Here is a 461,373-nt window from a genome sequence, read left to right on the forward strand (position 1 = left end):
CCGTGGATATAATTTATTCACGGCTTATTTAAAGGATTTGATTTCAAAAATTAGGATACAAATGGAAAAGAATATGCGGATGAAATTTTTAAAGCAACGGATAACGGTAATATTACTGTTAGTGGCTAGCGTATGTATATGTGGTAGCATCAATGAATTCTATGTCTTCGAAAATGATTATTATTTTAAATATCTGCTGAATACTTTTACAGGAATCATCCTTTTGACAGGAATTGCCTATTTATGCTATCCTCAAAAGAAGACAAATCAGGAAAATGAATTGGTGCTGAATGAATACAAACTGGTGTATGAAACGGAGTCTACCGCATCGCAATATTTTATTTCTGATACAGAAGCTTGGAACACATTAAGAAAACAATTGAAAACAACAGCTCAAGGACATGCTATTTTATATATCAGCGAAAGTTGCGAATTGCCTATAATCAATAACATGATTTTAGCTAAAAAGAGAAATTTCGATTGTTGGAAGCCTGCCTGTGCAGGGCAGATATCTAAAGATTTTGGTGAGATTTAAAGTGATCATAAAAAATATATGGCAGCCATAAAACGATGTCCATGGAAAGGAAATGTCAATTATCTGAAAATACGGGGAATAATATTGAATTGGACCTAGTCAGCGTTGAAAAGCACCACATTCAGAAAGTTCTCCAACATACTAACGGATACAAACCCGAAGCTGCTCGTCCTCTTGGGATAGCCTTAACCACACTTTATAGGAAGATGGAAGCCTATGGACTATAATGTGGAACACTTTGTTCTTGCATACCCGGTAGGTTTACCTAAAACAGGCAGCTTGCCTTTTTTATATACCTTTTCAAAATGAAAATATCTTTTTCCTTTTGAAAAGGATTGAGCATATTACATAATAATATTATTTTTTGATTATATAACTGATAAACAATGCATTGTGCAAGAACTCGATTTTTTGGCACAGCTTTGGCATATAGTAGGGTGGAAAACAAATAAATAGTATTAACAATTAAAAAAGACAAGTATGGAAGATACGTTATCATTTTTGTTCTTGTGTGCTACCGGTGTAGCATGCTATTGGTTTTTCTTCAAGTGTGTGGACTGGTTTGAGAAAATTTAATGTAAGAAAGGAGAATTAAATTATGTTTTTAGCACTGTTTATACTTTGCTTATTGATCTTCGGGTATTTGATGTATGTCCTAATTAAGCCCGAAAAGTTTTAATGGTAATTAGTTTTTTTAAGTGAAAAGATGAATACAGAAATTTTAGGTGTAGCATTGCAGATATTGCTGCTGCTGGTTATCAGTTACCCGCTGGGAAAGCATATCGCCAAGGTGTATAAGGAGGGAAACGACTGCATGCGTTTCATGGCTCCAATTGAAAGATTTATTTACAAGCTGGCGGGTATCAACCCCAATGAAGAGATGGATTGGAAGGCATTCTTGAAATCTCTGCTTATTATAAACGTATTTTGGTTCTTCTGGGGTATGATCCTGTTGGTATCGCAAGGATATCTTCCTTTGAATCCTGATGGGAACAGCGGACAAAGTCCAGATTTGGCGTTCAACACGTGTATTAGTTTCATGGTTAACTGTAACTTGCAGCACTATAGCGGAGAAAGCGGTTTGACTTATTTTACACAGTTGTTCGTCATCATGTTGTTCCAGTTCATCACTGCTGCAACAGGTATGGCTGCCATGGCTGGAATTATGAAGTCGATGGCCGCCAAAACAACTAAAACAATCGGCAACTTCTGGCACTATTTAGTGATCAGCTGTACACGTATCCTTTTCCCGATGTCTCTGATCGTGGGTTTCATCCTGATCATACAAGGTACGCCGATGGGCTTTGACTCCAAAATGACAATCCCGACATTGGAAGGAGCTGAACAAACTGTTTCACAAGGTCCTACAGCTGCAATCGTTCCGATTAAACAGTTAGGTACGAATGGTGGTGGTTACTTCGGAGTAAACTCTTCTCACCCATTGGAAAACCCGACTTACCTGACCAATATTGTAGAATGTTGGTCTATTCTGATCATTCCGATGGCATTGGTATTTGCTTTGGGATTTTATCTGAAACGTAAAAAGTTAGGTTATGTGATCTATGGTGTGATGCTGTTTGCTTATCTTTTGGGGGTATTCTGTAACGTTCACTATGAGATGGCAGGTAACCCGAAAATCGACGAGATGGGTATTGACCAGTCTTGCGGTGCTATGGAAGGTAAGGAAACCCGTCTGGGTCCGGGCGCAACCGCTTTGTGGTCTGTGACTACGACCGTCACCTCTAATGGTTCCGTTAACGGTATGCACGACAGTACAATGCCTCTTTCTGGTATGGTGGAGATGTTGAACATGCAGATCAATACATGGTTTGGTGGTGTCGGCGTAGGTTTCATGAACTACTATGCATTCTTGATTATAGCCGTATTCATCAGCGGTTTGATGGTCGGACGTACGCCGGAATTCTTAGGTAAAAAGGTAGAAGCCCGAGAAATGAAGATTGCAACGATCGTTTCGTTGGCTCACCCATTCGTGATTTTGATCTTTACGGCTATCTCTTCCTACGTATGGGTATATGCCCCTGAATTCGTAGAGAGCGAGGGTGGCTGGTTGAACAACCCTGGTTTCCATGGTTTCAGTGAAATGTTATATGAATATACTTCTTCTTCTGCTAACAACGGTTCCGGTTTTGAAGGATTAGGCGACAATACCTATTTCTGGAACTACACTTGCGGTTTGGCACTGATCATTTCACGTTATTTGCCAATTGTCGGACAGGTAGCTATTGCAGGTCTTTTGGCAAACAAGAAGTACACTCCGGAGAGTGCGGGTACATTAAAGACTGATACGGTTACATTCGGTGTGATGACATTCTTCGTAATCGTCATCGTTGCTGCCTTGTCATTCTTCCCGGCACAAACATTAGGCCCGATCGCCGAATATTTTAGTATTTACTAATTGACAGATTAAGAAGATGAGAAATAACAAAACTGCTTCTTTATTTCCAAAGAAGCTCGTTATAGAAAGTTTGAAGCAATCATTCATTAAGTTGAATCCGCGGATGATGTTCCGTAACCCGATCATGTTTATCGTGGAGGTGGTGACATTCGTCATGTTGTTTGTTACGATTTGGGCGGCTACCACCGGTGATACGACACAAGGATCTTTCGGTTACAATATCTTAGTGTTTATTGTATTGTTCGCCACGTTGCTTTTCGCCAACTTCGCAGAGGCGATTGCAGAGGCACGAGGCAAGGCACAGGCCGACAGTTTGCGTAAGACCCGGGAAGAAACTCCTGCCAAATTGTGTGTCGGTAACAAGATCGAAACGGTCAGTTCTTCTCAGTTGAAGAAAGGCGACATCTTTATTTGTGAAGCCGGCGACACGATTCCTTCCGATGGTGAAATTATCGAAGGTCTGGCTTCTATCGATGAAAGCGCCATCACAGGTGAATCTGCTCCGGTGATCCGTGAAGCGGGTGGAGACAAGAGTTCTGTAACAGGCGGTACGAAAGTATTGTCCGACCAGATCAAGGTGAAAGTGACGACCGAACCGGGTGAAAGTTTCTTGGATAAGATGATCGCCTTGGTGGAAGGAGCTTCTCGCCAGAAAACTCCGAACGAAATCGCCTTGACAATCTTGCTGGCAGGTTTTACATTGGTATTCGTTGTTGTTTGCGGTACCTTGAAACCGTTTGCTGATTATTCCAACACGACGATTACGATCGCGGCCTTTATCTCTTTGTTCGTTTGTTTGATCCCTACTACGATCGGTGGTTTGTTATCTGCCATCGGTATTGCCGGTATGGATCGTGCGTTGTCTGCTAATGTGATCACCAAATCCGGTAAGGCGGTTGAAACAGCTGGTGACATTGATACTTTGCTGCTCGACAAGACTGGTACGATCACGATCGGTAACCGTAAAGCAACCCAGTTCTATCCGGTATCCGGCATTGACGAACACTCTTTTGTACAAGCTTGTCTACTGTCCTCTCTTTCTGACGATACGCCCGAAGGTAAGTCAATCGTGGAACTGGGACGTGAAAAAGGTGTACGTGTACATGATTTGAATACATCCGGATCAAAGATGATCAAGTTTACGGCAGAAACTAAATGTTCAGGGGTGGATTTGGCAAATGGTACTCGCATCCGTAAAGGAGCTTTTGATGCTATTCGTAAGATGAGTGAGGCTGCCGGCAACAAATATCCGAAAGAGGTGGCCGATTTGGTTCAGAAGATTACGAGTAACGGCGGTACTCCGTTGGTTGTTTCACAGGATGATTTCATCATCGGTGTGATCGAATTACAGGATATCATCAAACCGGGGATCCAAGAACGTTTTGAACGTTTGCGTAAGATGGGTGTGAAGACGGTAATGGTAACCGGTGATAACCCGTTGACCGCAAAATATATCGCTGAAAAAGCCGGTGTAGACGATTATATCGCCGAAGCCAAACCGGAAGACAAGATGAACTATATCCGTAAGGAACAGGAAAACGGTAAGCTGGTCGCCATGATGGGGGACGGTACGAACGATGCCCCGGCCTTGGCTCAGGCAAACGTTGGTGTCGCAATGAACAGTGGTACGCAGGCTGCCAAGGAAGCTGGTAATATGGTTGATTTGGACAACGACCCAACGAAACTGATCGAGATTGTCGAAATCGGTAAACAGTTGCTGATGACTCGCGGTACGCTGACTACTTTCAGTATCGCTAACGACGTGGCCAAGTATTTCGCTATCGTACCAGCTCTGTTCATGGTTACGATCCCGGCATTGGCCCCGATGAACATCATGCACCTGCACAGTCCGGAATCAGCGATCCTAAGTGCGATCATCTTTAATGCGATCATCATCCCGATTCTGATCCCTCTGGCATTACGTGGTGTGGCTTATAAACCGATCGGTGCTTCCGCATTGCTTCGTCGCAACTTGCTGATCTACGGTTTGGGCGGTGTAATTGCCCCGTTCATTGGTATCAAGTTGATAGATATGATTGTAAGTTTATTCATGTAAAAGTAAAATCAATATTAAAAACCTTCCTCCCTCTGTATGAAGATAGGAGGAAGGTTAAGAAAATAAAACAATAATTCATTATGATATCAAATCTTTTTAAATCATTAAGACTGACAATTGCATTTTGTTTGTTCTTCAGTGTTTTCTACATCTTCGTTTTGTGGTTGTTTGCCCAAGTGGCAGGACCGAATAAAGGTAATGCAGAACTGGTTACATTGAATGGAAAAGTAGTGGGGGCCGCCAACGTTGGTCAGAATTTCACGCAAGATATTTATTTCTGGGGACGTCCTTCCCATGCTGGTGACGGTTACGATGCATCCAGTTCGGCAGGTAGTAACAAGGGACCTTCCAATGAAGAACATTTAGCTTTGTTGGAAGAACGTATTGATACATTCTTGGTTCATCATCCTTACCTAACCCGTGAAAAAGTTCCGGCTGAAATCATCACAGCCAGCAGTTCCGGTTTGGATCCCCATATCTCACCGAAAGCGGCTTATGCACAGGCCAAACGTGTAGCGGACGCTCGTGGATGGTCGGAAGAAAAGGTCATGGGTATCGTCAATTCTCATGTTGAGAAACCGTTATTGGGTATGTTCGGAACGGAGAAAGTAAATGTATTGAAATTAAATGTTGCGCTTGATCAAGCATCAAATAACAAATAACAAATTTTAATAAGTCAATTAGATTTAGGTTATGAAATCATTCGTAAAAAAAGTAGCAGCCTTGGCAATTGTATTCTCAATGGCATCTTCTACGTTGGCTAATGCACAGGAAGAGGATGGTAAAGTAAGTTTTTCTGTGCAGGGAGATTTGGTAAGTTCCTATATTTGGCGTGGTTTCTACCAGACTGGTGCTAGCTTCCAGCCGACACTATCACTGGGGGTAGGTAATTTCTCTTTGACAGCCTGGGGATCTACCGATTTTCAGGGAGCAAACTCTACATCTATGCCTGCGGCTAAAGAGATAGATTTAACGGCAGCGTATACATTCGGATCAGCTGGTCCTACATTATCTGTCGCTAGCTTATGGTGGGCAGGGCAAGGCTCTTGCCGTTATTTTAACTTCAAAAGCCATGAAACAGATCACCATTTTGAAGCAGGTTTGGCTTACACTTTGCCTATTGAGAAGTTACCTTTGTCTATCGCCTGGAATTTCATGTTTGCCGGTCAAGACAAAGATGAAAATGGAAACCAAAACTATTCTTCTTATGTGGAGTTGAATTTTCCATTCACAGTGAAGGGCGTCGATCTGAATGCAACTTGTGGTGTTCTTCCGTATGATGCGGGAATAACTACGTATGGAGGTGATGTAAATAGTGGATTTGCAGTAACGAATGTTGCATTGAAAGCAACGAAAGATATCAAAATCACGGATTCTTTCTCATTACCTATTTTTACACAGGCAATTTGGAACCCTCGCATGGAGGATGCCCATCTTGTCTTGGGAATTTCTTTAAGACCTTGATATAATAATACGCATGGACCGAGAACAAAGTGTACAACATTTTTTAGATTTGTTGAAAAAGTCTCGTCGTGGCAATTTTAAAATCTACATCGGCATGATTGCCGGTGTAGGTAAATCGTATCGGATGCTATCAGATGCCCACCAATTACTGGAAAGCGGTATCGATGTCAAGATCGGTTATATAGAAACACATGGGCGAGTCGAGACGGAGGCATTGGTGGAAGGATTGCCTATCATCCCCCGCCGCAAGATATTTTATAAAGGAAAAGAGATCGAAGAGATGGACTTGCAGTCGATTCTCAGTATCCATCCTGAAGTTGTCATCGTTGACGAATTGGCTCATACCAATGTCGAAGGCAGTAAGAACGAAAAGCGTTGGCAGGATGTCATGGATATACTGGATGCCGGTATCAGTGTGATCACGGCGGTCAATATTCAGCATATAGAAGGACTTAACGAGATGGTGCAGGACGTGGTTGGCATTGAGGTCAAGGAACGTATTCCTGATATCGTACTGGAGCAGGCTGATGAAGTGGTCAACATAGACCTTACTGCTGACGAACTGCTGGCTCGGTTAAAAGCCGGAAAAATATACAAACCCGATAAGATACAAACAGCATTAAATAATTTCTTTAAGGCTGAACATATTCTTCAGCTTAGGGAGTTGGCATTGAAAGAGGTAGCTTTGCGGGTAGAAAAAAAAGTGGAGAATACCATTCCAGAGAATCTCGGCGTACGCCACGAAAGGTTTATGGCCTGCATCAGCAGTAATGAGAAAACTCCCCGTAAGATCATACGGAAAGTCGCACGGTTGGCAACCCGATATAATTCCAAGTTTTTTGTACTGTATGTACAAACCCCAAGAGAAAGTTCCGACAGGATTCCGTTGGCAAGTCAAAGGCATTTGCTTAACCATTTCAAGTTGGCAACGGAACTTGGAGGAGAAATCATTCAAGTGCAATCCCCACATATAACGGATGCGATCGTACAGGCTTGTAAAGAAAAGCAAATCAGTACGCTATGTATCGGACGACCAGCTTTAAAATATCCTTCCGCTATCCTTGCGATGGTCCACTATCGGAACATGTTAGAAGAGTTGGCTCAATTAGGCATTGATTTAATAATATTAGCATAAAAATCCTTCCATGAATATGAATATAAAAACAAAGTTGACTTATGGGATAGGACTTTTATTTGTCCTGATCACTTTATTAGGTGGATTGGCTATAAAAAACATTCATAATGTATCGGATGACACGCAGAATATCCTAGCGGATAATTATAATTCACTCCTTTATTCCCGTCAGATGCTCGAGTCACTGGATGCCATTCGGGAAAATCCGAATGCTCGAAAAGAGTTTGAGGCCGGGTTGGAAGCTCAGAAAAAAAATCTGACAGAGAAGGATGAAGACGTACTAACCAACCGATTAAGTTCGAACTGTGAAAAGGCGTTGGATGACATGGATGATGAATCGATTCGGCAGATACGCCAGACGATTTATACCATTATGGCAGTCAATATGTCTGCCATTTATGAAAAGAATGAAGTGGCTGTCCATACGGCGGAAAGGTCTCTCTTTTGGATCTGGACGGTAGGAATTGCTTGTATCGTGATCGCCTTCCTCTTTCTGGCTCGCCTGCCACGCTCGGTCAGCGTACAGATCCAGAAATTGACGGATGGCATCAAGGAAATCACCAATGCCAATTACAGCAAACGGCTCAATTTGGGCAATGAACCGGAGTTTAAGGAAATAGCCACGTTGTTCAACGAGATGGCCGAGCGCTTGGCCGAATACAGGAACAGTTCGCTGGAAGATATCCTGCAAGGGAAAAAATATATAGAAACAATTATCAACAGCATTGCAGAACCTATCATAGGCTTGAGTAAGGAACGGAAGATTTTGTTTGTCAATGACGAGGCTTTGACTGTTTTGAATTTGACACGGGAAAACATTATCGACAAACCGGCTCCCGAAGTGGCGTTAAAAAATGATCTGCTGCGCCGTTTGATCCGCCAGTTGGTACATCCCGATGACAATAAGGATCCGTTGAAAATCTACGCAGACAACAAGGAAAGCTATTTTCAAGTAAAATACATCCCGATCAACGTTAACAGGCAGACTGGACTGGAGAGTAAGTATGTCGGGGATGTGATCCTGTTGAAGAACGTGACCGAATTTAAAGAAAAAGATATTGCAAAGACAACCTTTATTTCGACGATCTCCCATGAACTGAAGACACCGATATCAGCTATAATGATGAGTCTGAGATTGCTGGAAGACAATCGGATCGGAAAACTGAATACAGAACAGGAGAGCCTTTCCAAGAACATAAAGGAAAATAGTGACCGTTTGCTGGAGATCACTGGCGAATTGTTGAAGATGTCACAGGTAGAAAGCGGTAAGCTCTACCTGAATCCGAAGATTACCAAACCGATCGAACTGATCGACTATGCCATCAAGGCGAACCGGGTACAGGCCGAGCGTTTTAACTGTCAGATCGAAGTGGAGTATCCCGAAAAGATTGCCAAATTGTTTGTCGACAGCGAGAAGATTGCTTGGGTTGTGACCAACCTGTTATCGAACGCCATCCGTTATTCGTCGGAGAACGGACGGATTATCATCGGTGCACGACAGATCGACAAAGCCGTCGAGATCTATGTCAAGGACTTCGGAAAGGGCATTGACTCGCGTTACCACGAAAGTATTTTCGACCACTATTTCCGTGTGCCGGGAACAAAAGTACAAGGTAGCGGTTTGGGACTTGCCATCAGCAAGGACTTTGTGGAAGCTCATGGTGGTACGATCCGTATCGAAAGCGAAGTCGGTAAAGGTAGCACGTTCGTGATCAGATTCAATGTATAAAAAGTAAAATCAAAAATCAGATAGTCTAATGAAAGTATTAAAATTTGGTGGTACTTCAGTCGGTTCTGCCCAGCGGATCAAGAATGTCGCATCAATCATTTGCGATCAGGAACAGAAAATAGTAGTACTCTCTGCCATGGCAGGGACAACAAACTCTTTAGTGGAGATATCTGAGTGCTTCCATAAGAAAGATCCGGAAAAAGCCAATGCGGTCCTTTCTTCCTTGGAGCAGGCTTATGTCAATCATATAGAAGAATTATACCGGAGCGATGTCTACAAGGAAAAAGCCATGCAATACATGCTCGAACGGTCTCAACATGTCTGGTCTTTCTCTAATATGCCTTTCAGCATGTTCGATGAAAAGGAAATCTTGGCGCAGGGTGAGCTAATATCAACCTTTCTGATGACCTGCTATCTGGAAGAACAAGGAGTGAAGGTAGTTTTATTGCCTGCGTTGAACTTCATGCGGATTACAATGGACAATGAACCGGACATGGAATATATCGCTAAACACCTAAATACACTTTTGGAGCAAAACAAAGAGGCAGAAATATATATTACGCAAGGTTTCATCTGCCGGAATGCTTACGGCAGCATTGACAACTTGGAAAGAGGAGGAAGCGATTACACCGCCTCTCTAATTGGGGCGGCTATCCAAGCAGAAGAGATACAGATATGGACGGATATTGATGGGATGCACAACAACGATCCACGGTTTGTCAATGACACCGCTCCTGTTAGGCAGTTGAACTTCGACGAAGCCGCTAAGTTGGCACATTTCGGTGCCAAGATACTACATCCGACTTGCATCCTGCCTGCCAAGGAAAAGAACATACCGGTACGTCTCTTGAACGCATTGCAGCCAAGTGCGTCGGGTACATTGATCTCGAACACGGCGGAAAAGGGTGCGATCAAAGCTGTTGCCGCCAAAGACAACATCACGTATGTCAAGATCAAGTCGCTCCATATGATACCGACACCTCATTTTCTGAGCATCGTGTTTGATACGTTCTATAATTACAATACGCCGGTGGACATGGTGACCACTTCCGATATCGGGGTTTCCGTAACGATTGATGATGACAAGCATATAGACGAGATTGTGGGTGTATTACGGAAATACGCAACGATTACAGTCGAAAAGAATATGGTGATTGTTTGTGTTGTTGGTGACCTGGAATGGCAAAATGTCGGTTTTGAGGCACGCATCATCAATGCATTGAAAGATATTCCCGTACGGATGATTTCATACGGCGGAAGTAGTAGTAATGTATCGTTGGTGATGAAAGCGGAAGATAAAGTGCATGCTTTGAAGGCGCTTAGTGAGCACTTGTTTTCCGTATCAGACAAACCTGTGTTATCATCCGTTTCTTAAAAGAAAATTAAGATTAATAGTTGAGCATATTTGTTTTTTGATTTGTTTTAGAAATGAAGCAGAAGCAGTCTTTTTTTGTAGAGACTGCTTCTATTTTTCGGTAATAAACAATGAAAATTCTTCTGTGTATTGACAGGTGGAAAATCTGGTATAAACTGTCCCCCCATTATCCTATCTAAAGAGTCCCCCAAAATCCAATTTAAATTGCCCCACCCCAAAAAACATTAAAAGAGTTACAGAATCAGTTCATAATTCTACATTAATCTATTAAATAGACAAAACAGATAGTATTCCCAATAAATCAATCAGCATGAACAAGATTTGTCAAGGAGGCGTGCGACTTGTTTGTCATGGGAAGCTCCGGTACAGGAAAGAGCTACATTACCACAGCCTTGGGATACAGAGTCTGCCAGAAAGGATTGAAAGTGCTGTATGCCAATACTTCCAGACTTTTAGGGCAGTTGAAGGCCACCAAGGTAAAAGGTAGCATCCTGTAGGAGCTGAAAAAGATAGAAAGGACGGATATGCTTATACAGGATGATTTCGGCTTGCAGCCGTTGGACAACGGAAGCAGAATGCATCTGATGGACATCATCAAAGACCGATATGGTAAGAAATCAACACTGATTACATCACAATTGCCGGTCAAAGACAGGTATGATGTCATCGGCAAGAAGACAATAGCCGGCGTAGTCATGGACAGAATAACTCACCAAGCCGCAAGAATTGAGCTGCACGGAGAGTCCATACGCAAAATTTGCGGGAAGAAATGAATGATTATATTGGCAGTAAATAAAAATTATAAACCCAGCACAAATCGAAAACTAATAAACTGATTATGTGATATTTTTTTGTATTTTAGGAAAAATAAATCGGGGGTCAATTTAAGTTGGATATTGGGGATCTGTTTCATTGGAGTTTCCAAGTTGTCGTTATACTCCTTGAACACATTGTATAATGTTTTGAAAGTTTCGTCCTTTTCCTGATAGCGGTTTACTATGGCACGTGCGGAGACAATCTTTTCCTCCAATTCCAAGTCTTGGTAAATCTGATAGAATTTCACACGCAAAGGTACTTTCCCGTTTTTAACGGTTTACTACGCTTGATGAAGAACAACACGCTGAATATTTCTCTTTCCATACGGCTCAATTTTTAATGATACAAAATTAGGAAATCGAACCGAGAACCTGGTTATGTAAAATAGATCAACGTGCTGTAAAAAAACGAAGTAGCACTTGTGTTGTGTAACATTTTAGGCTTTCTAAAACCGTCCCCCGAATAAGGACGTGCCGTCTGCTTCAATCCCACTTATTTTGCCTATTCTTGGAAATGAAAAATCCCTGAACTTGTTTGAAATTCAGGGATTTACATCGTTTTTCTTTTCTTAAAAGTGGTGCCACCAGGAATCGAACCGGGGACACAAGGATTTTCAGTCCTTTGCTCTACCAACTGAGCTATGGCACCATCATGTTGTTTTGTATATCGTTGTTTCGATTACGGGTGCAAAGGTAGGTATTATTTTTAATCCAGCAAATGTTTTGAAAGAAAAATTCACAGGACAGTAAATTATCTATTTTTCCTACAAAAAAATCCACTTTTCTCTTGCAGGTTCAAAAACAATGTGTACCTTTGCACCCGTAATCGAGACAACGATACAAAAAAACGGGATGTAGCACAGTTGGCTAGCGCGCCACGTTCGGGACGTGGAGGTCGGAAGTTCGAGTCTTCTCATCCCGACTCATCAAAAAGGCAAGAATCTTGAAAGAGATCTTGCCTTTCTTTTTTCAATCCTATTAATATCTAATGAATAACAAAAGGTATCAACATATATTGTTCGATCTGGACGGTACATTAACCGATCCTATGATTGGCATTACCAGTTCTGTAAAGTACGCCCTCTCCTATTTCAATATAGAAGTAGAAGATTTACGATCTTTATGCCCTTTCATCGGGCCACCATTAAAAACATCCTTTAAGGACTTCTATCAGTTTACAGATGAGCAAGCAGATGTAGCCATTGCTAAATACCGGGAATATTTTTCAAAACAAGGTATTTTCGAGAATACCCTGTATCAAGGTACTGATGAATTACTCCGTTTGCTTACCGAAAACGAAATGAAAATCTACTTAGCCACCTCAAAGCCGCAGCCCTTCGCTCAACAAATTCTAGAATATTTCCACTTAGAATCTTATTTTACATTTGTTGGAGGAAGCACATTCGACGGAAGCCGTTCCGAAAAAGCGGATGTAATACAATATGTATTAGACAGCACCGATATAAAAACACGGTCTGACGTAGTCATGATCGGTGATCGTAAATATGATATAGAAGGGGCCAAAGCGAATAACATAGATTCAATAGGAGTCCTTTACGGCTACGGGGATGAAGAAGAACTAGCGAATGCCGGAGCAAACAAAATCGTTACTGATATAAAAGAACTATCATCTTTCCTTCTAACAGGGTATATCCCCATATAGAAAGCTTAAGCAGATCTATAAATTACATTAAAAATAAACATCAGCAATAAAGAGAATGAAATATTTGGGAAGCTCGGCTTCAACCGGGCTACCAATTTTTCTATAGCGATCTTCATCTGTACACGAACCGTACTCTCTTGAACCGATAATATTTCCGCGATCTCCTTCGTTTTCAATCCCTCCTCACGAGACATCAAAAACACAAGACGGCATTTCTCAGGAAGTTCGTCAATCGCTTTATCAAGCATCTCTCTCATCTCTTTTAACTCCAAATGCTCCTCCGGAGAACCCTCATCTTCCTCTTCCATTAATGGCAACAACTCATTTAAAGAAACCCTATTCAAGTCTTTATTCCTTGCTTGAAAACGAAAAGACTCGTTACGTACGGAAATATATAAATAGGTATCTATATTATCAATATCCTTTAATCGTTTCCGGGATTGCCAGACCGAGAAAAAAACATCTGTCACAACTTCACGGCATGCCTCCTTCTCGCCTAAACAATAATAAGCGAAGCGAAAAACCTGATCATAATATAAATTATAAAAACGTTCGAAAGCTCCCCTGTTATCTACCGACACAGATTCAAGCAACCCTTTGATATCTCGCACAAAAACTCCCACTCCTTTTTCTTTGATTTGGCAAACATACTAAATATAATCTAAATGCCTTTTTAAAAAGCGGACTATTTTTTCTCATATTTTACTTGCATATTCAAATTATTAAACTACTTTTGCACCCGCAATACGGAAGTAGCTCAGTCGGTAGAGCACTGGTCTCCAAAACCAGGTGTCGGGAGTTCGAGCCTCTCCTTCCGTGCGTGAGCGGCAACACTATGAATATATGTTGCCGCTTTTTTATTATTCTCCTTCTCTTCCCATTGCGATAAAAAAGCGTAAATAAGACAACATTTTTCGTTAAAGAGACTATTTTTTCTTTCAATATATAAAGGAATATACTACTTTTATTGCCGATTTTAAATCTAATTGAGACTTAGTGTAAATCGTATACCATAGAAACAGATGACAACTAACAAATTTTCAAACCGATACTCGTCTGAGAGGAAAAAGTATTTTTTCAAAAGTAAGGCGTTTATCCTGTTCCTCGGATTATTTTTGGGAGCAGGGATTATGATCACCCTTTATAAAACATCTGTATATTTCTCGACAGATGAATCTTGTATGATGTGCCACGTGCATCCTCACGTAGAAAACAGTTGGAAACTTTCCAAGCATGTAAATAATGGAAGTGGCGTTAAGACACATTGCGTAGCTTGTCACCTCCCACCTCAAACAAATACTTGGAAACATTATAGCGCAAAAGCTAAATTGGGTATGAAAGATGTTTGGTCATACTTGACTAAAGACAGTGCGGATTTCAATTGGGAAACTAAGTCCGAGTTGGAACACGCCGTTAAATATATCCCCAATGAATCTTGTAAGGAGTGCCATCAGAACTTATTCCCCGAAGGAATTACCGATGATGGTGTAACAGCACATTTATATTATGATGAGAATGAGAAAAAGCTAGATCTACAATGTATTAGTTGCCATTTGGATGCAGGACATTACAATCCGAACTACAATCACTCTAAGATGGTTGGCATACCGGGACAAAACACATCCGGGGCAACCTCAATAGATACCAGCCTGTTTTTTAAGGAACCAACTACAGTAACCTCTTTTACCGATTATGTAGAACAAATTCCCGGAACAATGGTCTCATTCAAGATGATTGCCATTCCCGGAGGTTCATTCAAAATGGGTAGTGAGGAAAAAGAGGCGTTTCATAAAGCAGATGAGTCACCTGTACACAACGTAACCGTTAGTCCATTCTTCATGGCTGAGGTCGAGGTGACTTGGGATCAATACTGGGCTTTCTATGGGAATACGATGAGTGAGGGCCGTACCCCGCCAGAGACCGTGTACGCAAATAACAGTAATCCGAATGTCGATGCCATCTCCGGTCCGACACCTCCGTTCGGTTTCCCGGATCAAGGCTGGGGTGGCGGAGATCGCCCGGCTATTACAATGACTCATTATGCGGCCGAGACTTTCTGCCAATGGTTATCCAAGAAAACAGGAAAGACTTATCGTTTACCGACCGAGGCGGAATGGGAATATGCGGCACGTGGCGGCACGGAAACACCTTATTTCTTTACGGGTAATCCAAAAGACTTCTCCGATCAAGGCTTTTGGCGTAAATTTTTCGACGCTAAGACTGATAGTATAGGTTCTTATGTGATTTATAGCAAGAACAGCAAAAACAAGACGCAAGAACCGGATTTAGTAAAAGCCAATCCCTTTGGTTTAAAGAATATGTTGGGTAATGTAATGGAATATTGTGCAGACAAGTATGATCCTGAAGCTTACGCTAAAAGCGGAAGTAGCGCCACAGATCCATTGGTTACTGAAGGTACAGAATGGGTAGTGAGAGGCGGTAATTACACCTCCGATGCGGCAGATCTTCGCTGCGCTTCCCGTGATTATACCAAACATGAAGCTTGGTTAAAAACCGATCCGCAACAGCCGAAGAGTATCTGGTGGTACTCCGATATCAGAGGAATCGGTTTCCGTGTAGTATGTGAACCTAAATAAATAGTGTCTAAAAAATAATATCATGAAAAAAGAGAACAGCATTAGCAGAAGATCATTTCTGAAAAGTTCAGCCCTAGCGGGTGCGCTTGGAGCAATTGGAACAGGTAGTACAGTTGGTGTATTAACTTCTTGTGGTGGAGGTGAAAGTGCGAACGCAATAAAGCCTTTGAAAGAACCCGGTACTTATTACGTGCCCGAATTACCAGATTTGGCGACTGATGGAAAAGAACTAAAAGCTGGTGTAATCGGTTGTGGCGGACGTGGTTCCGGAGCCGCTTTTAACTTCTTGAACGCTGCGAACGGCGTTACGATCGTGGCTTTAGGCGATACGTTCCAAGAACGTGTCGATGATTTGGCAAAGAAATTAAAAGATGAGAAAGGAATTGATGTACCGGCTGATAAACGTTTCGTCGGCTTGGATGCGTACAAACAAGTGATTGATAGCGGCGTAGATGTAGTGATCGTCGCCACTCCTCCCGTATTCCGTCCAGTTCATTTCCAATACGCCACAGAAAAGGGCAAACATTCCTTCTTAGAGAAACCTATCTGTGTTGATCCGGTTGGTTACCGTACCATTATGGCTACCGCAAAACAAGCTGCGGCAAAGAACTTATGTGTCGTAACCGGTACTCAACGCCATCACCAACGCAGTTATGTCGAGTCTTACAAGAAGATCATGGAAGGATTGATCGGTGAGATCACGGGCGGTACGGTTTACTGGAATCAGAATATGCTTTGGTATCGGGATCGTCAACCGGGATGGAACGATTGCGAATATATGATCAAGGACTGGGTAAACTGGAAATGGCTTTCCGGCGACCATATCGTAGAGCAACACGTACATAATATAGATGTATTCACTTGGTTCAGCGGATTGAAACCAGTCAAGGCTGTAGGTTTCGGTTCTCGCCACCGTCGTATCACTGGCGACCAATATGATAACTTCAGCGTTGATTTCACAATGGAAAATGGTATCCATATGCATAGTATGTGCCGCCAGATAGATGGTTGTGCAAATAATGTAAGCGAATTCATCCAAGGAACCAAGGGATCATGGAGCAGTGACACGATGGAGATCAAGGATTTGGCAGGAAACGTTATCTGGAAATATGATAGTGAGGCCGAAAAAGCGAACTTCAAGCAAACTGACCCGTATACATTAGAGCATGTAAACTGGATCAACTGCATCCGTGGTGGTAAACAAATCGAGCAAGCTTCTGAGACTGCTATCTCCAATATGGCCGCAATCATGGGTCGTGAGTCCGCTTACACGGGTGCCGAGACCACTTGGGATGCCATGACTGCCTCAGCATTGGATTACACTCCGAAAGATTTGAACTTAGGAAAGATGGATATGAGCGGCTTCGTCGTTCCTGTTCCGGGTAAACCAATCGACAAGAAATAATCCAGACTGTTTATGACATTAAATAGAAGAAACTTTTTAAGAACCTCCTTATCCGGCGCTGCTTTAGCGGTAGGAAGTACGGCCTTGGCCTCCTGCTCTTCCAAGCCGGCAAACACTGCCGAAGGAGAAAAAGGGAGCGACAAGCCCGGCAAGGACCTTGAATTAAAGCTTTCTTTCCAAGAGGGAATCGCCCCGGGTGAAAGTTTGAACGAGAAACTTGATTTTATGGAGAAGTTGGGCGTTGTAGGTTTTGAGCCGGGTGGCGGAGGATTAGCCGGCCGGGTAAACGAGATCAAGCAGGCCTTAAACGGACGTAATATCAAAGTGAGTGCCATTTGCGCCGGCTTCAAAGGCTTTATTCTTTCTACCGATCCAGCCATCCGCAAGGAATGCATGGACACGATGAAAGAGATCATCGCCGCAGCCGGTGAATTAGGTTCTACGGGCGTGATTATCGTTCCTGCCTTTAATGGTCAAGTCCCCGCCTTGCCTCATACGATGGAGACACGGGATTTTCTTTGCGAGCAATTCAACGAGATGGGAACTTTCGCCGCCCAGCATGGGACTAGCGTCATCTTTGAACCTTTGAACCGAAAAGAGTGTTTTTATCTACGTCAAGTAGCCGACGCCGCCTCTTTATGCCGGGATATCAATAATCCGGGTGTACGTTGCATGGGCGACTTCTGGCATATGACATGGGAAGAGACCTCTGATATGGGAGCCTTTATCTCCGGTGGAGAGTATCTCCAACACGTACACGTGGCCAGCCGCAAACGTCGCAGCATGCCGGGTGAGGATGGAGATGCCGATAACTATATCAATGGTTTCAAGGGATTGAAAATGATTGGTTATAACAACTACGTAAGCTTCGAGTGCGGATGTCAGGGAGACCGTAACGTGGTAGTCCCCACCGCCGTCAAGTTATTACGTGAACAATGGGAACAAGCTTGATAAGATGCCTTTAGTATACCCAAATATGCAATTGAGTGAGGTGGTGGAAGAACACCCCTCACTCATTCCCGTAATCAACCGGTTTGGGATTCGTCTCGGGCTTGGCGACAAATCGGTGAAGACGCTCTGTGAAGAACATTCGCTGGATACGGACTTTTTATTGACAGTGATCAATACCTTCCTCAACGAGGAGTATTTTCCGGAGAAGAAGTTACAAACTTTCCATACATCGCAGATTATTGATTACCTGACAAAGACGAACCAATACTATTTACGTTATCAGCTCCCCAATATAGAACGCCATCTAGGTTCCTTTATCTCGATGAGTACGCCCGGCAATCCTACTCTTGGATTGATAGGACGCTTCTTCTCCTCATTCAAGGAAGAACTCATCGCCCGCATTGAGAAAGATGATAAGATATGGTTCCCCTACTGCATGTCGTTAAGTAAAAAGCTGGGAAAAGAACCGGCGCGAACGATCGATGGATTGCAAATCACCTCCGAGCAACGTACGGAAGATACCATCGAGGCCCTTTTAGCCGACTTAAAAAGTATCATGGTCAAGCATCTTTCGGGAGATTACGACGAGAATTTATGTTATGCCGTCCTCTTCTCCGTCTGTAGTCTGGAGAAAGACATCAAACAACACAACCGGATCCGGTATCGAATCCTTACCCCCATGGTCTCGGCCATGGAAAAATTATGTATCTAACGATCTGAAATGCATCGAAACAAACAAATAGCGATCATACTGTCTGATACCCTAAGAAGTATTGGGCTGCAAAGCTTGCTGACCGACTACTTCCCCCCGGTAGAGGTTTGCTATTTTCCAAATTTCGAGATGCTTTCCTCCACAGGAAGCGACACCTACGATTACTATTTCACCGATTCAGATACCCTTGTGCTCAACGCAGATTTCTTCCTCCCGAGAAGAAACAAGACCGCCCTCCTCATCGACAGCACCGAAGAACACGGGGCGCTCTCGTCTACGAACCGTATCACGTTACGTTCCTCCCAAGAGACCATTATCGAGCAATTGCAACAATTATTTACGAGCGACAGCTCCGGCAACACCACTACCGAAAACAACAAGGACCTATCCAGCCGTGAGGTAGACGTACTTCAACTGATCGTAAAAGGCATCACGAATAAAGAGATCGCCGATAAGCTGAACATCAGCTTGAACACCGTCCTCACCCATCGTAAGAACATCACCGCCAAGCTGGGCATCAAGACCGTTTCCGGCCTCACCTTCTACGCCATCATGAACGGGATCATCTCAGGTGACGATATCGAACTATAGCGAAGCCAACAAACCAGCTTTCAAAATCACTACATCTAGTGATTGACCATCCTGTTTCTTTACCGTTTCTTCGCGATTGAAAAAATATACTAACAAAAGAAATTCGATGAAGAGACACTACTTAGGTATCATCGCCCTAGGTGCGTTGGGGCTGCAAAATGTATACGCCGAGAATATCAAGGCTAACGAGAACGACACGATAAAAACCTATAACATGGGTGAGGTAATCGTGACCTCATCCACGAAGGAGACAAATAACCTCCGCACGTTACCCGGTTCCGTATCGATCCTTTCCCCGCAAATGATCTCCGGCAGGCAGATCGACGCATTAAAGGATATAAGTTCTTTCGTCCCGAACCTATACATGCCGGATTATGGGGCAAAACTAACCTCGGCCATCTATATCCGCGGTATCGGAGCCAGAAGTAGCGGACAATCCGTGGGCTTATATGTAGACAACGTGCCTTATCTGGATAAAAGCACCTTCGATTTCGAGCTGACCGATATCCAACGCATCGAGGTATTACGAGGGCCGCAAGGAACCTTGTATGGTCGTAACGCCATGGGGGGCATCGTAAATATCTATACCATCTCCCCGTTCGATTACCAAGGAAAGAAACTCTCCCTATCGGCCGGAAGCTACGGGCAATATAAAGTCAAGGCCTCTCATTATGCTAAGTTGAGCGAGACCATCGGATTCACCGCCGCCGCTTACTATGACCATAGCGACGGCTTCTACACCAATGCCTACGATGGGAAAAAGATCGATAAGGAAGACAATGTAGGCGGCCGATTCAAGTTAGAAGGTCGCTTCAATCCAAACTTCCGTACCTCCTACTCCCTTTCCGTAGATTATACGGATCAAGGAGCGTTTCCATATGGTATGTTCATCGGAACCGGAAATACCGATCACAAGTATGTAAATCCTATCAATATCAACGATCCCAGCTCTTATAAACGGACGGTCATAGCCAATAACCTGTCCCTCGAATACCGGAATGAGCACGTGATACTGAGCAGCACCACCGGTCATCAATATTTCAAGGATGACATGAAGATGGATCAAGACTTCTCCCCTCTCTCGATCTTTACCCTCAACCAAAAGCAAAAGCAAAACGCTTTCAGCGAGGAATTGGCGATCAAGAGCAACACGAGGAATAATTACCAATGGTCCTTCGGACTCTACGGTTTCTACGACGATCTACATACGGACGGCCCGGTCGATTTCAAGGAAGACGGGATCAAGACCGTTCTCCAGCCCGTATTCGATCAATTGAAGAAAGATCATCCTAAGATGCCATATCTGAAAATACTGGACGATCATCTTTATATTCCGGGTTCTTTCGATACCCCTTCTTACGGCCTTGCTTTGTATCACCAATCCACTTATAACAATCTGTTCACGGAAGGCCTGTCAATTACCGCCGGTATCCGCTTGGATTACGAGAAGCAAAAGATGGATTACAATTCTGAGGCTAAGATGAGAATGGGTTTCGGCTTCGTAGAAAACGGACCGGTTATCGACATCGAGAAACTTTTCCCGATCCCAACCACCGTGATGGACGCCAGCATCTCCCAAGACTTCTGGCAAGTACTTCCGAAAGTATCTTTAAAGTACGAATGCTCGTCAAACACGTTCACCTATGTATCGGTAGCGAAAAGTTATAAGACCGGGGGCTACAACGTACAAATGTCGGCAGACGTGATGCAAAGCCAGATGCAATACGATATGATGAGCGCTTTCAAGGACATGATGCCGATCGAGGTCAAAGAACCTACCCCCATCGAGGAAGTAGCCGCCTACAAACCGGAGAAAAGCTGGAACTACGAGATCGGTATCCGTAGCGAGTTGCTATTCCAACGCCTAAGCGCAGAATTGACAGGTTTCTATATGGACATTCAAGACGTACAGTTGACCAAATTCGTGAACAGCGGCAACGGCCGTATCCTCACCAACGCCGGGAAAGCCAAAAGCTACGGTATAGAGGCCTCCTTGCGTGCCCGCATCATCGATGGGCTAACCGCCGACGTTAATTACGGTTTCACCCATGCTACGTTCCGGGATTACAACAATGGGAAAGAGGATTTCAAGAACAACTTCATCCCATATACCCCACGTCATACCTTCAACGTAGGACTGCAATACACCCGCCTGTTCCGTAACGCATGGATAGACCAATTCTCCGCCTCCGCCCAATTCAGCGGTGTCGGAAAGATCTTCTGGACCGAGCGAAACGACATCTACCAGAAATTCTACGGAACGGTAAACGCAAAGGTAGGCGTACGCAAAGGTATCGTCAACGTAAACCTATGGAGCCGTAATATAACGAACACCCATTACTCAGCATTTTATTTCGAGTCATTCGGGAATCCGTTTATCCAACTAGGTAAGCCTTTCCAGATCGGTGCGGAGGTGGCGATCGCCTTTTAAGCGCAAGCGTTCAATAGAAATAAAAAACGGGAGAGCCGGTTCTTACACCAACTCTCCCGATTACTTTATTCCGACTTTCCTATATTCGGTAACTTACTTCAAAAACTATAATCCTTCGATCTTCTCTTCCGGTAAACCGGTGCTCTGGGCAATCAAAGATTTAGATACCCCCGACTCTTTTAAATTCTTGGCGATAGCATATTTCTCTGATAGGCGACCTTTCTCCAGACCTTCCCTCAAGCCTTCCTCCAGGCCTTCCTTCATCCCATTCGCCTTTGCTTCCGCTATCGCTTTCTCTTTTGCTTCCTCTACTTCCTGCAAGAAAGTCTCTTCCGCAAGACGGTTGACATTGTAGCGATCCACGGCACGGTCATAGGCGAGACGATTCTCCGGAGAGAGATTCGCCACGGCGGCCAAACGAGATAGATGAGCGAACACCTGTTCTTTCAAGGCATCCGGCATTCGAATCCAATGTTCCATATTCTTTAACGCATAAAAAAGTCTTTCTAATAAAGTTTCGCACTCATCCAGTTCCTTCGTAAAATAAGGGAACTGCAAATAGATCTGCCGGAAATGAGGGTTCAGCGTCTCATGACTTTCTAGATCCAGAATTCCAGAATCCACACGGAAACGATCCGGTAAATCCGGCTCCTTGAAATTCATGAAAAAAACACCATACACCGTATGTAGCTTATAGATTGCGCCATACGACATCGAAGGTTCCCGCACCTCCAGCCCTTCCTCCCCGTCATCCGGTGAGTGTACTTCCACCGCTAGCGGGGCCTCAATCTGACGGCTCACCGCACGACACATATAATATAATGTTCGGTCCACGAAATTCAGATGCTTGCGGTTCTGCATCTCCACGATGATATATTCTCCCGTGGAGGTACGGCAATAGAGGTCGTAAATGATCCCCTTGTCACGTACATGCTCCGCATGATCCTCCTTGTCGAGAAACATCAGATCCTCAATCCGATGCTCACCAGCCAACAACTCGTTCAATAACGTGATCAAGAACGGCTTGCTAGCCGGCTGACCGAAAATAATCTTAAAACCAATATCCGTAAACGGATTCACGAACTTCCCCATAGCTAATTATTTTTAGTTAAACCTATTGTTTATTCTAGAACGCAAACATACGGAATTTTTATCAAAGAATAAAACGCAAGCATTCAATTCTTTTCAACATAAACCTATGGAGCCACAATATAACGAAATCGGGAGAGCCGGTTCTTACACCGACTCTCCCGATAATATTATTCTGACATCTCTGCCTTCGACAGTTTTCAGGAAAAAAACTATAACCGCTCGATCTTCTCTTCCGATAAACCGATGCATTGAACAATCAAAGATTTAGACACTCCCGCCTCTTTCAGGTTTCGAGCGATAGCATATTTCTCTGATAAACGGCCATTCTCCATACCTTCTACCATTGCTTTCTCTTGCGCTTCTTTTGCCTCCTGTAAGGAAGCATCTTCCGCAAGACATATCTACATTAATACAATCTACACCTATTCCCTCGTCCAAATGTCAGTTCCCAGAATAGGCTCATCCCCCCATCCTTTGCCTCTAAGATAACTGAAGGTTCCCGAGGGATCAGCATATGCCACTGCCCGGCAGGAATCTGTAGAACCATATTCCCAATGGCAGGCGACAACTCATAACGGCCGCACTCCACCCCCTTCTCATCATAGAAGATCTCCGTGACCGCCCCCCGCAAGATAGCGACCGTCTCAGACGTATTCGAATGACGATGGATATCCACTAACGATCCCGACTGCAAGGCGTTCAGCATCCGCTGGGAAGTATCCTCGGAACTATTCCGCAAATCCAAGTTCACACGCAAACGAGGGCTATCTGCCGTTTTAGCCAACAAATCATCCAATAATTCTTGATTAATCAACATAAGCTATACCGTTCTAAAAGGCCAGAGAGCCTTGAATACCAAATAAGTTGTATTGCTCTTACCAAACATCAAATTGATGCAATAAAATCCAGCTATTACCATCCACTCAGGGAAATATAACACATGCTTGGCTCTGCCTTCCGCCTTTTCAACCTTAATGAGGTTATTGATGTCCAGCAGCTCGGGATTCTTGATGATATGAATTGTATTATCAACCTCTTTATCAACCCAATCTACCATGGCTTTAACAGCACCACTCATCTCTAGCACCTCAAATTTACCACCATTACCTATCTTATATGCCCAGTTAGGATATTTCAGATAATAGCGCTTCTCAATATCACGCTTCTGCGTAGCGGTATAGACAGGGGAGAATCTATATATATTCCACTTTGGGCAAATCTCTTTAAGCCTGCCTTCAGCCATTGCCTTGCTCTTTCCATAGTTCGAGATAGGATTCAGCTCTGTGCCTGAATTTATTAACCCCTTCACCATGCCAATGGCATCCACAGTACTGATAAACAACACAGACACATTATGGCTAACACAAGCTTCAAACACATTCTCAGCACAAGTCACATTCAGAAACTTGAACCTCTCAAAACTAAAGTCAGTTTCACCACCTCCAGCATGTGCCAATGCGGCCAAATGAATGCATCTATCCACCTTCTCCGCATCCAATAACGCCTCCAACGCATTTTTGTCAGCAAGGTCAAGAACCACTTGTTTCAAATGCTCATGCGTCCAATCTGATACCCTGCGGTCAACACCCACTACAGCGCAACCTTTAGCTATCAGATCTTTCACCAGATAGCAGCCAATCATCCCAGCTGAGCCTGTTACCAGTATTGTTTTATTCGACATATCCTTTTAATTTTTCAAGTATCCAATTCTGCGGTTTACCAGCCACCCTACCTAAAATGCACAAAAACGTCCAAACGATCATTTTTAAGTCAAAACCGACATTCACGTGATGAACATAAAACGCCTCTAATTCCCTACGGGTAGGCAACACTTTTTCCATATACTCTGCAGGATCTTCTACAGTGTCACCGTATAAATAATCATATAATGCGGCTGGACCTGTCAACCCCGGACGCACTCGGGCAGCTATACCATATTTACCCTCACGCATAATCACCACTTGATCTTGTGCGGCTGGACGAGGTCCCACTATCGCCATATCCCCCAATACACAATTCAGCAACTGAGGCAATTCATCAATCTTTGTAGCGCGCATAATGGCACCCCACTTGAAGATACGGTTCGTATCCGCCTTGAAACTCTTCTCATCCGCATCTTTGGCGATCGTCATGCTTCGGAACTTATACATCCTAAAAGACTTGTTATCTTTTCCAATACGATTCGCACAATAAAAAACAGGTCCCCAATCAGAGATAAGAATACCAATAATAGCTATCAAGAACACAGGCAATAAAACGATCAACGCACCACCACAAGCTATCACACAAAAAGCTCTTTTTACAAACTGATACATACAATCAAAGTCTTCTTAAAGTACACTCAAATGCCTCCGCATAATTCGTTCCACTTTGAGCGCCCCGATAAGCCGCTAACCCCTTGATCGCTTCCGCAGAGCGAGGATGAGGAAAAGGCCGCATTACACCCCGATAGGTAGCTAAAGCATTTATTTTAACCTCTAAGCAGTTCTCACCAACCTCCACGAATGTATTTGGCTGAAATCGGTTCATGGATGTATTAACTGACCATTCAGTAGAAGAGAGTACCTCCATAAACAGGAACTCCTTTAAAGGTTTCACCTCCGCACGGCGTTGAAACAGACGGATAGCAGCTTGACAAGCCATAGAGGTATGCATATGATCATTATTTGTGTCAGAAGGGTGATGCGTGATAACCACGTCACAATTCGATGCGATGATCGCCTTCTCTATAAACTGTACCAAACTAAGATGCGTAGCATTATTCATCTCTATATTAGGGAAGTTCCCCGCATACTTATTACGTATGCCAAGCATCTTTGAGCTAGCATCTAAATCATCGTTCAGTTCATTGTCGTCAGGGCGAAAAGCACGTGCTTTAGCCTCTGAACACATAATGCAGATGTCTACTGAATGGCCATCCCTTGTAAGTTTTTTAATTGTTGCACCAGCACCCAACACCTCATCGTCAGGATGAGCTACTACGACTAAATAGTTCATACTAGATTGTTCCATTATCTACATGTATATTCTGTCCAGTGATACTACATGCTTTCTCACTAACAAGAAAGGAAACAGTTTCCGCTACAGAACGAACACTGGTAGCCGCCTTCATAGAAGTACGTTTGTATATCCTATCTTTTTGGTCGTCTGTAAGAGTTGAGCTCATGGCTGTCTCCATAAATCCAGGCACTACCACATTGGAGCGAATGCCCATCCCCCCCCATTCACGAGCCGTATCCTTTGAAAATGCTTCGAGTGCACCCTTTGAAGAAGCATACATAGCGAGCCCTTTGTAACCCGTATGCGCACTAATACTTGAAATATGCACTATAGAACCACGGGTATGGTGAAGAAGCATATTACGTATTGCGTATTTTGTCATCATCATCGGAGTAAATACATTGACCGCATACATCGCCTTCAGTCGATCCAAGTTTAGATTTGTCACTATATCATCATAAGCCATCGCAGCATTGTTCACGTAAACGTCAAGTACGACTTTATTTCCCACAAATTCTTTAAAAACCGACTTTCTTATACTCTCGCTATCGCTAAGATCAATACTCTTGAAGAAGAGTTTGCCCGCATATTCAGCTTCCAATGCTTTAAACTCATCCGTATAACTACGAGCGACACCATACACAGTATTACCCTGCTCCAGCAACACTCTACAAATTTCCAAGCCCACACCACGTGAGCAACCTGTTACCAATACGTTCATGATCGTTTAATTTTACCAGTTCTTGTTAATGAGAAAGAATCCACAAACTTAATTCGACGAGGAATCTTAAAGTCCTGCAACTGTTCTTTCAAATAATTACGAATCTCCAATTCCGTAAGGGTTGAGCCTTCAACTAATTGCACTTCCGCACAAAGCACATTACCCAAAATAGAGTTAGCCTTACCATAAACCAAAGCCTGCTGTACTCCTTCGATTTCAAGGATTACTTTTTCAGTTTCGCCAGGGTTAACCTTATAGCCGCCCACATTGATGAGTTCATTTTTGCGACTCCTGAAGCGGAATAAACCATTGGCTTCGTTCACCCATTCAATCAAGTCACCTGAATGATAGTAATCACCATCGAACTTAAAGCTATCCGACTGACCAAGCAGCGACTTGTGAATAAGCAACTCCTCCTCTTGAATCAAGAATTTGTCCCGAATAGCAGCTGGAATCTGGAAGCTATCGCCTTTAGCGGCAAATAAAGTTCCAGCTTCCGTGGAAGCATACACATTATTTATTTTAGCGTTAGGAAAAATCATCCCTATTGACTCATAAAGCTTCTTATCAGATTTCTCTCCCCCAAGTGTTACACGCTGTACGGTCTGATAAACTTTTTCGAAAGGCAATAGCAAGCGATAGAAAGTGGGCGTAGCAGACATATGAGTAACGCGATTTGTCTCAATTAGCGAATAAACCTCAGTACGGCTCTTATTAAACACATTCACCAAGAAGTTCAGATTCATAAACGCCTGGAAGAACACCTGCAAGCCTGCCATATGAGTTGGATTATATGCATACGCCCAAACCTGATTTATATATTTTTCGCCAAAACGTACCGCCCGCATAAGAGTCTGCACGCAATGTACCACTTTCTTAGGTTGACCGGTCGTTCCAGAAGTAAAGATCGTGATTTCAGATGTAGAGTTCTTAACCGCCTCTACAACAGCCTCCATGTTAACAAACGTAGTGGAAACAATTTTTGTTGGCACATTTATTTCAGCTACGTTTACACCATCGATTTCTGTCTCGTTTAGGTCAGCGTCAAGTAACACTAACGGAGCATTGTTAGCCAATGCCTTGATAAGATTAACGAAGAAGAGATACAAATCTAGCTGTTTGTACAGAAGGTAGTACTTGTCGCTCTCGTTGAGCGAAGCAAGCAACTGCTCATAGCTGTACTCAGAGCCATTATTCAAAAGGAATCTTTTCATCTGCAATTAAGAGAGTTTCGCATAGATTTCACCAATCGTATTAACTAGTCCATCCTCGAAGATGTCAATGTCAAACTCATCCTCAATCTTAACAGTTAATTCTGCAAGATCAAATGAAGTAAAAGCAAGATCTTCGCGAAGTCTTGTTTCTGCCGTAAGTTCAGCTACTGTATTCATATCTTTAGCAGCTCTAATCTCATTAATTATATCAAAAACTTTCTTTTCCATACTACTTTACTTTTAACAAGTTATACATTTATAATAAATCATACGAAGACAGATCAACCTCCCAATTGTCAATATTGAAAACATCTACCTTTGATAATTTTTCTTTATCCAAAATTCTGCAATCAAAGCGGAAGGCTTTAGGTTCAAATCTTCTTGGGATCTTAACCATTGATAGCGGAGTGAAATGGAGATGACCAACATAAAGAAACAATCCACACTCTTTCTTAACATCGCTCACCATTTTTCTAACAGCTTTATCGAAATTCCTTGCAGTAAGCGGATATACATCCATCAGAAAGCAAGCCTTGACTCCCTCAAATGCAGAAATTTTCCACACGCACTGCATTTCATTATTTTGATACAGATGATAATCAGTAGGGTTGAACCATTTGAAACGGGTCTGCTCAAACTGAGGCCTAACTTTCCTGATGATTGTGTCGGCAATATTGTTAGATGATGACAAATGCGACAATCCTAATAAACAGTTTGAGAAAAGTATCGAGAATGGATTCAAAAGCTTCATCGATGCTTTATAATCACCAATCTTATACGGCAAGATATAGGTATCAAGCAAACCTATTCTCTTTTCTTTCAAAAATGCACGGCTAACCATTTCAGAATTATCATTAGGAAAACCAAAACAGGCAACCATTCCTACTTCTTCTGCATTTTTAATAGCAGCATTCAAGACACTCAACAAATTACTTACATTATCCCGATAACTATCTTTGATAAATAAATCAGATCCCAACCCTACAAGAACTTCTTCTCCTTTAACAGAATAGATAAATGGAATTAATGAGTAACTACCACATATTTCATCAAATTCATTATATAATAGCGTATGAAAAGAATGCTCTAAACAAGTAGAAGTATATTCGTTTTTAAAATAAGTGATAGACCTCTCTTGATTATATACCTCTCTGAAAGCACCAAGAAACTTACCGATTTCACAATCTGTTAAATCAGTTGTCTTTAATGTTACTGTACGCATAAAAATAATATTAATTATTTAAAGCACCAGTTTCTTCAAAAGGTTTATTATAAATCATCTGTTCTAATATTTTAGAATCAACCAAAGATCTATACCAAAGATGATACATGTAATGCATAACATACCCTTCCTTACCATCAAGAAAACCTAGCTTAATGATATAATAATAGAAAAAAAGAATCCAACTTCGAAGAAAAATAGGTAATTTGTAATAAAGTCCAAATTTCAATCTTCGTGTATTTCCTATTGTTTGATCTTTTGAGATTTGATTTTTATTTGTGTTTCTAGACTGAATATATTCAAAATAATCTTGCATCTCACGGGTTGCATACCAATTCATTTTATTTACCCAATGGGTCATATCTTTAAAATCATAATGAATAAATCGATGTTTGCAAAAAACAGATCTACCATGTGATAAAATTGTGTGTTCATCCATTTTTCTATCTTCAATGCGACCTATTCCTGTCTTAAACATCATCAATTTTCGCTTGGTATGGCAACCGTGTTTAATTTTATGACCAAGAAAATATAACCAAGCTTCCATAGTAAAACCATTAACTTCATCATCTGATTCATATTTTTGTACAAGTCCGGACAGCTCAATCTTTAGTTCAGAAGTAAGTCTTTCATCTGCGTCTAGCCTAAAAGTCCATTTTGTTGTTATATTTGTATTATCTAATGCCCAATTAAACTGGCGAGCATAGTTCTCAAACGGATGCTCGTAAAAATCCGCAGAGAATTTCGCTGCTATTTCTTTAGTTTTATCAATGCTACCACTATCTATTACAACACATCTGGTGGCAAAATCTTTAACAGATTCCAAACAGTCAGGTAAATTCACCTCTTCGTTTTTCGTAAGTATAACTACAGTAACATCTAACATACGCTTATAAATAATCAGTTAATTCACAGAAACAAATCCGTTAACATAATCATAAATCATATTGTCTGATTTTATAGTATCAACTTTTGGATGAGTAACTGCAAATGTTTCCGTTTTGTGATTAATCAGTTTTGTTGTAAATAAAACAGAAGAAGAGAATGAGTATATTTTCATATTATATATAGAAGATAAAACCTCAAGTGTTAATTGTAAACTGGACATATCAATATGCTGACAAACAACATTCTCTTTCTTCGAAGACATGGTATGAGACAAGTAATAATCAATTGCATATTGTGATATACAATTATTGACTATAGTAGAATATTCATCCACACTCATATTATTCATTAAATACAATGGCTGTCCCACAAATATAGACTTCCCTTCTAAATTCATACTTAAGGGAACTGATTTGAGAATGTGATCTGCATCTATACGTAACTGCTTTTTTAATCCAAAATAATATTTTGCACGATTAGGTTCTAACAAATAACAACTTCCTATTTTCTTATAGACTCGATCAACATTAATAAATAACAGCTTCATAAGCAATCGCTTTATACGATTATTTGAAGGGACAAAATTGTAATAATTCATAAACCCATCTTCAAGCATGATGATCTTTGCTGTTTTAGTATGATTCAAAATATACAAATTGGCAACAGTAACTATATTTGAAATAGTAACGAGATTATAGTCTAGCTGATTTAAAATCCTACTCAATATAAAAACCTGCTTAAGAATTGCTACATGCGACAACTCTGCATGAACAGACCAGACCTTATCAAACAAATGTTGCATAGGATACTCATTCTGATCTAAGCGATCTGTAATCATTAATAGGTAATGCTTTGAACATTGACTCCATTCACTAGTAGAAATGGCATAAAAAATATCATTATATTTTCGTGCCACTACCAGTATTTTATCTGACGAATTATTCATAATCTAATTATTGGTTGTTTTTTTATAATCAATATAAACAAATAAGGAAGAAGCAAATAAGGCAAAAACAGCATATTATGCAAAGCAAAAGAGCAGTATCCTAATGATATAAAAATAAATCCAAAATCAAAACATTTTCTCTTTTTTAAATCATTGAACATAAATAGAATCAATAATAAAAAAGCAAATCCCCAATCATAATAATAACGCAGGAAATCATTATGAGGGGTTAATGATTCATCATTAAAAAAAGTTTGAAAGAAATCAGTAGACTTACGAGCTCCATGAGGAAAAATGAAATAATTTTCTCGTATTCCATCCAATAAAAATATAGACAAAGATTCTCTTGTTAAAAAAGAGGCATCTTCATTTATGCGCAAAACAACTTTCAACTCATCGAACAGTGAAAAAGAAACAAGCGCAACACAAAAAACTGACATAGCAAAGAAAATCCTTTTTCCACAAAAGAGATATATTTGATAAATCCAATAAGGCAAAAAGAATAGTAACGATCGGGTTTTACATACAAATATGTAAGAAACAAAAAAGCATATTAAAAAGAATAGAACGACTGTCTTTCTTTTTGCATTTTTATACAGCAAATTAAAGGTTTCCCAATATAACACACACAATATAGAGACTATACTTGCAGAAAGATTACCATATTTAAAAAAACCAATAAAACGAATATCTCCACCTATGTCAATATAGTTAGCAGGAAACAGCATTGCAAATAAACTCAATATGAATACGATAAAAGACAATTTATTAAGCAATTTCAAATTCTGACAAACAAGAGTTGTGCTATCATATACCAGAATAGATGCAAGAATGAAATAAGCAATTGAAACATCAATAAGAATATACAACATACCACTCCCATTAGCATAAGAAAAAATAGAAATTATCAACAAAATAGGCAATATTTTCAAACAGAAAGAGAATGAATGTTTCAGTAAAAAAAAGTACAAACAACAAAACAAGGCATACACTATAGCATTAATTGATGAAATATTCGGAAGTATTCTTGTCATAATTAACAAGATCATGTAAGCATACACCAAAATATCACCCTGAAATTTACTTTTATTTATCAACATACTTATATTTCACAAAGAAATTGTTAGTTCCTAAACCAGAAGAGAATTTCTATCAGAAATTATCCTTACACCTCCCTTGATTGAAATCCTTAGATTTTTATAATTAATAAAAAGATATATACCTACTCCAATCAAAATAACATGCCACTGGTTAATAACAAAAGCATAAATCAAGACAAGTACACAAGGAAACCATTTTTTCAGCGCAAATATCTCCTTCAACACATCAGCTATCGCATGATTCTTATTCATGGTTGCTAAAGATTCTCGAGTCGTCATGAATGTATAAAACAAAGAACTAATAGGAACAACCAACGACAAAGCATATAATGAATTGAAATATTCACCACATAAGATTCCCAAAACCAGCGTCAACACAACAGATTCGAAACCAAAAACAACTAATCTGAATTCTTTCTTTTTTGACAGCAGATAAGCTGAATGCCCAGTAGTAGAACTCATAATTATTTGCCCCAAAATAAGAATAGGGAATATAATAGTGATATCATTTCTATATTGAGGTAACAAATAGGACAAAACAACCGCAACAAATATAGACAATAAAGACACCAAATCTATAAATAGAATATAAACACCTCTTATCCTGCTTATCAACTCATAAGCCTTATCTTCATCACAACTATAGAGTCTGTTCAATATTTTAGGATAGAATATGAACAAAAATGCTCCACAAGCCATAATTATACCATGAATCAAGGTATTAACAAATGAGTAACACCCAAACTCTTCTAAAGAAAAATAAGAACTTACTAAAGATGATGCCACTAACGTAAGAAGATAAAAACTCAAATTATAGAGTAATAGAGTAATACCCCTACGTAACAAAACAGATGCGATCGATCGATCAATTTGAAAGGAAGGAGGATTGGGCAAATCCACCCTAAAAATGATCAATGCTATCACATTACTCACAAAATAAGAAACAACAATCTGTCTAACAGTAAGTTTATTCCACATAATTAACACCAATACAAGTAGTACAAAATGAGGAAGGAACTGTTGGATATTCAATTTAATCAGCTTTCCATGTAGTTTATAATATGTTATATAAATTCGAGACAGATTAATTACGATACATGTCATTAGCAATAACATACCATATGAATCGAACTCATAGCGACTAAATAGCGAAACTATTGAAATTAAAAAAGCAAACACCATGAACAGAAAAGTATTTATCAATAAATTCAATGCCCATGACGTATTCCATATTTTACATCTATCACCATCTTTACTTACCGCATATTCCGTATTCAAGGACTCATTAATTCCCAGATTTGAATACGACATATATTGCATAATCAAAAAGACAAAGCTATATATTCCATATTTGATATCACCTAGAGCTTTTGCCAATAATATGGAATTCAAGAATTGAACTATATACGTCCCATATCGAAAGATTACATATACGGATGAAGGAGAACGTAACAGACCTAATATATTATATCTAGTACCCATTGCAGAACTTTACTTTCTCACCACATTAAGAACTTGATCAACAAACTTGCACTTCGCCACTATGGTACATAAAGCAGCCATATCAAATCCTTTACCAATTAAATTTTTTCTAAAACGAACTCCACTCTTTATAAAGGATTCAGAACTCTGAAGCGATGCAACACTCGTTTGAAACAAGATCTCATTATTTTTATTCTGCGGACGATAAACCGGTTCTATAAGTTTTACATATAAAATATCATAAAGCTTTGATCTTAAGACATAGGGCTTAATTCTCAATAGCAATGAATATCTCCAATTCTTCTTCAACACCCCCTTCTGACGATTATATATACCATAATGATGATGAGTAAACACTGGTATATTCAACAGCATAGGGCACCAACTATTTATTAGACGCAATGAAAGTTTACTATCTTCTCGATAATCATATGGAATATTATAGATTATATCCCATATTCTTTTACTGTGCAAAAGAGGATATGAGAAGAAACTTTCATTCAACATATTTGAAAAATAGCATCCCATATCATGTCTAAAATAATTAAAAATATTAGCATATTTAGTTTTTAGATCATTCTGTAAATCTAAGTTTACCAATTTAATTTCATCACAGATCAATTTGCACACATTAGGTAAATCAAAAACATAATTAAATAAGCCTCCTCTCAAGCAGCCTTTAATTGCAAATTTCGAATTATCATAATCTTCATCAAATGAATCATCCAGACTTCCTATTTCTCTTAAAAGATCTGTATCCATTCCAAATTCTACTTCATCGATATTCTCTTTGTGTAAATCATCAAACAAAGTCAACCATTTTTGATTATGCGCATAAATGCTAATGTATTCACCATATCGATCCAATTCATCTTCATCTATAGTTCTCAAACACTCTCTAAAATGCTGACTTACATCGAATATTTTAGTTTTTAAAGAAAACTCAGAAGCTAAAAGTTCATTAATTTTCGCATCTTGTAAAGTTCCATTTGTAATTGAATCTTCACCCTTCCAATATCCAATCATAACTTCCTTACTATGGAATAGATCTAAAGCTAGTTTTACTCTAGAATCCAATCCTCCCGTAGCAAAGAGAAATTTTTTATGCACTCTTTTATTAAGGACTGTAGTCTGCAATTCTATTTCATCCTTTAACACCTTCAAGGCCTCCTCCATTGAGCCAAAGGAATAGGATGTAGTATGAACGTCACACTTTTTTATAATTGCCTGATGGATAGCAAAATCGTATTCGATATATTCATTTTCTAGTAACCTATATATATTTTTGAAAGGAGTTCTATTGCTACACAGTCCAACACTCGCAAGCATTGTAGCAAAAACAGTTTCGTCGAATTCTTGTTTTGAAACTTTTTCTACGTGATAATATGTATTAGTAACAACCACACCTTCTCTACCTATATAATAATAAAGAGCGTATGTATGGCACTCATCCACAAATATTCTAAGTTTATTATCTTGAATATAAGCTAAAGCATAAGAACCTATCAAATGTTTTCTTACATAATCAACACCTTTATCTTCTGACTTGAGATCTTGATAGATTACATTCAAATTAAAGGGATTATCATCATTTAAATACGCCCAAGTACCTATAATCGCAACTACCCCGTCATTATCAAAGTAACAATTTTCACTGTCTACATATCGCTTCGCATAACAAGTTAGTCCATTTGAACTATAATTTTTATTTAATTCATTTTTGGAATAAATACCTCTAAGAATATTTTCCCAATCCTGATTATTGGTAAATAATAATTTTCCCATATCAATTAATATTATTTCTAATGTAAGCACTCAATTGTTTCCACTATGCTATTCTAGTGTATATTATACCCCTTACCTGATTCAATTAATATGTAGAATAAAGTAGGCATTTTCATTCCACGTTCGTTACTATCATGAAGGCTATTTTGAGGAAACTATCTCCTTCCTAAAACAATCTTATAGATTTATATAATCTAGATTTATCAGTTGAAACAAAAAGAATAGAACCTTCTGTTGCAAAATATTAAATCATATCCCATGTAAGGATGGTATCTTCTGTTAGATCTGCAAGTACTTTACGACCTATAACAATATCTTCAAAACGTGGAGCGATACCAGTGCCCGGACGCTTTGGCATAAGGTCTTCCTTTTTGATAATCTCGCCTGCTTTCATGCAACGAGTAAGCACCAATGAGCGACGAGCCTCGCGACGAGGAACCTGCTCACAATCGAGAACAACCTTCTCTGGATTACCTAGAATTTTGTCAATCCATTGGAAGTTGGCAATAGCCTTTTTGAAATCCTCTGGATCACCCGCATGATAGTGGTCGTTGCCAGGAAGAGTCTTGTCGAGAGTGAAGTGCTTCTCGATAACCTCTGCTCCCAATAAATAAGCTGCAGCAAGAGTCATCATATTGTCATCAGGGGCCACATGATCACTAAATCCAACACGAACGGATGGAAATGTCTTCTTCAATGTATCAATTACACGAAGATTTGCATCTTTAGGATTAGTAGGATATGATAACACACAGTGAAAAACAACGATATCTTTACATCCTGACTCTTGTAACGCACGAATAGCTTCATCACATTCCGAAAGATAAGCTGCTCCTACAGACACAAAAACAGGCTTACCTTTTGCTCCTATATGATGAATAAATGGCAAATTAGAAAGATCGGATGATGAGATTTTATAGAAATCTACCATGTCATAAAGATAGTCAGCTGAAGCATAGTCGAAAGGAGTAGATGTAAAATCCATTCCCTTGTCATGAGTGTATTTACAAAGCTCACGGTACTCACATTCACCAAAAGAGTCATGCTTTAAAAACAACTCATATTGGGTCTTTGTCGGCTCCTTTGTCAAGTCCCAATAAGCTGGCGAATTCTTAGATACGATAGTGCCAGCTTTATATGATTGAAATTTAGCACAATCAATACCAGCTTCAGCTGCAGCATCGATATACATCTTTGCTGCTTCGAGCGGATTGATGTTGAGTTTCTTAGCGGTATCATAGAAATTGACACCCATTTCTGCTATTACATAAGGTTTCATAATACAAATGAGTATGTTGTTTATAATCCACGAATAAGCGACATCACACGCTTACGGCCATCACGAAGGTTGTGCGAGAGAAGTTTTCCATGTAACTTCTCTCGTGCTTCCTTGGAAAGATTCATATACATTTTGAGAATACCTTCGATAATTTCATCGCTTGGGTTAAGACCAATGTACGAGAAACCATTCTCATTGCAAACAAAGCCATGCTTCTCCTCACGCTGATTTTGTGCCATTGCGATTGAAGGAATGCCAAGGAGTGCAAGCTCGTAACCTGTGCGTCCACGAGAAGTAATAGCAATATCACAGGAAGACATGAGTTCAGGCATATTGCTAACATCATAAAGAACCTGAATATGTTCATACTTATTATACTCAAGTAAAGCATCAACATTGTACTTAGCACGCCCAACAACTACAACAAACTCATATTTCTTATACTCATCTTTAGAGATGATGTCAAGCAAACGGTCTGTGTAGTTCTGCGGGTCAGCACCACCAAAAGCAATGAATACACGATTAACATCTTCCTTTATCTTGATTGGTTCGTAGAACATAAAGATCTTACCACAGATATAGTATTTCTCCCCGCCATAAACATTAGGCAATGCATGCTCACTATAAAGTGCATTGAAAACAAGGTCAGCTTTAAGAATTCCTTCACCATCATCCTCAAAGTTGATAAGTTTAGCGTTTGGCAAAACTGAACGCAAACCAATCATATAGTCAATGGACGTAGTGAGGATATCGTTGACAAATAAGCTGTACTGCTCACGTTTACAGATCTCGTAGAGTTCCGCAATGCCATTGACAGGGATAAGATTATGAGTAGTGTTACCAAAAACCTTAACATCTGTCTGGTTTACATCGTAGTAGACATCTGGCTTAACATAGAATTCATCAGCGATTTCAAGAGCACGATAGATGTGTCCAATACCACGCTTGTTATTACCATTCACATAGATAGCTATCTTCTGAGCCTCAAGTAAAGCAGCTGCACTACAGAGATCAGCGAAGGTATCAATATCCTGCGACTCTCGCTCTGGAATCTCGTAAACATCAACATTTACACCAATACGAGTACTCTCTGTTACGATATCTGCCTTTGAGATAACAAAAGTACCCGTCTCCATGTAACATGGTGGAAGATACTGACGGTTAAGACGCTTTTCATAGTTCGGTATCTTCTTTCCATCCTTTTCTCCCCAAGAGAGGTGAGGTGCATTGATTGCAGAGATAAGAGTGTCGAGTTTGCTTTTTATTGCGTATTCAATGGCACTATCTAATGTACCAACAGTGAGAGTTGGCGAAGTGGGCTGCATAGTGATGACATAATCCCACTGCTTATCCGTCGGAATAGCGTCATAGATAACCGCATCGAGAGTTACCTCATCGCCAGCAAGCTCCGCATCACGCCAATGCACCTTCGCTCCCATTTGCTGCGCAATGATACGTACAGGGTTAGAATCAGTCGAAATAATCACATCGGTAATATACTTTGACTGCAATGCATTTTTAATTGAGTAATATACTAAAGGATGCTGCCCAAGCAATCGGATATTTTTATTGGGAACTCCTTTAGATCCTGCTCTTGCAGGAATAATTGCTAAAATGTTCATGTTTATCTACAATTAGAATTTCTCTTCACCTTCAATGTTAGCACTCAATTATCCCATCTTACTATTTACCAGCAAGATAGAATAATAGTTTTTTTATATTAAGTGATTTCTGTTTGTATTACTTGCAATAAACTCCATTTAGGAGACCTTCATAATAATTATTGCCATATATCATTTCACGGATGACACTACTCATCCAACTCTTTAGTTGTAGGTCATAAGACTTGCAGGTTCAAATGAACGTATGAAGATAGTCTACTTGCTGTTTAAGTTTTGGTAAGTCCTTACTGATAACACCTCAGATAATCACATTATCTTCCTTATCATAACCATGTATAACAAAGTCCCTCAGACCAACGACCCTCCTCCCATTATCAATTTATATATCCGGATCTATATCCAAAAAATGATTGGTGGCTTCCCCTATAATCTCCAGTTCACGTTCTACTACCCAACGCAACAACTTATTTTACTCGTAAGCAATAAAATCCCTTTCCTCCCCAAAATATTCCTCAATGGATAAAACGGATTATTGGATATCATAGAGATATTTCCGAATGCTACAACTGAATTCATATCTTTCCTCTTACGATTCGATCACGAGCATAACTTATTTTTTCTTATAACACAAGCTTTTTCCGGTAAAAGAAGTAATCACCTCAAACCCGTTACGAACCTAAAACGTTTGTTTTTTATAATTACTTAGACAAATTACTATCGATAACCCAATCCCCCAGCGTATGCCGCCCACTATAAGTAATATTTAGAAATGCAATAAAAAACAGAATGACGATAATTAAACGTAAAACGTTTATAATTAAGCATTTTGCGAGAATTGCAGAACAGACAGACCTGCAAAAGAAAACAAAATATTGCGACGTTTCAGTTACCAGACTGTTAGCCGCCTGTTTCGGAAACGACGGCAGGTAACCGAATTTTTACCGATAAGAACAAAGCGGATTTGTATTCACTGTTTCTCAATGTTTTGCATGCCAAAGGACGCTTTTCAAAGGAGTATTTTTACAACCTAAAAAAGAGCGTTATGAAAGTGGAAAAATTCAAGGTGCTGCTCTACCTGAAAAAGAGCGAGCCGGACAAGACCGGCAAGGCCCCGATCATGGGACGGATCACCCTGAACCGCACGATGGCGCAGTTCAGCTGCAAGCTTTCCTGCACTCCCGAGCTATGGAACGCGCGTGAGAGCCGGCTGAACGGCAAAAGCCGGGAAGCGGTGGAGACCAATGAAAAAATAGAGAGGCTGCTGCTTGCCGTACACTCGGCCTTCAATTCCCTCATGGAAAGGAAGAGAGATTTCGATGCCGCTGCCGTAAGGGACCTGTTCCAAGGTAACGCGGGCACGCAGATGACCCTGCTCAAACTTCTCGACCGGCACAATGAGGAGATGAAAGCGCGTGTGGGCGTGGACCGTGCGCCTACCACGCTCTCGACCTACCTCTTCACCTACCGCACGCTCGCCGAATTCATCAAAACGAGGTTCAAGGTCCCGGATCTTGCCTTCGGACAGCTCAACGAGCAGTTCATCCGTGACTACCAGGATTTCATCCTCCTGGAGAAGAAATACGCCGTGGACACGCTGCGCGGCTACCTGGCCATTCTGAAAAAGGTCTGCCGCATCGCCTACAAGGAGGGGCACTCGGAGAAATACCATTTCTGCCACTACAAGCTACCCAAGCAGAAGGAGACCGCCCCACGGGCGCTCAGCCGGGAGAATTTCGAGAAGCTGTGCGACCTGGAGATACCGGAAAAACGCAGGTCACATGTCATCACCCGGGACCTCTTCCTCTTCGCCTGCTACACCGGTACGGCCTATGCCGATGTGGTAAGCATCACCCGGAAGAACCTCTTCACGGACGACGATGGCTGTCTTTGGCTGAAATACCGGCGAAAGAAAACCGACTATCTCGGACGCGTCAAGCTGCTGCCGGAGGCCCTCGCACTGATCGAAAAGTACCGTGACGATACCCGTGCCACCCTCTTCCCGCCGCAGGACTACCATACGCTCAGGGCAAATATGAAATCCCTGCGCCTGATGGCGGGGCTGAGCCAGGACCTTGTCTACCACATGGGAAGGCATTCTTTCGCCTCATTGGTCACGCTCGAGGAGGGAGTGCCGATCGAGACCATCAGCAAAATGCTGGGACATTCCAACATAAAGACCACCCAGATATATGCCCGTGTAACCCCGAAGCGACTGTTCGAGGACATGGACAGGTTCGTCGAGGCAACCCGCGATTTGAAACTTATTCTTTAATCCCCAAACAATTATTATCATGCGCAGTACATTCAAGCTTTTATTCTACATCAACCGTAACAAGGTAAAATCGGACGGCACGACCGCCGTCCTCTGCCGGATCAGCATCGACGGAAAGAAATCGGCTGTCACGACAGGCATCTATTGCAAACCCGGAGACTGGGACAGCAAGAAGTGTGAAATCAAAACAGCCAGGGAGAACAACCGCCTTGCCGCCTTCCGCAGCCGGCTGGAAGAGGCGTACGGGAACCTGCTGAGGAACCAGGGAGTGGTCACGGCCGAGCTGCTCAAGACCACCGTATCCGGTACCAATTCCGTGCCGGAATACCTCCTGCAGGCCGGAGAGGTGGAACGCGAACGGCTCAGGGTCCGCTCCAAGGAGATCAATTCCACCTCCACCTACCGCCAGTCGAAGACCACGCAGCTTAACCTCAGGCAGTTCATCGAATCCCGCGGGATGAAGGACATCGCTTTTTCGGACATCACCGAAGAGTTCGCCGAATCGTTCAAGGTCTTCCTCAAGAAAGAGCTGGGACACAGGAACGGACACGTGAACCACTGCCTGTGCTGGCTCAACCGGCTCATCTACATCGCCGTGGACCGGGAAGTATTGCGTGCCAACCCGATAGAGGACGTGGCATACGAGAGGAAAGAAGCACCTAAACTAAGGCATATCAGCCGCAGTGAACTGAAGCGGATGATGGAAACCCCGCTGCCCGACCCGATGATGGAGCTGGCGCGCAGGACGTTCATTTTCTCCTCGCTGACCGGTCTGGCCTACGCGGATACGAGGGCTCTCCATCCCCGTCACATCGGAACGACCTCGGAAGGGAGAAGGTATATCCGCATCCGCCGCGCCAAAACGGACGTGGAGGCGTTCATCCCGCTGCATCCCATAGCCGGACAGATACTGGATCTTTACAACACCACGGATGACGACAGGCCGGTATTCCCGCTGCCGGTCCGCGACGTCCTCTGGTACGAGGTACATGGAATGGGCGTGGCGTTAGGTATGAAAGAGAACCTGTCCTACCACATGGCCCGGCATTCGTTCGGAACCCTGACACTGACCGCGGGTATTCCGATAGAGAGCATCGCCAGGATGATGGGCCATACGAACATCGACAGCACGCAGGTCTACGCCCAGGTCACCGACCGGAAGATATCCTCGGACATGGACCGGCTGATAGAAAGAAGAAAGCCTGCGGCTTCCTTTCCGGCCGCAGGCTAAATAAAAATTGCCGTCGGAATCGTAAATGCAATTCCGGCGGCAATCCTTAAACTTGAATACGATATTATACCAATGCAGGGTGATAATTCTCCTCCAGCAGCCTCTCGATGTCCGATTGCCTGTATAGGATCTTCCCACCGAGCTGGATATAGGGAATCCGTCCTTGATCCCTATAATCCTGCAGGCACCTGCGGCTGATCTTCAACATACCGGAAAACTCCCTGTCGGTCAGGAACCGTTCCCCGTTGAAGGGAGGACGGTTGTCACGGGCAAGACGCTCCATCTTTTTCTCCATGTTGTCCAGCAGGGCAAAGAACCTGCGGACACGTTCGTTCTCCTTGTCGATAATGCCTTCCATCTCTTCCGCTCTTTAAAGGTTTTCGTTCTTCCTTCTTTCTCTCACCTCCTTCTCCTTGCGTCTGATGCCGACGTAGACCATCAACTTCTCCACATCCCCGGGCTTGTAATAGAACTTCCGCTGGAGGCGGGTGAACGCCAGCCGTCCGGTATCGCGGAGGGTTTGCAGGGTACGTGGCGAAATGTCAAGGCGCAGGCAGACATCCTGACCGTCCAGTCACTCTCCGGATTCCTTACAGCGGTTTCTCTCATACAGTCTGTCCACACGTGCGGACAGGTTCTCGGCACGTGCCAGCATCCTCTCAAGGACACCGGCCTCGATGTAGCGTATTTCCATATTCCTAACTCGTTTAAATGTCAGTGCGAATATAAGGGAAGAAACCATGAGAGGCAAGCACGACCAGCACACTGGCAGGAATAGTCATGGATAGTCGGCTATTGTCATGCGAAAGAGGTAAAGAAAAAAAACTCCACCGTACAAAATAAGTATCAAAAAAATGAGTATAAAATCTCTGGAGTGCTCCATATAGGCTAAGAACTTTATCATTGCGATTTCAACAAGTGGTTCCAAACGAGAAATTGCTCCTGAACCTTATTTGTCCTTCGTAGTCTTTTCAATAAAAAGAGACTAGAACATTTAATTATTTGGAATTTAAATCTTGTTTTTGTAACTATGATTATAAAATCACTGGTCAATAAACACTTTTTAAGGATATAAACAAACTTCTTGTTGACATTCAGAGAAAATTTGCCGTTTTTCAAAAAGATGTGGAACAGCTGGTTTCCAAAGGCAACAATGTGGCAGGTATGAAAGCACGTAAAGCTACGTTAGAATTAAGGAGTTTGCTTAAGGAATTCCGTAAGATGTCGGTTGAAGTGGCCAAGTGATCTTTTATCGTCAAGTAGAATATATGTTGAGTTTAAAATAGCCTTCAAAAAATTGTAGTATCATCATGGAACAGAAATCAAACGTTCAATACAGGGCAGAGAAAGAATATAAGAATAGCCGTGAAAAATTCTTTCTTTTATTAAGAGAGATAATTTCCAATTCCATACATGCCGTTTTAATTCGGCAAAATAAAGAAACGAATTTTATCCCTCAGCTAGACCTAAATATTACTTTTGATGAAAATCAATGTAAAATCGAATTAAGGGATAATGGTGAAGGCTTTACAGAAAAAAATCGTCTCTATTTTGAAGAACTTGATAAAAAAAACCTGGAAAAGGAGCAGTTTAATTTCCATCCTTTGGGCCAAGGGAGATTGGCTATTGTATACTTTACCGACTCATCTGAATATGAAACGGTGTATAAGGATAAAGATGGTACATATCAAAAGCGAACCATTCCATATCCAAATACATCTGATGGACTTTTTAATTTTGATGAGTTTGTAGAAGAGATGCCAGAAATAAAAGATACCTATACCAAGCTGACAGCATACTTAAACAAACAAAACACATTAGGACGAGCAAAAACTTTTTTTTATAAATACCCAAACTCAAAAGCATTTAAACAATGGTTTATAGAAACTTTTTTTCCATTCATTGTAACCAATGAACAGCTTGTAGTAAATATTATTTTCAATGGAGAGGATGTTACTGTAAAAAAAGGAAATATTGAATCTGAAACAGAAAGAAAACCCTTTGAAATCAATCTCGCAGAGGGTAATAAATCTTTTATGCTATGGTTGATAAAAAAAGGAACACAAATGCATGGAGAGAATCCGGTAACCTGTTTTGCAAGGAACTTGAAAGCGGATTTATCCAATGGGAAATTAAGTTATTCAATTGATAATAATGACGGTTATTTATTGTATTTAACATCGGAATATTTCGATGAATATGTCGACACAAAAGGCGAAAAAATAGAAATCCCAATTGATGATATATTAAAAATAAATAAGAAAATAAGTGAGATCTTGGATATTGAATTTAGCTCTATTATAGAGAACAACCAAAAGGAGACAAAGCGTAATTTAAAGAATTTCAAAAAGAAGTACCCCTCGCTTGAGACATTTATTGAAGATAGTAATATTATCGATGATAAAAAGATAGTAAATGAGAAAGATATTGTACAATCTGCTATTGACGAGAAGAGTAGGATAGAGAAAAAGTTCTGGAATCAAATAGATAGAGAGTTCGAAAATGAAGAAGATAAACTTTTTAGTGATTCTGAAGAATGTTATAAGCTTTTAAACTCAAGTTTGCATATATATGTCAAACATCGAGAAAGTGTATTGAAACGTTTGCATATGTTAATTCAAAAATTTGATGAAGACGGAAATGATAAATCAGAATTAGAAAGCTCTGTACATGAACTCTTTATTAAAAGAGGAACAACTTTAAGTGATTCTTCAAATATCAATCATTTACATAATCTTTGGATTCTGGATGACAAGTTCACAACATTCTCAAACGATTTCAAAGTTAAAAGCACCAAGTCAGGGCAACCTTTGTCAGATGTTTACATTTGGGCTGATGACCCAGAAAAAACAAAACAAATTCTGATCCTTGAGTTAAAATCAACAACAAACGCACATAATGCAGGAAATACCAAAGAAGGAATGATAGCACAGGTTAAAAGATACGCTCACGATTTTTATAAGCATCCACATAAAACATTGAATTGGACTGTGAATACGGAGCAAGTACAATATACAGGTATCATTCTTGCTAGGAAATCCGATATAGACAAGGAGTTGACATCCAATAGTTTTAGTGGCGGATATAAACCTATCCCATTCCTTGCAAATTCATATTACTTTGAGGACAATTTTTCTAAGGATGACAATCCGAGAAATAAAATGGATATTAGGATAGAATTATATTCCTTTGAAGACATTTATGAACTTGCATCAAATAGAAACGATGTATTCTTTAAACTATTAAAGAAAGAATTTGATATTGAATAAGTTAATGAGAAAGAAGAAGGGAATAAAATATTTTTTAGGATAGGAATAAACGGAATTCATCGTTTTGAATCATTCATTACCTACTCAAAAGAAAGCAAAATACGGTGAGATGTTAAGGAGTAGGCAGACATCCTGATCGTCCAGTCATTCTCCGAGTTCATTACAGCGGTTTCCCTCATACAATCTGCCACATGTGCGGACAGGTTCTCGGAGCATGTCCGCATCATCTCAAGGACATCGGCTTCAATGTAGTATATTTCCATGCGCTCAATTTTTAATGTTCATTGGTGCGAATGTAAAGAAAGAAACGATACCTGCCAAACAAAATCAGTCCACTAGCAGGAATAGCCATGGATAGTTAGTTTTTGTCATATGGAAAAGAAAGCCGAAGCAGGGCTGGATTCACTACCCCCTTTGGCGTATGTGAAAGGAACGTTGCTATGAAAGAAAAAATTCCTCTTCACACATGGATGAAGCAACGCTGAGAATTCGACAATAAAAAGATGTGGCTTCTCTGCCCGGGTAAATGCCATGATTACAGAGTTTTTCATGTTTCTATACCATCAGGCCGATTACCTTCAAATTAAAAACTTATCCAACCTGTGGCAGACCCGGATGGGAAAGGCAATGATACCGCTGAATACGCATATAGCCATATGCCTAAATATAGAGATACGACGATAACGATAAGCCCTTCTATCGGAATAAGGATATAGCGGGATACACGGATAACCATATATGATTATCGGAACAGCGATATGGCAGGTTGTGGGTATATGACAGCGTCCATATACCTGATTTCGTTTTTTTTATTATCGGTATTTCAAATGTTCCAAAAAGCTCTTTTACAGATTACCATCCGGGATGATCACCTAAATTCACATGTACCAGACTTTCTATTTTCTTGATTACCAAACAACCAGAATACCAAAAAACAGGATACCCTGAAATCCTTTTTCCCTAATGACAATCGGAGAAAGCTACCATAACAAACATTCTTGTACCTGATGGCATAATATACCTAAACAGCCTTTTGACGGCTGATTGACCAGAACTTCAGATCCGAGCTTGTTTCCCAAAACAGCCGGTTATTTGTCGAAATCTGTCATTCTGTAACCGTCCCTGCCATCCGTTTTTTCTCTGTGGACGTTGTCTTTTTTTCTCGTGGTATTATGGTCATGTTACCGGATGGGAAGAGCCATCTCCATCACAACCATGAATTATAGTGTAGCCATATTTGTATATAGCCGTATGATACGCTATCCGGATAATGCTATTACAGAATTGCAATATAGCTGGATATTAAAATAAGGATAGCCGGAAGCGAAGGGAGCACGCACCTTTCCGGATACAGATATCTTAAAATCTCCATTTACAGAAGTGTATAAATATCAATTCACTAATGGAGAACTATAAAGAAAAACATAAGTCACACATGGCTACCTGTCATTCTCCATTTGCAGATGTGTATAAGTAGCAATCCGTTAATGGAGACGATGAAAAAACAATCAGGCGTATACGGCTACCTGTCATTCTCCATTTGCAGAAGTGTAGAAGTAGTAATTCGTTAATGGAGAATAAGGTATGTAAAGGGCAGATTTTCCGTATATTCGCCTCCTTATCCCCGAATTATGGGCGTAAGTCACATGGTTATGGAGATATATCTATCTTTTAATGGGGAGAACAGCCGGCAAATATCTGATGGAAAAGCCCCACAAAACACAGGAAAATAGCCACACAACAGTCTGATACACAATAATTATTGGATAAACGTGGTCCGCTCCTGCGGACAGCAAGTTGTGTTTTCGTTTAACCGAAAACGAACGGTTTAACGGCGAATACGCCGACAAACCATTTCAGCCTTTGCCTCCGGAGTCGGTATGTTTATAAGTGGAAAGACAACCGCATTAAAAACAGAAGCAATTTACAATATTAAAAAAATCAGAAAACTTTTTATGGAGTATATAATCTATAAAAATATTACATAACCATCAAGTACAAAATCTTATTCAATCAGTGATTGCAAGGATTGTGGAGCTTGATTTTTCCTATAATATTTCATGTCATCTACTGTTATGAATAAATACCATTGTGATAAATCTGGAAGCTGTATCTGGTATGTCAAAGATATTATTTCATAGAGAGGAGATCATAGACTGCAGAAAAGACGCCACCACAAACAAAATTGAAACAGCTTCTCAACTTATTTTATTCTTACCAATCAGGATTTGTTTCAGAAGTGAATTTTTAGACATTTCTACATTGGATATAGGATACAGATACATCTTGTCACTCCATGTAAGCTTGTCAACAAGCTGACAGGTATATTCCTCGCTTTGGCGGAAGTAATATAATAATTGTCTATATTGTAACCTCTGCCGGTCTTTCTTTCTACAGGCATGAATGCCACCACCATGTCCCATGACCTGATAGAGCTTGAGGGAGTTACCTTCTAATATGAGTACTGTAAATTTCATGCTTATATTTCATGATATCTTTATGAAATTCTGCTCTTCTCCTTATTATTAGCATAGACGTAATTCCCCAAGGGCCCTATCTTGAGAAAACCCTTGAGGAATAATTTAAATCAACCAAACAAATCCTTGTGTTTCTACCTTCTATCTCAAATCCTTACTCTTGACAAGAACGCACCCCAAACCCGACAGCCCGATAGTTGGAGGTGCTCAAAGGGATCACTTGCAACGAGCTGAAGTACAGGTAGTGACCCTTGGTCGGGCTGGACGGAACCGCCGACCAATAGAAGCCGTCGCTACTAACGTTGCTCACCATGCCATTGGAACGGTAGCGATACCCCGACGCAGGGAAGAAGATGGTTTTACTCTTTGAAGAATCAGTGTAGAAATTCCATCCCTTCAAGGAACTGCTGCTCCACGTTCCGTTGATTTCAGAAGACGTACTTGTACTGCCTCCGGTTGTTGTGAATCCAGTGAAAACATTACCGGGAGGAAGTTTGAAGCCCACAGGAGAGGGATCATAGACCGTTTTTACAACAGGATTGTCATTGGCGGTATAAACGGTGTTATCGACACTCCAGAGATTCGCATAAGCATTATCGCCAGAAACTTGATTCTGCATCACATCGGGTTTGAGAATATAGTTCATAATACAAGTAACGCCGGCAGAGAAGTTCTCTGTTGCAGGATTGCTTTGGGAAGAAGTGCCATTCTTGTCATACCAAGTTTTATTGGTATCGGCCAATCCGTTCGAAGGACGCAACGGATCTTTACGGCCCCACTGATAATAAGGATGATTGCCTCTTATTGTGATTGAAGCCGAGACTTGTCTGATGGTCACTTCCTTGCTTGCGTCTCCAGCAGTGAATCTCACCTTGCAACTACGCTCTGCATAAGTTGTGACATCATCATCACACCAGCCGAGATTGACAGGCATAATATTGTATTTTACGTTTTGGTAATTGGTTACCTCAATTACATTGTCGATGTTCTCATCGGTCACCCAGATATGCCAGGACCAAAGTACGTTGTTACTTGCATCCTTGATTGCGATGACGGCATTGCCTTGTTGGATAGAAAAGCGGTCCACTTTGAAAGAGATATTGCCGCCATTGGACCCGGCGTTGTATTTTATATCCGTAACCAGGTCCATCACATCCTGCCAAACCAGTTCGGCTTTAGCCGGTGTACATCCATTATTATTAGCGATGTATGGATCGGAGATCCCCGCCCCGGTATGATTGATGAAATTACTCAGAATATTGCTTCCGGTATTGCCTGTCTTATAGGCAGACTCGTTGGTTGAACGATTTTTAAGGGCATTCCCATATACCAGAGGGAAAGAGTAGTATCCCGGAGCGCTGACAACGTAGCAGTTGGCGGTATTTTCATCTGTTGGACCGCCATCAGTCTGGTTGGAGAGGTTATAGGGAGTATCTGCAGTCCCTTTGGCTGTCGCATTTTGCAACGCGGTCGTATGGGGGGATGTATCCGTACCGGTCTGTACGCTGACCGTTGCATCGTATGGCTGTGCAGAAGTCCCGCCGGCTCCGGATGCCGTGAAAGCGGTCAGCCACTCCGGTCGGGTGTCTGTCCAAGATACTCCGTTATCTACTGAATATTGTGCGGTCCATGGGGCAGCTTCTTGAACCCCTTTGGTGTTCTCACGGTAGCTGGTGACACTGTATGGCTGTGTACCGCCGGTATAGGTAAAGTCGGCTGGCCCCGAGACGGTAAGCGTGTAGCTCCAGTTGATGGAACTGCTGGAAATTTTATAAGTGACAGTCTTGCCAACAGGCCAGGATGTACCTTTGATGTCAGCGGTCAGCGTGTGGTCGATGCTGGAATTGTCAGTGAATACCACTTCGAGTTGTGCACCATCCGGAAGAGTCTGCGGAACCATCATGAAGGTCTGCGCTTCACTCGTGAGCGCCTCGTCAGGTGTGCCTGTTGTCACTTTATCCAATGTCTGCGAGAAGGTGGCAGGTGTATCCAAATCACTCCAGGTCTGTGTCCCCATATTGTAAGTCCCTTTGGAATAAACGTTTTTCAAACTGACGCTCTTTACGGTACCTACCTGCATGTCATCTCCGCACACGAACCTGATGGCGGTAAGGGCATGATTGAAACTAAGGGCCACGGCAGTGTTGGTGTTGCCGGCCAGTTCATCCGTCTTTGCCACGAGAAGGTCTTTTTGGTCGTTGACATCGCTCGGAATAGTGACGCTGATGGTGGGAGAACCTGCCTGTGTCCTGCCGGAAAGTACGTACTGAGTGTTGGCTGTCGGAGCATAGGCGAAGAACTTCATTTTATATGAAGAACCGGGCCAGTAATGGGTGGAGGAAAGCGTATAGCCGCCGTCGGACTTGCTGGCTGTGGCGTTGTAGAAGTAGTTGGGAGTTTTGTCTTCGCTCCAGGAACCGGTATACGAGTAAGCCGAGACACCGAAACTCTCGTACATGTTGACATCCTTTATGGGAGTGGCACGGGTAAGAACGCCCCTATCAGGCCGGCTGTCCGAAGGAGGGAGGGCGATGCTGTCGGTGTATAAGGTGTGTAGGTAAAGAGAAGTGCGACCGCCTTGTAAAGATGAGACGCTGTCCTGTGGCATGTCTGTTCCTGTCATGGTTCGTGCCGATGGACCCCAGCTGGATTGTATTACAGGGGTAAAAGAGATACTTGTGGAAGTTTTACCGCGTTCCAGCTCATCCTCACAGGAGGAAAGGTAAATACAACCGATGACAAACAATGAAAAGGATGTGCGGGATAAAACCGCCTTGCCGGAAAAAAACATAAATCGTCTCATATGCATATAACATTAAAAAATTGTGTATGAATTGTATGAACAACGAAAATTATTCTTTTGTAAAAAAACAAAATATCCAGAAAGGAAGGTGACAAGATGAAAAAGTGTACTGAATCGTTCCCTTGCTCTCCAATATAGATAAATATAGAGAGCAATACCCACCACAATCCAATCCGGACACTGAGAAAGTCAATTCTCATTGAAATGAATCACAAAAAAACTAAACTACATATTAACATTTACTGATTGATCTGTCCAGTCATCTACTGTTACAGTGAAGAAGATAGGTCCTCCCAAGACAGGATCGCCAGGATCTACACCTGGATCGGGATCTACATCTGGATCTACATCTGGATCTGGATCTCCTTGACCAGTTCCTCCTCCTGATCCACAGAAATTCAATGTATAGATATATTTCTTACCTGGTTCCCAATTCGTATCAATACCTATTGCAGAAAATGCATACTTCCCGTCCTTGTTGTCTGTAGCTGTCGGCTGAGGATACAGCAATGTTTCATTAGAGCCGTCCAAACTGTAAATACGGCAAAGTACAGATAGGTATGCTCCAGTTTTATCGGTGTGGCTACTGCCAACCCACTTTGTCAACTGTTGTGGTACAAGCATGAAATTATCATCCCCGAACATGATGGACCTAACAGTATCTGCCAATGTTACAGGGGTAGTCCCCTTAATATAGTAATCATTTGTACTACCTCCATTTTGTCCTGACCAGTTAGCCCATTGAGATTGACCTAAAACATAGGCTGCCGCAGTTTCTGTCTCTGGAAATGTGAAGTCTGCAGTTGTCGCCGCATTCACCATACGAACACCTAAAACCTCGATTTTGATCTTTTCATTGGAACATTTAGCCATTACTTGGATTTGTGAAAGGGCATGCTTGAAATTCAAGGGAACTCCCGGTCCTTCATTGACAGCCTTCGTGCCCGTATTGTAAGCAATGACAAGGTCTTTTTGCGCTGCGACATTCTGCTCAGGGGAAAAACCGATTATACTCTTTCCGCTATTGTTTATGCCTACTGTGCCACCTGGCGTTTGAGGCGCATACGCGAAAAAAGAGAGTCCATAACTTGGCCAATAATAAATGGACGCAGTTGCCCAAGTAAGCCCATTATCAGAAGAGGTGACTCCCAAATTCGTGAAATAATTGCTGCCATTACCAATAGCTGTTACATTGAATGCCCCGAGATTGCTCAAGGTTGTTACTGCTTTAGTACGCGCCTTATCCAAAGACGCGCGGAAAGAAATACCTCCTCCTTTGTTCACGTCAACAACATCGTCGTTGGTACACGAGGCTAAGGCTACAGCAGCCATAGCCGAAAATAAAAAATACTTTTTCATAAAAAATTAAAAAGGTTTAATGAATAAAATTTCGAAGATTCTATATCAATAAATACACATTTTACATCACATTATAACATCCACGTCTATATTCTGCCATTCATCGACCGAAGGGTGGAATCCTCCACCATTTACGATCGGCTTCGGCAGGGAGAGACCATCCAATAAGATGTAGACATCCCGCGGATCGGCCGCTTCGTCAACCTGTTTGCTGACGTCAAAGGTGTAATAATTCTTGCTGCCGTCAGCCATGATAGCGTAAATCACCAGCTTGTGCGCCGGTTCTCCCATCCCCACTTGGCCGAAAGCCAGAAATTCCGCCGTTAGCGTGGAGATCCCGTCGGAAACCACCTCGAATGGAACGGTCGCCGGATCCGGCGTAAGTTCGTTCCGACCGACCCGAAATCCTCCCGACAGGCCCGATAAGGATCCGGAAAGACCCTCCGGAGAAAGATACTTCAGGTTAGACACGTTCCGGATCTCCACCCGGTAACGGCACACCGAAAGTTCCGGATAAAGGGTTACCGTCTGCTCTTCCTTGGATATTTCAATGGCCAGATCGTCCAGGCGATCGCTGTATAGCCGGTCCGGAGACCTGGCAATGCGTTCGTCCCACGTGCCTTCTGCCCGGGGAACCGAGGTTGATGAACCTACTGCCAGAGCGCCGTCCGGAGCGTAAGCCTCAAAGCTGTCAAAGAGGTCTATGTTGCGGTAAAGAACGGACTCCGTGTCCGAATTGACACACAAGGCCCTATAACGGCCTGCCGGTACGTTAATATATCCTCCCCGGTAATCCGTGAATTCGTAGGCCTGCGCCTTGCCGCCATCCAAAGGGAACAGGTACAGGCGCATGGTCTCCGGTTTGGCATCGGGTGCGTGCACCCAGTCGAAAACCACGTGCAGCCCGGCTGTATGGGAATGGTCATCACACAGTTCCTTATGCTCGCATGAACTGAATACCAGAACCGCTAAAATGAGGAACGCTTGCAGGATATAAGTCATCTTGTTCATTGTTTACCTCCTTTCTCCTGATTGTAATTGCCCCGGCCCAATAACCATACCAGCGAGATCTCCGCTTTGGTCGGGCCCACCCACTGCCGTGTCCTCGTTTTCTCCCAAACGTAGCAGGCATCAACCGGAACATACTCGTAACATGTTCCGCCCAAATATCCCAGGCCCAGTGAGAAATCAAGGTTCAGCCTTCTGGCCACGGGCAGGGAATAGCCATATTCAAAACCGACACCGTAATGGGCCTTATCCCACAATGTCCCTCCGGGACGGCCACCCATATAACCGCGCCCCCCGAATTCGAAATCATAGGTTAACAGCTGGCCGTAAACACCGACGTGGTGGCCGGTCAGTGGTTTATCGGATGCACGCTGACCGAAATATTTGCGCAGGCCGACTTCCCCGCCGTACACCCGCCAGTAACGGTGGCGCCTGTCATTTTTCCACCAGCCGTACATCCAGTTGCCCCCCAGTGTCCATCCCTTGCCAAGAGCGAACTCCACGCCGATGTTCGGCACAAGCAGGGCGTCATAGACAAGGTTCGTCTTGAGCCCCATGTAGAACGGTTTGGAAGGTCCGGCAACAGGGACGGGGAGTTGGACCGTATCACGAAAAACAATCACCCTCTCAACCGTATCACGAACAATTACCGTATCAGCCGGTTGGCCTTCCGTTGCTCCCACCGGGGGGGCTAGCTCTTTTTCCATCCCAACAGGAGCAAATTCGCATTCGACCACCGAAGTGTTGCGGAGCTCGGGGAAAAAATGTGCATGCATGTATCGCCATGCCTGTCCGCCCCTTAAATTCATCAACTGCCGTTTGCGGGAATCCACGACAACACCGTTACGGGTCACCCATACAGGGGTATTGCGAAGGATACGCAACACTTCCTCCCGACAGGGCATATCCGATTCCTCGACAAGAGAGGTTAAGCCCTCCCAATCCTCCCCCAAAGAGACGGTTGTAAATACCGAATCCGGCAAGAAAAGACGCTCCTGAAGAATGGAACGGAAAGAGGCGAGCCGTTTATCTGACAGACGTCGGTTAAAGGTCAAGCCCCCTTCGGGAGAGGCACCGGAATGCAGACTCAAACGGCACAGCACGGCTGTTGCTTGCCGGGCATGAATCCCTGCCACAAAGGCATCCAGGCGCGAACCGTTCTCCCCATAGGAAAGATCCACAACGGAACTGCCCACAGGAAAGCAGATACGGCAACGCAACGTATCACTTCCGTAAACTGCCGCATCCATCTTCCAGATAGAGCAGGACAAAAAACAGAAAAATAAAAAAAATCTCATATTTATTTTAATTATTTATTATAATCAAAGAGAAGCTGATAAGACAGGAAAAAAGAGATAAAAAGTTTAATTTGTAAAATGTTTTCATGGAATACTACGGCTTAATAATTATTTATGATTTGTGTCAAAAATTACAGCGCAAAGAAAAATAATTAAAGTCAGACATATATTGTCATTTCGGCTCTATTATTTACCATTTACACTCAAGATTACTCCTTTTTATCTATATATCCAAAGCAAACTAAACTGATTCCAATTGACAACGAAAGATATCGGCTGGGGATTGTTCTTTGGCGTCTGTTAGATCACTGTTTCGTTTCCTGTTGTTTTAATATTTGTTTGACTGAATGCATGCAGCAATTGCAAGACAACGCTATGAAATACTGTTATTGGTTGATGCGGGGAAAAGTAGAGGAAGAAACCTAAGATAAACTGGAAACCAAATTCAACCGACAGAGGGATAACGGCTTTATCCGGAACCGGACCGATTCTATGATCGATTTTGAGTACTGTAGCAGGAAATAGGGGGAGTGTTGGAACGTGCAAGGCTGACCAATGAACAGGCGAGCGGTTGAAAAAGGAAGTCGGTAGGTGCGCCATGGACAGGAAAAGCTGAAGTAATGAACCATATTCCCCGTTTCGGCTGATTTAGTTAGGCGACAACACTATTCGTCCACGTCTTTTGAGATACTTTATGGCTAATCTACATCTCAAAACGCACAAGTATTGAGGAGCTCTCCTTAATAATACGAAAATTGCCCAACGATGCCGCATCGGAGGATGAGACATTGACATTGCTTTGTGCAAAAGGGAAAATGATACTGCGCTTTTCTTTCACAATGCATCTCACATGTCCTAATTTATTGACCAATGCCTCTATTAGCTAAAGCGCTTTCAGGTACGCCGCCTTTAATGCTTCGATCTTCCCTTTTGGGTGGTACATCGACATAGCTTTGTTTTTATCACCTATGCACATGATGTTGATCCCTTTCGTGTCTATCAGCTTGAGTACTTCATCTATCTGATTGAAATCTGTCAGTGTAATGTCAAACTCTTAGCCACTAAAAAGTCTTGCTTCAGTCACCGCCAAAAGTCACCGCATTCTTGTGTCTGGATGGTATCCTTCGGGATCCCCTTCGTTTAGCGTTTGTATCAAACCTTGTTCAATTCGGCTCAATGCTACTTTGGTACAATATTTTTCCGATTTAGATTTCCCGCCAAACTCTCTTCCGGAATATTCTCGAATCTCAATGAGATAATGGATTTTGTTCGGTACGATTTCCACTTCGGATGTTTTCAGCTACTTAAATCTAATGTTCATTTGATTCCTGAACCTGCGCAGTAAACCCCATAAACAAGACGATTGCCTATAAAGATAATTGTATTTTCATAATAGAATCGGATTTAGTTTCATACGAACCCGATGAAAATACAAGCCTCTGACAATTTGATGAATAATGAAACTTTTTGTGACTATAAAAGATAAAAGACAGAACATCTAAACAAAATCTTACTCTGACTATCAAGCATAAAGTCAAAAATTTATTTTGTGCATCAGAGAAACTACGATTCAGACCTAACTAAAAAACTTTTTCATAAGTAGCATTACATAACATATAAAAAACAGACATATAAAGCAGAAAAAGTACGGATAACACAGTCGGAAATCTCATTGAACAATCCGAATCGATTCATCATATAAACAGGATCTGAAAACTCTCCTAAAATCAGTTCTCTGTACGTCTATTTATTTGTTCTCTCCATTCTTTAGGAGGACATCCCAGATATCTTTTACAATATCTGGAAAAATGAGCTAAAGAAGCAAAGTCGAATTCATCGGCAATGCTCCCTAACGACAAATCTGTAACCGAGAGTCTATATTTAATTTCTCCTAACAATTGCATCTTCATCCATTTGCTCGGTGTTTCCCCGAATTCCGCAATGAATTGCCTTTTAAAAGCAGGAAGAGAGAGCCCACACAACGATGCTAGTTCCTTTACGGTACTGCATTCTTTGTAATTGTTCAGAACCTTATTTCTTAAATCCTGGGATCGACCGATAATTGTGTAGAAAAAGTTTGCCTGTTCCTCCCTAGAATAATAAAAACGAATGTTCCAAAACAGTTCTTTGAGCTTAGTCTCATGAAAGTGTATACAGTTTGCTCCGTCTTCCAGATAACAAACCAAAAGTTCAAGAAATTTTCGTAACTCGTCCTTTATTACAAGAGATTCCATGTGATATTTGATAATTTTTTTTAAATGGAACAGATCTGAAAAAGAAGCTTTTTGGCAGGGCGATATACCTCCTTCAAATAGGGCGACAACAACTTCACTTTCTTCCGACGAATACATGTTGAAGAGGCTATCACGGCTCCAAAAGAACATTTTCCCCTCTGAAACTGTGAACTCAAATTCGTTATACAAGAACTGCAGATTTCCTTTCAGAACAAACAAAATACAATCTTTTATCAGTCGCTCTTCATAGTTTATTCCTTTATCAAATTTATAGTAGCGAAATCCTTCCTCTATAAAATTTGAATAATTATAACAGGACGTATGTTCATTCAAATAAAAAAGAGACATAGCATATTTTTATTTATAAAATATTATTATTTATATCTTATTGTATAATTAATATCTATTTCTATTCCGCATTAAATCATAGAATAAAACGTATGCCAAAACGTTACGCAAAGATTAATAGAGTGTAATACATTTGTAATCAGATAATTATTATCTAACAACAACAGAGTTGCATGTGGAATAGAACAACACATATGTGGAATAATTCCACATATAAAAAGGAATATTTCCTACAGAGACATTATACTTTTTTAAATATACAATTTGTATTTTCCCGGATTATACGCCCTTAGTCAAAAGACTATGAACTCTCCAAAAGAGAGTTTCAGTTCATTATGTACTCTTGCTTCAGACGAAAGCGTATAGTTGCTACCGGGGACTTGCTGGCAATAGCATTGTAGAAATAGCTCAGGGCTGGTTCTCGCTCCACCTACTTGTGTAAGCATAAGCCAGTACCCTAAAATAATCGTGTATATTGTTTGTCGTTACAGACGTGACACGAGTCTTCCGACCCGTTGCCTCCTCCTCTCTGACTATTGAAGGAACGGTAATACTGCGGTATATAAGGTGTAAAGATAAAAAGAGAGGATAACCACCTTGTAAAGAAGCGACACTATCCTGTGGTACCTCTGTGCTGGCCATGGAACGGATCAATAGATCCCAGTAAGCACGTATTTCAGGAGTAAAAAATATGTTTGCGGAAATACGCCCCCGATCCAAATCATCCTCACAAGAAGAAAAGTAAATATTACTGATGACGAGCAGTGAAAAACAGGCACGAGACAAAACTTTTCCACCAGCTATCCCTAAACGAAATGTTCTCATAATATTAATAAAATAGCAAATTATTTTGCATATAAAAGCAATTTGTAATGAAATCCAATTATCATTTTAGATCTATCATTTACCATTTATTTCCTTTTTTCCTTTTATAAAATAGAAGTAAAAAAACAGTGAAATATAGAATAAAAAATAGCCTTTTTAAGCCCCATAAGTGAAAATTTACTCCTAATATATCAAAAAGTTGTAGGTGAATGAAATCTCTCATTCGCCATCTAACTTCTTTGGCTAATTCATAAAAGAGAGAGGCTAACTAGGGAAAAGAAAACTTTTTCTGTGTACTTGAGTGAAATTGGCCTCCTGATGGTTAATTTTAAACCAATTGAAACCGGAAAAGCTTGTCTTTGTTATACGTAAAACGTATATTTGCATTGAAAATATCGTTCTTTGAATGATGCAAAAGAGAACTAAATATAGCATTCGCTCGTTTCTAAAACGTTACCTATCATCCGTAGAACAAGTAATAACTATCTATATTTCAACTAGATAGAAAATATGTTATGTTTTGCTGCATCAAAATTAATCCCAACCTTTACGATCGGCAACCCACAAAGAGCGAAGCGCTCCGGGTAATTGCGCAAATTGATTTGCTCGAGGGCTATATCCGCGGTCTTGTTTAACTTCAATTCCACGACATAGAGTGTTGTCGGTGTGCGCATCACCATATCCACACGGCCTTTCGGGGTACGGACTTCCACGTCCACATACATTCCTAGCAGGCTGAAGATCGTGTAAAGCAAGGACTGATAATGGCCCTCGTAATCCGTATTGTCACATTGGGGGATGGTGGACAGGAAGGTCTGCAATAGACGCAGGGCATCATCCATCCGCTCTCCAGCGATCGCCTCGAAAAGAAGGGCTACCGTAGTAAGTCCATCCGCTGTGTATTGATGCAAATAATTGGGCAATAAACTCTTCATCAATCCCATACGTACCTCCTTGTTTGGGATGTCGAGCGTGTACAAATTCGTGAGCGAGGAATAATCCTTTATCGTGATGTAACCACTCTGATAGAGCAATGGCGTAATATCGACCATCCGTTCCGTGGGGGCGTCAAACGACTCTGCCAAAACCTTGCGTGCGCCTATTTGCTGGGGTTTCACGTGATACTTGTTCAGCATCTCGATCAAATAAGTGGGCGTACCGCTACCGAACCAATAGGAATTTAGTTTACTGTCGGCCAAGGCGTTCAACAGGCTGAACGGGTTGTATATATCGGGCGACGGCCACGTGAAATGGTAACCGTCATAATTCGATTTCAAGGCACCCAAGGCACCCTCCGGAGAAACGCCGAGGTTGTCGGCCAAACGACCGATACCCTCACCCATATGCTCACGCATCTCCTCCTCCGTGATGCCACAGAGGGCGGCGTACTCCGGGAGCATGCTGATGTTCTTTATATTGTTCAACTCACTGAAGATGCTCAATTGGGAGAACTTGGTAATTCCGGTCAAGAAAACAAAACGCAAATAAGGATCGCAGGCTTTCAGCGGACTATAGAAGTTACGCATCACGTCGCGAAGCTTCGGCAGCTCCTTCTCCTCATGCACCACGTCCAGCAAGGGAGCGTCGTACTCGTCGATCAAGACAACCACCTTTTGACCGGTCTGGGCGTAGGCACGTTTGATGAGACTTTCCAGACGTTGGTTCGTATAAATAGCGCTCTCATCACGTCCGTATATCTGCTCGTAACCATACAATTTCCTCTCCAGCTCACTCAGAAGCCGATCCTTGTCCATATGCTTCGCCGTGCTCATGTCGAAATGAAGCACCGGATAGCATGTCCACTCCTTCTCCAGACACTCGATAGCCAAACCCTCAAACAAATCCTCTCGCCCCTCGAAATAACTATGGAGCGTAGAAGTAAGCAACGACTTCCCGAAACGGCGGGGACGGCTCAAGAATATATAACCAGACGCACCGTGTGTCATTCGATAGACCAATTCAGTCTTATCTACATACACATAGTTCCCCTCTCTCAATTTGGAGAATGTCTGTATCCCTATCGGGTATAATCGCCGCCCTTCCATCTTCGTCTCTGTTTATTGGTTCGTCAAGACAAATATAACGCTATTTCCCTAAATGATCAATTTTCAGCCCTCTATTTTGGCTTATCGTACCATAATACTCAAAGCACAAAAGTTCGCTTTTCGCTTTTCGAAGAAGATATACTGACTTGTCCTAATCAGTATATCTCCTCAAGGCAAGTCAGTATATCTTCTCAGAGCTAGTCAGTATATCTCCTTTTAAAAGTCAGTATTTTTGATAACTTAGTTATTTTCTATCCCACACATCAATATCCGGTTCCCTATTTATCCAACACCTCGTACTTGGAGTGCCGGCTTTTGAACTCGGGGACGATCGCCTTCATCTTGCCTACGATAGCCATATCGTCCCTCGAGCGGCCTAGGCCGACGAGTTCATCTATATCTTGGCAAACCGTATCATAATCGTACTCCCGTACCTTGGCGATCTTGATCTTCGGATGGAAGGTAGGCAGCGTGATCTCCTCGTCGTTCAGTACCTCCTCGTACAGTTTCTCACCGGCACGAAGACCCGTGAAACGGATCTCTACGTTCTTGGCTCCCGAAAGCTGAATCATACGTTTCGCCAAGTCGATGATACGCACGGGCTTGCCCATGTCGAAGACGAAGATCTCCCCACCGTTACCCATCGTACCCGCCTCCAATACCAACCGGCAGGCCTCCGGGATCAGCATGAAGAAACGGATGATATCCGGATGCGTCACTGTCACGGGACCGCCCTTGGCAATCTGTTCACGGAACAATGGGATCACGGAGCCGTTAGAACCCAGCACGTTGCCGAAGCGGGTCGTAACGAACTGCGTCACGCCTTCCACATGGCCCTCCTTGATCGCTTTGTCGAGGCTCTGCACGTAAATCTCGCAGATACGTTTCGAGCAACCCATCACGTTCGTGGGATTCACCGCCTTGTCCGTGGAGATCATCACGAACTTCCTCGTGCCATACTTCACGGCCAAGTCGGCGATCACACGGGTACCGTCCACGTTGTTACCCACACTCTCGCAAGGATTATCCTCCATCATCGGAACGTGCTTATAAGCCGCCGCATGGAACACGTAGGCGGGGCGATGCTCCGAGAAGATCTCCTCCATGCGAGACTTGTTAGCGATGTCCGCCACCAAGGTATAGGCGTTGATATCCCGCCAATCCCTCGCCATCATCAAGCGGATGTCGTGCAAGGGAGTCTCCGCCTGATCTACCAAGATCAAGCGATCCGGAGCGAATGAGGCGATCTGGCGCACCATCTCGCCACCAATGCTGCCGGCGGCTCCCGTTATCAGAATGCGTTGACCACGAAGCAAGCGGCCCACCGCCTCCATGTCTATCTCTATCTTTTCCCGGGGAAGCAGATCCTCGATCTCAACCTTCCGGAGTTGTGTATGCGTCAAATCGCTCCTGCCATCCCATTCTTGCGCCGCCGGGGTCACGTAGATCTTGATCCCCGCCTCCGCCAAACGGGCCACCATATCCGGCTGTTCCCGGATGGAGTCGCTCTTCAAGGGGGAGACGAAAAGGATCGTCGCCCGCTCTCGGCGCATGACATCGATCAGCTCCTCATCGAAAGGGTACACACGCACTCCCATCAATATACGATTCTGCATGTTCCCGGCCTCCGAGACGAAGCCTGCCAGCACATACTGTGCGGAATCTTGGTTCTGGATGCTCTTCGCCAGACTGATACCGCCCTGCTTCACGCCGAAGATAAAGGCACGCTCAGCCTTCGACTGGCGAAAGGTCGTCACGTAGAAATACTTCACGAACACACGCATCGCCCACATCAAGCTCATCGCCAGCAGGGAGGATAGCACAAGGTCTCGTTTACGGATATACACCAAGTAAGGCGAAAAATCCGTAAGCTCTTGGAAGGTCACCACGCAAACCACACCGAACAGCACGGCGAAGCCCACCCGTTGCAAATCCACGAAGGAAGAGTAACGAATGATGCCCGAATACGTACGGAACAGCCTAAAGCCCACCAGATAAGGCACCAAACAAACACCCCACGTGAGCGACAGGTGCCAAAAGATGCCCATCGTGGCGAAGATCCCGTTATTCAAGGCATATACAAGCAAGCCTGAAAACAGGATCACCAAGCAATCCAACAGGATAATGCTCCAATACGGCAACACTTTCCTTGAGAAATACCACGTTGAGAGTTTGGAAAAAAGGTTCATCATGAATAAAATTTTTGGTTCATGTCAGCTGGGGCAAGCCCTCCACCTCACCGGCATGCCATCTTCGGTAGTCGGTCGAAGAGGATTCGGGAGCAGTTAGTACCACGTAATCCGTCTCGTCCCACCGCAAGATATGTTTACGGGCGTAGGAACGCAGCGAGCGATCCGTAACGGAGACCATCACGATTGGGAACGGGTAGGCGAACAGGCGCAGCGGTGTGGTCTCGCTATCCGGGAACGCACGATGCAGCTGGTAGGCCGAACGCTCGAAAGCCACCCAATAAGGTCCTGTACAATATAAGTGGATCGAGGTAGGTTCATGCGCTCACGCTCCATGATCTCGTTCAGGTGTTCGTTTAGCAATGCGACCAAGCGAATACCGGAGGGAAGGGAAGACATTTCTTTTTGAATTATGAATTGTAAATTATGAATTTTGAATTATTCATTATGTTTCAGCCACCGGTCGTAATCAGCCAACCGACGGATCAAAGATAATTTACTCTTCTTCGGGGAGGATTCCCGGCTCCACGGATCGATCAACTCGTGCGCACGATAATAATAGATACTGCTATCCGTACAGCCATAAAGCGTAAGTAGTAATAATGCCAACGACTGCTCCGCACGGATCAAGGATAAGAACGAGACGATCGTTCCGATCAACGACTTTTGCCGCTCCTCGTCCCCTAATATCGTATAGGCAGGCAACAAGAGGGAATAGAGCTTGCAACGCATCACGGCCGAATCCAACTGCAACTCCCCATAGGTACGCAAGGTCTCGGCCGCCAGCTCACGATCGGCAGCCGTAACGCCACAACTTCCCCAATGACGCCCTAGTGCCTCATGAAGACCATTTTGTATCCGGGAATTGTCCAAACGGGTATATACATGCTTGCCTTCCTCGGCCAAGCTGATCACCTCATACTCGCCCGGCTGAACACGCAATAAAGGAACCCACATCCAGTTGTCCACGCATACCATTACCTCCCGCTCGCCAACACCGGGCTGTATTACTACACTTGCCTCAACACCTTTGAAACGACCATCCGTGATGCGTATCCGGTCACCTTTACGCAAATAACCCGCTTCCGGCACATACACAGGAAGCTCATCCGAGTAAGAACGGGCCACCCAACGCAAGTTTTCCATCTCACGATCGGAGACAAAAGGATATGAGCCACGGCCATCCACGCTAGGCAGGAAATTATACAAGGGAAAATCTCGTTTCAAACGGAAGATCTCATACACAGAAGAGCGGATAAACACATAATTGTAGAGTAACGGACGGTGAGTCTCCACCAAACGCCCCTCACGGCGATGCATCTCCACGAAAGAGGGGGCGAAAAAATCGAACGTAGGCTCGCCCAAACGCACCCTGCGATCTAACTCCTTCCGCAAACCTTTGGCTGGACCTTTGTGACAAGCGGGAAGAGATAACACATACCATCTTACGGTGTGGACATCACGCAATGGTAAAGGGGGAAGATCATGACCCATAGATACTTCAATGCCATATCAGCGTATTCTATTAACACACTGATAATCTAATACTTAAATCAAATATCGTTTTCTATTCCCGAAAATTTTAAAGCAATAGAAACCATGTCAATATCTCTTCTATCGGGACGTGGAAGATCGGCTACTTGGGAAGTAGCGTAAAAGATAGGAAATGATTATTACCCAGTTGTAGAGACGGAGCGTGCTCCGTCTCCCACCATCTGGCAGTAATTTAAAATACCCATTTGAGGGGATGAGACGGGGCACGCCCCGTCTCTACACGATGTTCGTACGATTTTTTGGGGAGACGTGATGATGCAGGAAATATGAGGTCGTTTCGTCTCCATTGTCGTGCCCATACACCACGAATAGAAACGAAAAATCGAGGAAAGATAAATTCAGAAAACAAACAAAGCCTACACAAAGCCTAAAAATTGTTTGTTATTCGGTGTTTTTTACTAAATTTGCGGCGTGGAAGATTACGCTACTTCCCAAGTAGCCGATCGCCTACCCCACCTTTGATACATTATTATATATGCTCTCGAAGCAAGCCTTGTTCACCGCAGACATCTTATCCAAAGAGAAGCTCTTCAAATAGATTTGCGTCGTCTTGATCGATTGGTGTCCCAGCAATTCGCTGATCATCTCGATCGGTACACCCTGTTCCTTCAAGGTCGTGGCGAAAGAGTGACGGATTGAGTACGAGGTAACCATTTCCGTCACACCACAGGCATTTGCCAGTTCCTTCAAGGAACTGTTGAAATCAGCCAAGGCAGAGGTATATTCCCGGAAGGCCTCTTCACCCGTTTTCGTCCCACTCAAGAAAGTGAATAGATAAGGAGAATCCCGAAGCGTGTCGGTCATTAACGCAGCCAACAACTCCTTGGCCACAGGCTGTATCTCGACCAACATCGGCGTACCCGTCTTCTGGCGGTTATACCTCAAGACACCACTCCGGATATCACTCTTTTTCAAATGAGCGAAATCGACAAATGCCATACCGCAAAACAAGAACATCAAACACAATGCCCGCTGTGTTTTCCGCAGCCCCGAATCATCCAACGGAGCGGTCATCAACAAACGCAAGGATTCCGTAGGCAACGCCTTCTTCTGTTTGCTTTTCACTCCCATGAAAATCCCCTTGAACAAATAACGGGAAAAAGGAGCCTCCCCATTCTCCATCGCCAACCCATACACACGGCGAATCCTACGCATATAGGTAGACACCGTATTCCACGAGCATTCCCGGTCCCGCAAATAGTCTTGATACCTCAAAAGCATTTCCCGGTCGATACGGGTATAAGGAATCACCTCCTGCCCACAAAAACGCAGGAATGAATTCAAGGCATCTTGATAACTCTTGGCGGACGAATAACGTCCTTGCTCTCTCAATCGGGCTATATACATCCGCATACCCTCCGCTAAATCATACTGTTTCATATTTTCACGTATAAAAAAAGTAAATTACAATAAAAAACACGGTTAATTCGTGATTGTCTACTTACATTTGCAGAAAAACAAATACCATGGACAAGATCGTAGAAATAGCCCGGTTCACCTATCCGGCGGATGCCCAACCGCTGATGGCCCTGTTGAGGTCGGAAGGGATAGAATGTTATCTCCGCAATGAGTTAAGCAGCCAGATCATGGCCGGTTACGTAGACGTAGGCGGCGCACGGGTGGAGATTCTGGAAAGCGACGTTCCCCGAGCCATGAAGATCATGGAGGAAGGCGGTTACGACCTGCCCCGGGAAGACGAGCAAGCGGAACCGGTAGAACAAGTCGCCGGATTCGCACGTCATATCCCTTTTCTACGAAAATATCCCTTAGAGAAACAAATCATGATCCTATTCGTCATCATAGCTGTCTTTTTGGCTTTGGTGATTTACTTCGGATCGCTTATTTCATCAAACTAAACAAATGTAATCAATGGCACGCAGAAAGATAACAAATAGTCAAGCCGTATGTATCACCTTACTATGGGGTGTCTTATGCTACATGCTGCTTGTATACAGCGAAACGATCAATTTCGACGTCATATTTGCCCTTGTAGCCTCCGCTATCATTGTGTTCGTTCCGATCTATAAGAATTTCAAGCATAGAGACGAATAACATTTCGTCGTTTTTTCAAACTTAATATATCTAAATGATATTTTTTATGCATTTTCTCTTTCAATTATTTGCTAGTGTCAAAAATTAGCTTACCTTTGCCACGTCGTTAAACAAACGGCGTACGGATAACAAAATGGTATAACATTCTAAATATAAAATTCAGTCATGAAGGCAAGTGAAGTTTTAGACAACTTGAAAAGAAGATTTCCGAACGAACCGGAATATCATCAAGCAGTATCAGAGGTTTTAGGGACTATCGAGGAAGCTTACAACGAGCATCCGGAATTTGAGAAAAGCAACTTGATCGAGCGCCTTTGTATCCCCGATCGCATTTTCTCTTTCCGTGTAACTTGGATGGACGATAAGGGACAAATCCAGACGAACATGGGTTACCGTATCCAGCACAACAACGCTATCGGCCCGTACAAAGGCGGTATCCGTTTCCACGCTTCCGTAAACCAATCGATCCTTAAGTTCTTGGCTTTTGAGCAAACGTTTAAAAATTCACTGACTACATTGCCGATGGGTGGTGGTAAAGGAGGTTCCGACTTTAGCCCGAGAGGAAAGTCAAACGCTGAGATTATGCGTTTCTGCCAAGCCTTCATCCTTGAGTTATGGCACCATATCGGTCCGGACACGGATGTTCCCGCCGGCGATATCGGTGTAGGCGGACGTGAGGTGGCTTATATGTATGGAATGTACAAGAAATTGGCTCGTGAGAATACGGGCACATTCACGGGTAAGGGTATCGAGTTCGGAGGTTCCTTGATCCGTCCGGAAGCTACAGGTTACGGAAACGTATATTTCTTGTTGCAGATGCTGAAAACCCGCAACATTGATATCAAAGACAAGGTAGTTTGTGTATCAGGTTCCGGAAACGTGGCTCAATATACGGTAGAGAAATTAATCAGTCTTGGAGCGAAAGTTGTCACGATGTCTGATTCCGACGGTTATATCTATGATCCGGATGGTATCGACCGTGAGAAACTGGATTATATCATGGAGTTGAAGAACTTGTATCGTGGCCGTATCCGTGAATACGCGGAGCAATACGGATGCAAATATGTACAAGGCGCTCGTCCTTGGGGAGAGAAATGCGACATCGCTATGCCGAGCGCAACCCAGAATGAGTTGAACGGCGACGATGCCAAGACTTTATTGGCCAACGGTTGCTTCGCCGTATCCGAAGGCGCTAACATGCCTTCTACGCCAGAAGCTATCGACGCATTCCTTGAGGCCAAGATCCTTTACGCTCCGGGTAAGGCCGCTAACGCAGGTGGTGTATCCGTTTCCGGTCTTGAGATGACTCAGAACGCACAGAAGTTAAGCTGGAGCAGCGAGGAAGTAGACCAGAAACTTCAGAGCATCATGGAAAACATCCACGAGCAATGCGTAAAATACGGAAAGCAAGAGGATGGTTACGTAAACTACGTGAAAGGCGCCAACGTAGCCGGCTTCATGAAGGTAGCTAAGGCTATGATGGCACAAGGAATACTCTAGGTAATTGAAAATTGAGAATTGAAAATTAGTTAGAGAGGAGAGATTGATGATCATATAAGCGAGGGGGATAGGCTTTGAGAGGCTATTCCCCTTTCTTATTTCCGACGAAGTCCCAATTTTCAATTTTCAATTCTTAATTTTCAATTAAAAAGCGGTATCTTAGTGCCGTAAATCGATAAGTATGATAACAGAAGAACTTAGGAAGCTATACCAATCATATACCGGATCACCGGCAGAGGAAATAACAGAGTTACCGTCATCCGGCTCTAACCGCCGGTATTTCAGGATAAAAGGTCCTGAGACGTTGATTGGAGTTAGTGGCACTTCTACTGAGGAGAACGAGGCTTTTATCTATATGGCAAAACATTTCCGGGAGAAGGGCTTACCCGTACCGCAAGTATATGCCAGCTCGGACGACCATTCATTTTATATCCAAGAAGATTTAGGAGATACGCTTCTTTTCAACGCCATCGAGAAAGGCCGTAAAAGCAGTGTATTCGACGAGGAGGAACGCCGTTTATTACACAAGACGATCACCAAACTCCCCGACATCCAGTTCTTGGGGTCCGACGGTTTCGATTTCTCGTATTGCCATCCGCAAGCCGAGTTCAACCAACGGTCTATCCTTTGGGACTTGAATTATTTCAAGTACTGTTTCTTAAAGGCTACCGGGATGGAGTTTCAGGAAAATCGTCTGGAAGATGATTTCTTGAAGATGAGCGACGTATTGTTACGCAGTTCCTCCGCCACGTTCCTGTACCGTGATTTCCAGTCACGCAATGTTATGGTAAAGGATGGAGAGCCTTGGTTTATTGATTTTCAAGGTGGACGAAAAGGCCCGGTTTATTACGACGTGGCTTCCTTCCTTTGGCAGGCGAAAGCGAAATATCCGGAGGATCTGAGGAATGAATTACTATCGGATTATATCACGGCCCTACGTAAATATATCCCGGTAGACGAAGCTTACTTCCATAGCCAGCTGCGCCATTTCGTCCTGTTCAGGACCTTGCAGGTATTGGGGGCTTATGGTTTCCGGGGGTATTTCGAGAAAAAGCCTCATTTCATCCAAAGCGTCCCGTTCGCGATCGAGAACCTGCGGCAGTTATTGAAGAATGACTATCCGGAATATCCCTATTTATGCTCCGTCCTTCGTGAGCTTACCGGGTTGAAACAATTCACGGATGATATCCAGAAACATATGCTGGAAGTAAAGGTCATGAGCTTCGCCTATAAAAAAGGAATCCCGAACGACCCTAGCGGGAACGGAGGTGGATTCGTATTCGATTGCCGTGCGATAAATAACCCCGGTAAATACGAGCGTTACAACCATTTCACCGGTTTGGATGAGCCAGTGATCCAGTTCTTGGAGGATGACGGGGAGATCACGAATTTCCTCGAGCATGTCTACCATATCGTAGACGCCTCGGTAAAACGATATATGGATCGTGGATTCACCAATTTGATGATTTGTTTCGGATGTACGGGAGGACAGCACCGTTCGGTCTATTCCGCACAACATCTGGCGGAACATCTTAACACCAAGTTCGGAGTAAAAGTACATTTAGTACATAGAGAACAAAATATAGAACAACTCTTTAACCCTACATTATGAAAGCTATGATTTTCGCGGCCGGTACTGGTTCCAGACTGAAGCCGTTAACCGATCACACGCCAAAAGCGCTTATACCTATCGGGGGCAAACCGATGCTAGAACACGTCATACTGAAACTGAAATCCTCCGGTTTCGACCAGATCGTGATCAATATCCACCATTTAGGCAACCAGATCGTGGATTTTCTGGAGGCGAACAACAACTTCGGTGTCCGGATCGAAATCTCGGACGAGAGCGATTATCTGCTGGATACGGGAGGAGGAATCAAGAAGGCCACTTCTCTTTTATGCGGGAACGAGCCTTTCTTGATACATAATGTCGATATCTTATCGAACGTGGATCTCAAGAAACTATACGATACCCATGTACAAACGAACCCGTTGGCTACCTTACTCGTCAGCCAGCGCAATACCTCACGTTATCTATTATTTAATAAGGAGAATAGACTGTGTGGTTGGCGTAATCATGAGACCGGCGAGGTAAAATCTTACTATCCCTATTTTGACCCGGATCAACACAACGAGTACGCCTTTAGCGGAATCCACGTACTCTCGCCCAAGATATTGGAGCTGATGGAAGAATGGACCGGAAAGTTCTCTATCATTAACTTCTATCTGGCTATTTGCGCCAAAACCGATATCAGGGCTTATATGGCGGATAACCTAAAACTATTGGATATCGGCAAGCCGGAAACCTTGGCCGCCGCCGAGGAATGGCTACGACAAAACATCTAACAAAATATTTCACACATGAAAAAAACTAGTTTTATCTACTTACTCTTGTTGATCGCACTGGGCCTCAGCTCTTGCCAGCAAGAGAAGACTTTCAAGGTTCTTCAATTCAACATCTGGCAGGAAGGCGCTGTCGTAAAAGGAGGCTTTGACGCTATCGCTGACGAGATCGTAAGAAGTAACGCCGATTTCGTTACGTTAAGCGAGGTACGTAATTATCATCAGACCCGTTTTTGCGACCGGATCGTGGAAGCGTTGCAGCAAAAAGGACAAACGTACTATTCTTTCTACACCGAGGATTCCGGTCTGTTAAGCCGCTACCCGATCACGGATAGCACGACCGTCTATCCCTTGAACGATGACAGGGGTAGTATGTACAAGGCCATTACCCACATCGGCGATACCGAGGTAGCTCTTTACACCGCCCATCTGGATTATCGTAATTGCGCTTATTACGATGCCCGTGGATACGACGGAAATACATGGGACGAGGAACCTCCTGTCACCAATCTGGACACACTCCTATGGTTGAACGAGCAATCTGTCCGTGACGACGCTATCGCTTGCTTCCTAAAAGAGGCGAAAAAGGATCGGGAAGCCGGACGGATCGTTATCCTCGGAGGAGACTTTAACGAGCCTTCCCATCTGGACTGGACTGAGGCGACCAAAGATATGAGAGACCACCAAGGATTGGTTGTTCCTTGGCACGTATCCGTCATGCTGGAGAAAGACGGCTTCAAAGATACGTACCGTGAGATCTTCCCGAACCCTGTAACTCATCCGGGACTTACCTGCCCGGCGGACTGTAAGGATATCGCTTTAGAGAAATTGGTTTGGTCGCCGAAAGCGGACGATAGAGATCGCATCGATTTCATCCATTACGCTCCATTCGAGGGATTAACGCTTACAGATGTATGTATCATCGGTCCGAAAGGTGACATCCTCCGTGGGCAAAGAGAGACGGAAGAGACCTCCGACCCGATCATGACTCCCCTTGGAATCTGGCCTACCGACCACAAAGCGGTTCTTGCCACTTTCCACTTGAAATAAAAAATGGATTCGCGAGACCCGTCTTACCGGCTCGTCTCGCAAATCCACAAACAACAATCTTCTCTTGAAACGCTATCTTTTTATGGTTTCAATACCACGCCAAGACTTTTCTTCCCATCCATCTTAATCGTAATCGGAGCATCAAAATGTACATGACGAAGATATTCCGTCTCCTCTACGGCAGGTTGCGCATTCAAGAACGCCTCATCGAACCAACCATCTCCCTTAAATGGATTAACCGTAAAATAGCCCACTCCGAACGAAGTCAGGTTCTGGAAGAAATGGGTACCTTGACTCGGGTCTACCCGATAATTCTCCAATCCGCATTCCACGATCACCCGTGCGTTACTGATATGCGGCCATTTCACCGGAATACCCAACCAAGAGTCGCTGCTCCCCCATCGGCCGGGGCCGACTAATACGTATCCTTTCTCCTGATCGGTAAACGAACGGTTCATCTTCTCGATCTCATAAGCGATCAACTGATTATTGGATGAATTAAAAGCGCCCGTCTTCACATAGATAATATCCTGTACGTCGCCAACGATGCCATGCCCCAAAACACTGGTAGAAGAAAGGATGGTTTCCTCGTTCTTCACCAAGCTCAGATCCTCGTCCATAATCTCTTTATTATCTACGATCGGACGGATTTGCAACAGATAGAAAGTCGCCCTTGTATGATCCGACGGGTCCATGTTGACAGCGAACTCAATCTCGACCGGACGACCCATTTCCTGCTGCCCGATCCGTAAGATCTGATCCAACGTATCCGCCAGCGGGAATACGTCATGCTGTAGGATATTCACGAAAGAAAGGATCTTACGACCGCCCGGGTAATAACCGTCACGGATAATCTGATCGTACGGATCGTATGTAGAGACAATATATTTCAGGGAACCTTCAGCGTCAGCGTCCTTCAAGCCCAGCTTCACCAAATTAAAGGCATCATCTACCGAGAAGGTTTCCGCCATATTCTTCAAATCCAAGGCATAGAAACGAGTCTGCGTTTCCCTGAGAGCGAAATCCATCGTACTCATCTGCAAGATGCTATGGGGATGTCGGGGAGAGAAACGCAAGGTTTGCCCGCCATCGACGATATATTTACCCAATCCCAAGGCGATATTCGCGATCCCATCTTCCGCCTTCTCGTTACCGATCGGATAGAAATTCAAGGAACGGGCCACGCCCGACATCGTCGGATAGAAATGATCATTATAACGGGAGCCCACCACTTCTTGCAAGACGATAGCCATCTTCTCCTGATCGATCAAGTTCGAGGTAGCCGTCATATACGCCTTACTATCCTTATAAAAGACAGAGGCATACACCGCCTTGATAGCGTCGCTCACCGTACGGAGCATATCGTATTTCTCCTCGATCTTAGGTACCATATACGTAGAATAGATCCCGGCGAAAGGTTGATAATGCGAATCTTCCAGCAGGCTGGAGGAACGCACGGCGATCGGGCTTTTCACCACATCGAAGAAAGCCATCAAGTCCTCGATTAAACGGGAGGGCAAGCTGGCCCGCAAGAAATACCGGAGGATCGTCTCGTCGTCCGCATCGCCCAGCGCTACCGGATACAACTCGTTCGTCTCCATGAACTCGTCGAAGATGTCGGTACAGATCACGACCGTCTTCGGGATATTCACGGCAAAATTATCACTCTCCAGCTTAGGGTATCGCTTCACCATCGCACCGATAAAGGCAAGACCTCTACCCTTACCTCCCAGCGAACCGTCGCCGATACGGGCAAAATTACTATACTCATCAAAACGATCCTTCTGATAAACCGCCACGACACCCGTGTTCTTCATCCGGCGATATTGCACGATCAAGTCGAAAATCAATTTCCGGGCCTCATCCATATCCTTATAGTCACTCACGTCCACATGCTTCAAAACCTCGGCGGGTGGAAACATGGCACGGGAATAAAAGAAACGGGAGAAATGATTCCGGGAGAGATGGTAAACCAGCGAGTCGTCGGGAATCTGGAAGACTTTCTTTTGAAGGTCTTTCAAATCCTTGATACGCATGATCTCCTCTTTCGTATGCGGATTCAAGATCACGAAATCGCCGAAACCGAAACGCTGCATGATCTTCTTTTTCAAATCCTGCGGATAACTCTTGGAATTCTTATCGATAAACGAGGCGTTCAGTTCCTTCGCGTACACATGGTTGCTGGCCTCCGAAGATTCCAGCACGAAAGGAATGATCAAACCCGTTTTCCGTACATACTGTCCGAACTTATAACCGGCATACGGATCTTTCACGCCATTGTGCATAAAACTCATATCCGAGATAATACCCAACATATTATCCCGATACTGATCAAAAATACGTACCGCCTCCTCGTAATTCCGGGCCAATTTGATCTTCGGACGACCCCGCATACGCAACGTACGCTGGTGATCGTTCAACGCCTCCTTCGCGAACATTTGGCTCTGCTCCAGCACGAACTTATATAAATGAGGCAAAGCGGACGAATAGAAACGAATGGAATCCTCCACCAACAAGATGATCTGTACGCCCACGCTGGCCGTATCGTCCGGAGCGTTCATCTTATCCTCGATCAACTTGATAATCGCCAGTAACAACTCCGAGTTACCCAACCAGCTGAACACATAATCGATAGCGCTCAGATCCTCGTTGGCGATCCGCTTAGACACCTCTTTCGAGAAAGGAGTCAATACGACGATCGGGATATTCGGATAATGCACCTTTATCTCGCTCGCCGCAGCGAATATATCCCGGTTATCCATATTCGGCATGCAAATGATCAATTCGAAGTTCCGGTTCTTCAACTCATTCAAAGCCTCCTCCTCGGTAGTCACCTGCGTAAACCGGGGTGGGTAACGGAGGCTTAAGGAAGTATATTCGTTAAATATCTGCTCATCTACACGCCCGTCATCTTCCAGCATGAAGGAATCATATTTCGTAGCGATAAGCAATACATTATATATACGCTTATTCATTAGATTGGCAAACGGGGTGTCTCTGAACACCAAGTCTTTTAAGTTCGGTATACCGCTCATAATAGATTCTGATAGAATTATTCGAGTCAAATGTAAGGAAAAATAATAACTATTGAAACATGAAAGTACGCATTCTGACTCTAACTGAAGATTTTTAGGTTTTCACTGATAAAAAGTAAGCGAAACTCTTGGTCATTCCAAAGAATTACCTACATTTGCCAACAGAATGTTATCCTTTTAAAGAATATAAATGCTATGAAGACTGAAGTTATTTTATCAGCGCTAGAGGCAAAACATCCGGGAGAAAAGGAGTATTTGCAAGCAGTAAAAGAAGTGCTTTTATCAATTGAGGAAGTGTACAACCAACATCCGGAATTTGAGAAAGCGAAAATCATTGAACGCCTAGTTGAGCCGGAACGTATTTTCACTTTCCGTGTGCCTTGGGTAGATGATAAAGGTGAGATACAAGTTAACTTGGGATACCGTGTTCAGTTCAACAACGCAATCGGCCCGTACAAGGGAGGCATCCGTTTCCACCCGTCCGTTAACTTGTCTATCTTGAAATTCTTAGGATTCGAGCAAACATTTAAAAACGCTTTGACAACCCTTCCGATGGGTGGTGGCAAAGGTGGTTCCGATTTCGCTCCGAGAGGAAAGAGCGACGCCGAGATCATGCGTTTCTGCCAAGCGTTTATTCTTGAATTATGGCGTAATCTTGGTCCGGACAGGGATGTTCCGGCTGGTGATATAGGCGTAGGTGGCCGTGAGGTAGGTTATATGTACGGTATGTACAAGAAATTGGCTCGCGAGAATACGGGTACGTTCACGGGTAAGGGCATGGAGTTCGGAGGTTCTATCCTTCGTCCGGAAGCTACCGGCTTCGGCGCTCTTTATTTCGTACATCAAATGCTGGAGACTCACGGAATCGATATCAAGGACAAGACGGTCGCCATCTCCGGTTTCGGCAACGTGGCTTGGGGTGCCGCTACAAAGGCCACCGAGTTGGGCGCTAAAGTGGTTACGATCTCCGGTCCTGACGGATATATCTATGATCCGGTGGGTATCTCCGGCGAGAAGATCGACTATATGTTGGAATTGCGTAATTCCGGAAATGATATCGTAGCTCCTTACGCAGACGAATTCCCGGGCTCTACCTTCTATCCCGGCAAGAAACCTTGGGAACAAAAAGTAGATATAGCCTTGCCATGCGCTACCCAGAATGAGTTGAACGAGGCTGACGCTCGTAAGTTGATCGAGAACAAGACTTTGTGCGTAGCTGAGGTTTCTAACATGGGTTGTACGGCTGAGGCTGTAGACTTGTTCATCGAGCATAAGCAATTATTCGCTCCGGGTAAGGCTGTCAACGCCGGTGGTGTAGCTACTTCCGGATTAGAGATGACTCAGAACGCTATGCATATCTCATGGACTGCCGCCGAGGTAGACGCTAAATTACATCAGATCATGAGCGCAATCCACGAACAATGCGTAGCTCACGGTAAAGATGGCGAATATATCAATTATGTAAAAGGCGCGAATATCGCAGGCTTCATGAAAGTAGCGAAAGCTATGATGGCACAAGGTATCGTATAAGAATAAGGTCAGTTTAGGCTAAATAAAAACATAGTTATGAATTCTTTGAACCTTAGTTATGGTTTGAGAATTTCATAACTATGTTTTTTAAGCTCATATCAGCGGACTTTCCCGGGGTTCTTAGCGATAAAATCCTTCCATCCCGTATACTTCTTTTCCGAGATCGGATTATTGGTTTGGAAATAATGACAAACAGCCGCCGCCAACCCATCCGTAGCGTCCAATTGCGGAAGCATGGACTCATCCGGTATCTTCAGATAGCGTTGTAGCATGCCGGCCACTTGTTCTTTCGCCGCATTTCCATTCCCCGTGATCGAGAGCTTGATTTTTAGAGGGGCGTACTCGAAGATCGGGATATCCCGCTCCAAGGCCGCAGCCATCGCTACCCCTTGCGCCCTTCCGAGTTTCAACATACTCTGTACGTTCTTCCCGAAGAAAGGCGCCTCGATAGCCAACTCATCCGGATGGTATTGATCGATCAAGGCCAAGACCCGTTCGAATATCTTACGCAGACGGAGATAATGATCCTCATATTTATTCAATTGCAGGATTCCCATAGCTTCCAGCTTCGGTTTATTCCCCTCGATCTTCAAGATTCCGTATCCCATCACGATCGTACCGGGGTCTATGCCTAATATAATACGGTCCTTGATCATTTAGGTAGCTCTATATCTTCCAACAGGGTAGAGAATCCTGCGATTTTCTCTTTATAACGTCCTATCAAATCTTGCTGCAAGGCTCCGCCTTCCTTACGCACCCACTCATTCAACGAATCGATATCCCTCGTATGAAACTGTACGGAAAAACTTTCACCTTCCTCATTCCGCGAATCCAAGATCCGTCTCAAATAAGGACTATAAAGGATACCGCTCTCGGAGGCTTTCGGTATATAACTATTCTTCAAATATTCCAGACACTCATCCACGATATCCTTATGGATATGAAAAGTCGTATTATAAATTATCATCTTCTTTCCTTTCTCTTGAAATTTCTTATACAAAGATAGCGCATATATCAAGAAAAGCCTTATATTTGCACATGAATTAACAAGACGGGGCATTAGCTCATCTGGCTAGAGCGACAGACTGGCAGTCTGTAGGTGATCGGTTCGAGTCCGATATGCTCCACCAATAATAAATTAAGCGGTTACAAAACAAGTAGCCGCTTTTTTTATTGATAAAAATCGTTTTGTTTTGGCGTTTTGTTGCATTTGGTGACGCAAATTTGACGCAAATAATAACGCTGTTGCGTTCATTGCATTTCCGGTTTAACACCCAGTTTAACCTTACCTCCCAAACCTCGCTAGAACCGCAGCCTTATCAAACAAAATTAGGCAGTTACCTAAAAAGATAACTGCCTAATTTTGTGAGCCGAAAGCCGGACTTGAACCGGCGACCTACGCATTACGAATGCGTTGCTCTACCAGCTGAGCTATTTCGGCAACATTTGTTTCTTTATTTCGGGCGCAAAGATACAGGGTTTATTTGACATCTGCAAGAAGATTCGCTAAAAAATCATCTAAATCTGCATCTAAATCTTTTAATAGAGGATCGTCCAGACGAAGCATATCATCATCGATGAAGAGAAGTTCCTCTATTACAACAAAATCCTCATCGGTCAAGCTAACAGAAAGAGGCTTCATGAATCGGGGGACGTCAAAAATATTCTTGGTAGACAAGATCGTAAGAACCGCCTTCACCGAAGCGGCAACCCGCTTATTGAATGCGTTCTCCTCCTCGTTCGAGTTCACCCAATCGAAGATAACGATCTTTTCGATCAAATGCTCCTCATCATCATAAATTTGCAGTTCCCCGCTTTCCGCATCAGCCTGCACATATAAGTCGCTTATAAAATTACCGGACTCATCCTTGGCCAGCTTTTCAACAGCCGACGTAAAAGCGTTCTCGATGAGGGATTGAACCTTTGCCATATTTGCGTTCATATATTAATTCTCCTTTATTCGAATATGCGTCAAAAGTAATAATAATTCACCGAATAACGCCGTTAATCCTCACCAAATTGCACATTTAGTTTCTTATCGGAACGAATTCGTTCGGCCAACGCCTGTACATAGAGTTCCAATAATTTGGTACTCTTATCATTATCACCATTATTACGCTTGAATAAATCGTATGATTTATGAGCCCACTCATAGGCTTCTTTTAAAGCTCCTCTCATCTCATGGCATAGGGCCAGATTAGAGGCCGCCTTCGCCCGGCTTTTCCAGTTTTCCGTACCCCGGTAAAGCCCGGACCAACGATCTTCCGCCATATCCCATTTCTCATTAGCCGCATAAGCGGAAGCCTCTTTCCAACGTGAACCCATTCCGGTAAAGTACCAACGAGTCTCCTTCTCCCAATGAGGAACAAAATTAGCGTAGACCTTCGCCCCGAAATATTTACCGGCCCCACGCAAAGCATTCTCCGGAGAGGGCAATACCTTATCCAAGATCGGCATATAATCCGCACTTTCCGCCCAATAAATACTATCTTTCATATGTACCGTCGCCAGTGGAGCCTCACGATCGGGAACGTAACTGCGTATCACGCCAGCCATCTGCACGTCGATCATTCCCATTACATACCCTTCGCCCAAGGTACCTACGCTTTTCTTCATATCGAACAGCAAGCGGTCGATGGAGATAACCGCATCGGCACCGGTCTCATCGCATAGCGACGCTACTTGCCCTTGGGTAAGTTTCGTATCCAGAAACGCCTGATTATCTTTTCGAACCGCATCATGGTAAAGCAATACGTCGTTAAAATAAGAAGCCTCCACGATAGCCTCCCCTAAAGTACGGCAAACGTCAAACAGCGCACTATCCGCTTTCGCTTTGCAAGTATCTTGCCTCTCTCCCTGCAAGGTGTATTCGTAACCCGCATCCTCCGGTTGGGGGACGGCATTGTTTACGATAAGTACCTTGGCGACATTCTCAGGAAACGTCACCTCCGCAGGATTATACGTCTCGATACCTACATAATTAATCGTGCTACAAGCGGACAACAAACCCGCTATGCCTATAAAAAGAATGCTTCTCATCTTCATCTATTTAAAAGGGGGCGATTTACGCCCCCACATTATGTCAAATCACTCACAGCCTTGAAATAGCCGATAGACTCCGCGATCCCCAAGAAGGGGTCTTTCATGTCTTTCTCGTATTCCAAGCTACACATTCCCGTGTAATTAACTTCCCGCATCATACGGATCAGCGCAGGGAAGTCGATCTTTCCACGACCGATCTCGATCCCGACTCCCGCCTTCGAAGAATCCGTCACGTCCTTGATGTGCATATCGAATACCCGGGTATGGTATTTCTTCAAGTCGGCGACAGGATCACAGCCGTTTCGCAAGTCATGCCCGACATCCAGACACATACCGATACGGGGGTCTAAATCCTTCGTATGCTCCCAAACGTCCGTAGCATCGGGATACGTCTTAATATCAGGACCGTGCAAGTGGATAGCGTAATGAAAATCATACTCCTTCACTTTTTTATCCACATAGGGTAAAAGCTCGTAATTCGGGACACCGACGATTAACTTCACTCCTACCCGCTTCGCATAATCAAACGCACGATCTATCTCTTCCTCACTCTTCATATAAATAGGACCTACGGCATATCCCGTCACTTTATGGGCAGCGCATTTATCATGAAAAGCCCTAATCTGCTCATCCGTACTATTCAACGGCAAATGGAAATCCTTGATGCAAAGATAATGGATATCTAATCGTTCCAACGTCTTCAACGTCGTATCTAAATCAAAATTAACGAAAGTATATCCCGCCATTCCCAGATGGAACGGGTTTACGGCCTTCGGGGCTTTTGGCTTTACAGGGTCCGGCAAAGCGGCCCGGGCGATCGTGGAGGTACCTAATAAAAGGGCACCCGCCAATCCTTGTTTAAAAAATGTACGTCTTGAGTGTTTCATGGTCTATTACAATATTATATATAATGTATACTGTTTATCTTGGGAAAATAACGCTAAAGGTAGAGCCTACCCCTTGCTGGGAAGTCACTTCTATACGACCGCCGAGCTTTGTGACCAAAGCCTTGGAGATAGCCAATCCCAAGCCGACTCCATTGGTCCATTGCGTCAACTTGACAAAACGATCGAAAACCCGTTCCAATTGGTCGTCCGGGATTCCCTCGCCTGTATCCGTCACATAAAAGCGGATTTCCTGCTCCGTCACGTCATACCCGAAGCAAATATAACCTTTTTTCGTGTGCTTGATAGCATTCGTCAATAAATTAGTGAGGACTTGCGTTAATCTACTCCGATCGGTATAAAGCGTAAAAGGTTGGCAATCATCCAATCGAAGTTCTACATTTTCGGGCATACGTAATAAAATGATACTATAGATATCTTTCATTAAAGCCTTCATTTCATGATTCGCCAAAACGAAAGTCAACGTATTCGACTCGATTTTCGATATATCCAATACGTCTTCTATCAAGCGTTGCAACAATTCATTATTACTTTGTATAATATTGGAGAGTTCATGACGAGTTTCCGCATCTTCCTCATCGGCGATCACCTGCGAGAATCCGACGATGGCGTTCAATGGCGTCCTGATCTCATGATTCATGTTTGCCAAGAACGCAGATTTCAGGTGATCCGCCTCCTCCGCTTTCTCTTTTGCGATCTTTAATCGTATCCCCGCACGATGACGGGCATAGGCGACTATACCCAAGCCCGCACATAGAAACAACACCAAGACAAATCCTCCTCGAAGCATCAAGATACGGACACGCGACTTTTCCGCCTCTAGCTCCAGTTTCTTACTTTGTATCTCTAGTTTTTCCACCTCTCGTTGGGTTTTCAACTTCGCTAAATCCTCGTAATATTTTACCCGCATAATCGAGTCGTGCACTTCTTTAGAATCTCTGTAAGCCCTAGCCGCTTCCATCCCTCTTCCAAGCTTATAATAGAGATCCGCCTTAAAATCCTCCACTGAGACCCAATCATTAAAGCGTTTCTTATCCAAGAGCATTAGTTCCAATTTGTTCGCCAAATCAATGGCCTTCTCATATTTCCCCGCTAAAGCGTAATAATTCATCCAAAGGAATTGAGGCAGGATTTGCTCGGCATTCATATTATTCTTCTTTTCGATATCCTCCATCATCCTCAAGTGCTGATAAACCAAGGAAGGCTCTTTTTCCGCCACGTAATACTGGGCCGAGTAATAATGATAGCGATCTTTTAAAAAAGCGACAGTATGTTCCGCATCCAATTGAGTAATGCCCTCTTTCTCGCACTCTTGTATGCAAGAATCCAATTTATTCAAATACTCCAATCGCAAATCCTTCGTAAGCAACAGCCGTAACACGTAATACCAACGCATCCTAGAGGCATTACGTTCTTCCATGCGAGATAAGATCTCCCGGCTTAATTGAATACCCTCCTCATCCAATCCTATATTAAAATAGAAATTCGCTAAAGCTTGGTTTGCCATATCCACCCCATCCGGATAATTAAAACAGGTCGCAAGATTCCTCAAGCTATCCACCTCCCGGATTACCAATCCCTGCATCCCCTCATTCGCTAAAGAATAGATATTCCATCCTTTCGCCCTACATAATTCCTCGATCCGGTTTGTCGCGATGAAAAGGGGTTCCGCTATTTTCAAATATATTCGCAAGCTATCCGGATCTTGCATATAGTAATAACGCATCAAGAATAGTAAGGCATTTCCTTTGTAATAATCGTTACGTTGCCTCTGTGCCTCTTCTAATAGCAAATCCGCATATACTTTATATACTTTGTTATGCGTATTGGCATAAAGTAATTCGTTCAAGCGTATTAGTTTACTACTATCCGGCAAAACCTTGATTTCTCTTCGTAAGCTATCGACAAACGTGTCACCTTTCGCCCTATCCGGAATAAGCAAAGTTAGAATCAACGTCCAACAACCAATAAAAAACAATCTCTTCATATATACCTTGAAAAGTTAGCACGACTATCCATTATTCAATGCCCGGCAAGTTAATAAAAATTTAAATGCCAAGACATCAACATAAACAAGTTTAATATCACATTTTCAACTTATACAACAAAAAGCCTATATCAACCAAAAAAAGATTGATATAGGCTCTTATTTCAAAGAAACGGCCGTTCTATTTATTTTGTCAAGGCAGCGATACTTTCCTCGATAGACTTAATCTTCGATTCGGCATCGGCTTGCTTTTTCTTCTCCATCTCGATTACTTTCGCCGGGGCTTTGCTCACGAAGTTCTCATTGCCTAATTTCTTCATGACAGAAGCCAAGAAACCTTTTTGGTATTTCAATTCTTCTTGAAGCTTAGCCAACTCTTCCTCCACATTGATCAGATTGCCTAAAGGTACGGCATATTCAGTCGTACGGACCAAGAACGATACAGCACCGGCCGCTTTCTCCTCTACCTTGGAGATGGAAGAGAGATTGCACATCTTAGCGATTACGGCGTTGAACGCCTCATTGTGCTCACCCACGATCTGTAATTCCAACGCGTCCTTATTCGGTATATTCTTTTGCAAACGAATGGTACGGACACCGCCAACGATCTCTTTCACGATCTCGAAAGCATCCAAATAAGCGCTATCTATAACCGCTATTTCCGGCATTTGGGCAACCATCAAGCTCTCACCTTCCTTGCGAGGCTCAAGGGCTTGCCATAATTCCTCGGTAATAAACGGCATGAAAGGATGAAGCAAACGAAGCAAGGCATCGAAGAAACCTAACGTAGCCTCATAAGTAGCCTTGTCGATCGGCTGCTGATACCCCGGTTTTACCATCTCCAGATACCATGAGGAGAACTCATCCCAGAACAATTTATAGACAGCCATCATCGCTTCGCTCAGACGATATTTACTGAAAGAGTCGTCTACCTCGGCAATCGTCTTATCCAGCTGCATCTTGAACCATTTCACGGCGATAGCGGAAGCCTCCGGCTGAGCGATCGTATCGTCTACCGTCCAGCCCTTCACCAAGCGGAAAGCATTCCATATCTTATTATTGAAGTTACGTCCTTGCTCACACAAAGCATCATCGAAAGGAATATCATTTCCGGCAGGAGCCGCGAGCATCAAGCCCATACGCACGCCGTCCGCACCGTATTGCTCGATCAATTGCAACGGATCGGGAGAGTTTCCTAAAGATTTGGACATCTTACGTCCCAGCTTATCGCGAACGATACCCGTAAAGTAGACGCTCTTGAACGGCATTTTCCCTCTGTACTCATAGCCGGCCATAATCATACGGGCTACCCAGAAGAAGATGATATCCGGTCCGGTTACCAAATCACTGGTCGGATAGTAATAATTGATTTCCTCGTTATCCGGGTTATTGATACCGTCGAACAGGGAGATCGGCCACAACCAAGAGGAGAACCAAGTATCCAATACGTCCTCGTCCTGACGCAAATCAGACATGGTCAGATTCGGGTTACCACATTTCTCTTTCGCCAGTTCCAAAGCTTTCTCTTCCGTCTCGGCTACCACGTAACCACCTTCCGGCAAGAAGTAAGCCGGGATACGGTGTCCCCACCAAAGCTGACGGCTGATACACCAGTCCTTGATATTCTCCATCCAATGGCGGTAGGTGTTCTTGAACTTCGGCGGATAGAACTTGATATCGTCCTTCATGACCGGCTCCAAGGCGATCTGGGCTAGATGTTCCATCTTCAAGAACCATTGCATAGACAATTTCGGTTCGATAGGCACGTTCGTACGCTCCGAGAAACCCACCTTGTTCTCGTAAGCCTCTACCTTTTCCAAAAGACCGGCGTTACGCAAGTCTTCCTCGATTTGCTTGCGGACATCGAAACGATCCATGCCCACATACAGGCCGGCGGCCTCGCTCAGCGTACCGTTATCGTTGAATATATCGATAGAAGGCAAATTATATTTCTCGCCCAACATATAGTCGTTTACATCGTGCGCGGGGGTCACTTTCAAACAGCCCGTACCGAACTCTATATCTACGTAATCATCCTCGATCACCGGAATCTCACGGCCTACCAGCGGAACGATCACTTTCTTTCCTCTCAGATGTTGGTTCTTCGGGTCGTTCGGGTTGATACACATCGCCGTATCTCCCATAATCGTCTCCGGACGGGTAGTGGCGACAATGGCGTATCCCTCCTCGCCTACGATCTTATAGCGAAGATAGTACAACTTACTATGCTCTTCCTTATAGATAACCTCCTCATCGGACAGGGCCGTCAACGCCTTCGGGTCCCAATTCACCATACGGACACCCCGGTAGATCAAGCCCTTCTTATATAGATCGACAAAAACCTTAATAACGCTCTCCGAACGTTTCTCGTCCATCGTGAACGCCGTACGATCCCAATCGCAGGAAGCCCCCAATTTACGAAGTTGCTTCAAGATAATGCCGCCATGCTCTTCTTTCCATTCCCAAGCGTGACGCAAGAACTCGTCGCGAGTCAGATCGGTCTTCTTGATTCCTTGCCCGGCCAAACGATTCACCACTTTCGCCTCCGTAGCGATCGAAGCATGGTCCGTACCCGGTACCCAACAAGCGTTCTTACCCATCATACGGGCACGGCGAACCAAGATATCTTGGATCGTATTGTTAAGCATATGTCCCATGTGCAATACGCCGGTGACGTTAGGGGGCGGGATTACAATCGTATACGGCTCACGACCGTCTGGCTTTGACTTAAAGAAGCCGTTATCCAACCAATACTGATACCACTTCCCCTCTACTTCAGCGGGATTGTACTTACTAGCGATTTCCATATTTTTATAACTAATTAGTCTTTACACATTTCTCGATCCGCGAAAGTACAAAAAATATAGACAAAAAACGCTGAGCATCGGGAAATATAGTCGGCCGAGACAATAGGCATTCTCTCTCGGATACGCCACTATTCTATAAACCACGACATGGTTTGTACAGACCAAGTCGTGGTTTATACAGATCACGACGTGATTTATAAAGACCACGCCGCTATTTTGAAAATAGAGTGAATGGCAATTACTTTTACATCCGGGGATTTGAAGGTTTATTCCTATAACAAGCAAACTATTTATAACGGTTTTTCTATTCCACGCTATTGCAGTTTCGCGTAAATGCCTGTATCTTCGCGTACTATAAAAAATAGATATGAGAAAGCGATCTGAGTATAAAGGAGGGGATAATCGACGTAAACCCTCTAAAGAACGACAGGTAACGGTGGGTGAAAGTAACACTTTGCTACCTTTCCTGTTCGAGTTATTAAAAGAACAAAGCCGTTCATCCGTGAAAGGATTATTGAGCAGGGGACAGATCTCGGTAAACGGGAAAGTCACCCGGCAGTTCGATGCCCCGCTGAACCCTAACGATACGGTCGGGATCAACTATGGAAGAGGGAAGGTGGAATTCAACAATCCGTTACTTAGAATTGTTTGGGAAGATGATGACCTCATCGTGATCAACAAGCGGGAAGGTTTGCTATCCGTATCTACCGATCGTATCAAAGAGCGTACGGCCTACCGTATCCTGAGCGATTACTTGAAAGAATGCGACCCTCGCAACAAGATATTCGTCTTGCACCGTCTGGACCGAGACACATCGGGTATCATGATGTTCGCCAAGAACCAGAAGGTAAAAGAGCAACTACAGTCCAACTGGAGCGAGGCTATCACGCAACGGACCTACGTGGCCGTGATAGAGGGACGGCCGGAGAAAGACACGGATTTGATCGTATCCAACCTCGTGGAGAACAAGCATATGCAAGTGTACGTGACACAAGATGGTGACGGAAAGGAAGCGATCACACGCTACCGACTCCTGCAAACGAACAATCGTTATTCGCTCGTGGAACTCGATCTGGAGACGGGACGCAAGAACCAAATCCGTGCGCAGATGCAATCCATCGGGCATCCGATAGCCGGAGACTCTAAATATGGGGCGGAGACAAATCCTGCCGGACGCTTGATGCTCCATGCCCGCAGGCTCTGTTTCATCCATCCGGTAACAGGCGAGGAGATGCGCTTCGAGACACGGATCCCGGAGAAATTCACATCGACAGCAAAGTAATCTATCAATAAAGGACAAAAAATGAAGAAACTCATCAGTTCGATCATGCTGGCGCTAATAGCGCTGGCAGCGCAGGCGCAAATACTTACGCCTGTCAAGTGGAAAATTAAACTAGACGACAAGGGCGGCGCACCCGAGAAAGAGATCGTCTTTACCGCCACGGCGGACAAAGGTTGGCACCTGTATGACATGAACCTGCCGGAAGGAGGTCCTGTTTCTACATCTTTCACATTCGAGACATTGAATGGAGCTGAACTGATCGGTCAACCGGTTCCTTCGGTAAAGCCGACCACGGTTTACGACGAGCAATTTGCCATGAATCTTCGTTGGTATCCGGGTACGGTATCGTTCACCCAAAAACTAAAGGTTACCGATCCCGCTAAATTCAAGGCGGAGGGCGAGGTGGAATTTATGGCTTGTAATGACGAGACTTGTCTTCCCCCGGATCAAATACCTTTCTCTTTCGATAAGAAAAGTATCCATGTAGATCCAGCTCTGGCAGCTAACAGCTCGACTACAGAGGTGGATAAAGAGGACGCCACGGCCATACAGCCGGATACGCAAGTCGTAGCGGAAGAGGCCAGCGAGTTGAACACTCCGGACCCTGCCGCTAAAGAGACACCGGCTACGACATCTCCTAAAGCGTCCGACAGCTTAACCGACAGCCCGAATCTTTGGTCTCCGGTGATCGACCAATTGAAATCGTTCGGCGACTCTACGGTATCTGCGGCAGATACCTCTTGGTTATTCATCTTCTTCGCAGGTTTCTTAGGTGGTTTGATCGCCTTATTGACTCCTTGCGTTTGGCCGATGATCCCTATGACGGTTAGCTTCTTCCTGAAACGTACGAAAGATCGTAAGAAAGCGATTCGCGACGCTATCACCTATGGGTTATCTATTATCGTAATCTATTTGGTGATGGGCTTGTTGATCACCGGTATCTTCGGAGCGAGCGCATTGAATGATTTATCAACGAACGCGATCTTTAATATCCTGTTCTTCTTGCTGTTGGTAGTATTCGCAGTCTCCTTCTTCGGAGCCTTCGAGCTGGTATTACCTGCGTCATGGACTAGCAAATTGGATAGCAAGGCCGATTCAACGACCGGCGTATTGAGTATTTTCTTTATGTCGTTCACGTTGGTATTGGTATCTTTCTCTTGTACGGGTCCGATTATCGGAACCTTGTTGGTGCAGGCAGCTTCTATGGGTACGGCGGTAGGACCGGCTATCGGTATGTTCGGTTTCGCCTTGGCGTTATCCATCCCGTTCAGCGTCTTCGCCATCTTCCCGAATATGCTGCAAAGTATGCCGAAATCCGGCGGATGGTTGAATTCCGTGAAGGTCGTATTGGGCTTCTTGGAGTTGGCCTTGGCCTTGAAGTTCCTTTCCGTAGCGGACTTAGCGTATGGTTGGCGTTTACTAGACCGTGAGGCTTTTATCGTGCTTTGGATCGTGATCTTCAGTTTATTGGGTGTTTACTTATTAGGAAAGATCAAGTTTAGCCATGATAGCGAAGTAAAATATGTATCTGTTCCTCGTCTGTTTATGGCGATTATCTCTTTCGCTTTCGCCATTTACATGGTTCCGGGACTTTGGGGCGCTCCGTTAAAGGCGATCAGCGCATTCGCTCCTCCGTTGTATACACAAGATTTCAATCTATACAAAAACGAGGTACACGCCGCGTTCGACGATTATGAATCCGGTATGGCTTATGCCAAGAAGGTAAATAAACCCGTCATGATCGACTTCTCCGGTTTCGGTTGCGTAAACTGCCGTAAGATGGAGGCTTCCGTTTGGACGGATCCTAAGGTGAAGCAAATGCTAGAAAATGATTACGTGCTAATCACTCTCATGGTAGACGATAAGACGAAACTCCCGCAACCCATCGAGATCCAAGAGAACGGAAAGACTCGTAAGCTGAAGACGATCGGTGATAAATGGAGTTATTTGCAACGAAGCAAGTTCGGTTCTAATGCCCAGCCATTCTACATCTTATTGAATGACGAGGGACAGCCGCTCGGACCTTCATACGCATTCAATGAGGATGTTTCCAAATACATCCAGTTCCTTCAAAACGGATTGAAAGAATTCAAGAAAGAACAACAATAAAACAAACAGAGGGCCGGGTTCTACCCTGCCCTCTTTCTTTTACAATCATTATAGAATAAGTAAATAATATGGCAACTAGAGAAGAGAAGATGGAAGCCTTCGGGCAATTACTCGACATTCTGGATGAATTACGGGTAAAATGCCCTTGGGATCGTAAACAGACAAACGAGAGCCTCCGCACGAATACGATCGAGGAAACCTATGAACTATGCGAGGCCTTGATGCGTGAGGATAACACAAACATAAAAAAAGAATTAGGAGACCTGTTATTGCACATCGTCTTTTACTCCAAGATCGGCGAGGAAAAAGAAGCTTTCGATATCAAGGATGTCTGCGACAGCCTTTGCCAGAAACTGATTTACCGCCATCCACACGTATTCGGAGATACCTCCGCCGATACCGCTCAAAAGGTAGAGCAAAGCTGGGAGCAGCTTAAGTTGAAAGAAAAGGGGGGTAACAAAACCGTACTGGAGGGTGTTCCCGCTTCCCTCCCATCCGTAGTAAAAGCGCATCGTATCCAAGATAAGGCCCGTAACGTAGGTTTCGACTGGGAACAACGTGATCAAGTATGGGATAAGGTACAGGAGGAATTTAATGAGTTGAAAACCGAGATAGACAGGATGGACGCAGATAAGATGGAAGCTGAGTTCGGAGATCTCTTCTTTAGCTTGATCAACGCTGCCCGCCTATACAAAATAAATCCGGACAACGCATTGGAACGCACGAACCAGAAGTTTATCCGCCGTTTTAATTATCTAGAGGAGCACACGATCCAAGAAGGTCGTTCCTTGAAAGATATGACATTGGAGGAAATGGATCAACTGTGGAATGAAGCCAAGGCCAAAGGCTTATAAAGCAAGGATAAGGGCAAAACAAAAGGGGAACCGACATCACGTCGCCACCCCTCCCTTAACTTAAACGCCAAAACTAAATCTAAACAAAAAACACAAATAATGATAATATTTTACTTTTTCTGTTTTTCTTCCTTTTTATTGTCCCGACCACTCTTCATGAAATTCCGGACAAACTTATATTCCGCATTTCGGTACTTATAGACCTTTTCGGGAGAAAGTATCTTCTTGAATCTCTCAAAATACTCTTTTTCCAACTGTGCCTCTTTTATCTCAACATCCAGACATTCGTCTATCACTTTGTTATAATCAGCATCTGTCGGATTCTCCTTATGTCGAATTTCTTTTGATAACTTACGACATTCACGACCTACCTCAAATTTTTTCTGTCGCAACTCATTGCATAAAGGAATAAATTGTGCAGCTTCCTCAGGTGTAAGGCCAACTTCAGCCGTAATAAAAGCATTCCGCCTTGCTTCGAATGCCTCTCTATCAAAATGTCTTTGCTCTTTCTTCTCTTGTGCCGTAGCATTGAAAGAGAGTAGAACCGAAATCGCTACAAATGTAATGAAAAATATTTTATTCATACAAGTATTATTACAAAAATCTTCGATAAAATTACTATTTTAAACTTTATTCAGAATAGGAAAGTTCCTCATCTAAGAGATAATTGGCGTACTGAGCTTCCAAATACTCCAAATACTCCTCATCTTCTTCCGCTTCAATAGCGTCTAAAGCCGTTGTCGGGACTTCCGTCCGGACCAGTAAAGAATCAGACGCAGTACTACCATCGGAACCGTTTATTCCCACGATAGCCTTGAAAAACAAACCAAGACCAGCGAATACCGCAGCCATGTACAACCACGGACGAACACGATCCATCAAGGAAATCCGTTTCGCCCTCTCCTCCTGCTTCTCGGGGAGCTGACTCATGATCCGCTCCGTAAGCCCTTCCATATACCCTTCCGGTACAGTGAAAGGATTAGTTCCTTTCAAGCGATCTAGGTTGTTTTCTTCTTTTTTCATACTTTTTCTCTTTTTATATTGCTTTGACAGCGATTCGGGCAAAAGGTTTAAACCTCTTTTGTTAAAAACTCCTCGATTTTTTTCACCGCATGATGATACGAGGCCTTCAAAGCCCCGACAGAGGTACCTAGTATCTCGGACATCTCCTCGTACTTCATCTCCTCGTTATACTTCATATTGAAAACCAAGCGTTGTTTCTCCGGCAAGGTAAGAATAGCGTTTTGCAATCTTACCTGTATCTCGTCACCATCGAAGTATTCATCCCCTTTCAAACGTTCCAGCAAAAAGGTATCCGCATCGTCGATAGATACGTTATTCATATTTCGCTGTTTATTTAGGAAAGTAATGCACTCGTTGATCGCAATCTTATAAAGCCATGTAGATAATTTGGCCTCACCGCGAAAAAGCTCGATGTTCGTCCAAGCTTTCAAAAATGTATTTTGGAGTAAGTCGTTCGCATCCTCATGATCCAGTACCATCTTTCGTATATGCCAATACAACTTCTCGCCATACAAGCTTACGACCTTGGCAAAGGCCTCACGTTGTCGGGCCGGGTCCCGGAGCTGTACTACAATTTCGTCTTCTGTATAGGATTGCATTTTTTCTATTTTGGGAAGTGCCCAGAACAGGACTCGAACCTGCACGATCGCAAAACCACTCGCACCTGAAACGAGCGCGTCTACCAATTCCGCCACCTGGGCTTTTTTTAATCATTCTGAAGCGCAACCTATCGGTATTGCGCATACAAAGGTAATCGTTTTTTCCAATTAGCAAGCAAATGAAAATAAAAAAAGCGACCGTCCCTTCCGGAACGGCCGCCCATATCATTAATCACGGGAGTCGATTACATCATACCACCCATTCCGCCGCCCATACCCGGATTCATCGGAGGCATAGCAGGAGTCTCTTCTTTTTTCTCAGCGATCACGCACTCAGTAGTCAAGAACATACCTGCGATAGAAGCAGCGTTCTCCAATGCTACGCGAGTTACCTTAGCTGGGTCGATTACACCAGCCTCGCACAAATTCTCGAAACAGTCCTTACGAGCGTTGTAACCGAAGTCGCCCTTGCCTTCCTTCACTTTCTGAACGATAACGGCACCTTCCTTACCAGCGTTAGCTACGATCTGGCGAAGCGGCTCCTCGATAGCGCGCTTAACGATCTCGATACCTGTAGTCTCGTCCTCGTTGTCGCCCTTCATACCGTCCAATGCATCGATAGCACGGATATAGGCAACACCACCACCGGGCACCGTACCTTCTTCGATAGCGGCACGAGTTGCGTGTAATGCGTCATCCACACGGTCTTTCTTCTCTTTCATCTCAACCTCAGAAGGAGCACCTACGTAAAGAACAGCTACACCGCCGGCCATCTTAGCCAAACGCTCTTGCAATTTCTCTTTATCATAATCAGATGTCGTATTCTCCATCTGGATCTTGATCTGGCCGATACGAGCTTGGATAGCCTCCTTGTCACCAGCACCATTTACAATGGTAGTGGTATCTTTGTCTACCGTGATCTTCTCAGCGGTACCTAGCATATCCATTGTAGCACCTTCCAATTTCAAACCTTTCTCCTCAGAGATAACCGTACCGCCTGTCAATACAGCGATATCTTCCAACATAGCCTTACGACGGTCGCCGAAGCCCGGAGCCTTAACAGCGCAGATCTTCAAGGAACCACGCAGACGATTCACTACCAATGTAGCCAAAGCCTCGCTGTCGATATCCTCAGCGATGATCAAAAGAGGACGTCCGCTCTGTACGGTCGGCTCAAGGATAGGAAGAAGGTCTTTTAATACGGAGATCTTCTTGTCATAGATCAAGATATACGGATTCTCCATCTGGCACTCCATCTTCTCTGTATCCGTTACGAAGTACGGAGAGATATAACCGCGGTCGAACTGCATACCCTCAACTACGTCAACTGTAGTTTCAGTACCTTTAGCTTCCTCAACCGTGATAACACCTTCAGTCTTCACACGTTGCATAGCCTCCGCGATCAACTTACCGATAGCCTCGTCACCATTTGCGGAGATCTTCGCTACATGCTCGATCTTCTCGAACTTATCACCTACAGCCTCAGCTTGGTTAGCGATGCTCTCTACAACCTTAGCGACAGCCTTGTCGATACCACGTTTCAAATCCATCGGGTTCGCTCCGGCAGTAACGTTCTTTAAACCGACACCAATGATAGACTGAGCCAAAACCGTAGCTGTAGTCGTACCGTCACCGGCGTTATCGTTTGTCTTGGAAGCCACTTCCTTAACTAATTGAGCACCCATGTTCTCGAACGGGCAAGTCAACTCAACTTCTTTAGCAACCGTTACACCATCTTTCGTGATGTGAGGAGCTCCGAATTTCTTCTCGATAATTACGTTACGACCTTTCGGGCCTAATGTTACCTTAACAGCATTAGCCAACTCATCCACACCTTTCTTCAAAAGGTCGCGGGCATCCATATCGTATTTAATCTCTTTTGCCATGATTGTATCTCTTTTTAATATAGTTGTTTATAAAAATGAATTAGATAATAGCTAAAACGTCTGCTTGGCGCATGATCAAGTATTTCTCACCGTCTAGTTCGATTTCCGTACCTGCATACTTACCATACAATACGTTATCACCAACCTTTACAACCATCTCCTCGTCTTTCGTTCCGTTACCTACGGCTACAATCTCACCCTTTAAAGGCTTTTCCTTTGCTGAGTCAGGAATAATAATTCCACCTAATGTTTTCTCTTCCGCAGCGGCCGGCTTAATCAGCACGCGGTCTGCTAATGGTCTAATGTTCATTTTCTTGGTATTTTAAATGTTAATAATATTACGTTTTTAGTTTATGAACTTTGTGTTCACGCCTAAGTCTATGCGAATAGTGTGCCAAACGTATTCACCCGAGTTCGACTGACAATATTTCGGACGAAATAGACAAATATCCGAAGAGATAACTGACAACTTGTCTTTTTGCATCTCTCAAAAGGATTATCAATCGACCAGCAGCGTATTCATGGAATATGCTTTTACGATCGGAGTATAGACTCGATCGCCTATGCGGATGGAAAGGGAACGATCATCACTGGTCTCATTGGCGATAATCAAGGCGATACTGTTATCCGGGTTACGGAATGCCAGCAGATTCGTATAGGCTCCTTCCGTTTCTAATTTATATGCACCGGGCTGGACATAATGGCTGACATGTTTCATCACGTAGTATTCCGGAGTATATCGATAGCTCTTGGTTTGCGGATCTACGACAACCAATGAGTTTTGCGCCCATCCCCAACGACTGATCCCTCCATTTTCCAAAGATATATTCCAATACATATAGGCAGAAACGCCATTATCCAGAAAATGTCGCATCAACCCCCAAGAATACATGGCACCCTTCCAATCGTTCTTGCCATCTCCACATTCTTGCTCGGTTTGGTAAAGCTTCAACCCGGGATAACGTTTGTGGATTCCGGCGATAGCTCCCTTACCCGCCCATTGGAAACCGACACCTTTTACATATTTACCACTAGCGGGATCTGTCAATACCGTATCAACAAGCGACTCATTCGCACGTTCCATCGTGCCGAACATAATATCCACTCCTTGAACCTGCATGGCCGGCCCGAGATAATTACCGATAAAATTAGCCAAAGAAGCCGATGTCCAACAACAACTCGGGAATATTTGCGCAGAGTTGAACTCGTTCTGGGGCATTATGGCAAAGATTGGAATTCCGTGTTTCTTATAGGCCTCGATAAATTTAGAGAAATAGAGGGCATAGGCTTTCAGGTAAAGAGAGTCTTGGATAAACATATCCGTACCTTCATGGCCGACCTTATCGGCCGACAAACCATTTCGATACTTCTCGTCATAATTCTCACCCGTATAGGCAGAGGCATAGTGTTTGTTATATTTCATCCAAGCGGGAGGGCACCACGGGGAAGCCCACAAGCGTAAGTCTGGCTGATACTTCCGAGCGTTCTTGATAAAAGGAATCAACGTTTGTTGGTCATTGGCGATGGTAAAATGTTCCATTGTGAAATCACCGTCTACCTCGTCATACGAATACCAATCACGGGAGAAATCATTTGCTCCTACAGGCATCCGGCAAATCGTGAAGTTGGCTCCGACTCCGGGGAAAAAAAGCTCTTCCATGATTTCCTCACGTACACTTGGCTCCAGCTTACTCAAGGAAAGCCAACCTAATTCATTAAAACAGGCTCCGAAACCATCAATTTGTTGTTGATGCTTTTCTGTTAGAATTGTTATATCAATATTAGGTATCGTATCCGCAAGGGCGGAGATCAGATCGGGTTGCTCAGCCCAAGGGGTATTCTCGGTTGTCGTTACCCACTCGGCCCGGGGGGTGAAAGAGCAGGAAGAAAGGTATAAAGATATTGAGAGTATAAAAACAGGTATTTTCATGGTCGTTTCATTAATTTATAAGTTTAGAACCATTTAAACACGGACTACACGGATGACACGGAACACACGGATAAATACTAATACCGTGTCATCCGTGTAGTCCGTGTTCCATAATCCACTATTCTCTAAAAGCGTTCTATCAGCTCCTCGATAGTCACAAGGGTTTGCTCACCCGTGAGCATATTCTTTAAGTTGATTTTATTCTCGGCCATCTCATTCTCTCCGACTATCGCAACGAACGGGATTTTCTTAGCGTCCGCATATCCCATTTGCTTTTTCATCTTAGTAGACTCAGGATATAGCTCTGTACGAATCCCCGCCTTACGAACCTTAGCGATCAGCGGCAATAAATGAATCTCCTCTTTCAGTCCGAAGTTCACGAATAGAAGCTGTGTAGTCTTCAAAGATCCTTCCGGATATAAATCCAATTGGTTCAATACATCAAAGATACGATCAGCGCCGAAAGAGAAACCGACACCAGATACGCCTTCCATGCCAAATACCCCTGTCAGGTTGTCATAGCGACCACCACCCGTGATACTACCGATCTGTACGTCCAAGGCTTTCACCTCGAAAATCGCACCTGTATAATAGTTTAAGCCGCGAGCTAATGTCAGATCAAGCTCTAATTCCGCACGGATTGACGTATGAGAGATGCGCTCCAAAATAAAATCCAATTCGGCTACACCTTTCAAACCAGTCTCAGACGCAGATAATACCTCTTTCAAGGTAGCGATCTTTTCTTGATTTGAACCCTGCAGCATAATGATCGGCTGCAAACGCTCGATCGCCTCCTCGGGTAAACCCTTGGAACGAAGCTCTTCATTCACGTTGTCCAAGCCAATCTTATCCAGCTTGTCGATAGCTACCGTAATGTCTACGATCTTATCCGCCTCGCCTATGATTTCGGCAATACCGGAAAGGATCTTACGATTGTTCATCTTGATACACACACGAATGCCAAAACGATGGAACACCTCGTCCATAATCTGGATCAGTTCCACCTCATTGATCAAGGAATCAGAACCCACAACGTCGCCATCACATTGGTAGAACTCCCGGTAACGTCCCTTTTGCGGACGATCGGCACGCCAAACCGGTTGGATCTGGTAACGTTTGAACGGAAAACTGATCTCATTACGATGTTGTACCACGTAACGGGCGAACGGAACGGTCAAATCATAACGCAAGCCTTTCTCACAAGCCTTAGCAGCAAATCTCAACGGGTTCTTTTCCATTAACTCCTCATCCGAGATACCAGCGAAACAATCACCGGAATTCAATATCTTGAAAAGGAGCTTATCCCCTTCCTCGCCATATTTACCCATCAATGTAGAAAGGTTCTCCATGGCAGGAGTCTCTATTTGCTGGAAGCCATACAAGTGAAATACTTCACGGATCGTGTTGAATATATAATTACGTTTCGCCATTTCCTCCGGCGAAAAGTCTCGGGTACCTTTGGGTATGGAAGGTTTTTGCATGATCTTATGTTTTAAATGATTATTCTGGCCGCAAAGGTAATGTTTTTTGCTCGAAATAAATAAGAAAATAACAATGCCCACTGTAAGGAGCTTACAATCGCAGTCATAAGCATCTTACAATGGGCATTCAAACATCCTTACAATGGGCATCCATGGAAAGCCTCTTCCGAGGCTTATCAATCCCGACTTCTTCCCCCCAAGAATATCATTATATAATATAATAATGTAGCAAGCGAACCTAACGCAGCGACCACGTACGTATAAGCGGCGGAACGTAAAGCATCCTCTGCCTTATCATGCGTATAAGCATTTGTTATACCGGCATTGCTCAACCACACCAAAGCACGTTGGCTCGCATTGATCTCGACCGGAAGCGTGATAAAGCTAAATAGCGTAGTCGTAGCGAACAAGATTATACCGAATAACAATAACTGAGGAAACGTATGCAATAATAACATACCACCCAGCAACACCCATGTCATAATATTTGAGGCGAAACTAACAACCGGAACCAAAGCCGAACGCATTCTCAACGGAGCGTAAGCGGTAGCATGCTGCACAGCGTGACCGCACTCATGGGCGGCAACCGCAGCGGCGGCGATACTATTGCTATAATAAACCGACTCACTCAAGTTCACCGTCTGGTTAGCGGGATTGTAATGGTCCGTCAGATGTCCGGGTGTAGAAATCACCTTTACATCATAGATACCATTGTCATGCAACATCTTCTCTGCGACATCTTTTCCTGTCATGCCATTCGGCATAGGAATTTTCGAATACTTCTCAAACTTGCCCTGAAGACGGGATGACACCAGCCAACTCAATAGCGCAAATCCAATAAATATAATCCAATACATGCTCATAAATTTCTATCTTATTTAGTTTTATAAAACAACGACAAAAAGTTTGCCAAAGACAAAAATGGCAGGAGACACCCCTTGAGGAATGTGGTCTTCTGCCATTTTGTACGATTTATAACGAGTTTATTCTTCTGTATATCTGACAATCGTCTGTTCACGATCCGGTCCTACGGAAACGATCTTCACAGGCACACCCAGTTCTTCCTCCAAGAAAGAAAGGTAAGCGTTGAACTCCTCAGGGAACTCGTCCTCGCTCCGCATCTTCGTCATATCCGTCTTCCAACCCGGTAATTCCACGTATACAGGTTCGATCGTATCATCGATCTCATACGGGAACTCATTAGTCTCGACACCGTTCATCTTATAAGCCACGCAAGCCTTGATCGTATCGAAGGTATCTAACACATCACTCTTCATCATGATCAATTGGCTTACACCGTTGATCATCACGGCATATCTCAAGGCTACCAAATCAATCCAGCCACAACGGCGTTTACGTCCCGTAACCGCACCGAACTCATGGCCTAATTGACCGATCTTATCTCCCACCTCATCAAACAACTCGGTCGGGAACGGACCGCTACCTACACGTGTACAATAAGCCTTGAAGATTCCATATACCTCACCGATATTCCGGGGAGAAACCCCCAGTCCCGTACAACATCCGGCACAGATCGTGTTAGAGGAAGTCACGAATGGATAAGAACCGAAGTCTATATCCAGCATCGTACCTTGAGCGCCTTCCGCCAAGACCGACTTGCCTTCCTTCAAATAGTTATTGATGACATGCTCGCTATCAATCAATTTGAATTGTTTGAGGTAGTTCAAGGCCTCCAGCCATTGAGCCTCCATCTCGGTTATATCATATTCATAGTTCAATGAACGCAAGATCGCTTCATGTTTTGCTTTAGCGGCCGCATATTTCTCTTCGAAGTTATGCAACAAATCGCCCACACGAACACCGTTACGGCTAATCTTATCCGTATAAGTCGGGCCGATACCCTTTCCTGTCGTACCGATCTTTCCGGAACCTTTTGCGGCCTCGTAAGCGGCATCCAAGATCCGGTGAGTAGGTAAAATTAGGTGAGCTTTCTTAGAGATATAAAGCTGCTTGGTGATATCGTGACCACTCGCTGCCAATGATTCCGCTTCCTGCTTGAACAATAACGGGTCCAGAACGACACCGTTACCGATTACGTTTATCTTTCCACCTTGGAAAATACCGGAAGGAATCGAACGTAACACATACTTTTCCCCGTTAAACTCCAATGTATGTCCGGCATTAGGGCCTCCTTGAAAACGAGTTACCACATCGTAATTCGGAGTCAGCACATCGACAACCTTGCCTTTGCCCTCGTCGCCCCATTGCAATCCTAACAAAACGTCTACTTTCATCTTTTCTATATTTATTATAGGCTATTAATATTCTTATTTAACTGACCTTTGCAACTTAAACTTGCATTTACTGCATAGGCCATAAATGTACAAACAATAATACTCCGGCGTAAAACGAGAGACTTTCAAGTTTCTCATATCCGCTTTCAACGTACTGTTTCGCAGCTCCCGGATGGCCCCGCATCTCGTGCAAACCAAATGCAAATGCGTATCGGCATAAATCCTCAACTCATATTGCACCGACTGGACGGTTATTTGATGACGCACCACCAAACCGGCATCAACCAGTACATCCAACGTATTATAGAGTGTAGCCTTACTGACATGGAAGTTGTCTTGCTCCAACCGATCCGAAAGCATACACATATCAAAATGCCCGGGAAAAGCACATATCTCCTTGAATATAGCATATCTCTCCTCGGTTTTCCGCAGTTTCTTCTCCGTTAGATATTCGGTAAACAACGCACGTATTTCCGTATAAACTTTCGCTTCCATCTCCTAAAGACCGCACAAACGACAAAGTTAGCGCATTTATTTTAAACGCAAAGCCTTACCGATAATATTCAAACTCGAATTTTAATTCATTATAGATTTCTTGTAATTCCGGCGTGTTTCCCGCAGCCTCCTGAAATTCCTTGAAACCGTCTAGGATCCTTTCCGCATTCCCCTCGGATTGACGCCCATAAAACTTCATGGCTTGAATAGACGCTTGTTTCTCTTTCAGCGTAGATTTAAAATCCTTAGTCTCCGCTAGACTACTTAAGGTTTCTGCCAAGAAAGATCCTAAAACCACAGAAGATAAGCTGCCACCTCGCTTAAAATTCTCGGCCCAAGTAAGAAAGGCGACCGTGCGAGCGAACTCATTTTTCTTATCAGCAACCAGATCAGACGTGAAGTCCTCCATATAAGGCAGATGAACGAACAAGTTCCGGCAACAATGCTCCGCGATCTCTAAATAAGGAATCTCCTTGACCCAACGTTTCGCCTCATCCAAAGGCAACGTCTCGGCGGGTTGGAGAAAGGTCGCCAATATCTTAAACTCACGGATGTCTTCTTTCCATAAAGCCGCCGCTAGCTCTCCATTCGGTTTATGCTTACGGGCGATTCCCTTTATTTCGGGGTACGGAACCCCGAAATTTAACTTATATACGATACCTTTCTCACGCATACTCGTAGAAATCACCCCGTTCATCGCCAAACGAAGTTCCTTACGGATCTCCCTTATCTCGTCTTGTAAACTTTCCATCTATTAATCATTATAAGTCGGCAAGAAAGAATAATCACGGCCATAACGAAGCATCTGGTCCGTATAACCTTCCGTATAGTCTAAGACAATATCGGTAACCTCACCGTTAGAGTTCTTTACCTCTCTCATCACAGGGTTGACAAAACCTTTATAGGGAGCCAAGTTTAACTTAGCATAGCGCTCCAAGACCTCCGCATGCAACTCCGGATCTACTTTCACGCCGTATCCTTCAACAAGATTCTTTCCGGCCGCATAGTCACCCTCACTCTTGATACGTTGAATCTCAGCGAGCAATGTCCCAAACAACTCACGTAACCTTGGATAGTCATTCACAACCACATAGGTCTTTCCATTCCGTTTTTTCAGTTCGATCACATTCGCTTCCTTCCCTTTCTCGTAAGCCCACTTAGCGATCAACTGACGGTTACGCATATGCGCCTCTTCTACATTCTTGCCTAGCTCGATGCGAACCAACTGGGTCATCAAGCCATTCATTATATATTTATAGTATTCCGACTTATAAGCCTCGCCGTCCGGAAGCAATCCCAGTTCCACCAGCTTTGGATCTGCCAAATAATACAGGCCAAACAAATCCGCACGGGTTTCCTCCAGTGTAGAGCTATAGGCTTTCAGCGCATCCGGGTCCGTATTTTCCAGCAATTTACCGGAACCATGTCCCAGACACTCATGTAAATCCGTATGTAGATTATCCGTTAAGAAACCGTACTGCCTCATACCGTTCCGCTCCACGTCACTCCAAACAAACTCTTCGCTAAAGCCATTTCCTTGAGACGCCTTATCATAAGCCTCCGTGATATTCTCTATCGTAACAGACTTCGAGCCATGATCCCTACGAATCCAATCCGCATTTGGCAAATTGATACCGATCGGGGTAGCCGGATAGCAATCACCTCCCAACATAGATACCGTGATTACCTTAGCGCTAACTCCTTTCACCTTCTCTTTCTTGAAACGCTTATCTACCGGAGAATGATCCTCAAACCATTGCGCATTATCACTGATGATTTTTGTACGCTTAGTCGCCTCCTTATTCGTAAAATTCACGGTAGACTCCCAGCTTGCTTTCATTCCTAACGGATCCCCATAAGTCTCGATAAAGCCATTCACAAAATCCACCTCCGAAGCTGTATCCTCTACCCAAAGGATCGAATAAGCATCGAAAGTCTTCAAATCGCCCGTTTGATAATATTCGATCAATTTCCCGATGATCGCTTTCTGCGTATCATTCTCGGCGAAAGGCAAGGCTTGTCGCAATTGATCTACGATTTTTTCTATCGCGGCGGAATAAAGCCCTCCTACTTTCCAAACCTTTTCAACGACCGTACCGTTCTCTTTTACCAAACGGCTATTCAACCCGTAAGAAATCGGGGAAATAGTATCCTTTCCCATTTTCATTTGCGCATAGAAGTCCTCTACCTCTTTTTGACTGATGCCTCCCCCGTAATAATTATTAGAAGAAGCTTTGATCAGATCACCGTCACCGCTTTGTACGCTACGCTTTGGCATAACGCCCGGATCAAAGATTACCGGAGCGATCTCGATCATGAACTGATCCACGTTTTGATTCTCACGAAGAGGTAACTTCTTAGCGTCGATTTGGTGAATACAATCCATCAAGAACTCAGGAGAAAACCCCGGGGCAAACTTGTCCAACGCATAATGATGATGGATACCACTGGAGAACCACACCCGTTTCAAATAGGTTTCCAAAGCCTTGAATTGAGGGTCCTCCCGATCTCCCTTATAATTCGTATAAATAGCCTCCAGTGTCCTGCGGATCGCCAGATTATAGCGTCCATTCTGATCGAAGAATATATCACGTCCCATCAAGGCCGCTTCGGAAAGATGATATAATAGTTGCTTTTGTTGCAAGGACAGGGATTCAAAACCCGGAACTTTATAGCGAAGAATCTCCAGATCAGCGAACTGATCCACTACATAATTGAACTCCTTATCGGAATTTTGAGATGCCGTATCCGACTGTTGGCCTGTACAAGCCGTCATAACCATAGCTGTCATAAGCGATAACATTATTTTTTTCATACTTACTACGATTTGCTTTTCCTATAATATATTACATCTAAAGTACATAGTTTGAAGGCCCGCATTCCAATAAGGGCCAACCGCAAAGATAGAGAATATACAGTCAATATCAAAGGTTTGAGATTTTTTCTCTACTTTTGTAAGTTCAAAAGCAAAGACAAAAAAGAGAATGGAAATAGCGGCATTAGTTTCAGGAGGAGTAGACAGCTCTGTCGTAGTGCATCAACTCAAAGAGGCAGGATACGATCCGACCATCTTCTATATCCGTATCGGTATGGAAGACAAGGATGGCTATATCGATTGCCCGGCGGAAGAGGATATCGAGATCACCTCATATATCGCCCGCAAGTATGGATGCCGGTTCGAGATCGTCTCCTTACACGACGAGTATTGGGATCGGGTGGTAAGCTATACGATCGAATCTGTCAAACGCGGTCTTACCCCTAACCCGGATATGATGTGTAATAAATATATCAAGTTCGGTTGTTTCGAGGAAAAATGGGGCAAGGATTTCGATAAGATCGCTACCGGTCATTATGCCACGACCACGGAGATAGACGGCAAGACATGGCTTTCTACTGCCAAGGACCCGGTAAAAGATCAGACTGATTTCTTAGGGCAAATCACCCGCCTACAGATACAGAAACTCATGTTTCCGATCGGGCATTTAATGAAAAGTGAGGTACGTGCCATCGCCGAGGCCCAGAAATTGCCGAGCGCCAAGCGTAAAGATAGCCAAGGCATTTGCTTCTTAGGCAAGATTAACTACAACGACTTTATAGAGCGTTATTTAGGGAAACGCCCGGGAAAAATCGTGGAACTAGAGACGGGTAAGGTCTTGGGTAAACACAATGGATATTGGTTCCATACGATCGGCCAACGTAAGGGATTGGGATTAAGTGGCGGCCCTTGGTTCGTTATCCAAAAAGACATTAAGCGAAATATCATTTATGTCTCCAACGGCTACGACCCGGAAACGCAATATGGCAAGGTGATTAATATGCAAGGTTTCGATTTCATCACGGAAGATCCATGGGGAGAATTTGAGGGTGAGAAAGAAATCACTTTCAAGATCCGTCATACCCCGGAATTTACGCATGGCTACATCCGTCGTATCGGAGATCTATATCGTGTAGAATCCGACGAAAAGATTCAAGGTATCGCTCCCGGCCAATACAGTGTAATCTACGACAAAGACCATCACTTATGTCTGGGCAGCGGCATGATTATTGATGAGACCAAGTAACGCATATTCAGATTTATTCTAAATAAAAAACGGTCGCCTCAAAAGGAAGCGACCGTTTTTATTTTTCTATCTTATTCTATTAAATAGCATACAAAGAGCTGATAGACTCTCCACTACATACACGACGGATCGCCTCAGCGAACATGTCAGCGACAGATAATACCTTTACTTTCTCGCATTTCTTAGCGTAAGGAATAGAATCCGTAAAGATCATTTCCGCTAAAGCGGACTGATCTACACGAGTAGAAGCCGGATCAGACATCACAGCGTGGCTGGCGATAGCACGAACAGACTTAGCGCCATTCTCCAACATCAAGTTCGCGGCTTTCGTAATTGTTCCGGCCGTATCCACCATGTCATCAACCAAAAGGACATCCAAGCCCGTCACATCACCGATAATACGCATCTCGGCCACCTCATTGGCACGCAAACGAGATTTGTGGCAAATGACCATCGGCAAGCCTAAATACTTAGAATAGCTGCTGGCACGTTTCGTACCACCAACATCCGGAGTCGCGATACACAAGTTATCCAAAGGCAAAGACGTCTTGATATAATCCAAGAATACGGAAGAAGCATATAAGTGATCCACCGGAACATTAAAGAATCCTTGGATCTGATCCGCATGAAGGTCCATCGTAATCAAACGATTGATACCTGCCGTACTCAACATATCAGCGATCAACTTAGCGCCAATAGAAACACGAGGCTTATCCTTTCTATCCTGACGAGCCCAACCGAAGTAAGGGACTACAGCGATGATTGAATGTGCGGAAGCACGTTTAGCCGCGTCAATCATCAGAAGCAACTCCATCAGATTGTCTGAATTAGGGAATGTAGATTGTACTAAGAATACATCTCTACCGCGGATAGACTCTTCATAAGAAACAGAGAACTCACCATCGGCAAAGTGCTGGATATTCATCTGTCCCAGAGGACAACCTAAACTGTTGCAAATTTTCTCTGCAAGATACCGGGAGTTCGTTCCCGAAAACACCAAGAAAGGAGTTTGTGCACTCATTATTCCGAATATTTATCTTAAAGTGAATAGATTTAAATTGTGCCGCAAAAGTACAAAACTTATTTACAATAACCTCTTTATATTTGGAAAACTTTCTATATTTGCAACCGCAATGATGAAGTATTTACTCTATTTCTTCGTATTGGTAAGTGTATTTCTGACTTCGGGTTCTTCATCAACTCCCGAGAACCAACAGAAATACAACGATATTTACACCATGTACTCTCCGAATGAAGACAAGACGGAATACAATATCCCCCAAGCAGATATCGAACGATACGAAAAAGAGCTATACAACGGAAAACAAAGCTATAAGATGGAAGATGGCTATATCAGGGCTTCACTATTCCGCAACATCTCCACATCAAAAAACTCAAGGACAAACCTATCCTCATCCGCGGAAAGGATCGTACGGTTTATAAAAACTCAATATCCTAAAGAAAGACAAACATTCATTTCATTTTGTATAAATCCCCTTAAGTTCTCCTATGGGTACTATATCTATACTCTAAGACGTATTCTCATTTAAACTCTCTTTCCCCCTTATTTCCATCAAAAAAGTAGAAGATAGCACTTTAATGTCTGCATTCTCACTATTCTTATTTTCTAGATTTCTCAAAGGGAATAGAATAAACATCTATTTTGTTTTCTTATTGGGTCATATAGGATAGTTCTTATCAATTAATAATCAATCTAAAATGGAATTTTTATTAGACTTCATCTTACATATCGATCAGCATATGATCGAGATCGTACAAGAATATCATACTTGGGCCTACGCGATATTATTCCTAATCATTTTTTGTGAAACGGGATTGGTAGCCACCCCATTCTTGCCCGGGGATTCCCTCTTGTTCGTCGCCGGAGCGATAACAGCGTTACCCGGTATGCCTTTAGAGATAAATCTTTTAGCCTTGATATTATTCGCGGCGGCAGTATTGGGAGACTCCTGTAATTATATGATAGGTCATTTTTTTGGTCGTAAACTATTTAACAATCCCAACTCCAAGATATTCAAGAAAAGCCATTTGGACAAAACGCATGAGTTCTACAAAAAATATGGAGGCAAAACCATAATCATCGCCCGATTCGTACCGATTGTCCGTACTTTCGCTCCCTTTGTAGCCGGAATGGGTAAAATGCACTATTACTATTTCATGATCTACAACCTGATAGGCGGCGCTTTCTGGGTACTGCTTTTCTGCTATGCAGGATACTTTTTCGGAGATCTTCCTTTCGTACAGCAGAACCTCAAGCTATTGATCATAGCAATTATATTCATATCCATACTTCCTGCCGTAATAGAGGTAGTACGGGCAAAACTAAAAGCACGGAAACAGAGATAACAAACTTTCATTCAACAACCAAGTATTTAAAAACGATTTAATATATACATGTATGAAAAATTCTTTTTTTAGTCGATTCACCCCCAAAGAACCCAAGTTCTTTCCACTCTTAAAGCAATTGTCTGAAATATTATCCGCCTCTTCCAGCATTCTGGTAGAAAGCTTACGACATGATTCTCCTACGGAAAGAGCTAATTATTATAAGCTAATCAAGGATAAGGAACGGGAGGGGGACAAACTGACCCATCTGATCTTTGATGAACTAGGAACGACATTTATAACCCCCTTCGATCGGGAAGACATTCACGACTTAGCCTCATCCATAGATGATGTTATTGATGGAATAAACAGTTCCGCCAAACGTATTACCATCTATAACCCACGCCCCATCTCTGATAGCGGAAAAGAATTGAGTTTACTCATTCAACAAGAGGCGCACTATATCAGCAAAGCGATGGATGAACTCGAGACTTTTCGCAAGAAACCGACTACGTTACGTGATTACTGTACCAAGCTACATGACATAGAAAACCAAGCGGACGACGTATATGAGCTTTTTATCACGAAGCTTTTCGAGGAAGAAAAAGATAGTATAGAGCTTATCAAAATCAAAGAAATCATGCATGAGTTGGAAAAGACAACGGATGCCGCCGAACATGTCGGTAAAATATTAAGGAACTTGATCGTAAAGTACGCATAAAACAGGGCTATATTATGGAATTATTAGTGATTATCATCATTCTGTCTCTGATATTCGATTATATCAATGGCTTTCATGATGCGGCAAATTCGATAGCGACCATTGTATCGACCAAGGTCCTTACCCCTTTTCAGGCTGTAATATGGGCAGCATTCTTTAATTTCGTCGCATTTTTCATCGCTAAGTATATAATCGGGGGATTCGGTATCGCCAATACCGTATCAAAAACCGTAGTAGAGCAGTATATCACATTACCGATTATCCTGTCCGGGGTAATCGCCGCTATCGCATGGAACCTGTTCACTTGGTGGAAAGGTATTCCTTCCTCTTCTTCCCACACCCTTATCGGAGGATTCGCCGGAGCGGCTATCATGGCACACGGCTTTGAAGCGATCCAATTGAACATTATCCTAAAAATAGCGGCTTTCATTTTCCTTGCTCCCTTCATAGGCATGATTGTCGCTTTCGGGTTTACCTTATTAGTGCTTCATATGTGCAAAAGAGTGCACCCTCATACGGCAGAGGTATGGTTCAAGAAACTCCAACTCGTATCTTCCGCCTTATTCAGTATCGGGCATGGATTGAATGATTCCCAAAAAGTGATGGGTATTATCGCCGCGGCCCTAATCGCAGCCCACTCCGAGGGATTGGGAATGGGGATAAATAGTATTTCCGATTTACCCGACTGGGTAGCGTTCTCTTGTTTCACCGCTATCTCACTTGGAACCATGTCCGGTGGCTGGAAAATAGTAAAGACAATGGGTACTAAAATCACGAAGGTAACCCCCTTGGAAGGGGTTATCGCTGAGACAGCCGGTGCCTTCACTTTGTACCTTACGGAGTTTCTGAAGATCCCAGTCAGTACCACGCATACAATTACAGGGGCTATTATCGGAGTTGGTGCGACCAAACGTCTTTCAGCCGTTCGTTGGGGAGTAACTCAAAGCTTGATGACCGCATGGGTTCTTACGATCCCGGTAAGTGGGCTTTTAGCAGCTGGCATTTATTATATGGCTTCCCTTCTTTTCATTTAAATCAAAGAAAAAAGTCATCTAGCTTCATCGGGCAAGTATGTTAAGTTACTTTGCCATTTCACTTAAGTTACTTGCCCGATGAAGCTAGATGTCCCGTATCAACCACCTAACTCCACCAACGAATTATCTATACAGCACACCTAAACTTTTCAAGAAAGCTCTTATTTATGGAGAAAAGAGAACTTTAGCATCTTACCGGAATAAGCAGGGAGTTTCACTTGATAAGGATAAGCGTCTGTTAGCGTACTGATAGTCGTTTCCCCGGTTAACAAGTCGGTCAATTCAGCCGGTTTGTTATCCTCAAAATCAAGAGCCTTGAATGCCTCGACCGGGATATTTACCCATACACATTGGTCGGCACGGTCGAAATTCACGACAACCAGAAGTACCTCGTTCTTCCATTTGCGCAAGAACGCATACTGACGGTTCGGATTGAAATAAGGATTACCGGAGTTCGCGTACATCAAATCATAAAACGCTCCCTCGACAATAACCGGCTCGGATCGTACCACATTCAATAACTTAGCGTACATCTCACGCAACGAGCGTTCTGCCGGCGTTAATTTAGCCCCATCAAAGAGTCCATTATTATTCCAGTTTCGCAAACTCTCGACGCTCCAATAATCGAAGATGGTCGTACGGCCATCACGTCCACTGAAACCTTCCGCATCCATTCCTCTTTCGCCAAGTTCCTGACCACTATAGATCATAACCGGATTTGTATTCATGGCAGCGGAGACAATCATGCCCGGAATACCCGGACGAGCATCCCCCGCAAAGAAATCAGAAGCGACACGCTGTTCATCGTGATTCTCCAAGAAATTTAACATATTTTTCTGGATTCCCTCCAACGATTGCCAACAATGCGATATATTACTAGCCGGAGCCTGTCCGCACATCACCGCACGAACCGTATCATAAAGACCAACCTTGTCATACAAATAATCAAAGTGTCCCGTATAAATATAATTCCTATACTCATCCGGATTATACACCTCCGCTATAAAGATCACATCACGCACCTTCTTCACCTGAGGAATCACCCAGTTCCAAAACTCTACCGGGACCATCTCAGCCATATCACAACGAAAACCATCCACCCCCTTATCAGCCCAGAACAACAAGATCTCCAACATTTTCTCCCACGTATTGGGAATGGTATTGAAATGGCAAGCACCACCGTGCATATAATCCACGCCGTAGTTCAGCTTCACCGTCTCATACCAATCGTTCTGGCTTGGATAGGCATCGAAATGATTGTTACCGGTCACCTTCGCCGGAAACTCACTATAGGCAAAATCCTCCTCACGCTGCGGATCAAAACGAAGCGTCAAGGTTTGCCCCGGAAGATAATAAAAGTTATTATTCACATCAAAAGCCTTGGACACATTATCCGTTTGACCTAAGTCCTCCACGAAAGGTTCCCGTGCGTCCGAGAAATATTGACGTGCTACATGGTTGGGTACAAAATCGATAATAACCTTCATCCCAGCCTCATGCGTACGTTTCACCAAATCCTCGAACTCACTCATACGGTTCTGGATATTATCCGCCAAATCCGGATCTATATCATAGTAATCTTTTATAGCATATGGAGATCCGGCCTTACCTTTTACTACGGCAGAATGGTCTTTCCGGATGCCAAACATGGTGTAATCGGTTTTTGTAGCGTGCTCTATCACCCCTGTATACCATACATGAGTAACACCTAGTTCTTTGATTTTGGATAAAGCCAAAGGAGTAAAAGCCGAAAACTTACCCACTCCATTCTCGGCTAAACTACCATTCATTACAGGAGATGGTCGCAGATTCCCAAACCAACGCGGGAATACCTGATAAATTACCATCTTGTTTTTTTGTTCCATTGCGTTCATCTATATATAAAGTTTTTGTGGGAAAGCGCTTTGTCCAGACAGACGATTTGTCACGGCATCAGGCCTTTCTTTCTTGCCGCGATCGCTTTCACCAAGGTTTCATATTTATTCTCATCCAACACTTTCTCAAAGCAACGGGCAGCGGCGGAATAGCCAATATTACAAATCACGTCTACATTCTCAAGATCGAATGTCTTATATAAGCCAAACTCCTCCGCTTCTATTAAGACATCACACATCTCTCGATCCTCCAGCGTATTTGCCCGGAACATATAATGATAAGAGCGCTCGGCGATATGGAATATGGTCTGCTTATATTTTTGCGGGATCAACGGGCTTACGTTCACCCCAATAATACGCTCACATTCCTCACGGATGATGGAGACCGGAAAGTTGTGAAATAATCCTCCATCCACATAATGAACGCCATTGATGACTACAGGACTGAAAATAATCGGGATACTACAAGAAGCTGTCACCGCCTCAACAATAGGACCACTCCTAAATTCATGGCTTTCGCCATTATCCAAATCAGTCGCGACAACCACCAGAGGAATTTGCAAGTCCTCGATGTTCTTGGTCCGCAAGTGTCGCCTCAAGAAATAACGAAAGCGCTTACTATCGAACAAACCCGCCTTAGGAATCTGCAACTGGGCGAATTCCGAGAACTCACGTCCGGTAAAAAGCTCTTGGATCTCCGCCGCCGAATAACCATCGGCAAACAAAGCGCCCATTAAAGCTCCCGCGCTGGTACCGACTATAATATCCGGTCTTAGCGCACATTCTTCCATCATTCGAAATACGCCGATATGCGCAAAACCTTTCGCTCCGCCTCCGCTAAGCGCCAAGCCCAACCTATAGGGTTTATGGTTTGTCTCTTCTGCCATTTATTTCTTGTCTCTTAATCTGGTAACAAATATGCTGTTTTTTTTAATTAGAAACATTATTATTAGGGAAAAAGTTTCCATCCTCTTTTATTTTTGCTACATTTACACGGAAAGCAAAGGTGTTGTCACATTGTTTTCTTAAGTATAACATTAAATCTACCATGTTATGATTACGAGTATCTTCTGGATTATCCCGTTAGCGTCTGTCCTAGCGCTAGCATTCGCCTGGTTCTTCTTCAGGCAAATGATGAAAGAGAGTGAAGGAACTGAGTTGATGAAAAAGATCGCCTCCTTTGTACGTGAAGGGGCGATGTCGTATCTGAAACAGCAATACAAAGTAGTCGCCTCGGTTTTCGTTGTCCTAGTAATCTTATTCTCTATTATGGCCTATGGCTTCCATGTTCAAAACGAATGGGTTCCGATCGCCTTCCTGACAGGAGGTTTCTTTTCAGGATTAGCGGGTTTCTTAGGCATGAAAACAGCGACTTATGCCTCGGCCCGTACAGCGAACGCAGCCCGCACTTCCTTGAATAAAGGTTTACAAGTGGCTTTCCGAAGCGGGGCGGTCATGGGCTTAGTAGTCGTTGGGCTTGGATTGCTGGATATCTCATTCTGGTATATCCTGTTAAATGCTTTCATCCCAGACGAGGCTTTGGACCCGACCCATAAACTCACCATTATCACGACAACCATGCTTACATTCGGAATGGGTGCCTCCACGCAAGCCTTGTTCGCACGTGTGGGAGGAGGAATCTATACGAAAGCCGCCGATGTCGGAGCGGATTTAGTAGGTAAAGTTGAGGCTGGGATCCCGGAGGACGATCCTCGTAACCCGGCGACAATCGCCGATAACGTAGGCGACAATGTAGGTGACGTCGCCGGTATGGGAGCCGACCTATATGAATCTTATTGCGGTTCCATCCTAGCGACCGCCGCATTGGGAGCCGCCGCATTCGTTTCTTCCGGAAGCGTAGAATTACAATATAAGGCGGTTGTCGCCCCAATGCTTATCGCCGCTGTCGGTATCATTTTATCTATTATTGGTATTTTCGCCGTCCGTACGAATGAGAACGCGACGATCAAGCAACTACTGAAAGCCTTAGCCATAGGAACGAACTTGAGTTCCGTATTGATCGCTATCTCCACGTTCGGGATTCTTTATGTATTAGGCATGGAGAATTGGTTCTGGATCGGTTGTTCCGTGATCGTAGGTCTGCTAGTCGGAATCGTGATCGGGCAAGCGACGGAGTATTATACCTCCCAGTCCTATAAGCCGACCCGGCTGGTTTCCGAATCGGGGCTGACAGGCCCGGCAACGGTTATTATCTCCGGTCTCGGACTAGGGATGCTCTCTACGGCCATCCCGGTACTTGCCGTCGTGGTCGGTATTATTTGTTCCTTCTTGTTCGCCTCCGGATTCGACTTCACGAACGTGGGCATGGGATTATACGGAATCGGTATAGCTGCCGTAGGTATGCTATCGACCTTAGGTATTACGTTGGCTACAGACGCTTACGGTCCCATAGCGGATAATGCCGGAGGCAACGCCGAGATGTGTAACCTAGGGAAAGAAGTCCGCAAGCGTACAGACGCATTGGATTCATTAGGAAATACGACTGCCGCTACAGGTAAAGGTTTCGCTATCGGTTCCGCTGCGTTAACCGGCTTGGCTCTGTTGGCCTCTTATGTAGAAGAGATCAAGATCGGTTTGCTCCGTTTAGGAGAGAACGTCCTGAATTTTACCGATGGCAGGAGTATCGAAATATCTAAAGCCTCATTCTCGGACTTTATGGTATATTATGATGTTACCTTAATGAATCCTAAGGTTTTAGCCGGAATGTTCCTAGGTTCCATGATGGCATTCATGTTCTGTGGCCTTACGATGAATGCTGTAGGGCGTGCGGCCGGGCACATGGTGGAGGAAGTTCGCCGTCAGTTCAAGGAAATCAAGGGTATTCTGACTGGAGAGGCACAACCGGATTATGCCCGTTGCGTTGAGATCTCGACGAAAGGAGCGCAACACGAAATGGTACTTCCCTCCGTTTTAGCTATTATCGCCCCCATCTTAACCGGACTCATATTTGGTGTGACGGGTGTTGTCGGATTATTGATCGGTGGATTAAGCACGGGCTTCGTATTAGCCGTATTCATGGCGAATGCCGGAGGAGCATGGGATAACGCGAAGAAATTCATCGAGGAAGGAAACCACGGCGGCAAGGGTAGCGAGGCGCATAAGGCAACCGTTGTCGGCGATACGGTTGGCGATCCGTTCAAAGACACTTCCGGCCCGAGTTTGAATATCCTTATCAAGCTGATGAGCATGGTAGCGATCGTGATGGCGGGATTGACGGTGGCTTGGAGTTTGTTTTAATAGTTGACCGTTAGTAGTTGGCAATTGACAGTTAGAGAAGTAAATTGACAAATTAATAGAGAAAACTAAATAATTGTCAATTGCCAACTGTCAATTGTCAACTGTTTTGTATTTTTGCGTCGTAAAAACATAAAACAATTCAACAATGTCAATCTCACGCTTTAATGCTGTGGAGAAGGCATCCAACCGAAAGGCCGTGGAAGCCGTTACTCCCGAACACAAAGTATCTGAGTACTATGGCGAGAATGTCTTCAACCGGAAGGCGATGCAAAAATATCTCTCCAAGGAAACGTACAAAGCCTTGACCCACGCCATTGACAATGGCACACCTATCGACCGGGAAATCGCCAATCATGTGGCAGCCGGCATGCGTATGTGGGCACTGGAAAAAGGAGTCACTCATTATACCCACTGGTTTCAACCGCTTACCGATGGCACCGCCGAGAAGCACGACGCTTTCGTGGAACACGATGGTAACGGTGGCATGATCGAGGAGTTCAGCGGCAAATTGCTTGTCCAGCAAGAACCGGACGCTTCCAGTTTCCCGAACGGTGGACTTCGTAATACCTTCGAGGCCCGCGGCTACTCCGCTTGGGACCCTTCCTCTCCCGCTTTTATCGTAGATGACACACTTTGTATCCCAACCGTATTTATCGCTTATACCGGTGAAGCGCTGGATTATAAGACCCCGCTGATCCGCTCTATCGAAGTATTGGGAGAAGCCGCCAAAGACGTATATCGGTATTTCGATGAGGATGTCAATAAGATAATTACTTACCTTGGTTGGGAACAGGAATATTTCCTTGTTGACGAGGACTTGTATTCCGCTCGTCCGGATCTCTCACTGACCGAGCGTACCTTGCTAGGACATGAGAGCGCAAAGAACCAACAATTAGACGACCATTATTTTGGCGCTATCCCCTCTCGTGTACAAGAATTCATGAAAGACTTGGAAACCGAATGCTATAAACTAGGTATCCCGGTAAAGACCCGCCATAACGAAGTAGCCCCCAACCAGTTCGAGCTAGCTCCTATTTACGAGGAATGTAACCTAGCCAACGACCATAACCAATTATTGATGTCGGTCATGAAACGTGTCTCCCGCCGTCATAATTTCCGTGTATTATTGCACGAGAAGCCATTTAACGGGGTAAACGGTTCCGGTAAACACTGTAACTGGTCTATGGGAACGGACAAGGGGGTAAACTTATTCTCTCCGGGTAAAGACCGTGAGGACAACCTGCGCTTCATCACCTTCGTGGTGAACACTATCATGGCCGTTTATAAATACAACGCTTTATTAAAAGCGAGTATCGCTTCCGCCACGAACGCACACCGCCTAGGCGCGAACGAGGCACCTCCCGCTATCATCTCCACTTTCCTCGGAACGCAAATCAGTGAGATCTTGGATAAGTTCGAGAATAGCTCTATCGAGGACGCTATCGAGGTAGACGATAAAAAGGGCTTGCATCTTGGCTTCGGGCAGATCCCCGAACTGCTGTTGGACAATACGGATCGTAACCGTACCTCTCCTTTCGCTTTCACCGGAAACCGTTTTGAGTTCCGTGCCCCGGGTTCTTCCGTGAACTGCGGATCAGCCATGTTAGCGTTGAACTCCGCCGTAGCCTATCAATTGCAACAATTCAAGAAGGACGTAGAGGCTTTGCAAGCGGAAGGAAAAAGCAAGGAAGTAGCGATCTTCAAGGTGCTGAAAGCCTATATCAAGGAATCTAAGCCGATCCGCTTCGATGGAAACGGTTATTCGGACGAATGGAAAGAGGAAGCCGCCAAGCGAGGTCTGGATTGCCAAAATAGTGTTCCATTGCAATATGACGCTTATCTTAAACCGGAGTCGATCGAGATGTTCACGTCTACCGGCGTACTTACCCAGAAAGAATTGGAAGCGCGTAATGAGGTAAAATGGGAAGTCTATATCAAAAAGGTACAGATCGAGGCTCGGGTATTAGGGGATTTATCCTTGAACCATATCATCCCGGTAGCCGTTCGCTACCAGAGCGTATTGCTGGATAATATAGCGAAGTTGAAAGAGACATTCGGCGATGACCCGGAATTCCGCGATATGTCGGAAGAGCCCCGTCGCTTGGTTCGTAAGATAGCCGGGCATATCTGTGCCGTGACCAAGAAAGTGGATGAGATGGTAGAGGCCCGCAAGAAAGCGAACCGCTTGACCGATATGCGGGAAAAGGCGATCGCTTACCACGACTCGGTAGCCCCTTATTTGGATGAGATCCGTGACCATATCGATGATCTGGAACTGATGGTGGACAACCAGATGTGGCCGTTGCCGAAGTATAGGGAACTCCTGTTTATCCGATAAAAAACACCCGTACTGGCGTTGCCTTGCGCCAGTATCGGCATAGCCTCACACTGATATAGGCGCAGCCTTATACCGATACTGGCATAAGGCTACGCCTATACTCCCGTTTACCACTTCACATAAGAAGCATTCATCAAGAAGTCATAATCATGTTTCATCGCTTGCAGCGGTGTCATATTATAACGCTCTTGCTCAATGAAGTAATCCTCTAATCCGGCTTTCTCCGCCACAGCGAATAAGGATTTGAAGTCTACGATTCCGGCGCCCATCTCTGTGCTGCCCTTTCCATCCGCATTCGCGTCTTTCAAGTGCCAGTTGGCGAAACGACCGGGATAACGGTTCACGTAATCATGACATTTAAAACCGCCATACACTAATTGAGCCGTATCGATCTGGAAAGTAACCAGCCCTTTGTCCGTATTCTCGATCATCACGTCGAACGGGATCTTCCCTTCCAGCTCATGGAATTCATCCACATGGTTATGGAAAGCGAAACGCAACCCATTCGCCTTCGCAATCTCACCACATTTATTAAATTGATCCGCTAAACGCTTCACGTCCGAAAGGCTCTTGATATCTTTGGAGGGATAACCCGCCTGAACAATCCATTTACAGCCTACCTCTGCCGTATCGGCGGCATTCTTTTTCCAGAAGTCCCATCCCTTGGTATCACCCTCCGCCAGCAAACCGCTTCCGGTATGGGAACCTACCATACGGGCACCCAGATCCGCCAGATATTTCTTCATCTCGGCCGGGGATTTCCCGTAGAATTTGCCATCCCGGTAACCGGCGGCTTCCATCCGTTTATAACCGATATCCACCAAAGCCTTCATCGTACCGTCAAAATCCGTCTTCAAGTCGTCCCGGACACTATACAACTGTACACCTATCGCTTTCTCTTTCTTAGCCAAGATAGAGGCAAAGCCGTTCGGTACTACACTCAGCGCAGCCACAGCGGCACCCGCTTTCAAAAAATTCCGTCTCGTTATCATCATACTATTCTTTAAGATTAACGTCGCTAAAGGTAGCAAAATTATTTCTACTTTCGCGCACATTTAAACAAACGATCATGCAAGGAACAAAAAATCTGACCGAAGGGGTCATCTCCCGGCAACTATTCAATCTGGCGATGCCGATCATGGGTACCTCATTTATCCAAATGGCCTATAGCATCACCGACATGGCTTGGGTAGGCCGATTGGGAAGCGAGGCCGTAGCCGCTATCGGCGCCGTTGGTATCCTTACTTGGATGACGAACTCGATCTCTTACTTGAATAAAGTAGGCTCGGAGGTGAGTGTCGGGCAAAGTATCGGGGCGCAAAACGTGGAAGATGCCCGAGGATTCGCTTCCCATAACCTAACGATCGCCTTGATCCTCTCGCTTTGTTGGGGATTCTTGCTATTCGTCCTCGCTCATCCGATTATCGGCTTCTACAAACTGGAGGAACCGATCGCGTTGAACGCCGTGGAATATTTGAGAATCGTCGCTTCCGCATTCCCATTTATCTTCCTCTCGGCGGCGTTTACCGGGATTCATAATGCGGCGGGATTGAGTAAGATTCCATTTTATATCAGCGGAACAGGTCTTTTACTGAATATGGTGCTAGATCCTTTATTTATACTCGGCTTCCATTTGGGCACGGCGGGCGCAGCTTGGGCTACGTGGATCTCCCAAGCGGTGGTTTGCGGACTATTCGTCTATCAGCTAAAATGCCGCAATAAATTGTTCGGGGGATTCCCTTTCTTTGTCCGTTTAAAGGAACGCTACACCAAGCGGATCTTCCAATTGGGCCTGCCGGTAGCGTTATTAAATACATTCTTCGCGATCATCAATCTTTTTATGGCTCGTACAGCTTCCACCTACGGAGGGCATATCGGTTTGATGACGCTTACGGCAGGCGGACAAATGGAGGCGATCGCATGGAACACCTCACAAGGCTTCAGTACGGCCCTCTCCGCTTTCACCGCCCAGAACTACGCCGCACGCAAGAAAGAACGTATCTTGACCGCTTATCATACGACGCTTAAAATGACTTCTATCATCGGTGTACTCTGCACGTTGTTATTCGTCTTTTACGGTAGCGAGGTCTTCTCGCTGATCGTGCCGGAGCAAGCCGCTTATGAGGCCGGTGGTATATTTCTCCGGATCGACGGATATTCGATGATCTTCATGATGCTGGAGATTACCACGCAAGGCATGTTCTACGGTACCGGCCGAACGGTTCCGCCGGCGATCATCAGCATCTCGTGTAACACCTTACGCATACCTTTGGCCATCGGGCTAGCGGCAGCGGGACTGGGTATTACGGGTGTTTGGTGGGCGATCAGCCTTTCCAGCATGCTAAAAGGTGTCGTCGCTTTCATTTGGTTCAGTATCTTACAGAAGAAGATCTTGTAAGCGGAACAATTCTTACCGATTTTCCGTACATTCGCGATTAAAATGACATTCAATTAAAAAAACAACCTATATGGATAACAAATTCAAACCGGAAACCCTGTGCGTACAGGCCGGTTGGCAACCCAAGAAAGGAGAACCCCGTGTCCTCCCGATCTATCAAAGCACGACATTCAAGTATGAGACGAGCGAGCAGATGGCTAAATTGTTCGATTTGGAGGAAAGCGGCTATTTCTATACCCGCCTTCAAAACCCGACAAACGAGGCTGTAGCCGCCAAGATCGCGGCGTTGGAAGGTGGCGTGGCCGCCATGCTGACCTCATCCGGACAGGCCGCTAGCTTTTTCGCTTTCTTCAATATTTGCGAGGCTGGCGATCATATCGTAAGCGCTACCAGCATTTATGGAGGTACTTATAATCTACTGGCCGTTACCTTGAAGAAGCTGGGAATCGAATGCACGTTCGTAGATCAAGATGCGAGCGAGGAAGAGATCTCCAAGGCTTTCCGCCCGAATACGAAGGCGATGTTCGGCGAGATGATCTCCAATCCGGGCGTTATGGTATTGGATGTGGAGAAGTTTGCCCGCATCGCCCATAATCATGGCGTACCCTTGATCGTCGATAATACGTTCGCCACGCCGATCAATTGCCGTCCGTTCGAATGGGGAGCGGATATCGTTACGCACTCCACGACTAAATATATGGATGGCCATGCCACGAGCGTGGGTGGTTGTATCGTGGACAGCGGCAATTTCGATTGGGAAGCGCATGCCGAGAAGTTCCCGGGACTTTGCCAACCGGACCCTTCTTACCACGGATTGACCTATACCAAGGCATTCGGGAAATTAGCGTTCATCACGAAAGCGACTAGCCAACTGATGCGTGACCTCGGAGCGATCCAATCCCCGCAAAACGCATTCCTATTGAATCTGGGATTGGAGACCTTGCATCTTCGTGTACCGCAGCATTGCAAAAACGCCTTGGCGGTAGCGCAGTGGCTACAGAAATGTGATAAGGTAGCTTGGGTTCATTATCCGGAATTGGAAGGCAACCCGTACCATGAACTCGCCAAGAAGTATCTACCGAATGGCTCTTGCGGTGTATTATCCTTCGGATTGAAAGGTGGACGTGAGGTAGCGATCAAGTTTATGGATAGCTTGAAACTCGCCGCTATCGTAACTCACGTAGCGGATGCCCGTACTTGCGTGCTTCACCCGGCCAGTCATACGCACCGCCAGTTGAGCGATGAGCAATTGATAGAGGCTGGCGTGGCTCCGGACTTAATCCGCTTCTCTGTAGGTATCGAGAACGCCGATGATATCATCGCCGATATTGAGCAAGCGCTCAATAAATAAGACATCTATGCCATGCTGATGAAACGCTTGTGCCATCAGTGTGGCACGCCTGTGCCATCAGTGTGGCACGCCTGTGCCATCAGCATGGCACACCTGCATCTACAGCACGGTACTGCTATAAGTTCCTAGATAGGCAGGAATCTCCCCAGACGCGCCACCCAATTTGTCGTAATCCTCCCTAGGCTCGTTACCGGATGTTCCTCACGCAACAAATCCTCACGGAACTCACGAAGAATAAGCCAATCCGCCTGTTTCACCCAATGCCGGAAGACCGAATTCTCCACATGACTTTCCGAAATGGATAATAACACGTCCAGATCAAAACAATCAGCGACAACGCCTGCGCCAGACAAAGAGGCATCGTAAGCATTGCAAGCTTGCTCAATATGTGTAGGAACCATCAATACAGGTTTATTCAGATACATCGCCTCACATACGGATTCGAACCCGGCGGTCGTAGCATAAGCCTTCGCCCCCGACATATAACGTAGAAACAACGTATCATCCAGCTGATGGAAAGAAAGGCAATCATCTATTTTCACCTCGGCTCGCTGATCTTTCTTATCCCAAAAGAAATGCATCGGAACCGAAGGATGACGGGAATGCCAAGAACGGATCTCCTCACTAAACCCGCTATTCAACAAATAACCATGCAAATAACTGCCGTTCGAGGGAACCGCATCCAAGACTTCTTGCCTTAATAAAGGAGGAACCACGACTATTCCTCCCAACGGCGCCTCACGCATCTTCCGAAAAGACAAGGCTAATTTTTTGACGGAGCCTATCGCCGTTAATCTCGTAAAAAACCGTAGCGACGCCAACGACAATGTGCTCTGCTTCGGGAAAACGAAGTCCGGATGCAAGAATAGATATTGATGGGCGATACATACCATCGTTGCTTTCGGACGGAGAATCAAGTAAGTCAGCCCCGTCAATAGCTCGTAGAAGTTCACGACAACATCCGCATCCGTCTGCCGAATCATCCGGTCGATATAACGGATACTTCCCATGTATTTATGCAGACGCAATACATTATATAATACGCTACGCATCAAACTCACTTGTTTATTCTTAGCCGTCGGTAAAAAATTCGGACTTTCAAACGGATATACCGGCGACAGAATCTTATTCAAGAAGAAATCCGGTAAACGGCGGGCCGGACTTTTTCCGACCAACACACCAACGATCTCATGTCCTTCGGCCATCAATTTCTGGCGTAAGGATAACGCTTGGGTCAAGTGCCCACGTCCCTCACCTTGTATGATAAACAGGATTTTCATACGGCATCCGCATATAGTTGTACATTATTATATGTAACAATATCCCACTCTCCTTGTTCATCCTCCACGAGAGCGGTCATGCTTTCCACCCAATCGCCGGAATTTAGATAATGCACATTACCATACCATACGCTCGCCGCTTGGTGAATATGGCCGCAAATAATCCCGTCCAAATGCTTGGCCTCCGCTAAGCGTACCAACTCTTTCTCAAACTCCGAGATATAAGAGACCGCACTTTTCACCCGGTGTTTCACCTCTTGGGATAAAGAGAAATAAGGTTTTCCTTGCCGCTCTCTACGATGATTGTAAACCTTATTCAACCACAATAAAAAAGTATATCCCACATCCCCGAGCATGGCAAGCCAACGCATATGGGTCGTAACCGTATCGAAAATATCGCCATGTGTCACGAAATAGCGTTTTCCTTGTCTCGTCTTCAGTAAATAATCCTTTACGATCGATATATTGGAGAACTTAAAAGGAGCCAAGCTATCGAGAAAATCATCATGGTTCCCCACTACATAGATAATCTCCGTACCCCTTTTCTCCATCATCTTCATCAATACCTTAAAGAAATCGGTATGCTTTTGTTTCCAGCGTTTACCGGATTTCTTCAATTGCCAGCCATCGATGATATCACCATTCAAAATCAATCGATCGCAATCTACGTGCTTGAGAAAACGGGTGACCTCCTCCGTCCGGGAATGTTCCGATCCCAAATGGATGTCAGAGAGGACAATAGTCGGATAGTACTTTCTTAATATCATCTTTTCCTTGTTTAAGATGATACAAAAGAACACTTTCGGTATTACAAGTTCACGACAACCTAATGAAAAAGACATAACAAAAAGGCCAGCTCTTCACAAAGCCGGCCTTTTCTCGTTTAACTTTAAATATTAAAAAATTATGATGACATTTTACTTTACCTATTCTTCTGATTGAGTAGCCTCGTAAGCCTTTAACAACTTCTCTTGTACATCGGCAGGAACTAACTCGTAACTAGCGAACTTCATCGTAAAGGAAGCACGTCCGCCCGTAATGGAGCTTAGTGAAGTAGAATAGTTAGACATCTCTTTCAAAGGAACTTTCGCCAATAGTTTCTCAAATCCCTTCTCGCTATTCATACCCATAATCAAGGCACGGCGTCCTTGCAAGTCACTCATCACATCTCCCAGATAATCAGCAGGAACGGAAACCTCGACATCGTAAACAGGCTCCAAGATCTTAGGGCCAGCCTCCTTGAAAGCGGTACTGAACGCATTGCGTCCGGCAAGCATGAAAGAGATTTCATTACTGTCTACCGGGTGCATCTTACCATCGTATACGCAAATACGCACATCGCGAGCATACGAACCCGTCAACGGCCCTTGCTCCATACGAGCCATGATACCTTTTAGGATAGCCGGCAAGAAACGAGCGTCGATAGCACCACCAACGATACAGTTTACGAACACGACTTTACCACCCCAATCCAAATCAATTATTTGAGTATCACGAACATTCATCTTATACTCCTGTCCGCCGAAACGGTAGGTATCCGGAGCAGGCATACCTTCATAATAAGGCTCGATAATCAAGTGAACTTCACCGAACTGGCCTGCGCCACCAGATTGTTTCTTATGGCGGTAATCCGCACGGGCCGCTTTCGTAATCGTCTCACGATACGGGATCTTCGGCTCCAGATATTCGATCGGCAATTTATCATTATTCTCGATTCTCCATTTCAATGTACGAAGATGGAACTCACCTTGACCGGAAACGATTGTCTGCTTCAATTCCTTGGACTGCTCGATTACCCATGTCGGGTCTTCCTCGCGCATACGTATCAAGATTTCCATCATCTTCTCGGCGTCAGCCTCATTCACCGGCTTGATAGCACGACGATATTTCGGATCCGGATATTTAATGAAGTCGAAACGATAATCACAACCCTTTCCGTTCAATGTATTACCACGGCGAACATCCTTTAACTTAACGGTCGCTCCAATATCACCCGCCACCATTTCCGTAACCGGGGTACGAGTTTGTCCGGCTACCGCAAATAACTGTGCGATACGCTCCTTGGAACCACGATCGGCATTCATCAAATCGTCACCTTCTTTTACTTTTCCTGATATCACTTTAAAATAGGAAACCTGACCAATATGAGGTTCCACGGTAGTCTTGAAGAAGAACAAGCTAGTAGGACCATTCGAGTCCGGAGTCACCTCTACGCCTTCCGTAGTAATCAGACGAGGCATCTTGTCGGTACAAGGAACCACGTTACCCAAGAACTCCAACGTACGACGAACACACATATCACGACCGGCACATACGCAGAATACCGGGAACATACCGCAAGTAACCAAGCCCGCACGGATACCGGCACGCATATCATCCTCGCTCAAGGCACCTTCCTCAAAGAATTTCTCCATCAAAGTATCATCGTTCTCAGCGGCGGCTTCCACCAAGGCTTGATGCAACTCCATCGCCTTATCCATTTCCTCGGCGGGGATTTCCAATACATCAGGAACTCCACCTTCCGGTTTCCAACGATACATCTTCATTTTTAATACATCCACCACGGCATTGAAAGAAGAGCCGCAGCTAATCGGATATTGGATCGGAACGATCTTACTGCCCCAACGGTCTTTCAACTGGGCGATGGTTCCCTCATAGTCGGCTTTATCATTATCAAGCTGATTGACAACAAAAATCACCGGTTTATGAAATTGTTCAGTATACCGGAACTGGTTAATGGTTCCAACCTCAACACCGTACTGGGCATTCAATACCATCAGTGCCGTATCCGTGACATTCAGAGCGGAAACAGCTCCTCCAACGAAATCATCAGAACCCGGACAATCGATGAAATTCAGCTTCCGATCCTGCCACTCAACACTGAAAACGGTTGAGAAAACTGAGTATCCATACTCTTTCTCAACCGGGAAATAATCGGACACCGTATTTCCTGCCTCAACGGAGCCGCGGCGTTTTATAACTCCACCCTCGTAAAGCATAGCTTCAGCGAGAGTGGTTTTCCCAGAGCCCGAACTTCCCAAGATAGAGATGTTCTTAATTTCATTTGTTTGGTATACTTTCATGATATCAGGATTTATTTGAGTTTAACAATACGTTTATTTGGCGTGAATCACTTTCACGAGGGCGCAAATTAGAGATTGTAAAGGAAAAAAGCAATTATCGCCCGGTGTTTGAGAACTATGTTGTGCAGCAGCAAGGTTTTTTGAAATTTAAATTATATCTTTGTGTAAAGATATAATTGTGTCCATACAGATGGCAGGTTTATACATCCACGTTCCTTTTTGCGCCAAGCGGTGTTTATACTGTGACTTTTTTTCCAATACGGAGATGAAGTATAAAGAGCCGTATATAAACGCACTTATAAAAGAGATGGAATTGCGGAAGGGATATATAGGAAACGAAGCATTAGAAACCATTTACTTCGGGGGAGGCACCCCCTCTCAATTAGACGAGAAGGATTTTGGCAAGATATTCGAGGCTATCTATCGTCATTTTGATGTAGCCGAGCAAATGGAGATTACCTTAGAGGCGAATCCGGATGACATGAAACGAGAATATGTATCGCTTCTCCGTAATTATCCTTTTAACCGGGTCAGTATGGGTGTACAGAGTTTTCATCCGGAAGATTTGCGTTTTCTGAATCGTCGCCATGACCGGCAACAAGCGATTAAAGCAGTAGAACTATGCAAGGAATATGGGATTACAAATATCAGTATCGATTTGATCTACGGACTCCCCAACCAAACGCAGCAAGCATGGGAAGAGAATTTGCGACAAGCGATCCGGTTGGATGTTCCCCATCTTTCCGCCTACCACCTCATTTACGAGGAAGGTACCGCACTTTACAAATTGCTGGAAGCGGGAAAAGTGACCCCCATAAACGAGGAGTTAAGCGTCTCGTTCTTTTCCACATTAATAGATCGGTTGGCAGAAGCAGGCTATTTGCATTACGAGATATCTAATTTCACCCGTCCCGGGTTCTTCTCCAAGCACAATAGCTCCTACTGGACCGGAAAGAAATATCTGGGGCTCGGTCCTTCCGCCCATTCTTATAACGGAATAGACCGGGAATGGAATCCATCTTCTCTACCTATATATATAGACGGTATAGAAAATGGGCATCCGACAATAGAATCCGAGGATTTAGACCTATGCACCCGGTACAACGACTTCATCATCACCGGCCTTCGAACCATGTGGGGAGTCTCTTTCGCTGATATCCAGACAAAATTTGGCAGGAAGCTCCTTTCTTATTGTCAAAAGCAAGCTCAACCCCATATCAACCAAGGTCTCTTATTACAAACCGATGACAAATTGATTTTATCCAAGTCAGGAATCTTCGTTTCCGACGGAATCATGAGTGATCTACTTTGGGTATAAAAATTAACAAAACCACCACTTTCGCCAACAAACCTGTTAGTTAAAAGTACATTTCCTGCACATTTTCACGATTTTTGAGAAATAAAACGACGCATATTAAAAAACTATTACATATATTTGCAGCATCAAAAACAGCAAACAGTGCCATATTTGTATATAATATCAGGTTGCAACGGAGCAGGAAAAACAACAGCTTCCTTCACGATTTTACCAGAAATGCTAAAATGTAGGGAGTTTGTTAACTCAGACGAGATAGCCAAGGGACTTTCCCCTTTTAATGCAGACAGTATAGCCGTCGCCGTTGAAGCTAGTCGTATTATGTATAAGCGGATAAAGGAACTCATCGGTGCTGGTGAGACTTTCGCAATGGAAACTACGCTGGCCACCCGTTCAGTCGCAAACCTGATACGGGAAGCACAAAGGGAAGGTTATTATGTTACATTGCTTTACTTCTGGCTGAATACGCCGGATCTAGCCGTGGAACGTGTAAAAATGAGGGTAGCCGCCGGAGGTCACAATATTCCGGAAGCAACGATACGGCGTCGGTATGAGGCCGGTATCCACAATTTATTTGAGCTATACCTTCCTATTAGTGACTATTGGATGATAACTGATAATTCGATGTCTCCCATGGAAGTGATCGCCAAGGGATTCAAGAATGATAAAAGGGAAGTGTATAATCTAGATATTTTTACAAAACTTGAACATCATGAATGAGCAAGAAGTTAGAGAATTCGAAGAGAATATAGTAAAAGGTGCAAATATAGCTTTTCAGCGTTTGGTGAATCAGAAGAAGAAGGAAGACGGAGAGTTGGTATTCTCTCGTAACGGTCATATCTTCAGAGTCAAAGCTGTTGATCTTGACAAGATTTATTAAGTTATAGATATACATATACAAAAAGAGGAGACGTATCTTTCAGGGATATGTCTCCTCTTTTTGGCTTTATAGAAAAAGGAACTTAGGTTCATGGGCGAAGTATGTTAACATACTTCGGCATTTCAGTTAACATACTTCGCCCACGAAGTTAACTTACTTCTCTATCTTGAGAATTCCATCTCGTTCAATAAATAACCGGCTCCGGCATATTTATCGATTACGAATAGGACATAACGGATATCTACGATAATACTGCGTTGATAATCGGGCAGATATTGGATATCCCCTCCTACTCCTTCCCAGTTACGGTCGAAATTGATACCGATTAACTCTCCTTGTCCATTCAATACCGGACTACCGGAGTTCCCTCCCGTTGTATGGGTCGTAGCACAGAAGGCAACCGGCATTTTACCGTTAGGCATCTTATAAGGGCCAAAGTCTCCTGCTTGATATAATTCCTTCAAACGAGCAGAAACCACAAATTCCCAATTCGTAGAATCCTCCTTCTCCATGACGCCGTCTAAAGTGGTTTGATGACCATAATAATCGCAATCACGAGGACTGTAACCTTTCACCTGCCCATAAGTCAGACGAAGCGTAGAGTTCGCGTCCGGAAAACTAGCCAAGTCTCCATACATCGCTAAAAGTCCTTTCACATACGCACGATGGGCGATCGCATATCCGGCATCAAAATCAGCCAAAGCCTTATCTAACGCCTTTTTCTCATCCTTTACGGATTGCGCGAACAGAATCATCGGATCTTCTCTCAAAGTTTTGACAGACGGGTGCTCCTTGAACGCATTAAAGTTCTTCTCGCTACCATAGATCGATTTATCAAACAGATAATCTACGAATTTATCCACATCCCCCTTAAACTTGCTATCGATTACGGAAAAATAAGCCGGCTGCGACTTCGGAGCGACCAAACGCCTATATTCCTTTAACATGACTTTCGCTATCTTCTTATCAACCATCGGCGCATAATCCTTATCAGCAAAACGGTGGAAAGCCCTCTCCAATTGAGTGACCTGTTTTTGCTGCTCGGAACGATCTTTCCCCTCCAAAGCCTCACAAACAGTCTCGATATCGGTCGGAACTTTGGAGAACTCGATGCCACGGCTCAATGCCTCATCCAACATCCAACTACGGAAACGCAAATCCTTACGATCATTAACGATCTGCTCCAATGTCAGAAGCGCTTCCGGATAAGCAGGCTCACACATCTTCTTCGACCAAGCGATCAAACGATCCTGCTCATCGTTTTTCACCTGCTCAAAATTACGTTTGTTGATCGCCCAGTTACTACCGATCGCATTCTTATAAGCGTTCGTAGAACCTGCATACTTACTAGCGTATTGAATCCGAACTTGCGGATCTTTCAACATTTCTTCCAGCATCGCCTCTTGACGGAGATTACGGATATTAATACGTACCGCATTATCTATATCCCGACGTTCAGCTACCTCCCATGAGGTATAGTATTTATTGGTACGGCCGGGGAACCCCATGATCATGGCATAATCGTTCTCCTCCACACCTTTTAAAGAAAGCTTTAGCCAACGTTTCGGACGAAGCGGGACATTGGTTTCCGAATAAGGTGCCGGATTTCCGTTCGCGTCGGCATACACACGGAAAAGAGAGAAGTCTCCGGTATGGCGAGGCCACATCCAGTTATCCGTATCCGCCCCGAACTTACCGATAGAGGAAGGGGGAGCACCGACTAAACGGACATCCGAATAGATCTTCTTGGTAAACATATAGTACTTATTACCTCCATAAAAAGCCTTGATCTCGACTTCCGTACCGGGGTTATCCTGTAAGAACTTCTCACCTACTTTCGCTTTAGCGAGGCCATTCAAGTACTTAGCGGACAAGAATTCCATGCTGTTCGGATCCGTGATCTTTTTCAGTTCCGTCCTCACATAATCCGTCACGTCGTCGATCTTATCGATAAAAGTAACCGTCAATCCCGGATTCGGAAGCTCCTTATCACGAGACATCGCCCAAAAGCCGTCCGTCAGATAATCATGTTCCAAGGTACTATGCCGTTGGATGCTACTATAACCACAATGATGATTCGTCAGCACCAACCCGTCCGGAGAGATCATCTCGCCCGTACAACCACCGCCAAAACGAACCACGGCGTCTTTCAAGGAAGGAGCCTCGGCGCTATACACTTCCTGATCGCTTAATCGCAGACCAAGGGCCTGCATCTCCGCAAACTTTTGTTGCTTCAATAAAGGGAGCAGCCACATGCCCTCATCGGCCAAGACCGGAAACGCCAATATAGCGGCCGCTACAGATAAAAAGAGTTTCTTCATGTATTTGAACTATTAAAAGGATGTTTTGTCAACATTGAATTATAATAACGGCGATCTCCACTTACCTCCTTACCAAGCCAAGCCGGTTTCTCAAAAGGCTCGTCCTCAGACGATAACTCGATCTCCGCAAGGATCAACCCTTCATTCGCTCCGTGGAAAACATCGACTTCCCACGTATGGCTGCCTCTGGGAACCAGATAACGAACCTTGTCGATCGCACCCGGCTCGCAAAGTTCCAACAACCGCTCGGCATCCACCAGAGGAATCTTTTGTTCGAACTCATAACGGCTCAAGCCTTTCTCATCCGAAGCGCCTTTGATCGTTAGGAATCCCTCCTCTCCCCGGATACGAATACGAACCGTACGTCCGGGCTGTGAGCAAATATATCCCTGCACGATACGGGTGGAGCTAACAGCCTCCGGTAAGAAATCACCGGAGACCAAGAATTTCCGTTCTATCTCAATGGCCATGTTTCGAGGTATCAGCCTTAATCGTTACCATCGTCGCACCAAAGCCATATTCGCGGAAAGAAGCGTCTTGAAAATAATGTTGCTTATAATGGGTCTTCAAATCCTTCTCGATCGCCTTACGCAGTACACCATCGCCTTTTCCATGGATAAAGACAATCTTCTGTCCGTTATTAAGAGCGTACTGATCCATCACCTCACGGAATTTTCCCAACTGGTACGTCAGCATATCCGCATTGCTCAATCCATTCGTATTATCCAACAATTCGGTTATATGCAAATCGATCTCAAGGATAGCGCTATTCGTCGGCTTCTTTTTCACGATTTGCCGGGGAACCCTACGTTCCTCACGAACCTTTTGCTGCATAGCTTCCTTCAACTCCGCCGCAGAGACCAATAGTTCTCTCTCGGGCAAGTCATTGCGGATAATCGGATAAATCAAGGCATCCTCCTCAAAGAAATCATTCTCCATAAAGCAGTGAAGCTTGTAGAACTTAACCGTATCCAAGCGCAACTCTACAGATACGGCGTTTTTCAACGAATAGGGTTTATCCTTCTTGAAAGCGATCAGTTGCACGCAGATCCTTTCCAGATCATTCAACTCCGGCTTACCGAACTCCTCTAGGAATATTTTCGTATTCGGCTCAATAATCCCGTTATAACGACTTGTCCAGCTATTATTCGTTCGGTTCATATAATTGAAGAACAAATAGTAATTGCTATCATTCACGAAATACGTCTCATAGCCACATTGCTGAAACGCCTTCGGATCGACCGGGAGATAAGCCAGATACACATTCAGACGCTCTCCCTCCGGTGTCTCCTCGACCTTTTCCTCTTTGGGTTCAGGCTTCTTTGGGGAAGGAGTCTCTACCGGAGCCTGTACTTTCGGGCGATTCGAGCTATGCACTTGCATATCATTGCCCCCAACCACGACACATTCCTTGATCAAGGCAGGAACCTCAAACCCATCCTCATCCTCAACCAACACTTGGTCCTTTCCACGGAATCCACGTACGACTCCACCTCCCACACTATTCAGGAAGCGAACTTTATCACCTATTTGAATACTCATATTCTATACCTTATTATATTATGCGCACAAAATTAGGGAATAATCCGCGAATCCGAAACCTATTTACTACTTTTGCACTCGGAATCCGTACAAACGGATGTTTTTTTAACAGGACAGAAGAAGTAATGAAGACACAAGAAATACGTATCGAAGATTATAACTATTCGTTACCGGACGAACGAATCGCGAAGTTTCCATTGCCTAAAAGGGATGAGTCCAAACTTTTACTCTACCGTAACGGGGAAATAAGCGAAAGTATCTTTAAGCATATCACGGATTATCTTCCCCAAAACAGCTTGATGGTATTCAATAATACCCGGGTCATACAAGCCCGCCTACTTTTCCAGAAAGAGACCGGCGCACGCATCGAGATTTTCTGCTTAGAGCCCATCGAGCCTCATGATTACGCCTTGATTTTTCAAGAGACCCGACGCTGTAGCTGGACTTGCTTGGTTGGCAACCTTAAGAAATGGAAAGAAGGCACTTTATCCAAAACGATCTTCATTAAGGATCAACCGGTCGTGCTGACAGCGGATAAGAAAAAGTCTCATGGTGACACACATTTGATCGAATTCACATGGGATAACGAGACTTATACATTCGCCGATATCTTGGATGCCGCCGGGGTCTTGCCGATTCCTCCTTATTTACACAGAGAAACAGAGAAGAGCGACCTACAGACCTATCAAACGGTTTATTCTAAGATAAAAGGCTCCGTCGCCGCACCGACCGCCGGACTTCATTTCACTTCGGAAGTACTTGCCGATATAGATGCTCGGGGCATCGGGCGGGAAGAAGTCACCTTGCATGTCGGAGCGGGTACCTTTAAACCGGTAAAAAGCGACACGATCGAAGGGCACGAGATGCACACGGAATTTATCTCCGTCCGCCGCAGTTCCATCGAACGTATCAAAAGCAACCTTGGAAATATCATCGCCGTAGGAACGACTTCCGTACGGACCTTGGAAAGTCTCTATTACATGGGCGTGATCCTAGATAATAACCCCGAAGCGACTTCCGAAGATCTCGTCGTAAAACAATGGATGCCTTACGACATGAATAACAACCGGCTGACAGCGGAGCGTTCCCTTCAAAACATCCTCGATTATCTGGATAAGCATGATGCGGATACGCTGGTAACGGCTACACAAATCATCATCGCCCCGGGCTATGAGTTCAAGATCGTAAAAGGAATCGTCACCAACTTCCACCAGCCCAAAAGCACCTTGCTCTTGCTGATCTCCGCTTTCGTAAAAGGAAACTGGAAATCCATCTATGAGTATGCCTTAGAGCACGATTTCAGGTTTCTAAGTTATGGGGATAGTTCCTTGTTAATATAGATGCATGTAAAATACGAGCCGAATGGTGAACAGTTAAAATATCTATTCGGCTCTCATTAACCACTCTGTAAACAATCCGGTAATGATTCATCCGGATAAGCTCTCTTATAGTCGTATCTTGAAACTCCGGAACCATACGCCCGGCCAAAGGAAAACGTTCTAAAACATCTACCGCCGCAAACAATCCACTTACAACTCGGGAGGCATACGAGGTATAACTCTTCTTCTCAATATAATCTCCAATTTCATTAAGGTTTTGGATCGCAAAATCAGTCCATTTTACTTCAACCATTTCGCTAATTTATTCCGGCATTCCAATTTGGTTAACACTTTTCCTTCTTCTGATTCTTTTATTCCAATACAGACCTTATCGACAAAAGACATCTTATCGACAAGCTGGTCCATAGAAAAATGCTCCGGTAATCCTTCCATAGCCATAGCAACTTTTGACTTACTTAATAGATTCATCTGAATAGGTTTCGTTTTCTACAAAGGTAACTGTTTTCTTTCAACATACAATAAGATCCCATACAATTCGTTATATTTGCACGAATATATTCCAGATTGAATGAAAGCGCATTTTACTATATATGTTTTATTTTTGCTTATCGTATCTTCCTTGTATTCCTGCAAATCGGCGAAGTTGAGCGATGCCGAGGAGAAGCAGCGTATCGGGGAATACTATGAGGCAGCCGCCATTTATCGTAAAGTTTACACGAAAACATCCCCGAAGAAAAGGGATTTGCGCGGCTATATCGCTTACCGTATGGCCGAATGTAACCGGTTGATCAATAATACGGCGAAAGCGACTAGTGCCTATATGAACGCCATCCGCTATGATTACCCCGATAGTACCGTCTACCTACGCATGGGACAGATGTTACAGAAGACCGGACGTTATCCGGAAGCGATCAAGAACTACGATATCTATATGGAGAACGATCCTAGCAATTTATTAGCCATCAACGGCATACAAGGATGCGAGCTGGCTCCCGGATGGAAAAAGAACCCTACCCGCTACGAGGTAAGGCGCATGGACAAATTCAATTCTCGCCGAGGAGAATTCAGTCCGATGCTGGCCGGAGATAAATACGACCAACTATACTTCGCCTCCTCCCGCTCGAAAGACAAGGACGCGAAAGTCAGCGCCATCACCGGGCAAAATAACAATAACCTCTTCCTTGTCAAGCAAGACGAGAAAGGGGCTTGGCTGGCTCCCGTAGAGCTCGAAGACGAGGTGAATACGGAATACGACGAAGGAACCCCCTCTTTCTCCCCCGATGGAAACACGATGTATTATACCTATTGCGCCCAAGATCCGGAAGGCCCTCGTACCGCCGAGATTTACATATCTACCCGAAGCAGCGCCAAATGGGGAAAAGGAACCCGTGCGACAATCGTAAAAGACTCGGTTACCGCCCTCGGCCATCCCTCCATCTCGCCGGACGGCAAATACTTGTATTTTGTATCCGACGCCGTAGGCGGTTTCGGCGGCAAGGATATTTTCCGTGCCCGGGTAGCGGGAAACGATTTCGGCCCGATGGAGAACCTAGGAGAAGAGATCAACACGCCGGGAGACGAGATGTTCCCGTATGTCCGGGATTCCGTCACCCTTTATTTCGCGTCCAACGGGCATCCGGGAATGGGCGGTCTCGATCTGTTCAAGGCCACGCAAGACAGTACGGGGAAGTGGAATGTCGAGAACCTAGGAGCCCCCATCAATTCTATGGGAGACGATTTCGGTATCACCTTCGCCGGAAAAGAGGAACGGGGCTTCTTCTGCTCCAACCGCAACGACGCACGGGGCTATGACCATATCTATTCCTTTGAACTGCCGACGATCACCATCTTCATCGAAGGAATCGTAAACGATGTCGATGAATATCCGATCGAGGACGCTACCGTACGCATCGTCGGAAAAGACGGACTGAACGTGAAAGTCCCGGTCAAGAAAGACGGTACCTATCGTGTCGAGTTGGAACGGGACATCCGTTATGTCATGATGGCCAGCGCCCGTGGTTACCTCAACCAGAATTATGAATTGCATACCGGCCCCGAGGAGAAAAACGAGACATATATCGTGGATTTCTTCCTCTCTCCGATCAGCAAGCCGGTTGTTATCGATAACATTTTCTACGATTTCGATAAAGCGACCCTTCGTCCGGAATCCAAGAAAGCTTTGGACGAGATGATCAAGATGCTGAACGATAACCCGAACGTAACGATCGAACTGGGTGCCCACACGGACCGGAAAGGTACGGACCAGTATAACGAGCGTTTGGCTCAACGCCGTGCGCAATCGGTCGTGGATTACCTAATAGCGGGAGGTATCGAGGCGGCTCGTCTGGAAGCGAAAGGATATGGAGAAAGCGTTCCCAAGACGATCAACAAGAAGATGGCTAAACAATTCGATTTCTTGAAAGAAGGCGATGTGCTTACCGAGGAATTCATCCTTGCCCTGCCGCCGGAACAGCAAGAGATCGCCGACCAGATCAACCGCAGAACGGAATTCAAGGTCTTACGTACAAACTATAACTTATTTTGAGGGAGCAAAGAGCGTGATCTCCTTAAAAGAGACCGGCCAATCGATCGCACTCATCAGCACATCGAAGGACAGGCGTTGCTGATAAGAGACCGAGGACTCCCTTGAATACAAGTCATGAGCTACCAAACCGATCATCATCTTAACCTTATAATGCAATTCCTTGGATAGTACCAAGCAGGCAAGTACACTCAAATCTCTCGCTTCTTCCCAATCCCGATCCGCAAAACACATCTCCCTTTGAAGTGCCGGATAATGACGAGTCCGCATGATCAGATCCGGATCACGGACCTCACACGCACCTTCCACTACATCCAATAATATACGACAGACAGCCAAACGTTGCTTTTTAATTACCTCCATATACGTTTCCCTCAAACCGGACCGTTCACCTTGTTCGGTATTTCTATATGCTACAAAAAAGAAGCGTGGGAACTGTTAATCTACTATTCGAAACTGAGGCATCGCCAAACACCCATCGGACAAATAATAAACAACAGCCCACGCCTTATTACGTATACTATTAGGCAGTATATATAACAAGCGTGAGCGTTTAGTTGCCTATTATCTCTGTCCGACTTGAAACTTGGCGATTTTCAGTTCCAAAGATAATATCTTAAACGCTTATCGTAATCACACTTTGATTCATAAACCCTTGAATTTCCACAAGAGTTTACTTTATCGATACAAATATAACGCTTTTTCTCATACATCATATGGATTTATTTTTCTCTTTTAAAATCTATTGGGAAAAGATAGCGTATACTCTCTAGCGATAAATTCTTCCACTATAAACAAGATGCTTCCGTGAGTAAAAAAGAGAAGCGCATATACATACTATTCAATGTATATGCGCCTCCACCATTATTTGGATATTTCCAAATCCGGAACTTTCTTCCTTATTTACTCTACCGAGAACTTATAAATACACTCACTCGTATATTTCTCGCCCGGACGTAGGATGACACTCGGGAAAGAAGGTTGGTTCGGGCTATCCGGGTAATGTTGAGTCTCCAGACATAGAGCGCCACGATGTGGGTAAACCACACCTAACTTGCCTTTATCACCCGCTTTCGTCATTGAGTTGCCGGCATAGAATTGAAGACCCGGCTCGTTGGTGTAAACTTCCATAACGATACCGCTTGTCGGAGATACAACTTTAGCGGCTACCTTATTGATATCGCCGGCGGCGTTCAAAATCCAGTTATGATCGTAACCACCACCATAAACCAATTGCGTAAACGGATTGTCGATATCAGCGCCTACCACTACCGATTTGCGAAGATCCATCGGCGTGCCTTCCACGGGTTCGATACCGGTCGGGATCAAAGTCTCGTCCACCGGATTATATGTATCCGCGTCGATCATGATCGTATGATCCATGATTTGCGAGCCGGGAACACCGGAAAGATTAAAATAACTATGGTTCGTCAAATTCACGACAGTAGGTTTATCCGTCGTCGCCTCGTATTTAATATCAACGGCGTTATCATCCGTCAGCTTATAGATCACCTTGATATCCAGATTACCGGGGAAACCTGCCTCACCGTCTTTCGATAGATAAGTCAACTCCAAGGTTTGGTCATCGATCTGTTTCGCGTCCCAAACTACCGCGTGATATCCTTTCGGACCTCCATGCAAGCAATGCCCGTTATTATTCTGCGGAAGTTGATACTCCGTTCCGTCCAACGTAAACTTACCATTCGCGATACGGTTGCCATAACGTCCGATCAAGGCACCATAATTCATGTCCGGGTTCGCCACGTATTGCGCGATATTATCATACCCAAGCACAACATCCGTCATCTTACCGTTCTTATCAGGTACCATCACGGAAACCAAGCGTCCGCCCCAATTCGTTACGCAAGCCTCAGCCCCTTTCTTATTCTTCAACACATACAAAGCAGTCGGCTTACCATCTACCTCAGATACAAAATCCGACTTCATCAAACCAGAAAGAGTGGCCTCTTCCGTAGCCGCCCCCTTCTCATTCTTACCTCCGCATGACAATAACATACACATTGCCATGACCGCAAAACAAAGTTTTTTCATCTCTTTCCTTTAAAATTAATAAATGTTATTCTTCGGGCAAAGATACGCATTCTATCCACATGAGGTCCAATATCCTTACGCATTTTCTCGGGAATCCTTACCGATTTCCTCCCGAAGTACTACACTCTTCCTCTTGACATCTTAATCATCCACCAATTGGTAGATGATCATGCAACAGCCGTTGGAAGATCATGCAACAGTTGGTAGATGATCGTCCAACAGCTGATAAATATGCTAGACCTTCATACAAATCCCCTAATACCTCCCGAAGAAACAGCCAAGGATACAGGAAGAAACCGTTTGAATCCTCAACCGATTTCATATTTTGACCCGTTATTCTAGTATAATACGATTCACTTTTGTACATTTGCACACTATTGTAATAAGTGAGTAATGAAACAATATTTAGAGCTGCTCAATAGAGTGCTTACCGAGGGAGTTAGAAAAGAAGACCGGACGGGTACGGGAACGATCAGCGTATTCGGTCATCAGATGCGGTTCAATCTGGAAGAGGGATTCCCGCTACTCACTACCAAGAAGCTGCATCTGAAGTCTATCATCTACGAATTGTTATGGTTCCTGAATGGAGATACCAACGTAAAATATCTGCAAGATCATGGCGTACGCATCTGGAACGAGTGGGCCGACGCGGATGGTAGCCTTGGGCATATATACGGTTACCAATGGCGGTCATGGCCGGATTATAAAGGAGGATCTATCGACCAGATCACCGAGGCCGTGGAGACGATCAAGCATAACCCGGATTCACGACGAATCATTGTAAGCGCATGGAACGTGGCGGACTTAGACAACATGAACCTGCCTCCTTGCCACGCTTTCTTCCAGTTTTACGTGGCGAACGGACGGTTGAGCCTACAATTGTATCAACGTAGCGCGGATATTTTCCTTGGCGTTCCGTTCAACATTGCCTCCTATGCCTTGTTATTACAAATGATGGCACAAGCTACCGGCCTTAAAGCGGGAGATTTTGTTCATACGTTGGGAGACGCCCATATCTACAGCAACCATTTGGAGCAAGTTAAGTTACAATTGACACGTGAGCCACGTGCGTTGCCCCGTATGGAGATCAACCCGGACGTAAAGAGCATCTTCGATTTTAAGTTCGAGGATTTCAATTTGACCGGATACGACCCACATCCCCACATCAAGGGAGAAGTGGCCGTCTGAGAATTGGCAGTTGACGATGGACAGTTGACAGTTAATTCATAAATCATAAATTACAAATCATAAATCAATAAGTCTATGAGTACAATTTCTATCATCGCAGCAATCGCAGATAAAAGCGCGATCGGAAAGAATCAGCAATTATTATGTCACATGCCTTCAGACATGAAGCGTTTCAAGGAATTAACCACGGGACATGCGGTAATCATGGGACGTAAGACATTCGAGTCTCTCCCTGTAGCGCCACTGCCCAATCGGAAGAATGTCGTATTGACGACTATGCCCGAAGCTGGTTTCGTGAATTGTTTCGCTTGCGAGTCTATGGGGGCCGCTCTGGATTTATGTGAGAAAGAGGACGAGATATTCATCATTGGCGGCGCGTTGGTCTACAGACAGGCTTTGAGAATAGCCGACAAAATGTATATTACCCGCATCCATCATGAGTTTCCCGACGCTACCTCGTTCTTTCCCGTCGTAAACTGGGACCTTTGGGAAGAGACTGAACGTGAGGAGTATCCCGCAGACGAGAAGAACCCTTACCCCTACACCTACATCACCTACGTGCGCAAAAAATAAACATTAACGTACGTTTTACAACTTTTTGCTCTTTCTTTGTATCTATATAGGAAAGGTTTATTGTTAAACTTATAAAACCCAAAAGATATGAAGATAAGAGCAATTATTTTATCTGCCCTGATACTTTGCGGCATCTCGGCGGTTATTATGTATAGCCGGGCCGCCCAGCCTCAACAAAAAAGTTCTGTTATCACGCAAGCTATAAACGATAAGAATACCCCTATGGTGATCAAGAATCTTATCCTTAAAATGAAAGAACAGATGGAGGTAAACGATGATCAGTTCCCGGAACTGATCAAGGAGGTGGAGAATTACACCAACAGTTGCGCCGACTCGGCTTCCGTGGCGGTATTACATTCCATGCTGGCGGAGATGTATCAGAATTACTACCAACGGAACCAGTGGACCATCAACCAAAGAACCCAATTAAGCGGTTATATCCCGGAGGATATCCGGGTATGGACTTCCAACTTATTCACGGATAAGATCAAGGAAGAGATCGATTTATCATTGCGACCTACGGCCTTATTGCAAAATACGCCTGTCAGCAAGTTCAAGGATATTCTGGAGATCGGAAAGGACTCGCAAACCCTGCGTCCGACCCTCTATGAGTTCCTTGCCTTCCGGGCACTGGACATCCAACCGACCGTACAGATCTATAAAGACTTGATCGCCTTTCAAAATAAGGAGCCGAATATGAAATCGGTCCTCCTTACGGAATTGGATTACCTACGATTCCTTTACGGGGATAAAAGGGATAAAGAGTCTTTTGAGGCTTACATGAACGCATTGGATGAGCTTTACAGGAACTTAGCTTCTCAAAACTATGCAGCCGAGATCTTAATCGCCAAATTGGATTTGGTTAGCGGCAGTATGTTTCGTTACGTCTCTACCCAATGGGATTCTATCAAAGCGGAAGAGGTGAAACTATGCGAGGAGGGTATCAAGCGGTATTCCGGTTACCCTCGCACGGCTATCTTAAAGAATCGCTTGGCGCAATTGGAACAACCTACTTTATCCGCATCTACAAACAATACGGTTTATCCGGGACAGCAACTGGGGATCAAGCTGGAATATAAGAATGTACAGAAAGTCATCGTACAAATCTATCGAAGCTCGAAAACACCTTTACAAGCGGCAGCCCATACATCCGCAAAAAAATCAAGTGGCAGCACCTTGGGACAACTCGTAAATGAGAAGACATTCTCTTTGCTACTGCCCAACACCTATTCGCAGCAAAATACGACCTTACATATATCTATGGATCAACCGGGATTGTATGAATGTGTCGTAACCGTACCCGGACAACAGCTAAAGACGATCAATACGGTTAGCGTAACCCGATTGGCCGCGATCTATCGTAATCTTTCCGGTAATAAACAAGAGGTCATGGTTACCGACTATCTTAGCGGGAAGCCTGTTGATGGGGCTATCGTTACCTATTACGGAGGTCAGCGTCGTAGCTTGCAAGAACTGGGTACCGTCAAGACAGACCGGGAAGGCTTGGCCACGCTTCCGGCGAACAGTCAAGTATTGGCGTTCCAAGCCAGCAGACCGGGAGATACCAACGCTATGTTGACAAATATCTACCCGATGGGTTCCGGTCGCAGACCGGAAAAGAACCCGGTAGAAGTCTCGATCTTTACGGACCGTGGACTTTACCGTCCGGGACAAACCATTTTCTTCAAAGGTCTCGCCTACGTAAAAGACTCGAACGACCCGCATGCCGTGGCCGGACAGACTTTTACGGTGACTTTGTATGACGCTAACGGGAAAGAGCTAGCCCAGAAGAAATTCACGACTAATGACTTCGGTTCTTTTAACGGCGAGTTCTCCATCCCCAAACAGACCCTAAGCGGCGTCTTCCGGTTAAGTACCGGACAGATGAGCGTATATATTCATGTAGAGGAATACAAACGCCCGACTTTCCAAGCGTACTTCCTCCCGATCAAGGGCGATATCGCTTTCGGCGATTCCGTTACCATACAAGGCAAGGCGGCTACATTTTCCGGCGTGTCACTGCCCAGCGGCGATGTCACTTGGCGTATTACACGCAGGCCCTTCCTGTTGTGGAAGTATTTCCGTCCGAGCGCTCCGACACAGGTAGCGGAAGGTAGCGCCACTCTTTCCGGCGATGGGACATTCCACGTATCTTTCCGTCCCCAAAAAGAGGAAGATCCGAATCCATACGCTTCCGCATACCAGACCTACGAGGTATCGGCTACCGTAACCGATAGCAAGGGAGAGACCCAAGAGGCGAATTACACCTTCTCGGTAGGAGAATCCAGTATCGTCTTATTCACGAACCTACCGCCACAAATCGAGAAAGACTCGGTAAAAGCCGTAGTCGAAGCCCGGACAATCAATGGGGAGATGGTTTCCACCTCCGGTACTTTCAAGATCGTAGAACTGATCGCGAACCGATCCGATAAGAACAGCGGAGAGAGCTATAAAGAAGGCAAGCAAGTAGCTTCCGGTAGCTTTACCAGTGGCAAGGAGATCAGTCCGGCTATTTTCAACCCATTGCCCTCCGGACGTTATCGCATTTTAGTAGAAGCCAAAGATAGCCAAGGACGGCAGAGTAAGAACCAGTCCGATTTCATCCTATACGGAAAGAACGACAAGCGTCCTCCCGTATTTACCCATACTTGGCTGCTGAAAGAGAAGACAACTTGTTTACCCGGGGAGGAGGCGGAGATCGTATTCGGCACCTCCGACAAGGACGCCTACGTACTCTATGAATGGTTTGCCGGAAATAACCGCATCCATCACGAGTTGATAAAGCTAAGCGACGCGAACCATCGGTTTAAGATCCCGTTCAAGCCGGAATATGGAGAGGGAATCATCGTATCCTTTACGTTCGTAAAAGAGGGTGAGCTATATATTACCCAAGTACCCGTAGAGCTTCAGCTACCCAACCGGCAATTAACCATCAAGCCGATAACCTTCCGGGATCGTTTACTTCCGGGAAGTAAAGAGAGCTGGAAATTCCGTATCACCGACGCGGACTCCACGATCGTATCCGCCGAGGTACTGGCCAGCATGTACGATGCCTCACTAGATAAAATCATACCGTTCAATTGGTATTTCTCCCCGCAGCGAACGATCCTGCTACAAGCTCCCCGTTTCTCAACCGGAGCCGGATTCCAGCGTAGTTATCAATATGACCAGACAGAGGCCAAGTATATAAAAGTACCTCAATATCAGTATGACCGTTTAAATTGGTTCGGTCTATTCAATGAGATTGTCATACGAGGATACGGCTCCAGCAACCGGGCTTTCGCCACGGGAGGTATCATGTTGAAATCCGCGGCAGCCCCAGTAGTGGCGGAATCCATGAACATCATGGAAGACAGCGCCGTGTTAGAAGAGCCTAGTGTGGAATCTACGGAAGGGGAACCCGTGTTCAGCCTATCCGATCCTTTCGCCAAAGAGAGCAGCCAGCCGATAAGTCCGGAGCAAATCCGGCAGAACTTCGCGGAAACCGCCTTCTTCTACCCGACCTTACAAACGAACGAGGAAGGAGACATATTCGTAAATTTCACCCTGCCGGAAAGTAATACGACTTGGAAACTACAGCTATTGGCCAACACCCAAGACCTGAAATACGGTCTGTTAACGAAAGAGGTCATCAGCAGCAAGCCTTTGATGGTTTTACCGAATCTGCCTCGTTTCGTCCGCCAAGGGGATGAGGTCAGCATCAGCACGCAAGTCATCAACAATTCCAAGGAAGCGGTATCCGGCCGTGTACGCATCGAACTATTCGATCCCGCTACAGACCAACCGATTATCTGCTTGAGCAAGTCACAACGTCCGTTTGAGTTGCAACCGGATAGCATCGCTACTGTAAGCTGGATAATCCCGGTCCCCAAACAGATCAGCCTGCTGGGCGTACGTATCCTAGCCGACTCTGAAAAGGGAAGCGACGGGGAGCAGCAGATCGTACCGGTTCTTTCCAATCAATTGCTTATCACGGAAAGTACCCCGTTCTATTTGCTCAAGGAAGGAGAGAAACAAATCCGTATCTCCGGGAACTCGGAGGGAGCGACACCGTTCCGTCTCACGCTGGAGATGACCGGGAATCCGATTTGGTACGCGGTACAGGCATTACCGACGATCACACAGCCGAACAATGATAATATCTTATCTTGGTTTGCCGCTTATTACAGCAATACGTTGGCTTCCTATATCGCCCAAGCCCATCCCCGCATCCAGAAAGTGATCAACCAATGGACCGCTCAAGGAGGGAATGCCTCTACTCTCTATTCAAACTTGGAAAAGAACCAAGAGCTGAAGAACATACTCTTGGAGGAGACGCCTTGGGTACTAGCCGCCGATAACGAGACAGAGCAAAAACAACGCTTGTCTTTATTGTTCGACCTAAACCGTGCGGACGGATTACGGGAAGCGGCCTTGCAACAACTGATCCAACAACAGAACGAAGAGGGTGGATGGAGCTGGTTCAAAGGTTTCCCCGCAAGCCGTGCGATCACTCTTTCTATCCTGAAAGGTATGTCACAGCTTGTACAGCTAAACGCGATCCAATATGGGCAAGCGGAGAAAGAGATGCAAATGAAGGCCCTCAAGTTCTTGGACAAAAGTATGCAAACGGATTATGAGAACTTGCTGAAATACGATAAGAAATGGCAAAACGCATGGCCCTCGCCGGAGCAGGTAGAGTTCTTATTCGTCCGCAGTTCCTACCGGGATATCCCGGAACTGGGAGACGCCCGGGAAGCGATCCGTTTCTATACGAATCAAGCGGAGAAGCACTGGAATCAATATTCCTTAATCAGTAAGGGCGAAATCGCCTTGTTAATGCATCGAAACGGTAAAAAGGAGGTATCGACAGCGATCCTGACATGGCTAAAGAAGACCGCTACGATCTCCGAGGAGAAAGGTATGTATTGGGCAAACAACCGCAGGGGGAGTGATTATTTCACCTCACCGATCGACACGCATTGCTTATTAATGTCCGTCTTTAACGAGATCGCACCGGATACCCAGCATACAAACCGGATGAAACAATGGCTGCTAAACCAGAAACGTACACAAAACTGGGAATCCGTACCCGCCACGGTAAACGCCATTTACGCCTTGCTACTCACGGGTAGCGATTGGCTGAACACGCAAAACACCTGTGTAGCGACATGGGACGGCAAGACCTATAGTACCGCGGAAGGGGAAATCGCTACCGGTTACCTCAAAACGATACTTCCGAACGAGCCGGCAAATAGTTCCGCCAACCCCGTGCTCTCGATCCGCAAGGAAGGAAACACTCCGGCATGGGGAGCTGTTTACGAGCAATACTTCCAAGAGATCGACAAGGTAAAAGGACAAAAAGGGGTGTTGAGTGTCGAGAAGAAATTATTCGTCGAGACCAATAACGGTACCAACCGCCAAATCCGCCCCGTAACACCGGAGCAGCCGCTCCGCATCGGAGACAAGGTAATCGTTCGGCTAACGATCCGGACAGACCGTGAAATGAATTACGTATTCTTGAAAGATCTACGTGCGGGCTGCTTCGAACCGGCCGATCAACTTTCCGGCCCGGAATCAAGAGACGGTATCTGGTATTACAGATCCCCGAAAGACGTGTCCGAGAATTTCTTCATCAATCGTCTGCCGGAAGGTACGTTTGTCTTGGAATATCCGGTCTACGTATCCCGTAGCGGCGAATACGCCGGAGGTATCAGTACGATTCAATGTATGTACGCCCCGGAATTCGTGTCGCACACCGCCGGAGAAAGCTTGCGGATCATGCCCTAAACAAGCCTTTTCTTACAATGCCCGTTCTAACCTCCTTACAATGCCCAGTATAAGGAGGTTAGAATGGGCACCGTAAGAAGGTAAGAATGGGCATCGCAAGAAGCGTTATCTTCCTCTAATTTTCAATTTTCAATTCTCAACTTTCAATTGAAATGACTATCTTTGTAATTCGAATTAAAACTAAACGATAAGATGAAACAAATAGTTTTTATTTTCATGGCGATCCTGTTAGCGACAGGAATGGCTTCAGCTCAGAAGAAAGCAGTTATTTCCGCAGAAACAACCAGTTTCGATTTTGGTACCATCAAGGAAGCAGACGGAAAAGTATCCCATACGTTTGAAGTATCCAATACGGGCGATATGCCTCTGGTCATTACACGTGTAATCGCGTCTTGCGGATGTACGACCCCGGAATGGCCGAAAGAACCGGTAGCTCCGGGTAAGAAAGCCCAGATCAAGGTTACTTTCGATCCGGCAGGACGTCCGGGCCCTTTCACGAAGACCATTTCCGTATACAGTAACGGGAAAACCGGAAGCTTCATCATGAACATCCGGGGAGAGGTTGAATAAGAAATACGTAAAAAACCCCCAATTGGAATGCTGAATATAAAAAGGTTGATCCTTGCTCTTACAGCAATTATATCTATAACGACAGCTTGGGCACAACAAGGCGCCCAAATCTTGTCGGACGAGTTGACTTATAATTTCGGGACAATAGCCGAGGCCGATGGATTCGCCAGTCATACTTTCACGATAAAGAATACGGGAGACGCCCCTTTGGTCATCACCCGTGTTACTGCGTCATGCGGTTGTACACGGCCGGAATGGACCAAGTCGCCGATCGCTCCCGGTAAGACCGGTGAAGTTAAGATAACGTATAATCCGAAAGGACGCCCCGGCCCGTTTTATAAAACCGTATCGATATTCAGCAATGGAAAGAAAGGGAGTTACAGCCTAGCCATTAAAGGAAATGTCACCCCGAAACCTTCGCAGCCGGTCTTTACGTATCCTTATTCTATCGGTGATCTGAAGCTGCATACGAAGACTGTTCTATTCAGCAGTATCCGTCCGGAGGAAACGTTGGGCGAGAAGATCAACATTAAGAACGAGGGAAAGACCTCGGCTACGATTCATCTGGGTAAAGTACCTCACTACCTTAACGTACAGGTGAACCCGGCTACCCTTCAACCGGACGAGGTCGGTGCCATTACGATCCTTATGGATGCCAAGGTCTTGAAGCGGAAAGGACGAGTCTCTACGCTTTTGCCGGTCATGGTACAGAACGCCGGAAAGAAGGAAGTATCCGGAGAGATCCAGATCTCCGCCAACGTGATCGATAATTTCAGCAAACTATCCGCTGCGGATAAAGCCCAAGCCCCAATAGCGGAATTATCCGGCACTTTACTGGAATTCGGCAAGCTACCGAACAAGAAAAACATCGTTCCGTTGATCGGTGGTAAAGTATCGGGTACATTTGAGATTACGAATGCCGGAAAGACTCCGCTCACGATCTACAGCGTCACTTGTGATGATGAGCGTGTCGATTTGTCCGGCGGCAAGAAAGAACTTAAACCGGGAGCGACCGCTACTTTCAAAGTAACCTTGCGACCGAAAGAGATAAAGACAAAACTTGAAGCACTTATTAATGTCGTATGCAACGACCCGAACGGGCCTATTCGCTTGATCAAGGTCACCGCATATAAATAATGAATTATTAATATGGAACATCCAGAAAACGATGATCAGTACAAGGGATTGAAAGTGAATAAGGGCATTGCGGATGTCCCTACCGTAAATCCTTATATAAAAAAGCGTGCCCAACGCAAGGTATATACGCCTTCCGAATTCGTGGAAGGTATCTTAAAAGGGAATATCACGATACTCAGTCAAGCGGTTACCTTGGTGGAAAGCTCTAAGCATGAGCACCAACAGGTGGCGCAGGAGATTATAGAGAAATGTTTGCCTTTCGCTGGAAAATCGGTCCGTATCGGTATTACGGGTGTTCCCGGAGCGGGAAAGAGTACCTCTATCGACTCTTTCGGCATGCACTTGATCAACCAAGGGCGTAAGCTTGCCGTACTAGCGATCGACCCGAGTAGCGAACGCTCGAAAGGTAGTATCCTAGGAGATAAGACTCGTATGGAGGCCTTGTCGAGAGAGAAAAACGCCTTTATCCGTCCTTCACCATCCGCAGGCTCCTTAGGGGGGGTCGCCCGTAAGACCCGTGAGACGATCGTATTATGCGAGGCCGCCGGTTTCGACACCGTATTCGTAGAGACCGTGGGTGTTGGACAAAGCGAGACGGCCGTACATTCTATGGTGGACTTCTTTCTATTGATCCAACTTGCCGGTACCGGCGATGAATTGCAGGGTATCAAGCGAGGTATCATGGAAATGGCGGACGGTATTATTATCAATAAAGCGGATGGAGACAATATCGATAAGGCGAATCTTGCCGCCGCTCAGTTCCGGAACGCTTTGCATCTTTTCCCACCTTCGGAATCAGGTTGGTTCCCGAAAGTATTGACTTATTCCGGTTATTACAACATAGGTATCAAGGAAATATGGGATATGGTCGGAGAGTATATGGAGTTCACCAAAAAGAATGGCTACTTCAACTATAAACGTAACGAGCAAGCTAAATACTGGATGTACGAAAGCATCAACGACACGCTGCGGGATAAGTTCTACCATAACCCGGCGGTAGAAGGCATGCTGGAACAAACAGAGAAGCAAGTCTTGAACAACGAGATCAGCTCGTTCGTGGCAGCCAAACGAATGATTGATTTATTCTTGGATCATATCGCTACGAAATAAAAGTATAAGAATGTCGCACGATCGGATCATGCGACACTCTTTTTCACTTGAACCTTACATCAATTCCTTTATCTTCTTTCGCTTTCACGGCCAACGTGCGTCCTTGTCTCTTTACCTCTCCTGTGATGAATTCAGGTATATTGTAGGATTTCATAAAGCGAAAATAAAAATCCGTATCCTTCTGGGGTAACAGGAAAGGTTTGCAAGCCTGTCCTTTCTCATCGATATAAGCGATAAACGGTCTTGTATACAAACCATCCATCCGCCGGCTGCTAAACACGATCCAACGACTATCGCTACTCCATGAATGATAGCTTTCCACATCGTCGCTATTCGCCGCCTCCAATGGATAACTTTGCAGAGTCGATAAATCAATCATGTACAAATCGGCATCCTTATGCCAAATAGAGAAATTCCCATAACCGGACAAGGTATAGAGCAAATACTTTCCATCCGGGGAAACCCGGGGAAAAGAAACGCTTTTATCGATCTCCGATGCCTTATACAAAGTATCGACTACCGTCCCGAAACGACGTGTAGCGGGATCGAACGAGACTGAGCATAGATCGTATCTCACTTGATCGTATTCCTTGGGCATCGTACGGGCTTTAGCCGAACAGAAATAGAGCGTATTTCCATCCGGGGAAAATGTAGGGAAAGTCTCGAACGCTCCCTCTGAAGACAGCAGCGGAGAAGTCACGATCTCATGCTTTTGCGTATCATAGACGACCACATCCGAGGCCGAGTCGAATACCTCCACCCGATTCCTATCGTTCATATGAAACGCTTGCTTGGTTTTATTCACAGAGAAAGCGACATATTTTCCGGAAGGATGCCAAGAAGGATAGACTAGCGGAGAAAGGGTCTGATCGGTCTTCGTATTCAGCTTCTCCACCCTATCTCCATCGATCAATAAGGTACAAGAGTAGGTCTCACGCATATGGAAAAGCATTTTCTCCGGATTCTGCATACAGAAAGAATGGCAGTTCATACAGTTATTGCCGCTCATCTTATTTTCGATGATCGCGTTCTCCGTATAATTTTCCAAGTTACGTTGATAGATACCCATACGGTTCCACAGCTCATAGCCCGGCTCGATTAAACGGTAAGCCAGCCAACCATCGACCGGCTCCTTCGCCACCTTGATGGTGAATGGGGCATACGCGATCCATTCATCATTCACGAAGGCTTGTACGGTTACATTCAGATGATTCCCGGAAGCGGCACGCAACAGCCTTTTCCAACCGGAGGCCGGGATCACGAAACAAGCGTCTTTCCCGGTCTTGATCTCTAATTTCTCCGGGCCACATTCGAGAATGGCACGGGCCTCAACGCAAGCGTCTTTCAGCTTAAAATTCAAGGGAGCTATATTCGGCGGGATTGTCACATCCGCATAATCCGGAAAGATCTCCGGCTTGACTTCCAGATTCTTCTGTATACGGACCGGACCGGAACAAGCCATCAAGCCCAGAATCATCCACAGACATATACATCTTATTATATACATTTTTCTCATCTCCTATTTAAACATATAATAATACCAATAGGTATCGCCATAAGAGCGATACATCAAACCGGGCAGCGCATTACTATTATTCCGCCCAGCGAGCACTTGCCTCTTATAATCGGTGAATCGCCCTACGATAGATTCCGAGACACCGAAACGTTTCCAGTAATCCGGATCTTTCTCCGATAGGATGATGACCGCCTCTTGAAAAGAGACCGGTAAAGAAGGGAGTAAATCCGTTCCGTAATAGGTTTCTACCAACGTCTTAAAGCGCATCACATCTTTTGCTAAAAGATAGAATACGCCGGCATAGTGGAAAGCGGCTTTATTGGAAGGATTCTGCTCCGCCAAGCGAATCAAGTCCGTGTCGAATCCATCCATCTGGATCAGATGATTCTCAGCTAGCAGGTTCCTGCGCATATTCCCCAATAGAGGATCTGTCTCGACCGCCTCATCATTATACAGGAATTTCCGCTGCGCTTTGGCCCAATCCTTATAATAGAAAGTATTCTCTAAGACAGCGATATATTTCTCCGCGACCGGATAGGCTCCATAAATCAAGTTCGTTTGCACCAAACGTTGCGTCATGCGGGGATTTCCATCACATAAAGCGCCGATATTACTCTCGAAAGCCATCTCTTGAGCCGCGGCGACATTTCCCATCGTAAAATAAACATCACTCAGCAAGGCGGATATGGTAGTCGATTTATTCCATGCCACCATTAATCCACGAGGCCCGTGCTGCGTGTACTTAAACGCCTCATCCGCCAGAATACCTTTCCGGGCCAAAGCCATATTTTGGTAACATAAATAGAGTTGATTAGTGGTCGGTTCCTTGCATGATACCAAGATCCGGTCCCATTGCTCTGTCCGGGTAAAATAGTCCATCATCTTCAAGCGGTATGATTTCTGTTCGCCATATAGATCGAAGCCTTTCCAGAAGATAAGCCCTAAGATAATGAATTGGGAGATTCCCAGCGCTAGACGCTTTTTACCAGCCCATGATTCCTTGTTTTTACAGAGGCAGGTTACAACCAGCGCCGCATAGAAAGCGATCCATGAGAAATAAATTACCTTATCCGGCACCAAACGGAAATAATAATAACTATCCGGTAAAAAGACAAAGCGATATTCTCCGATCACCGAGTAACGCACACATAATTCACCCAAGATCAACACGATCATCGGTAAAATCACGGAATAATATCAACGGGGCGTCCGGCTCATGGCCTCGTATCCCATCATGGACAAGGCAAACAACAAAGAGACCGGCCCGGCCAACTCAAAGAGTAACAGGGAGGCAAACAGACTTGCTATCAAACGAGGTATGAAATTCCTTATCCCTAAAACGAGATATAAAGCAAGCAGCATCATACCGAAGGCTACCGTTCCTTGAAACCTGTAATTAAAATCCCATTGCACAAACAACAAGGATAGGACGGGAAGCCAAGCCCATAAAATACCATGGCTTCGCGGATCGATCCGCCTCAAGATCGCCCAGAACAAGGCCCCTAGGCCTGTCAGCAGGGCCGCCGTTATCATAGCTCCCACATTCGGGAGAATGAAGAACTGCACCAAACAACCGGAAAGAACCATCGCTAAACCTCCCGGTTGCATTAACTTATCGATAATAAAAATGGGAGTCAACTGGAATAACTGGTTCTGCTCGACACAATAAAAGTGGTACTCACTGAATATCCTCAAGAAGATAAACAGAAAGACAAATACGATTACATGCAAGGCCACGCCGCTATACTTCTTCATGATATCAGGTTCTTCAAATAAAAACCCGGATGTACGCAATCGCTACATCCGGGTTCCTATTCGTATAAATATATGCCTTATTTAGATTGAAGAAACACGGAGCGTGTTCAACAAATCCCGGTTAATAGGCTTATCATTCTTGATCGCTTTAGAGAACGGTACATAGACGATCTGGTCGTTCTGGATACCCATCATCACGTTACGCTGGTCATCCAACAAGGCATCGATCGCGGCCACACCCATACGAGTCGCCAAGATCCGGTCTTGTGCCGTAGGAGAACCACCACGCTGCAAGTGACCTAAAATAGAGACACGCACGTCGAACTGCGGATATTCCTTCTTCACACGCTCAGCGACACCCATAGCGCCACCGGTTACCTCACTTTCGGCAACCAATACGATACTACTGTTCTTGGACTTACGGAATCCATTCTCGATCATCTCGGCCAATTGGTCTTTCTCCAAGGAGATTTCCGGGATAATAGCGGCTTCGGCGCCAGAAGCGATCGCTCCGTTCAACGCCAAGAAACCCGCGTCGCGCCCCATAACCTCCACAAAGAACAGACGATCATGCGAGGTAGCCGTATCACGGATCTTATCCACGCATTCCATGATCGTGTTCAAGGCCGTATCATAACCGATCGTCGTATCCGTGCCATACAAGTCATTATCAATCGTACCCGGCAATCCTACGATCGGGAAATTAAACTCCTGAGCGAAAATACGCGCTCCCGTCAACGTTCCGTCACCACCGATAGCGATCAAGGCATCGATCCCATGCTCTTGCAACTTATCATAGGCCTGTTTTCGTCCCTCGGGAGTCTTGAACTCCACGCAACGGGCGGTCTTAAGGATTGTTCCGCCGCGCTGAATTATATTACTGACATTTTGTGTCTTAAACTCTTCAATCTCATCCAGGATCAACCCTTTGTAACCACGGTAAATACCTTTCACTCTCATTCCGTTATAAATAGCGGAACGTGTTACCGCACGAATAGCGGCGTTCATTCCCGGGGCATCACCTCCGGACGTTAAAATACCAACACACTTTACTGTAGACATAGCGTCATTGATTTTAATGTTCTCCGGCAAAAGTAGTAAATATTTAGTTATCCTTCTGTCTTTCTCCCGGAAAGTTCACGTAATCTTAATCAAAATATCATTCTGAAGCGTTCAATTCCTTGATCCGGACCGCCACTTCCTCCATCAACCACTTGGGAGTGGATGTAGCGCCGCAAACCCCGACTCGGCGCACGCCCTCGGGCAAAGGTTCGGTAATCTCTGATACCTCGGAAATAAAGAGCGTATTCGGGTTCGCTTTCCGGCACTCCTCGAACAGCATCTTCCCGTTGGAACTTTTACGACCAGCCACAAAATAGACCCAATCGTGGCTGGAGGCGAACGCTTTTATATTCGGAAGACGATTCGCCACCTGACGGCAAATCGTATCGTAATAATTAAACTCCACCCCTTCCGCCATCCGCAGCTTGATCTCCGCCACTACCGCCTTAAATCCATCCAAGGACTTCGTGGTTTGGGAAAACAGGCTGATCGCACGGGTAAAGTCCAGACGATCGAGGTCTTCTATTTTCTCGATGACAATCGCCGTGCCCTCCGTCTGCCCCACCAAGCCATTCACCTCCGCATGGCCTTTCTTCCCATAGATAACCAACTGGGTGTTATTCGCCCGGGTCTCTTGATAACATTTATGGATCTTGCGCTGCAAACGCAAGACAACCGGGCAAGTAGCGTCTATAATCGTGATATTGTTTCGCTTCGCTAAAGCATAGGTAGAAGGTGGCTCGCCATGCGCCCGGAGCAACACCTTCCGGTCTCTCAACCTTGAAAGGCCATCATGATCGATCGTATGCAGCCCCATATGCTCCAACCGCTCCACCTCCAAACTGTTATGAACGATATCGCCTAGGCAATACAGCGTATCCGTATTTCCCAGCTCCCGCTCAGCGCTCTCTATGGCGGTGACAACCCCAAAACAGAATCCGGAATCTTTATCTATCTCGACTTCTATCATATCTATAATATCATTAACAAACAAGCACTTACAGTTTTCTTAATTTTCAATCACAAGAAACTATAGTTTCTTCATAACAAAACTAGAGTTTTCCCTAAGAGAAACTTTTGTTTCCTAGTAACGAAACTATAGTTTTCATTCGAAGAGACAAAAGTTTTCTTTATAGGAAACTCCAAGCACTCGTTTATGAACCGATCGCTTTATGATATTGTTCCAGCAACCAAGCCTTTTGCTCTTCCAAGGTCATATGGGAATTATCCAATACCAAGGCATCATCAGCTTGTCTCAAAGGACTTTCCTCCCGGGTTGAATCTATATAATCCCGCTTCTTCACATTCTCCAGCACTTCCTCGTAAGAAGCGGGGATCCCCTTCGCCTCCAGCTCATCGACCCGGCGCTTGGCACGTACCTCCGGCGAGGCCGTCACGAAAAGCTTCAACTCCGCATCCGGGAATACGACCGTACCGATATCACGGCCATCCATCACGATGCCTTTCGCCTTTCCCATCTCTTGTTGCTTAGCGACCAACGCACGGCGCACAAAGCCTAGAGTGGCTACCGGACTCACTTTATCCGCCACTTCCATACCACGGATCTCTTTCTCTACATTCACACCGTTCAAATAGGTATCCGGCCGGCCGGTCTCCGCGTTCAAACGAAATGAAATATCGATATCATGGATAGAAGCCTTCAGCTCTTCCTCCTGAATCTTCTCTCCCTCAAAAAATCCATGCTGGATGCAATACAAAGTCACGGCCCGATACATGGCACCCGTATCGATATACGTATATCCAATCTCCTTGGCAAGATCTTTAGCCATGGTGCTTTTGCCACTGGAAGAGTGGCCGTCTATAGCGATAACTATTTTCTTCATATATATATATTAATGTATAGGTTTATTCTGTCACCTTCTTAAAATCGGCCAAGGTCGTAGATACGCTAATCATCATCGACATGGCGGACGGATGATATTTCGCCAGCGAGAAGCCCACGTCAAACATCTTGATCCTTACACCTGCGCCCGCCGAGAAGCCGGAGAAACTTCCCCCGCCTTTCAACTTCATATCCATATTGACCTTCGGATTGAATCCTACGCCCACCCAAAAGTTCTCGGACGGGATAAAATCCACGCCGATGATAAAATGCTTCGCCAACGTCTTAACGAAAGAATCCCCGTCATACTCTTTATCCGTATTATCGATATAATCGAACTTCCAACGGTTCAAGTATTGGGCCGTCAAAGAAAAACGAATCGGGGCATGCGCCATTTTCTGCGTGATACCCATCTGGATATCCCAAGGCATCTTTTGTCGCTCATCCTCGTAAGCTTTCAGTTGCGCGCCGATATTCTTCAAGGCGAAACCAAAGGAAAAGCCCTTATCCGAATTATAATAACTCAATCCCGCATCCACGCATAAACCGATAGAGGTATAATCAGCCAGCCCCGAATACAAGAACTTCAACGATAATCCACCCCGCCAACGCTCATTCAAGTCACGGGAGTAAAAACCGTTCACGCTGATATCTTTCGCCGACAGGCTCGCTCCGGTCACGACGTTATCCGGTAACACCTCCTTGATATCGCCATAGCTTATAAACGTAGCGCCTACGCCCCAAGCCCCTTTCTCGCCATGCGCTTTCGTGAACAAGGCACTTCCTACGTTGATATCCGAGATGTAATTCATATAATTCAAGTTGATCATCCCATCCATCTCCGCACCTAGCAAGGCCGGATTATGGAAGATAAGCGAAGGGTCTCTTTCTACCAACGCCACGGTATGCCCACCCAAGGCGTTAGCCCGGGTCGAGGTCGGAAAACGTAAGAAAGTATACGCCTCGCTCCCGTTTTGCGCTGAGACAGACAGTGTAACAACGAATAAAATCAGTATAAATAGTTTATTTCTCATATTTTCATGCAAAAAATCGTTCAAAGATACATTAATTCGGAAAAATGTTTTTACTTTACACCCGCAAATCTCAGAAATACGGATTTCACATTAACAGAAACGGGAAAAATGCCAAAAAGGTATATTATCGCTCTCATTTTTGTTTGATATATGAAATAATTTGTATTTTTGCAGAAGTGAAAAACACTTATAAATTATTATAAACGTATGGAAATTAAAAAATCACCGAAAGCGGACCTTGAGAGAGGTAAGTCTCTAAGTATCCTGATGGGATTCGTAGTGGGCTTAGCTGTCTTGTTCGTGGGCTTCGAATGGAGCACCCGCGATGTAATGGTCGTTCAGGCTAGCGAGGGTGTAGCAGACATCATCGCCGAGGAAGAAGTGGAAATCACGAGACCGGAGAATACGCCTCCTCCACCTCCACCACCTCCAGCACCAGTTGTAACCGAGGTTTTGAACGTTGTTGAAGACGACGTTGAATTGGAACAGCAAGATATCTTATCATCAGAGGATAATCAGCAAGAGGCTCAAACAGCCGTTTATACACCGCCTGCAGTAGTAGAGGAAGAAGAAGAATCCGCTCAGCAGATCTTTACGGTTGTAGAGGAAATGCCGAAGTTCCCGGGTGGAGACGCAGAGTTGCTGAAGTTTATCGCTAAATCAATCAAGTATCCGGTAATCGCACAGGAAAACGGTATCCAAGGTCGTGTAATCTGCGCATTCGTGGTTAACCGAGACGGATCAGTAGTAGACGCTGAGGTATTACGTGGTGTAGACCCATCATTGGATAAAGAGGCTCTTCGTGTGATCGGTACCATGCCTAAATGGACTCCGGGTAAGCAGAGAGGTAAACCAGTACGTGTTAAGTATACTGTGCCTATCACGTTCAGATTGCAATAGTATAACATTAAACATATCAAAAAGGCTGCTTTATTTTCGCAGCCTTTTTTTATTTCATAACTCCATTAATTGATACAGCTATGTTAGCATTCGAGAATATACTTCAAAGAATAGAAAGCGAGATCTCTCAACTACAATTCACCAATCCTCCCAAGAGCTTATACGAGCCGATAGAGTACATCTTGTCCCTCGGAGGAAAAAGAATACGTCCGGCGTTAACGTTGATGGCATGTAATATATATAATAATAGTATAGAGAATGCGATCAAGCCCGCTTTAGGTCTGGAAGTTTTCCATAACTTCACCTTGCTGCACGACGACCTGATGGATGAAGCTGATAAAAGAAGGAACAAACCTACCGTACACAAGGTATGGAATGCCAATACGGCGATTCTTTCCGGAGACGCGATGCTAATAGCGGCTTATCAATTAATCGGATCAACGGAACACGGCCACCTTAAACAAGTGTTGGATTTATTTACGCAAACCGCGGCGGAAATATGTGGCGGCCAACAATTCGACATGGAATTCGAGTCTCGCATGGATGTGAGCGAGGAAGAATACATCGAGATGATCCGGCTAAAGACAGCCGTACTACTGGCCTGCTCCCTTAAGACGGGTGCCCTACTCGGAGGTGCCTCACAGGAAGACGCAGGCAACTTATATGCGTTTGGTATCAATATAGGTCTAGCGTTTCAACTGCAAGATGATTTACTAGATGTATATGGTGACACCGCCACTTTCGGGAAAAACATTGGCGGCGATATCCTTTGCAACAAGAAAACATTCTTATTGATCAACGCTCTCAGACTGGCCAATAAAGAACAAGCGGAAGCTCTCCGTAGCTGGATGGATAAAAAAGAATTCGACCCGGCTCAAAAGATACAGGCATTCACCTCTATCTACAACGAATTGCAGCTAAAACAATTAACAGAAAATAAAATCCAAGCCTATTACGACGCATCCGTAGAGAACTTAAAAGCTTTACAAGTCGCCCCCGAAAAATTAACGATCCTAAAAGAGGTTTGTGATCATTTAATGCATAGACAATCCTAATCCATGAGGTTAATAGACACACATTGCCATTTATATCTGGAGGATTTCGATCCGGAGCAAGACGAACTGGCTCAAAAAGCAAAAGACTCAGGTATCGACACCCTGCTTCTGCCAAACGTAGACCTGACGACGATTGACAGAATGCACGATTTATGCGATCGATACCCAGAGTTCGCTTTCCCCATGATGGGATTGCATCCGACCAGTGTGGATAGCAATTATATCGATATCCTAAAACAAACGGAATCCTATCTATCTAAACGTACTTATTGCGGTATCGGTGAAATCGGGATCGATCTATATTGGGATAAGACTTATTTAAAGGAGCAACAAATCGTTTTCGAGGAACAACTGCGTTGGAGCATCGATCTGAACCTGCCCGTAGCCATCCATACCCGCGACGCATATCCGGAAGTTCTGGAATGCATACATAAAGTCGGAGCGGAAAGACTTAAGGGCGTATTTCATAGTTTTACCGGCACAACGGAAGAGCTGGAAGAAATAAAGAAACTGCCCACCTTCAAGATCGGGATAAACGGAGTTGTTACCTTTAAAAATTCAAAACTGTCCGAAGTCATTCGGCAAACGGATCTTAAAAAGATACTCTTGGAAACAGATGCACCCTATCTTTCACCAGTCCCCTACAGAGGTAGACGGAATGAGCCTACTTACATATGGAAGACGGCCGAGAAAGTGGCGGAAACATTCGGCCTCACGCTAGAGGAAACCGTAAACGCTACTCGAAAAAACACATTAGAATTGTTTAAAAGCGTAAATAAACCCATATAGACACTTTTTTTCGAATGAAGTCAAAATTTATTTCGTGGATATTGTGTATATGTCAAGCAAAAACTATAGATTTGTGCACTGAAAAGATTGCATATGGGAATTTTTTCGTATTTTGCGGTCGTTTTAGAAGAAGCTAGGCGAATAATTGGAGAGATGCTCGAGTGGTTGAAGAGGCACGCCTGGAAAGCGTGTAAACCCCTAAAGGGTTTCGCGGGTTCGAATCCCGCTCTCTCCGCGGTGGAGAATACCATGAATTAATTAACAATAAAATAAAAACAAATAAGAGAATTATTAATCTTAAAAATTAAACACACAATGAAAAAGTTATTTGCAAAAGCATTCTTGGGTTTATGTGCCCTTGGAACTTCTACCGTAGCATTCGCGCAGGACGCTGCAGACGCAGCTACAGCTGTTGAAGGAGGTATGTATCAAGCATTAAAAACAAAGTTTATCGAAGGTGGTGCCGACTTCATGAGTTTGGTTGCTATCGCTTTGATTTTCGGTTTGGCTTTCTGCTTAGAGAGAATTATCTACTTGAACTTAGCTGAAACAAATTCCAGCAAATTGTTGAAGGGTATCGAAGATGCTTTAGACAAAGGTGATGTTGAAGGCGCTAAAGCTATCGCTCGTGACACAAGAGGCCCTATCGCTTCTATCGCTTACCAAGGATTGATGAGAATTGACCAAGGTATCGACGTTGTAGAAAAATCTATCGTTTCTTATGGTGGTGTTCAAGGAGGTCTTTTGGAAAAGAATATGTCTTGGATCACATTGTTTATCGCAATGGCTCCGTCTTTAGGATTCTTGGGTACTGTAGTAGGTATGATCATGGCGTTCGATAAAATCGAGCAAGTTGGTGATATCAGCCCGACGGTTGTAGCAGGTGGTATGAAAGTGGCCTTGATTACTACTGTAGGTGGTTTGATCGTTGCTTTGATCCTTCAGGTATTCTATAACTATTTGTTAAGCAAATTGGAGGCTATCTTGAATCAAATGGAAGATGCTTCTATCTCTTTGCTTGACTTGGTTATCAAATACAACGTCAAATTCAAAAAATAATAACGAATTATGGCAGTTACTAAAATAAGAAAAATATCCAGTTGGACTTTACTGATAAGTTCTATTATCAGTATTATTGTTCTGGGTATGTTTTATGCGGGTGGAGTCGTTGACCCTGCCGCTGAAATGAAAGAGCCCATCTATACCGGGTTATTGATTAACTGGACTTCAGTATTGTTCTTCGTGACAATCATCAGTACAATGTTGTTTGCCGTTTGGCAATTTTTGACGTTGTTGAAGACAAACGCTAAATCAGCGATTATGTCTTTGGTTGTATTGGTTTGCTTCGTTGCCGTTTTGTTCATCACTTACACGATGGGTGACGCAACTCCTTTAACAGGTTTGAACGCAGACTCTCAAGTTTACAACACTCCGGGTTGGTTAAAGATCACAGATATGTGGATCATGTCTACAATCGTACTTTTGGTTCTGATCGTAGCATGTGTAGTTTGGGGTTCTGTAAAGAGAATCATGGGTAAATAATAGTAATAACGAACTGATAAAACAAGAAAGAAATGGGTAAGAAAAGAAAGACACCGGGTATCAATGGTTCTTCTTCGGCCGATATCGCTTTCATGTTGCTTATCTTCTTCCTTATTACTACATCAATGGATACAGATAAAGGTTTGGCAAGACGTTTGCCGCCCCCTGTACCTAAAGATCAGAAGAACGATACCGATGTTGACATCAAAAAGAGAAACTTGTTGGTTGTATTGATCAACAGTAATAACCAGATTCTCTGCGGTGATCAATTTGTCGATATCAAGCAATTGAAAGAAAGAATCAAAGAGTTCATTGATAATCCTTATAATGACGAACATAAGCCTGAGCGTGTAGAGGCTGATGTTCCATTCTTCGGAAAGATGATGGTAACGAAGAACCACGTAATTTCTTTACAGAATGACCGTGGTACTGAATACCAAGCTTATATCGATGTGCAGAATGAAATTGCGGCTGCTTATAACGAATTGAGAAATAAGGTTTCTAAGGAAAAATTCGGTAAGAATTTCGCTGATTTGGACGAAGAACAACAAAAAGCTGTACAGCAGATTTATCCGCAAAAGATATCAGAAGCTGAACCTAAAAATTATGGAGGTAAAAAGTAATGGGAAAGTTTAGTAAAGCGGGCGGTCGTGAAATGCCCGAATTGAATACATCATCATTACCTGACTTGGTGTTCGCTTTCTTGTTCTTCATCATGATGGTAACATCTATGCGTGAGGTAACATTGAAAGTAGAGTTCCATGCTCCACAAGCTACAGAGCTTCAAAAATTGGAGAAGAAATCTTTGGTAACATTTATCTATGTCGGTAAGCCGACTAGAGATTTGAGAGCGAAGATGGGTTCTGAAACTCGTATCCAATTAAATGACGCTTTTGCGGAAACTTCGGAAATTCAGGATTATATCGCACAGGAAAAGTCCAGTATGAAGGAAGAGGACCAGCCGTTTATGACGGTTTCTATCAAGGCTGATAAAGAGACCAAGATGGGAACGATTACAGACATCAAGCAGGCTCTTCGTGAAGCATACGCATTAAAGATTAGTTATTCTGCCGCTCAACGTGTCGACGAATAATGATCTACAAATAGAATATCTAAAAAAGGCGGGAAATAGAATCCCGCCTTTTTTATTTCACTCCATAGACATTTTGGTGAATAATGGTCTTAACTCGCTTAAAAGATCGCTCCAGATCAAGTTCCCCATGAGTCATCAAACGCATTTCTAATAACGCCTCTCCTCTACGATATGGAGGTTGGAAATATACATGGTGATCCAAGACAAACCCCAGACGTTCATAAAAACCGATTCTACGTTTACTCATCTCCTCTGTCGGCATCTCTACCTCTAAGACAACCGGATCTTCGTGGAGAGCTAAAAAACTTGTCATTGCTTTCGCTCCGATTCCTCCGTTACGAGCGGACTCGTCGATCGCGAAATGCTCCGCATAAACAAAGCCCTCAAATTGCCATCCCGTAATGAAACCCACATAAATACCATCCCGTAGCAAGGCATACATCTCGAAACGGCTATCTTCCTCCAAAAGCTTACGTACCAAAAAGAAATCACGACGCTCTTCCTCGGGGAAAGAACTAGTATATGTTTTCTCTACTAGATCCAATAAAGGATCGGCTATCTCCCGGACAGGCTTACTAATTATTACATGATCTTCGCTCATAAAAAAAATACTTAATAATTGAATAAAGAATGCTTACAAAATCAAAATAATCTAACATAATCTTTAGGTGATTATAAGATTATCATTATATTTGTATTAAATATGAAAGATATAATCTAACAGTAATACAAATATACTGAATATATGGCACATCATCAACTAGATGAACTGGACGAGAAGATACTTAAACTAATCATCGGCAATGCGCGTATGCCATTTTTGGAAGTAGCGAGGGAATGTAACGTATCCGGAGCGGCTATTCATCAACGCATACAAAAGCTGACTAATTTAGGGGTTATCAAAGGCTCAGAATTCATCGTGGATAACACAAAAGTTGGGTATGAAACTTGCGCATATATGGGGTTATTCCTAAAGTCTCCCGGACAATTTCCAAGCGTTACAGAAGCGCTGTTGCAGATACCGGAAGTCGTGGAATGCCATTATACAACGGGGCAATACGACCTGTTTATAAAAATATACGCAAAGAACAACCAGCATTTGCTAAGCATCATCCACAACAAGCTTCAACCATTGGGCTTGGCTCGCACCGAATCGCTCATATCCTTTAAGGAGGCATTCAAAAGACAAATTCCTATTGATCTGGACGACGATTAATAAAGGAAGCTAATATAAGAAAAGGGTCCGTAATTCGGTTGAAACCGGTTACGGGCCCTTTTTATCATGATCACTAAGCGCTATTAGAACTCAGCATTATTCGGTGTACGCGGGAAAGGTATCACGTCACGTATATTTGCCATGCCTGTAACAAACAGCAAAAGACGCTCAAAGCCCAAACCGAAACCAGAGTGAGGCACCGTACCAAAACGGCGAGTATCTAAGTACCACCACATATCCTTCATCGGGATGCCCAACTCATCAATACGAGTCATTAGCTTATCATAGTCGGCCTCACGCTCGGAACCGCCGATGATCTCTCCGATCTTCGGGAACAATACGTCCATGGCACGCACCGTCTTTCCATCCTCGTTTTGCTTCATATAGAAAGCCTTGATCTCTTTCGGGTAATCCGTTAAAATTACCGGACGTTTGAAGTGATCCTCCACCAAGAAACGTTCATGCTCAGAAGCCAAGTCTACACCCCAATAAACAGGGAACTCAAATTTATGTCCTTTAGCGACAGCCTCTTCCAATATCTTGATTCCTTCAGTGTACGGCAAGCGAACGAATGAGTCTTTCAAGACCCCTTCCAGACGAGCGATCAATTCCTTATCGAACATATCGTTCAAGAACTTGATATCCTCCATACAGTTATCCAACGCCCATTGTACGCAATATTTAATGAACTCCTCGGCCAACTCCATATTGTCCGTGATATCATTAAAAGCGACTTCCGGCTCAATCATCCAGAATTCCGCCAAATGACGAGGCGTATTTGAGTTCTCAGCGCGGAACGTAGGGCCAAACGTATAAATCTGTCCCAAGGCTGTAGCTGCCAACTCACCCTCCAACTGTCCGGAAACCGTCAAGCTAGCCTGCTTGCCGAAGAAATCGTCCTCATAAATGATAGAGCCATTCTCATCCTTTTTCAAGTCGTACAAATTCTTGGTAGTAACTTGGAACATCTGTCCGGCACCCTCACAGTCGGAAGCCGTGATGATCGGCGTATGGAAATAGAAAAAGCCTCTATCATGGAAAAACTTATGGATAGCGTAAGCCATATTGTGACGAATACGGAATACCGCTCCAAATGTATTCGTACGAGGACGCAAATGAGCGATCTCACGCAAAAACTCCATGGAGTGTCCCTTTTTCTGCAACGGATAAGTAGCTGGATCAGCCGTACCGAAGATCTCAATCTCAGTAGCCTGTATCTCCACGCTTTGCCCCTTGCCTTGGGATTGTGTCAAGATACCGTTTACGCTGATACTAGCTCCCGTGGTAATCGGTTTCAAGAACTCATCACCCAATTTATCTACATCCACAACGATCTGAACATTATTAATTGTAGAACCGTCATTCAAGGCGATAAAATTCACCTGTTTGCTACCACGGCGGGTGCGAACCCATCCTTTCACGTTCACGGTAGTACCGAAAGCTTCGCTTTTCAGCACGTCTACAATTTTTGTTCGTTTAATTGTTTCCATCTGTATCGTTTTTTTTTATTCGAAAGCTCCCATCCTAAGAGCGTTCACTTCCCTTTCATTTAAGTAACGCCATTTACCGCGGCCTAAGTTCTTCTTAGTCAAACCGGCGAAATAAACACGATCCAATTTCGTCACATGATATCCCAACGATTCGAAAATACGGCGCACGATACGGTTACGGCCGGAATGGATCTCGATACCCACTTGGCTCTTATCGTCCTCGCTAGCATAGCTGATAGCGTCCGCATGGATCTCCCCATCCTCAAGCTCAAGGCCGTTGGCGATTTTCTCCATATCCTCGATAGCCACGTTCTTATCCAACCACACATGGTAGATCTTCTTCTTCTTGAAAGATGGGTGAGTCAATTTAGAAGCTAAATCACCATCGTTCGTCAATAACAAGACACCTGTCGTATTGCGGTCCAAGCGGCCTACCGGATAAATACGTTCTTGGCAAGCGTTCTTCACCAAATCCATTACTGTCAAGCGTTCTTGAGGATCATCAGAAGTCGTTACGCAATTCTTCGGCTTGTTCAATACGATATACACCTTGCTCTCAATCTGAACCGGCTTCTCGTTAAATGTAACAACATCTTGACGAGTAATCTTAGTACCCAATTCCGTTACCACGACATCGTTTACCTTAACAGCCCCTTTCTGGATAAACTCATCCGCCTCACGACGAGAGCAAACACCAGCGTTAGATAAGAATTTGTTCAAACGAATCGGTTCGTTCGGATCCGCCAAGACTTCCTTATACTTGATCTGTTTCGGACGCATGTTGTAACCCTGCTGTCTTTGGAAACCACCTCCTCCACCGGAACGGCGATTATTATTGTAAGAAGGACGGCGATTATTTCCATATCCACCACCCCCTTGACGATTACCGCCATAAGAGTTATCGTTACCATACGAACGTCTGGGTGCGTAACCGTCCCCGCCGCTTGAACGTGAATCATTGTAATCAACCCGGGTATCACCTACTCTAGGTCTTCTTTTCTTCATACCATCCGCAGACATTCCCTCTCCGGAAGGACTAGCGGAATAAGCCTTTGCCGGTCCATCATAATTAGGACGAGACGGACGATTGTATTGCCCTCCTCCATTCCCATATGACGGGCGGTTATTTCCATAAGACGAGCGGCCGCTGTTGTAGCCACCTTCACGGTTGTTGCCATAAGACGGGCGATTATTTCCATACCCACCATCGCGATTGTTGCCATAAGATGGACGACTATTACCATAGCCCCCCTCACGGTTGTTGCCATACCCGCCTTCACGGTTATTATCGTAAGAACGCGGACGGCTCGGACGATCCCCGTATGAAGGACGGTTATTTTCTCCATAAGACCGATACGGTCTACGTTCATAGCTACCCTCAGGTTTATTATAACCCTGATTGTAAGGTCTTCTTTCACCTTCTTGGTCTGTGTTTTCCCGTCTGATACTTGGTATCACTTTTTTTGGACGCAGTTGAGATTCATCTCTTTCTTCTGTACTCATTTGTTATAAATTAAACAATGGTTAAAAACTTGGTAGCCTCACGGCTACCTGTATTATCACTAAATTCCTGTATAATTATGAGGCGTTATAGCCCTTAATTCATCTTTAATCCGGTCGCTAACATTCAAGGTTTCGATAAACTCCTTGATAGATTGCTCCGTAACAGTCTGGTTCGTACGTGTCAAAGCTTTTAATGCCTCGTAAGGCTTCGGATAACCCTCACGGCGTAAGACCGTCTGGATACCCTCGGCTACCACAGCCCAGCAATTATTCAAATCCCTACTTAGGGCGTTCTCGTTCAATAACAATTTACCCAAGCCTTTTGTTAAGCTCTTGAAGGCAATTTCTATATGTGCCAAAGGCACGCCTACGTTTCTCAACACGGTAGAATCCGTCAAGTCTCTTTGTAAACGAGATACCGGCAATTTCGTAGCCAAATGCTCTAAAATAGCGTTAGCGATCCCTAGATTACCCTCAGCGTTCTCGAAATCAATCGGGTTCACCTTATGTGGCATAGCAGACGAACCGATCTCACCCGCCTTGATCTTTTGCTTGAAATACTCCATGGAGATATATTGCCAGAAGTCACGATTCAAGTCGATCAAGATCGTATTGATACGCTTCAAGCCATCGAAGATCGCTGCCAGATTATCATAATTAGAGATCTGGGTAGTCCACTCCTCACGCTTCAAGCCTAACACCTCACTAACGAACTTGTTACCGAATGCCCTCCAATCATATTCCGGATACGCTACATGATGCGCATTGAAGTTTCCTGTAGCCCCACCGAATTTAGCGGAGATAGGAACGGCCTTTAACAATGCCAACTGTTGCTCCAAACGGTAAACAAAGACCATCACCTCCTTACCCAAACGAGTCGGAGATGCCGGTTGCCCATGTGTCTTAGCCAACATCGGGATATCCATCCATTCCTCGGCGTATTTTTTCAAGGCGCCGATCACCTCTTCCAAACCCGGATAATACACCTCTTGCAAAGCGTCCTTGATCGATAAAGGCACAGATGTGTTATTAATATCCTGAGAAGTCAATCCAAAATGAATAAACTCGTGGTATTTCTCCGCAAGGAAATGATTTGTTTTTTCCTTAATAAAGTACTCCACCGCTTTCACATCGTGGTTTGTCACGCTCTCGATCTCCTTCACTCGTAAAGCGTCCTCCTCCGTAAACTCCTGATAAATTTTCCGGAGCCCCTTTTTTACTTCCGCCGCATTTAACTCGCTTAATTGCGGAAGAAACTCAGATAGAGTAATAAAATACTCGATCTCAACTCGCACCCTATACTTGATAAGTGCGTATTCTGAAAAATAAGCCGCCAGATTCTCAGCCTTATTCCTGTATCGCCCATCCACGGGCGAAATAGCAGTCAGTGTCGATAATACCATATACATTATTAATATAGAGTCGCAAAGTTAAGTCTTTTCCATTGAATAATAAGGTAAGCAATCGTTATTTTTAACTAAATGCCCCGTTTTTAGGACCATCAGACACTTACGTAGCCACATCCAAACAAAATTCATATTCATCCACATTTTTTCGTCAAAAAGTTTGGTGGTAATAAAAAAAGCCGTATCTTTGCAGCGCTTTAGAGAGATAAAGCGAACGAAAAAATAAGTTTAAAGGGCGTTTAGCTCAGCTGGTTCAGAGCATCTGCCTTACAAGCAGAGGGTCGGCGGTTCGAATCCGTCAACGCCCACCTTTAAATTTATTATTTCACCGAAAGATTTTCGGGCGTTTAGCTCAGCTGGTTCAGAGCATCTGCCTTACAAGCAGAGGGTCGGCGGTTCGAATCCGTCAACGCCCACTTTTAAATTTATTATTTTCACCGAAAGAATTTCGGGCGTTTAGCTCAGCTGGTTCAGAGCATCTGCCTTACAAGCAGAGGGTCGGCGGTTCGAATCCGTCAACGCCCACAATAGAAAAGATTGTTTGGTTTCCAGACAGTCTTTTTTTATTTAGGAACCAGAGAGTTTACCCGAGGTTCCAGAAACTTTTCCAAAGCAAGTTAACTTCCCTACAATTCCCTATCTCTTCTGCGACAAGAGGACAGCGATCAGACGATCTAACGAGAACTTACCAGGTCCTGCTATATACATCAAGATAAAAATGACCAAGTAAACGAACGCCAACTCTTTCAAAGAAAACGGATCATTCCCGTGAATCACGAAGAAAGCCACTCCCATGGTAAAAATCATCGGGATCATTGCCAACCGATAGAGCGCACCGAGAATAAAGCCAATCGAACAAAAAAGCTCCCCAAAAATGGCCAAGCCTAGAGAAACCGAATGTCCAACTCCCAGTGGGTCCGGAAATGCGGCGGACATGCTCTCAAAATTCGTCCACTTCTGTATTCCATGCGAAAGCAATAGACCTCCAAATAACAAACGAAGCGCCAACAACAGTAACGATATAGCTGTACCATCCGGCTTCATTGGAAAAAGAAATTTGTAAAATGCTGACATAATTCCCCTATTTTTTATCTTATCAATTCATCTTTCTGGTAATATAACAAAAACGAAGTAAGGTTAGTTCAGCAAAAGCTCCGGGAATTGACAAGCGGCTTATCTTTCGCCTTGCAAAACGTTTGCCACTACTATCATAACACTATTTACCTTATTATAATACAACGACTTGAAATAATACATCTTCAAAAGAATAACAATTTAACAACATGCTAATTACCTTTGTTTTCCGTGTTCTTTCATTACTTAAATAACTCCATCATAAACGTACATAAAAACTTTCGGTTTTTTCGTAAGTTTGTAGTCGAAAATATATTTCACTGAATATGAGAAATTAAATTAAGGAGAACAGGAGTAACAGTGAATATATCAAATGAGTAAGTATATTACGAATTATTACATTTAGACTATGCTTTTAGAAAAACTACTTAAAGGATTTAATTATAGCACCAGTACTTTCAATTTGAAGGAATCTAAGTTATTTGACCAATATTTTGAACGAATATTGATTAGTAAAGGTACATTTTTGGTCAAGGAAGGAGAAATAGAGAGGTATAGTTATTTCGTTTTTGATGGAATATTACGTTGTTGGCTATTAAATCATAAAGGAGAAGAACAAATCTTTTGGTTTTGTAAAGAGGGTACGTTCTCAATGTCGAACATATCTTTTACATTACAAACAAAGTCTGCGTTTAATGTGCAAACAATTGTAGATAGCGTTATTTACCGAATAGACAAGAAACAAGAAAATGAACTATACACCGCTATACCTAAGGTAAAAACTGTATTTGAAGATTTGAATGCTATATTGCTGAATAAACTCTTGAAAAGAAATATCGACTTGATTAAATATTCCCCTGAACAGTATTATCTACAGATGATTGAAGAATATGGCATTACACTAAACTATATACCGCTAAAAGATATAGCTTCTTATTTGGGTATCACACCACAAGCACTAAGCAGAATCCGTAAACGTATTTTTTAACTTAGATTCAGTGCTTTAAATGTAAAAGTTCCGAACTTTGTAGCTTTAAATAGTAATTACAATTATGATTAGAAAAATTAAAGTTACAGATCATCCACGTTTGATGGAAATCTGGGAAAGTGCAGTATTAAATACACATGATTTTCTTAAAGAGGAAGATTTTCTATACTATAAGGAACAACTTCCAGTATATTTTCAACATGTCACTCTATTCGGATTTGAACAAGAGGGAATCTTAGTAGGATTTATGGGAATCGCAAAAGGAAATCTTGAAATGTTATTCATTGACAATAATTATCGAGGTATAGGAATAGGAAAAAAATTAATCACTTATGCCATAGATAATTTGCAAGTAACAAAAGTCGATGTGAATGAGCAAAATAATCAAGCTGTCGGTTTTTATAAACATATAGGCTTTAACACATACAAAAGGTCTGATTTGGACGGAGAAGGTAAAGAATATCCTATTTTACACATGCGGTTATAGTTTTCCTTAAAATCACATAAACAAAAAATCCTTGGAAATCCAACGATTACCAAGGATTTTTTGTGACCCGGGTGGGACTCAAACCCACGACCTTCAGAACCGGAATCTGACGCTCTATTCAACTAAGCTACCGAGCCAAAGACTGCGCAAAAGTACATATAATATCTTAGTTTAGCAAATACAGGAGAGAAATATTTTATTTTTGATATTTTGCATATAAGTATTCTGCTTATTCTGCCATTTTGCAAATAAAAGCGATCACATTCTTGTTATTTTGCCATTAATCATTATCTTTGCCGCACATATTTCACAAACACAAAGTACAACAAGTATATGAGCTATCTTATTAAACCCGCAGGGTATAAAGCCTTACTTAACTTATCCCAGACTGAAATGGGAATCAAGAAGATCAAGGACTTTTTCCAGCAAAACCTCTCATCCGAGCTGCGCCTAAGACGCGTAACCGCACCTTTATTCGTACTTAAGGGCATGGGTATCAATGATGATCTTAACGGGACCGAGCGAGCCGTCACTTTTCCTATCAAGGATTTAAACGACTCTAAAGCAGAAATCGTACATTCACTCGCCAAATGGAAACGACTGACACTCGCCGATTACCACATTGAAGAAGGTTACGGTATTTACACCGACATGAACGCCATCCGCTCAGACGAGGAGCTAGGTAATTTACACTCTTTATACGTGGATCAATGGGACTGGGAACGTGTAATGAGCGAAAGCGAACGTAAGATCGATTTCCTCAAGGAAATCGTCCGTCGCATATATGCCGCTATGGTCCGTACCGAATATTTAGTTTACGAGATGTTTCCTCAAATCCGCCCGACGCTCCCCCAACAGATTCATTTCATCCATTCAGAGGATTTGTTACAAAAATATCCTACCTTTACACCGAAAGAGCGGGAAGACGCTATTACCAAGGAATACGGGGCCGTATTCATTATCGGTATCGGATGCTCGCTAAGCAATGGAGAGAAGCATGACGGACGTGCTCCGGACTACGATGATTGGTCTACGATCGCCGAGAACGGACAAACCGGATTGAACGGGGATTTATTGGTTTGGGATGATGTACTAAACCGTTCTATGGAACTATCCTCTATGGGTATCCGCGTCAATAAGGAAGCCTTGCTACGCCAGTTGGATATTTGCAAAGCCGGGGAGAAAAAAGAACTCTATTTCCACAAACGCCTCTTGAGCGGTGAACTTCCGCAAAGTATCGGCGGTGGTATCGGACAAAGCCGGTTGTGTATGTTCTATCTTCGTAAGGCCCATATCGGAGAGATACAGGCAAGTATCTGGCCGGAGGAGATGCGCAAGGAAGCACGTGCAGCTGGAATGATGCTTATTTAGTTAACAGCCAACTATTATATTATGGACGTAAAGATTGAAGAAAGCTGGAAAAAACGGTTAGCCGACGAGTTTGAAAAAGATTATTTCAAGCAATTGACCGATTTCGTTAAACAAGAATACCGCCAAGGTACTGTTTATCCTCCCGGTCCTTATATGTTCAACGCTTTTGAGCACTGCCCGTTCGATAAAGTGAAGGTCGTTATCCTCGGCCAAGATCCTTATCACGAGCCGGGACAGGCGCACGGACTTTGTTTCTCCGTGCAGGATGGGGTACCTTTCCCCCCTTCCCTCATCAATATATTCAAAGAAATACAAGATGACTTAGGGCATCCGGTTCCAACAACCGGCAACTTGATTCGTTGGGCAGATCAAGGCGTATTACTGCTAAACGCCACGCTCACAGTACGAGCGCATCAAGCCGGTTCCCATCAAAATAGAGGTTGGGAGACCTTTACCGATGCTGTTATTCATCGTCTGGCGGCTGAAAGAAGCCATATCGTTTACATATTATGGGGTTCCTACGCACAAAAGAAAGGTGCTTTCATCGATTCATCCCGTAACCTGGTTCTTAAATCAGCCCATCCGTCCCCACTTTCCGCTTACCGGGGATTCTTCGGAAACAAGCATTTCAGCAAAGCCAATGATTATTTAATCGCAACTGGGCAAACTCCCATCGAATGGTAAGATCATTGAGAATTGAAAATTAGCTATACAATCCAATAATTTTCAATTCTCAATTTTCGGTTCTTAATACCACTGCTGTCCATCCCTATAATTACTTCTCTTATCATACTTCAAATCTTTCAATAAAGCAGAGCTTACAGCGATACTGAATGTATAGGATTTATAAGGACCAACCGGAACGAAACTAGCCGTCATTTGCCAGCAGTGCAAGTTACGAGTTACGTTACAAGTCATATAAGAGATCTTCTTAGCGTCAAAATCATAAGTAGCGTTAAAGTTAAAACGCCAGTTCTTTGTCGGCTGGATATTTCCGTTAAAGCTCAAAGAGTGAGTCAAGGCGTAATCATACTCCAGTTTAGAACGATTAAAATCACCATACCGCAAACTCAAACCATAACTAAACGAGAGGCTCCAAGGAATCTTGGAAATTAAATAGCCATCGGCATCTGTCTCACCGGTCTCTTTCTTTTTGCCCAACAGACGGCCACCACTTTCCTTATTCTCGCCCTCTCCTTCTCCATCCGGGTTCAAGCCATCCGGATCTGCATTCGGATCCGTAGAAGCCGATTGATTCCCAGATTTATCCGATGAACTATCACCTCCTCCAAACAACTTCTTAAACGTATCATTATTAAATGTATAAGAAAAACTGGTGCTAGTCCCTCTCAAACGGCCAATACCCTTGCCTGCTTTCCAACGGGGAATATCGACACGATGCCCATTCTCATCGTACGTATAGGTATCGAACTGACCATTCAAGTTCAACGTATAACTCTTGGATAATTTCAAACGTAAACCGACACTCAAGTCACTCCACTTAAATGAATCCGCCGCCATATTATAACTCATGCCTAACGACAGCTTATCGATCAGACTAATTTTCTTGAATCCAGTAGAGTCCTTATCCGAACGCACCTTCATCTCGATATTGTTATTTACGTCAAAACTGATATTTCCTTGTTTTCCCGTTCCCGGAACGCCATACATATTATGAGCAAACGGAGAATACGTATATTCACGATCCTCACCATTCGCGTCTTGATATACATAAGTCTCATAAAAACCAAAACGAGAAGAAGCGAAGTCCGGCTGGGCGCTTACCGTAATAGACGGCTCGAAGCGGTGACGGATCATCTCAACCTTATTACCCAAGAATGGCAACGGTTTATAAAAACCATACAAGGTCGTAGACGCAGAGATAGAAGCGTTAAAATCGTAAATACGATAAAAACCATACGTAGTGTCGCGGGCTACCAAAGCCTGTTTCTGCGTATCATATTCCTGTTCGATCTTGCTGGTGTACCAACGTTCCTTATAATTGAAAGAGGGAGAAATATTCAAGTACTTGAGCACGGAGAATGTAGCGCTTACCGGAATCGAGTGCTGCATAGCATTCTGCCAATCTTTGATCAAATTCGATTTGAATAATAAGTTTTCCTTTGTCGTGATACTATTACTGAACGTACCGGAATAACTCATGGAGATCTTCTCGTACCAACGCTCCTTCCCGACCGGATGCTTCCGCTTGAAAGGGAAGATACGGCTCATCGTAACCGTCATGCTAGGCAAGGTTACGGCGATAGAAGAATCACGGGTCGTCTGGTTTATACTCATCGTACCGGAGATCGTGAACGGGTTATTCGGGAAACGTTTCGTTATGTTGATGGATGAACTCTTCGTATTCTGGTTCACGTCGGCATACCCGCTTGCGTTCGGATATAAACTGTTCTGATTATTGCGGTCATACGAAGAGGTCGAGAAGTTTACGCTCGCCGAAAAAGACAGATAAGGATTCGCCTTAGGGTCTTGCGTATGCGTCCAGTTAACCTTGAAGTCCTTGGATAAATTATAGTCGGGCAATCCCTTATCGCCCAATTTCGTCACCAAATAAGAAGCATTAAAACTGCCCGAGAATTTATAACGTTTACGGTAAGCCGACTTAGCCGACAATCCCCAAGATCCTTTCGTATAAATCTCTCCCAATAAAGCCAAGTCCATATAATCGCTCAAGGCGAAATAATATCCACCGTCACGCAAGAAGAAACCTCTGGTAGACTCGTCTCCGAAAGTCGGCATAATAATACCGGATGAATATGTACTCGAGAACGGGAAGAAACAGAAAGGTAACCCGATCGGATACAACGGCACGTCCTCCAAGACCAGATAGACCGGACCCGTTACGATATTCTTTTTCGGGCGCACCTTCGCTTTCGTCATCTGGATGTAAAAGTGAGGATGCTCATGCTCGTCGCAGGTCGTATACTTACCACCCACCATGTTCAAGATATCCCCTTCCATCTTTTTCGTTCGCCCGGCAGTAACATACCCTTCGCCCTGCTGGGTAATCACGTCCGTGATATATCCTTTCTTGGTACCGAAATTATACCGCATCGTCTTCGACTCATATTGCTGGTCGCCCTCCTTAAACAACGGATAGCCAAACTCCTGCCCGATAGAGTCGAGTCCAAACTTAGCGAACACGATGCTACTATCCATATTCATCTCGATCAATTCGGATTGCAGCTCGATATTCTGGTATTTGACATCGCCTTCCCCGTAAAGATATGCCCAGTTGCCAGCTGTCATCACGATAGAATCGGTCGCTTGATAACTGACCGGAGCATCTAGCCCGGTCTGCTTTTCTGGAATCGAATCTCCCGCTAACGTTGTACTATCCGTAGGAGCCACCAAGAGAGAATCAGTCTGCGCCAAGCTATCGGCAGGAGCGACAATCTCCTGCGCTTGCACGCCCAAGCCTCCCAAGAGGAAAACGAATAGAATGATTAGGACTCTATATATCAAAAACATTACTTCGTTCTTTGCAGTGTGTTACAGCGTGCAAATGTATAATAAATAAACGAGCCCTTATGCTTTTATTCCCCTAAAAAGAGTTTACACCAGTGTTCAAACTGCTCAACTGTCTCATTTCCATACTTGGATAAGCTCTGTTTTATCTTATCAGCCGGTTTCTCTTTCGTCAATTTAGTCTTGCTAAAGAATTTATCAGCGAAACAGATCAATTGTTCTTCCAATGACACGGGACGCATATCCCGATGTGGAACAGGCAGGTTCCGTTCCTCGATCATGGCAAGCGAAAGCCCCGTCCCCGTATGCCTCTCGCAAACTAAGGCGTGGCGAGGATACCCCTCTTTCCGCATTAAATCGGCTCCCAGATAGCCATGACAGATATAATCGGCCTCCCCATGGCAATCGATATCCGGTGCGTTACACAAAAAGATCCCTATGTCATGCAACATCGTCGCTTCCTCAATAAAAGTCAGATCCAGATTCATCTCCGGATGCAAACGGGCCAATGCTAATGCCTTATCCGCCACGCTACGGCTATGAGTCACCAAAATCCGGTAGGCATCCGAACTTTCCGGATAATATTTCTTTATTATATCAAGAGGTTTCATCCTATTTATTTTTTTGCGAGACAAAAATAAACAATCTCTCTCACATATGGATGAGTTCGCAGAAGATATACTGCATTGGCCAAGTAATATATACTGCGTTAGCGATGTTAGTATGTATTACTTGGCAAAGTCAGTACTACTTCTCATCACTGATACCCCTGAAACCAATTGCCCAGCTTCAAATCTTTTATATCCGCACCTGTTTCCCGTTCGCCTCTCAAATACTCAGAGAAGTAATCGACCATCCGCCAGTAATAATATTCATTATAGTCATCAAAATGATGACGTTTTCCCGGTACGATCAACATATCAAAGCGCTTGCCCGCCTTGATCAACTCGTCCACGACAACAATGGTATTTGCCGGATGCACATTATTATCGATATCGCCATGGATTAATAACAGATGGCCTTTCAAGTTCCTCGCCAATTCCTGATTGGTCGGGATGCGAATATCGAACGAGATATTTCCCATATCATCCGTGATCTCCTTTACTCCATGGTGTTTCTCTCCCCACCACCGGTTATAAATGTTATTGTCATGATTGCCGGCACAAGATACCGCCACCTTAAAGAAATCCGGATAAAGCAGCATAGCCGCTGTAGACATGAAACCGCCACCGGAGTGTCCGTGTATGCCGACCCGGTTGATATCCATGAATTTATAACGAGCGCACAACTGCTCGATAGCCACTTTATGATCCGCCATCGGATAATCACGCAAATTTCCATATCCATAATTATGATACCACTTGGAGCGACTGGGATGCCCTCCCCTGTGTCCCATGCAAACCACGACAAATCCGGCTTGCGCCAAACGATCCGTACGAGGATTCATCGGGATGTAGCGAAAGAAAGTTCCCTCCTGTTGCGGTCCGGGGTATACATAGTTAATGACCGGATATACTTTCGTGGAATCAAAATCAAAAGGCTTATACATGACACCATACAAATCGGTCACCCCATCGGCCGCCTTTACCGAAAAAGGCTCAGGGAATTTATAACCTGCCATGAATAATTGGGAGAAGTCACTCTCCTCCAAGGTCATCAATCGATTACCTTGGTTATCATACAATGCCGTAGCCGGGATCGTATTGACACGAGAATAGTTATCCACGATATATCGCATGGATTTATCCATAGAGACCAGGTGGAAATAATCGCCCGGAGTAATCAGCTTTAAGCCCGAACCATCCAGATTCACCCGATACAAATGCTCGTAATAAGGAGTCGTATCTCCCTTTTCCCGGGCATTCGCCTTGAAGTAAACGACACGATTCTTACTGTCCACGTCTACGATGGCGTCCACATGCCAAGGCCCTTTGGTGATACGGTTTTTCAAATTTCCTTGCGCATCATATAGATACAGATGCGCCCAACCATCCCGTTCGCTCCAATGGATCAATTCCTTACCATTATCGGTCATCGCTAGCGGGCGGGTTTCCATAGAAGTATTTAGACGTTCCTCAATGATCGCTTTTACCGAATCCTCCCCGATCGTATACGAACAGATATCCACCCGTTTCATATCCCGGCTGACACGGGTCAAATAGAAGGTCTGGTTATCTCCCAACCAGATCGAGTTCCGAGTGAGTCCCGTACGCTCCTTATCCGGCTTGGAGGCTAGATTGATTGTTTGATCTTTAAAACAATCCACCCGGATTTCTTTCCGCTTCCCGGTATTTTCCAAATCAAAGAGATATAAATGAACGATTGGAGAACCCGCCTCTCCCGGCATCTGATATTTATAGGTCTCAAGTGTAGGACGAGGTTTGGCGATCGAGTTAATCACCCATAAATCTTGCACCACACGTTGATCCGACAAAGTCGCGGCGAAATAACGACCATCGGGAGACCAGTTCCCCATTACATATTTCCGCTTATGGTCACATAAAGTATCGGTATTCAAGAAGGTCCGGGGCATACCAAAGCCAAAATCTTTTTCGCCATCCGTAGTCAAGGCGATCTCGGATATCGTCTTATCCTCCGGGTCCTTCACGGCCTTCTCATAATCCTCATAACTCATGACATACAGGTTCAAATCTTTCGCGAAGACGACCCGCTTTTTATCCGGCGATATATTCGCCCAACGGATTTTAGCAGGAATCTCGTCTTTCGTAATCCGAGTCAACCGGGAGGACGGATAATCATACGAGAAAAAATAGTTCCCGTTCGTACCCTTTATCGAGAAAGTAAACGTGCGATCATCTTCCTTTAAGCGTAAATCTCCGATAGGAAGTTGTTGTCCGGTAAAAGGCTCTCTCACGATCTCGCTTATCTGTGCCGCCAACTCATCCCGATCGAATAATAATCGTTTATTTCTCGAATTGGGGTCCACCAGATACCAGTTTGTCCCCTCACTCGTCTTATACTCATACCAGAACTTGTCACTATTATTAAAATAATTGGGGGTAAGGGTATAAGAGAAAAGTAGCTGTTCCGCATTCGACGGGGCGAAACGGCGTGCTTGCGTATATTCCGGTAGGACATCTTGCGCATAGGTAAAAGGCACCCATGATAAACTCAAGAAGGCTACCGCATAAAAAAGTGTTTTTACATTCATAGATTCTTAGTATTGTCTGTTATTCGCCTCAAAAGTATAAACTTTCTGTGAAAAACATTTCGTACTTTTGCGGTTAGTATACAGTTATTATATATGTAATGAAACAGATCTTTATATTTCTAGTCATACTTTTTAGCCTGACGCCAACGGTCTATTCACAAAACGCCCCGTTAAAGCTAGGTGCCGAGCGGATGGATGTCGTCACCCGTTTGCTTAAGGATAAGCGGGTCGGATTAGTGGTCAACCAGACTTCCATTTTGGAAAAGCGGCAGATTCATTTATTAGATGCGCTAGTAGCGGAAGGCATAGACGTTAAGAAGGTGTTCGCTCCGGAACATGGATTCCGGGGAACCGGTGACGCCGGAGAGGAGATAAAAGATAGCCGGGACTTGAAAACAGGCATCCCCATCATCTCTATTTATGGAAAAAACAAGAAACCGTCCACCGAGCAACTGGGCGACCTCGACGTGATTGTTTTCGATATACAAGATGTAGGTGCCCGTTTCTACACCTATATCAGTACGATGCATTACGTGATGGAAGCCTGCGCCGAAAACAACAAAGAGTTTATCGTGTTGGACCGCCCGAACCCAAATGACTTTGTAGACGGGCCGATCCGCCAAAAGGGATTTGAGTCTTTCGTAGGTGTCGATCCGCTCCCGATCTTGCACGGCTTGACCGTAGGGGAATTGGCATGGATGATCAATAAGGAAGGCTGGCTGAAAAGTACGCCCGATACCTGTCGGTTAAAGATCGTAAAGATGGAGAATTGGAAACACGGAGATCCCTATTGGTTGCCGGTCAAGCCCTCTCCGAACCTCCCGAATGACCAGTCTATCCGCCTGTATCCGTCGCTTTGCTTTTTTGAGGCTACGAACGTTAGCGTGGGAAGAGGAACCTATTATCCGTTTCAAGTACTAGGTTTCCCGGATCCTAAATACGGGAATTTCACTTTTACCCCGACCTCCTTACCCGGATTCGATACCAATCCCTTGCAAAAGGATAAAGTATGTTACGGCATCGATCTGCGGGAATATCCGTTCGAAGGAGGATTAACCTTGCGATTCTTCCTCGACTTCTACAATAAAGCGGGAAAGGATCAAGCCTTTTTCTTCTCCCGTCCGAACTGGTTCGATTTATTGGCAGGCACGAAGCAGCTCCGCTACCAGATCGTAAGGGGCTTATCCGAGAAAGAGATCCGGGAAAGTTGGAAACCCGAGCTAGATCAATACAAGGCCATGCGTAAAAAGTATTTACTTTATCCGGACTATCCTACTCAAAATAAAAAATAAGAACGAATGAATTATTGGGAATCGCATACCCAAGTCGCCGTACGTTTCCGCCGATTCGACCGGAAACGTTACGCCGCATTCCGGAGTATGCACAAAGTCATTAACATTGGAGTCGTAACAGCAAGTACGCTACTATTCGCCCTGCCCGACACGGCGCAAGCTCAAAAGACAATCGAGCCTAACCGGACCGGCGAGGAAGCTTCCGTAGAGCTGGAAGAGGTAGAAGTTACCGCCTCCCGTGCGCCTATCGCACGGAATCAAGCGACCAAGATCGTGACAGTCATTCCCGCCCGTGAGATCGCGACGGCACCTGTCACCAGTATCCAGGATCTTTTAGAATATGCTGCGGGAATAGATGTCCGGCAACGGGGAGAAGGAGGCACCCAAGCCGATATCTCCATTCGGGGAGGGACGTTCGACCAAATAGCGGTTCTCTTAAACGGGGTCAACCTCTCCAACCCACAAACTGGCCATTATAGTTTTGACCTCCCGGTGAATCTCTCGGACATAGAGCGCATCGAGGTGGTATCCGGCCCTTCTTCCCGTATATTCGGGGCCAGCGCTTTCGCCGGAGCGATCAATATCATCACGAAAACAGGAAAAGAGAACAGGATCTCGACCGACAATTACGCTGGAATGCATAAGCTCTGGAAACTGGAAGCTGCCATCAATCACGCGACCACTCATTTCGGACAGCGCCTTTCCGCAGGGTATGCCTCGTCCGGAGGGTATATAGACAATACAGACTTCAAACAATTAAATCTTTTTTGGCAATCGGAACTTAAAAGCGAGGAGGCCGATTTCCAATTCCAAGCCGGATACAACGACAAAGGTTATGGAGCGAATAGCTTCTACTCCGCTTCCTACCCCAACCAATACGACAAGACTCGCCGCTTTTTCCTCTCCGCCGGAGGAGAAACACATGGCAAAATCAAGTTCACCCCCAAGGTATACTGGACCCGACATTTCGACCGGTACGAGTTGTTCCGTAGCGATCCCGCCGATTGGTATACCGGGCATAATTACCATGAGACGGAAGTATTCGGAGCCAACCTCAACGCCACGACACAGTGGAAACTAGGAAGAACCAGTATGGGCGTGGAATTCCGAAACGAGGGAGTAAGGAGTAACGTATTAGGCAAGCCGATGAAGGAACCGCAGGATGTTCCTTTCGAGAAAGAGGGGCAATATCTAAAAAGCGATAACCGAAGTAACATCAGCTACTTTCTTGAGCATAACGTATTATTACGCCGCTTCACGTTGTCAGTCGGGGTCTTGGCAAACTATAATTCGGCCTTAAACGAAGGGATTCATTTCTATCCGGGAATAGATGCCAGTTACCGTATCGGGGACAATTTCCGTCTGTATGGGAGCTGGAACCGGGCATTGCGTATGCCGACTTTCACCGATCTTTATTATGAGGGTAAGACGAATAAAGGAAATCCGGACCTAAAACCGGAGGAAAGCGAAGCATTCGAGGTCGGACTGAAATACAACACTTACTTCCTCCGGGCTCATATAGCCGGCTTTTACCGAAAAGGCAAGAACATGATCGATTGGGTGAAAGAGAAACCGGAAGATATCTGGGAAAGCCAAAATCTGACAAAAGTCGATAACCTTGGTTTCGAGACTAACCTGAGTTTATTACCGAGGGAACTGGGCAACGAACGGTTCTTTATCCGGAAAATAGAACTGGGATATGCGTTTATCCATCAAGACAAGGATAGTGAGGGGTATATATCGAATTATGCGTTAGATTATCTGAAGCACAAGTTCACGGCTCAATTAAGCCATTCTATCTGGAAAGGTTTTTCGGCCACTTGGTATGTCCGTTGGCAAGACCGGGCCGGTAGTTATACTAAATACGAGAATCTTAAGCCGGCTTATGAGGAACCTTACGCTCCTTATTGCTTAGTAGATATGAAAGTAAATTGGGAATATCAGCGGTTAAATCTATATGCGGAGTTAAATAATCTGCTCAATTCCACTTATTATGATCTGGGAAATATCCCCCAACCGGGTATTTGGTTTAAGGCAGGATTCCGTTATAGTTTCAAATATTAATACCCAGTTGTAGAGACGGGGCGTGCCCCGTCTCTACAACTGGGTGATTTTATTTTTGCTTTTTGATCACCAACAACTTATCATTATTGGTCCCGAACAAAGCGATTTCCGTAACAGGAGCCGCCTCACCCTGTGCCTCAAAGCGCACCACCTTATTAAGCGCTTCCAGCAACTCACGTTCGCCGCTCATATCCGGGCAAGCCATTCGGGTAGTCGCTACCTGTGGGAACTTAATGATATTTTTATAAGCATCATTATATTCGATCTTCCCCATCAACCGATTGCAACCGGCATTTCCTGAAAGCCCTTGACGAGCCACGTCGAACACCAAAACCTGATGAGTCTCCTCGGGATTCAACGTCTTACCGTTCATCTCCACGACACCCCATTCACCATCCAGATCCGAGAAAGAAGCTACCACCGCTTTCTTGGATTTACAGCCGGCGAACAAACCGACGCCTACCAAAAGCAGGCAAATATAAAAAAGACCTTTTCTCATTAATTTCTCTCCAATACTAATAATACATTACCATCTTGGTCTACCAACAACATCTCATTCTCATCTTTTCCGGCCTTCACGGAACGAACCTGATCCATCGATTGAAGCACGCTCGTCTCCAAATCCATATTCGGACAAGCCATCATAGTCGTAGCGCCCGGAGCGATCGTAATAGAAGATACATCTTCCGGATCTAACGTGATCGTCGTATTGAATAAATTACAGCCTGTATTTCCATGTAATTTCTTCTCAGCCATATTGAAGTCCATCTGTGGCAGGCCTTCTTCCAAGACTTTCTCACCTTTCACTTCTACCACATTCCATTTACCTTCCAACTTCTTCACATCTGTCTTGACGTCTGAACAAGAAAACATCATCCCAACGAAAGCGGGAAGCAAAAACGCATAAAACAATACCTTTTTCATCTTCATCATAATCTTTTATAAAATATCTATTGTAATTAGTAAGACGCAAATAGAAGGCAAAATGTTCCCAAGAGCACCCTGTTTTAGCTTATATTAACAGGATTCTTGATTAACATCCTCTTTTTCCACTTCTGCGTTCGCCACCGCAAACAGAGTACCGCTCCCCTGGAACACTCGTCCAAAGCAAAAGCGAACCACATCCCCGCTAAGCCTAATCCGAACACGATACCGAACATATACCCGCAGAACACGGCAAAGAACCACATACAGAATAACTCGATAATTACCGGGACCACGACGTCGCCTACCGAACGCAAGCAGAATAAGAACAGCAGTACCGTGGCCCGCCCTTGCTCCAAGAGTACATCTACCAGCAAGGCTCCCATCGCAATCGTTATGATTGCTTGATTCTCCGTGAATATCCCCAATAAAGGACGTCCCAGCAGATAAACCCCGGTACTAGCGACCAGCGTAATCAGCAACGACCTCCTCCAAGCATACCAACTCAATAAATAAGCGGCTTGCTTCTTTCTCGCGCCCACCAAATTGCCGGTACAAATAGAAGTAGCTTGCGCGATCGACAAAGAAAAGATATAGCCGATTATCACGATATTCATCACATAAACACGAGCTGTCAAGTACTCATTACCCAGCATATTGATAAAGTAGACAATCGTCACCTGCGAGGCATCATACGAGATTTGTTCCGCTGCCGAAGGCAAACCGATCTTCAACACGTCTCTCAACTTCTGAAACGGGAACGGACGGAAATAAGCCAAAGGGATACGAGGCACCAACCGCTTGAACAGCATGATAAACAAAAGTGTCATCGCCACTCCCCGGCAAACAGAGGTAGAGATAGCCGCTCCTTGTACACCGAGGGCAGGGAAACCAAAATGGCCAAATATCAACGCATAATTTCCAAACACATTCAATACATTGATCAGCAAGGTCACCTGCATCGCGTAATTCGGCTTGTTCGCCGCACGGAGCACCGCCGATATCGTAAAACTAACCGCTTGGAAGAAGCCGAACCCTCCGACAATATGCATATAAGTCGCAGCGTCCGGCATCAGATCCGGACGGATATCCATCAGGACCAACATCTCCCTACCGAACAAGAAAAGCATCAAGCTGATCAAGCAACCGATTCCTGCGTTAAACAGCAAAGACGTCCCTAATACCTGAATAAAACTTTTATGATCCTTCGCCCCGAAATAGAGGGCGCACATGACGGAAGTTCCGGTCGTGGTAATATTGAACAGCAGGAATACCATGTTCAGCAATTGATTCACCACACCTACCGCCGCCACCGCGTTATCGGAATGATGGCTCAGCATAAGCGTATCCACCACGCCTAAAGTCAACATCAGCAAGGTTTCCAGAAAGATAGGCCCTGTTAATTTAAATAATTTGCCTCTCAGCCCTCTCGGGGCACGGAATAGTCTATACATGTCCATTGATCTGCTTTCTACCTAAACACCTTTTTTACGAGTCCGCGAAGGTACAAAGCTTTACGCTAAATAGGTTTCGCTATTTCTATTATTTTCCGTAAGTTTGTATCCGGTTGAATAATTTTTGATGAACAAACGAAGACAAATGGACAAGAAACTACCTATATGTATCGTATTAGTCATGTTGATGAGTTGTTTCTCCTGCAAACAGCCCCAACAGCCCACGGAAGACGCAGACATGGATACGCAGTGGGTGGATAGCTCACAGCATCTGTATCAATACGGCATCTGTATCGATTCCTTGGACGTAAAAGAGTATTTGATGAAAAACGGGGATAATCCCGCCTCCATCTTCTCCGGGCTGGGCTTCACGGCCTTGAAAGCAGACAGTATCAGCAGGGCATCCACCCATGTCCTCGATCCGACGAAACTGCGAGCCGGCATGCATTATTACACATTTTCCACGGTAGATTCCTTGGAGACGATCCGATATATCGCCTTCGCCAAGTCGCTGACCGATTATGCCGTAATCGACTTGACCGGCGATACGATCAACGCCTATGAATTTAATAAGCCGATCACCCTCAAGAAAAAATATACGGAAGGAGTATTAAACTCTTCCCTATGGAACGTGATCAAGGCCAACGGAGGTGATCCGTATCTGGCGATCAAGATATCGGACGTGTACGCTTGGCAAATCGATTTCTTCGATATCAAAGATGGAGACTCATTCAAGGTTCTATACAATGAGGCTTACATCGACGATACCACCGCCTTGAGCATCGCCTCTATCGAGGGGGCGATCTTTACGCATCAAGGCAAAGAGTTTGTAGCGATTCCTTTCACCCAAGACAGTATCTTCGAATACTTTGATGAGGAAGGGAACAGCCTTCGCAAAGCGTTCTTGAAAGCCCCATTAGACTTTTTCCGGATCACATCCCGTTTTACGAACGCCCGTTTCCACCCGATCCTCAAACGATACCGGGCGCATCATGGGGTTGATTACGCAGCACCGACCGGTACACCGGTACGCAGCATCGGAGCTGGTACGGTTATCGCCAAGGGATATCAAAACGGCGGGGGCAATTTCTTGAAAGTGAAACATAACTCCGTATACACCACGACTTATATGCACTTAAGCCGCTTCGCCAAAGGAATCCAAGTAGGCAGCCATGTGCAACAAGGCCAAGAAATCGCTTATGTAGGCTCCACCGGACTCTCTACCGGACCGCATCTAGACTTCCGTGTCCACAAAAACGGGCAACCTATCGATCCGCTAAAAATGGAAGCTCCCCCTTCTGAACCGGTGAAACCGGCCTATAGAGATAGTTTCGCTTTCGTTAAGCGGCAAATCTTGGCGGAAATAGATAGCTTTCATGTAGCCACAGTTAGTAAAGCATCTGTTATATATGAGAAAGATAGTATCAACCATTTAAATAACTAGCGTATGAAATTCTTGGGGAATATAATATGGTTACTCTTCGGAGGGATTATAACAAGTGTAGAATATCTGATATCCAGCCTAATACTAATGATAACGATCATTGGTATACCTTTTGGCCTCCAGACCTTAAAATTAGCGATACTGGCTTTATGGCCTTTTGGCAGCCGTGTCGTAGACGAGGGGAATTCCGGAGGATGCCTGTCACTTATCATGAATGTGATCTGGATATTCGTCGGAGGCTTTTGGATTTGCCTTACGCATCTGGGATTCGGCCTTTTGCTATGTATCACGATCATCGGCATCCCTTTCGGCATGCAACATTTTAAGATGGCAGCTTTAGCCTTGGCGCCTTTCGGAAAGAGCATCCAATAAGGGAACGTCTGACTTTTCTGTAGAAGACAGACATCCGGCAAGAATTTAGGCTAGGATAAGGTATTATACCTATTTCTTTCTATACCTATACATTCTCGCTCCTTATTCTATTTCATAAATCACGGTATGGTACGTACAGACCACGCCTTGGTTTGTATAGATCAAGCCTTGGTCTGTAGAGTTCACGGCGTGATCTGTAGAATTATACTAGATATTCAAATGAATTCATCCGATATCTTTCAAGTATTCATAAAGAAGGAGGGAAGTATAAATAGCGTTCATATACATCTCCCTCATAGGGCCTAGGGGCGTTATAGCTCGATCTGGGAAACCGAAACCGGAGTATTCATGAAGATAGAGGCCGCCTCAGAAAACTTCTCTGCCGACTCCGTGGTAAGAAAACGGCAACTTCCTCCCTTCGTGAGTTTACGATCCATTTCCGGGTGACGCCCTAAATAATCTCGTAAACTCTCCGCTACATGCTCGCCTTGCGAGAATAGAGTGATGCCGGAAGGAAGAAAAGCACGGATCTTATCCATCAAAAGGGGATAGTGAGTACATCCCAAGATAAGCGTATCGATTTGCGGATCTACGGATAATAGATGGTCGATATGCTTTTTCACGAAATAATCCGCTCCCGGAGAATTAAACTCATTATTCTCCACCAAAGGAACCCACATGGGGCAAGCTTCGCCTGTCACTTGGATATGTGGGTACATCCTGCCGATCTCTATCGTATAAGAATTGGACGTAATCGTACCGCTCGTACCTACGATACCGATATGTTTGGTACGGCTGATCGTATCCACTAACTCAACTGTAGGACGGATGACTCCCAATACACGACGATTGGGATCCCATGTAGGCAAGTCTTTTTGTTGGATCGTACGAAGCGCTTTCGCGGATGCCGTATTACAAGCCAAGATCACCAATTGGCAACCCGACTCAAACAGACGCGATACCGCCTGACGGGTAAATTGATAAACGACCTCGAACGAACGGGTTCCATAAGGAGAACGTGCGTTATCGCCCAGATAAACGTAATCATAACCGGGCATCAACTGATGGATCTTATCGAAAATCGTAAGTCCGCCATAACCTGAGTCAAAAAGACCGATCGGACCGGGAGTTTGTGGAAACATATCAGAACCTTTCTTTTATAAAGTACAAAGGGTGCAATCCTTTCGGAAAACACCCCCTCTTTTATTCTATAGAATAAATTTTCTCGCTAATTACAAACCGAGTTTCGTACGAACAAACGGAGTTGCGTCTACTGCGTTAGTACCCGTATAAAGCAAAGCTGCCGGATCGATGATATACGTATATCCCTTCTCCTCGCCTACCTTCTGGATAGCCTCGTGCAACTTCTGTTGGATCGGTTGCAACAATTCTTGTTGTTTCTTTTGTACGTCTTGCTGAGCTACCTGAACGAAGTTATCCATACGTTCTTGGATATCTTGAATCTCTTGCATTCTTCTCAACTTGATATTTTCTGTCAATGAATCTTGCTGCGCTACGAAGTCTGAATATTTCTTTTGGTATTCATCTTGCATTTGCTTCAATTCAACTCTATATTTCTCATTCAAGTCTGCCATTTGTTTTTCCATACCAGATACCTCCGGCATAGCCATAAACACCTCTTGAGTTTTTACAAACGCAATTTTAACTTCCTGAGCGATAGCTCCCAACGGGAGAATCATCAACAATAAAACAATAAGTTTCTTCATTTTTACTATATAATTACTTTGTTATTAATCAAGCTTTCACACTTTTCATGCATAAAGCGCACAAATGTAAGCATTTATTTTGAATATCCTAACTTAATCAGCACTTCATTACTGATATCGATCTTCGGAGAAGCGAAAATAATGCTCATAGCTGAAGCTCGATCCCAAACAATTTGATATCCCTTGTCTTCCGAGATTTCTTTCACCGCATTATACACCTCGTCTTGAATCGGTTTCATCAAACTCTCGCGTTTCTTATATAACTCACCCTCAGGACCGAAATATTTACGCTTCAGATCTTGCGCCTCTTGCTCTTTCTTCACGATCTCTTCCTCACGTTTCGTTTTCATCTCGGCAGAGAGGAATACCAAATCGCTCTGATAATTCTTATACATATTCTGAGCTTCTTGCTGAATCGCTTCCACCTCATTTTGCCATTTCTTGGAAACTTGGCTCAACTGCTCATTGGTCATTTCGTAAGCCGGAATATTCTTCAATATATATTCCATGTCGATTAAAGCGAACTTCTGTGCCATGCCGGCAAAAGAACAAAGCAACATCAGACAGCTCAATGTGATAATCTTTTTCATACTCTCTTTATTTATAGTTCTACTTTATGACTGCAAATATAACAGAGGGTTTACTTACAGCCTACCAATATTCGTTAAAAGTATTTATTTAAATGTAGAGACGGGGCGTGCCCCGTCTCCACATACGGAACACGCCCCGTCTCTACATACGAAGCTATACCCGATCTATATTTTAGAATTCCTGTCCGATGATAAAGTGCAGGTTACTACCGCTACGTTTACCATTAGATCCATAATTCGGCTCGTCGAAACCATAAGCCCAGTCGAGTCCCATCAAACCGATCATCGGCAAGAATATACGGACACCGACACCGGCGGAGCGTTTCAAGTTAAACGGATTAAAATTCTTCAAATCAGTCCAAGCGTTACCAGCCTCCACAAATACCAATCCGTAGATCGTAGAGGAAGGCTCCAGCAAGAACGGATATCTCAACTCCATAGCCAAACGAGAATAAGCGTATCCATAAGAGTTGTAACCACCATTACCGGCGATACTACCATTCTCATAACCTCTCAAACCGATCGTTTCCTGAGCATAGGTACTGGAGTAACCACTCATACCGTCACCACCCATATAGAAGGTCTCGAACGGAGACTTCTTATTTTTATTATAAGTACCCAAGAAACCATACTCAACACGGGTCATCAATACCGGCGTACGTTTCACGGTCAACGGAGCCAACGGAGAGAAGATCTTCGCTTTGAACTTCCATTTATGATACTCGATGAATTTATACTTATCCGGGTCTGAGCTTGACATCGACGCATAATCCTTACCATCGAATAAAGAGTAAGGAGGCGTAGCAGCTACAGACAACATGAATTGTGAACCCTTACGAGTATACAACGGGTTATCGATAGAGTTACGTTGCAACATCAACTCCAAGTTGATATTATGGCAATTTCCGTTATTAACCAAGAAATAGTCCCAATCATGCATCATATACAACTGATAGTTCAACGTCGCCATGAACTGGAAGTAGTCGTCCGGCCAATTCAAACGTTTACCATAACCGGCCGCTAAACCGAACATCATGATAGACTTATCCGGGTCGTAAGCATACTCATAACTATTATTGTAACCATAGTTGCCGTAATAGTTGCTACCATAGCCATAACCGCCCCCATAATAACCGGGATAACCATAGCCATAGCCCGGATAGCCATAACCATAACCGGAATTGGTCAAGTAATTGCTACTGATATCGGTTTGCTTTGAGAAATAAGCGCTGACAGACAATGTATTCGGTCGTTTACCGCCGAACCAAGGATCCATGAAGGAGATGCTGTAAGCCTGATAGTAACGCCCATTCGTCTGGCCGCTCAAGGTCAATGTCTGTCCCTCACCTTGCGGGATGATGCCCTTATAGGTTTTCGGGTTTAAGAAGTTCTTCATAGAGAAGTTCGTAAACTTCAAACTTAACTTACCGATCACACCCGTCTGTCCCCAACCTGCGGAGAACTCGATCTGGTCATTCGCCTTGGAAACCAAGTTATACTCGATATCCACGGTTCCATTCTCAGGATCAGGCAGCGGCACCGGATTCATGTTTTCCGGGTCGAAGTGTCCCATCTGGGCCAACTCACGAACGGAACGCATCAAATCCTCGCGGCTGAACAACATACCCGGCTTCGTACGCAACTCACGGCGAACGATATCCTCATACAGACGGTCATTACCATTAATGATAATACGGTTGATCGTCGCTTGCGGACCCTCTTGGATACGGATCTCTAACGAGATAGAGTCATTCGCTACATCCACCTCTACCGGATCGGCGTTGAAGAACAAATAACCGTTATTAAAATAGACATTCGAAACGGCATCCTCATCCGTACTCAAACGTTCGTTCAATTTCTTTTGATTATACACCTCGCCCGGTTTCATACCCAGCACGGCCATCAAATAGTCCGTAGAATATTGCGTATTACCCACGAAGCGAATATCTTTCAAATAGTATTTCTCACCTTCATCCACTTTCAAGAAGATATCTACCTTCTTCTCGTTAAAGTTCGCTACGCTATCGGACAACAATACGGCGTCGCGATAACCATGCTCGTTATATTTAGCGATTATATTTTTCTTATCGTTCTCATATTCCTCAGTCGTGAACTTCTTCGTGCTGAACATCTCCATGATACTGGTTTTCCAGTCGTTCGGCAAGCTGAACTTCTCGTTCGTCTTCTTCATCGCCTTCTTCAACTCCCGGGCGGTCAGTTTTTCGTTACCCTCAAAATAGATACGATGGATCTTGGTCTTTTCATTCTTATCGATATTGATATCCACGATCACCTCACCTTCATTCGCGGGATCGTCCTTTTGCTCGATCTCGACATCCACGTTCTTAAAGCCTTTGCCATCGAAGAACTTCTGGATCACGATCTTGGCACGGTCCATAACGTTCGGCGTCACCTGGAAACCTTTCTTCAAGCCCAGCTTCGCCTCCAAGTCCTCACGCTCGCCTTTCTTGATCCCGTGGTAATTGACTTGCGAGATACGCGGACGCTGCTTCAGCTGGATCTCCAGCCAAATCTGGTCGCCCTCGATCTTCGTCGCCAAGATCTTCACATCCGAAAACAAGCCATGTTTCCAAAAACGCTTCACTGCTGTAGTGATCTCCTCTCCCGGTACGGTAATCTCATCGCCTACCGACAAGCCCGAGAAGCCGATCAACACAAAATCATCATAATTCTTGATACCCGTAATCTTTATATCCGCGATCTTGTATTTCTTCGCGGCCAACGAGTACGAAATGACCGGCACTTCTGCCGGCGCCTCAACTTGGGTAGTGTCTATTTCTTGGGCAAACGCACCGCAAGCGAAACCCAAGCAAATAAAAAACAGCACTATTCTTTTGTACATATAACAGCTATTGTTTATAAGATTAATTGCTCACTTGTCTTACCGAAACGACGCTCACGTTGCTGGTAATACAATATAGCCTCATACAACTCTTCTTCTCTGAAATCCGGCCAAAACACATCCGTAAAGAAGAATTCAGCATATGACAACTGCCATAGCAAGAAGTTACTGATGCGTTTCTCTCCTCCGGTCCGTATCAAAAGATCGGGATCGGGGATATTTTTGGTCGTCAAGTGGTCCGAGACCATAGCCTCGGTTATATCATTGGGGTTTATTTTCTGTTCCAAGACCTCTTGGGCGAGTTGCCTAGCCGCTCTGGTGATCTCCCACCGGGAAGAATAACTAAGCGCCAGAACAAGTGTGGTTCCCGTATTCGCCGAAGTCGTATCGATACATTCTTGCAATGTATTATAAGCATCCTCACGCAAGCGGGAAAGGTCGCCTATGGCGGTAAGGCGAACGTTTTTCTTCATCATGTCCGGAGTCTCCCGGTGAATGGCGGAGACCAGCAAGCTCATCAGCGCTTGGACCTCTTCTTCCGGACGATTCCAGTTCTCGGTAGAGAAAGTGTACAACGTCAGATATTTCAATCCGAGTTGAGTGACCGCATCCATAATCTTACGGACCGAAACAACGCCTTCCTGATGCCCGAAGCTACGGTCTTTCCCCTTCGCCTTGGCCCAACGTCCGTTCCCGTCCATAATAATTGCCACGTGCCGTGGCAAGCGATTCTTGTCTATTTTCTCAATCAACGACATTTTTTATCTTACTAATATTCACTTATATTTTTCGCATTGTTACAAGTACGGCACCTCGGGCCGAAATCCCATGTAACAGACAACAACAAGAAAGAGTACCAATCTTTATTCTTAAGAGCGCTACCCTTAACACCATACGGATCGTCCAACATGTCCTTTCCCTCTAGGCCATCGCCAAATAACTTACGAAACGAGAACTCGCACCCTAAATTAAGGCGGTTCTTGATCTTATATTTCATGCCCACGCCTAAAGGAATATTCGGGCTGGCGAAAGTCTTCCCGCCACCCGGAGCCACCGTCAGCCCTATGCCCACCAAGACATAAGGAGAGAAACGCTTCGCTCCCGCATAGTCGAACTTATCGCTATACGGGAAAAAGTTGAACTCTGCCTGTCCCCCCAACTCCATGATACTACGGTTGAAAGAGGTTTGGGCATTATTCGGAAAAACGTTCTCCATACCTTCGGTCTTACCGGAAACCTGTCCCCACATCAAGTTGGCTTTCAAGGCCCAACGAAAGTTGATGTTATACCGGAACACGGCTCCCACCGCCGGATTCATTCCTTTAAATATCGTATTCTTGTTGGCGTCGCCCATATAAAAGGCGCCACCAGCCATACCACCGATCTCGTACTTATATTCCTGCGCCCAAAGCGTAGGAACCGTACCCGCTAATAGGATTATTATGAGAAGCCGCTGAAAAAAAGTTGAAGTCATAAGCCTTGCTGTTATATATACCACACTTCTTTTTCTAACGCTAAAAGCCTCATAAAATTATACATCTCCTATCGAACTTTTCTATTCCTTCGGGATCAAACGATTGATACGGCCTCTCCAAAGTTGGTTCAAGTCATTGGAGCCAGTGCTGGTCTTTCCTCCGAAAATGTTCACGAAATTCTCTTTATCCACAATAATTGAGGAAAAGCCTCTCGCCGCATAGTCGGTCGGTAACACCACCATCGAGTCGATCAACGACCAAGAAATACCATAATCTATCGATTGATACATATCTTTCAATGCCTTGTTCGAAGCGTCGATACCTCCGATCAAGAAAAACTTATCGTCATAATTAGTGATCATCGCTCCCTCACGCTTCGTGAAGTTTGCGTCACCGGAAGCCATCAACGCCCAAGAGATACCATCCATGGTCGCCCAAGTCGTATTAACCACTTGGTTGTCCACGGTACGTCCGCCGGCGGTCATCAAGTACTCATGATACATCGCAGCATATTGGAGATTGCTAAATCCGGTAACAGGGAATTCGCTGGGCACCGCGCCTCCGGCGGTCCACTCCATGGATTCGTTCATCGCATAGAACGATAGCTTTCCTTCCTGATCCACGATCGTCGCTAAAGCGGAAGGCTGTTTCGTGCCCTGCTTCACGCTACCCAAAACGTATTTCACGGAAGGGGCGTTCTCTACAGCGCTCCAAGTCAAGCCATCCTCGGATCTATATAAAGTGCCATTTGTAGCCGGCACATATAAAGCATTGTTATACTCGGTAACCTGGGAGATCAAAAGCCCATCGGAAGGCAGACCGGTCAAGGATAATGACTGCCAGCCCTTAGGCGCGCTTACCGGAGCGTAATATAATTGGTAAGGTTTACCGGACTCGGCGGGTTTCACATACATAAAATAATTCTCCGATCCATTATAATCGTAGGTTACCACCTTCTGATCCTTCACGGTAATGCCAATCATAGGATTTGCGTACATACTCCAAACCATAGAGTCCGGAACCACTTGATGGATATTCACCTGCGCCATATAGACTTTTGTCGTGACTTGGTCATACGCATGAACCACGAACTTTACCGGAGCAGAGAAATTAATGGAGTCTGATAAATTGTTTAAGTAATAAGTAGAGTCCGGATAAGCATACGGGCTTACCTCTATACCGCTAAGCGCATAGCTACTGACCGCCGTAATCGTACAAACAACTTTCTCGATCTTCGTGCCAAAAGGCAGAGAGTCAATGTTAAAAATCCGCCCCGTCAGTTGGTCGATCGTAAACTTCACGGTATCCAACCCCGAGATAGAATCACTACTTAGCTTAAAAGAGGATATTTGGCAGTTCTTAACCAATTCTATATCAGTGACATCTTCTGATTTCAAACAAGAAGACAACACTAATGCAAAACAACCTGTTATAAATAGTACTAATTTATTTTTCATCAAAAACATAAGTTTGTCGCATATAAAGGCACAAAAGTAGAAACATTTTTTGCTTTCACCCTAATACCTGCTAATATTTATAATATTTTAGTTGATTATATGAGCCTTAAAATTTATAGTTATGATTTTTCGAACTCATCGTTATGATTTAAAATTTCATAGTTATGATTTTTAATGCTCATAACAGAACGTCCGGAGATGCCGCTAACAGCCTCCTTTCCAAGCATCGGCGCATGCACCCCTTGATACAGGCGAACCGGAGCTGTTTCCACCCTCGCCTCGTCCCACACATCCGCTTCCACGAAAGAATTAATCAGCTGAGTCCCACCTTCCACCAATAAGGAATCCAACTTCCGGACAGCAAGATGATCTAACACTTGCCGGATCACCGGACCCTCGAAATCTATCCGGATATACTCCACGTCCTCTCGGTTTTCCACTTCCTTCTCCGTAAATATTAATGTACGCAAGGAACCATCCAGTAACCGATAAGAATCGGGAATAACGAGCCGGCGATCCAATACAACCCTAACCGGAGAATTACCGGACCAATGGCGCACGTTCAATGAAGGATTGTCCAATAAAGCGGTCCGTGTACCGACCATGATAGCCGCCACCTCCGAGCGAAGTTTATGCACCAAGCGGGAAGTCTCCGGAGAAGACAAAACCGTGACCGGCTCCGATACGTTCGTACGTAAACGGTCGATAAACCCATCCTCGCTCTGCGCCCATTTCAAGATAATATAAGGACGGCCTTTCGTTTGTAGCGTCATAAACGCCTTGTTCAACGCACGGGCTTCTTCCTCCATCACGCCCGTGACTACCTCGACACCGGCCTCACGCAACATCCGCACGCCTCGCCCCGACACCTCGGGAAAAGGATCCAAGCAACCGACCACCACCCGTGGAATCCCTTTCCTGATAATCAACTCGGCGCAAGGAGGCGTTTTCCCATAATGAGAGCAAGGCTCCAGACTCACATAAATCGTACTGTCTTTCAACAAAGACTCGTCTTTCACGGAAGCGATAGCATTCACCTCGGCATGCGCCTCCCCACATTTCCTGTGAAATCCCTCACCGATAATACGGCCCTTATGCACAACCACCGCGCCAACCATCGGATTCGGACTGACATTTCCCCTCCCTCCTTTAGCCAACTCGATGCAACGAGCCATGTATTTCTCTTCAACCTCTACCATAATCTTTGCATATAAACGGTTTTTACACTACTTTCGCGATAAAACAAGAGAAAGATATGACTGAGACCGTCGCTTACATCCGAAATTCCCTCAAAGATATTTATCCTCCCGGCGAAGCCCAAGCGCTCGTCCGACTGATCATGGAACATGTTTGCGGTCTTTCTACCCATCAACTCCTGTTAGGCAAAGGTAAAGAATTATCTGATACGGAGAAATTTAAAATCAAGGAGATTGTAGAAGGACTGCGTTTATACAAGCCCATACAATACTTATTAGGCATAGCGGATTTTTACGGGATGGAGTTTAAGGTGACGCCGGACGTATTGATTCCCCGCCCGGAAACCGTCGAGTTGGTCGAGCGGATCATCACGGACTACCAAAGCCAAGCCCCTCGTATATTAGATATCGGCACGGGAAGCGGCTGTATCGCTATTTCCTTGGCGAAACATCTTCCGGAGGCTGAGGTAGCGGCGGTGGATATATCACCCGAAGCGCTCGCCGTGGCCGAGGAGAACGCCCGTATGAATCAAGTTTCCGTATCTTTCCTCGAATTAGATATCCTTTCCGGAGGTAATCTCAGTTCTCCTATAGGCAACTTCAACTGCATCGTCAGTAACCCTCCTTATATAATGAATAAGGAGAAAGCGACCATGGAAGCGAACGTTCTGGAGAACGAGCCTCATCTAGCCTTGTTCGTTCCCGACGACGATCCGCTTCTCTTCTACCGAGCCATCGCCCGCTTCGGACAAAGGCATTTGGCGGAAGGCGGGCATCTCTATTTCGAGATCAACGCCCTTTGCGGAAAAGAGACCGTAGCGATGCTACGTCAAGAGAATTACACCGAAGTCGAATTAATACAAGATCTATACGGAAAAGACCGGATCATAAAAGCAAAAATATGAAAGAGATAACCGAACCCGAGATGTTGCACCGGGCAGCCGCCTATTGCTCCGCCGCCGAACGCTGCATACAAGACGTACAGAAAAAGATCGATGCCGCCGGACTTCCCCCCGACGCCTCCGAGCGTATCATCGCCCGCTTGCTGAAAGAGCGGTTTATCGACGAATCCCGTTACACCCGTTTCTTCGTGAACGATAAGCTACGATTCAATAAATGGGGACGGGTAAAAATAGGCTACGAGCTTTATAAGAAAAACATCCCCTCCCCGATCCGGGAAGAATCGCTCGCCGCCATTGACGAGGGAGAATACCGCTCCATCTTACTCGATTTACTAAAAAGCAAAAAGAAATCGACAAAAGGAAAAGACGAGCGGGACACATTCAACAAGTTACTCCGTTTCGCCGCCGGACGAGGTTTCGAAAGCCGGATCACGTTGGATTGCCTCAGCCAATTATTCAAAGGAACAGACTGCGAGGATTATGCCGACGACATGGAATAATCTGCTCAACCTGTTTTTCCCAAACTTATGTAAAATATGTAAACGACCACTCGTCGAGGGAGAAGAACAAATTTGCCTGAAATGCCTATGCGACCTGCCGCACACGGGATATCATCAACAGGCGAACAACCCCGTCGAGCAACTTTTTATCGGAAAGAACCGGATCGAATATGCCACCGCTTATCTACGATACGAGAAAGGCGGAAAAGTACAAAGCCTGATCCACTCGCTCAAATACCATGATAATAAAGAGTTGGGCTATCTACTCGGACGGCAGATAGCGAGAGAGCTCCAAGCGGATCACAGCCCGATATGTACCGTAGACCTCCTTATCCCCGTTCCCCTGCATCCCCGCAAAAAACAGCAAAGAGGTTACAACCAGTCCGAATGGATCGCCTCCGGCATCCGTTCCATATGGGATATCCCCATCGATACGCAAAGTCTGGCCCGCACCACCCACACAAGCACCCAAACTCGTAAGGCCATTTACGACCGCTGGTTAAATGTATGTTCTATTTTTAATGTCATTCATCCGGAAAGCTTAAAAAACAAACATATCCTGCTCATAGACGACGTGATCACAACCGGAGCCACGATTTCCGCTTGCGCAAAGGCTTTATCAGGGATTCCGGGCATACGCATCAGCATTTTAGCCCTGTCTGTCGCATAAATATTAATAAAAAATTAACGTACGATATTCAAGGTAATGTCATTCAGTTTATCTATTTTTGCAGACTGATATAAATATAGGATTGTATGAAAACACTGGAAAGTTTAGTAGCAGAAAAATTATTAAAGATTAAAGCCGTAAAGTTGCAACCGGCCAATCCGTTTACTTGGGCATCCGGCTGGAAATCTCCGATCTACAATGACAACCGAAAGACTCTTTCTTATCCGGTCGTTCGTAGCTTCATTAAATTGGAGTTGGCTCGTGTGATTAGTGAAAAATTCGAGAACGTAGATGCCATTGCCGGTGTTGCTACAGGTGCGATCGCTCAAGGTGCTTTAGTAGCCGATTTATTAGGATTGCCATTCGTATACATCCGCTCTACGCCAAAAGATCATGGATTGGAAAACCTTATCGAGGGAGAATTGAAACCGGGTTCTAAAGTAGTGATCATCGAGGATTTGGTATCTACCGGAGGTAGTAGCTTGAAAGCCGTACAGGCCGTACGTAACTTTGGTTGCGATGTAGCGGGTATGGTAGCTATCTTTACCTATGGATTCCCTGTAGCGGAAGCCGCTTTCAAAGACGCTAAAGTAACATTGACTACATTGAGTAACTACGACGCAGTCTTGGAAGAAGCTGTCCGTACGCATTACATCGATGAGTCTGAGATTGCGGTTCTTCAAGAATGGCGTAAAGATCCGGCTAACTGGGACCCGAAATAAGTAATAAACAAAAAGACACTCAATGACTGAAGAATTTGTGAGTGAGGTCAAACAGATCCCACACAATGATGAACGTATCTTCACGATGTTGTCCGATCTTTCCAACTTGGAACGTATCAAGGATCGCATCCCGCAAGATAAAATAAAAAATTTTGAGTTCGACAGCGATACCTGTAGTTTCGCTGTCGATCCCGTTGGTAAGATTACCTTCCAGATCGTAGAAAGAGAGCCGAATAAATTAATCAAGTTCACGACGACCAACTCTCCTGTTCCCCTTTTCTTGTGGATACAATTGAAACAGGTGGCCGAGGACGACACACGGTTAAAAATCACGGTTCGTGCCGATCTGAATCCGTTCTTGAAACCAATGGTATCGAAACCTTTGCAAGAGGCTGTGGATAAAATCTCGACCGTTATCGCCTCCTTGCCTTATTAATTCCTTTTTCATTATGGCTCAGAAACTTTGGGAAAAAAATGTACAGGTAGATCATGAAGTAGATATATTCACGGTAGGTAAGGACCGTGAGATGGATCTTTACCTCGCTAAATATGACGTATTAGGCTCTATGGCGCATATCACGATGCTGGAAAGTATCGGTTTGTTGACCAAAGAGGAACTAAACGTCTTATTAGCAGAATTACGGAATATATACGCCGTAGCGGATCGTGGAGAATTCATCATCGAGGAAGGCATCGAGGATGTGCACTCGCAAGTGGAACTCATGCTTACACGTCGTTTGGGCGATATGGGCAAGAAGATCCATAGCGGGCGTTCCCGTAATGATCAGGTCTTATTGGATCTGAAGCTTTTCACCCGTTCGCAAATACAGGAATTGGTTGAGTTGGTTTCCGGCTTGTTCGACGTTTTGATCTCCCAGAGTAACCGGTACAAGGATGTACTGCTTCCCGGATATACGCATTTGCAGGTAGCCATGCCCTCTTCGTTCGGACTTTGGTTCGGCGCTTACGCAGAGAGCTTGGTAGATGATTTGCAACTTATGCAAGCCGCATACCGTATTTGCAACCGCAACCCGCTGGGTTCCGCCGCCGGATATGGTTCATCCTTCCCGCTAAACCGCCAGATGACTACGGATTTATTAGGTTTCGACTCGCTGGACTACAATGTGGTATACGCCCAGATGGGACGTGGCAAGATGGAACGCACCGTAGCTTTCGCTATGGCGGGTATCGCCGCTACGCTCTCCAAGTTGGCGTTCGACGCTTGTATGTTCAATAGCCAGAACTTTGGCTTCATTAAACTGCCGGATCAGTTTACGACCGGCTCCAGTATCATGCCGCATAAGAAGAATCCGGATGTATTTGAGTTGACACGTGCCAAATGCAATAAGCTTCAAGGCTTGCCTCAGCAAATCACCTTGATCAGCAATAATCTTCCTTCCGGTTACTTCCGGGATCTCCAGATCATCAAGGAAGTTTTCCTACCGGCTTTCGACGAGCTGAAGGATTGCTTACGCATGGTAACTCATATGATGCGTGAGGTGAAAGTGAACGAGCATATATTGGACGATGATAAATATTCTCTCTTATTTAGCGTGGAAGAAGTGAACCGCCGTGTCTTGGCCGGAATGCCTTTCCGTGACGCTTATAAGCAAGTAGGTTTGGATATCGAGGCCGGTAAATTCGTTCCTTCGAAGAGCGTTAACCATACACACGAAGGCAGTATCGGTAATCTATGTAATGAACCAATCGCCGCCATGATGCGTAGCGTGATCGGTTCTTTCTCTTTCGAACGGATGAACGAGGCTGAAAAGAAATTGATCCATGGATAAGATAAGACGGATATTTCCACTTTTGATGTTATTTGTGACACTGTCTTGCACGAAAACGGTAGAAATTAGAATACCTTATCGACAAGTAAATTTAGAATTAGATCTTAGATATAATGATAAAAGTCTAAATGCACTATATTCGCATAAGATTTATAATCAAAACAATATATCCACAGAATCCTCAAGAGGAAAAACCGGTTTTGGAGGGGTTATAGTTTTTCATGGTTCTAACGATATTTTTTATGCTTTTGATGCAGCTTGTCCTTATGAAGCCTTAAGCAATGTTATATTAGATATTGATGAGGGTTCAATATTTGCTATTTGCCCCAAATGTGGTAGTAAATATGAACTTATATATGGAGTAGGAAATTCGGTAGAAGGACCTAGTACATATTCTCTTCAAAGGTATACTGTGGATAAGTCCGGGCAAGAAATTCATGTTTATAATTAATTTTTCATCAAAAATGTTTGGTAGTATTATTTTTTATACTACCTTTGCACTCGCAAAAGAGAAACAAACAATGCGGAAGTAGCTCAGTTGGTAGAGCATAACCTTGCCAAGGTTAGGGTCGCGGGTTCGAGTCCCGTCTTCCGCTCAACTCTTAGAGAAGAGGTGGATGCTCGAATGGTGGAATCGGTAGACACGAAGGACTTAAAATCCTTTGGCCATTGCGGCTGTGCGGGTTCAAGTCCCGCTTCGAGTACGATCTAATTTAATTGCGGAAGTAGCTCAGTTGGTAGAGCATAACCTTGCCAAGGTTAGGGTCGCGGGTTCGAGTCCCGTCTTCCGCTCGCTTCCAAAAGGCCTCGCTGTTCGAAAGAATAGCGGGGCTTTTTATTTCTAAAATATAATCGTATCTTTATCTTCAATTAAAGTGAGGGTTATGGAATTACGTACAGCGAATGTTACCCGATATATCATGCCTCTGCGGGAAGGCGGATCATTGCCTGCTTTAGCGGAAGCGGACGATGGGTTTAAATATGTCGTTAAGTTTCGGGGAGCCGGACATGGGACGAAAGCCTTGATAGCCGAGTTGATCGGAGGCGAGGTCGCTCGTTGCTTGGGTTTCCATGTACCGGAATTGGTCTTCCTGAATCTTGACGAGGCTTTCGGGCGATCGGAAGGTGACGAGGAGATACAAGACTTACTACAAGCAAGCCAAGGGCTCAATCTGGGATTGCATTTCTTATCCGGGGCCTTGACTTTCGATCCGGTAGTCAATCCTGTAGATCCCAAACTCGCCTCACAAGTCGTATGGCTCGATGCTCTTTTGACAAACATAGACCGCACGGTCCGGAATACGAATATGCTGATATGGAATAAGGAACTTTGGCTTATCGATCATGGAGCTTCCTTATTTTTCCATTTCTCATGGGTAAATTGGCAAAAACATTCGATCGGACCTTTCATCCAAATTAAGGATCATGTATTATTGCCACAAGCGACGCTGCTGGAGGAAGTAGACAAGGATTTCAAACGCATCTTAACGGAAGAGAAAATTCGCGAGATCGTAGGTCTCGTACCCGATGACTGGTTGCATTGGAACGATAGCCCGGGTACGCCTCAAGAGATACGCGATGTGTATATCCGGTTCTTGATCGACCGAATCGCTCATTCTGATACATTTATTAATGAAGCTCAACATGCAAGACAAACACTTATATGAATATGCCATAATCCGTATCGTACCGAAAATCGAACGGGAGGAGTTTATCAATGTAGGCCTTATCATGTTCTGTAAACGGCCTAAATTCATCAAGGCTCGCTATCATGTAGACGAGGAGAAACTTCGTCTGTTCGCATCAGATATAGATAAGGAATCTTTATGCGCAAATCTCCACGTTTTCGATAAGATATGTTCCGGCGCAAAGGACGGAGGCCCTATAGCCAGCCTAGATATCCCAGAGCGTTTCCGTTGGCTTACCGCCATAAGAAGCGCCTCAATCCAAACCTCACGTCCACATCCCGGTTTTTCCAACGATCTAGAACAGACATTTGAGAGATTATTTCAAGAATTAGTCTTATAGATAATAAACATATAATCTCCGTATCACGATAAAAGAAAAAAAGACGGATCGTCCAAACAACCCGTCTTTCCTTATAGAACTAATAGATATTATACTTTTCCTCTTAAGTCCGCATCCATAGCGGCAGCGGCCTTACGACCGTCTCCCATCGCTAGAATCACGGTAGCTCCACCACGAACGATGTCACCACCGGCATACACATCGCCTAAAGCAGAACGCATACTGTCTTCCTCCACTACGATCGTACCCTTCTTGCTCACCTCCAAGCCTCCAAAAGCACGGGGTATTAATGGGTTCGGAGATACACCAACGCTAACGATCACCTCATCCACATCGATCGTCTCGATAGCACCCTCAATGGGTACCGGACGACGGCGACCAGAGGCATCCGGCTCGCCCAATTCCATCTTCTGCAAACGCATCTGTTTCACACGGCCTCTTTCATCACCTATATATTCGATCGGATTATGAAGCGTCATGAACTCCACACCTTCTTCCTTCGCATGTTTCACCTCTTCCAGACGGGCAGGCATCTCCTCCTCGCTACGACGGTAGACGATCATAGCACGCTCAGCACCCAGACGACGAGCGGTACGGACAGAGTCCATAGCGGTATTTCCTCCACCGATCACAGCCACCTTCTTTCCTTGTAGCACCGGCGTATCACTTTCCGGATTCGCCGCATCCATTAAGTTTACACGGGTCAAATACTCGTTGGACGACATCACGCCCACAAAGTTCTCACCCGGAATGTTCATAAAGTTTGGCAGACCGGCGCCACTTGCCACAAACACGCCCTTAAAGCCATCCGCATGCAAATCCTCATAACTGATCGTCTTGCCCACGATACAATCTTTCTCAAACTGTACGCCCATCTTCCGAAGGCCATCAATCTCCACGTCCACGATCTTATTCGGTAGGCGGAACTCCGGGATACCATATTTCAATACACCACCGATCTCATGCAATGCCTCGAACACAGTCACGTCATATCCACGCTTCGCCATATCTCCGGCAAAAGACAATCCGGCAGGACCGGAACCTACCACGGCAATCTTAATGCCATTCTTCTCCGCAATCTCCGGAACCGAGATATTTCCGCTCTCACGTTCGTAATCAGCGGCGAAACGCTCCAAGTAGCCAATGGCAACCGCTTCCTTACCCATTTTCAAATGGATACACTTGCTCTCGCATTGTTTCTCCTGCGGACAGACACGACCGCAAACAGCGGGCAGGGCACTTGTCTCCTTCAAGGTCTTAGCGGCCTCCAAGAATTCCCCACGCTCGATATTCTTGATAAAAGTAGGTATATTGATATTTACCGGACATCCCTGCATACAAGTGGGATTCGGGCAATCCAGGCAACGCTGCGCCTCTTGCATGGCCTGTTCTTTTGTCAAGCCTAAGTTAACCTCCTCCAAACGGGTATGACTCCGGTATTCCGGGTCCAACTCGTTCATCTTCACACGGGGGATATCCGCACGTTCTTTATTTTTCTTGCTTTTGCGAAGTGCCTCCCGCCAAGGTTCGGCACGACGAGCAGCGATTAATTCTTCTGTTGTCATGATTCAATTACGTGGTTTCGTTATTTCTTCTCTATATCCTTATAAGCGCCGAGACGCATGATCATCTCATCAAAATCCACTTGATGAGCATCGAACTCCGGTCCGTCCACACAAACGAACTTGGTCTTCCCGCCTACCGTGATACGGCAAGCACCGCACATACCCGTTCCGTCCACCATGATCGTATTCAAGGAAGCTACGGTAGGAATCTCGTATTTCTTTGTAAGAGCGGAAACGAATTTCATCATAATAGCCGGACCGATCGTAACGCATAAATCCACCCTCTCCCGGTTGATCACGCTCTCCACGCCATTCGTCACCAAGCCTTTCGTACCCAGAGAGCCATCATCCGTCATGACAATTACCTCATCCGAGTTCTGGCGCATCTGTTCCTCTAGGATCACCAAGTCCTTGGTACGGGCCGCCAATACGACGATCACACGATTCCCCGCCTTATGGAAAGCCTCCACGATCGGTAACAACGGAGCTACTCCTACGCCACCGCCGGCACACACAACTGTTCCGACTTTCTCGATATGGGTAGCTTGCCCTAACGGACCTACCACATCCGTGATATAGTCACCCTCGTTCAATTCGCAGATCTTACGGGATGAGCCGCCTACCGCTTGGATCACCAAGGTAATGGTACCTTTCTCGGTATCCGCCCCGGCAATGGTAAGAGGTATACGTTCGCCTTTTTCGCCAACCTTCACGATCACGAAGTGACCGGCCTTGCGGGAGCGGGCGATCAAAGGAGCCTCGACTTCCAGCTTCACCACGTTGGCTGAGAAATGTTCTTTACTTACAATCTTATTCATTATAATCGCTACTGTTGATAGTTTGTCTTGTTTTGCTGGCAAAAATAAGATAAAAAAGTGAATATAGCCCTATTTTCCTTAACAAAAGGCTTTATTCAAACAAACCTTCATCACGCACTAACATCAAAATAGCGGAATGAGGGACAATCAAGAACTTCTCGTCATTAAAATTGATCTCGTAAGCGGCATTCTGCAAATAGACAGCCAAATCACCTTCACGGGCTTGAAGCGGCAAGTATTGCACCTCCTCCCCTTTCTTTTTCTCCCAGACCTCATGCTCCTCAGATTGAGAAGGCAAGGGATATCCCGGCCCTGTCTTTATGATATAGCCTGCTTGTATCTTCTCTCCTTGTTGAACCGAAGGAGGCAGGTATAATCCCGTCTTGGTCTGACTTTGCGGATTCTTAGGCTTAATCAAAACTTTATCGCCTATCATCAGGAACTTGTCGATGTCTTTTTGGTCTATGGATAGTTGCATGATTATAAGATGTTAAATTTTCATTTCGCGAACTTACGGAAAGTTTACCGAACAAAAAACCCTGTTCATTGAATAATTCCGCTCGTTCACAGATTATATTTTCCAGAGTTTTCCCTTTGATTTACATTTGTATCGTTAGAACTTGTGAAAGCCATAACAATCCGGTTCATCATACAGACCGGCAGAATAGGTAAACATTAAGGAAAAGGGCACTTTCGGGTGCCCTTTCTCATTTTCTCCCATTAGAAAACAATCGGATTCCATCAAAAGTTGTTCACCGATAAAAAACACGATTTCACAGAATAGATCCGCCCATTCACTGATTTTTATTGCTCAGACTCTAAACAAACCTTAATATTGAACCTAGTTTACTATACTTTATTAACCTATTTTATTATGAAACACAGACATGCGATCTTTAAAAGCAGGCTGGGACTAGCTTTATGCTTTATGTTGGCAGGCGGTGCTGTCATACCGCAAAGTTCCGCATTAAAAGCGGAAACCTCGGTAGCACAACAATCCCGTAAAATAACGGGAACGATCACCGACGCTAAAGGAGAACCTCTATTAGGAGTGAATGTGGTCGTAAAAGGCACCACGAACGGAACGATCACCGATCTGGATGGTAAATACGCATTGGACGTAGAGCCCAATGCCATTCTGGTTATCTCTTACATCGGCTACGTGACCCAACAAATGCCCGTAAGCGGCAATGTCATGAACATCACCTTAAAAGAGGATACCCAAAATCTGGACGAGGTGGTTGTCGTAGGTTACGGTACCCAGCAGAAAAAGGATATTACGGGTTCGGTCGCGGTTATCGATACCGAGGAATTATTAGCGTCTTCCGGCTCTTCCGCTACACAACAGTTACAAGGTAAAGCAACCGGCGTAAATATCGGAACATCTGGAGCACCCGGTTCAGCCACTATGGTACGTATCCGTGGTATCAATTCCATCAATGATAATGGTCCTCTATACGTTATTGATGGCGTATCAACACGTGATCAAGATTTAAGCTCTATCAATCCCAATGACATCGAGAGTATGCAAGTATTGAAAGACGCCTCTTCCGCTGCGATCTACGGAGCGCAAGCAGCGAATGGCGTCATTTTAATCACGACCAAGAAAGGGACAAAAACCGGGCAACCGAAATTAACCTACGACGGATATTACGGTTTCTCCAAAACCGGTAAACGCTACGATGTTTTAAACGCTTACGACCGTATAAACGTAGAATGGCAAGCTTCCAAAAACAATCTAGATCTGACAGGAGCCAGCGCAAATGGCGAATTACCTTACCATCAGCAATTCGGAAGTACTTCCGACTCTTGGGTGAATCATCTCCCCAATTACATGACCGTAACCGGAGCCGGTGGCAGCACTTCCATTGACCCCAGCGATTACAATCAGGCGAACAACGTGGTTTATGCGCCTGTAGGTGATACGAATTGGTGGGATGAGATTAGCCAACTCGGTTGGATGCAGAATCATCAACTTTCTTTATCTGGAGGTACCGATAAAGGACAGTACACCATGAGCATGAACTATTTCGACCAACAAGGTACCGCGATCGAATCTTATTTCACACGCTACCAAGCACGTGCAAATTCATCTTATAACGTCCGTCCATGGTTACGATTCGGCGAGAACCTTACTTATAGCTTTAGCAAAAATAACGGGCTTAGTTTCTCGGGGACAGAATCTAATATTTACTCTTGGACTTATCGGGCCTCTCCTTATGTACCGGTTTATGATTATGCGGGCAATTATGCTGGTTCCTTATTCGCCGGAACTGGAAATTTCCAGAATCCAGTCGCTATTCGTGAAAGGAATAAGGATAATTATGCCACTACTCAACGTGTGTTCGGTAATGTATATGGAGAAGCAGACCTATGGACAGGACTGACTTTTAGAACAAACTTCGGTATTGATTATCGCAATGATTATTCCTATTCAATGACTAAAAATAACCCGGAGTTTTCCGAGTCAGGCGGTCAAAATAATTTCTACGAAAGTAATTACTTCAACTACCGTTGGGTTTGGACCAACACGCTATCTTTCAATCGAACATTCAATGAGATTCATTCCCTAAATGTCTTATTAGGAACAGAGGCTATTCGGGATGGTTTAGGCAGATCCCTCAACGCACGTAGATATAACTATTTATTCGAAGACAATACCAATACATACACCTTGGATATGGGCGAGAACAATAGCCAACGTACCAACTCTTCCACTTACAATGGAGAATTCGCGCTATTTGGTATGTTTGCCCGTGCAGACTATGGATATAAGGATAAGTATCTATTAACCGGTATTATCCGCCGGGACGGTGTTTCCCGTTTCTCGGAAAGTAATCGTTACGGAGTCTTTCCTTCTATCTCCGCCGGTTGGCGTATGTCAGAGGAGGCATTTATGGAACCAAGCCGAGATTGGCTGGACGACTTAAAGATACGAGCCGGTTACGGCGTCACGGGTAACTCAGAGATTCCTGTCGCGACTAATTTCGCCAATTTGTTCACGACCAGCACCTCCTATACGAATTACGACATGACCGGAGCGAACAATAGCGAGACAACCGGATTCCGCCTCAGTACCTACGGTAACACTGATACGAAATGGGAAATGACCAAGATGGTCAACTTGGGTCTGGACGCGACCTTCCTGAATGGTAAATTGAGCGGTTCATTCGAATGGTATACGAAGAAGACATCCAATATGTTGATACAAGCGGCCTACACCTCGATGGCCGGAGAATCCGGAAGCCCTTATATCAACTTCGGAGATATAAAGAACACCGGTTTCGACTTCATGTTTAATTACCGTGACCGAAAAGGAGACTGGGCATGGGATCTATCCTTGAATTTATCCCATTATAAAAATGAGGTCTTGAAACTCGCGGAAGCTGACGATTATTCTCTATGGGCTAGCGGTACGCGCATCGAAGGATACGTAACCCGTACGACAAAAGGACATGCCGTGTCTGAATTCTGGGGGTTGAAGCAAAATGGTTTTTATGAGTCCGTAGCCGATGTTATGGCAACCAAGCCATTTGGACAAAGTGATATCACAGAGGCAGACGCTGCCGCTTATGTCGGCCGCTTCCGTTTCGAGGACTTGAACGGAGACGGCAAATTGGATGATAGCGACCGGACCTTTATCGGCTCTCCTCATCCGGACTTAACCGGAGGCCTCAACGCCACGTTAACATGGAAAAACTGGGACTTTACTATGTTCTGGAACTTCTCTATCGGCAATGACTTATATAATAACACAAAATATTTTACCGATTTCTGGACTTTCAACGGTAATAAATCCTCACGCCTCAGAGATCAATCATGGACATTGAATGGCGATAACAGTAATGCTATCCTTCCTATGCTGAATACGGAAGATAACTATTCCGGAGCTTATTCTAGCTCTTATTACGTAGAAGACGCCTCCTTCTTACGCCTGAAAAATCTCGTATTGGGATATTCCTTGCCAAAGGAATTACTCAAGAAGGCCGGTATCCAGAATCTCCGCCTGTACTTACAAGCCGAGAATATCCTTACGATCACCGGATATACAGGCTTAGACCCAGAGTTTACCAACGCTTATTTACGGCAAAGCGATTCTGACAACGATGGAGCCGGACGTGTAGACTTAAAAAGAGGAGTCGATATGGGAGGCTGGCCAACAACCATGCGGTTCTTATTGGGCGTGAATTTTACTTTCTAAATCCATTTTATAATAAAAACGACTAGTATGAGACATAAAATATTAATAGTAAGCGCAGCTGCTTTATTTACCTTGAGTTCTTGCGGTGAAGATTTCCTGTATAAAGCTCCTCAAGGCAGTATTGACCAAGAAGCATTAACAAACGCAGAAGGGGTTGAGTTATTGGTGGTCAACGCTTATGCCGGTTTGACCCGGCCGACCGGATATGACAATATGTTCAACTGGGTATTCGGCGGTGTATACGGAGGTGACGCCAATAAAGGCTCCGAATCCAATGACCAATCCGTATTGAACTCCGTAGAGACGTATGCTGTCACCGCCACAAACGATTATTTACTGAATAAGTGGAAAGACGCATATTATGGAGCACAACGTTGCAACTTAGCGCTCAATGTGATGAAAGAAGCGGCAGATATGGACGAGACGACCAAGGCCAACCGGACCGCGGAGCTGAAATTCTTACGTGCCCTATTCATGTTCGAAGGGGTAAAGATTTTCGGACCGACCGGCATGCCCTATATCGATGAGACGATCGCCGCTGAAGAAAACGATCCGAAAGTTCATAACGGTACGGATATCTATCCTAATATTTTAGCAGACGTAGAAGCGGCCATTGAAGGATTGCCCGAAAAACAGACCGAAGTGGCACGTCCTACGAAAACAGCGGCAAAAGCGTTAAAGGCTAAAATACTGATGCAGCAAGGTGATATGGCAGCCGCCAAACCCATCTTGGCCGATATTATCGCAAACGGATTAAGTCCTAAAGGAGAGAGATTGGCCTTACAAGATGATCTGGACGCAAATTTTAACGCAACTACCGAAAATGGGAAAGAGTCTATCTTTGAGGTACAATTCTCTGTCGGAGCCAATAATAACGGGAATTACGGATTTTTACTGAATTATCCTCATAACACAGGCCCCGGTGGATGTTGCGGATTTTATCAACCCTCTTACGAATTGGTAAACTCATTCCAAGTAGACGAAAATGGGCTTCCTTATCTTGAGGGAGAGTACAGAAATAAAAAATCCGTGACAGAACGTGTTACCGATTATGATTACATCTCTAAGAATGATAAGACGATCGCCGTAGACCCTCGTCTAGATTTCGCCGTAGGACGTATGGAGATTCCTTATAAAGATTGGGGATTGCCCGCTAATGATTGGGTACGAAATGTAAGCAGCGGTGGGGTATTCCTACCCAAAAAGCATGTCTATAGCAAAGCGGAACAGGATGCCGGATTAGCTGGCTCCACCTATTCATCCGGCTGGGCTCCCGGTTCTGCCATGAATTTACAATATCTATGCCTACGTGATTGTAAATTGTTATATGCGGAATGCCTAGCGAACGACGGAGAATTAAGTGCCGCCATGCAGCAAGTAAACGATATCCGTGAACGTGCAGCCAAACCGGACAATATCATTTATTTGGAAGACGGAACGCCTGCCGCCAATTATTTGGTGAAACCTTATCCATCCAGTCACGCCGCATTCAGCAACAAGGAAACTTGTATCAAGGCGATTCATATGGAACGTAAGCTGGAACTTGCGATGGAAGGACAACGATTTTTCGATCTGGTTCGTTGGGGAGGTGATTATATGAACAAGGAATTGACGGCATATATAAATTATGAGAAGCAATACCTAACTAAATTCTATGGTGTATCCGCTCCAACCGCTTCTAAGACGATGTTCCCGATTCCCGAGACAGAGATCCAGACCGCAGGAAACGATGAGAACGGCCAAGCTTATCTGGTACAAAATGATGCTTGGAAATAGTCCAATCTCATCCTTCTTATAAACAGAAAGGCGGGCTTCCCGAAAGAAAGTCCGCCTTCACGATTCTTTGTATCTACATTAAATAGAACGTCCCTTGAACACATTCGACTCGCTCGAAGGATAGAGATTTCCCGTAAAGGATATACGGTTGCTATTAAAGTTAGGTGATACCGTGGCAGTACATTTATTCGTACCTTTCGCCATACGGAACGTAACCCTAGCGGATACCGCTACACCCTGCACATTCATCTCGTACATAACGTTTCCTTTTTTGTCAGTCTTCATCTGTACACCGGAAGTTGTTCCATCAACCGTTATACCTCCTATTCCGTTAGGACCGGCCGCCGGAGTATTAAACGCTAACTGAATGGTAGCCTTCTCACCCTTCACCGAAACGAAGTTCGTGTTCGGAGTAACATAAACAAAACTACCGCGCTTAAACTCTATACGATCCGCTTCCAATACGAAATCCTTATTCTTCAAAGCTTGCACCGCTTGTTCAAACAATGCGTTAGCCTCGGCTTCCTCCGCAGCTTTCTTCGCTGCCTTCTCTGCTTTCTTTGCTTCTTTCTCAGCCTGCTTCGCAGCTTTCTCCGCTGACTTGTCCTGCTGTGCCATCATCGACCCTGCACCAAATAATAAAACGGCGAGCAATAATACAATCTTCTTCATATTAACTCATTTTTAAAGGTTTGTCTATAAAAGTACTTTTATACATACAATAAAAATACAATTAACATCGACATAAGTTCATCTTTAACCCTTATTTTTCACGTTTTTAACATGATACCATAAAAAGCCCCATGCGGTTACCGCCGCAATGAAATCGGAGAAAGGTTGCGCTAGCCAAACGCCATCCAATCCCCAGATCGGAGGAAATAGCAGGATAGCCGGTATCAGGAATAAAACCTGCCGACTTAGACTCAGAAACATCGCTTTCCATGCGACACCGATACTTTGAAAAAACTGGCTGATCGTAATCTGGGAACCGACAACGAAAAAGACCAGCATCGTCAGACGTAATCCATTATCCGTAATCGACACTAATTCGGCATCCGTCGAGAATACGCTAACGATCAGTCTAGGGAATAATAAACTGACGATACATCCTACCCCTGTAATCAAGGTCGATACTATAATAGACAACCGCAAGGTAGCCAATACCCGGTCATGATGCCCAGCGCCATGATTAAACCCGACAATCGGTTGCATCCCTTGGGCGATACCGATAATCAACATAACCAGCAGCATGGCGATACTGGAGATAATACCGCTGGCACCTATCGCCAAATCACCTCCGTTCTCTTTCAACGCATGGTTCATAATCACTACGACTACACTACCCGCCAGCTGCATGGAGAATGGAGACATACCGATCGTAAATATATTCCAAATAATGGGACCTTTCAGCCGGAAATATTTCGTATGGAAACGTACGATACTATCCTTGCTGATAAAATGACTCATCACGAAAGCGGCACCGGCAGCCATGGAGATCACCGTAGCGATAGCGGCACCCTGTATCCCCATATCCAGCCAAAAGATAAAGATCGGATCTAGGATCACGTTCAATACGGCACCGATCATCATCGTGAACATCGCCTTTTTCGGATATCCGGAAGCACGCATCACGGCATTAAAGCTAAAGCTTAATGTAGCCAGCAAATTACCCGGGATAGCGATATATAAATAGTCTTTCGCATAAGGTATCGTCTGCTCACTTCCTCCGAACCACATTAACAAATCATCCAAGAAAATCATACTGGGGATAATCGTCAAGGCTCCGATAATGAATGTCAAAGTGAAAGCGTTTCCTAATACGTTATCTGCCAGATCATTCGCCTTACGGCCTAGATGAATGGAGACCCTTGTAGCGGCTCCCGCACCGATCAACATTCCAAATGCCTGCATAAAGAGTAGTATCGGGAAAGTCAAAGTCAATCCGGAGATAGCTAGCGCACCCACTCCTTGTCCGATAAATATACGATCTACGATATTATAAAGAGCATTAACCATGGTCCCGATAACGGCGGGAATCGCATAATGTACCAACAAACGGCCTATATTCTCATTTTCCAGCCGCCATGTAATCTCATTTGACATATATAACTTATGATTTATGAATTATGATTGAGATCATCTCCGCCACACTTCCTACAATTCTCGTGCCCTCTTCCGCAGGGAACTGAATACGCAGGCTATCCGGAGCATTACAATAAACACTTATATAATCCTCGCTAACCGACAAGGGCTTAAAGCCATTCCGGATCAAGGCATTCCCAACCCAATAAGAAGTCATAAAATCCCCCTCAACCCCAATAAGCTTTGTTGGAGCTGCCGTATTCAATTTCCCGGTATTCCGATCAAACACGATTCCTTCCTTGCTAAAGAAAGTCTCGAAAGCTCCTCCCATAATCAAGTCCTCCGGCGTTCCACAAGCCATCGGACGTTTTTTCTCTTGCAGCCACAGGCAATCCCCCAGCTGGATCGCTAAATCCAGATCATGCGTTGATAAGAGAATCGCCTTTTGTTGTTCCACTGCCAACTTATGCAAGAGAACCATGGTCTCAATCCGGCTTGTCACATCCAGAAAGGCGGTCGGCTCATCCAGCAAGATTATCGGGCATTGCTGAGCCAAAGCTTTAGCGATCATGGCCTTCTGCCGTTCGCCATCGCTTAATTCCGACACATAATTGCGTGCTTTATGGGCAATCCCGGCAGCAGCCAACGACTCTTCGATAATCCTCCGGTCGTCCTGCCTCAACTGGCCGAAGAATCCCGTGTAAGGATGTCTTCCTAAAGAAACCAACTCATAAACGGTTATTCCGCCAGCATTCGTTTTCTCCGTGAGAACAACACCTACCATCCGGGAAAAATCACCTTGCGAGTAAGAGGCCAACGGCTTTCCTTTCAATTCGATCTCGCCCCCCAGAGAGGGCTGGAAACCGCACAGCGTACGCAATAAGGTAGACTTTCCCGCACCATTCAACCCAAGAAGGCAAGTCACCTCGCCCGGATATAAATTCAAGTCGAGGGCATCATGCACCAACTTTAGGTGTCCACCTTTCAAAACATATCCAATACTCAGATTTCTTGTCCTTATAACTGGAATCCTTTCCATAACCACTAATTAAAATATTGAATATTCTTCCGGTTTACGATTACATAGATAATAACCGGCGCACCCAGCATAGGTGTCACCGCATTCAAGGGTAAAATCGTGTTGCTTCCCGGTACGACCATCAATAAATTACAAAGCAAGGCGATACAGGAGCCCGTCAACATCGTTATCGGCACCAATATCTTATGATTGGAAGAACCAAGCATCAGCCGTGAGATATGCGGAACCGCTAATCCGATAAAAGAGATCGGTCCGCAGAAAGCGGTAGTCGTAGCGGTCAATATCCCCGTACATAAAAGGATGGCTATTCGTGCCCGCTTGATCCGTATACCCAGATTAGCGGCATACATCTCTCCCAGCAACAAGGCATTCAGAGGCTTTATCAGCAAGACAGCCAACAGCAACCCGATCAATGCGCAAGTCCCGAAGAAAGGCAATTGTTCCAAGGATACCCCCGAGAAATTGCCCAGTCCCCACATCACGAAAGCATGTACCCTATCTGTCGAGGAATAATAGTTCAGTATAGAGATAACCGACGAGGCCAGATAGCCGATCATTATACCGATAATCAAGAGCATGACATTGTTCTTCACCTTCGCGGAGAAATAGATAATCAATCCCAAGATCACGCAAGCCCCTACGAACGCAGCAAGAATCACCGCCATATATCCGCTGACCGGCCAATCCGTAAACTGCCCCAGCGTACCTCCAAAATACAACATGATAGCGGCCACTCCCAGATTAGCCCCATCACTGATACCTAATATAGAGGGTCCGGCCAACGGATTCCGGAATAAGGTTTGCAACAACAGCCCACTCGTAGCCAGTGAAGCCCCCGCCAACAACGCGGTTATCGCCTGTGGTAAACGAGATTGCAACACGATATTCTGCCATGCGATCTTATCAGATCCCTTCCCCAGCAAAATATCCATCACGTGATCCAACGGAATCGGCACGGCCCCATACGCCAGCCCTCCCACAAAGAGCACCAAAAGAACCACCCCCAACAACGGATAAAAAAGCAGCGCTTGTTTGTTCATGGCGCAAAGGTATACAAAAAAGCGGAGTTATGTTATACTTCCTCGCAACGTACTAAGTCCCACCCACGGAATTGCAACAACAAACGATGTAGAGTTGTTCCTTCCGACAAACAACGTACTATCTTATCTTCGCTATATCGCAGTAATTGCTTTCGTCCTTCCAACGCTTGAACCTCCAGTTCGGCATCAGTTGCCGTACGAGTCGCATATTTCAATTCCAAGATATAGCTATGCTTCACGTCCGGATAGCGCTTCTTATCGGGTAAAAGGAAAAAGTCACAATACCCATAATTCATTTCCAGTTCCGGCTCCACCAAATAATAGGAGGCAAGAGCAAGATAGGCTTTCAGAAAACCTTGCAGGTTCCGCTCGCCTTCCATCGCATCACGCACGGCTGAATTTTCACGATACGCCTGAGCTACGCTCTCAAAGAAAGGCTTCCAACGGCCATCGTAAGCCATGTCGGTCAACATCACATTCAAATAATGCAAATCAATAGAACTATATTTTTGGTAATAGTCACGAAGAAAACCGAAATATTGCTCTCGTACACAATTATTCGGTATACTCATTTTAATCAAATCTCCCCGTGTACCACACATCGTAAGCAAACCATAATAATAAAGTAGACTACGGAAATTATCTATATCCGTTATTCGCTCAGCGGGGAAAGAAGTATGCAAATCCACGAAGATATCTCCCTCCGCAGCAATCTTTTCGATGGTACTCATACGATCTCCCTCCGCAGCAATCTTTTCGATGGTACTCATACGATCTCCCTCTTGTACGGAGTCGCGATCAATACGTGCCAGCATCTTCAGCTTACTATAGTCCGTTCGGATATTCTTATCGACCATCTCTTCAGGGGAACTCCCTCGTTGTACTTGATAATTCAAATAATACAGGGTCATATCACAGTTAAATACCCGATCGTCATTCAATGACATCCTAGCAAAACAGTAATTATCATACCAAGGCTTCATTTCCGTAATCATAGCCTCAACATCCCCTTTGAGCATGTCGTTTTGCTGATAATAACGGAACATCTCACGAACTTCCGCCTCCTCGAATCCCATCATGGCATTAAATATCTCATCTACCGAGATATTCCAGTCTATATTATATCCACTCGACAAACCATCCAGCGTCACAGGGCTTACCCCCATCATGAATATACGGTCAAACATTCCCTTGAATTGCTTGAAGTACTCCCGGTAGAAACCACTGGCATGAGTCAAGTCATGAAACATTCGCTGCCCATGCTCACTCAATATCACATTGGTAAAGTTGTCGTACTCATCTATAATGAGATACAGGGGATATCCCTTTTCCTTCGCTTTTACCTCTATGTAAGCCAGCTTAGACTTCGCGCTTTCTATATGCTCGACGGTCTCCTTAAAATCAGCGTCATAATAAGTTGCGTACACATGCGCGAACTGATTAATGATTAAGCCGCAATAATCATTGAAACTTGTCATCAGGTCCGCTCCCGGCATCGAACAGCCCGCTTTAGAGAAATCGAAATAAAGTACCTGATACTTATTCCTTTCACCGGTTGGATGCGTACCAATCCAGAGATCTCCAAAATATGCATCAAAATCATCCTGACGCAATATATCATAATACGTACGCATCATGCTTAGGAATACGCTCTTGCCAAACCGTCTCGGACGGATCAAGAAAAGATAGCTAGGCATCTTCTCGATAAGCGGAAGGTACATCGTTTTATCCACGAAATAGAAATTACCATTCCTTATTCGATTGAAATCTGATATTCCGTAAGGGATTCCTTTCACTTGAGTCATACTGAAAATATTTTGTTGTTTGGCAAAGTTAAGCCATTTTATGAAATTAGAGCCTGTTTAAATTTATAGTTTGAAATAAAAAGTATGTAGTCTCGCACATTGCAGCGGATGGTGATTGCATTGCCGCGAATGGAAGCCTTTTCATGGCCATGACTCTGGTCACATATTTCTTATTCTGATGCTCTCAAACTCCAGAAGTTCATTTATCTTTTTTACACTTTGACAACTGAAGTGCCGGAGAATCGCTTATTTCGAACCTATCTACATCTCGCTTCTAAATATCGAAGAAAAAAACAGCAAGCGATTGTTCTATAGAGACTTGCTGAAATATGACCTTTCACTCAGACGGAATTAATTCATCCTAGCTCACATTTGGAGGGTCAAAACTCTGCTTTTGCCCGGTCGTAAGCCCATTTTCCACCGTATATATCGTTCAATATGACCGTATGTATCGCCTTGCGTGACAGTATGTGTTGGTTAACGCGACTAGTCGCGTTGGCTGACACCAGTACTGGCATTGGAAAATGAGACTTTTCGCATGCGAAAATGGGGCAAAATGGCTATTTTCACCTCCGTATTCTTGTCTGTTTGGCCTTGTCGGAGAAAATGTTTGTCACAAAAAAATGAATATTCGAGGCGAATAGTCATTCATTTCAATATTTTGCTTACAGTTAGATTCTCCCAAAAGGAGATGCTTAGGTCGTTGAAAAGCACACTATTTTTGGCTGTTGAAGTGAATAACTAACGGCTTGTCGAGTGAATAACTAACGACTATACCTAGTCGTTAGCTTACGGCTTGGGAAGTGAATAACTAATCACTAGGAAAGCCTTTTACGAGTGACTTAATCAACTGTATACCAGCCATGTTTCACAAACATATTTTACTACTCAACTAGCTCTTCTACTAAATTAAAGAAGAACCAGCTATTTCAAGAAAAGACACACTGTGGCTAAAGCCCCAAAAGTAAGTTAACTTACTTTGCCGATGAAGCTAACTTGCTTTTACTATGTCTAAAATCGAGTTATATTATACCAGTTAGATTGTCACGGTTATACTATGGGCATGATTTTGAGATGGGGATAAGAATAAAGAGGAGATATGTTTCTGCACGGAAATAAGGTGTGTCAAGGAAACATCAAAAAAGGATCAAAAGGGCGTTTTTCAAGAAATCACTATAAGGCAATGGATTGCTAATATTTTCTTTCAAATTTGATGACAAGACATACATTGGCTCGAAATAAACGATTCTTCCTTACTTTAGTGAGCTAGACAAAGTACTACCGTACCTCATCTAGCTCTGAAAGTCTTTATTTGAATGCAGGATAACCCGGATTCTGAGTCAATTTATCGTTAGATTGATAAGCATCTTGAGATATAGGGAACAATTTCAAATAAGCATCTGTCTTTCTCACACAATTTGAAGCAGCCCACATACCTTTGTCATAGACCCCGAAACGGATATCATCCTGGCGGTTGTGCATCTCCCAAGACAATTCGAGGCGACGCTCAAGAAGGATATCATCCAGCGTAACAGTAGCGTAATTATGATTGGAATCACCAAACGCACGTTCACGGACTTGATTAACCAAGCTTGTGGCCTCAGACGCACTACCACCACTACGAAGCAATGCCTCTGCTTTCATTAAAAGAACATCCGCATAACGGAACACATGGAAGTCATTACCCATAGCGTCTGTCAAAGTCGTTGAGTACGGCCATTTCTGGCAACGTGCGCCATCGTGCTGATTTACCGCTCCCCAAGTTGTTCCATCATATTCCGTACCAGCCAACATAGTAACATCGATCGTATGGTTCAACAAGAAACCATGGTCTGTCTCAATAGGCTCACCGGTCGAGGCATTATACATCTGGCCGATCAAGAATGTAGCTTCCTTACGAGGATCGTCATCAGAGAACAATTTAACATATTCCGGCTGCGCACAAACACCATTCCAAGCAGAAACACCGTTAGAAAGAGCCAACTGATCTTTGTAGTGCAACGTACGGTTCATCAATTGCCAACGATTATCCTTATCCGTATCCGTCTCTGAGAACGGAGCGGCCAAGATCGCCTCACGAGAACTCTCGTTCGTCAAGGAGAAGTTTGCCTTAAAGTCCGGCTCTAATATATAACCCATCGCCATCACCTTGTCGCAACACTCTGCGGCCATCTGGTAAGCATTGTTACAACTTACACCCCAAGCTTCCGCATTCAAATATAATTTAGCCAACAACGTATAAGCTGCACCTTTCGTAAACTTAGCATAACCATTTTCACGACCCGGACAAGTTTCCGCAATCTCTGTCACTTCTTTAATCAACCAATCAAACACGGTCTGGCGAGGTTGGCAAGCCGGAAGTTCCTTATCCGCATAATCGGTAACCAATGGAATATTGCCCCAATCGTCCATCATCTTGTAAATCCAAAAAGCACGGATACCTCGGATTTCAGATGTATATAAAGACATCTGTTCGTCCGATAAGAAATCAGAAGATTCCACTACCTTCAAGTTGGCATTACAAGTACCGATAGCCTCAGAAGCCGTAGACCATGCTCCCTTGATCACAGAAGTCTGCGAAGTCCATGTGTGCATGTAGATCTCACGGTACTGACCACCATCATACCAGTCGCCACCCTTACGGGTAGGAGTAACAGCATCAGATCCCGACATCATATCCAGCGCAATAAAATTTCCATCCGCAGGATAATTCTTCAATGTCTTATACACGGTCCCTACCAACACACTGATCTCCGAATCAGTATAACCGAATGAATCCGCAGGGACATTATCGTATACCGTTTCATCCAAGTTCGTACACGCTGGCATAGAAAAAAGGAGAGCCGTGCCAGTCAAGAACGATATTATATTTCTTTTTTTCATAACGAATGCATTTAAAATTAGAATGATAAGTTAACACCAAATGTAAATGAACGAGCCTTCGGCATATAGTTACGCGGTTCGATACCCGGTGACAGACCGGCATCCGTATCGCTAGCCTCGCCACGGAAGAGCTCCACTTCCGGATCCAAACCGGAATAGCTTGTGATTACGAACAAGTTCTGAGCAGCTACATAAATACGGGCTTTGTCTAGCCAATCAATCTTCTTCGTATTGAATGTATAACCAATAGACATATTATCCAAACGGGCGAAAGAGGCATTCTCCAAATAATATGAGCTTACACGTGAATTCTCTCTCAGTAACATCAAGTCATCACCTTTCATAGCGTTAGCTCCGGCTACATAGGTATTATTACCATAAGCGGCACGCGGGTTGTTCAACAACTTGCCACCGATCTGCCCACGTAAGAAGAAGCTGGCATCCCAATTCTTCCAAGTGAAGGTATTGTTCCATCCAAATGTCAAATCCGGCTGGGAATCACCTACGTATGTACGGTCATCGTCCGAGATTTGTCCATCCTTATTGACATCTTCCATAATAAACTTACCGTTTTCATCAATGCCGTTACATTTCAACATAAAGAACTGACCGACCGGATAGCCTTCCTCTACCACATGAGAAGTCACGCCGGAAGCGCCGCGGATCCACGGATCACCTACATAAACACGGCTTGTTGAAAACAGGTCGTTAGACAACTTCGTGATCTCATTCTTATTGTGAGACAAATTAATAGAAGTATTCCAGTTAAAACTCTTGTTTCGGATCACGTCTAAGTTCAACATGACCTCGATACCCTTATTGCTCATATCACCAACGTTGGCAGCGATCTTTTTATACACATACGTTGGAGTCGGTACAGCATAGTCATAAAGCATATCGGAAGTCTTCTTACTATAATATTCTACCGTACCGCCCAAGCGACCGTTAAATAACTGGAAGTCTACACCGATATTAAACATAGCAGTTGATTCCCACTTCAAATCCGGGTTCGGGTTCTGCGTGATACGGAAAGAGGTAGATGTACCACCACCGTTGTAATAAGTACCATACGGCTGATACAACTCCAAGCTCTTATAAGGCTTCAAACCATCTTGATTACCTGTCACACCATAACCAGCACGCAACTTCAAGTCGTTCAACCAACTGATATCCTGCATAAAGGCCTCTTGAGAAATACCCCAAGCAGCAGATACAGATGGGAACCATCCCCATTTATGATTAGCACCGAACTTAGAAGAACCATCACGACGCATCGTAGCGGTGATCATATATCGCTCATCGTAGCTATAGTGCGCACGGGCAAAGAAAGAGATCAATTTATAGTCATTCTTGCTGGAAGTCACATTACCGATCTTCAAATCGTTACCAGCTTGGATAGAGTTGGCACCCATAGATGCTACAGAGAACTGTGTTGCCAAAGATTCTTGCGACTGATAACCGTTGGTTTCCCAAGAATAACCCAGCAAAGCGTTCAGTTTATGTTTTTCCTCCGCACCGAAAGACTTGTTATAGTCGGCCGTCCATTCCATCAACTCACGATCCCATACGAAGTTGCGTCTCTTGGCATAGCCATTCGAGCTATCACCCAAAGAGTTTCCGGCACCACCACCTAACGCATTGTCAGGGCTTTCCCATTGGCTATAATCGCTAGTATAACGACTCTTATATAAGTTCGCCTTTACGTTCAGGCCCTCAATTACTTCAAACTGCACATCGCCTTGTCCATAGAAATAATTATTTTTGAATAATTTGTAGTTTTCATCTTGGGCTTTCACCATGTTACCTTGGTTATAAGCGTTGTCGTTACCCGTAAAATAAGAGCCATCTTCATTGTAAATCGGAACGACCGGAACATTATTGTAAGCAGCGATGAAATAGTCGGCAAACGTAGCTTGCATATCTGTCAAGGTAGCAGCTCCCGTCAAACCAATACGCAAACGATCATTGATAGCTCGTTGCTGGAATTGGAAGCGGAAACTGTGACGCTTCATCCAGTTATCGCGAGCGATACCCTTACGGTCTAAGTAAGTATAAGACGCACGATAGTTACTTTTGGAAGAACCTCCAGACAATGACAAGGCATGATTCTGAGAAATACCCGTGCGTAATAAAGCACCGAACCAATCAGTATCAGCGTTATATTTGTCATATTGCGAGATGTCACTACCCAATTGTTTGTTCACATCACGCCATTCGGAAGCATTCAGCATATCCGGTTTGTTAGCAACCTTATCCATTGTCACATAACCATCATAATTAATCTGAGTCTTAGCTCCCGAACCTCTCTTGGTCGTAATCAAGATAACACCACCTGCGGCACGAGAACCATAGATAGCAGCAGAAGAGGCATCCTTCAATACGGAAATAGACTCGATATCTGAAGGAGAAACCGTAGACATATCACCACCGGGAACACCATCGATAACGATCATAGGACCTTGATCGTTTTGCAAGGTAGAAGTACCACGCAAACGAATCTGAGAGCTACGAGTCACATCACCAGAGCCAGAAGTAATCTGCAAACCAGCCACTTTACCTTGTAGCAAATCTGAAGCATCACGATTAACACCCTTGTTGAAGTTTTCCTCGGAGACATTGGCTACAGATCCGGTAATCTCCTTACGAGTCTGCGTACCATAACCGATCGCAACAACCTCACCCAAATTTACTACGGATGGAGCTAATTTAACGTCCACTTTGTTACGTCCTTTAACACCTTCTTCCAAAGTGTTATAACCAATAAAAGAAAATTGAAGAACGGCTTTTTTCAAGTCGTTAAGCGTTAGAGTGTAATTACCGTCAATATCGGTAATCGTACCATTGGTAGTACCCTTTTCTACAATGTTCGCACCGATGATGGGCTCACCTTGTTCATCTAGAACTTTTCCTTTAACAGCGCCAGATTGGGCAAATGCCGCTGTCATGCAAAAAGACATCAACACTGAAAGTATCACTACCTTACAGCGTCTGAAAGAATCAAATGTTTTCTTTCGTTGCATAATTACTTAATTTTTAGGTTAACAATCATTGAATTCACAAACACAATTGAGAATTTTCGAGGCAAATATAATAACTTTTTTTAAATTAAACCATGATAGTGTAAAAAAACATTACATAAAACCATCCATACTTTGTTTTGATGATTGATTTATTTCACTCTATTGTGTAATACTCATATGGTACCTGATATACCTAGATGCTACCATGCTTGATTTTTTATTACGGAAAAATATTGAATATGTTTGATATTAACAGTGTATACGTAGCATGATTCTAAACCATGGTACTAGATGAACCATAGTACTAGATGAACTTGGTGAACCCATCATCGGTGCGAACATCGTAGAAAAGGGAACTACCAATGGTACTATCACTGACATGGACGGTAACTACAGCCTTACCGTAAATGATTTAAAAAAGGCTGTTCTTCAAGCATCCTTTATTGGTTATAACACGATCGAAGAGAGTGTTAAAGGACGTAGCACGGTAGAGATTAAGTTATCTCCATCCGTCGTAAACTTGGGAGAGGTCGTGGCGATCGGTTACGGTACGCAGACTCGTAGGGAGATCACGGGATCCGTGGCGAACGTATCTGAAGAAAGTTTTAACAAAGGTATCACACGCGATGCTTCCGACTTGTTGCAAGGCAAGGTAGCTGGTTTGACGATCACTTCCGGCTCCGGTGATGTGACGCGTGGATCTACGATGCGTTTGCGTGGTACATCCACGTTGCAGAACGACCAAGGTCCGTTAATCGTTATCGATGGTATTCCCGGTGGTGATATGTCAACGGTAGCTCCTTCCGATATCGAATCTATCTCCGTCTTGAAAGATGCCTCCTCCGCCGCTATCTACGGTTCTCGTGCCGCTGGTGGTGTAGTATTGATTACCACCAAGAGAGGTTCTGGCTCCAAGACACAAATCAGCTATGATGGTTATGTTGCCTTTGATCAGATGGCCAACAAGCCCGATTTAATGAATGCGGACGAGTGGAGAGGTTACGCAAACAGCAAAGGCCTAGATTATAGCGTATACGACCAATATGGTGCCGACACAGATTGGTTTGATGAACTGACTCGTACCGGAGTTTCTCAGAACCATTCAATCTCTTTGTCCGGTGGTGGTTCTAAGAACAACTATCGTGCGTCTTATACCTATTTGGATCGAAATGGTATCATGCGTGATAACGATATGCAACGCCATAGCTTCCGCTTCCAGTTCCAACAGCGTGCGATCAATGACCGTTTGCGTATTGGTTTGACCGGATCTGCTACCTTGACAGACTCACATGTTCCGAATGGAGACAATTTCGTGTTGGCATACAGCATGTTGCCTGTTTACCCAGTTTATAACGCTGATGGTTCTTACTTCACGAAAGTTAATGCGGAGTATGACCAAGGTAATCCTGTTCAAAACCAAAATTTGAACGAGCGAAAAAACAGCAACGTTTATTTTTATGGTGCCGGTGATATCCAATTCGAGATCATCAACGGATTGAACATCAAGGCGAATTTATATAAGAGCCGTTTTTCTAATGAATATAGCCGCTATGACGACTCTCGTACGACGGTCGGACAGGGTAATAATGGCTTTGCGCAAAAACGTAATCGGGCATGGGATCGTAACTTGATGGAGTGGACCTTGGACTACAATAAGTCTTTTGGTGCGGACGAGAAACATAAGTTGAATGCGATTCTCGGTTACTCTTGGGAGGATAACACATATTCTTATTTCTTCGCCCAGAACCGCAACTTCTTGATCAACGATTTGTCGTATAACGCTTTGCAATCCGGAGCCGGATTAAAGACAGGCGACGTTGAATCAGGCAAGAACTACTACAAATTGATCTCTATGTTCGCCCGCGCTCACTATACCTATGACGAGCGTTATATGATTACGGCTACCGTCCGTCGAGATGGTTCCTCTAAGTTTGGTGCGAATCATAAATGGGGTACGTTCCCCTCTGTTTCCGCAGCTTGGGGTATCTCACAAGAGGCATTCATGCAAGACGTGAACTGGATCAATGACTTGAAGTTACGTGCGGGCTACGGTGTTACCGGTAACCAAGATGGTTTACAGCCGTATAAGAGCATGGAGCTTTATGGCATGTCCGGTATCTATTATGACAATGGTAATTGGGCTACATCTTATAAGATTTCCCAGAATGCCAACCCGGATTTGAAATGGGAGTCTACGGCTATGTTAAACATCGGTTTAGATTTCTCTTTGTTCAATGGCCGTTTAGGTGGTACAATCGAATGGTATGACAAACGTACATCAGACATGCTTTATACTTACAAGGTTCCGACTCCTCCGTATGTTTACGACCGTATGCAAGCCAATGTAGGTGATATGAAAAATACAGGTATCGAGGTTTTGTTAAACTTAGACGTGATCCGTAACAAGACATTCAACTGGAATATGTCATTGAACTTGTCCCACAATAAAAATGAAATCACGAAGTTGTCAAGCGATCTTTATACGACAGACCGTATTTATACAGGCGATCCATGGATCCGTGGTGCTTCCGGCGTAACTTCTCACGTAGTAGAGGAAGGCCGTCCCGTAGGACAATTCTTCATGCTGGAATGTACGGGTATCAAGGACGGAAAATATATCATTACGGATTTGAACGGTGATGGTGAGATCTCGGACGATGACCGCACATACGTAGGAGACGCACAACCGGACTTGACATTTGGATGGCAAAATAATTTCACTTGGAAGAACTGGGATTTCAGCTTCTTCTTCCGTGGAACGATCGGCAACAAGGTATTGAACAACCCGCGTGCGGCTTATGCGAATAATACGTACTTGATCGGTACAAACGCATTAGATGATGAATTGACTTATACGATGAAAGAATCTTCTCGCGTATGTTCTTATTATTTGGAGAATGGTTCGTTCATCCGTTTGGATAACTTGGCCTTAGGTTACACCTTCGATACGAAGAAGATTAATTGGTTGGATAAAGCTCGTCTTTATTTCGCCGCTCAGAACTTATTCGTAATTACTGGATACAAAGGTTTAGACCCAGAGGTTGAATTGTTCCGTGGTGAATCTTCCGATACGGACGCTGGTTTGTCTCCGGGTATTGAGCCTCGTCAATTCTTCCCGAAGGCACGTACCTTCACATTGGGTGTTAATTTAACTTTCTAAATTAAATCGTTATTAATTATGAATAAAAAATCAATTATATCATTATTTACTGGTGCTGCACTAATGTTTTCCATGCCCTCCTGTACGGATTTGGATGAAACGGTGTATGATAAGATTCCAGCAGAAAACTTCGGTAAAACCGATGGTGAAATCAATTCGATCATTGGCCCTGCATACAATACATTTAAAAGATATTTCTCTGACGCATGTATTGCTTTATCGGAATGCTCAGGAGATATGGCGGTCGTACCTACCCGTAAAGGTGGTGACTGGTATGATGGTGGTCAGTATCGTGAGTTACACATGCACGCATGGACTGCGAATACCTCAGCCGTGAAAAACGCATGGTCAAGATCTACGGAAGCGATCTCTGCTTGTAACTTAATTTACGAGACAATTAGTACTTCCGCATTGGAAGAATCCGCAAAAGCTAGAGCGTTAGCGGAAATCCGCGGTGTACGTGCGTTCTGGATTTATTACCTGATGGATAATTGGGGAAATGTTCCATTGAGCATAGATTACAATGACACAGAACTGCCAACTTGCAAAACAAGGAAGGAAGTTTATGATTGGTTGGTTAAAGAGGTAAACGAGATCAAGGACTTGCTTCGTGAAGATGTTTCTGACGCTAGTTATGGAAAATTTACGAAAGGTGCCGCTTATACCTTATTGGCAAAGTTGTACCTAAACGCAGAGGCTTGGGGCGTAGACTCTCCTCGATATAAAGAGGCCGCTGACGCTTGTGATGTAGTGATGGGGCTTCCTTATATATTAGAGGCTAACTGGAAAACAAATTTCCAAGTAAATAACCAACAATCAAGAGAAGCTATCTTGGCTTGCTGCTTTAGTGCGAACGATACGGAATGGCAAAATCAATTACATTACCGTACTTTGCACTATAAAGATAATATACCTCTTGGAGCTACTTTCAGCGCATGGAACGGTATTTGCGCACAGCCGGATTATGTATTGCTATTCGACAAGGAAGATCCCCGTTATGAAGGCTCTTTCTTAGTAGGTCCAAGTATCGACCCAGCTACTGGGGAAGTGTTGATCACGGCACACGACCGTCCTTTGATACACACTCCGGAAGTTATGGTTATCCCCGGAACGGAACGTGATGGTACGATTTGGGGTGACGTGAACCAAGAAGACGGCGCTCGTTGTAACAAATGGACTTTCGATAAGTCCTTAACTAATGCGATGGAGAATGATTTCCATATCTTCCGTCTGGCTGATGTATATTTGATGAAAGCAGAGTGTTTGATACGCACAGGAGGCAACAATGCGGAGGCTACACGTTTGGTCAATGCGGTCCGCGAACGTGCTTACGGCAACTCTAACCACAATTACGCATCCGTAGATCTAGAAAAGATCGCCTTAGAACGTAAGTTCGAGTTGGCTTGGGAATGCCACGCACGTCAAGACAATATTCGCTTTGGAACTTTCCAAAACGCTCGTTGGCTGAAATCTGAAACGAAAGGGAAAGACTACATGAATATCTTCCCGATCTCTCAAGACGCATGGCAAACGAACCAGAACTTAAAACAGAACCCGGGTTATCCCGCATTCTAAAATATTCTATGGGCTAGATGAGACTTTTTAGGTTTCGTCTAGCCCTTTTTGTATAATCTTAAAATAATACGAACATGAAGAAGTATTTGATTTTACTTGCGATGTTACTCGTCGCCGTTGCGAACTATGCGGAAAAGCCCGCTAATTATGTGGAAGCCTCCCAAGAAGCGTATAGAGCTTCTGACCCTCTGATGCTAGAAGGATATTTTACAGGTGATACTTTCTCCGGGCAGATTGAGTTGATGACCACAAACCAGATTCCCGGATACAATACACCCACAAGGCTTACAATTGTCATAAGTAATCCCGTATTATCTTTCTATAATTGGTCTGTCTCCGGTAATGGTATATCATCTTATATCTCTGATAGCCATTTATGTGAAATATTCTTCAAGACAGGAGGATCACGTGGCTGTACGGTTACTCTATCAGGTCCTCTTGCGTCTACCGGTCAACAGGTGACAAAGGTTTTCGGATTCTATTGATGTTGAAAGTGAAGACATTCTTAGAAAGTAATGCCCCGTCACCAACTTATTCGACGGGGCGTTGCTTGTTTTGTATCTTCTATTATTCTATTGGATATTTGTCAATACCATAGACCTTTTTTATACGAGGATCAATGTAGTAGATTCTTTGCCTCTTCTTGTCCCCCGATCTTGAATATTGCGCTCTTACCTACTAGGCGTTTGAAAGAATGAACGTGTGCCCAAATGCTTATGGGCATTAGGGGAGCGTTACAGTATGTCCGGTACCCTATCGGTCAGGAACTACCGCTCCATCCTCTCCTTCTCCTTTATCAACCCATTCCGATAGGCGTAAAGCAATTTCCCTAGATCCTTGATCTGGCTTTGGAGATCCGCACCCTTATCCGTATCTTTCACCATCTGGCGATGAGAACTTAATTCTACCACGATCGTAGTGGATTTGATATCCAAGCCTTCCTCGATCGCTTTCGCCCGGGATTCGAAGGGTTCGTGTTGCACAAGCTGGAAACCACGGGAGTGGTATACTAATGTATAGCCCGCGATACCGGTTTCCAAATGATACGGACGGGAGAAACCGCCATCGATTACCAACATCTTGCCATTCGCCTTGATGGGATTCTCACCTTGATTGGAACGGACAGGGACATGTCCGTTGATGATATGCCGATGCATACCGGTCACCCCAAACTCATCCAATATCTTATCACAAATTTCCTCTTGCTCTCGTAACGTATAATAAGCGCCTTTTTCCTCCTTATGAGTCTCGGCCTCTTCGATAAAGGCACGCTCGAAAGTAGCCATCTTGCTTTTATCGAATAACGGGGAGTCCTTGCCGCCCCAAAGATACCAGATATAATCATGCGCATATTCCACTTCTTCCTGCTCCCCGGTCTTGAAATAAGCCGTACGGATCAGTTGGTCTACACGGTCCAACAAAGCACGGCCCTTATAATCCTGCCCCAAGATACGTACTGACTTAAACGTCCCATCCGGATTCATCGGGATAGAGGCATGAAACAGTAAATTGGAATTACAAACCTGATACATTCCCCCATGCCGGAAGAAACAACGCATATGCTTTTTCATCTTCTCGCTGCTCTCAAAAGAATGCAAGATCTTTCGGATCAAATCCTCCTCCTCAATAGAAAGACGATACGGATCTTTCGGGTCTAAAGTAGGCCAGTTAGTATCTTTAAGCGTATAATCCTTTCCATCGATATGAACCACTCCCCGCTTCAGATCGATATGGTGCAACAACATCCGGTCATCCATCTCAAACTCCGGACGACGGCGGATGATCTCACCCTCCAGCTTGAACTGGATGATGGTGATCGCCTTGTGCATCTGGGCGATCAAACGGGTGGTCTTCTCATCCATTGCATTATCGGCGAACTTTGTTTTCGGCATGAATAACGCACATGGATCATCCCCGTACGCCTCCATCGCGAAAGTGGCCAACGGCAAAAGATTGATGCCATATCCATCTTCTAAGGTAGCCATATTACCAAAGCGTAAACACATACGAATCACGTTGGCGATACTTACCAAATTACCGGAAGCGGCTCCCATCCATAAGATATCATGATTACCCCATTGAACATCGAAATTATGGTAATCGCAAAGGATATCCATGATCAAATGAGCGCCCGGACCCCGATCGTAAATATCGCCGATGATATGCAATAGGTCGATTGTCAGCCGTTGGATCAGGTTGCACATAGCGATAATGAAATCGTCCGCACGTCCCGTGGAGATGATCGTACAAATAATCTGATCCACATAAGCGGATTTATTCGGCTCTACGGAAGACTCGTGCAATAACTCCTGAATAATATAGGAGAACTCCTTGGGTAAAGCCTTACGTACTTTCGAACGGGTGTATTTGGAGGACACGTTCCGGCAAACACGTACCAATTGATTCAAGGTAACTTGATACCAATCTTCCAGATCTTGCTCTTGGCTCTTGATCAGTTCCAGCTTATCCTCCGGATAATAAATCAAGGAACAAAGCTCCTTCTTCTCGGATTCCCGGAGCGTATTACTGAAAATCTCGTTCACCTTGCGCTTTACGGCACCGGAAGCGTTTCTCAGCACATGGCTAAAGGCTTGATCCTCGCCATGCAAATCACTTAAGAAGTGCTCCGTACCCTTCGGTAGGTTCAAGATCGCCTCCAGATTAATGATCTCCGTACAGGCATCCGCGATCGTCGGGAAACTCCGTGCCAACAATTGCAAATACCGTAAATCGTTCTGTACAGATTCGGCTATAATATCTTTTGTCATCTTATCTCTTATTTATACGCGAATATAAATAGATCCGGTCATTTAAACCGAACCTGCTCCGGTTTATTTTTCTCGGCTACTTGCTGGATCTCATAGGGGCTGACCTCTACGGCGCCTTTCGTCAATTCCGGAATATTGTAGGAATACAACTGATAGTCATACTTATCCGGATCTTCTTGAGGCAATAAGAACGGTTTCGAAGGTTTACCGTCTTTCCCGATATAGCAAATATAAGGTAAAGTATATAAACCGTTATCCCGGCGGCTACTAAATACGACCCAATCGCTATTACTACTCCAAGAATGATAGCTATCCGTATCCGGGCTATTCAACGCGGACATATCCACCGCCGTCCGATTCTCCAGATCCATCATCCGGATCTCCGCGTCCGGATGCCAGATCGGGAACTGGCCATAAGCGGTTTCCGTATACATCAAGAAACGTCCGTCGGGAGAGATACGGGGAAATGTATAGCTCAAGCTATCCGCACGTACCAATGTATCGATCGGGTGGCTGATCTCTCCACGATCCGGATCGAATGCGACACGACAGAGATTATAACGTACCTTGTCATAATTCTCCGGCATCTTCTGGACCGGGGCCGTGCAGAAATAAAGCCATTTACCATCCGGAGAGAACGCAGGGAAAGTCTCGAAAGCATCTTTTGTGAGCAATGAGGCTTTCGAAAGGATTTCTTTGTTTTTCACGTCATATACGACCACATCGGACTCCAAATCGAACACTTCCATCTTTTTCTCTTTCACGGAATGGAAAAACTGTTTGATATCATTTACCGAAGTGGTGATATAGCGTCCGGACGGATGCCAGAAAGGATACGTCATATTACTGATCGTCTCCTTCGTTTTCGTATTTAATTTACTGATCTTCTTGTCTTGGACAATATAAGTTCCCCCATTCGCCGCACGCATATGGAACATCATCTGCCCCGGATCTCCCATACAAAAAGAATGGCAGTTCATACAATTATAGCCGGTCATATCGTTACGGATAATCGGCTGTTCGTCAAACGACTCCAAATTCCGCTGATAAATACCCACAATATGCCATTTCTCGTATCCCGGCTCTATCAAACGGTATACTAAATGAGAGTCGATCGCTTGATCACTGATATAGACAGAAAATGGTGCCCATTTAGTCCACTCATCACCTATCTTCGTGGCGATCGTAACAAAAAAGGCTTTACCTTTATTCGCACGGGTAAGCTGTTCCCAATCCTTGGACTTAAAACAGATCGTATTCGTTCCGTAATACTCAAACACCCCCTGCTCGCTACCCTCGATCTTCGCATAGCATTTTTCAGCGGGCACGTCAATACGGAAATTCAATGGGGCTATATTATAAGGTATAGTAACCCCTTGGTAATCCGGGAACATCGGCGGGGGAGACATGCGTTCGTTCTCGGCAACAACAAAGCCACCCGGATGTACCGCCCAAAAACCCAAGTATAGTACAATAACCAGAACTTGCAATAGTAAATATCCGATCACAAAGTTTCGGACGATCTTTCGTTTCCTCGTATTATCCATCATAATTATTGTCGTTTAGGAGTCGGGGTAAATTGAGCGTAATAATAATAGGTATCGCCAAACTGTGCTTTCAAGGCGGCAGGAGGCATGCTTCGAGCCACTTTCATAAATTGCAGAAAGCGGTTTTGTACCTCCGAACTGATCGGATAGCTTTTGAACGCATCCGGGTCTTTCTGCACAGCAGCGAAAAACAGGCATATAGCCTCTTGATAGAGAACGGGAAATGACTCGCCTCGCTCTTTCATCAATTCCATATAATGCATAAATGTCATCAAGTCTTTATAAACCAACAAGTATCCCATTCCATACTCAAAAGCCGGACGATTATCGGCATGATCGTCGATCAAGAAAGCCAGCGCATTGGGAAATGTCAAGGTCAAGTCTAAGGGATTATCCGTTACCGGAAGTACCGCCCGCTTCGCCTTTATCCAATCGGTAGAGGCACAAACCACGGAGTCGAGCAACGGGCGCTGCGCTTTTGCCCAATCCCTGTAGTGGGGAGTCGATTCAAGGATCTTAATATATTTCTCGGCGGCACGGTATTCGCCGGTTACCAGATAAGTCTCCACCAAACGCTTCATCAAACGAGGCTGCACGCAACGTTGCGAGCTTAATACACCCACAAAGGCGAAACGTTGCGCTGCGTTTACCTGCCCTACTTGCCAAGCTACCTCGCTCGCCTCGATCAATCCCATCCGGCTTTTCGGATCGTGCGGGATAAAGCCCTCCACCCCGATCTGAGGGAAACGCATCAAATCGCCAGAAAATCGTCCCGTATGTGATAAAGCCAGATTCAAATAAATAAGGGCATCCATATCCCGGACCGAATGCGCACGAGCATGTGAGACTATCTCTTGCCATTCTCCCTGCCGTACATAGTAATCGTACCGATAGGCCTGCTCCATCGGGTTTTTCTTATAGAGAATCCCATAAGTCATCGCTATTAGGAGGAAAGCGTAAGAAACGATTCGCTTCCAAGATTCCCTACGGATAAAAACCCGGTTCCTTACATAATAAAGAATTAAAACGATCAAAGGATATGAAAGCCCGATATATCCTAAAGAATTAGGTATCGGATATTCGGGATGGCATAGATGTTTGCTGAAGAACGCTTCCCGCATCGGAAGAATATAAACCGTACGCATGGCGATCAACGGTAGCAAACCTCCCCAAGCGATAGCGATCATAGCCACCCCCAAACGAGTCTTATCCTCCTTGGCGCAACACTCATAGATCGCGATCAATAAAGCCAACAATACATTAGCAGGTGCCGCGAAAAAATAAGAGCCCCCTACAAACAAGAAGCCAAAGAGATAACGAAGCCAATCAATCTTGATCGAAGTATACAAATACGCGAGAACCTGCACGAAAGCGAGCATCACGAGCAAGGCGATTGACTCCTGCGGATAGATCCAAATTAAAAAAGAGGGAAGAATAGCCGCCAACATAGAGGCACGCACCCCACAAGCTTGTAAGTAAAGGAAAAAACAACCGGAGATCAGTCCTACTAATAAAGCGATCACCACCGAAGCCCCGCAAGGATGGATAAACGCGAGCGATAAGAACTCGGTTACATATTCATTCAATCCACCCGGTTCGGCCAACCGGTCTTGGAAATAGCCGCCGGTAGTCTGAAACATCATGTATTGCTCCAGGAACCGATACCAATACCGAAAATTCAACTCTATGAATAGGAAGCTACCTATAACGAAAAGGAATAGTATCGCGGTATTATTGTTAACAAATTGTCTGTTCTTCATTCTCCAACTGTTTTTCGGGTCGTAAAGATAGAAAGTATATAAGAGATCCACAAAAGAAAAAATCCCAAATAGCGCTTATAATCTTCAAGAAGCGCTGTCCGGGATATCAAATAGCGCTTATAATCTTCAAGAAGCACTGTCCGGGATCGAGACAGCGCTTATAATCTCCAAGAAGCACTGCCCGGGATCGAGACAGCGCTTATAATCTCCAAGAAGCACTGTCCGGGATCGAGACAGCGCTTATAATCTCCAAGAAGCACTGTCCGGGATCGAGACAGCGCTTATAATCTCCAAGAAGCGCTGTCTCGATTCGCGATAGACTTACATTTGCTGCTCACCCGATCCGCTACCGCCGCTCTTCATATCATCGTTGCTGATACCTCGTTTTACCTTCTTGATGGCATCTTTCAAGGTGCCGAAACGATACGATACACTAACCATCAGCATCCGCATCGTACGGTAATTGATCTCACGGCGGAAGAAGGTATCGTCGGAAGTAGTACTTTCCATCTTCATTCGCTTCCAGAACGGGTTTTGGAAAGACAACTGAACAGATAGCTTTTTCTTCAAGAAATCCTTGTTCACGGAGATTCCCGTGAAATAGAACGGAGAGCCTTTCCCCTGTAACTGAATCCAAGGAGAAAAATACCCACCATGTACATTCAAGCGGAAATCCAACGGGAAATTAAACTGCGTACCGGCGAATATACGACCGCTGAAACCACTGTTTGCCATATCATTCTTTTCGCTCTTCAAATCCGTATAATCCATTCCACCATTCATATAGATACGGAACAAAGGAACCGGATTCCAATTCGCGTATACGAATAAGCCGGTAGATTGTTTCTTACCGATATTACCATAAGTGGTCTGGAAAATACCCGGGTTCTCCGGATCGATAAACGTATATCGTTCGATAGAATTATTCACGAACGTATAAGTAGCGCTCGCGTTTATACTGAACTTCTGGGCGAACATACTATAGTTCAAGTTGATATTATTACTTTTCTCCGAGTCTAGATTCGGATTACCAAACGATATGTTTTGCGGGTCCGCGTTATTTACATAAGGATTCAAATACCAGATACCCGGACGCTGGATACGCATATTATATCCCAACCGAAGCTGTTGCGCCATATTCAGTTGATAAGAGACGGTAGCGTTTGGCACCACGTCGAAATAATGAGTATCGAAGTTCATATCGGGAGCCATCTCATACTTCACGTCCAAAGCGGTTCCTTCCGCACGTACCCCCGCTTTCACGCCAAACTTATCAAACTTCATCGAATAGCCCAGATAAGCGGAATAGATATGTTGGGTATGACGGAAATGGCTATCCTTAGAAGTTATGTCCTCCCATATATTCAACGAATCGTTGAAAGCGGTACGATCCGTATTACTCCGGCTCTGGCGGAATATATATTTCGCGCCAACCTCCAAGGTCTGATCCTTCCATGTAGGGGTCGTATAATCCACCTGCCCGGTGTGCTCGTTCGTAGAAGCCTTGTTGATATTATTTTGCGGATAGCCGAGCCAAGGATTGTAATTCACGACATTCTTTAATTCCGTATAATCCTTGTTATCATTGGGAGAATGGCTGAAACGGTAAGAGATCGTCAGCAACTCATCCTTTTTATGGGTAGAATGCTGGTAATCCACGCTAATGTCCGTAGAACCAAATGTTTCCGTAGCGTCCGAATTACGATTATAATCATATACCGGATTACGATTGATATCCTGCATATTCACCGTGTATTCCGAACGGTTCGTCATCTTGCCATGGAATAAGTTCGCCCCTACGGTCAGCAAGTTCAAGGAGTCGATCTCATAACTACCTTCCAGCGAACCAAACTGGAAGGGTCCGTTATTCTTCCTACGTCCATTTTGCGTCAAGAAATGTTGCTCGTCATTTTCCAAATCCTCACGTATCGAGGTAGACTCATTCCAAGGCTCCCTATTATAATTGTAATTATAATTCGCTGTCAATCCTAACTTACCCGCTTTAAGGGATATATAGCCGCCACCACCGACACGTCCCAAAGAACTACCGTTCACACGAACCGTACCGGTATATCCTTGTAAAGCATTTTTCGTTGTAATGATATTAATGATACCACCGATACCCTCGGCGTCATATTTAGCGCCCGGGTCTGTGATCACCTCTATGTTTTTCACGGAATTGGCCGGCATGCTCTTCAATACCTCAGCAGGATTGTTGCTCAATAAGTTAGAGGGCTTGCCATTCATGTAGATCTTGAAGTTCGTGGAGCCTTTCAATTGGATTTGGTCATCCCCGTCCACGGTTACCATCGGTACCTTACGAAGCATTTCCAATGTATTGTTTGTCTGTGCCTCCGGATCATCTTCCAAGCTATAGGTAAGTTTATCGATCTCAGCCTTCACCAAAGGTTTCTGTGCCGTAACCGTCACTTCCCCCAGCCGCTGGTTATCCTCCTGCATATACAACTTACCCAAATCCAAGTTCCTCTGTTTATCCGAGATCGTAAATGTTTTCTCGGCAGGAGCTTTTCCTATCGATTGCATAGAGATGATGTATTTACCGGCGCTACTCAATGGTGCCTGAAACTTACCATCCACATCACACGCTAAAAGCTTGACCGGCTTATCGGGGGTCTTCGCTAAAGCAATTCTCAACGTCGCATAGGGTACGGACTCGTTACTCAGCGAGTCTAACACCTGTCCCTTAATTGAATAGGAACCTGTCTTGTCCGCTTGCGCATACAGAGGAAGCGCAAAGAACAGTACCCAAAATAAGGCAAACAATTTCTCTTTCATACGTTCATCTATCACTATAAAAATAATACATTTTACTGCAAATTACACTATTTACGATTTCATCGTACAAATAAAGTCATTAATAATGTTCATATTTCCTTTTTCTTCTAAAGAAGTCTGAAAAAAGAGTATTTTTTCATAATAGACGGACATCAAGTAAAACAGGTTGCACAATAATCCTAGGAATCTTTGAGAAAACGAATATATTGTTATTTTTGCATTCGTAATTCTTTAAAATACAATGTCATGAGAACTATCTTTTGTGTATTAGCCACTTTGATGTTGGGTTTGACGAGTCTGCAAGCCCAGAGTTTAAAAGCCATTAAGTTGAATGCTCCCGACAAGACCCGGGGCGCTTCGGTAATGAAAGCCTTGGCAGACCGTCACTCCGAGCGCGAGTTTGCCAACAAGAAACTCAGCCTACAAGATCTTTCCGATTTGATGTGGGCCGCTATCGGTATCAACCGGGAGGATGGGAAACGTACCGCCGCTTCTGCCTTGAATAAGCAAGATGTGGATGTCTACGTATTGATGGAAGAGGGCGCTTATCTGTATGATCCGAAAGCCCATCAACTGAACCCGGTAGCGGAAGGCGATCACCGTCCACTGATTGGAGGAAAGCAAACCTCCGTGAACTCAGCTCCCGCTTGTCTATTGATGGTTTCTGATGTTTCCAAATTCGGCAATGTAGGTACACCACAATTACGTGAGCGCTTTGGAGCCTTAGATGCCGGGCTGGTCTCTCAGAATATCGCCTTGTTCTGCTCCGGATGTGGCTTGGTAACGGTTCCCCGCGGCAGCATGGAGGCTGATGCTTTGAAAAAAGTGTTGAAGCTATCCGACTCCCAAATCCCGATGATCAATCATCCGGTAGGATACGCAAAATAACGTCAGCACTCACGTAAGCCCCCGAGAATCATCTTGTGGGCTTACAAGACCGCTCACGCAGGAGGCTGAGAACAATCTTTACAAAAAATAGATATTCCGACTCTCCGAATATGATCAACCAATTCCATATTCGTCAATTTATGAAAAATAGAGAGATCAAACTGATAAGGTAATAATAAATCATCAATCGCAAACGCAATCTGATTTAACCGACTACGTGTCAAGTTTGCCCCCACCAAAGATATATCCACGTCCGAAAAAGGTTTATGGTTTCCCTTAGCTCGCGAACCGTAAAGTATTACTTCCTCAATATCCTCGTATCGAGCGTAAAACTCACGCAACTTATTCAATTCTATGTCACTCAATCCATATTTCATTTACAGCTTCATCTAGTCTCATTTTCCGATATACATAACATCCTCTCTTCAAACCGGCAAAATAGTGGATAATAAACCAGTACGATATTCTCATAAATTTCAGAAGCCACATCGTCATCATAATTATGAGAAGTCAAATTACGATCCTCAATTGTCTCCATCCATCGTTTATCTTCTATAAGCCCTATTTGTAAAGCCTTACGTATAGCATCACGTGAACCTCGAATATCCGTATAACCTTGATATTCCGCATAATCTTTCATCACCTTCCAGACTAATTCACGGGTATATTCAAAACGCTGGATTAATCCTTCTTGCAAAAGTTCATCAATCTCGTCCGCTAATTCCAACCGCCAAGATACAATGTCCACCGCTTGACCCAATTTAGCCAAAGCCTTACAATAATTAGAAAATCGCTGTAACCAACGTATATCTTGTGCCATATATGTAAACTTTAGAATACGAAGATAAGAAAAACAGAAGATATTCCTACATTCATTTCTTGAAAAATGCAAACCAAGCAATCAAAGCCAGCAGCACGAATATAACCACCAAGATCGTATTCCCCCAACGAATCAGGAAGGAAGGCATCTCGCCAATCATGTTGCGGACTTTCTCGCTACGCAACTCGATACGGTTTTGATCCGATTCTGCTTTTTTCTTCATCTCATTGTATGTCGACATATCTTTAATTCCCCAACTCTAATTGATTCTTCACTAAATTATAATAAGCGCCTTTGCGATCGATCAGCACGTCGTGGGTGCCTACCTCTACGATACGGCCTTTATCAAGAACGACTATTTGATCGGCATTGCGTACGGTACTTAATCGATGGGCGACGATTATTACCGTCTTACCCCGGTAAAAGTCCGTCAGATTCTCCACTATGGCACGTTCATTGTTGGCATCCAACGAATTCGTCGCCTCATCGAAAAAGAGATAAGAAGGGTCCTTATAAACCGCCCGGGCGATCAAGATCCGTTGACGCTGGCCTTGGCTTACGCCTTGACCATCCGGACCTATCACCGTATTATATTTTAAGGGTAAGCGCTCGATAAATTCCTCTATATTGGCGATACGAGCTGCCAATAATAAGCGAGATTTATCAATCTCACCGTCATCCACGGCAATATTGCGTGCGATCGATTCAGAGAACAGATAACCGTCTTGCATCACCGCACCACATTGGTCACGCCACCATAAAAGGCTGAAAGATCGCAAATCATTTCCACCCACCCGGATATCACCTTCTACCGGATTATAGTAGCCCAATAATAACTTGATCAAGGTTGTTTTCCCGCTACCACTCGTTCCTACGATCGCCGTAATCTTGCCTCGAGGTATTTTAAGGTTTATCCGCTCCAAGACTTTCGGCGAATGGATGCCCTCATATTGAAACGTCACGTTACGAATCTCAATGTCCCTATCGCTTCCGTTAAAACCGGTTATCATACGTTCCGGCGTCTCCTCTTCTTCCCGATCATGGATCTCGCTCATCCGTTCCAGACTAATCTTCACGTCTTGCCAACTATAAAGAAACTGCACGAACTGTTCCACCGGAGCGTTCAACTGCCCGATAATATACTGTATAGCCAACATCATACCCAACGACAGGCTACCCCCGATCACAGCCGTAGCGGCAATCACCGTAATCACGATATTCTTTACCTCATTAATCAAGATACTGCCGGCCTCCTGACTCTGTTGCAGCCGCATCGATTCGATGTTTGTCCGGAACAAGTCCGCTTGTATATCCTCCCACTCCCAACGCCGACGTCGCTCACAATGCTGAAGCTTGATCTCTTGCATACCATTCAATAACTGCATGGTTTTCGATTGATTACGGGCCCGTTGCTCAAAATAAGTATAGTCCAGCAAACGACGTTTTTTAAGGAAGAATGTCACCCATACGGCATATAAAGCGCTACCTAGTACGAAAATAAAGAATATCAATCGATTATAATAAAGTAATACCCCACCGAACACCACGAAGCTGAAAGCGGAGAAAAGCACCGTCAATGTCTGCGCCGTCAAGAAACGTTCCACACGCTCATGATCATGGATGCGTTGCAAGAGATCGCCCGTCATTTTCGTATCGAAAAACGACATGGGTAATCGCATCAGTTTGATCAAGAAATCGGATAACAATGATATATTCACCCTCGCACTTATATGCAGTAATATCCAGCGACGGATAAAGTCCACCGAGGCACGGCTCAAGACCAGCATCAATTGTCCCGCCAAGATCAGATAGATCAGATTCAGATTCTTAGTAGCGATACCTTTATCCACGATCGCTTGGGTAAGAAACGGAAAGATTAATTGCAATACGCTTCCCAGCGCAAGCCCCAGCAACAACTGGATAAAGAAACGTTTATAAGGTTTCATATACCCCCAAAGGAAATGAAAGGGATCTCTTCCCGTATGGCGTTCATCTTTCCGCTTATAAAAAGCGGGGGTCGGCTGCAAGGCCATTAATATGCCTTTCTCCTCCCCTCTCGAACGGGTACTGATCCACGCATTACGAAACTCTTCCTCATCGATACGCAACAAATTCTTACCGGGATCGGCTATATAAAAAACAGATTTCCCATCCTGTTTCTTTTTAACGTCATATAATACGACAAAATGATCTTGGTTCCAATGGAGGATACAAGGGAAGGGGCGCTGCTCCACCATCTTCCCCAGGGTCATTCGTCCACATATCGTACGGAATCCTATATACTCGGCGGCATCAGAGATACCCAACATAGAGACTCCTTCCCGGGTGACGACACAAAGGTTCTGCATCGTCGCGGCGGAATACTCCTTGCCGTGGAACTTGGCGATCATGCGAAGGCAGGTAGCGCCGCATTCCATGGAGTCTGGTTGTTTGATATGGGGGAAGCTCATAATTTAATACCTTCCTCTATACTATACACATTTTTCCGTTCTTTCATTGCTTTCGACTTGTTTTTACGGAATGTATAACGAAGTAAGATCCAAGGCCGAAAAGAGGCACTGATTTTTCGTTGATCGCTGTAGTTCTCATAGCTACCACTACGTAATTCCATCGAGGTACGATAAGTAACCAAACAATTCTCCATCGCCACGGAAATATAGAAATAGTCCGTAAAATTATAAGAGACCTGTACCATCGAAAAAGAAGGGCTATGATACTTCACACGAGAGATTGGCGTATAGGTATAATTGTTATATAATATATCAGCACCCAAATACCACTTCTTATAATTCGCATTGAAATACAAAGAGCAACTAAACCCTTTCCTCGGGTCTTGATTCTCATAATAATCCACGACATGATACGCATTGACACCTATACGCCCTAAATTGCCTATCCGATAAGACAGACTTCCCCCTATGCGTAAATTCTTATACTTCCCGCTATTCCTATAGCTACTGATATAAATATCCTCTTCGCTGAATCCATACGATTCCACCAAGTCCGTGCTGATCCGATAAGAGACGCTCGGTGTCAAATAAAATCCTTTCGTGTTAAATGTCAAGGATAGGTTCAATTTATGATTTTGGCTCGGAAGCAGATAAGGGTTTCCTTGTGTCTTCACTAAAGAATCCGTAGACATATTATAAGGATTCAATTCGCTCTCGGTAGGAGCCGTATTGGTAAGCGTGTATCCCAATCTCGTAGATAGATGATCGCTAAAATCATAATTACCGCTTAAAGAAATGCGAGGCTTGAAGTAATGATTAGAGGCCTCACCCGCTTTCAGCCAAATTCCTTCCAGCCCGGCAGAAAGCATATAAGAAAAACGCTTTATAGACTGGCTATAGTCCGCATACAAATACTCTTCCCATTTCTCGTGCCGGAAAGTAGGCATTCCTATACTCACTTGACGTATACGATCACTCGTAAAACGAGTCTGATTCCCTACATTCAAGCTACCTCCATTTGCAAAATCCACATTATAATCCACATCAAAACGACCGGAATTCCGGTCGTTCTTATATAAATATGTATTCAGATAAGACCAATCCAGATATGACTCCGAGCGATTTCCGTCATTCTCGTTATGATTCTTATTGAAAGCAAGGGTCGTTTCCAATATATGGTTTTTCGCAAACGTATGCTTATGGAACAAGCTAGCCGTAAAAATATACGATTGATCCTTATTAAAAGAAGAATAATCGAATTCTTGGGGTATTCCATCCGTTAAAAGTCCATCACCCCAACCTTTCTTCTTATTGATTTTTTTATTACCATACATATGAGCTACGATATAATCCTTGTCTGTACACATCCAACGGAATTGCAACTCACCTAAATAGCTAGTACCATCCAAACGTTCCTCTCCCTTCGTCCATTTACTATACCCCGTATTTAGCTGCCGTTGCTCCTGTTCCGAGCGATCATCATACAAATAGTCCACTGAAGCTCTTCCATAAAGTGCGTATCGAGAGTTTCCAACCTCAAAATACCCTACCCCAAGCCCCTTACGGAAAGGGACATCATGCCGCGTGGCTCCTTCCAAGAAGATAAAAGGTTGTGTCTTCTTTTTCAATTTTATATTCAATATCTTTTGGTAACCATCCTTTAAGTAACGGGCTTTCACCACATCGATTATCTCCACGGATTCTATCTCTCTCGGATCAAGAGTGGCGATTCCCGAGTTATAACGATTCCCGTTTATCAATATCAAGGGTTGCGCCCCATCCTCCAACTGCACCTTCCGGTTAGCCACATCCGAGTACAAGCGTGGGATCTCTTGCAGGGCCCGGAAAGGGTCTTTCATATTTTTAGCCTTCTCTGACAGATAAAAGATCTCTCCCGTAGCGGTCCGATTCACTTGATCATTCCGATTACCCGTCACCATTACTTCGTCCAATACGACCGTTTTCTCAGGTGTCAGCAAGAAGTCTTTTCTAACATCCCTGTTTTCCACTCGCAATATTTGCTCCTGCGCATTATACCCCAAGAAAAACAAACGTAGCTCATACGCTCCCTCCTTCAATCCATCTATACGAAAATGACCTTTTTCATCAGTTAAAGCCATGGCCGATAACGAGTCTTCCACACTCAATATCACCTGTACCCCATCCATCATCTTCCGCTTCTCGTTTGTAATTATTCCTGAGAAGGTGTAAGACTGGGCAGACAATGTGAAGAGGCCTTGTGAGATGAACAGAAGCCAGAAAGCGATAGTTCTCATGGTATTATGCGTATAATTCTTCTTTTAATAATTGACATTTGAAAAGATACATCAGATATTCTTTCAAAGTCATATTGATTGCGTCAAATGTACATATATTTTCCCCCGGATGCAACATTATTTGTTTATTACATGGTCCCAAACAGGCAGGCAGTAATTTACAATCTATACAATTTTGAGGCAACATCTCCTTCAACCAATAAGAAAGTTTTGTCTCATTCCAATGTACCTGTCCTGATTGTAAATCAAATTCTCCTAACGCATTTTTATCATCAAAAGAAGAAATCGTAGAACACTTAAAAACTTTACCATCATAATTAAACAAAACTTCTCTATGCCGTTCAGCAAAGCAAACATCTCCTTTTGGCATAATATAATAATCCAATAAAAATTTCTTATCTAAAAACTTTTGAACCGAAGCATGTAATAACGGCACATTAACTTTATCTTTTTCTAGTTGCCACACTTTTTTCAAAATGACAAAACAATACTTACGATCTAGAAAATCCAAATCACCAATGATTTCATCTATTTTCTCTAATGTCTTATTATCAAAGTTTATTCTTACCGCAAGCCACCTATTGGGAATTTTATCATTAATAAGCCGAATAGTTCTCAATGTCTTCTCATAAGTATCCTGATTCGGGTTATCCTTATCTTTCTTTATTTGATTATGATGTATTCTATCACCATCCAAAGTAATTTGGAATTGGCATTCAAAGTTTTTTAAATAATCTATAATAGATTCTGTTATCAAAATCGCATTTGTTGTAAATTCAGCAATTAGATCCAATTGATTAACTTGGCAAAAGTTTCTCGCAAAATCCAGAATTTCTTTTATCCCTCTGAAATACAAAAAAGGCTCTCCCCCAAAGAATGATAATTTTAATATCCTATAAGATGTTTTAATATATTCTTGTTCTATATTCTTTTTTATAGCTTCTATTACTTCACTCTTCAAGAAACTTCCCGCTATTCTATTCTCGTAACAGTACCAACAGTTTAAATTGCAATCCAATGTTGTATTCACCATGACTTGATACATAGAGGCATCAAATTGCATCCTTTTTTTCCGAAACAAGACAATCTCTCTTTCATCAAAATCATCAGGAACAATATATTGATTATCCACCAAAGATTTATATAATACAGGATCAGATTGCTCTAATTTTAAAATATTTTCTTTTTTATATTTTTCATATCTCACATTATTTAATAATATAAATTTATTATTAAATGAATTATAAAGTAAATAAACCTGCGGCAAAACGTTCTCTACAACCTGATAATATATCTTCTTCATTTCATTTTTCATTAATTTCTCGATAGAAATAGCTGATGCCTTCTCCCTGTTACAAAGAAAGCATCAAACTAAAAAAACTATCAATTAGCCACACCTCCCTGAAGAATTATTGACTCCTCCACACTTACCTGAGCCATTGTTAGTACCAGAACAACTTCCATCCCCATTATTCGGAGCCTTATCATCTGGATCCTCTCCTCCACGAACTAAAATAAGTTCATTTTCCTCTAGCCTCTCTAAAATAAGGCTAGGCAAATTCATTAAATCATTCATAATATCTAAAATTTATAGTTTATAATAGGTCATAATCTATGACCGTTTCATTTACTATTTTACTTATGACTGTCTAGGATTTTCTTGTGGACACAGAACCTTCCGTCCATCCTCAATCCAATACCATTCGTCAGTCTCTTCATCATAATGCCATTCACCACCTTTTATAGCGGAAAGTTCTTCCTTCGACAACAAATCACCAATTTCCATGTCTATATGCTTTTTTAGTCTGTTACAAAAATATAAGTAAAATTTCGTACTCTATCTAACAAACACCTAATTTTCATCTAACAAAAAGCTAACAAAACGAGAAAAACGCATCTTTTTTAAGATTATTCACTATCTTCACATCCAAAATAACGAATCTATCATGAAACACTCCTTATATATTGCGGCCATTATGTTGCTAGTCTTAATACTCTCCCAAGGATATTGGCTATACAATATATATAACGCTGAAAAATATAAAACGCAAGAAGTCCTTGAAGAGCTATTCGAAGAGGCTATCAAGCAAGAAATGTCCAAGCGAATGGTTAGCAACAAACCGAAAGACCCCAACAACCCCAAAAGAATCATAAGAAGAGCTAGTGATATGACACCAGAGGAACGAGCCAAGCTAAAAGGGGATACCATAATCTGGCCACAAATAAAAAATCGGAATCTAAAAGATAACTATGCCGACCTATTAGCGCAACGTATGCAAGACGGTCTACGTAATGCAAATAGACCCTTAAAACCAAATGTATTAGACAGCCTATTCAATAAAACATTAACTGATCACAATTTACAAGCAATATCTTATATAGAAATATCAGACTCTACCCGGCAAACCGTAAATACGGTAGGAAAAAAATTCAACCTTTCATTTTATAAGTTCCAAACAGAAAAGCTCCCGATAGGAACGCAGGGATTACAATATGTACAGGCTTTCGTTAAATTACCTCTTTCTGACATTGTCCAACGAAAGCTCTTGGCTTTTATCGTATCTTGTCTAATCATCCTTACCTCGGCGAGTTGCCTATATTATTTATTAAGAACAATACGTAAAGCCCACGCCCAACTCCGAGACCGTGAAATAGCCGTACATAGCGCTATCCACGACTTGAAATCCCCGCTGAACACGGCGTATGCCTCTATGGATCTTATCGCTAGCCTAGAGAATGAACCGATGAAAGTGAATATATTAAATACCGGAAAAACTCAGATAAAACAGTTGATAGAGATCATCGAGTCCATGCTGTCACTATTGAAAACAGCGGATGGAAAAGAGAGCGCACGAAAGTCGCCTATAGATATTAGATCATTTATTGAGCAAACCTACCAAGCGATAGCAAGGCTCTATCCTAACAAGATCCCCTTGTTCAAGCTTGAGAAAAGCGAGGATTTCCCCGACATGATCGAAGCTGATACCGTTCGTCTGGAACGTTGCCTCCGGAATTTGCTAGAGAACGCATTGAAATATTCGAATGACGATGTACGAATCACCGTAACGTTGACTATGAAAAACAACCATTACCGAATAGCCATAAAAGACACCGGTTGGGGAATCCCCAAGAAAGCCCAGAAAAAACTCGGACAACAATTCTTCCGGGTGAAACAAGCCGACAAGCCAGCGCAACCGGGATATGGATTAGGTTTGAGTAGCGTAATGCTAATGGCTAAAGAAATGGGCGGCTCCCTAACTTTTCAGAGTGAGGAGGGTGTCGGTTCAACATTTTTCATTAACTTACCAGCCGAAAACTCATAACACTATATGGAAGATAAACAGAAAGTGATCTTTATTGAAGATGACCCAAACCTTGGATTAATCATCGTATTGGCCTTGCAAAGTAAAGGATACGAGGTTTGCTACGCCAACACGTTAAGCGGTATTCAAGACATGATAGAAAAAGACTGCCCTAATATCCTGCTTCTCGATCTGGAAGTTGGCAATCAAAACGCATTGGATTATTTGCCTTTTATTCGTTCAAAGCATCCTTCATTGCCTGTACTGATAGCCTCTTCCCACAACGAAGGGGAGGAAATAACACGCTGCTATGAAGCCGGAGCTAATCATTACACCAAAAAACCGTATGATATACAAGAAATAGATTTCCTAATCCAAAGGTTTTGTAAAAAGGGCAGTCCGATATCAAATAGTATATCTATTGGAGATTACCAACTGGAACTCTCCACTCATAAATTATTCTATAAACAAGAACAGTCAAAAACATTAAGTCCTAAAGATTTCAAGTTATTCTATCTGTTATCCGAGCAATTAAATCAGCCAGTAAGCAGAGAAAAGCTTTTTCATGAAATATGGGATGGGCAAGAAGTTCATGATAGCCTAAACAACAGCATCTCGCGTTTGCGCAAATTATTGGAAAAAGATACCACACTTTCAATAGATGCCGTAAAAGGAGTTGGATATATATTATCAAAAAAAGACCAACTCTCCTCATCGTAATTAAGGGGGGCTTATTGTAGATTTCTAGATACGCCCTTGTTCCCTATCGCATGATTCGGGAAAAACACGTACGACTTTTTTGAAAAACACCTACGACTTTTCCCTAAAACACGTACATGTTTTGAGTAAAAGATCATCCTGTTTTTAACATACTAATAATCAGCATATTATATAATTCTTTTCATTACCAAACTTATTGTTTGGAATTTATATCGATCCTATAGGGACGTAGCGTGCAGCGTTTGCTACCTAAAGAGTTTTCATTATCTTCGCGGAAAATTAATTGAGATGTGGACGTTCTTTATCATACTTCCAATCCTGTATCTTGCAGGGAATATTTATATTTATCTAAAGGGAAAACAGGCTTTGAAAAGCCAGTCTACCGGAGTTAAAGTATTGTTATCCATTGTTTTTTGGGGAGGAGCTTTATCATTCTTCAGTAGTTTTCTATTCAGGAACCTAGATATGCCGGCTTCTTTCGCTCAAACAGTTTCCCAAGTAGGAACAGGATGGCTCGTGTTCACTTTATACATGGTATTAGCTCTGTTGGTATTTGATATCTTACGACTTTTCCACCTACGTTTCAAATACTCATTCTATTTATCCTTATTCTTAACACTCAGCTTATTAGGATATGGAAACTATAATTACCAACATCCTGATACACGAGTTATCAACATGGTTATCAACAAACCGGCCGATACCGATGGACAGTCGCTGAAGGTCGTAGCCATTAGCGACATACACTTAGGATACGCTACCAACAAGACGATGCTTGCCGGATATGTGGATATGATAAACGCCCAACGCCCGGACATCGTTCTTATCGGTGGAGACTTGATAGACAACAGTGTCGCACCTCTGCGATACGAGCATATGGAAGAGGAACTGTCCAAGATCTACGCCCCATTAGGCGTTTATATGGTACCGGGTAACCATGAGTATATCAGTGGCATAGAGGAGAGCGAGAAATTTATAGCGCAGACGCCCATCGTACTTTTAAGGGATTCCGTGGCTATCTTGCCCAATCAGATCCAACTCATAGGACGGGACGACCGGCATAACAAAGGACGGAAAACTTTAGGTCAGCTTACTGCGAACCTTGATAAAAGCAAACCTGTTATCTTACTAGACCATCAACCCTACGATTTAGAAAAAACGGAAGAGGCTGGCGTAGACTTACAGTTTAGCGGACATACACATCGAGGACAAGTATGGCCGATGAACTGGATCGTGGATCATCTGTTCGAATTAAGTTACGGGATTAAAAAAATCGGAAATAGTACGATTTATGTCTCATCCGGCTTATCTTTGTGGGGACCGCCTTTCCGTATCGGGACGGACAGCGAGATGGTGGTGTTCAATATTACATTCAAAGAGTAAAGATGAAAGTATTTATTCAATCGATCGTAGCGCAGCTATTACTAAATCCGTATATTTTCTGGAGAGGATATCAAGCGCTTCCTCCTAAGAAAAGTTGCCGGATTCCTTTTATCTTGTTTTTCGTACTCGAACTATCGCTTTATTTTTTCGGATTTATTTTTAGGAATGAACTACCTGATAACGTGATAATCACGATCCAATACATCTGTAACACTTGGTATATAGCGTCCATTTATATCACTTTATCTCTCTTGGTACTTGAGTTGATCAGGCTCTCCCAACGTATCAAGCCATGGTTCCCCAAATGGATGAAAGGGCATTGGCAGCAAACCAAGCTAACCCTGTTTTTTCTTATCGTATTCGGTGTTACCGGTTTAATGATTCACGCATACCATACGGTAATGAATCCGATTGTTAAGAACGTATATATCACGTTGCCCAAAGCCGCAGGGGATCGGGATAGCCTGACTATTGTCATGATGAGCGACTTACATATCGGAGAGGTTATCGGGAAGGACTTGGTACAAAAATATGTGGCGCTCAGCAATGCACAGCATCCGGATATGGTGGTATTAGCGGGGGATATTATGGATTATGAATCCCGGTTCGCGGAAAACGCCCACATAGAGGATGATTTAAAACAATTAAAAGCTCCGTTGGGAGTATATATCATTTACGGGAATCATGAATACCGGGCAAACCGGAACGCGAAATATCGTTGGCTGCAAAAGACCGGAGGTACGCTACTAATAGACTCGGTGGTCCAACCGGACTCAACTTTTTATTTGATAGGGAGGGATGATTTCATCCATAAGAAACGAAAATCGCTTCATTCGTTAATGGAAGGGGTGGATACCGGCAAACCGATTATCGTTTTGGATCATCAACCTTGGTCGTTCGCCGAGATGAATATGAATGGGGTGGATTTGGGACTGCACGGACATACGCATAACGGGCAGTTATGGCCTTATCCCCTACTGATGAAGCTTGTGTATGAATGCCCGTACGGATATTATAAGAAAGGACCTACGCAATTCTATGTATCTTCCGGCATTGGTATAGCAGGACCTCCTTATCGGGTGGGAACCGTCTCGGAATTGGTCGTATTGCATATCCGCTTCAAAGCCCCCAAACAGACTGGCGAAAGAGGGAAAAGCACGATGCCCATTCAAGGGAGCTGACAATGGGCATCGTAAGCTCGCTTGAATGGGCATTGTAAGGCCCTTTGAATGGGCATCGGCAGAAACCCGCCTATTCGGTACCCTTGGTGGCCGCTTCCAACTCAACCGGCACGCTCAATGTACGCCTGTATAAATCCGGATCGCCCAATACCTCCAACGCTTTCTCCAATACAAGATCATCTTTCAAGCTTTCTTGCAACTCTCCTCGTTGGTAATAATAACGTTTTACGATCTCGGCGGCCATTACTCGTTTCACCTCATCCTTGAAACGATCGAAATCTTTTTCCAGATTCGGAGTCAGCTTAGCCTCTAATTCCTTGAACGCAGTAGAATCCTCCTCCAGATACCCCTCGAACTCAGCCACTTCTTTTAAGTTCCTCAATACTTTCTCGCTTTGGCGGTCATACGTGAAATTCTTGGACTTGGCGTATTGCTTCAAAGCTTCGAAATCCTCATCGGAAACCGTAAATTCCTCGATAGGAGCGATTGTCTTATGCTTTTGTGCCCAATCCGTAACGAAGTCGAACAAGACCGTATCCGCCGCCAAATAATACATCATGGTAGGCACTTTCGGCTCCTTCACCTCAAACTCCGGACGTACGCCACCACCATCACGAACCGGACGCTTCTTGGACGTATAGAATACGGAAGTCAAGCTATCCGGAATAGCAGCCACGCTACCATCCTCTTTCCGGTGCGAATAATCGATTTGCTGGATGCAACGGCCACTCGGGATATAGTATTTACTCATCGTGATTTTCACTTTTCCATTATAAGGCAGGTCACGAGGAGCTTGCACCAACCCCTTACCAAACGAACGTTGTCCCACCAACACGGCACGATCCATATCCTGCAAAGATCCCGATACGATCTCAGCGGCGGAAGCCGTACCTCCATTGATCAATATAGCCAACGGCATTACCGTATCCAAAGGCTCCGTAGAGGTTCGGTACGTACGATCCCATTGCTTGATCTTTCCTTTCGTTGAAAGCACCTCGCTGCCTTTCGGTACGAACATACCTACGATTTGTACGGCACCTTCCAGCACGCCGCCGCCGTTACCGCGCAAATCCAGTACCAAAGACTTGATATTATGATTTTTCTTTAAGTCCAAGAACGCCTCTTTCACCTCTTGAGCACTCTTGATAGTAAATGCCTTTAGATAAATATAACCGATACTGTCATTCTTAACCCCGTAGTAAGTAACTTGAGGTGTCGTGATCTGCTTACGGGTAATCTCGAACTTCCGGGGTTTCTTCTCGCCCGGACGTTGGATCGTCAAAACCATCTTCGTATTCGGAACACCTTTCAACAACTCGCTGACCCGGGAGTTTGTCGCCTTGGAAACATCGATCGTATCGATCGCCAAGATCAGATCGCCCGGCTTCAGACCCGCTAAATCGGCCGGCATTCCCTCGGTAGGCTCGGCAATCATCACGCCTCCCTCGTTGTTACGCTGACGGATCAAGGAACCGATACCTCCGTATTCGCCGGTCGTCATCAGACTCAATTCCTCCGTTTTTTGCTCAGGATAGTATTCCGTATAAGGATCTAAACCAGCCAACATTGCCTCGATTCCCCGCTGAACGGTTTTATCCACATCCACTGAATCCACGTAGAACATCTCTACTTCTTTCAATAAAGAATTGAAAATGTCTAGGTTCTTACTCACCTCAAAGCGGTTATCTTTTTGCGCCCATCCCGGCACTACGCTACTTGCGACGAACAGCAAGCAAAATAAACCTATAATTCCTCTTCGTTGAACCAATCTGTACATACAATATTTAGTTAATTAACGGCATAAATGTAAGGAATAATACGCCGCCTAAGCCAATATCCCTTTTACTTTTAACTTTATTTGTTCCCATTTATCATACGGAATCTCCGGGCCAACCACGTCGATCACATAGCCCGCCAGCATCGATCCGATGCGTGCGGATTGTACCAAAGACGCTCCTATGGATTGACCGTATAAGAATCCGGCGGCGAAGTTATCACCGGCGCCAGTCGTATCAACAGGCTTGCCCCCCTCAGCCGGGACAGAATAAAATTGACCATGACTACCGATCAAGGCACCTTCCTTTCCCAAAGTGACCAATGAGACCTCTACCAACTCAGACAAGGTATGTACGGCCTCAGCAGCCTTTTGCCCGGTAAAAGCCTCAGCCTCACTCTCATTAGAGAACAAAATATCCACATATTTAGGAATGATATCCTCCAGCATTCCTTTAAAAGCATTCACGATATTGAAGTTCGACAAATCCAGCGCTACTTTCAAGCCCAACTTTTTAGCCTTCTCCATCGTAGAACGAACCAACGGCTCGTTTACGAGCAAGTAACCTTCTATATAAATACATTGATATTTACTTAGCATCTCCTCGGTGATCTCATCCGGGGTTATTGTCGGGGCCGGGCCAAGGAAAGTCCCCATCGTACGTTCCCCATCCGGAGAAATCATCACCGTACAGCTACCTGTAAGTCCATCCGTCTTGATAAAATAGGAAGTGACACCCGCTTTTTCCAACGCATCCTCATAAAATCCGCCGATCGAATCATCCCCGATCTTACCGATAAAACCGGAATTCGCCCCTAAAGAAGACATCGAACGCATCGTGTTGCAGACAGATCCTCCCGGGGTTTGCGTACGTGGCAAGCCAGCTAAAGTTGTACGGATAGCGATCATTTGTTCCCTGTTAATCATATCCATAGCTCCTTTCTGTATACCGATTTCCGATAGGACATCATCATTTTCAAGCCTCAATAAAACGTCAACCAAAGCGTTTCCTAAACCTATTGTATTCATTTTTTCGTAATTTTTTTCGCAAAGATATTGCATATTTCGAAAATACCCCGTACTTTTGCAGTGCAATTTCAGAAAGGGGTTACGGAATAACCTTTGAAAGAGCGAAAAATTCTTCCTTAGCTCAGTTGGTTAGAGCATCTGACTGTTAATCAGAGGGTCCTTGGTTCAAGTCCAAGAGGAAGAGCGAAAAGACATCGGGAAAGACTGAAAAACATTCTTCTTTAGCTCAGTTGGTTAGAGCATCTGACTGTTAATCAGAGGGTCCTTGGTTCAAGTCCAAGAAGAAGAGCGAAAAGAGTTTTCATATAGAGATTAAAAAGTTAAAAACTGATTCTTCCTTAGCTCAGTTGGTTAGAGCATCTGACTGTTAATCAGAGGGTCCTTGGTTCAAGTCCAAGAGGAAGAGCAAAAAGAGAGATACCTATTAATAGGTATCTCTCTTTTCTTTTGTTCTTTTTCCGTTATTCACAGGGTTTTCAACAGGGTTATTAACAACCCTGTAATCCTCCTACCCTCTCCAAGCGATTAAAAATAAGTTCTTTAATTCTTCCGCAAGGACTCCACGACGCATATTGGGAAGATGAACGTTATCCCGCAAATCAGCGGGCATGTTTTTAATAAGTACATCCGACTCCTGCGAAGCCTTATAAATAAACTCCGTATCAAATAAAAAGCGATTCACCTGAGTTGAGGCCAAGAACGATTTTCCCCGCTGGTTAAAACCTTTCAAACCTCCTTGAGCATCCGTATGCGTTAATCCTAGAAGCGTAAAATTCAATATACGGGAAGCATAACTCATAATCTTTCTTCGAGTACTTAAATGGGTATAATAAGTATGATTCCGCACGGCGATAACGACATCATATCCCGATTCCAACCATTCTACCATCCGGCAGATAGAATCCGTCTCATACGGAAAATCATAATCCGTATATAAAGTAATGGATGAAGTGGAATGAGACAAGCCAGCCCTAACAGCGGCTCCTTTTCCCTTATTCGTATCATAACTTACGATCATCGTATCAGGGAGAGCCTCCAGAAGACGTCCCACCGCATCCTTCGTAAATCCTCTCTTCGAAGCGTCATTCACGACGATAAAACGAAGTGAGCGACCTTTAAGCATCTTTACCAATTCCGCATGTTTCTCGATCATCAAACGTTCCCAGCCTTCTTGTGGGTTATAACAAGGCAAGATAAGGTCGATCGCCTCCTCTTTACCCGGGAGAGTCTTCGGCCGATGAAGCGGCTCTGAAAAATCCAATGTCAATTGCTCCCATACGATCTTAAACCAGATCAACACACAAGGTAGTGCTTTCAACGCATAAGGAATAACATACGTTTTCCGGATATAACAGGGAAATATATCTGTTGGAGAAAGGGATGTAAGAATAAAACAGAAAACGAATAGTACCGTATTCAAGACAGGAGTCGTCTTACGGGTAGGCGTACCTATATACCAAAGGCAGACGGCTATCATGGCTCCCAAATATCCGCTATTCTCTGTTCCGGAGCTAAAAAGAACCATGAACAAAAGAGTAGAGCAAAGAAAATGCATGCGGAACCGCCGGTTATCATATTGATTTATCCTAAAATAAGGAGCAATAAATAAAAGTAGCCCGGGGATAACCAACCAGAGATCACTATACGTATTGACTCCCGAAATCTTACGAACCATCCCCAACAAAGAGATATTTGTATAAGGAGTAAATAAATTCTCTACATTCTTATCGAGAAGTACCTCATACCATTTCACGTATTGACTTGCCACATATTGAGGAGACGTATATAACATCGGAAGAACATACAAGACTATGCCCCAGAAAATAAGTCCTTTCAAAAAGGCGATCCGGCGTTTTGAGAATAGCAGGAAAGCAAGACCGACAATGCCATAAATCTTAGTCATCGTACCCAAAACGATCATTAGCGCCGCCCAAAACTCCTGTTTCCGCTCAATAAAAATAAACGAGAATAAAATCATGCCGGCTATGGCTATGTTAAATTGCTGCATAAGAACACACGTAAACAACTCATTCAAGCATACCCAAATGACAAACGCCTGTTTCCAATCCACCAATCCGAGTTTACGGATAGCCATATAAAGCAGCAAGCTATTCGCGAGACACCATAGCAACATCCCGATATAAGGAGAGAAGAGGGAGAAAGGCGCTATTATAGCCGTAAAAGGGATCCCGTATAAAAACCGGTCGTGGTATTCATTCGGATAATATATATAAAGGTCTTTCAACTCTAACGCATGGAAAAAGGAAGCCCTATAAATCATAAAGTTATTATAAGTCCTTCCCACAGGTAATTTCAATAAGCAAGCGACAAGGGCCGTCGCAAACCAAACAAATCCGACAAACCTCGGATTCTTAAATATCGGGCGTCTAAAAAAAACTCTCAACATATCCTTTTTTATTCGTTACAACTCCACTTTCAAATAAAACTTCTGACAGCCTATATGTTCAAAAGACTCGCCAACGCATAAAAACCCCTATCTAAAACAGTAGAAAAAACGTAAAAAGCATTTTTTTAAGTATTATCTTCGCGACATGGGAAAGAATAAATTAGCTAAGTTTGACGATATGGCGGGCTATCCGCACGTATTCCAATACCCTTTCGCCGCCCTACAAGAAAAAGGGTTTGATATGAAAGGACAGTGGCATGAACGTTTTTTCAAGAACGACCATCCTATTGTCTTGGAATTGGGATGCGGAAAAGGGGAATATACCGTAGGTTTGGGAAAGCTTTTCCCAAATAAGAATTTTATTGGTGTCGATATCAAGGGAGCACGTATGTGGACCGGAGCGAAAGAATCGCTGGAAGCCGGGATGAGTAACGTGGCTTTCCTACGTACGAGTATCGAATTGATTTCCTATTTCTTCGCTCCGGGCGAAGTAGCCGAGATCTGGATCACATTTCCTGACCCTCAAATGAAAAAGGTCAATAAGCGTCTGACCGGAACCCGTTTCATGAAAATGTATCGGGAAATCCTTTCCGGAGATGGTATTATCCATTTAAAAACGGATAGTAACTTTATGTATACCTATACGTGCGAGATGGTAAAAGCGAACCATTATCCCGTATTGTTCAGTACAGACGACCTATATCATTCCAATCTGGCGGATGAGATCTTATCCATCAAGACCTATTACGAGCAACAATGGCTGGATCGTGGATTAAACATCAAATACATCAAGTTTGTTTGTGAGGAAAGGGAACGATTGGTGGAACCTGACGTAGAAATAGAGTTAGATCCTTATCGTAGCTTTAATCGCAGTAAACGAAGCGCTTTGGCTTCTGGTAAATAAAAGAATGACTTAAAAAAATCAACAGATATGACAATCTATCCGAATCTGATTATTGAGGCGTTGAAGAACGTTCGTTACCCGGGTACCGGAAAGGACATCGTTTCCATGGGCCTCGTAGAAGACAACATTCGTATCGATGGTATGAATGTCACCTTCTCGTTATTATTCGAGAAGCCGAATGATCCGTTTATCCGCTCCGTAGTAAAAGCCGCGGAGACAGCTATCTTAACCTATGTAAGCCCGGAGGTGAATATCAAGGGAAACATCACGGTAAAAGCCCGTCAGTTAGCTCGCCCGGAACCGGATAAATTATTACCGCAAGTAAAAAATATTATCGCCGTATCTTCCGGTAAAGGAGGAGTTGGTAAAAGTACCGTTGCCGCTAATCTGGCTGTCGCATTGGCTTTACAAGGATATAAGGTAGGATTGCTGGATGCCGATATATTCGGGCCGTCCCAACCCAAGATGTTCAACCTAGAAGAGGCTCGCCCTTATATGGAAGAGGTAGAGGGCAGGGAACTGATCAAGCCGGCCGAAAATTATGGTGTCAAGATGTTATCCATCGGCTTTTTCGTTAATAAAAACGACGCAGTCCTATGGCGTGGAGCAATGGCTAGCAACGCATTGAAGCAATTGATCGGCGACGCCAACTGGGGTGAGCTTGATTATTTCTTAATCGATTTACCTCCCGGAACGAGTGATATCCATTTGACAATGGTACAAACACTAGCGATAACCGGAGCCGTGGTGGTAAGTACGCCACAAGAGGTTGCTTTAGCGGACGCTCGTAAGGGTATCAGCATGTTCACCGGAGATAAGGTTAATGTCCCTGTTTTAGGATTGATCGAGAATATGGCTTGGTTTACCCCTGCGGAATTACCGGAAAACAAATATTATATATTCGGAAAAGAAGGTTGTAAACGCCTAGCTGAGGAACTGAACGTGCCGTTACTGGGGCAGATTCCTATCGTACAAAGTATCTGCGAAGGAGGAGATCAAGGTAAGCCGGTAGCGTTGAATCCGGACTCGATCACAGGTAAGGCATTCCAAGAATTGGCCGAGAATGTAGTCAAGCAGATAGACTATCGCAACGAGTATCTGGCTCCGACAGAGCGAGTGATTGTAACCAAGAAATAAAGATGATTTATACGTATATACGTGTGGTCTCGCACGTATATACGTATCGTCCTACACGTACGCTCGCATTGGCCTACGCCTATATACGTATCAGCCTATGCGAACGTACGTATAAATTCAGCCCACAATATACTTGGCTTTCTTACCGCAAATCTTTCTGATACCCAACACAATCAGCCAAGATACAGCGAATGATACCACAGAAGCGGCAGGAATCTGTAAACCCAAAGGGATATTCAAGGCTCTCGCCAACAGCACGCTGGGTCCCGTAAAGAAATAATGTACCATATAGATACCGAAACCGCATATGGTTAAATTCGCCAACATTCGCTTAATCGTATCCGACTTAACATTTACCTTCTTCGCCAGTAAGAAGATAGGAATCGTCATCATCACCACATTGGGAGAACAATAATAGAAGAATAACTCTAACTGTTCCTCCGTGTAAGCAGGCAAAGCGGTCGTATAGCGGAAACCGAAGAAAGTAATGGCATAGCCTACGACAAACATAGGAATGCCTATCCCAACGATCTTTCCTAACGACCAATCATGATTCCGCAGATAATGCCCCAATAGCAAGTAACCGTTAAACCCGGCGAAATAATAAAGCATACTGAATTCATTCCATGAGCATCCACCCCAAATGTAAGGAGATACGAATTCCCGGTAATAAGGAATAAACAAAGTCACTCCCCAACCTGCCAGAAACCATAATTTCGCCTTATCCGAAACTTTCTCGACCCAAGCGGAGAAGATCGGCAAATAAAGATATAAACCTATCAGTAAATAGATATACCACATATGTACATCCAACAATGAGAAATTGAACGGTATCTGGGCGATATAGCCTAAAGACACACTCAACGATTGACGAGTCACCTCTTCTCCCGAATAAGGGAAGAAATCAAGAATAAGTTCCGGCCTCAAACCAAGCAGTCCCGTAAACCAAGGGAATAAATTATAAATAACAGACCAAATCAAGAAAGGCCAGAATACACGCAATATCCTTTTCTTATAGAAAATAGAAGTCTCTTCCCGGACCGGTAGCAACAAGGCTCCCGTAATCATAACGAACAGAGGTACACAAGGACGAAGAAAAGCCCCATAGGCAGCTCCCCAAAACTTAATATCCCCAATAATCGGAGAATCTCCGGGATAGAAATTAAACGGGTCTGTACAATGACAGCAAACAACAGTGAACATGGCTATCAAGCGTACGACATCCAGCCAAACTACGTGTGTTTTCACGGTAGGATTTGTTACATTTTGCATAAAGTAGATCGATTGTGTTTAGATTGACGGCGAAAATACAAAATAATCCAGCCAAATAGGAGATTCAGCTGGATTTCTAACCTCTATTAACGATATTCATTAATATACAAAGTCTTTCCTACGAATAAACGCCACCGTACGATGTATTTCCGTGTACATGATAATATCCTCATCGATAAATGGCACCTCTTTCCGGTAATCCTTCAAGAACTTCTCCAACACAGGGGAGGTCCTAGCCGGACGACGGAACTCGATTCCTTGTGCCGCATTCATCAGCTCGATCGCCAAGATATGATCCAAGTTGTCCATGATCTTAAACAATTTTGTCGCCGCATTCGCCCCCATACTCACATGATCCTCTTGTCCATTACTGGACACGATAGAATCGCTGCTCGCCGCATAGCAATACATCTTATTCTGGCTTACCATACTGGCAGCCGCATATTGAGGGATCATGAAACCGGAGTTTAGGCCGGGATTAGCGACCAAGAACTCAGGCAATCCCCGCAAACCCATGATTAATTGAGCGACACGACGTTCCGATATATTTCCTAACTCAGCCAAGGAAATCGCCAAGAAATCATAAGAAATCGCCAAGGGCTGACCATGGAAATTACCGCCGGAAATAATCTTATCCTCCTCCGGGAAGATCGTCGGGTTATCCGTCACGGAATTTACTTCGGTAAGCAGGACATTCGCCACATAATTGATAGCGTCTTTCGTAGCCCCATGCACTTGAGGGATACAACGGAATGAATACGGGTCCTGAACATGTTCCTTTTTCCGGGCGATTAACTCACTTCCCTCCAATAGCCGTCGAAAAGCGGCCCCGGTCTCGATTTGTCCGGGATGCGGACGCATCTGCTGGATACAATCCATGAAAGGATCGATACGCCCATCGAAAGCCTCCAAAGATAAAGCGGCGATCAGATCCGCTTTCTTGGACAGGCTAAACGCACGCATCAAGGCGAATACGCCATTGGCGCTCATAAATTGCGTACCGTTCAATAAAGCTAACCCCTCCTTGCTTTTCAGCTTCACAGGCTTCCAAGCGAACTCGTCCAATACGCTGATCGCTTCCCGTTTGCGGCCCTTATAATAAACGTCACCCACGCCGATCAGAGGCAGGAACAAATTCGCCAGAGGCGCCAAATCACCAGAAGCGCCTAAAGAGCCACGATCATACACGATCGGAAGCACGTCATTATTGAAAAAATCCAGAATACGTTGTACGGTAATCACCTGTACGCCACTATGCCCCAACGAAAGGGCATGCGCTTTCAATAACATCATCAAACGGACGATCACCGGACTTACCTCATCCCCTACGCTACAGGCATGACTTTTCACCAAGTTCTCTTGCAAGGTACTCAATTCGTCCGGAGAGATATTCTTATTGCATAAGGACCCGAAACCGGTAGTAATCCCATACAAAGGCCCCTCCTGTTGCTCGATCTTATGATCCAAGTAATCCCGGCAACGCTGGATGCGCTCCTTCACCTCGGGTGAAAGCTCCAACTTCATATTTTGAGTAAGTATCCGTTCGATTCCCTCAAAAGAGAGAGGCTCGGAACCCACATAATAGACATTGCTCATATGCTATAATTTAGTCTTCACCCAATCCAATAACTTTTGCTCTACACGGATAGCGTTCGCCTCCAGTTCATCCGCTTTCTTCCGCATCTTTCCGACGAACACCTCGTCTTGGATGGACGTTAAGTTAATTCGGACATTCAATAAAGCCCCCAATACACAAGTACGGGCAGCCATCATCGCCACGCAAGCATCCGTGACGGCATTCTGATTACCTTTGTGAGCCACATAGATAATCGTCTCCATTACGGAACCGATCTCCTCCGCCACCCTCATCGGAACAATAGCCGCCTCCTTCGTTGCGCTCTGTATCGCATTCGTACGGATCACCTGTTCGTCAGGCGTTTCTTTCGGCAACTTAAAAGCGGAGAATACACGATCATAAGCCTCGCTGTCCTTATCGATATATTCAGTAAGACGCTCACGGATCAAAGCCGCCTCGATAGCGATCGTCTTCATTTGTCCTTCCACTTCCGCATATTTCTTTTTACCAACAGTCAGATGGGCCACCATCTCTGTCAAAGCTGCCGCTATAGCGCCATTCAAGGCAGATATACTTCCACCACCGGGAACGGGAGCACTACCCGCCGTTTCCGCCAAAAAATCTTTAATTGTCAAGTCTGCTAACATAGTATTTTGATTTAAATGATTCAACAATTCTTATCTTACATCATATAAAGTTCCCCATCCTTAATTACAGTATCCACGAGATTCATTCCCACATGATAAGGTAGGAACTTATAAGACGGGTATTTCAGCAAGATCACGTCCGCACGTTTTCCCACGCTGATACTTCCAATCTCGGAGGCACGTCCCACAGCTGCGGCTCCATTAATGGTCAATGCCGTTACCGCTTCTTCAGGGGTCATCTTCATATAGATACAGGCCAAGGCTATCATCATCGGGATTGAGGCAGAGAAACAACTTCCCGGATTTAGATCGGAAGCTAAAGCCACCGCGCAACCGGCATCTATCATCTTCCTTGCAGGCGCATACGGCTCATTCAAGGAAAAGGCAGTCAGCGGAAGTAAGGTAGCTACGACACCCGCTCTTGCCAGACGTTTGATGCCTGTGTCCGATATATGTAACAAATGATCAGCACTTACACACTTCAAGGAGGCCGCCAGTTCCGCCCCTCCGAAAGGAACGATCTCATCCGCATGCATCTTCAATTTAAAACGATGATGACGGGCGGCACGAAGCAAGCGCTCACTCTGTTCTAACGAGAAAACGCCTTTCTCACAAAACACATCACAAAACGTAACCGTATGTTCGGCTCGTATGGCAGGAAGAACTTCCTCGATCATATAATCCACATAATCGTCCGTACGACCGGCAAATTCAGGAGGAACAGCATGAGCTCCCAAAAAGGTCGATACGACATCCATCGGATGAGACTCATTCAGGTCCGACATGACACGAAGCTGAACTAATTCTGTTTGCAAATCCAAACCATAACCACTTTTCCCTTCCACTGTGGTAACACCCATGGAGAATAACTCATCCAAACGTTCTTCCCCTCTGTCCCATAGTGTATCGAAATCACTTTCACGGGTAGCTTTCATCGTATTCACGATACCTCCACCACGCTCCATGATCGACATATAACTATCTCCTCGCAATCGCCAAGAGAACTCCTCCTCCCGGTAACCGCCAAAGATAAAATGCGTATGGCTATCTACAAATCCGGGTAACACCGCTTGGTTCTCCGCCCGAATCTCCAAATAATCCTCCGCATGGATGTTTCGAAGTACCTCCTCCGTAGGTCCTACATGCGTAATAACCCCATCAGACATCGCTACGGCTCCATCCTCGATAACGCCTAAATCAGACATCTCCGCTCCCCGTCGCGCCTTATCCCCATGGCAAGTGACGATCTGGGCAGCATTCCTGATTAATATCTTGCTATTCTCCATACGCTATTCCATAATACGGGCTTCCAATACTTGATTCATAGAAAAGTCCTCTAATCCCAAATAGTAAGAGGCCGTATCGATCAACGCCTCCATAGGAACCAAGCCGATAATCTCGCTCCCCACCACCGGAACACCATATCTGCGAGCTTCGATACGAACTAACTCGAAGGCCCGGTACAAGGCCGTACGGGTATAATCGGTCATATTAATAGAGACCTGTACGATACCACGTTCCTTCAACTCAACCCCCATCGCTTTACAATAGCGTAAACCTCCGCCGATGAAACGGATTTTCTTCGCTATATCCGTAGCGATATGCAATTGATTCGTTCCTAAGTTCACATTATAGGCGACCAAAGGCATGCGGGCTCCTATGGCGACCGTACCGGCTGTCGGATGTCTTTCGGCCGGACCAAAATCAGGTTTCCACTCCGGTTGATGGATTTTCTCTGCCATCCCCTCAAACTCTCCTTTACGGATCGCCGCCAGATTCTCCCGATAAGGGGCGGAAGCTGATTTCTCATATAAGAAGACAGGTACGGCATAACGAGTGCCCACTTCCTCCCCTACTTCCTTAGACAAGGCGATCGCCTCTTCCATCGTACATCCGCGAATCGGTATAAAAGGAACAACATCTACGGCCCCCATTCGAGGATGTTGACCGCTATGCTTGTTTAAATCGATCAGCTCAACAGCAACTCCAATGGCCTCCAATACGGCTTGTTTTAAAGCGACTGGCTCCCCTACCACGGTAACAACCAAACGATTGTGATCCTCGTCATTACTATAGTCCAACAGTTTAACACCCGTCTTAGCCCGGAAAGGCGCTACGATCTTATCTATCTTCTCCAAATCCCGTCCTTCACTGAAGTTAGGGACACATTCCATAATCTTATTCCAAGTACTCATACCTTTTTATTTAATGATGTTTGTACGATTTCATGAATAAACGCTTTCTCCGGGATATACGGGAGGGTAATATGATACTGTTCGCCACGATTCTCATTGAAAGTAGCGCTCGTACGCATCGCATTCGGGTTACGAGCCCATGAGCGACGGGCGACACCCCCCATCACGTCCCATATCATAGCGGAACGAAGTATCTCATCCACCCGCTCACTACCATCGAGAACCATACCAAAACCTCCGTTTATCGCCTTACCGATACCAACCCCTCCACCATTATGAAGAGCGACCAAGCTCATACCCCGGGCGGCATTTCCAACAAAGCACTGCACCGCCATATCAGCCATCACATTGCTTCCGTCCCGTATATTAGAGGTCTCACGGAATGGAGAATCCGTACCGCTCACGTCATGATGGTCTCGTCCCAACATAATCGGGCCTACCTCCCCATCACGTACCATTCGGTTAAACTCAAGGGCGATCTTCAAGCGCCCCTCAGCGTCTTGATATAAGATCCGGGCTTGCGTACCCACCACCAAACGGTTCTTCTCCGCGTCACGTATCCAATTATAATTATCCATATCCTGCCCTCTTCGAGTCGGATCGATACACGCCATAGCCGCATGATCCGTGCGAATCAAATCTTCCGGCTTACCGCTTAAACATACCCAGCGGAAAGGACCGTACCCATAATCAAATAATTCCGGCCCCATGATATCTTCCACATAAGAAGGCCATATAAAACCATCTTTCTCATCCACACCGTTACGGGAAATCTCATGTACACCGGCATCATAGATCGCTTTCATGAAGGAGTTCCCATAGTCAAAGAAATAGGTACCCCGGGCAACCAGACGCTTGATCACCTCGAAATGTCTCTTCAACGTTTTATCGACCAAAGCACAAAAGTCTTCCCGGTGATGAGCCAATAATTCCGTACGTTCCTCAAACGTCACGCCTACCGGACAATAGCCACCTTCATAGACCGCATGACACGAGGTCTGATCACTCAAAAGGTCGATGGAAAGCCCCTGTTTATCGGCATATTCCAATAAATCCACAATATTACCATGAAAAGCGATAGAGATCGGTTCTTTCTTACGAATCGCCTCGTTGGCTAAGGAGAAAGCTTTCCCCATATCATCCGTCACATGCTGGACCCATCCTTGGCATCGGCGTGTCTCGATACGGGAAGCGTCTACCTCGGCGATTATACTGGCAGCACCGGCGATCACAGCAGCTTTAGGTTGAGCGCCACTCATTCCTCCTAAACCGGAAGATACAAACAGATAGCCTCGCAAATCCTTATCTTGTGGAATCCCTAATTTCTTACGTCCGGCATTCAACAATGTATTAAACGTACCGTGTACGATACCTTGCGGGCCAATATACATCCAACCTCCGGCCGTCATCTGTCCATAATTAGCGACTCCCATCTGGGCGGCGATATGCCAATCCTTTTGGTTATCGAACATTCCCACCATCATGGAGTTCGTGATAATCACCCGTGGGGCATCCGGCTTGGAATGAAACAATCCCAGAGGATGCCCGGATTCGATCACCAAGGTCTGCTCCTCGGTCAGCTCCTCCAAATACTTCTTAATCAAACGATATTGCATCCAATTTTGGCAGACCTGCCCAGTCTCGCCATACGTAACCAACTCGTAAGGGTACAAAGCGATATCAAAGCAGAGGTTATTATCGATCATTACTTGAAAGGCCTTTCCCTCGATACATTTACCTTTATATTCAGAGATAGGCTTCGCTTTCAGGTCTCCCTGCGGACGGTAGCGATAACCATAGATCCGTCCCCGGGTCAATAATTCCTCCATGAACTCAGGAGCTAGCTTCTCATGTAATTCAACAGGGATGTAACGAAGCGCGTTCATCAATGCCGTTTCTGTTTGAGCGGGCGTAAGCGAATAGCCGCGATCGGGAGCACGGCGAATACCGGAAACGAAGGAAGGATATTCCGGCAAATAGTTATCAAGATGTATTTCCATAACGTGAATGATTTAGTAGGTGCTTACAATCTGCAAGGAATTTCACGGATTCAGCGCCGACAAGTTAGCGATTATCCAAATCCCAACCAATTATCATTCCATGTTTAGAAGCATAAAAAAGCCCCCGTCTCTCTCATCCTCCCTAAGGGAAAGAAAGACGGGGGCATAATTATAATTGTTCAGTAGTAGAAGTTTTTCCTGATCCATTAGGACCAGCAACAATACAAAGTGTAGGGCGTTTCTCTTTCATTACAAATCACTATTTAGATTCGTTCGATCTATATATCTTCAGTTTTTCTCTCACTTCCTGCATTCTTCGTTTCAGTTCCATCTCCGCTCTAAGTGAACTTTCTCGAGCGGCAATAGCTACTTGCTCCATTATATCTTTCCTATCATGAAGTAACTTTAATTAAATGAATAGATTATCAATTAAATCTTCGCTCTATCAATCCAATTCTCTATTTTAAGATGAGGAATACGTTCTAGGTGCTTTACATTTTCTGTAACTAAAATCAAATCATTTGCTACGGCAGAAGCTCCAATCAACAAATCAAAATCATCTATTAAAAGTCCTTGAGATCTCAATGTGCTTTTTAGTTCAGCGAACATAAGCAAAGAACCGTAAATTGGTAAAACTGTAAACTGCGAGATAAAAGATTCTACCTCTTTCAACATTTTATCCTTTCGATTTGAGCAAGTAGCTCCATATAGAAGTTCGGCAATAGTAATTTCAGAAATAAAGCAATATCGCTTCATTTTATCATCAATCTTCTCATTTAAATGAAATTTCCCTTTCATATAGAAGATACATATGTTGGTATCTAAAAGATAACGCCTCATTCGTCAAAAGATTCAATAGATCGCGTTCCCAAAACACGTGCTTTATTAATTTCAGCAATAATCTCTTCTGCACTTTTGTCATCATCCCAAGCGCCAAACGAATCTTGTATGGATGTCTCTTTCTTTTTACCCCTCAAAAGGCTCTCTGAAAGCTTACGAATGACACGCAACTTTATCTCATCGCTAAACGAAGACAATAAATTTATATAACTATCCGCTATTTTCACCGTTGTATCCATAATCTTTTTCTTTTACAGAAACAAATATAATCATTATTGATTATAATACAGTATTTAGTCTACTTTTTTTGCAAGCGTGAACCACCAATACAGCGTACCCAGTATTTATCAACAGGTTAACCATACCAGTTTTTCTGAACAAAATTCAGATTTCTTATTCTTTAACAATTAAGCGGCTGTTTGAGACGGCTTTGTTATCTCAGCATCCTTGCCGTCTCCATAACGACGAACATAGTCACATGGCAAGAACAAAGCGTCCACATTGTTCAACTTGCAACTTTCTACCAAACACAAAAAAAGGTGCATCAAAATGACACACCCTCCTCGTAACAAAAATAAAATCTTTATGATTAGCCTCTACTTAGGCCTACACAGTAAAACGAATTTAACTCATGGAATAGCTGTTAAAATCAACGCTCAATCAAGCCCCTTATACCTCCAACGATATACTCAATATCCCGATCCGTTACATACGGGCCGGAAGGCAGGCACAACCCAACCTTAAACAAAGATTCGCTCACCCCATTCACATAAGCCGGGCAATCTTTATAGACAGGTTGCTTATGCATCGGTTTCCACAAAGGACGGGATTCTATACCCATCGCGTCAAGTCCCACACGCATCGCCTCGACATTGGCATTCGGCTCGCAATCCGTATGTGCGTTAACCGCTGCGTGAGTCACACCGCCCGCACCACCAACAGCACCTTGTACCATTGCTTGATAAGCATTCTCCTGCCCTTTCACCCTCAATAAAGGATCCAAGACAATCGTATTCAACCAATAATTACTATCAAAACGACCGGAAGGATTCTCATGCAAGGTAATCCCTCTCACATCCTTCAACAGCTCCCGATATAAATCACACGTATGCTTATGATGAGCCACATGAGCATCAGCCACCGTCATCTGACCACGCCCGATACCCGCACAAATATTCGACATCCGATAATTATACCCGATCCGCTCATGCTGGTAATACGGATAAGCCTCCCGAGCCTGCGTAGCGTAGAACATGATCTCCCGCTTAGCCTCCCCGTCCGGACAAATCAACGCACCACCACCACTGGTCGTAATCATCTTATTCCCATTGAACGACAGCACCCCATATTTTCCAAACGTACCCAACATACGTCCATCATAACGAGAGCCAAAACCCTCCGCCGCATCCTCAATGACCGGAATCCCATACCGATCAGCGACCGCCATAATCTCATCCACCTTATAAGGCATCCCATATAAGGCCACCGGGACAATCGCTTTCGGTGTTTTTCCCGTCTTCTCGATACGATCTTGAATCGCCTCTTCCAACAACACAGGATCCATATTCCAAGTATCCACCTCCGAGTCCACGAACACAGGCGTAGCCCCCAAATAAGTGATCGGATGCGAGGAAGCACAGAAGGTAAAGCTCTGTACCAGCACCTCATCCCCCGGCTTCACGCCACAGGCAAGCAACGCCAAATGCACCGCAGCAGTACCGGCAGACAGAGCCACCACATGTTTACCTTCACCCACGAATTCCTCCAAATCTTTCTCAAATCCATTCACGTTCGGACCTAGAGGCACGACCCAGTTCGTATCAAAGGCTTCTTTGATATACATTTGTTCTTTGCCGCTCATGTGAGCAAGGCAAAGATAAATTCGTTTATTCATTATTATTGTGATTTTAGAAAATACTTCGGATCAGCATAAAAGCCTCAGCTCTTTCTACGCTAATTGTAGCACCTCTATATTTCGCCAAAGCTTCCAAAGCCTCTAAAGAACGAGAACTAGGGAACCGCCTTAGTTGAGATTGATAACACTCCATCGCTCTCAATTTCATTTTCATTCCATCTTGACTACAAGGAATGAATACCGTGGGAATAAAAGCATCATCCGCATAAGGAGCAGCCCATTCAGTTTCAGATAACGTTTCATAGGTATAAACTCGCTTAACCGTATAATCTCCAACAGGACGACAAGCGACTAATACACTGTCAAAGACCATCCGATGATCTTTATGTATATCTCCTCTATGGGGAATAAACACTGTATCTATTTGATTTTCGGATATACATTTTGAAACTTCACGAGACATGATATAACCTGGATATTGATCTAATGCAGGAGCCGGAAAATCAAAGAAAAAGGTCTGTTTTACACCTAGTAAACGATGAGCCTCCAGTGCCTCTGTTCTAACACGCTGAATACCTTTTTCGGAAAAAATATTTGGATCAGATTTACTGGCATTTGTCATAATCAGCACATACACATTATGACCTTCTTGCATCATTTTATAAATAGTTGCCCCACAGCCCAATATTTCATCATCCGCATGAGGTGCGATAAACAAAACATTATTTTTCATTTTTCAACAACGTTAAATCTTGCTTTATCATTTCTATCTCATTCCGCAAACGGAAAATCTCATATTGATCATAATAGCCTAATCTAGAACCTACAACCAAATGCTCATCGACTGGTCTATCCAAATAATCAACCATGTTATATTTCACCAATTCAACATAACCATCAGCTGTTTGAACAACAGGATTATCATTGTTGAAATTTACGACACGGCCAATAACACCTTTCGCATATCCAGAAGCATAATAATTAGATTTCCATATCAGAACCTTATTATTTCTATAAAAAGAGAAAGCCCCGGGATGAGGCGATGTACTAGCCTTTATCAAACGATCAATATCTTTTGCCGTATTCGACCAATCTATACAACCATCCAAAGGAGCACGCCTAGCATAATAAGTCGCTGCCTTTTCATCCTGTGGGATACCTTTTAACCCACTAGAAGATAAAGAAGGAAGCCAACGATCCAAAGCCCGTACCATAGCCTCCTTCAACTTGATGCCAATTGAAGAAGCATCATCCTTATCATCTATACAAAAAGGTTCCTGCACAAATATATCACCCTCATCAGCCTTCGTATCTATTTTAAAAAATGTAGCAGCGCCCTCTCCTCTATCAAGAATAAGCCATGCCATAGGAGCACGACCTCGTCCTTTCGGCAACTTTGTAGGATGAAAACCTACGCATCCAAACCTAGGCATTCTAATAATATCCTCATCTATCAACTGTGATAGACCAACCACAAAAAGAATATCTACCGAAGACTTTCTAATTTGTTCTTTAATATCGTTAGAATTTATTTTCACAAAAGGATAATAAGATATTTTATTATCCTCGGCCAACTTACGCATTGAGCAATACCCACTTACATTTAAAGTAGAATGAGGCTCATAGCCCCAAACTCCAACAATATTAAATGAATATTCAACCAGCTTTTGCAATGTCAACAAACTACTGCCTACACTGCCTATTACCCCAACTCTCATTTCTTTATAAATTTATCTTCTCCAAGTAAAACAATCGCAACTGTTTTAACTAAAATTCTCAAATCAAACATAAACGATATACGATCAACATATTCACTATCCAAAAGCAAACGCTTTTCCCAAGGTAAATAGATATTTCCATTCACTTGAGCCCATCCGGTCATCCCCGGCCTAACACAACACCGTTTATTTGCTAAGTCACCATACTTTTCATATAAACTAGGTAAAGCTGGACGAGGTCCAACCAATGACATATCCCCGACAAATACATTCCATATTTGAGGTAACTCATCAATTTTAAAACGTCTTAATAAACCACCTATCCTAGTTATATCAGGGTCATCCCAAAATGTTTGCTTAGCATTAGGATCTCTCTGCTTATTAGTCATAGTACGAAACTTATATACTTTAAAAAGATGTCCATTTTTACCCACTCTACTTTGCAAATAGAAAATAGGTCCTTTTGAATCTATTTTTATCAAAAAGACAACTAATATCAAAAATGGGAATAAAAACAAAAGGATAACCAATGAGGCCAGAACATCAATCAATCGTTTGAATATCAAATACATAATAAAATATAGATTTAAATTCTCAATTTAGGGCATACCACCTTGAAAGGGCACTTTAAAGTGCTCTAAACCGAGTTATGTTATAAATGATTTAATTTTAATAATAGCTTGTTGCCAATGTGATTTTATTAAGTTCAAATAATTCCCGATGCACCTTTTTATCGCTTTCAAGTGGCACTATATATGGCTTCCCAAGGAATAACTTACGGCTACCCCTACTCGTAAACTTGAGGCTTGACAAGTGGTAAGCTTGCGGCTTAGGAAGCCTTTGTCATAGCCAGTCTTTGTGGCAAAGACTAGCCAAAATAGGAAGCTATATATTATTTTCTTGATAAATACCATTAAATAATATTCACAAAAATATTCTATGCTTGATCTGAAGGTAAATCTTTCACTTCACAGTCCGGATTTAGAGTGCTTACAATTAATCCATTAAAATTCACAGAAAAAATACGGAACTCTATTTTATCCTTCTAGCGGGAGTTCCAAAAACAGTAATCCCTGATTCAACATCATTAATAACTAAACTAGAAGCTCCGACATGTACATCATTGCCTACATGTACATTGTGACTAATCATTGCACGAGTATGAATCATGCACCCCTCTCCAATAGTTGTTCCACCAACAAGCATCACATATGAGTCTATCCTATTCCACTTGCCTATTTGAACATCATGGCCTACTATCGTATGAGATTGAATAAAATTATAATCATCGATATATGCGTCAGCTGCTACAATTGTATACGCACCTATATATGTACCCTTTCCTATGTATACATTAGTACCAATACGAGATGATGGATGAATCATAGTTATAAATTCACCTCCATGATTAATCATTTGTTCCATACACTTGCGTCGTGATTCTCCACCAATAGAACAAACAAATATATCATCCTTATCAGGCTCATACTCTAAAATAGTAGAAATAATTGGAGGATAATTTCCAAACCTATCTAACTGATGAATATCATCATCAATAAAACCTTTAATTTGAAAATCTTTTAGATACCCATTATTTTCAAGAGCCATATCATAGATTGTACGGCCCATACCTCCTGCGCCAATAATAATTAGATTTCTCATAAAAGTTATAATTGAATATCATACATTTTTAATATATTTTTGGCTCCAGAATATGAGGTACACCCGATAATATCCTCCGGATCCAACATTATATCAAAAGAATCTTCCAATGCCGCTACTAGACTGAGTTGGTGGACACTATCCCAGCCGTCAACGCTATCCTTGTCAAAGTTGTCACTTAATGCTGTGCTTTCAACATTAAATACCTCACAAAATATCTCATTCAACTTTTCTATATTTGTCATAATTAAAATTTTTATTGATTAATAACTTTACCAGCCTCGTTCCTCAGTATCTTATCAACTATTTCCACTTTCACCCTTTGATAAAACAAATGCGTCTTCTCTTCTATAAATGCGGGAATCTCATTAGCAACACTTGCGTTAGTCAATTTGACAAGCAGATACTCGTCATCACCGCTACAATAACAATCCGTACCATATTTCCCACGAATCAAATTCTCGACCTCATCAAGACCTATTCGCAAACCAAATATCTTCAAGAAACGCTTCAAGCGACCTACTATAAAATAACAGCCATCAGCATCTCTCCTAGCTAAATCGCCCGTATGCATGATTCCATGATTCTCATCTCCCTTCAACAAATCCTCCTTGCTGGTAGCATATCCTAAAGTGACATTCTCACCTCTATATACCATCTCTCCAGTAGCCTCGCCTTCAAACGTCTCATTCCCATCATTATCTATTATGGAGAGTTGTCCTCCGGGTTCAGCGATGCCTATACTGCAAACTTTAGTTGAAACGAGTTCAGCCGGAAGATATGCCATACGTGCTGTGCATTCACTCTGTCCATACGTTGCTATAAACCTCTTTCCATTGTTAATAGCATAACTTGACAGTTGCAACCACATATCCTCAGTCAGCTTTCCTCCTCCTTGTGTTATGATTTTAAGTTCAGGTAAATTCATTCGGAAGAAACGCAACTTCGCAAGCAATTCAAAACTATAAGGCACACCTGTAAAGCTAGTGGCACCATCCCTAAGCATATTCCAAAATACGGGATCAAGCAAAGACTTACCACAAAGCAACAAAGTAGCTCCGGCATATAAATGGCTTGCGATAACAGAAAGCCCCATCGTATAGTGCATAGGCAAAGCCGCCATAGCTCGCTCTGATGATGTTAAGCCAAATAGGTTCATGACATTTTCAGCGTTTGCCTCTATATTACGATAGCTATGCCTTACCAACTTAGGGCTACCTGTACTGCCAGAGGTAGGAAGTAATAAAGATAAATCCTCATACAAATTGGGTGTATCAAACCCTGTTCGTACTAACGAGTAACCATTAGTTGAGTAAAGAGTATCTTTAAGATTAAAACCTGCTATTTTATTAGTTGGAAGCCAAAGAAATTCCGGTTGATACTTCCCATAAAGCGTATCAAACAAAGATTGCTCCGTATTATTGGAAATAATAAGCGGAACAACACCGTTACTTAACGCAGAGATATATCCTAAAAGCGCCCCATTACAATTCTCGGCAAGGATAAATATGAGCGTCCTATAAGGAAGTGCCTCAGAAAACTCTTTTGCCTTATCACACAGATCACCATATGTTAATCGTTCGCCACTGTCATCAATAACAGCTAAAGTATTTGGATCTTTCTTATCTATATTCAAAAACATACAAAACCAAAATTAAATTGAGGCACAACCATCTACGCCTAAAATGTGTCCTGATATATAGCTCGCACGGTCTGAGGCAAGGAATGATACTGCGTTTGCCACATCTTGCGGTGTACCTAATCTGCCAAGAGCTATACGAGAAATGCGTTGATCAATTTTATCACCATCACTCTCATACAGCTCCTTGAAACGTTCAGTCTCAATAATACCGGGAGCCACGGCGTTAACCCTTATATTTAAGGGAGATAATTCCTTAGCAGCAGACTTAGTCATCGCTATTACAGCACCTTTAGAAGAGCTATAAGCCACCTGTCCCGGGCTTCCAGCCACACCTGTAATAGAAGCAATATTCACAAAACTACCACCACCATTACGAGCCATTAAGCGTGACGTTATCTGAAGTATATCTACTACGGCAAAAACATTAACCGCATACATTTTCTCCAATAAAGGCTTAGTCACCATACCTAATTTCTGATTAGCTATGATAGCGGCATTGTTCACCACACAATCAATACGTCCTTCTGCCTTATAAATAGACATCAAGCCGGCCTTTAAAGCAGCACTGTCTGTCACATCAAAACAAACAGGTACTACTTTAACACCATTCCTTGAAGCACAATCATCTGCCCAAGTTGCCATATCCCCTTCTTGTAGATCATTGACATAAACAGTAGCGCCATCTTTAGCGAATTGTTCAGCTATTACTCGCCCTATTCCACGTCCTGCACCTGTTATCAATGTTATTTTATTTTCTAATAATCTCATTATGTAACTATTTAAAAGTCTCCTCATAGAAACATTATTCTTTTTAAAACATTTAAATAGAGTGTACACCCCATTCCATATACTCCTATGACAATTAAGTTCATCATTTCTTAATAACTACTTCATTAAACACATCTGTTAATTGCCTAGCTATTACAGAAGGAGTGAAACGAGCACAGTTATCAGTCATAATCTTTTTGCGATCATATTGATGACAATTCTCATACATCGTATTAATAGCTATAGATAAAGCTCCTATGTCTTCTACAGGAAATAATAATCCATTACTAGAATTTACACATTCTTTAATACCACCACATATAGAAGCAATTACAGGCATGCCAAGACACAAAGCCTCTAAAACGGCAACTGAGAAATTTTCAGAGCGTGACGGAAAGATAAAAACATCAGAAGAAGATAATATCTTAGCAATTTCATTCTTCCCCATTCTTCCTACCAAGTGAATATTATTACTCAACCCCACCTGATTTATTTGGCATTCAAGATTCGCACGTTCTTTGCCTTCACCGATAATAGTCAGTTCCCATTTATCTGAAGGAAGCTTGAGGCGATCAAAAGCAGAAATTAACAAATCAAAACCTTTACGATAAATTAAACTACCTGTTGAAACATAACGAACTTTACCATCCAAACTACCTCTAGAATAACTTTCACAAAACTCCACCCCTACCATGTTGTGAACAACAATACTGTCAATCTGAAAATGTTGAAGTAAACGTCTCCTCAAAGAGTCTGAGACTGAAATGATCGCATCACATTTAGGATAGGTTAAGTTACCTAACCAAACAGCATAATCAGACAAAACATCTTTGTCAAGCTGGCTCCAATGTTCAATCGCAACTAAAGGCAGATGATATTTGTCCTTTAATGATAACGCAGCACATGAATAAGTAAGATAATGGGAATAGATAATATCAGGTCTACCATATTCTCGTACAATACGTCTAAAAAGCCTCTGTAGTTGTATGCTTACCAAAAGAATATGAAGTCTCTTTCCAAAGAACTTACGGATAATTACCCCCGGTACGATAAAACAATCATAATAATGGATGCCATTAGTATAATAATGAGATATACCAAGCTTACGCCAATAAAAACGGAATCTTGTATCTACACTAATGACAACCACTTTATGACCGGTAGCAGCAAGTGCTTCAGCTTGATCCTTCTCAAAACATCCCCATTGAGGATCACGTTTTGAAGGGACACCACGAGATATCAATGCTATAAACATAAACTTATTTGTTTTCTATAAGACATTCCCGTAAGACATCTAAATAACCATGACCATATTTTAGATCAGGTTCTACATAATTTCCTTCAGCCCATTCATTCCATGACATTAAAAAAGCGATCCTATACTCACTATCCTTATTGGATAAAATATCCAATACATCAAGTAATTGTTTTCTAAACAACTTAGGAGTACTATTTGTATAAATTCTTGCTTTGGAACCACTACGTGCAGTCCTATCCCAATTAGGCATTAACGTAGGAAATACATTATTCCATTTATCTTCCTTCACATACATATACTGATTTATTTTCTTCTGATCACATTTGGAAATAGGAGCATATTTAAAGGCACGCAAGCATATTCCACGCCACAAAAAATCAATTAGAGATCTAGAATAATAATCAGCCCGATTGTATCCTCTTGAGTTCACAGCATCATAACCAGCATTTAAAACTGAATTATAATTAAAAGCAGAATTATCAGAGGCATTTTTTAATAAAATATTCTTAAATGTCAGATCTTGAGGAAGCATATTATGAGCAATTCCGACAAAATAGATTCCCTTCAATCCACTCTTTTTAGCTAGCTCCTGCCAAATATCTATAAACACGTGAGGATCTGTAATTTCTAATGGCCTAAAAACCAAAAATAAAGGTTTACCATCAACTTGAATGTATCGTTCATCTTTAAAAGCAGGCAATACTTCATAGAAATGCTTGACATATTCTTCTTTATTATAAACCATCTCAACCAAAGTAGACTCTTTGATACGCTTAGTTCCCGCTTCCCAAGACTTATTAGTCCAACTATGATTCGCCCAACCAAGACAAAAAGGGAAATCAGGTTTACCACTAGATAAAACTTCTTGAAACGGACGCTCCAATAGTTTTTTCCCATTTCCAAACCAATAGTGCCAATAACAAAAACCCTCAATACCTGCTTCACGAGCCATTTTAGCCTGTGCTTCCCTAACTTCAGGCATACGCAAGTCATAATATCCTAAATCCGCAGGAACACGTGGTTGATAATGACCTTTAAATAAAGGTTTCGCTTTTCCGACATTCGTCCATTCAGTAAATCCTTTACCCCACCATCTATCATTTTCAGGTATAGGATGAAACTGAGGAAGGTAGAATGCTATAACTCGTGCTTTCTTTGTATTATCCATATATATTTATTTCTCTGATTTGTTTTTCAACATATTCTCATATAAGCCATACACTACATCTGCGCTTATATCTATTGTATAACATTGCATTACCACTTTTTGTGAACGTTTTATCATTGAATAATAGGATTCAACACCATTCATTGATATATTTTCCATAATAGATGCCAAATCCTCATCATTATCAAAACGAATAGCAATCTCATCACCCTCTAAAGTCAAACCATTATCAAATTGTTCCTTAGTTCCTCCAGTATTGCGTCCTATCACTAAACAACCACAAAACATTGCTTCAACTGTTATAAAACCAAAACCTTCAAAAGAAGAAGGAACAAATAAAGCCAAAGCTTTACTCATAATTGAATAGACATCTGAGCTATATCCTAAAAAATCAACCTTATCTACAATTTTATTCTCTAAAACACATTTAACCAATTTTTCCTTATACTCATTCGTTCCATCACCAACTATCTTTAAACGGATATTGCTAGATGTATTTTGAACAAAAACAGCAAATTGATTAATCAACTCAAACACACATTTACCTGGAAATAATCTACCAACATACAAAAAATAAGGTTCTTTGATCGGAATAAAAATATTTTTACCATTTATAACACCATCATAAACCACATGCCAATTTCTATATTTCTTATCAGAAAGAAAATATCGTTTTATATCATTTGTAATACATAAAACCAAGTCATTTTTCTTTGAAATAGATTGTACATAATTATTTTTTGTTGGAAAATAACTTTTACCTATATCCAACTTTCCATATTCACGTATATGTTGAATATGAGGAATATTTAAATCATTTGCAATTTCAAGTCCAAGTGTAAAACAACTATTATTACTATGAATTATATCAGGATTGAATTCAGAAACTATCTTTCTAATCCTTCTTCTATCCACCAATAAATATCCAAATAATTTATAATAAACAAGCCTAGGTAGGAATAAAACAATATCTCTAAAAGAGGAAATAGTAGGCCACCAAACAGGATTAAAATTACACAACGCATATTCATAACCAAGTTCTCTCAATTTACGAGTAAATTCACCTTCTCTTGATGTTATTATCAAAAAACACACATTTTTAAGAGCTAAAACTTGCAAAATATTCAATAACGCAATATTATCTCCATACAATGTCGAAGTCGGCGCAAAATAAACAACTTTCATGATAAAACTATTATCTAGAAAAATAAAAATTATATACCTTCTCTCTCTCTGTATCCTTCTCTTTAGTAAACACATTACTATAAGGATATACTCTAACTAATAATCGTTCTCCACTATCAGGAGACAGTCTGAAAAATCGCCCAACATGAGCATACAAAAAAAAGATACAACATATTAACATCAAGCATTTTACCCCTTGACTTTTAATTCTAAAAAACGAACTAAATGCATTTGTCATATAAACAATAGGGAATATAAGAAAAAATTGAGATAATCTATAGAATATAGGCACTGAAGTTGTAAGTACAACCCCCAACAGATACAAAAATAATAAAAAATCATTTTTTGATGATATTTCCAAATTATATCTTTTATCAATACAAGCAAAAACCAAATAAGGAAATATTGAAACAATAAATATATTAATAAAATTCAACACAGAACGATCTACAAATCCACCAAATATCTCTGAGCCCGCATAGCCTAATAGTTTTTCTTCTACCAAATCCATCTTCAAGAATGAAAACAACATAGCAACTTCAGGAAAACTATCATTTATAATTTCAATAAAAAAAAACGAAAAAATTAAAAATACAACAGCACAAACATTAACTTTTAATGTTTTAATAAAAGGAAAGAACAATGTCAACAATGCTACTTTATGAAACAAAATAGATAAAATCACAAATATATAATATTTAAGGTATTTATTTTCCATCAAATATTTATAACCTAACAAAAAAAATGACAAAGCTAAAGCTTGTCTAAGCGTCTCAAAATTCAAATCATAATATAAAGAACAAAAATATAATAATATTGCCACAAATGGATAAATTGTATTTTTATACAAGAATCTAAAAACGACAACATTTACAAATAAAGCAATCAAGAACTGAGCGACCTCCCAAGAACCAAACAAGCTCTTCATAAGAGACGTATACATTAAATAACCAGAATCTGTATCAGCTTCTAAAAAGATATTAGACAAATTCCATTCTGAGAAATATAAAGTTTCTCTATAAAACTCATCTTCATAATTTACCGTATCAATTCCTAGTCTATATCTAAAGCCAGCTATAACAACAAAGATTATCATCATAATGTTATACCACAATAATTTATCTTTACGACAACCTTTATAGTCATATATATATATAAACCAAAACAAACCTAATACTACAAATACATATATCATAAAATTAGCAATTTAAAGCTTTTATCAAAAAAGATATAGATTTATCTTGCCATTTTTTCATAATTTCATCTATTTTATTCCATTCAAAATCTCCATCTTCAATATTTACTAAGTTAGAAACATTACATACGATTCGATTTTCCAGTTTAAACAATCGTAACAAAGATTCAATCCGAGCTATTCCTCTACGTTTATTTATTAACACAATAAAAGGTTTATGAAAAATGATAGAAAAGACACAAGCATGAAATGAATCCGTAATAACTAACTTAGCATCATCAAAAGCCTTAAACCAAGCCTCCACAGGTAAAGCAACTCGCCTTGAAGGATTTATCTTATAATTTTCAGATTGCTGGTTAAAACTATACACCTCTTTTCCTGTCAATTTCATTACTTTTTCCATAATACTATCTAACTCATTAACAGGATCTAGCACATAAGATAATATACAATCTTTATGTGATTCTAACCCTCTAGCATTCATACATAATTTAACATAATCTTCCCTGCTTAATAACATTGTTGGATCTAAAACATGCTCAACCGTACGATCCATATACCTTTCGAATAAATCTACTGCAGAATCTTCTCTAACAGATACTGCATCAAACTTACATAAAAGAGATTTACACTTTGCCGTTAAACATTCTGAATATTCCCAATAATCTACTCCCAATGAAGGGGCATAAGCAATTCTTTTCACATCAAAGTTACCTGTAAAATTCAAATACGCATCTTTTGTATACTGAAAATAAGAAGGTCTCCAGACTTGATCACTACCTACAACAAATCCATAAAAATCATCAATATCAACAAAGGAAAAGTCATTTATCTTTACCCTATGTATATATTTTTGTATAAACATTTCTGTATTTCTTGCTACAATTGGATAAGATTCATAATACTCTTTCTCTTTATATATTGCACCATGATAGCATCCCAAGATTTTTTTTATCATTCTCTTCAAATATAGCATATGATTATCTAAACGCAATACGTATCTTGGAGTATCTAATACACAAGCACTAAAACCTAATCTCTCTATTACTGTTTGTAAAGCATATGCTTGTATAAGACCTCCATAATTTGTATTCAATGGCAATGTTATTATTCCTATTTTCTTTTTCATGTAAATATCGTTTTAATCACTAACTATTTAATAATCAATGCACTTTATGGTACTTCAAAAGCAATCACCTTTCCAATTTCAGCTAATATCCAATTATAAATCAGCACACTTAAATCAGTACCCCCCCATCCACGGGAACTATATAACCAACTATTTGTCTTGCTTCGCCACTGGTAAGAAATAGAGCAGTCTTCGCTATTTCCTCGGGCATTGTAAAACGTTTACTCGGCTGTCCTTGGAAATAAGCGTTGTCTTCAAAGTTCCTATTATGAGGCAACGCAGGATTGGAGGTCAGGCATGTGCCAGGCGCAATACCATTCACCACGATATCATAAGCAATAAGTTTTCTTGCGATTCCACCTGTCAAGCTATGAGCGCCCCACTTGGCCACGGCATAAGGGTCGAAAAGTCTTTGGTAGCCGGCGATAGAGGTAATGTTGAGTATATTCCCCTTGATTTTATTGTCAATCATATACAACCCTTCCATTTGGCACATCAAAAACATACTTTTCGTATTGATATCATATGTCCTGTCCAGTACTTCCGCGGTATATGCATTCCACGGTTCATACTTAGACATACCACCTCCTACATTGTTCACGAATATGTCGATTCTACCCATCATGGAAACGGCTTCATCGAACTTCTGCTTATAAGAGTCAAAATCCAAGGCGTCCCATACCAACGTATGAAGCTTGGCATTACTTTCGGAAAGCTGGAAGTTTGACAGTTTTTCTTTACTTCTTCCAGTCACTATAACCTCAGCACCCTCTGCCAAGTACGCCTTAGCCATAGCTCTGCCCAATCCTTCGCTACCGCCAGAAATAAATACTTTCTTATTGGTATATCTCGCATCAGGATTGGTAAATGTAACAGAGACATATTTTACTCCCCCATGTTTAAGGAATTTCAAGAAATTCACGATGTAAGACTTTATTCCCATAATTACTTATTATCTATTTTATCCATTATGTACTTAGTGAATAGTAGGGCTCCTCTCTTGTTAAGATAATAGCAGTTGCGAAACAAGGATTTGTCATCCGAAAATCCAGGCTCTTCCATACAGTCGAAGTACCATGTCTCCCCCCCGTTGGCTTCTGTAATGAAAGAGTCTATCAGTTGCTCTTTGGCAACAGAGGGAAATTTACGGCACAAAGATCTATGCATAGGTGGTATGACCAGGACCAACCTTAACTTCTCCTCTTTGCAATATTCAATCATATCTTTTAACATTGATATAGTCCTATCATATACCGTTCTATGACTCTCTACGAATTTATCATTCAAGTTATTGATATTAAACTGAATAGTCCATCCCTTTATCCAATTCTCAGCATCACGCTCCAGTTGCCTATCTCCCATTATCACTTCTTTGGGCGGAAGGATACGTGTCTTAATGTCACGGATAAATTCCACCAATGGGTATATAGATATAGGGCTATTTTTATATCCCTTTATTTTACTATTCCGGATATAGTGTCCACCGGGAATCGTTCGATAGTCCAAAAAACTATAGCAACGGTCTTCTATGTAATCCACCGCTCCACTGATCGACGTAAACGGACAAAGCGGATAAAACACAATAGCATTATCCTTTAGAAACTTGCGGTATCGCTTGAGTATCAAAAAGTCGCCTACCATCGTCTGCGGCGCCACAGCCCAGTTCATTCCCTTACATCCCATATCGCTGTAATCGAAATCATATACGCCGGAACTGCTGCCTAGATTCACAACGTCCAATGGCTCCTCTTTCATTGCCCAAAATTTCACGCAATCTTTGAAAAGGACCTCGTTGTACCAATGAGAAGACTTAATGAATGTATTGATTTTGTTCTTTATATAATGTTTCATGAGATCTTCTGTATTAACAAATTCTCTGATCATTGTTTAGTCTTGCTCATCTTAGTCTGAATCCAACTGACTATTTTTTTTCTTTCGGCACGTGTTATTCCTACGTATAAGATAAGAATCATCAATACGACCTCTGTAAGCAAGGATAGAATAATGAACCTCTGCCATCCATCCTCCATCAAATATACGATGGCCGTAGGCACAATTACAGAACAGGCACCAACTAAGACACATGGGAGAACAGCGCCAACTAAAAGTTCACGTATGTTGAAATGTACATAAGAATAGACAATGAAATAAGCATCAATCATAACAGTTATATTAATGATGACGAGAACTATGAACACCGCATAGGCAGGAGCACCCATTTTCAATATGGCATAACTAATAGGCAAGGACAATATCATTATGGTTCCATTGAGCGAATTCCCCAGCTTCATCTTGCCGATAGCGTGAAAGGCCATAATCATGGACGCACGGAAAACCTCGGCAAGACTGAGTAAAAGTATGATCAAAGTGAATACATACGTATCAGGAGGAGTGGCTTTGCCCAGCCATAAGTTTAATATGAACCTCAACTCAAAACAGATGGGCAAGATTAATGCCAACATCAAGAAGAACGAATAACGTGCGGACTTAAACGTAAGTGAGTACATCCTCTCATAATTGTGTTCGGCAAAACTTTTAATTACCTGCGGCCTCGTGGCCATAAGAAAATTAATCACAAAATGGTTGACTGCCGTTTGGATTTGATAAGCCACCGCACGTGCCGCATTGACCATGGGACCGAAAAATAAGTTGAGAAGGATATTAATACCTTGCCCTTGGCTTATTGATGCCAATCCGCCAAACATCTCCCACCCTGAATAAGCCAGCTGCCTTTTATATAAAGTCTTATCCGTAATCCATCTGAAACGGCACTCCTGATAACGCCGATACGTATAAAACCTATAAAAAAACTGAATCAAAAAAGTATTCAGCATTAACAACAAAGCATAAAACACCAAGTCATCCATGGGAGATAAGGAAAGGAGGTAAGCGATAGCTAATCGCGAAAACGCATCATATAAGCCCACATAGGCATAAATAGACATATTTTCATGGGCTATCAGTGAAGCATTGTAAGGTACTTGGGTGAAGTTAACCATCACCGTAACAATAGAAAACTGATAGACCCACCACGCTGCCGATAGTCGTTCCACCGGTATAACCATTTTCTCGTAAAAGAACCAGAGGCCTATAGTCTCAGCCAACAGCAAGACAATAAAAGCCACAGCCATATGCAAATTCAATGAAACCGAGAAAGTTCTCTTCAGCATCTCTGCGTCCTTCATTCCCAATTCGTAAGCCAGAAAACGACTGGTTGATGAAGACAGGGCACCGTTAAGCACTCCTATTACGGCCACAATTCCACCTACCGCATTATAAATACCGTAATCCTCTACACCAAGCGTTTGAAGTATCACACGGGAAGTAAATACGCTTACCCCCATGACAAGTAACATACGCACATATAGAAAAAGTGTATTTTTTGCTATACGCTTATTTGTTGAAGATACTTCCTGACTCATTTCAGACTGCCCCTTTTATTTAAATAGCATTCACACGATTATCATTCGTTCACCCCGTTCTTCTGCAGTAACCTCACAATACTATCCAGGCTGTCAAAATTTTCGGGAATGATGTCAATACCATCAATGACGATATCATATTCGGTGTCGAGAGTATCGACCAGCGTCACTATATCGAAGGAATCAAGCATACCTTCCTCTATAAAGTTTACAGGCTCGCTGAAATCGAACTCGGGACGTAACTCACTCAAAATCGAAATAATTTTCTCTCTCATAATCTTTTTCTCCTTTAATCTTGGCAATTATATACCCTTATTTATTTCTAATTAATACATAATCATAAAGTCTCTCTACTTCAAAGCCGTAATGACGGTAACGTTTAATGGCATTTTCATTACTAGCTATCACCCAAAAGAGTTGACGCTTGGTGGCGTGGCCAGCTCGCATAAATTCATTGAACAATCGGGAACCAATCTTTAAATCCCGGTATTCGGGCAAGACAAACCAATAACGCAGATATAAGGTCTGCCCGTTCAATTCAAAGATAACGAATCCATACACCTTACCTGCTTCCTTATATACAAGAACGCTCTTCTGCGATATAAAATACAGTATTTCCTCATAACTGGGCAACTGTTCGGACAAAGGATCAAAGTAAGAGTGAAGCATATCTAACACCACTTGAGCATCGACATCTTCCGCAAAGCAAACATTGGGGGTATCGATCTCTTTAAATTCCAGAGTTCCGATACGGTTCATACGGTAGAGCTGCTCATACACGCTGAAGCCTTGCTCTACAAACACATCTTTCAAATCCACGATCTTTGCATCACCTACAATGTCCACGACCATTTGCTCGGCAAATATTGGCAGAAAGGCTTTCAAGTTTTCTGCCAACTGTTGTGAGGTTGTGGTAATGAAGAACAGATTGTTGACCGAGTTAGTCAGATGGAGCAAAAAATAGCAGTCAGGGAAGGATACGTAAAAGAGTTCCCCTTTCTCTATCCATAGAGAGTGCTTCTTCCTATCCAAGAAGAAATTGGTCAGATAGCCCTTACGCAAAGAACGAATATCGCTCACAAGGGCATTAATCTTATCAAGTGAATCTATCTTATCCATTGACTTGGTTGTTATAGAACAGGCGGTCAATCTTACCGTTCGTATTACGTCGCAACTCATCGAGATGATGATACACAGTGGGCAGCATATATTTCGGTAACTCCTGTCCTATACGTTTACGAAACTCTGCCGGAGTGATCTCCTCAGGCGATTCATAGAACAGGGTGATCTCTTTCTTGGAGAAGTTATAAACCACACATCCGTTCTTCACCAGCTTGAGCTTGTTGATGATGATGTGCTCTATCTCGCCCAACTCTGTACGATAGCCCATATGCTTAATCAGCGTATCCTTTCTGCCTTTGAAAACGATCTCACCACGCTCGTTGATAACCACGACATCGCCCGTGCGATAGATTGTTTCAGGATAAGCATGGTTCAGAGGATTCTGCACAAAGGCAGACGCAGTCTTTTCGGGATTGTTGTAATAGCCCATAGCCAACGAAGTGCCACGTACACAGAGTTCACCTTCTTTGCCGGCTTCTGCCACCAGCTTGTTGTCCGCATCCAGAATAAGGATATCCGTGTTGCGGCAAGGGAATCCGATGGGAATAGACTCCTCGTCCTTAATTTCCCGGTTGACGATGAAACAGGTACAATCAAGCGTAATCTCGATAGGACCATACAGATTGGCAAACGTCGTCTGAGGCAACATCTTGCGCCAGTAGTTGAACTGCTTGGTAGGAAATACCTCGCCTGCAAACCATACAGTCTTTAATGCGGGCAACTGAATGGAGGAAAGCAAGTCCATATTGGCTATGTTCACCATAATGGTGGGTACCCAGAACAAGAAAGTAACCTTGTGTTCCTCTAATATTTTCAGAATAGAAGCAGGGAAGGCCGACAAGTGTTCGGGAATGACAACAAGGGTACTTGACTTGGCCATCAGCATGCACAACTCGAAGCTGTAGATATCAAACACCAATGGTGACAAGGAGCCCATCAGTTCGTTATCGTCAAATTTGAACGTATCCAACGCCCATTCGGTAAAATCAAAGAAACTCTTATGGTTAAGTACCACTCCCTTGGGTGTTCCCGTAGAGCCGGAAGTGTTGATGATACACAACGGGTCGGTGTCAATCAACTTCCCAAGATTGGTGAAAATAGCGGATTCGTCCACCTGTTGTGTAAAATCCATCCCGTCTAAATTAATCACTTGAACATCGGACGGAATGACACTAACGATACTTTTCAAGTATTGATTATTGGTGATGATGACACCGGGGCAAACCAAATCCAAGATGTTCTTGAGACGTTCCGCAGGGTACCTCACATCCAAGTTCATATAAAAATTACCAGAATAAATAATCGCCAAATCCGCATACACACTCTCGATACTCTTGTTCAAGAACACAGCCGCGGGGCGCTTGATACATCCGATGGCAGAGGCAAGCACCAAAGCCTTTCCACGAAGTTCGGAAAAGGTTATGGTACGGTCACGGTCTATCACCGCAGTCTTTTGAGGACATCGCTGTACGCTCTCCTCAAAGTACTCAATGAGATTAATCTTCATCATAACTATCTAATAAATATTTTTCGATTCTTACGAGTAATGGATCGATCACTGTTTATTCAGCGGTTCATAGAAATGAGTTTTGGAAAGATCCAGAGCAACACTTCCACACGTAAGGCCAGCGCCATAGGAACAAAAAACGGCATGCCTCGGACGGTTTGCCTTGTTCAATCCATAAAGATCACATAACAAATTGGGGATAGTGGAGCTACTTGAGTTACCAAATTCCTTCATGTTCACTGGAAATTTCTCTTGACTTGACTTCAATGCCATTCTAACATTCTTAATAACCAACTGATTGGATTGATGCAACGCATATATATCCACATCTGAATCCTCCCATTTCATCAAATCCATCACAGCGCGAATGCTTTTAGGACCGTTCACTATACTAAATGAGAAAACCCCCATTCCATCTTGGCATATATATCCACCATGGGGCATCATGATCCGATCGTATCTCGCACCATCTGAACAGAGATGGAAGGCCATGCCTGTTGTTCCTTTTGAAATCAGTGAAGCAGTACCTATATCGCTCGCATCAATACTACCAACAGCTTTAGGGTCAAGACAATTCTTCAGCATATCACCTCCAAGAACTAAAACATTCTGACATAATCCACTATGTATCCACATGGCTGCTTGCATCAAACCATAGATATAACCGGTACAACCATAATTAATATCCAAGCAAACGGTCTCATTCTTCAATCCTAATTTATGCTGGAGATAGACAGAAGTATCAGGGAGCGCCCAATCACGAGTCACAGTCAATACAACCAAGCCATCTATGCTCTCTCTGCCGATGTTATCCTTACTGATTAGATATTCGGCAGCGTTGAAGCACAAATCGGATGATTTCTGATTCGCATCGGTTCTGTAAACCCATTCAACACCTGTTGTGCGGATAACATCTCTTGTCTCTTTTTCACCATATTGCTCGGCGAAAGAAGACAAGGGAATCTTATTACTCGGTAGCCAGCTTGCAATACTGCGGATAAAGACATCTGGTATGATTGTTTTCATGCCTTTCTTTCTTTTACGATATTGAAAAGATCCTCAATTGTATCGGCATTACGCACGTCTTGGGTGTCCAGCTCCACACCATATTCCTGATAGACCATCGCCACGACACCAAGACTTGTCAGCGATGACCAACTATCCAGCTCATGAAAATCCAAATCAGCTTCAAAAATAGCAGGATCTTCCTCTTCGAATTGGGAAACAAATTTGCCAATAAAATCTTTTAATTCCATATATCAAGTATTTTTAAATCTAACCCTTCCAAACAATATTTTTTTCTACTACCACAGCTGGATCACCTTTCACTATACTGAAAGCAGGTATGTGACCGGAAACCACCGAACGTGCAGAGATTATGGCACCTGGCTCGATTACCGCCCCAGGCATCACCGTGCAACTTTCCGTTAACCATACATGTTCTTTAATAGTAACGGGAGAGGAGGTTTTATATCCACGAATCGATATAAAATGTTCCCCATTATTATCGCGGATAGTGACATTTCGTCCACATCCGGTATGCTGTCCGATAGAAATATGGTCAGCGCATATGATTGTCAAGCCTATATTCGCACCCAACTCGCCACCTATTTCTAAAATAGCGTTTTGAAACACTTCAATATCGGCACCATACGCAACATTATAGGATCCATATTTAATCTCCATCCTTCCACCGCTTTCTATTAAGAGCCTACTATCCAAACGAGAGCCTTTGATGCGCTTATTTCCAAAATAGAAAGGCGCATTCAATATCAGTTGTGCTTTAGATTCTAGAACTATAGTGCAATACTTATTTATGATGAAGTATTTTCCTTCCAAAACATTTCCTTTTACTTGCTCACAAAAAAAATTATATCGAAAATTTTTCAACCATGTGCCAAGGCTCCAGCCAGAGACTCTTTTTACATTCAAAAAAAAGCGTACCAAATTTTTTAGTTTTTCCTTGACGCTAAGCTGTTCTACTCCAAAATGAGGCAAGTACTTCTTGATACAGGCATCCAGTGATTCATTGAGGATAGCATAGAACGCATCCCTGTCATGACTAGAATGGCACAAAGGCTTCATTAAATGGCAATTTCCTGCTATGGCCTTGTCTAGAGGGAAGTCCTGCTTTTTCAGCGTTTTTATATTCTGTATCAAGTCAGCGCCTTTTTTGCTATGTACAAAGACTACGGACGTTCCCAAATCATTATCAAATTCTTTGGGAATATACTTTTTATCAGCCCATAAATCACCTATAGTGATGTCGGTAGTTCTAGGAAAACCCTTGAAGGGACATTCAAAGCAACTCGGTCGGCATACCTCAGGAACGACATAATTCAGAATACGCCACGGATTGTTCTCCAACGTTTGATATTCGACATCTCTATTCTCAAAGAGGACCTTAAAAGTATGCTTACGCCATCCTAACTCCTTGTTTTTAGCTTTAAAATAGACTACCTTTGAATGATGCTTGTTTTCCAGATATTCTATGTACTTCCGAAAAAACAACGGCGAGGCTATACCCCTACAGATATAATCCACCAAAATCAAGTTATCATAAGGTTTGTGCAGGAAGCCGCGTAGGGCTGCCATCTGACATGGGCCTCCACAAACAAGTACAGGCTTGCCAGTCTTCAAGGCTTCACGAACAGTGATATAAAATCCATCGAAACGACTCTGAAGGTATTTGCTAGAGCGCAAACGAGGCAAGTCGATCTTATCAGCTGAAAGGAACTGAGACACTGACCAGTCTTCATTATAGACCGCACCACCCACGTAGCCGCCTTGCTTGTAAACGTATTCGGCAAGGGCCGTGAATGTTCCACCGGAAGTACTGTCGAAACGTACCTCAATATTCTTATGTACGGCGGCATAGCACGCAGGAATCTCAAAATCATTTTTCTTTAGCTCTTCAGAGTGCAGATTGGGGCAGATCTTTTCACAAAGACCACAATCTGTACATTTATTTTTATCAACTTCCGGATACCAAAATCCCTCTATATCGGTCTTGAAAGTAATAGCCTTATGGGTACATACATCACCACAAGCATTGCAGCCACAGCATTTACTTTTATCTGTAATTTGAATCATTTATAATATAATTTATATCGAACGTAAACAGTCATTTTAAACCTACAAAAACCTAAAATGAAATATTTTTAATTTTATTTCACAATAAAGGGGTTATATGTAACTATTCAGCAATAGCAAAGACATGGTACATTGTCATCCTATAACGACAAGATGGTATTGATTGCCTTAAGTTGTGATTGTTTGTTCTTCCAGACAGTGTCGGCGACAAAATGACGATCCTCCGTCATAATAAACTTTGCATTTACGATAACAGCATAATTCAAGAATTTATTGTCATTCGGATCTGATTTTATCAAATTAAACTTATAATAAGGAGTAAGGATGCTGATATATAGATTGTTCAAAATAACATCTAAGGTTAGTTTAGTCATCTCTTTTCCCGTCAGTTGCTCTAACATTTCTTCATTTTCATCAAGGATCTTTCAGATGCACATAATTCATTTGCGTCATCTAAGAACGACTGCCATATTCAATGATATCGGTTTCTACTCGGAATACTTTGAATCAAACTATTCGTATCCAATACGATTTTACTCATCGTTCAAATCTGTACGAAGGTGTATTGTCCTCAGCTCGTCAAGCTTCTCCTGATTGAGACCTCTCGAATCCCATAACTCATCCAAACGTTTGTCCAATTTTTGCGAAAAATATTTCGTCAAAACCGCTTTCATCTCTAATAGCTTTTCCTCCGAGCCATCAAAAGCAAAAAACTTCAACAAATATTGTTGCACGGGATAAAATACTGTCGCTTCCATATTCTTTTGTTTATTCATCCAAAATAGATGCTTGCATATCAAATTGAATGTATGAAAATATAGTCAATTCCTTTTACCACAAACATTTCTCCTTGAAATATTCCTTCCTCAATCCAACTCCTCAAACCGAGAATTCTGGCTCTTGAACTCAGGCACGAAGGCTTTCATCTCCTTTACCATCGGGAGGATCTGGACACGAAGGGATAATTCGATTAATACATGGATATGTGTTATCACATCCTTATAGTCGTACTCACGAACCGCTGCCACCCGAATCTTCTCGTGAGGAGTCTCTTTCGTGTTCTCCTTGTTGTTCAGTAGCTCTTCATACAATTTCTCGCCGGGGCGGAGACCAGTATACTTAATCTCGATATCCTTGTCTACCTGCAATCCGGACAGCTCAATCATGCGCTTCGCCAAATCCGCTATCTTCACCGGTTCTCCCATGTCGAAGATGAAGATCTCACCGCCCTTACCCATCGTACCGGCCTCTAATACCAGACGACAAGCCTCCGGGATGGTCATGAAGTAACGGATAATATCGGGATGGGTGACCGTCACTGGGCCTCCTTGAGCGATTTGTTCACGGAAACGGGGGATAACCGAACCATTACTACCTAAGACATTGCCAAAGCGAGTCGTAATGAAACGCGTCTCGCCTTTCACCTCTCCTCGCTCAATCGCAAGGCTCAGACTCTGTACGTAGATCTCGGCCAAGCGTTTGCTACATCCCATGATGTTCGTGGGGTTCACCGCCTTATCTGTACTGATCATCACAAATTTCTCCACGCCATAGCTTACAGCGGCATCTGCCATCACACGAGTACCGAACACGTTTGTTCGGATCGCCTCGCAGGGGTTCTCTTCCATCAAGGGGACATGCTTGTAGGCCGCCGCATGGAACACCACTTGGGGGTGCCAATTGCGGAACATATAATCCACACGGTCCGGGCTGCGAACATCGCCGATCACCGGGACAAAGTTCAGTCCCCTGTATTTCTCTTCCAATTCCAGACGGAGATTATGCATCGGAGTCTCAGCGGAGTCGAAACAAACCAACTTCTTAATCGGGAAATGAGCCAGCTGGCGACAGATCTCGCTACCGATACTGCCGGCGGCTCCCGTGACAAGCACGGTCTTCCCTTCCAACAGATTGCCGATCTCATCCAGATTGATATGGATCTCCTCACGACCTAGCAAATCCTCGATACGGATCTCTCGAACGGAACGCTTCGCCTCACCTCCACGTAGCTCCTCCATCTCCGGAACTACCAATGTCTTCAAAGAGGCCTGCTCGCAATAACGGATCAAACGGTCACGCTCCTGATGGGCAACCTTTATATTGGGGAAGAGAACGCCATCCAAGCTGTTGCGAGGGATCAAGCGATACAGATCCTCCACGTTCTCGATCTGGTAGACCGGCAACTCCGCGATCCGGATGCTTTTCTTGGAATTACCAAAGGAAAGGAAGCCCATGATGCTATAATTCTGCATGAATACCTGACGGTTAGCCGATGTGGCGATCATCACGCTTTCCTCCTCCGTGCCAAAGACCAGTACCCGCTTGCGTTTCTTGCCGAGTTGCAGGAGGACGCTGTTATAGACATTGATCACGAAGACACGCAACGTGACCAACATCACGATCGTCAACGTACTATCCATGATTCCACCCAACCAATAGATAGAAGGGCTGAAACGGGCTTTCAACAGCCAAAGCAGCAGGAACATCAAGAGCGACTTGCCGATCGCAGCACCACCGATCCGCCACAAGCCACGCAGCGTGGAATGGCGAATAACCCCATGATATGCTTTGAACAGCAAGAACGAAACGATACTGGCCACAAATGAGGAGAGGCCCACTTTCAGCACATCAGACTCTCCAATACGTATATGCAGAATGGAGAACATTCCTAGTACGCCCAGCAACGATACGGAGAGCGAGACGAAAAGGTCCGCACTAAAAATGATCCAACGGTTGATATACCGCAAATTCACCAGACGGCCTAAGGCCAATCGCCATCTGCCCTTATGAAAATCCATCATTTGTATTTTGTTTGTTTTATATTCAATGCCCTAACTTTTCCCAACGGCGGTGCCTGTGACTCGTGGCGTCCCGAAGCGGCGGGCGTAATACAGCTTTCCGTCCGCAAGATCGTACCATCACCCTGGTGGATGATTTGGATCGCATGGGTTGCATTGGGCAGGATCTGCACATTGCAACCGTAGATATGGAAGACGAAACGTGCTTGTTCCGCCCGCTCATGGTTTTCTGTCATATCGTAATTTTTTCAGTAAGGTTATCACTTTTCGTTTCCCTTGGAAAACGAGGTATATATGAATTGCCCTGTGAAGTATATATCAATTGCCTAACGCAGTATATATCCTCGGGCATATGCAGTATATCTTCTCAAAAACGGCCAGTTGAACGGTGTCTGAGACGACTGCTCCACGCATCGTTGATACGGGCACGGATGTTGCTGACGCTTTTACCCTTCGTGATTCGGGGGGTGATGGGTAGAAAGAGGCGGATGAAACGCTCTTTGACCATCTCCTCGGGGGTTATTTTCGGCTCGTTCTCTTGCATGACCAGAATGACTTGGGCCAACTCGGTAACCGTCCGGCACTCGACGATCTGCGCAAGATAGCGTTCCAGATCCTCTTCTTTATTTATATAGGCACGAAAACGGATCGTTTCAGGCATGAGACCAGATCTACCGTCCCCCTCTTCTTGGGAGGTCTCCCCGCAATATTCTCCCACATAGAAGTTCTGGATGGCTTCCGTAGCGTTGGGGAGTATCTGGTTATTGCCGCCGTGTATGGTAATCGTTATATCAGACATAAGGTATATATGAATCGTTTGTCAATGAAAAGTAAACAGTTTGTCAACGGTTATCAACGGATTTGATTTCGCTATCCGGGGGTTGTACTTTCGCATTGTCAACAATAAGTTTAATCTTTTAAAAAAGAAGTATGATTAATTATTCAACTTACATGTGGAAAAGTCCACTGGATGAGACCGCAAAGGAACAGGCGTACGCCAAGAACCAAGTGACGAAAGTGATGAGTTTCGATGATTTCGTGAAGCACATCTCAGATCACAACGGTGTTTTCACACGCGGCACGGTAAAAGGCGTGGTAAGCGACACCTGCTCATGTCTAGTGGAACAATTGCTGAACGGCTACAAGGTACAATTCGGCGAACTAGGAATCTTTAGCATCTCCATCACCTGCGAGCCGGCCGCTACACTCAAGGACTTCTCCAGCGATAATATCAAGGCAGTGAACATTCTATTCAATCCGGGTATAGACTTCGAGAACCTACGTTCTAAGGCAGAATTCAACCTAGTAACCAGCCGTGCGATCCAAGCCGCCTCGCTGAAGGCGGTAAAGGAGAATAAAGACACGGTAGACTTGGCAGCGTTGAAGAAAGGAGACTCAGAATCTCCCGATGAGATCTAAATCCTACCATTGAGAAATACGGCTCTTAAACCATGAAGCTTATTTTATTCATTTATTTAAAGACTACAAGTATGAAAAAAACAAATTGGAAGAGCGTTTTGCTCTACATCATCCGTATTGTCGAACTGGTCATCACCGGTGCCGCCGGTGGAGCCGCTAGCGGTTGGATCGGATGAGAACCATCACGCTGATTATCGTGCATTACTCTGCCAATAGGCAGGGCAGCACTTTACGGATGATGGACATCGACCGTCTGCATCGCTCTCTCGGCTGGAATGGCTGCGGATATCACTTCGTTATCCCGACCGATGGTACGATCGAGACCGGTAGACCCCTTGAACAAGTGGGCGCTCACTGTAAGAACCACAATCGGTACAGTATCGGGGTTTGCTATATCGGAGGACTCGCCAACGATGGAAAGACTCCCATGGATACCCGAACGGAAGCCCAACGAGAAGCCCTACAGGGTTTGCTTCGTGAATTGCATCAGCGATTCCCCAAAGCCCTGATCGTGGGACATCGGGACTTGGACCCGTTGAAATCCTGTCCCTGTTTTAATGTAGTGAGCGAGTTTTCCGATTAGTTTAACGCAGGGAGTCCCTTCACCTCCCTCGAATGCCATGCTTGGTAGGCGGGAGCGGAGAGTTCAGGTACAGTCAGTAACTTGTAATCCGCCCCGTTCTGCTTAGCTATATGTTTTCGTTCATACAAACGGAGGGAACGATCCGTTACGGAAACCATGACAACCGGAAAAGGATAAGCGTACAAGCGCATCGGCGTGATCTCGCTATCCGGAAAGGCACGACGCAATTGATAAGCGGAACGTTCGAACGCAACCCAATAAGATCCCGTACAATATAAATGGATCGAGGCCTGATTCGCACACTCACGATTCATGATCTCTCTCAAATGTTCTTTCAGCAATAGCATCAAACGGATACCGGAGGGAGTTTCGCTTTCCTTGCTCATGACAGTCTACTATTTAATGTTTTAGCCAAATATCGTAATCGTGTAAACGCTGTATCAACAACGCCTTGCTTCTCTTAGGCGAAGGGTCATCACGCCAGGGATCTACCAGCTCATGCGCCATACGGTAATACAGGTTGCTATTCGTGCAGCCGTAAAGCGTGACGAGCAGCAAGGCACGAGAATTCACTGCCTTAACCAATGGAAGCATATTGCGTAGGGTGGAATACAAGCGTTCAAACTCCTCTTCCTGATCCAACAGCTTATAGGCCGGAAGGAGTAATGAGTAAACCTTGCAACGCATCACGTCGGTCTCCACACGAAGGGAAGCATAGCCCTTCAGCACCTCACAAACCAGAAGTTCGTCTTCCTTTCCCAATTTGCCCGAGAGATAATAACGCCCCAACGCCTTGTGCATACCTTCCGATAAACGATCGTTATCCAAATGGGTATAAACATGCTTGCCTTTCGTATTCAACTCGATCAGCTCATACTCGCCTTGTCTTACCTCAAATAGAGGAACCCACATACAGTCAAGGATACGTACCATGACATCCTTATGACCTCCACCCGGTTGCACCACCACCTCAGCCTCCATCCCCATGAAAGAACCCGAGGTGATACGTACACGGTCACCTTTCAGCAAGCGACCGCTATCCGGTACGTACACCGGAAGCTCATTGGAATAAGATTCAGCCATCCAGCGTAAGGTCTCCATCTCATGATCTGACAGGTAAGGAAAATAAGAGTGTTCGCCCACGGATACCCGAGGAAGAAGATTATATAAGGGCATGATACGTTTCAAACGGAAAATCTCATTCTCCGAAGCATGGATAAACACATAGTTGTATAAAAGAGGCTTCCTCGTATTGACCATCTTGCCTCCCACCTTGCGAGCCTCGACATACGAGGGGGCAAAGTACTCGAACAAGGGTTCCCCACAACGTTTACGACGGGAAAGCTCGGCATCTAATCCTTTTGACGAATAGATATTATCACGTCCCCCAACAGCGGTAGGAAGCGTCAGTACGTACCAGCGTACAGCCTCCTGGCTACGGCGATTGCGTATATGCACCATAGCTCTATCAGAGCTATTACTTGTCATGATATTCATTGAGGAAGATAATTCAGAGCCTTACCAAGATATTCTTGTAATACCCTGATAAATAAACACTTATGTGAAAATAAAAAGGAATTACTGAAAATTTGCATCCCTTCAATACTCATGCTACTTGGCGAGTAGCCAAACTGACTGCTACTTGGCGAGTAGCCTTAACAAGAGGAGTGAAAGGATATTCCTTAGTTGTAGAGACGGAGCGTGTCCCGTTTCATCCCCTTACAATGGTATTTTAGTTACTATCAGGCGGTGGGAGACGGAGCACGCTCCATCTCTACATGATGTTATATGGAGTTTACTTTGGATAACGTGATGATTTCGGGAATAACGAGGCCATTTCGTTTCTATTGCCATGTCTATACATCAGAAATAAGAACGAAGATTTAAAGAGAATTAAGGTTGAAACACAAACAAAGCCTAATATTTGCTTGTGTTATGTTATTTTTTACTACATTTGCGGCATGAAATGAACGCTACTCGCCAAGTAGCGTACTTTTCTTCACCCTACTTTCGGCGCATAATTATACACACTCTCGAAACAAAGTTTGTTTACGATCGAGAGCTTTTCTAAAGAGAAACTCTTCAAGTATATTTGCGTAGTCTTGATAGATTTATGCCCTAACAGTTCACTGATCATCTCAATCGGTACGTTTTGCTCCTTCAAGGTCGTGGCGAAAGAGTGACGAATCGTGTATGAGGTAACCCGAGTACGAATACCGATGGATTCCGACAGTGTTTTCAATCTGCGGTTAAAACCTCCTAATACGGTATTATATTCCTTGTAGGCATCCTCACCGGTCTTCATTCCCTCTAAAAATGGAAACAGATAGGGCGAATCCTCGGTTGTATCGGCTGCCAACTCATTCAGCAGCCCTTGTGCCTCCGCTGGGATCTCCACCTGTATAAGGGATCCGCTTTTCTGCCGATAATAAGACAAGATCCCTTCCTTGATATCCTCCTTTCGCAAATGCGCCAAATCTACGAAAGCCATCCCGCAAAACAAAAACATCAGGCAAAAGGCTGATTGAGTCCTCTTCTGTTGCGGATCTGTCACTGGGCTTGTCATCAGCAAGCGCAGGCTTTCCGAAGGCAACGCCTTTTTACGTTTACTCTCAACCCCCGTAAACACATTCTTAAACAAATGAGGGATATAGGCAGCCTCACCCACCTCTACCGCTAAATTATAGATGTGACGAATCCGGCGCATATAAGTAGATACCGTGTTACGAGCACATCCCTTGGCCAACAGCCAAGATTGATAACGCAAAAGTGTATCCCGATTAATATACGCATAAGGAATCTCTTCCCGGCCACAAAAACATTTAAACGACCTCAACGCATCTTGATAACTCTTCGCCGTGGAATAACGCTTTTTCTCACGCAGGCAGGTGATATACGTAAGTACACCCACCACAAAATCATTCTCATTCATACTTTATCTCCTTAAGAATTAATACATAAAAAAATCCTCTATCTCTCCGTTTACACAGGAAAGATAGAGGATCTTCATAAAATCCTTAAAGAAATATATTATTTTCCGGCTTTCTCAGCAGCAGCTTTCTTATTGATCTTCTTCTTCTGCAACTCGTAAGCGATCGGAGTAGCGACGAACAAAGTAGAGTATGTACCGATAATGATACCTAATAAGATAGCGAACGTAAAGCTTCGGATCGTGCTACCGCCCAAGATGAAGATACACAATACAACCACCAACGTAGTCAATGATGTATTAAATGTACGACACAAGGTAGAGTTCAACGCATCATTGATCACTTGATAACGATCACGCTTCGGATACAAAGCGATTGTCTCACGGATACGGTCGAATACAACCACGGTATCATTGATAGAGTAACCGATAATCGTCAAGATAGCTGCGATAAACGTCTGGTCTACCTCCATTGAGAACGGAAGAACCTTCCATAACAAGGTATAGAAAGAAATGATACACAATGTAGTCGTAGCAACAGAGGCGAACGCACCAACAGAGAATGACACATCACGGAAACGAAGCAGGATATAAGCGGCCATACAGATCATGGCGAAAATTACCGCTAAGATAGCGCTATTCTTGATATCGTCTGCCATGCTAGGACCCACCTTCTGCGAACTCTGTATGAAAGTAGTCGTGAACTCATCTAATGTAGTTCCTTCCGGAAGTAAGGATTTCACGCCCTCAAACAATTTATTCTCGATCTCTTGATCTACCGTAGGATCGTTATCATTGATCTTATAGTTGGTAGACACACGTACTTGATCCGCTGTACCGATCTGGATAACACTAACAGAACCGTCTAACTGAGCGTCCAGCATATTACGAACATCGTCAGTCTTCACCTCTTGATTAAAACGAATCACGTAGTTACGTCCACCCGTGAAATCGATACCGTTATTCAAACCGATCGTCATCATGGAAATAGCACCCAATACGATAATAGCGGCCGGAATCAAATAACCGACCTTGCGAGCACCCAAGAAATTGATCTTCGGGTTTGTCAGCAAGTCTTTCGTCAGAGAAGTCGTGAATGTCACGTTCTTCAATTTATCTTTCGCTAACAATGCCTCATAAACGATACGAGTCAAGAACACGGCTGTAAGGAATGAAGCGAACAAACCGATGATCATCGTCGTAGCGAAACCACGGATAGGACCCGTACCGAAATAGAACAATACGATACCGGTAATGATAGATGTCAAGTTTGAGTCGAAGATAGCGGAGAACGCATTGCTGTAACCGTCGGCGATAGCCTTTCCTAAAGACTTACCGGCACGAAGTTCCTCTTTCGTACGCTCATATATCAATACGTTAGCATCGACTGCCATACCTAGCGTCAACACCATACCGGCAATACCCGGCAAGGTAAGAACCGCTTGGAAAGAAGCAAGGATACCCATCGTGAAGAAAATGTTCAATACCAAAGCACCATCGGCGATCAATCCCGGTACCAATCCGTAGAATGCGCACATATAAACCATCAACAGCACCAATGCCAAAACGAAAGAAATCACACCGGCATTGATAGCCTCTTGTCCCAAAGACGGACCAACGACGTCTTCTTGAACGATATGTACGGAAGCAGCCATCTTACCCGATTTCAATACGTTCGCTAAGTCCTTCGCCTCTTCCGGTGTAAAGTGACCGGTGATTTGTGAACGACCTCCCGTGATCTCATCGTTTACGTTCGGAGCGGAATAAACCATCTCATCCAAAACGATAGCGATCTGGCGACCGATATTCTCTTTCGTCAAACGAGCCCAAGCCTTAGAGCCTTCGGCATTCATAACCATGTTAACCATTTGCTCTGAACGACCGGCTTGTTGCATAAAGTCAGCGTTAGCATCTGTTACTACGTCACCACCTAAAGCGGGACTTCCGTCACGGTTCGTTACCTTCAAGGCATATAACTCAAAGAACTGCTCTTTATCATCGATCGCCTTTACACCCCATTTTAAAGCCAAGTTACGAGGCAATACCTCTTTCACTTGTTTCATGTTCAGGTATTCGCTGATCTTCTCCATATCTTTTGCTTGAGCGATACCTACCGTCGAACCCGGAGACAACTGACCGTTGTACTGGCTAATCTGCAATAAAGCAAATAATGGATGTTGCTTAGCGAACTCTTCCATGCTTTGATTAGCTTCCGTATCTTTTTTATCTTGACCAAGCTCAGCCAACAAAGAATCGGCCTCACTTACATTCGCATCAGCGGCATCAGCGATTTTCTCAACATTATCGGTAGCTACAGAATCAGCGGAAGTCTCCTTACTTAGGATAGTAGCCAATACATTATCAGCGGCAACCAATTGTTGATAGATTTCCGGCAACTTATAAGTTTCCCAGAATTCCAAGTTAGCGCTACCTTGAAGCAACTTACGAACACGTTCCGGTTCTTTCACACCCGGCAACTCAACCAAGATACGACCCGCTGTCTCCAAACGTTGGATGTTCGGAGAAACCACACCGAAACGGTCGATACGAGTACGCAATACGTTGAATGAGTTATCAATCGCACTCTGCAACTCTTGTTTCAAAACAGAAACAACCTGAGCGTCAGAGCTCTGGGGCGTGATTTTATCTTTTAACTCGAATGTACTGAAAATAGCGGAAAGACGTGCGCCGCTATCCAACTTCTTATACTCCTCAGCGAAAAGGTCGATGAAATCTTTTTGGCTAGTCGCTTGATGCGCGTAAGCTAAATCCAACGCCTTGTTGAAATTCTCGTCTTGGTTGTTGTTAGACAACGAACGGATTACATCCGCCACGTTCAACTCAAGGACAACGTTCATACCGCCCTTTAAGTCAAGACCTAAACTAATTTCCATTTCACGGCATTGCTTAAGCGTATAGCCTAACCATACCTTCTGAGTAGATAGTGAGTCTAAATAAGCACTCTCTTTCGCAGGATCTCCACCCGCATACTCAGCGGCTTTACTGTTGTAATGTTGCGTCACGAACGAGAACGACAAATAGAACAAACAGACAAGCGTAAGTAACACCGCGAAGACCTTTACAAATCCTTTGTTTTGCATCTGAATCTTAGGTTTATGTTATTACATTATTTATATTCGTTTTTTCACAGGGTGCAAATATAGACTTTTTTTCTTTGATAAAGAGCAATTAGTATAATTATTTGTCACGCTCATAGTTTATTTCAAACGCAAATGTATATCTTTGGGGCTAAAATAATAAGGAAAATATACCATGAAACAGTTATTATTCGCTCTGTTATTTATCCCCGCCCTGCTATTCGCGCAAGAGGATCAACACTATCTGGCAGGGGCCGTTCCGGTTGCAGACGGTAAAGTCGTTTTTACCCGAGAGATTAATGCCCCCTCTTTAAGCAAGGCACAAATCTACCAACAACTATTAAAATGGGGACAAGAAAATTTTAACACAAAGGAAAGTAGAGTAGCTTATCAAAATGAGGCAAAAGGCGAGATCGCCATTATCGGAGAAGAATATATAGTATTCTCCAGCACAGCCTTATCCCTCGATCGGGCGATGATGAAATACCGTATTATCATTGAATGTAAGGAACATGCTTGTACCCTGCAACTTGCGGGCATCCGATATGAATATAACGTGTCTTACCAGAACGAGCCGGAGAAATACCTAGCCGAGGAATGGATCACGGACGAGTATGCCTTGAATAAGAGCAAGACGAAATTGAACCGTATCAGCGGTAAGTTCCGTAAGGCCACGATTGACTTCGCAGACAAGACGTTCGATAGCGCAACCAACACATTAGGCGCACAGTTGCTGACAACCGCACCGGTAGAACCAGTATCCGCTCCGCAACGGGAAACACGAGCTGTGGCACCGATGGAAGGTTTCGTAGCGTTCCAAGCTGACAAAATACCTAGCACGATCCTCCAAATGTTACCGGACAACGCTTTACAAATCAAAGCCGTAAAAGGAAATACGACCGACGCAAACGTTGAATGGAAAGGCATAGGCAATATGTTCGGTAAAACGATCAGTACAATCTCCATATCCAAAGATAGTCCTGCTTATAAAGCGATTGGCAATAACGATGTATATCGATTATCCTTCTCCAAGCCCGGCACATCTGCCGATGCGCCATGGATTATTATCGAGTGCCGTAAACAAGGCGAGACCTCCGAAGGACAGCAAACGATGTTAATCGGCGAGATTACGAATGTATGGATCAAATAACGAAAAAGAGAGTTGCATTTATGAAAAAGATTCTATTATTAATATATATGATGTTCCCTGTGCTAGTCATGGCGCAGGGGCATAAAGGCGAGGTAGACGAATGCGCCCCCATGAAAAACAGGAAGGTATGCTATAGCGATGATGTAGAGATCGAGAATACCTCTAAACTAGAAATATTCAACGCTATTAACGCATGGGCTAAGAAATCTTATGGAAAAGATGTCTTCTTATCCAACGTAAACTCGAACAAGAACAAAGGGACCATCTTCGTAAGCTCTAAGGTTGAATTATTGTTGAATGATACAGACAAGACTATCATTAAATATAAAATGCGTATCACCTGCTTCGACAACCGGTACACGATCGAGGCGAGCGATATCGTATATCAATATGATCCGCTAAACGATAAAAAGTACAAGACCTATAAAGCGGAAGATGTAATCGCCAATAATGGGGATAGCAATACGATAGCGCTGATCAAAGATCCTAAGCTATTCTGTAACGCTACCTTCTTCTTTGTCGAGAACTTGTTCGCCGACGTATTTGACGCTGCGCAGAACGCAGAATCCGAGTGATGAAACCCTTTTATTCAAGTTTCAGATAACACCATAACGGGTAGTGGTCTGAATAAGCGACCTTATCCACGGAACAATTCATAGAGGTCATGTTCGGGGAATGCAGGATATTATCGATACGGAACCAGAAGAAATTTTGATTATAGGTAATGCCCATTCCCCGGCCAGACTCGGCAAAGGCATCCGTCAAATCCCCTTGGATCGTACGGTGCGCATAAGAAATAGGCGTATCATTAAAGTCACCGCATACCAAGACATAATCTCCTTTCGCGTTCTTAATCTCTTTTGATACCGCTTCCGCTTGCTTAGCCCGAATCCGGAAAGCAGGTCCTAGCTTTTGCTCGAACGCTCCTTTCAAATCGTCCAACCCATCCGAGCTAAAGCTCTTTATAAGGGATGAATAACGGGTCCGATCCTCCATCGTCAGTTTAAACGATTCCAAATGGTTATTAATCAAGGTCAACTTCTTTCCCTTGATGTTCACTTCATGTACGGAAGAGCCGTTATAATCCGAATCGTATTTCACCATCCGGGAATTCGACAGCGGATATTTGGAGAACACAGCGATGCCGAAACTCTGGAATTTCGTGGAGCTTTGATAAAATACAGAACGATAAGGATACATGCTCAACGCATCATAGATCTTAGAGGCAGTAAGGCTCTTCTCTGATTTAGCCGTGGCATATTCCTGCAAACAAACAATATCCGCGTCCGAGTTAGCGATATATTGGATAATCTTGTTCGGAGCTATCTTCGTATGATTCTTGTACCCAAAAGCCATCACATTATAAGTCAGCACCTTCAGTACCTCTTCCCGAGGGACATCCTTATGCGAGTGAAACGGAAAATAGCGTTTCACGGGACCCCAACATAACAAGAAGGAGAATATGCCGATCAATAAGAACTTCCATTCCCATAAGAACAGCCAATAGATAATAAAGCAAAGATTGACTACACATAAGACTGGAAAGGCTAATCCCAGATAAGATAACGTCATACTCGTCTCAGGAGACACCCGATCCGAGTAAGCCGAGACTATCAACAACACGACAGCCACCACATTCGCTACGACAAATAAGAATTGAAGAAAAATCCGTAGAGTTTTCATAAGTATCTGTTATTTCTTACTGGCGTCGAAAAGTCGCTTTTTCTCTTCAGCGGAAAGGCTCTCATAACCGGAACGTTTCAATTTATCCAGTATAGTATCTAGATCCACCGACTCCTGATGTTTGCGTGCGTTATACTCATAATCCGTTTCGTTACGTTTATAAGTCACACGCATCTTCGGTTTCCGTTTGCCCAAATTCACGAACCAGTCGATCAACCGATTCATTGGAGCGGTCAAGTCCTTTCCATTACGAATACGGGAAGCAAACCACATACCAAACAAAGCCCCGCCGATATGGGCGATATGTCCTCCCGCATTATCAGAAGTCATCGCCAACAAATCGATCACCAGCGTAAAGATAGCCAAATAAATTAATTTGATCCTTCCGATCAAGAATAAATTAATCTCCAAATCCTTCCGGTAAAACGACACGGCGAAAACGATCGCCATAACAGATGCCGAAGCCCCCATCAAATAGCTAAAAGAAGCCACGTTCTGGAAATAAGGGAAAATATTATAAGCAAGGACAAACAATATCGCACCCGCAAGACCTCCCAATATATACAAGCCTCCCAACTGCCGCTCATTGAAGAAATTCAAGAACAATCCCCCGAACCAATACAACCAAAGCATATTGAACAAGATATGCAAGAAGTCAAAATGAGTGAACATATAAGTAAACAACGTCCACGGACGGAAGAGCAAAAGTTCCGGAGAAGCCGGTAACTGCAAATACTGCAAAAAAGGTACCCCTTGCACATTAAAGAGCATAAACAATACGCTGGCCAAACGTATCAAGATAAACAAGCCTACATTTATATATATCAGTTTCGACAGGATATTACCCGACTGAAACATACGCTTCAAATTAGTAAAAATACCGTCCATTGTCTGCATCTTTCTTTTTCCAATAACGAATTAGGAAATAACCGAATAACATACCCCCCAAATGAGCGAAATGCGCTACCGTATCGCCACCAAAACTAGCCACACCCATAAATAGTTCGGCAAGACCATAAAATATTACGAAATATTTGGCTTTAATCGGGATCGGTATGAACATCAAGTACAAAGGAACATTCGGGAAGATCATCGCGAATGCCAACAAGATTCCGAATACGGCACCCGAAGCGCCAATGGTCACGAAATAATTCAAGAACTCGCTTTTGCTGATAATCTGGGCTCCATTCAAGTTTATCATGTCTTGGCTAGCGAAGATCACATCCCGCAAATTAAAGAACCATACCACCTCTTGTACCAAACCGGCGCCTATACCCGTCACGAAGTAAAAAATCAAGAAACGTTTGGGGCCCCATACGTTCTCCAATACCCGGCCGAACATATAAACGGCGAACATATTAAAAAACACATGCGCGAACGAATGGGTATCGTGCATGAACATATAAGAAACGATCTGATAAGCCTTGAAGTCGGTAGCACCCGGGAAGTGAAGCCCTAATAAATCCACCAAATCGATGCCGACTTTCGGCAGTGCAAGGCTGGCTACCCAAAATAGCAAGTTTATAATGATAAGATTTTTCGTTACCGGCGGGATACTATTCAAGAACCCCGAATTTGTCTGATTCATCATATACTACGTTAATTTAGCGGCAAAGGTAAATATATTTTAGCCGTTTTTGCCCATAATAATACTAAAACATATGTAAATCGGTAAAAAAAGTAGGTTTTTCTTTTGTGATATTTCAAAATAAAACTACATTTGGAGCCGTCTATCGGTTATCATAGTTTTGTTTAATATATTAACAGTCAAACCATCATGAACAAATCAGAATTTATTAGTGCAGTCGCTGAAAAATCAGGTCTCAGCAAAGTGGATGCTAAAAAGGCAGTAGAAGCTTTTGTTGACACAGTTTCTAACGAATTAAAAGAAGGCGGTAAAGTCGCTCTACTTGGCTTCGGTTCATTCTCTGTGTCAGAGAAGGCCGCTCGTAAAGGTGTTAACCCGAAAACTAAAGAAACCATTGAAATCGCAGCTCACAAGGCCGTGAAGTTCAAGGCTGGTGCTGAATTGAACGAGCTAATCAAATAAGAAACACCATTATTCTCTATAGAAGAAGGATACGATGCAAATTGTATCCTTTTTTTGTGTACCTTCGCGTGCAAATAAAATCCGAATTATAGTTAGACGAATATGGTTATCGAACAACAGATTACCGGGGCTATCATAGCCGGCATCAAAGAGCTGTACGGAGCGGATGTCACCGCTAGCCAAGTGCAGTTACAAAAAACGAAAAAAGAATTCAAGGGGCACTTGACCCTAGTCGTATTCCCATTCCTTCGCATGTCGAAGAAATCTCCGGAGCAGACCGCTCAGGAAATCGGTGAGTACTTGTTGAGAAACGAGCCAGCGGTAGCTGAATTTAATGTAATCAAAGGATTCCTTAACCTGACGGTCGCTTGCTCTTGCTGGATCGATTTACTAAACTCGATCAATGAGCAGCCCGCTTACGGTATCATTCCGGTTACCGAGCAGTCGCCTTTGGTTATGATCGAATATTCCTCTCCCAATACAAATAAACCGCTTCACTTGGGCCATGTCCGCAACAACTTATTAGGATACAGCTTATCGAAGATCATGAAAGCGAACGGTAACCAGATCGTAAAGACGAATATCGTAAACGATCGTGGTATCCATATCTGTAAATCCATGTTGGCTTGGCAGAAATGGGGAAATGGAGCTACCCCAGAGTCTACCGGAAAGAAGGGTGACCATCTGATCGGTGACTTTTACGTATTATTCAGCAACAAATTAAAAGAGGAGACCCATGCGTTAGAAGCGAAAGGCCTTACCAAGGAAGAAGCCGAGGCTCAATCCACCTTGATGGCGGAAGCCCGTGAGATGCTTCGTAAATGGGAAGCCGGAGACAAAGAGGTGCGTGCGCTTTGGGAAATGATGAATAATTGGGTATACGCCGGGTTCAACGAGACTTATAAGATGATGGGCGTAGATTTCGATAAGATTTATTACGAGTCTCAAACGTATCTGGAAGGAAAAGGCAAGGTGATGGAAGGCCTAGAGAAAGGGATTTTCTATCGCCGTGAAGACGGCTCCGTATGGGCTGATTTGACGAAAGACGGGCTGGATGAAAAATTATTGCTTCGTGCGGATGGAACTTCCGTCTATATGACGCAGGATATCGGTACCGCCAAGCTGCGCTTTGATGATTACCCGATCAATAAGATGATCTATGTGGTAGGGAACGAGCAGAATTATCACTTCCAAGTATTATCGATCTTATTGGATAAGTTAGGCTTCGAGTTCGGCAAAGGATTGGTCCACTTCTCCTACGGAATGGTAGAGCTACCGGAAGGTAAGATGAAGAGCCGTGAGGGAACGGTCGTAGATGCCGATGATTTGATGGCCGAGATGATCAGTACCGCACGTGAGATTTCCCAAGAATTAGGGAAATTGGACGAGATGACTCCGGAAGAGGCTGAGAATATCGCCCGAATCGTAGGTCTTGGCTCCTTGAAATATTTCATATTAAAGGTAGACCCTCGCAAGAATATGACGTTCAACCCGAAAGAGTCTATCGACTTCAATGGGAATACGGGACCATTCATCCAATATACCTACGCCCGTATCCGTTCCGTATTGCGCAAAGCGGCGGAACAGGGCATCGTATTACCGGAGCAGTTACCGCTTACTTTCGCCATTTCCGAGAAAGAAGAGAACCTGATCCAAATGATCGCCGATTATGCGGAGATCGTGAAAGAGGCAGGTAAGCTATACAGCCCGGCCTGTGTCGCCAACTATATTTATGATCTGGTAAAGGAATACAATCAATTCTATCACGATTTCTCCATCCTTCGCGAAGAGAATCCGGAATTGAAGAACTTCCGTTTAGTCTTATCCGCCAATGTAGCTAAGATCGTGAAATCCGGTATGGATTTATTAGGCATCGAGGTTCCGGAAAGAATGTAACGATAGAAGATGAACATAAACGAGAAAACAAGAAAGGCTCTCCTTCGATTTCAACAAAATGAAATCACGGAGAGCCTTCTCTATACGCAACTCGCCGCTATCGAGAAAGATCCAAGCAACAAGGAAGTATTACTACAGATAGCGAATGACGAGAAAGGACATTATACGATCCTGAAAAAGTATACGGGGCAAGAGATCTCCCCGAATAAATTACGTGTCACTAAATACTACTGGTTGGCACGTATCTTGGGGATTACTTTCGCCATTAAGCTAATGGAAGGTAGCGAGGAAAGCGCCAAGAATGATTACGCCTCTTATGATGAGTATCCGGATTTGCAACAAATCGCACGTGACGAGGATGAGCATGAGCAGAGGTTGATCGCCTTGATCAATGAGGAACGGTTGGAATATATGGGTTCTGTCGTACTGGGGCTAAATGACGCTTTGGTAGAATTTACAGGTGCTTTAGCTGGCTTTACCCTTGCCTTGAGCGACTCTAGATTAATAGCGTTGACCGGAAGCATCACTGGAATAGCCGCCGCATTATCCATGGCTTCCTCCGAATATCTATCTACCAAGTCCGAGAGTGGAAATGAAAACGGGAAACATCCTGTTAAGGCATCGATCTATACGGGAATAGCTTATATCTTTACGGTAGTCGCCTTGGTCGCTCCATTTATCTTTATATCGAACGTATTAATGGCTTTAGGGCTTATGCTCATCATAGCGTTAAGCATCATCGCCCTTTTCAACTATTATTATTCCATAGCGAGAAGCGAGAGTTTCCGGAAGCGTTTTACCGAGATGGCAGTACTTAGTTTTAGCGTGGCCGCATTAAGCTTCTTGATCGGATATGCGTTAAAAGAATTTACGGGTATCGATGTCTAAAAAAATCATAGTTATGTTTTGAAAAATTCATAGTTATGAGTTTAGTAAATCATAACTATGAATTTTTAGAGCTATAATCAAGCCTTTTTCCGTGTCGTACGTTTCTTCGTCGCGGCAGGTTTTTCTCCCGCCTCGGCGATTATCTTCTGGCATTCCTCCAAGGTCAAGTTCTCCGGTTTCTCTATCGTCTTAGGGATTCTGTAATTCTTTTTCTTATAAGAGATATAAGGGCCGAAGCGACCATTCAAGATCTCCATTTCCGGATCCTCATCGAACTTCTTGATAAATCGTTGCTCATCTTTTTGTTTTTTTGCCTCGATCAACTCGATAGCTTCCTCGGCTGTTATCGACAAAGGATTCAAGCCCTTCGGTATGGATACGAACTTTCCGTCATGACGGATAAACGGGCCAAAACGTCCGACAGCGGCAACCATGACCTTACCTTCATATTCACCAATCGTACGGGGTAGATCAAACAATTTCAAGGCTTCTTCCAAAGTAATCGTCTCGATAGATTGCCCCTTCATCAAGGTTGCGAACTGAGGTTTAGGAGCCTCTTTATCCTCTGGGTGCGCCTGCCCGATCTGTACGACTGGGCCATAACGACCGATCTTCACGAAAACAGGTTTGCCGCTCTTCGGATCGATACCCAATTCACGCTCACCCACTTTATGCTCCGTACGGACAGAGGCTGCCTCTTCCACGATCGGATGGAATAGTTTATAGAATTTATCGATCGCGTCCGTCCATACCATCTCGCCTTCCGCTACGGCATCGAATTCCTTCTCTACGCTCGCCGTGAAGTTATAATCCATAACGCCCGGGAAATACTCCATCAAGAAATCATTCACGACCGTACCGATATCGGTTGGCATCAACTTATTCCGGTCCGCTCCTACGATCTCCGTCTTTTGGACTTCCTTGATCGTATGCTGAGCCAAGGTTATGATATTATAAGTACGCTCCGTTCCTTCCTTATCCCCTTTCACGACATACTCTCGATTCTGAATCGTCTGGATCGTAGGCGCATAGGTAGAAGGACGACCGATTCCCAATTCCTCCAAACGGCGAACCAAACTTGCTTCCGTATAGCGGGGAGGACGTTGCGTGAAACGTTCGGTAGCGACGATATCCTTCATACTCAATACCTCGTTCAAGGTAACCGGAGGAAGAAGGCCGTTTTCCTGTTCCTTCTCATTCTCGTCATCAAAACTCTCGCGGTACACCTGAAGGAAACCGTCGAAAGTAATGACCTCACCGGTAGCCACGAACTTCTCTTTCTTGCCGCCGATGCCTACGGAGATCGTCGTACGCTCCAACTCGGCGTCCGCCATCTGGCAAGCGATCGTACGTTTGCGGATCAATTCGTATAATCTCTTTTCCTGAGCGGTCCCGCTTATCTCATCATTGCTGATATAGGTCGGACGAATCGCCTCGTGCGCTTCTTGCGCTCCCTTGCTCTTGGTATGATATTGACGGAATTTATAATATTTCTCACCGTAGGTATCCAAGATAGCTTCTTTTGCCGTCCCCAAAGCCAAATCACTTAAGTTCACGGAGTCAGTACGCATATACGTGATCAATCCGGACTCATACAGGCGTTGGGCGATCATCATGGTCTGCGAGACCGAATAACCCAACTTACGGGCGGCCTCCTGCTGCAAGGTAGATGTCGTAAAAGGAGGGGCTGGTGTTTTACGCACCGGCTTTTTCGAGATATCATCGATCGTGAAAGAAGCGTCCTTGCAAGATTCAAGGAATGCCTCCACCTCTTCCTTATCTTTCAAACGACGGTTCAGCTCCGCCTTGAGGATTGTCGTACCATCCGGCAAGATAAAGCTAGCGATCACACGGTAGGCGGCCTCCGAGACAAACTCGTTGATCTCTCGCTCCCGCTCTACGATCAGACGTACGGCAACCGATTGCACGCGCCCCGCGGATAAAGCCGGCTTCACCTTACGCCAAAGAATGGGGGATAGCTCGAAACCCACGATACGGTCTAAGATACGACGGGCTTGCTGCGCGTTCACCAAATCGATATTGATATCTCTCGGCGTCTCAATCGCATGTAATATAGCGTTCTTGGTAATTTCATGAAAAACGATACGTTTCGTATTCTCAGGTTTCAATCCTAATACCTCATATAAATGCCAAGAGATGGCCTCTCCCTCCCGGTCCTCATCGGAAGCCAACCAAACCTGCTCGGCTTTCTTGGCTTCGTTCTTCAATTCGGTCACGAGTTTCTTCTTATCTGAGGGAATCACGTATTCCGGGGCATAATTGTGTTCGAGGTCTATACTGAAATCTTTCGTTTTCAAGTCGCGGATATGACCATAGCTAGACATAACCTTATAGTCCTTTCCGAGGAACTTCTCGATGGTTTTTGCCTTGGCTGGTGACTCCACTATTACCAAATTCTTTTGCATATCTATTTTTTGCTGGTTAGAAATCGGGTGCAAACTTACACAAATAATTAACGTACGCAGTATATCGATCACTAAAAAAGCGTTTTTTCCTATACATTATATATATAGTCATGCGTTTCTATTTACCTTCGCGGGACAAAATCAAAAAGCTATTCAAAAATATGGAAGAGATAAAGCGACTTATTTCAGAGAATAAACTAGAAGAAGCGATCCGGCTCTTGGACGCTTACCTCACGGAGCAACCGAGATCCGACGAGGCTTGGTTTCTCCTCGGAAAAGCTCATTATAAACTAGGCAACGTACGCCTAGCCCTCAACAGCTACCTGCAAGCGATAGAGATCAATCCGGAAAGCCCGGCACAAGCGGCCTACGATATGGCGATCAAGGTGCTGGATTTTTATAATAAGGATATGTACAACCATTAAGAAGACAGAGCACCCGCACCCAAATAAATTCTAGAAGTACAAGTAACTCGACTTTATGCATTTATGAAGTTAGTTGTTATTGATATAGCGTTTATTTGTATAATGCTCATTTACAACCTATAACGTAAGCTCGTCATAATAGGCATCGTTAAAGGCTTACAATGGGCATTATAAAGTGCTTATAATGGGCATTCTTAGCACCTAACATTGCCCATCGTAATTTGTAGAGACGGGGCGTGCCCCGTCTCTACAAGTTATACAATGAATTTATGTTTCTTTAGATTTCAATCTTCCATGAGAGTAATCGTATAGTCATGCAGACAGAAGAATTCCTCTGTCAACATAGTAGGTGGAATCTTTCCCTCTTCCAAGGAATAGCCCACTCCACTGAAACGAACATTCAGCCCCTCCTGCTGATAAGCCATCGGCATATCCTCCACATAGTAATTACCCACGAAATCGATTGGTTTGGAACAAACTATGGCCCATAGATTCACCCGATCGTCCCAACGAATACGACCAAACTCATCAACTAGATCCGTCCTTCGCCCATGCTCATGCTTATCCTCATGCTCATCATCACCGCAAGCGGTAAAGCCTAGCATGGTAATAGTACACAGGCAAAATGATAAAAATACAGAAAATGCTTTTTTCATATAAGTAAACTTTAAGAAATTACCTTTATCCAGATGATTATCCTTTATAAGTCAGCGCCAACATCGTAATATCATCGCTCTGCGTAGCGCCGTTCACGAAAGATTGGACGGATTCGGATATACCTTCGATCATGGATTTGGGGGATTGGTTCTTTACGGAGCTACAAGCCTCTACCAAACGGATATCTCCATATTGCTCATTCCGCAGGTTCATCGCCTCACTGATTCCATCCGTATAGAGGAACAAGCTGTCTCCCGCTTCCAGTTTCAAGGATTGTTCTTTATAAGCTAATCCCGGCACGACTCCCAAGGCCATCCCACCAGTCATCGGCAAAAGAGATACCTTATCGTTCTTACGAATCCAAACCGGACGATTATGCCCCCCATTGCAATAAACCACGTCGCCCGTATGGATATTCAAGATCGCGTAAAAAGTAGTAACAAACATCCCATTGACACTCTCACGGCACAATAGATCATTCGATTCCTTCATGCAGACCGCCGGGGAAAGCTGCCTAAGCGCCGTAGCACGGATCACCGTACGGCTGATCGCCATGAAAATAGCGGCGGGAATCCCCTTATCCGACACGTCAGCGATCGTAAAACCCAGATGATTATCGTCCACCAAGAAGAAATCATAGAAATCACCCCCCACGGCCTTCGCCGCACTCATGGTCGCATAGAGATCGAATTGCTTATATTGCGGGAACGGAGGGAACTGCTTCGGCAAGATCGATTGCTGTATCTCACGTGCCACGTTCAAGTCGTATTGTATCTCCTCTAGCTGATGATGTTCCTTTTGGGCCTCCTTAATAAAAGAAATCTGCTCGACCGCCTTCTCGATCGTACGTTCCAGATCCTCCATATCGATCGGCTTGGTAGCGAAGTCGAAAGCACCATGGTTCATGGCAGTACGAATATTCTCCATATCCCCATAAGCCGATACGATGATACATTTCAAGGCCGGGTTACGCATCTCGTTAATCTTCGTCAGCAATGTCAAGCCATCCATCTCCGGCATATTGATATCGCTCAATATGATATCAAAGTCCGGATGGTCCAACATCATCCTCAATGCCTCCAAACCATTATGGGCAAAGGAGAACTCATACTCTCCCTTACGGATCTTCCGACGGAAATATTGGGTTAGCAACGCTTCCAGATCCTGTTCGTCGTCTACGCTTAATATCTTGATCGCCATAATTCTTCTGTTTATTTCGTTAATGGAATAAGGAATATGAAACGGGTAAACTCACCTTCTTTCGATTCCACCTCTATCTTCCCGTCATGCTTCTCCTCTATAATAGATCGAGTGATAGATAGCCCCAAGCCAGTTCCCTCTCCCACCGGTTTCGTGGTAAAAAACGCAGAGAATATCTGCTCCCGGATATTCTCCGGCATACCGATACCATTATCCTCGATACTTAATCTTAAAGAATCTCCCTCCTTCCGTAGATCCACGGATATAACCGGCTCATACCCGATCGGCGAGAGCTTAGATTTACTATAGACCGCATAGCAAGCGTTATTCATGACATTCAATACCGCACGGCTCAAATCCTGCGGGATCACTTTCAGCATCGGAAGCCCCTCCTCGTAATGCTCCCGGATCGCGATATTGAAACCTTTATAGTTCGCTCGCATCGAATGATAAGCCAACCAAACATATTCCTTCACCAGATTCTTGATATCCGTAGGGATGTACTCGTCATCCTTCCCTCTGGAATAAAGCAAGATACCCCGGATGATACTTGTCGCCCGGTTTCCATGTTCCTCGATCTTCTTCAAGTTACCATGCAAATCGTTAACGATCTCGCTAAACTCCTCATGCAAGGCGGTCAGCTTCTCCCAAGATTCCGGAGGCAAGACATCTTTCTCTTCTTCTAATATATCTTCCAAGTCATCCACTAACTTAGAGGACAGCTTACTGAAATTGATGACAAAGTTGAGCGGATTCTGGATCTCATGCGCGATCCCGGCACTCAACATACCTAAAGAAGATAATTTCTCTAAGTTCTTCACTTGCAAACGTAGCCGTTCTATTTCCTTACTCTGGTCTTCCATATCTATTCCTCCTCTTTAGGCGGTGTAATTGTTTTCGGTTGATATACAGGGATCGTAATTAGAAACTGGGTATATTCTCCTTTCTTACTCTCCACCTCGATAGTTCCCCGATGGTTTTGCACGATCTCACGGCATAGGTAAAGCCCTACGCCGGCCGCTTCCCCCGTTGTCTTTGTCGTGAAGAAAGGAGCGAATATCTTATCTTTTATATTCTCGTCGATACCGGACCCGTTATCCCGGATCGTTATTTCCAGCATATCCTTATTGACTTTCAATCCAAGGAATATCTCCGGACTAAAAGTCACGGTCTCCGATTTCTTCAACAGGGCATACATGGAATTTTTCAATATCCCGGCCAGAACCTTACTGAACTGCTCCACGTTTACCTCCATCATCAAAGACAGCGTCAAATTATCGAAAACAATCCGGATATTCTTCTCTTGAATATCCTGCTCATACGTTTTCTTCAATTTATCCAAGGCGATCCGGCATAATCCGTTTATGTTGGTAAGCGTAAGATTACCTCTTCGGTCTTTCAGCAATTCCTCCATCGCCTTAACGATACGGACCGTATTGAAACCATGCTCAGAGATCTTCTCCAAATTACTGGTCATCATATTCAACAAATCAACCGAGTCGTCATACACATCCGGTTTCAGATGCTCTTTCTGACTATCCAGATTTTCCCGGAGATCCTTGGCCAACCCCGATGTCAGATTCGCGAAGTTATTGATATAATTCAGTGGGTTCAAGATACGGTCCACCAAACCTTGGGTCAATTGCCCTACGGTAGCCATCCGTTCCTTACGGACCAGCTCGTCCTGCGCCTCACCCAAGGCTTTCAAAGCGGCCGCCAATTTCTCGGATTCCTCTTGGATCGCGTCTTTCTCCGAACGGATCTCCTGCGTACGCTCCTCTACCTCTTTTACCAAATACTCTTTTTGTTTGAGTTTCCGCTTGAAAACCAACTTAGAGATCTGGCAAAACAGAATCAAGAAAAGCAATCCGATCCATTCTTGATGACCGAACTTCACAGATACACAAATACCAACCAAGCTACCCAGCGTAACCCGCTCGCAAAGTTTAATCCGCCTTTTTAACCGATCGATCTCGGTATGTAAATCCTGTATCATGATGAACCTCCTTTCCTAACTATAAATAGGCAACGTAATCGTAACTTCCGTATATTTATCTTTCTCCGACTCGATAGCGATCGTACCCTTATGGTTCAACACGACCTCCCGACTCAAGTAAAGACCTGTTCCTGCCGCTTCCGCGGTCGGTTTGGTGGTAAAGAACGGAGAAAAGACTTTCGTCTTTATCGTTTCTTCTATACCGACGCCATTATCACGGATAACCACTTGCAACTTATCCGCTTGAATACGCAATACCAACGAGACAGAAGGCTGATATCCCGGTTCCCCGAGCTTTTTCAAGACCGCATATATACTATTATCCAATATCTGCAACAAGGCTTTTCCCATCTGATCGATATTCACCTCGATTGTCAACGGTACGGAAAGCCCGGAGAATGATAGATCTACTTGATTCTTCTCGATCTCCTTCGCATAATTCTTTCGCAAGATATCCAGATTGACCTTACATAAATCATTAATATCCACGCAGGTTCGATTCGCCGAATGATCTTTCAGCAATTCTTCCATCGCTTTTACGATCCGCACCGTGTTATCACCATGCTTGGCTATCTTATCCAGATTGCCAGTCAAAAGAACCAGCAGTTCTTGCGTATCATTATAATTATCGTGTTTACCGGTCTCTTCGTCCTCATCGATATTCTGCTTGATATCTTTCGCTAATGCAGCAGACAAATGAGCGAAGTTATTGATATAATTCAAGGGATTCAAGATACGGTCTACCAGACCTTTCGTTAATTGGCCGATCGATGCCAGACGTTCCTTACGAACCAACTCGTCTTGAGCGTCCGCCAAGGCAGAAAGGGCACGGGATAGTTTCTCCGACTCCGCTTGCATCGCATCCCGCTGGAAACGCAATTCCATCGTCCGCTGTTCAACGAGATTAGAGACGAACTGTCTTTTTCGCAGACGGAATTGCGTATAATACTTTAACAGGAATAGAAGGACTACGGCTCCCACCAAATAATAAACCAGTTCTTCCTTCTTCTGGTAAACCGCCAAGGCGATCCACGCCGTCCCGATCACGGTCAGCGTCTCGATCACCCGCATCCTCCAGCGAAGGCTTTCCAGTTGTTTGATATTTATGTCGCCCATCCTTCCTGTCCTCCGGATATCAGAAATTGATATTCACGCCCAACATCGCATTAAAACTCTGCATCGGATAACCGTAATACAGTTCGTACTTCTGGCAAAGAATATTGGTCAACTTGGCATAAACACCAAAGATATCGTTGAAGGTATAGGTACCTGTTAGGTTTAGCTCGTTGATGTTATCCATCTTAAACTCATTCATTTTATCGTACGTCATACCAGTGTTCCCATTGACACCCCAAGTCCGTACATTCGCATAACGTCCGGTAGCCAAATAATAATCCAAAGCGATAGATAATTTCTCAATCGGGCGGACGGTCAGGTTCGCATTCAGTTCCATTTCCGGCTTCCCCCACGCATGAGGCAACTCGCCTTCATCCGTTTCCGCTTTCCAATTATTATATACACCTTTCAAAGCAATATCGAACCATTGTTGATAACTATACTTCAAGTTGGCTCCCACGAAAAGTTGCTTCGTGTCGATACCCGGCTCCGCAACACTGAAACTGCCGAAATAATTCGCTGACCAAACATCAGACTGAGTAAACAGCACATCATCGCTCGTTATCTTATATCCGGCGAACACATCAAACCAAAAGCCCGGTGCCACGCCGCTCCGGATACCCAAGACAGCGTCCAGCCAATTGCGCGAGGGCAATAGTTCTGCCATCGGGTAGAGGTAGCGGTTCACACGCGACATCTCGTACATGCTGTTGGAGTACATCTTGCCGCCAGCGTTCACGTATAGCTCCGTCTTGTCGGCCACCTCCACATCGGCGGCTACATTCGGAGAGGCCATGAATTTTGTCTCGTCGCCCGTAGCCAGCATCACGTTCGCACCCAGCTTTAAATTCCAATTATCACCCTCTACCTTATAATAAGGCGACAACATCGCCTCGACATGGTTCTTGAACTCATATTCATAACCTCCTACCTCCGGCAAACTGTAATTGAAATATTCGACCAAACCGCCCAAGCCTACTCGCATATTCCCATTGAAACCAGCGTTCAGATCAAACTTTGCCTCTAGAGTATGCTCCGTAGGGCCGTCCATCACCCTACTTAATCCATATTTATGCGAGAAATTAGTATAACCTAAGTCCAACAAATAGCCAACCTCAGCCTCCTCCTTCGACTCGAAACCTATCGTAGCAGCGATCGTCTGGTTCACTTGGTTGGTTTCGCGATCTCTCTGTAACAAATCCTCCGAAGGGGCATAACTGGATGTAGGATCAGACAATGCCGCCCCATAATAATTGAATGCGGAGTAGCCGTACTTCGCTCCGATACTGAATATCGTCTTCTCGAAAGCGTGCTTGTAGTTGATGCCTCCCAAGTTGTCATTGATTTTCGCCTTGACATCATAATCCTTTGGCTTTCCGTTCGTGGAGCGATGCGAATACCATAGATTCAGCTGATCCTTCTCAGTACTCAGGATATGATAGCCCAAGTCTCCGTTGATATTCATGCGCGTACCCATACCAAAGTTAAAATATCCCCGACGCTTGTTGTAATCCATCTGCGTCATGATATTTCCGGAAGGCAACAAACTAATCTCTTTCTGCGGATCGGCGGCGATCGTATAATTCGAGTAATCGATCGGGATCTTACGAACCTCCGGCTCTTTCACCACGGGAAGCGTATTTACCTTGCTAGCGTCCTGCACGGAAGGATCATACTCCCGTTCAAGCGTCATCTCTCGGTTCAGGTTCTTTTCTTTCGTAACATCCTCTTGCGCACTCGCAGCAGCAGCCGAACCCAGCAAAGCTACCACACACAACGCCTTTACATTATATATAGTCTTCATCGCTTTCTTTTATTTCTTTAGTTTACCCAATCTGTCTTCGATCATCGCGGCGATCTCATCATCGCCCTTGTAGTTGTTTTGCAAACTGGTCAGATATTGACGAGCTTGGAAATCATCACCTTGGCGGATATAAATATCAGCCAACAAGATAAAGCCCCGTGCCAACCAATATTGGTGAGGCGTACCGTTCTCGATGAAGTTCATCAAGACAGTCTCGGCATTCTTATCATCCTTATTATCATAATACAATTGAGCCAATAGATATTTAGCCTCCGCCCCGTGTATCGTACGGGTATCCTTGCTGATCTCCTTCAAGTCGGCCAACGCCTTGTTCTCCTGCTTCAAGCTGATATAAGCCTTCGCACGGACATAACGGGCCTCGGACATAATCTCGGGAGATAGCTTCGGTTCCTTCAGCAAATCGTTGGCGGCAAGCAAAGCCTCTTGCGGCTGACCGGTCAACTCGGCGCAACGCATCAAGCCCAATTTAGCGGCCTCCTTATTCTCCGGATTCTCCGCTACCGCCTGTAGATGCTTGAAACTTTCCATAGCGGCGGCGTAATCCTTATCCAGATACTCGATCTCAGCCTTACGAGCCCAAGACTCTTCCCTGAATTTCGTATCACCGCTCTCCAATACCAACGAGAACAGACGTTTCGCCTCCTCCAGATCTTTCTTGGCAAAAGCGATACTTGCCAAATAGAAATTAGCGTTCGAGCTAAACGCTCCCTGCGGGAAGGTTTGCAAATAATTCGTCAAGCTACGACGAGCGCCCTCATTATCGCCTCGCATAAATAACTTCTCGGCCGCCAGATAGGTCAAGGAGTCTTGCTCACTCACCTCGAAACGAACATTTCCACCTAACGAATTCGCATAGGCGGCAAACGAATTGATATCGTTCAGCTCGATATATACGGACTTCAAATCTTGCAAGGCCACTTTCGCCTCCTCGCTACCCGGATAATTGCTAATCACGCTCTTATAAGCGTCGGCCGCTTTCTCCGGCTGATTGTCGTTGAAGTAAATCAAACCAAGCTGTACGCCGGCCTTACGAGCCAGACTGCTTTGCGGGAAATCACGCATCAATTGCTCAAAGCTTGCCGCAGCCGTTTGATTGTTATCCAATAACACGTAAGAACGTCCTTTCTCGAACAAGGCATCATCCACATATTGTGATTCCGGGAACTCACGGATCAAGCGATCCATCACGCTGATCTTTCCCTTATAATCTTTCTGCAATCCCAGCAAGAAGCCCTTCTGATACACCGAATAATCTCCGGCGGACGGTTGCAATTGCGCCGCACGGGTATAATTCTCTTCCGCCATAGCGAACTGACGGTTGTGGAATAAACAATCGCCGATACGATTATAAGCGTCCGCATAAGCCGGAGTCTGCTGATTGCTTTCCAAATTCACGTATTGACGGAAACGGTTCAACGCCTCGCCATACTCTTTCAATTTGAAGTAGCTGTAACCTAAGTTATAATGTGCCAAGGCATACATATCCGTATTACGTTGGCGGGTATTATTCAAATAGGTACGATAATCGGAAATCGCCTTGTTATACTCACCTTGGCGATAATAAGATTCCCCACGCCAGAAATAAGCGTCGTTACGAGATTCCAGATTATAAGCGCCCAACGAGATCGCACGGCTGAAAAGATCGACCGCCTTATCCAATTCCATATTCGTGAACGCCTGCGTTCCCAACTGGAATAAGATATCTTGCTTCGCCTCCAAGATCTTCGTGCTCGGATGCTTGATCTTATCGATAGAGTTCAGAGCCGCTTGATAGTTCTTGGTAGTCAAATAAACCTCCACCAGATAATCGTTTACCTTATCGGCATATTTGGAATTCGGAAAATCATTCAAGAAATCCTCGAAGATTGTCACCGACTCGCCAAAGCCCGTGAAAGCGGTCTCGTGGATCAATAAAGCGTAATTATACATAGCCGCCTCTTTCACTTGCTTATCGAAAGAAGAAGTCGCGGCAGCCTCGAAGGCCATACGGGCGTTATTCTTATCTTTTAATTTCAGATAACTTTGCCCCAGATACAGATAAGCGTTCTGCGAAAGGGCATCGTTCTCACGTACGGTCCGCCCCAAAGCGTTCACGGCGCTACTGTAATTACCCTTATTGTAATAACATACGCCCAAGATATATAAATCGCCCCTCAACGGGCTATCCGTCGAGGATACATATTTACTCAGCATATTAATCGCCTGATCCTCATTTCCCAGATGATAGTAGGCGTTACCCATGATACGGTAAACCTCGCTATTGTTCTCGCTATCCGGATAAGAGGCTAGCAATTCCTTACCTTCGCTGATCACTTTCTCGTATTTATTCTGGATAAAATAAATTTGCGTGATATAGTACAAGGATCGCTCTTTATAATCAGGCAAGTCCTTCAAGCGGGTAAATTCCACCAAGGCATTGTTGTATTTACCGGTTGCGTAATCGATATAAGCGACATAATAGGTAGACGCTTCCCGGTACTTCGTTCCAATCTGCTCGATCCGTGCGAAATAACCACGGGCCTTCTCCATATCCCCGATTTGCAACAAGGAATAAGCCAGACGGAAACAATAAGCCTCCTGTTGTTCCGGACTTAGCATATCAATGTTCGATTCGTTAAACCAAAAGATAGCTTTCTGATACTCTCCCTGTCCGAAATGGGCGGAACCGATCAAGAAGTTCACCTCGTCCGCATGACGGGAAGCCGGGTACACATCCAGATAATCTTTCAATAACTCAACGGCATTGGGACGGCCTTGCTCATAAGCGGAGTAGACCAACATATAATCGGCTTCTTGAATCAAGTCGGCATCCGTGGAATGCTGTTTATACGCCTCCAGCTTATCGATGCAACCTGAATAATTCTTCAAACTAAACAACTCCTTGCCTTCGACAAACAAACGGTTCGGCGCATCAAATTGATACGATCTCTGCCCGCTTGCCATGTGGCTGCCTACTACCAGACACAGCGGAATAAGTATTCTTTTCATCACTCATTTGCTTTTTAATACAAGCACTTACTTCAGTGCCTATTCGTTCTAATTCGCAAATATAAGTAATATGCGCCAAACAGAAGGCAAGTTCTATTAATATTTAGGACAACACGTTCTAAAATTATCTCTATGGAAGATGATACACCTTATAGGGAGAAGATGTATCATGTTGCAACGATAAGATATATCATCTTTCATTTTCGTACAATTTTCCTAATTGTTATTTTCTAAGATAGGCTGGTACCGCCTTTCGGATAGAGTCTAAACCGAAGTCTTCCGGATTCACATTCTCCGGGCGAAGGATCACGATCTCGGCGGCATCATCTTCCGCATGCACGTTATTGAAATCATCTACCAAGCACTCATAAAACATATCCAGCGTATGCACCTCAAAGCCGGAATACATATATAAATTAGGCAAGGAAAACAAATAACGGCAATTCTGGATATGCAACCCCGTCTCCTCCCTTACTTCCCGGCGAGCGGCCTCCTCCCCCGACTCAAACATATCGACGAAGCCACCGGGCAAATCCAATGTACCTTTAGCCGGCTCTTTTCCTCGGCGAACCAGCAATAACTCCCCCTTAGCGTTCTTTATGAAACAAGCGACAGCCGACGACGGGTTGAAATAATAAACAAAACCGCACGCCATACATTTTTTCGCTTTCTCGTTATGTTCCACGAAAGCTTTTGCCCCGCAAACCGGGCAAAACTGAAATTGATACAACGGATGTCTCATACTTTATGATTTATAATTCAATTAAAAACAACAAGCCGCACCTAAATATAGATGCGGCTTGCCTTATTTCGCAAATGTCTTTTCGTTATACGTAAAACCGGATTTAGACTTCCAAACCAGCGCTTTGGTCTCTTACTTCCCAACCCAAAGCACTTGCTCCTAATACGGCAGCGTCGCTCTCTTTCAATTGAGAGAATAATAATTTAGTCTTACCTGCGTAAACCTTCAACATATTTTTCTCCATTGAACGTTTAATCGGGTTCATGATCAAATCGCCAGCTTTCGTAAGACCGCCAAACAAAATGATAGCCTCCGGGCTAGAGAATGCTACGAAATCAGCGAAAGCCTCTCCCAACATAGAGCCGGTAGCCTCGAAAATCTCAAGAGCGATCTTATCATTCTTCATAGCTGCGTCGTATACGTCTTTTGAAGTGATTTCATCCGGATCCAAGTCGCGAAGAACACTCTCGTCCTTACGGATTTCCAGATATTCACGAGCCGTACGAGCCACACCGGTAGCTGAAGCATAAGCCTCCAGACATCCTTGACGACCGCAACCACACTGACGACCGTTGTTACGACGCATGATAACATGGCCCAACTCACCGGCAAAACCGTCATGTCCGTATACCAAGTTACCACCTACTACGATACCGCTACCCACGCCGGTACCCAAAGTGATCACGATAAAATCTTTCATACCGCGAGCGGCTCCATAAGTCATCTCACCGATAGCGGCAGCGTTGGCGTCGTTTGTTAAAGCAACAGGAATACCATCAATCTGTTCGCTGATCAATTGAGCCAAAGGAATCTTACCTTTCCAAGGCAAGTTCGGAGCGAATTCGATACATCCGTTGAAAAAGTTTCCGTTCGGAGCACCTACACCCACACCTTTAATCTTATCCGGACCACCAGCCTGATCAATAACAGACTTCAGACCTTTAGCTAATTCCGCTACATAGTCATTAACGTCTGCATATTTACCAGTCTTAATTGATCCACTATACAAGATTGTTCCTCTTGCGTCAACTACACCAAAAACAGTGTTGGTACCACCTATATCGATACCTACTACATAAGGCTTCTCCATGATTTTATATTTAGGATTAATAATGATTTTCCTCTTTCTAGGTAGCAAATATAAGAGGTTTAACACAAGTTGCAATACGATTTGAAGAAAATTTTACAGATTCCTGTCATTTTATCTTCTTTTTTCGAAAACTTATGTTAAGCAACATTGTTATATAATAATGGAGAATTATCGCAACGGTAATATCTCGATCCAATAGTCATCCGGATCATTAATAAAATACAATCCCATCTTGGTATTCTCGAAGCAAACCGCTCCCATTTCCTTGTGGTATTTACGTACCTCCTCATAATCGCCGGCTACCCGGAAACAAAGATGGCTCTCATTGTCGCCTAGCTCATAAGGTTCTTTCCGGTCACGCAGCCAAGTCAGCTCCATCAAGAAACCGGTTTGCTCATCCGTTAGATAAACCAAGATAAACGAACCGTCTTCCGCTACCTTACGATGGTGCTCTTTCAATCCCAACGCTTTATTATAAAAAGCGATACTCTTATCCAAATCCAATACATTAATATTGAAATGGTCAAATCTACCTTTAACTTCCATACCTAATAAATTTATGTGTTTAAAATAACCTATACATTAATAATATATTATATATCCGTCCCTTCTCCCGGAACAGACAATACGATATAACGACATCCTTTCGATTCGGCGTAAGGGCCGAAAGCCATAACCTCCGCCGGACGTTCCCAAAAGTGCATCGGGACAAATACGCTTGTTTTTATACGATCGATAAATTGCTGGGCGCCCCTCATGAAATCGGTACCCAAACGAGGATCGACCGGGAACATGACGAGATCCATCACAGAGGTTTCTTTCGCTATTATATCCAGTTCCTTCAAGTAATTACCCTCAGCCTCGGCTACCTCTTGCGGGGTGGACTCGTCTTTCCAATGCCAATTATTCAAGTCGCCGGCATGGAAGATCCGTCTGCCTTCTGTCTCTATCAGGAAAGAGATCCCCACATCCGTGGAACCAAATGCCTTGATGGTCAGAAGTTCATCTTGATAGGCATCCCCCTTCTTCAAATAAATAGCATCATCAGCCTTGGCCCTCCGACGCTTCAATATATCCTTGGAAAAGATATATTTGATATCCGGCTTCTGCTCTTTCCATTTCAATACTTCCGGATGAAAATGATCCGGATGAAAATGCGACGCTAATATATATAATGTGCCCGCACGCTTCAAGAGTTCGCTACGCACGTATCCCTTGGCCGGGTCCGGATCGCTATCCTTGAAATAATCGATCAAGATCGAAAAGCCATCCGCTTCCAAAGCGAATCCGCTATGATAAATATACACCAATCTCATAATGATCCTCATTTATTGTTTATCTTAAGAACACCGAACCTCACCGGGTTGTTGAATTCACGGTACAAATATACAAAAGGCCGGACATATCACATGCCCGGCCCACAATGATTATCAACTTACAATTTATTTCCAGTTCTCATTCTGGACTAATACGCCTTCCATGGTGACAATTTCATCGTTAGGGATCGGAAGTGTCACTAATCTATCCGGATACGTAGCCGATTGGTACTTCAGCAAATATCTCTTTTCATAAGCCAAGAAGCCCGAACCTTTATTACCCAGCTCCTCAGAAGCCGCATTCCAGCGCACAAGATCATACCAATGATGCCCCTCCATCGCCAACTCGATCCTACGCTCGAAACGCAAGGCTTTTATCGCCTTATCCACTGTCCAGCCACTCGCAGGATACAAGCCGATGCGATAATTAGCCGCCGTATTAGCAATGGTATTTCCGCTCACCTTATCCTCCAATACATATGGAGAAGAAGTTAAAGCCATATTGTTATTCGCGTCGGCAGCCATGATACAACTTTGTGCGGCACGTGCGCGAACTTTGTTGATATATTCTCTGGCAGTATTGATATCACCCGTTTCTATACAAGCCTCAGCATAAAGCAGGTAAAGCTCAGCTACACGCATCAAGTGGAAGTTCTTGGCAGTTGAGCCACCGGTTGTAGTCAAGCTCAAGCCTCCCTTATCCGCCTTTTTCGGCAGGTTCTTCTTATTCAAGAACGGACCGCCATTCGCCAAATCACGAATCCAGCCATCGATAGTAACTGGTATATCCCAATCCATATAGGGCACATTGAAACGACCCGCAGATACGTCAACCCGAGGATCCGTATAAACCGTCAAATCCGTATGAGGTACATTATCGCCATCAATTGTCGTAACCGAGGTTTTGCTTTGATACGACTTATCGAGATAAGGCAATCCATTCTCATCCACCATATGCGCATTCACCAAGTCATAAGAAGGCTGGTAGAATCCCCAGCCGGAACCAATCTTGCCAGACAATGAGATATGAGAGTTACCATTGATCGCGTTGGTATAATACTGCGTACCGGAGATTGCCATCTGGACGTCAAACACAGACTCGCCCGTCCAGTCGCTCTCGCCCGCCGTGTAAAGCGTCTCATAACTCGGGGTCAAGGTATATTTCGTGCCCTTGCTATCCGTACCATTAGCGATAACCGTTTCTAAAATCGATTTAGCCTCCGTCCATTTGTTGGAGGTTCCATTCGTTCCATTATAGGGAGAAGACTGGAATATTCTCAGTTTCGCCAAAAACGCTCCAGCCGCCCATTTGTTGGCACGACCGGGCTCTTCCGGCCATGCGCCGGGAAGATTATCATAAGCATACTGCAAATCTTCAGCCACCTGTTCCCAAATATAAATATAGTTACCGCTCTCATCCACATTCGATATCAGTGGGTTCACGGACGACTCATAATCCTCCAAAGATACATAAGGAATAGCCGCCCCAAAATTCTTGATACCCTCAAACAAATAAAAACCACGCATGAAACGAGCTTGGGCTATGGCCTCGGTATAAAAATCTTTCTCCTGTCCCGGTATAGCGGAAAGCTCATCTTTAATCAAACCGGCCAAATGCATGACATTATTAGCACGAGCTACCGCATCGTATACTGCCACCCATTTACGCTTGATATAGGAATTATCGGTCGTAAAGCTAAAAGTCTCCAACAACGTGAAGTCCGATTGGTCCGCAGCCGTTGACCCCTTATTAGCGTCACCGCCCATCACATCACCATACGTATAGTTTGTCAAGCTTGCCCCAAAATAAGAGTTAGTCGTAGCCGCCGGAATATTTAACGCTGAATACATGCCGGTAAGAAGATAATTAATACCTTCCTGATCCGTTAAATTGGTTTCATTAACCGCACCTACTGGTTCGATCTCCAAGAAATCGGAACAAGATGTGCTGCCTAACGCGAGAACCACCGCCATCGCAAAATATATAAGAACTTTTTTCATAATGAATTCAAATTAATCGTTTATAAAGCACATACGTTAGAATGTCACATTCACACCCATCAAGAACTGACGAGGCATACCATAAGATCCATAATCGATACCTTTATTCATATCGCTTGATACATATTCGTTCTCGAACGAAGTATGCGAACGAACCTCCGGATCCAATCCATCATAACCGGTTATCGTAAACACGTTACTGATCTGGCCGTATACACGTATCTTCTCGAAACCGATCTTCTTCAGCAACTTCTTAGGCAATGAATACCCCAAAGTCAACGTCTGCATCCGAAGATAAGAACCATCTTGCACATAATTGGAGTTCGATTCGTTACCAGCCTCGGGGCCCTCGGTCGAGGTCGTTGTCCACAAAGGATAAATACCGTTCGGATTATTCACCGGATCCCAAGATTTCGCCAAACGATCTTTCGAATAATTAGACTGCAAGTTTCCAAACATCGTATAGTACTCGTAGTGTTTGTACAAATCATTTCCAATCGAGTAATACATGTAAGTACTTAGATCAAAATCTCTCCAAGTCAAAGAGATATTGAAACCTCCGGTCAAATCAGGATGAGGATTACCGATAATCGTACGGTCATCCGCGTCGATCTTACCATCGTTGTTCACGTCTTTCATCTTATATCGGCCTACCCATGCGGAAGCGACCAAATCGTTTTCCGTAGCCACACCATAAGGCAGAACGCCCGAGGAAATAACATCTTGCTCATTTTGATAAATACCCTCAATCTGATACCCGTAGAACATTCCGACAGGTTGGCCCACCGTAGTAATATTCACCTTGCTCAAACGAGTATCGTTGAACAAATCAGAAGATCCCAACCGGGTAACCTCATTCTTGTATCTTGAGATGTTAGCCGTGATGTTATAACCGAACTCGCCAACTTTGTCCCTCCATCCAATGGACAAATCAACACCTCTGTTCTTCATATCACCGATATTGATACTAGGCTTTGATGCGTTACCAACCAGCGCAGACCAGTTAGCAGGCACAAGCAAGTCTGAGGTATTCTTTACATAAAAGTCAAATCCGGCGGTCAATCGGTTACTCAAAGCCGTAAGGTCGAAACCTATATTAAACATTTTTGTGGTTTCCCATTTAGCGTCCGAGTCACCCAAGTTCGAGAGCACATAACCGGGAGAAGTCTCTGAATCCGATCCCGTGATAGGATACATATAATAATTTCCCGTACCATACTGGAACGCATAGTTGTAAGAACCAATATTCGAATTACCGGTCGTACCATAACCGGCACGCAGCTTAAAGTCATCCAACCATTTCCGGGTAGGCTCCATAAATTTCTCGTCAGACATACGCCATCCCAAGGAGGCGGAAGGGAAGTTACCCCAACGGTTCTTGGAGCCAAACTTGGAAGAAGCGTCGCGGCGAATCGTGAATGTCGCCAAATATTTACCCTTATAAGAATAGTCCGCACGTCCGAAAAGGCCGAACATAGTCACTTTTCTTTGATAACGGCTAGAGTTACCTATATTAGAAGAAGAACCATTATCCAGTGTCCAAGTATTCGGATCGCTCTCGAAGATGTAATCGATACGGGTTCCTTGCATATAACGGCCGACACCTTGTTTGATAGCCTCCGTACCCAAAACAACGGTAATATTATGATCTTCATGAATCTTCTTGGTATAAGTAGCCGTATTTGTCCACTGCCAGTTCAAACGCCAGTTGCCCGTCTCAGTCAATGTATTGTTGGCAGAAGCCTCTTTGTTCGCCATATTTTGACGTTCGGTCATCTCCAAACTCCACATACCATTCAAGCGAGCGCTAAACTGAGAACGAAGCTTCAGACCTTCGATCCAAGGATTGGAAAGCTCGGCAAAAACCGCAGTCTGTCCATGAAACATGCGTGTCCAATCATTCTCATTCATAGCTACCTGATGCACGGCGGAAATATCACGGCCCGCATTAGGTGCCACGGATCCCGTATAATCACCTCCTACATTATATATAGGTACCCACGAATTCATGGTATAAGTCTTAGCGAACGTGTTCGCATCTCCTTGACGACCAGACTCTCCTCCCGTTTCCATAGCGGCAAGGTTCGTATTTTGGCCCATCGTGAAATACTTATTAGGATTATAGGTCGTATTCGTACGTAAAGAGTAACGTTTGAAATAAGAATTCTGGATCGTACCCTCTCGATTTGTATAACCCAAAGAGACAGAATAAGTAGCTTTCTCGCCACCACCCACCAAAGAGATCTGGTGATCTTGGATCTTTCCGGTCTGTACAATCTCATCGTACCAATTGGTACCCTTACGAGCCTCCGCATCGGAATAACCGTCGGCCAACATCTGATAATACGCGGATCGGGCCCAAGAGCTGCTTCCATCGTCTACATACGACTTTTCCCAAGCCTCTACGCTCCCATACATATCAATAATCTGCTGTTCGCTATAACCGGCCGGCTTAATCGCATAAGGCATCGAAATACCTTTACCACCCGTAGCGGCGATTTGCCCGAATTGAGGATGAGAGGTTGCCAAACCACGATAGTTATACAGATTCTGCTGTCCTAATTCCTCGAATTCCATCGATTCCCAACCGTTCAACAAATCATAACCGCTGTTAGCCATCTTAGCGACACCAAAATATCCATTATAAGAGACACGAACACGATCAGCACGCGTACCCTGCTTCGTCGTAATGATAATTACGCCATTCGCACCTTGTGCACCATAAATAGCGGTAGCTGAAGCATCCTTCAACACTTGCATAGACTCAATATCATTCGGGTTTACGGAACTGATATCCACCCCGGATACACCATCCACAACAATCAACGGGTCTGAACTATTAAGAGAACCCACACCACGAATACGGATCGTAGTCTCACCGCTGGGACCTCCGGAATTAGAGATATACACACCGGATGCTTTTCCTTGCAAAGCCTCGGCGAAAGTCGCCACCGGAGTCTCGTGGATAGCGTCTGTAGAAACAACAGCAACAGAACCGGTAATGTCCTTCTTCGATTGCGTACCATATCCAACTACTACCACTTCATCCAAAGCTTGAGTATCTTCCACCAATTGAATCCTCACATTCGTCTGACTACTTTTTAAAGGAATTTCTTGACTGACATAGCCAATGTAAGACACAACTAAAATCGCATTACTAGGCACACCTTCTAAAATAACACGTCCGTCCATATCGGAGATATTTCCGATAGTGGTTCCTTTAACAAGGACATTTGCCCCTACAATTGGTCCGGCTTTGTCTGAAATAGCACAAATGACTCTACGTCCATCTTGTTGTAGGCTACGAGTTCCTACGTTTGGTGTTAAATCGCCAACTTCCGCAGCGATGATGGGATATCCGCCGCAAAGGAATAAAGAGGCTCCCAGAAACACCTGTCTCCAAAATACTACATTACTCATAAAATTAGAATTTAAGGTATAAATCAAAAAACACAATCTACTTAACAATTTGATTTTTTCATATAGACACAACATCACAGCTTGTAGCTATTACTCATCTATAATACTTATGGTCTAAATGTTTTTTCATAAAACGACTAGTTGAAACGATCGTTTCATTTAGTCGTTTGTAAAGATCTGTCTTTTTTTTTGACACATGCAACTTTTTGTTCATTTTTTTTTATTTTATCTTATTGCTAATGGGAAAGATAACCTTTTCTTCCCACAAAAAAGCTCTTCTTTTTCAAATCCTCTTTCCCCCTTCTCGAAAACGCAAGATTTAAACGATCGTTTCAACTAGTCGTTTTTTTTAATATCATGAAAAAAACAAGAAGTGATTTTCATAATTAAAACCATGATAATGAAGAAGCTACACAAAAGAAGTTGAAAAGAAGAGAGTGATGTTTACTTATTTTAAGATGTAAACAGATGTAATATACCTTAGAGGTATGAGAGAGTAGTGAATTCATTTTGTTAAAAGTTTGTGTTTTTTATTTTATTATACCTTAAATTCTAAATTTGTATGAGAAATGTTGTATCATGGAAGCCATTAGTCTTAGGAGCTTCTTTTCTTCTGTACGGAGCCGGAACGGCCTTTGCAACAGAAACAGATCATCTGTATCCTACACCTAGTACGGGATTTATGAGTGTCCAGCAAGATGGACGACAGATTAACTGCCACATCGTGGATAAATCTGGTCCTATCGTTGGAGCCAACGTAGTCGTAAAAGGAACTACTATCGGAAATATTTCTGATATGGATGGACGAGCCATTATAGAGAATGTGCCCGCAAACGCCATCTTAGTAGTCTCTTATATCGGATACGTAACTCAAGAGGTTACTTTGAAGAGTAATCAGACAAACATCAAGATCACGCTGGTCGAGGATTCACAAGCTTTGGATGAAGTCGTCGTTACTGGTTATAGTACACAAGCGAAGAAGGATATTACCGGATCTGTGGCTGTTGTCGCTACGGATGAGTTAAAAGAGACTCCTGTTTCCAATTTCGCTGAGGCTTTGCAAGGAAAAGCTGCTGGTGTATTTGTACAAGCAGGTGGTGGTCCATTAGGGGAGACAACGATTCGTATACGTGGTGTGGGTTCCGTAAACGGCTCAGACCCGTTGATCATTGTCGATGGTGTACAAGGAGTAGATATCGATGCGGTAAATGCGAATGATATTGAATCCATGCAGATATTGAAAGACGCTGCTGCTTCCGCTATTTATGGAGCGAAAGGTGCAAATGGTGTTATCGTTATCACGACTAAACAAGGAAAAAAGAACGACCGTGTACAAGTATCTTATAACGGTTACTTCGGTGTAGCCAAGATGGCCAATGACGGTTATGGTCTGTTGAACGCTTGGGAAGCTATGGAATTCCAAGAAGAAGGGCAACGTAATTTATTCAACTACCGCGGTGGCCAAACAGTAAACCACGCCCAGTTCGGTTCAATAGGTAAAGACGGTACAGGTCATTTAACAATGCCTTATGCTATCAAACCTGCTGGTTATAGTAAAGAACAGATCATCTCTCAATACGGCAGTATCGCAGCTTGGGAAGCTTCTTACAAAGACAATGGTGAGAACACTTGGTCTCGTTCCGCTTACTACCAAATGCTTGAGGACGGCTACTCTGAGGAAGAAGCTCGTGCCGGCACGAATTGGTACGACGAAGTAGTTCAAACCGGTAAGGTGCAAGATCACCAGATTTCTATCACCGGAGGTGGTGAAAAAGCGACTTATTCAGTAGGCTTAGGCTACATGAATCGTGAAGGTACGATCAAGGAGTCATGGTTCCGTCGTTATTCCTTGCGTGCGAATACAAACTTCTTCGTGAACAAGTGGTTCAATATCGGTCAGAATACCAACATCGCCGTAATCGAGAACTCAGGAGAACGCGGTCGTCAAGGTGATGATAATACCTTCGGTAAGACCTTCTCCATCCAACCTTGGGTACCTATCTACACAGTTGGCGGTGATTATTCCGGTTCACAAAATGCCGAAGGAGGACGTGCTGAGAGCGCACCAATGTCCGTTGATTATGGCAAGGACAATCGTCGTCGTTTCTTACGTGCCCAATCAGCTATCTACGCAGAGATTATGCCTTTAGAAAGCCTTGGAGAGAATTTGAAGATCCGTACTCAGTTCAGCGCACGTTTAGGTGGCGCATGGGACTTCTGGATGAACAAACGTACGATCATGACCAATAAAGAAGGACGTAACAACAACGAGTTCTACGAGCAAGCAAACTATTGGTTAGATTATCAATGGACAAACACCGCTACTTATAGCAAAACAATCAACGACGATCATACGATCAATGCTGTGATTGGTACAGAGGCACTTCGTGAGGGTTTAGGACGTTGGATCCAGGCAGGTCGTATCAACTATCCATTCGAAGATGATCCCAACACTTGGGTAATCAACAACGGTGCTAGCTCTGACTTAAGAAATAGCGGAAACCAGAACGCTGTATCCACCATGTTCGGTATGTTCGCTCGTGCGGACTATGCTTACCAAGGTAAATATTTGGCTACAGTTACGGTACGTCGCGACGCATCCTCTCGTTTTTCTGAAAAGAATCGCTGGGGTACATTCCCTTCTATCTCTTTAGGTTGGCGTATGTCGGACGAGAAATTCATGGAGAAATCACGTACTTGGTTAGACGATTTGAAGATTCGTGCCGGTTACGGTACAACCGGTAACTCCAATATCGATTCATATAACTGGGCATTCCAATATGGTACTGGTAACCGTTATCTCTATAGCATCAATGGTTCTGACACAGAGGTATATCAAGGATTTGGCGTAACCAATCTTGGTGATATCGAGGCAAAATGGGAAACATCTAAGATGTTTAATGCAGGTTTCGATATTACAGCTTTTAATCAACGATTAACCGCCAACTTCGACTACTACATCAAGAAAACTTCTGATATGTTGATCGATGCCAACTGGTCTGCTTTGGCCGGTGCCGCTGACAAGCCGAAAGTAAACATCGGTGATATGACGAACAAAGGTGTTGATTTGAATATTACTTGGAATGATAAAATCGGTGAGGTAGGTTACTCTGTAGGCGTAAACTTGTCGCATTACAAGAATAGACTGGATGAGATTGGTACTGATGCCGGAATCTTTACCGGAACTCGTATTTCCAACATGAACGTATTGATGAAAGGACATGCAATCGGTGAATTCCACGGTTATCAGCTAGATGGTATCTATAAGAGTGAAGAAGAAGTCCGTAACTATAAGAATGATGCCGGTGGAACAGTATTGCCATATGGTACATCTGATGCTTCTACGTTAAACGCTGCCAATTATGTAGGTCAGTTCAAAGTAAAAGATGTGAACAACGATGGTAAGATCGACGCTAGTGACCGTACATTCATTGGAAACCCACATCCGGATTTAACAGGAGGTATCAACTTAGGTGTTAACTGGAAAGGATTCGACTTAAGTACTTATATGTACTTCTCCGTAGGCAATGATCTATTCGCCATGTATAAATATTATACACATTATGGTTCCTTACAGTCCGCTTATTCTAAAGATCGTCGCGACAATTCATGGCATCCTGTAACCAACCCTGATGGTATCTATCCTATGTGGGCAACCGCTAATGGTGAGAGTACAATCGCCGCAAATGAGTCTAATTCCGGCTATATAGAAGATGGTTCATTCTTACGCATGCAAACGTTGACTTTAGGTTATACACTTCCAAAGAGTATTTTAGATAAAATCAAGTTTGAGAAGATCCGCATCTATGGTCAAATAGCAAACGTATTCACATTGACTGGTTACTCCGGACTAGACCCACAGGTTCGTACAGATACAGACGGTCGTTCCAATGACCGTACGATGGGTACCGATTTCGGTTCTTATGGTATGCCACGCCAATTTATCATGGGTGTAAATGTGACATTCTAACAAATATTTGCTAACTAAAAATTGAAACAAGATGAAAAATCTATTTATATATGCGGCAGTCATTGCCGCCACGATGGGAAGCATGACTGCTTGCTCCGATTTCTTGGATGTGAAGCCAGTCACAAATAAACAGGAACCGGATTTTGTATCGCAAGAAGGTATTACTCAGTTGCTAACTGGTATGTACGCTAGATTAAACTCTACAGATGCGAATGATGGATACTTCCGTTCGACATTGACCAACTATGTATATGGTGACGTAATGGGAGGTGACGCAAACAAAGGTTCAACTTTCCAAGACCAACCAGACTTTACCAGCTTGGAAACTTATACATTTACAACTGACAACGCTTATTTTGAAACAAAATGGGCACATAGTTACCATGGGGTATTCACCGCAAACAACGTAATCAAGGTAGCGGATTTAGCAAAAGAAGAGCTTTCGGCTATAGCAGGCCAAAGTAAAGACTTCTATACGGAAACAATCGCCCAAGCCCGCTTCATACGCGGTTTCTTCCATTTCGAGGTCGTAAAATTATTTGGAGCGGCTGTTCCTTATGTAGATGACATAGCCATGAAAGAGAACGTGAACCCACAAGTCTCTAATGTGGATGAGAATGGGAATTATATCTATATCTGGGATAAGATAGTAGAAGACTTGCAGTTTGCCTATGACAATCTGCCCGACACTTGGACCGAGGCAGGACGCGTAAACAAATGGGCAGCTGGCGCTATGTTGGCTAAAGTAAAGATGTACCAATCCTCTCCATATAACGGAAAAAATGGAACGTCTAATCATTGGACTGAAGTTAAAACGATTTTGGAAGATGTAATCGCAAACGGAAAAGATAACAAAGGCACTAAGTTCCGCTTGGCAGATACATACGAGGAACTCTATACAGCAGGGGAAAGTGACTGGACAGGAGAATCTGTATTCGATGTCCAAGCTGCAGTTTCCGGCACCGTAGAACAAACTGCCAATATCAACGGAGCTTGGCACATCGGCTTCAGCGGAGCGTTAGGAACTGGAGGTTGGGGATTCTATCAACCCTCTTATGATATGGTCAACGCTCATATTGTTGACGCAAACGGATTACCTAAAATGGATGATTCTTATCGTAATGATCCTGCGTTATCAACTTTAGACGAGAACAATTTACCTCACACTGATTTGACCGTCTATACAGACCCTCGTTTGGATGTTTCTACCGGTCGTTTCGAGACTCCATTCTTAGATTGGACAGTGCCAAATGCGTTGGATGGTTGGGTACGTGATGTTTCTAACGGAGGTTTATACCTAAACAAGAAGAATATCCCTAGAAAAGCCGATAAAGGAAGCTTATCTAACACGACGCAAACAAACTCCACTGCTAAAAACTTCCACTTGATCCGTTACGCAGACGTATTGCTTTGGTACGCTGAAACCTTGATCGAGTTAGGACAGCCTCAACAAGCAGGTGAATACATTAATCAAGTACGTGCTCGTGCCGCCAATAGCTATGTAAAGGCAGTAGATCCGGCAACAATGACCGAGGCTAGTTCTACTTATGTTTTGGATGACAAGATTAACGGGAAGCAAAGTACAGATGCTGCCGCAAACTATCGTATAGGTTTATATCCACCTTCTCAATTCGCATCAAAAGACAAAGCGCTGGAGGCACTGCGTTGGGAACGTCGTATCGAGTTAGCGATGGAAGGTCATCGCTGGTATGACTTAGCTCGCTGGGGTATCGCATCCGAGGTATTAAATGATTTCGTGAAATACGAAGCTAAGCATTTAGGTAAATATTCCAATAGTACATACAACGCAAAATGGGCAACAATGCCTATCCCTCATAATGAAATCTTAAAGATGGATGGTCTTTTAGTTCAGAATGAAAACTGGAAATAAACAAGTGGGTTAACAGTCAGAAAGGGCAGCCGGGCATGTGATATGTCCGGCCTGCTTTTTAATCCCCAAAAGTAAGTTAACTTACTTTGCTCACGAAGTTAACATACTTTGCCAACGAAGTTAACTCCATGTGCCAATTAAGTTAACTTCGTTTTGTGTAGATTGGTATTTCCGATAAAAATCGTATCTTTGTTTGACTTTAAATCAAAATGAAACGTGTACTCTAGCCATGAGATATAAACAAATACTCCTCGGTTTGATCCTGTTTGTCCTATTAGGGGGTTTCTTGCAAATAACCGGCAAGTTTCATTTCTTCTATATCGAGCAGCTTCAACTATTCCAGTTTTCCGAAGATTATCTTGCGGATAAAATCAGCAGTCCGGGAGGTTTATCTTTGATTATCGGGGAATTCTTGACACAATTCTTTATTACGCCTTATGCAGGGCCTTTCATTATCGCAGCTATACTTACGTCTATTGGCTTAACAATGAGGGAGATCATCCTGCAAATTAATCCAAATAAAGAGCTCTTCCTGCTTTACTTACTCCCGGTTTTATTCTTATTATTGATTCAATACGACTTCAATTATTTAGTACAAGGCACTATCGCATTCCTATTTTGTTTGATTAGCCTGAACGCATGGATGCGCATAAAAGATCCCTGTTACCGGCTATCCGCCGCATTGGTAATCACCCCACTACTTTTTTGGATAGGAGGACCGATTGCCGGGCTATTCTCATTAAGTGTGGTTCTCAAGGAAGCGATAAGCCGTTCCAAACAGGGGTTCTATTTTTTAGCGGTTTTAATTGAATACCTGTTTATCGGGATCGGAAGTGTCTGGTCAACTACCATCACCAGTTATCGCTTCGCATTCTTACCGGACGCTTTTTACCACCCGATTCTGGCGGCTCCCAATCTCATCTATTTCGCATGGGTCTGTTTACCGCTTAGCTTGATCGGGGCATTCGTATATCCTAAAGGCAAAAACCAATCAAAGAAAAAAACAGGGATAGAGCTTACCGTTCAATTCATCCTAATCCTATTCCTTTGCTGGGTAACGATTCCACGGTATAACGACCAGAAAGCCTATCCTCTAAAAGTCTTGGATTATTATGCCCGTACCGAACAATGGGACGAGATCATCCGGCATTGTCACGGGCCGATCAAAAACTATTTATATTTAACTTACTTAAATAGGGCACTTGCGGAAAAAGGGGAGTTGGCAGACCGGATGTTCGCTTTTGATCAACACGGTCCTCAAGGGTTACTCGCCTCTTGGAACAAGACCTTTACGGTCTCCACCCTGTTAAGCGACGCCTATTTTACGCTAGGGGAAATCGCATTATCGCAGGAGATGGCTTTTGAAGGGTATGTCACCGTAATTGGCGCCGGTAATCCCCGGAACCTGCAACGGCTTGTTCAAACAAACTTGATTTACGGAACGTATCCTATCGCCGAGAAATATATCAGTATCTTAGAAAAAACATATGCCTATCATGATTGGGCCAAACGGCATAGAGGCTTCTTATATAACGACAAAGCGATTGAAGCTGATCCGGTATTAGGGCCTAAACGAAAAGCTCTTCCGAAGGAAAGTAACTTATCCGGTATCAACGGACTGGAACATGATTTACTTATCCGTGCGGAACAAGATCCGGAAAATCAGCTCCCGATCCAATTCACCGGGGCTATCTATCTGCTGTCTAAAGACATGAAAGCTTTCCAAAGGCTGATAGAAAAGTATTATGGAACACCGGTACTCCCCTCTCTCCCCGTGAGTTTCCAAGAGGCTGTTATCCTATTAGCAGAGAAGGATGTGGATTACTGGAAACGTTTTAACGTATCCGGAAATGTGATCCGCAAATTCGCAGGTTATCGGAATTTAGTCGTGCAGAACCGGAACAACCCACAACTTCCGCAACTTATAAAGAAGTCGTTCGGAGACACTTATTGGTCTTATTATACTCTAAAATGATCAACAACCATGAAAAGAAATATTCTATATATCACCTGTTTATTTCTTATTCTACTAGGAATATCCTGCTCGGATACGATCCCGGTAAGCAAAGAAACCTCGGAGAAACCTGTATTATTTCCCGATTATGCGGATGTAACGATCCCTTATAATATCGCTCCCTTAAATTTCAAGATAGAAAATCCACATGCGGAAGCCTTCGCCGTACTCAAATTCGGAGAAGAAAAGATACAAGTCAAGGAAAAAGGGGGACAATTCTATCTTCCCGCATCCGATTGGAGAAAATTGCTGAAAAGGGCGACAGGAAAAGCGATACAAGTAAAGCTCTACGCAAAAGACAAAGAATGGCTCGCCTATCCGGAATTCTCACTATTCGTCGCTCCGGAACCCATGGATTCATATCTGGCTTATCGCTTGATCGAACCCGGATACGAACTTTGGAATCAAATGGGTATTTACCAACGGAATCTGGAAGATTATAAGCAAAGCCCTATCATGGAAAACAAATACAGCGGTCAAAACTGTATGAATTGCCATTCTTTTTGTATGCAAAACCCCGATAAAATGCTGTTCCACATGAGGGATAAGTATTCGGGCACTTATCTGATCGACGGAGACAAGATCGAGAAATTAAATACGAAGACCGATCAGACGATCTCGCCTTTGGTCTATCCCTCTTGGCATCCATCGGGGAAATACGTAGCCTTCTCTGTCAATCAGACCAGCCAAAGCTTTCATGCCAACGACAAAAACCGGGTGGAGGTCTTCGACAGCCAATCCGACGTAGTTGTATACGATACGGAAAAGCATGAGATTATCAGTACGCCTTCCATTCGGACAGCAAAAGCGTTTGAGACTTTCCCGACATTCTCTCCCGATGGCAAGACTCTTTACTTCTGCTCGGCAGAGGCACGTTCCATGCCGCATGAATATTCAGAAGTAAAATATAACCTTTGCTCCATAGCGTTCGATCCCGTAACCCGGAGTTTCGGCTCCCGTATAGATACCTTATACAATGCCGGAAAAGATGGGAAGAGCGCCTCTTTTCCCCGTGTTTCCCCAGACGGGAAATTCTTGTTATATACGCTGTCCGGCTACGGTAACTTCTCGATCTGGCATAAAGACGCAGATCTATATCTACTGGATATAGCGAGCGGAATCTCTCATTCCTTGCAAAACGCCAATAGCACGGATACGGAGAGCTATCACTCATGGAGTAGCAACAGCCGCTGGATCGTCTTCAGCAGTCGAAGGATAGACGGGTTATACACACGTCCTTATTTTGCTTATATAGATGAAGAAGGAAATGCGTCTAAGCCCTTCCTTTTGCCTCAGAAAGACACAGACTACTATCACCGTTTCATGAAATCTTATAATATACCCGAGTTTATTACCGGAAAAGTATCCTCCAAGATCCGGGCGCTTAGCACGCTAGCCAAAGAGGATAAAGGAATTGACGTAACTTATCGTAAATAGAATAAATCACATGAGTACTTTATATAAGAAGATATTACCACCGCTTCCATTCATTCTATTGACCGGCGTCTTATGGTTTCATTTGCAGACCATGCAAGAGCCTCTCTTTTTTTATCGGGAACAGCAGCAGATTTTCCTATTCGATTCCACCTATATATTCAGCATACTTAAGCAGATAGGGGGGCTAGCGACTTTTATCTCTCAATTCTTGATACAGTTTTTCAGGATCCCGCTTATCGGATCGCTGGTGACCGCCTTGATCGGTGGAATCTCCGGTTGGTTATTCTGGCTGACCTTACGAAAGATACATCCGGCATTATATCTTATGCCCTTGGCCTTTCTCCCCATCCTATTCCAATATCTTTACCTAATGAAAGATAGCTATCATTATGAAGGACTGATAGCCATGTTGTTTTGGTCATTGGCGCTTAACGTATATAGTTACAGCGCACGAAGATTTAATTGGACGTACCGTACCTTAATTGGTTGCTTGCTGGCGACCGGATTGTTTTACACGATGGGATCTGTAGCTATATTATTCGCCCTTAGCATCTTACTATTTGATGTATTACAAAAATGCGAACGCTGGTACGCAAGCTTCATCCCGTTGCTGCTGCTACTTATCGTAGGCTCCCTATGTGTCCTAGGAGGCAGTAAACCCGATTATGACTATGTATTTTGGATGAAAGATTACGTAGAGTATTTCATTGAGCTGGAACCATTCTACGGCTTCTCTTGGCAAGTAGCGCTACTCGTTATGCTTCTATTCTTCCTATCACGTTACTTAGATCACATAAAAGCCTATTTAAAAGCTTTAGTAGCCGTAGCATTACTTGCCTTATCCGGTATGTATTATACGCAAACGGCTCTTCAACAGAGGAATAAAGATTTCTATACGTTGATGCAAATGTTTCATTACATAGATACCGAGCAATGGGACGCCATAATCTCGTCCGCCGATCTAAACTATAATAACTACTTACACCTGAATTGCTTAAACCTTGCCTTATCCCACAAGGGTGTCATGCAGACTGATTTATTCAAATATCCGCAAAGCGGAATACAATCTTTGGTCTCAAAGTACCAAGCGCATATAGAGGAAAGTTTCCTATTCAGCCAGATATACTACCATGTAGGAATCACGTCCTTGGCATACAATTTCGCTTTTGGTACCTCGGTAGGAATTACATACGGCAGTCCCGTCATGACTAAATTATTAATAAAATCCCATTTGATATACGGACAGTATCCCGCAGCCGAGAAGTTTATATCATTATTGGGAAAGACATGGGCCTATCACGAATGGGCCTCCTCGCAACGAAAGTTCTCATATAATGACCAAGCGGTGGAGAGCGACCCGGAATTAGGTACAAAAAGAAAAAGCCTATCCAGCGACAAAGACCTTTTCGCCAATATAATCGGATTGTTTGATAACCTGATGATTATATTGGAAGAGAATCCCCAGAATAAAGCCGCATTGGATTATACGATCGGTACGTTATTATTATCGAAAGACCTGCCCGCTATAAAAACGTTTGTTGAAAGATTCAGTGGGACGGAAGTACTCCCTATATTACCCGAACCCTTGCAACAAGCCGTGATCTCTTATGCGGAGCATGATCCGGAATATTGCCGCAAGTATGGGGTAACCGATAAAGTCCTGTCCGAGTTCTCGATATTCAAGCAACGTGTATTGGGACTAAGGCATGCCCGACAAAATCTAGCGACTGGAATAGCCGACTATCAACCTACTTTCTGGTACTATTTGATACTCTCTAAATAAAACACATATGGAAAGACAGACTTATACAAATACAAACCGATATCTTTTCCTTTTCCTCATCGCCTTGATGGTTTCATGCTCCAAAAACGACATACAGATCGCCAAGAGCTTAAACAAGGAAATAACCATTTATCCGGATTACAAGGATGTGACCATCCCTGTGAACATCGCCCCGCTCAATTTCTCTATCGCCGATAGCAGTGAGCACTGCCTTATCATTAAAGGGGAAAAGACTCAACTCCAAGTTTATAGTGATGAGGGGCTCTTTGAGATCCCACAAAAGAGATGGAAAGCCTTATTGAAAGAGAATGCCGGAAACCAAATAGAATTGACCATTGCTAAACGCATACAGGGCGAATGGAACGCCTATACGCCTTTTCATATGGACATCGTAAATGATTCCATTGATAAATATATAGCCTATCGGTTATTAGCCTTGAGTAATGATATGTGGAACAGGATGGGTATCTATCAACGGAACTTGGAGAATTATGACCAAAGCGTGATTTATGAGAATAGCTTAACCGACTATAACTGCGTAAACTGCCACACGTTTTCCTCCGGGAACCCGGATAAAATGATTTTCCATATGCGAGGCAAACACGCCGGTTCCGTACTGATTGATGGAAAGAAAATCACCAAGCTAAATACCAAGACTCCCGAGACCGTCTCAAACTTTGTCTACATGTATTGGCATCCGAATGGTAACTATCTGGCGGCCACCGTATGCGATACCTACCAAAACTTCTTCATCAATAATCCCAATACGCTGGAAGTATTGGATCATAACTCCGATATCGTGATCTACGACGTGAAGAAGAACGAGGTATTCTCTTGCGAAGCGTTAAATTCCAAAGACGCATGGCAAATATTCCCTGCGTTCTCTCCCGACGGGAAGAGCCTCTATTTCAGTTCGACCGCCGCCGTAGATTCTATTTCTAAGAATTTCAGACAAATGACCTACAGCCTATGCCGTGTCGACTTTGACCCGGAAACCCGCACCCTAGGCCAGCAAGTAGATACTTTATACAATGGCCGGGCCAATCACAAAAGCGTATCCTTCCCTAGAATCTCACCGGATGGTAAATATCTGGCTTTTACCCTACAGGAATATGGCGGTTTCGGGGTTTGGCATAAAGACGCTGAATTATATATGATCCGCCTATCCGACGGAAAGACGTACCCGCTGAGCGAGGCGAACAGCGCCGAAGGAGAAAGCTACCATTCATGGAGCCACAACAATCGTTGGCTGGTATTTAGCAGTCGCAGGTTGGATGGATTATACACACGCCCGTTCTTTACCTATATCGATGATAAAGGTACGGCCCATAAACCATTCCTCCTGCCGCAAAAAAATCCCGTAAAATATTATAAAGACCTGTTGTGGACTTACAACCTCCCGGAGTTTATACAAGAAAAGGCCCAAGTAGATACGCATGCCGTGATGGAAACCATGAGAAATACAAAAGGAATCCAAGTAAAATAAGAACAATAGCTAGGGTGGGCGAAAGGAGATAAGGATGTCTGTTTGGTTAAATCTACCCACCCTTAGCTATTGATCTGTTTGCTCACTCTTTTATCTTCACCGAGAATAGAAATAGAGCGTTTCAAATCAACGCCCATATTTCCATTTGTTGTATTCATAAAATAAGTACAAACTTTCGGCAATCAGATTTCACTCTTTAGTGAAACAAACATATGTAATCTGCGTTTATAGATTATCAAATGTCTCTTTAAAAACTTGAGACAAAAATAAACTATTTTGATAGAAAAATAGGTCTGTAAATATTCACATTTTATTCACAACACACACCAAAACGTTCATTTATCCTAGGAAGCATCACAATTTAACATTTAACCGCTCCATCATCACTCCGGTCTTCTCCCTTGCCTCCGTCACATCCAAACCACGAGCCAGCAAGACGGCCATACGGCGATGTCCATGAACTTCCGGTTTTCCAAAGAAACGCATCTGCGTATCGGGTTGTTCCAAAACCTTATCCAGATTCCCCAAAGACAACCGGTCACTGTCCCCTTCCACTACAACGGCACGGGAAGCTCCCGCTCCATGAAACACGATATTAGGGATCGGCAAGCCAAGCACTGCACGGGCGTGCAAAGCGAATTGAGACAAATCCTGTGTAATCATCGTCACCATTCCGGTATCGTGCGGACGGGGGGAAACCTCGCTGAATATGACATCATCTCCTTTAATGAATAATTCCACGCCGAAAATACCACGTCCGCCTAAAGCCTCGGTGATCTTACCGGCGATCTCACGGGCTTTCGCTTTAGCGGCAAGGCTCATGGCTTGCGGTTGCCAAGACTCCCGGTAATCACCGTCCACCTGAACATGTCCTACGGGTTCCAAGAAAGACGTTCCTCCGATATGCCGAACCGTCAGCTGGGTAATCTCATAGTCGAAATCCACGAAACCTTCCACGATCACCTTACCCGCTCCAGCACGTCCTCCTTCTTGGGCGTACTGCCAAGCACGATCGATATCCTTTTCCTCACGAACCACGCTCTGTCCGTGTCCGCTCGAGCTCATGATCGGCTTCACCACGCAAGGCATACCGATTACCTTCACCGCTTCTTTAAATTCCTCCTCGGTCTCGGCGAAACGATACGGCGAGGTAGGCAAGCCCAGCTCCTCGGCCGCCAAGCGGCGGATTCCCTCACGGTTCATCGTCAGCCAAGTGGCACGGGCGGTAGGAATCACATGGTATCCCTCTTCCTCCAGTTCCATCAAGGTACGGGTAGCGATCGCTTCCACCTCCGGCACGATATAATCCGGTTTCTCTTTCTCGATGATCTCCCGCAAGGCATCGCCATCCAGCATGGAGACCACATAGGAACGATGCGCCACCTGCATGGCCGGAGCGTCCGGATACTTATCCAAGGCGATTACCTCCACGCCATAACGCTGCAACTCTATTACAAACTCTTTCCCCAATTCGCCCGAGCCACAAAGCACGACTTTAGTTGCCGTAGCCGATTTGGGCGTACCAATTGTTACCATAAATCTTTCTGCTATTTGAATTTCGCCGCAAAGTTAAGGGTTTATGCCTGTATAGCCTAAAGCTTTTCCCTTTATCTATTAGGGCAAAGATAAGGTTAGCTTCATCGTCCAACGGCTGGTGGACGATCATGCACCAGTTGGTAGATGATCATGCACCAGCCGTTAGAAGATCATGCATCAGTTGGTGCATGATGAATGTATCCTTATGAATTGGGTAAGACAGCCGCTTGTTTAGCCTAAAATATACAGAGGAAAGGAACAAGGATCTACTTATAATCAAGACCTCTTTGTTAATATTACATAATTAGTGGTACCTTGCGATACAAGGTATCTTAGTAAAACATATATTTGTAACCAGATGATAAAAGTGTTCACCAACAGTGTAACTTATTTAGCAAACTGTACGTCTAATATATAAAGTAACTACATAATATGATGATTCAACTGAAAGGAATAAACAAAACGTACTTTAACGGAGCCCCACTGCACGTTTTGAAAGGTATCGACCTAGATATAGAGAAGGGAGAGATGGTATCTATCATGGGAGCGTCCGGTTCCGGGAAGTCAACCCTATTGAATATCTTGGGGATATTGGATACGTACGACACGGGCACCTATCTATTAAACGGACAGTTGATTCAGAATCTAAGCGAAAGCCGTGCCGCCGAGCTGAGGAACCGTATGATCGGCTTCATCTTCCAATCATTTAACTTAATCTCGTTTAAGAACGCAGTGGAGAACGTAGCTCTCCCACTCTATTACCAAGGCGTAAGCCGGAAGAAGAGAAACGCCATGGCACTGGAATATCTCGACATGGTGGGATTGAAGGATTGGGCGGATCATATGCCGAACGAGATGTCCGGCGGACAGAAGCAACGTGTGGCCATCGCACGTGCCTTGATCGCCAAGCCGCAGGTCATATTGGCCGACGAGCCTACCGGGGCATTGGATAGTACCACGACCGTGGAAGTGATGGAACTCCTCCGTAGCGTAAACCAAGAAGGTATGACCATGGTGATCGTTACCCACGAGCCATCCGTGGCGGAAGCTACCGACCGGATTATCCGGGTAAAAGACGGATTGATTGAATACACCGTAAACGAAGAATCGCATGTTTGATTTTGACAATTTTAGGGAAATATGGAGCACGATAAAGAAAAACAAGCTCCGTACCTTCTTGACCGGTTTCGCCGTATCATGGGGGATCTTTATGCTGATTACCCTGCTGGGAGCGGGAAATGGGTTGAGAAACGGCATCATATTCAACTTCCGGAGGTTTTCCGCCAATACCGTGGAGGTTTGGGGGCGCTATACCACCATGCCTTATAAAGGTAACCCCACGAACCGCAGGATCGAGTTCAAGGAAGCGGATCTCAGCGGCATCAAGATGGCATTCCCGGAAATAGAATACTGCTCGGCTACCATTTCGCAAACAGATACCATCTCGTATGGGGAAGAATACATCGTGGGCGACCTGCGGGGCGTATCCGAGGATTACAATTCCATTATATATATTAATGTAGCGAGCCAGAACGGGCGCTTCATCAATAAGATGGATATGAACGCTACACGCAAGGTAATCATACTAAGCCCCCGTATGGCGGAAGTGCTATTCCGTAACGAGGACCCGCTGGGTAAATACGTGAAATGCGGCAATATGATGTATCAAGTTGTTGGTATCTATGATGATGACGACAAGAGTAACAACGCGCCCGCATATATACCGTTTACCGTAGCGCAACAACTTTATAATAAAGGCTTCGGGTTCGGCTCCATTTACTTTACGGTAAACGGGGTCTCCACCGAAGAAGAGTGCAAGGATTTCGAGAACAGGTTCCGGTCGTATATGGCCCGTAAGCACATATTCGACCCGACAGACAAGAACGCAATCGGTATGTGGATGACCGGCAATGAGATCCGTATGTTCAATACGATGACAGACGGTATCTTGCTCTTCATCTGGATCGTAGGTATCGGCACCTTGATGGCTGGTATCGTGGGGGTTAGCAACATCATGTTGATCACCGTACGCGAACGGACCCGGGAGTTCGGCATCCGGAAGGCGATCGGGGCGAAACCGGCCTCGATATTGAAGCTTGTCATCGTAGAGTCCATCATGATCACCGCCATATTCGGTTACATCGGGATGCTGATGGGAATCGGGTTGACGGAGCTAATCGACTATGGCATGACGATGAGCGGGATGAACAACGCTTCATCCGGAGGAAATCCCGGCGAGGATCTTACCTTATTCCGGCACCCGACCGTCAGCCTAGGGATATCGCTGGCCGCTACCGGGGTGCTGGTCGTAGCCGGGGTGCTGGCGGGCTATTTCCCCGCTCGCAAAGCCGTGAATGTATCCGCTATTGAAGCCATGAGAACAGAATAAACCGAAAAGATATGTTTGACATAGACAGATGGACAGAAATATGGGTAACCATCACCCGCAACAAGACACGTAGCTTGATGACTTGCTTCGGCGTGTTCTGGGGAATCCTTATGCTGGTATTGTTGCTGGGTACCGGATCGGGATTCAAGAACGCCATGTTCAAGAGCGTCAACGGATTCGCGACGAATTCGCTATTCTTCTACGCCGATCGCACCAGCGAACCCTACCAAGGATTCAACAAGGGGCGAAACTGGAACATGAGGAACCGGGACATAGACGCCATCATACGAGACGTACCTAGCGTACAGGATATCTCCCCCATCCTTTGGGGCAACCGCTCGGAAAAGAATATCGTTTACGGGATAATGACCGGAACGTTCAACGTGAAAGGTATATATCCGGCTTACTTCAATATCGATACGCAAGACCTATACTATGGCCGTTTATTGAATGAGATCGATATGCGGGAAAAGCGCAAGGTTTGCTTGATCGGCACGAAGATCAATGAGGTATTATTCCACAACGAGGACCCTTGCGGCAAATATATCCGGGTGAACGGGCTTTACTACCAAGTAGTAGGAGTGGTCAACCAAAGGGCATCGGGCCTGAATCTGGGCGGCCGGGGAGAAGAAACCGTCTTCATTCCGTTCAATACCATGCAGCAGACCTTGAACCAAGGCGACATCCTGCATTTCCTCGCACTGAGCGTGAAACCGGGATATCCGATTGAGACGACAATCGAGCAGGTCAAGAATATCATGAAGACGCAAAATCAGATCGCACCGACCGATCCTCAGGCGATAGGCGTAGTCAATATCGCCGCACAATTCAAGACATTCAATCTACTGTTTACAGGTATCGACATCTTGGTCTGGCTGGTCGGCATGGGTACCTTGCTATCGGGTATTATTGGTATCAGCAATATCATGATGGTAACGGTAAAAGAGCGCACGAGGGAGATAGGCGTACGAAGGGCTTTGGGAGCCAAGCCTTTCGACATCATCTCGCAAGTCATGAGCGAGAGCTTGGTGCTGACTGCCTTGGCGGGCTTACTGGGATTAAGCGCCGGAGTCTTCCTCTTGGATTTGTTGGATAAGATATTGTCCGCCAATCCAACGAACGATCCGACCTTGCTGAATCCCGGCGTAAACATCCAAACAGCGGTAGCTGCCACTGTCGTACTGCTGATAAGCGGTTTTATGGCTGGCCTGATTCCCGCATGGAGAGCCATGCAGATCAAAGCGATAGATGCCATCCGAGATGAATAATAACGAATCGATAATTAAAATAAAACTATATAATCATGAAGAATCGCATCGTAAAGAAAATCCTACGTATTATCTTATTAACGATCGTAGGTGCGGCGGTAATAGGCACATTCTATTTCTTATGGAAGAAGGCGCAACCGGTAATAACCGTTTATGAGGTCGTAACCCCCAAAAGGGATACGGTAGAGACCAAGACGGTGGCCACCGGAAGCGTGGAACCTCGCTACGAGGTAGAGATCAAGCCGCAGATATCCGGTATCATCTCCGAGCTAAGGAAAGAAGCGGGACAGATGGTACAGGCCGGGGAGATTATCGCCACGATCAAGGTCATACCGGAGATGGTACAGCTAAATAGCGCCGAATCTCGCGTAAACATAGCGGATATATCTCTTAAACAGGTGGAGGAAACCTATAAGAGAGATGAACTGCTGTTCAAGCAAGGTGTTATCGCCCAAGAGGATTTCGATCTCTCGAAGGCCAACTACTTAAAGGCGGTCGAGGAGAAAGAGAATGCGCAAAGCGCACTGGAAATTATTCGTGACGGTATCGCCAAGAACTCCAATGTAGCCAGTACCACGCAGATCCGTAGTACCATCACCGGTATGATACTGGATATCCCGGTGAAAGTAGGTAACTCCGTTATCCAAGCGAACAACTTCAACGACGGTACGACAATCGCCACAGTCGCCAACATGAATGACATGATCTTCAAGGGAAACGTAGACGAGACCGAGATCGGGCGCATTCACGAGGGAATGCCTATCAAGCTTACGATCGGAGCCATGGAAAGCCGTTCGTTCGAGGCCTTGCTGGAATATGTATCACCCAAAGGTGTTGAGAAAAACGGAGCCATTCAATTTGAGATCAAGGCAGCCGTGACGATCCCCGAAGATGCTTTCATCCGTGCGGGATATAGCGCCAACGCCGAGATCGTGCTAAAACGTGCGGAAGACGTTCTTACGATCCCGGAAAGCACGGTCGAGTTCCAAGGGGATTCCGCATTCGTTCAGTTAGTTAAACAAGAGCAACCGGAGCAAGTCTTCGAGAAACATCCGGTAAAGGTAGGTCTGTCCGACGGTATCAAGATCGAGGTTCAAGAAGGACTGGCCGCAACCGATAAAGTCCGGGGCGCAGCTATTGACCCGAATAAGAAATAAAAGAAAGATTGTATGATGAGAAGAAACTTATATATACTGGCAATCGCTTCCCTCCTGTCCGGAAACTATGTTTTCGCTCAGGATGCGGTGAAGCAATGGAGTCTGGAGGAGTGCATCCAATATGCCATCGAGCATAATATCGACTTAAAGCAAAAGGAGCAGGAACAGGAAAGCCGAAAGGTAGACTTACATACCAGCAAATACAGTTGGCTCCCGGCCCTAAACGGCAGTCTTGGACAGAGCTTCCAGTTCGGACGCTCCACGTCTAAATCCGGGGTGATCGTGGACCAGAACGCCGCCAATTCCACATTGGGGATCAATCTGGACATGCCTTTATTTGACGGGTTAAAAATACCGAACGATATCGCCGCCCGCAAACTTGATCTAAAAGCGTCTATCGAGAACTTGAATAAGGCGAGAGAAGACCTATCCATCAATATAGCTTCCTACTACCTGCAAGTACTTTATAATAAAGAGTTACTGAAAATAGCGCAACTACAAGTGGAACTAGACAAGGAGCAGGTGAATAAAACGGAGGCCATGGTGAACGCCGGAAAGGTGCCACTTTCCCAACTGTATGATATCAAGGCCCAATTAGCGAAAGATGAGGTCACGCTTACCGAGTCGCAAAACAATGTGAACCTCGCTTTACTGGATCTGGCGCAAAGTCTGGAACTAGAGCGAAGCGATCGGAGTTTCGATATACAGACTCCTGTAATTGAAGATGCGGTGGCTGATAATATGAGTAGCATCCTACCTCCGGAAAACATTTACGATCATGCGGTTACGTTCAAGCCTCAGATCAAGGAACAACAGTATTTGCTAGAGAGCCAAAAGAAAATGTTGCGTGTCGCGCAAGCGGGCTATTACCCCAAGTTAAATTTCGGGGCTAGTTACAGCAATGGATATTATCATTCTACTTCCGGAGGTGAATTTGCCGATACTCGTTCCTTTAGCGAGCAGTTTAAGCAGAATGGGCAAAAGATCGTCGGATTCTCATTGAGTATTCCACTTTTCAACCGCTTCCAAGTACGCAATAGCGTTCGTACCGCAAGGATCAACATTATCAACCGGGAATTGCTGATGGAAAATACAAAGAAAACGTTATACAAGGAAATCCAGCAAGCGTACTACAACGCAACGGCTTCCCAAGAGAAATATACGGCTTCCGACAAATCCGTCACGGCGAGCAAGGAAGCGTTCAATTATGCCCAAGAGCGTTACAACGCAGGTAAAAGCACTGTCTTTGAATTTAATGAGGCTAAAACAAAATACGCGCAAAGTCTAGCGGAACAGGCACAGGCCAAATATGATTTTATCTTCCGTACGAAGATTCTAGATTTCTATAATGGTAACCCTATCCGTTTATAAACGTTAATTAATACTTCATTTTTTTATTATACACACAAAGTTTAAGGGAAGATATCCTTTATGGACATCTTCCCTTTCAGCATCCATTAAGGCATTTAGTCTGCACAGAACTATGTTTAACAGCATAATTAACAGATAGATAACTAAGACCAAAAACCCTCCTGCCAGCTATCATAATGCAACAAGATCCCCAGTACAACTAAATTGAATTTGACAATATCAATCAATATTATATTAGTTTTAGAATGTTTTATAACAGTTTGCTTTTTTATAATAAAAATTAGTATATTTGCGGCTGTGATTTTCAGGAGTCTTGGTGTGTACATTTTTTTGATAAGTATTTTAACTGTAGTTCTGTGCAAACTATGGTCTCTTGAAAAAATAATGTGTGTCTAATTAACAAACAAATTCATTCTATGAAGCACAAATTAACGCTTGTACTACTCTCATTCTTTCTGGGAGTGCAGTGTATGGTCGCCCAGCAAATGAAGGTGACCGGTGTAGTGATTAATGAAGATGATGGGGAGCCTGTTATAGGTGCATCCATCGTAGTAAAAGGAACCACTATTGGAACCATTACCGATTTAGATGGTAAATTTGAGTTAGAAACTCAGAAAGATGCTAAGCTAATTATTTCTTATGTAGGTTTACGGACTCAAGAAACTACAGCTCAGCAAAACATGAGAATTGTTCTTTCTTCAGATTCTCAAGCTATAGATGAAGTTGTTGTCGTAGCTTATGGTACCGCAAAGAAAAGTTCTTTTACAGGTTCCGCATCCACGGTGGGTGCCGCTTTGATGGACAAACGTCCATTGAGTAACGCCCTCTCCGCATTGGAAGGAAACACTTCCGGAGTACAAATGACTTCCTCTATCGGACAACCGGGAGAAGCTGCCAAGGTAACGATCCGTGGTTTTGGTTCAGTAAACGCGGATAATGCTCCTTTATATGTAGTGGATGGTGCCATCTTCAGTGGTGATATCTCTTCTATCAGCCCATCTGATATCGAATCAATGACAATTTTAAAAGATGCCGCTTCTACATCTTTGTATGGATCTAGCGCAGGTAACGGTGTGGTTTTGATCACGACTAAGAAAGGTTCTAGCAGCAGTGGCGCAGGTGTTACCTTGAGTATCTCACAAGGTTGGTCTAGCAGAGCTTATAACGATTACGCAAAAGTAGGTGTATACGATTATTATCCTTTGCAATGGCAAATGTTGAGAAACGCAAATATGTCACTCGGACAAAGTGCTACCGACGCTGCCGCTAATGCTTCTAAAGATATTATCAACAAATTAAAATATAATCCTTTCGTAGGAATCGCCAATGACGCAATCGTGGGCACAGACGGTTTATTGAATCCATCAGCCTCGGCTTTAAAATGGGGTGAGGACCTTGATTGGGAAGATGCCGCTTACCGTACCGGACATCGCCAAGAATATAATGTAAGCTACAATACAAAAACAGAAAAGAGCGACACATATGCTTCCATAGGCTATCTGAATGATAAGGGATATATGATTAAGACAGACTTTGAGCGTTACAACGCACGCTTGAACTATAATATCTATCCGGTGAAATGGTTCAAGAGTGGATTGAATTTAGGTTTAAGTCGTACAAACTCCAATTATTCTACTTCTACTTCTAGCAACTCCGCTGGTTATGGTAACTTATCTCGTTTCATTCGTTCTATGGCACCGATCTATCCGGTACATAAGCATGATATTGAGACAGGGGCTTATTTGGATAAAGAAGGAAACGTAGTTACTGATCCGGCTTTATATACCTACGATTATGAAGGAGCCCGTATCTCCAGCAATGGACGCGACGGTATCGCTGAGGCCCTGTGGAACGATCGCTTGATGTCTACCACAAACTCTAGTGCCCGTACTTATGTAACGATCACTCCGATCGAAGGATTGAATTTAACAGTGAACTACGCATTTGACAATAAGGATGAACGCCGTAGAGTATATGAGAACCCAGAGGTAGGTGACGGAACCGCAGGACCGGGACGTTTGAACATCCGAAATAGAAACTTCTTGACACAGACATTCAACCAGTTGATTAATTACACAAAGACTTTTGGTAAGCATAACATCGAAGCTTTGTTAGGCCATGAGAACTATAGCTACCGTTTACAATATAACTACGGTATGAAGACTAATGAGATCGTTTCCGGAACGTATGAGTACAGTAACTTCGTAAGCATAAGCTCAATGGATTCTTATACACGCGAATATAAGAAAGAAGGATACTTCGCTCGTTTGAACTATGATTTCGATGATAAATATTATGTAACAGCCTCGTATCGTCGTGACGGTTCCTCTCGCTTTAGCAAGGATAACCGTTGGGGTAACTTCTGGTCATTCGGAGCATCTTGGCGTATCAGCCAAGAAGATTTCATGGAAAACTTGACTTGGGTGGACAATTTGAAACTGAGGGCATCCTACGGTGAAACCGGAAACGATGCCATCTATTATACAGATGATGACACACAACAGGATTACTATCCTTATCAAACCTTGTATAATTTGGGTATCAACAACGGTTTGGAAGCAGGTCTCTACTTCCCGACTATGGCAAACAATAATTTGAAATGGGAGACACAGGTTTCTACCGATGTCGCTTTAGAATTCGGATTGTTCGGTCGCTTGAATGGTACGGTCGAGTTCTTCCGTAAGGCCTCCAGAGACTTGTTATTCAATGTTAGCCAACCGTTATCCAGTGGTGTCGAAAAGATCGTACAAAACATTGGTAAAGTTCGTAACCAAGGGGTGGAAATCGACTTAAACTACCAAGTATTAAAATCAAAAGATTGGAAATTATCAGTCGGCGCAAACGCTACATTCATCAATAATAAGGTGACTCGTCTGCCTGATGCCAACCGGAAAGATGGTATCATCAAAGACTCTAAGAAATTGATGGAGGGACATTCAATCTATGAGTTCTGGTTACGTCAATGGTGGGGTGTTAATCCTGATAACGGAGATGGATTGTATATCTTTGATGCCGAAAACAACACCGATGCGAATGGTAATATTAAAGATGCGGTAAAAAAGACACTTGTAGAGAAAGATGGTCAAGTATTGACAAACTCTTATAGCTATGCGAAATATGATTTCAGTGGTTCTGCCGTTCCGAAAGTATATGGTGGTTTCAATATCAATTTGAGCTATAAGGCATTCGACCTTTCTACCGTATTCTCTTATTCATTAGGAGGCAAGGTGCTTGACTCGAGTTATAGAGGATTGATGGATGTAGGTGAGTTCGGTTATGCGATGTCACCGGATCTACATAACGCATGGACAACTCCGGGCCAGATCACAGATGTACCTCGTTTGGACAATAACTCAGGTCATGCGACTAGCATTGGACAATCCTATTCTACACGTTGGTTGACAAACGCAAATTACTTGAACTTGCGTACTGTCACTTTGGCTTACAACTTGCCTAAGTCTATCCTAAACGTTATCAACATCAAGAGTGCACGCGTCAATGTCAGCGCAGAGAACTTATTCATGTTGAAAGCCCGTCAAGGTCTGAATCCGCAAGCTAACTATGCCGGAGTATCTTACAATGAATATATGCCGGCTAAGAACTTTACGATCGGTTTAAATGTATCGTTCTAAATTCATAATACATCAAACAAAGGAAAAGATATGAAAAATATACAATTATTCAAACACATCGCAGCAGGACTGCTTCTAAGTGGCTCTCTGATCGGCACAAGCTGTTCCAGCGATTATATGGATACAATCCCAACCGAGAACGTTTCATTCACGACAGTATCCACTTCGCTCGACAATCTTTATCTTGCACTGAACGGTATTCATCGTAAGATGGTATCTCAAGACTTAGGCAACCAAGGTTTGGGAGGTGAGCCCGGTTTCATCATCGGTCGAGAAGCGTTAGCTGATGATTTGACATGGGACACGCAGACTTGGCATCAAGGTTTCTTAAACTGGAGTTATCCAACGAACGCAACAAGTTCGTACAACTCCGGTGAGTGGGAAACTTATTATAAGTTCATTTTGAATGCAAACAACATCTTGAAAGCGTTGAATGATAACTTTAGCGATGAGTCAAAACTCACAGATAGCGAAAAAGCGCTTGCGAACCATATCAAGGGCGAGTGTTTGGCAATTCGTGCATGGAGTCATTTCAATCTAGTACAATATTATGCGAAACCATATCGTAACGGACAGGACAACTCTCAACCGGGAGTTCCTTATCGTACGAGTCCGGAAATCGAGCCTATGGCACGTAATACGGTAGAAGAGGTGTACACAAAGATTCACGGGGACTTAGACGAAGCATTGAACTTATTGGCAGACTATGAGCCAAATGATAAGAATCATTATAGCCTAGCATCGGTTTACGGATTGAAAGCACGTGCTCTTCTGACTCAACAGAAATACGCAGACGCAGCTACGGCCGCAGTGAATTCTATCAATGAAGCAGAGAAAGATGGCTGTAAGATCATGTCTCAGTCTGAATTGATGAATGGTTTCGCTAATATCACTTCCGCTACGAAAGAGGCGATGTATGCCGCAATGACACAGAATGACCAAACGGTTTATTTCTACTCTTTCTATGCGTATATGTCTTGGAACTTCAACTCCAGCTCTATCCGCACAGGTATCAAATGTATCAGCCAAAGTACTTACGACTTAATGTCGCCAACCGATCTTCGCCGTCAATGGTGGGATCCGACAGGAAAGGCAGAAGTACCCGCAACTTCTTACAACCAGCGTGTTTATCAGAACCGCAAGTTCACGGCACGCTCTACAGCTGATGCTGTAGGTGATTTTGCCTTCATGCGTATCAGCGAAATGTACTTGACTGCAGCCGAGGCTTTCGCTCGTTCCAATCAAGACGCAAAAGCAAAGGAATATTTGCAAGCCTTGTTGAAAGAACGTGATCCAGAGTACAAGGATTTGGGTAACACTGGCGCAAAACTAGCGGATGAGATCATGACACATCGCCGTATCGAACTTTGGGGCGAAGGTTTCCGTTGGTTCGACTTGAAACGTCTAGGTTTGCCATTGGATAGAACCGGGTCTAATTTTGACGCTACTTTCTGTGGTTTCTTGCACAAGGATCCGAATGCTGATGGTTGGATCTTCGAGATTCCAAAAAAGGAAACAGATTTCAACGACTTGATCGAAAAGAACTATTAACACTCTTTTTACGTTAACTTACATTAATCACAATCCCCAAAGTATACTTTAACAGGTTATCTTTGGGGATTTCTTATATCACTATTTATGAAAACAAATCATTTATTTTCAGCTCTGCTCTCTTTAGCGCTTATATGTCCTGGAATAGCGCAAGAAACACATTATCAACGTCCTCCAGCCGTAATAGAGGAAGTGGCCCTAGCCAAATTATCCCCGATCATCCGAATTAGTGATAACAATCAGTGGGCACTCCAGTTAGAGCGTTCCCCGTACCGGTCTATCGCCAAGCTTGCGCAACCGGAGCTTAAATTAGCGGGAATGCGTATCAGTCCCGAAACATTCAATACGAGCCGGCAAGCCGAATATACGGGTGCCAGTTTAATGAACATCGCTACTCAAGAAGAAATCAAGATTGAAGGAATTCCTGACAACGCGGTAATCACAGAAGCCTCATTCTCTCCTTCATCCAATAAGGTAGCTCTATTCGTGGAAGAAGCGAATGGCGTATATCTTTATAACTGTACCCCGGAACAGCCCGTAGCTCAGAAAGTAAGTACCCGTAAAATCAATGCGACAAGTGGAGCGGAGATCTTATGGATTAGCGACAATGAGTTTATTACGCTTATGGTTCCAGAAAACAGGGGGAAGGCACCGGAGAAACCCACAGTCCCATCCGGTCCCATCATTCAAGAAAGTACTGGAAAGGTGATGCCCGCTCGTACCTATCAAGACTTGCTGAAAAATCCATACGACGAGCAATTATTCGACTATTATTTCACCTCCCAATTGGTACGTATAAAAGAGGGCATTGTGTACGAGATCGGAAAACCGGCAATCTACGGCAGTACACTTTCATTATCCCCGGATAAATCTTTGCTACTTATCGCGACAGTCCATCGTCCGTATTCCTATCAAGTACCGATCTATAACTTCCCACAAAAGTTCGAGGTTATCGACTTACAAGGTAATTCCATTTATACGTTAGCGGATAATCCAACCGTCAATATTCCGATGGGATATGACACGACCTCGCCTTATCCCCGTCAATTCGGATGGAGATCGGATCAACCGGCTACCGTTTACTGGGCGGAAGCGCAAGATAAAGGAGATCCTAAGCAAAACAAGACCGATTTCATGGATATTATCTACCAAATAAGCTATCCGTTCAACAGCGAGAAACAGGAAGTCGCAAAGACAGAGAAACGTTTCCGCAACATCCTGTGGAATGACGATGCTTTCGCTTTATTGATCGAGACTTCCCGGGAGACTCGTAAAAACAGGACATTTACTTTTAAGCCTTGCTCTTCTGAGTCTCCGGTTCTATTATTCAATGTATCCACCGACGATAATTACAACAATCCGGGAAATCCACTTACGATTAAAAATGCGTATGGTAAATATATCGTTTATACCAATAAAGCCCACAATGAGTTATTGATGCTTGCCCAAGGAGCCTCACCTAAAGGGGATATGCCTTACCTTAGCCGTTACAATTTGAAAACAAAAAAGAACACGGAACTTTGGCGCTGCGAGGACGGATATTATGAGACCATCCTAAAGGTAGCGAATCCAGAAAAGCTTCAATTGATCACTTCACGTCAATCCATTACAGAACCAGCGAATCTCTGTTCTCGTGACTTGAAAAAGAAAAAATTCGCTCAATTGACTCATTTCGCCAATCCATATCCGGCCATGGCAAACGTTAGCAAACAAAAGATCAAGTATAAACGTGCGGATGGTTTGGATCTAACAGCGACCGTATACCTCCCTGCCGGATATGATAAAGCGAAGGACGGTCCATTACCTGTCTTAATGTGGGCCTATCCGAGAGAATATAAAAGCAAGGCCGAGGCTTCTCAGGTACGAGGTTCTCAATACATGTTTACGAATATCAACTATGGTTCTCCCGTCTATTGGGTTTTACGTGGATTCTGTATAATGGAAAATGTCGAGATGCCGATCGTTAGTACCAGTGAGGGAGCGGAGCCGAACGATGATTTCATTGAGCAATTGACAATGAACGCCGAGGCGGCCGTAAAAGTTATTTCCGAGATGGGTGTAGGTGATCCGAATCGTGTAGCCGTAGGAGGACATTCCTATGGAGCTTTCATGACAGCGAATCTATTAACACATACCAAGCTGTTCAAAGCCGGCATCGCACGTAGCGGGGCTTACAACCGTACGCTTACCCCGTTCGGCTTCCAAACAGAGACCCGTACTTATTGGGAAGTACCGGAAATATATAATGCCATGTCGCCATTCATGTCTGCCGATAAACTACATGGAGCTTTATTAATCATACATGGTGAGATGGATAACAACTCCGGAACCTTTCCGATCCAATCCGAGCGCCTGTTCAGTGCCCTAAAAGGCCACGGGGCGATCGCACGTTATGTCGTATTGCCCTATGAGAGTCATGGCTACGCCGCCAAAGAGAACATATTACATCTATTGTATGAATGTGACCTATGGCTGGATCGTTACGTCAAGAACGCAAAAAAGTAAGTAGTACTGACTTTGTCAATGAAGTATATATCCTCTGACAGGAAAAGTATATTTCCTCTAACCAGTGAAGTATATCTTCTATGAGGAAGCCAGCCGGCAGCCACCAATTGCCCTAAAACAACGATGCCCATCGTAAGGTTATAAGAATGCCCATCGTAAACTCCTTACAATGGGCATTCTTAACTCCTTATGATGGGCATTCAAAGAAAGCCCTATCTGAGATTCGTTTATTTTAGCAATGAACAAGGACAAAGATGATCCTTCTCGATATCCTTGAAATAGTTATAAGTACCTACCTTAAGATCCGCGCAAGCCGCCTCATCGCAAACAATGATTCCCTTCGGATGCAACTGCAAGGCGGTAATTGTCCACATTTGGTTCACGGCACCCTCAACGGCTTGTTGCAACGCACGAGCCTTGTTATGACCATTTACCATGATCAATACCTCCTTAGCGTCAAGAACCGTACCTACACCAACCGTTACAGAAGTCTTCGGAACTTTATTCACGTCATTATCAAAGAAACGGGAGTTAGCGATAATCGTATCTGTAGTTAACGTCTTGATACGAGTACGAGAACTCAAAGATGAACCCGGCTCATTGAACGCAATATGGCCATCAGGACCGATACCACCCAAGAACAGGTCTACGCCACCGACCGCTTTCATGCGAGCCTCATAAGACGCACACTCAGCCTCCAAATCCTCGGCGTTACCATTCAAGATATTTACGTTCTCCGGTTTGATATCGATATGACTGAAGAAATTATTCCACATGAAAGAATGATAGCTTTCCGGATGATCTTTCGGAAGGCCGACATACTCATCCATATTGAAAGTGATCACGTTCTGGAACGATACGACACCCTGCTTGTTCAATTCAATCAGGTTCTTGTACATACCCAGCGGAGAAGATCCGGTAGGCAAGCCCAGTACGAATGGTTTTTCAGCGGTTGGATTCGCGGCTTTGATCTTCGCTGCTACATAATTGGCAGCCCATTTTGAGAGTTGCTCGTAATTAGGTTCGATAATTAGTCTCATAACGTTATGTTTTTTAATTGAAAGTTGTATCAACTTTCTTGTTTATAAATTAGATTTGTCGTTAATTGTTTTCAATTTCCCAGCCATTTCCTTGCCCAAAGCTAAACACTCCTCGTATTTAGTAGCGCTTAAACCTTGCTTCTGCTCAACCGGCGTACCGACAGTCTCCCACTTCATCTTCTCGCCAAAAGCCGCCAAACGTTTCACGGCGGCTCCAGCCCATGTGAAAGACCCGAAATAACCGAAAATACGATTTTTCACCTCACGCAACTCGATCTTACTCAACACAGCTTCCACCTCTGGGAACAATTGATTGCTATAAGTCGGGCTACCTACGATAACTCCCTTATATTTGAACACATCTTTCAAGATATAAGAAGAAGGGCTTTTGCTAACATTATGCATCACAATATTCTTGATGCCATTATCAGCCAAAGAAGCGGCGATCGCCTCAGCCATCTGCTCCGTGTTACCATACATGCTGCCATAAATAATAACCACGCCTTCCTCACCTTCGTAGCGGCTCATACGGTCATAGATATCGATCGCTTTCGACGCATATTCACGCCAAACAGGTCCATGGGTAGAGCAAATCGTCTGGATATCCAAGCCCGAAAGCTTCTGTAATGCCCTTTGTACTGGACTTCCATATTTTCCGACAATGTTGGAGTAATAGCGAATCATCTCTTCCCAATAATGCTCCACGTTCATCTCCGTATCGATCACACCACCATCCAATGTGCCATACGTACCGAACGCATCCGCGGAGAATACGATTTTATCCGTAACGTCATAAGTAACCATCACTTCCGGCCAATGCACCATCGGAGCCATATAAAATACAAGCTCATGACGACCCGTATTCAAGGTATCACCCTCTTTCACCTCAAACAAGCCTTCCTTGATGCCATGATATCCTTCCAGCATTCCGAAAGTCTTATTGTTTCCGACAATCTGTACGTCCGGATATTGCTGACGCAACAAACGGATACTTCCCGCATGATCCGGCTCCATATGATTTACCACGAGATAATCCAAAGAACGTCCGTCCAAGGCATCCGCTACTTTTTTCAAGAAAATATCAGAGTAACAAACATCGACCGTATCGATCAATACGGTTTTCTCGTCTACGATCAAGTACGAGTTATAGGAAACGCCGTATGGCAACGGCCACATATTCTCGAAGAGGGCCTTTTGACGGTCATTAACTCCTACATAATAAACTTTATCCGCAATTTCTTTTAACTTGTACATCTTTTTTAATTGATAATTGATAATTAAAAATTGAAAATAACAAAGCGTGTGCTCTCTAATTTTCAATTCTCAATTTTTAATTTTCCATTTCTTAGCGCTCTCCAGACAAACCAGCACCCTGCCAAAACAAACGGGATACTTAGCCATTGCCCCATATTCAACATCATTCCAGCCTCGAAAGGCTCTTGGTCATTTTTCACGAATTCGATGAAGAAACGAGACCCGAATACGCATATCATAAATACGCCGAAGATAAGTCCTTGCTTTTTCCATGCCTCTTTCTTGAAATATAGCCACATACAGATAGCGAACGTCACCAGATAACAAGCGGCCTCATACAATTGCGTCGGATGGCTCGGAGCTGTAAAAATAGGCTCCGCCCCCATTCTCCATGCGTGTAAATTATCGATAAAACGAAATCCCCAAGGCAAATCAGTGGAATGACCGTAAATCTCATGATTCATCAGGTTTCCCAGACGAATCATAGCAGCTACCAATCCTGTCGGAACCACCAACTTATCGAAAGCCCATAACATACTTTTATGGCTTACTCGCTTCGAGTAGAAATAAATGGCGATAATTATACCTAACGTACCACCATGGCTAGCCAATCCTCCCTCCCAAATCTTGAAAATCTCAATCGGGTTGGCTAAATAATATTCCGGAGCATAAAACAAACAATGCCCCAAACGGGCACCAATCACCGTACCGAGCATCGTATAAATCAAAAGGGAATCGATCCATGCGGGCGGCAGTCCCTCTTTTTTCCACATCCGCTCTACAATCATATAGCCAATAGCGAAACCAATCGCAAAAGCCAATCCATACCAACGAATCTCCCGGGAACCGATGGTAAAGATAGCGGGATCGGCAGTCCATGTAATAAAATCAAGCATAATTATTTCAGTTGGCAATTGACAATTGACAGTCGACAATCGCAAGTCAGGATTTCCCGAACTGTCAATTGCCAGCTGTCAACCATCAACTTATATTAAACGAGTCTTCTAATTAAGTTCTCTCTCTCGCCGTACAGCATATCGATTATCGGCAATTCGATCATCGTATATGCGCCCGGTTGTTGCTTCAAGCTCGCACGAGCGACAGAAACCAAGATTTGAGCGGTCAAGGCAGGGTTATTGATCTTCATATCGAATTCGATCAACTGGTTCTGAGTCTTGCCCGATACACCTTTACGAACCAAGTTCACACCATGTCCCATGTCCAACAAATTATCGACACATTCAACCCGCATTACATGAGTCTCATCATGAGCGAAATAATCATCCGCCTTGATAGCGGCAGACACTTGCTTGAAATCGTATCCGTCTTCTACCTCGATATAAACCATACGACGGTGTACACCTGTTCCCAAAGGAATCGTCATACTTAAAGCCGCCTTCACGCCTTCGATAGCCTTCACGGCAACCGTATGCCCCATACTCATTCCCGGACCGAAGTTCGTATAAGTAATACCTTTCGGCACCATCGCTTCTAACAAAGCACGTACCACAGAGTCGCTTCCCGGATCCCAACCGGCAGAAATTACAGCTACCGTATTATGAGCCTTCGCTACAGCGTCCAAAGAACGACGTAAATCCACGATACCTCCGTGGATATCGAAACTATCGACCGTATTGATGCCTAAAGCCAGAATCTCTTTCGCATGCTCTTCCACGCTGCGTGTAGGAGTAGCCAAAACCGCTACGTCAACCTTATCTAACTTGGTGATGCTATCAGTAACCGTGTATGCCTTCAACTCGTCCGGAATATCATTCGGATTACGACGAATAATACCTGCTACCTCAAAATCCGGGGCAGCTTCAAGGGCCTCTAACACATATTTCCCGATGTTGCCATAACCTACGATGGCGGCTCTAATTTTCTTCATACTCTAGTTTTTACTTTTCAACCAACCGCAAAGTTAGATATAATTTAGAGCTTTAACAATAAGGAATACAGTTTTTATATCATTTTCAGAATGATATAGATCCTCACTCTTTCACGAACGAATCCGGATAGGTAGTAAGCTGCTCTACACCGGCTTTCGTACGAATCCAAGTCTTGAAGGTGCGAGCTCCTTCGTTCAATTCGATTATACGAGCTCCGTTAGGCAAATGTATGTATTCCGTCGGACCTCCGGTAAAACGACCGTAAGCCAATAGAACATCATACCAGCAAACCGCATAATCATCGTCATGATCATGACCGACAAATATACCCATCACGTCCCCGTTCTCCTTAATCGCCGTAAATAAGCCGGAATTCAAGGCCGGAGCGCATGCCTTTTCCCTACGTATGCCATAGAGTTGGGCATTCTCATCGGAAGCCGCTTGATTAAACTCCGGCAACGCAATATGGAAGAAAGCCAAAGAAGGAACCGGCTCTCCCCCGTTATTCCGGGTAAACTCTGCGCTTTTCTTACAATACCAATCGATCTGGTCACGCTTAATATAATCGTATCCTTTTACCCCCTTGATAGTTGAATAGGTATTCGAATCGATGCAATACAAGACGAAAGCATCCTTCTTCCCGTCGGAGGAACGTACGGTCAAGGCGTAATTACCCACGCCTGAGATTTCGGGAACCTCATCCGCCGTTAAACTATACGGTAGGCTTTCGGCTACTTTCAGCAACTCCTCTTTTGTCGCCCCCTGCTCATTATCATGATTTCCGAAAACAATGGAGAATGGTATTTTACGGTCGGAGACTGTCTTCAATACATTCCGCATATTTTCCAACGCAGGCTTGCTATAGATAATATCTCCCGTAAAAATCACCAAGTCCGGTTTCTCGTCATCCAACACTTGGTTCATACGCTCAAAAGCGATGTCCGAACGAGGGTCTTGCCATTTCACATGCAAGTCCGTAAACTGTACAATCTTAAACTTCTTATCCGGATTAAACTTCAACCCCGGTTTTTGGGCAAATCCCAAAGAACTCAAGCCGGCGGCCAATAACAAGGCCCCGGCAAACATCCACTTTCTCACACTCATCAAATCTCGTGTTTTTTGTAATTAATAATTATTTATTCCTTTCCGAAACAAGCGTCGAACGCATGTGCGGAAGGTTGGAAATCCACTCTCTTCACCAATTCGCAAGATTCCCGTGCCCCATGTTCCCGATCCATAGCGCTATCTTCCCATTCCACGGAAAGCGGACCTTGATAGCCAATTGAATTCAAAGCACGGATAATCTCCTCAAAATTAATCTTTCCTCGTCCTAAGCTACGGAAATTCCAATATCGACGGGGATCGCCGAAAGTAACATGACCGCCGAATATACCCACCTGCTTAGGGGTATCACTCCAATATACGTCCTTCATATGCACATGGAAGATACGCTCCGGAAACTGATAGATGAAATCCACATAGTCCACCCCTTGATATCCTAGATGACTCGGATCATAGTTAAAACCGAAAGCAGGATGGTTATTTACCGCCTCCAATGCTCTGCGTGCGGAAAAAGTATCGAACGCGATCTCTGTAGGATGTACCTCCAACGCAAAACGTACACCCAGTTTCTGAAACTCATCCAAGATGGGCGTAAAGCGACGGGCGAAATCATCATACCCCTTTTGTATCATCGCGTCCGTTACCGGAGGGAAAGAATACAAATAATGCCAAATAGAACTACCCGTAAAACCTACAACCGTATCGACTCCCAGCATCTTTGCCGCATGAGCGGTCCGGATCATCTCCTCGGTAGCCCGTTGGTGAACCCCTTCCGGATCGCCATCTCCCCAAATATAATCCGGCAAGATCGCCTTATGGCGCTCATCGATATTATCGCAAACAGCCTGTCCTACCAAATGGGTAGAGATCGCATAAAGCCGTAAGTCATATTTCTTTAACAGATCCTTGATTCCTTGATAATAAGCCGTATCCGTACGTCGGACATCCACATGATCGGGAAGTCCCAATTCCACACCGTCGTATCCGAATTCTTTCGCTTTTTGACAAACTGTTTCCAGTGATAAATCTCCCCACTGGAGGGTATATAATGTTACAGGACGTGCCATATATAGTATTATTTTTAGTCGATTATTTTTATCCATTTATTCTCTGTCGATCCGGTAGCTACAATCGTCTCGATAAACCGCATGCCACGGACACCGTCTTCGGCGGAAGGGAAATCCAAGGTTTCAGGAGCCGGTTCCTCACCAGCCAGAATCGATCGCAAAGCCAAGGCGAAATTCCGATACAAATTAGCGAATGCCTCTATATAGCCTTCCGGATGCCCGCCCGGCGTACGGGAATTATGAGCGGCGATACCCGACATATATCCATTGGAAGTACGGATGATCTCCGCCGGACGATCCGGCCAACGCATAATCATCGTATTCGGTTCTTCTTGACGCCATTCCAACCCACCTTTCTCTCCATACACACGAATATTCAAGCCATTCTCTACACCTACGGCGATCTGACTAGCGGTCAGCACCCCTTTCGCGCCTCCCTCATAACGGATCAATGCCGCCCCATCATCATCCAAAAGACGATCCGGCACGAAGGTATTCAATTCACCGCATAATTCCACGGCCTTCAGCCCTGTTATATATTCCGCCAGATTAAACGCATGAGTCCCGATATCCCCCATGCAACCGGCCTTACCCGACCGATTGGGATCCACCCGCCAAGCCGCCTGCTTATTAACATCAGCGCAGTCATTATATAGCCAGCCTTGAGGATATTCCACATAAATACGGCGTATCTTACCTAAATCGCCCCTGCGTACCCTTTCCCGAGCCTCCTTCACCATCGGGTAAGCGGTATAGGTATGAGTCAGCATAAACAATTTTCCGGTTTCCTTCACTTTGTCTCGTAATTGCTTCGCCTCATCCAAGGTATATGTCATCGGTTTATCCAGTACGACATGGAAACCATGTTCCAACGCCATCATGGCCGGACCGAAATGCACATGATTCGGGGTAACGATAGACACAAAATCCATCCGTTCGCCTTCAGGCAGGGCGGCCTCTTTCTCTATCATTTCCTGATAAGATGCGTAAATACGATTATCCGGTAAAAATAAAGATTGTCCGGTAGCCAATGAATTCTCCGGGCGAGAACTGAAGCATCCACAGACCAACTCGATCTGTCCGTCTAAATTAGCGGCGATACGATGAACGGCCCCGATAAACGAGCCTTGTCCTCCACCGACCATTCCCATTCTGATTTTTCGTTTCATGGTATTATTCCGTTTTATTAAACTAAGGTAATTACATTGTTGATTCACAAAGCTATGAAAAATAACCCTGCGTACGCCAATTTAACAGCTTAATATTTTTTAATTCACAAAATATATCGTTCCTTTGCGTCAAACATTTACCAAAAATATCAACTATGAAGAAAAATGAATTAGTGGCTATCGCCTGTCTGCTTTGTTTTTGTTGTTGTAATGAAACGGAAAAGGAAGTACCTAACCCCGACCTACAAGAGGAATTATCCCCCATACAGTTTACGATCGATTTACAAAAGGAAGTATTACCCTTCCCCGTAACCAAGAGTATTCCCGAGCTGAATATCCCTGAGCCTATTCCCCAAAATCCCGATGCCGAGGAAGATCCTTCTACACCGGATATCGATCCGGATAATTTATACAACCGGATCGATTATATCGTATACCAAAGCGGAAAACCGGACATTCTGGTAAAACATAAGCAATTCACGCCTCAAGATCCGGATTTCACGATCATTTATGATTCACTGCCCTCCGGCGACTATCATATTTGTTTCCTAGCCCACTCAGACAAGAATATCTCCGTGTCCGGACAAACCGCACTATTCAGTAAAGTATCAGATACGTTTCATCTTTTTCTCACCCAAGAAGTACAAGCGGGAGAAAGAATCATTAAAGATATCACCTTACAAAGAATCGTCGGCAAAATAGAGTTCATATCCGCCGATGCCGTATCTAAAGCCCTAAAAAGCTTCACGATAAATGTCTCCAATTATCAAAACAAGATTGACTTAACCACCGGGAATGGCATTTCTCAAAACACGCCTTATACACAAACCGACACTTTTAACGACTCTGATATCGGGAAAACAAATTTCTCCCATTCCTTCTTCACGTTTATCCCGGCTCCGGAATTCATGCTCAAAGCACACCTCTCGGCCAAAAATCAGATAAATGAAGTAACCCGGGAAAGAGAGGTTAATGACATCCTGCCTCTCATAAATCACATTATTCGTTATACTGGGATTCTCTACACCCCGAAGGAATCAGACGATACCTTCACCCTTGATATATTAAACGGTGGCAAATGGGATAGCCCCATCGACAAAGATCTAAAAGATTAATACAAAACCGGTGTGCCAAATTTGACACACCGGCTACCTTTTTCCTAACCTTCACACTTATTTTGCGTCTTCTATCTTGAAGAGAGCGTTAAATCCCGTCAAACTAAAGGTCTCACGAACCACATTCCGCATACCGATCAAACGTAAAGACCCTTTCTTGGCAGTCGTCATTTTTTGTAATATTAAAAACAATCGGAGGCCCGCACTACTCACATATTCCAAATCAGAACAATCGACACATACTTTTACTCCCGGATTCTCCCATACCGGCAAAACCTTTTCCTCGCATTCGCGAGCCGTATTCGTATCCAATCTTCCTTTGATCTTAATTACAGTCTCTTCGCCTTTTTGGTCAATAACTACTTCCATATCTTTATATTTTATTCGGTTATTTTTTTCTTCATGATAAAGACATTCCGCTCATCTACTCTCTGATAAGAGACCTCATCCATAATCTTCTTGATCAAGAAAATACCCAACCCTCCGATTGGACGGTCTTCGGCAGATAAAGTAATATCAGGGTCTTTTCTTAAAGTCGGATCGAAAGCAATCCCATGATCTATCAAAGTCACGATCAATTCCCCACCTTCCCTGACCAACGAAATGTCTACGGCATCCTCAACATCTCCCTTATACGCATAAAAAATTATATTTGAGACAGCTTCTTCCATCACCAGATTCAGGCTCATCATGAAAGCGGTGCTTAATCCCAATTCTTCTCCAGCTTCTTCCAAGAACTCATTCATCATGGAAAGCTCATGAATATCGTTCTTAATGCGTAATGTTTTTTGCATATATCTGAAAATTTTGCGCTAAAGATATAAAAAAAAGAAATATCCTTTCCTTAAATTTGTATCTTTACCTCCGAATCGTATTTAAAGGTATAGAGTTATGGCTAAAAGATATTTAATAAACATATTCTTATTGATCGCCGTCTTATGCGGGTTCAGTAGTTGCGAGGAGGATCCGTATTATGATCCGTATGAGGAAATCACCTATGATTTATGTAATTATGTATGGACAGATTGGTTTGTCGTAGACGGCTTGGATTGTGAGCAGCAACTTACATTTAATCCGGATGGGAAAGGATGGGATACAAGAATTTATCATTACCCAAGCGGACGCATAGATCGAGAGGAAATTCCATTCTACTGGGACTGGGACAATTACTATACCGATATACTTTATATGGACTATGAAGACGGCCAAACAACACTAGAGAACGTATGGATTAGTGGTCGGACTTTTAAATGTCTATATAATGGCGAATGGGTAACGTTTAAGGCCTATTAAAGAATACACTACCAATTATGTACTCAATCACATAGAGGCGCCGGCCTTGTCCCAACTCTCCACGATCGTAAAAATGAAACATAAAAAAGTTATGATCTCAATTCTACTATTTGTAGTTTTACTGATAGGGACGGCATCCATTATATTCTACCATCCCGCATTCGGACATTTACCCCGGGGAGAGAGATTGGAGCGAATCAAGCGCTCGCCCAATTACCGGGATGGGAAATTCCATAATATCCATCTTACACCAACTACAACGATGAAAAAAGGAGGGGTACAAGTATTTTGGGACTTCTTCTTTGGAAAACAACCCGATTTAAAACCCCATAAAAGTTTACCGACCGTAAAAACGGATTTACTTCATCTGGACCGAAATGAAGACCTTGTTATTTGGTTTGGTCATTCATCTTATTTGATCCAAAACGGGGGCAAGCGATTTCTGATAGATCCCGTATTAACAAATAGGTTTCCGGCCTCCTTGATGTTTCAGCCATTTAAAGGCACAGATCTCTACAAGCCGGAGGACATCCCTGATATTGATTTCTTGATAATTACCCACGAGCATTGGGATCATTTGGATTATTATACGGTTAAACAACTGAAAGATCGTATAGGAACCATAATCTGCGGACTAGGCGTAGGGGAATATTTTGAATATTGGGGATTCTCTCCGGAACACATCGTGGAAATGGATTGGTATGATAGTTATCGCATTGATAACGACTGCCAAATATACTGCTTGCCCGCCCGTCATTTCTCAAACCGATTATTAAAAAACGCCCAAACGCTATGGGCCTCATTTATGATAGACGGTAAGCAACAAATATATCTATCGGGAGACGGAGGGTACGATACCCATTTTGCGGAGATCGGCAAAAGATTTCCACAAATAGATCTAGCCATCATGGAAAACGGACAATATAATGAAGACTGGCGTTATATACATCTAATGCCTGATGATCTTCCACTCGCTATCAAAGATTTGCACCCCAAACAGGTGCTCACGGTACATCATTCCAAATATGCCTTGAGCAAACATCCTTGGTACGAGCCACTGGAAAATATCCATAAAGCATCAAAACCGCAATCCTATAAACTTCTTACACCCATGATCGGCGAGAAAATACTTGATAAAGTTCCATAAGATCAAAATTAAGACATTACAGCTATGACAAACGAAGATTGCATGAACAACGAGCTTGTGGAAATACATCTAATATTCATATAGTAGTCTCGCAGGGAATACCAATAATCACTATAAACACCTATAAATCAATTTAATAATTTAAGACAAAGATCCTGCGGTAAGAATAGCGGTAATAAAACCTCTCCTTAATCGTATCTGTAAACATCACATTTGCACTGCGAAATCAATATTTATATCCAAATTACACTGCCATACAGCGGTATCGCAAGTAGTTTATTTAACTCATAAACATCCAAAGGGAAACAGAGGAATGATAGAAGCCCCCTGCTGCCGTCCACAGGTACAAGGCCTCCCCCTAACAATCGAACCCCAGTTATCTACCACGCTCCATATTCTATGCATGCCGTACCCTTCTGGGGATCTATACGCATTGTGAAGAAGGTTCCATCTTCCGAAATCTCATTAAAGTAAAAACTACCATCCTCCGACATGCTCCAATGAGCCGGGGGATTCGTCTTCATCCACCAATAGAATCTCTCCGTTTCACGACCCGGTTCAAACTTAATATCTATCCGATCAATATAGTCCAAAGTGAACGACTTTTTTCCATAGGTGCGATCTATAACCTCGTACGCTGGCAATCCTACACCTACCTTGTATGAGATCTCCATACGGCTCCCATACGGCTTATTGACGATATCTGATACAAACGAGCAAACATATATTAAGCTAATAAGAGAGATAGGGGATAACAGCGCATAAGAACACCTTCTCCAACTCGCCCGCCGCCATTTCCGCTCAATCCACACGTACAAAGGCGGACAACATCCCCATGAGACCCAAGTAGCCAACCAAAGGCAAAAAGACTTAAATGTCCATCGCTCCGGCCTTGCCCAAAATAGAAGGATTATGAAAGCCAGTAACCCACCACCCCAAACTATCACACTAACTAATAAAAAAAACATCATAACGCCTCAAATTAAGAACTACTATTTTACCTTATTCATACTCCTTCTTTATAATTATCATAATCTCGTATCCAATCCAATTCTTTTGCACTCGAAGGTTCTGTATAAAATAGATCTATAACACTTACATTTCTATTTAGGGCAGCTATCCCTTATAATTAAATCACATGGTCATATAAAGTTCCATTTCTTTCCTATGGAGTTGTTGTTCGCATTGCCAACATGATACATTCCCCAACAAGTGCTATTTCCGCTAGTAAATAATGTCGAGTATTGTTCCACATCACACTATGTCCTGCAATTTCCGCCGTACGTAAGAAATTATTACGTACTCTCACGTCATTGAAATATGTTGCTGCCCCCACAGCGAATGCTGTTCCGGATGGACTGAGGTTGAACAGTACCGGGCCTGCATCAATGTCAAATCCCAACCAACACGAATAATCATGATATTCCCGTATACCAGACAATAAACCTGATTGCAAAAAATGGGATTTGAGCCTATGATATTGCTCTCTTGCAAATACTGAATCTATCTGCGTGAGGTATAGACAGTTTAATGCGGAGTACGAGCCTTTCACCGGGGCGGCTTTAAACGGTATGCCATCCTCACTCAAAAATGAGACAAGTAGGCCTGTTTCTTTGTCAAGCCATTCAGATTTAGCCTTTCGTACCCATTTACGTACCGTAGAAATATATTTTCCCTTGTTTAATTTCGAGTAATTATTCAGTGCGACAATCGCAACAAGCATATTAGGGACATATATACATTCGCTTGGATATGTTGGTAAGTTTAGACTTTTACTTCGAAGAAGCCGACGATTCATAGTTCCGCAAAGATCATCAAACAAGTTATTATATTTATCATTTCCTCCGGCCATCTTATACTCGCTTATCATCCACGCAAGATGACTGATATATGAAATATGACTCCTGTCACCATCCAATGTTTCCAGAGGATCCTCGCCCCAACGCTCAGCATCATATTTTCTCAACTCAAAGGAAAGTACCATCTCAATAAGATTATCTATGTTCTCTAGATTCTCTGTTTTTGTTTCGGGATAAAGTTTCGACATATTGAATAAGGCTGCCGCCAGCATTGAACAAGAATACAACGCCCACTCACCTTGAAATTGCGTTCCAATTCCTTCTGGCATTTCACACAACAACGCACGTGGTGAAGTTACTACACGATCGATCAGGAAATCCCGACGTTGAATGAGTTCCCCCTTCTCATCCTCCCATGTACCATTATCAGTACACGACCAGTAAACCCATAATATTTTGACCAATATAAATGCAACCATCACCACTGCGATTTTAATTGATTTGTGTATCAAATCAATATTGTCTCGTATAATATCTACATATTTCTCAGGCTCAACCGTTTCACGCTTGGGTTGCAAGCACGAACAGGGCAAACTAATCTTATTTTGCCATTCATTGTCAAGATAATCCTCAAAACGGATGACGACCTTCAACAGATCATCGGATAAACGTTTCTGGCACTCTTTAATAATGTATTCAGGAATTGGATAAACACAAGCCGCTATTGCGCCAGCTATAGCACCTTGCGTATCAGCGTCACCACCGAGTGACACGGCATTTCTTATCGCATCTTCATAACTATCGGCTTCTAAAAATGCGATGATAGCCTCAGGCACGCTACCTTGGCAAGATACATCAAATTCATATCGGGGCCGAATCTCATTCAATGTACGGTTCATGTTATATTCGAACTGATTGGTAACAAAATCTCTTATGTGTACTTTTAATTCGTCTATTTCCCCAGTCCAATGTAGCGCAATGAATATACTTGCAGCTACAGCCTGCGCTCCCTTTATAGCTTCCGGATGATTGTGTGATACTGCGGCTGTTTGTTTCGCTAAGCGCAAGCATTCATCCAAAGTCTTAGCAACAAGGCCTACCGCACTAACACGCATAGCGGAACCATTCCCCCATGAGTTATAGGGGGTTGGATCATTACATAACCAATTGCAGAAAAGGCCACCGTAGCCAACAGCCGGATAACGGTTGCCAAATTCACACATAGTGTCTACAAGCGTGTATTCTGAGCGGGTGACATCCTCCATTAGCCATCGTGCGATAGCTAATGTCATCACCGTATCGTCTGTAAAACAGGCACCATACGGAAATAACTCGAAGTCTTTGCTCTTGACAGAACGAAACTCATACATCGAACCTATAATATCACCAGCAATCGCTCCATAGATAGTTCTGTAAGTATTTTTCATCATGGCTAACTTCTCTCTATACATAAATTCTTTAACACAAAGATTGCAAAAAACCTCGATTTACCATCGGTAACTTGTTTCATTTTCGACCTACCACCAAGGATCTTGTATGGCGAAAATCATTCCGACTCCAATTATCGAAGTCCCTCCATATCACATATATGCCTTATTCTCTCTAGGATCTATATCCATAAAGAAGTAAATTCCATCATCTAATTCTCATCGAATGGGAAATCACCATCTTCCGATATACTCCAATGAGCCGGGGGATTCGTCTTCATCCTTTGTTGGAACTCTCCGTTTCACTACCCGAATCAAGCCTAATGTCAACCTCATCCGTATCCCCATTTCGGCCATGAGAATTTACAATCTTGTATGCTGCCCCTATCCCTACCTTGCTTGAAAGATCTCTTCGGTTATAGAAAGGCTTATTGACGCACTTACATACCAATGAACAGATATATACTAAGTAAATAAGAGAGATTAGAGATAACAGCGTATCAATCCCTGTCCAGTCTCTATTAATAGCATTGAGATCTATTATCAGGCTATCAAGGTTATGGATGAAGCGATGCGGATCGAGCGTACAGGCATCCACCAAGAAAAGAAAAGAGACTGGGGATAACAGCACAAATAGCGCCCTTCTTAGACTAGCCTGCCGCCACTTCCGCTCAATCCATACGTACAATGGTGGAAAACAACACCACGAGACCAAAGAAACCAACCAAAGACAAAAAGACTTAAATGTCCATCGCACCGGCCTTGTCTTAAATGCAAGGATTATAAAAACCGATAATTCAAAGATAATCAAACTTATACAAGCTAACACCAAAAACACCATAACGCCTCAAATTAGGAACAACTTATTTAATACCATAGTACACACTATCGAATAGAAGATCAAAAACCTCGTTTTTACCATATTCACAACTTTACCGCTTTCTTTTAATTAGTGTTATTTGCATTCAGGCCGTTTCTTTTGCCCTCTAAGACACGATATAGGACGGATCTATAAATAACCCCTTTATCAGTTATCACCCCTTATTCGCAAGGAATAGGCTCATGTTTCATATCCTCATCGCCAAGCACCACAAGAGAAAACGGGGCTGGTGTCCCCGCCGCCGCCTTCCGCATCCACTCGCAGCCTCCTCCTTTGGTGCCGCCCCGATCCACGCCAAATAAAGCCATTCGTACCCCAAATACCCCCTAAAGATCATCCTTGAATATAGTAGGATTCAATTCAACCGGGGATCTCCACTCTATTCGATAGTCCTCCCATAAAAAACGTTTCATCACTTGCCAATACTCAAAACATGAGACCGGGGTACGAAACCAGCTACCAGAATCAATTTTTTATCAGAGAAGTAAGATCGTAGCTTTTCCGCCAACTCCTTCTCTATTGGCAAACACCTTAACTGTGATCTATTTGTTGACGTAAACGTTTCACAAGCCAACTATGATGATCGTAAAAAGCTCCAACAAATAAAATATCCTCATTACTATTTTTATTCTCCTCATAAAGTCGCGCTAATCTATAGAAACATTCTCCCATATCATATAACATAAAAGGTTCTACAACTATACATAAATATAAATATCTCGAGATATATTGCTTTGTTCTAGGGTAATCGGAATGAAGCAAATGATATAAATCATAATCCCAGCCTTCTTGTCGAAGAAGGTATAGAGCTTCAAAGCCTCCATTAGTAGGCAAATGTAACTTTTCAGCTATTTGTGTCAAGAAAGAATCTATCTTTTTTAACTTCAAATCAAAATCAAAGTCAAGACCTCGTTTTTCTACAAATATTGTTCCAAACCATATATCAAACATCAATAGTTCAAATTTGCCCGCATTGGTAAGCCCCCCAGGAAAATTAAAGTTCTCCATTCCCTCTAATGCCACTTTAAATATAGCATTCAATGTAGCCTCTTCTATCTTTCTTCTTAAAAAGCCAAACATATCTATATATTTTTACAAATAATCATCAAACATGTCCATTACAAGCATAACCTATTGATAAGCAAATCGCAGCTAATATCATAGAAAAAACAAGCGCTCTAAAAATGTTCCATAAAGGCCCAATCTTTCGTTCTGCGGTAGTATCTATTTCATCTATCTTATTCATGATACCTTTTGTGCTTTCTGTGTGAATATTAGAGATCTCTTTCGCTGATCCAAGGATAGATTCCATCTTACAAAGATCTTGATATTCACATTGCATACAATCTTTTACATTCGGGTTTGATAAGTTCTTTCTACATTTCATAAGTACTATATTTAAAATGTTATATTAAGTTGTTCCTTTACTTGTTCTTTTATATTCAATAACTGTTGATAGTCTGTCTTATATTTAGTGATATTTTGATATATCCCTGTTGCTATCTCTTTTTGTGTTGGCTCAATAAATCGATCTGGATGGCACTTCACTTTCAAAAGATCATATAATCGTTTTGATAGAAAAAGATTATTCATAACGGCATCCATACTGATTTCTTGATTTCTACATGACATTATCTTTTCTTTAAAAGAATCGTCTTTATGATTCTCTCTTTTCTTACTAAAATTCCTCAATATCTTCCACACGACAATGCTCCTCCTATATTTGAAAATTTCTTTAATTCCCATTTGAGTCCCCTTTTCCCTACTGAATCATGAACCTCTAAAGTATCCCAACCTAATGAAATCAAGTGCCTCACTAACATTTCATCCGATAGTATGACAAGACCTATTTGCATTTGTTCCTCACGAGTAAGAGCTGTTCCTGAAAGTGCTTTGATTCTAAATCCTCCAGATAAGAATTTTGAGAATTCATGTCGATAACTAATTTCGCCAACAGATGTTCTTGCCTCAATTAAAGTTGGGGTTATACCCAATATATAAGCATTTTTAGCTGCATTATTAAACGAAGATAACAGTTCTCTTCTATCTGTTACGTTAGAGAACCAATCCACAATACGAGACCAGATATTTTGAATCATAAAAAAACAAGTTGTTCCTCCCTGTCCCCTTCGTTCGGTGGTTTTTAAATAAAAAGCGTAGGGACTATTGATATTATCACATTTGAGGCTCTGGACTGCCCATCGAACGATAATATACAATAGCCCCACGCTTTATGAGCGTATATAGTTCTCCCGTAAAGGAAATATATAACGACATAAGCGCAGGAGCATCTTGGCTATTATCCCGCTCGATGAAATTGTCCAGATTCCAAATGTGAGATAATATCTTAACGCTTCTACGTTATTTTCAATACATCGCAAATGTATTACATATAAAACAAAAGGCAAAGAAAATCGCAGAGAATCTTATTTAAAGCTACTCACAAAACATTTCAAGAAAACATATAGGAATATAGGGGCGGGGTTATATAGCCTAAAACGGGCTTAAAAACGCCTTATACGCCAACGATACACTATCGTATAGCAGTTTGCCGAAAAGTACGAGATTGGTAACTTGGTTGATAGTGATCGTATTAAAAATGAGAGAGGCGAAAGATACCACCTCCTCGGAAATATCCCCCACCTCTCTAAATTTATTTGATATCCCCCCCAATAAAGGGTTATTTTCTAAAACAATACATTGAGTTATTTACAGAGCAACCGTTCTATCTTATCCTTAAGCGGAAATAGATCTGTTTGAATGGTTCCCCACACAATCTCATCCCGAATCTGATAATATCCATGCACCAACACATGGCGCATGCCTATGACCTCATTCCATGCGATCTCTTGATGTTCCTCCCGAAATTCCTTTGTAATCAAATAAGCAGCCTCCCCTACAATCTCCAAATTCTTGATGACCGCAAAACGCAATATCTTGTTCCTTGAATACTCCTCAAAAGTCACATCTGTCGTGAACTCAATGACATTATTTATCGCCTCCAGCATATGCCGTAGACGTGTATCGTCTTTAGGCTTCTCTCTCATATATCAATATTTTATCCCGATCTACAGAAGAAACGGCGAAATCCTTCAATTGTCCTTCCTCCACCAAGTCAACCTTACGATGCAACAATTGGCTTAGAGCTTCCACCATACCCGCATACTTGAATAATGTAATACGAGCGTGGGAGTCAAAACGAACCAGAATATCAATATCGCTATCCTTCGTCTCCTCTCCACGTGAACAGGAACCAAACACCCATGCTTTCTCTATTGGTTGCAAAGAGAAAAAGCCTCTTAGCTTATTAATTATCTGTTGTTTCATCTTTTAGTGATTACCTCACGCAAATATAACGAACATTTTCTAAATTCCGTTTTATCGTGATTCTTTTTTGGAAAATCATTTACAGAACAATATCCTCTAAAAACAAAAGAAGCGAGAGATACCACCTCCCCGGAAATATCCCCCACCTCTCTAAATTTATTTGACAGATCCCCGACAAGGGTATTATTTCCTACATTTTATTAGGAAAAAACTAAGCCTAAATACGTTGTAAGCCTCAAATATGGGCAAAACAATGATATTTAATCAAATCTCTTTAACTTCAAAAATGACCTGAATTTCACATCAAATTCTTCTATCTCTGGGCCAACGTCTTTTCCTTGAGAAGAGAAACAACACCTCTTGATCTTCTCTATAATAGACTTGTAGGCTCTTTGCGTCAATTTTCCATCACGCACACGAGCCTTCAATCTAGACCTCAACGGATCAAATCCATTACGATTAACAGACTCACGTAAGGTACTATTTAGCAAACTTCTTACTCCATCTATCTTATCAAGCGGCAAAGACTCTTTACTCACCTTGACTTTGGAATAACAAGACAAGAACCGATCCAGCAAATCATTCCAAAAGCTAGGATCATATAACATTGACGCAGTAACCGATTTCCCAAAGCACTTCCTAACTTTCTTTATCCGAAACTCGCATCGAGCTATATTCTTATTATTACTCCCCTGTTCCTTTCCTTTATCGTAAAACGAAAGTTCTTTCTCTGCTGTTTGAAACGTAATTCCTGTAGGATATGAAAGACGCCTAAAATAAGGTAAATCTAACATCCGATTGAAATATTCTATTGGAGACCGCTGTAACTCCAAATCCATTGCTGAATCCATTCTAGTCACAGTGACCTTATCCATAGGGATGTTTAAATCCTCTCCTATCCCCTCAATGGCTTTCCGTACGTCCTCTAAAGGGAAATCGTGCATGTTGGTACCGTAGTAATACTTACATAAGCTACAAGCATTGATTTTTAGAATATGAGTATTTACATACACATTATACCCCTTATATTTCCCACGTACATAAGGGAGGCCATCATTACCAATACAATCACTTCTATCCATCAAATATGGCGACACTTCCGCTAACAAATCTATTTCTGGAACATCTTTCTGATTAAGAACAAAGTCAACCGTATCATATAACATATGACCATGTACCATATCATGAACCATACTACTATATTCAGTACATGAATCATGTCCTTCCTTACAGCTTGATAGATACACATAGTATTTAGAAGCTATCTCATCCATTCTTACGTCCTCCCTTCTTTCCTTCTAAAGTATTCTCGATATCGGAAATAGCATAAAGGACACGTCTTCCTATTCGTTGAGCGGGAATCATTCCTTGTCTTGTCCAATCGGCCAAAGTTGGCAAAGAAATCCGCAACATCTTCGCAGCCTCCGTACGAGTAAGAAGCCGGATAGAATCTTCGCTCTTCTGAAGCTTTAGATCATCTAATATATCATCTAATACTTTACGTACTACAGCTTCAATATCTGAAAGTGAAGCCTGTTGGATTAATATACTTTGTTTCATTAACAAATAATTTAAATTAATGGCACAAAGTTTATCAATCACACATTTCCACTTTTTCCATTATTTCCAAATGGAAATAACTATTTAGAGAAATGAGCACAAATAAGCTTAAAATTCGAGATTTCTTCTTTCGAAAGTCCTTCAATCCCCTTTTTCTCTATCTCACGTAAATTTCTCTCAGTAACACTATTTTCTCCTATTGACGCTTTACTAACTACGACATTAAAATAGTCATAAAAGATGCGTGCTACAATTATCATTTTACTATATCTAAGAATCTCCTGGTCTTTCATGAATATTATTAATTTGGCCAAATGATTCTTCGTCTTATGGACATACCGCTGTTCTCTTACGATATTAAACTCCTCCAGTTTCTCTATCAGTTTATGTACAACATCCTCGTTATAGCCGTTAAATAGGTTGTAGAACCTATCTTCCTTATATGATGATTTATCGCCACCCTTATCAGAAACATTTGACAGTTCACTTTGAGAGTAATTCAACGGTTCTTTTTGAGAAACACCCGACGAATCATCAAGAATATCATTTTCACCATAGCTTGATGACCTATCGCTACCCTTATCAGAAACATTTGACAGTTCACTTTGAGAGTAATTCAACGGTTCTTTTTGAGAAATATCCAACGAATTATCATGAATATCACTTTCACCATAGCTTGATGATCTATCGCTACCGTTATCAGAAACATTTGACAGTTCACTTTGAGAGTAATTCAATAGTTCATCTTGAGAATCATCTGACGAATCATCAATAATATCACTTTCACTATAAATACATCTTTGTACCCCTATCGTATCAGAATGGGGTTTGAAGAACTTTAACCAATAGCAAAAGAACGTACCATGCCTTTTTTGGCAATCAATTAGAACATTTCGCAAATTAATATCATATCGTTCAAAAGCTTCTGTGACATCTGAGAAGAAAATTGGTATAACAAACTTTTGAAATACTTTGGAATGAAAAATGGGATGATTTAGCTGTATTTCATATAAACGCTGTAATATTTCCTCCGCATAGACCATTCTAGCTTTAGGATCCATCCCTAACAATCGAGATTTTATCGCATCTACATATTTTACACGTAATTTCTCACAATGTTGACCAACCGCAAAAGTTAAACCCAAATTCACACAAGCCTCATTCGATCTATTGTCCGAATCATCAGAGTATGCAATATCGTTATTGATATTATTATCAACAGAAACAAACAAATCTTTCCCATCAATGATTTTAGTTCTGGGGTCATAGATATACTCTTCCCCAAATTTATGTATAACATCTAGAATATCATCACAATACGATCTTACATTTTCCATAAAAATAATCAATTAGCAAGTTACTATCTGATTAAAAAATTCATGTCCTTTCAACTGTATAGCATTCTCCTTCTCCGAGATCTTAATATACTTCATGAATGAAGATTCCGTCTTGTGTCCCGTTATCTTCATTATACTAATGGGTGGCAATCCTGCTAAATAAGCATTCGTGGCAAAAGAACGCCGAGCCGTGTGACTCGTTACAAGATCATATTTAGGCTTCGTTTCAGCATAAGTTAAAGTACCTTTTGTTCTTTGCAATAAGATTGGCTCATTAATCTCAGCCTTCTTCGCAATCTCTTTGATATAATCATTAAATTTTTGATTTGAAGGAACACGAGGCAACTCATTATCATATTTCTGCAATATCTGCCGAACTATCGCATGCAAAGGGATAACTACAGTCCTACCGGTTTTCACAGTCTTTATAGTAATTACACTCTCTACATTATCAATATTATCAGAACTCAACAAAGACAAATCACTAAAACGTAATCCTGTACAGCAGCCTATCAAAAACAAATCCCGAACCCGATCCAATCGAGGTTCATCACTTAAGTCACACTTATAGATTTTCTTTAGCTCATCACTATTGAGGTAGACAGAATAGGTTTCCTCTTTAGGCTTACTAAAACGCTTCTTTTTGAAATCCATATTTGTATGTAGATTACGTTCATAAGCCTCATTCATAAACATTTTCAAATCCTTTATACGAGCACCAACCGTATTTGGAGAATAACCTTTATTCGTTAAATATTCAACAAATGACAAATAAAAATCCAAGTCTACATTCTCAAATTGTAGCCTTTTCCCTGTTAATGCAATATACCCCTCAATCTCACGAGCTGTTTGCTTATACCCCTTCACAGTATTAGGTTTCTTATCAGTTTTCTCTATAAAGGATTTGACAAAACAAAGTAAATCCTTGACATCTCTATCCGGTTCTATCTCCTTGTAACCTTTAAATATCTTATCCAACTCCTTTGTTAGTAGCTCATTCGTTGGCAGGATACCGTCATTCTCCAACCGACGTAGCACATCTTTAGCCGTAACTTCGATATTATCCAAAGCCGCTTTCAGTTCTCTATACTCACCAGCGTTCATCCGGTGATTCCTCGCTGTAGGAGCGATCGGAGCACCAACTTTCGTATCCCATCTTTCCGGCAAAATTGTCTCATTAGTATAATACTTCAACGGTAAGTACTTTTTCTTCCCATCGGGTAAAATAGTATATGCACCGTAATTCATCAGAAAAAAAATAGCGGTAGGCTTATCTGACTTCGGACGTGTCAAATAGAATTTTACTGTTGCCATAATATATCTGTTTATTTAACTTACGCAAATATAGACAATATTTTATCGACAAAACAAGGATGCGGTAAGAATTGCGGTAAGAAAAAATCTTCTTTTATTTATTTTCTCTTTACAAAAACGATATACAAAACACTCAAAAGTCAAATATAACTCGCTATCTATTAATAAAATAAGATAAAAAGAAAGAAGGGCAAAAGTAGTCTCGCCGGGAATCGAACCCGGATCTAAAGTTTAGGAAACTTCTATTCTATCCGTTGAACTACAAGACCAACTCTTTTGAGATTGCAAAAGTATAATCTTTTCCTCAAATAGGCAACCGTTATCGGATGTTTTTCCCGCCTATCCGGAAGCTTCTCATTATTTCCGAAAAAACATGTACGTGTTTCCGGAAAAACATGTACGTCTTTTTCAAAAAACACGTACGTGTTTTCAAGAGCTAATATAACATCAAATAGATCAATCAAATAAGCTTTGCATCACCGATAACGATTTGATTTCCGGAAAATCCGGGAGATGTAGACGGTAATACTCAAGAATACGATGAATAATACGGGCCCGCTCTTGCCGGGAAAAACCATAAAGCGACATATTCTCAAAACTGATACGCAGCAAACGGGAAAAGAAAGCGCTCTCCACCTTATTTAAATAATGCCGATGCATCGGGATATGATCCGTAAACACCCCATTCAACATATCGAAATAATATCCCACCCTATGCGATTCCATATTCGGGAAAATACCGAGATGGTGGAGAAGACCTAACAAGAAAACCATATGAAAATTAGCGATACCTTTATCCGCATACTCCAATAGATGTATGGACTCGTATAAATAATCAAATAAACGGGGATCCGGCTCCGTATCTTTCACGCCCCTAAAAAGAACCTCCGAGAGGAAAAGCGCCAATACATTCTTAACCGGATCACAACAAACATCATTCAGCGGAAAACAAATGCGGGTCTCCTTAATCCGGTGCAAGTCCCGCTTATTCAAGTGCTCCACCTCCATTTCCAGAACGGACAAAGGTATAAACAAAGCCTTCGATACCGTGCTTTTCTTCCCTCGGCTACGACTAACCAGATACGAGGCCCGGCCAAACGCCTCCGTATACATATATATAATAGAATATTTATCATTGTAAGGGATCGTATGCAAGACAATCCCCCTCGTTTTACACAACATAATTCGTATCTTTGCGACGATGATTAAGAACAAAGATACTCAAATTAACGTTATACATATAATTAAAGTATAGAATTATGTTGGACTTAACGACCCCTTCTTTATTATTTTCCGCCATATCATTGATATTGTTGGCCTATACGAATCGCTTCCTTTCATACGCCAGCGTAGTGCGTGCCTTGAAAGAAAAGCATCAGCAAACCCATGACCCCAAGGATATCGCCCAGATAGCGAACCTGCGGAAAAGGCTCTATCTGACCCGTTCCATGCAAATATTAGGAATACTCAGTTTGCTGCTCTGCGTGATCGCTATGTTCTTCATTTATGTATCGTGGCAGGTTTTCGCCGCATGGATATTTGGCATAGCCTTATTGCTATTAGCGGCGTCGTTATGTGTATGTATCTGGGAAATAAATATTTCCGTTAAAGCCTTGGAAATTCATCTGGAAGATATAAGTTCTAAAGAGAAGTTAAAACAGTGAGTAGCATTAAATTTTCCTTCGAAATATTTTGCCAGTTCGGAGAGATCGTCTATCTTTGCACTCGCAATCGGGAAATCACTTTCTTAGAACGCTATAAGTGAGAGCTTTGACATTTTGGCCCATTCGTCTATCGGCTAGGACGCAAGATTTTCATTCTTGAAAGAGGGGTTCGATTCCCCTATGGGCTACAATAAACAGGATTAAAAAACAATAAAGAGAAGATCGAGAAATGGCAAATCATAAGTCATCAATCAAGAGAATCAGACAGACAAACGCAAGACGTTTGCGTAACAGATATTACGCAAAGACAGCTAGAAACGCTATGAAAGTTTTGCGCGCTACTGAAGACAAGAATGAGGCACAAGCTTTGTTCCCTAAGGTATGCTCTATGTTGGATAAGCTTGCAAAAAAGAACGTTATCCACAAGAACAAGGCCGGTAATCTGAAATCTAAGTTGGCTAAGCACGTTAATGCGCTAGCATAAGCAGAAGGTAATTACTTTTACAAGTATAAAGCCGGACTCTCAATAAGCCCGGCTTTTTTAAACCTGATGGCCCATTCGTCTATCGGCTAGGACGCAAGATTTTCATTCTTGAAAGAGGGGTTCGATTCCCCTATGGGCTACCAATCAAAAGGAGAGAGATAAGTTTATGGCTTATCTCTCTCCTTTTTTACTACACCCGTCCTTTTTTCGCTATTTTCACATCCCCCACTTCGCTATCTCGATAAAAATCACTACATTTGTTAGATTTTTTTTGAGGACATAGATAATTACAGATTTTAAAGAAAGATAAACTCATGAGTGAAGAAATTAAGAATACTTCTACAGAGTACTCCGCAGATAGTATTCAAGTACTTGAAGGGTTAGAGGCAGTACGAAAAAGGCCATCCATGTATATTGGCGATACCAGCGAGAAAGGTCTCCATCACTTAGTGTATGAGGTCGTAGATAACTCCATAGACGAAGCGCTAGCCGGATATTGTACATACATCGACGTGGTAATCAATGAGGACAACTCGATCACGGTTACCGACGACGGCCGTGGTATCCCCGTGGATATTCATGAGAAAGAAGGTAAATCAGCTTTGGAGGTAGTATTGACGGTGCTGCACGCCGGCGGTAAGTTCGACAAGGGAACCTATAAAGTATCCGGTGGTTTGCACGGTGTGGGTGTATCTTGCGTAAACGCCCTCTCTACTTATCTGAAAGCGGAAGTTCGCAGGAACGGCAAAGTACATATGCAGGAGTTCTCTTGCGGAAAGCCGTTGCACGACGTACAGGTTATCGATAATACGGATAAAACAGGTACTACGATCTCTTTCAAGCCGGACGGTTCTATCTTTACGGTCACGGAATACAAGTATGATATCTTGGCTACCCGTTTGCGTGAATTAGCGTTCTTGAACGCTGGTATTACGCTACGTCTGACAGATAAGCGAGTTCTGAAAGAAGACGGTTCATTCAAGTCCGAGGTATTCCATTCGGATGAGGGATTGAAAGAGTTTGTCCGCTATATCGACCGTTCTAAAGAGAAACTGATTCCAGACGTAATCCATATCGTTACCGAGAAGCAGGGTATCCCTGTCGAGGTGGCGTTAACTTATAATACTTCTTACAATGAGAGCGTATTCTCTTACGTAAATGATATTAACACGATAGAAGGTGGTACACACTTAGCCGGTTTCCGCCGTGGCCTGACCCGTACGTTGAAAAAGTACGCCGAGGATTCTAAATTATTGGAGAAAGCCAAGGTGGAGATTCAAGGGGATGACTTCCGTGAAGGTTTGACCGCCGTTATCTCTATCAAGGTAGCCGAACCTCAGTTCGAGGGACAGACAAAGACGAAGCTGGGTAATAGCGAGGTTACCGGTGCAGTGGATATGGCGATCGGTGAGGCGTTAGGCTATTATTTGGAAGAACATCCGAAAGAGGCGAAAATAATCGTCGACAAGGTGATCTTGGCCGCTCAAGCCCGTCATGCCGCTCGTAAGGCTCGCGAATTGGTACAACGCAAATCTCCGCTGACAGGAGGTGGGCTTCCCGGTAAATTGGCGGACTGTTCCTCTAAAGACGCAGCGATCTGCGAATTGTTCCTTGTCGAAGGAGACTCCGCAGGTGGTACGGCTAAGCAAGGACGCGACCGTAACTTCCAAGCGATCCTACCATTGCGCGGTAAGATCTTGAACGTGGAGAAAGCGATGGATCATAAGATCTTCGAAAGCGAGGAAATCCAGAACATCTATCGTGCGATGGGCGTAACCGTCGGTACGGAGGATGACCCGAAAGCGTTGAACATGGAGAAGCTGCGTTACCACAAGGTGATTATCATGACCGATGCCGATGTGGACGGTAGCCACATCGCCACATTGATCTTGACCTTCTTCTTCCGCCGTATGCGTTCCTTGATCGAGAACGGATATGTGTATCTGGCGACTCCTCCCCTCTATTTGTGTAAGAAAGGTAAGGTTGAGGAATACTGCTGGACCGAGCAACAACGTCAGCAGTTCATCTTAAAATATGGAGGAGGCAACGAGAACTCGATCCATACACAACGATACAAAGGTTTGGGAGAAATGAACGACCATCAATTGTGGGATACGACCATGAACCCGGAAAACCGTACGTTAAAGCAGATCACGATCGACAACGCAGCCGAGGCTGACCAAATCTTCGCCATGTTGATGGGTGAAGACGTAGGCCCTCGCCGCGAGTTTATCGAGGAAAACGCTACATATGCTAACATAGATGCTTAAAATCATGAAAGTCCGTCGTCCGAATCTAGAGGCCCTATACAAAGAAGTTGATAATTATATACCGGCTAAAGAAAGCCTTCAACCTCCCCGAATAGGAATATCCGCTAACCGGAGAGACGGACTTTCCTGTATAGCGGAGACCTACGTGCAAGCCGTGCTGGATGCGGGGGGAGCCCCGGTACTTATCCCGGTGATCACGGATCTGAAAGCATTGACCGTACTGGTTTCCGAACTAGACGGATTGGTTATGAGCGGGGGTGGAGACATCAATCCGCTCTATTTGCATGAGGAGCCTATCCCGCAATTGCAAGACGTAGATACGTTACGTGACGAATACGATTTGATATTGCTTCGCTTGGCCGCTAACCGACAAATTCCGATCATGGGTATTTGCCGGGGGCATCAGATCATGAATGTAGCGTTCGGAGGAAGTGTCTATCAAGACATCCATTCACAAGCCAATCATGCTCTATTGAAACACAGCCAGACATTGGCTCGGGAATATCCGTCGCATACGGTAACACTCGAACCGGGAATGAACCGCCTACGTACTATTTTCAATGGAGAAGAACAAATCCTTGTCAACTCTTTCCACCATCAAGCGGTAAAAGAGGTCGCCCCCGGATTTAGAGCGACAGCGACCGCCCCGGATGGAATCAATGAGGCTATGGAACATACGGAGAAAACGATATTCGGTGTACAATGGCATCCGGAGGCCATGGCTCCGCAAGGGGATGAGGCCATGAAAGCCCTATTCGCTTACCATATCGAGAATGCCCGCCGTTTCGCAAAAGCCAAAGCGATCCATCAACGGATCGTGACGATCGATTCCCATACAGATACCCCAATGATCTTTCCCGGTGAATTTAATATCGGGGAGAAAGAAGGAGGGAAAGTGAATCTTCCTTTTATGGAAGAAGGGCGTATCGACGCAACCTTTATGGTCGCCTATATCCCGCAAGGTAAACGAGATGAGGCATCCTTACAGGCAGCGACAGCGTATGCGATAGAACGGCTGAATCAAGTAAAACGCCAGCAAACCTTACATCCGGACCGGATGGTTATAGCGACTACCCCCCAAGAGATCCGGACGATTAAGGCGCAAGGGAAAAAAGCGATCTGCCTCGGCATCGAGAACGGGTACGCTTTAGGGAAGCTGGTCGAAAACCTACGAATGTTCAAGGAGATGGGAGTTTCTTATATCACCTTATGCCATAATGGGGATAACGATATTTGTGATTCCGCTAGAGGAAAACAGGAATGGAAAGGACTAAGTCCTTTCGGTAAGGAAGTGGTAAAAGAGATGAACCGATTAGGAATCATGGTTGATATCTCGCATGCGGCGGAAAGTACCTTTTATCAGGTACTGGAAGTGAGCGAGACGCCAATCATAGCCTCCCACTCTTCCGCACGTGCGCTTTGCGATCATCCCCGCAATTTAACGGATGATCAACTGAAAGCGCTGGCCGCTCAAGGGGGTGTCGCCCAAATCTGCCTATACAAAGGATTCATCAATAAGGAAGAGGAAAAAGCTTCTTTAAGCGACGCTATCCGCCATATCAATCATATCGTAGATTTAATCGGTATCGATCATGTAGGAATCGGCTCGGATTTTGACGGAGACGGGGAACTGATCGGTTGCTCGGCTACCAATGAGTTGATTAACATTACCGTCCGACTTTTAGAAGAAGGATATACAGAAGAAGATATACGGAAAATATGGGGTGGGAACTTGCTAAGGGTTATGACCGCTATACAAGATTTTCCAAACAAATAGCAAACGAAAACAACTACATATTATGAAAAATATCTTATACACAGCAATATGCGCCTGTAGTATCTTATGTGGAGCACAGGCACAGACACCCGGATCGGAAGTCCCCAACTTAAAAAAGCTATATGAGTTGACAGACTCTTGCGATGTAAACGTGCGGGCACGATTCTCCCCATTGATCGGGATTTCCGCCAGTATCTCCAATGGTGCTTCCCGGGTAGGGGCCACCTATATCCAATCCATCGTAAAGGCAGGGGGAACTCCGATTATCATCCCGGCTGTTACTGACGGTAAAGTACTCAGGAATATCGTATCGAATTTAGACGGGTTAGTTCTTATAGGAGGAGCGGATGTAAACCCTCTATGGTATGAGGAGGAGCCTCGGGAAAAGCTGGAGGAAGTCGATCCGGTACGCGATTTGTATGAGTTGAAACTAATCAAGATGGCTACCGATCAAAATATTCCCGTCTTAGGCATATGCCGGGGATTGCAACTGTTGAATGTAGCGTTTGGCGGTACGCTTTACCAAGACATCCCCTCACAACGTGGCGATCATTCTGTCAAGCATAGGCAAGATTTACCCAGTTCGTATGGCTCACACCGTGTCTTTGTTGACGCGAACTCACAGCTAGCCTCTATTCTAGGGAAAGATACCTTAGCCGTAAACTCTCTTCATCATCAAGCGATCAAGGAGTTGGCGCCTATCTTCAAGGCTACCGCTTATGCGCCCGACAGTATTATCGAGGCTATCGACGCTTATCCGAATCGATCCATCATGGGAGTTCAATGGCATCCGGAAGCGTTGACTTACGGAGGCGACACTACGATGTTAAGGATATTCCGCCATCTGATAGGAAAGGCCGAGACTTTCCACCAAGCCAAAGAGATGCACAAGCATTTCCTTTCCGTAGATACACATACCGATACTCCTTTCTGGTTCAAACGTGCCGGATTCAGCATCGCGGACCGGGAACGTAACCGGGTAAACATCCCTAAGATGCAAGAAGGGAAACTAGACGGGGTGTTCCTTGCGGCCTTCATCGGACAAGGTAAACGTGATGAGGTCTCTTTACAAGAAGCCGTACAAAAAGTAACAGGCTTGATCGAAGGTATTCGCAAGCAAGCTGAATTGAATAAGGATTTATGTGGCATCGCCGTTACGAACCAAGACTTCATCCGCTTGAAGAATGAAGGGAAAAAAGCGTTCTTTATCGGTATAGAGAATGGATACGGCATTGGTAAGGATCTGGCGAATATCGCTAAGTTCAAGGCGATAGGTGTCAATTATATCACGCTCTGCCACTCCTACGATAACGATATTTGCGACTCATCCACCCATACCAAGAAAGAATGGGACGGTTTAAGTCCGTTTGGTGAAGAGGTTGTGAAAGAGATGAATCGCCAAGGTATCATGGTGGATATGTCTCATGCCTCTGAGAAGTCATTTTGGGATGTTATCAAATTGTCCAAGGCCCCGATCATCTGCTCGCATTCCTCATCCATGGCGATGTGCAAGCACGACCGTAACCTGACCGACGAACAACTAAAGGCCCTTGCCCAAAATGGAGGCGTAGCGCAAGTTTGCTTGCTCGACCGCTATATCAATGAGGATTATAAAAACGCGAGCCTTACCGATGCGATCGAACATATCGATCATATGGTGAAAGTCGCCGGTATCGATCATGTAGGTATCGGCTCTGATTTTGATGGCGGTGGCGGAATTATCGGTTGCGAAAGTGACAACGATTTCATACAGATCACTGTTAAATTAATAGAGAAAGGATATACAGAGGAAGATATCGCCAAGATATGGGGTGGAAACTTGATGCGTGTATTAGACGAGGTTCAAGCGACTGCCTCCGTAAAAACATTATAAACAAAACAGATTTATGATCAGATTATTTTTTGCGTTATTGAGTTTTGCTCTTTTATCATGTGGAGCCAAAGGAACCAAAGAGACAGGTAATATGCCGGAGATCAAAAAACAACCGATCGCCTCAGCTGTTCCCGATTTCAACGCAGACAGCGCTTACGCCTATGTAGCGAACCAAGTCGCTTTTGGTCCCCGTGTACCTAACACGGCGGCTCATAAAGCATGCGGGGATTACTTAGCATCTGAATTGAAGCGCTTTGGCGCCAAAGTCTACCAACAGGAAGCGATACTGACCGCCTACGACGGAACGAAGCTGGAAGCGAGAAACATCATAGGCTCGTTTGATCCGGAGAATAGTAAACGTGTTTTACTATTCGCGCATTGGGACAGCCGTCCCTATTCGGACCACGATCCCGATCCTTCCAAGCACCGGACCCCATTGGACGGGGCGGACGATGGCGGTAGCGGCGTAGGTGCCTTATTGGAGATCGCCCGCCAAATCGGACAAAAAGCCCCGGGTATCGGTATCGATATTATTTTCTTCGATGCGGAGGATTATGGTACGCCGGAATTCGTAACCGATTATACACCGGATAGCTGGTGCCTAGGTACCCAGTTCTGGGCAAAAAATCCGCATGTCCCTAATTATACGGCGGAATACGGAATCTTATTGGATATGGTGGGCGGCAAGAACGCCACGTTTTTCAAGGAGCAACAATCCTTACGTGCGGCAGCCCCGATCGTCGAGATGGTATGGAGCGCGGCCCGCGATCTGGGATATGGCAAATATTTCATTAACGCCGCAGGTGGAGCCATCACAGACGATCACCAATATGTGATTAGCGGACGTAATATCCCGAGTATCGACATCATTAACTACGACCCTGAGTCTAAAACAGGTTTCGCCAGTTATTGGCATACTCAAAAAGATAATATGGAGAATATAGACCGTGAGACTCTAAAAGCTGCCGGTCAAACCGTACTGGAAGTAATATACAATCGATAAAATACTGATAAAATGACAATCAATGAACTTCAAGACAATGTAATCGAAGAATTCTCAGTCTTCGATGATTGGATGGATAAATATGCGTTATTAATAGATCTGGGAAACTCCCTTCCCCCGCTCGATGAGAAATATAAAACGGAAAGCAACTTGATCGAGGGTTGCCAAAGCCGGGTTTGGTTCCAAGCGGATTATGCAGATGGAAAGATTATTTTCCAAGGAGAAAGCGACGCCGTGATCGTAAAAGGTATCGTATCCCTTTTGATCAATATCCTATCCGGCCATACCCCGCAGGAGATACTGGATGCCGATCTTTACTTTATCGACAAGGTAGGATTAAAAGAGCATTTATCCCCTACTCGTTCCAACGGGTTGGTAGCGATGGTGAAGCAAATGCGTCTGTACGCAATGGCTTACCGGGCAAAGGAACAACAATAAAAATAGGTGTTTTCACACGTATATAGGCACGAGCCGATACGTATATACGTGTAAGCCTACACCGATATAGGCATAGCCTCATACGTATATACGCATAAGGTTATGCCTATATACGTATTAAAAACCTAGTGTAAGCTGCTCCGGTAAAAGCGTGAATGTCTTGCGATGATAAGGCGTGATTCCGTGGGTACGAATCGCTTCCCTGTGGACCTTGGTAGGATAACCTTTATTGTCCAGCCAATGATAAGCGGGGTATTCCAAGGCCAATTCATTCATATAATCATCACGATAGGTTTTAGCCAATATAGAGGCGGCGGCGATACTCAGGTATTTGCCATCGCCTTTTACTACGGTCGTATGCGGAATATCGGGATAAGGGGTAAAACGGTTTCCATCGATCAATAAATGTTCCGGCCGTACTTTCAGTTGCTCGATCGCACGATGCATAGCCAAGAAAGAAGCCTTTAAGATATTAATCTTATCGATCTCTTCCGGACTGACGATGCCTACCGCCCAAGCGATCGCCTCACGTTCGATGACAGGACGAAGCTTATACCGTTTCTTCTCGCTTAATTGCTTGCTATCGTTTAAATCCTCATTCTTAAAATCTTCCGGAAGAATCACGGCGGCGGCGAATACCGCACCCGCCAAGCAGCCTCTTCCCGCCTCATCACACCCGGCCTCTATACGCCCGGTTTCCATATATGGTAATAACATATCCCAGTTTATTATTTATCGTATATATAGCTTTGTAGAGACGGAGCACGCCCCGTCTCTACAAGGTTGTACATTATTTTTGCTCATTCACAATCCAAGGGCGAAGCACGAACCAAGCGAATGCCGTAGCGGCGATCACCCCGCAAGTATTCGCCAAGAAATCAAACCAATCCCCACCCCGGTACGTCGTACAATATTCTTGCAATATCTCAATAATCCCACTCATAACGATCGGGCATAAAACTGCCCCGATCCAAGCATGCCATAATACCGTCTCATACTTCCGGTGATTCCGCAAGAACTCCAGCCATAGCATACCCGACATCCCCCCATACATACAGAAATGAACCACCTTGTCCACACCCGGGAATAAAGGGATATCATCCATCTTCGGCGGCTTAAAGAACGACAAGTAAATAACGACCAATATAATCGCCAGTGAAAACGGATATTTCTTAATATAATACATCATACTCAAAACATCTTCCGAACTCGTTCCACACCTGCGATGAACGTATCGATCTCCTCTTTCGTATTATAAAAGGAGAAAGACGCCCGCACCGTACCCTCGATTCCTAAGGCATGCATCAAAGGCTGGGCACAATGATGCCCTGTACGAACCGCTATTCCCAGACGGTCCAGCAACATCCCCATATCGTAATGATGGATATTACCCACCAAAAAAGAAAGCACCGCTCCTTTATGATCCGCTTGTCCAAAAATACGCATCCCTTCAATCGTATTTAATCCAGCGGTCGCATATCGTAGAAGCTCATCCTCATAAGTAGCTATATTCTCTATACCGATCCGGTCTACATACCGCAAAGCTTCCGCCAACGCCGTACTACCAATATAATCCGGAGTTCCCGCCTCGAACTTAAAGGGAAGTTCATTAAAAGTTGTCTTCTCGAACGAGACCGTAGCGATCATCTCGCCTCCTCCCTGATACGGAGGAAGTTTATCCAACCACTCCTCTTTACCATACAAGACCCCGATACCCGTCGGTCCGTAAATCTTATGCCCGGAGAAAACATAAAACTCCGCATCCAAGTCCTGCACATCCACCTTCATATGCGGAACGGCTTGAGCCCCGTCTATCAACACCGGCACGTCTTGTTCATGAGCGATCTCGATCATCGCCTTTACCGGATTCACCGTACCCAAGACATTAGACACATGAGTCACGGAAACCAAACGAGTCTTATCCGAGAATAATTTACGATACTCATCCAGATTCAACTCCCCTTTCTCATTCATCGGGATCACCTTCAACGTAATACCTTTCCGGGCCGCTTGTATCTGCCAAGGAACGATATTGGAATGATGCTCCATCACGGACACGATCACCTCATCCCCTGCCGACATACATTCATCCGTAAAGCTGGAAGCGATCAAATTAATGGATTCCGTAGTTCCCCGGGTAAAAATAATCTCATTCGAGAAACGGGCATTCAAGAAATGCTGTACCGTTTTGCGAGCCTCCTCATGCGCCTCTGTCGCCGCTTGGCTCAAGAAATGTACGCCTCGGTGGATATTAGCGTTTACGTTATAATATCCATTCTCTATCTTTTCTACCACTTGACGAGGTTTCTGGGTAGTAGCACCATTATCGAAATATATCAGCGGTTTATCGTATATCTTATGATCCAAGATCGGAAAGTCTTTTCGGATCGCTTGAACGTCTAACATAGTCTTACTTCTTTTTGTCTTAAAATTACGAGAGCCAAAGATACAAAAAAAAGGCTTTCTCGCTGAAAGAAAGCCTTTTTTATCATTACCTAACAGATATTACGCCTACACTTTATTCTCTTCTCGCACGTTTACTTTTCTCTTCCAAAGTTAAAGTACGGAGACTCTATGCGGGCGTTGTCCATCAAGACTGCCAGTTCTTTTACCTTATCGGGATATTTCTCCGCCAGATTTGTATCCTCGTGTATATCATTACTTAAATCATACAGTTCCAATATAGTCTCACCCACGATCGGTTGCCGGATTAGTTTCCATTTACCGGAGCGTAATGCTTCCCGGCCATTCAACTCGTGAAATTCCCAATATAAATAATCATGGGCCTGTTGATCTTTCTTTGATAACAAGGTTGGTAAGAAAGAGATTCCATCCGTCTTCTCGGGCAAAACCGTACCTGTAAGTTCTGCCAATGTCGGCATGACATCCCAGAATGCGCTTATATGATCCGATTGGGCTCCGGCCTTGATCGTACCCGGGCACCATGCCACCATAGGTATACGGATGCCTCCTTCATATACATCCCGTTTGATCCCCCTAAAAGGTCCGTAACTCTTGAAAAAATCGGGATCAGCTCCACCCTCATGATGCGGGCCGTTATCGCTGGTAAAAATCACGATCGTATTCTTATCCAAACCTAACTCTTTCAATTCAGCCATTACATCCCCCACGTATTTATCCAACCGGGAGACCATGGCGGCAAAGGAGGCCAAGGGCTTCTCCGAGGTGTTATAACCGCCATACACTTTATCAAACTTACCAATATAAGGAGTCTCCTCGAATGAGTTCTCGTACATCTTATAAATAGAATCATGCGGAAGATTCAATTCCGCATGAGGCAGCGTATAAGTAAGCATCGCAAAGAATGGTTGCTCCTTATGATCCCGGATGAACTTCAATGCTTGCTCATGAATCAAATCTTGTGAATATGTCTTGCAAGCATTGTTCTCGTTTTCAGGAAAAAGAACCTTCTCCTCATTATGCCATAAATGATCCGGATAGAAGGAATGCGACTGCCGTTGGCAATTATACCCATAAAACTCATCGAAGCCCATCTTATTGGGAATGGAGACAGAGCCCGGATTTCCCAATCCCCATTTACCAAAGATACCGGTCGTATAACCGGCCGATTTCATTAATTTACCCAACGTATAGGTATCCTCCCGCATCGGCTGTTGGCCTTCGGGCGTGATCTCCCGGTTTCCCCGGACTTGCGTATGTCCCGTATGCAATCCGGTCATCAAGGAGCAACGGGAAGGGGCACTCACCGTACATCCTGCATAATGCTGCGTGAACAACATTCCCTCCTTCGCCATCCGATCGATATTGGGCGTCTTGATAATCTGCTGGCCATAACAACCCACATCGCCATATCCTAAATCATCCGCTAAGATATACACAACATTCATAGGACGCTCCGGAGTTTTTTCGCAACCGGACATTCCGACAAGCAGCAATGTCCCGGATATACATAAAGTCAATTGTGTTTTCATATACCTTTAAAATAAATAGAAGTGTTAGAAACCAATTACAATCTTCTGATCCTGATTCGTAGACAAGCGGTTCGTCCGTACCTTAACCCTTCCCATACGATCCGAGGCATCGAAGTACCAGCCTTCTTGTCCGGCATTGAACGCTTCGGGGGAGATGGCAGATAGGGGCTTTTCGGCTACGGTTACGTTTGACGGGCTGGATTCTGAGCGGACATCCAATAGGTAAGTACGCTCTTGGTAACGTCCTTTATAATCTCCTTTCGCTTTCGCTATATCCACGGTGATCGTTCCTTTCTCACCTTTTGGGGAGGAAACAGAGATTAAGGTACGGGCAAACTCGCCTTTCTTATAATCACGGGTGAGACCGTCATCCTCATATAAATTGAAAGAGGTGTTTCCGTAGGGATATAAGTCCAAGGTCAAGACATCCGCAGGTTTCTCGCCTACATAATTCATATCCGGATACATCGGGATAATGGCGCCTTGACGGATAAATACCGGGCAAATATCCAGTTTAGCCTCATATTTATCCAACCACTTGCCACCCTCGTATTTCTTTCCGGTCCAATAGTCGTACCATTCTCCGGCAGGGAAGTAGATACTGTCGCGTACGTTCTTCCGGGTATATACGGGGGCAACCATCATCCACTCACCACTCATGAACTGGTATTGGGTAGTCGTATCACGGGTAACCACGTCGTCCGGGAATTCCAATACCATCGCACGAGCCATCGGTACACCGGTCATATGCGCCTCATGGCAATAGGTATAGGCGTACGGGTTCAGACGCATCTTCAGCTTTAAGAATTTACGGTTGATATCCGTGTACGGATGCCCATATACCCAAGGCTGACGGTCGGCATCTGCCCAGCCACTCATGGTCATAAAGATCGGGGTGAAGACCTTCCATTGCAAGTCGCGGGTATAGGTTTTCGGGGAACCGCCGAAGATACCGTCCACATCGCTAGTAGCGGCGTTCATAGCGGAAAGGCCGGCACCCGTGATCGTCGGGATATGGTAACGGATATAATCCCAGTTGCTCACTTGGTCACCGCTCCATACCGTAGAATACCGCTGAGTTCCGGCCCAACCGCAAACAGCCCATACGAAGCCTCGTTCGTTCGTATTGCTCTCGATCCCCTCGAATGCGGATTTACAGCCGTTCAAGGCAAACTCATAGCCTTCTCCAACCCAAGCCACATCCAATTTACACAGGCGGGTACCACATTTACCAACCTCGTAGGCGATCTTATCCACACCATTCTCTGTCCACAAGCCCGTATGGAAGCCTCGTTTACCTAATTCCGTCACAACAGAATCCAATTTCACATAGCCGCAACCATAGCCATCGTTCGGCAAGATCCAGCCACGGGGCATATCATATTCCACATATTTATCAGCAACTTGGCTGATTACGTCCGGGGTGGATTGAGGCCATCCGGTGCGCTGTTCCCCTTTGTTATAGCAGTCGGCATCTCCCATCGTAAGCATCCACATCGCCGGCATAAAAGGTTTTCCGGTGATATCCGTATAGTCGTTCAATAGGTCTTTCAAGGAAGGGCCGTAGAAGTAGAATGCGTCAAAGCGATTCTCGTTATGCGTCAACTGACTGGTGAAGCCCATCAGCTTAAAGCCATCATCATAGTTCTTGTCCAACATCTCCGTGCCGTTGAAGGCATAATGTCCCGGGGCAAACGTATTGCGGAATACGCCATATCCTTTCGTGGACATATAGAAGGGAGCCGGGTTAGAGGATTGATCCTCATCCCAACCGGTCACCTCGATATCCGCTTCCTTCCCAGCGTATGAGAAATTACCTTGTTGCATACCGCAACCGTAGAAATCCTCATCACCGCTACGGCGCATCGTTTGGGTCGTTTTTAGTCCGAAGGCAAGTGGTTCGGCCTCCTCGTAGATCACGGCACGGTTATTCTTGTCATACATGGCGAAACGAATAGGGTTCTTATAGACACGTACGACACATTGGGAAGTCGTGAACTTATAATAGCTGCCGTTGTCGGCCATGGAGACTCTCGGGTTCTTTACCCCATAATCTACAACGATCGAGTTTGCCGCCGGATTGGTATACTCCCCATCCGGTGCCAACCAGATACGGAAGATATCATCCCGGTAAAACATCAACTTAACCTTAGCGTACCCGGAGACGAACTCATATTCCGTGTTGCTGATCTTATTGAACTTCGTCAACTTACCCAAGTTCATACGGGCGGCGAACAGGTTCGCTTTTAATATGTTGTTTGACGAACGCTCATCCTTCGGGTATTGGATAGCGAACTCTATTTTATAGGAGCCCATCTGGGTTAGGTCGGTAGCAGGGAAAGCTACCTCATATTCCTCTTGTTTAGCGATCGGATGCCCGGAGGCGGTTACCGTGGCGGTTAGTTTCTGACCGTTGTTTAAAGAGGCGGTTACCGTGAAATCCTCGTCTACGGGCTGGGAGCCAACGTTCTTCAGCTTCACTTTCAACACGTCTTCCTTCGTGAACGTATTCCCGGTTTCTTGGTGTGAGGTCACTTTCTCCAAGGCCAAGTCATGCGCGAAAGGCTCTGTCAGCTCAATATCATCGACCATCCAATACCAAGAGAAGATATCCCGCCAGAAGAAACGCAAGTAGACGGTTTTCTGATTCGCGGCTACCTCGCTGATGTTGATCTCCTCGTTCACCGGGGCATGAAGCTGGGTAGCGGCGGGGATCTTATCCATCACGTTATACTCTTTCCAATTCACCCCGTCGTTGCTGACGCCTACCCAAAGGCCGGCACGTTTTCCGGTGAACCAATTATTCCAACGAAACAGGTGCTGGAATTTCAATACCACATCGTTCTTTCCCGCGCAATCGATAGCGCTGGTCTGGAAATAGCCGTTCGGGTATTCCTCCCGTTGATTCCACTTCGTGATCTCCTCCCCGGTGACTACGCCCGGCCGGAATTGCATATGATAGCCACGGCTCGTAGATGCGATGGGAGGTGCTTGTTGCTCGAACTGGAAAGAGCCGGGATAAGGCTGATCGGTTACAATCCATTCACACTTTGCCGATTTCGTTGAATCGACAATCATCCAGCCGTCGGGTAATTTCCCGGCGGAGAAATCTTCTTTCCAAAAACTTTGTTGTGCGGACAGGGAGGAAACGCAACCTGTCAGAAACATGGATACAATTAGACTTTTTATCATTTGAATTAGTTGATTAGATTTAGGCAGTAAAGATAGTCTTAATTTACGAGGGTTCGCAAACGTTCGCGTGATTTTTATTCCCTTTTCGCCGGGCGAAAGCGTGTTATTATCAATGGAATCCTTCTATCTTCGCGTATGTACAACCTTGTCATATAAATCAATAAACATATATCATGAACAGACATTTATTCTTGAGCCTTTTACTGGCCCTTTTCGCTTCCAGTACGCTTTCAGCCGATAACCTTAGAATCGAGCCGACCTTCTGGTGGAGTGGTATGAAGAACCCGGAACTCCAGCTGATGGTATACGGTAAGGATATCGCCGGATATCTCCCTAGCGTGAAATATCCCGGCGTACAGTTGAAAAGCTCGGTAGCGTTGGAAAGCCCGAATTACCTATTGATCTATCTGGACGTGGAAAACGCCAAGCCCGGCAGGTTTGATATCACGTTCACGAAGGACAAAAAGAGTTTCAATTACTCGTATGAGTTGAAGGCCCGTAAACCGAACGCCGATCGGATCAAGGGGTTTGACTCTTCCGACGTGCTTTATCTCATCATGCCGGATCGTTTCGCAAACGGAGATCCCTCGAACGATCAAATCCCGATGCGTACCTCTTATAAGGTAGACCGTAACAGCCCGAACGCCCGTCATGGGGGTGACTTGGCCGGTATCGAGCAGCATTTGGATTATATCGAGGATCTGGGCGTTACCGCTATCTGGCTGAACCCGGTATTGGAGAATGACATGGAGGGAGGCTCTTATCACGGATATGCCACGACGGATTATTATCGGGTAGACCCACGCTTCGGCACGAACGAGGATTACGTCCGCTTGATCGAGAAGACGCACGAGCGGGGCATGCGTGTCGTAATGGATATGATCTTCAACCATTGTGGAAGCGATCATCCTTGGATGAAAGATATCCCTAGCCACGACTGGTTTAATAATCTCGATAACTACGTGCAGACCAACCACGATAAAGAGGCTTATTTCGATCCTTACGTGTCGGATTATGATAAGGAGACGATGCTGAACGGTTGGTTTGTCCCGAGCATGCCGGACTTGAACCAAAAGAACCCACATGTAGCCAAATACCTTATCCAGAACTCTATCTGGTGGATCGAGTATTGCGGCGTGGATGGTATCCGTCAAGATACGTATCCGTATGCCGACGTGGACATGATGCGGAATTGGTGCACGGAGGTCATGAACGAGTATCCGGAGTATAACATCGTAGGCGAGGCGTGGATGAACTACACGATCGGTTCCGCTTATTGGCAGAAAGGCAGCCGGTTGAACTTCGGGCAGGATACCGAGCTGAAATCGGTAATGGATTTCCGCTTGATGGGTATCGCGAGCAAGGCGTTCCATGAGGAGACCGGGTATTCCGGAGGCTTGCACACGATCTTCGAGCATATGTGCTATGATTATGTATATCCCGATATCTATAACGTATTGCGTTTCTTGGAGAACCATGATACGGATCGTTTTCTTCCCTCCATGCCTAAGTCTGTCGATGATTTGTACGCGTTCAAGCAAGGGGTGACATTCTTGTTGACGATCCCCGGTATTCCCCAGCTCTATTACGGGCAGGAGTTGCTGATGAACGGCACCAAGGAGAAGGGAGACGGATATATCCGTCTGGATGTTCCCGGTGGCTGGCCCGGCGACAAGGTGAATCAATTCGAGGCATCCGGTCGCAGCGAGGTACAAAATGACGCGTGGAATTTCCTCCGCACTTTATTGAAATGGCGCAAGGGCAACGCTGTCATCGCTAAGGGCAAGATGAAGCATTTCATGGTGAACCAAGGTGTCTATGTTTACGAGCGCAGTCTGGATGGCCGGAGCGTATTGATCTTGATGAATGGCAGCGACAAGGAGGTGAACCTCCCGTTGGCCCGCTATGCGGAAGTATTGCGAGGTAAAACCTCCGGAAAAGAGATATTAACCGGAAAGGAGATTCCATTGGGAGACGAATTATCCTTGGCACCGAAAGGGATCTTCGTACTGGAAATGTGATGCCATTAGCCCCGATGATTTTTCATTCGAGGACCTATTCATAGATTACTAATAATTAAATCGGGAGGCCTTAAACCTCCCGATTTTCTTTTCATATATACTATTTTAATCGCTTTTCAAGAATCAATTGATGCCTGCATTGAATGCCGTTCTCCCAGATAGGCTCGGCATAGTTCCGTACGAAATAATCGCGATCTACGGCAACCAAGTCGAAGCCTTCCTGTTGATAAAGCATCATCGGGCCGGCGGCTGAGGTTCCGGTGCAAATACGCAAAAGCTCGACATCTTGAGCCGGAGCCCATTTATTAGATACATGCCGTAATAGTTTCCGGGCGATTCCTCGCCGACGGAAGATATCCGCCACGGCAAGATTCATGATCTCCGCCTTGCGACCCTCCTCCTTGCGAACCACGATCACGCCGGCAACGGAATTTCGTACCGTAGCGATAAAGCAATCCGAATCCTTTAGGTAAGCCTCGACTTTCTCCCGATCCGGATCGGCTTCCAGCAGTAACTCATAAGGAGGAAATAAAGCTACTTGTATCTCCGGCTCCCCGTTAGCGACGATCTCTACTATATTTCCGTCAGGATCTCGGATCACGCCCTCATAGTAACCATCCCCGGAAACGCGGGTCTCACCGGCGATCGTGTATCCATCCATCCGGAAACGTTCGATCATTTGATCCACTTGCTCCTTCTTATCCGCATGAAAGGCCAGATGAGCCAAGCCGATATGATCCTTGTCGTAAGCCTCAGTAATATCTTGCCGTTGCATGATCTCCAAGGCGGGGCCACTCTCGAAAGAGACGAAATAGGAGGCGAATCCTTTTTTCGAATTCACATATTTCTCATTACTCTTACCATTAAAATACTTTACATAGAAATCCCGTAAACGTTCCAGATGATTCGTCCATAAGGCGATGTGTGTTAACTGCATAAGTTGGAGGTTTTAATTTGTCACTGCCAAAGATATAAAAAAATCAGACATGGTTCCCTACATTATCGTCGGGATAATCCATGCCTGATTATAGTTTTCCTCTTATTCGCAATTATTTACAAATCCGGCAACCGGCGCATTTGGCCAGCTCACCGCGGAAACGTTTCTCCACCAGTTTATGCAAACGGTCTTTCAACGCCTCCAAGCGTACATGGTCGATCACGTCGGAAGTGAAAGCCACGCTCAATAGCATACGGGCCTCGTCACGCGGGATACCGCGGCTTTGCATATAGAACAAAGCGTTCTCATCTAACTGACCGGTCGTCATACCGTGCGAGCATTTTACGTCGTCCGCATAAATCTCCAGTTGCGGCTTGCTGTACATACGGGCCTCACGAGTAGCGCACAGATTACGGTTCGTCTGGTAAGCGGCGGTCTTCTGGGCATCCTCTTTCACCAAGATACGTCCGCTGAAGACACCTACGGCATGATCATTCAGTACATTCTTGAACAACTCGTTGCTGGTACAATTCGGAACCGCATGGGTAATATGGCTATAGGTATCCATCTGTTGCTCCTTGTCCAGAACGGACATACCGCATAAGGTAGACTCGGCATACTCGCCATTCAGTTCCACGTAATAATTGTTGCGAGTCAAGCCATTCGTCAACGTAATACCGTTTACCAAGACATTGGCCGAGGCCGCCTGCCTTACGTGTACGGAGGAGAAACGGGTCGTGGACACACTGCTTTCCTCCAAATCATAATAATCGAAGCGAGCGCCTTCCTCTGCGAAAATCTCAACCACTTGAGTCGCCAAGAATTTCACGTCATCGATACTATGATCGCAAACCAATAGCTTCGCTTCCGAATGAGGTTCCATAATCACCAGAACACGACGGTTCGCCATCGTATCCACATCGCTACGGAAAATATTCACCAATTGGATAGGACGCTCAACCACGACATTTTTCGGTACATACACCACGAAACCATCTTGGGCTAACATCGTATTCAATGCGATAATACCATCCTTGCTACTCGGTGCCGCCTTTCCGTAATACTTGGAAGCGATCTCCGGATATTGCTCCGTAAAAGCCTTCAACCCTCCAGCATACACGCCTTCCGGCAAATGCGCTTTTGGCAATTCCTTATCGTAAAACGTATCGTTCACTACAAAGTATAACGATGTGCTCAGGTTCGGTACGTCACAACGGAATACGTCATAAGGATTCACCGGGATAGCGACCCGGTTGATATTCAAACCGTAATCCGGAGCGAACGCTTGGGCTACATCCGTATATTTATAATCCTCGCTTCTCGTGGAGGGGAATCCGAGTCGCTCAAAGTTCGCCAAGGCCTCAGCCCTGAGGGCATTCATCACCGGCGTACTATGACGACATACCAGATCCTCACATTGGGCGAAAAGATCGATATATTGTTGCTCGGCCTTCATATTACTCATCTCCCATCTCTTTCTTGATCCAGTCGTAACCTTTCTCTTCCAGTTCCAAGGCCAATTCCGGACCGGCGGTCTTCACGATACGGCCTTTGTAAAGCACATGAACCACATCCGGCTTGATGTAATCCAGCAGACGCTGATAGTGCGTGATTACGATAGCGGCATTCTCCGGAGTCCTCAACTGGTTCACGCCATGCGCCACGATACGCAAGGCATCGATATCCAAACCACTATCCGTCTCATCCAAGATCGCCAATTTCGGCTCCAGCATCGCCATCTGGAAGATCTCGTTCCGTTTTTTCTCTCCACCGGAGAAACCTTCGTTCACGCTACGGCTGGCCAGTTTATTATCCAGCTCGACGATCGCACGTTTCTCACGCATCAATTTCAAGAAGTCCGTAGCCGAAACCGGTTCCAGACCGTTATATTTACGGTGCTCGTTCAACGCCGCACGCATAAAGTTCACCATACTAACTCCCGGGATCTCGACCGGATATTGGAAGCTCAAGAAAATACCCTCACGGCTACGATCCTCGGGAGAAAGATCCAGCAGATTCTTACCGTTGAAGATAACCTCTCCTTCCGTTACCTCAAAAGCGGGATTACCTACTAATACACTACTTAACGTACTTTTTCCAGAACCGTTCGGTCCCATGATAGCATGTACCTCACCCGCTTTCACCGACAGGTTGATACCTTTCAATATCTCTTTGCCATTTACGTTGGCATGTAAATTCTTAACCTCTAACATCTTTTCTAATTGAAAATTGAAAGTTGAAAATTGAAAATTATTCTATCCTACGCTGCCTTCCAGCGAGATCGTTAGTAATTTCTGAGCCTCGACAGCAAACTCCATCGGTAACTTATTCATTACCTCGCGGGCATATCCATTCACGATCAAACCAACAGCCTCTTCTACCGAGATACCCCGTTGCTGGCAGTAGAACAATTGCTCCTCACTGATCTTACTCGTCGTAGCCTCATGCTCCACGATCGCCGTCTCATTCTGAATATCAGCGTAAGGGAACGTATGAGCTCCACAAGTAGAGCTTAGTAACAAACTATCGCATTGGCTATGGTTTCGGGCGCCTTCCGCACGGGCGGACACCTTCACCAATCCCCGATAGCTATTCTGGCTATGACCGGCAGAGATACCCTTGGATACGATCGTACTTTTCGTATTCTTACCCAGATGAATCATCTTCGTACCCGTATCGGCCTGTTGGTAATTATTGGTCACGGCAACCGAGTAAAACTCACCTACCGAGTTATCACCCGCCAAGATACAGCTCGGATATTTCCAAGTGATCGCCGAACCGGTCTCTACTTGCGTCCAAGAGATCTTGCTACCCTCACCTTTGCACAAACCTCGTTTCGTCACGAAGTTATAGATACCGCCTTTACCTTCCTTATCACCCGGATACCAATTCTGTACGGTAGAATACTTCACCTCGGCACGCTCGTTCGCCACGATCTCCACGATAGCGGCATGCAATTGGTTCTCGTCACGCATCGGCGCCGTACATCCTTCCAGATAACTTACATACGCCTCATCGTCTGCGACAATCAAGGTACGCTCGAACTGTCCGGTATTAGCGGCATTGATACGGAAATACGTACTCAACTCCATCGGGCAACGTACGCCCTTCGGTATATAAACAAACGAACCGTCCGAGAACACGGCCGAATTCAAGGCGGCAAAGAAATTATCACGATAACCAACCACGCTGCCCAAATACTTCTGCACCAAGTCCGGATGATGTTGTACAGCCTCGCTGAACGAACAGAAAATAATCCCCTTCTCCGCGAGATTCTCCTTGAAAGTAGTCTTCACGGAAACACTATCCATCACGGCGTCTACCGCCATTCCGCTTAAATGCTTCTGTTCTTCCAAAGGAATACCCAGTTTATCGAATGTTTTCAACAACTCAGGATCTACCTCATCCAAGCTCTTTGGTCCCTCTTTTTTCTTAGGGGCGGCATAATAGATAATGTCCTGATAATCGATCGGCGGGATATTCAAGTGAGGCCATGTAGGCATCTCCAACGTCTGCCAATGGCGAAAAGCCTTCAAACGGAACTCGAGTAACCATTCCGGCTCGTTCTTCTTGGCAGAGATAATACGGACCGTCTCCTCGTCTAATCCACGATGGATCACCTCCGTATCAATATCGGTAACGAAGCCATATTTATAATCTCCGCTCGTTACCTCATTAATGATATGATTTGAATCCTGCATAATTATAAATTAACCATTGATAAAAGCCCTTCATTCTCCTAATGAAAACAAATTATGTGGGAAAATTGTTGGTACTATTTGCTTCACGCTATAATAAAAACGAGATTCTATCTTCGATTGGCGATGAATCAAGACCGATCCGCGATCCACGAACTCCAGCGCATTCAACAGCAAACTGGTAAAGACCAAAACGACCAGCAACCCGAAAAAACCCCCAAACAAATGGTTGATAACGCTCAACGGTGTCGCCCCTACCACCTTGGTAACCAGTTCACCCGCTAGGATAAATACCCCCATAATCAAGATAAAACCCGCTATATAACTCAAGATCGTAACCCCTTCTTCCGGAAACCAACCCAACGCCAAGATATATCCTTTCAGCCAAGCCGCCGCTTTCCCGCAGAAAAAGATCGCGATCACTAGGGCTATAAGCGAAACAACCTGTTTGATGATTCCATCAAACAGGCCTTTCACAAATCCTATCCCTGCCAGACATAGCAATGTAATGTCCAACCAGTTCATCGTTATAACGTCTTCTTTATTTCTGTCTCTTCGTAAGCCTCGATCATATCGCCCACTTGGATATCGTTGAAGTTCGTAATATTCAAACCGCAATCCAAGCCAGCCACGACCTCTTTCGCATCGTCCTTGAAACGTTTCAAAGAACCTAGCTCACCGGCATAGATAACGATACCGTCACGTATCAAACGGATCTTGTTCGTACGTTTGATCTTGCCTTCCTTAACCATACATCCGGCAACCGTACCGACCTTGGTGATCTTGAATACCTGCTGAACTTCCACATAAGCGGTAATCTCCTCCTTGATCTCCGGAGAAAGCATGCCTTCCATAGCGCTCTTCACCTCCTCGATCGCATCGTAGATGATAGAATACAAACGGATCTCCACACCTTCCTTCTCGGCGTTTCTACGTGCTTGCAAAGACGGACGAACTTGGAATCCGATAATGATAGCGTTCGAAGCCGCTGCCAAAACCACATCCGACTCGGAAATCTGGCCAACCGCCTTGTGAATTACGTTTACCTGAATCTCCTCGGTAGACAAACGGATCAAGGAGTCGGACAAAGCCTCTACGGAACCATCCACATCACCCTTCACGATCACGTTCAACTCTTGGAAGTTACCCACGGCGATACGACGTCCGATATCATCCAAAGTAAGCATCTTCTGCGTACGAAGACCTAACTCACGCTGCAATTGCTCACGACGGTTAGCTATCTCACGCGCCTCTTGCTCAGTCTCCAATACATTAAATGTATCACCGGCCTGAGGAGCACCATTCAAACCGAGGATCAATACCGGCTCGGAAGGACCGGCCTTCTCCACCCGTTGATTACGCTCGTTGAACATCGCCTTGATACGTCCTTGATGAGTTCCCGCCAAAACGATATCTCCCATCTTCAACGTACCGTTCTCCACCAATATGGTAGATACATAGCCACGTCCCTTGTCCAAAGAAGACTCGATGATAGAACCAACCGCACGTTTTTTCGGATTCGCTTTCAAATCCAACAGGTCGGCCTCCAACAAGACCTTCTCCAACAACTCCTCGACACCGATACCTTTCTTAGCGGAGATCTCCTGACTCTGGTACTTACCCCCCCAGTCTTCCACCAAGTAATTCATATTCGCCAACTCCTCCTTGATCTTCTCAGGATTAGCATGTGGCTTATCGATTTTATTAATAGCGAAAACAATAGGAACACCGGCAGCCGAAGCGTGATTAATCGCCTCGATCGTCTGAGGCATCACGTTATCATCAGCGGCCACGATAATAATCGCGATATCCGTCACCTTTGCGCCACGGGCACGCATAGCGGTAAACGCCTCATGACCCGGAGTATCCAAGAACGTGATACGGCGGCCATTCTGCAACTTCACGTTGTAGGCTCCGATATGCTGCGTGATACCACCGGCCTCACCGGCGATTACGTTCGCGCTACGGATATTATCCAATAAAGAAGTCTTACCATGGTCAACGTGTCCCATCACCGTTACGATAGGCGGACGGGCTACCCAATCCTCCTCGTTATCATCTTCCTCATCAGCGTTGATCGCCTCGACAACATCCGCGCTTACATATTCAGTCTTATAACCGAACTCCTCAGCCACAATATTGATCGTCTCCGCATCCAGGCGCTGATTGATCGAAACCATAAGGCCGATGCTCATGCAAGTACCAATAACCTCCGTTACAGATACGTCCATCATGTTCGCCAAGTCGTTGGCCGTAACGAACTCGGTCAGCTTCAATACCTTGCTTTCCAGTTCTTCCTGTTCCATCAACTCGTGCTCACGTTTCACAGCGGCGTCACGTTTATCACGACGGTATTTAGCCCCCTTATTATTCTTATTATTCTTGTTGGTCAAGCGAGCCAAAGTCTCCTTGATCTGCTTTTGAACATCCTCTTCACTAACTTCCGCTTTCACCGGCTTCTTCAAGCGAGGCTTACGGTCGTTATTCGGACGATCGTCACGATTCGGGCGCGGATAATTCGTACCCGGCGTATTATTCACGTCTACCCGATCTTTCTTGATACGTTTACGCTTCTTCTTAGCGTCACCTTCCTCACCCGGTTTAGCAGGAGCGTTCGGTTTAATCAAAGTCGGCGAATTCGGACTCTTATGAGGAGCGCCCGGACCGTTGCTATTATTACCCGGCCGATTGTTATTAAACTTTTGCTTCTCATCACGCTCTTTCCGCTTCTCCTCCTTCGTTTTCTTTTTCGGACGAGTCGATTGGTTAAGCGCATCCAAGTCAATCTTACCGGTTACCTTGATCTTTGACTCCAATTTAACCGAGTTCAAACGGAAAAGATTATCATCCTTTTCCTCGGTCTTCTCTACTTCCTGTTCCGGTTTCACACTTTCCACCTTAGGTTCCGCAACAACCGGTTGCTTCTCTACGGTTTTTTCTTTTTCCACTTCCACTACTATAACTTTTTCTTCTTTTTTCTCCGTGGGAGCCTGCGCAGGCTGCGCGGGTTTAACAGGAGCTTGAGCAGCGGGAGCGGCAGGCGCTTCCTTCACTTTCGGCTCTTCCTTTACCTTAGGCTCTTCTTTCACCTTAGGCTCCTCTTTAGCCTTCGGCTCTTCCTGCTGTTTTTTATGTTGTCCACCATCCAAATCGATATGACCCTTCATTACGATCTTAGGTCTGAATTCTTCCGGTATCACTGTCTTTATTTCCGCGGTCTTCTCTTCTTTCACAGAAGGAACCTCTTTCCGCACACGATCCGCCGCAAAATTACGATCTTTCTCTGGCAGATCCTTTCCAAACTCTTTTACGAGCAAAGCATACTGTTCATCACTGATCCTCGTGTTGGGATTATCCTCAACCGAGAACCCATTCCGGTGCAGGAACTCAACCACCGTGTTGATTCCCACGTTCAATTTTCTCTGTACTTGAATTAATTTTATAGGCATATCTAACTTTGTCGTAATACTTATTCGTTACCTTCATCTTCAAATTCCGCAGATAAGATAGCTAAAAGATCGTCCACGGTCTGCTCTTCCAGATCGGCACGTTCAATAATCTCATTGCGGTCCATAGCAAGGACACTCTTCGCCGTATAGCATCCTATATTCTTCAGTGCGTCGATCACCCAGCTGTCGATCTCGTCGGAGAACTCATCCAAGTAGATATCCTCCTCGTCCGCTCCTTCGATATCACGGAATACGTCAATCGTATACTCAGTCAACATACAAGCCAACTTAATATTCAGACCGCCCTTACCGATCGCTAAAGAAACCTCCTCCGGACGTAGATAAACCTCAGCTTTCTTTTCCTCCTCATTCACACGGATAGAAGAGATCTTAGCCGGGCTTAAGGCACGCTGGATAAACAAAGAGAGATTTGAGGTGTAATTAATCACATCAATGTTCTCGTTTCTCAACTCGCGAACGATTCCGTGGATACGAGAGCCTTTCATACCTACGCAAGCGCCTACCGGATCAATACGGTCATCGTATGACTCGACAGCCACCTTGGCACGCTCTCCCGGGATGCGGGCGATCGCCTTGATCGTAATCAAGCCGTCATTAATCTCCGGAACCTCCAACTCAAACAACCGTTGCAAGAAGACCTTATCCGTACGGGAAAGAAGGATCTTCGGGTTGTTATTATAGTTATCCACACGTTGAACGATCGCACGTACGGTCTCTCCCTTACGATAGAAATCGGTCGGGATTTGCTCGGATTTCGGCAGTAGCAACTCATTACCATCGTCATCCAGCAACAGGATTTCTTTCTTCCACACCTGATAAACCTCAGCGGCGATGATGTGGCCTATTTTATCCTTATACTTAGCGTACAAGCTGTCTTTCTGCAATTCAAGTATCTTTGAAGCCAAAGTTTGGCGCAAGTTTAAGATCGCACGGCGTCCGAAGTCTGCAAAATGCACCTCGTCGGTCACTTCCTCGCCCACCTCACAGTCGGCATCGATTTTACGGGCCTCCGTCAACGTAAGCTGCAAGTTCTCATCCTCCAATTCATCATCAGCCACAACCGTACGGTTTCTCCAGATCTCGAAATCACCTTTCTCAGGGTTGATAATCACGTCATAGTTCTCATCCGTGCCAAACATCTTGGCGATCACGTTACGGAACGAATCTTCCAAAACGCTAATCATCGTATCTTTATCGATATTCTTCAACTCCTTGAACTCCGCAAGGGTGTCAATCATACTGATTGTTTCCTCTTTCTTGGCCATAATCTTACTTGAATCTTATTAAGTATTTTGTATATTTTATTTCATCAAATGTATACGACTCATCCTCCACCACAGTCACCTTCCGCTTAGCGCCTTCCGGTTTCACCTTCTTCTCGACAGAGACAACCACACCGTTCTCGTCGGCAGATTTCAACACACCGGTCAGCTTCGAGCCGTTTTTCAACAGCATCTCCACCTCGTTTCCGATGTTCTTGACGTATTGGCGAAGTACCTTGAAAGGAGAAGTAATGCCGGCGGAGCCAACCTCCAGCTCATAATCCTCGACGTCACGATCCAGATGCTCCTCCAAATACCGGCTCAACTCAGCGCAATCATCAATGCTTACCGCTTCATCGTTATCAATTTCAACGACTATCAGGTTTCCCGGTTTAATCACCACGTCTACTAAATAATTGCTTGAAGAGGCTAGTTTTTCCTCTATTAATTGGCTTACCACTTTCTTTTCTATCATACACATATCTGTTAAGAACAAAAGAAGGGGACTACCCGCCCCCTCCTCAACTTCACTTAATCGCCCGCAAATATACAAAAAATCAATGAGTTCTCAAAATATCCTCATCTTTTTACAGAAAAAATTAATACGACACAAACCGGATTACTATCCATAGTAATCAGAATTAATATCTATAGAAATCCGATTTACTATTGACAGTAATATTTATTAACACTTTTATGCCTATCTTTGCTGCCGAATACGAAGGGGTGCTCGCAAAATCCTTCACGAAAGGAGCGGGCTGAGATCATACCCATAGAACCTGTACAGGTAATGCTGTCGTAGGGATTCATGCTTCTCCGATCCTTTCTATTCATCTATTTAGTTTTAAAGCAAAAAGATGAAAAGATGAAAAATGTATTGGTTATCTTGGCCGGCTCCTTACTGGCTACAACCGTCAAGGCACAAATGCCCAGTCCGGTCGACTCCTTGAAAATCTCAAAAGACGTATCTTTGGATGAAGTAGTTATTACCGCTACCAAAGTCGGGAAAGAAACCCCGGTAGCTTATAGCGACATCTCCAAACAAGAGCTAAGCAGCCGGAACAACGGGCAAGGTATCCCATTCCTTATCTCCCAATCCCCGTCTGTTATCATGACCTCGGATGCCGGAACAGGTATAGGTTACTCCGGTTTTCGTATCCGGGGGACAGACGCGAACCGTATCAATATCACGATCAATGGCGTACCGGTTAATGACTCCGAGTCTCATACCGTATTCTGGGCTAATATGGCCGATATAGCCTCCTCGGTAGAATCGATCCAGATCCAACGAGGTGCCGGAACCTCTACGAACGGAGCCGCGGCTTTTGGCGCTACGGTCGCCATGCAAACCGAGAAACCGTCCTTAAAGCCTTACGGCGAATATTCCGTATCAGCAGGTTCTTTCGGTACGCTGAAGCATACGGTAAAAGGCGGTACCGGATTACTTTACGATCATTTCGCTTTCGACGCCCGCTACTCCAATATCCGTAGCGACGGCTTTATCGATCGTGCCTCCGCCCGTATGAGCTCTTACTATGCCTCCGCCGCTTTCTATGCCGATAATACATTGATTAAATTCCAAGCCTTCGGGAACAGCGAGAAGACCTATCAAGCATGGAACGGTGTTCCGTCTTATTTACTTGACACAGATCGTAGCTATAATCCATGCGGAGAATATGAGGAAGATGGAGTGAAGAAGTTTTATAACAATCAGACGGATAATTATTGGCAACACAACTACCATTTAATGGCCAGCCAGCGTATCGGAGATTTCTGGAATATGAACCTGACCCTTCATTACACCGATGGTAACGGATATTACGAGGATTATAAATCGAAAGCCAAATTCAGCAGTTATAAGCTACCGGAATATATCGATCCGGAGGGTAATACCGTAAAAAAGACCGACCTCGTGCGCCGTAAATGGCTCGACAATTATTTCTATGGGACCGTTTATAGCGCGAACTATCAACGTGACAATACCCGCCTTACGCTGGGAACCGCCGTCAACAACTATGTAGGCGACCATTTTGGCCGGGTAATGTGGACCAAAAGCGCAAACGTCTTGCCACAACCGGATTACGAATATTACCGCAATACCGGTAAGAAATTAGACTACAACGCATACGCAAAATTGACCCAACGTCTTTCCCCTCTTTTCACCGGCTATCTGGACTTACAATACCGTGGGATCCATTACACCATTAAGGGAAACGATGACAAAGCCGAGGAAGAGCTGGACATTCATAAGAACTGGAACTTCTTCAACCCGAAAGCCGGTATAAACTTCCATAATAACGGCCATAACGCATTCGTCTCTTTCTCCGTCGCAAATCGGGAACCGAACCGTGACAATTTCACGGAGGCAGGCCCCGAAGAACGTCCTACCCACGAGACCTTATATGATTACGAGGCCGGTTATAGTTTTGGTAACAACCGTTTCCGGGTTGGAGCCAATCTCTATTTCATGGATTACAACAACCAATTAATCCTGACCGGCAAGATCAGCGAGATCGGTGAGGCCCTCACTTCCAATATAAAGGATAGCTACCGAATGGGCATCGAGCTTACCGGAGGTGTACAAATCACCTCTTGGCTGAATTGGAACGCGAACGTAACCCTCAGCCAAAATAAAATCAAGCATTTCGTGGAATACGTGGATAACTGGGATACCGGAGTACAAGAGATCAACGATCTAGGTACAACGAATATCGCTTTCTCCCCAGACCTAATCGCAAACAGCATGTTCGATTTCGCTTACAAAGGATTTATCGCTAGTTTCAACTCGCAAGTAGTAGGCCGCCAATACATAGACAATTCAAGCAGCAAGGATCGTTCCATCGATCCCTACTTTATCAATAGCCTACGTATCGGTTACGCCTTCCAGCCTAAGTTCATGAAAGAAATAACCCTAGACGTGACTATCAACAACCTCTTCAACGAGAAGTACGAGACCAACGCATGGGTATACTCGTATATCGAAAACGGCACACGTAAAAAGGATGACGGTTATTTCACCCAAGCCGGCACGAACGCCATGGCCAGGATCACCTTCAAATTCTAACTTAATTTTCAATTACTAAAATGGTTTGGCTAGAATACTTCGGAGTAATAACCGGTCTACTCTATCTCTTTCTAGAGATTAAACAACATAAGGCCATGTGGGTGGTGGGATTCCTCACCTCCCTCGTGTATGTATTTGTCTTCCTGTCCGCTAAGATCTATGCGGACATGGGATTGCAAACCTATTACGTAGGAATCAGCATATACGGTTTCTATCAATGGACCCGGAAGAAACATGAGACACACACGGAAAACGACAGTCTTCCCTCCGACCGTATCCTATACACCCATCTGAGCCTTCCGCTTTTCGTGGGGATTATCGGAACATTGGCCGTTGTATTCGCCATCTTATGGTATCTCCTTCATCAATTCACGGACTCTCCCATCCCCGTAGGCGATGCGTTCACCACGTCGGTAGGCATTGTCGCTACTTGGATGCTGGCAAGGCGAATTATCGAGCATTGGATTTTTTGGGTAATCGTAAACCTCGTTTCCGTATATCTTTATTACCTTCGGGGCTTGTATCCGACGATGCTACTCTATTTTTGCTATGCGACACTAGCCATAGTAGGCTATTACAATTGGCGGAAGAAAGGGGAAGAGTTTTGAATTATGAATTTTGAATTATGGGAGATAATATGGAAAGTCTGGAAGGAGGATGTGTGATCGTAGCGAATGGGAGATTTCCTTCCGCTGAGTTACCCTTGAGATTATTAAAGGAAGCGAAAACGATTATCGCTTGTGATGGAGCCGTAAAGACACTTTATGAAAAGGGTATTCATCCGGACGCTATCGTAGGAGACTTGGACAGCATACCCGCCGGCCTGCGCGAACGCTACGCAGACCGAATCCATCATGTAGAGGACCAAGAGATCAACGACCTCACCAAATCCGTCCGTTTCGCCCATACCCAAGGCTATCGAGAAGTTCTCATATTAGGAGCTACCGGATTGCGTGAGGATCATACATTGGGAAATATATCCCTTCTTATGGACTATGCCCACTTATTCAAGCGGGTGGAGATGTTATCCGACTATGGCCTTTTCACTCCTATCTTAGAAACAACAACCTTCGCTTCTTATCCGGGACAACAAATCTCCATTTTCGTTCTTTATCCCGAAGGGGAGATTAGTACGGAAGGACTCCGTTGGCCCATTCGCCGACGAAAGCTCACCTCATGGTGGCAAGGAACTCTCAACGAGGCTTTGGGAGACCAATTCACTGTCACTCTCTCCCCGGATTGCCGGGTAATCATTTACAGGGAGGCATCCCATACAAAAGAATAGTCCTGAAAAGTATCACTACTTTCCAGGACCCTTACACCCCTCAACTTTACATGCTTAAATAAGAAGCGTTCGCTTCCTTATCAAGCAGATAATTTTTTTAACTCATTCTCTTTCCATTCGGAAAAACCTTCTACCCTATCCCTTATCTGGAACTGTAGCTTATCGTCGGCAACCAACTTCAGCACAGCCGTGGGAGAAAGCGGCAAATACATATCATTCACGGCGAAAAAAGCTTTCAGTAAGACCACGTCATAGTCATCGTGGATTACTTCTTTCTTTAATACAACCGGTACCTCCATCTGAGTCAGATAGTAGGCTGAACGTTCGTATGCGCACCAAGCATCTCCTTCCAGATACAGATAGACATTGTTTGGATTATCTACCTCATGAGGCAGAACCAACTCTACTACATCTGATGCTTGTTCCATATAAAAGAAATTATTATTAATATTTGTCTTCATGACATTTACAAATTAAGTGCCTTCTGCCCTATACGTAGGGAGGAATAGCTATCATTTTACAGCGTTGAAACTATCAAATACCGCATTATCCTCTATTTTCTTGCGTAATTCCTCTAAATTTATAGCTGCGGCCTTTACGCCCATATCCTGAGCCTGCTTCAATAGAGATTCCGCTTCTGCCAAATCACCGGTCAACATACTTAACACTCCTTTTGCGTGAACCGCCTCTGGGGCGTTCCCCGCTTTCGCCAAATAGTTCTTAGCGGAAGCATAATCACCCTTGCCCATAGCGATATTCGCAGCGTTAAGATTCGCTACCGGATCATTCGGGAACATACGGACAGCGATATCAAATACATTATTATATTCGTCACTACCGATCTCATAGCTGTTAGCCACCGCGAACATCTCCCCTAAACTTAGCTGTTGCGGACGGGTCTTGATGATCTCACGCCCCTCATCCACCGTAAACTCGCGTACCGTATAATCAATCTTATATTCCGAGCGACGTAACGAAGGGAAAATATCTTTCAATACATAACGGAAAGCGGCGCCCCCCCCCAAGGCACGCAACTTAGCCTCCTTGCGATCCGGATCATCCGAGCTATCGATAATCGCCAATACCTCGCTACGATTCGGTACATTCGGATCGGCCTCTACCTTTTCCTTAAAACCGGCCCAGTCTTCCGGTTCCGAGCTCATCGTGAAGAAATCAGCCTTGAAGTCATTCTTTTGGCGGATATAGTCACGTAACGCTTTGACTCGATTATCCGCCAATTTCTTATTACTAGCGTAAGAGCCTTCCGGTGAGGCATATCCTTTCAGTACGATACCTGTCGGTTTCACGTTCTTATCCTCTGTAACGGTACGGATCGTATTATTGATCTTCGCCAACTCCACCGCATTATTCCGGAAATCCGGAAGAATCTGATATTTATCCACTTGGAAGTCCAAGAAAGCCGTACCGACTTCCGCACGATGCTTCTCCGTCTCCGCCATCGGCGTGATATAAGAGAATGTAGGCTGAACCTCATAGCGCTTATCCGGACGGCGGCGAATCTTATCCGCGATCAATAACGGACTACCGGCCTCTTCCTTACCGCAACCGCATAGATTCGGGTCTAACACGACACGTGCGTCTTTCATCCAATCCTCAAAAGGCACGGCGGTTTTATAACTTACCACTTGATCTTCCTTACCGGCTTTCAATATGGTATAATGAGGTACGTCGTTCAAATTATCCAAAGCGACCTCACGGTTATATACTTTCTGGCGGATACGTCCGTTCACCAAAATAGAAGGAAGCCCCTCCTTTTGCGATGCCGATTCCAAGACGGGGGTCAGTTCCAAATAGCTACGGGATTTCACCGCATCACCACTTACTGTCACCACGGCATCGATATATATCGAGTCACCCTTCTGCACCACGTCGTTACAAATCACTTTAACCCCATCCGAGGCAGTCTGTCCCATGATCGCCGGAGACACGACGGCCATCATAGCCGCCATCATATATGTATTTATCTTTTTATTCATCGCTTGGGTCATTTAATAAAGTAAATAATAGAAATAGCCGCCTTCGTAACCCCGAAATAATCTTTCGTCTCGCTCTTCAATATCGTACCACAAGTAGCGCATGGATACTTATCGTAATCCAGATGCGCCCAGCCGATACCCAGCACGGCTTCCATGCTCCACCGGTCGCTCAACAACCATTGATAACCATAAGAAAGTCCGGCTCCATACAAATTACCTTGATACCGATGATTCTCCATATTCTTGCTCAAGAACTTCAAACCTCCAACATTGTAATCCGCATAGTGCGCATGTAAGCCGAAGAAATGTCCGTTGAACTTCTCACACAACCAATAACGGGCTTCCGGTTGCACCAGCCAATGTTTCATACGGGCCTCGTCGCCATACTTCCACCCATTATAGTTGCCGGACAGATCCAGCGACCACTTTTTCGCCAAGCCAACCTCTACGCCCAAGTTAATCGTAGCTGTCGCATCATAGAGCAAGTTCGACTTCACCGCGAACTTCTGGCCGTAAACGCCTGTCGTAGCTACCAAGAGCAGGACTAGGAAAAGAATTCTCTTCATATCGAATATTTTTTCGTTTTTATTATACATTCATGAATGCCTTCACTTCGACGAGCTCACATTCAACTGTTTAAGTAATAATTTACCGGGCTTAAACTTCACGCTCTTGCGAGCTCTTATCATGTAAGCCACCCCATTCTTAGGATTTCTACCGATCCGTTCGGTTTGTTCCCAAGCGGAGAACGTTCCAAACCCCAATAGCATCAAAGAACCATCATTTTCCAAAGCCTCTGTCGTAACCTCTTCCCAAGCTTGCGCAAACCGCATCGCCTCCACTCGGGTTATCGACAATTTATCGGCCAATGTTTTTATAAGTTCTCTCCTATTCATCCCTTTCACTTTTAATTTGCATCACAAAAATAGATTATAACATTTCTTAGCACGATAGGTGTGAGTTTCAACTTTAAAGGGTAAACCTACCAACTATCCTTGATTGATAAGAACACCTATTCATTTCCGAGAAGGTGATAGGAACACCGATACTTTATAAAGACAGTAAGGGGGCAGACTTGTGTAAGCCTGTCCCCTTACCAGTGATACCACATTTATCAGACTCGGATTTTATTAGCATCATCAATCCGTATCATCCACATCTAACTCTTAATCTCTTCCTCGCGAATGAGATTCTCCAGATCGTTTACCTCCTCCAAGGAAAGCCCTGTAGATTGGGCGATCACAAACGAATCCACGCCGGCTTTCCTCAAGTTGCTAGCCGTACCTAAGAGCGCTAGACGTGCGCCTCTCGCCTCCGCATTCTCCACCGCGTATTCCATCGTAGCCCGCCAATCCCGATAGATCTTCAGGTTCTCGTCGTAGACGGCACGCTCCTGCGGGGTGAGGGAACCCAGGTTAGCCACGTCCTGCAGGTGGCGGAAGTGGGCCTCTTTCTCTTTCAATGGGGACAGATGCCATACACCGGAAGCAGGTCGTATTTCCACTCCGGACCTCTCTCGACTTGACGGGAGATCATACGGCAAATGTAATAAAAACCGCGGTTGAAGAAGTAATTCTGGGGGCAATTCTGCATTTCCACTATAAATTTGCCTCCGTCCGTATCCTCGCAAAGAAGGTCGAAGATCACGGTACGTCCATCCGATAATTCAGGGGAGATCTCCTTGTCCATATAAGTGAGGTCGGTCACCTCACGTTCGCCATGCAAGGCGGCGTTGATGAAATCCAGCATCACTTGCTTGTCTCCGAAAACGGCCTTGAAGCCGCTATCCAGCATGATATTCACGTAGTGTTCCATAGTTCGTATGGGTTTTGATTGATTAATACTTGAAAACGTATCTATACCGTAAAGGTAAAGACTATTTCCCGGATAAACAACCTTATCCCGATAAAATAAACCATTCATGACATGGTTATAGCCAAAGATCTTCCCGTCAGCCAAACCGGTACGATCCGGTCTTTTTGATCGCAATGAGACGTGTATCGTGACACATCCTTTTTACGAGAAGGGCAAAATAGGGGAAAGGCGATCGCTATAAGTAACGTTTTTCGCGGGAAAAAGCCCCTTTTAGGACATGATAGGCGGCGAAAGGCTATGCGACAGGTCGCGTTGGGCAACACCGATAGTGCCGTTGGGCATCATAACCCTGTTACACCCCGGTTCTAACCCCTTAAAATCCCCCAAACAAGCCACTAAATATGAATTACGATGAACCAATTTCGCTAGAATGAAAGGGCGTTTTTCAGCATATGCCTATACGCCAGATGATTGCTTATTTTTTCTCGCGTATTTAGGGATGGACTGGAGGTCTGTACGGAAAAGGGGATTCTCTGGGGGATAAGGATACAAAGTGTCAGATTGATTTCAACTAAATAGAGAGAGACGCAGCATGCCGCGTCTCTACAACTAGATATATTAATTTATTTTTTCATTCCTTTACACAACGGACAAACATACCGTTATTCGTATTTGATGAACCAACATTAATAGGCACATTTGTATTCAAAGAATACCAGAAATCGATAAAATGCATATTCGTATCAGCCTTAGAGTCTCCAGATCCAGACCAATAAAAAGCCCCATATCGATGGTCTTCATTATAGAGAAGTTGGCCACTGCCCAAATACCCAATGCCAATCTCATCAATCCCGGTATCCTCCGCAGCACTTCCATGCTCAGTCATAACTGCCTTACCATAAGAGAAGAACAAATTGACTGGCTCTCCAGAAGAACGAACCATTAATGTCCCTTTAGCCGGATTACAATGTATAGTTTTATCTATAACCGCATTGCCTTTTGAATCCCATTGCCAACCAAAAGGAGTATTTTCAACCGGGCAACTATCATCATACACATATCCTCCATATGTAAATAATGTATTTTTCTCCGTAGCACTTTTAATCGCACTATAATGACTAGACACAGGGACTTTATAACCACTCGGACATGGACCTTGTTTATTATCCCATTTGTATTTTTCACTGCGCATCTCATCTGGTGTTTTATCTTTCCAATTCAAATGTTTATTACCATAAATCACATCCCATGGTGTATAATAAGAATCTGAAGCCCCTCCCTGGTAAAAATATCCAGATTGGGTCGGAGCCTCGGTGATAAATCCTTTTCTCGTACAGTTGAATAAAGACCAAGTTGCACCGCCATCCAATAACTGTGTATCCGCATAACCTTGACGCAAATAAATCATATGCTCACAACGATTGTTGTGATAAGTAACTTTAATAGCTCCATAACGATTATAACTAGCCCCCTTCGTAGTGCTATTCGGTTTATAATTAAAAATAACATCACCTCCTGTACCTGTAACAGACTTCAATGTGCCAACGGCAGACTGTCCGTCTTCCGTTGATAGCGTAAACCAATCCCCGGCGGTAATAGTAGCCGTCCAAGGACCAATAGAATTCAATATCTCATACTTTCTCTTCCCCTTATTAAATTCACGAACCTTAACTTCGACAAGATCCGTGTTATCCCATTTCTTATAGAAAGCAATCGGATCAACCAAACGAATAACTTGATTGACAGTTACTGTTTTAGAAACTGATTTTCCATCCGCCCCTGTAGCCGTAATAGTCACGGTATTAGTTATGTGATCTTTACTACTAATATTCGTTTTCCTTGTGGTAACTCGAATCGTATTCGTATTTGTATCATACTCATCAATCTGGAAATCCTCACCATTTGAACCTTGCACTCTCCATGTACAACCATCAAACCAACCATGGTCTGTCGGCAACTTCACTTGGATATCACTCATAGAACCTATCCGATATCCGATATAAATATCATCTGCCGTAAAATCCCAGTTGAAATCTTTCGTCACACGCCAAGAAGCCTCGTCAACCCCGCCCTTACCGGTAAGATTAAGTGTCACGTTATAGTGAGCGTTTCGCTCTACCGCAAAATTGGTAAAAGCGTTATCTCCTAAGAAAAAACGATAAACAATCTTCCCTGTAGCACCCATTTCTGAATACTCTGCTTCCACACTAATATAAGAACAAGTTTTATCTTTTTCCACAGTGGCGACATCCTTTATTGGGGTGGTACCTAAACTTGCAGGGGTTTTATAAGCCTCTACATACTTTCCATTTTCTTGTAAGCACACACCATCCGGTTGCAGATTCTCATACATGAAGAATATATTGTTATCTTTCATTGAACTAATATTTTCTACTGGATTGGAAAATTCGATCATATCAGCTTCCGTTATATAATCTGAAGGTGACGGATTTTTCGGAATTAAGTTGTTCATAAACAATTTACCAGTAGTCGGCACTTGATGCAAAGATACTTTTAGGGGCTTGATCGTACGATCTTTCAATCCAGAAGTATTCACGGATACGGATATCATAGCGTAAATACGCTTTAACGAAAGAATGGCAGAACCTTTTCCTCCACTAACGGATACATCATCCGAGGATGCGCTCATTATCATCTTAGGCAAATTACCAGACATTCCATACGATAGATTATTTATCTCATCGAACGACTTCGATGTCAAATTGGAACCCGCATTCGCGATCACGCGTACACGATAAGAACCGTTCGGCAAGATCATATCGTAATTAACAGCCTTGTCCTTTTCATTATTATCCACGGAAAGGCCGTTCAAGCCAGTACCGGTCAAATACAATCCTTTGGCTAATTCACTATTATCCTTATTATATACAAGAATATTCAAATCATTAATAGCGTTAGCATCATCCGCAGAGGCTTTCGTGAACGGAGAAATCACGTCGCTAGTGGAAACGCTCAAGGACAGACGCAATCCTTCAACTTTCGGCTCTCCCCCATTAACTTCCGTCTCTTCCATGCAAGAACCTAATCCTAGCATTAACAGGCCCAAGAATAAGGCATATATATATTTTATCGCTTTCATAATACTCTATTTACTGTTTAATTAAAGTTTGCACTAACATCTTTACCGATCCAGGGAGTCACCCATAACTTGAACTCACCGGTCGAACGCTTCAAGGTACCTGTCACCTTATAGTAATTGCCATGGATCAAGCCGTCCGTGCATTTACCCTCCACATATTTAGGATTGATAATGATAGGATATAAATAGGCAGAAGAAATAGCCGAATTAAACTCATAACCCTGCCCTATCATTTCACCCTCACCTGTAGTCTCTTTTATGATAGAGAACGAAGAACTTCCTTCAGCCCATCCGCTACTATTTTGCCAGTGAAGATATAGCTTATTAAGCTCATAAATGGAGATAGTCTTGGCATAGCCCTCAGCTAATCGTCCAGTGATATTTACAGTCAAAGCTTCTGAGGTATCGGATACATAAACAGGCTTCTCATACGTGTAGAAAGTTATATCCACGTTTTCTACTCCTTCTGTAATGCTTTTAGTTATATTATCTAAAGTAGATGAAGGTAGCTGCCCTCTAGGTATCAATAATGTTGAGGATTTCTCTATATTTTTAATTTCCACCCCTTTCAACTCAAAATAAGAAGTAGGAGTATAGCTTGTGTTCTTATATTTCGCACCCGTAATCTTAGCCTTCTTTATATTACTTCCCTGATACTCTTTCGGTATAATAGGATCTGTATCTCCAGATGCATTGTAAGCCGTAGCAATTACAGGATTTGTGTCATCGCCCCACTCACTTTTACGTTTGATCACAAATGAGCCTTTTATATTTTTTACAATCATGGGATCATTTAGATCATTGGCACTTTGCATATTGTTTTTATTAAACAAGGGCACAATCTCACCCGCATCATAATCACCAAATACCAAACCTTCCTCATCCGGTTTAGGAGGCAACTTAGAAGAAGGCACTTCAACAGCTAAACTCAACTGAACTTTTGCCGCCAATTGCTTCAAATGAACATCCTCGCCACCGGAAATAGCACCGTTATTAGCGGTAAAGCGCATATCCTGCTCACCTACCTTTATCAAGGTTTTCGGATCAAATGTATAATAGCCCTCTCCACCCAATGTAGCGGAATAAGCAACCTTCTCCGCACTTAACGTATTATAATCCATCTCGGCATAAGACGCGGCCTTCCCCGCCAACGGATTCGCGATGGCTACCACCTTCAGGTCCGTGTTAAGCGGCAAGGTTAAGCCTGTCAATTTAAAGGAGCCGGGACTTTGCTCCCCAACGAAGCTGCCATCACCTAAAGTACCCGATTTAGAAGTCAAATATTTCCACTCGTTACCCTCCTTCTTGAAGATCGAGACGAAGATTTCGTTTATATTGAGTTCCTCTGCCGTAGCGTACTCATAATTGCCCCCGGCATCTATCGCTTTAGTCTCCACGCCTTCCGTAGAGAAGGAGATCGAAACCGTACCTGTTTCCATCGGCTGCTCATCAATCAGCTTATCTTCCGTACATGCGGCAAAGGCCAAGAGCGCCAGAAATCCTGTCAATAGTATATTTTTCAACTGCTTCATGTTATATATATTTTACCCTGTTTTTACTACATTACCGGCTCACCATAGATATCACCAACCTCCAATGTATTCAAGATCCAATCATCGATCACGAACCGGATCTCTTCCGAGGCATAGCCAATCGTCACATTCAGCTTATAAAGCTTTCCTCCTTCAACTCCCGCTGCACCTACCCCATCGATCTTGATCGGATAGGTACGTTCCATTTCCGCACCACCATCTACCTTATAAGTTATTTTCATGGAAGTAAGAGTATTCGCGTCCGTATTATCATAGCCATAGAAACGGATCTTATCGTAAGTGCCATAAGGTGCTTTATCGGGATCCATCGGATTCACGTCGCTCGGCTTCCTTATATCCGTCATATCGAGAAACGAGTCGCCATACTCACCCACCACTTTCGCGCCTTGCTTGATGTTCAGCATCTGTACGGAAACGACCTCCACATTCTTCACTTCCGGATATTGGCCATTCACTTTCTCCTTACTCGCGTCTACCACCTTGAAGAAGGCAAGCTCGAACGCGGCGGCTCTCTGCGATACGGGGATTGTCACTTTATTGCAGTTCGCATCATCGTGGGTAGCCAATTGAGAAGTTGTCTTATAAGCGCCAATGGGTTGTCCCCCTACTTTTACTAAAAGAGTGGGGGGTTCTGCCAGCTCGACATTCTTGATGCCGTTCAAGGTCTTACAAGCCAATAAGCGGCTGGCCGTCTCTGCACTCAGATTCGCTACCGCATAAGCACTAAGCGTCGGTGGGTTCTTACTGGGAACTTTCACGATCATATGGCGTTTGATCTCTGTAGTGAAAGACTCACTACTCGCCTGCAAATCGGCCGTCTCGAACCAATAAGAAGAGAGCACGTTTTCTCCTTCAATAATAGCCACAAAGCAATTGCTGATCGAAGCTTCCGTAGAGGTATCAATGTTAGGGTCTTCCTTCTCACCGGCTTTGGTCATGGGGCCATTACCGGAAAGGGAGATAGAGAAAACGGCCTCGGTATCCGCGATATTCGTATCCGAGCCTTTCGTATCCACATCATTCAAGATATCGTCTTCCATGGAGCAGGATACTCCGATGCAGAGGAAGCATACCAGTGCTAGTATATTCTTTATTTTCATAATGGATTGAATTTTTCTTGTTGTTTTACAGAAGCAAAAGTAGAAGAAAGCCTTAGTAGCTACGATAGGCGTAAGTTTCAATTTTAAGGGGTAAAACTAGCATATTGAATATAGGTATTTAAGGGTGTGGTTAAAGCTATCTTTCGAGATAGGGATACCTATGTAGCGCACGATTCCACCTATATAATAAGGAAAGAAGCAGGAAAAAAGAAAGCGGGGCCCGGACTATTCCGGACTCCGCCTCTGGTAGTCTATTCGGTGTACTATATTTATCAATTCACGTCTTCCTCGTACTGGTTGATAACTGTCCAAGGCTCAACCTTTACGCTGAAACTGATGCAAGCGTTTAACTCGCTCGTATCGGGGTCCGGTGATCCTTCGCCAGTGATGGTGGCGTATACCTTATATATATTGTTGCGTTGAACGCCTACAGAAGAACCGTCACTAATAGGGATACGATAGTAACGATTTTCCTTGGTTACTCCATTATTTGTCCAGTTTCCTTTCAGAATCAACATGGTCTGGATATTTCCGGAAGGATTATCACCTTCTTTATCTTTAGTCATCTCATGTTTTTCACCATCGTACTCATATACATAGAATTGAGCCATCTCATCAGTATAAGTAGAGGAACTAATGGTCGCATCTTTGAACTTCTTCCAAGCTGATCCATTATAATCAATAGCACCGGATGTCATATTTCTAGAATGATCATTATTAGTCATATTTAGATCAATAGCCTGATATGTTTTAGCAAACTGACCATCCGTGTTGCCATTCACCAAGAAATAATCATCTCTAATATAAGGACATCCATGAACGAAAACCGCTGCGGGATCAGTTCCTGCCACCTCTAATGAATAACCCGTGGATGAAGAACCATAGAACATAGACTTCGTGCTGACATTCGCTACATACACACCCGTCAAAGTAAATATAGCATCCGCATAATTCTGCGTGAAGTTACAATCCAATCCTTCCAGTTGTACACGGGCTACGTGGCGGGTTACCGAAATCCTATCAGTATCCGGGATCGTTGCCGGATCATAAGTAGTAGAACCTTCAGTCCACGCTCCGCTATTATCAGGAATAACGATAGTATGCCCCTGACCTTCTGCTGCATTTTTCGTATATGCGATAGTAGGAGTCGTAGATGCCTTTACCCAATTATCATAATCGGTTCCGGCTAAAAGTTTATTCGCTCCACCACCGATCGTTATTATTTGGCTGAACATCGGTACATATGCTGTTCCGGCATTTACAGCAGAAAAAGCCACAGGCTTGTCGCCCGGTAATAAAGCGCTTGTTAAATCCCCTAGTTTTTCAGGAGTATTCCCTAGTTTAGTATTAGCGAAAAATACGGCTTTCAACTGCGTATCGGATAGTTCTCCCGCTTTTGTAGCCTTCACCTTTACCACTATATCCTCAACGGTAGTTACCGATGTTTTACCCATAGCGGAGACCGTTTTCATAGCGGCGAATTTATAATTGTCTTCATTTCCGCCATTATCCACATAGAACAAATAGGCGGTCAACTCATGTATAAATCGCTCATTGCCGCTACCTTCGTCCGTTGTCGCGTCCGCTTTTGTCTTTATCCCGTCCAAGGCCGTAGCCGTGAGGGATACGTTCGTCTCTATCATCTGATAGTTCTCGTCCGGTATATCGATGCCATTTGAGCTGTCGTCGGAGCAAGAGGCGAAAGCGCAAACCACCAAGGAGGCTAGGAATAAATGTTTTAGTTTCATATCTGTAATTTTTTCTTGTTTATACTATTATTAAATTCCCTATGATTATGATACTCATCAATTGTCATTAATCGATTACCGGATGTTGCGACACAGGACCCCAACCTACCACTTGAACGGCGATATACAAACTGGCGTCATCCACCTCCGGCTCCGGTTCCGGTGTAGGATCCGGTGTAGGATCTACCGGCGTATTATCAAAACTATCCCCATCGAAATAGAGGTTCAAACGATACACGTAGTTACGGCGCACATAATTATGATCATAGCCGTTTTGAATACCGTTCGTATTGATCGCGGCGGTGAATATCTTTGTCTGTGCCTTATAGCTGGAATCGCCTTCGATGGTAGCACGCACGGCGATGCGGGTATGATCGTCGCTTTTCATGTTCTCCATCACGTAATGCACGTACGGCGTGTTGGAGACGGAGGAAGCGTCGCTCACTACCATATCCTCGAAGGTTGTCTCTTCGGAATTAACCACGGCATCCGAGGTTTCCACGGCTCCCCAATCATCCTCGCTGAAATAATACGATTTCGTCTTCACGTTATATATACCAACTCCTTCAATCTTTACCGTACGTCCGGCAAGAGGAGTGGAAGCGAAGCGGGTAGCGATATTCACCAAGTCGACACGCGCCGCCACACGGGTAAGCAGGATCGGATCGGAGATGCCATCGATATTCTGATCACCCAAGTCTTCGTAACCCAAATAGTTATCATCGCCCGTCAAGGCCGATTTCGTAACGATCGCTTGGCTGCTCATCGTCAGGTTCGTCTGTGCCTGAGAGGAGAGATCAAGCATCTGAGCCTGTAAGTCACCGTATGAGGATACGGAAGAGACCAGATCCCTCGGCACGTTGGCCAATACCACGATACGAGCTTTAACGGCTTTCGTAGTGGGCACGTCGGCGATGAGAGCGGAATGTTCGGCTCCGGATAAAGCTTCCCACTTAGAGCCTAGCATCTCCGTACCGTCCTCGTTAAATACGACCACCGCCAAGTTATTGATATAAGCCTCACCTTCCAGCTCATTCACGTCGTTGGGATTGTATGCCTTAGTCATCGTACCCGCCGTTTTCACACGAACAGACAACCTCGCCCCATCGGGAAGAACCGGATCGTCTTCCTTCGAACAACTCACACAAGCGAGAATGGCCAAGCCCAGTAATAGTATGTTTTTATATAGTCTCATATGCTTAGTATATTTCTTTATTATAGATTACGATGAAGAATGATTTAGTGCAACGGTATATCCTCCTCTACCACACCCCACGGACGGACGATGGCACGGACGGATAAGGTACCCCCCTCATCCCACTCGAGGATCAGATGCGTATTCTCTCCGGCTGTGGTATAGATAGGATCCCCGTTCTCATCCACATTGGCCGATCCGAGGGAAACTCCGTTGACGCTGATCGAGACAGTCATATCCTCTCCCGGGCAGGCTGTCTGCATAGTAGGAGTCACCCATTCGCTACCCGCCTCATCCCAAGTCCCGGCAGGATTATAATACACGTCATCACCGATTTGCTCGCCACGGTAGTCGAAACCGCTCATGGTATTATTCAAGAAGAAATCACAATCGGCGCTACCGGCGCTTCTCAACCCACGTTTAGCTAGCTGCTCCTGCAAACCTCTGGTCTCGATCGTAACCGTACCGATCTTCGGGCGGATCACGATCTCGGTCGCTTTCGATACGCCTCCGGCTTTCGTCAGGACTTGCTCGCTGCCGTAATAAAGGCTATCCGGGTTCACGGCCAGTCCATTATCACTTTTCAGCATTACCTTCAGGTCCTCTATCTTTTGCGCCTCAGACACGGTTTGGTTCTCCCCCAAGGCGTTCACGTTGCCCCAAGCCACGATGCGGAGGCTACGATCAGCGGTGTAGCCATCAAGTACGATCTCGTTACGAGAACGGATAAAGTTCTTATCCAAGCTACGTGTCTCTAAATAATTCAGGTTCTCGTCGAAGATATACAGGTTGGTGGATTCCATCCATCCAGACTCCGTAATATCGTCTCCCTTGATATTCTCCACCTTCAATTTGAGTGTATAGCACTCATCCAAATCCTCCTTGATGCAGCCTGTCGTAGAGATTCCCAGCAGAACCATCGCCAAAAGAAGCAGTTTCTTTGTAAACAGTATGTGTTTCATAATCGTTAATTTTACTTATCTATGTTTACCCTATCTATTATTCTTTATTCTACATTCTCGTGTATCTCCTTCACATTCCATGGCGTTACCTTGACAGAAGTGCTTACGTTGGCAGATACCATCGGATCGTATGGGATCTCGGAACCCGGACCGATAATGGTCAAGTCGATCGCGTATTTGTAGTTTCGCTGAACGTAGAAATTTAATTCTGTCTTATTATTAATCGTAACTTCCGCTCCTACAGGTACGGCATAATAGCAATCCTTTTTCGTTACATAATTAGCATCAGTATCGGCTAGACCTTTCGGCAAGTAGGTATAATCTCCTTTTACGATCAGCAAGGTGTGGTTAGCGTAATCTCTATTGGCACCTGTCTCGCTTTTCTCTTCTATCTCACCCTCTTTATTTTCATACACATAGAATTCATGATTGCAAGCGGAACCTTCCGTATCCTTCACGAATAAACTAGCCAATACGGTTTGCGTTCCTCTCTTGTAAGAGCCCTCATCTATATTTGCAGGAGTTTTCGAAAAGTTTTGACCAACCTTATAATCGCTATATCCAAAACCTCTTTCAGTGAAGCTGAATACTTTCTCTATCGATCCCCAATAACCGCTAGAGGCCACACTGGAAACACCCTTCGCGCTAGCGATAAAGACCTCTTTCAAAGTGAATGATTTACTTTCGTAATTTGCTTTATCGGGATTTTCTGTACGTACAGAAGCCAAAGCGATCGAAGCCACGTCGCGAACCAATCGGACAGGGCCGTCGCCGTAAATTTCCTTACCGGTTTTATCGCCAACCGTTATATCACCCGTTTCCGAAGCATAACCAATAAAGTTAGTCGTATTTGCGACCAAACTCACGGTAAGCACCTCGCTACTCATAGTTAAACCTTTCGTGAGATTTTCCTCCTCCAATTTAATCACCGTAGAAAGAAACGCATCTTTTGTATCAGCATTGCTCAACGCCGTTTGAACTTCTGTTGAAGCATTTGCCACGACAATGACATCCGCCGTGCCCGCATATACTTCTTTCGGGCCAATTTCTTGCGTGGCTACATTATCGGTCGTGGTCTTCGTAATGTCACTACCGCTCACCGTATACACCACGTTCCAGCCCGTACCGAACACCCCGACCGTAAGCTTATTCACGTCCGCATCCGTAGGAACGACTGCCTCTCCCGCCTTTGTCGTCGTGCCCTTCTCGCTCTTGATCGCCAAGGCTAGTTGCGCTTTCTCCAATACCGGCGCTTCAGGAATCTCTATCGTGTTATCGTCCGAACAGGCAGCCAAACCGCATAACACCAATGATAAAAGAATATATCTCTTGAATCTCATAGTATAATATTTTTTTATTTCCACATTTAATATGTGGCAAAAATAGGAAGGATATGGAGCTACGCTGATAGGCGGAACTCTCTATATTAATGGATAAATGTATCAATTTCATAAAAGTGATAGGTTTCCCTACCTTATGCAACGTTTACCTATAAAAAACAGCTCAACGAGTGTATTTTATGGCATAGTGATGGTACTCGGATCACTCGGTAATAAAGATACTGTAAAAATCATAGTATATACGAATATGGCTGACAAAGCTTATGCACTTATATGTTTACCTTTGAACACTTAAGTATTCATTGATAAACACTTATGTCTTCTAATCCAAACACTATAGTGTTTGGGTACCATAAACCATTGGTTTCCGTCTGAGATCCTATTGACTTTCGAGTGAGATCCATTGACTTTTCCTATCAAACCTACTGGATATTCCTCTCATACCAGTGTATTAATTTAAAATCAATTATCCTTCACGCTTCTCAACTCACTATGTGTCAAGAGTATCTTGTGACAGGTGTGAAGCTTCACACCCGTCACAAGATATCGCTGATTCACTGATTGATAGTGGGTGTGAAACGTGCGATAACTAATTAACACCATAAGGAAATGACCTGTTCAACGATATTTGTTAAGCTAGCTACATCGCATGAACCCAAACCGCACGATTATCAATATGCAAAAAAGGCACTCCCTTCACAGGAATGCCTTTTTGATATTATTGGATGAAGATATTATTCGACAACTACGGATTGCGTAGCATTACCCCAATCAATAACTTTAGTTCTAACAAACAGCTCAACGAAGTCTTCTGTAGGAATTGTCGGATCTTTGAAACCTTTACCAGCTAATGTGGCGTCGATTGAATAGATTACATTGCGGTGGATTACTCCATCTGACCAAACAGATTCAGACATTTGATCTGCTTGCGCAATCTTAATAGGCCAATAAGCTGTTTCTTCTTTATAGTTATATGTAGCGCTGCTACCTTCTTTCTTTGCATTCTCCAACTTGTATTTTCCTTTAATTACTAATTCGGTAGCAAGATTACCTGAGACAAAATCATCCCCATTCATCTCACGTGCCACAGAAATTTGAGGATTTTCATACACGTAAAATTTGGGAACAGTCGTAAAGGTGGCAGCTTGAGCCTTATCTGATTCAATCTTTTGAACTAATGCCGTTGTAGGTAAAGATAACTTATAGGCGTTTACACCATCAGTTTCTGACAAAACAACTCCTCTCATATATTTAAACATTGCGTCATCTTCGAATTCTCCCTTATAACCAGACATATAGTCTGTACTTGTCTGTTCATAAGCGGTGGATACATTACCCCAAATCGTTTCTGAAAGTTTATTCCACCATGCGTCATCAAGTCCCAGATCTGCCGCATTTGATTCTGTACGGGCATGCATGATAAACACGCACTCCGGAGTGATTGTAGCCGTACCAGACACATATACATCTTTTTTTGCTTTAGTCATATCTAAGCTAAGCCCCTTAAGATCTACACGTGCCACGTTTCTAACTAGATATAGAGGATCATCCGCTAGCGATGTAACACCTTCTTTGTTATACCCGTAATAGTTGCTACCTTTAGCTAAAGTGAAAGCCTTAGACAAACCACTACTCATCGGCAAATTGTCGTCAGAAAATCCGGTAGTTGGTATCGTAATAACCGGAGAAGTAAAAGATGTGGTAGTTGTACCGGTCAAGGATATATCCTCCATATTGGCAAATGCGATAGCACGCAACGACATACCTTCTTTAAGTCCCTCAAATTTAACTTCATCATTTTCAGCAGTTGCGTCTTCGGTCGCTATATCAGAGCTAGTAGCGACTAACGTTCCAGTAGCATTATCATACAAAGCGACAAGTAAAGTATTGATCTTTGCCTCATTTGCTGTTTGCAATCCTTCACTGTCTCCAGCCTTTGTTACTTTTCTCACACTGTTCTTCACAGATACCGTTAAACTAGCAGTTGCCGTTCCAGCCTCCGGTGTCGGATCCACGTTAGGAATAGGATCATCCTCATTTGAACACGCCGCGAATGCGCAAGCGATCATTGTTCCGAATAATAAATTTCTCAGTTTCATATACATATAAATTTATGTGTTAATAAATCTTTTATTTAAATCTCTCTTATCCTATGTTGATTCTATCTGTTGTCACCTATGAAACTTTCGTTCAAGTCTTTCCCCATGACCGTATCGTATTCCTTCGGTTGACATCGCAAAGGTATTTTGAGTATAAAAAAATCTAAATAGGCGTTACTTTCATTTATAAGGGGTAAATCTATTTTTTTCGACCGTGGGCTTTTTCGAACTCTTTTTGAAGATTGTAAGACTCTCAAAATAGGAGTAAAATGTATCAACGCACTTTTTCTTGAAAACGATTACATAGTAATCCTGTTTATCATCTATAGAAACCACGATTACTATTAATAGAAATTCAAAATACCATCAATAGTAATCGGTTTCTTTATCAGCGTCATTTTGTTAACAACTGATTATCAGACAGACTGGTCACAACTTTAATAGATTGGGCTTCTGTATTTTTAAGGATTAAACTCGGTGTGGCCACCTTGCCTAATAACCTTCCAGCCATCACGCCTTTCCGGGTACATACTGCGACGGCGTGACACCGTATTGCTCCGTAAAACGCTTGCGGAACGTAGCGGTATCATTGAAACCGACCATCTCCGAGACTTCTTGGATAGAGTAACGTTGCATGCTGATCAGCTCAGCCGCTTTTTTCAAGCGAACCGAACGGGTAAGCTCCAAGATACTGCTATCGGAATGTAGTTTTATCTTTCTATATAATGTAGGGAGACTCATATTTAAGGAATCCGCCAAAACCTTCGCCTCAAAGCTCGGATCATCCAAATGTTTCTCGATCGTAGAGATCACAGACTCCATAAAGAGGTTGGATGGAGAGTCATCCTTCTTCGACGCGACCTCTCCTTCGGTAACGGTATTCCCGGAACCGGCATAGAACCGCTTCATTTCCTCACGACGCTTCAAAAGGCTATTGATCTTGCTGCGCAATACCTCGACATCAAAAGGCTTGGTGATATAATCATCCGCGCCACATTCGATTCCGGCAATCACATCCTCACTCTCGACCTTGGCAGTCAACAAAACTACTGGAACCTGGATTAAGTCCGGAAAAGCCTTGATCTCCCGACAAGTCGCAAGGCCATCTTTTATTGGCATCATCACATCACATAAAATAATGTCCGGACGCTCGGTTTTAGCAATATCTACTCCTTCCAAGCCATTGTGAGCCTCCAGCACGTGGTACTCACTAGCAAAAACATGTCGCAGGAACCAACGGATTTGGTCACTATCATCGATCACCAGCATTTTCTTTCCGGTTTCTTTCTTCTTAGGAACAACTTGGATAAGCTCCGCGATCTCCTCCTTCTGCATCTCATTCAACTTGACCAAATCGCCATCCGGCTCGATAAATTCGACCGAACGTTCCATAAGATGGCTTCTGCCTAACGGAATTAATATCGTATATTGGGTTCCTGTCTCATCCTTGGAAGAATAACCCTCAAAAATTGCTCCAGAATTCTCAGTCATATCCGCAATCTGCTTCAGTCCCAAACGTGTACTCTCACTCTCACCTAATCCATCATCTTGGATAGAGAAAGAACAAAAAGCCTTCCCTTTCACACGAACTACAGACAGATTAATCGTAATTTTTCCAAAACGATAGGTATTTTTCAACGCATTAGATAAAAGTACACGCAGCGCAAACTCCATCTTCCGCCGATCTATCCAAACCCAAAGGACAGGGGTCATAGTGTTGATATGGAACTCAACATTGTTCATGGCAATCCAATCCACAAATAAATCGCAAATCTGTTTCGTTATACTGATCATGTCATATCGAGCGATGCGGAGGTGATTCGCCACATCGTCACCATGACGAGTATTACGCAACTGCTCAATAAGGTCTTGAAGAGCCAAGGTATTACGGTAAGCAGACAATAATTGAGTCGCCTCACTAGAGTCAATATCATTTTTACGTTGCAACAACTCACTCAACGAGCCCAGTACAAGCGATAGCGGAGTACGCATTTCATGAATCGTTTCAGTGAAAAACGAATTATGGAGCTTTTCCATTTCCTCAAGGCGCTTTCTCAAATTCTCCCGCTCTACCTCTTTGTCCCTATTCCAATTATCAGTCTCACGGATTTTATTCACCAACATTTGTTGGATCTCCCGATTTTTCATGCTTAACACATCCACAGCACGAAGAAGCTCACTATTTTTCGCGGCAAGCTTCTCCTCTTTAGTTATATTCTCTTTCTTCATCCTATACATATAATAACTCAAAAAAGATATTACACATATGGCCACTATCTGTAAAATGATAAAAGGTAGATTTTCTAGAGAGCCTTCCATGGTATCATTGTTCGCAGCAAAAATAGAGTGGGCTTCAACAAACAAGCCCAAAAATGAAAACATAAATTTCACTTTAAAACCTTCAGATTTCATATTATTGATTATTAAGATGTTATATATAAAACGCCAGTAGAAAACGATCGTTTAAATCTTGCGTTTTTATATGTACAAATTGTGGAGTATTATTGATAATCATATTGATTTTTATTATTTTTATCCAACTGAATAACTGAAATTTAAATAAAATTGTTGACCTTTGTAAGGCGGCAAAAGAGTTGAACATAAAAACGCAAGATTTAAACGATCGTTTTCTACTGGCGTTTTAATAGACATTAACAACAATCACATTCCTATCATACAACAAAGGTAAAGCTATCAATAAAGGCTGGCAATGATATATTTACCACTCAAATGAATAGAAATTAGATGATTAATATTATTTAACAACCATCCAAAATCCGCATCAACAAAGGGACATAGAGGCATATTGATAGTTTTACCCACTTTTTTGATAAAAATACCCATCATAAAAGATACAACCTATGATTTTTATACATACATTTGCGATGTAGTGATAAGGAAAGACCGTTGAGGGGCGGTCAAAAAAACCAAATCACTTAGATTAAGGGTAAAGCATATAAAAAGTAGGGTCATGAAAAGGGTAATTTTTCCGCAAATTGCGTATTTGTGGTTTCTGTTATTTTAACAGTTTTGTCATTCTCCGCATGCACGGATGATTCAAATGACGTAGTAGCAACAACAAGCGAGGTTATTAAACAAGCCGAAGTACCATTCTCCGTGGTGTTAAAAGCGATGAGTTCAGATGGCAACGACATTACGACCAAAGGAGACGTGAATGGCGCTACATTATTCGTCTTCGATCAAAACAATGATTTCTTCGAACAGATTCGTGTAGACAAATCCACTATCTTATCACGTCGGGCTATAGAGGTTAACTGCCCGAATAGTAATGATATAACCGTAATCGCATGGAGTGGGATCAATTCCGGAAACGAAGAGGTTTCAAACATGAGCAAAGCCAATATTATATCCGATCTGCAAGTCAGCCTAAAAGAAAATAACGGCATAGCCAATATTCCGAGCGACTTGTTCTATGGACAAGTTACGCTTCATAAGAACTCTTCGACAAAATCCACCGTATCAAACGAATTGCAAATCATTCGCAAAACTTCAATTTTCCAGCTTTCAACGAAAGGACTAATCAAGTATTTAGGGAGTAATGCGGGAAATTTTGAATATAGAATAAAAAACACAAAATGCTCATTGGACTACAACGGCAACCCGACAGGAGAAGAGGTTGAATTCGTTTTCCCCGCTTCTTTTGACGAGAAAGGTAACTTAACGACAGAAGCCCAAGCTATTTTTCCGGCTCAAAATATAACGGTAGAGCTTTACAAGGACGGCAATCTTCTTTTTTCTAGCGAAAAAGACAAAAATGGAGAATTATTTGCCGCGAACCCCGGAAAACGTACCGAGATCACTTTTAAATATTCAGGAGAAGTTTCAGCCAATGTTGTAGTTGTTGATTGGGGAACCGTTATCCAACATGTAACATTGAATTAAGATACCCTCAATTTTTATATGCTTTGGCGCACGTCACGAGATTAGAGAATTTCGGGCGTGCGCTGTTTTTCTCTCAAAAATCGCAGTCTCCGTGATAGGAATACCTATGATATTGATACAAACACCATCTTAACTTTATTTAAACATCAACGAAAACCCGCTTCACTGCAAGGTTTTCTTCACCCATTGATAGTTTCACATATTAAATTAATATAACCACCTATCAAACTATGATACAACCTATGAATATTATGAATATATTCGCAACAGACATTAAGGGTAAGCATATAAAATCACAGCAGGGTCACTACATAAACATGGGTAACAAGATTTAAATTTTATATGCGGGACACACGCTTCGGATGATTTCCGAGGCGTGCGTTATTTATATGATAGAAATACATTCACCTATTGAGACAAACACCGTCACTCAAAACATTTAGACATACATATCTTTGTATTTATAAATCAAGCAAAGCAATTTGCGAAATTTTACCCTATGACCCTGCTTACATATATAATTACCCTTAAATTATGATGTAGGCAAACCTAATTAATATAACCGTGAGGTTACATAATTATTTTGCCTGAACAATCAAGATCGTTTACGAGAAAGATTGTTCAGGTTTTTTTATTTTCCCTAAAGACCATCCAATAGCAAAACGAAAAGAGAAAAGGATATAAAAAAAGGAGATCGATTATTTCGATCTCCTCTTATAGGTAGCGAGACCCGGGATTGAACCGGGGACCTCATGATTATGAATCATGCGCTCTAACCAGCTGAGCTATCTCGCCATCATTTTATTGTCACTATTTCTCTTATTGACGGTGCAAAAGTAGGGGTTATTTTTGAATTACACAACATTTTCAATAAAAAAATTCGCTTATTTTTTAAGGTCTCCACCTAAATAGTTAGTTATTAGTTACTTTTTTCATCATTAAAATTAGTCGTTTTCAAATCTTTTACGTATCTTGCGGCAAATATAAGGATAAGAACAATGAAGAAAGAGAAGTTTCATATCGAATACATTTTCGATAAAGTTTCACGACGAAGCTTGTGGAATCACCTAACCACCGCTTTGGGACTTTCCGCTTGGTTCGCCGACGAGGTCATTATAAATGATAATCTCTATACCTTTAAATGGAGAAAAGAGGCCCAAGAGGCAATAGTGATCGACTCCAAGCCGGAGAACTTTATCCGTTACCGCTGGGTAGACGAGGAAGATGAGAACGCTTATTTCGAATTTATAATCCATACAATCGAATTAACAGGTTCTACGGCACTTGAGATTACAGATTTCTCCGAACCCGGGGAGAAAAAAGATTCCATTAACTTATGGGACTCGCAAGTGGAAGATTTGAAGCGAACGCTTGGTATTTAGAGTAGTTTTACAGAAATCTGTGGGGGGTTATCGTTTTTTACACTACTTTTGCCACTTCAACCAGATTAGGCAATGTTGAGAATAAAACGATTATATACATTTATGCTGCAGACATTCCTGCCGTTGTTTCTTATGACATTCGGTATTTGTCTGTTTATTGTGTTGATGCAATTTCTTTGGCGATACATCGACGATATGGTGGGAAAAGGCCTTGGCATCCCTGTATTAGCGGAGATGTTTATGTATGCGGCCTTGTTTCTTGTCCCGATGGCACTTCCCTTGGCTATTCTATTAGCCTCATTAATGACTTTTGGAAATTTAGGGGAACGTCTGGAATTACTGGCCATGAAGTCTGCCGGGGTATCATTGATACATATCATGCGTCCTTTGATCGTAACGCTCCTATTCGTGAGCGTGGGCGCCTTTTTCTTCCAAAACAACGTAATGCCCGTTGTCCAAGTCAAGCTATATACATTATTATATTCCATGCGCCAGAAATCACCGGAATTGGATATTCCGGAAGGTTCATTCTACAAAGATATTCCCGGATTCAATGTATATGTGAAGAAAAAGGACCCGAAGGACGGTTTATTAAAAGACGTGATGATCTATGATTATTCGGAAGGATTCAATAACGCCCGTGTAATCGTAGCGGACTCCGGACGGCTAAAGACATCCGCCGATAAATTATTCCTTGTCCTGTCCTTATTTAACGGAGAATCTTTCGAGAACGTAGGTAAAAGCCAAGCAAACACGACGCAAGCGAGAACCGCCGTCCCCTATCGACGAGAATCATTCAGCAGCAAGGATATCTTGATTGAATTCGACGCGAATTTCAACCGTACCGACGAATCTTTCATGCAGAACCAATATATGGGAAAAAACTTGAAGGATTTACAAACCTCTATCGATTCGATGGGCGTACGCTTGGATAGCATCAAGGACGTGAACGCAAAAAGCATTTACGATGCCTCATACGTAAAAACACTAAAGTCCTTACGGGCTAAAAAAGAGAGTGAAGCCGAGGGGCAACCAGGCGAGCAGCAGGAAAAATTGCCGGTAATCACTCCTACCATCCAGTTAGATTTCGACAGTCTTTACCAAGCGCAGGCACCGAGTAGCAAAGCGGCTTTATTAGGCCGAGCCAAATCCTCGATCGAGAATATCAAGACGGATTACTATTTCCGTGCGGCCACGGTTGGCGACGAGGCCTATAAGGTACGCCGCCACTTAACGGAATGGCATAAGAAATTCACGGTATCGTTCGCTTGCATCATGTTCTTCTTTATAGGGGCTCCCTTAGGAGCCATCATCCGTAAAGGAGGATTGGGCGTACCGGTCGTTATCTCGGTAATCTTGTTTATCTTTTATTATATTATAGATAATATGGGCTTCAAGATGGCACGAGACGGCGTTTGGGACGCATGGGAAGGTATGTGGCTTAGCTCCGTGGTACTAACGCCCATGGGGATATTCCTAACCTACAAAGCGGTAAAAGATTCTGTTATCTTGAATGCCGATACTTACGTGAACGCCTTGAAGAACTTAATAGGTAAGCGTGAAGGACGAAAAGTGGAACGGAAAGAGGTGATCATATACACCCCGGATTATGAGGCTACCCTTCCCAAACTGGAGAAATTGGTGGAAGAAAGCACGACCTATCTGGCAAACCATAAACGTTGGATCAATTATCTGACATTCTGGAGACAAGGCGGAAAAGACAACACTGCGGAACTGTTGGCTCAAGACACGGAAAATATCGTGGAGGAATTAAGTAATTCCGACCAGAACTTGCTACTGAACAAATTGATGGACTACCCGATCATCGGGGGCTACAATAGCAAGCTAAGCGAGCATATAAACGGGAAGCTTGCCTTGGCTATCGGTATTTTCCTCCCGCTGGGATTGCCGATCTACCTATTGGCCACGTACCAACGCAAATTGTTACGGCATGATATCGTTATGGTACAAAAAACCAGTAAGGAGCTGATCAATATGATATATTCATTACATTTGCTAAAAAATAACTCGGATATAAATAATCAATAAATATGAGCGAGATTCAATTAAACACCATCGAAGAAGCTATCGAGGATTTCCGTGAAGGAAAGTTCTTAATCGTTGTAGACGACGAGGACCGAGAGAATGAAGGAGACTTTATCATCGCGGCCGAGAAAGTAACCCCGGAAAAAATCAACTTCATGTTGAAAAACGGACGAGGTGTATTATGCGCCCCGATCACGGAAGAACGTTGCCAAGAGTTGGAGCTGGATATGCAAGTTGCCAATAACACCTCTTTACTAGGTACTCCTTTCACGATAACAGTAGATAAATTAGGAGGGAAATGTACGACCGGCGTTTCCATGTACGACCGTGCGGAAACGATCTTGGCGTTGGCCGATCCAAAGACCAAGCCATCTGATCTGGGACGTCCCGGACATATCAATCCGCTCCGTGCCCGCTCTCGTGGCGTGCTTCGCCGTGCGGGTCATACAGAGGCAGCCGTGGATTTGGCCCGGTTAGCCGGTTTATATCCCGCCGGAGCCTTGATCGAGATCATCAACGAGGATGGAACCATGGCACGTCTGCCGCAATTAATCGAGGTAGCCAAGAAATTCGATATAAAGATTATTTGTATCAAGGACCTGATCGCTTATCGCCTCCGCACCGAATCGATCGTGGAGAACGGCGTAGAGGTAGATCTCCCTACCAAGTACGGACATTTCCGTCTCATTCCTTTCCGCCAGAAAAGCAATGGCTTAGAACATATAGCTTTGATAAAGGGTAAATTCGAGAAAGACGAGCCTATCTTAGTGCGCGTGCACTCATCTTGCGCTACAGGCGATATCTTCGGTTCCATGCGTTGCGAGTGCGGAGAGCAATTGCACGAGGCTATGCGCCGCATCGACCAAGAAGGCAAAGGGGTTATCGTTTACCTGAACCAAGAAGGAAGAGGTATCGGATTGATGGAGAAGATGAAAGCATACAAGCTCCAAGAGGATGGTTTGGATACGGTGGACGCGAACTTACATTTAGGTCATCAAGCGGATGAGCGAGATTATGGTGTCGGAGCACAGATCTTACGTCATATCGGCGTAACGAAAATGCGCTTGATGAGCAATAATCCGGTAAAACGTGTAGGTCTGGAAGCTTACGGCCTTGAGGTAGTAGAGAATGTTCCTATCGAGGTGAAACCGAATCCATACAACGAATTCTACATGAAAACGAAAAAAGAACGTATGGGGCATGTGCTGCATAACATTAAATAGTTATCAGAACGTTGCAAGAATTCCGATTATTGATTACTTTTGTCGCGCAATAATAAAACAACCTATACAAAAAGCAATGTCATGACACAAGTCTCAGATCGTTTAGCGAGTTTATCGCCTTCAGCAACATTGGCGATGTCACAAAAGAGCGGTGAGTTGAAAGCTCAAGGTATCGATGTTATCAACTTAAGTGTGGGAGAACCCGATTTCAATACTCCCGACTTCATTAAAGAAGCCGCCAAGAAGGCGATTGACGATAATTTCTCACGTTATTCTCCCGTAGCGGGTTATCCGGCATTACGTAATGCTATCGTTGCCAAATTGAAGAACGAGAACGGACTGGAATATACAGCAGGCCAGATCTCTTGCGCAAACGGTGCCAAACAATCCGTTTGTAACACGGTCATGGTATTGGTAAATCCGGGGGACGAGGTTATCATCCCTGCCCCTTTCTGGGTAAGCTATCCGGAGATGGTGAAGTTAGCGGAAGGAACTCCCGTTATCGTTCCGGCTGGTATCGAGCAAGATTTCAAGATCACTCCGGCTCAATTGGAAGCCGCTATTACACCTAAGACTAAAGCGTTAATCCTTTGCTCTCCCTCCAACCCGACGGGTTCTGTTTACAGCGCCGAGGAATTGGCAGGTTTAGCGGAAGTATTGAAAAAACATCCGGATATCATCGTTATAGCGGATGAGATCTACGAACATATTAACTATATTGGTAAACACAACAGCATCGCTTCTATCGAAGGAATGAAAGACCGTACGGTTATCGTAAACGGCGTTTCCAAAGCGTATGCGATGACTGGCTGGCGTATCGGTTTCATTGCCGGACCGGAATGGATCGTGAAAGCGGTTAATAAATTACAAGGACAATATACCTCTGGCCCTTGCTCCGTATCTCAAAAAGCGGCGGAAGCGGCTTATACAGGCTCACAAGAACCCGTTGAGGAAATGCGTAAGGCTTTCGAACGCCGCCGCGACTTAATCGTTAATTTAGCGAAAGAAGTTCCGGGCTTCGAGGTGAATAAACCGGAAGGCGCCTTCTACTTATTCCCCAAATGTAGTCATTATTACGGCAAGACAGATGGAACCCGTGTAATCAACGACGCCGATGACTTAGCGATGTATCTCTTGGAAGTAGCGCACGTGGCTTGCGTAGGTGGTACCTCTTTCGGGGCACCTGAGTGTATCCGCATGAGTTACGCTACCAGCGATGAGAATATCGTGGAGGCGATCAAACGTATCAAGGATGCGTTAGTCGCGTTGAAATAAGAAAAAATAAAACAGATATACTTACTTGGCAAAGTAATATATACCGCATTGGCAAAGTAAGTATATCTTCTATGGGCAAGTAAGCTATACTTCATAAAAAAGGCGATACATTGGGTTGTACCGCCTTTTTCTTTATATCAAATACGTTACCGCAATTATTCAGCACGCAAAGTGAAACGTTTGAACGCCAAGATCTGCAACTCAGGATCGATCTCCTTCATTGTCTCTCTTACAGTCTTCTTGCCATCCATGATGTCCTCTTGGTTCAACAAGCAAACCTCTTTCAAGAACTTGCCCAGACGACCCTTAGCGATATTCTCGATCATCTGTTGAGGTAAGTTAGCAGCCTTCTCAGCGGAAACAGTAGCGATGATTTCTTTTGCCTTAGCTACATCCTCTGCCGTGATCCAACCCTTATCCATGTTACTTTCCATGTGAGCCTCGCTATCTACATGCGAAGGATTAATACCAGCCTTCTTCAATGCAGCCTCTACAGCCTTCTGCACCTGCTCAGCCTTCGTCTTCTCGATAGCAACCTGGATCTCTTTCTCTTTTACAGACTCAGGAACACCAGCCTCATCGATAGCGATCGGGTTCATAGCGGCGATCTGCATAACAATATTGTGAGCGGCTTCCTCAGACTCCTTGTTGAAAGCGGCGATCGTACAAAGTTGGTTCTTACCCATATGGTTGTATACAGTAGTGTAAGCACCTTCAACTACGCAGTAGCCATCCAACTCCATTTTCTCGCCAGTGATACCACTACGATCCGTAACAGCGTCTTGGATAGTACCCTTGCCCATAGGCAAAGCTTTCACCTCGTCCAAAGTACGGCATTTGTTAGCCACGGCAGCGTCCAAGATAGCTTGAGTCAAAGCCACGAAGTCCTCATTCTTAGCCACGAAGTCCGTTTCGCACTTCAAAGCGATGATAGCGGCGAACTCGCCATCCTTCTTAGCCAACACACAACCCTCGGCAGCCTCACGATCAGAACGTTTAGCGGCGATAGCCTGTCCTTTTTTACGGATAATTTCCATTGCTTTCTCGATGTCACCGTCAGACTCTGTCAAAGCCTTCTTACAGTCCATCATACCAGCTCCACTCATTTTGCGCAGCTTGGTAATATCAGCCATTGTTACAGCCATAATCTTATTTCCTTTATCTTTAAAATGTTTATACTTTCAAAAATTGACAATGGACAGTTGCCAATTGACAAATCCTGTCAAAAGCCAACTGCCCATTGTATTTGTATTCTAATTGTCAATTGTCAACGTCAATTGTCAATCGAATTATTCTTCGTCTTTTGCGAACTTACCGGCAACGTTAGCGTTCAACGCATCGTCGTCTTCTTTCTTCGTACGTTCTTTCTTAACAGCAGCTTTTGCCTTACGCTCTCTTTTCGGAGCTTCCTCAGCAGCCTCTGCGTCAATTTTCTCAGCCTTACGCTCTTGCAAGCCTTCGTTCATAGCCTCGCAGATAGCGCCCAAGATAACCTCTACAGACTTTGTAGCGTCATCGTTAGCCGGGATAACGTAGTCGATATTATTCGGATTAGAGTTCGTATCAACCATACCAAATACAGGGATACCCAAACGGTTAGCCTCACGAACAGCGATATGCTCTTTCATCACGTCTACAACGAACAACGCTGACGGAAGACGAGTAAGGTCTACGATAGAACCTAAAGTCTTCTCCAACTTAGCGCGTTGGCGAGTGATTTGAAGTTTTTCTCTCTTAGAAAGATTATCAAATGTACCATCTTTTGTCATCTTATCGATAGTAGCCATCTTCTTGATAGCTTTACGGATCGTCGGGAAGTTGGTCAACATACCACCCGGCCAGCGCTCGATAACGTAAGGCATACCTACGGAAGCAGCCTTATCAGCGACAACTTGTTTAGCTTGTTTTTTGGTAGCCACGAAAAGAACTTTCTTGCCTTGTTTAGCCAAGTTCTTCATAACCTCAGCGGCTTCGTCTACTTTAGCAACTGTTTTATAAAGGTCAATGATATGAATACCATTGCGCTCCATGAAGATATAAGGAGCCATAGCGGGATTCCACTTTCTTTTTAAGTGTCCGAAGTGTACACCAGCCTCTAATAATTGATCAAAATTTACTCTTGACATTGTTTTTTTCTTAAATCGTTTACTTTCTTTGTTTAATTTCAACCATCAGGTAGTCTTTCCGCATGTCCACATGTAAAAAGAATCCCGATAATTTAGATACTAAACGCTTCGCTTTACTTGTAAGGGACTCACAAATAACATTAACGTTTACTGAACTGGAATCTCTTACGAGCTTTCGGACGACCCGGTTTCTTACGCTCAACAGCACGAGGATCGCGAGTTACGAATCCTTCCGCTCTCAAGACAGCCTTATCTTCCGGATTAATCTTTATCAACGCACGAGAGATAGCCAAACGAGCAGCCTCAGACTGACCTTTGAAACCACCACCGTCAAGGTTGATCTTAATATCATATTGCTCAGCGACGTTCAACTTTGCTAACGGCTGCTTTACGATAAACTGAAGGATTGAAGAAGGGAAGTATTTTTCCAGCTCACGTTTGTTGATCGTGATCTTTCCCGTACCTTCGCTAACGAATACGCGAGCGACTGCCGCTTTACGTCTTCCTATTGCATTTACTACTTCCATCGTGATTATTTATATGAGTTTATATCGATTAACTTAGGTTGTTGAGCCTCGTGCTTGTGCTCAGTTCCCTCATAAACGTACATGTTGCCCAGCAACTTCGCGCCTAGACGGTTCTTCGGCAACATACCTTTTACTACTTTACGGAACAGACGGTCGCCACCTTTCTTCAAAAGATCAGCCGGAGTATACTCGATCTGTCCACCGGGATATCCGGTATATCTCAAATAAATACGATCGTTCCACTTGTTACCAGTCAGAACGACTTTGTCTGCATTGATGATGATTACGTTATCACCACAGTCAACGTGCGGAGTGAAATTGGGTTTGTACTTACCGCGCAAAAGCTTCGCTACTTTAGCGCAAAGGCGACCTAACGTCTGACCTTCGGCGTCAACAATGACCCACTCTTTGTTTACAGTTGCCTTGTTTGCAGAAATGGTCTTAAAACTTAAAGTATCCACTGCTTAAAAATTAAATTAATTAATAACTCAAAAAACTAGCCTTACCAACATTGTCACAACGGACACATGATGTAACAACGTGCTAAGAACTAAACTCTTAGTACAATTTGATAATAATCGGCTTGCAAAGGTACGGGTTTTATCCGAAATACCAAACAAATCTAATTATTTTTCAAGTTATTATGAAGATACTCATCACTTACGGAAGTAATACCCCAAAGAGAATGTCACGTTATTCTGAAAGACAGAAGTCTCGCCCTCACGTTTCAAGGCACGACGGTCTATCATACCGCACAAAGCACTTACCGAGAAAAAAAAGTTGCTGTATTCCACCGCCAGCCCCACATTCATACTGAAGTCGCAAGGCTTCAAGTCTTTCTCCTCGGACACGCCAAAATGGAGATCCGGATTGGTCTCTCGGCTTTTCATCTTTCCAAACAGCGACCAATCAAAGGCCGGACCGGCGAATACGGACAGATGAACGTCCGTAAAGGTAAACGTATAAGCCACATTCACGGGAATCTGCAAAGAGTAATACCAACATTTATTATGAAGCGCCATCCCATGCATATCCTGATTCGAATAATAAGCGCCCCCTTGGTTCACGAACGCCACCTCCGGACGAAGCGACCATTTCTTATTCTTGCTCAAAGGAATATCCGCCAAACCCGCTATGCTAAAACCAAAGCGGGCTCCCGCCTCATACCGATCCTCTACCTTTTGGATCAACGAAGAATAAGCGCCTCCGGCACGTACGCCGAAAGAAACCTGAGCCATCGCCGGTAAAATCATCATCACGGCAATCAACAACAATCCGATCTTTCTCATAAACTTCCTCATTTGCTTTTCCTTCTAATAGCAAGCAAAGATATACATTTTTCAATAACATCTACATTTATCCTACTGAAACCTATAAGAAAGCGGTATAAAAAGCGCAGCTTTGCCATTTAAGCTTTAACGAATGGCACAACATGATACATCTTATTGCCACAACACGATACATCTTCAACAGAACTGTTTTGAAGCTGATTCCCCTACTGAGTAAAACCGGAATCTCCAAACCAATAAAGCCCCGACTGGACGAACCGGCCGGGGCTTATTTTTTTCCGCCCTCGCTCCTCACGGAGGTGACGACAGATGAACTTTAATTTATTACTTTAGTATTAATATTAATCCATTCCCGCCTGTTCGCCCTCGCGGGCTACTTGAATCACTACAACTCCCGCGGGAATGCATTTTCGATTTATGTTATTTATCGTCATTGTTCTTATTTAACGACTGCCTTAACAGCGGCCTCACCATCAACGGCTACCACGATGATACCCGCAGGAGCGGCGATCGTAGCGTTGTCGGATGTAAGAACCGTGCTAGTGATAACCTTACCAAGAACGTTCGTGATAACCACGTTCTTTCCGGCAGCGCCTTGGATCTCAACAGCACCGTTGCCTGCGATTACCTTAACGCCTTCAGCAGCGTCTGCGATAGACTCGTTAGCTGTAGGATCGCCTGTAGTGATAGTGAAGCGCATTGCTTTCTCCTTGCTACCGCTCCAAGACAACTGGTCGTTGAAGCTATACAGATAAGAACCCTTCTTGGCTACAGAACGGATACGATATTCGTTCTCATTGTCCTCGCACTGGATGATCTGAACCTTGAAGTAATCCAAGCCACCTAATACGCCCTCATCATCAGCCTCTTCAGCCACGGAAACCTTGTTACCCTTAACGACCGTAGTCAAAGTATCCTTAGTCTCCCAAAGAGTGGCCGGCTTGAAGATCGCCTTTGTCTCACCCTTGATCCACTCATACTTTCTGTCGTATGTACCATCTGCGACATAATAGTTTACAGAGTCTGCCGGGTTGAACAAGAACAATCTGTCACCATTCTCAACCGTACCCTTGTTAGAGATATAGAAAGAAGGAACAACAGCGTCCTCATCGGTTACTTGCAAGTAGAATGAGTATTGATTCTCGTTTACCACGATACCATCGCGATTCTCGTTCATGGAGATATAGTTACCCTTATCGCTTACCAAGGAGATATGACCTTCCTCTGCCGGGTAGCTGATCTCCGGTGCTTCTACGATCAAGTAGGTGTTCAATAACCAATCTTGTTGTGTAGAAGTTGACGGCCATGCGTAAACTGAAGACGGAGTAGTATATTGACATTCGTCGATAGAAGCCTTATAAGTAGCGTCTACAACAGACTTCGTATTCTCATTCAAAATTGAAGCGATAAAACTGTTTGTGTCACCCACCGGAATCAAGTAAACAGAACCATCGGCGGCTAGCTTGATCACGAACTTAGCTTGACCTTCATTAACTAACGCTTCCTGTTCTGTTACATTAGTTACAGGAGTAGTTCCTTGCGGGAAATATTTATCAGTCTCGATACCATCATTGATATACTGCAACTGATAAACATAAGCGTAGCCCTTATCTGCTCTAGCCTGTACCGTCACGCGGCCATCCTTATTGTAAACGAAACTGCGCTCGATGATCGTACATTTTTTATCATCTTTCACCAATTGCCATTGAGCGGCATCGGATACCTCGTTAGCGAACTTACCGTTCTTGTTCAATTCATATCCAGTCAATGGGCTTGCTTGTTTCTTAGCTGCCACATACCACTTATTGGAAGTCTCGTTGTTATCGCGAGCGAAAGCCATCGTCACCAAAGTCTCATCGTCTAGGTTCAAGAAACCTGCGTACGGATCAACCTCAGCCGGAGTCAACTCGACGATCAGTTGTTGCATTTCAGCGACTTCACCCTCTGTCTCATTGTATGTGTTCGCGTCTACATAGATAGCGGTAACCTTTTTGCTCTTTGTGGACAATTCGTAAACGTTCTCGCCCAGATCAGCCTTCGGGAACAAGCTTGCTGTGAAATACTCGCCGGTCTCACGGTTCGTGAATGTCACCTCATACTCATTGTCTACGCTGGAGATAGCCCATTGATAAGCCGGAGTCTCCAATTGAGAAAGAACCTTAGCCTTAGCTACCAACTCGAATTGAGAAGCTTTAACGGCGTTCGTCAAGTACTTGCCGTATACGCTCTTGATGTCTTTCTTGTCGATGTTATCGGTAGATGACCCAAATTCCTTACCGTCTAAGATACGGATCGTGTAAGCGGCGACCTTAGCCTCCGTGTTCAACAACTCGATACCTTTCTTCATACCGGCGGCAGCCAACTTGAAGATGAACTGGTCGTCTGTAGCATGTGTAGTGGTCAGATAGTACTTGTCACTATGTTTCAACACATGTAACTTAACAGGCTTAGTAACGTGCTTAGCCTTGCTAGCTTGCTCACGATAACGGAAATCATCAACGTTCAACTCATACGGATAAGCGTCCACATAGCTCTTTTGCACACGGAAGTTAGCGTTATTGATAGAGATATCGTTACCTGCTGTCATCCAAGCATTATCCGAACCTTGATAGAAGTTCAAGTCGCTGACTTTCACCTCTGCCAAAGCGAAACCATCACCAGAGGCACGTCCCGCATTTGTAGCCTCAACGGTCTCCGTTGAGCTTACGACCAAGATCGTAGCGTTCATCCATTCTTTATAATCAGCACCATCTTTCGGAGCGTTCTCTGTGAAGAAATACATACCCGGCTCGATCCTCAAATCACGAGTATTACCCGAATAAGAAGGATACTGAGTAGCGTCAACTTCAATAGCGGTAGATACATAGCGAGCTACCACCTTCTTCGTATTGAACAAGTTGCCGATCGGCTCCTCGGTTTGATCCGTATCATAAGGCTTGGAGGCGAATGAGAATCCAGAAGTGTTATATAATGCGTTCAACTCGGTAACATCCTCAAGTTCCTCGGATTTAACCTCATAGAACGCAGGAGCAGAGATCGTAGTAGTAGAGACCAATGGGCTGCCAGACCATGACAGACCGTTCCAAACAGTCGCACCCGCTTTATAGGCAACCATGTACTTATTAGAGGCAGAATACTTCGCACCAGTGGGAGTAGAAGTGACAGTACCTGTATTCTCAAACACGAAATCCTTAAAGGTATCCTCGGCTTTCGCTGCCGGGTCTGTCTCTATCGCATTATATGCGCTGTTGTATCTCAACGCCTTTCCAGTCTCCGCATTGGTGAGGGTATAAGAGAAGAAACCTCTCGGAGCCTCTGTCACGCTGACCGTCCAAATGTACTTCTTAACGCCGTCTTTGCTATCGCTGTCATCGTAAAAAATCGGAGTGTTTATAGCCTCCCCTACCTCAACAATCTTACCGGTAGTAGTGCTTATTTCATGACCATAGGCTAGCGATGAAGAGGCATCTACCATCACATATCGAGCCCCGTTTTTCAGTTCATTCGCTACTGTAGATCCGATTCCGGTCAAATTTTTAATGGAAACCGTCGGCGTCTGAGCGAAGGCACTACCGCACAGCGACCCCGCCACAAGCAGACCCGCCGTTAACAATGTAGAAATCTTTCTGTTCATAATTTAGAATTTAATATTAATAATAGTGTTAATTAAGCACTTAGCTATTTTCTGATAGCAGACTACCGTTAGAAAACGACTAGTCTAAACCATCGTTTAGATCTTGCGTTTTTAAAGAAGGAAAACGGGAGGTTCGTTTACGGAATCGGTTGTTTCGTAAAGGATAGGCTATCCTATTGATAAGAAAGCGAATAAGGGATGAAAAAAATAGCCCGGAAGGGTTGCAGAAGTCAAAGAAACGCGTACCTTTGCAAATGACTAATTAAAACGATCGTTTAAATCAATCATTTTTCTCTTTTATTATTTAATGTACATGCGTACATTAGTAAATACACCATCCAATAATCAACAAAAGTAAGATCACCTTTTGCGATAGATCGGAATATTAGTTTCCTTTGTTCTAGCAAAATGACACTTTGTAAACAGAACTCCCTGAGATTCGCTTTTTCCAAGCATAAGTACAGTATAAAACGGCTTTTCACACAGAAAAACGCCATTCATAACTATCTTCCATCCGCTAGTTCGAGCACCTCACGAAAACCTCCTGTCACGATATACGGCTTATATCAAGCAAAATATCAATACAACATCTGTTTATATAACATATAGATTCTATAGAATCACCCATATTATAACCTCATTATATCCTTCAGAAAACACGTACGTCTTTTTCCAAAAACATGTACGTGTTTCCGAAAAAAGACGTACGTGTTTTTTTAAAAGCAAAACAACCTCTCTCGTACTAAAAAATATTTCCTACCTTTATGCACTCATTTCAATATGCACCAGACTATACATTAATATATATGGAACCGTTTATTCATTTACACGTACATACCCAGTATTCCTTGCTGGACGGACAGGCATCCATCGACGCGTTGATCGACAAAGCGTACAAAGACGGAATGCGTGCGATCGCCGTAACAGACCATGGCGTTATGTTCGGTATCAAGGAGTTTTTCAATAAGGTTAGCAAAAAGAACAGTAAACCTCTCGGGATCATCAAGGACTCCGAGAAAGAACTAAAACCGCTGCTGGCCAAGGATGCTCCAACCGATGAGGAACAACAAAGGATAACGGAACTACAAAAACAAATCGCCGAAGCGAAAGCTTCCATCTTCAAGCCGATCATCGGGTGCGAATGTTATTGCGCTCGCAACGGAAGGCATAGCAAGCTGGCCTCGCAAGACGACCGTAGCGGCTGGCACTTGATCGTTCTGGCCAAAAATAAGAACGGATACAAGAACCTGATCAAGATGGTATCCCTCTCATGGACGGAAGGATTCTACGGACGTCCGCGTATCGACAAAGAGTTGTTGGAGAAATACCACGAGGATCTGATCATCTGCTCCGCCTGTTTAGGTGGAGAGATCCCGCAGCATATCATGCACGGACGAATCGATAAGGCCGAGGAGTCTATCAAATGGTTCAAAAACTTATTCGGAGAAGACTATTACCTTGAGATGCAACGGCACGAGACACACGACCCCAACGCCGATTGCACGATTTTCCCGCATCAACAAGAGGTGAACAAGGTACTGATCGAACTTGCTCACAAACATAATATCAAGCTAATCGCCACCAACGACGTCCATTTCGTCAATGCCGACGACGCTGAGGCTCACGACCGCCTGATCTGCCTTAGTACCGGCAAAGACTTGGACGACCCCAAGCGTATGCGCTACTCCAAGCAAGAATGGATGAAGACAACCGCCGAGATGAACACCATCTTCGCCGATATCCCCGAAGCTTTGAGTAATACGCTCGAGATAGCCGACAAAATAGAATTCTACTCCATCGACAGCGGTCCTATCATGCCGACTTTCGCCATTCCCGAGGAGTTCGGTACCGAGGAGTCCTACCGTCAGAAATTGACAGAGCATGATTTATTTGAGGAATTCACCCGAGACGAGAACGGTAATGTCGTATTAAGCGAGGAAGAGGCGCACTCCAAAATCAAGAAATTAGGTGGATACGACAAACTATACCGCATCAAGCTGGAAGCCGACTATTTGGCGAAATTGACATACGACGGAGCCAAGGAGCTTTACGGAAACCCCTTGAACGATGAAGTAAAGGAGCGTCTGAACTTCGAGTTACATATCATGAAGACCATGGGTTTCCCCGGCTACTTCTTGATCGTGCAAGATTTCATCCGTGCCGCTCGTGAGGAACTCGGTGTATCCGTAGGACCGGGACGTGGTTCGGCCGCCGGATCTGCCGTAGCTTATTGCTTAGGGATCACCAAGATCGACCCGATCAAATATGACCTCCTGTTCGAGCGTTTCTTGAATCCGGACCGTATCTCCCTCCCCGATATCGATACCGACTTCGATGATGATGGCCGTGGCGAGGTCTTACGCTGGGTAACGGAGAAATACGGTGCCGAGCGTGTGGCTCATATCATTACTTATGGTACGATGGCTACCAAGTCCGCTATCAAGGATGTCGCCCGGGTACAGAAATTACCGTTATCCGAATCGAACCGGTTAGCCAAATTGGTTCCGGATAAGATCCCTGACATGAAGAAGTTCAAATTGGGCGACGCCATCAAGTATGTGCCGGAACTAAAAGAGGCGGCTAACGGAAATGATCCGCTGGCACGGGATACCTTGAAATACGCCCAGATGCTGGAAGGCAACGTCCGTAACACGGGTGTACACGCCTGCGGTGTCATTATCGGACGTTATGATATATCGGATGTCGTACCTGTCAGTACGGCGAAAGACAAGGATACCGGTGAGGAGATGCTGGTTACCCAATACGAGGGTTCCGTGATCGAGGAAACCGGATTGATCAAGATGGACTTCTTGGGCTTGAAGACCTTGTCCATCATCAAGGAAGCGATCGAGAACGTGAAACTGACTACCGGAGAAGATCTGGATATCGACCATATCAGTCTGGAGGACCCCAAGACTTATAAATTGTATTGCGACGGAAAGACAACCGGTACATTCCAGTTCGAGTCCGCCGGTATGCAAAAGTATTTGAAGGAGTTGCAACCATCTAAATTCGAGGACTTGATCGCCATGAACGCCCTGTATCGCCCGGGCCCAATGGATTACATCCCTTCTTTTATCGCCCGTAAACAGGGTAAGGAGGAGATCAAGTACGATATTCCCGTCATGGAACGCTACCTAAAAGATACGTACGGTATTACGGTCTATCAGGAGCAGGTCATGCTTCTATCCCGTTTACTCGCTAACTTCACGCGTGGTGAGAGTGATGCCTTACGTAAGGCGATGGGTAAGAAGTTGATCGAGAAGATGAACCACTTGAAGTCTAAATTTATGGCCGGTGGTCAAGCCAACGGCTATAAAGAGGAAACTTTAAACAAGATCTGGTCTGACTGGGAGAAGTTCGCCTCATACGCCTTCAATAAGAGTCACGCTACTTGTTATTCATGGGTGGCTTATCAGACCGCTTACTTGAAAGCGAACTTCCCGTCCGAGTATATGGCCGCCGTCTTGAGCCGAAGCTTATCCAATATCACGGATATCACGAAGTTCATGGATGAATGTAAAGCGATGGGTATTCAGGTATTGGGACCGGACGTGAACGAGTCTATCTTGAAGTTCAGCGTAGATAAGAACAAGAACATCCGCTTCGGGCTAGGCGCCGTGAAAGGCGTAGGTGAGTCAGCCGTACAAAATATCATAGAGGAACGCAAGAAGAACGGCCCGTACAAGAGTATCTTCGATTTCGTAGAACGGGTGAACTTGACCGCTTGCAATAAGAAAAACATAGAGTCCATGGCTTTGGCCGGAGCGTTCGATAACTTCGGTATCCAGCGTGAGCAGTTCTTCACCGACAGTGGAAAAGGGGAATTGTTCTTGGATACCTTGGTTCGCTATGGTAACAAATACCAGATGGATAAGAGCACGGCAGTCAACTCTTTATTCGGTGGAGACGCCTTGATCGCCATCGCTAAACCGGAGATCCCGCAATGCGAGCGTTGGAGCGATCTCGAACGCCTAAATAAAGAGAAGGAGTTGGTCGGTATTTACCTATCCGCCCACCCGTTGGATGAATACCGTATCATATTAAAGTATGTATGTAATACCGGCATGGTAGAACTTAACGAGCGGGAAACCTTACAAGGCCGGGAGGTTTTATTAGGTGGTATCGTCACCGGTTTCCGGGAAGGAATGACCAAGAACGGAAAGCCTTACGGAATCTTGAAGATCGAGGATTTCACGGGTAGTGGCGAGATCCCTCTTTTCGGACAGGATTATATCGAATACAGCAAGTATGGTAAAATAGGGATGTATCTCTTGATCACAGCCCGTGTAGAGCCTAGCCGCTGGGACCCCAATAAACTGGACTTCAAGATTGGTACCGTCAACCTTTTGCAAGACGAGAAAGACAAGCTGATCGAGAAAATCAGTATCACGGTCCCGATCCATGATTTGGATGAGCCGACTATCAATGAGCTTTCGGTATTGATCAAGAACAATCCGGGCCATAGCCTGTTATATTTTAAGGTTGTCGATGGGGAACATAATATTTCCCTAAATCTCTTCTCCCAAAATATCCGCTTAAACGTGACCCGTGAGCTGGTAGACTTTTTACAGGAGAACGAGAATATCGATTTTAAAATTAATGGTTAAAGTTGTACGACGCTGAAAGAATTTGTACTTTTGGCGTCATAACAATCATTAGATTATAATTCATAATTAAATAATACGTAATTCAAAATGGCACTACAAATTACAGACGCTAATTTCGAGGAGTTGGTTAACTCCGGAAAGCCCATGGTTCTTGACTTTTGGGCAGAGTGGTGTGGCCCTTGCCGCATGGTATCTCCTATCATTGATGAGTTGGCAACCGAATACGAAGGTCGTGTGACGATCGGTAAAATGAACGTTGACGAGAATGACGATGTAGTCGGACGATTCGGTATCCGCAACATCCCTACCGTTCTTTTCTTCAAAGACGGTAAGATGGTTGATAAAGTAGTAGGCGCTACGGCTAAGGATAAGTTCGTAGAAAAGATCGAGGCAATGCTTAAATAATTGAAAGTTGAGAATTGAGAATTGAAAATACCGAGGAATACGCTCTGTAACTTTCAATTCTCAATTTTTAATTCCCCTAAGTATATGTCGCTTGCCCGGAGGACCGGGAAGACGGCTCATCTCAAAACCAGCCGCTTGCATACCTCTGCGTACCTCTCCTTTTGCGCAATAGGTTACGATCACTCCGCCCGGTGCGGTATGAGCATACAAACGATTATAGATTTCTTGATTCCACATCTCCGGTTGTTTCTCGGGCGCAAACGCGTCGAAATAGATCAAATCGATATCATCCGGTAGTTCACAGGCGTTACTATTTCCTTCTATTTTATGAAGTGTAAAGCGCTCTGAGATTGAAACGGGAGTATTCCACTCCGCCTCATGCAAGGCTAAGAATAACTCTTTTCTCTCCGGCCAGATCAGCTCCCCATAATTCAAGGCACGAATCGTATCTAAAGGAAGCGGGTATAACTCTACTGTATGATAATCAATATGATGTGCTTGAGATAGCTCGACATCCTTCAATGTCAAGAAGGCGTTCAGCCCTGTACCGAAGCCAATCTCCACGATTCGGATAAAGTCTTTTTCAAGCGCATGCAATCCCGCCTCTATAAATATATGTCTTGATTCCTGCAGGGCCCCGTTCACGGAATGATAATGTTCATCCATCGCCGGAATATATAGTGTATGGCTTCCATCCGCCGTTATCTGTAATTCTTTCTCCATATGTATGCAAAGATAATACATACGAATCAGAATAATACTTATCTTTACCGCTATAAATATGATATAAGATATGGATAGACGCCATCTTTACTTCTTACTATTCTTATTATGTACCATACAAGCCGCTATCGGTCAACAGCGCTCCTTCTCTATCAAGGGAGTTGTAAAAGACGCGTCAAGCGGACAGCCGATACCTTTCGCTAACGTAGTGGTATGGAACACGACGCAAGGGGCGGTCACCGATTCCACCGGATTATTCGAGATATCCGGCATATCACCCGGAAGCTATCGTCTCCAATCCTCCTTTCTGGGATATAAGCCCTTCGTTACCGCCGAATTCAGACTAGCGAATAAAGATATATTCTTCCCGATCGAGCTAGAGGAAGCCAGCCAGAATCTGCAAGAGGTTAGCGTAGTAGCCTCTCCGTTCCGTAAAACCGCCGAAAGTCCGCTAGGACTTCGTGTAATCGGTTTCAAGGAGATAGAGAAAAGCGCGGGAGGAAACCGGGATATCTCCCGGGTAGTACAAACCTTTCCGGGAGTAGCGTCTACGGCAGCGTTTCGTAACGACTTGATGGTAAGAGGAGGAGGTCCCTCGGAGAACCGTTTCTTTTTGGATGGCGTAGAGATACCGAATATCAACCATTTCTCTACCCAAGGAGCCTCCGGAGGTCCGGTCGGTATTATCAATCCCGATTTTATCCGGGAGGTCAACTTTTATTCGGCCGCATTCCCCGCATCCAAAGGGAACACTTTAAGTTCGGTATTGGATTTTAAACTACAAGATGGAAATAAGGAGAAATTCTCATTGCGAGGAGTCCTAGGAGCCTCAGATATCGGTGTGTCCGCTAATGGACCGCTAGGAAAAAAGACCACTTACCAAGTGTCTGTTCGTCGCTCTTACCTTCAATTCCTTTTCGATATGATCGGCTTGCCGTTCTTACCTACTTTCACGGATGCCCAATTCAAGATTAAGCACTCCTTCAACCCCAAGAATGAGCTTACAGTTCTCGGATTAGGGGCGATCGATGATATGAAGCTGAATACAGGAATGAAAGACATGAGCGAGAAAAACCAATATATCCTCTCTTACTTGCCGGTCGTAAAACAAAAAACGTATACCCTTGGAGCGGTTTATAAACACTACGCCGGTAAAAATCTCTACTCGGTCATTATTAGCCGCAGCCAGACCAACAATAAGAATATTAAATACAAAGACAATGATGAAAGCCAAGTAGAGAATCTCTCCTTAAATTACCGTTCGGACGAGATTGAGAATAAGTTCCGAACGGAAAACACGTTCCGCTTACCATTCATTCAATTGAATGTCGGAGGAAACATCGAATACGCCCAATACACGAATGACACCTATCAAAAGCAATTTACCTCTATCCCCCGTACCATCGTATATCAAACAGACCTTGGCATATGGAAGTGGGGTATCTATGCCACGGCTATTTATGAGAGTTATAACGAGCGGTTTACCACCTCTTTAGGTGTTCGTGCGGACGCAAACAATTATTCCTCGGATATGAATAATTTGTTAGATCAGTTATCTCCTCGCCTATCCTTATCCTACCGCTTGTCCGATCCGCTTTATATAAACGCAAATATCGGACGCTACTACGAGCTTCCTCCTTATACGACATTGGGATTCAAGGATAATGAAGGTAATTATGTAAACCGGGCAAATCATTTAAGCTATATCCGAAGCGACCAAGCCGGATTAGGCTTGGAATACCGTCCTACCTCATACTTGAAATTCACGGCCGAAGGATTCTATAAACATTATGATCGTTATCCGATGTCCATACTCGACAGTATCCCACTCGCGTCGAAAGGTACGGACTATGGTGTCTTGGGAAATGAGGCCGTATCATCTACCGCTACAGGGCGAGCTTATGGGCTTGAGATCATGGGACGTTGGTATAATTATAAAGGGCTTACTTTCATCGCGTCCTACACTTTGGTAAGAAGCGAATTCAAGGATGGGAGAAATATGGACACTTATCTTCCTTCGGCTTGGGACAATAAGCATCTGTTCACGTTTAGCGGGACTTATTCTTTACCCAAGAACTGGGACGTAGGCGCCAAGTTCCGGATAGTAGGAGGCGCTCCCTATACGCCTTACGATGTAGAAAAGAGTAGTTATGTAGAAGCTTGGGACGCTAATAACGGGCTATACTATGATTACAGCCGGTTTAACAGCGAACGGCTCAAGCCATTCACGCAGTTAGATATCCGTATCGATAAAACATTTTACTTCAAAAAGATCATGCTTGGAGCCTATATCGACATCCAAAACATATTGAATTCCAAATACAAAGAGCAAGACGTATATATCAAAACGGGTAAAATTATCAACCCGGAAGCTCCCATATATGAACAACGGTACGAATTAAGACCGATAGAACGTCTTACAGGAACGCTTCTCCCAAGTATCGGAGTGATGATCGAGTTATAGATTTTAGGCGTAATAGATTCTTTTTATTTTGAATTTCAGCAATTAATCATAAATCTTTCCTATTTTTGTGGTCTGTATTAATAACAAATAGTACTTTAATCGCAAATAAGCACATGAATAGGTAGGTAAAGAATGACATTATTAAAAAACTACATACGATTCGTACTCTTTATCGTGTTAAGTCTGGTCTTTTCTTTCCACTTATACGCTACAGATAATGCAGGCCCTATTTTAATCATTAGCTCCTACAATCCCGATACACGTAATACGACCGCCAATATTTCCGAGTTTATGGAGGAATATAAGCGGGGAGGTGGTATCTCGCCGGTGGTTATCGAGAACATGAACTGTAAGAGCCTCCCGGAAGCCCCCTTATGGGACGGTAAGATGAGAGGTATATTGGATAAATATAAGGAAAATAACACTCCTCAGCTTATCATTATCTTAGGTCAAGAGGCATGGGCTTCTTATATCTCCCAAGAATACAAGCCTGATATACCGGTTTTATGCGGTATGATCAGTAAGAATGCGATCTTATTACCCGACTCGGATTTAAATGTCGCCGAATGGGAGCCGAAATACATCGATATCCAAGAGTACGTAGATAAAGGTTTACACCTTGGCGGGTTCTTGTATTCTTATGACGTAAAAGAAAATATCCGGTTAATACGTAAGCTATATCCCAAAACTCAAAATATAGCATTAATCACCGATAATACCTACGGTGGTTTAGCTATGCAGACCTTGGTAAAAAAGGAAATGGAAAATATCAAGGATCTGAACTTGATATTACTGGATGGAAGAAAGAATAATATCTACACCATCGTTGAGCAAATCAAGAACCTGCCGGATCAGACCGTGATATTGATCGGTACATGGCGTGTAGACGTGAACGACGGGTATTATGTTGGAAATGCCACGTATACCATGATGACCGCCAATCCCAGAATCCCGACATTCACATTGGCATCCGTCGGCATAGGGCACTGGGCCATCGGAGGTTTCAGTCCCAAATACAGGCCTATAGGTTCCGATTTGGCGAAAGAGGCTTTAAGTATATTGGAGAAGAAAATCGCCCCTAAAGATATCCATCCCCAAATCATCCCCAATGGATATGTGTTCGACGCTTCAAAGATCAAGGCTTTTGATATCAGCAGACTGTCATTGCCCCACGACGCTACTATTATCAACGAGGACCCGAGCCTATTCTCCAAATACAGGTTCGAGATCTTGCTAAGCGTAATCACCGTATTGTTTATTTTCCTGATTATGATATTAATCTTCTTTATCCGGACCAATAAGCTGAAAGATAAGTTATTGGATCTACAGAAAGATAATATACTAATCATGAATAATATCCAAGCTTCTATCTATTTCATCAAGCCGGATTATACCGTAAAATGGAGAAACGAGGTAGAGTTCCATGACTGTATCCCTGAATTCGGTCCGACTAATTGCTTCTTGGTCAAGAACGGAGTAAAGCCTTATTGTACCCGTTGCACGGTCGCAAAGGCCATGGAAACCAAAACGCAGGTCGATATCACGAATGAGTTCGGCGATGGAAAGTATCTTCATATTTTGGCGAACCCTGTATTAGACGAGCACAACAACCTTATCGGGGTTATTTTCAAGAAAGAAGACGTGACAAAACAAAAACAGGCGGAGAACGAACTGAGGAAAGCGAAAGAGAAAGCGGAAGAGTCCGATCGTTTGAAATCCGCATTCTTGGCGAATATGAGTCATGAGATTCGAACGCCATTGAATGCGATCGTCGGTTTCTCCGGATTATTGGCCGTAACCGAGAATATGGAGGATAAAGAGGAATATATCAATATCATTAATAGCAACAACGACCTGCTATTGCAATTGATCAATGATATTCTCGATCTAGCCAAGATAGAGGCGGGTACGCTAGAATTCGTGGATTCAGACGTAGATGTCAATCAACTATTCTCCGATATCGAGCAGTCTTCCCGTTTGAAGGCGCAAGATGGTGTGCAGGTATGCTTTGTCGAGAAGATCCCGAATTGTATCTTACGCACCGACCGTAACCGGGTCTCCCAAGTCATTACCAACTTTATCAACAATGCCATCAAGTTCACAACTCAAGGTAGCATCCTGTTTGGCTACCGCCGTAGAGACGATGAGTTGTATTTCTATGTAAAAGATACGGGATGCGGTATCGCCAAGGATAAGATCGGTCAAGTTTTCACCCGTTTCGTTAAGTTAAATAGCTTTGTGCAAGGAACGGGGCTGGGATTATCGATTTGCCAGATGATTATCAAGCGTCTGGGTGGAGATATAGGGGTGGAATCAGAGCAAGGAAAAGGTTCTACATTCTGGTTTACGTTGCCCTATTCGATACTAGAGATGCAGGAAGTCCCGCATGAGAAACCAAAGACCGAGAATGTACAGAAGAGCCAGTCATCCAAATCTGCAACCCTATTAATAGCGGAAGATAACGAAAGCAACTATACTTTATTCCAAGCCATGTTGAAAGATTATAACCTTATACACGCATGGAACGGGGAACAAGCGATCGATTTATTCAATAAATATCAACCGGACTTAATCCTAATGGACCTAAAAATGCCGATCGTAGACGGCTATGAGGCTACACGGGTAATTCGGGAAAAGAACCAGTCCATTCCTATCATCGCCGTAACAGCTTTCGCCTTCGCGGAAGATGAGGAACGGGTAAAACAAAGCGGATTCTCCTCTTACATCGCTAAACCGATCAAGCCGGATAAGCTAATCGCATGTATTAATACTTATTTATAGAATCCGTTTGGTAACAATCGGAAAACGCAAAACGAAAGAGGAACCCTTCTCTACTTGAGAGTCGAGACTAATACTTCCTCTATGACGGTTCATGATCTGCCGGCAAAGACTTAATCCGATGCCGGAACCTTTAGATTTAGTCGTGAAGAAAGGAACGAAGATTTTGTCGATTGCCTCGGGAACAATTCCGCTACCATTATCAATCACCGAAATAATTACCATACCGTTTTTTTGGACAGCCTCCACTATAATTTGAGGGGATAAGGATTCTTCACAAGCCTCTATCGCATTTTTCAATAGATTAATTAATACTTGTTCCACCATGATCCGGTCCGCATATAAATTCAAGTCTTCCGGCTTTACATGAAAGAAGAGGATATCGGATTTCTCCGGGAATAGAAGCCGGATATCGTCAAAGAGAGCCGAAACCGAGAAGTTTCGTAAAGTAGGTAAAGGCAGACGGGTTAATTTCCGATAATTCTCGACAAAATCCAATAACCCCTTACTTCTTCGGTGGATCGTTTGCATGGCTTGTACCATAATAGCGTAGTCTTTCTCATTCATGCCATTTATCGTCGCACGCTCGGCTACCGTCTCCGATAAAGAGATTACCGGAGCGATCGAGTTCATGATCTCATGCGTCAATACCCGGATAAGTTTCTGCCATGCCTCGGTTTCCGCCTCAGCGACCACCGAACTATACAATCGACTCCGCAAAGCCTCCAAGGCAGCGTTCATAGAAGAGGCCAAAGCCTTTTCGTCTTCCGTCATTGAATCGGAAGGATAAAACAGGCTCAGATCCCCGTAATGAATACTCTCTATCAGGTATTCCATCCGCTTAACAGTCTTTTGCTGATCCTTATATAAGAAAACCGAAAGCGCAAGAATACAAAATCCGAACAGCGCAGGAATAAACAAAAACCCTTTCAGCATTAAGAATGAGGCAGTAAAAGACAAGACCACGATCCCCAAAATACGAGCGAACAACAAGTAACGTATCATAAGCCAAATTTCTCCAATTTACGATACAAGGTAAAGCGGGTAATCCCTAGAAGCTCGGCGGCACGAGTGATATTCCCCTCGGCACGACGTAAGGCACGTTCGATCGCTTCTTTCTCCAATACCGTCAAATTTAACTCATCGGATGGTTCCTTATCCCTAAGCGGGACAGAACGCAGAATAAAGTCTTCCGGCCTTAGCCAATTACTTTCAGACAAGATAACCGCCCGTTCAATCGCATGTTGCAGTTCACGTACATTACCGGGCCAAGCATAATTATGTAGCTTATTCTTCCCATCCCTGTTAATGCCCTTCAAGTCTTTCTTATATTTACGGGCATACTTCGACAAGAAATGTTCAGCCAATAAGATCACGTCATTTCCTCGTTCCCTCAAGGGAGGAATATGTAACTCGATCGTATTAATACGATATAAAAGATCTTGCCGGAAAGTACCTTCTGCCACAAGATGATGGATATTCACGTTCGTTGCGCAGATCAACCGGATATCAATCGGTATGGGTTGCGTTGCTCCCAAGCGGGTTATCTGTCGTTTTTCCAAAGCGGTCAACAGTTTCGCTTGCATGGAAAGGCTTAAGTTCCCGATCTCATCCAAGAACAAGGTACCACCGGAAGCTACCTCCATTCGTCCCGGCTTTTCCTTACGGGCATCCGTAAAAGCCCCTTTCTCATAGCCAAATAATTCACTCTCGAAAAGTTGTTCCGGAATAGAGCCCACATCGATCCCGACGAAAAGATTCTCCGAACGCGGAGATTGATGATATAAGGCGCGGGCAACTAAATCTTTACCGGTTCCATTCTCCCCCAAGATTAATATATTGGCATCCGTATTCTTTAATTTATCGACCGTAGCGAAAATAGCCTGCATCGGTTCGCTTTCACCGATGATCTCGAAGCCAGCATCCTCGGGTGAACTAAGAATCTCAACTTGTTTCTTTAAATTTCGCACTTCCGCCCTACTCTCCCGAAGTTCCAATGCAGAAGAGAGTGTAGCGAGTAATTTCTCCTTTTCCCAAGGTTTCGGGATAAAGTCGGTAGCTCCCGCCTTAATCGCCCGCACGGCCTTATCCGTATCCGAATAGGCAGTCATAAAAAGAACCACCACGTCCGGGTCTATCTTCTTTATCTTCTCCAGCCAATAGAAACCCTCCTGACCACTAATAGCATCCCGTTTGAAATTCATATCCAACAAGATAATATCCGGGATAAAAGTCCGCATGAAATGATCGATGCGCTCCGGTTGCGTAGCCACTCTTATTTGTTCCATATAGGGCTCCAGTAATAAGTTAAGGGCAAAAAGGATGTCCTCATTATCATCTATAATTAATAGTTTTCCCTTTTTCATAAGCGCTGAACTAGTTTGTGATGCCTCAAAGGTAGGTATTAAATCAATGGAAGAAGCGTGCGTAATCGAACGATTATCGTGCGCAGATGAACTGTTAAATTAATAGTCCGCAAAGAGGGTTAAGATTAAGTAAACGGTAAGACTATTTAAGCGAAAGAAAAAACGAGGAGAAAGAAGGAAGACTATCTTTGAACACAATTAACAATTCAGGCATTCATGAGACCACTATTGATTGGATTTTTCGTCTGTATAAATATACACTTAGGCTATGCGCAATGGACTGAGCAAGATTCGATCTGGCTAAAGGATGTATTAGCAGGCAAAGATTCCATCAAATTGAACCCTGAATTCCAAAAAGCAATCCAAAGCGGTTCTTTCCTCAACCCGGAACCGGGAAAACCGATGGGGAAACCTCAACTGGCCGCTCCCAGCAATATCCCTATCACCAAAGATTTCTCAGAATATATCCAACAAGACGATACGACACACCGAAAAGTAGCATTGAAGGATTTACCGCCATCGGTATTCTGGCGACATAATCCACCGTATAAAAAGATACTGCCTGTCTATCAATCTATCTTAGATGAATTGAAAAGGACTCCGTCCAGTGGTCGTACCTCACTAGCTACCTTCGATCTAGGAAGGATGACCAGCCGGAAAACATATGTCCATAAACGCAACGCAAAACGCAACGGAACTTGGCAAAACTACGGCAACCTCCCTACCCCGGATGTCATCTCTAAAAAAAAGAAATTCGAAAGACAACAGGCAGAGGCCGCAAAAAAGGACTCCTCATTGATGATCCAACCACCAATCGATTAGCTTACGGGCCAAGCTCAACTTACGGGGGATCTCCGGTAGATTATCTTTGGTATAGAAGGCACCAGAGCTTAGTTCCTCATCCTGCAACTTAATTTCCCCACTTACATAATCCGCTACAAAGCCAACCATCAAGCCACTCGGATAAGGCCAAGGTTGGTTTCCGAAATAAGTGATATTATCGACCTCTAAACCCGTTTCCTCACGGACCTCCCTGCGCACACACTCTTCCAAGGTCTCGCCAACTTCTAAGAATCCGGCCACTAATCCATGGAAAGTTCCCCGGAAATTACGGGCATGTACCAAAAGAATCGAATCCTCCTTACGGATCAAGACGATCATCGCTGCTGAGATTGTCGGATAAATCTCATGTTTGCAAGAAGGACATTGCTTCGTGATCGACGTAGTCTGCACGGTAGGAGTACCACATACCGGACAGAAACGGCTATGGCTATCCCAATAAAGCAATTGATAAGCCTTACCCGCCTTCTCGTAACACGCTCTCGAGATATAATCCCAAGAGGCACGCAACCCCATATGTACGTAACGGTCATTCCCCTCCACCGGAGTATCTAATTCTGCCGTACGTGCGGGAAGTCCATCCCGGTAATCAACCTCCAGCGTATGAGAAACCGGAACTGGGGGATTCTCGCCATAGGGGATGGTATACGTATCATTCTCTTTCTGAAGCAACAGTTGGTCTTTATAAAAAAGGAACCAATAACAGAGTTTATTTGAAGTTTCCATGCTAATATTCCCGAATTATCTTTCTGTATGTAAAACATCCGCGAACTTACGAATTAAAATCCAATAACGTGCGGAAGCGAACGTGCACCGTGCGAAGGCACACACAATCGTTTCTAAGCATTTTTCTATTATCTTATGATTAGCAGAACGTTACATCGATGGCACATTATTTGCCTCCTTTCTAAAAAATGAATATATTTAAAACCTGTTACAATGAAACTAATGATTCGAAACTTACTTTATCTATTCAAGCGGTTTAAGACCGCTGTCGTGTTAAACCTCTTTGGCTTAACAATCGCTTTCGCCGCTTTCCTCCTGATAGTAATGCAGGTGGATTACGAGATGAATTACGATGCCATGCACAGCAAATCAGGCCGAACCTTCCGGCTAGAGGCAAATCACGGAGAATTCGAGCATAACGCCATCCATTGCCTAATGTTTAGCGATGCTTTTGTTAACTCATCCGCTCATATCACGGATTACTCCTACCGTTATCCATTCTACGGAGGAGAACGGTATTGCCAAATCGACGAAGTAGACGATCAAGGAGAAGCGAAAGTCTTTAAGGAAAACTTCCAGCTTTGTCTACCCAATATCTCAGATGTCTTTGATTTCCACATGAAAGAAGGTTCCGTCGAATGCCTATCCATTCCCGGCTCCGTACTCATTCCGGAGAGTGTCGCCAAAAGGCTGTTCGACAAACAATCCGCTATCGGTAAACGTATCCGGATGTCCGGCAGTAGTGGCTGGCAACCTGTAAGTACCACGATACTTACTATTGGGGGTGTCTATAAGGATTTCCCGGGAAATACTACGGTACAAAACCGTATTTACGTCCCGATGGACCAACTGGATCTATTAAAAAGTTCTTGGCAAATGTATGCCAACGAAATATACGTCACGCTAGACGATCCCCTAAATAAAGAGGAGGTATTGGATCATTTCAACAAGACTTTCGATTTCGCTAAAAGCCAAATGGGTTCAGCGCAAGAGATCGCATTACGTCTAACCCCCTTAAAGGATGTTTATTACACGCATGATACAACTTTCGACTTTAATCCGAAAGGTCACCGGGAGACAAATTATGTGTTACTGGGTATCGCTTTCCTCATCTTATTCATCGCCGGAATCAATTTTACCAATCTCACAACCTCGTTGATTCCCCTACGATTGAAAACGATCAATACGCACCGGGTATTAGGATGCTCCATCTATAAGTTACGAGCCATCTCACTGATTGAATCGATCGTGATCTGCTTGATATCCTACATTCTCGCCTTATTCATCGTAAACGATTTGTCTTACACACCGATCGCTAATTGGGTAGATGCGGATATACGTCTTAGTCAATACAAAGGCCTGATCCTTCTCACAGCACTGATCGCTATCTTGACGGGTTGCTTGGCGGGACTTTATCCAGCTATACGAAGTACCTCCTATGCGCCGGCCTTGGTACTAAAGGGCTCTTTCGGTCTTAGTCCCAAAGGGAAAAAAGTACGTGTCGCCCTGATCGGTTTCCAATACACGGTATCGATCGCCTTGATTATTGTCACCTTATTCATGGGACTTCAGAACCATTTCATGACCTCTAGCGAGCAACTAGGATTCAATAAAGACCAAGTAGCCATCGTGAACCTGACACCGGAGATCTACGCCAAGCATAAGCCCCAATATATCCAGAAACTTAAAGATTATCCGGGAATAGAGGATGTGGCCTTCTCCGTCTACGAATTATCGAAAGAAGATGACATGATCGATCTCGAATATGCCCGTCATGAAGATAAGGATGTATTCTTCAAGGTATTCTATGCCTCCGAGAATTTCCTTTCCGTCATGGATATCCAAGTAGAGGAAGGAAGGGATTTTACACGGGAGGATTTAAACAAGGCACAAAGTGATTATATCATCAATCCGGCGGCAGAGCGGGATTTCCACTTACATCCCGGAGATCGTTTCAATGATCGTACGGTTCTAGGAGTCAGCAAGGATTTCCGGTTTAACTCTTGCCGGATCGCAAGCTCGCCTTTCGTATTCGCATTGAATAACGATATACCCAATCCTAAATTGGTATCCTATATCCGCTTCAATTCGAAAACGAATTTACAGGAAGCTGTCGCCCACGTCCGGGAAACATTGAAAGAGATCGATCCGACTTTCCCTTTCGAGATCTCTTTCTACAACACCATCTTAAATAATTTATATCAGAAAGAACAAACACTGGGTAAACTAATCTCCCTATTCGGAATAATGGCGATCTTGATCTCTATCGTAGGTGTATTCGGACTCGTGCTATTTGAGACGCAATACCGCCGGAAAGAGATCGGTATCCGCAAGATCAACGGAGCGACTACCGGACAGATTCTTTTGATGTTCAACAAGACTTATATCCGGATTGTCTCCGTTTGCTTCATCATCTCGATTCCGATAGCATGGATGGGAACACAACAGTGGCTAGAGAATTTCGCTTATAAAACACCACTCCATCTTTGGGTCTTCATCGTAGCTTTCCTAATCATTCTCTCGGTTACGATCGGTACCGTTACTTTCCGGAACTGGCAAGCGGCGAATGAGAATCCTGTGAACTCGGTGAAGTCTGAATAAACTCACTCGGAGTGATCCCGTAAATTTCTTTAAAGCAACGGGTAAAATAGTTCGGATCGGAGAAGCCGACCTGAGCAGCTACCTCCCCGATCGAATAAGCGTGCTGCCCCAATAACTCGGCGGCACGCTTTATTCGTATATTACGGGTGAATGAGGAAGCGGAACAACCGGTAGTGGACTTTAATTTCCGAAATAAGCTGGCACGGCTCATCGCCATCTCGGAACAGAAAAGCTCGACATCAAACTCCGGGTCCTGCAAATGAGCCAGAACGACCCTTGTCACTTTCGAAACAAATTCCTTATCAGGATTGGCAACTGTTTGCTCCGGGGTACGCAGATCGAACCGATCCCTGAAATATAACTTTAGTCGCTCACTACGTTTGAGCAGATTATTAATCTTCGCTTTTAAGACAGCAAGACTGAACGGTTTAGGCAGATAATCATCCGCTCCGGCTCCATACCCTTCCAATTGTTGACGTTCTTCCGCTAAAGCAGTCAATAGGATAACCGGTATATGGGCCGTCCGTTCATCCGTTTTCAAAGCCTCGCAACATTCAATCCCATTCATGACCGGCATCATTACATCCGAGACAATCACGTCCGGTAGGATCTCCAAGGCTTTCTCCAAGCCGACCTTTCCGTTTTTCGCTATCACGACCCGGTAATCCGTTTGAAAAGCATTCATCAAATAACGACATAGATCCTCATTATCCTCTACAAACAAAAGCGTTTGTCGTAGATTCTCCGGGACCGAGTTTGTTTCTTCCAATGGAACTGATTCCCGCAAAGATACCTCTTCCATTTTAGGTTCCGAATACTCCAACCACTCCTCAGGATAAGCCTCTTCCGATATAGGCAAGGCAACCGTAAAAACAGAACCTTTCCCCAATTCACTCTCACATTGAATGGTTGCCTTATGTAACTCCAATAGCTCTTTTGTGTACGCAAGGCCGATCCCCGAACTCTCCGAGCGGCGAAACGCTATCGATGCCCCCTTATAATATCGATCAAAAATATACGGTAACGATTCGGGAGGAATGCCGATTCCACTATCCGTAATTCGTAAAGTCATGACCGCATCGGATGAGCTTTGCTCCAATGAAGCGGAAAAGCTTACCGAACCACCATCCGGCGTATACTTAAATGCGTTCGACAGTAAATTATATAGAACCTGCTCTAGGATATTCTTGTCAAAATAAGCGATTGAGATATCCGGGGCAATCGAATACGTAAACGCGATTTTATAGGAATCGGCCAAAGGAATAAAGGTTTCCGAAATATCCTCTAAGAATCGGCTGAGATCCGCACAAACGATATGCGGGGAAGGTACTCCCCGGGTCAATACCGATAAATCCAGCAATTCATTGACATGCCGAATCAAGCGATTGGTATTCCGGGAGATCGTACGCAAAATCTCTTTATCTCCACAAGATTCTTCTGAACCGGAATGCCGTTCCAGATCCTCCGTCAATCCCTTGATTATCGTCAGAGGGGTACGAAGCTCATGAGAGACATTCATAAAGAAACGAGTTTTCAACGCATCTTTTTCCTCCAGTTCTTGCTTGGCCTGTTTCAACAGCCGTGTACGTTCTTGTATCTTACACTCCAACTCGGCTTGGCGAAGTTGATACCAGCGCACCCTGCTCTTATAGGCGATACACAACAGTACGCATACAACCACGAATACCAGCAAAATAAACCACCACGTCCACCACCAAGGAGGAAAGATCCTGACAGGTTCGGTAATGGGAGCGCTCCAATAGGAACCATTGCCGGAAGTTTCCACCCGAAACACATAGTTTCCCGGTGGTAGACGGTTATATATAGCCGTACGATCGCTGGCGTCCACCTCCCGCCAATCCGTATCATATCCATCCAGACGATACCGGTATCGGATACTACGGGGATGAGAATAATCGAACGCAATAAAACCCACCTGTAAACCTTGCTTCTCACGTGAGTCTCCGATCGTGAGGTTCGTGATTCGCAAAGACTCAGGTATTTTTCTCAAACCGTCCGTTAACTGAACGGGATCAAAAGAAACGATCCCCTCATTACTGCCAAATACAAGTTCACCCGATTTGCGCTTACAGCAAGCGCCACCCATAAACTCATTCGATAATAAACCGTTTGCCGTCGTATAATTAACGATATGCCGGTTTTGTATATCCAAGCGACTCAGCCCTTTATTCGTGCTGACAAACAGGATGCCCGGCTCACCTTCACGGATTCCTCGTACGATATTTCCCGATAAGCCATCCTGTACCGTGAAATGATCAAATCGCCCGGTTCGCTTGTCGTATTGATCCAACCCCGCATTCGTACCGATCCACAAATAACCGGAAGAGTCCACAAACAGACAATGAATATGATTCGACGCAAGGGGATTCATCTCACCCGGTATATATCGATACGTGATAAGTGCTCTCGTCTTCGTATCCCACACCCGAAGCCGCCCCTCATCCGCTCCTCCCCAAAACCAAGATTCTTCGCTCACGCATAAGTTACATAACTCCGACAACGAGTTGATCGGATAATCATAAGAGACTTGGTAATCCGGTATAAAAGGGCGGATTCGGAAATCATCCAGATTCAACCGGTCCGGGTTGGCGTCTTGATAACTGATCCATAGGTTCCGCTCCGAATCCTCACGGATAGAACCTATAATCTTTCCGGATAAAGAGGACGGACTTTTTCGGGGTGAGAAGGTAAAACGCATATCTACCCGGGAAGTCTTATGGTTAATCCGATCTAATCCCCTAGAGGTCGCAACCCAAAGATTCAGGTCCGAATCCTCATAAACGGCTAGGATATGAAGAGAAGACAGATTCTCTTTTTCCGTGTATCCCAAGGTATATCGAAACAAGGAAGGTGTTAAATCCGCATGGCTCACCCCATACGTGGAATGCCCCGCCCACAGATGATCCGAGTCATCCAGAAACAAACAGGTAATCTGGTTACTGCTGATAGAATGTGCGTCTTCCGGCACGTTCCTCAACTGTCCCATTTTCCTCTCCTTCGGAGAATAATAAAAAAGACCTTGATTGAAACGGCTATCATCAAACCAGACCGTTCCGTCCTTACTCTCGAAGATGGATCTCACTTGGCATTCTCCCGTAGGTTCCAGATCCTCCGGCCGGTCAAAGAAATGCTCACATCGCAAGGCAAGCCGATTCATCCGGCTAATCAAGCTTGTCCCCTTATTATGTCCGATCCAGAAATCACCATCACCGGTCTCCAAGAATTGATATACCCGAGTATCCTCACGACCGACAGATTGGAAGATCTCTCGCTCTCCCATATCAACCGAACGAAAAGCCCCTTCACGTCCCGTACCTAACCACATATAATCAAACCGGTCGATATAGATTGCGTTAACGCCATTCAAATTGCCGGCATTGATATCCTCCCGGTCATTTGTCCGTATCGTATAATCTTGAAAGTGGTTTGTTTCTTTGTCATACAAACTAAAACCAGCTAAAGTCCCTACCCAAAACGAATGATCCGGCGCCGAATACAAACAATTCACAGGAGACGACGAGACTACCGAACCCGCCGAAGAAAGGCGTACCAATTTCTTCTCTTTAGCGTCATACTCCAACATCCCGTTCTCCGTACCTATAAAGATATGTCCCGGAACGGAGGCCGAGAAACAAGTAGGACTACCATACACACGTAACTGTTGTCGAAGCCATTCTTTCGTGAAATTCAGAAATGTATCCGAACCTCTGTCATAACGGCTAATCCCACCCGAGGAAAAAAAGATCCAGATACCTCCATCTGAATCCTCGAATAATTTATCGATAGAACTGCTTTGTATACTTTCCGGACAATCCGGTACGGGCAAGAATACTTTAAACGTATATCCATCGTAGCGGTTCAAGCCTTCAGTCGTCCCAACCCAGACATACCCGGTACGATCCTTCAAAATAGAGGTCACCGAAGAAGAAGAAAGCCCGCTATCCATTGTTATCCGGTCAAAAATAACGTTGGTAGCTTGCGCTCTCGTTATCATAAGTACAAACAGCAGTAAAAGGTATATTCTCATCCATTCATCTGATTAATGCCCCAAATATAAAGATTAAGTGGGTGAAAATCACAGAAAACAGAAAGATTGAACGATTTGTACGGTATTATGAAACATATGTCCGGCCCGCTCCCTCCCTATTTCCCTAGCTTTGCGGTATCAATTCTAAAACGAATGTAAAATATGAGAAAACTTTTTCTATCGCTAGTATTCCTTAGCGTGCTACTATCTATCCATGCGAATCCGGGTATTAAAGGAATCGTAATCGATCAAACCACCCGTAAGGCATTAGACTACGCTCACGTTGTATTATATGATAGAGATCATATCGTCGAAGAAGCTATGACTGAAGCGAACGGTTCTTTTCTAATCCAGCCCGTAAAACCGGGAACGTATTCGATCCGTATCCATTTTCTGGGATATGATGTTTATATGGGAGAGGAGTTTATCCTTACAGAGCAGATCAAGGATCTGGGTATTATCCCGATGCAAATGCTTGAGGTAGGCTTACAGGAAGTGGAGGTCGTAGCCAACAAGAAACAAGTCATCTATAAACTGGATAAAAAGATCATCGAGGCTTCTTCCAACCTGCTTTCCTCGGGAGGAACCGCTGTCGATATTCTAGAGAACACGCCTTCCATCCGGGTGAACGCCGAGGGAGAGGTTACCTTCCGGGGAAGTAGCGGATTCACGGTCTACGTAGATGGAAAGCCCAGTATATTTACCGGGACCCAAGCCTTGGAACAGATCCCGTCCGGACAAATCCAGAATATAGAGATCATAACTACCCCGTCCGCCCAACATGATACAGGGGGTGATGTCGGGATCATCAATGTCATTACCAAGAAGAACTTCGGGGAAGGGTTGAGCGGAGTAATCAACCTAAGCGGGAATACAGTATGGAGCCGGACCTTGGATTTCTTGTTGACCGGACAAAACAAGGCGTCTCAATGGCGTATAGGCGGTTATGTGGGAAACCGACTTCGCAAAAGTCATTTTACCCAAGAGAAAACGACGTTGGTAAACGATACGACAACGACTTCTTATTCCAATGGCCCCCGTGAAAGTAACGGCTACGCATATATTCTCAATGGAGGTTGGAGCTATACACAAAAACAAACGACTTTTTCCATTAACGCGGAAGGCGGATATGCCGGACTCAAGCGAAAAGGGGATCTGGAATATACGGAAGAACGTTCCGCTAATGGCGAGCAATTCGAGAACGGAGAGTTCAAGAGCCTTGACGACTTTGATATCCATGAGACTTTCGGACTAGGGAATCTGGCCGTGGATCATAAGTTCAATGATAAGGGGCATAACCTTAGCGGTAGCTTCTTCTTGAAATATGGAGGCGACGCTCTGGAATATTTCCAAAGCGATCTGTTCGACAAAAACAACGTACGCCAGCAAGGTCATCGTGCGTGGGAGGCCGAACATCGTTGGACCGTCCGTGCGAAAGCCGATTATGTATTTCCATACAGCAAAACCGGACAAATCAAGGCGGGTTATCAATATTTCTCATACTCGGAAGACGGCGATTATAGTATGCAGTTTTGGAACCCGGATACCAAAGAGTTCTTCTGGCGTGACGATATTTACAACACGTTCTATTTCCAACAAGGGATCAACTCCCTTTATGCGATCGTTGGGGATAGCTACCGGTCTTTTGATTTTCAAGTAGGATTACGGGGAGAACATACGCATCAAGTATTACGTAGCTCCAAAGATTGGGCGAACCGCCTACAAAAGCGTTTTGAGTTG

The 461,373-nt window shown here is 44.0% G+C and carries 369 protein-coding genes, 21 tRNA genes, 5 pseudogenes and 1 riboswitch (1 of these 396 cut by a window edge); of the genes and pseudogenes, 152 read left to right on the forward strand and 243 right to left on the reverse strand.

All coding sequences use genetic code 11. The annotated features are described in order from the left end of the window. Positions 1-61 precede the first annotated feature (61 nt). The 11 genes and pseudogenes from CI959_RS03365 to CI959_RS21745 all read left to right on the forward strand — a co-directional run. Positions 62-535: a hypothetical protein gene (locus tag CI959_RS03365; protein ID WP_005858467.1), complete on the forward strand. Its 474-nt coding sequence runs from the start codon at positions 62-64 to the stop codon at positions 533-535. A gap of 41 nt (positions 536-576) precedes the next feature. After that, positions 577-762 (forward strand): helix-turn-helix domain-containing protein, encoded by a 186-nt coding sequence (locus tag CI959_RS03370; protein ID WP_005858469.1) that lies wholly within the window; start codon positions 577-579, stop codon positions 760-762. Between the two features lie 371 nt (positions 763-1,133). Continuing rightward, on the forward strand, positions 1,134-1,214 hold the full coding sequence (locus CI959_RS22065) for a potassium-transporting ATPase subunit F (RefSeq protein ID WP_080504992.1): 81 nt from the start codon (positions 1,134-1,136) through the stop codon (positions 1,212-1,214). Positions 1,215-1,241: 27 nt separating this feature from the next. Beyond that, complete coding sequence (kdpA, locus tag CI959_RS03380; protein WP_005858471.1) at positions 1,242-2,951, forward strand: potassium-transporting ATPase subunit KdpA; 1,710 nt, start codon at positions 1,242-1,244, stop codon at positions 2,949-2,951. A 16-nt stretch (positions 2,952-2,967) separates the two neighbouring features. Further along, the gene (gene kdpB, locus CI959_RS03385) at positions 2,968-5,007 is read left to right on the forward strand and encodes a potassium-transporting ATPase subunit KdpB (protein ID WP_005858473.1); all 2,040 of its coding nucleotides are present in this window, start codon (positions 2,968-2,970) and stop codon (positions 5,005-5,007) included. A gap of 80 nt (positions 5,008-5,087) precedes the next feature. Further along, positions 5,088-5,669 carry a K(+)-transporting ATPase subunit C gene (locus CI959_RS03390; protein ID WP_005868610.1) on the forward strand — a complete coding sequence of 194 codons (582 nt, stop codon included), beginning with the start codon at positions 5,088-5,090 and terminating at the stop codon, positions 5,667-5,669. A 31-nt stretch (positions 5,670-5,700) separates the two neighbouring features. Further along, positions 5,701-6,471, forward strand: a complete 771-nt coding sequence (locus CI959_RS03395) for a hypothetical protein (protein WP_005858477.1) — start codon at positions 5,701-5,703, stop codon at positions 6,469-6,471. Between the two features lie 13 nt (positions 6,472-6,484). Next, entirely contained in the window at positions 6,485-7,606 is a 1,122-nt protein-coding gene (locus tag CI959_RS03400) for a sensor protein KdpD (protein ID WP_005858479.1), read from the forward strand. A gap of 10 nt (positions 7,607-7,616) precedes the next feature. Next, positions 7,617-9,335, forward strand: a complete 1,719-nt coding sequence (locus tag CI959_RS03405; RefSeq protein ID WP_009276114.1) for an ATP-binding protein — start codon at positions 7,617-7,619, stop codon at positions 9,333-9,335. Positions 9,336-9,363: 28 nt separating this feature from the next. Beyond that, on the forward strand, positions 9,364-10,710 hold the full coding sequence (locus CI959_RS03410; RefSeq protein WP_008779450.1) for an aspartate kinase: 1,347 nt from the start codon (positions 9,364-9,366) through the stop codon (positions 10,708-10,710). A 329-nt stretch (positions 10,711-11,039) separates the two neighbouring features. Then, positions 11,040-11,483 (forward strand): annotated as a pseudogene (locus CI959_RS21745) (ATP-binding protein); the annotation flags it as partial. Positions 11,484-11,635: 152 nt separating this feature from the next. Here the strand turns inward: CI959_RS21745 and CI959_RS22070 are convergent. Together CI959_RS22070 and CI959_RS03425 are read right to left on the reverse strand one after the other, a co-directional pair. Next, positions 11,636-11,850, reverse strand: a pseudogene (locus tag CI959_RS22070) (site-specific integrase); the annotation flags it as partial. Between the two features lie 251 nt (positions 11,851-12,101). Further along, positions 12,102-12,174: transfer RNA gene (locus tag CI959_RS03425), tRNA-Phe, on the reverse strand. 199 nt (positions 12,175-12,373) lie between these two features. Between CI959_RS03425 and CI959_RS03430 the strand changes: the two genes are divergently transcribed. Together CI959_RS03430 and CI959_RS03435 are read left to right on the forward strand one after the other, a co-directional pair. After that, a tRNA-Pro gene (locus CI959_RS03430) sits at positions 12,374-12,447 on the forward strand. Positions 12,448-12,513: 66 nt separating this feature from the next. Next, positions 12,514-13,188, forward strand: coding sequence for an HAD family hydrolase (locus CI959_RS03435; protein WP_057316763.1), 675 nt, complete (start codon positions 12,514-12,516; stop codon positions 13,186-13,188). Positions 13,189-13,193: 5 nt separating this feature from the next. Here the strand turns inward: CI959_RS03435 and CI959_RS03440 are convergent, their stop codons facing one another. Beyond that, positions 13,194-13,799 carry an RNA polymerase sigma-70 factor gene (locus tag CI959_RS03440; protein ID WP_005858709.1) on the reverse strand — a complete coding sequence of 202 codons (606 nt, stop codon included), beginning with the start codon at positions 13,797-13,799 and terminating at the stop codon, positions 13,194-13,196. Between the two features lie 135 nt (positions 13,800-13,934). On the opposite strand from CI959_RS03440, the gene CI959_RS03445 reads away from it, so the two are divergent. The 7 genes from CI959_RS03445 to CI959_RS03475 all read left to right on the forward strand — a co-directional run bounded on the left by CI959_RS03445 (position 13,935) and on the right by CI959_RS03475 (position 21,875). Next, positions 13,935-14,007 (forward strand) — tRNA-Trp (locus CI959_RS03445). 203 nt (positions 14,008-14,210) lie between these two features. Then, on the forward strand, positions 14,211-15,785 hold the full coding sequence (locus tag CI959_RS03450; protein ID WP_057316761.1) for an SUMF1/EgtB/PvdO family nonheme iron enzyme: 1,575 nt from the start codon (positions 14,211-14,213) through the stop codon (positions 15,783-15,785). Positions 15,786-15,807: 22 nt separating this feature from the next. Further along, on the forward strand, positions 15,808-17,190 hold the full coding sequence (locus CI959_RS03455; RefSeq protein WP_005858713.1) for a Gfo/Idh/MocA family oxidoreductase: 1,383 nt from the start codon (positions 15,808-15,810) through the stop codon (positions 17,188-17,190). Positions 17,191-17,202: 12 nt separating this feature from the next. After that, positions 17,203-18,141, forward strand: coding sequence for a sugar phosphate isomerase/epimerase (locus CI959_RS03460; RefSeq protein WP_057316759.1), 939 nt, complete (start codon positions 17,203-17,205; stop codon positions 18,139-18,141). A gap of 25 nt (positions 18,142-18,166) precedes the next feature. Then, complete coding sequence (locus CI959_RS03465; protein WP_005868596.1) at positions 18,167-18,853, forward strand: hypothetical protein; 687 nt, start codon at positions 18,167-18,169, stop codon at positions 18,851-18,853. 9 nt (positions 18,854-18,862) lie between these two features. Further along, on the forward strand, positions 18,863-19,444 hold the full coding sequence (locus CI959_RS03470; protein ID WP_005868594.1) for a LuxR C-terminal-related transcriptional regulator: 582 nt from the start codon (positions 18,863-18,865) through the stop codon (positions 19,442-19,444). 106 nt (positions 19,445-19,550) lie between these two features. Then, positions 19,551-21,875: a TonB-dependent receptor gene (locus CI959_RS03475; RefSeq protein ID WP_095231400.1), complete on the forward strand. Its 2,325-nt coding sequence runs from the start codon at positions 19,551-19,553 to the stop codon at positions 21,873-21,875. Between the two features lie 105 nt (positions 21,876-21,980). Here CI959_RS03475 and CI959_RS03480 read toward each other — a convergent pair whose 3' ends face one another. The 17 genes from CI959_RS03480 to CI959_RS03555 all read right to left on the reverse strand — a co-directional run bounded on the left by CI959_RS03480 (position 21,981) and on the right by CI959_RS03555 (position 38,226). Beyond that, positions 21,981-22,967 (reverse strand): PD-(D/E)XK nuclease family transposase, encoded by a 987-nt coding sequence (locus tag CI959_RS03480; RefSeq protein ID WP_009276121.1) that lies wholly within the window; start codon positions 22,965-22,967, stop codon positions 21,981-21,983. A gap of 209 nt (positions 22,968-23,176) precedes the next feature. After that, positions 23,177-23,311, reverse strand: a complete 135-nt coding sequence (locus CI959_RS21750) for a hypothetical protein (protein WP_255223108.1) — start codon at positions 23,309-23,311, stop codon at positions 23,177-23,179. 62 nt (positions 23,312-23,373) lie between these two features. After that, the gene (locus tag CI959_RS03485; protein ID WP_009017060.1) at positions 23,374-23,784 is read right to left on the reverse strand and encodes a WbuC family cupin fold metalloprotein; all 411 of its coding nucleotides are present in this window, start codon (positions 23,782-23,784) and stop codon (positions 23,374-23,376) included. A gap of 3 nt (positions 23,785-23,787) precedes the next feature. Beyond that, positions 23,788-24,648: an NAD(P)-dependent oxidoreductase gene (locus CI959_RS03490; protein ID WP_057316754.1), complete on the reverse strand. Its 861-nt coding sequence runs from the start codon at positions 24,646-24,648 to the stop codon at positions 23,788-23,790. After that, the gene (locus CI959_RS03495) at positions 24,638-25,282 is read right to left on the reverse strand and encodes a sugar transferase (RefSeq protein ID WP_009017058.1); all 645 of its coding nucleotides are present in this window, start codon (positions 25,280-25,282) and stop codon (positions 24,638-24,640) included. Before CI959_RS03495 ends, CI959_RS03490 begins: the two co-directional genes overlap by 11 nt. A gap of 4 nt (positions 25,283-25,286) precedes the next feature. After that, a complete protein-coding gene (locus CI959_RS03500; RefSeq protein ID WP_009017057.1) occupies positions 25,287-25,964 on the reverse strand; it encodes a PIG-L deacetylase family protein in 678 nt (225 codons plus the stop codon). A 1-nt stretch (position 25,965) separates the two neighbouring features. After that, entirely contained in the window at positions 25,966-26,688 is a 723-nt protein-coding gene (locus tag CI959_RS03505) for an SDR family oxidoreductase (RefSeq protein WP_009017056.1), read from the reverse strand. Next, a complete protein-coding gene (locus tag CI959_RS03510; protein WP_009017055.1) occupies positions 26,685-27,902 on the reverse strand; it encodes a fatty acid--CoA ligase family protein in 1,218 nt (405 codons plus the stop codon). The genes CI959_RS03505 and CI959_RS03510 overlap by 4 nt, the downstream gene beginning before the upstream one ends. 6 nt (positions 27,903-27,908) lie before the next feature. Further along, positions 27,909-28,130, reverse strand: a complete 222-nt coding sequence (locus CI959_RS03515) for a phosphopantetheine-binding protein (RefSeq protein WP_009017054.1) — start codon at positions 28,128-28,130, stop codon at positions 27,909-27,911. A gap of 28 nt (positions 28,131-28,158) precedes the next feature. After that, positions 28,159-29,124 carry a hypothetical protein gene (locus CI959_RS03520; RefSeq protein ID WP_009017053.1) on the reverse strand — a complete coding sequence of 322 codons (966 nt, stop codon included), beginning with the start codon at positions 29,122-29,124 and terminating at the stop codon, positions 28,159-28,161. Positions 29,125-29,134: 10 nt separating this feature from the next. After that, a complete protein-coding gene (locus tag CI959_RS03525; protein WP_009017052.1) occupies positions 29,135-30,010 on the reverse strand; it encodes a glycosyltransferase family 2 protein in 876 nt (291 codons plus the stop codon). An 18-nt stretch (positions 30,011-30,028) separates the two neighbouring features. After that, positions 30,029-30,958, reverse strand: a complete 930-nt coding sequence (locus tag CI959_RS03530) for a hypothetical protein (protein WP_057316752.1) — start codon at positions 30,956-30,958, stop codon at positions 30,029-30,031. Further along, entirely contained in the window at positions 30,955-31,872 is a 918-nt protein-coding gene (locus CI959_RS03535) for a hypothetical protein (protein ID WP_170079478.1), read from the reverse strand. Before CI959_RS03535 ends, CI959_RS03530 begins: the two co-directional genes overlap by 4 nt. 216 nt (positions 31,873-32,088) lie before the next feature. Further along, the gene (locus CI959_RS03540; RefSeq protein WP_081033137.1) at positions 32,089-33,540 is read right to left on the reverse strand and encodes a lipopolysaccharide biosynthesis protein; all 1,452 of its coding nucleotides are present in this window, start codon (positions 33,538-33,540) and stop codon (positions 32,089-32,091) included. A gap of 9 nt (positions 33,541-33,549) precedes the next feature. Further along, positions 33,550-35,325 (reverse strand): hypothetical protein, encoded by a 1,776-nt coding sequence (locus tag CI959_RS03545; RefSeq protein WP_039848549.1) that lies wholly within the window; start codon positions 35,323-35,325, stop codon positions 33,550-33,552. 244 nt (positions 35,326-35,569) lie between these two features. Then, complete coding sequence (locus tag CI959_RS03550) at positions 35,570-36,604, reverse strand: N-acetylneuraminate synthase family protein (protein WP_009017047.1); 1,035 nt, start codon at positions 36,602-36,604, stop codon at positions 35,570-35,572. A 20-nt stretch (positions 36,605-36,624) separates the two neighbouring features. Next, on the reverse strand, positions 36,625-38,226 hold the full coding sequence (locus CI959_RS03555; RefSeq protein ID WP_095231401.1) for a cytidyltransferase: 1,602 nt from the start codon (positions 38,224-38,226) through the stop codon (positions 36,625-36,627). A gap of 1,042 nt (positions 38,227-39,268) precedes the next feature. Here CI959_RS03555 and CI959_RS03560 point away from each other — a divergent pair. Both CI959_RS03560 and CI959_RS03565 read left to right on the forward strand, forming a co-directional pair. Continuing rightward, complete coding sequence (locus CI959_RS03560; RefSeq protein WP_095231402.1) at positions 39,269-40,498, forward strand: site-specific integrase; 1,230 nt, start codon at positions 39,269-39,271, stop codon at positions 40,496-40,498. A 19-nt stretch (positions 40,499-40,517) separates the two neighbouring features. Beyond that, positions 40,518-41,729, forward strand: coding sequence for a site-specific integrase (locus CI959_RS03565; protein WP_095231403.1), 1,212 nt, complete (start codon positions 40,518-40,520; stop codon positions 41,727-41,729). A gap of 64 nt (positions 41,730-41,793) precedes the next feature. On the opposite strand, the gene CI959_RS03570 is transcribed toward CI959_RS03565, so the two are convergent. Both CI959_RS03570 and CI959_RS03575 read right to left on the reverse strand, forming a co-directional pair. Next, positions 41,794-42,087 carry a helix-turn-helix domain-containing protein gene (locus tag CI959_RS03570; protein WP_095231404.1) on the reverse strand — a complete coding sequence of 98 codons (294 nt, stop codon included), beginning with the start codon at positions 42,085-42,087 and terminating at the stop codon, positions 41,794-41,796. A 12-nt stretch (positions 42,088-42,099) separates the two neighbouring features. Then, positions 42,100-42,303, reverse strand: a complete 204-nt coding sequence (locus CI959_RS03575) for a helix-turn-helix domain-containing protein (protein ID WP_095231405.1) — start codon at positions 42,301-42,303, stop codon at positions 42,100-42,102. Positions 42,304-42,800: 497 nt separating this feature from the next. On the opposite strand from CI959_RS03575, the gene CI959_RS22075 reads away from it, so the two are divergent. Both CI959_RS22075 and CI959_RS03580 read left to right on the forward strand, forming a co-directional pair. Further along, positions 42,801-42,974, forward strand: coding sequence for a histone H1 (locus CI959_RS22075; protein WP_215710725.1), 174 nt, complete (start codon positions 42,801-42,803; stop codon positions 42,972-42,974). 65 nt (positions 42,975-43,039) lie between these two features. Further along, positions 43,040-44,998: an ATP-binding protein gene (locus CI959_RS03580; protein ID WP_095231406.1), complete on the forward strand. Its 1,959-nt coding sequence runs from the start codon at positions 43,040-43,042 to the stop codon at positions 44,996-44,998. A gap of 80 nt (positions 44,999-45,078) precedes the next feature. Here the strand turns inward: CI959_RS03580 and CI959_RS03585 are convergent, their stop codons facing one another. The 5 genes from CI959_RS03585 to CI959_RS03610 all read right to left on the reverse strand — a co-directional run bounded on the left by CI959_RS03585 (position 45,079) and on the right by CI959_RS03610 (position 53,895). Then, the gene (locus CI959_RS03585; protein WP_095231407.1) at positions 45,079-45,261 is read right to left on the reverse strand and encodes a hypothetical protein; all 183 of its coding nucleotides are present in this window, start codon (positions 45,259-45,261) and stop codon (positions 45,079-45,081) included. A 2,368-nt stretch (positions 45,262-47,629) separates the two neighbouring features. Next, complete coding sequence (locus CI959_RS03595) at positions 47,630-50,284, reverse strand: fimbrillin family protein (protein WP_095231408.1); 2,655 nt, start codon at positions 50,282-50,284, stop codon at positions 47,630-47,632. A gap of 219 nt (positions 50,285-50,503) precedes the next feature. Beyond that, on the reverse strand, positions 50,504-51,637 hold the full coding sequence (locus CI959_RS03600; protein WP_095231409.1) for a fimbrillin family protein: 1,134 nt from the start codon (positions 51,635-51,637) through the stop codon (positions 50,504-50,506). A gap of 66 nt (positions 51,638-51,703) precedes the next feature. Next, a complete protein-coding gene (locus CI959_RS03605; RefSeq protein WP_046452332.1) occupies positions 51,704-52,648 on the reverse strand; it encodes a DUF5119 domain-containing protein in 945 nt (314 codons plus the stop codon). Further along, positions 52,645-53,895 (reverse strand): DUF3575 domain-containing protein, encoded by a 1,251-nt coding sequence (locus CI959_RS03610; RefSeq protein WP_046452351.1) that lies wholly within the window; start codon positions 53,893-53,895, stop codon positions 52,645-52,647. The genes CI959_RS03605 and CI959_RS03610 overlap by 4 nt, the downstream gene beginning before the upstream one ends. Before the next feature lie 378 nt (positions 53,896-54,273). Between CI959_RS03610 and CI959_RS21755 the strand changes: the two are divergent. After that, positions 54,274-54,518, forward strand: a pseudogene (locus CI959_RS21755) (hypothetical protein); the annotation flags it as partial. Positions 54,519-55,670: 1,152 nt separating this feature from the next. Here CI959_RS21755 and CI959_RS03620 read toward each other — a convergent pair. The 7 genes and pseudogenes from CI959_RS03620 to CI959_RS03650 form a co-directional block, all read right to left on the reverse strand. Beyond that, complete coding sequence (locus CI959_RS03620; protein ID WP_046452333.1) at positions 55,671-56,525, reverse strand: AraC family transcriptional regulator; 855 nt, start codon at positions 56,523-56,525, stop codon at positions 55,671-55,673. Positions 56,526-56,933: 408 nt separating this feature from the next. Then, positions 56,934-57,350: a hypothetical protein gene (locus CI959_RS21290; protein WP_074908884.1), complete on the reverse strand. Its 417-nt coding sequence runs from the start codon at positions 57,348-57,350 to the stop codon at positions 56,934-56,936. A 497-nt stretch (positions 57,351-57,847) separates the two neighbouring features. After that, positions 57,848-59,395 (reverse strand): ATP-binding protein, encoded by a 1,548-nt coding sequence (locus tag CI959_RS03625; RefSeq protein WP_095231410.1) that lies wholly within the window; start codon positions 59,393-59,395, stop codon positions 57,848-57,850. Positions 59,396-59,673: 278 nt separating this feature from the next. Further along, the gene (locus tag CI959_RS03630) at positions 59,674-61,587 is read right to left on the reverse strand and encodes a nucleoside-diphosphate sugar epimerase/dehydratase (protein WP_057316744.1); all 1,914 of its coding nucleotides are present in this window, start codon (positions 61,585-61,587) and stop codon (positions 59,674-59,676) included. Between the two features lie 16 nt (positions 61,588-61,603). Next, positions 61,604-61,983: pseudogene (locus CI959_RS03635) on the reverse strand (hypothetical protein). Between the two features lie 39 nt (positions 61,984-62,022). Continuing rightward, positions 62,023-63,078 carry a transcription termination/antitermination protein NusG gene (locus CI959_RS03640; protein ID WP_057316741.1) on the reverse strand — a complete coding sequence of 352 codons (1,056 nt, stop codon included), beginning with the start codon at positions 63,076-63,078 and terminating at the stop codon, positions 62,023-62,025. Between the two features lie 507 nt (positions 63,079-63,585). Beyond that, positions 63,586-64,518, reverse strand: a complete 933-nt coding sequence (locus CI959_RS03650; RefSeq protein ID WP_005858747.1) for a site-specific integrase — start codon at positions 64,516-64,518, stop codon at positions 63,586-63,588. Between the two features lie 86 nt (positions 64,519-64,604). Here CI959_RS03650 and CI959_RS03655 point away from each other — a divergent pair, with 86 nt between their 5' ends. The 6 genes from CI959_RS03655 to CI959_RS03680 all read left to right on the forward strand — a co-directional run bounded on the left by CI959_RS03655 (position 64,605) and on the right by CI959_RS03680 (position 70,083). Beyond that, on the forward strand, positions 64,605-64,994 hold the full coding sequence (locus CI959_RS03655; protein ID WP_005858748.1) for a DUF2007 domain-containing protein: 390 nt from the start codon (positions 64,605-64,607) through the stop codon (positions 64,992-64,994). A 13-nt stretch (positions 64,995-65,007) separates the two neighbouring features. After that, entirely contained in the window at positions 65,008-65,190 is a 183-nt protein-coding gene (locus CI959_RS03660) for a hypothetical protein (RefSeq protein WP_005858749.1), read from the forward strand. 165 nt (positions 65,191-65,355) lie between these two features. Next, complete coding sequence (locus CI959_RS03665) at positions 65,356-66,690, forward strand: NADP-specific glutamate dehydrogenase (protein WP_005858752.1); 1,335 nt, start codon at positions 65,356-65,358, stop codon at positions 66,688-66,690. 181 nt (positions 66,691-66,871) lie between these two features. Next, the gene (locus CI959_RS03670) at positions 66,872-68,302 is read left to right on the forward strand and encodes an RNase adapter RapZ (protein WP_005858754.1); all 1,431 of its coding nucleotides are present in this window, start codon (positions 66,872-66,874) and stop codon (positions 68,300-68,302) included. Beyond that, positions 68,299-69,036, forward strand: coding sequence for a nucleotidyltransferase family protein (locus CI959_RS03675; RefSeq protein ID WP_005858756.1), 738 nt, complete (start codon positions 68,299-68,301; stop codon positions 69,034-69,036). Before CI959_RS03670 ends, CI959_RS03675 begins: the two co-directional genes overlap by 4 nt. A gap of 15 nt (positions 69,037-69,051) precedes the next feature. Further along, positions 69,052-70,083: an endonuclease/exonuclease/phosphatase family protein gene (locus CI959_RS03680; protein WP_005858758.1), complete on the forward strand. Its 1,032-nt coding sequence runs from the start codon at positions 69,052-69,054 to the stop codon at positions 70,081-70,083. Positions 70,084-70,163: 80 nt separating this feature from the next. On the opposite strand, the gene CI959_RS03685 is transcribed toward CI959_RS03680, so the two are convergent. Continuing rightward, positions 70,164-73,118 carry a PEP/pyruvate-binding domain-containing protein gene (locus tag CI959_RS03685; protein WP_005858760.1) on the reverse strand — a complete coding sequence of 985 codons (2,955 nt, stop codon included), beginning with the start codon at positions 73,116-73,118 and terminating at the stop codon, positions 70,164-70,166. 195 nt (positions 73,119-73,313) lie between these two features. On the opposite strand from CI959_RS03685, the gene gdhA reads away from it, so the two are divergent. Next, positions 73,314-74,648, forward strand: coding sequence for an NADP-specific glutamate dehydrogenase (gene gdhA / locus CI959_RS03690; RefSeq protein WP_005858762.1), 1,335 nt, complete (start codon positions 73,314-73,316; stop codon positions 74,646-74,648). A gap of 98 nt (positions 74,649-74,746) precedes the next feature. Here the strand turns inward: gdhA and ruvC are convergent, their stop codons facing one another. Together ruvC and CI959_RS03700 are read right to left on the reverse strand one after the other, a co-directional pair. Beyond that, positions 74,747-75,304 carry a crossover junction endodeoxyribonuclease RuvC gene (ruvC, locus tag CI959_RS03695; RefSeq protein WP_005858764.1) on the reverse strand — a complete coding sequence of 186 codons (558 nt, stop codon included), beginning with the start codon at positions 75,302-75,304 and terminating at the stop codon, positions 74,747-74,749. Continuing rightward, positions 75,301-75,615: a DUF4286 family protein gene (locus tag CI959_RS03700; protein ID WP_005858766.1), complete on the reverse strand. Its 315-nt coding sequence runs from the start codon at positions 75,613-75,615 to the stop codon at positions 75,301-75,303. Before CI959_RS03700 ends, ruvC begins: the two co-directional genes overlap by 4 nt. An 86-nt stretch (positions 75,616-75,701) precedes the next feature. Between CI959_RS03700 and CI959_RS03705 the strand changes: the two genes are divergently transcribed. Next, a tRNA-Ala gene (locus CI959_RS03705) sits at positions 75,702-75,778 on the forward strand. Positions 75,779-76,016: 238 nt separating this feature from the next. Here CI959_RS03705 and CI959_RS03710 read toward each other — a convergent pair. The 6 genes from CI959_RS03710 to CI959_RS03735 all read right to left on the reverse strand — a co-directional run bounded on the left by CI959_RS03710 (position 76,017) and on the right by CI959_RS03735 (position 83,389). After that, positions 76,017-76,089, reverse strand: a tRNA-Thr gene (locus CI959_RS03710). 39 nt (positions 76,090-76,128) lie between these two features. After that, a complete protein-coding gene (locus tag CI959_RS03715; protein WP_005858768.1) occupies positions 76,129-76,590 on the reverse strand; it encodes a hypothetical protein in 462 nt (153 codons plus the stop codon). Between the two features lie 62 nt (positions 76,591-76,652). Further along, the gene (locus CI959_RS03720) at positions 76,653-77,687 is read right to left on the reverse strand and encodes a DUF6340 family protein (RefSeq protein WP_057316809.1); all 1,035 of its coding nucleotides are present in this window, start codon (positions 77,685-77,687) and stop codon (positions 76,653-76,655) included. A gap of 38 nt (positions 77,688-77,725) precedes the next feature. Next, positions 77,726-78,577, reverse strand: a complete 852-nt coding sequence (locus CI959_RS03725; protein ID WP_005858771.1) for a sugar phosphate isomerase/epimerase — start codon at positions 78,575-78,577, stop codon at positions 77,726-77,728. Positions 78,578-78,611: 34 nt separating this feature from the next. After that, positions 78,612-80,582: a HAMP domain-containing sensor histidine kinase gene (locus CI959_RS03730; protein ID WP_012056176.1), complete on the reverse strand. Its 1,971-nt coding sequence runs from the start codon at positions 80,580-80,582 to the stop codon at positions 78,612-78,614. Between the two features lie 185 nt (positions 80,583-80,767). Continuing rightward, positions 80,768-83,389, reverse strand: coding sequence for a valine--tRNA ligase (locus CI959_RS03735; RefSeq protein WP_044545462.1), 2,622 nt, complete (start codon positions 83,387-83,389; stop codon positions 80,768-80,770). 367 nt (positions 83,390-83,756) lie between these two features. On the opposite strand from CI959_RS03735, the gene CI959_RS03740 reads away from it, so the two are divergent. From CI959_RS03740 to mazG, 3 genes are all read left to right on the forward strand, one after another. Further along, the gene (locus CI959_RS03740) at positions 83,757-84,671 is read left to right on the forward strand and encodes an RluA family pseudouridine synthase (protein WP_005858777.1); all 915 of its coding nucleotides are present in this window, start codon (positions 83,757-83,759) and stop codon (positions 84,669-84,671) included. A 21-nt stretch (positions 84,672-84,692) separates the two neighbouring features. Next, the gene (locus tag CI959_RS03745; protein WP_057316739.1) at positions 84,693-86,780 is read left to right on the forward strand and encodes a cytochrome c biogenesis protein CcdA; all 2,088 of its coding nucleotides are present in this window, start codon (positions 84,693-84,695) and stop codon (positions 86,778-86,780) included. A 68-nt stretch (positions 86,781-86,848) separates the two neighbouring features. Beyond that, positions 86,849-87,634 carry a nucleoside triphosphate pyrophosphohydrolase gene (gene mazG / locus CI959_RS03750; RefSeq protein WP_005858781.1) on the forward strand — a complete coding sequence of 262 codons (786 nt, stop codon included), beginning with the start codon at positions 86,849-86,851 and terminating at the stop codon, positions 87,632-87,634. Between the two features lie 110 nt (positions 87,635-87,744). Here the strand turns inward: mazG and CI959_RS03755 are convergent, their stop codons facing one another. The 13 genes from CI959_RS03755 to CI959_RS03815 all read right to left on the reverse strand — a co-directional run bounded on the left by CI959_RS03755 (position 87,745) and on the right by CI959_RS03815 (position 100,118). Next, entirely contained in the window at positions 87,745-88,218 is a 474-nt protein-coding gene (locus tag CI959_RS03755) for a hypothetical protein (RefSeq protein ID WP_005858783.1), read from the reverse strand. 46 nt (positions 88,219-88,264) lie between these two features. Then, positions 88,265-88,657, reverse strand: coding sequence for a hypothetical protein (locus CI959_RS03760; RefSeq protein ID WP_005858784.1), 393 nt, complete (start codon positions 88,655-88,657; stop codon positions 88,265-88,267). Between the two features lie 47 nt (positions 88,658-88,704). Then, the gene (locus tag CI959_RS03765; RefSeq protein ID WP_008772592.1) at positions 88,705-89,256 is read right to left on the reverse strand and encodes an RNA polymerase sigma factor; all 552 of its coding nucleotides are present in this window, start codon (positions 89,254-89,256) and stop codon (positions 88,705-88,707) included. A gap of 18 nt (positions 89,257-89,274) precedes the next feature. Next, positions 89,275-89,358, reverse strand: a tRNA-Leu gene (locus tag CI959_RS03770). Between the two features lie 143 nt (positions 89,359-89,501). Continuing rightward, the gene (groL, locus tag CI959_RS03775) at positions 89,502-91,142 is read right to left on the reverse strand and encodes a chaperonin GroEL (RefSeq protein WP_057316738.1); all 1,641 of its coding nucleotides are present in this window, start codon (positions 91,140-91,142) and stop codon (positions 89,502-89,504) included. A 40-nt stretch (positions 91,143-91,182) separates the two neighbouring features. Next, positions 91,183-91,452: a co-chaperone GroES gene (locus CI959_RS03780; protein ID WP_005858788.1), complete on the reverse strand. Its 270-nt coding sequence runs from the start codon at positions 91,450-91,452 to the stop codon at positions 91,183-91,185. 189 nt (positions 91,453-91,641) lie between these two features. After that, a complete protein-coding gene (locus CI959_RS03785) occupies positions 91,642-93,072 on the reverse strand; it encodes a glycoside hydrolase family 30 beta sandwich domain-containing protein (protein ID WP_009017029.1) in 1,431 nt (476 codons plus the stop codon). A gap of 125 nt (positions 93,073-93,197) precedes the next feature. After that, positions 93,198-94,553 (reverse strand): histidine--tRNA ligase, encoded by a 1,356-nt coding sequence (gene hisS / locus CI959_RS03790; protein ID WP_057316737.1) that lies wholly within the window; start codon positions 94,551-94,553, stop codon positions 93,198-93,200. Positions 94,554-94,729: 176 nt separating this feature from the next. Next, positions 94,730-95,416 carry a zinc metallopeptidase gene (locus tag CI959_RS03795; protein ID WP_005858794.1) on the reverse strand — a complete coding sequence of 229 codons (687 nt, stop codon included), beginning with the start codon at positions 95,414-95,416 and terminating at the stop codon, positions 94,730-94,732. A 120-nt stretch (positions 95,417-95,536) separates the two neighbouring features. After that, a complete protein-coding gene (locus CI959_RS03800) occupies positions 95,537-96,808 on the reverse strand; it encodes an adenylosuccinate synthase (protein WP_057316735.1) in 1,272 nt (423 codons plus the stop codon). Positions 96,809-96,841: 33 nt separating this feature from the next. After that, positions 96,842-97,303, reverse strand: a complete 462-nt coding sequence (locus CI959_RS03805; protein ID WP_022193204.1) for a Fur family transcriptional regulator — start codon at positions 97,301-97,303, stop codon at positions 96,842-96,844. 55 nt (positions 97,304-97,358) lie between these two features. Next, complete coding sequence (locus CI959_RS03810; protein ID WP_005858799.1) at positions 97,359-98,054, reverse strand: DNA alkylation repair protein; 696 nt, start codon at positions 98,052-98,054, stop codon at positions 97,359-97,361. 3 nt (positions 98,055-98,057) lie between these two features. Next, a complete protein-coding gene (locus CI959_RS03815; RefSeq protein ID WP_036632976.1) occupies positions 98,058-100,118 on the reverse strand; it encodes a dihydrofolate reductase in 2,061 nt (686 codons plus the stop codon). Between the two features lie 169 nt (positions 100,119-100,287). Here CI959_RS03815 and mnmA point away from each other — a divergent pair, with 169 nt between their 5' ends. Continuing rightward, the gene (gene mnmA / locus CI959_RS03820) at positions 100,288-101,364 is read left to right on the forward strand and encodes a tRNA 2-thiouridine(34) synthase MnmA (RefSeq protein WP_005858803.1); all 1,077 of its coding nucleotides are present in this window, start codon (positions 100,288-100,290) and stop codon (positions 101,362-101,364) included. A 79-nt stretch (positions 101,365-101,443) separates the two neighbouring features. On the opposite strand, the gene CI959_RS03825 is transcribed toward mnmA, so the two are convergent. Continuing rightward, positions 101,444-102,385, reverse strand: a complete 942-nt coding sequence (locus CI959_RS03825; protein WP_005858805.1) for a ribose-phosphate pyrophosphokinase — start codon at positions 102,383-102,385, stop codon at positions 101,444-101,446. Between the two features lie 698 nt (positions 102,386-103,083). Between CI959_RS03825 and CI959_RS03835 the strand changes: the two genes are divergently transcribed. From CI959_RS03835 to CI959_RS03845, 3 genes are read left to right on the forward strand one after another with little or no spacing between them, the layout of a single operon-like run. Then, the gene (locus tag CI959_RS03835) at positions 103,084-103,731 is read left to right on the forward strand and encodes a DedA family protein (protein ID WP_005868486.1); all 648 of its coding nucleotides are present in this window, start codon (positions 103,084-103,086) and stop codon (positions 103,729-103,731) included. A 52-nt stretch (positions 103,732-103,783) separates the two neighbouring features. Further along, the gene (locus tag CI959_RS03840) at positions 103,784-104,431 is read left to right on the forward strand and encodes a DUF47 domain-containing protein (protein WP_005868485.1); all 648 of its coding nucleotides are present in this window, start codon (positions 103,784-103,786) and stop codon (positions 104,429-104,431) included. Positions 104,432-104,445: 14 nt separating this feature from the next. Beyond that, a complete protein-coding gene (locus CI959_RS03845; protein ID WP_005868484.1) occupies positions 104,446-105,465 on the forward strand; it encodes an inorganic phosphate transporter in 1,020 nt (339 codons plus the stop codon). A 161-nt stretch (positions 105,466-105,626) separates the two neighbouring features. On the opposite strand, the gene CI959_RS03850 is transcribed toward CI959_RS03845, so the two are convergent. Together CI959_RS03850 and CI959_RS03855 are read right to left on the reverse strand one after the other, a co-directional pair. Next, positions 105,627-107,330, reverse strand: a complete 1,704-nt coding sequence (locus CI959_RS03850) for an alpha-amylase family glycosyl hydrolase (protein WP_008777935.1) — start codon at positions 107,328-107,330, stop codon at positions 105,627-105,629. A 59-nt stretch (positions 107,331-107,389) separates the two neighbouring features. Continuing rightward, the gene (locus tag CI959_RS03855) at positions 107,390-108,226 is read right to left on the reverse strand and encodes a patatin-like phospholipase family protein (protein ID WP_005858815.1); all 837 of its coding nucleotides are present in this window, start codon (positions 108,224-108,226) and stop codon (positions 107,390-107,392) included. 166 nt (positions 108,227-108,392) lie between these two features. On the opposite strand from CI959_RS03855, the gene CI959_RS03860 reads away from it, so the two are divergent. Together CI959_RS03860 and CI959_RS03865 are read left to right on the forward strand one after the other, a co-directional pair. Beyond that, positions 108,393-110,597, forward strand: a complete 2,205-nt coding sequence (locus CI959_RS03860; RefSeq protein ID WP_008779366.1) for a sodium-translocating pyrophosphatase — start codon at positions 108,393-108,395, stop codon at positions 110,595-110,597. A gap of 145 nt (positions 110,598-110,742) precedes the next feature. Further along, a complete protein-coding gene (locus tag CI959_RS03865) occupies positions 110,743-112,935 on the forward strand; it encodes a glutamine synthetase III (protein WP_008779365.1) in 2,193 nt (730 codons plus the stop codon). A gap of 107 nt (positions 112,936-113,042) precedes the next feature. Here the strand turns inward: CI959_RS03865 and CI959_RS03870 are convergent, their stop codons facing one another. Continuing rightward, the gene (locus CI959_RS03870; RefSeq protein ID WP_008772604.1) at positions 113,043-113,930 is read right to left on the reverse strand and encodes a TIM barrel protein; all 888 of its coding nucleotides are present in this window, start codon (positions 113,928-113,930) and stop codon (positions 113,043-113,045) included. A gap of 74 nt (positions 113,931-114,004) precedes the next feature. On the opposite strand from CI959_RS03870, the gene CI959_RS03875 reads away from it, so the two are divergent. Together CI959_RS03875 and CI959_RS03880 are read left to right on the forward strand one after the other, a co-directional pair. Beyond that, positions 114,005-115,333, forward strand: coding sequence for an MATE family efflux transporter (locus CI959_RS03875; protein ID WP_005868477.1), 1,329 nt, complete (start codon positions 114,005-114,007; stop codon positions 115,331-115,333). A 70-nt stretch (positions 115,334-115,403) separates the two neighbouring features. Next, positions 115,404-116,684 carry an O-acetylhomoserine aminocarboxypropyltransferase/cysteine synthase family protein gene (locus tag CI959_RS03880; protein WP_008779363.1) on the forward strand — a complete coding sequence of 427 codons (1,281 nt, stop codon included), beginning with the start codon at positions 115,404-115,406 and terminating at the stop codon, positions 116,682-116,684. A 125-nt stretch (positions 116,685-116,809) separates the two neighbouring features. On the opposite strand, the gene CI959_RS03885 is transcribed toward CI959_RS03880, so the two are convergent. The 3 genes from CI959_RS03885 to CI959_RS03895 form a co-directional block, all read right to left on the reverse strand. Continuing rightward, complete coding sequence (locus tag CI959_RS03885) at positions 116,810-117,964, reverse strand: glycosyltransferase family protein (RefSeq protein WP_008779362.1); 1,155 nt, start codon at positions 117,962-117,964, stop codon at positions 116,810-116,812. Then, positions 117,961-118,731, reverse strand: a complete 771-nt coding sequence (locus CI959_RS03890) for a UDP-2,3-diacylglucosamine diphosphatase (RefSeq protein ID WP_005868472.1) — start codon at positions 118,729-118,731, stop codon at positions 117,961-117,963. The genes CI959_RS03885 and CI959_RS03890 overlap by 4 nt, the downstream gene beginning before the upstream one ends. Positions 118,732-118,890: 159 nt before the next feature. After that, on the reverse strand, positions 118,891-121,047 hold the full coding sequence (locus CI959_RS03895) for a translation factor GTPase family protein (RefSeq protein ID WP_057316733.1): 2,157 nt from the start codon (positions 121,045-121,047) through the stop codon (positions 118,891-118,893). A gap of 190 nt (positions 121,048-121,237) precedes the next feature. On the opposite strand from CI959_RS03895, the gene hemW reads away from it, so the two are divergent. The 3 genes from hemW to CI959_RS21470 all read left to right on the forward strand — a co-directional run bounded on the left by hemW (position 121,238) and on the right by CI959_RS21470 (position 123,242). Further along, positions 121,238-122,365 carry a radical SAM family heme chaperone HemW gene (hemW, locus tag CI959_RS03900; protein ID WP_008779361.1) on the forward strand — a complete coding sequence of 376 codons (1,128 nt, stop codon included), beginning with the start codon at positions 121,238-121,240 and terminating at the stop codon, positions 122,363-122,365. 117 nt (positions 122,366-122,482) lie between these two features. Then, on the forward strand, positions 122,483-123,082 hold the full coding sequence (locus CI959_RS03905) for a zeta toxin family protein (RefSeq protein ID WP_005858862.1): 600 nt from the start codon (positions 122,483-122,485) through the stop codon (positions 123,080-123,082). Beyond that, a complete protein-coding gene (locus CI959_RS21470) occupies positions 123,075-123,242 on the forward strand; it encodes a hypothetical protein (RefSeq protein ID WP_005858864.1) in 168 nt (55 codons plus the stop codon). Before CI959_RS03905 ends, CI959_RS21470 begins: the two co-directional genes overlap by 8 nt. Before the next feature lie 161 nt (positions 123,243-123,403). Here the strand turns inward: CI959_RS21470 and CI959_RS03910 are convergent, their stop codons facing one another. Genes CI959_RS03910 through CI959_RS03920 form a run of 3 tightly spaced genes read right to left on the reverse strand, consistent with a single transcriptional unit; the run spans position 123,404 to position 127,105 of the window. Continuing rightward, positions 123,404-125,563, reverse strand: a complete 2,160-nt coding sequence (locus tag CI959_RS03910; protein ID WP_005858866.1) for a S46 family peptidase — start codon at positions 125,561-125,563, stop codon at positions 123,404-123,406. Next, the gene (locus tag CI959_RS03915) at positions 125,560-126,033 is read right to left on the reverse strand and encodes a CYTH domain-containing protein (protein ID WP_005858868.1); all 474 of its coding nucleotides are present in this window, start codon (positions 126,031-126,033) and stop codon (positions 125,560-125,562) included. Before CI959_RS03915 ends, CI959_RS03910 begins: the two co-directional genes overlap by 4 nt. Next, complete coding sequence (locus tag CI959_RS03920; RefSeq protein ID WP_005858870.1) at positions 126,023-127,105, reverse strand: DUF2027 domain-containing protein; 1,083 nt, start codon at positions 127,103-127,105, stop codon at positions 126,023-126,025. The genes CI959_RS03915 and CI959_RS03920 overlap by 11 nt, the downstream gene beginning before the upstream one ends. 125 nt (positions 127,106-127,230) lie before the next feature. Here CI959_RS03920 and CI959_RS03925 point away from each other — a divergent pair, with 125 nt between their 5' ends. Next, positions 127,231-128,445, forward strand: a complete 1,215-nt coding sequence (locus tag CI959_RS03925; RefSeq protein WP_008779359.1) for an S-adenosylmethionine:tRNA ribosyltransferase-isomerase — start codon at positions 127,231-127,233, stop codon at positions 128,443-128,445. Here CI959_RS03925 and CI959_RS03930 read toward each other — a convergent pair. Beyond that, a complete protein-coding gene (locus CI959_RS03930; RefSeq protein ID WP_005858874.1) occupies positions 128,405-128,737 on the reverse strand; it encodes a type II toxin-antitoxin system RelE/ParE family toxin in 333 nt (110 codons plus the stop codon). The two genes, CI959_RS03925 and CI959_RS03930, sit on opposite strands and share 41 nt — an antisense overlap. Continuing rightward, positions 128,725-128,913, reverse strand: a complete 189-nt coding sequence (locus CI959_RS03935) for a hypothetical protein (protein WP_005858876.1) — start codon at positions 128,911-128,913, stop codon at positions 128,725-128,727. Before CI959_RS03935 ends, CI959_RS03930 begins: the two co-directional genes overlap by 13 nt. Before the next feature lie 100 nt (positions 128,914-129,013). On the opposite strand from CI959_RS03935, the gene CI959_RS03940 reads away from it, so the two are divergent. Continuing rightward, positions 129,014-130,990, forward strand: a complete 1,977-nt coding sequence (locus CI959_RS03940) for an OmpA family protein (RefSeq protein ID WP_008779358.1) — start codon at positions 129,014-129,016, stop codon at positions 130,988-130,990. Here the strand turns inward: CI959_RS03940 and CI959_RS03945 are convergent. Both CI959_RS03945 and CI959_RS03950 read right to left on the reverse strand, forming a co-directional pair. After that, positions 130,982-131,350, reverse strand: coding sequence for a hypothetical protein (locus tag CI959_RS03945; RefSeq protein WP_005858880.1), 369 nt, complete (start codon positions 131,348-131,350; stop codon positions 130,982-130,984). The two genes, CI959_RS03940 and CI959_RS03945, sit on opposite strands and share 9 nt — an antisense overlap. Positions 131,351-131,890: 540 nt before the next feature. Beyond that, positions 131,891-133,039, reverse strand: a complete 1,149-nt coding sequence (locus CI959_RS03950; protein ID WP_008779357.1) for an aldose epimerase family protein — start codon at positions 133,037-133,039, stop codon at positions 131,891-131,893. Positions 133,040-133,432: 393 nt separating this feature from the next. Between CI959_RS03950 and CI959_RS03955 the strand changes: the two genes are divergently transcribed. The 6 genes from CI959_RS03955 to meaB all read left to right on the forward strand — a co-directional run bounded on the left by CI959_RS03955 (position 133,433) and on the right by meaB (position 143,386). Beyond that, positions 133,433-134,227 carry a thymidylate synthase gene (locus tag CI959_RS03955; protein ID WP_005858887.1) on the forward strand — a complete coding sequence of 265 codons (795 nt, stop codon included), beginning with the start codon at positions 133,433-133,435 and terminating at the stop codon, positions 134,225-134,227. A gap of 75 nt (positions 134,228-134,302) precedes the next feature. Next, positions 134,303-134,800 (forward strand): dihydrofolate reductase, encoded by a 498-nt coding sequence (locus tag CI959_RS03960; RefSeq protein ID WP_005858889.1) that lies wholly within the window; start codon positions 134,303-134,305, stop codon positions 134,798-134,800. Between the two features lie 87 nt (positions 134,801-134,887). Beyond that, positions 134,888-140,569, forward strand: coding sequence for an alpha-2-macroglobulin (locus CI959_RS03965; RefSeq protein ID WP_057316731.1), 5,682 nt, complete (start codon positions 134,888-134,890; stop codon positions 140,567-140,569). 192 nt (positions 140,570-140,761) lie between these two features. Beyond that, positions 140,762-141,139 (forward strand): DUF1573 domain-containing protein, encoded by a 378-nt coding sequence (locus tag CI959_RS03970; protein ID WP_005858893.1) that lies wholly within the window; start codon positions 140,762-140,764, stop codon positions 141,137-141,139. A gap of 27 nt (positions 141,140-141,166) precedes the next feature. Continuing rightward, positions 141,167-142,276 carry a DUF1573 domain-containing protein gene (locus CI959_RS03975; RefSeq protein ID WP_005867942.1) on the forward strand — a complete coding sequence of 370 codons (1,110 nt, stop codon included), beginning with the start codon at positions 141,167-141,169 and terminating at the stop codon, positions 142,274-142,276. A 12-nt stretch (positions 142,277-142,288) separates the two neighbouring features. Further along, positions 142,289-143,386: a methylmalonyl Co-A mutase-associated GTPase MeaB gene (gene meaB, locus CI959_RS03980; protein ID WP_005867941.1), complete on the forward strand. Its 1,098-nt coding sequence runs from the start codon at positions 142,289-142,291 to the stop codon at positions 143,384-143,386. A gap of 43 nt (positions 143,387-143,429) precedes the next feature. On the opposite strand, the gene CI959_RS03985 is transcribed toward meaB, so the two are convergent. The 6 genes and pseudogenes from CI959_RS03985 to porQ form a co-directional block, all read right to left on the reverse strand. Then, positions 143,430-144,902 carry a PD40 domain-containing protein gene (locus CI959_RS03985; RefSeq protein ID WP_057316730.1) on the reverse strand — a complete coding sequence of 491 codons (1,473 nt, stop codon included), beginning with the start codon at positions 144,900-144,902 and terminating at the stop codon, positions 143,430-143,432. A gap of 3 nt (positions 144,903-144,905) precedes the next feature. After that, a pseudogene (locus CI959_RS03990) lies at positions 144,906-146,657 on the reverse strand (DUF6057 family protein). 81 nt (positions 146,658-146,738) lie between these two features. Next, positions 146,739-147,719, reverse strand: a complete 981-nt coding sequence (pfkA, locus tag CI959_RS03995) for a 6-phosphofructokinase (protein WP_005858904.1) — start codon at positions 147,717-147,719, stop codon at positions 146,739-146,741. Between the two features lie 97 nt (positions 147,720-147,816). After that, entirely contained in the window at positions 147,817-148,689 is an 873-nt protein-coding gene (locus CI959_RS04000; protein ID WP_057316728.1) for a 4-hydroxy-3-methylbut-2-enyl diphosphate reductase, read from the reverse strand. 184 nt (positions 148,690-148,873) lie between these two features. Next, positions 148,874-149,563 carry a (d)CMP kinase gene (gene cmk / locus CI959_RS04005; RefSeq protein WP_057316726.1) on the reverse strand — a complete coding sequence of 230 codons (690 nt, stop codon included), beginning with the start codon at positions 149,561-149,563 and terminating at the stop codon, positions 148,874-148,876. A 22-nt stretch (positions 149,564-149,585) separates the two neighbouring features. After that, positions 149,586-150,596: a type IX secretion system protein PorQ gene (gene porQ / locus CI959_RS04010; RefSeq protein WP_005858911.1), complete on the reverse strand. Its 1,011-nt coding sequence runs from the start codon at positions 150,594-150,596 to the stop codon at positions 149,586-149,588. Between the two features lie 207 nt (positions 150,597-150,803). Between porQ and CI959_RS04015 the strand changes: the two genes are divergently transcribed. From CI959_RS04015 to CI959_RS04050, 8 genes are all read left to right on the forward strand, one after another. Beyond that, positions 150,804-151,496 carry an energy transducer TonB gene (locus CI959_RS04015; RefSeq protein ID WP_005858914.1) on the forward strand — a complete coding sequence of 231 codons (693 nt, stop codon included), beginning with the start codon at positions 150,804-150,806 and terminating at the stop codon, positions 151,494-151,496. Between the two features lie 80 nt (positions 151,497-151,576). Further along, positions 151,577-152,551: a polyprenyl synthetase family protein gene (locus CI959_RS04020; protein WP_008779351.1), complete on the forward strand. Its 975-nt coding sequence runs from the start codon at positions 151,577-151,579 to the stop codon at positions 152,549-152,551. A 3-nt stretch (positions 152,552-152,554) separates the two neighbouring features. After that, positions 152,555-153,340 carry a TatD family hydrolase gene (locus tag CI959_RS04025; protein ID WP_005858918.1) on the forward strand — a complete coding sequence of 262 codons (786 nt, stop codon included), beginning with the start codon at positions 152,555-152,557 and terminating at the stop codon, positions 153,338-153,340. A gap of 147 nt (positions 153,341-153,487) precedes the next feature. After that, positions 153,488-153,575, forward strand: a tRNA-Ser gene (locus tag CI959_RS04030). Between the two features lie 80 nt (positions 153,576-153,655). Next, positions 153,656-154,399: a MotA/TolQ/ExbB proton channel family protein gene (locus CI959_RS04035; RefSeq protein ID WP_008772636.1), complete on the forward strand. Its 744-nt coding sequence runs from the start codon at positions 153,656-153,658 to the stop codon at positions 154,397-154,399. A 9-nt stretch (positions 154,400-154,408) separates the two neighbouring features. Continuing rightward, complete coding sequence (locus tag CI959_RS04040; RefSeq protein WP_005858922.1) at positions 154,409-154,882, forward strand: hypothetical protein; 474 nt, start codon at positions 154,409-154,411, stop codon at positions 154,880-154,882. A 32-nt stretch (positions 154,883-154,914) separates the two neighbouring features. Continuing rightward, positions 154,915-155,505, forward strand: coding sequence for a biopolymer transporter ExbD (locus tag CI959_RS04045; protein WP_005858924.1), 591 nt, complete (start codon positions 154,915-154,917; stop codon positions 155,503-155,505). After that, complete coding sequence (locus CI959_RS04050; protein WP_005858926.1) at positions 155,505-155,975, forward strand: biopolymer transporter ExbD; 471 nt, start codon at positions 155,505-155,507, stop codon at positions 155,973-155,975. The genes CI959_RS04045 and CI959_RS04050 overlap by 1 nt, the downstream gene beginning before the upstream one ends. A 52-nt stretch (positions 155,976-156,027) precedes the next feature. Here CI959_RS04050 and CI959_RS04055 read toward each other — a convergent pair whose 3' ends face one another. Further along, a complete protein-coding gene (locus tag CI959_RS04055) occupies positions 156,028-156,576 on the reverse strand; it encodes a GNAT family N-acetyltransferase (RefSeq protein WP_009276155.1) in 549 nt (182 codons plus the stop codon). A gap of 144 nt (positions 156,577-156,720) precedes the next feature. On the opposite strand from CI959_RS04055, the gene CI959_RS04060 reads away from it, so the two are divergent. Next, positions 156,721-157,191, forward strand: a complete 471-nt coding sequence (locus CI959_RS04060; protein ID WP_005858930.1) for an Lrp/AsnC family transcriptional regulator — start codon at positions 156,721-156,723, stop codon at positions 157,189-157,191. Positions 157,192-157,274: 83 nt separating this feature from the next. Here CI959_RS04060 and asnS read toward each other — a convergent pair whose 3' ends face one another. The 3 genes from asnS to purB are packed head-to-tail and all read right to left on the reverse strand — an operon-like array spanning position 157,275 to position 161,587. After that, positions 157,275-158,681, reverse strand: coding sequence for an asparagine--tRNA ligase (gene asnS, locus CI959_RS04065; protein WP_008779348.1), 1,407 nt, complete (start codon positions 158,679-158,681; stop codon positions 157,275-157,277). A 15-nt stretch (positions 158,682-158,696) separates the two neighbouring features. Then, positions 158,697-160,184: a pseudouridine synthase gene (locus tag CI959_RS04070; RefSeq protein ID WP_009276157.1), complete on the reverse strand. Its 1,488-nt coding sequence runs from the start codon at positions 160,182-160,184 to the stop codon at positions 158,697-158,699. A 59-nt stretch (positions 160,185-160,243) separates the two neighbouring features. Next, positions 160,244-161,587: an adenylosuccinate lyase gene (gene purB, locus CI959_RS04075; RefSeq protein WP_005858936.1), complete on the reverse strand. Its 1,344-nt coding sequence runs from the start codon at positions 161,585-161,587 to the stop codon at positions 160,244-160,246. Between the two features lie 236 nt (positions 161,588-161,823). On the opposite strand from purB, the gene CI959_RS04080 reads away from it, so the two are divergent. The 3 genes from CI959_RS04080 to CI959_RS04090 all read left to right on the forward strand — a co-directional run bounded on the left by CI959_RS04080 (position 161,824) and on the right by CI959_RS04090 (position 162,115). Next, positions 161,824-161,898, forward strand: a tRNA-Val gene (locus CI959_RS04080). Between the two features lie 33 nt (positions 161,899-161,931). Then, positions 161,932-162,006: transfer RNA gene (locus CI959_RS04085), tRNA-Val, on the forward strand. A 34-nt stretch (positions 162,007-162,040) separates the two neighbouring features. After that, a tRNA-Val gene (locus CI959_RS04090) sits at positions 162,041-162,115 on the forward strand. Positions 162,116-162,226: 111 nt separating this feature from the next. On the opposite strand, the gene CI959_RS04095 is transcribed toward CI959_RS04090, so the two are convergent. Then, complete coding sequence (locus CI959_RS04095) at positions 162,227-162,664, reverse strand: DoxX family protein (protein WP_005858940.1); 438 nt, start codon at positions 162,662-162,664, stop codon at positions 162,227-162,229. A gap of 409 nt (positions 162,665-163,073) precedes the next feature. Here CI959_RS04095 and CI959_RS04100 point away from each other — a divergent pair, with 409 nt between their 5' ends. Together CI959_RS04100 and CI959_RS04105 are read left to right on the forward strand one after the other, a co-directional pair. Beyond that, positions 163,074-163,652: a Crp/Fnr family transcriptional regulator gene (locus tag CI959_RS04100; RefSeq protein WP_005858942.1), complete on the forward strand. Its 579-nt coding sequence runs from the start codon at positions 163,074-163,076 to the stop codon at positions 163,650-163,652. Positions 163,653-163,716: 64 nt separating this feature from the next. After that, a complete protein-coding gene (locus CI959_RS04105) occupies positions 163,717-164,139 on the forward strand; it encodes a GNAT family N-acetyltransferase (RefSeq protein WP_008772644.1) in 423 nt (140 codons plus the stop codon). A gap of 63 nt (positions 164,140-164,202) precedes the next feature. Here CI959_RS04105 and CI959_RS04110 read toward each other — a convergent pair. Further along, positions 164,203-164,276 (reverse strand) — tRNA-Arg (locus tag CI959_RS04110). Positions 164,277-164,472: 196 nt separating this feature from the next. On the opposite strand from CI959_RS04110, the gene asnA reads away from it, so the two are divergent. Both asnA and ung read left to right on the forward strand, forming a co-directional pair. After that, positions 164,473-165,510 (forward strand): aspartate--ammonia ligase, encoded by a 1,038-nt coding sequence (asnA, locus tag CI959_RS04115; RefSeq protein WP_005858945.1) that lies wholly within the window; start codon positions 164,473-164,475, stop codon positions 165,508-165,510. A gap of 21 nt (positions 165,511-165,531) precedes the next feature. Continuing rightward, complete coding sequence (ung, locus tag CI959_RS04120; protein ID WP_005858947.1) at positions 165,532-166,194, forward strand: uracil-DNA glycosylase; 663 nt, start codon at positions 165,532-165,534, stop codon at positions 166,192-166,194. A 63-nt stretch (positions 166,195-166,257) separates the two neighbouring features. Here ung and CI959_RS04125 read toward each other — a convergent pair whose 3' ends face one another. The 3 genes from CI959_RS04125 to CI959_RS04135 all read right to left on the reverse strand — a co-directional run bounded on the left by CI959_RS04125 (position 166,258) and on the right by CI959_RS04135 (position 172,171). Beyond that, the gene (locus CI959_RS04125) at positions 166,258-169,002 is read right to left on the reverse strand and encodes a putative LPS assembly protein LptD (protein ID WP_012056147.1); all 2,745 of its coding nucleotides are present in this window, start codon (positions 169,000-169,002) and stop codon (positions 166,258-166,260) included. Positions 169,003-169,067: 65 nt separating this feature from the next. After that, positions 169,068-169,610, reverse strand: a complete 543-nt coding sequence (locus CI959_RS04130; RefSeq protein ID WP_005858951.1) for an HDIG domain-containing metalloprotein — start codon at positions 169,608-169,610, stop codon at positions 169,068-169,070. Positions 169,611-169,756: 146 nt separating this feature from the next. Next, positions 169,757-172,171, reverse strand: a complete 2,415-nt coding sequence (locus CI959_RS04135) for a DPP IV N-terminal domain-containing protein (RefSeq protein WP_036632952.1) — start codon at positions 172,169-172,171, stop codon at positions 169,757-169,759. Between the two features lie 98 nt (positions 172,172-172,269). Between CI959_RS04135 and CI959_RS04140 the strand changes: the two genes are divergently transcribed. Beyond that, on the forward strand, positions 172,270-173,463 hold the full coding sequence (locus CI959_RS04140; protein WP_036632950.1) for an exo-beta-N-acetylmuramidase NamZ domain-containing protein: 1,194 nt from the start codon (positions 172,270-172,272) through the stop codon (positions 173,461-173,463). A 6-nt stretch (positions 173,464-173,469) separates the two neighbouring features. Further along, the gene (locus CI959_RS04145; protein WP_057316724.1) at positions 173,470-175,527 is read left to right on the forward strand and encodes a TonB-dependent siderophore receptor; all 2,058 of its coding nucleotides are present in this window, start codon (positions 173,470-173,472) and stop codon (positions 175,525-175,527) included. Positions 175,528-175,576: 49 nt separating this feature from the next. On the opposite strand, the gene CI959_RS04150 is transcribed toward CI959_RS04145, so the two are convergent. The 3 genes from CI959_RS04150 to CI959_RS04160 form a co-directional block, all read right to left on the reverse strand. After that, complete coding sequence (locus CI959_RS04150; RefSeq protein ID WP_005858959.1) at positions 175,577-176,026, reverse strand: META domain-containing protein; 450 nt, start codon at positions 176,024-176,026, stop codon at positions 175,577-175,579. Next, positions 176,026-176,460, reverse strand: coding sequence for an META domain-containing protein (locus tag CI959_RS04155; RefSeq protein WP_008777929.1), 435 nt, complete (start codon positions 176,458-176,460; stop codon positions 176,026-176,028). The genes CI959_RS04150 and CI959_RS04155 overlap by 1 nt, the downstream gene beginning before the upstream one ends. A gap of 74 nt (positions 176,461-176,534) precedes the next feature. Then, on the reverse strand, positions 176,535-177,905 hold the full coding sequence (locus CI959_RS04160) for an MATE family efflux transporter (RefSeq protein ID WP_005858963.1): 1,371 nt from the start codon (positions 177,903-177,905) through the stop codon (positions 176,535-176,537). A gap of 145 nt (positions 177,906-178,050) precedes the next feature. Here CI959_RS04160 and CI959_RS04165 point away from each other — a divergent pair, with 145 nt between their 5' ends. Together CI959_RS04165 and CI959_RS04170 are read left to right on the forward strand one after the other, a co-directional pair. Next, the gene (locus CI959_RS04165) at positions 178,051-179,349 is read left to right on the forward strand and encodes a M23 family metallopeptidase (protein ID WP_008772654.1); all 1,299 of its coding nucleotides are present in this window, start codon (positions 178,051-178,053) and stop codon (positions 179,347-179,349) included. Between the two features lie 3 nt (positions 179,350-179,352). After that, entirely contained in the window at positions 179,353-179,721 is a 369-nt protein-coding gene (locus CI959_RS04170; protein WP_005858967.1) for a YccF domain-containing protein, read from the forward strand. A gap of 311 nt (positions 179,722-180,032) precedes the next feature. On the opposite strand, the gene murI is transcribed toward CI959_RS04170, so the two are convergent. From murI to ribD, 8 genes are all read right to left on the reverse strand, one after another. Beyond that, positions 180,033-180,863 (reverse strand): glutamate racemase, encoded by an 831-nt coding sequence (murI, locus tag CI959_RS04175; protein WP_005867900.1) that lies wholly within the window; start codon positions 180,861-180,863, stop codon positions 180,033-180,035. A 90-nt stretch (positions 180,864-180,953) separates the two neighbouring features. Further along, entirely contained in the window at positions 180,954-181,448 is a 495-nt protein-coding gene (locus CI959_RS04180; RefSeq protein ID WP_005858972.1) for an OmpH family outer membrane protein, read from the reverse strand. A 74-nt stretch (positions 181,449-181,522) separates the two neighbouring features. Next, entirely contained in the window at positions 181,523-182,038 is a 516-nt protein-coding gene (locus tag CI959_RS04185; protein WP_005858974.1) for an OmpH family outer membrane protein, read from the reverse strand. A gap of 172 nt (positions 182,039-182,210) precedes the next feature. Next, entirely contained in the window at positions 182,211-184,901 is a 2,691-nt protein-coding gene (gene bamA / locus CI959_RS04190) for an outer membrane protein assembly factor BamA (RefSeq protein ID WP_008772656.1), read from the reverse strand. 14 nt (positions 184,902-184,915) lie between these two features. Then, complete coding sequence (locus tag CI959_RS04195) at positions 184,916-185,659, reverse strand: isoprenyl transferase (protein WP_005858978.1); 744 nt, start codon at positions 185,657-185,659, stop codon at positions 184,916-184,918. An 11-nt stretch (positions 185,660-185,670) separates the two neighbouring features. Beyond that, on the reverse strand, positions 185,671-186,375 hold the full coding sequence (locus CI959_RS04200; protein ID WP_008772658.1) for a DUF6089 family protein: 705 nt from the start codon (positions 186,373-186,375) through the stop codon (positions 185,671-185,673). An 81-nt stretch (positions 186,376-186,456) separates the two neighbouring features. After that, the gene (locus CI959_RS04205) at positions 186,457-187,833 is read right to left on the reverse strand and encodes a DUF6242 domain-containing protein (protein WP_057316808.1); all 1,377 of its coding nucleotides are present in this window, start codon (positions 187,831-187,833) and stop codon (positions 186,457-186,459) included. 119 nt (positions 187,834-187,952) lie between these two features. Next, positions 187,953-189,032: a bifunctional diaminohydroxyphosphoribosylaminopyrimidine deaminase/5-amino-6-(5-phosphoribosylamino)uracil reductase RibD gene (ribD, locus tag CI959_RS04210; RefSeq protein ID WP_057316722.1), complete on the reverse strand. Its 1,080-nt coding sequence runs from the start codon at positions 189,030-189,032 to the stop codon at positions 187,953-187,955. Between the two features lie 56 nt (positions 189,033-189,088). Between ribD and prmC the strand changes: the two genes are divergently transcribed. The 12 genes from prmC to CI959_RS04270 all read left to right on the forward strand — a co-directional run bounded on the left by prmC (position 189,089) and on the right by CI959_RS04270 (position 195,641). Next, positions 189,089-189,934 carry a peptide chain release factor N(5)-glutamine methyltransferase gene (gene prmC / locus CI959_RS04215; RefSeq protein WP_057316720.1) on the forward strand — a complete coding sequence of 282 codons (846 nt, stop codon included), beginning with the start codon at positions 189,089-189,091 and terminating at the stop codon, positions 189,932-189,934. After that, positions 189,931-190,431 carry a regulatory protein RecX gene (locus CI959_RS04220; protein WP_057316718.1) on the forward strand — a complete coding sequence of 167 codons (501 nt, stop codon included), beginning with the start codon at positions 189,931-189,933 and terminating at the stop codon, positions 190,429-190,431. The genes prmC and CI959_RS04220 overlap by 4 nt, the downstream gene beginning before the upstream one ends. Beyond that, entirely contained in the window at positions 190,412-191,101 is a 690-nt protein-coding gene (locus CI959_RS04225; protein WP_057316716.1) for a ComF family protein, read from the forward strand. The genes CI959_RS04220 and CI959_RS04225 overlap by 20 nt, the downstream gene beginning before the upstream one ends. Positions 191,102-191,187: 86 nt before the next feature. Beyond that, positions 191,188-191,823, forward strand: coding sequence for an orotate phosphoribosyltransferase (gene pyrE / locus CI959_RS04230; RefSeq protein WP_005858992.1), 636 nt, complete (start codon positions 191,188-191,190; stop codon positions 191,821-191,823). A 22-nt stretch (positions 191,824-191,845) separates the two neighbouring features. Further along, entirely contained in the window at positions 191,846-192,259 is a 414-nt protein-coding gene (locus CI959_RS04235; protein ID WP_005858994.1) for a polyketide cyclase, read from the forward strand. A gap of 13 nt (positions 192,260-192,272) precedes the next feature. Further along, complete coding sequence (gene argH, locus CI959_RS04240) at positions 192,273-193,613, forward strand: argininosuccinate lyase (protein WP_057316714.1); 1,341 nt, start codon at positions 192,273-192,275, stop codon at positions 193,611-193,613. Continuing rightward, the gene (locus CI959_RS04245; RefSeq protein ID WP_057316712.1) at positions 193,606-194,064 is read left to right on the forward strand and encodes a hypothetical protein; all 459 of its coding nucleotides are present in this window, start codon (positions 193,606-193,608) and stop codon (positions 194,062-194,064) included. The genes argH and CI959_RS04245 overlap by 8 nt, the downstream gene beginning before the upstream one ends. Before the next feature lie 72 nt (positions 194,065-194,136). After that, positions 194,137-194,209: transfer RNA gene (locus CI959_RS04250), tRNA-Gly, on the forward strand. 23 nt (positions 194,210-194,232) lie between these two features. Beyond that, positions 194,233-194,317, forward strand: a tRNA-Leu gene (locus tag CI959_RS04255). Positions 194,318-194,332: 15 nt separating this feature from the next. Beyond that, positions 194,333-194,405: transfer RNA gene (locus tag CI959_RS04260), tRNA-Gly, on the forward strand. 92 nt (positions 194,406-194,497) lie between these two features. After that, a complete protein-coding gene (locus CI959_RS04265; RefSeq protein ID WP_057316710.1) occupies positions 194,498-195,280 on the forward strand; it encodes a HipA family kinase in 783 nt (260 codons plus the stop codon). After that, positions 195,258-195,641, forward strand: a complete 384-nt coding sequence (locus CI959_RS04270) for a DUF3037 domain-containing protein (protein WP_057316708.1) — start codon at positions 195,258-195,260, stop codon at positions 195,639-195,641. The genes CI959_RS04265 and CI959_RS04270 overlap by 23 nt, the downstream gene beginning before the upstream one ends. A gap of 89 nt (positions 195,642-195,730) precedes the next feature. On the opposite strand, the gene gltA is transcribed toward CI959_RS04270, so the two are convergent. The 3 genes from gltA to CI959_RS04285 all read right to left on the reverse strand — a co-directional run bounded on the left by gltA (position 195,731) and on the right by CI959_RS04285 (position 198,502). Next, positions 195,731-197,206, reverse strand: a complete 1,476-nt coding sequence (gene gltA, locus CI959_RS04275) for an NADPH-dependent glutamate synthase (RefSeq protein WP_095231411.1) — start codon at positions 197,204-197,206, stop codon at positions 195,731-195,733. A 20-nt stretch (positions 197,207-197,226) separates the two neighbouring features. Then, complete coding sequence (locus tag CI959_RS04280; RefSeq protein WP_057316704.1) at positions 197,227-198,024, reverse strand: sulfide/dihydroorotate dehydrogenase-like FAD/NAD-binding protein; 798 nt, start codon at positions 198,022-198,024, stop codon at positions 197,227-197,229. Positions 198,025-198,115: 91 nt separating this feature from the next. Further along, positions 198,116-198,502, reverse strand: a complete 387-nt coding sequence (locus CI959_RS04285; protein WP_005859009.1) for a co-chaperone GroES family protein — start codon at positions 198,500-198,502, stop codon at positions 198,116-198,118. Between the two features lie 396 nt (positions 198,503-198,898). Here CI959_RS04285 and CI959_RS04290 point away from each other — a divergent pair, with 396 nt between their 5' ends. Then, positions 198,899-202,225 carry a TonB-dependent receptor gene (locus tag CI959_RS04290; RefSeq protein ID WP_057316702.1) on the forward strand — a complete coding sequence of 1,109 codons (3,327 nt, stop codon included), beginning with the start codon at positions 198,899-198,901 and terminating at the stop codon, positions 202,223-202,225. 27 nt (positions 202,226-202,252) lie between these two features. Continuing rightward, positions 202,253-204,001, forward strand: coding sequence for a RagB/SusD family nutrient uptake outer membrane protein (locus CI959_RS04295; protein ID WP_005859014.1), 1,749 nt, complete (start codon positions 202,253-202,255; stop codon positions 203,999-204,001). A gap of 78 nt (positions 204,002-204,079) precedes the next feature. On the opposite strand, the gene CI959_RS04300 is transcribed toward CI959_RS04295, so the two are convergent. From CI959_RS04300 to CI959_RS04330, 7 genes are all read right to left on the reverse strand, one after another. Then, positions 204,080-204,673 (reverse strand): DUF4251 domain-containing protein, encoded by a 594-nt coding sequence (locus CI959_RS04300; protein ID WP_005859017.1) that lies wholly within the window; start codon positions 204,671-204,673, stop codon positions 204,080-204,082. An 84-nt stretch (positions 204,674-204,757) separates the two neighbouring features. After that, positions 204,758-206,104 (reverse strand): MATE family efflux transporter, encoded by a 1,347-nt coding sequence (locus CI959_RS04305; RefSeq protein ID WP_008779310.1) that lies wholly within the window; start codon positions 206,102-206,104, stop codon positions 204,758-204,760. A 7-nt stretch (positions 206,105-206,111) separates the two neighbouring features. Continuing rightward, a complete protein-coding gene (locus tag CI959_RS04310; RefSeq protein WP_095231412.1) occupies positions 206,112-207,122 on the reverse strand; it encodes an ABC transporter ATP-binding protein in 1,011 nt (336 codons plus the stop codon). 5 nt (positions 207,123-207,127) lie between these two features. Then, positions 207,128-208,162, reverse strand: coding sequence for an iron ABC transporter permease (locus CI959_RS04315; protein ID WP_048928125.1), 1,035 nt, complete (start codon positions 208,160-208,162; stop codon positions 207,128-207,130). Positions 208,163-208,194: 32 nt separating this feature from the next. After that, positions 208,195-209,967: an ATP-binding protein gene (locus CI959_RS04320; RefSeq protein WP_057316698.1), complete on the reverse strand. Its 1,773-nt coding sequence runs from the start codon at positions 209,965-209,967 to the stop codon at positions 208,195-208,197. Positions 209,968-211,275: 1,308 nt separating this feature from the next. Beyond that, positions 211,276-212,850, reverse strand: a complete 1,575-nt coding sequence (locus tag CI959_RS04325; RefSeq protein WP_057316696.1) for a RagB/SusD family nutrient uptake outer membrane protein — start codon at positions 212,848-212,850, stop codon at positions 211,276-211,278. Between the two features lie 17 nt (positions 212,851-212,867). Beyond that, positions 212,868-215,870 (reverse strand): TonB-dependent receptor, encoded by a 3,003-nt coding sequence (locus tag CI959_RS04330; RefSeq protein ID WP_008777904.1) that lies wholly within the window; start codon positions 215,868-215,870, stop codon positions 212,868-212,870. 298 nt (positions 215,871-216,168) lie between these two features. Between CI959_RS04330 and CI959_RS04335 the strand changes: the two genes are divergently transcribed. The 3 genes from CI959_RS04335 (at position 216,169) to CI959_RS04345 (ending at position 221,090) form a co-directional block, all read left to right on the forward strand. Further along, positions 216,169-219,030 carry a TonB-dependent receptor gene (locus CI959_RS04335; protein ID WP_095231413.1) on the forward strand — a complete coding sequence of 954 codons (2,862 nt, stop codon included), beginning with the start codon at positions 216,169-216,171 and terminating at the stop codon, positions 219,028-219,030. A gap of 18 nt (positions 219,031-219,048) precedes the next feature. Then, complete coding sequence (locus CI959_RS04340; protein ID WP_057316439.1) at positions 219,049-220,605, forward strand: RagB/SusD family nutrient uptake outer membrane protein; 1,557 nt, start codon at positions 219,049-219,051, stop codon at positions 220,603-220,605. 74 nt (positions 220,606-220,679) lie between these two features. Next, the gene (locus tag CI959_RS04345) at positions 220,680-221,090 is read left to right on the forward strand and encodes a hypothetical protein (RefSeq protein ID WP_057316438.1); all 411 of its coding nucleotides are present in this window, start codon (positions 220,680-220,682) and stop codon (positions 221,088-221,090) included. A 282-nt stretch (positions 221,091-221,372) separates the two neighbouring features. Here the strand turns inward: CI959_RS04345 and CI959_RS04350 are convergent, their stop codons facing one another. From CI959_RS04350 to CI959_RS04365, 4 genes are all read right to left on the reverse strand, one after another. Continuing rightward, on the reverse strand, positions 221,373-223,373 hold the full coding sequence (locus CI959_RS04350) for a fructose-bisphosphatase class III (protein WP_057316436.1): 2,001 nt from the start codon (positions 223,371-223,373) through the stop codon (positions 221,373-221,375). A gap of 38 nt (positions 223,374-223,411) precedes the next feature. Further along, on the reverse strand, positions 223,412-224,923 hold the full coding sequence (locus tag CI959_RS04355) for a PD40 domain-containing protein (RefSeq protein WP_095231414.1): 1,512 nt from the start codon (positions 224,921-224,923) through the stop codon (positions 223,412-223,414). 2 nt (positions 224,924-224,925) lie between these two features. Then, positions 224,926-226,680 (reverse strand): DUF6057 family protein, encoded by a 1,755-nt coding sequence (locus CI959_RS04360; RefSeq protein ID WP_057316432.1) that lies wholly within the window; start codon positions 226,678-226,680, stop codon positions 224,926-224,928. A 321-nt stretch (positions 226,681-227,001) separates the two neighbouring features. Next, positions 227,002-229,476, reverse strand: a complete 2,475-nt coding sequence (locus tag CI959_RS04365) for an outer membrane beta-barrel family protein (RefSeq protein WP_057316430.1) — start codon at positions 229,474-229,476, stop codon at positions 227,002-227,004. Positions 229,477-229,722: 246 nt separating this feature from the next. Here CI959_RS04365 and CI959_RS04370 point away from each other — a divergent pair, with 246 nt between their 5' ends. After that, on the forward strand, positions 229,723-230,364 hold the full coding sequence (locus tag CI959_RS04370; protein WP_005859107.1) for a SagB/ThcOx family dehydrogenase: 642 nt from the start codon (positions 229,723-229,725) through the stop codon (positions 230,362-230,364). 53 nt (positions 230,365-230,417) lie between these two features. Here the strand turns inward: CI959_RS04370 and CI959_RS04375 are convergent, their stop codons facing one another. The 8 genes from CI959_RS04375 to CI959_RS21475 form a co-directional block, all read right to left on the reverse strand. Continuing rightward, positions 230,418-230,741, reverse strand: coding sequence for a nucleotidyltransferase domain-containing protein (locus tag CI959_RS04375; protein ID WP_005859109.1), 324 nt, complete (start codon positions 230,739-230,741; stop codon positions 230,418-230,420). A gap of 8 nt (positions 230,742-230,749) precedes the next feature. Further along, entirely contained in the window at positions 230,750-231,184 is a 435-nt protein-coding gene (locus CI959_RS04380; RefSeq protein WP_008779305.1) for a nucleotidyltransferase substrate binding protein, read from the reverse strand. 52 nt (positions 231,185-231,236) lie between these two features. Then, positions 231,237-231,425, reverse strand: coding sequence for a hypothetical protein (locus CI959_RS04385; protein WP_005859114.1), 189 nt, complete (start codon positions 231,423-231,425; stop codon positions 231,237-231,239). A gap of 4 nt (positions 231,426-231,429) precedes the next feature. Beyond that, positions 231,430-233,634, reverse strand: a complete 2,205-nt coding sequence (locus CI959_RS04390) for a peptidase domain-containing ABC transporter (RefSeq protein WP_057316428.1) — start codon at positions 233,632-233,634, stop codon at positions 231,430-231,432. Next, positions 233,631-235,910: an outer membrane beta-barrel protein gene (locus tag CI959_RS04395; protein ID WP_008779303.1), complete on the reverse strand. Its 2,280-nt coding sequence runs from the start codon at positions 235,908-235,910 to the stop codon at positions 233,631-233,633. The genes CI959_RS04390 and CI959_RS04395 overlap by 4 nt, the downstream gene beginning before the upstream one ends. Positions 235,911-235,914: 4 nt before the next feature. Beyond that, a complete protein-coding gene (locus tag CI959_RS04400) occupies positions 235,915-237,213 on the reverse strand; it encodes a radical SAM protein (protein ID WP_005859120.1) in 1,299 nt (432 codons plus the stop codon). An 84-nt stretch (positions 237,214-237,297) separates the two neighbouring features. Next, on the reverse strand, positions 237,298-237,486 hold the full coding sequence (locus CI959_RS04405) for a hypothetical protein (protein WP_005859121.1): 189 nt from the start codon (positions 237,484-237,486) through the stop codon (positions 237,298-237,300). A 63-nt stretch (positions 237,487-237,549) separates the two neighbouring features. Then, positions 237,550-237,696: a hypothetical protein gene (locus CI959_RS21475; RefSeq protein WP_005859123.1), complete on the reverse strand. Its 147-nt coding sequence runs from the start codon at positions 237,694-237,696 to the stop codon at positions 237,550-237,552. Positions 237,697-237,856: 160 nt separating this feature from the next. Between CI959_RS21475 and CI959_RS04410 the strand changes: the two genes are divergently transcribed. From CI959_RS04410 to CI959_RS04425, 4 genes are all read left to right on the forward strand, one after another. Further along, positions 237,857-239,233, forward strand: a complete 1,377-nt coding sequence (locus CI959_RS04410) for a sensor histidine kinase KdpD (protein ID WP_005859125.1) — start codon at positions 237,857-237,859, stop codon at positions 239,231-239,233. A gap of 6 nt (positions 239,234-239,239) precedes the next feature. After that, positions 239,240-239,932, forward strand: coding sequence for a response regulator transcription factor (locus CI959_RS04415; RefSeq protein WP_005859127.1), 693 nt, complete (start codon positions 239,240-239,242; stop codon positions 239,930-239,932). Between the two features lie 288 nt (positions 239,933-240,220). After that, on the forward strand, positions 240,221-241,315 hold the full coding sequence (locus CI959_RS04420) for a metallophosphoesterase (RefSeq protein ID WP_005859129.1): 1,095 nt from the start codon (positions 240,221-240,223) through the stop codon (positions 241,313-241,315). A 2-nt stretch (positions 241,316-241,317) separates the two neighbouring features. After that, a complete protein-coding gene (locus CI959_RS04425) occupies positions 241,318-242,496 on the forward strand; it encodes a metallophosphoesterase (protein WP_005859131.1) in 1,179 nt (392 codons plus the stop codon). Between the two features lie 70 nt (positions 242,497-242,566). On the opposite strand, the gene CI959_RS04430 is transcribed toward CI959_RS04425, so the two are convergent. Then, positions 242,567-244,273: a S41 family peptidase gene (locus CI959_RS04430; protein ID WP_005859133.1), complete on the reverse strand. Its 1,707-nt coding sequence runs from the start codon at positions 244,271-244,273 to the stop codon at positions 242,567-242,569. Positions 244,274-244,321: 48 nt separating this feature from the next. Continuing rightward, complete coding sequence (locus CI959_RS04435) at positions 244,322-245,299, reverse strand: adenosine kinase (protein ID WP_009016953.1); 978 nt, start codon at positions 245,297-245,299, stop codon at positions 244,322-244,324. 110 nt (positions 245,300-245,409) lie between these two features. Here CI959_RS04435 and CI959_RS04440 point away from each other — a divergent pair. The 3 genes from CI959_RS04440 (at position 245,410) to CI959_RS04450 (ending at position 245,705) form a co-directional block, all read left to right on the forward strand. Then, positions 245,410-245,483, forward strand: a tRNA-Asn gene (locus tag CI959_RS04440). Between the two features lie 31 nt (positions 245,484-245,514). Further along, positions 245,515-245,588, forward strand: a tRNA-Asn gene (locus CI959_RS04445). A gap of 43 nt (positions 245,589-245,631) precedes the next feature. Next, positions 245,632-245,705: transfer RNA gene (locus tag CI959_RS04450), tRNA-Asn, on the forward strand. Between the two features lie 102 nt (positions 245,706-245,807). Here the strand turns inward: CI959_RS04450 and CI959_RS04455 are convergent. Further along, positions 245,808-247,706, reverse strand: a complete 1,899-nt coding sequence (locus tag CI959_RS04455; protein ID WP_057316426.1) for a glycosyltransferase 87 family protein — start codon at positions 247,704-247,706, stop codon at positions 245,808-245,810. 145 nt (positions 247,707-247,851) lie between these two features. Between CI959_RS04455 and trmB the strand changes: the two genes are divergently transcribed. Both trmB and CI959_RS04465 read left to right on the forward strand, forming a co-directional pair. Further along, positions 247,852-248,610: a tRNA (guanosine(46)-N7)-methyltransferase TrmB gene (trmB, locus tag CI959_RS04460; RefSeq protein WP_057316424.1), complete on the forward strand. Its 759-nt coding sequence runs from the start codon at positions 247,852-247,854 to the stop codon at positions 248,608-248,610. A 27-nt stretch (positions 248,611-248,637) separates the two neighbouring features. After that, positions 248,638-249,747, forward strand: coding sequence for an Mrp/NBP35 family ATP-binding protein (locus CI959_RS04465; protein WP_057316422.1), 1,110 nt, complete (start codon positions 248,638-248,640; stop codon positions 249,745-249,747). A 117-nt stretch (positions 249,748-249,864) separates the two neighbouring features. Here CI959_RS04465 and CI959_RS04470 read toward each other — a convergent pair whose 3' ends face one another. From CI959_RS04470 to CI959_RS04640, 35 genes are all read right to left on the reverse strand, one after another. Next, the gene (locus CI959_RS04470) at positions 249,865-251,019 is read right to left on the reverse strand and encodes an acyltransferase (RefSeq protein WP_057316420.1); all 1,155 of its coding nucleotides are present in this window, start codon (positions 251,017-251,019) and stop codon (positions 249,865-249,867) included. A 99-nt stretch (positions 251,020-251,118) separates the two neighbouring features. Next, positions 251,119-252,615 (reverse strand): histidine ammonia-lyase, encoded by a 1,497-nt coding sequence (hutH, locus tag CI959_RS04475; protein ID WP_044545643.1) that lies wholly within the window; start codon positions 252,613-252,615, stop codon positions 251,119-251,121. Positions 252,616-252,618: 3 nt separating this feature from the next. Then, positions 252,619-253,242, reverse strand: a complete 624-nt coding sequence (locus CI959_RS04480) for a cyclodeaminase/cyclohydrolase family protein (protein ID WP_005867815.1) — start codon at positions 253,240-253,242, stop codon at positions 252,619-252,621. 35 nt (positions 253,243-253,277) lie between these two features. Beyond that, complete coding sequence (hutI, locus tag CI959_RS04485) at positions 253,278-254,528, reverse strand: imidazolonepropionase (RefSeq protein ID WP_005859151.1); 1,251 nt, start codon at positions 254,526-254,528, stop codon at positions 253,278-253,280. 3 nt (positions 254,529-254,531) lie between these two features. Continuing rightward, a complete protein-coding gene (gene ftcD, locus CI959_RS04490; RefSeq protein WP_005859153.1) occupies positions 254,532-255,437 on the reverse strand; it encodes a glutamate formimidoyltransferase in 906 nt (301 codons plus the stop codon). Further along, positions 255,434-257,437, reverse strand: coding sequence for a urocanate hydratase (locus CI959_RS04495; protein WP_057316418.1), 2,004 nt, complete (start codon positions 257,435-257,437; stop codon positions 255,434-255,436). The genes ftcD and CI959_RS04495 overlap by 4 nt, the downstream gene beginning before the upstream one ends. Positions 257,438-257,866: 429 nt before the next feature. Then, on the reverse strand, positions 257,867-258,277 hold the full coding sequence (locus tag CI959_RS04500; protein WP_005859157.1) for a type II toxin-antitoxin system VapC family toxin: 411 nt from the start codon (positions 258,275-258,277) through the stop codon (positions 257,867-257,869). Continuing rightward, on the reverse strand, positions 258,274-258,516 hold the full coding sequence (locus CI959_RS04505) for a hypothetical protein (protein WP_005859159.1): 243 nt from the start codon (positions 258,514-258,516) through the stop codon (positions 258,274-258,276). Before CI959_RS04505 ends, CI959_RS04500 begins: the two co-directional genes overlap by 4 nt. 410 nt (positions 258,517-258,926) lie before the next feature. Further along, positions 258,927-260,171: a DegT/DnrJ/EryC1/StrS aminotransferase family protein gene (locus CI959_RS04510; protein WP_009276190.1), complete on the reverse strand. Its 1,245-nt coding sequence runs from the start codon at positions 260,169-260,171 to the stop codon at positions 258,927-258,929. A gap of 13 nt (positions 260,172-260,184) precedes the next feature. Then, entirely contained in the window at positions 260,185-260,865 is a 681-nt protein-coding gene (locus CI959_RS04515; protein WP_057316416.1) for a PIG-L deacetylase family protein, read from the reverse strand. Continuing rightward, positions 260,855-261,850 carry a formyltransferase family protein gene (locus CI959_RS04520; protein WP_057316414.1) on the reverse strand — a complete coding sequence of 332 codons (996 nt, stop codon included), beginning with the start codon at positions 261,848-261,850 and terminating at the stop codon, positions 260,855-260,857. The genes CI959_RS04515 and CI959_RS04520 overlap by 11 nt, the downstream gene beginning before the upstream one ends. Continuing rightward, entirely contained in the window at positions 261,847-262,422 is a 576-nt protein-coding gene (locus tag CI959_RS04525; RefSeq protein ID WP_057316413.1) for a sugar transferase, read from the reverse strand. The genes CI959_RS04520 and CI959_RS04525 overlap by 4 nt, the downstream gene beginning before the upstream one ends. A 460-nt stretch (positions 262,423-262,882) precedes the next feature. Continuing rightward, entirely contained in the window at positions 262,883-263,512 is a 630-nt protein-coding gene (locus tag CI959_RS04530; protein WP_057316412.1) for an acetyltransferase, read from the reverse strand. Between the two features lie 5 nt (positions 263,513-263,517). Then, positions 263,518-263,757 (reverse strand): acyl carrier protein, encoded by a 240-nt coding sequence (locus tag CI959_RS04535; protein WP_057316411.1) that lies wholly within the window; start codon positions 263,755-263,757, stop codon positions 263,518-263,520. Positions 263,758-263,768: 11 nt separating this feature from the next. Next, a complete protein-coding gene (locus CI959_RS04540; RefSeq protein ID WP_057316409.1) occupies positions 263,769-265,154 on the reverse strand; it encodes an AMP-binding protein in 1,386 nt (461 codons plus the stop codon). Positions 265,155-265,166: 12 nt separating this feature from the next. Next, entirely contained in the window at positions 265,167-265,925 is a 759-nt protein-coding gene (locus CI959_RS04545; RefSeq protein ID WP_057316461.1) for an SDR family NAD(P)-dependent oxidoreductase, read from the reverse strand. 100 nt (positions 265,926-266,025) lie between these two features. Further along, on the reverse strand, positions 266,026-267,177 hold the full coding sequence (locus CI959_RS04550; RefSeq protein ID WP_057316407.1) for a glycosyltransferase family 4 protein: 1,152 nt from the start codon (positions 267,175-267,177) through the stop codon (positions 266,026-266,028). A 4-nt stretch (positions 267,178-267,181) separates the two neighbouring features. After that, complete coding sequence (locus CI959_RS04555; RefSeq protein ID WP_057316405.1) at positions 267,182-268,348, reverse strand: glycoside hydrolase family 99-like domain-containing protein; 1,167 nt, start codon at positions 268,346-268,348, stop codon at positions 267,182-267,184. A gap of 6 nt (positions 268,349-268,354) precedes the next feature. Then, positions 268,355-269,533 carry a glycosyltransferase gene (locus tag CI959_RS04560; RefSeq protein ID WP_057316402.1) on the reverse strand — a complete coding sequence of 393 codons (1,179 nt, stop codon included), beginning with the start codon at positions 269,531-269,533 and terminating at the stop codon, positions 268,355-268,357. A gap of 10 nt (positions 269,534-269,543) precedes the next feature. Next, positions 269,544-270,728 (reverse strand): EpsG family protein, encoded by a 1,185-nt coding sequence (locus CI959_RS04565; protein ID WP_057316400.1) that lies wholly within the window; start codon positions 270,726-270,728, stop codon positions 269,544-269,546. Between the two features lie 4 nt (positions 270,729-270,732). Then, positions 270,733-271,857, reverse strand: coding sequence for a polysaccharide pyruvyl transferase family protein (locus CI959_RS04570; RefSeq protein WP_057316398.1), 1,125 nt, complete (start codon positions 271,855-271,857; stop codon positions 270,733-270,735). A gap of 109 nt (positions 271,858-271,966) precedes the next feature. Beyond that, a complete protein-coding gene (locus CI959_RS04575) occupies positions 271,967-272,800 on the reverse strand; it encodes an SDR family NAD(P)-dependent oxidoreductase (protein WP_057316396.1) in 834 nt (277 codons plus the stop codon). 2 nt (positions 272,801-272,802) lie between these two features. Then, entirely contained in the window at positions 272,803-273,708 is a 906-nt protein-coding gene (locus tag CI959_RS04580; RefSeq protein WP_230327229.1) for a hypothetical protein, read from the reverse strand. A 29-nt stretch (positions 273,709-273,737) separates the two neighbouring features. Then, a complete protein-coding gene (locus tag CI959_RS04585; RefSeq protein WP_057316393.1) occupies positions 273,738-275,279 on the reverse strand; it encodes a hypothetical protein in 1,542 nt (513 codons plus the stop codon). A 41-nt stretch (positions 275,280-275,320) separates the two neighbouring features. Next, positions 275,321-275,554, reverse strand: a complete 234-nt coding sequence (locus CI959_RS04590) for a hypothetical protein (RefSeq protein WP_008779271.1) — start codon at positions 275,552-275,554, stop codon at positions 275,321-275,323. A gap of 37 nt (positions 275,555-275,591) precedes the next feature. Next, on the reverse strand, positions 275,592-276,398 hold the full coding sequence (locus CI959_RS04595; protein WP_057316391.1) for a GNAT family N-acetyltransferase: 807 nt from the start codon (positions 276,396-276,398) through the stop codon (positions 275,592-275,594). After that, positions 276,391-277,911, reverse strand: coding sequence for an amino acid adenylation domain-containing protein (locus CI959_RS04600; RefSeq protein ID WP_230327230.1), 1,521 nt, complete (start codon positions 277,909-277,911; stop codon positions 276,391-276,393). The genes CI959_RS04595 and CI959_RS04600 overlap by 8 nt, the downstream gene beginning before the upstream one ends. 45 nt (positions 277,912-277,956) lie before the next feature. Continuing rightward, positions 277,957-278,934, reverse strand: a complete 978-nt coding sequence (locus CI959_RS04605) for a 3-oxoacyl-ACP synthase III family protein (protein ID WP_057316389.1) — start codon at positions 278,932-278,934, stop codon at positions 277,957-277,959. Next, positions 278,931-279,164 carry an acyl carrier protein gene (locus tag CI959_RS04610; RefSeq protein ID WP_057316387.1) on the reverse strand — a complete coding sequence of 78 codons (234 nt, stop codon included), beginning with the start codon at positions 279,162-279,164 and terminating at the stop codon, positions 278,931-278,933. The genes CI959_RS04605 and CI959_RS04610 overlap by 4 nt, the downstream gene beginning before the upstream one ends. 19 nt (positions 279,165-279,183) lie before the next feature. Further along, positions 279,184-281,001, reverse strand: a complete 1,818-nt coding sequence (locus tag CI959_RS04615; RefSeq protein ID WP_057316385.1) for a Coenzyme F420 hydrogenase/dehydrogenase, beta subunit C-terminal domain — start codon at positions 280,999-281,001, stop codon at positions 279,184-279,186. 140 nt (positions 281,002-281,141) lie between these two features. Continuing rightward, positions 281,142-281,402 carry a nucleotide-binding protein gene (locus tag CI959_RS04620; protein ID WP_230327231.1) on the reverse strand — a complete coding sequence of 87 codons (261 nt, stop codon included), beginning with the start codon at positions 281,400-281,402 and terminating at the stop codon, positions 281,142-281,144. Between the two features lie 132 nt (positions 281,403-281,534). Then, complete coding sequence (locus tag CI959_RS04625) at positions 281,535-281,759, reverse strand: hypothetical protein (RefSeq protein ID WP_044545775.1); 225 nt, start codon at positions 281,757-281,759, stop codon at positions 281,535-281,537. A 108-nt stretch (positions 281,760-281,867) separates the two neighbouring features. Then, positions 281,868-283,802 (reverse strand): nucleoside-diphosphate sugar epimerase/dehydratase, encoded by a 1,935-nt coding sequence (locus CI959_RS04630; protein ID WP_057316383.1) that lies wholly within the window; start codon positions 283,800-283,802, stop codon positions 281,868-281,870. Beyond that, a complete protein-coding gene (locus CI959_RS04635; RefSeq protein ID WP_036617756.1) occupies positions 283,799-284,035 on the reverse strand; it encodes a hypothetical protein in 237 nt (78 codons plus the stop codon). The genes CI959_RS04630 and CI959_RS04635 overlap by 4 nt, the downstream gene beginning before the upstream one ends. Positions 284,036-284,166: 131 nt before the next feature. After that, positions 284,167-284,598 (reverse strand): hypothetical protein, encoded by a 432-nt coding sequence (locus CI959_RS04640; protein WP_009276205.1) that lies wholly within the window; start codon positions 284,596-284,598, stop codon positions 284,167-284,169. A 131-nt stretch (positions 284,599-284,729) separates the two neighbouring features. On the opposite strand from CI959_RS04640, the gene CI959_RS04645 reads away from it, so the two are divergent. Then, on the forward strand, positions 284,730-285,218 hold the full coding sequence (locus CI959_RS04645; protein ID WP_005859232.1) for a hypothetical protein: 489 nt from the start codon (positions 284,730-284,732) through the stop codon (positions 285,216-285,218). Positions 285,219-285,390: 172 nt separating this feature from the next. Beyond that, on the forward strand, positions 285,391-285,801 hold the full coding sequence (locus CI959_RS04650) for an N-acetylmuramoyl-L-alanine amidase (protein ID WP_057316382.1): 411 nt from the start codon (positions 285,391-285,393) through the stop codon (positions 285,799-285,801). Here the strand turns inward: CI959_RS04650 and CI959_RS04655 are convergent. The 4 genes from CI959_RS04655 to secDF form a co-directional block, all read right to left on the reverse strand. After that, positions 285,798-286,187 (reverse strand): hypothetical protein, encoded by a 390-nt coding sequence (locus CI959_RS04655; RefSeq protein WP_057316381.1) that lies wholly within the window; start codon positions 286,185-286,187, stop codon positions 285,798-285,800. The two genes, CI959_RS04650 and CI959_RS04655, sit on opposite strands and share 4 nt — an antisense overlap. Before the next feature lie 13 nt (positions 286,188-286,200). Then, positions 286,201-287,298, reverse strand: coding sequence for a hypothetical protein (locus CI959_RS04660; RefSeq protein ID WP_057316380.1), 1,098 nt, complete (start codon positions 287,296-287,298; stop codon positions 286,201-286,203). A gap of 502 nt (positions 287,299-287,800) precedes the next feature. Continuing rightward, positions 287,801-288,733 carry a site-specific integrase gene (locus tag CI959_RS04665; protein WP_057316378.1) on the reverse strand — a complete coding sequence of 311 codons (933 nt, stop codon included), beginning with the start codon at positions 288,731-288,733 and terminating at the stop codon, positions 287,801-287,803. A 98-nt stretch (positions 288,734-288,831) separates the two neighbouring features. Next, a complete protein-coding gene (secDF, locus tag CI959_RS04670; RefSeq protein ID WP_012056088.1) occupies positions 288,832-291,831 on the reverse strand; it encodes a protein translocase subunit SecDF in 3,000 nt (999 codons plus the stop codon). Between the two features lie 172 nt (positions 291,832-292,003). Between secDF and CI959_RS04675 the strand changes: the two genes are divergently transcribed. Together CI959_RS04675 and CI959_RS04680 are read left to right on the forward strand one after the other, a co-directional pair. Then, on the forward strand, positions 292,004-292,978 hold the full coding sequence (locus CI959_RS04675; RefSeq protein WP_057316376.1) for a DUF4468 domain-containing protein: 975 nt from the start codon (positions 292,004-292,006) through the stop codon (positions 292,976-292,978). A 20-nt stretch (positions 292,979-292,998) separates the two neighbouring features. Beyond that, on the forward strand, positions 292,999-293,553 hold the full coding sequence (locus tag CI959_RS04680; RefSeq protein ID WP_057316375.1) for a DUF4468 domain-containing protein: 555 nt from the start codon (positions 292,999-293,001) through the stop codon (positions 293,551-293,553). Positions 293,554-293,563: 10 nt separating this feature from the next. Here the strand turns inward: CI959_RS04680 and CI959_RS04685 are convergent, their stop codons facing one another. Genes CI959_RS04685 through CI959_RS04695 form a run of 3 tightly spaced genes read right to left on the reverse strand, consistent with a single transcriptional unit; the run spans position 293,564 to position 296,252 of the window. Then, positions 293,564-294,661: an endonuclease/exonuclease/phosphatase family protein gene (locus tag CI959_RS04685; RefSeq protein WP_009276208.1), complete on the reverse strand. Its 1,098-nt coding sequence runs from the start codon at positions 294,659-294,661 to the stop codon at positions 293,564-293,566. A 9-nt stretch (positions 294,662-294,670) separates the two neighbouring features. Beyond that, positions 294,671-295,549 carry a rhomboid family intramembrane serine protease gene (locus CI959_RS04690; protein ID WP_012056087.1) on the reverse strand — a complete coding sequence of 293 codons (879 nt, stop codon included), beginning with the start codon at positions 295,547-295,549 and terminating at the stop codon, positions 294,671-294,673. Continuing rightward, positions 295,530-296,252: a rhomboid family intramembrane serine protease gene (locus CI959_RS04695; protein WP_005859254.1), complete on the reverse strand. Its 723-nt coding sequence runs from the start codon at positions 296,250-296,252 to the stop codon at positions 295,530-295,532. Before CI959_RS04695 ends, CI959_RS04690 begins: the two co-directional genes overlap by 20 nt. A gap of 186 nt (positions 296,253-296,438) precedes the next feature. Between CI959_RS04695 and CI959_RS04700 the strand changes: the two genes are divergently transcribed. The 3 genes from CI959_RS04700 (at position 296,439) to CI959_RS04710 (ending at position 299,495) form a co-directional block, all read left to right on the forward strand. After that, the gene (locus CI959_RS04700; RefSeq protein ID WP_095231415.1) at positions 296,439-296,711 is read left to right on the forward strand and encodes an HU family DNA-binding protein; all 273 of its coding nucleotides are present in this window, start codon (positions 296,439-296,441) and stop codon (positions 296,709-296,711) included. 102 nt (positions 296,712-296,813) lie between these two features. Then, on the forward strand, positions 296,814-298,607 hold the full coding sequence (argS, locus tag CI959_RS04705) for an arginine--tRNA ligase (protein WP_022192004.1): 1,794 nt from the start codon (positions 296,814-296,816) through the stop codon (positions 298,605-298,607). Between the two features lie 9 nt (positions 298,608-298,616). Continuing rightward, positions 298,617-299,495 carry a VIT1/CCC1 transporter family protein gene (locus tag CI959_RS04710; protein WP_057316374.1) on the forward strand — a complete coding sequence of 293 codons (879 nt, stop codon included), beginning with the start codon at positions 298,617-298,619 and terminating at the stop codon, positions 299,493-299,495. A gap of 77 nt (positions 299,496-299,572) precedes the next feature. Here the strand turns inward: CI959_RS04710 and topA are convergent, their stop codons facing one another. Further along, positions 299,573-301,921 (reverse strand): type I DNA topoisomerase, encoded by a 2,349-nt coding sequence (gene topA / locus CI959_RS04715; protein WP_008772731.1) that lies wholly within the window; start codon positions 301,919-301,921, stop codon positions 299,573-299,575. A gap of 161 nt (positions 301,922-302,082) precedes the next feature. Here topA and CI959_RS04720 point away from each other — a divergent pair, with 161 nt between their 5' ends. Next, positions 302,083-302,346, forward strand: coding sequence for a tetratricopeptide repeat protein (locus tag CI959_RS04720; RefSeq protein ID WP_005859264.1), 264 nt, complete (start codon positions 302,083-302,085; stop codon positions 302,344-302,346). A gap of 284 nt (positions 302,347-302,630) precedes the next feature. Here CI959_RS04720 and CI959_RS04725 read toward each other — a convergent pair whose 3' ends face one another. The 13 genes from CI959_RS04725 to CI959_RS04785 all read right to left on the reverse strand — a co-directional run bounded on the left by CI959_RS04725 (position 302,631) and on the right by CI959_RS04785 (position 320,697). After that, positions 302,631-303,002: a hypothetical protein gene (locus CI959_RS04725; protein WP_048927235.1), complete on the reverse strand. Its 372-nt coding sequence runs from the start codon at positions 303,000-303,002 to the stop codon at positions 302,631-302,633. A 37-nt stretch (positions 303,003-303,039) separates the two neighbouring features. Beyond that, positions 303,040-304,203 carry a PP2C family protein-serine/threonine phosphatase gene (locus CI959_RS04730; RefSeq protein WP_005859268.1) on the reverse strand — a complete coding sequence of 388 codons (1,164 nt, stop codon included), beginning with the start codon at positions 304,201-304,203 and terminating at the stop codon, positions 303,040-303,042. 11 nt (positions 304,204-304,214) lie between these two features. Then, positions 304,215-305,066, reverse strand: a complete 852-nt coding sequence (locus CI959_RS04735) for a sensor histidine kinase (RefSeq protein WP_005859269.1) — start codon at positions 305,064-305,066, stop codon at positions 304,215-304,217. A 2-nt stretch (positions 305,067-305,068) separates the two neighbouring features. Next, the gene (locus CI959_RS04740) at positions 305,069-306,199 is read right to left on the reverse strand and encodes a sensor histidine kinase (RefSeq protein ID WP_008779247.1); all 1,131 of its coding nucleotides are present in this window, start codon (positions 306,197-306,199) and stop codon (positions 305,069-305,071) included. Positions 306,200-306,214: 15 nt separating this feature from the next. Next, positions 306,215-307,315, reverse strand: a complete 1,101-nt coding sequence (locus CI959_RS04745; RefSeq protein ID WP_008779246.1) for a sensor histidine kinase — start codon at positions 307,313-307,315, stop codon at positions 306,215-306,217. Positions 307,316-307,334: 19 nt separating this feature from the next. Next, complete coding sequence (locus tag CI959_RS04750) at positions 307,335-309,119, reverse strand: TonB-dependent receptor (RefSeq protein WP_057316372.1); 1,785 nt, start codon at positions 309,117-309,119, stop codon at positions 307,335-307,337. A 9-nt stretch (positions 309,120-309,128) separates the two neighbouring features. Further along, positions 309,129-312,128 (reverse strand): tetratricopeptide repeat protein, encoded by a 3,000-nt coding sequence (locus CI959_RS04755; RefSeq protein WP_009276215.1) that lies wholly within the window; start codon positions 312,126-312,128, stop codon positions 309,129-309,131. A gap of 223 nt (positions 312,129-312,351) precedes the next feature. Next, positions 312,352-312,870 (reverse strand): NUDIX domain-containing protein, encoded by a 519-nt coding sequence (locus CI959_RS04760; protein WP_005859279.1) that lies wholly within the window; start codon positions 312,868-312,870, stop codon positions 312,352-312,354. 103 nt (positions 312,871-312,973) lie between these two features. Then, positions 312,974-313,960 (reverse strand): ROK family protein, encoded by a 987-nt coding sequence (locus CI959_RS04765; protein ID WP_005859281.1) that lies wholly within the window; start codon positions 313,958-313,960, stop codon positions 312,974-312,976. 168 nt (positions 313,961-314,128) lie between these two features. Further along, the gene (locus tag CI959_RS04770) at positions 314,129-314,506 is read right to left on the reverse strand and encodes a VOC family protein (protein WP_005859283.1); all 378 of its coding nucleotides are present in this window, start codon (positions 314,504-314,506) and stop codon (positions 314,129-314,131) included. A gap of 47 nt (positions 314,507-314,553) precedes the next feature. After that, the gene (locus CI959_RS04775; RefSeq protein ID WP_008779243.1) at positions 314,554-315,276 is read right to left on the reverse strand and encodes an MBL fold metallo-hydrolase; all 723 of its coding nucleotides are present in this window, start codon (positions 315,274-315,276) and stop codon (positions 314,554-314,556) included. Positions 315,277-315,402: 126 nt separating this feature from the next. After that, entirely contained in the window at positions 315,403-317,277 is a 1,875-nt protein-coding gene (locus CI959_RS04780; protein WP_005859287.1) for a RagB/SusD family nutrient uptake outer membrane protein, read from the reverse strand. Between the two features lie 36 nt (positions 317,278-317,313). Then, positions 317,314-320,697, reverse strand: a complete 3,384-nt coding sequence (locus CI959_RS04785; protein ID WP_034526655.1) for a TonB-dependent receptor — start codon at positions 320,695-320,697, stop codon at positions 317,314-317,316. Positions 320,698-321,259: 562 nt separating this feature from the next. Here CI959_RS04785 and CI959_RS04790 point away from each other — a divergent pair. The 6 genes from CI959_RS04790 to CI959_RS04815 all read left to right on the forward strand — a co-directional run bounded on the left by CI959_RS04790 (position 321,260) and on the right by CI959_RS04815 (position 333,278). Beyond that, positions 321,260-324,667 (forward strand): TonB-dependent receptor, encoded by a 3,408-nt coding sequence (locus CI959_RS04790; RefSeq protein ID WP_005859291.1) that lies wholly within the window; start codon positions 321,260-321,262, stop codon positions 324,665-324,667. Positions 324,668-324,698: 31 nt separating this feature from the next. Further along, complete coding sequence (locus CI959_RS04795) at positions 324,699-326,558, forward strand: RagB/SusD family nutrient uptake outer membrane protein (RefSeq protein WP_005859293.1); 1,860 nt, start codon at positions 324,699-324,701, stop codon at positions 326,556-326,558. Between the two features lie 229 nt (positions 326,559-326,787). Then, on the forward strand, positions 326,788-328,533 hold the full coding sequence (locus tag CI959_RS04800; protein ID WP_005859295.1) for a DUF6057 family protein: 1,746 nt from the start codon (positions 326,788-326,790) through the stop codon (positions 328,531-328,533). A 9-nt stretch (positions 328,534-328,542) separates the two neighbouring features. After that, the gene (locus CI959_RS04805; RefSeq protein WP_005859297.1) at positions 328,543-330,009 is read left to right on the forward strand and encodes a PD40 domain-containing protein; all 1,467 of its coding nucleotides are present in this window, start codon (positions 328,543-328,545) and stop codon (positions 330,007-330,009) included. A gap of 10 nt (positions 330,010-330,019) precedes the next feature. Further along, positions 330,020-331,792 (forward strand): DUF6057 family protein, encoded by a 1,773-nt coding sequence (locus CI959_RS04810; RefSeq protein ID WP_057316371.1) that lies wholly within the window; start codon positions 330,020-330,022, stop codon positions 331,790-331,792. Positions 331,793-331,799: 7 nt separating this feature from the next. Beyond that, positions 331,800-333,278: a PD40 domain-containing protein gene (locus CI959_RS04815; protein ID WP_036633357.1), complete on the forward strand. Its 1,479-nt coding sequence runs from the start codon at positions 331,800-331,802 to the stop codon at positions 333,276-333,278. A 354-nt stretch (positions 333,279-333,632) separates the two neighbouring features. Here CI959_RS04815 and purT read toward each other — a convergent pair whose 3' ends face one another. Continuing rightward, a complete protein-coding gene (purT, locus tag CI959_RS04820; RefSeq protein ID WP_009016928.1) occupies positions 333,633-334,814 on the reverse strand; it encodes a formate-dependent phosphoribosylglycinamide formyltransferase in 1,182 nt (393 codons plus the stop codon). A 435-nt stretch (positions 334,815-335,249) separates the two neighbouring features. On the opposite strand from purT, the gene CI959_RS04825 reads away from it, so the two are divergent. The 8 genes from CI959_RS04825 (at position 335,250) to CI959_RS04865 (ending at position 348,687) form a co-directional block, all read left to right on the forward strand. Continuing rightward, on the forward strand, positions 335,250-335,933 hold the full coding sequence (locus tag CI959_RS04825; RefSeq protein ID WP_036633398.1) for an ABC transporter ATP-binding protein: 684 nt from the start codon (positions 335,250-335,252) through the stop codon (positions 335,931-335,933). Continuing rightward, positions 335,926-337,203 (forward strand): ABC transporter permease, encoded by a 1,278-nt coding sequence (locus tag CI959_RS04830; protein WP_005859307.1) that lies wholly within the window; start codon positions 335,926-335,928, stop codon positions 337,201-337,203. Before CI959_RS04825 ends, CI959_RS04830 begins: the two co-directional genes overlap by 8 nt. Before the next feature lie 11 nt (positions 337,204-337,214). Next, a complete protein-coding gene (locus CI959_RS04835) occupies positions 337,215-338,471 on the forward strand; it encodes an ABC transporter permease (RefSeq protein ID WP_005859309.1) in 1,257 nt (418 codons plus the stop codon). Between the two features lie 35 nt (positions 338,472-338,506). After that, positions 338,507-339,628 carry an efflux RND transporter periplasmic adaptor subunit gene (locus tag CI959_RS04840; RefSeq protein WP_005859311.1) on the forward strand — a complete coding sequence of 374 codons (1,122 nt, stop codon included), beginning with the start codon at positions 338,507-338,509 and terminating at the stop codon, positions 339,626-339,628. Positions 339,629-339,640: 12 nt separating this feature from the next. After that, positions 339,641-340,999 (forward strand): TolC family protein, encoded by a 1,359-nt coding sequence (locus CI959_RS04845; protein ID WP_005859313.1) that lies wholly within the window; start codon positions 339,641-339,643, stop codon positions 340,997-340,999. Between the two features lie 416 nt (positions 341,000-341,415). Continuing rightward, complete coding sequence (locus CI959_RS04855; protein WP_005859317.1) at positions 341,416-344,631, forward strand: TonB-dependent receptor; 3,216 nt, start codon at positions 341,416-341,418, stop codon at positions 344,629-344,631. A 30-nt stretch (positions 344,632-344,661) separates the two neighbouring features. Continuing rightward, positions 344,662-346,182, forward strand: a complete 1,521-nt coding sequence (locus CI959_RS04860) for a RagB/SusD family nutrient uptake outer membrane protein (RefSeq protein ID WP_005859319.1) — start codon at positions 344,662-344,664, stop codon at positions 346,180-346,182. An 87-nt stretch (positions 346,183-346,269) separates the two neighbouring features. After that, positions 346,270-348,687: a S9 family peptidase gene (locus CI959_RS04865; protein ID WP_057316369.1), complete on the forward strand. Its 2,418-nt coding sequence runs from the start codon at positions 346,270-346,272 to the stop codon at positions 348,685-348,687. A 227-nt stretch (positions 348,688-348,914) separates the two neighbouring features. Here CI959_RS04865 and nagB read toward each other — a convergent pair whose 3' ends face one another. From nagB to CI959_RS04900, 7 genes are all read right to left on the reverse strand, one after another. After that, complete coding sequence (nagB, locus tag CI959_RS04870) at positions 348,915-349,727, reverse strand: glucosamine-6-phosphate deaminase (RefSeq protein WP_005859323.1); 813 nt, start codon at positions 349,725-349,727, stop codon at positions 348,915-348,917. Positions 349,728-349,769: 42 nt separating this feature from the next. Then, positions 349,770-350,981 (reverse strand): FprA family A-type flavoprotein, encoded by a 1,212-nt coding sequence (locus CI959_RS04875; RefSeq protein WP_005867620.1) that lies wholly within the window; start codon positions 350,979-350,981, stop codon positions 349,770-349,772. A 62-nt stretch (positions 350,982-351,043) separates the two neighbouring features. Next, the gene (gene lgt, locus CI959_RS04880; RefSeq protein WP_005859327.1) at positions 351,044-351,877 is read right to left on the reverse strand and encodes a prolipoprotein diacylglyceryl transferase; all 834 of its coding nucleotides are present in this window, start codon (positions 351,875-351,877) and stop codon (positions 351,044-351,046) included. A gap of 95 nt (positions 351,878-351,972) precedes the next feature. Continuing rightward, entirely contained in the window at positions 351,973-352,869 is an 897-nt protein-coding gene (locus CI959_RS04885) for a diaminopimelate dehydrogenase (RefSeq protein WP_005859329.1), read from the reverse strand. Positions 352,870-352,972: 103 nt separating this feature from the next. Continuing rightward, entirely contained in the window at positions 352,973-353,974 is a 1,002-nt protein-coding gene (locus tag CI959_RS04890; protein ID WP_081033129.1) for a metallophosphoesterase family protein, read from the reverse strand. A gap of 32 nt (positions 353,975-354,006) precedes the next feature. Then, positions 354,007-354,999 carry a sugar phosphate isomerase/epimerase gene (locus CI959_RS04895; protein WP_005859333.1) on the reverse strand — a complete coding sequence of 331 codons (993 nt, stop codon included), beginning with the start codon at positions 354,997-354,999 and terminating at the stop codon, positions 354,007-354,009. A 14-nt stretch (positions 355,000-355,013) separates the two neighbouring features. Further along, entirely contained in the window at positions 355,014-356,168 is a 1,155-nt protein-coding gene (locus CI959_RS04900) for a Gfo/Idh/MocA family protein (protein WP_008772761.1), read from the reverse strand. 155 nt (positions 356,169-356,323) lie between these two features. On the opposite strand from CI959_RS04900, the gene CI959_RS04905 reads away from it, so the two are divergent. After that, entirely contained in the window at positions 356,324-357,283 is a 960-nt protein-coding gene (locus tag CI959_RS04905; protein ID WP_057316364.1) for a hypothetical protein, read from the forward strand. 57 nt (positions 357,284-357,340) lie between these two features. Here the strand turns inward: CI959_RS04905 and CI959_RS04910 are convergent, their stop codons facing one another. Both CI959_RS04910 and CI959_RS04915 read right to left on the reverse strand, forming a co-directional pair. Continuing rightward, positions 357,341-357,652: an STAS domain-containing protein gene (locus CI959_RS04910; protein WP_005859339.1), complete on the reverse strand. Its 312-nt coding sequence runs from the start codon at positions 357,650-357,652 to the stop codon at positions 357,341-357,343. A gap of 11 nt (positions 357,653-357,663) precedes the next feature. Then, positions 357,664-358,077 (reverse strand): ATP-binding protein, encoded by a 414-nt coding sequence (locus tag CI959_RS04915; protein WP_012056072.1) that lies wholly within the window; start codon positions 358,075-358,077, stop codon positions 357,664-357,666. Positions 358,078-358,174: 97 nt separating this feature from the next. Here CI959_RS04915 and CI959_RS04920 point away from each other — a divergent pair, with 97 nt between their 5' ends. Both CI959_RS04920 and CI959_RS04925 read left to right on the forward strand, forming a co-directional pair. Then, on the forward strand, positions 358,175-358,576 hold the full coding sequence (locus CI959_RS04920) for a hypothetical protein (protein WP_012056071.1): 402 nt from the start codon (positions 358,175-358,177) through the stop codon (positions 358,574-358,576). 91 nt (positions 358,577-358,667) lie between these two features. Continuing rightward, a complete protein-coding gene (locus CI959_RS04925) occupies positions 358,668-359,723 on the forward strand; it encodes an MBL fold metallo-hydrolase (protein WP_012056070.1) in 1,056 nt (351 codons plus the stop codon). Positions 359,724-360,103: 380 nt separating this feature from the next. Here the strand turns inward: CI959_RS04925 and CI959_RS04930 are convergent, their stop codons facing one another. From CI959_RS04930 to recO, 16 genes are all read right to left on the reverse strand, one after another. Beyond that, positions 360,104-360,694, reverse strand: coding sequence for a hypothetical protein (locus tag CI959_RS04930; RefSeq protein WP_005859346.1), 591 nt, complete (start codon positions 360,692-360,694; stop codon positions 360,104-360,106). A 194-nt stretch (positions 360,695-360,888) separates the two neighbouring features. Beyond that, positions 360,889-362,973 carry an ADP-ribosylglycohydrolase family protein gene (locus CI959_RS04935; RefSeq protein WP_095231416.1) on the reverse strand — a complete coding sequence of 695 codons (2,085 nt, stop codon included), beginning with the start codon at positions 362,971-362,973 and terminating at the stop codon, positions 360,889-360,891. Between the two features lie 253 nt (positions 362,974-363,226). Continuing rightward, positions 363,227-363,790, reverse strand: a complete 564-nt coding sequence (locus CI959_RS22080; RefSeq protein WP_005859351.1) for a hypothetical protein — start codon at positions 363,788-363,790, stop codon at positions 363,227-363,229. A gap of 200 nt (positions 363,791-363,990) precedes the next feature. After that, entirely contained in the window at positions 363,991-364,137 is a 147-nt protein-coding gene (locus CI959_RS21480) for a hypothetical protein (protein ID WP_172680032.1), read from the reverse strand. A gap of 223 nt (positions 364,138-364,360) precedes the next feature. Beyond that, a complete protein-coding gene (locus tag CI959_RS04950; protein WP_005859353.1) occupies positions 364,361-364,909 on the reverse strand; it encodes a hypothetical protein in 549 nt (182 codons plus the stop codon). A 25-nt stretch (positions 364,910-364,934) separates the two neighbouring features. Further along, positions 364,935-365,216: a hypothetical protein gene (locus tag CI959_RS04955; protein ID WP_005859355.1), complete on the reverse strand. Its 282-nt coding sequence runs from the start codon at positions 365,214-365,216 to the stop codon at positions 364,935-364,937. Between the two features lie 11 nt (positions 365,217-365,227). Continuing rightward, positions 365,228-365,575: a hypothetical protein gene (locus tag CI959_RS04960; RefSeq protein WP_057316360.1), complete on the reverse strand. Its 348-nt coding sequence runs from the start codon at positions 365,573-365,575 to the stop codon at positions 365,228-365,230. Then, a complete protein-coding gene (locus CI959_RS04965) occupies positions 365,518-365,928 on the reverse strand; it encodes a hypothetical protein (protein WP_036629084.1) in 411 nt (136 codons plus the stop codon). The genes CI959_RS04960 and CI959_RS04965 overlap by 58 nt, the downstream gene beginning before the upstream one ends. A gap of 606 nt (positions 365,929-366,534) precedes the next feature. Beyond that, positions 366,535-366,876 carry a DUF86 domain-containing protein gene (locus tag CI959_RS04970; protein ID WP_008779412.1) on the reverse strand — a complete coding sequence of 114 codons (342 nt, stop codon included), beginning with the start codon at positions 366,874-366,876 and terminating at the stop codon, positions 366,535-366,537. Then, positions 366,860-367,156, reverse strand: coding sequence for a nucleotidyltransferase family protein (locus CI959_RS04975; RefSeq protein WP_005859362.1), 297 nt, complete (start codon positions 367,154-367,156; stop codon positions 366,860-366,862). Before CI959_RS04975 ends, CI959_RS04970 begins: the two co-directional genes overlap by 17 nt. Positions 367,157-367,416: 260 nt before the next feature. After that, a complete protein-coding gene (locus CI959_RS04980) occupies positions 367,417-368,430 on the reverse strand; it encodes a hypothetical protein (protein WP_005859363.1) in 1,014 nt (337 codons plus the stop codon). Continuing rightward, on the reverse strand, positions 368,423-368,758 hold the full coding sequence (locus CI959_RS04985) for a helix-turn-helix domain-containing protein (RefSeq protein WP_226769867.1): 336 nt from the start codon (positions 368,756-368,758) through the stop codon (positions 368,423-368,425). Before CI959_RS04985 ends, CI959_RS04980 begins: the two co-directional genes overlap by 8 nt. A 38-nt stretch (positions 368,759-368,796) precedes the next feature. Continuing rightward, complete coding sequence (locus tag CI959_RS04990; RefSeq protein ID WP_130882571.1) at positions 368,797-370,053, reverse strand: hypothetical protein; 1,257 nt, start codon at positions 370,051-370,053, stop codon at positions 368,797-368,799. A 12-nt stretch (positions 370,054-370,065) separates the two neighbouring features. Continuing rightward, positions 370,066-371,367: a site-specific integrase gene (locus CI959_RS04995; protein ID WP_005859366.1), complete on the reverse strand. Its 1,302-nt coding sequence runs from the start codon at positions 371,365-371,367 to the stop codon at positions 370,066-370,068. 197 nt (positions 371,368-371,564) lie between these two features. Further along, positions 371,565-371,636: transfer RNA gene (locus tag CI959_RS05000), tRNA-Arg, on the reverse strand. A gap of 187 nt (positions 371,637-371,823) precedes the next feature. After that, on the reverse strand, positions 371,824-372,549 hold the full coding sequence (gene recO / locus CI959_RS05010) for a DNA repair protein RecO (protein ID WP_057316357.1): 726 nt from the start codon (positions 372,547-372,549) through the stop codon (positions 371,824-371,826). Positions 372,550-372,626: 77 nt separating this feature from the next. Here recO and CI959_RS05015 point away from each other — a divergent pair, with 77 nt between their 5' ends. The 9 genes from CI959_RS05015 (at position 372,627) to CI959_RS05055 (ending at position 380,876) form a co-directional block, all read left to right on the forward strand. Then, positions 372,627-373,031, forward strand: a complete 405-nt coding sequence (locus tag CI959_RS05015) for a DUF2721 domain-containing protein (protein ID WP_005859368.1) — start codon at positions 372,627-372,629, stop codon at positions 373,029-373,031. 116 nt (positions 373,032-373,147) lie between these two features. Further along, positions 373,148-373,219, forward strand: a tRNA-Glu gene (locus CI959_RS05020). A gap of 41 nt (positions 373,220-373,260) precedes the next feature. Continuing rightward, positions 373,261-373,515: a 30S ribosomal protein S20 gene (gene rpsT / locus CI959_RS05025; RefSeq protein WP_005859369.1), complete on the forward strand. Its 255-nt coding sequence runs from the start codon at positions 373,261-373,263 to the stop codon at positions 373,513-373,515. A gap of 68 nt (positions 373,516-373,583) precedes the next feature. Then, positions 373,584-373,658: transfer RNA gene (locus tag CI959_RS05030), tRNA-Glu, on the forward strand. Positions 373,659-373,829: 171 nt separating this feature from the next. Next, positions 373,830-375,785 (forward strand): DNA topoisomerase (ATP-hydrolyzing) subunit B, encoded by a 1,956-nt coding sequence (gyrB, locus tag CI959_RS05035; RefSeq protein WP_005859370.1) that lies wholly within the window; start codon positions 373,830-373,832, stop codon positions 375,783-375,785. Further along, the gene (locus CI959_RS05040; RefSeq protein WP_008779229.1) at positions 375,778-377,562 is read left to right on the forward strand and encodes a gamma-glutamyl-gamma-aminobutyrate hydrolase family protein; all 1,785 of its coding nucleotides are present in this window, start codon (positions 375,778-375,780) and stop codon (positions 377,560-377,562) included. Before gyrB ends, CI959_RS05040 begins: the two co-directional genes overlap by 8 nt. A 22-nt stretch (positions 377,563-377,584) precedes the next feature. After that, positions 377,585-379,435 (forward strand): gamma-glutamyl-gamma-aminobutyrate hydrolase family protein, encoded by a 1,851-nt coding sequence (locus CI959_RS05045; RefSeq protein WP_057316355.1) that lies wholly within the window; start codon positions 377,585-377,587, stop codon positions 379,433-379,435. A gap of 13 nt (positions 379,436-379,448) precedes the next feature. Continuing rightward, the gene (locus tag CI959_RS05050) at positions 379,449-380,438 is read left to right on the forward strand and encodes a M28 family peptidase (RefSeq protein WP_005859373.1); all 990 of its coding nucleotides are present in this window, start codon (positions 379,449-379,451) and stop codon (positions 380,436-380,438) included. 12 nt (positions 380,439-380,450) lie between these two features. Next, positions 380,451-380,876, forward strand: a complete 426-nt coding sequence (locus CI959_RS05055) for a SufE family protein (protein ID WP_005859374.1) — start codon at positions 380,451-380,453, stop codon at positions 380,874-380,876. A 117-nt stretch (positions 380,877-380,993) separates the two neighbouring features. Here CI959_RS05055 and CI959_RS05060 read toward each other — a convergent pair whose 3' ends face one another. From CI959_RS05060 to CI959_RS05080, 5 genes are all read right to left on the reverse strand, one after another. Continuing rightward, on the reverse strand, positions 380,994-381,593 hold the full coding sequence (locus CI959_RS05060; RefSeq protein WP_005859375.1) for a ribonuclease HII: 600 nt from the start codon (positions 381,591-381,593) through the stop codon (positions 380,994-380,996). Positions 381,594-381,666: 73 nt separating this feature from the next. Further along, positions 381,667-382,065 (reverse strand): VanZ family protein, encoded by a 399-nt coding sequence (locus CI959_RS05065; RefSeq protein ID WP_010182212.1) that lies wholly within the window; start codon positions 382,063-382,065, stop codon positions 381,667-381,669. Between the two features lie 2 nt (positions 382,066-382,067). Further along, positions 382,068-383,282 carry a cysteine desulfurase gene (locus tag CI959_RS05070; protein ID WP_012056066.1) on the reverse strand — a complete coding sequence of 405 codons (1,215 nt, stop codon included), beginning with the start codon at positions 383,280-383,282 and terminating at the stop codon, positions 382,068-382,070. 131 nt (positions 383,283-383,413) lie between these two features. Next, the gene (locus CI959_RS05075) at positions 383,414-384,829 is read right to left on the reverse strand and encodes an arylsulfatase (RefSeq protein WP_012056065.1); all 1,416 of its coding nucleotides are present in this window, start codon (positions 384,827-384,829) and stop codon (positions 383,414-383,416) included. Positions 384,830-384,853: 24 nt separating this feature from the next. Further along, on the reverse strand, positions 384,854-388,021 hold the full coding sequence (locus CI959_RS05080; protein ID WP_012056064.1) for a TIM-barrel domain-containing protein: 3,168 nt from the start codon (positions 388,019-388,021) through the stop codon (positions 384,854-384,856). A 173-nt stretch (positions 388,022-388,194) separates the two neighbouring features. Between CI959_RS05080 and CI959_RS05085 the strand changes: the two genes are divergently transcribed. Beyond that, positions 388,195-390,042, forward strand: a complete 1,848-nt coding sequence (locus CI959_RS05085; protein WP_008779224.1) for a glycoside hydrolase family 13 protein — start codon at positions 388,195-388,197, stop codon at positions 390,040-390,042. A 100-nt stretch (positions 390,043-390,142) separates the two neighbouring features. On the opposite strand, the gene CI959_RS05090 is transcribed toward CI959_RS05085, so the two are convergent. From CI959_RS05090 to rimP, 8 genes are all read right to left on the reverse strand, one after another. Further along, positions 390,143-390,979, reverse strand: a complete 837-nt coding sequence (locus CI959_RS05090) for a GNAT family N-acetyltransferase (RefSeq protein WP_008779223.1) — start codon at positions 390,977-390,979, stop codon at positions 390,143-390,145. 112 nt (positions 390,980-391,091) lie between these two features. Then, positions 391,092-392,444: a Fe-S cluster assembly protein SufD gene (gene sufD, locus CI959_RS05095; protein ID WP_008779222.1), complete on the reverse strand. Its 1,353-nt coding sequence runs from the start codon at positions 392,442-392,444 to the stop codon at positions 391,092-391,094. Beyond that, positions 392,437-393,192 carry a Fe-S cluster assembly ATPase SufC gene (gene sufC, locus CI959_RS05100; protein WP_005859388.1) on the reverse strand — a complete coding sequence of 252 codons (756 nt, stop codon included), beginning with the start codon at positions 393,190-393,192 and terminating at the stop codon, positions 392,437-392,439. The genes sufD and sufC overlap by 8 nt, the downstream gene beginning before the upstream one ends. Positions 393,193-393,234: 42 nt before the next feature. Continuing rightward, on the reverse strand, positions 393,235-394,680 hold the full coding sequence (sufB, locus tag CI959_RS05105) for a Fe-S cluster assembly protein SufB (protein ID WP_005859390.1): 1,446 nt from the start codon (positions 394,678-394,680) through the stop codon (positions 393,235-393,237). A gap of 30 nt (positions 394,681-394,710) precedes the next feature. Next, complete coding sequence (locus tag CI959_RS05110; RefSeq protein WP_005859392.1) at positions 394,711-395,202, reverse strand: CvpA family protein; 492 nt, start codon at positions 395,200-395,202, stop codon at positions 394,711-394,713. Positions 395,203-395,204: 2 nt separating this feature from the next. Further along, complete coding sequence (infB, locus tag CI959_RS05115; protein ID WP_057316352.1) at positions 395,205-398,126, reverse strand: translation initiation factor IF-2; 2,922 nt, start codon at positions 398,124-398,126, stop codon at positions 395,205-395,207. A gap of 20 nt (positions 398,127-398,146) precedes the next feature. Further along, positions 398,147-399,412 (reverse strand): transcription termination factor NusA, encoded by a 1,266-nt coding sequence (gene nusA / locus CI959_RS05120; protein ID WP_005859396.1) that lies wholly within the window; start codon positions 399,410-399,412, stop codon positions 398,147-398,149. A gap of 4 nt (positions 399,413-399,416) precedes the next feature. Then, a complete protein-coding gene (gene rimP, locus CI959_RS05125) occupies positions 399,417-399,884 on the reverse strand; it encodes a ribosome assembly cofactor RimP (protein ID WP_005859398.1) in 468 nt (155 codons plus the stop codon). A 237-nt stretch (positions 399,885-400,121) separates the two neighbouring features. Then, a riboswitch (TPP riboswitch) is annotated at positions 400,122-400,232 on the forward strand. Positions 400,233-400,274: 42 nt separating this feature from the next. On the opposite strand from rimP, the gene CI959_RS05130 reads away from it, so the two are divergent. From CI959_RS05130 to CI959_RS05140, 3 genes are read left to right on the forward strand one after another with little or no spacing between them, the layout of a single operon-like run. After that, positions 400,275-402,473, forward strand: a complete 2,199-nt coding sequence (locus CI959_RS05130; protein WP_012056060.1) for a TonB-dependent receptor — start codon at positions 400,275-400,277, stop codon at positions 402,471-402,473. A gap of 20 nt (positions 402,474-402,493) precedes the next feature. Further along, on the forward strand, positions 402,494-403,081 hold the full coding sequence (gene pnuC, locus CI959_RS05135; RefSeq protein WP_012056059.1) for a nicotinamide riboside transporter PnuC: 588 nt from the start codon (positions 402,494-402,496) through the stop codon (positions 403,079-403,081). A gap of 17 nt (positions 403,082-403,098) precedes the next feature. After that, positions 403,099-403,758 (forward strand): thiamine diphosphokinase, encoded by a 660-nt coding sequence (locus CI959_RS05140; protein ID WP_005859406.1) that lies wholly within the window; start codon positions 403,099-403,101, stop codon positions 403,756-403,758. 80 nt (positions 403,759-403,838) lie between these two features. Here the strand turns inward: CI959_RS05140 and CI959_RS05145 are convergent, their stop codons facing one another. From CI959_RS05145 to CI959_RS05210, 15 genes are all read right to left on the reverse strand, one after another. Beyond that, on the reverse strand, positions 403,839-404,219 hold the full coding sequence (locus tag CI959_RS05145; protein ID WP_009016915.1) for a hypothetical protein: 381 nt from the start codon (positions 404,217-404,219) through the stop codon (positions 403,839-403,841). A 51-nt stretch (positions 404,220-404,270) separates the two neighbouring features. Continuing rightward, positions 404,271-405,755 carry a DUF3868 domain-containing protein gene (locus tag CI959_RS05150; protein ID WP_057316453.1) on the reverse strand — a complete coding sequence of 495 codons (1,485 nt, stop codon included), beginning with the start codon at positions 405,753-405,755 and terminating at the stop codon, positions 404,271-404,273. Between the two features lie 8 nt (positions 405,756-405,763). After that, the gene (locus CI959_RS05155) at positions 405,764-406,321 is read right to left on the reverse strand and encodes a DUF3575 domain-containing protein (RefSeq protein WP_057316350.1); all 558 of its coding nucleotides are present in this window, start codon (positions 406,319-406,321) and stop codon (positions 405,764-405,766) included. A 42-nt stretch (positions 406,322-406,363) separates the two neighbouring features. Next, positions 406,364-406,651, reverse strand: a complete 288-nt coding sequence (locus CI959_RS05160) for an HU family DNA-binding protein (RefSeq protein ID WP_057316347.1) — start codon at positions 406,649-406,651, stop codon at positions 406,364-406,366. A gap of 263 nt (positions 406,652-406,914) precedes the next feature. Then, positions 406,915-407,259, reverse strand: coding sequence for a hypothetical protein (locus CI959_RS22085; RefSeq protein ID WP_315970790.1), 345 nt, complete (start codon positions 407,257-407,259; stop codon positions 406,915-406,917). Beyond that, positions 407,214-407,744: a PD-(D/E)XK nuclease family transposase gene (locus tag CI959_RS22090; RefSeq protein ID WP_315970791.1), complete on the reverse strand. Its 531-nt coding sequence runs from the start codon at positions 407,742-407,744 to the stop codon at positions 407,214-407,216. The genes CI959_RS22085 and CI959_RS22090 overlap by 46 nt, the downstream gene beginning before the upstream one ends. 457 nt (positions 407,745-408,201) lie before the next feature. Then, complete coding sequence (locus CI959_RS05170; protein WP_057316346.1) at positions 408,202-410,670, reverse strand: DUF4906 domain-containing protein; 2,469 nt, start codon at positions 410,668-410,670, stop codon at positions 408,202-408,204. Between the two features lie 17 nt (positions 410,671-410,687). Then, the gene (locus CI959_RS05175; RefSeq protein ID WP_057316344.1) at positions 410,688-412,202 is read right to left on the reverse strand and encodes a hypothetical protein; all 1,515 of its coding nucleotides are present in this window, start codon (positions 412,200-412,202) and stop codon (positions 410,688-410,690) included. 26 nt (positions 412,203-412,228) lie between these two features. Next, positions 412,229-413,323 (reverse strand): hypothetical protein, encoded by a 1,095-nt coding sequence (locus CI959_RS05180; protein WP_057316342.1) that lies wholly within the window; start codon positions 413,321-413,323, stop codon positions 412,229-412,231. A gap of 272 nt (positions 413,324-413,595) precedes the next feature. Continuing rightward, on the reverse strand, positions 413,596-415,071 hold the full coding sequence (locus CI959_RS05185) for a fimbrial protein (protein WP_057316340.1): 1,476 nt from the start codon (positions 415,069-415,071) through the stop codon (positions 413,596-413,598). A gap of 67 nt (positions 415,072-415,138) precedes the next feature. Beyond that, positions 415,139-416,266 (reverse strand): fimbrial protein, encoded by a 1,128-nt coding sequence (locus CI959_RS05190; RefSeq protein ID WP_057316338.1) that lies wholly within the window; start codon positions 416,264-416,266, stop codon positions 415,139-415,141. A gap of 44 nt (positions 416,267-416,310) precedes the next feature. Continuing rightward, positions 416,311-417,228 (reverse strand): FimB/Mfa2 family fimbrial subunit, encoded by a 918-nt coding sequence (locus CI959_RS05195; protein ID WP_057316337.1) that lies wholly within the window; start codon positions 417,226-417,228, stop codon positions 416,311-416,313. A gap of 44 nt (positions 417,229-417,272) precedes the next feature. After that, entirely contained in the window at positions 417,273-418,568 is a 1,296-nt protein-coding gene (locus CI959_RS05200) for a fimbrial protein (RefSeq protein ID WP_057316336.1), read from the reverse strand. Between the two features lie 734 nt (positions 418,569-419,302). Continuing rightward, positions 419,303-420,667: a fimbrial protein gene (locus tag CI959_RS05205; RefSeq protein ID WP_249931798.1), complete on the reverse strand. Its 1,365-nt coding sequence runs from the start codon at positions 420,665-420,667 to the stop codon at positions 419,303-419,305. A 510-nt stretch (positions 420,668-421,177) separates the two neighbouring features. Next, positions 421,178-423,079 (reverse strand): response regulator, encoded by a 1,902-nt coding sequence (locus CI959_RS05210; RefSeq protein ID WP_095231417.1) that lies wholly within the window; start codon positions 423,077-423,079, stop codon positions 421,178-421,180. 594 nt (positions 423,080-423,673) lie between these two features. Here CI959_RS05210 and CI959_RS05215 point away from each other — a divergent pair. Next, on the forward strand, positions 423,674-424,570 hold the full coding sequence (locus tag CI959_RS05215; RefSeq protein WP_095231418.1) for a FimB/Mfa2 family fimbrial subunit: 897 nt from the start codon (positions 423,674-423,676) through the stop codon (positions 424,568-424,570). Between the two features lie 721 nt (positions 424,571-425,291). Here the strand turns inward: CI959_RS05215 and CI959_RS05220 are convergent. Beyond that, a tRNA-Met gene (locus CI959_RS05220) sits at positions 425,292-425,365 on the reverse strand. A 203-nt stretch (positions 425,366-425,568) separates the two neighbouring features. Between CI959_RS05220 and CI959_RS05225 the strand changes: the two genes are divergently transcribed. The 4 genes from CI959_RS05225 (at position 425,569) to CI959_RS05240 (ending at position 430,496) form a co-directional block, all read left to right on the forward strand. Beyond that, positions 425,569-425,952: an START-like domain-containing protein gene (locus CI959_RS05225; RefSeq protein ID WP_057316332.1), complete on the forward strand. Its 384-nt coding sequence runs from the start codon at positions 425,569-425,571 to the stop codon at positions 425,950-425,952. A 102-nt stretch (positions 425,953-426,054) separates the two neighbouring features. Further along, positions 426,055-428,001 (forward strand): LptF/LptG family permease, encoded by a 1,947-nt coding sequence (locus tag CI959_RS05230; RefSeq protein WP_057316331.1) that lies wholly within the window; start codon positions 426,055-426,057, stop codon positions 427,999-428,001. A gap of 2 nt (positions 428,002-428,003) precedes the next feature. After that, positions 428,004-429,221: a bifunctional 3,4-dihydroxy-2-butanone-4-phosphate synthase/GTP cyclohydrolase II gene (locus CI959_RS05235; protein WP_057316329.1), complete on the forward strand. Its 1,218-nt coding sequence runs from the start codon at positions 428,004-428,006 to the stop codon at positions 429,219-429,221. Between the two features lie 81 nt (positions 429,222-429,302). Continuing rightward, positions 429,303-430,496, forward strand: a complete 1,194-nt coding sequence (locus CI959_RS05240; protein ID WP_057316327.1) for a pyridoxal phosphate-dependent aminotransferase — start codon at positions 429,303-429,305, stop codon at positions 430,494-430,496. A 155-nt stretch (positions 430,497-430,651) separates the two neighbouring features. Here the strand turns inward: CI959_RS05240 and tsf are convergent, their stop codons facing one another. The 6 genes from tsf to CI959_RS05270 form a co-directional block, all read right to left on the reverse strand. After that, positions 430,652-431,641, reverse strand: a complete 990-nt coding sequence (gene tsf, locus CI959_RS05245) for a translation elongation factor Ts (RefSeq protein ID WP_036610224.1) — start codon at positions 431,639-431,641, stop codon at positions 430,652-430,654. Positions 431,642-431,785: 144 nt separating this feature from the next. Beyond that, the gene (rpsB, locus tag CI959_RS05250) at positions 431,786-432,622 is read right to left on the reverse strand and encodes a 30S ribosomal protein S2 (protein WP_005859482.1); all 837 of its coding nucleotides are present in this window, start codon (positions 432,620-432,622) and stop codon (positions 431,786-431,788) included. Positions 432,623-432,762: 140 nt separating this feature from the next. Continuing rightward, the gene (gene rpsI / locus CI959_RS05255) at positions 432,763-433,149 is read right to left on the reverse strand and encodes a 30S ribosomal protein S9 (protein WP_005859484.1); all 387 of its coding nucleotides are present in this window, start codon (positions 433,147-433,149) and stop codon (positions 432,763-432,765) included. Positions 433,150-433,154: 5 nt separating this feature from the next. Beyond that, the gene (rplM, locus tag CI959_RS05260) at positions 433,155-433,610 is read right to left on the reverse strand and encodes a 50S ribosomal protein L13 (RefSeq protein ID WP_057316326.1); all 456 of its coding nucleotides are present in this window, start codon (positions 433,608-433,610) and stop codon (positions 433,155-433,157) included. Positions 433,611-433,805: 195 nt separating this feature from the next. Next, positions 433,806-434,438 (reverse strand): outer membrane beta-barrel protein, encoded by a 633-nt coding sequence (locus CI959_RS05265; protein WP_057316323.1) that lies wholly within the window; start codon positions 434,436-434,438, stop codon positions 433,806-433,808. Between the two features lie 439 nt (positions 434,439-434,877). Further along, complete coding sequence (locus CI959_RS05270; protein ID WP_057316321.1) at positions 434,878-438,072, reverse strand: DUF6383 domain-containing protein; 3,195 nt, start codon at positions 438,070-438,072, stop codon at positions 434,878-434,880. Between the two features lie 806 nt (positions 438,073-438,878). Here CI959_RS05270 and dnaE point away from each other — a divergent pair. After that, positions 438,879-442,682, forward strand: coding sequence for a DNA polymerase III subunit alpha (gene dnaE / locus CI959_RS05275; protein ID WP_057316319.1), 3,804 nt, complete (start codon positions 438,879-438,881; stop codon positions 442,680-442,682). Between the two features lie 87 nt (positions 442,683-442,769). Further along, entirely contained in the window at positions 442,770-443,087 is a 318-nt protein-coding gene (gene trxA / locus CI959_RS05280) for a thioredoxin (RefSeq protein WP_009016887.1), read from the forward strand. A 60-nt stretch (positions 443,088-443,147) separates the two neighbouring features. Here the strand turns inward: trxA and mnmD are convergent, their stop codons facing one another. After that, entirely contained in the window at positions 443,148-443,810 is a 663-nt protein-coding gene (gene mnmD, locus CI959_RS05285; RefSeq protein ID WP_005859496.1) for a tRNA (5-methylaminomethyl-2-thiouridine)(34)-methyltransferase MnmD, read from the reverse strand. Between the two features lie 70 nt (positions 443,811-443,880). Between mnmD and CI959_RS05290 the strand changes: the two genes are divergently transcribed. Together CI959_RS05290 and CI959_RS05295 are read left to right on the forward strand one after the other, a co-directional pair. Next, on the forward strand, positions 443,881-446,274 hold the full coding sequence (locus CI959_RS05290; protein WP_009016885.1) for a TonB-dependent receptor: 2,394 nt from the start codon (positions 443,881-443,883) through the stop codon (positions 446,272-446,274). 132 nt (positions 446,275-446,406) lie between these two features. Continuing rightward, entirely contained in the window at positions 446,407-449,055 is a 2,649-nt protein-coding gene (locus tag CI959_RS05295; protein WP_057316318.1) for an ATP-binding protein, read from the forward strand. Here the strand turns inward: CI959_RS05295 and CI959_RS05300 are convergent. Then, positions 449,050-450,057 (reverse strand): PAS domain-containing sensor histidine kinase, encoded by a 1,008-nt coding sequence (locus CI959_RS05300; RefSeq protein WP_005859503.1) that lies wholly within the window; start codon positions 450,055-450,057, stop codon positions 449,050-449,052. The genes CI959_RS05295 and CI959_RS05300 overlap by 6 nt on opposite strands. After that, positions 450,054-451,418 carry a sigma-54 dependent transcriptional regulator gene (locus CI959_RS05305; protein ID WP_005859505.1) on the reverse strand — a complete coding sequence of 455 codons (1,365 nt, stop codon included), beginning with the start codon at positions 451,416-451,418 and terminating at the stop codon, positions 450,054-450,056. The genes CI959_RS05300 and CI959_RS05305 overlap by 4 nt, the downstream gene beginning before the upstream one ends. Before the next feature lie 216 nt (positions 451,419-451,634). Here CI959_RS05305 and CI959_RS05310 point away from each other — a divergent pair, with 216 nt between their 5' ends. Beyond that, on the forward strand, positions 451,635-452,240 hold the full coding sequence (locus CI959_RS05310; protein WP_005859506.1) for a DUF4858 domain-containing protein: 606 nt from the start codon (positions 451,635-451,637) through the stop codon (positions 452,238-452,240). Here CI959_RS05310 and nudC read toward each other — a convergent pair. Next, the gene (gene nudC, locus CI959_RS05315; RefSeq protein WP_005859508.1) at positions 452,211-452,984 is read right to left on the reverse strand and encodes an NAD(+) diphosphatase; all 774 of its coding nucleotides are present in this window, start codon (positions 452,982-452,984) and stop codon (positions 452,211-452,213) included. The two genes, CI959_RS05310 and nudC, sit on opposite strands and share 30 nt — an antisense overlap. A 213-nt stretch (positions 452,985-453,197) precedes the next feature. Between nudC and CI959_RS05320 the strand changes: the two genes are divergently transcribed. Beyond that, a complete protein-coding gene (locus tag CI959_RS05320) occupies positions 453,198-455,585 on the forward strand; it encodes an ABC transporter permease (RefSeq protein WP_057316316.1) in 2,388 nt (795 codons plus the stop codon). Here CI959_RS05320 and CI959_RS05325 read toward each other — a convergent pair. Then, positions 455,524-459,633, reverse strand: coding sequence for a hybrid sensor histidine kinase/response regulator transcription factor (locus CI959_RS05325; protein WP_057316313.1), 4,110 nt, complete (start codon positions 459,631-459,633; stop codon positions 455,524-455,526). The two genes, CI959_RS05320 and CI959_RS05325, sit on opposite strands and share 62 nt — an antisense overlap. A 162-nt stretch (positions 459,634-459,795) precedes the next feature. Between CI959_RS05325 and CI959_RS05330 the strand changes: the two genes are divergently transcribed. Beyond that, positions 459,796-461,373: the 5' portion of a TonB-dependent receptor gene (locus CI959_RS05330; protein WP_057316311.1), read on the forward strand. 819 nt of this gene lie beyond the right edge of the window; the window shows 1,578 of its 2,397 coding nt (coding positions 1-1,578); it begins with the start codon at positions 459,796-459,798; the stop codon falls past the right edge of the window.

It is taken from the genome of Parabacteroides sp. AT13, assembly GCF_002272965.1.
GTDB lineage: Bacteria > Bacteroidota > Bacteroidia > Bacteroidales > Tannerellaceae > Parabacteroides > Parabacteroides distasonis.

What these genes read in the sequence shown, in the direction of transcription:
- CI959_RS03365 (WP_005858467.1), top strand. Translation starts at nt 62, where the DNA reads ATGGAAAAGAATATGCGGATGAAATTTTTAAAGCAACGGATAACGGTA.
- CI959_RS03370 (WP_005858469.1), top strand. Translation starts at nt 577, where the DNA reads ATGGAAAGGAAATGTCAATTATCTGAAAATACGGGGAATAATATTGAA.
- CI959_RS22065 (WP_080504992.1), top strand. Translation starts at nt 1,134, where the DNA reads ATGTTTTTAGCACTGTTTATACTTTGCTTATTGATCTTCGGGTATTTG.
- kdpA (WP_005858471.1), top strand. Translation starts at nt 1,242, where the DNA reads ATGAATACAGAAATTTTAGGTGTAGCATTGCAGATATTGCTGCTGCTG.
- kdpB (WP_005858473.1), top strand. Translation starts at nt 2,968, where the DNA reads ATGAGAAATAACAAAACTGCTTCTTTATTTCCAAAGAAGCTCGTTATA.
- CI959_RS03390 (WP_005868610.1), top strand. Translation starts at nt 5,088, where the DNA reads ATGATATCAAATCTTTTTAAATCATTAAGACTGACAATTGCATTTTGT.
- CI959_RS03395 (WP_005858477.1), top strand. Translation starts at nt 5,701, where the DNA reads ATGAAATCATTCGTAAAAAAAGTAGCAGCCTTGGCAATTGTATTCTCA.
- CI959_RS03400 (WP_005858479.1), top strand. Translation starts at nt 6,485, where the DNA reads ATGGACCGAGAACAAAGTGTACAACATTTTTTAGATTTGTTGAAAAAG.
- CI959_RS03405 (WP_009276114.1), top strand. Translation starts at nt 7,617, where the DNA reads ATGAATATGAATATAAAAACAAAGTTGACTTATGGGATAGGACTTTTA.
- CI959_RS03410 (WP_008779450.1), top strand. Translation starts at nt 9,364, where the DNA reads ATGAAAGTATTAAAATTTGGTGGTACTTCAGTCGGTTCTGCCCAGCGG.
- CI959_RS03435 (WP_057316763.1), top strand. Translation starts at nt 12,514, where the DNA reads ATGAATAACAAAAGGTATCAACATATATTGTTCGATCTGGACGGTACA.
- CI959_RS03450 (WP_057316761.1), top strand. Translation starts at nt 14,211, where the DNA reads ATGACAACTAACAAATTTTCAAACCGATACTCGTCTGAGAGGAAAAAG.
- CI959_RS03455 (WP_005858713.1), top strand. Translation starts at nt 15,808, where the DNA reads ATGAAAAAAGAGAACAGCATTAGCAGAAGATCATTTCTGAAAAGTTCA.
- CI959_RS03460 (WP_057316759.1), top strand. Translation starts at nt 17,203, where the DNA reads ATGACATTAAATAGAAGAAACTTTTTAAGAACCTCCTTATCCGGCGCT.
- CI959_RS03465 (WP_005868596.1), top strand. Translation starts at nt 18,167, where the DNA reads ATGCAATTGAGTGAGGTGGTGGAAGAACACCCCTCACTCATTCCCGTA.
- CI959_RS03470 (WP_005868594.1), top strand. Translation starts at nt 18,863, where the DNA reads ATGCATCGAAACAAACAAATAGCGATCATACTGTCTGATACCCTAAGA.
- CI959_RS03475 (WP_095231400.1), top strand. Translation starts at nt 19,551, where the DNA reads ATGAAGAGACACTACTTAGGTATCATCGCCCTAGGTGCGTTGGGGCTG.
- CI959_RS03480 (WP_009276121.1), bottom strand. Translation starts at nt 22,967, where the DNA reads ATGGGGAAGTTCGTGAATCCGTTTACGGATATTGGTTTTAAGATTATT.
- CI959_RS21750 (WP_255223108.1), bottom strand. Translation starts at nt 23,311, where the DNA reads ATGGTAGAAGGTATGGAGAATGGCCGTTTATCAGAGAAATATGCTATC.
- CI959_RS03485 (WP_009017060.1), bottom strand. Translation starts at nt 23,784, where the DNA reads ATGTTGATTAATCAAGAATTATTGGATGATTTGTTGGCTAAAACGGCA.
- CI959_RS03490 (WP_057316754.1), bottom strand. Translation starts at nt 24,648, where the DNA reads ATGTCGAATAAAACAATACTGGTAACAGGCTCAGCTGGGATGATTGGC.
- CI959_RS03495 (WP_009017058.1), bottom strand. Translation starts at nt 25,282, where the DNA reads ATGTATCAGTTTGTAAAAAGAGCTTTTTGTGTGATAGCTTGTGGTGGT.
- CI959_RS03500 (WP_009017057.1), bottom strand. Translation starts at nt 25,964, where the DNA reads ATGAACTATTTAGTCGTAGTAGCTCATCCTGACGATGAGGTGTTGGGT.
- CI959_RS03505 (WP_009017056.1), bottom strand. Translation starts at nt 26,688, where the DNA reads ATGAACGTATTGGTAACAGGTTGCTCACGTGGTGTGGGCTTGGAAATT.
- CI959_RS03510 (WP_009017055.1), bottom strand. Translation starts at nt 27,902, where the DNA reads ATGAAAAGATTCCTTTTGAATAATGGCTCTGAGTACAGCTATGAGCAG.
- CI959_RS03515 (WP_009017054.1), bottom strand. Translation starts at nt 28,130, where the DNA reads ATGGAAAAGAAAGTTTTTGATATAATTAATGAGATTAGAGCTGCTAAA.
- CI959_RS03520 (WP_009017053.1), bottom strand. Translation starts at nt 29,124, where the DNA reads ATGCGTACAGTAACATTAAAGACAACTGATTTAACAGATTGTGAAATC.
- CI959_RS03525 (WP_009017052.1), bottom strand. Translation starts at nt 30,010, where the DNA reads ATGTTAGATGTTACTGTAGTTATACTTACGAAAAACGAAGAGGTGAAT.
- CI959_RS03530 (WP_057316752.1), bottom strand. Translation starts at nt 30,958, where the DNA reads ATGAATAATTCGTCAGATAAAATACTGGTAGTGGCACGAAAATATAAT.
- CI959_RS03540 (WP_081033137.1), bottom strand. Translation starts at nt 33,540, where the DNA reads ATGGGTACTAGATATAATATATTAGGTCTGTTACGTTCTCCTTCATCC.
- CI959_RS03545 (WP_039848549.1), bottom strand. Translation starts at nt 35,325, where the DNA reads ATGGGAAAATTATTATTTACCAATAATCAGGATTGGGAAAATATTCTT.
- CI959_RS03550 (WP_009017047.1), bottom strand. Translation starts at nt 36,604, where the DNA reads ATGAAACCTTATGTAATAGCAGAAATGGGTGTCAATTTCTATGATACC.
- CI959_RS03555 (WP_095231401.1), bottom strand. Translation starts at nt 38,226, where the DNA reads ATGAACATTTTAGCAATTATTCCTGCAAGAGCAGGATCTAAAGGAGTT.
- CI959_RS03560 (WP_095231402.1), top strand. Translation starts at nt 39,269, where the DNA reads ATGAAAGTGGAAAAATTCAAGGTGCTGCTCTACCTGAAAAAGAGCGAG.
- CI959_RS03565 (WP_095231403.1), top strand. Translation starts at nt 40,518, where the DNA reads ATGCGCAGTACATTCAAGCTTTTATTCTACATCAACCGTAACAAGGTA.
- CI959_RS03570 (WP_095231404.1), bottom strand. Translation starts at nt 42,087, where the DNA reads ATGGAAGGCATTATCGACAAGGAGAACGAACGTGTCCGCAGGTTCTTT.
- CI959_RS03580 (WP_095231406.1), top strand. Translation starts at nt 43,040, where the DNA reads ATGGAACAGAAATCAAACGTTCAATACAGGGCAGAGAAAGAATATAAG.
- CI959_RS03585 (WP_095231407.1), bottom strand. Translation starts at nt 45,261, where the DNA reads ATGGAAATATACTACATTGAAGCCGATGTCCTTGAGATGATGCGGACA.
- CI959_RS03595 (WP_095231408.1), bottom strand. Translation starts at nt 50,284, where the DNA reads ATGCATATGAGACGATTTATGTTTTTTTCCGGCAAGGCGGTTTTATCC.
- CI959_RS03600 (WP_095231409.1), bottom strand. Translation starts at nt 51,637, where the DNA reads ATGAAAAAGTATTTTTTATTTTCGGCTATGGCTGCTGTAGCCTTAGCC.
- CI959_RS03605 (WP_046452332.1), bottom strand. Translation starts at nt 52,648, where the DNA reads ATGAACAAGATGACTTATATCCTGCAAGCGTTCCTCATTTTAGCGGTT.
- CI959_RS03610 (WP_046452351.1), bottom strand. Translation starts at nt 53,895, where the DNA reads ATGGATGCGGCAGTTTACGGAAGTGATACGTTGCGTTGCCGTATCTGC.
- CI959_RS03620 (WP_046452333.1), bottom strand. Translation starts at nt 56,525, where the DNA reads ATGTCTCTTTTTTATTTGAATGAACATACGTCCTGTTATAATTATTCA.
- CI959_RS21290 (WP_074908884.1), bottom strand. Translation starts at nt 57,350, where the DNA reads ATGAGAACATTTCGTTTAGGGATAGCTGGTGGAAAAGTTTTGTCTCGT.
- CI959_RS03625 (WP_095231410.1), bottom strand. Translation starts at nt 59,395, where the DNA reads ATGGAAGGGCGGCGATTATACCCGATAGGGATACAGACATTCTCCAAA.
- CI959_RS03630 (WP_057316744.1), bottom strand. Translation starts at nt 61,587, where the DNA reads ATGATGAACCTTTTTTCCAAACTCTCAACGTGGTATTTCTCAAGGAAA.
- CI959_RS03640 (WP_057316741.1), bottom strand. Translation starts at nt 63,078, where the DNA reads ATGGGTCATGATCTTCCCCCTTTACCATTGCGTGATGTCCACACCGTA.
- CI959_RS03650 (WP_005858747.1), bottom strand. Translation starts at nt 64,518, where the DNA reads ATGAAACAGTATGATTTAGCGGAGGGTATGCGGATGTATATAGCCCGA.
- CI959_RS03655 (WP_005858748.1), top strand. Translation starts at nt 64,605, where the DNA reads ATGGACAAGATCGTAGAAATAGCCCGGTTCACCTATCCGGCGGATGCC.
- CI959_RS03660 (WP_005858749.1), top strand. Translation starts at nt 65,008, where the DNA reads ATGGCACGCAGAAAGATAACAAATAGTCAAGCCGTATGTATCACCTTA.
- CI959_RS03665 (WP_005858752.1), top strand. Translation starts at nt 65,356, where the DNA reads ATGAAGGCAAGTGAAGTTTTAGACAACTTGAAAAGAAGATTTCCGAAC.
- CI959_RS03670 (WP_005858754.1), top strand. Translation starts at nt 66,872, where the DNA reads ATGATAACAGAAGAACTTAGGAAGCTATACCAATCATATACCGGATCA.
- CI959_RS03675 (WP_005858756.1), top strand. Translation starts at nt 68,299, where the DNA reads ATGAAAGCTATGATTTTCGCGGCCGGTACTGGTTCCAGACTGAAGCCG.
- CI959_RS03680 (WP_005858758.1), top strand. Translation starts at nt 69,052, where the DNA reads ATGAAAAAAACTAGTTTTATCTACTTACTCTTGTTGATCGCACTGGGC.
- CI959_RS03685 (WP_005858760.1), bottom strand. Translation starts at nt 73,118, where the DNA reads ATGAGCGGTATACCGAACTTAAAAGACTTGGTGTTCAGAGACACCCCG.
- gdhA (WP_005858762.1), top strand. Translation starts at nt 73,314, where the DNA reads ATGAAGACTGAAGTTATTTTATCAGCGCTAGAGGCAAAACATCCGGGA.
- ruvC (WP_005858764.1), bottom strand. Translation starts at nt 75,304, where the DNA reads ATGATCAAGGACCGTATTATATTAGGCATAGACCCCGGTACGATCGTG.
- CI959_RS03700 (WP_005858766.1), bottom strand. Translation starts at nt 75,615, where the DNA reads ATGATAATTTATAATACGACTTTTCATATCCATAAGGATATCGTGGAT.
- CI959_RS03715 (WP_005858768.1), bottom strand. Translation starts at nt 76,590, where the DNA reads ATGAACGCAAATATGGCAAAGGTTCAATCCCTCATCGAGAACGCTTTT.
- CI959_RS03720 (WP_057316809.1), bottom strand. Translation starts at nt 77,687, where the DNA reads ATGAGAAGCATTCTTTTTATAGGCATAGCGGGTTTGTTGTCCGCTTGT.
- CI959_RS03725 (WP_005858771.1), bottom strand. Translation starts at nt 78,577, where the DNA reads ATGAAACACTCAAGACGTACATTTTTTAAACAAGGATTGGCGGGTGCC.
- CI959_RS03730 (WP_012056176.1), bottom strand. Translation starts at nt 80,582, where the DNA reads ATGAAGAGATTGTTTTTTATTGGTTGTTGGACGTTGATTCTAACTTTG.
- CI959_RS03735 (WP_044545462.1), bottom strand. Translation starts at nt 83,389, where the DNA reads ATGGAAATCGCTAGTAAGTACAATCCCGCTGAAGTAGAGGGGAAGTGG.
- CI959_RS03740 (WP_005858777.1), top strand. Translation starts at nt 83,757, where the DNA reads ATGAGAAAGCGATCTGAGTATAAAGGAGGGGATAATCGACGTAAACCC.
- CI959_RS03745 (WP_057316739.1), top strand. Translation starts at nt 84,693, where the DNA reads ATGAAGAAACTCATCAGTTCGATCATGCTGGCGCTAATAGCGCTGGCA.
- mazG (WP_005858781.1), top strand. Translation starts at nt 86,849, where the DNA reads ATGGCAACTAGAGAAGAGAAGATGGAAGCCTTCGGGCAATTACTCGAC.
- CI959_RS03755 (WP_005858783.1), bottom strand. Translation starts at nt 88,218, where the DNA reads ATGAATAAAATATTTTTCATTACATTTGTAGCGATTTCGGTTCTACTC.
- CI959_RS03760 (WP_005858784.1), bottom strand. Translation starts at nt 88,657, where the DNA reads ATGAAAAAAGAAGAAAACAACCTAGATCGCTTGAAAGGAACTAATCCT.
- CI959_RS03765 (WP_008772592.1), bottom strand. Translation starts at nt 89,256, where the DNA reads ATGCAATCCTATACAGAAGACGAAATTGTAGTACAGCTCCGGGACCCG.
- groL (WP_057316738.1), bottom strand. Translation starts at nt 91,142, where the DNA reads ATGGCAAAAGAGATTAAATACGATATGGATGCCCGCGACCTTTTGAAG.
- CI959_RS03780 (WP_005858788.1), bottom strand. Translation starts at nt 91,452, where the DNA reads ATGAACATTAGACCATTAGCAGACCGCGTGCTGATTAAGCCGGCCGCT.
- CI959_RS03785 (WP_009017029.1), bottom strand. Translation starts at nt 93,072, where the DNA reads ATGAAAATACCTGTTTTTATACTCTCAATATCTTTATACCTTTCTTCC.
- hisS (WP_057316737.1), bottom strand. Translation starts at nt 94,553, where the DNA reads ATGCAAAAACCTTCCATACCCAAAGGTACCCGAGACTTTTCGCCGGAG.
- CI959_RS03795 (WP_005858794.1), bottom strand. Translation starts at nt 95,416, where the DNA reads ATGAGCATGTATTGGATTATATTTATTGGATTTGCGCTATTGAGTTGG.
- CI959_RS03800 (WP_057316735.1), bottom strand. Translation starts at nt 96,808, where the DNA reads ATGAAAGTAGACGTTTTGTTAGGATTGCAATGGGGCGACGAGGGCAAA.
- CI959_RS03805 (WP_022193204.1), bottom strand. Translation starts at nt 97,303, where the DNA reads ATGGAAGCGAAAGTTTATACGGAAATACGTGCGTTGTTTACCGAATAT.
- CI959_RS03810 (WP_005858799.1), bottom strand. Translation starts at nt 98,054, where the DNA reads ATGGAAAGTTTACAAGACGAGATAAGGGAGATCCGTAAGGAACTTCGT.
- CI959_RS03815 (WP_036632976.1), bottom strand. Translation starts at nt 100,118, where the DNA reads ATGAAAAAAATAATGTTATCGCTTATGACAGCTATGGTTATGACGGCT.
- mnmA (WP_005858803.1), top strand. Translation starts at nt 100,288, where the DNA reads ATGGAAATAGCGGCATTAGTTTCAGGAGGAGTAGACAGCTCTGTCGTA.
- CI959_RS03825 (WP_005858805.1), bottom strand. Translation starts at nt 102,385, where the DNA reads ATGAGTGCACAAACTCCTTTCTTGGTGTTTTCGGGAACGAACTCCCGG.
- CI959_RS03835 (WP_005868486.1), top strand. Translation starts at nt 103,084, where the DNA reads ATGGAATTTTTATTAGACTTCATCTTACATATCGATCAGCATATGATC.
- CI959_RS03840 (WP_005868485.1), top strand. Translation starts at nt 103,784, where the DNA reads ATGAAAAATTCTTTTTTTAGTCGATTCACCCCCAAAGAACCCAAGTTC.
- CI959_RS03845 (WP_005868484.1), top strand. Translation starts at nt 104,446, where the DNA reads ATGGAATTATTAGTGATTATCATCATTCTGTCTCTGATATTCGATTAT.
- CI959_RS03850 (WP_008777935.1), bottom strand. Translation starts at nt 107,330, where the DNA reads ATGGAACAAAAAAACAAGATGGTAATTTATCAGGTATTCCCGCGTTGG.
- CI959_RS03855 (WP_005858815.1), bottom strand. Translation starts at nt 108,226, where the DNA reads ATGGCAGAAGAGACAAACCATAAACCCTATAGGTTGGGCTTGGCGCTT.
- CI959_RS03860 (WP_008779366.1), top strand. Translation starts at nt 108,393, where the DNA reads ATGATTACGAGTATCTTCTGGATTATCCCGTTAGCGTCTGTCCTAGCG.
- CI959_RS03865 (WP_008779365.1), top strand. Translation starts at nt 110,743, where the DNA reads ATGTCAATCTCACGCTTTAATGCTGTGGAGAAGGCATCCAACCGAAAG.
- CI959_RS03870 (WP_008772604.1), bottom strand. Translation starts at nt 113,930, where the DNA reads ATGATGATAACGAGACGGAATTTTTTGAAAGCGGGTGCCGCTGTGGCT.
- CI959_RS03875 (WP_005868477.1), top strand. Translation starts at nt 114,005, where the DNA reads ATGCAAGGAACAAAAAATCTGACCGAAGGGGTCATCTCCCGGCAACTA.
- CI959_RS03880 (WP_008779363.1), top strand. Translation starts at nt 115,404, where the DNA reads ATGGATAACAAATTCAAACCGGAAACCCTGTGCGTACAGGCCGGTTGG.
- CI959_RS03885 (WP_008779362.1), bottom strand. Translation starts at nt 117,964, where the DNA reads ATGAAAATCCTGTTTATCATACAAGGTGAGGGACGTGGGCACTTGACC.
- CI959_RS03890 (WP_005868472.1), bottom strand. Translation starts at nt 118,731, where the DNA reads ATGATATTAAGAAAGTACTATCCGACTATTGTCCTCTCTGACATCCAT.
- CI959_RS03895 (WP_057316733.1), bottom strand. Translation starts at nt 121,047, where the DNA reads ATGAAAGTATACCAAACAAATGAAATTAAGAACATCTCTATCTTGGGA.
- hemW (WP_008779361.1), top strand. Translation starts at nt 121,238, where the DNA reads ATGGCAGGTTTATACATCCACGTTCCTTTTTGCGCCAAGCGGTGTTTA.
- CI959_RS21470 (WP_005858864.1), top strand. Translation starts at nt 123,075, where the DNA reads ATGAATGAGCAAGAAGTTAGAGAATTCGAAGAGAATATAGTAAAAGGT.
- CI959_RS03910 (WP_005858866.1), bottom strand. Translation starts at nt 125,563, where the DNA reads ATGAAGAAACTCTTTTTATCTGTAGCGGCCGCTATATTGGCGTTTCCG.
- CI959_RS03915 (WP_005858868.1), bottom strand. Translation starts at nt 126,033, where the DNA reads ATGGCCATTGAGATAGAACGGAAATTCTTGGTCTCCGGTGATTTCTTA.
- CI959_RS03920 (WP_005858870.1), bottom strand. Translation starts at nt 127,105, where the DNA reads ATGAGTATTCAAATAGGTGATAAAGTTCGCTTCCTGAATAGTGTGGGA.
- CI959_RS03925 (WP_008779359.1), top strand. Translation starts at nt 127,231, where the DNA reads ATGAAGACACAAGAAATACGTATCGAAGATTATAACTATTCGTTACCG.
- CI959_RS03930 (WP_005858874.1), bottom strand. Translation starts at nt 128,737, where the DNA reads ATGGTTGAAGTAAAATGGACTGATTTTGCGATCCAAAACCTTAATGAA.
- CI959_RS03935 (WP_005858876.1), bottom strand. Translation starts at nt 128,913, where the DNA reads ATGAATCTATTAAGTAAGTCAAAAGTTGCTATGGCTATGGAAGGATTA.
- CI959_RS03940 (WP_008779358.1), top strand. Translation starts at nt 129,014, where the DNA reads ATGAAAGCGCATTTTACTATATATGTTTTATTTTTGCTTATCGTATCT.
- CI959_RS03945 (WP_005858880.1), bottom strand. Translation starts at nt 131,350, where the DNA reads ATGGAGGTAATTAAAAAGCAACGTTTGGCTGTCTGTCGTATATTATTG.
- CI959_RS03950 (WP_008779357.1), bottom strand. Translation starts at nt 133,039, where the DNA reads ATGAAAAAACTTTGTTTTGCGGTCATGGCAATGTGTATGTTATTGTCA.
- CI959_RS03955 (WP_005858887.1), top strand. Translation starts at nt 133,433, where the DNA reads ATGAAACAATATTTAGAGCTGCTCAATAGAGTGCTTACCGAGGGAGTT.
- CI959_RS03960 (WP_005858889.1), top strand. Translation starts at nt 134,303, where the DNA reads ATGAGTACAATTTCTATCATCGCAGCAATCGCAGATAAAAGCGCGATC.
- CI959_RS03965 (WP_057316731.1), top strand. Translation starts at nt 134,888, where the DNA reads ATGAAGATAAGAGCAATTATTTTATCTGCCCTGATACTTTGCGGCATC.
- CI959_RS03970 (WP_005858893.1), top strand. Translation starts at nt 140,762, where the DNA reads ATGAAACAAATAGTTTTTATTTTCATGGCGATCCTGTTAGCGACAGGA.
- CI959_RS03975 (WP_005867942.1), top strand. Translation starts at nt 141,167, where the DNA reads ATGCTGAATATAAAAAGGTTGATCCTTGCTCTTACAGCAATTATATCT.
- meaB (WP_005867941.1), top strand. Translation starts at nt 142,289, where the DNA reads ATGGAACATCCAGAAAACGATGATCAGTACAAGGGATTGAAAGTGAAT.
- CI959_RS03985 (WP_057316730.1), bottom strand. Translation starts at nt 144,902, where the DNA reads ATGAGAAAAATGTATATAATAAGATGTATATGTCTGTGGATGATTCTG.
- pfkA (WP_005858904.1), bottom strand. Translation starts at nt 147,719, where the DNA reads ATGTCTACAGTAAAGTGTGTTGGTATTTTAACGTCCGGAGGTGATGCC.
- CI959_RS04000 (WP_057316728.1), bottom strand. Translation starts at nt 148,689, where the DNA reads ATGATAGAAGTCGAGATAGATAAAGATTCCGGATTCTGTTTTGGGGTT.
- cmk (WP_057316726.1), bottom strand. Translation starts at nt 149,563, where the DNA reads ATGAAGAAAATAGTTATCGCTATAGACGGCCACTCTTCCAGTGGCAAA.
- porQ (WP_005858911.1), bottom strand. Translation starts at nt 150,596, where the DNA reads ATGAGAAATAAACTATTTATACTGATTTTATTCGTTGTTACACTGTCT.
- CI959_RS04015 (WP_005858914.1), top strand. Translation starts at nt 150,804, where the DNA reads ATGGAAATTAAAAAATCACCGAAAGCGGACCTTGAGAGAGGTAAGTCT.
- CI959_RS04020 (WP_008779351.1), top strand. Translation starts at nt 151,577, where the DNA reads ATGTTAGCATTCGAGAATATACTTCAAAGAATAGAAAGCGAGATCTCT.
- CI959_RS04025 (WP_005858918.1), top strand. Translation starts at nt 152,555, where the DNA reads ATGAGGTTAATAGACACACATTGCCATTTATATCTGGAGGATTTCGAT.
- CI959_RS04035 (WP_008772636.1), top strand. Translation starts at nt 153,656, where the DNA reads ATGAAAAAGTTATTTGCAAAAGCATTCTTGGGTTTATGTGCCCTTGGA.
- CI959_RS04040 (WP_005858922.1), top strand. Translation starts at nt 154,409, where the DNA reads ATGGCAGTTACTAAAATAAGAAAAATATCCAGTTGGACTTTACTGATA.
- CI959_RS04045 (WP_005858924.1), top strand. Translation starts at nt 154,915, where the DNA reads ATGGGTAAGAAAAGAAAGACACCGGGTATCAATGGTTCTTCTTCGGCC.
- CI959_RS04050 (WP_005858926.1), top strand. Translation starts at nt 155,505, where the DNA reads ATGGGAAAGTTTAGTAAAGCGGGCGGTCGTGAAATGCCCGAATTGAAT.
- CI959_RS04055 (WP_009276155.1), bottom strand. Translation starts at nt 156,576, where the DNA reads ATGAGCGAAGATCATGTAATAATTAGTAAGCCTGTCCGGGAGATAGCC.
- CI959_RS04060 (WP_005858930.1), top strand. Translation starts at nt 156,721, where the DNA reads ATGGCACATCATCAACTAGATGAACTGGACGAGAAGATACTTAAACTA.
- asnS (WP_008779348.1), bottom strand. Translation starts at nt 158,681, where the DNA reads ATGGAAACAATTAAACGAACAAAAATTGTAGACGTGCTGAAAAGCGAA.
- CI959_RS04070 (WP_009276157.1), bottom strand. Translation starts at nt 160,184, where the DNA reads ATGAGTACAGAAGAAAGAGATGAATCTCAACTGCGTCCAAAAAAAGTG.
- purB (WP_005858936.1), bottom strand. Translation starts at nt 161,587, where the DNA reads ATGGTATTATCGACACTGACTGCTATTTCGCCCGTGGATGGGCGATAC.
- CI959_RS04095 (WP_005858940.1), bottom strand. Translation starts at nt 162,664, where the DNA reads ATGTCAGCATTTTACAAATTTCTTTTTCCAATGAAGCCGGATGGTACA.
- CI959_RS04100 (WP_005858942.1), top strand. Translation starts at nt 163,074, where the DNA reads ATGCTTTTAGAAAAACTACTTAAAGGATTTAATTATAGCACCAGTACT.
- CI959_RS04105 (WP_008772644.1), top strand. Translation starts at nt 163,717, where the DNA reads ATGATTAGAAAAATTAAAGTTACAGATCATCCACGTTTGATGGAAATC.
- asnA (WP_005858945.1), top strand. Translation starts at nt 164,473, where the DNA reads ATGAGCTATCTTATTAAACCCGCAGGGTATAAAGCCTTACTTAACTTA.
- ung (WP_005858947.1), top strand. Translation starts at nt 165,532, where the DNA reads ATGGACGTAAAGATTGAAGAAAGCTGGAAAAAACGGTTAGCCGACGAG.
- CI959_RS04125 (WP_012056147.1), bottom strand. Translation starts at nt 169,002, where the DNA reads ATGTTTTTGATATATAGAGTCCTAATCATTCTATTCGTTTTCCTCTTG.
- CI959_RS04130 (WP_005858951.1), bottom strand. Translation starts at nt 169,610, where the DNA reads ATGAAACCTCTTGATATAATAAAGAAATATTATCCGGAAAGTTCGGAT.
- CI959_RS04135 (WP_036632952.1), bottom strand. Translation starts at nt 172,171, where the DNA reads ATGAATGTAAAAACACTTTTTTATGCGGTAGCCTTCTTGAGTTTATCA.
- CI959_RS04140 (WP_036632950.1), top strand. Translation starts at nt 172,270, where the DNA reads ATGAAACAGATCTTTATATTTCTAGTCATACTTTTTAGCCTGACGCCA.
- CI959_RS04145 (WP_057316724.1), top strand. Translation starts at nt 173,470, where the DNA reads ATGAATTATTGGGAATCGCATACCCAAGTCGCCGTACGTTTCCGCCGA.
- CI959_RS04150 (WP_005858959.1), bottom strand. Translation starts at nt 176,026, where the DNA reads ATGAGAAAAGGTCTTTTTTATATTTGCCTGCTTTTGGTAGGCGTCGGT.
- CI959_RS04155 (WP_008777929.1), bottom strand. Translation starts at nt 176,460, where the DNA reads ATGATGAAGATGAAAAAGGTATTGTTTTATGCGTTTTTGCTTCCCGCT.
- CI959_RS04160 (WP_005858963.1), bottom strand. Translation starts at nt 177,905, where the DNA reads ATGTATAGACTATTCCGTGCCCCGAGAGGGCTGAGAGGCAAATTATTT.
- CI959_RS04165 (WP_008772654.1), top strand. Translation starts at nt 178,051, where the DNA reads ATGGACAAGAAACTACCTATATGTATCGTATTAGTCATGTTGATGAGT.
- CI959_RS04170 (WP_005858967.1), top strand. Translation starts at nt 179,353, where the DNA reads ATGAAATTCTTGGGGAATATAATATGGTTACTCTTCGGAGGGATTATA.
- murI (WP_005867900.1), bottom strand. Translation starts at nt 180,863, where the DNA reads ATGTTTCCACAAACTCCCGGTCCGATCGGTCTTTTTGACTCAGGTTAT.
- CI959_RS04180 (WP_005858972.1), bottom strand. Translation starts at nt 181,448, where the DNA reads ATGAAGAAACTTATTGTTTTATTGTTGATGATTCTCCCGTTGGGAGCT.
- CI959_RS04185 (WP_005858974.1), bottom strand. Translation starts at nt 182,038, where the DNA reads ATGAAAAAGATTATCACATTGAGCTGTCTGATGTTGCTTTGTTCTTTT.
- bamA (WP_008772656.1), bottom strand. Translation starts at nt 184,901, where the DNA reads ATGTACAAAAGAATAGTGCTGTTTTTTATTTGCTTGGGTTTCGCTTGC.
- CI959_RS04195 (WP_005858978.1), bottom strand. Translation starts at nt 185,659, where the DNA reads ATGTCGTTGATTGAGAAAATAGACAAGAATCGCTTGCCACGGCACGTG.
- CI959_RS04200 (WP_008772658.1), bottom strand. Translation starts at nt 186,375, where the DNA reads ATGACTTCAACTTTTTTTCAGCGGCTTCTCATAATAATCCTATTAGCG.
- CI959_RS04205 (WP_057316808.1), bottom strand. Translation starts at nt 187,833, where the DNA reads ATGAAAAATAAATTAGTACTATTTATAACAGGTTGTTTTGCATTAGTG.
- ribD (WP_057316722.1), bottom strand. Translation starts at nt 189,032, where the DNA reads ATGGTAGAGGTTGAAGAGAAATACATGGCTCGTTGCATCGAGTTGGCT.
- prmC (WP_057316720.1), top strand. Translation starts at nt 189,089, where the DNA reads ATGACTGAGACCGTCGCTTACATCCGAAATTCCCTCAAAGATATTTAT.
- CI959_RS04220 (WP_057316718.1), top strand. Translation starts at nt 189,931, where the DNA reads ATGAAAGAGATAACCGAACCCGAGATGTTGCACCGGGCAGCCGCCTAT.
- CI959_RS04225 (WP_057316716.1), top strand. Translation starts at nt 190,412, where the DNA reads ATGCCGACGACATGGAATAATCTGCTCAACCTGTTTTTCCCAAACTTA.
- pyrE (WP_005858992.1), top strand. Translation starts at nt 191,188, where the DNA reads ATGAAAACACTGGAAAGTTTAGTAGCAGAAAAATTATTAAAGATTAAA.
- CI959_RS04235 (WP_005858994.1), top strand. Translation starts at nt 191,846, where the DNA reads ATGACTGAAGAATTTGTGAGTGAGGTCAAACAGATCCCACACAATGAT.
- argH (WP_057316714.1), top strand. Translation starts at nt 192,273, where the DNA reads ATGGCTCAGAAACTTTGGGAAAAAAATGTACAGGTAGATCATGAAGTA.
- CI959_RS04245 (WP_057316712.1), top strand. Translation starts at nt 193,606, where the DNA reads ATGGATAAGATAAGACGGATATTTCCACTTTTGATGTTATTTGTGACA.
- CI959_RS04265 (WP_057316710.1), top strand. Translation starts at nt 194,498, where the DNA reads ATGGAATTACGTACAGCGAATGTTACCCGATATATCATGCCTCTGCGG.
- CI959_RS04270 (WP_057316708.1), top strand. Translation starts at nt 195,258, where the DNA reads ATGCAAGACAAACACTTATATGAATATGCCATAATCCGTATCGTACCG.
- gltA (WP_095231411.1), bottom strand. Translation starts at nt 197,206, where the DNA reads ATGACAACAGAAGAATTAATCGCTGCTCGTCGTGCCGAACCTTGGCGG.
- CI959_RS04280 (WP_057316704.1), bottom strand. Translation starts at nt 198,024, where the DNA reads ATGAATAAGATTGTAAGTAAAGAACATTTCTCAGCCAACGTGGTGAAG.
- CI959_RS04285 (WP_005859009.1), bottom strand. Translation starts at nt 198,502, where the DNA reads ATGCAACTATCCATAGACCAAAAAGACATCGACAAGTTCCTGATGATA.
- CI959_RS04290 (WP_057316702.1), top strand. Translation starts at nt 198,899, where the DNA reads ATGAAACACAGACATGCGATCTTTAAAAGCAGGCTGGGACTAGCTTTA.
- CI959_RS04295 (WP_005859014.1), top strand. Translation starts at nt 202,253, where the DNA reads ATGAGACATAAAATATTAATAGTAAGCGCAGCTGCTTTATTTACCTTG.
- CI959_RS04300 (WP_005859017.1), bottom strand. Translation starts at nt 204,673, where the DNA reads ATGAAGAAGATTGTATTATTGCTCGCCGTTTTATTATTTGGTGCAGGG.
- CI959_RS04305 (WP_008779310.1), bottom strand. Translation starts at nt 206,104, where the DNA reads ATGTCAAATGAGATTACATGGCGGCTGGAAAATGAGAATATAGGCCGT.
- CI959_RS04310 (WP_095231412.1), bottom strand. Translation starts at nt 207,122, where the DNA reads ATGGAAAGGATTCCAGTTATAAGGACAAGAAATCTGAGTATTGGATAT.
- CI959_RS04315 (WP_048928125.1), bottom strand. Translation starts at nt 208,162, where the DNA reads ATGAACAAACAAGCGCTGCTTTTTTATCCGTTGTTGGGGGTGGTTCTT.
- CI959_RS04320 (WP_057316698.1), bottom strand. Translation starts at nt 209,967, where the DNA reads ATGACTCAAGTGAAAGGAATCCCTTACGGAATATCAGATTTCAATCGA.
- CI959_RS04325 (WP_057316696.1), bottom strand. Translation starts at nt 212,850, where the DNA reads ATGAAAAAAAGAAATATAATATCGTTCTTGACTGGCACGGCTCTCCTT.
- CI959_RS04330 (WP_008777904.1), bottom strand. Translation starts at nt 215,870, where the DNA reads ATGCAACGAAAGAAAACATTTGATTCTTTCAGACGCTGTAAGGTAGTG.
- CI959_RS04340 (WP_057316439.1), top strand. Translation starts at nt 219,049, where the DNA reads ATGAATAAAAAATCAATTATATCATTATTTACTGGTGCTGCACTAATG.
- CI959_RS04345 (WP_057316438.1), top strand. Translation starts at nt 220,680, where the DNA reads ATGAAGAAGTATTTGATTTTACTTGCGATGTTACTCGTCGCCGTTGCG.
- CI959_RS04350 (WP_057316436.1), bottom strand. Translation starts at nt 223,373, where the DNA reads ATGACAAAAGATATTATAGCCGAATCTGTACAGAACGATTTACGGTAT.
- CI959_RS04355 (WP_095231414.1), bottom strand. Translation starts at nt 224,923, where the DNA reads ATGATGGATAATACGAGGAAACGAAAGATCGTCCGAAACTTTGTGATC.
- CI959_RS04360 (WP_057316432.1), bottom strand. Translation starts at nt 226,680, where the DNA reads ATGAAGAACAGACAATTTGTTAACAATAATACCGCGATACTATTCCTT.
- CI959_RS04365 (WP_057316430.1), bottom strand. Translation starts at nt 229,476, where the DNA reads ATGAAAGAGAAATTGTTTGCCTTATTTTGGGTACTGTTCTTTGCGCTT.
- CI959_RS04370 (WP_005859107.1), top strand. Translation starts at nt 229,723, where the DNA reads ATGAGAACTATCTTTTGTGTATTAGCCACTTTGATGTTGGGTTTGACG.
- CI959_RS04375 (WP_005859109.1), bottom strand. Translation starts at nt 230,741, where the DNA reads ATGAAATATGGATTGAGTGACATAGAATTGAATAAGTTGCGTGAGTTT.
- CI959_RS04380 (WP_008779305.1), bottom strand. Translation starts at nt 231,184, where the DNA reads ATGGCACAAGATATACGTTGGTTACAGCGATTTTCTAATTATTGTAAG.
- CI959_RS04385 (WP_005859114.1), bottom strand. Translation starts at nt 231,425, where the DNA reads ATGTCGACATACAATGAGATGAAGAAAAAAGCAGAATCGGATCAAAAC.
- CI959_RS04390 (WP_057316428.1), bottom strand. Translation starts at nt 233,634, where the DNA reads ATGAGCTTCCCCCATATCAAACAACCAGACTCCATGGAATGCGGCGCT.
- CI959_RS04395 (WP_008779303.1), bottom strand. Translation starts at nt 235,910, where the DNA reads ATGAGAACTATCGCTTTCTGGCTTCTGTTCATCTCACAAGGCCTCTTC.
- CI959_RS04400 (WP_005859120.1), bottom strand. Translation starts at nt 237,213, where the DNA reads ATGAAGAAGATATATTATCAGGTTGTAGAGAACGTTTTGCCGCAGGTT.
- CI959_RS04405 (WP_005859121.1), bottom strand. Translation starts at nt 237,486, where the DNA reads ATGAATGATTTAATGAATTTGCCTAGCCTTATTTTAGAGAGGCTAGAG.
- CI959_RS21475 (WP_005859123.1), bottom strand. Translation starts at nt 237,696, where the DNA reads ATGGAAATTGGTGATTTGTTGTCGAAGGAAGAACTTTCCGCTATAAAA.
- CI959_RS04410 (WP_005859125.1), top strand. Translation starts at nt 237,857, where the DNA reads ATGAAACACTCCTTATATATTGCGGCCATTATGTTGCTAGTCTTAATA.
- CI959_RS04415 (WP_005859127.1), top strand. Translation starts at nt 239,240, where the DNA reads ATGGAAGATAAACAGAAAGTGATCTTTATTGAAGATGACCCAAACCTT.
- CI959_RS04420 (WP_005859129.1), top strand. Translation starts at nt 240,221, where the DNA reads ATGTGGACGTTCTTTATCATACTTCCAATCCTGTATCTTGCAGGGAAT.
- CI959_RS04425 (WP_005859131.1), top strand. Translation starts at nt 241,318, where the DNA reads ATGAAAGTATTTATTCAATCGATCGTAGCGCAGCTATTACTAAATCCG.
- CI959_RS04430 (WP_005859133.1), bottom strand. Translation starts at nt 244,273, where the DNA reads ATGTACAGATTGGTTCAACGAAGAGGAATTATAGGTTTATTTTGCTTG.
- CI959_RS04435 (WP_009016953.1), bottom strand. Translation starts at nt 245,299, where the DNA reads ATGAATACAATAGGTTTAGGAAACGCTTTGGTTGACGTTTTATTGAGG.
- CI959_RS04455 (WP_057316426.1), bottom strand. Translation starts at nt 247,706, where the DNA reads ATGTTGAGAGTTTTTTTTAGACGCCCGATATTTAAGAATCCGAGGTTT.
- trmB (WP_057316424.1), top strand. Translation starts at nt 247,852, where the DNA reads ATGGGAAAGAATAAATTAGCTAAGTTTGACGATATGGCGGGCTATCCG.
- CI959_RS04465 (WP_057316422.1), top strand. Translation starts at nt 248,638, where the DNA reads ATGACAATCTATCCGAATCTGATTATTGAGGCGTTGAAGAACGTTCGT.
- CI959_RS04470 (WP_057316420.1), bottom strand. Translation starts at nt 251,019, where the DNA reads ATGCAAAATGTAACAAATCCTACCGTGAAAACACACGTAGTTTGGCTG.
- hutH (WP_044545643.1), bottom strand. Translation starts at nt 252,615, where the DNA reads ATGAGCAATGTCTATTATGTGGGTTCCGAGCCTCTCTCTTTTGAGGGA.
- CI959_RS04480 (WP_005867815.1), bottom strand. Translation starts at nt 253,242, where the DNA reads ATGTTAGCAGACTTGACAATTAAAGATTTTTTGGCGGAAACGGCGGGT.
- hutI (WP_005859151.1), bottom strand. Translation starts at nt 254,528, where the DNA reads ATGGAGAATAGCAAGATATTAATCAGGAATGCTGCCCAGATCGTCACT.
- ftcD (WP_005859153.1), bottom strand. Translation starts at nt 255,437, where the DNA reads ATGAGTACTTGGAATAAGATTATGGAATGTGTCCCTAACTTCAGTGAA.
- CI959_RS04495 (WP_057316418.1), bottom strand. Translation starts at nt 257,437, where the DNA reads ATGGAAATACATCTTGATAACTATTTGCCGGAATATCCTTCCTTCGTT.
- CI959_RS04500 (WP_005859157.1), bottom strand. Translation starts at nt 258,277, where the DNA reads ATGAGGCGTTATCTTTTAGATACCAACATATGTATCTTCTATATGAAA.
- CI959_RS04505 (WP_005859159.1), bottom strand. Translation starts at nt 258,516, where the DNA reads ATGGATACAACGGTGAAAATAGCGGATAGTTATATAAATTTATTGTCT.
- CI959_RS04510 (WP_009276190.1), bottom strand. Translation starts at nt 260,171, where the DNA reads ATGAATAAACGAATTTATCTTTGCCTTGCTCACATGAGCGGCAAAGAA.
- CI959_RS04515 (WP_057316416.1), bottom strand. Translation starts at nt 260,865, where the DNA reads ATGAAAAATAATGTTTTGTTTATCGCACCTCATGCGGATGATGAAATA.
- CI959_RS04520 (WP_057316414.1), bottom strand. Translation starts at nt 261,850, where the DNA reads ATGAGAGTTGGGGTAATAGGCAGTGTAGGCAGTAGTTTGTTGACATTG.
- CI959_RS04525 (WP_057316413.1), bottom strand. Translation starts at nt 262,422, where the DNA reads ATGTATTTGATATTCAAACGATTGATTGATGTTCTGGCCTCATTGGTT.
- CI959_RS04530 (WP_057316412.1), bottom strand. Translation starts at nt 263,512, where the DNA reads ATGAGAAATCTAATTATTATTGGCGCAGGAGGTATGGGCCGTACAATC.
- CI959_RS04535 (WP_057316411.1), bottom strand. Translation starts at nt 263,757, where the DNA reads ATGACAAATATAGAAAAGTTGAATGAGATATTTTGTGAGGTATTTAAT.
- CI959_RS04540 (WP_057316409.1), bottom strand. Translation starts at nt 265,154, where the DNA reads ATGTTTTTGAATATAGATAAGAAAGATCCAAATACTTTAGCTGTTATT.
- CI959_RS04550 (WP_057316407.1), bottom strand. Translation starts at nt 267,177, where the DNA reads ATGTTTATAGCATTGATATCTCGTGGTGTCCCTTCAAAACGTGATCCT.
- CI959_RS04555 (WP_057316405.1), bottom strand. Translation starts at nt 268,348, where the DNA reads ATGGATAATACAAAGAAAGCACGAGTTATAGCATTCTACCTTCCTCAG.
- CI959_RS04560 (WP_057316402.1), bottom strand. Translation starts at nt 269,533, where the DNA reads ATGAAAGTTGTTTATTTTGCGCCGACTTCGACATTGTATGGAGATAAT.
- CI959_RS04565 (WP_057316400.1), bottom strand. Translation starts at nt 270,728, where the DNA reads ATGATATATGTATTTGTAGTATTAGGTTTGTTTTGGTTTATATATATA.
- CI959_RS04570 (WP_057316398.1), bottom strand. Translation starts at nt 271,857, where the DNA reads ATGAAAAAGAAAATAGGAATAATAACATTGCCATTGAATACAAATTAT.
- CI959_RS04575 (WP_057316396.1), bottom strand. Translation starts at nt 272,800, where the DNA reads ATGGGAATAAAGTCTTACATCGTGAATTTCTTGAAATTCCTTAAACAT.
- CI959_RS04580 (WP_230327229.1), bottom strand. Translation starts at nt 273,708, where the DNA reads ATGAAACATTATATAAAGAACAAAATCAATACATTCATTAAGTCTTCT.
- CI959_RS04585 (WP_057316393.1), bottom strand. Translation starts at nt 275,279, where the DNA reads ATGAGTCAGGAAGTATCTTCAACAAATAAGCGTATAGCAAAAAATACA.
- CI959_RS04590 (WP_008779271.1), bottom strand. Translation starts at nt 275,554, where the DNA reads ATGAGAGAGAAAATTATTTCGATTTTGAGTGAGTTACGTCCCGAGTTC.
- CI959_RS04595 (WP_057316391.1), bottom strand. Translation starts at nt 276,398, where the DNA reads ATGGATAAGATAGATTCACTTGATAAGATTAATGCCCTTGTGAGCGAT.
- CI959_RS04600 (WP_230327230.1), bottom strand. Translation starts at nt 277,911, where the DNA reads ATGATGAAGATTAATCTCATTGAGTACTTTGAGGAGAGCGTACAGCGA.
- CI959_RS04605 (WP_057316389.1), bottom strand. Translation starts at nt 278,934, where the DNA reads ATGAAAACAATCATACCAGATGTCTTTATCCGCAGTATTGCAAGCTGG.
- CI959_RS04610 (WP_057316387.1), bottom strand. Translation starts at nt 279,164, where the DNA reads ATGGAATTAAAAGATTTTATTGGCAAATTTGTTTCCCAATTCGAAGAG.
- CI959_RS04615 (WP_057316385.1), bottom strand. Translation starts at nt 281,001, where the DNA reads ATGATTCAAATTACAGATAAAAGTAAATGCTGTGGCTGCAATGCTTGT.
- CI959_RS04620 (WP_230327231.1), bottom strand. Translation starts at nt 281,402, where the DNA reads ATGTTAGAGCAACTGACGGGAAAAGAGATGACTAAACTAACCTTAGAT.
- CI959_RS04625 (WP_044545775.1), bottom strand. Translation starts at nt 281,759, where the DNA reads ATGGAAGCGACAGTATTTTATCCCGTGCAACAATATTTGTTGAAGTTT.
- CI959_RS04630 (WP_057316383.1), bottom strand. Translation starts at nt 283,802, where the DNA reads ATGATGGATTTTCATAAGGGCAGATGGCGATTGGCCTTAGGCCGTCTG.
- CI959_RS04635 (WP_036617756.1), bottom strand. Translation starts at nt 284,035, where the DNA reads ATGACAGAAAACCATGAGCGGGCGGAACAAGCACGTTTCGTCTTCCAT.
- CI959_RS04640 (WP_009276205.1), bottom strand. Translation starts at nt 284,598, where the DNA reads ATGTCTGATATAACGATTACCATACACGGCGGCAATAACCAGATACTC.
- CI959_RS04645 (WP_005859232.1), top strand. Translation starts at nt 284,730, where the DNA reads ATGATTAATTATTCAACTTACATGTGGAAAAGTCCACTGGATGAGACC.
- CI959_RS04650 (WP_057316382.1), top strand. Translation starts at nt 285,391, where the DNA reads ATGAGAACCATCACGCTGATTATCGTGCATTACTCTGCCAATAGGCAG.
- CI959_RS04655 (WP_057316381.1), bottom strand. Translation starts at nt 286,187, where the DNA reads ATGAGCAAGGAAAGCGAAACTCCCTCCGGTATCCGTTTGATGCTATTG.
- CI959_RS04660 (WP_057316380.1), bottom strand. Translation starts at nt 287,298, where the DNA reads ATGAATATCATGACAAGTAATAGCTCTGATAGAGCTATGGTGCATATA.
- CI959_RS04665 (WP_057316378.1), bottom strand. Translation starts at nt 288,733, where the DNA reads ATGAATGAGAATGATTTTGTGGTGGGTGTACTTACGTATATCACCTGC.
- secDF (WP_012056088.1), bottom strand. Translation starts at nt 291,831, where the DNA reads ATGCAAAACAAAGGATTTGTAAAGGTCTTCGCGGTGTTACTTACGCTT.
- CI959_RS04675 (WP_057316376.1), top strand. Translation starts at nt 292,004, where the DNA reads ATGAAACAGTTATTATTCGCTCTGTTATTTATCCCCGCCCTGCTATTC.
- CI959_RS04680 (WP_057316375.1), top strand. Translation starts at nt 292,999, where the DNA reads ATGAAAAAGATTCTATTATTAATATATATGATGTTCCCTGTGCTAGTC.
- CI959_RS04685 (WP_009276208.1), bottom strand. Translation starts at nt 294,661, where the DNA reads ATGAAAACTCTACGGATTTTTCTTCAATTCTTATTTGTCGTAGCGAAT.
- CI959_RS04690 (WP_012056087.1), bottom strand. Translation starts at nt 295,549, where the DNA reads ATGGACGGTATTTTTACTAATTTGAAGCGTATGTTTCAGTCGGGTAAT.
- CI959_RS04695 (WP_005859254.1), bottom strand. Translation starts at nt 296,252, where the DNA reads ATGATGAATCAGACAAATTCGGGGTTCTTGAATAGTATCCCGCCGGTA.
- CI959_RS04700 (WP_095231415.1), top strand. Translation starts at nt 296,439, where the DNA reads ATGAACAAATCAGAATTTATTAGTGCAGTCGCTGAAAAATCAGGTCTC.
- argS (WP_022192004.1), top strand. Translation starts at nt 296,814, where the DNA reads ATGGTTATCGAACAACAGATTACCGGGGCTATCATAGCCGGCATCAAA.
- CI959_RS04710 (WP_057316374.1), top strand. Translation starts at nt 298,617, where the DNA reads ATGAACATAAACGAGAAAACAAGAAAGGCTCTCCTTCGATTTCAACAA.
- topA (WP_008772731.1), bottom strand. Translation starts at nt 301,921, where the DNA reads ATGCAAAAGAATTTGGTAATAGTGGAGTCACCAGCCAAGGCAAAAACC.
- CI959_RS04720 (WP_005859264.1), top strand. Translation starts at nt 302,083, where the DNA reads ATGGAAGAGATAAAGCGACTTATTTCAGAGAATAAACTAGAAGAAGCG.
- CI959_RS04725 (WP_048927235.1), bottom strand. Translation starts at nt 303,002, where the DNA reads ATGAAAAAAGCATTTTCTGTATTTTTATCATTTTGCCTGTGTACTATT.
- CI959_RS04730 (WP_005859268.1), bottom strand. Translation starts at nt 304,203, where the DNA reads ATGGCGATCAAGATATTAAGCGTAGACGACGAACAGGATCTGGAAGCG.
- CI959_RS04735 (WP_005859269.1), bottom strand. Translation starts at nt 305,066, where the DNA reads ATGGAAGACCAGAGTAAGGAAATAGAACGGCTACGTTTGCAAGTGAAG.
- CI959_RS04740 (WP_008779247.1), bottom strand. Translation starts at nt 306,199, where the DNA reads ATGATACAGGATTTACATACCGAGATCGATCGGTTAAAAAGGCGGATT.
- CI959_RS04745 (WP_008779246.1), bottom strand. Translation starts at nt 307,315, where the DNA reads ATGGGCGACATAAATATCAAACAACTGGAAAGCCTTCGCTGGAGGATG.
- CI959_RS04750 (WP_057316372.1), bottom strand. Translation starts at nt 309,119, where the DNA reads ATGAAGACTATATATAATGTAAAGGCGTTGTGTGTGGTAGCTTTGCTG.
- CI959_RS04755 (WP_009276215.1), bottom strand. Translation starts at nt 312,128, where the DNA reads ATGAAAAGAATACTTATTCCGCTGTGTCTGGTAGTAGGCAGCCACATG.
- CI959_RS04760 (WP_005859279.1), bottom strand. Translation starts at nt 312,870, where the DNA reads ATGAGACATCCGTTGTATCAATTTCAGTTTTGCCCGGTTTGCGGGGCA.
- CI959_RS04765 (WP_005859281.1), bottom strand. Translation starts at nt 313,960, where the DNA reads ATGGAGAAGCCTTATGTAGTAGGTATCGATATAGGTGGTACCAACACT.
- CI959_RS04770 (WP_005859283.1), bottom strand. Translation starts at nt 314,506, where the DNA reads ATGGAAGTTAAAGGTAGATTTGACCATTTCAATATTAATGTATTGGAT.
- CI959_RS04775 (WP_008779243.1), bottom strand. Translation starts at nt 315,276, where the DNA reads ATGAGATTGGTGTATATTTATCATAGCGGATTCGCTTTGGAAGCGGAT.
- CI959_RS04780 (WP_005859287.1), bottom strand. Translation starts at nt 317,277, where the DNA reads ATGAAAAAAGTTCTTATATATTTTGCGATGGCGGTGGTTCTCGCGTTA.
- CI959_RS04785 (WP_034526655.1), bottom strand. Translation starts at nt 320,697, where the DNA reads ATGAGTAATGTAGTATTTTGGAGACAGGTGTTTCTGGGAGCCTCTTTA.
- CI959_RS04790 (WP_005859291.1), top strand. Translation starts at nt 321,260, where the DNA reads ATGAGAAATGTTGTATCATGGAAGCCATTAGTCTTAGGAGCTTCTTTT.
- CI959_RS04795 (WP_005859293.1), top strand. Translation starts at nt 324,699, where the DNA reads ATGAAAAATCTATTTATATATGCGGCAGTCATTGCCGCCACGATGGGA.
- CI959_RS04800 (WP_005859295.1), top strand. Translation starts at nt 326,788, where the DNA reads ATGAGATATAAACAAATACTCCTCGGTTTGATCCTGTTTGTCCTATTA.
- CI959_RS04805 (WP_005859297.1), top strand. Translation starts at nt 328,543, where the DNA reads ATGAAAAGAAATATTCTATATATCACCTGTTTATTTCTTATTCTACTA.
- CI959_RS04810 (WP_057316371.1), top strand. Translation starts at nt 330,020, where the DNA reads ATGAGTACTTTATATAAGAAGATATTACCACCGCTTCCATTCATTCTA.
- CI959_RS04815 (WP_036633357.1), top strand. Translation starts at nt 331,800, where the DNA reads ATGGAAAGACAGACTTATACAAATACAAACCGATATCTTTTCCTTTTC.
- purT (WP_009016928.1), bottom strand. Translation starts at nt 334,814, where the DNA reads ATGGTAACAATTGGTACGCCCAAATCGGCTACGGCAACTAAAGTCGTG.
- CI959_RS04825 (WP_036633398.1), top strand. Translation starts at nt 335,250, where the DNA reads ATGATTCAACTGAAAGGAATAAACAAAACGTACTTTAACGGAGCCCCA.
- CI959_RS04830 (WP_005859307.1), top strand. Translation starts at nt 335,926, where the DNA reads ATGTTTGATTTTGACAATTTTAGGGAAATATGGAGCACGATAAAGAAA.
- CI959_RS04835 (WP_005859309.1), top strand. Translation starts at nt 337,215, where the DNA reads ATGTTTGACATAGACAGATGGACAGAAATATGGGTAACCATCACCCGC.
- CI959_RS04840 (WP_005859311.1), top strand. Translation starts at nt 338,507, where the DNA reads ATGAAGAATCGCATCGTAAAGAAAATCCTACGTATTATCTTATTAACG.
- CI959_RS04845 (WP_005859313.1), top strand. Translation starts at nt 339,641, where the DNA reads ATGATGAGAAGAAACTTATATATACTGGCAATCGCTTCCCTCCTGTCC.
- CI959_RS04855 (WP_005859317.1), top strand. Translation starts at nt 341,416, where the DNA reads ATGAAGCACAAATTAACGCTTGTACTACTCTCATTCTTTCTGGGAGTG.
- CI959_RS04860 (WP_005859319.1), top strand. Translation starts at nt 344,662, where the DNA reads ATGAAAAATATACAATTATTCAAACACATCGCAGCAGGACTGCTTCTA.
- CI959_RS04865 (WP_057316369.1), top strand. Translation starts at nt 346,270, where the DNA reads ATGAAAACAAATCATTTATTTTCAGCTCTGCTCTCTTTAGCGCTTATA.
- nagB (WP_005859323.1), bottom strand. Translation starts at nt 349,727, where the DNA reads ATGAGACTAATTATCGAACCTAATTACGAGCAACTCTCAAAATGGGCT.
- CI959_RS04875 (WP_005867620.1), bottom strand. Translation starts at nt 350,981, where the DNA reads ATGTACAAGTTAAAAGAAATTGCGGATAAAGTTTATTATGTAGGAGTT.
- lgt (WP_005859327.1), bottom strand. Translation starts at nt 351,877, where the DNA reads ATGCTTGATTTTATTACATGGACTGCCGATCCCGCTATCTTTACCATC.
- CI959_RS04885 (WP_005859329.1), bottom strand. Translation starts at nt 352,869, where the DNA reads ATGAAGAAAATTAGAGCCGCCATCGTAGGTTATGGCAACATCGGGAAA.
- CI959_RS04890 (WP_081033129.1), bottom strand. Translation starts at nt 353,974, where the DNA reads ATGAGTGTGAGAAAGTGGATGTTTGCCGGGGCCTTGTTATTGGCCGCC.
- CI959_RS04895 (WP_005859333.1), bottom strand. Translation starts at nt 354,999, where the DNA reads ATGGCACGTCCTGTAACATTATATACCCTCCAGTGGGGAGATTTATCA.
- CI959_RS04900 (WP_008772761.1), bottom strand. Translation starts at nt 356,168, where the DNA reads ATGAAACGAAAAATCAGAATGGGAATGGTCGGTGGAGGACAAGGCTCG.
- CI959_RS04905 (WP_057316364.1), top strand. Translation starts at nt 356,324, where the DNA reads ATGAAGAAAAATGAATTAGTGGCTATCGCCTGTCTGCTTTGTTTTTGT.
- CI959_RS04910 (WP_005859339.1), bottom strand. Translation starts at nt 357,652, where the DNA reads ATGGAAGTAGTTATTGACCAAAAAGGCGAAGAGACTGTAATTAAGATC.
- CI959_RS04915 (WP_012056072.1), bottom strand. Translation starts at nt 358,077, where the DNA reads ATGCAAAAAACATTACGCATTAAGAACGATATTCATGAGCTTTCCATG.
- CI959_RS04920 (WP_012056071.1), top strand. Translation starts at nt 358,175, where the DNA reads ATGGCTAAAAGATATTTAATAAACATATTCTTATTGATCGCCGTCTTA.
- CI959_RS04925 (WP_012056070.1), top strand. Translation starts at nt 358,668, where the DNA reads ATGATCTCAATTCTACTATTTGTAGTTTTACTGATAGGGACGGCATCC.
- CI959_RS04930 (WP_005859346.1), bottom strand. Translation starts at nt 360,694, where the DNA reads ATGATGTTTTTTTTATTAGTTAGTGTGATAGTTTGGGGTGGTGGGTTA.
- CI959_RS04935 (WP_095231416.1), bottom strand. Translation starts at nt 362,973, where the DNA reads ATGTATAGAGAGAAGTTAGCCATGATGAAAAATACTTACAGAACTATC.
- CI959_RS22080 (WP_005859351.1), bottom strand. Translation starts at nt 363,790, where the DNA reads ATGGTGTTTTTGGTGTTAGCTTGTATAAGTTTGATTATCTTTGAATTA.
- CI959_RS21480 (WP_172680032.1), bottom strand. Translation starts at nt 364,137, where the DNA reads ATGGCTTTATTTGGCGTGGATCGGGGCGGCACCAAAGGAGGAGGCTGC.
- CI959_RS04950 (WP_005859353.1), bottom strand. Translation starts at nt 364,909, where the DNA reads ATGTTTGGCTTTTTAAGAAGAAAGATAGAAGAGGCTACATTGAATGCT.
- CI959_RS04955 (WP_005859355.1), bottom strand. Translation starts at nt 365,216, where the DNA reads ATGAAATGTAGAAAGAACTTATCAAACCCGAATGTAAAAGATTGTATG.
- CI959_RS04960 (WP_057316360.1), bottom strand. Translation starts at nt 365,575, where the DNA reads ATGGGAATTAAAGAAATTTTCAAATATAGGAGGAGCATTGTCGTGTGG.
- CI959_RS04965 (WP_036629084.1), bottom strand. Translation starts at nt 365,928, where the DNA reads ATGATTCAAAATATCTGGTCTCGTATTGTGGATTGGTTCTCTAACGTA.
- CI959_RS04970 (WP_008779412.1), bottom strand. Translation starts at nt 366,876, where the DNA reads ATGAGAGAGAAGCCTAAAGACGATACACGTCTACGGCATATGCTGGAG.
- CI959_RS04975 (WP_005859362.1), bottom strand. Translation starts at nt 367,156, where the DNA reads ATGAAACAACAGATAATTAATAAGCTAAGAGGCTTTTTCTCTTTGCAA.
- CI959_RS04980 (WP_005859363.1), bottom strand. Translation starts at nt 368,430, where the DNA reads ATGGATGAGATAGCTTCTAAATACTATGTGTATCTATCAAGCTGTAAG.
- CI959_RS04990 (WP_130882571.1), bottom strand. Translation starts at nt 370,053, where the DNA reads ATGGAAAATGTAAGATCGTATTGTGATGATATTCTAGATGTTATACAT.
- CI959_RS04995 (WP_005859366.1), bottom strand. Translation starts at nt 371,367, where the DNA reads ATGGCAACAGTAAAATTCTATTTGACACGTCCGAAGTCAGATAAGCCT.
- recO (WP_057316357.1), bottom strand. Translation starts at nt 372,549, where the DNA reads ATGTTGTGTAAAACGAGGGGGATTGTCTTGCATACGATCCCTTACAAT.
- CI959_RS05015 (WP_005859368.1), top strand. Translation starts at nt 372,627, where the DNA reads ATGTTGGACTTAACGACCCCTTCTTTATTATTTTCCGCCATATCATTG.
- rpsT (WP_005859369.1), top strand. Translation starts at nt 373,261, where the DNA reads ATGGCAAATCATAAGTCATCAATCAAGAGAATCAGACAGACAAACGCA.
- gyrB (WP_005859370.1), top strand. Translation starts at nt 373,830, where the DNA reads ATGAGTGAAGAAATTAAGAATACTTCTACAGAGTACTCCGCAGATAGT.
- CI959_RS05040 (WP_008779229.1), top strand. Translation starts at nt 375,778, where the DNA reads ATGCTTAAAATCATGAAAGTCCGTCGTCCGAATCTAGAGGCCCTATAC.
- CI959_RS05045 (WP_057316355.1), top strand. Translation starts at nt 377,585, where the DNA reads ATGAAAAATATCTTATACACAGCAATATGCGCCTGTAGTATCTTATGT.
- CI959_RS05050 (WP_005859373.1), top strand. Translation starts at nt 379,449, where the DNA reads ATGATCAGATTATTTTTTGCGTTATTGAGTTTTGCTCTTTTATCATGT.
- CI959_RS05055 (WP_005859374.1), top strand. Translation starts at nt 380,451, where the DNA reads ATGACAATCAATGAACTTCAAGACAATGTAATCGAAGAATTCTCAGTC.
- CI959_RS05060 (WP_005859375.1), bottom strand. Translation starts at nt 381,593, where the DNA reads ATGTTATTACCATATATGGAAACCGGGCGTATAGAGGCCGGGTGTGAT.
- CI959_RS05065 (WP_010182212.1), bottom strand. Translation starts at nt 382,065, where the DNA reads ATGATGTATTATATTAAGAAATATCCGTTTTCACTGGCGATTATATTG.
- CI959_RS05070 (WP_012056066.1), bottom strand. Translation starts at nt 383,282, where the DNA reads ATGTTAGACGTTCAAGCGATCCGAAAAGACTTTCCGATCTTGGATCAT.
- CI959_RS05075 (WP_012056065.1), bottom strand. Translation starts at nt 384,829, where the DNA reads ATGAAAACACAATTGACTTTATGTATATCCGGGACATTGCTGCTTGTC.
- CI959_RS05080 (WP_012056064.1), bottom strand. Translation starts at nt 388,021, where the DNA reads ATGATAAAAAGTCTAATTGTATCCATGTTTCTGACAGGTTGCGTTTCC.
- CI959_RS05085 (WP_008779224.1), top strand. Translation starts at nt 388,195, where the DNA reads ATGAACAGACATTTATTCTTGAGCCTTTTACTGGCCCTTTTCGCTTCC.
- CI959_RS05090 (WP_008779223.1), bottom strand. Translation starts at nt 390,979, where the DNA reads ATGCAGTTAACACACATCGCCTTATGGACGAATCATCTGGAACGTTTA.
- sufD (WP_008779222.1), bottom strand. Translation starts at nt 392,444, where the DNA reads ATGAGTAATATGAAGGCCGAGCAACAATATATCGATCTTTTCGCCCAA.
- sufC (WP_005859388.1), bottom strand. Translation starts at nt 393,192, where the DNA reads ATGTTAGAGGTTAAGAATTTACATGCCAACGTAAATGGCAAAGAGATA.
- sufB (WP_005859390.1), bottom strand. Translation starts at nt 394,680, where the DNA reads ATGCAGGATTCAAATCATATCATTAATGAGGTAACGAGCGGAGATTAT.
- CI959_RS05110 (WP_005859392.1), bottom strand. Translation starts at nt 395,202, where the DNA reads ATGAACTGGTTGGACATTACATTGCTATGTCTGGCAGGGATAGGATTT.
- infB (WP_057316352.1), bottom strand. Translation starts at nt 398,126, where the DNA reads ATGCCTATAAAATTAATTCAAGTACAGAGAAAATTGAACGTGGGAATC.
- nusA (WP_005859396.1), bottom strand. Translation starts at nt 399,412, where the DNA reads ATGGCCAAGAAAGAGGAAACAATCAGTATGATTGACACCCTTGCGGAG.
- rimP (WP_005859398.1), bottom strand. Translation starts at nt 399,884, where the DNA reads ATGATAGAAAAGAAAGTGGTAAGCCAATTAATAGAGGAAAAACTAGCC.
- CI959_RS05130 (WP_012056060.1), top strand. Translation starts at nt 400,275, where the DNA reads ATGAAAAATGTATTGGTTATCTTGGCCGGCTCCTTACTGGCTACAACC.
- pnuC (WP_012056059.1), top strand. Translation starts at nt 402,494, where the DNA reads ATGGTTTGGCTAGAATACTTCGGAGTAATAACCGGTCTACTCTATCTC.
- CI959_RS05140 (WP_005859406.1), top strand. Translation starts at nt 403,099, where the DNA reads ATGGGAGATAATATGGAAAGTCTGGAAGGAGGATGTGTGATCGTAGCG.
- CI959_RS05145 (WP_009016915.1), bottom strand. Translation starts at nt 404,219, where the DNA reads ATGAAGACAAATATTAATAATAATTTCTTTTATATGGAACAAGCATCA.
- CI959_RS05150 (WP_057316453.1), bottom strand. Translation starts at nt 405,755, where the DNA reads ATGAATAAAAAGATAAATACATATATGATGGCGGCTATGATGGCCGTC.
- CI959_RS05155 (WP_057316350.1), bottom strand. Translation starts at nt 406,321, where the DNA reads ATGAAGAGAATTCTTTTCCTAGTCCTGCTCTTGGTAGCTACGACAGGC.
- CI959_RS05160 (WP_057316347.1), bottom strand. Translation starts at nt 406,651, where the DNA reads ATGAATAGGAGAGAACTTATAAAAACATTGGCCGATAAATTGTCGATA.
- CI959_RS05170 (WP_057316346.1), bottom strand. Translation starts at nt 410,670, where the DNA reads ATGAAAGCGATAAAATATATATATGCCTTATTCTTGGGCCTGTTAATG.
- CI959_RS05175 (WP_057316344.1), bottom strand. Translation starts at nt 412,202, where the DNA reads ATGAAGCAGTTGAAAAATATACTATTGACAGGATTTCTGGCGCTCTTG.
- CI959_RS05180 (WP_057316342.1), bottom strand. Translation starts at nt 413,323, where the DNA reads ATGAAAATAAAGAATATACTAGCACTGGTATGCTTCCTCTGCATCGGA.
- CI959_RS05185 (WP_057316340.1), bottom strand. Translation starts at nt 415,071, where the DNA reads ATGAAACTAAAACATTTATTCCTAGCCTCCTTGGTGGTTTGCGCTTTC.
- CI959_RS05190 (WP_057316338.1), bottom strand. Translation starts at nt 416,266, where the DNA reads ATGAGACTATATAAAAACATACTATTACTGGGCTTGGCCATTCTCGCT.
- CI959_RS05195 (WP_057316337.1), bottom strand. Translation starts at nt 417,228, where the DNA reads ATGAAACACATACTGTTTACAAAGAAACTGCTTCTTTTGGCGATGGTT.
- CI959_RS05200 (WP_057316336.1), bottom strand. Translation starts at nt 418,568, where the DNA reads ATGAGATTCAAGAGATATATTCTTTTATCATTGGTGTTATGCGGTTTG.
- CI959_RS05205 (WP_249931798.1), bottom strand. Translation starts at nt 420,667, where the DNA reads ATGAAACTGAGAAATTTATTATTCGGAACAATGATCGCTTGCGCATTC.
- CI959_RS05210 (WP_095231417.1), bottom strand. Translation starts at nt 423,079, where the DNA reads ATGAAATCTGAAGGTTTTAAAGTGAAATTTATGTTTTCATTTTTGGGC.
- CI959_RS05225 (WP_057316332.1), top strand. Translation starts at nt 425,569, where the DNA reads ATGAAGAAAGAGAAGTTTCATATCGAATACATTTTCGATAAAGTTTCA.
- CI959_RS05230 (WP_057316331.1), top strand. Translation starts at nt 426,055, where the DNA reads ATGCTGCAGACATTCCTGCCGTTGTTTCTTATGACATTCGGTATTTGT.
- CI959_RS05235 (WP_057316329.1), top strand. Translation starts at nt 428,004, where the DNA reads ATGAGCGAGATTCAATTAAACACCATCGAAGAAGCTATCGAGGATTTC.
- CI959_RS05240 (WP_057316327.1), top strand. Translation starts at nt 429,303, where the DNA reads ATGACACAAGTCTCAGATCGTTTAGCGAGTTTATCGCCTTCAGCAACA.
- tsf (WP_036610224.1), bottom strand. Translation starts at nt 431,641, where the DNA reads ATGGCTGTAACAATGGCTGATATTACCAAGCTGCGCAAAATGAGTGGA.
- rpsB (WP_005859482.1), bottom strand. Translation starts at nt 432,622, where the DNA reads ATGTCAAGAGTAAATTTTGATCAATTATTAGAGGCTGGTGTACACTTC.
- rpsI (WP_005859484.1), bottom strand. Translation starts at nt 433,149, where the DNA reads ATGGAAGTAGTAAATGCAATAGGAAGACGTAAAGCGGCAGTCGCTCGC.
- CI959_RS05265 (WP_057316323.1), bottom strand. Translation starts at nt 434,438, where the DNA reads ATGAGAAAGATCGGATTGTTGTTGATTGCCGTGATGATGATTTTACCG.
- CI959_RS05270 (WP_057316321.1), bottom strand. Translation starts at nt 438,072, where the DNA reads ATGAACAGAAAGATTTCTACATTGTTAACGGCGGGTCTGCTTGTGGCG.
- dnaE (WP_057316319.1), top strand. Translation starts at nt 438,879, where the DNA reads ATGGAACCGTTTATTCATTTACACGTACATACCCAGTATTCCTTGCTG.
- trxA (WP_009016887.1), top strand. Translation starts at nt 442,770, where the DNA reads ATGGCACTACAAATTACAGACGCTAATTTCGAGGAGTTGGTTAACTCC.
- mnmD (WP_005859496.1), bottom strand. Translation starts at nt 443,810, where the DNA reads ATGGAGAAAGAATTACAGATAACGGCGGATGGAAGCCATACACTATAT.
- CI959_RS05290 (WP_009016885.1), top strand. Translation starts at nt 443,881, where the DNA reads ATGGATAGACGCCATCTTTACTTCTTACTATTCTTATTATGTACCATA.
- CI959_RS05295 (WP_057316318.1), top strand. Translation starts at nt 446,407, where the DNA reads ATGACATTATTAAAAAACTACATACGATTCGTACTCTTTATCGTGTTA.
- CI959_RS05300 (WP_005859503.1), bottom strand. Translation starts at nt 450,057, where the DNA reads ATGATACGTTACTTGTTGTTCGCTCGTATTTTGGGGATCGTGGTCTTG.
- CI959_RS05305 (WP_005859505.1), bottom strand. Translation starts at nt 451,418, where the DNA reads ATGAAAAAGGGAAAACTATTAATTATAGATGATAATGAGGACATCCTT.
- CI959_RS05310 (WP_005859506.1), top strand. Translation starts at nt 451,635, where the DNA reads ATGAGACCACTATTGATTGGATTTTTCGTCTGTATAAATATACACTTA.
- nudC (WP_005859508.1), bottom strand. Translation starts at nt 452,984, where the DNA reads ATGGAAACTTCAAATAAACTCTGTTATTGGTTCCTTTTTTATAAAGAC.
- CI959_RS05320 (WP_057316316.1), top strand. Translation starts at nt 453,198, where the DNA reads ATGAAACTAATGATTCGAAACTTACTTTATCTATTCAAGCGGTTTAAG.
- CI959_RS05325 (WP_057316313.1), bottom strand. Translation starts at nt 459,633, where the DNA reads ATGAGAATATACCTTTTACTGCTGTTTGTACTTATGATAACGAGAGCG.